Consider the following 452,549-nt stretch of genomic DNA (forward strand, 5'->3'; position numbering starts at 1 on the left):
CAGCGCCGCGGTTAAGCGACGATTGTGCGCATTCATAAATTACCTCGATCAGGAAGCGGGCATCAGGCTTACGCCACCGCGGTCTGGCAACGGCCCGGCTCAGGCGGCCGGGACAACCCCACTGTTATTGCGCGCTGGCACCAATCTCTTTATCCCAGCGGCCCAGCAGCGCTTTACGTTTTGCCGAATCGCCATAGGTTTTGAAGTCATAATCGATCAGTTTGATGTTCTCGAAACGCGGCGCATATTCAGAGATCTCCGCCTGACGGTTGGAAGGGAGCTGGAACGATTTCGCCTCTTTCATGTGTGATTGCGCCTCAGCGCTCAGCGCCCAGTCATACCAGACTTTGGCATTTGCCAGATTTCGTGCTCCTTTGATGATCGACATTGAACCAATCTCATAGCCAGTGCCTTCACAGGGCGCGACGGGCTTAATCGGGAAGCCATCCACTTCCATCGCTACGGCATCGTGCATAAAGACAATCCCGAGGGTGGTTTCACCGCGCGCAGCGGCTTTGACCGGCGCAGAGCCGGACTTGGTGTATTGCGAGATGTTGGCGTTAAGCTTCTTCAGATAATCGAAGGCTTTGTCTTCACCCATAATCTGCACCAGCGTCGCCAGGGTGTTATAGGCCGTGCCGGAGGAGTTGGGATTGGCGATCTGAATCTCACCTTTAAAACCCGGGTCGAGCAGGTCAGCCCAGCAGGCCGGGACCTTCAGCTTTTTCTCCGCCAGCAGCTTCGTGTTATAGCCCCAGCCCAGCGCACCGGCGTAGACGCCCACGGTGCGATAACCGGAGATTTCCGCCACTTTTTGTGACCAGGGTTGTTGCTGATCGAGCAAAGGGGATTTATAGGCCTGGGTTAAGCCCTCTTCGGCAGCCTGCATGTGCGGATCCCCGGTGCCGGCCCACCAGATATCGGTACGGGGATTGCGTGCTTCACTGCGGATACGGGCATAGGCTTCACCGGCAGAGAGCCGCACCATGCTGAGTTTGATATCAGGATGGCTCTGGCTGAACAGCGTGGTCATCTGTTCACACACCACCACATCCGCTGAGCAGATCATGTTAAGGCCGGCCGCCGAGGCAGCAAACGGCATCATAGGGCAGACAATGACAGCAGCGAGCAGAGAGGAATAACGCATGATGTTCTCCTGGGGCTGGATGACGCAGGTGCGCCAGCTATTGCACATGTGTGCAAACGTATGCGCAAAGTAGTACGGCGAGCTGTTGACACTGTCAATTCGGTTGTTACGCAATTGTCAGGCGCTGTCACAAATTTGAAACACTTTACGTGCAGCCATGTTTTGCACAGCCTTGCAATTTCAGGCAGACTCAGTGCAGACAACGGTGGGACGGGGAAATAAGATGCAGCAGCTTAAAGCGGTGGTAAGCGCACAGGATGTCGCAGACCGGGCGGGCGTTTCCCGTTCAGCGGTCTCCCGCACCTTTACGCCAGGTGCCAGCGTGTCGGAGGCCACCCGTCAGCGGGTGATGAAAGCGGCAGAAGAGCTGGGCTATCACGTCAACCATCTGGCACGGGGTCTGGTTCGCAACCGCAGCGGCATTGTCTGTTTAATTGCCTCCGAAGTGGATACGCCCTACCGTGCCAGCCTGGTGCGCTGGATGACCCAGTACCTGCAGGAAGCGGGAAAAGTGGCGATGCTGATTAACACCGACCGCTCGGATGCGCGCGTTTCCGCCGCGCTGCAACAGGCGATTAATTTTCGCGCCGACGCCTCCATTATTCTTTCAGGTATGCCTGACAGCGGCATTACCCGCCTCTGCTACAAACATGGCCAGCACCTGGTGCTGATTAATCGCGATGAGTCTTTGCCCGGTACGCTCAATATTAATCTCGACTCCGGCCCGGCAGCGGAAATGGCGGTCAACGCATTTGTGCGGGCGGGCTGCAACCGCATCGCTTTCGTGAATTCGCTGGCGGGAACACCCAGCCTGCTGAAGCGCGAAGCCGATTTTCTGGCCGCGGCGCAGAAAGCGGGCGTCGCGGTTCAGGTCGAGCGGTTCGGCTCCACCTCCTATGAAAGCGGACAGATTCTGGCTCAGCGTCTGCTGACCCGAAAAGTTCGCCCTGACGCGGTTTACTGCGCCACCGACCTGCTCGCCTGTGGCTTTATGGATGAAGCGCGTCACCGCTTTGCGCTGCGTATTCCGGAGGATCTCTGCATCATGGGGCACGACAATATTCCGCAGTCGGGCTGGTCCTCTTACAACCTCACCACCTTCGCGCAGCCGGTGGAGCAGTTCGCCCGCGATGCGATTGCCTGGCTGGTGGAGACGGAAGCGCAACCGGAGACACTGATGCCGAAGAATGAACAGCAGCAGGAGCGCAGAATATACCCGGTGGATGTCGTCTGGCGGGGTTCAGTACGCGGCGGATAACCGCCTTTTTTTATTTTCTGCCGATGCGCTTTATTCGCTGTAATAATAACCAAAACCCGCCACGCTTCGTTTTAAATATCCCCTTCCCGCGCAGAAAAATAATCGGAGGCTCCGGCACAGTTTTCTGATTTCATGACTACGCTTTATCAGCATTATTAATTTCTTCTGGTTTTACCTGCTCAATGAATCAGCAGTCAGATGTGACAAATATCACATTTGTGCCAGGCTTAATGTCTCAGATAACGTTGTTCAAGGAGCATACAATGGCGACACCCACTAACAAGACGCTCGATCTGGATCAATTCCCTAAACCTCCTTTTGAGGATCAGCCACAACAGGCACCAGGCCTGGCCAGCAAAATGATCCCGGTTCCCGATCACGGTGAAACCAGCTATCGCGGCACAGGCAGACTGACTGGCCGTAAGGCGCTTATCACCGGTGGTGACTCCGGCATTGGCCGCGCGGTAGCTATCGCTTATGCCCGCGAAGGCGCAGACGTAGTGATCAATTACCTGCCTGAAGAACAGCCCGACGCTGATGAAGTGGTTAAATTAATCGAAGCGGAAGGCCGTAAAGTTTTCGCTATTCCGGGCGATATTCGTTCTGAAGAATTTTGTCAGCAATTGGTTAAAGACGCAGCCGATAAATTAGGCGGTCTGGATATTCTGGTGAATAACGCCGGTCGTCAGCAATTTAATGAGTCCATCCGTACCCTGAGTACGGAAGATTTTGATGCGACGTTTAAAACTAACGTGTATGCCATGTTCTGGATCACCAAAGCGGCGCTGGAATATCTGCCACGCGGTGCATCCATTATTAATACTTCTTCGGTTCAGGCGTTTAAACCCAGCGATATTCTGCTGGATTATGCGCAGACCAAAGCCTGCATTGTCGCCTTTACGAAATCACTGGCTAAACAGCTGGGTGGCGAGGGTATCCGGGTCAATGCTGTTGCCCCAGGTCCTTACTGGACGCCGCTGCAGTCCAGCGGTGGACAGCCAATGGAGAAAGTGAAACAGTTTGGCGCCGATTCACCGATGGGTCGCCCGGGCCAGCCGGTTGAAATCGCCCCGCTCTATGTCACGCTGGCCTCAACCGAAAGCAGCTACTCTTCCGGTCAGGTCTGGTGCTCTGATGGCGGTACCGGCACGCTGTAACAATATCCCGATGGCCGCGTTATGCGGCCATTTTTTTGTCCCGCTTTCTTTCGTTTCGTTACCCAGCCGCCACGGTGGCAACCGAATGGCATTGGTGTGCCTGTTCAGATTGCGCGAGGTGACCGGGAAAGCCTGTTAGCGCCCTACTGCAGCCGGAAGCGCGGATCGAAGAAAAACGGCTCCACCACCACCTTGCTGACGATGCCGGCCGCCGCCGGATGACGGGGATTGAACAACGCATTCCACTCACCGGTCAGCGTGCTGGGCACCTTGAGCACCAGGCCGTTGTCCGGGCTGGCGAGCCAGTCGTCTCCAATCTGCCGTGTAGAGGCGGGTGCAGGATCGGTCTGCCAGTCGTCGGGCAATGCCGACAGCGAGAGCTCGGTGATCAGAGCCTCTGGCACACTAATCGCCAGCATAGCGTAGTCATGCGCCAGATCCTGAATGGTGAGATGCACTAAGGCCTCCAGCACACACAGCGCCCGGCTCGATCCCATATAAACACAAACCGTGCCCACAGAGTTCCAGCGCCCGCCATAAGTACGGGCACCAAACCCATCAAAAGCGGTCATTGCATATTCACGCTTCACCAGACGGTAAAAAGGCACCGCCATCAGGTAATCACGCCATGCTCAAGCTGACCAATCAGGTTAATGACCGCTTCTGCACCCGCTACCGTGGTGGTCATTTCCGCCGGTTTTTTACCTCCCAGCGCTTTAGCCGGCGTTTCCAGCCACTGCACCAGGCGCTGCCTGTCGTCGCGGAACAGTTTACTGGCGGCAGAGAGAACACGAATCAGCATGTAGATGCGTCCGCTCTGGTCGGGCGAAAAGGTCTGATCAGGATCTTTCACTTTGCGGTTATAGGTGGTGCGGTCAATGCCCGCCAGACGGCATAGCCAGCCTTCGTCAAAGGTGGACAATGACGCCGTGCGTTTCAGCACGCCGCTGCTGAACCCCACTGCAATTCGCTGGTGCGCATCGGGCAGCGTATCCGGCAGGTTCAGTGCATGCAGCAACGACGTATCGCGACGATGCTGAGCGGGTGTATAGATGGCGATGGACATAGCAGCCCTCCTGTTCATTTGATTTTTATTTTAGCTCAAATGAACAGGAGGTGCCAGCCTTACCCCGTCGCAGAGTAAGCAGATAGGTATTAAGGCGTGCCCTGATGTAACGCCTGCAGAATCTGCCAGGCGGCCTTTATGCGCAGCGGATTGGGGTAATTTTTGTTGGCGAGCATCACTATGCCGCTGTTCTGCTCAGGGATAAACGCGATATAAGCACCGAATCCATTGGTGGCACCGGTCTTATGCACCCAACTGGCGTTCAGTGAGGGCCCGACCGGATTTAGCAGGGTCGCTGGCCGCGGTTGTAACGCAACACCATTGTCACTGTCGCTGATGATGGTGTCGGCAGTGGCAGGCAAATCATAGATCTCCCAGCCCAGTCCCTGCCAGAAACTGCCGATTTTGAAATAGCGCGACTGTGCGGTGCGGATAGCATTACGCAACACAGTGTTGCCCGAGGAGAGGCGATTAGGATCGACGTTGGCCTGCATAAAGGTCAGCATGTCACGCGCGGTGGATTTAACGCCGTACGCTTCGGCATCCAGCATGCCGGGGGAAACCCGAACCGGCTGACCCTTTTTATAGCCCCACGCGTAGTCCAGCATCATTGAGGGCGGCACGGTGATATAAGTGCGCGTCAGCCGCAGCGGCTGAAACACATTACGCGCCATCGCCTGCTCATAATCACCCTTCACCATCAGCGAGCCAAACAGACCGATACTGGCGTTAGAGTACTGACGAAGCGTGCCTGGTGATGCTTTTGGCTGCCATTCCTGATAAAAGCGCAGCAGTGAGGTCTGATCGGTAACCTCATCCGGCAGCTGTAAAGGTAAGCCACCGGCGGTATAGGTCGCCAGGTGCAGCATCCTCACCGGACGCCATTGTTCACCGGTCAGCTGCGGCCAGTATTTCTGTACGGGATCATTGAGGCGAATGTCACCGTTGCGGATCAGGATACCTGCCAGCGTACCGGTAAACGTTTTGCTCACCGAACCCAGCTCAAACAGCGTATTTTCCGTCACCTGGCGGCCTGATGCGAGATCGGCCACGCCGAGGTTCACAAACTGCGCCCGGCCCTTGTAAAGCACCGCCACCGACATGCCCGGGATCGCCTGCTGCTCCATCAGCGGTTCGATCGCGGCTTTAACCAGAGAAGTGACCTGCTGTGAAGAGAGATCGGCGGCAACACAGCTGGCAGAAAGAGACAGTAAAGCAAAATAAAACACAGACTTTTTCATTGGCAACTAAAGGCTTCTTCACTGAAATGAATTATTTACACTGGCTGGCACACGCCTGTACGCACATCTGCGCCTCTGAACTGCAGACACCGTTTTCACGGGTGTTGCAGTGTGACTGTTCGACGTAGCAGTTGGTCTGACAGGCGGAGACATCACAGCGGGCTGCCGCAGGGGTCAGCTGAACCAGAGGCGCGCGGGCCGGAAAAACCGGTGCGGGCTGAGCGAAGGCGCTGCTGCCCAGTAATCCGGACAGCAGCAGAGTGAGGATAATTTTCATAAGAGTTCTCCAGTGGGACGCTGCGCTAAGTATGGCTAGTCTGGCGCGCGCCGTCAGAGAAATCTAATCAAATTGAGACACCAGGAGGATGTTAAGTGGCATTCACTACGCCACGACGGTAAATATCGTTGAGCCGGGCAATGTAGCGCCCGGTATCATGCTGCTCTTTGATGCGCAGAATCGCCGCCTCGCCTTTCTCCTGCAGCATCTCAGGACGTTCGATGATGGCGAGCAGCGTGGATTTAAGCCCTTCCACCAGGGACTGTCGCAGCTGCGTTTTCTGCTCTGTTGACGTAATGCTGTATTCACGGTCCGCGTTCAGCGGACCCGCCAGCACCCAGCCCGCGCTATCCGGGTTAATTTCTGGCAATGCACGCACGTTGCTGGTGATCACCGGGCAGCCATTAGCCTGCATTTCCAGTACAGAAAACCCGTAGGTTTCCTGCCAGGTCGGTAACAGGCCGGCATCGCTCTGGCGGAACAGCTGCATTAGCGCACTGTTTTCCATCTGGGTATGATGCGTAAAGCAGCGATGGCGTTTGATGCGATTCTCAATGTCGCGGTAAAAAGCCTCGTCATCCTGGAACTGGCGGTGAGCAACGTTGCGGCGCTTAGCGAGATCACCAATCAGCTGCACATCCAGCTGCGACGCATCCAGCCGCTTCTCTTCAATCAGCTCACTGATAGCCAGCACCACTTCGGCTCCGCCTTTGCGGTAGAACTCGTTACCGGCAAAAATCAGCCTGAGCGTACCTGACTGGCGTGGCGCTTTTTGCTGAACAAACAGCGTCTGTGGCGGATGCAGCACCACGGTTTTACGCTGAATCTGCCGGGCGACATCCGCTTTGAACAGCTTCATCTGAATGTTCAGCGTGGCGTCGGAAATGGCAATCAGCCCCAGGCAATTGTCTTTTAACAGATAGGGGATCAGGCGTTGCAGCTCAGGGTTATCCTGCTTGGCTACGCCAGCCACCGGCAGCACGCGCGGCAGCTCAGTCTCAAATGAGGCGACCCACTTCTGTCGGGTAATCGCAACCTCATTAAACAGATGCAGGATGTCAGCCCGCGCTGCCCCTGAAAAAGGCACAGGCTGAAAGACAAAGGTTTTGTTTTTCTTGAGCAATCGGGTTCGTAACGGGTTGATAAAATAGAAAAGATTTCTCTTTTTCAGATTGATGTACTGGTTTTCCGGATTAACTAAAATATTACGTTGCTCCGGATACTGGTTATTCGTGATTCCAACTTTCATGGTCGTTTTCCAGAGTCCTTTATGTCCACAGTGATCTATATCACGCGATCGTGCCAGATGCGTTTGAGCAATATCCTAAAAGACCGTTTCGCCTCGAAATAATTAACCTTACTAATCAATAAAAGCCATAACCGGAAGGCCTTCGTCGTGCCTGCGCGCCTGTACTGAACAAGGCTTTCTGATAACGTCACAGCGCATTATTGTCCGATAAAGAGGCAAAGCCACGGAAAAGGGTGTGCTGTGTGTCATGAGAATATGACGCTGCCCGGGCGGGCTGATTTCAGGGAAGCGGGTGATTTAGTTTATAATTTTTAAACAAATTAAAACGGGTATAAGGCTAAGCCGCCGACAATGCACGCTGAAGGATAAATGGCTCTGAAACTGACCGACTGCACCTGATGAATGATGAAACAATCGATGCAGAAAAAATGATCACTGCACCCTTTTGATTCGACCTTTTGCCACATTTAAGTGCATGAGGTCAGCAATCAGACGACGCAGCCACCTCAGAGATTATATGTCAACGTACTGATTAACCTGTTTTTTCTACTCACTCTCCCTGTAGGCCTCCCTCTGGTACAAAAGTTGCAGGAAAAGTCTATGCAGACAGGAGAGCATTATGAAAGCAATCGTGATTGGTGGCGGTATTGGCGGAATGAGCAGCGCCATTGCGCTGGAGAAAGCCGGAATTGACGTGGAAGTTTACGAAGCGGTGCAGGAAATGAAGCCTGTCGGCGCGGCGATTTCCATCTGGCCCAACGGCGTTAAATGCCTGAATGCGCTGGGAATGAAAGCCGCGCTGCGTGAGCTGGGCGGTAACATGGCCTTTATGGCTTATCACGACGGCGCGACCGGCGTACCTCTGACCCGCTTCAGCATGGCGCCGTTGGTTCAACAGGTTGGTGAATACCCTTATCCGGTAGCGCGTGCAGAGCTGCAGGCGATGCTGATTGATACCTTTGGCCGTGAACGGGTCCAGTTTGGTAAGCGGGTGATCCAGGTTGAACAGACCGCAGACGGCGTGATCGCCACCTTTTCTGACAACAGTCAGGCCACCGGCGATTTTCTGATTGCTGCCGATGGCACCCATTCGGTGATTCGTGAATATGTGCTGGAAGAGAAGCTGGAGCGCCGTTACGCCGGTTACGTTAACTGGAATGGGCTGGTCACCATTGACGAGCGGATTGCACCCGCCGATCAGTGGACTACCTTTGTCGGTGACGGCAAACGCGTTTCGCTGATGCCGGTCAGCGGTAATCGCTTCTACTTCTTCTTTGATGTGCCGCTGCCGAAAGGTCTGCCGCAGGATCGCATCACCGTGAAAGCCGATTTAACCGGCTACTTCCAGGGCTGGGCGGAGTCGGTACAGCAGCTGATCGCGGCGATTAATCCCGACACCACCAACCGGGTTGAGATCCACGACATTGAACCCTTTAGTCGCTTTGTGAAAGGACGCGTTGCTCTGCTGGGTGATGCAGCCCACAGCACCACCCCCGATATTGGTCAGGGCGGCTGCGCGGCGATGGAAGATGCTGTGGTGCTGGCGTCGACGCTGGCCTCACATTCGCTGGGCATCGAAGATGCGCTGCTACGCTATCAGGCGCGCCGCGTTGAGCGGGTCAAAGATCTGGTGCTGAAAGCGCGCAAACGCTGTGATGTCACCCATGCTCGCGACCCGGCGGTCACGGCAGAGTGGTATCAGTCACTGAAAAACGAAACCGGTGAGCGGGTGCTGGCCGGAATGTGCGAAACCATTGAAGGTGGCCCGCTGGGCTAGCCCCAATAACAAAAGGGCTGTCATGGTGACAGCCCTTTTCATTATGAATCCGCCAGACCGCGATTTTTCAGCATCGGCTCAAGCTGTGGGGCCGCGCCCCGCCAGCTTTCATACAGCGTTTTAAGATCGCTGCTGTTCCCACGTGACAGAATATTCTGTCGGAAGATATCGCCGTTCTCACGCGTCAATCCGCCATGCTCCGCAAACCACTGATAGCCATCGTCGGCGAGCATCTGCGTCCAGATATAGGCGTAATACCCTGCGGCATAACCGCCGCCCCAGATGTGCTGGAAATAGCTGGAACGATAGCGCGGCGGCACCGCTGTCAGCGCCATATTGTCGCTCTGCAACGCCTGCTGCTCGAATCCCTCCACGCTTTGCGGCGCGGCATCACGGTTAAGGCTATGCCAGTGCAGATCCAGCAGCGCGGCAGCCAGCAACTCGCTCATCTCATAACCTTTGTTGAACGTTGCGGCCCGGACAATCTTTTCATGCAGCTCAGCGGGCATCAGCTCATGCGTCTGATAGTGGCGAGCGTAGTTGCGGAACACCGCCGGCTCGCTGGCCCAGTGCTCATTGATCTGCGAAGGAAACTCGACAAAATCGCGCGGGGTCTCCGTGCCTGACAGGCTCGGATAGCGCTGGCTGGCAAACAGGCCGTGCAGCGTGTGGCCGAATTCATGAAACATCGTAATGACGTCGTCCCAGCTCAGCAGCGCCGGTTCACCGGCGGGCGGTTTGGTGTAGTTACAGACGTTATAGATCACTGGTTTGGTGTCGAGCAGCGTCGACTGGTTGACGAAGTTGCTCATCCAGGCACCGCCGCCTTTGCTGTCACGCTTAAAGAAGTCGGTATAGAACAACGCCAGCGGCGTCTCGTCCGCATCGAAAATTTCATAGACCTGCACGTCAGGATGATAAACCGGCAGATCCTGTCGCGGGGTAAAACGGATGCCATAGAGCTGTGTCGCCGCCCAGAACACCCCGTTCTGCAGCACCGAGTTAAGCTCAAAGTAGGGCTTAATCTGGCTCTCATCGAGGTCATAGCGTGCGCGCCGCACCTGTTCAGCATAAAAACGCCAGTCCCAGGCCTGCAGGGTAAAGCCGCCCTGCTGCTTATCGATAGTCTGCTGGATAGCCGCGGCTTCGCGTTCGGCACGGGCGCGCGCAGCGGGCACGATGTTGTGCATAAAGGCCAGCGCTGCTTTGGGGGTTTTGGCCATCTGATCCTGCAGTTTCCACTCCGCATAGCTGGCAAATCCCAGCAGCCGGGCCTGCTCCGCCCTGACCTGCGCCAGCCTTAACACCAGCTCGCGGGTGTCGTTTTCATCCCCTTTTTCCGTGCGCGTCACGCCCGCCTTAAACAGCGCTTCACGGGTTGCGCGATCGGCGAGACTCTGCAGCGCCGGTTGCTGCGTGGTGTTCTGCAGCACCAGCAACCCGCTTTTTTCCAGCCCGCGCGCCTGCGCTTCCGCCTGTGCTACGGCCAGATCGGCCGGCGACAGACCCGCCAGCTGCTGCAAATCATTGACGACAAGTCCACCCGCTTTGGTGGCAGCCAGCAGTCTGTTGGTGAAGCGCGTACCGAGGCGTGCGGCCTCCTGATTCAGCGCTTTAAGCTGCTGTTTTTGCGCCTCAGGCAGATTGGCCCCCGCCAGCTGGAAGCGCTGCCAGATCACTTCAACCAGACGTTTTGATTCAGCATCCAGTTTAGCGCGCTGCAGATAGACCGCGTCGAGCCGTGAAAACAGCGGCCGGTTCAGCATGATGTCATCGTTGAGCGCGGTAAGCTGGGGCGCTATCTCCTCATCCACCTGCTGCAGATACGGGCTGGTATGGGCCGAGGTCATGGCACCAAAGACCAGATTGACCCGGTTAAGCAGCTGTCCGCTCTTCTCCAGTGCTTCAAAGGTGTTAAGAAAGGTGGGCGCTTCGCTACTCAGGGCGATCGCCTCGATCTCCTGACGCTTCTCTTCGATGCCCGCCTGCAGCGCAGGCAGGAAATCCTGCTCCTCTATCTGGTCAAAAGGCGGAGCATGATAAGGCAGTGTGCTGACGCTAAAGAAGGGATTCTGACGGGCGTTCATGGTTCGCTCCTGATGGGGCATCGCAAAGTCTTATCCTGACAGGTTGCCGCGCAGGCCACAACTCAGGTGATATGTTGCTGATAAACGCAGATAATTTCACCGGCAATCGCCACCGCAATCTCGGCGGGTAGCTTGCCTTTAACATCCGGCAGACCAATCGGGCAGCGCAGGCGCGCCAGTGATTCGCTCTGAACGCCCCTGCCTGCCAGCCGGTAGCGAAAACGCTGGTTTTTCGTCGACGAACCGATTAATCCGGCATAGCGGAAATCCCCGCGTTTCAGCACCGCTTCACACAGTTCAAAGTCCAGCGGATGATGGTGGGTCATGATAATAAAGTAGCTGCCCGCAGGCGCCTGCGCCACGCAATCGAGCGGATCATCGGGCTGCCAGGTCACTACGCCCGCAGGGACGCTGGAAAATTGCGCCGGACGGCTGTCAATCCAGTTTATGTGACAGGGTAACGTCGCCAGCAGGTTAACCAGTGCCTGTCCGACATGACCTGCACCAAACAGAAATATCTCCGGCTGCGCCTGCAGCAGCGGCTCAAACAAAATCTTCGTTTTGCCACCACAGCATTGTCCAAGCCGCGCGCCGAGGCTGAAATCATCGGTATGGGGCGCGGTCGCCCCATCCTGCAGCATCGCCCTGGCCTGGGCGATACACGCAAATTCCAGATGACCGCCACCGATGGTGAGAAAGCTCTCCTGCTGTGTGACGACCATTTTGCTGCCGCTGTCACGGGGCACCGAACCGTGCTCGCTAAGCACGGTAATCAGCACGCAGCTTTGCCGTTTTTCACGCAACTGGTGAAGCACGCCTATCCAGTCATGATAGATCATCAATAGCTCCCGACAGACGCTGCACGCCCCAGAAGATGCGCTCCGGTGTAGCGGGCGCATCCAGCAACGGATGCTGGCGGTAATCCGCCACGCTGGCGACCGCATCCTGCAGCGCACACCAGGCAGCTATCCCTAACATAAACGGCGGTTCGCCAACGGCCTTGGAGTGGAAGACTGTGTCTTTCGGGTTTTTGCGGTTCTCCACCAGTGTGACCCGCAGATCCGCCGGCACGTCACTGATGGCGGGAATTTTATAGCTCGCGGGACCGTCGGTCAGCAGCTGACCTTTGTCATTCCACACCAGCTCTTCGCAGGTGAGCCAGCCGACACCCTGGACAAAGCCTCCTTCGACCTGACCGATGTCGATGGCCGGGTTCAGCGAGGCACCAACGTCATGCAGGATGTCGGCGCGCAGCAGGCGGGATTCGCCGGTTAAGGTGTCGATGACGACCTCGCAGCAGGCCGCGCCATAGGCGTAGTAATAGAATGGCGTGCCGCGCCCGGCAACGCGGTCGTAATGAATGCCTGGTACGCGATAGTAGCCGGTGGCAGAGAGCGGCACCTGATTCAGCCACGCCAGTTTCGCCACCTCAGCGAAGGTGTAATGTTTTTCTCCGGCACGTACCACGCCATTGCGGAAGCTCACCGCCGCAGCGTCGCACTGATGCAGTTCGCAGAGCATGGCGGTCATGCGATCGCGCAGGATTTCAGCCGCATTCTGCGCCGCCTTACCGTTGAGGTCAGCACCGCTGGAGGCCGCTGTTGGCGAGGTATTGGGCACTTTACCGGTGTCGGTGGGGGTAATCTGGATTTTATCGGTCTCTATCTGCAGTACTTCGGCGACAATCTGGATCACCTTGGTGTTCAGGCCCTGGCCCATCTCGGTGCCGCCATGATTCAGCTGCACCGTGCCATCGGTGTAAATCAGGATCAGCGCGCCCGCCTGATTAAGGAAGCTGGAGGTAAATGAGATGCCAAATTTTACCGGCGTCAGCGCCAGACCGCGTTTCAGTAGCGAACTGCGGGCGTTAAACGCCCTGATTTCCGCGCGACGCGCCTGATAGTCGCTGCTCTGCTCCAGCTGTTCGGTAATCTCATCCAGCAGATTGTCCTCGACCTGCTGGTGGTAATGGGTGATGTTGCGATCCTGCTTGCCATAATAGTTACGCTTGCGCAGCGCCAGCGGATCCAGCCCACGGTGGCGGGCGATGTGATCCATGATCTGTTCAATCGCCACCATACCCTGCGGTCCGCCAAAGCCGCGATAGGCGGTGTTGGAGGCGGTATTCGTGCGGCAGCGATAGCCCGTGACCAACGCATCGCCGAGGTAATACGCATTATCGGCGTGGAACATGGCGCGATCGACAATGGATCCGCTCAGATCCAGCGAGTAACCGCAGTTACCGGCCAGATCGATTTTGATGCCACACAGCCGGCCATCCTCCTCAACGCCTGCCTCGTAACGCACAAAGAAAGGATGGCGCTTGCCGGTCACGCGCATGTCGTCGCGGCGTGAGAGTCGCATCTTTGCCGCCCGCCCCGTCTGACGGGCTACGATGGCGCAGAGACAGGCGACACCGGCGGCCTGCGTCTCTTTGCCACCAAAGCCGCCGCCCATACGGCGCATATCTATCGTCACCTTATTCAGGCTGATGCCCATGACTTCCGCCACCAGCTTCTGCACTTCCGTGGGGTTTTGAGTGGAAGAAAAGACCTGCAGCTGCTGATCTTCACCAGGGATGACCATTGCCGTCTGGGTTTCCAGATAGAAATGCTCCTGGCCGCCAATATGAAACGACCCGCTGACCCGATGCGGCGCACGCGCCAGCGCCGCGTCCACATCACCGCGCTGGTGGATGTGCGGTTCCTGTACAAAGCTGCCCTGCGCCAGGGCCTGCTCAACATCCAGCAGCGGTTCCAGCACCTCATATTCGATCACCGCTGCGGCCGCGCCAAGACGTGCAGCGTCAGGGGAGTCCGCCGCGACGGCAATCACGATCTGCCCCAGGTACTCGACTTTGTCATGCGCCAGCAGCGGATCGCCCGGCTCCAGCGGCCCGACATCATTGATGCCCGGCACATCCTGCCAGGTTAATACGCTGACGACACCCGGCACGGCATAACAGGGCTGCACATCAATATTCACGATGCGCGCATGCGCGTGTTCACTCAGACGCGGGCAGAGATGCAGTAAACCCGGCAACTCCGGTTTATCGTCGATAAAATGCGCCTCGCCAGAGACATGTTTCTCCGCGCTTTCATGGCGGTTACTCCGGCCTACGCCGCTCTGTAAATCGGCGGCATACTGGGCCTTGATGACCTCTTCGTTGAGTTCCGGGCGGTTATGAGACATAGCGAGAGACCTCAAGGCAGGTGATTTCGCCGTTATGGCGATGCCAGTAGCGGCGAAGCAGGTTACGGGCGACCTGCAGACGGTAGTCACTGCTGGCGCGAAAATCGGAAAGCGGCTGGAAATCAGACGCAAGCGCGGCAGCGGCACGTGACACCGTCACGGCATTCAGTGGCTGACCCATCAGCGCCTGTTCACAGTGGTGGGCGCGTTTTGGCGTCGCCGCCATACCGCCAAAGGCGATGCGGGCACCACTCACCACGCCCTGTTCGATTTGCAGGTTAAAGGCAGCGAAGACGGCGGAGATATCATCATCCAGCCGTTTGGAGACTTTCCAGGCGACAAAATCAGGTGACACCGTCACCTTATCAATGCGAATTGCGCGGATAAACTCCCCTTTTTCCAGCTGTGTCTGCCGATAGCCGGTAAAGAACTGGTCCAGCGGCAGGCTGCGTTGTTCTTCACCGCGCTGCAGCAGCAAACTTGCATTGAGGGCCAGCAGCACCGGCGACGCATCGCCTATCGGGGACGCATTAGCGATATTACCGCCCAGTGTGCCCTGCAGACGAATTTGCAGTGAGGCAAACCGCTGCAGCATCTCGCTGACACCAGGAATGCGGGTGGCAAGAAACTCACTGACCTGCTGCAGTGAGGCACCTGCACCCAGCAGGTAATGATCGTCAAATTCACTGCAGACCTTAAGCGCGGCCACCTGTTCCAGCGCAATCAGCAGCGGTATTCTCTTATGCTGCTGGGTAATCTGCAGGCTGAGGTCGGTACCACCGGCAATCAGTTTCGCATCGGGATGCGCCAGGTAGATCCCTGCCAGCTGAGCCGGCGTTTTGGGCAGGAAACAACGGCGGCCTTCACCGTCTATCTCCTGCATGTCCGGGGTAGCCAGCGCCTCCAGCCGCTGCACGGTGGCGGCGGCACTGTGATCGAACTGGTCAGTGACCGGCTGGGAGCAGAGCTGTTCTGCGGCAGCCATAATGGGCCGGTAGCCGGTGCAGCGGCAAAGGTTACCGGCCAGCGCCGTTTCCGCCTGATGGCGATCCCAGCCCGCTGCGTTTTTTTGCAGGCTGAACAGCGACATGACAAAACCCGGCGTGCAGAATCCGCATTGTGAGCCGTGGCAGTCGACCATCGCCTGCTGCGCCGGGTGCAGTGCACGACCGTGACGCAGATCCTCTACGGTGATCAGCTGTTTACCCTGTAATGACGAGACCAGCGTCAGACAGCTATTGACCGTTTCATACTGCATCTCACCCCTGACGGCTTTTCCCAGGGTGACACTGCAGGCGCCACAGTCACCAGAGGCGCAGCCCTCTTTGGTACCAGGACGATGCTGACGGGTGCGCAGATAGTTGAGCACCGTAAGATTGGGGTCAAGTGCCTCTTCCCTGACCAGCTGGTTGTTTAACAAAAACTCAATCATGCGGCTTGCTCCTGTGCGTCGCGCTGCCAGACCGGACGACCATTTACCCAGGTCTGGGCAATATTGCGATCGTCGCCTAGCGTCATTAATACAAACAGCTTTTCCCAGATATCTTTGCTATTGCCAATACGCAGCTGCTGCAGCGCAGAGACTGCCGGATCGAGCACGACAAAATCGGCTTCTTTGCCGATGTTAAAATTTCCGATGGCGTGGTCGAGATCCAGCGCACGCGCTCCGCCCAGCGTGGCGTGATAAAAGGCTTCAGCGGCGCTGAGCCGGTAATGCTGCAACTGGCCTACTTTGTAAGCCTCGCCCAGCGTCTGCAGGATATTAAAGGTGGTGCCCGCGCCGACATCCGTGCCGATTCCCACCTTCACGCCCTGCTGCCAGCTGCGTTTAATGTTAAACAGGCCGCTGCCGAGGAAGAGGTTTGAGGTGGGACAGAAAGCAATAGAAGAATCGGTATCGTGCAGACACTGCCACTCTTTATCGTCCAGATGCAGACAGTGCGCGAAGACGCTGCGACGCCCGGTTAGCTGGTGATGATGATAAACATCCAGATAGCCCTCACGCTCCGGGAACAGCGCTTTTACCCAGGCCACCTCCTGTGGATTTTCACTGAGATGGGTATGCAGCCAGGTATCCGGAAATGCCTGGCGCAGCTGCTGCACTTTTTCCAGCAGTTGCGGGGAGGAGGTCGGCGCAAAACGCGGCGTCAGGGCGTAGCTCAGCCGTCCACGATTATGCCAGCGCTCAATCAGCGCCCGTGTCTGCTGGTAGCTCTGCTCCGGGGTTTCGGTAAGATTGTCGGGCGCATTGCGATCCATCATCACCTTCCCGGCAATCAGTCGCATGTTCAGGGCTTCTGCGGCACTGAACAGCGCCTCCACCGATTGCGGATGGACAGTACCAAACACCAGTGCGCTGGTAGTGCCATTTGAGAGCAGCTGATGCAGGAAAAAGGCGGACATTTTGGCCGCATGGTCAGGACAGTGATACTGCGCTTCAACCGGAAAAGTGTAGTGATTCAGCCACTCCAGCAGCTGTTCACCAAACGCACCAATCATCTCTGTCTGTGGATAGTGAATATGCGTATCGACAAAGCCAGGTACGATCAGTTTGCCGCGCAGATCGGTAATCGGATGGCCTGCCAGCATCGCCTCGCTGTTCTCCCAGCTATCCAGCCCTGCTACGCGTCCGTCACGCAGCAACAGCACCGCATCGTCCAGATAGCGCGCCTTACCGGCCAGGTCGTCGGGCTGATCCACGACACCAGTAAAGTCAAAGAAGCTGGCGCGAATCGCCGTGTCGGTTGCTGATAGCATGGGTTGTCCTTTCTGAAAGCGCGATAGAATAGTTGCAGGGAAATCTCCTGTTATAGCCTTGCAACCTGCGTGCCAGAACTGGTGAGCCGTAAAATCATTATAAATCAATCAAATAAATCATTTACCGCCTGTTGCGCAACATAAATCACCACAGATGGCTTAGCAACCGTTTGCGGAACGGAGGCAAACGGTTGCGACTCAATTTTATGTAAACTGATCATTCTGAGTATGGCCTGCCGAAGGGAAACGTGCCCTTTTTAGGTGCAGCCTGCCCTGAAAAGGCGCAGTCAGTTAACCGGTAAAATCCATTTACAGGCCTGGCGATTTTTCAACGCGCAGAAGCGGAAATGAAATGCTATGGTGAAGTCATCGACTCTGAAAATGGCATAAGGAACAGTGAGATGATTATTTTTGTCACCGGCGCGACCGCCGGTTTTGGTGAAAGCATCACCCGCCGCTTTATTGAGAATGGTCACAAAGTCATTGCCAGCGGACGCCGCGCCGAGCGTTTAAAAGCGCTGAAGGAGGAGCTGGGCGAGAATCTTTATACGGTGCAGCTGGATGTGCGTAACCGTGCCGCCATTGAAGAGATGGTCACGCACTTACCGGCAGAGTGGCGCAATATTGATGTACTGGTTAACAACGCCGGTCTGGCGCTGGGGATTGAACCTGCGCACAAAGCGAATGTTGAAGACTGGGAAAACATGATCGACACCAACACCAAAGGCCTGGTTTACATGACCCGCGCCCTGCTGCCCCACATGGTAGAGCGCGATATCGGCCACATCATCAACATTGGCTCGATTGCCGGTAGCTGGCCTTATGCCGGCGGCAACGTGTATGGTGCAACCAAAGCGTTTGTCCGTCAGTTCAGCCTTAACCTGCGAACCGATCTGCACGGTACGGCACTGCGCGTCACCGATATAGAACCCGGCCTTGTCGGCGGCACGGAGTTTTCCAATGTGCGCTTTAAGGGCGATGATGACAAAGCGGGCCAGGTTTATGAAGGCGCAAAGGCTTTAACACCCGAAGATGTCACAGAAGCGGTCTGGTGGGTTGCCACGCTGCCTAAGCATGTCAACATCAACAGTCTTGAAATGATGCCGGTCAGCCAGACGCTGGCAGGCCTGAAAGTCCATAAGCCTTAAGCCTCTGCAGCGCCAGTCCGTCCGGCTGGCGCTACCCGCGCCCCCAGCCCATCACGATGATCAGCATGCCGCTGAAGGCGATCACTGCCCCGCTCCAGTCCCACGCGCTTAACTTCACGCCATCCACTACCCGCAACCAAAGCAGCGCAGTCAGCACATAGACGCCACCGTAAGCGGCATAGACCCGTCCACTGGCGGCAGGATGCAGGGTCAGCAGCCAGACAAACAGCGCAAGACTCGCCGCTGCAGGCAGTAACAGCCAGGCTGAGCCCCCTTTTTTTAGCCATAACCAGGGCAAAAAACAGCCGATGATCTCCGCCAGCGCGGTAATAAAAAACAGCAAGGCGGTTTTAATCAGCACCCTAACCTCTCCTGAACGTAAACAAATGACTCACCACTGGTGAGCGAAGAAACGGCGATGATATAATAAGAATCTCTGTCATCGGGCTATTTTATTTTTAGCCTGAACCCGGGCAGCGCTCACCATCACCACGCATGTACGCCGGATTGCTTCGCGCTTTCCCTGTCCGGACTTACAGCAACAATGACGGCTGGTGGGCCAGGCTTAAAGCATACCCGCTGCAACAGACGTCCCGGAAGGCGATGTTTGCGTTAACTAAAGGATATTGTGATGAAAAAAATGATCCCTGCCGTGCTGTTGGTTCTGATCTCGTCTGCGGCATTCACTGCCAGTGCGAATACGAATCGTCTGATCATTGAAGATGGCAGCACCGCGCTGGGCAATGAAGCGGCGCGCCAGGATAAAGAGCAATGGAATGACACGCGCATGCTGCGTAACAAAGTGAACACCCGCGTCGAAAAAGAGTTTGATAAGGCCGATCGCGCCTATGACACCCGCGACAAATGCGAGCAGAGCCTTAATCTCAACGCTTACTGGGAACCCAACACCCTGCGTTGCCTGGACCGCCGTTCAGGTCGCCCGGTTGCGCCGTAATTTTGAGCTATAGTAATGACGGACGACTAACATAAGGAAGACGTGATGAAGCTACAGAGGGTTTTATTAAGCGCGGCGTTTTTAGCTCTGCCGCTGATGGCACAGGCATCCTGTGAGTCGGTGAAAGCCGACATCAGCCAGAAAATTATTCAGAACGGTGTGCCTGAGTCAGGTTTTAGTCTCGACGTGGTCGCCAACGATCAGGTTGATCAGGCGGGCGGTCAGGTCGTCGGACATTGTGAAAACGACACACAAAAGATTGTTTATAAGCGTACAGGCCGTGACGACGAAGCCAGTGTCCCCGCCAGTGCAGGCAGTTCACAGGACTCGCCTGCTCAGTAGTCAGCGTCAAATCAGGGCGACATCCTGTCGCCCTGCCTGCTAGTCCGCCTGTTCCGGCCGCTGACGTGGCATCATCCAGGCCACACCCACCGCAAACAGCGCAATCACCAGTGCCACCACAAATACCCAGTGCAATGACGTCGCGATGGACGCAACCATCTGTTGCAACGTTTCCGGCTGCAAATGCTGACGACTGGATTCTGACATAATCTGCTGCACCGGATCCTGTACCTGTGGCAGTCGCCATTGCAGATTCAGATTCAGCACTGCGCCCATAATCGCCGTTCCCACCGCCGAGCCGATCATCCGGCTGAACATGATTGAAGCGGTGCAGATGCCACGAATCTGATAGTCCGCCTGATTCTGCACAGAAACCAGGAACGTGGTGCTGGTCATCCCCATGCCAGTCCCGATCAGAAACGCCGTAAAGCCCGCCTGATAGAGAGAGCTTGCGGGCTGTAAGAACAGTAGCAGGGTGCTGCCCGTCACCAGTAAGAGCGCGCCAAGCTGGGCGGTAAAGCGGTAGGAGGTGTGCAGCATCAGTCTGCCGCTGAGGGTACTGGCCAGCGGCCAGCCAATCGACATCATCGCCAGCACACTGCCCGCCTGCAACGGTGAGCCACCGCGGATCCCCTGAATCCAGGTGGGTAAAAACGCGCTGATGCCCATCATGGCCGCCCCGATAATCAGATTGCCCGCATTACCCGCCACGATAAGCCGGCTGCGCCAGATGATCAGCGGAAACAGCGGTGCTGCTGAACGTTGCTCATGGCGTTTAAGCTGCCAGCCCGCAAACAGCGAGAACATCAGAAACGGCACCAGCCAGATGCCCAGCTGTTCTGCCTGCAATAGCGCAACCAGCAGGGCCGTCACGCAGAGCATCAGCCAGCCGCTTCCTGCCAGATTCAGCGGCTGTGATTTCTCCTCCTTCTGGTGCGACGGTAGCCAGCGCGCCAGCATCAGCATGCTCATCAGGCCAATCGGCAAGTTAACCCAGAAAATCACCGACCAGCTAAAGTGCTGCACCAGCCAGGCCCCGGTCAGTGGCCCGACGATGGCCGCCACACCCCAGACGCTGGAGAGCCAGCCCTGCACGCTGGCCCGTTCGCGCGGTGAATAGATATCCGCCACGATGGTCGAGCTGAGCGGCATAATCGCGCCCGCGCCCAGGCCCTGAAATGCCCGGAACAGGATCAGCCAGGTCATCGTATGGGCAAACCCACACAGCACCGATCCCACCAGGAAGATGGCGGTCCCGACAAAAAACATCGTTTTGCGCCCCACCATATCCGCCAGCCGCCCATAGAGCGGTACGCTGACCGCCTGAGTCAGCAGATAGATGGAGAAGACCCAGCCAAACTGCGAAAAACCGCCAAGGTCAGCAATGATAGTGGGCATTGCGGTAGCCACAATCGTCACTTCAATGGCCGCCATAAACATCGCCAGCATGCAGGCAATTAAGATCCAGTGGCGATGTCCGGTCTGGAGTTGTGCGCTTTCAGTCATAGGGTTCCTTTTTTTATCTGCAAGGCTAGCTCAAAAACAGCCAGTGCAGTTTCCCGCGCGTGCGCATCTTTTGCGTCATCTGTGACGTTGTCACCAAATGTCGATGAATTTTTTTTATTGTCGCATTAACCCAGCGGCTATGCGGCTTTAACACCATTTTAACCTGTTTCTATCTGCCTGATATATGGCTTAAAAGCTGGCTTGTGCAAAAAAGGCCTGCTATAGCATTACCCCATCTTATTCGGTATTCGCTGAAAAAGAGTGGGTAAACAGTCATTTTATCTACATTTTATCGCAGTTTCGGTTTTGGGTGCGGTGGCAGTTTTTGTCGCGCCTGTCGGACTGTTTATGGTTGTTATAACAAATGAGATCGTCATCAGGGAGATTCTCCTATGCAAAATGCTTCACTGGCCCAACGCGCCGGTCTGGCAGTGCTTGCAGTGGTCGCGGTGATCGCAGCACTGATCTGGGGCTTAGGCTGGGATCAACTGGTCGCACGTAAAGTCGATCTGCTCTATCTCGGGCAGCAGCACCTCTTCTTAGTTTTCTGGTCAATGTTGTTCGCTCTGCTGGTCGGTATTCCCAGCGGCATCCTGCTCAGTCGCCCGTTTGCGCGTCGCTGGGCAGAATATGTGATGCAGATTTTCAATGTGGGAAACACACTGCCACCGCTCGCGGTGCTGGCGCTGGCGATGGTAATCATCGGCATTGGCGATCGTCCGGCGCTGATTGCGCTGTTTCTGGCGTCATTGCTGCCCATCGTTCGAAACACCTTCTCTGGCCTGAGCGCGGTTCCTCCGTCGCTGATTGAGGCCGCCAACGGCATCGGCATGACCAAATGGCAACGTCTGCGTCAGGTTGAGCTGCCCAACGCCCTGCCGGTCATTCTCGCAGGCGTGCGCATCGCCACCGCCATCAACGTCGGTACCGCTCCACTGGCCTTCCTGATTGGTGCCAGCAGCTTTGGTGAGCTGATCTTCCCGGGCATCTATCTGAATGACTTCCCGACACTGATTCTGGGCGCCGTTGCCACCGCACTGGTGGCACTGGTTCTGGATATGCTGCTGGCCGCACTGGGCCGCTTTCTGAGTCCGCATGCTGCGGCCTGACCACAAGGAGCTTTGTAATGCTAACGAAGTGGATTAAGAAAAGCGTTGTCGCGCTGACTGCGACGCTGCTGCTAAGCCAGACGGCGCAGGCTGCCACCCCGCTGGTGATGGCAACCAAAAGTTTTACCGAGCAGCATATCCTGTCCGCGATGACGGTGCTGTGGTTGCAGAAGAAAGGTTTTGAGGTGGTCCCTAAACGTAATATCGCCACTACCATTGGTCGTAATGCACTGCTGAACAAGCAGATTGATATGACCTGGGAATATACCGGCACCTCACTGATTATCTTCAACCATATCAACAAGCCGATGTCTTCGCAGCAGGCCTATGAAACGGTCAAAAAGCTGGATGCAAAGCTGGGACTGGTGTGGCTTAATCCGGCACCGATGAACAATACCTATGCCTTTGCCATGACCCGTGAGCGGGCCGAAAAAGAAGGCATCACCACCCTCTCGCAGCTGGTTGCGAAAATTGAGCAGGTGCGGAAATCTGACCCGGACCATAACTGGCGTCTGGGGCTGGATCTGGAGTTCGCCGGTCGTTCTGACGGCCTGAAACCCCTGCAGAAAACCTATAACCTGGCGCTCGATCGGCCGCAGATCCGCCAGATGGACCCGGGTCTGGTTTACAACGCAATTCGCGATGGATTCGTCGATGCCGGTCTGATCTACACCACCGATGGACGGGTTAAGGGCTTCAACCTGAAAGTGCTGGAGGATGATAAACACTTCTTCCCGAGCTACAACGTGACGCCGGTCGTGCGTCAGGATGTGCTGGCGAGCCATCCGGGGCTGGATACCGCGCTTAATCAGCTTTCTGCTCAGATCACTGATGAGGCGATCACAGAGCTGAACAAGCGGGTCGATATCGATCATGAGTCACCGGAAACCGTGGCGCGTGATTTCCTTCAATCCAAAAACATGCTGTAAGGAGGCACTGTGGATACCCTTCACTACATCATGGATAACTGGAGCACCCTGCTCACCCTGAGCTGGCAGCACAGCTGGCTGGTGCTGGTGGCGGTCGGCCTGGCCATTGTGATTGGCGTGCCGCTGGGCATTCTGATCGTGCGTGTCAGATGGCTGGCAACGCCGATACTCGGTATCGCTACCGTGGTGCTGACCATTCCTACTATTGCGCTGTTTGGTCTGATGATTCCGGTATTTTCGCTGATCGGTCAGGGCATCGGCGCGCTGCCAGCGATCACCGCGGTGTTCCTCTACTCACTGCTGCCGATTGTGCGCAACACTCACACCGCGCTGGAGAATCTGCCGGATGGACTGCGTGAAGCGGGCCGTGGCATCGGCATGACCTTCTGGCAGCGTCTGCGCTGGGTTGAAATCCCGATGGCGCTGCCGGTGATTTTTGGCGGCATCCGTACCGCCGTGGTGATGAACGTTGGCGTGATGGCGATTGCTGCCGTCATTGGCGCGGGCGGTCTGGGCCAGTTGCTGCTCGATGGGATCAGCGGCAGTGATATTCGTATGTTGATTGCCGGGGCACTGATGATTTGTCTGCTGGCTATTTTTCTTGACTGGCTGCTGCACCGTTTGCAGCAGGCGCTGACTCCAAAGGGGATTCGATAATGATTACGCTGGAAAACCTGACGAAAACCTTTACCCAGAAAAACGGCACTACTAACAAAGCCGTCGATAACGTCAGCCTTCACGTACCCGCCGGTGAGATGTGTGTACTGCTGGGGCCATCGGGCTGCGGTAAGACAACCACGCTGAAAATGATTAACCGTCTGATCCCCGCCACCAGTGGCCGCATCCTGATCAACGGCGAAGATACCAGTACCCAGGACACCACCACTTTGCGTCGCAACATTGGCTATGTTATCCAGCAGATAGGTCTGTTCCCCAACATGACCATTGAGGAGAACATTACTGTAGTGCCACGCATGCTGGGCTGGGACAAGAAGCAGTGTCGTGAACGTGCCACTGAGCTGATGAGCATGGTCGCGCTGGACCCGACTAAGTTCCTGCATCGCTATCCGCGTGAGATGTCCGGCGGTCAGCAGCAACGTATCGGCGTGATTCGCGCCCTGGCCGCGGATCCACCGGTGCTGCTGATGGATGAGCCGTTTGGTGCCGTTGACCCGATTAACCGCGAAGTGATCCAGAACGAGTTCCTCGACATGCAGCGCCAGTTGAAGAAAACCGTGATGCTGGTGAGCCACGACATCGATGAGGCGCTCAAGCTCGGCGACCGCATCGCCGTCTTTGGTCAGGGTAAAATCGTGCAGTGCGCCAGCCCGGATGAGTTGCTGGCGACTCCGGCCAATGATTTCGTTGGCTCGTTTGTGGGCCAGGACCGCACGCTTAAGCGTCTGTTACTGGTGCAGGCGGGAGACGTGACCGATCAGCAGCCGACCATCACCGTGCGCCGCTCAACGCCACTGGATGAAGCCTTTGGCACCATGGATGAGAACGATATGCGGTCGATTACCGTGGTCGATGAGGATGGTAAGCCGCTGGGCTTCGTGAAGCGTCGCGAGGCGCGTAACGTGAGTGGCCGTTGTGAAGAGAAGCTGCACACCTTTAAGGTCACCGGTAAAGCGGAAGAGAACCTGCGCGTGGTGTTGTCCAAACTCTATGAGCACAATACAGTCTGGATGCCAATAGTCGATGAAGAGGGTCGCTACAGCGGGGAGATTTCGCAGGATTACATCGCGGATTACCTCAGCTCGGGTCGAACCCGTCGTCGTCTGAATCCATAATGTCGTAATAGTGATATAAGTCAGAAAAAGGGCCGCTCTGGCCCTATTCCCCTCGCCGACTCCATCTTAAAGCCAGTTAAGTCACGACGTATTATGACTGTTAATTTATTACCAGCTCAGGGAGCTTACGCCCTCGACAAAGACGCAAACCACGCCATCCCTGGCGGGCTCAGCGCGGCCCATCCCTGGTCCGCGATGCTTTGCTACTGGCGTATGCTCCCATCCCTGGTCCGCGATGCTTTGCTACTGGCGTATGCTCCCATCGCTTTGAATTTCTGAGCCGTCTGTCAGAGCAACTTCAGCGGTTGTGCGTTATTCAGCGGTTGTGCGTTATTCAGCTTTTAACTTTCAGTCAGTGTTTCCGCCTCAACCTCTTCCACGGCAGATGCCTCGTCTGGCAGTACCAGATTGAGCATAATCGCCAGAATACCGCCGGTCGTTACCGCATGACCAAACAGACTGTTAATTAGCGGTGGGAACTGCTTCAGTACCTCCGGCACCGCTTCCACGCCAAGACCAATCCCGAATGAAATTGCGACAATCAGCATCTCACGGCGGCCCAGCGGCGTCTGTGTCATCACCCGGATACCCGCAGCGACGACGCTGCCAAACATCACAATAGTGGCTCCGCCAAGGACTGGCGGCGGGATCTGCTGCAGCAGCGAGCCAACAAAAGGAAAAAGCCCCAGTAGCGCCAGCATAATGCCTAAGAGCATGCCTACGTAACGACTGGCAACGCCCGTCATCTGGATAACCCCATTATTTTGCGCAAACGTGGTGTTAGGAAAGGCGGAGAAAACCGCCGCCAGCACACAGCTCAGGCCATCAGCGACAATACCGCCCTGCAGCCGCTGCTGAAAAGGCTTGCCAGCGATGGGCTGCTGTGAAATCAGGCAGTTGGCCGTGAGATCCCCAACGGCTTCAATTACGGCGATGACCGACACGAGTGCAATCGGCAGAAAGATAGTCCAGTCAAAGGCGAAACCAAACCGGAAGAAGGCTGGCAGTACCATCCAGCTGCTCTCCGGCGCGACGTGCAGTTGTAAATATCCGGTTAAGACTGCCGCCACGCATCCCACCGCGATGCCGGCCACCACTGCCACCAGCCTTGCCCAGCGGTTGCGCGAACGGTTAAGCGCCACAATCACCAGCAGCGTCAGCGCTCCCAGCGCCAGATTCCCCGGCGAACCAAAATCTGTGGCGTTGTGACCGCCAGCCCAGTCGGTGATGCTCACCTTGATCAGGCTGATGCCGATGAGAGTAATCACTGTGCCGGTCACAACCGGCGTCAGGACTTTGCGCAGTGAGCCCACACAGCGGCTAATCAGAATCGGAATCAGCGCTGCCACCAGGTTGCAGCCAAACAACATCGCCATAATCTCTTCTGGCGATCCGCCGCGCCCTTTCACCATCAGCCCACCGGAGAGAATCACACCGAGAAACGCGAAACTGGTGCCCTGCAGGCAGATCATGCCCGCGCCAATGCCATAAAAGCGTCTGGCCTGCATAAAAGTGCCTAACCCTGAAACAAACAGCGACATGCTTATCAGATAAGGAATGTAGGCATTTAATCCCAGAACTGAACCAATAATCAGCGGTGGCGTGATAATCCCCACTACGCTGGCGAGCAGATGTTGCAATGCGGCCAGAAACGCCGGGGCGGGACCAATGCGGGCCTCAAGCCCATATAACAAACCTTTCTCGTGCGAATGCGACATGATGATACTCCGGCTCACTGTGATAAGCGGAGTTAATGCATTTTTTGCGCCATGACGTTGTTGTTTCGCGTTAACTGCGTCAGGCCATTCAAATATAAACAGAAATTTTTGCAGAGAGTCGAAAACGAGCCTGAAACTTTAGGCTCACTCCCGACTCAGATGACTCGTTTTGTTTCATAATCAGGCGATCTTTGCACTCACAGCGTGCAAACTGTCCGGCTCCAGCAGGGAAATATCGATATAAGGTGTGAGATCGCGTTGTTCGGCACGCGGTAAATAAGGCAGTTCGCCCAGCAGCGGTGCGCCGATTTTTTCGCGCAGAATCTCGATAATGTCGCTGTAGTGCGCCAGTCCTGGGTTAATTCGATTGCCTACCCAGCCCAGCAGCGGGAGACCATCCTGCGCAATCGCTTCTGCCGTCAACAAGGCGTGACTGATACAGCCCGACTGGATGCCGACCACCAGCACCACCGGCAGTTGCTGCTCAACGACCCAGCAGGAGAGCGGACGTCCATCGTTCATCAGGCTGCGCCAGCCGCCTGTGCCCTCAACGACCACGCGACTGGCCTGCTGCATCAGGCGGGTTAAGCCCTGAGTCAGCAACCCATAGTCGATGATCTGCGTGGGATGGGTGCAGATCTCCTCTTCCTGGAAAACCAGCGGATTGATCGCCTGATAAGGCAAGTCGATGGAGGACGCGCTTTGCAGAACCTGTGCATCTTTGTTACGCAGGCCATCCGGGGTTTTAACTGCACATCGTGCAATAGGCTTATAGCCGACTGCACTGTGTCCGGTCTGTATAAAACTCTGTAACAGGGCGCGTGACACCACCGTTTTGCCCACTGCGGTATCGGTGCCAGTAACAAATAATCTGTTCACTCAACTTCTCCTCTAAAACCGTTGCGATTAATCAGGGATTAACCTTGCTGCGAAACGGCATTTTAAGGAATGAAGGAGGGGAACAGATTGCGTTAGCGCAAGTTCAGGTCTGCTTAACCTTGCAACAACTTCACTAACAGATGTCCGTTATAGAGGGCGTCTTTGATTAGCGCGGCACCGCCCAGTGTTCCCGGCTCGCTAAATTCAGTGGGTGCCAGCTCAATACTCGCGCTGTAAGCGGGCAGTGACTGCTGCAGAATCGTATTGCTGACTGCCGGAAACAGCACATCAGCGGCGGCATTGAGCGGAGAACCGATAAGAATATGTTGTGGATTGAAGATGTTGACCATCATCGCCAGGATCCGGCCAACGTGGTGCCCGACGCTGGCAATGGTGTCGCGCGCCAGACGGTCGCCCGATTGCGCGGCCTCGCACAGTGACTGAAGCGTCAACGGCTGGTTATTTAGCAGGCTGTCCGGCTGGGCTGGCAGACGCTGCGCTGCCAGCGCGAGCAGACTGCCGGTACTGGCGACTGTCTCCAGACAGCCATGATTACCGCAGTAGCACTGCTGACCATAAGGATCTATCTGGGTATGGCCGATTTCGACCAGTGCCCTGCCACTCTTGTGCAGCAGCTGACCGCCACTGATCACGCCAGCGCCGACGGTTTCATCAATCACAATCTGAATAACATCCTGTGCACCGCGTGATGCGCCAAACAGCGATTCCGCCAGCGTCCAGGCTGAAATGTCGTGCTGCACAAACACCGCTAAGCCGGTTCGCGCTGCCAGCGCATCGCCCAGCGGCATATCGCGTACCGCATAACCTGGCAAACGATGCACCACGCCGGAGGCGGCGTTAATCAGTCCTGGCAGGGTGATAGCGATAGCCGTCAGGCGTTCAAGCTTCTTTTGATGACGAATGAAAAAAGCATCGACCTGTTCTATTAGCGCGGAGAGTAATGGCTGAGCAGATTCATCAGGCAGCGGCAGGCTGTCTTCTGCCAGCGCCCGGCTGCTGAGATCGCGCAGCGTGAAGGTCATTGCGCCGCGATGCAACCGAATCGCCAGATAGTGCCAGGCATCGGTATCCAGTATCAGGCCAATCGCCGGACGGCCACGACTGCCGGGGTCCTGATACTCAGTCTCCTGCACCAGATGCGCATCCAGCATTTCACGCACAATTTTGGTGATGCTGGCCGGCGCGAGCTGGGCACGGCGGGAAAGTTCGATACGCGAAATGGGACCGTAGCGATCAATTAATCGATATACGACACCTGCATTGGTCTGCTTAATCTGGTCAATGTGGCCAGGTTGACTGTCCGGATTCACAACCCTGCTCCCGGTTATTTTCGCGCTTCTAAATAAACATGCGCCATGGTGAGGCAGATCAGGCAACAGCGTCAAATATTTGATTAGAAATGTGATTTATCGCACAAATTGATGCGGTGACAGGCAGGGTTCAGCGCTGCTTCTCCTGCAGCAACGCCATCATGTGCTGCATCTGGGCATTTAATTCACGTCCTGCAGACCAGACCAGCCACAGCTCTGAAATGGCATCCTCTTCCGTTAACGGCAGCCAGACCAGATCGGCCAGCCGCGCCCGCCGGAATGAGGCGGGCAGAATGGATACGCCCAGACCGGTTGCGACCAGCCCCAGGATGGTCATCGCTTCACCCACTTCCTGCGTGATATAGGGCTTGATGTGATAGCGGTGCAGCAGCGCCAGAATATCGCTGTAAAGCGCGGTGCCGCCCTGAGGATCGAAGAAGACAAAGGGTTCAGCCGCCAGCGCAGTCACCGAAATTTTTTCGGCGCCCGCCAGCGGATGGGCCTTATGCACCACGGCATAGAGCGGCTCACTCAGCAGCAACTGATGCCGCAAATCGGCCGGCAGCGGCGTATTGCGCATCACACCAAGATCAAGCAGTCCTTCGTGCAACGGGACCAGTTGCTGACGGGTGTTGATCTCCTGCATCTTTATATGCACCTGTGGCCAGCGCTGACGAAACCGGAACAGTGCATCTGAGACCACCGCGGTAAACGGCGCCGAAGAGGTAAAACCAATTCTTAACTCTCCCTCTTCGCCACGATGCAGCCGGGCTGCGCGGTCAGACGCCTGCTCAACCTGTAAAAGAATCGCACGGGCATCACTCAGTAATTGCTCTCCGGCTGCGGTAAGTTGCACGCTGCGGTTGGTGCGATTAAATAGCCTGGCACCCGTTTCCGTTTCGAGCTGCATTATTTGCTGGCTGAGCGGCGGCTGAGAGATATTCAGACGCAGGGCTGCCCGCCCGAAATGTAACTCTTCGGCAACCGCAATAAAGTAGCGCAGGTGACGCAGCTCGATATTCATATTTTAAACGTCTTATTTGAGATTATTAATATATTAGACATCATAATTCCACTTTCCTATGCTGACCACTGGTTTTCTGACTGAAAGGATGATGTGTGAGTCGCTCAATACAGGCCGCCGTGGATGAGAGTGCGGTGTCTGCACCGCCAGAATCTGCGGCAGCTTCAGGATACATTCGCCGCGGAACGCCCGCGTTTATGCGCGTGACGCTGGCACTCTTCTCGGCCGGACTGGCCACCTTTGCCCTGCTCTATTGTGTGCAGCCGATTCTGCCAGTCATGTCACAGCAGTTTGGGGTTTCTCCGGCGACCAGCAGCCTGTCGCTCTCCATCTCTACCGGTCTGATGGCGCTGGGCCTCCTCGTCACCGGCCCACTCTCTGATGCTATCGGGCGTAAATCGGTGATGGTGACCGCCCTGATGCTCGCCGCCATCTGTACGCTGATCTCGGCCACGATGACCAGCTGGCACGGCATTCTGATCATGCGTGGGCTGATGGGCCTGTCGCTTAGCGGCGTTGCGGCGGTGGGCATGACCTATCTCAGTGAAGAGATAGATGCACGGGTCGTTGCCTTTTCCATGGGGTTGTATATCAGCGGTAATTCCATAGGCGGAATGAGCGGGCGTCTGCTCAGCGGTGTCCTGACCGACCTCTTCTCATGGCGGATCGCCGTGGCGGTAATCGGCTGTTTTTCACTGGCCTCCGCGCTGATGTTCTGGAAGATCCTGCCCGCATCGCGTCATTTCAGACCCATCACCCTGCGCCCGCGTAATCTGTTAATTAACTTCCGGCTGCACTGGCGCGATCCAGGCCTGCCGTGGTTGTTTGCCGAAGGCTTCCTGCTGATGGGCGCCTTCGTCACCCTGTTCAACTACATTGGCTATCGTTTACTGGACGCGCCCTGGCATCTCAGTCAGGCCGTGGTCGGGTTGTTATCCGTGGTCTACCTGACCGGCTCATGGAGTTCGCCTAAAGCGGGTGCGCTGACCAGCCGCATTGGGCGCGGGCCGGTAATGCTGGGCGCGACAGCCATCATGTTACTGGGCCTGCTGGTAACGGCCTTTAACTCCCTCTGGCTGATCCTGCCTGGGATGATGCTGTTCACTGCCGGTTTTTTTGCTGCTCATGCCGTTGCCAGCGGCTGGATCGGTCCCCGGGCGCGTCGGGCGCGGGGACAGGCTTCCTCGCTTTATCTTTTCAGCTATTACGTGGGTTCCAGCGTGGCGGGTACGCTGGGCGGTCTGTTCTGGCATAACTTCGGCTGGGGCGGTATTACGCTATTTATCAGCGTCCTGCTGATACTGGCGTTAGCGGTTGCCTGGCGCCTGCACAGTAGAAAACTCTGACAGCCTGCACGTTTGCCAGGCCCCGCCGGGTCTGGCAAACCGCCTCCAGAACGTTTGATTCAGATCCACAACAAACAAAGTGTGCGTTTCCCGCTATAATCATTTTATTGTCATAATTCATCTGTTTTGCCTTTCAGCACGGCAACAAGGAACGCCTGTGGCTCTCTACTATTACGTTAACAAACAATCAGGATATAACGATAATCATGTCGTCCATGCTGCGGGTTGCCCTCATCTTCCCGACATGGATAACAGACTGTTTCTGGGCAGTTTTTACCACGTGAACGCCGCTATTCTTCAGGCGAAAAAATATTATGTGGGTGCAATAGGCTGTGAAAATTGCTGTCCGCTCAATCATTCGACCCATCCGGCAGCTCAGCTCAGTGTGGCCCTGAAGCACACGCCAACGTCGCGTTAAGCGCAGGGCTTTTAACCGTGATGGTGTTCTCTCCGGCGTGCTGCTCCGTCACATTTTGCTTATAGATTATGCTGCTGCACAGGATCTCCTTGCGTTGTCGCGGGTAATAACCTCTGGCTATCGCCCGGTGCCAGGGCGATAAAAAAAATTCAGTATTAAAAGCGCGTTATCAGGTTTCTCTTCCCGGTTTATTGACTACAATAGCGGTTAATTTTGTGACGCAGGTCACTTTCACTGGGTGTGTCTGTCACATCCACATTCGCTATTCTGACTGGCTTGACTCCTCATGCAATCAACAACTGTTTCACGTAAGACTGCCTGGCTACGCGTGGTATTGCTGGCTATTGCTGCGTTTGTCTTCAATACCACCGAATTTGTCCCGGTTGGCCTGCTGTCCGATATTGCCGCTGACTTTTCAATGCCGACGGCTGATGTCGGGATCATGCTGACTATCTATGCCTGGGTCGTCGCGCTGCTCTCACTGCCGCTGATGCTGCTAACCCGTAATATCGAGCGACGCCTGCTGCTGGGCGTGCTATTCCTGATTTTCATCGTCAGCCATATACTTTCAACCGTCGCCTGGGATTTCCGCTCGCTGATGATGTCACGTGTGGGCATCGCCCTGTCTCACGCGGTGTTCTGGTCGATTACAGCCTCACTGGCGATCCGCGTTGCGCCAGCCGGTAAGAAAACACAGGCTCTGAGTATGCTGGCGACCGGTACTGCGCTGGCAATGGTCCTGGGCGTGCCGATTGGGCGTGTGGTCGGTCAGTATCTTGGCTGGCGTACCACCTTCGGCGCGATTGGCCTCTCGGCGCTGGTGCTGATGATTATGCTGGTGCGGATCCTGCCGCGCCTGCCGAGTGAGCATACCGGCTCGCTGAGCAGTGTGCCGATGCTGTTTCGCCGTCCGGCGCTGGTCAGCATGTATCTGCTGGTGACGCTGGTGGTGACCGCGCATTACACCGCTTACAGCTATATCGAGCCGTTTATGCAGAATGTGGCGCACTCCAGCGGCAATTTTACGACCCTGCTGCTGTTGCTGTTTGGTTCAGCGGGTATTGTGGGCAGCGTGCTGTTCAGTACCCTCGGCAATAAATTCCCTTCCGGACTGCTTATTGCCGCCATCGCACTGATAACCCTTTGTATGGGGCTGCTGATTTTTGCTGCGGTCCGACCTGCCGCTATTTCAACACTGTGCGTTGTCTGGGGCATGGCAATGATGATGATTGGACTGGGTATGCAGGTGCGGGTGCTGTCACTGGCACCCGATGCCACGGATGTGGCAATGTCGCTCATGTCAGGGATTTATAATATCGGGATTGGCGCAGGTGCGCTGCTGGGGAATCAGGTCAGTCTGCATCTGAGCATGGCGGAAGTCGGGAACGTCGGCGGGATGATCGGGCTGGTGGCGTTACTCTGGTGTATTTACATCTTCCGTCGTTATCCCCAGTTGCGGAGCAACGGATAAGGCTGTGACTTAAGAATAAAAAAGGCTTCAGATAAGTGGGTTTATCTGAAGCCTGTTTATGAATATTTATCGTGCTTTTACTTATAAAGAATGGCTGTGCCATGCAGGTTGTTGTTGCCAGAGGTCGAAGTGATGCGGAAAGACTTTGCCCCGACATCGCTGGCCTTTTCTGACAGTTGCTGCTCCAGCGAGGTCAGATTAGTACTGCCCGTCGCGCTGATGACACCGATTTTTTGCGCATCAGGCGGTGTACTGCTTACCTGCTGAGCCGCGACACTGGCAAATGAGATGCTGCTTAGCAAAGCCGCTGTCACCATCAAGCTAATACGTTTCATAACAAATCCCCTCTCACTGATTCTGTCGACACCCGATTTACTGATAAATCACTGCCGTGCCGTGCAGTTTGTTCTGGCCGCTGGTTGAGGTGATACGGAACGATTTCGCACCCGCTTCATCCGCTTTAGCACTCAACTGTGATTCAAGGGAGGTCAGGTTAGTGCCGCCCTGTACAGAGATGGTGCCGACTGGCTGCTGATTAGAGGGTTCGCTGGTGACGAGGTCAGCGGCATATGCGCCAAAAGTCAGAGTGGTAAGTGCCAGTGCTGCCAGGGTGGTTTTAATGGTTTTCATCATCTTCTCTCTATTCGGTAGTTGAATTTGGTTGGTCTGAATTAGGTTGTCGCTATTTAATTAACGACCGTTAAACAAATAATAGACCCCGCCGGGGCTCGCCGTCAATATTTATTTAATGAGCGTTATTTTAATCGCGAAGTGGCGTGATTATGGGCTTCAGCCCCTTTTCTGACTTAACCATAGGGGCGATAACACTGCGCTGGCGCACAAAATGGCAACCCTGGCCGAGGGCATGCATAGCGGACCTTGCACATTTTTATAATGATCGGTAATTTAATAGGATGTTTTACTGTCAGTGAGGATGTATGAGCCAGGTTCAGGATTGTGATGTAAAGAAATGCCGTGGCCGACCTAAAGTGTTTGATCGTGACGCTGCGCTTGATAAAGCACTCACTCTGTTCTGGACACACGGTTATGAGGGAACGTCCCTGTCCGATCTTGTCGCCGCAACCGGTGCAAAAGCACCGACCCTTTACGCAGAGTTTGTGAATAAAGAAGGGTTGTTCCGTGCGGCGATGGATCGCTATATAGAGAAGTTCAGTGCCTGGCGAGAAGCGGTGTTAGGCGACGATACGTTACCCGTAGATCGCGCAATTGAAGCCTATTTCCGTGCCACCGCCGCCTGCTTTACTGAGCGTGACTCTCCCGGCGGCTGCTTCTTTATCTGCACCTCAACCGCCCTGTCGGCGGCGTCGAAGGAGATTGCCACTATGCTGCAACAGCAGCATCAGTCGCAGGAGCATGTATTAAGCGATTTTCTGCTGGCGCGTCAGCAGCGTAACGAACTGAGCGCGTCAGTCAATGTTCCGGCGCTGTCCCGTTATCTGGGTTGTATGCTGCAGGGCATGTCGGTGCGGGCGCGTGAAGGCGCTGAGCGCGACGATCTTGATAGTATTATTGATACGTTGATGGCGATGTGGCCAACGCTGACCGGCCTGTGTCAGACTAAACGGTAGATCATCAGGGCGGCGATGCCGCCCTTTCCCTCCACTACTCCAGAAAGAACACCGGTTTCAACGGCTGACTGATTGGGCTGTTATCGGCATTCGACGGCATTAAATTTTTCATTGATGCCCACCAGCGCTGGCACACCTCCGTCTTTGCCACCGCGTGCCAGCGCTCCTCAGATTCAATCTCAACGCTGGCGAAGAGCAGATGCCGTTCGGCGTCCAGCCAGATAGCATAGTTGTGTGCGCCATGCGCTTTCAGCGTCTCAGCCAGTTCCGGCCAGATCGGGGAGTGGCGGCGCTCATACTCTGCATGAGCGTCGGCATTCACCTGCATCACAAAAGCTTTACGCAGCATTAGCAGGCCCCACATCCAGCGCGGGTTGCCACGGCTTCACCCCGAAGCGCTCACCCAATGCGACCAGCTGTTCTGTGGTAATGCTCTGGCGAATCCCGCCCATAGACAGCACTTTGACGATCACTTCGGACGATTTCTCCGCTGTGTCTATCAGACCAAAAGTCTCATCGAGCGTCGGGCCTGTACCAAAGACGCCGTGGAACGGCCACATTACCAACGTGTGCGACTGCATCTGCCCGGCCGTCGCCGCGCCGATTTCATCGGTGCCGGGCACCATCCATGGCAGCACACCCACGCCATCCGGGAAGACCACCAGACATTCAGTGCTGCCTTCCCATAACAGGCGGGTAAAGCGGGCAGAATCCATCTCCACCACATAGCTCAACGCCATAAAGTTGGTGGCGTGACAGTGCATGATCACCCGATCTGCGCCCTTGCTGACCGCTTTACGCACCGCGTGAGACTGGAAGTGTGACGCCAGCTCGGAGGTCGGCAATCCGCCATTCGAAAGGCCCCAGTGAATGGTATAGGAGAGCCCTTTGTCATCGACCTGCAGCAGCGCCAGGCAATCCGCCGGATCAAGCTGAACGTTGCGCATGAATTTTCCAGACCCGGTCACCAGAAACCAGTCGTTTGCCAGCGAAGGTGCCGGTTGAGTCAGCTCAATGCAGCGAGGTGCTTTACAGAAGTCGTGGACGAAGGGTTTGACCTCCTCCTCCAGCAGACGCAGGCTGACGTTGCCGCCGTTGCGTTCGTCCCAGCCCTTCAGCCACATGTCACTGGTCGCTTTGACCATTCCCTTAACAAACCCGGAAGAAAGAATGTTTTGCATCATGAAATCCTTAACGTTGGCTCAAGATCTGTTGTTCATAGTGACGGACATCACCTAACCAGCTGGCATCAGCCGGGACATCATGGCGCAGGCACCACGCTTCCCATACTGCCTGCCACGGCAGCGATTTTTGCTCTTCCAGCAGGGTCAACCGTGCGGTGTAATCACCGCTGTTTTCGGCCTGCCGCAAACGGTCGGTGGGCTCCAGCAAGGCACGCAGCAGCGCTTTTTTCGTGTTGCGTGTGCCGATAACCCAGGCGGCAATGCGGTTGATAGAGGCGTCAAAGAAATCGAGCCCGATATGGACTTTATCGAACAACTGGTGACGAACGATCTCATTCGCGATCGCCTGAGTTTCATCGTCCAGCAGCACCACATGGTCGCTGTCCCAGCGCACCGGACGGCTGACATGCAGCAGCAGACGCGGCACATAGAGCATCGCGGCAGAAATTTTGTCGGAGATCACTTCTGTGGGATGGAAATGGCCTGCATCCAGGCACAACGCCGTCTGGCGGCTGGCAGCGTAGCCGAGACAAAACTCACTGGAACCTACCGTATAGCTCTCTGCGCCAATGCCAAACAATTTGCTTTCTACCGCATCGATATGGTGCTGCGGGTTGAGTTTTTCTGAGATGACCTCATCCAGTGCGCTCATCAGACGCTGACGCGGAGCCAGTCGATCCACGGTGATATCTTTCATGCCGTCAGGCACCCAGATATTCATTACTGATGGCGAGCCCAGTTGCTCACCAAAATAGGCGGAAATACGGCGACTCGCTTTGCAGTGATCGATCCAGAACTGACGTACGGTTTTATCACTGTGCGACAGCGTAAAACCGTCTGCGCTCATCGGATGCGAGAAGCAGCTGGGATTAAAATCCAGCCCTAAATTGTGCTCTTTGGCCCAGGCAACCCAATGGGCAAAATGGGCAGGTTCAATCGCATCGCGCGTCACGGGTTTGTCGCTTTCCAGATAGATGGAGTGCAGATTCAGGCGTTTTGCGCCGGGAATCAGGGACATTGCTTTGTCGATATCTCTGCGAAGTTCATCGGCGTTACGTGCTCGCCCTGGATAGTTACCCGTCGCCTGAATACCGCCGGTCAATGGGCCCTGTGGGTTTTCAAATCCCCGGACATCATCCCCCTGCCAGCAGTGCATCGAAACCGGGATGCGGTCCAGCTGACGAATAGCCTGTTCAACATCAACCCCCATGTCGGCGTAGCGGTGTTTAGCCAGTTCAAAAGCCTGTTCAATCTGCTTAGTCATAAATGGTTTCCTTAGCGGGTTGAGTCAGCGTCGCGAAGCGTGCCTGACTGGCACTCAAGACGCTGTGAGTTTGCGGTTCGAATTTTTCGAGCGGAAAGTTGTTAATAACGCTGCAGCGAAAATCCGCCACATCCGTCAGCTCGCCCAGCGCAATCAGCTGGCACCCAATATTGCCCAGCGTGGAGGCCTCAACCGGACCCGCCAGCACCGGAATCTGGCAGGCATCGGCGCAAAGCTGATTCAGAAAACGATTCTGACTGCCACCACCCACTACGTGCAGCTGGCTGAAAGATTTGCCACGTAGTTGTGCAAGTTCGTGAATGACGTCGCGATAGAGCAGTGCCAGGCTGTCAAAAATGCAGCGCGCCAGCGCAGCGGCAAATTGCGGCACCGGCATGCCCTGCTCTGCACAGGCATTCTGAATTTCGCTCACCATGCTGTCGGGATTAATAAAGCGGGCATCGTTGGGATTGATCAGTGACGCACAGGCGGGCTGGCGGGCCGTTTCTTCAATCAGCGCGTTAAGATCGTCAATCTGCAGTTCGGCACAGATGCGCTGCAACAGCCACAAGCCCATAATGTTTTTAAGTACGCGATAACCCTCTGCGCCGCCCTCATTGGTGATATTGGCGCGCAGCGCGGCGTCGCTGGCATAGGGCTGCAGACTTTCAAAGCCCATCAGCGACCAGGTCCCGGAGCTCAGATAGGCGGCGTCATCCTGCATCAGCGGCGTTGCCAGCACTGCGCTGGCCGTGTCGTGCGTGGCGACCGCGATGACCGGAACCGGTATGCCTGCGCGGTTAATCCAGTGGCCGACGGTATTGCCCGGTGCCTGCGGCTGTCCGAACCACTGCGCATCCACCCCCGCCCAGGCGAGCAAATCACGATCCCACTCGCCGCTGTGAATATTGAGCATCTGCGTGGTAGTGGCGTTGGTGTATTCCCAGTTAAGGTTGCCGGTCAGACGAAAATGCAGGTAATCGGGAATCATCAGTGCATGTACTACGCGGGCCTGCCAGTCGGGCTGTTGAAGATGCAGGGCGCGCATCTGATAGAGCGTGTTAAATGGCAGAAACTGAATGCCGGTGCGGGCATAGATAGCACTACGGCCCAGTTCCTGATGCGCCTGCTCCATCACACCGTGAGTGCGCGCATCGCGGTAGCTGACCGCCTCACCCACCGGCTCGCCCTGTGCGTCCAGCAGCACCATATCAACGCCCCAGGTGTCGATGCCGATACTGTCCGGCACAATGCCTTCTTCATCTAACTGAGCCAGCCCGGCGCGGATCTCCTGCTCCAGCAGCATCAGATCCCAGCAGTCATAACCGGCACGATGTTGACGCGTATTGTTAAAGCGCCGGACCTCACGCAGCATCAGCTTGCGCTGCGCTGCCTCCCAGCTGGCGAGCATAACCCGTCCACTGGAGGCGCCGAGATCGATAGCAACAAAACTTCTCCTGGTCATAGCGGCGGTTTCCTGTGATTGCGTCGTCACAGCGTAAAAATCTTAGGGGTTTCACACCTTCCCCGGAGTGCCAGCGGCGGACAGGCCCTGGCAGACTGGCAAAGAACTTCGTGAGAGAGATCACAGAGGCGGCAGTGAGGAGGATGTGACACCTGCCGCAAAATGATTAACTGCTAAGGATATCTTGAAAAATCAGCGTGATTCCTGCTGAGTCAGGATGAAAATTCAAGGTAAGGTGTTGGCGGGCTGATTAGACTGCGTTACGGTTTTGTAAAGTAGCGAGAGAAGATCATGACCATTTTACACAGTGCGGATTTCTTCCCCGAAGGTGATTACGCCATAGCAATTGAACCCCGACAACCGCAGGCAGCCTTTCCGGAACATCATCATGACTTCCATGAGATTGTGCTGGTTGAACAAGGCGCCGGCATTCATGTATTCAATGGTCAGCCACAAACGCTTTGCGCGGGGTGCGTCTGCTTTGTTCGGGATCACGATCGTCATCTCTATGAGCAGACAGATAATCTTTGCCTGACCAACGTGCTCTATCGCAGTCCCGGCGCGTTTCGCTTTCTCTCCGGGCTACAGGCCTTACTGCCCCGCGATCAGGATGGGCAATATCGCTCTCACTGGCGCATCAATCACAAAGTGATGACGCAGGCGCTGTGTGTGGCATCGCAAATGCAGCCCGATGAGAGCTGGTCGCTGGAGAAGCAGGCACGACAGGAGCAGCTTTTTTTACAGCTGCTGGTGCTGTTGCGAGAAGCATGCATTGACGGACAGAGTCAGGATCTGGAGGCACGGTTGCATCGCCTGCTTGACTGGCTGGGCGATCACTACAGTGACGAGATTGTCTGGGATGAGCTGGCCGATCGCTTCTCACTGTCGCTGCGTACGTTGCATCGGCAAATGAAGCAGCAGACCGGCAGCACGCCGCAGCGCTATCTTAACCGTCTGCGGCTATTACAGGCCCGTCATCTGCTGCGTCACAGTGATATGCGCATTACTGATATTGCCTTCCAGTGTGGATTTGGTGACAGCAACCATTTCTCAACGCTGTTCAGGCGCGAATTTGGCTGCGCACCGCGAACGGAGCGTCAGCAAATGCTGTAATGGAGGCGAACATGGCGTTGATACTCAGTCGGGATGACTATTTTCCCGCCACTACTTTGCCGGTGGCGGTGGCTGAAAGGATGCCACAACCCTCTTTCCCGCCGCACCGACACACGTTCAGCGAAATCGTGATTGTCTGGCGCGGCAACGGCCTGCATATCCTCAACGATCGTCCCTGGCTGATAACCTGCGGCGACGTTTTTTACATCCGCGACAGTGATTGCCACAGCTACGACAGCGTCAATGATTTGGTGCTGGATAACATCCTCTATTGCCGCGATCGCTTTGGTCTTGCCCTTGACTGGAACCATTTGCTGCCGCAACAGGGCGCGGATGAACCGGGCGGCTGGCGGCTGACCACGCGAGGGATGGCGCTGGCACGGGGCGTGATCAGCCAGCTGGAACGAGAAAGCCGCAAAAGCGATCCGCTGTCCGTGCAGCTCTCAGAGGCGCTGTTTTTACAGCTGGCGCTGATTCTGCGTCGCCACGGCTACGCCGCTGACCGTCCATGGGCGTTACCGGAGGGTGAACAGCTGGATCTGCTGATGTCGGCTTTACAGGGTGCGATTGCCCGCCCCTTCGATCTGGCGGCGTTTTGCCAGCAGAATCGACTCAGCGAACGGGCGCTGAGGCAGCTTTTCCGTCAGCAGACCGGCATGACCATCGGTCATTACCTGCGCCAGCTTCAGCTCTGTCAGGCAAAATATCTGCTGCGCACCCAGGATTGTCTGATTAGTGAGGTCGCCGCCCGCTGCGGTTTTGATGACAGTAACTATTTTTCTGTCGTCTTCACCCGTGATACCGGGTTAGCGCCCAGCGCCTGGCGTCAGCGATTTATTGCGCCCCGGCAGGCACTGAAGAGTGCCGAGTCTGACTAAAAAGGGCCTGCATAGCAGGCCCTTTCAGGTTACAGACAAAAGCAGCCCTGCATTGTTGTGAAACAGTGTTTTTACAGGGAACAGGATCAGACTGGAAAGACGCTAGAGCCGTGATCCGTGACATGACCGGCCCGCGCGATTACGCACCTCATGGATGAGGTGCGCCCGTGGCCGGGCCAACGCGTTGCGTTGTTCAAAAAAGCTCCCGGCGTTTTTGTCGAGGGCGGCGGGACGCTTTCCTCTTCTGACCCCGTCTCCTGCACGTTCTGCTAATAGGTTGCTGTAACTTAACTCCGACGGAGTGAGCAATCAGGCCGCCATGCCCAGACCGACTATATTGGCGGCAATGATAATCACCACACAGCCGAGCGACAATACGCTCACCGGACGACGTCCCGCAGACTTCCACTCTTTCAGCAGCAGCCCAACCAGCCCCCCGCATAAGACATAAAGACTCATGTGCAGCATCCAGCTGACATAGTCATACTGTGCCGGGATTCGCGCATGTCCCCAGGCGTAGAAGAAGAACTGCAGATACCACATGGTGCCGCCAAGCACGGCAAACGCGGTATTCGCAATCAGCAGTGACTTCCCGACGGAAAAGTCTTTATGCACTGACAGCTCCGGCCGGGTGGCCAGCCGCCAGAAACAGAAGCCCAGATTGACCAGCGCCCCGCCGCCCATGATGACCACGTAACTGGGTAAGGCCACATAAAGCGGATCGATGCCGAGATTAGCGGCAGCCTGATGCATCGGTTTCGCCGCATCCATCGCAAACGACATGCCTGCCGAGAAAATGCCGCACATCACCGCCAGCACCAGTCCCTTTTTGAGATTGAATTCCTCCGCGTTGATCCCCAGCGCGCGCTCCTTTAACAACCCGGCGCGTGTCACAATCCCCACGCCAATCAGCGCCACTATGACCCCCAGTAGCGTTAACCGGCCACCCGACGAGGCGAACAGCTCACCAAAGCGCCCTTGCAACAGCGGCGTCATCAGCGTACCAACCACCAGGGTGATGCCAATCGCGATACCAATACCCATCGACATCCCGAGATAGCGCATGGTCAGACCATAGTGGATATTGCCTATTCCCCACATCGCGCCAAACAGAAATACCGGCGTGAGTTGCGACAGCGTAAAACTGCTGTAATAGGCCATAACGTTCGGCAGCAAAATGGCACTCACCGTCCAGGGCAGGATTAGCCACGACATCAGGCCGCCAATTGACCACATGGTTTCCCATGACCATCTTTTCACCTGTTTAAGCGGCGCATAGAAACACGCCGCGCTGGCTGCGCCGACAAAATGCCAGAAGATACCCGCAATAATGGCACTGTTCATTGTTATTCCCCGGTTTGGTTGAGGCCTGTCGGAAACCTGTCTGCTTCCGCTCAGCAGGCAGTCTACGTTTTGCAGGAATTCCTCAGCCTTTGGATAAATGCCGGAAACCGCAGCAGCGTGGCAATTTCTGACCGTTATTCCTGTCAGGGATCACAATTTCACAGTTGTTATAAAACTGGACCTGCGCAAAGGTAACTTACTTATTATTCACTGTTTTTTACTGTTCTGCTGTGTAGCGCAGCACAATTCTGTTATGGCTGCCATAAAGGCTGATGGAGTGGCAAGTCTGCAAAGAAGCCTTTTATAAACCCAGCCAGGATTGTATAAACTGGGGAAAATTGATCAGATCAGGGATTGGGATGACATCAAAATGGTTAACACTGTTTCTTTCGCAGTCAGTCAGCCGGGTGATGCTGGATGACATCAGGGCAATATTACCCGCAGATGCGATAAAGGTGTTTGTGAATGGCCTGGATGAAACGCACTATGCCACCATCGAGTGTCTGCAGTCAGAACAGCATTGCGCTCTCATCGCCTCAGCGATTGTAGTCTGGCGTCAGCTCGGCCATGTGCATCATATTGTCTATAAAAAAGGGGAAGTGTTGCGCGAAGAGAGTGATGCAACGCAGTTTCAGCTCTTTACCCTGCTGAAAACCCATCGCGCCGTTCTCCAGATCTCATGATAAGATCGTGGCCCCTGAAAACGCTGTTTGCAGCAGGTTGAATATGAGAATTGGAATTTTGTTTCCGATCGCCATTATTGTGGCGGGTGTAGGGTTTCTGGCATGGTTTATTGGCAGCGGCCTGGCGATGCCAGGCTCCTGAGGGTTAGCGCAGCTGACTATCCTTACTGCCCCGACGATTATACAGGCTGGTGCTCTGCTGCTGTTTGTCGATTTTTTCCTGACACGCCACGCAATAGTGCACGCCTTTAAGTGCCTGACGACGTGCTTCAGGAATCGGCTCGCCGCAGAGCTCGCATTCTGTGGCGCTTTCGCCCTGCCCGATTGACTGCCTTACCCGCTCAATACCGTCGTTCACGGTGCTATCAATCTGTTCCTGTACTGCGCCTTCTGCAGCCCATCCGCTTGCCATTATTTAACCCCTTTCACGACTTCACTTCTTTAAATCTACAACAGATTGACGTTTTTGCCTCAGAACTCACCGATACCTGTGATTGGCTGCCAGCCGATTACGGCACCTGGCACTCAGCTAAAGGTCACGCTTAATGATCTGTTTCACTCTGCGATTACATCACTGCAACATATCGATAGCGGAGAGCAAAGCGAATGACAACACATCATCAACATTACATTAATGGCGAGTTCGTCGCCCATCACGGTGACGCATGGATTGAGGTGATCAACCCGGCCACTGAGGCACTGCTGTCACGTATTCCCGAAGGCACTCGTCAGGATGCCAGCCGTGCCATCAACGCCGCAGAAGCGGCTCAGCCAGCGTGGGAGGATCTGCCCGCAGTGGAGCGTGGCACCTGGCTGCACAAAATTGCCAGCGCCATCCGCGACCGGGAGCCTGAACTGACGGCAACGATTGTGGCTGAGGGTGGAAAAACCCAGGGACTGGCGAAGACCGAAGTGCTGTTCACCGCCAACTACCTTGATTACATGGCGGAGTGGGCGCGACGTTACGAAGGAGAGATCATCAACAGCGACCGACCCAATGAAAACATCTTTTTGTTCAAAAAAGCGATTGGCGTTACCACCGGGATTTTACCGTGGAACTTCCCCTTCTTCCTGATTGCCCGTAAAGCGGCGCCTGCCCTGATTACTGGCAACACTATCGTGATTAAACCCAGTGAGCTGACGCCAGACAATGCGGCCATTTTTGCCGACATCATTCACACGCTGGGTCTGCCAGCGGGCGTGATTAACATTGTCTACGGTCTGGGTCCGGAAGTGGGACAGGAGCTGGCGGCAAACCCCAAAGTCGGGCTGGTGAGCCTGACCGGTAGCGTCGGCGCAGGTATCGCTACCATGGAAGCCGCTGCTAAAAATGTCACCAAAGTGTCGCTGGAACTGGGCGGCAAAGCCCCGGCTATCGTGATGGATGACGCCGATCTCGATCTGGCGGTTCAGGCAATTGTCAGTTCGCGGATGATCAACAGCGGTCAGGTCTGTAACTGCGCAGAGCGTGTCTATGTGCAGGAAGGCATCTACGCGCGCTTTATCAGCGCGCTGACCACGGCGTTTCAACAGGTTACGTTTGGCGATCCCGCCGAACGCAGTGATATCGACATGGGGCCACTGATTACGGGCGCGGCAAGGGATCGGGTTGAGCAGAAAGTAGCAGACGCCGTCGCCGCCGGCGCCAGAGTGGTGCTGGGCGGCAAGCGCGCCGGCGATAAGGGCTTCTTCTTTGAACCGACGCTGCTTACCGATGTGCGTCAGGAGATGGCGATTATGCAGGAGGAAATTTTTGGCCCGGTGCTGCCGGTGATGAAGTTCAAAACGCTGGATGAGGCGATCGCTTTGGCTAACGACTGCGAGTATGGGCTGACTTCTTCGATTTATACCCGGAATATCAATACCACCATGACCGCGTTGCGAAAGCTGAAGTTCGGCGAGACCTATGTTAATCGTGAGAACTTTGAGGCGATGCAGGGCTTTCATGCCGGATGGCGCAGGTCGGGTATCGGCGGTGCCGATGGGAAACATGGCCTGGAGGAGTATCTGCAGACCCATGTTGCTTACCTGCAGTTCAGTTAAACGCAGGCTCGATCTTACCGCCTCCCGTTCCTGACGTTGTCAGTCACAAAATGGGCCAGCTAACCGGCCCATTTTGCTATGCCACCCGCTTACTGCAGCGCAGCAGCGCGATGCCACTTAGCACTGCCACCGCCATCAGATAATAACCTGGCGCCAGACTGCTGCCCGTGGCAGCAATCAGCATGCTGCAAATCAGCGGCGCAAACCCGCCAAATACTGTCACCGCCACGTTGTAACTGATCGCCATACCGCTGGCGCGGGTGGTCGCCGGAAAGAGATCGGCCATCACCGACGGCACCGTCGAGAAATAGACCGACTTCAGCAGCGCCATCCAGGCCACCAGCAGGATTAACGTAGTGGGCGTGGTGTGATCGACCATCCATTTAAACGCAGGATAGATGGTAGCCATCAATAGCAGCAGCGATCCCCACATCAGCGGCAACCGGCCAATCCGCTCTGCCCACAATCCCATGATGGGCGTCACGACCGTCAGGATAATGCCCGCAATCAGTGTGGCGGTGAAGGCAACCGATCCCGGCAGATGCAGGGTTTTGGTGGCGTAAGTCGGTATGTAGTTGAGCATGTAGTTTACTGCAGTGGAAATCACCATCACGCCTATCGCCAGGGTGATTAGCGCTTTCTGCCGCCCGAACAGCGTCTTCAGCGGCGCGGATTCCTTCTCCTGCGAGGCAAAGCTGGCAGGTTCCTGCACATGGCGGCGAATGTAGATACCCAGCGGGCCAATCAGCAGGCCGAAGGCAAACGGAATGCGCCAGCCCCACGCCTGAATATCACTTTCGCTTAGCCAGTGCGTCAGCCCCAGCCCGAATGCGGATGCCATCAGCGTGCTCGCCCCCTGAGTGGCGAACTGCCAGCTGGCAATAAAGGCTTTACGTTCGGGAAAGTGCTCCACCAGAAAGGCAGTGGAACTGCCAAACTCGCCCCCGGCAGAGAAACCCTGAATCAGACGCGCCAGAATGATCAATAGCGGTGCGGCCAGACCGATAGTGGCGTAGCCCGGCATAAACGTAATGATCGCCCCGCCCAGCATCATCAGGTTAATCGACAACAGCAGCGCCTTTTTGCGCCCATGACGGTCGGCATAGTTGCCCAGCACAATGGCACCCAGCGGACGGATCAGAAAGGAGATACCGAAGCTGCCAAAGGTCAGCAACAGCGACACTGACGGATCGCTGACCGGAAAGAAAACGTGCGCGATGTAGCTGGCGAAAAAGCCATAGACCGCGATGTCGAACCACTCCAGCGCGTTACCAATGCAGGTGGCGAACAGTGTTTTGTGCAGGCTCGGTTTCACCTGCGAGGTCGTCTGCGCGATGCTGCTCATTGTTCACCTCTCCGCCACTGATGGTGGCGCGTCATCAACTGTTCGCCCTCTTCGCCCAGTTGCCAGAAAAGCCGCGTCATAATCGCCAGGCCTTCACGTGCAATGGAATTGAGCATGTGTTCGTTAACGCCATGCTGGCCGCAGGCGGGATAGGAGTGCGGCACCCACAACGTTGGCAGACCCAGGATATCGGCGAAGACTTCATTGGGCAGTGAACCGCCAAGATTGGGTAACAGCGCCGGTTTTTTACCGCTGCTACGCGCCAGCGTGTCCATTGCCCAGGCCACCAGCGGATCCTGTGGATCGAGCCGCGTCGCCGGTGAGCCGCGCAGAAACTCCACACTGACGTTATCGAAGCCGTGCTGACGCAGGTGACTTTCGACATGCTGCACCAGGTTTTCCCAGTCAGTGCCGACCACAAATCGCAGCTGACACACCGCCGTGGCGCTGCCCGGAATCGCGTTCATGGGGCGCGCCGGATTGCCGGTTTCAAAGGCCAGCACTTCCAGCGTGTTCCAGCCATAAAGGCGCTCTGCAGGCGTCAGACCTGGCTCACCCCAGCCCTCCGCCAGCGCCGGATCGCCCGGCATACCGCCGACGTCAATATCACTCAGGATTGCACGCACGGCCCCGGTCAACGAGTCAGGTTTAAGCGCAGCGACCTGCAATACGCCCTGGGCATTCACCAGACAGGCGATCGCATTAGCCAGTTGCGTACCGGGATTACTGAGCAGTCCGCCCCAGTTGCCGGAGTGATAGGCGTTGTCACGCGCCCGAATGGTCAGACGAAAGTTCGCCGCACCACGCGAACCCAAAAACAGCGTTGGTCGCACTGCGTTGAGCCGTGGGCCATCAGAGGCGATAAAGAGATCGGCTTTTAACAGCGCCTGCTGCTGCTGGCAGATCGCCGCCAGTCCCGGCGAACTGATCTCTTCGCCCATTTCAAACAGGATTTTGCAGTTAAAGCCCAGCTTTCCACCGCGCGTCTGCCACACCTGTTCCAGCGCCGCGAGGTTGATGCAGTGCTGACCTTTGTTGTCCGCACTGCCACGTCCATACAGGCGATCGCCTTCAGCTGTGAGTTGCCACGGCGATAAGCCTTCGCGCCAGTTTTCATCGTCGCCGAATACCACATCACCATGGCCATAGCAAAGCAGCGTCGGTTTCAGCGGATCTTCAATGCGGGTGGCAATCAGAAACGGCGGGCTGCCTGGCTGGGGATTTTCAAATGGATGTAACGTAAATCCCATCTTCGTCAGTTGCGGGCCAATTTCCTGCTGCAGATAGTGGTCCAGCTCCGCCCCTCTGCTGGCCTGCTGGCTTTCGGTCACACAGGCGACACGCCGTGCCAGCAGTTGCTGAAACTCACCGCTATCGAAATAGTTCATCGCCTGATCAACGGCCTGTTGCTCTGTCATGTTTGCCCTGCCTGTTTTTTTTATCGTGCTTTATCTTTGACAAACTTCTCTCTTTGCCACAATTATCAATTTATCGAGTGAGCGTTGCTTTTAAAGCAATGCCTGACTGCCCTTTTATGATGCGTTTTGACGGAGTGGAGATGATAAGCAGCGAGATCCGCTATTTCCTGGCGGTTGTTGAGAGCGGCTCGTTGAGCGCCGCCAGTGAGCAACTCTTTGTCGCGGTGTCGGCGATCAGTCGTCAGATTCAGCGACTGGAGGCACAGGTTGGGGTGCCGCTGTTTGAGCGTCATGCGCGCGGCATGGTGCTGAATGAGGCGGGTGAGATTTTTGCGCATCACGTGCGTAAGAGTCAGCTTGATATGGCGTATGCGCTGGCGGAGATTAAGGGATTGAAAGCGATACGCCGCAGTTTGATCCGCATCGCCTGCACGGATGGTATGGCGTTTAGTCTGCTGCCTGGCCTGCTGGCGGCGTTTCGCCTGACAAACCCGGGCGCACTGTTTGCGATTAATGTGACGCACTCGCAGGGCGTGGCGGCCTGTGTCCGGGCGGGTGAATGCGATGTGGCGCTGCAGTTTAGTCTGCAGCCGGAGCGCAGCGTTGAGGTACTGGGCTCGTGGCCCGCACCGGTGTTGCTGGCGATGCATGAGTCACATCCGCTGGCGTCACGCGAGGTGAAGCTGGGCGATCTGCCTCGCTGGCCGCTGGCGCTGCCGGGCCATCACACCACCGTCCGGCAGCTGTTTGATCTTTCCTGTCAGATGAATGACTGCGTGGTGGAGCCGGTGCTGACCTGCGACTATTTCGCTACGCTTTATCACTTTTTGCTGCATACGCCGCAGGCGGTAACCATCTGTAGCGCCTTTACGCTGTTGTTTGAGCGCGATGCGCAAAATCTGGTGTTGCGGTCGATGGGGGTGGATCAGTTGAGTCAGCGCACATTGCAACTTCAGACGGTGTCGGGCCGTCAGCGCAATGCGGCTTTGACGCTATTTCTGGCGTTTTTGCAGCAGCGGCTGACGGAGATGGATCAGCAGGTGAGGATGGGATAAGAGGCCCACGGATGTGTGGGCCATTGACGTTAACTGCCACGAGTTACTGCTTAATATCCACCTGATAGAAGATATGCTTGCCAAACGGATCGACCTGATAGCCGCTGACCGATTTGCGCACCGGCTCGAAGATGGTGGAGTGCGCAATCATCACGGCAGGCATCTGGTCATGCATTATCTGCTGCGCCTGCAGATAGAGCGCGGTGCGTTTGCCCTGATCCGGCTCGGCGCGGGCTTCGGTGATTAACTTCTCGAACGGCTGGTAGCACCATTTTGAGGAGTTAGAACCGCCCTGCGCAGAGGTACAACTGTACAGCGGGCCGAAGAAGTTATCCGGATCGCCGGTCGCTGTCGTCCAGCCCATCAGCGCCGCCTGATGCTCGCCACTGCGGACGCGCTTCAGGTATTCGCCCCACTCATAGCTGACGATATTGGCTTTGATGCCGACTTTGGCCCAGTCAGACTGAATCATCTCCGCCATGCGGCGCGCATTCGGGTTGTAAGGCCGCTGAACCGGCATCGCCCAGAGCGCAATTTCGGTACCCGGTTTGACGCCAGCCTGTTGCAGCAACGCTTTGGCCTTCTCCGGATCGTAGTCGTAATCCTTCAGATCTTTGTCCGCGCTCCAGACGCCCGGCGGCAGGATATTCTTCGCGACCGTGCCGGTGCCTTTGAATATCGCCTCAATGATCGCCGGTTTGTTGATCGCCATCGCCAGCGCCTGGCGCACTTTGACGTTGTCGGTTGGCGCTTTAGTGGTATTAAACGCCAGGAAGCCGGTGTTCAGACCCGCCTTCTGTTCCAGAATGATGTCCGGATTGGCGCGCATTTTGTCCAGATCTGCGGGGTTCGGGAATGGCATTACCTGACACTCGTTCTTCTCCAGCTTGGCATAACGCACGGAGGCGTCAGGCGTAATGCTGAATACCAGCCGATCGAGCTTCGCCTTGCCCTGCCAGTAGTCCGGAAACGCTTTATAGAGGATGCGGGAATCTTTCTGATACTGCACCAGTTCAAAGGGGCCGGTGCCAATCGGGTTCATATCGACATTCTCCGGCGTCCCTGCTTTCAGCATCGCGTCTGCATATTCCGCCGAGTGGATTGAGGCGAAGTACCAGGCGAGATCGGCAAGGAATGGCGCTTCCGGATGAGCAAGCGTGAAGCGCACGGTATGGTCATCAACCCGGTCAATACCTTTAATCAGCGTGGAGAGTTCAAGACTTTCGAAGTTGGAATAGGTGCCGCCAGAAACATTGTGGTAGGGATTTTTCGGGTCCATCTGACGCATAAACGAGAAGATCACATCATCGGCGTTGAAGTCGCGGCTGGGTTTGAACTGTTTATTGCTCTGGAACTTCACATTTTTGCGAAGATGGAAGGTGTATACGGTGCCATCCGGGCTGATCTCCCAACTTTCCGCCAGGCTCGGGACCAGATTGGTGGTGCCGGGCGTGAAATCCACCAGCCGGTTAAAGACCGGTACGGCACTGGCGTCAACACTGGTTCCGGAGGTATAGAGCTGAGGGTTAAAATTCTCTGGCGATCCCTCAGAACAGTAGACCAGCGTTTTGGCGTTTACGCTGCCAGCCAGCGCTATCCCAGCAGTAACAAGCGCTAAGGTGGCTATCTTGATTTTCATTATCATCCTCGCTTTGTATTGACTTCCGGTGATCACAATATCTAAATGAATCATTCAGATGCTTCATTGATAGCACGATTCGGCACCATAGCGAACCCCGCCAGTGGCTGACTAATAAGGAATAGTGATGACAGACAAACTTGAGTCGCAACTCACCGAACGTTTTTTTCGTTACCTCGCCGTCAGCAGTCAGAGCGATGCTAAATCAACCTCCTTGCCCAGCACCCCGAGTCAGCACGCCATGGCAAAACTGCTGGCAGATGAGCTGCGCGATTTGGGTCTGGATGAGGTGGTGATTGATGAACATGCCACAGTGACGGCAGTAAAACGCGGTAACCGTCCTGATGCACCGCGCATCGGGTTTATTACACACATCGATACCGTTGATGTCGGTTTGTCGCCTGATATTCACCCGCAGATCCTCACCTGGCAGGGCGAAGATCTCTGTCTGAATGCAGAGCAGGATATCTGGCTGCGCCGCGATGAACATCCTGAGATCGCGCCCTATGTGGGTCAGCAGGTGATTTTCAGCGACGGGACCAGCGTGCTGGGCGCTGACAACAAAGCGGCGGTTACTGTAGTGATGACGCTGATGGCCAATCTTAAAGGCGACCACGGCGATATCGTGGTGGCCTTTGTGCCGGACGAAGAGATTGGCCTGCGCGGGGCGAAAGCACTCGATCTGGAATCGCGGTTTAATGTCGATTTTGCCTGGACCATCGACTGCTGCGAACTGGGTGAAGTGGTATATGAAAACTTCAATGGTGCTGCTGCAGAGATTGTGTTTACCGGTGTGCCCGCACACCCGATGTCGGGCAAAGGCGTGCTGGTCAATCCGCTGCTGATGGCACATGACTATATCAGCCTGTTTGATCGCCAGCAGACGCCGGAGCACACCGAAGGTCGCGAAGGCTATATCTGGTTTAATGAGATTCAGGCCAACGCCAGCAAAGCCACGCTAAAGGCCTCCATTCGTGATTTTGACCTCACCAGCTTCGCCGCACGCAAGCAGCAGTTGCAGCAGGCAGCGGAAAAACTCGCAGCACGTTATCCCACCGGCGACGTGAGCATCACGATCAGCGATATTTACAGCAATATCAGCAATGCACTGGGTGAGGATCGTCGGGCGATTGATTTGATCTTCAGTGCGTTTGCCGCGCTGGAAATTGAGCCAAAAGTCATTCCGATGCGTGGCGGCACGGATGGGGCTGCGCTGTCAGCCAAAGGGTTGCTGACGCCGAACTTCTTTACCGGCGCACACAACTTCCACTCACGCTTCGAGTTTCTGCCGATTACGTCCTTTGTGAAATCCTATCAGGTGGCGGAAAAACTCTGTTATCTGGCGGCGGGTTAACAGTTTTATTAATGCTTATATGTACAGGGCTGAAATGGGAAATTCAGCCCTGATTTTGATACAGCCAGTGAAACCTAATCAGCGAATTTTCCACATTAAACGCGCGTTTTATTAAGGCCAGAACCTGCGTTATTCCGTCACTATTATAACTTCACCTCCCAAAAGCACCCTCCTTTTATCCGGTTTATTTTGATCGCGCGCATTAATGAGCACTTAAGCGGATTTACATACATCTTAATGCTCTTTATCTTCAATGAACATTTAAATGCGGGGATAATTTAAGGGGTTCAGTTATGCAACACACTGATGAAATAATTAATTATTTACAGGCGAACGAAATTTTAGCAAAAAAGTTAGATCGGGCCTTTAATGGGGTTAGTGATGCATTATCACATCAGATTGAACACATAGGTTCAGGCGTGCAAAGTGCGCTTTATTACACCTCCTGCTTCACAGAAAAATATCAGGAGGTTTGTCAGAAGCAAAAAGATGAGGACGTAAGATTTGCAAAGGGAGTGATTCAACTTAGAAGGCATGGAAATGTTATAAATGACATGCTCAAGATATATTTCAATGAACTATTCAGATATAAAACAAATAATCAACTGGAGCAAATAAAGAAGTCTCTCATGGCGGTAAATGTACATATTGCGCCAGTCATCTAACCCAACACGGTTTTGTTTTAGCTGTAACAGCGGCCGTGGCTGTTGGATTTAATGCGGCTTTAATATCAGTGCGCTTGCTGGCCAAAAGGCTGGTGGTGCAACAGTCGTTGCAGGCATATACGGCGTAGTTCAGAAAGCAGCAGACAGCGCGAATCGGCTGAATTATGCACTGCCTGCTTATTACGCGGCTTTGTATGAAAGTGAACTTGAAATGATGTACTTCCTGATTGACCCTATATTCGAGAAGTTTGGAGCACTCAGAATCTCATTTCCCTCTGATGATGACATTGCAAAAATAATTACTAATATGATCAGGTAGATGAATGATGAAAGATTTCATAATCAGGTTTCTAAGGCGAAAATTTACATCGTGGCTTTCGCTTTTCGGCCCAGCTCTTTTTGTAAGTGCCTTTTCTTTGTTATTTATTCATTTTTTCCCAGGCGGCCCTTTGTGGCCCATCGCTGTATTTGCTCTGCTTGTAATAATATTCTTCCCCATAACAGTAAAATGGTAACAGCCCTTTAATATACAGTATGATTTTCACAAGGAAATAAAATTATGTCTGTACCCGCTCATCTATGGCTTGACGATGAAAACGGTTCACCCATCGTGGGGAGCTGCCAGATGCCACGTCGACTCGGTTCAATAGAGTTAAAATCGTTCGCACACCACATCACCATTCCTGTTGATCCCGCCTGGGGAAAACTAACCTGTACGCGTTTTCACAGCCCGATTACTATCGTCAAAGAGTTCGACCAGACAACGTCCGTTCTTTATCGCGCAATCTGTGAAGGACGAATACTTAAAAATGGCACAACAAAAATGTACAGAATTGTGGAGTCAGGCAGCGAGGTTGAATATTTCAATATTATGCTGGAAGGGATAAAGCTCACTACCGTTTCTCCCTATCTTGCCCCTAACGGACTAAGCAGCACGCACCTGGAAACACTGGAATTGCGATATCAGGCTATTACCTGGAAATATACGGACGGAAACATTATCTATCGGGATGAATGGAATAACTTTGCAAAGGCTTAAATCTAAGAACTGTTTGGTAAAAATGAAGGCTGACATAATCAATCGGAGAGAATCGGGCGCAGAGTGCGCCCGATTCTGTTTATGGCTTCGCGCTTACATCAATGCCCGGGAAGTATTTTTCAGCCAGCTTTTTGATGGTGCCATCGCCCTGCACTTTGGCGATCGCCGCATCAAGAGACTGCTTCAGCTGGGCGTCATCTTTGCGCAGGCCGTAGCCGATGCCCGAGCCAAGAATCGCGTCATCTTCGACCGGCTTGCCGACAAAGCCAAAGCCTTTACCCTGGGGCTTATCAAGGAAACCGGACTGGCCGGCAGCAGACATCACCAGCGTGCCATCAAGGCGGCCCGCGACCATATCGTTGTAAACCTGGTTCTGATCCTGATACGACGTGACCGTTACGCCCTGCGTCTCCCAGTGCTTCTTCGCATAGGTTTCCTGAATAGAGCCCTGCAACACGCCGATGTTTTTACCTTTGAGACTGTCGGCGGTCGGTGCCAGATTTTCACCGTTTTTCGCCACAAGCATGGTCGGAATACGGTAGATCGGCTGCGTAAACGCGATGCTTTTGGCGCGCGCTTCGGTGATATTCATCGCCGAGTTGATGGCATCAAATTTTTTCGCCTGCAGCGCCGGGATCAGCGCATCAAAGCTGCTCTCGACCCAGTGGCAGCTGAAATTGCCGGCCTTACAGATAGCGTTGCCCAGCTCAATATCAAAGCCTTCCAGCTCCCCTTTGGCATTGCGGCTTTCAAATGGCGGATATTGTGATTCTACGCCGTAACGTAAATCCTGTGCCAGTGCCTGTACTGATGTCATCATGCCCAGAGCAAGAAAAAGCGCGTTCAGTTTCTTCATTATTTACCCCGAAAAGTCCTGGTTACCTGTTCCCGGTGCTGCCTCACGCGGTGGCGTGATTCAGTGAGAAAAAGCAGATAGCGCCGCTGCGCCAGCCTCTAGTGTCGCCTCGTCTTTCGCAAATGAGAGACGAATCAGTTTGTTGTCTGTGCCATCCATATAAAACGCCGACAGCGGTATGGTGGCCACACCGTGATCGACGATGAGACGTTTTACCATTTCACTGTCCGGCTCGTCACTGAAATGTCCATAGCTGGCGAGCATAAAGAACGAACCGGCACTCGGCAGCAGCTGGAACGGCGAATTTTGCATCAGGGTGATCAGGCGATCGCGCTTCTGCTCATAGAAGGCACTGAGCGACAGGTAGTTCTCCGGCCGCTGCAGGTAGTGTGCGAATCCCACCTGCATCGGCGTGTCGGCGGCGTACATCATGAACTGATGCACTTTCACCAGTTCGGTCATCAGCGCTGCTGGCGCCAGGCAGTAGCCCACCCGCCAGCCGGTGACGTGGAAGGTTTTACCAAACGAGGAGACGATGACGCTGCGCGCCGCCAGTTCCGGGTACGTTGCCATGCCACAGTGAGAGTGACCATCAAACACAATATGCTCATAGACTTCATCGGAGAGCACCACGATATCGGTATTGCGAATCAATGCCGCCAGCTGATTAAGGTCATCAGGCGTCAGTACCTGCGCGCTGGGGTTATGTGGCGTATTAATGATGATCATGCGGGTGCGCGGTGTGATCGCCGCCCGCAGCGCATCCCAGTCGATGGCAAATGACGGCACCTGCAACTTCAGGCCTATCGGCGTACCGCCCTGCAACCGTACCACCGGAGCATAGCTGTCAAATGCCGGTTCAAAGAAGATCACCTCATCGCCCTGATGCACCAGCGCGGTAATCGCCATATAAAGCCCCTGGCTGGCGCTGCCGGTGATCAGCACTTCACGGGCAGGATCATATTTCTGGCCATAAAGCGCCTCCACTTTACTGGCGAGCGCCTCGCGTAAGGCCGGCAGGCCCATCATGGCGGCATACTGATTATGTCCCTCCAGCATCGCGCGACTGACAGAGTCGACCAGCGCCGGATCGCAGGGGAAGTTGGGCGCACCCTGCGACAGGTTGATCGCCTGATGCTGCGCCGAGAGCTGGCCAATCACGCTGAAAATAGTGGTGCCGACGTCCGGCAATTTTGAGTGGATAGCGACAGGCGTTTTCAGGGACATAGTCTCTCCGTCAGGGGCATAACCGATCAGATGCGTTAAAACGCTATTCAACGGGCTGCCACTTGAGTCGGCAAGCGAAATGTCGTCATAATAGCCATGACAAAAATGCATAGCTGAGGTTCACTGTGTCACGCTTATCGCTGCCGCTTAATGCCATTCACGCCTTTGTGGTGACCGCCCGTCATCTCAATCTGACCCATGCAGCCCGTGAGCTGTGTCTGACTCAGGGTGCCGTCAGTCGCAAGATCGCCGCACTGGAGCAGTGGCTGGGTGTCACACTGTTTGATCGCCACGCGCGCGGCCTGCGGCTCACGCCACAGGGCGCCGCGCTGCTACCCGAATTGCAGCAGGGTTTTGAACTGATGGTTAAGGCCAGCGAGAAGGTCCGCCGCAGTCAGGTCAGTATTCGCCTGAAAGCGCCGACCTGTGCGATGCGCTGGCTGGTCCCCAGGCTGATGGCGCTGGAACAACAGCGCCCTGAACTGCATGTGGCCCTGACGACAACGCTGGATCATGCTACGCAGCTTGAAAATTTTGATGCCGCGATTGTCTATGGCAAGCCGCATCCCGAAGGCGTCTGCCTGTTCTGTGAGTCACTGACACCGGTAATGGCAGCGAATCAGCCCTGCCCGGACTCTCCGGCGGCGCTGACTGCAATGACCTTTTTGCATCCCACCGCAGACACCCGTGACTGGCAGTGCTGGCTGAAAGCGCAGCAGGTCACACTCAGCATGAAGCGAAACCAGCATTTTGCCACGATGGATTTAGCGATCAGTGCAGCGATTCAGGGATTTGGCGTGGCGATTGCCGACAGCAATCTGGTGGAGAGTGATATCGCCAGCGGCAGGCTGATTAAGCCGTTCGCTGGCGAGGTTAAAACGGGCGCCGTTTACAGTCTACTGCAACGGCCTGCGCAGGATGCGCCACCGTTCCTGGCGGAACTGGTGGCGTGGCTTAGCCGGGATCAGAAGGTGACCCAGTCGCCATTATCAGCAGGTTTGGCCTGAGGCGCACTTAGCACCGGGGCTTTTGGCGCAGCCGGTTTATTGCCGGTGACAGGTGCGCTCTGGCGTTCACTGGAAAGACGGAACTTCGACACAGAGGCCTGCAGCGCTTCTGTCTGCAGCGCCAGCGCGCTTGCGGCGGCGGAAACCTCTTCAACCAGTGAGGCGTTTTGCTGCGTGACACTGTCCATTTCTGTGACTGCTGTTCCCACCTGAGAAATGCCTTTGCTCTGCTCTTCTGAGGCGGAGGCGATCTGTTTCATAATCGCATCCACATCCTGTACCGATTTCAGAATATTATTCATGGTGCCGCCGGTGGTGCTCACCAGCTCGGCGCCTTTACCCACACGCTGAACGGACTCTTCAATCAGAGTCGCGATCTCTTTGGCCGCATTGGCACTGCGCTGGGCAAGGTTACGTACTTCAGACGCCACTACAGCAAAACCCCGACCCTGTTCACCGGCACGAGCCGCTTCAACGGCGGCGTTCAGCGCCAGAATATTGGTCTGGAAAGCGATACCGTTAATCACGTTGGTGATCTCAGCAATTTTCTTCGAACTGCCTGAAATGCCATCCATGGTGCTGACCACTTCGCTGACCAGCTGGCCGCCTCGCTGTGCCGTCGTGGTGGCGGTTTCAGCCAGCAGGCTGGCCTGACGGGCGTTATCAGCGTTGAATTTCACCGTAGCAGTCAACTGCTCCATGCTGGCTGCAGTCTGCTCCAGCGCAGCGGCCTGCTCTTCAGTGCGTGATGAGAGATCATTGTTACCTGCAGAAATTTCTGCCGCCCCACGCGAGATATTCTCAGTACCGCTGCGAATGGCGCTAACCGCTTCACGCAGGCTATCCTGCATGGCGCTCAGCAGCGGAACCAGTTTACCCACACAGTTGCGACCGAATTCATTGACCGGCTGGCTGAGGTCACCCGTGGCAATCACGGCGAAATGGGTGCGAATGCTTTCCAGCGGACGAACCAGCATCGTTACCAGATAGCGGTCGGTAAACAGCAGAATAAACAGACCAATGATGACCGTGATGGTAATTATTGTTTTCGTCGTCGCGGTGAGGTGATCAACTTCAACGCGGGTGGTATCCAGCTTTTGAGCTGCACCCTGACTGAATTTCTCTGCGCTGACGCCAAACGCGCGGCTTAATGCCGGAGTGACGTTGTTCGCCTGCTGGCGATAAGCATCAGGTGTTGGCTGACGCGCCAGCTGAAATTGTGGCGTTACGCCTTCATCCAGCAGCTTCTGCCAGCTCTGAATCACACCATCCACGACTTCCGGGTTCATCGGACCGGGGGCGAGCTGTTTGAAGCGTGCCAGTTGCTGGGTCATACCATCCAGCGCCTGTTGCACCGGCGCGTACGATTCGTCGGTCAGGGTTTTACCTGCCGCTTTGCTTTCCATCACACGGGACAAGCGCGTGACAACACGAAAATATTGATCGTTTCCTTTGCTCAGCACCGTCATTTGCTCAACCAGATGACGGTCAACCTCGTTGCCTTCGCTGAGCGCGCCAAGAGAGTGGATGCTATATAGCCCGACGCCGGTCCACAGTAAGCAAAACAGCCCCAGAATCGTGAGCATCACTGCGCGAATGGTAAAATTTTTGAGCATTCCCATACCAAAATCCTATACACGTTGACCCGCAAGCGTCGGGCATAGGAGGTTTATCGGCACAGGAAGGTGAAAATGTAACTGTTTTGTTACCTATTATTTTACAGCGTCAAATAGGATTTAACGCTGTAAAATTCTTAAATTTTAATACCTTACAGTTAATTAAGCAGATTAATTTCATTTGAAAAATTTAATGATTAGCAGGCTAATCTTAATGGCACACCTACAGCCTGACCAGATGCGTCATTAATAATCTGAAGAGACGCATTCGGGCGCGCATAAAGTTTCGCTTCAGAACCAATCCGCTTTTATGCTCCTGACCAAGTGACATTGTCACATCCTGCCCCGGATGCCAGGCGGGCCAGACGACCTCGCCTTCCAGCTGGTGCTTATATTCTGTGGCATCACGGGCGAAGGTAAACCAGTAGTCACTGACCTGCTCAGCAAAGGCCCGATCGCTATCACTGAACGGACGATTTTCATTGGGATCGGGCATCTGGCTCAAGGTATTCAGCACATAGGGCACTTCATTACCGTGCCAGGTGCCGTGTGGATAGAGATCGTGCGCATGCTCTGAAACATAATCAAACCAGTAGCGCCAGCCCGGCATGCCAGCATTGTGCTGCGCCCGCATCACCAGCCATGGCACCAGCGTGAAAGCCATATCGCGTGCCACGGCGCGTCCCAGTAGCTGATCGTCATGGATGTCATACATCCATTTAAGCGTACGGTAAGTGAGTCGATTTTTGTCGCGTAACTGCTGCAGCACTGCAGTAGCATCAACACCAAAATATTCCAGAACGCTGGCTTCATCGCTGTTACTGCCGGCCATCAGCGGCAGACGGTGCTGTTTTGCCGCCATAAAGGTTTTCAACATGGGCTCAGGCAAAACGGCGTCACCGGCAATGGGTACCGGCGGAATCGCCAGTGGGCCGTCCAGCGACCAGAAGGCGTCAGCGGGCAGTGCGCGCAACGCCTCTGCGCTGACATCGGCTGGCAGTCCAAAATGGCGGGCTACAGCGACGCCCTGCTGACGCGCTTTTTTCAGCGGCGTGTCCGGCAGGCTATAGGCGCTCTGTACAATGCCTTTGTGAAACAGCCCTTCGGCCAGTGGTGAACAGCAGAGTGACAGCACACTGCGCGCACCAGAGGATTCACCGAAAAGCGTCACATTGCGGCGGTCGCCGCCGAATGCAGGAATGTTGCGCTGCACCCACTGCAGTGCGGCAATCTGGTCAAGCAGACCAAAGTTGTTTACCGTGCCCGCGGCAGGATACTCAGCGTCCAGGGCCGGGTGTGAGAAGAAGCCGAGATGACCCAGCCGGTAGTTAAGGGTGACCACCACTGCGCCCCGGGACGCCAGCGGTTTGCCGCTGTAGGGTGCCAGGCCGCCCGCACCAATGGTGTAGCCTCCTCCGTGCAGCCACACCATCACCGGCAGCGGCGTTGACGGTTCGACATCGGGTGTCCAGACATTCAGGTAGAGACAATCTTCACTAAACTCACCGGGATCGCCGCCGCCCACAGCCTGGCAATACGTGCGATTTTGCCAGGCGGATGACCCGAACGCCGTGGCATCGCGCACATGCTGCCACGGTATCACTGGCTGAGGCGGGCGCCAGCGTAGTGCGCCCTGCGGTGCCGCCGCATAAGGTATGCCTTTAAATACGAAAAGGTCATCATCCATGCCTCCACGTAACTCTCCCTCAGCAGTCATGATCCTCAGACCCGTTTCGTTTTTCATTCCTGTTTCCCTGTCTAAACGTTCCTCCATTATTTGCAGGCACGCCAGTATTGTCCAGGTACGGAGGGGATTTGCAGAATATGCCGAAGCGAGAGATGCAGGGGCTAGCATGCCCATCAACAGGTTCAGAGCGTCAGTGATGACCAGGGATTAACGTTGTTTACGTTTCGCCAGCACGTGAATGCGTTGTCAGCGCCGACGATATCCACATTTCTCACGCATCCCACGCGTTTTTACTGCAAATAATTAGTCAGTTTTCTAACACATCAGGATACTCACGCCGCTAAATTTTCGCTGGATGGTGAAGCGTCTTTTTTTCCAGGTGAACTGAACAGTCCTGATCGATTACCTTCCATCAGGACCATCCGCTTAACAGGGCTGTGGTGAAGAGAGCAACGCGGGCAACGTAGACGTTGCCCGTAGACACTGTCAGGCCTCGCGCAGGCCGCACTGCGCCAGTGAGCGCTGCTGGCGCTCTTCATATAACGCCATTTCATCCAGCACAGGGGTACCCAATGCGGCTTCAAACGCCTGCCGGCTCGCCTGTCCCGCCGAACGAACCTGCGCCCGATCGCCAAGGTTAGACTGAAAAATGCCTGCCGCGCTCACGGGAAGAAAATCCTCATAGGTGATGGGGTCAGCCAGTACACGCCCTTCTTTGATAAGGGTCTCCAGCGATTCCCCCTGGGCAGGCGGCGTAGCAATACCCTTTTCGCTCAGGCGATAATGAAACCACGCCAGTCCCTGCTGGCGCAGCGTGGTTTCGTCGTCCGGGAAATCGCGGAAAATCGTCGACAGATGTTGCTGGTGTTGCTGATTATCCTGACCGCTGCCCGCCTCGCTCAGTAATCGATCGTAGAGTGCGCGTCCTGCGGGCGTCAGCGCTGCCCCGCGCTGCTCAATTTCTCCGAAGCGCGCCGTATGCGTTCCCTGATGACCTTCTTTAAAGATGATCGGCTCTTCCAGCGCTTTAAAGCTGGTTTGACGTAACAGGATGGGGACCTGACGACGAGGCGGTCCCTCGATCAGGGTTTTCGGATCGATACCGCGCGAAGGCATCAGTTGCTGGACACGGTCGATATCCAGTGTGCGCGGCGTAAGATGGTTGATGTGACAACCGGGAAAGCAGACTACATCCGCAATCAGCCGGTGCTGCTGGTTCAGCGCCTGATAGGTCTGGCTGTCTACACTGCTGTGAGCATGCCAGCGGAAGGTTTCCAGCGCTTCAGTCACAAATTCACCGGCCTGCTCCTCCGTTAATCCGCCCTGCTGCTGATGCAGTTGCAGCAACGCCCGGCAACGGGGAGTGAAAATGTTGCGCGCAGAGAGAATCTCCGCCGCTTTTTCGCGCAGCGCCGCATCGTCGATCAGTTCAGGGCGTAACAGCGAGGTAAAGACCCGGAAGGGGTTGCGCCGCAGTGCCGCATCAGTTACTGGCCGGAACGCGGTGGAGTGCACCGGCACCCCTGCCTGAGAGAGATCGTAATAGCCTACCGGATGCATTCCCATCACCGCAAACACCTGTCGCAGTGTGGCGAGTTCGTCTGCGGTGCCGACACGGATCGCGCCATGGCGTTCAACATTAAGTCGGCCGATTTCATCAGCAGCCGTAAGGCGATCTTTCAGCGCACTATCCGCTTCCAGTACGCGTTCATTAACGGTAGCGACCAACTGCATCAGCGTGCCATATTGCGGCACTTCCTGCTGATACATGGCTGACATTGCCTGAGAGAAACGGGTGCGGATGAGGTCCGCACTGATAAAGTTGTCCATCTTATCCACCTGACACCATGATCGTTGCTGCTAATGTAATGCAACGCGCTGGCGCCAGTGGAAAAAATCACGAATCTGTGATCGGCTTAAAGCCATAGCGGTTTTTTAACAGCAGCATCAGGGTAGTGATCACAGCCGGTATTGCCAGCAGCAGAAAGATAACGCTGAAAGACCAGCCGAGTGACATCATCTCTGCACCGACGAAAGCGCTTAAAATCGCACCAATGCGGCCCACACCATGCATCCAGCTGGAGCCAGTGGCGCGTGCGTGCGTGGGATAGTAGCTGGCGGATAAGGCATTCATGCCGGTGTTAGCGCCGTTGAAACAGAAGCCACTGCAAAAAGCGATTGCGCTCATCATGCCCACTTCGGCTGGCGAAAAGCCAAGGGCCACGATAAACAGCCCGCCACAGCCGTAAATCGCTGCCAGCGCCAGATTGGCATTAAAGCGATCCATCATCCAGCCTGCAAACAACGATCCCAGCGTCCCGCCAGCCTGATACATCGCGGTGATAATCGCCGCTTCGGTGACAGACATGCCCAGCGTGTTGACCAGTGATGGCAGCCAGCTGCCAATCAGGTAGACCATGAACAGTCCCATAAAATAGCCACCCCACAGCATCGTGCTGCCAAACAGATAGCGGCGTGACAGGACGGTGCCGATCGCGCCACCCGCCGGCACGCTGACTTCCGGCGCGTGAAACGCACAGTCTGGTCGGGTTTTGCCCGGCATCATCCGATCAAGGATGGCGTGAATGCGGGCAGCCGGTGCACCACGACTGATGAGGAATCGCACGGATTCCGGCAGGCCACGAATCAGTAATGGCAGCACCAGCAGCGGCAGCATGCCGCCCAGTAGCAGCACAGAGTGCCAGTTATAGCGCGGGAGCAGCCATGAAGCGGCAAATCCCCCGCTGGCCGCGCCAAAGGTGAAGCCGCAGAACACAACGGTGATAAGAAACGCCCGTCGCCGTTCAGGCGCATACTCCGCCACCAGCGTACCGACGTTGGGCATTGCGGCACCCAGGCCCAGCCCGGTCAGGAAGCGGAACAGCATCATCTGTTCAATATTTTGTGACAGCGCGGTTGCCAGCGTCCAGAGACCAAAAAAGAAAACGCTTAAGATAATCATCATGCGACGGCCATAGCGGTCAGCCAGCGGCCCCGCCACCATCGCACCCAGCGCAAGACCGATTAAGGCGGCGCTGATGACAACGCCAAGCTGATGATTTGTTACGCCCCACGCGGCTTTAAGCGTCGGCGCAATAAAACCCATAATCGCAATGTCCATGCCATCGAGTGCTACCACGATAAAGCAGAGAGCAATGAGCCGCTTTTGCCAGGGGCTCAGCTGCTGCTGGTTGATAAGCTGGCGGACATCTACCGCCTCGATGCTGGTCAATGAACACTCCCTGAGTAAAGAAATCTGGCATCAGTTTAAGTAAAAAAAACGGCGTTTATGATAGCTGATCGTTAACCTTAAGCGGTCAGATTTTTGTTTGATAGTGAGAATCATTCATATTCATTCAATTAAGTCGTTGATTTCTCTTTGACCAGAGAATGAACGCGTCACAACCGTTTTAAGATGAATGCTTGAAAATCATGGCGTTAAACAGCGAAGCGGTCATTCCCGTGCTTTTGTTAAAAAAATTTGCAGCAAAGTTAACAGAATTCATTTTTAACAGTTGCCTCACGCCCTTCATTCTCATTAAGTTTAGGATATGGAAAAAAATATCCTTTTCAATCAGCGCATTCGCTTGCGCCACTTACACACCTTTGTTGCGGTTGCGCAGCAAGGTACGCTGGGCCGGGCGGCTGAGACGCTTAGCCTGAGTCAGCCTGCCCTGTCTAAAACCCTGAATGAGCTGGAGGAACTGACCGGCGTTCGTCTGTTTGAACGTGGCCGTCTGGGCGCGCAACTGACCACCATGGGGGAACAATTTCTGACACATGCCGTGCGTGTGCTCGACGCGCTCAATCATGCCGGTCAAAGTTTTAATGAGCAGCCAGGCGATGCGCCGGTGATTATCCGGCTGGGTGCGCTGACCACCGCCGCAATGGGGATGCTGCCACGCATTCTTGATCGTTTTCATCAGTTACAACCCAATACCACTATCCAGGTGGCAACGCTGCACAACAATGTGCTGCTGGCAGGATTACGCGGCGGTGAGTTTGATATCGGCATTGGACGGATGGCGGACAGCGACATGATGACCGGTCTGACCTATGAGCTGCTTTTTCTGGAGTCGCTTAAGCTGGTAGTGAGGCCGGAACACCCGCTTTTAAGTGACAACGTCACACTTTCACGCGCCATGCAGTGGCCGGTGGTGATTTCGCCCGAAGGCACTGCACCGCGCCGGATTGCACAACAGATGCTGGATGAACAGGGGTGTACGTTGCCACCTCACTGTATTGAGACCTCATCGACCTCACTGGCACGCCAGCTGGCTCTCCGCTACGACTATATCTGGTTCGTTCCTTCCGGCGCGATTAAAGAGGATCTCAGCCACAACGCGGTCTGTGCGCTGCCGATCAACTCATCCGGCCCGGGCGAGCCAGTGGGCATCATTACGCGCACCGGCGCAGAGCTCAGCCTGAGTGCCGAAGTGCTGATGTCTACCATTCGTAAATTTCACAGCTAGCGGCTGCGTTTCGCATGCCGCTCGCGGTTTTCAAGGCGCGCTTTATCGGTTTTACGTAAACCCACGTAGAGCGCACCGCCTCCGCCATGGCGGGTCTGTGCCACGCAAAAAGTCTGTACGTCGTCAAACTGCTGTAACCAGCGCGCGAGATAGCTTCGTACGATATTGGCATGTGACTCGTTATCACGTCCTTTGCCGTGAATGATCAGCAAATTTCGTAATCCCTGTTTGTGTGCCTGCATCATAAAATTGAACAGCGCCTGACGGCAGGTTTCTACCGGTTGCCGTAACAGGTTGAGACTGGCATCCAGCTTGTATTCACCCCGACGCAGTTTATCCAGAATACCCTGCTGGATGCCGTCGGCTTTATATTCCAGCTGCGTATTAAGTGGGATAATCTCCAGGTCACCCCGGGTCAGGAAATTCTCCAGCTCAGATTCGCCCGGCGGTTTGCGTGGTGCTTTGGTTGAAGGGGCTTTCAGCCACAGGGTCGTGGTGGTGTCTTTCAATGGCGTGACATCGCCCATGGCATCCCGAAAAAGATCGTTATCATCAAGGTTCATGGTTTTCTCACACCGGGTTAAATTGATCGAATGTGTCAGACAGGCTTTAACAGTTAGCGTAGCAAAAGCTGGAATTACCGGACCACCCGCCTTTTCCCACCCTAACGGGCCGTAGAGAATCGTGCAACAGATCACATAAGCGGAAAGTTATCGTGACAGTAGTCTCTTCCCGCATACTTAAATGCCCGTTACATCGGCCTTTGACGCCGTATATATCCTCCATAATGTTTGTGGGTGTAAAACTGCTCGGATGAGTTCCCTTCAGCACAAAAAATGTTAAAATTGACCCCAGTCACTTATCGTCGAGCAAACCATTATGATCCCTGAAAAACGCAGCATACGTCGTATTCAGTCGGGCGGTTGTGCCATTCACTGCCAGGATTGCAGCATCAGTCAGCTCTGCATCCCCTTCACGTTAAATGAACATGAGCTGGATCAGCTCGACAATATCATTGAGCGTAAAAAACCGATTCAGAAAGGGCAAACGCTTTTTAAAGCGGGAGACGAACTCAGGTCTCTGTATGCCATTCGTTCCGGCAGTATTAAAAGCTATACCATTACCGAACAGGGTGATGAGCAAATTACCGGTTTCCATCTGGCGGGTGATTTAGTTGGCTTTGATGCCATTTTAAATGCCAGCCATCCCAGCTTTGCGCAGGCGCTGGAAACGGCCATGGTGTGTGAAATTCCTTTTGAAACGCTGGATGACCTGTCAGGTAAAATGCCGGCACTGCGTCAGCAGATGATGCGTTTAATGAGCGGTGAGATTAAAGGCGACCAGGATATGATTCTGCTGTTGTCGAAGAAAAATGCTGAGGAGCGACTGGCGGCGTTTATCTGGAACCTCTCACGCCGTTTCGGCCAGCGCGGCTTTTCACAGCGTGAATTTCGCCTCACCATGACGCGCGGTGACATTGGTAATTACCTGGGCCTGACGGTTGAAACCATCAGTCGCCTGCTGGGCCGTTTTCAGAAGTCCGGTATGCTGGCGGTGAAAGGCAAATACATCACAATTGAAAACCACGCCCTGCTGGAAGAGTTAGCGGGCCAGAGTCACCAGGCCGCCTGATTCAAAGCCGGATCAATAAATCTTATTTTATTGATCCGGCAATAACTTTTTCACTTCTTCCGCTGTACAACATAGGCTATCTTTACTCCAGTCGCTCTGGTTTAAGGAGAACGCCTCATGTCCCAGTACCAAAATATTCTGGTCGCCATTGATGCCCAGCAAGACGATCAGCCCGCGCTGCGACGTGCGGTCTATCTGAATCAACGTATCGGCGGAAGAATTAAAGCCTTCCTGCCTATCTATGATTTTTCATATGAAATGACCACCCTGCTTTCGCCGGATGAGCGCGCGTCTATGCGCCAGGGTGTCATCAGCCAGCGTACCGAATGGATCCGCGAGCAGGCCCGCGCTTATCTTGATGCCGGTGTCGACATTGATATCAAAGTGATCTGGCATAACCGCCCCTTTGAGGCCATCATTCAGGAAGTGCTCGCTCATCAGCATGATCTGGTGCTGAAAATGGCGCATCAGCATGACCGCCTGGAGTCCGTGATTTTCACCCCAACCGACTGGCATCTGCTGCGTAAATGCCCTTGCCCGGTCTGGATGGTCAAAGATCAGCCGTGGCCGGAAGGCGGTAAAGCCATTGTCGCCGTCAATCTTGCCAGCGAAGAGCCGCATCACGATGGCCTGAATCAGAAGCTGATTCGTGAAACGATGAAGCTGGCGGAAAAGGTGAATCAGACCGAAGTCCACCTTGTCGGTGCCTACCCGATTACCCCAATCAATATTGCTATCGAACTGCCCGATTTTGATCCCAGCGTCTACAACGATGCTATCCGGGGTCAGCATCTGGTGGCCATGAAAGCACTGCGCCAGAAATTCTCAATTGGTGAAGAGTTCACCCACGTGGCTAAAGGCTTGCCGGAAGAGGTTATCCCCGATCTGGCCGCGCATCTCGGTGCCGGCGTAGTCGTGCTGGGCACCATCGGAAGGACCGGACTATCAGCGGCGTTCCTGGGCAATACGGCGGAACAGGTGATCGATCATCTGCGTTGCGATCTGCTGGCGCTTAAGCCTGACGATTTCAAGTCGCCGATTGATCTGGATGATGAAGAGGACGAGGAGGATTAACGTCTCCTCGTAAAGAAAATGGGCGGCTGATTAGCTGCCCATTTTTTTATTACAGCGCTTTGAGAATCGCTTCCACGCTGGCTTTGGCATCGCCAAACAGCATCTGGCTGTTCTCCTTAAAGAACAGCGGATTCTGAACGCCGGCATAGCCTGTGTTCATTGAGCGTTTGAACACCACCACGTTGTGCGCCTTCCACACTTCCAGCACCGGCATTCCCGCAATCGGGCTGCGGGGATCATCCTGCGCTGCCGGGTTGACGGTATCGTTAGCACCAATCACCAGCACCGTGTCGGTGTCGCTGAAGTCATCGTTGATTTCATCCATCTCCAGCACCACGTCATAAGGCACTTTGGCCTCGGCCAGCAGCACGTTCATGTGCCCCGGCAAACGCCCCGCGACCGGATGAATGCCGAAGCGCACTTTGATGCCAAGCGCGCGCAGACGTGCCGTGATTTCCGCTACCGGATACTGCGCCTGCGCCACGGCCATGCCGTAGCCTGGGGTAATAATCACCGAGCGGGAGGCTTTAAGCATCTCTGCGGTCTCTTCAGCGGTAATTTCACGATGCTCGCCCGCTTCCTGCGTTTCGTCACCACTGCTGACTTCAGTACCGAATCCACCCGCGATCACGCTGATGAACGAACGGTTCATCGCTTTACACATGATATAGGAGAGAATCGCACCGGACGAACCCACCAGTGCACCGGTCACAATCAGCAGATCGTTGCTGAGCATGAAACCGGCGGCGGCGGCGGCCCAGCCTGAATAGGAGTTCAGCATCGACACCACGACCGGCATATCGGCACCGCCAATCGACGCGACCAGATGCCAGCCAAACGCCAGTGCAATCACCGTCATCAGCAGCAACGCAAAGACCTGCGCAGCGCTGCTGCTGGTGTTAACAAACCACAGCAGCAGCAGGAACGAGACCAGCAGCGCCAGCAGATTGAGCTTGTGACGATGCGGTAACGCCAGCGGTTTTGAGGAGATTTTGCCGCACAGCTTGCCAAACGCCACCAGCGAGCCGGTGAAGGTGACGGCACCGATAAAAATACCGATAAACACTTCACTGAGATGGATATTTTCCATCACTGCTGGCAGGCCAGGCGCATGGTCGATATAGCTGTTTATGCCGACCAGTACCGCGGCCAGGCCGACAAAGCTGTGCAGAATCGCGACCAGTTCCGGCATTTCGGTCATTTCGACTTTCTTTGCCATGCGGATACCAATAGCGCCGCCAATCACCATCGCCAGCAGGATCCAGACCACGTTACCGCTGTCCGGACCAAAAATGGTGGCGACCAGCGCAATCGCCATGCCGCTGATACCGAAACTATTACCCCGCTTAGACGTCTCGTGACGCGAGAGACCGGCAAGGCTACAGATGAAGAGAATTGCAGCAACAATATAGGCTGCAGTGACTAATCCGCCAGACATGTCTTACCCCTTACGAAACATTTTCAGCATGCGCTGGGTGACGGTAAAGCCACCAAAGATATTGATGCTGGCAATCAGCACGGCAATAAAGGAGATAAAGGTGACCCAGCCACCGTGCCCCATCTGCAAGACTGCCCCGATCACGATGATGCCGGATATGGCATTGGTCACGGACATCAGCGGCGTATGCAGCGCATGACTGACGTTCCAGACCACGTAATAACCCACCACACAGGCGAGCGCGAACACGGTAAAATGGGAGAGGAAATCGGCAGGCGCCACGTTGGCCAGGCTGCCAAACAGCACGATGGCCAGAGCAATAAGCAGATATTTTCGCCACGGTGAAACAGGTTTCACCTCAATCTTCACTGCCGGTTTCGCGGTTGCCGGTGCAGCCTGAGGTGCAGCGGACACCTGAATCGGCGGTGCCGGCCAGGTGACTTCCCCCTCGCGCACCACAGTCACGCCCCGTACGACTACATCGTCGAAGTCGACCTGGATTTCGCCATTCTTCTCTTTGCACAGCAGCGTCATCAGGTTGACCAGGTTGGTGCCATAAAGCTGGGAGGATTGCGTTGCCAGACGGCTCGGCAGGTCGGTGTAGCCAATGATTTTGACGCCGTCAGGTGTCACAGTAACCTGATCCGCGACGGTCAGCGCACAGTTGCCGCCAGTCTGCGCGGCCAAATCCACAATCACACTGCCGGGCTTCATGCTGGCAACCATCTCTTCGGTGATCAGTTTCGGTGCCGGTTTGCCAGGGATCAGCGCCGTGGTGACAATGATATCGACTTCTCTGGCCTGACTGGCAAACAGGGCCATCTCCGCTTTAATGAACGCCTCGGACATCACTTTGGCATAGCCATCACCGCTGCCAGCTTCCTCTTTGAAGTCGAGTTCAAGGAATTCGGCGCCCATACTCTGCACCTGCTCTTTGACTTCGGGACGGGTATCAAACGCCCGGACAATCGCGCCCAGACTGCCCGCTGCACCAATTGCTGCCAGCCCGGCCACACCTGCCCCAATCACCATCACTTTTGCCGGTGGCACTTTGCCCGCCGCCGTGATCTGCCCGGTAAAGAAGCGACCAAATTCATGCGCAGCTTCCACAATCGCACGATAACCGGCAATGTTTGCCATGGAGCTCAGCGCATCCAGCGACTGCGCCCGTGAAATGCGCGGCACCGAGTCCATTGCCATGACAGTGACCTGACGTGCGGCCAGTTTTGACAGCAGATCGGGATGTTGCGCGGGCCAGATAAAGCTAACCAGCGTGCTACCCGCGCGGGTCAGTGCAATCTCTTCGTCATCGGGTGCATTTACTTTCAGCACGATGTCGGACTGCCAGACCTGATCTCTGTCGCTGAGCGTGGCGCCAGCGGCGATATAGCTTTCATTATCGAAGCTGGCGCGTTTACCTGCGTCACGCTCCACGGTGACACTAAAACCCAGCCTGATAAGTTGTTCCACGGTCTTTGGCGTGGCGGCCACGCGCGACTCGTTTGGCAACCTTTCCTTGGGTATTCCAATTAACATAGTGTTTCCTTTCATCGGTTAAGGATGATGGCCCGTATCTGCACCACGACTGCGCAACTGAAACGCCGTTTCGGTTACTTATAGACGAAATGCATGTATTTCAAAGTGTTTATAACCTACTGAAAATGTGACCAGCGATCTATAGCGTCTGTACAGAGTGATGACATTCACTCAATTATTCAGCGTTCTGCTTAAAAATCGGTGTTAACCCACTGCAAAACAGCCTGACAGGCAAATATTCTGCCAGAGATAATTATGAGCGGGCGAATTAAGCATCAATAAAAACCTATAATTAACAATGCATTAACTGTTTAACCGATATTAGTTATCGCTTTTAGTGATAACCGTGGCTAAAACGGGCCATAACTGCGTTTGATGACAATTAAATGAAAAAATGATGGTTTAATAACGCGATCTGACACAAAAAATCGCTGCGACAGTCTGTTTATAACATGCAATAATCAGCGGCTAATCTGTTATACATCAAGAGTCCAGCACGTTTTCGTACTCATTTTTGCGTAAGGCGAAGGATTATTTTTATGAAGCTGAAGAACACTATTCTGGCGTCCACTTTGTTGTCCCTGCTGGCAGCCAACGCATTCGCTGCGCAGGAGTTAACGCCAGAAAAAGCGGCAGCGTTGAAGCCATTCGAACGTATTAATATCACCGGCCGTTTCAACGCGATCGGCGACGCTGCCGATGCCGTCTCTAAGCGTGCAGATCAGATGGGCGCTGCCTCTTATTACATCCAGGCAATCAACGACAGTAACGGCAACAGCGGTAACTGGCGCGTCACGGCTGACCTCTATAAAGCCGATGCGCCGGCAGCTTCAGCGTCAACAACGTATCGTCGCTTTAACGGCGTTAATGAACTGCCAAAAGCAGAAGCCTACAGACTTGAACCGTTTGATACCGTTTCGGTCAGCGGCTTCTTTGCCAGCCAGCCGGATGTTAACGACGCTATTTCAAAAGCCGCGAAAGAGAAAGGTGCCGCATCATTCTTTATCGTGCGCCAGATTGATGCTAACAGCGGTGGCAACCAGTACGTCACCGCCTATGTCTACAAAGCGGATGCTAAAGAACGTACAGTGCAGACACCAAACGCCATCCCAGCCGATTCAGAAGCAGGTAAAGCTGCGCTGGCAACCGGTGGCGCGGCAGCCGCTAACGTAGAGATTCCTGGCGTGGCCTCATCTGAAACGCCAAGCAACAAAGTGGGCCGTTTCTTCGAAACACAAAGCTCTACCGGTAAGCGCTACACGGTGAATCTGCCTAACGGTAAATCGGTGCAGGAAGTTAACGCGATTACCGCCGCGCAGATGCAGCCGTTTGATACCGTGACTTTCACGGGCCACTTCGGTTCACCTACTGAGGTTTCAGAAGAAGTGGCGAAGCGTGCTTCAGATAAAGGTGCCAAGTTCTATCACGTGACTCGTCAGTGGCAGAACCAGAGTGGCGGTAACCTGACCGTGACGGCTGACCTGTTTAAGTAATCCCTCACAGGGCGGCACCCGCCGCCCTGCTGTTTGCAAACCTGCTTTGTTTTGCATAGTTATGCATTGCCATCCCCTGCCACACTCCGTAAAATCCCCCGCCTGTTTTACCGGATATTGTCCCTGGATTGTGCCATTGGTCTGACATAACCCAGCGATATAATCCGATTTACCCAGCCATATATGCTAGCGGGAAGGTTGTTTTGGAGAAAAAATTAGGTCTCGGTGCGCTGACAGCACTGGTGCTCAGCTCAATGCTGGGTGCAGGTGTGTTCAGTCTGCCGCAAAACATGGCTGCAGTGGCCGGTCCGGCTGCTCTGCTGCTGGGTTGGCTGATCACCGGTGTCGGCATTATCTTTCTTTCGCTGGCGATGTTGCTGTTAACCCGCCTTAAACCCGAACTTGACGGCGGCATCTTTACTTACGCCCGCGCCGGATTCGGCGAACTAATGGGGTTCTGCTCTGCATGGGGCTACTGGCTGTGTGCTGTTATCGCCAATGTCTCCTATCTGGTAATTGTCTTCTCGGCCCTGAGCTTCTTCACCGATACGCCGGACCGGATTATTTTTGGTGATGGCAACACCTGGCAGGCGATGCTGGGCGCATCCGTGCTGCTGTGGCTGGTTCACTGGCTGGTGCTGCGCGGTGTGCAGACAGCAGCCAGCATCAATCTGATGGCCACGCTGGGCAAGCTGGTGCCCTTACTGCTGTTCATTGTGCTGGCGGTGATGGCGTTCAATTATGATCGCTTTCGCTTCGATTTTTCCGGCGTCACGCTGGGGCAACCGCTCTGGGAGCAGATCAAGCAAACCATGCTGATCACTCTTTGGGTCTTTATCGGGGTTGAGGGTGCGGTGGTGGTTTCTGCGCGTGCACGTCAGAAAAAGGATGTGGGCCGTGCAACACTTTTTGCCGTTCTGGCTGCCTTACTGGTCTATTTGCTGGTAACCCTGCTGTCGCTGGGCGTGGTTCCGCGCGCTGAACTGGCTGAAATGCGCAATCCGTCCATGGCGGGATTGATGACAAGACTGATGGGCAACTGGGGCGATGCGGTGATTGCGATTGGCCTGATCGTCTCTGTCTGTGGTGCCTACCTGAGCTGGACGATCATGGCTGCTGAAGTGCCGCTGATTGCTGCGCAGCAGGGGGCGTTTCCTCGCATTATCGCCCGACAGAACCGACACAACGCGCCGGCCGCCTCGCTGTGGCTGACCAACGGCAGCATTCAGCTCTGCCTGATCCTGATTGCCCTGACCGGTGCTAACTACAATAACCTGCTGACCATCGCCTCAGAGATGATTCTGGTGCCCTATTTACTGGTGGGGTTATACCTGATCAAAGTGGTGCGCGGACAGAATAAACCCATGGCGATGGCGGTGGGTGTCGGCGCCAGTCTGTATGGCATCTGGCTGCTCTACGCGTCGGGGCCAATGCACCTGATGGCGTCAGTCGTGCTCTACTCCCCAGGCCTGCTGTTGTTTCTGTTTGCCCGACGCGGCGGCCGCGCTGATGTTGCGCTGACCTCGCTGGAGCGGATTGCAATGGGATTACTGATTGCTGCGACGCTGCCCGCTGTGTGGCAGCTGACCACATAGCGCCGGATCCATCGGGCGTCATTGTTGCAGAGAGTCTGGACACGGGTAGCGCAGGACACGCAGGCGTACATGAGGATAATGAGCGCTGCCCGGTGTCAGACTGACTGATTTACTAGCCTGGTGAGAGAGGTGCTTAGTGTGACTGCACCGGGATCGACACACACAGCAGGTCATCCTGCTGGGTAAGATTCAGCGGTTTTGAATATTCATGATGGATCGCGTCCAGCTGCTCCGCAGAGAGCGGATAAGGGAGCTGAATATCAAAACGGCTTATCTGCTGCTGTTCTGCGAGCGTAATCAGGCGTGCGATGTTAATTTCGTCGCTGACCTGAGTAGAAATGATTTGTAATGCTAATTCTTTTAACGGGTCGTCACTGCCCTGTAAACGGTGTGCTGATTTACGTGTCACCATGCCAAAGATCGGCATCACACCATAAATAGCATCAACGAAGCTCCAGCGCTTTTTGCAGGAAGCGGAAAGAAAGTCACTGTAATTGAAGCAGATGCGGTCGGGGTATATGGCTGATGCCAGCTCTTTATCAGACACACTAACGCTCCTCATGATAATCATCGATATCCCAAACCTGGCGCAAAAATGCCGCGCTAATGATTGCACATATTGACGGTTATATACCAGCAAGCCACGGATATTTCGTGCGATAACGTAGAGCTCAGGACCAGGACAAGATATGATTTCTCTCACGTCTGTTTCTGCTTTGTGAACTATGAACAAAATTGTTTATGTTGAAGATGAACCTGAAGTGGGTTCGCTGATTGCAGCTTACCTTGGTCGTCATGATATTGAGGTAATTGTCGAGACGCGCGGTGATCGTGCTGAAGCGGTGATAGCGGAACAGCAGCCGGATCTGGTGATGCTGGATATCATGTTACCCGGCAAGGATGGCATGACCATCTGCCGCGACCTGCGGGCCAACTGGCAGGGACCGATTGTGTTACTGACGTCACTGGACAGCGACATGAATCATATTCTGGCCCTGGAGATGGGTGCGCAGGATTACATCCTGAAAACCACCCCGCCTGCGGTGCTGCTGGCTCGCCTGCGCCTGCACCTGCGTCAGTCCCATCAGGGACAGCCGGAAGATACACCGAGCGCACCTGCTGCCAACCGTATGCTGCGTTTTGGCTCGCTGACCATTGATGCCCTGAACCGGCAGGTCACGCTGTTTGAGGAGCAGATCGCCCTTTCTACCGCAGATTTCGATCTGCTCTGGGTGCTCGCCAGTCATGCGGGCCAGACACTGAACCGGGATGCGCTGCTGAAAACATTGCGTGGCGTCAGCTATGATGGTTTAGACCGTAGCATCGACGTGGCGATCTCGCGGCTGCGTAAAAAGCTGCACGACAGCGCCACCGAGCCCTTCCGCATCAAAACTATCCGCAACAAAGGCTATCTGTTTGCACCTCAGGCCTGGGATACCCGCGGACTATGAGAAAGCTTTTTATTCAGTTCTATCTGCTGCTGTTTGTCTGCTTCCTGGTGATGGCCTTACTGGTGGGGCTGGTTTATAAGTTCACCGCTGAGCGGGCAGGCCGCCAGTCGATGAATGACCTGATGGCCAGCTCGCTCTACCTGATCCGCAGCGAACTGCGCGAGATCCCGCCGCGCGACTGGAATAAGACCATCAAGAGTCTCGATCTTGGTCTCTCATTCGACCTGCACATCGAGCCGATGAACAAATATCAGCTTGATGAAGGCAACATGCGTCGGTTGCGTGCCGGAGAGATTGTTGCGCTCGATGACCAGTACACCTTTTTACAGCATATTCCGCGCAGCCACTATGTGCTGTCAGTCGGACCAATTCCCTATCTTTTCTACCTGCATCAGATGCGGCTGCTGGATATTGCCCTGCTGGTGTTTATTGGCATGTCTCTGGCACTGCCGGTGTTCATCTGGCTTCGTCCCCACTGGCAGGAGATGCAGCGACTGGAAAAAGCAGCGCAGCGTTTTGGCCGGGGTGAGCTGGATGTACGTACCCATTTTGACAGTACCTCCAGCCTCTTTCGGCTTGGTATCGCCTTTAACCAGATGGCCGAGAATATCAATACGCTGGTAGCCAGCAAAAAGCAGCTGATTGATGGCATCGCCCATGAGCTTCGAACGCCGCTGGTGCGCCTGCGTTACCGGTTAGAGATGAGCGACAACCTGACGGATGGCGAACGGGTGGCGCTGAACCGCGATATCGGCCAGCTTGAAAGCCTGATAGAGGAACTGCTGACCTATGCACGACTTGATCGGCCGCGCGTCGATCTCAATCTTAAAACACTGGATCTCGCCAGCTGGCTGAGCGAGCGGCTTGACGATTTTCGCACCATCAACCCGGACATACGGCTCGACCTTGACCTGCCACAGCGTGAAAACATCGGCGTTTCTGATACCCGCCTGATGGAACGAGTGCTGGATAACCTGGTGAACAATGCGCTGCGTTATGCTCAGCAGCGGCTGCGTGTCAGTTTATGGTTTGATGGCGCGATCGGGTGTCTGCAGGTGGAAGATGATGGTCCCGGCATTCCGCCGGAAGAGCGTGAACGGGTTTTCGAACCCTTTGTCCGACTTGACCCGAGCCGCGACCGCGCCACAGGCGGCTGCGGATTAGGCCTGGCAATTGTCTACTCTATTGCTCAGGCGCTCAGCGGCAAGGTGACAATTGAGTCCAGCCCGCTGGGCGGCGCCAGCGTTCGCTTTTGCTGGCCGGTTGATCTAACCTTGCGCGAAATTGCGCAGCGTTAAAACCACAAGGAGTCTTACGTGACCTCAGCGTATCAACAACTGACCAAAACTTTCCAGCGCCTGTCCCGTTTCAGTCACGTCACGGCGATTGCCGGATGCGACATGCAGACCACCATGCCGCCGGGCGGCAGTCAGGCTCGCGGTGAAGCACTGGCTGAAATGAGCGTGCTGCAACACCAGATTCTGACTGCCCCTCAGGTCGGTGAGTGGCTTAAGGCTGCTGAGCAGCAGTCGCTGAACGATGTCGAGCGGGCCAATCTCAACGAGATGCAGCGCGCATATCAGCAGGCAACGCTGCTGCCTGATGATTTTGTTGAAGCCAAATCGATCGCCGGTTCGGTCTGCGAACATGCATGGCGCACTCAGCGTCCCGCCAATGACTGGCAGGGTTTTGCCGCCAACCTCAAAGAGGTGGTCCGCCTGAGCCGTGAAGAGGCCCAGCGCCGCGCCGACGCCAGTGGCTGTTCCCGTTACGATGCGCTGCTGGATCTCTATGAACCAGGTATGACCCGGGCCCGACTGGATGAAACCTTTGGCGAACTGAAAACCTGGCTACCTGACCTCTTACAGCAGGTCGTGGAAAAACAGGCACAGCAGAAGGTCATAACGCCGCAGGGGCCATTCGCCGTGCCTGCGCAGCGGCAGCTCGGTCTGAGCATTATGGAGACGCTGGGTTTCGACTTTAACCACGGTCGTCTGGACATCAGTGCACATCCCTTCTGTGGCGGTGTGCCGGAAGATGTGCGCATTACCACCCGTTACAATGAGAATGAGTTTCTCAGTGCCATGATGGGCGTGATTCACGAAACCGGCCATGCTCGCTATGAACAAAATCTGCCGAAGCAGTGGCGCGGTCAGCCGGTAGCACTGGCGCGATCAACGGCTATCCACGAATCACAAAGCCTGTTTATGGAGATGCAGCTTGGTCGCAGCCGTGAATTCCTGCAGCGCATTCTGCCGCAGGTGATCGCCACCTTTGGCGATCAACCCGCCCTGCTGGCGGATAATTTCGTGCGCCTGACCCAGCGGGTTTTGCCTGGCCTGATCCGGGTTGACGCTGACGAGCTCAGCTATCCGGCGCATGTCATTTTACGCTACGAAATTGAGCAGGCGTTGATCGAAGGGGACATTGAGGTTGAAGATATCCCGGCGCTGTGGGATGAGAAGATGATGCAGTCGCTGGGGCTGGATACGCGGGGTAACTACCGCGATGGCTGTATGCAGGATATTCACTGGACCGACGGCGCCTTCGGCTACTTCCCCACCTATACGCTGGGCGCAATGTACGCCGCGCAGCTGTTCCAGTCGTTACAGAAGGCTATTCCTCAGCTCAGTGAGCTGATTCAGCATGGTGAGCTGCAGCCGGTGTTCGACTGGCTGCAACAGAATATCTGGCAGCACGGCAGCCGTTTCCAGACCGACCAGTTGCTGATCAACGCCACTGGCGAAGCGCTGAACCCGGCTTTCTTCCGCCAGCACCTTGAACAACGTTACCTTAATAGCTAAGCTTTCGGGCGGTCATCTGACCGCCCTTTCCCGCCTTTGTACAATCGGTTACACGCCGATACCAAACACCCACGGACACCGTTCATTGATTTCCCTATAGTCTCTTCACCGGCCCCGCAGTGGGCTACACATGAAAAAATAGTCTCCGAGGGATTTGCGATGAAAAAATTATTTGCACTGGTTGTCGCCGCTGCTATGGGTATGTCTTCTGTTGCTTTCGCTGCTGACACCACAGCTGCTCCAGCTGCTGCGCCAGCCGCAACAACTACTACTCCTGCCGCTGCAGCACCGGCTAAAACTGTTCACAAGACTGCGCACAAGAAACACCATAAAGCTGCTCAGAAAGCCCAGGCTGCTCAGAAACACCACAAAAAAGCGGTGAAAAAAGATGCAGCGCAGAAAGCGCAGGCTGCTAAAAAAGTTCACCACAAAAAAGCGGTAAAACCTGCTGCACAGAAAGCTCAGGCCGCTAAAAAAGTTCACCACAAAAAAGTAACTAAACCAGCCGCTCAGAAAGCGCAGGCTGCTAAAAAAGTTCATCACAAAAAAGTAACTAAACCAGCTGCCCAGAAAGCTCAGGCTGCTAAAAAAATGCACCACAAAAAAGTAACTAAACCAGCTGCCCAGAAAGCGCAGGCTGCTAAGAAAATGCACCACAAAAAAGTTGTGAAACCAGCAGCTAAAAACTAAGGTCGCCTTCAGCGCACGGCCACGAGATGATGAATAAAAACACCCGGTTCTGCCGGGTGTTTCTTTACTGGAGTGGATGAAATGACGAGAGTGGATGAAATAGTGCGTCGCTATCGCTTCGAAATTATTCTGCTTGTTATGATCCTGTGTGGCATTGTTGCAGCCAGCTTTTTTATTTAGATGCTGTAGCGTACTGATTAACCAATAAAACTCCCTTTTTCAACGCTCACCGACTATAGTTACCGTACTTACGTAATAACAATAACGTTAATTTTTTCTCGCCATTGAGATTTCTATGCGCCTGGCTACCTTGTTAATGGTTGGACTCTTCAGCTTTGCCACCACGGTTCATGCCGATGATGACGATGACTCGCCTACTCCTGCTGAGATTAAGATGCTGTTCTTCGGCAAGGATCATCGCCAGGCAATCACCGATATTACTGCTGCCCCCTGGGATGCCATTGGCCAGCTGGAAACCGAAAGTGGTAACCTCTGTACTGCCACGCTCATCTCTCCCCATCTGGCCCTGACCGCCGGACACTGTCTGCTTTCCCCGCCCGGGAATTTCGATAAGCCGGTTGCGCTGCGATTTATGGCCAGCGATAAAGGGTGGCGCTACGAGCTTCATGATATTGATGCGCGGGTGGAACCTTCGCTGGCGTCAAAATTAAAAGCGGATGGCGAAGGCTGGATCGTGCCGAGCAGTGCAGCACCCTATGATTACGGCATCGTGATATTACGCAATCCGCCTTCAGCGATTACGCCCATTCCCTTGTTTGATGGCTCACGCAGCGATCTCACGGCGGCGCTGAAGCTGACCGGACGTAAAGTGACGCAGGCAGGCTATCCGGCCGATCATCTGGATACGCTCTACTCCCACAGCGATTGCCTGATTACCGGCTGGGCGCAACGTGCGGTGCTGTCGCATCAGTGTGACACGCTGCCGGGTGACAGTGGTTCACCGCTGCTGCTTAAAAGCGATAATGGCTGGCAGTTAATCGCGGTACAAAGCTCTGCGCCCGCAGCGAAAGATCGCTATCTGGCTGACAACCGCGCAATTTCGGTCACCTCGTTTAAAGACAAGCTGGAATCCCTCGCGCAGTAACCGCACTGACGCTTTACCATTGGGTGCGCGCCTGTTAAGACGCGCACCCTGGCTTTTTAAGCCGCTATCTGTTCCATCGTCTGCAGGATGCGCTTATCTGAAATGGGATAAGGTGTGCCTAACTGCTGAGCAAAGTAACTGATACGTAGCTCTTCAATCATCCAGCGGATGTTCTGAACCTCTTCATCATCCTGACGCTGCGGCGGCAACTTATTACGCCACGCCTGATACGCCTGTTCCACTGCCTGCACTTTTAACATGCGCGCCCGATCGCTGTGCGGGTCAGCAGGCAGCTTTTCGAGCCGCCGTTCAATACCATTCAGATAACGCAGCGTATCGGCCAGTCGCTGCCAGCCATTGCCGGTGACAAAGCCGCGATAGACCAGACCATTTACCTGCGCCTTGATATCCGATAATGCCAGCGCCATGGTCATATCAACCCGGCCTTTCAGACGCTTATTGATGTTGAAGACGGCCGTGAGGATCTGCTCAACCTGTTGTGCGATCGTCACAACGGTCTCATTGAGTTCACCGCGCACTTTGTCACGCAACTGCTCAAACGCGCCCTGGTCCCAGGCCGGACCGCCCGCTTCACCTATCAGCTTATCAATACCACAGGCGATACAGTCGTCGATGAGCTCCAGCACTTTGCCATAAGGGTTAAAGTAGAGTCCGAGCTTGGCTTTGTTCGGCAATTTCTCGTGCAGATATTTAACCGGAGACGGCACATTCAGCAGCAGCAAGCGACGCTGACCGCGCCACATCATTTTTTGCTGCTCCTGCTCGCTGTCAAACAGGCGAATGGCGACGCTCTCTTTCTCATCGACCAGCGCAGGCCAGGCTTTGACCTGATAGCTGCCGCGCTTCTGTTCATAGCTGCGCGGCAGATCGCCGAAGCTCCAGATGTGCAGTCCGCTCTGCTCCAGCCCGTCATCCGCCACTTTCGATAGCGTTTCCTGCACTTTATCTTTCAGCTGCGCCTTGAGCGCGGTGAGATCTTTACCTTCCAGCAGTTTACGGTTGTGCTCGTCTACCACGCGGAACGTCATTTTCAGATGATCGGGCACCTGTTCCCACTGCCAGTTTTCACGTTCCAGCGTGACACCGGTCATGCGGCGAAACTCACGCGACAGCGCATCAAGCAGTGGCATCTCCATCGCCTTCACGCGTCCCAGAAACGCTTCAGCGTAGTTGGGAGCTGGCACCAGGTTACGGCGCAGCGGTTTGGGCAGCGACTTAATCAGCGCGATGATCAGCTCACGACGCACGCCTGGGATCTGCCATTCAAAGCCGCTATCCTCAACCTGATTCAGCAGCGGCAGCGGAATATGCACCGTGACGCCATCCGCATCGGCACCTGGCTCGAACTGATAACTCAGCCTGAGTTTGAGGTTGCCCTGATGCCAGAAATTGGGGTAGTCGAGCTGGCTGACTTTATCCGCGCCCTCTTTGATCAGCATCTGCTTGTCGAAGTTCAGCAGCTCGGCGTTTTCACGGCTGGCCTGCTTCCACCAGCTGTCAAAATGCTTCGCCGACACCACCTCTTTGCCAATGCGCTGGTCATAAAAAGCAAACAGCGTTTCGTCATCCACCAGGATGTCGCGGCGACGGGATTTGTGTTCCAGATCCTCGACTTCACTACGCAGCTTCTGGTTAGCCCGGAAGAAAGCATGACGCGTCTGCCAGTCGCCTTCCACCAGCGCGTGGCGGATAAACAGCTCACGGCTCAGTGTAGGATCGATGCTGCCATAGTTCACTTTGCGAGCGGCCACAATCGGCAGACCATAGAGCGTGACTTTTTCAGCGGCCATCACCGCGCCCTGCGATTTCTCCCAGTGCGGTTCGCTGTAGCTGCGCTTAATCAGATGCTGCGCCAGCGGCTCAATCCACTCTGGCTCAATGCGCCCCGCCGTGCGGCCCCACAGGCGGCTGGTCTCAACCAGCTCCGCGACCATGGCCCACTTCGGCGGCTTCTTAAACAGCCCGGAGCCAGGGAAGATGGCGAAGCGGGTGTTGCGTGCCCCGGTATACTCCTGCTTATCGGCATCTTTCTGACCGATATGCGACAGCAGACCGCTTAACAGCGCGCAGTGAACGGGCTGCAGCTCAGCCGGTTCGCTGTTCACCGGAATCCCCAGTTCCCGCACCACCTGCCGCAGCTGGGTATAGATATCCTGCCATTCCCGCACGCGCAGATAGTTAAGGAAGTCGGTTTTGCACTGACGACGGAAAACATTGCCGGACAGCGCTTTCTGCTGCTCCGCCAGATAGTTCCAGAGATTCACGTAGGCAAGAAAGTCGGAGTCTTTATCAGCAAAGCGTCGATGCTTCTCATCCGAAGCCTGCTTTTTATCTGCCGGACGCTCACGGGGATCCTGAATCGACAGGCCTGCGGTGATAATCATCACTTCGCGCACGCAGCCAAATTTCTGCGCTTCCAGCACCATCCGCGCCAGGCGAGGATCCACGGGCAGCTGCGCCAGCTGACGCCCGGATCCGGTCAGCTTGTAGTGGCCGTTCTCTTCATTCAGCGTCAGCGCCCCCAGCTCTTCCAGCAGACGGACACCATCCTGAATATTGCGTTTATCGGGTGCTTCCACAAACGGGAAGGCGGCAATATCGCCCAGACCCAGCGAGGTCATCTGCAGGATAACCGACGCCAGGTTGGTGCGCAGGATTTCAGGATCGGTAAAGGCCGGACGACTCAGGAAGTCATCTTCTGCGTAGAGGCGAATACAGATACCGTCTGACACACGCCCGCAGCGCCCTTTACGCTGATTGGCAGACGCCTGGGATATGGGCTCAATCGGCAGACGCTGCACTTTGGTGCGGAAGCTGTAACGGCTGATACGCGCCGTGCCGGGATCGATCACATATTTAATTCCAGGCACCGTCAGCGAGGTTTCCGCAACGTTGGTCGCCAGCACGATGCGACGACCGCTGTGCGACTGAAACACCCGATTCTGCTCAGCATTGGACAGCCGGGCATAGAGTGGCAGCACTTCGGTGTGCGGAAGATCGCGTTTGTTGAGCGCGTCGGCGGTATCGCGTATTTCGCGCTCGCCGCTCATAAAGATCAGGATATCGCCACGGCTTTCCCGTCCCACTTCATCCACCGCATCAAAAATCGCCTGCAGCTGATCACGGTCGCCATCATCCGCCTCTTCGACCACCGGACGATAGCGCACTTCAACAGGATACGTGCGGCCAGAAACTTCAATCACCGGCGCATTATTGAAATGACGGGAGAAGCGCTGAGGATCGATGGTAGCGGAAGTGATGATAACTTTCAGATCGGGGCGGCGTGGCAACAGCTCACGCAGATAACCGAGCAGGAAGTCGATATTCAGGCTGCGTTCATGGGCTTCATCAATGATGATGGTGTCATATTGCATCAGCAGGCGATCCTGCTGGATTTCCGCCAGCAGAATCCCGTCAGTCATCAGTTTAATCTGCGTCAGATCGCTGACCTGGTCGTTGAACCGCACTTTGTAGCCGACACAGCCGCCCAGTGAGGTGCTGAGCTCATCGGCAATGCGGTTCGCCACGGTCCGCGCGGCCAGACGGCGCGGCTGAGTATGGCCAATCAGCCCGGTAACACCGCGTCCCAGTGCCAGACAAATTTTCGGCAACTGGGTGGTTTTACCTGAACCGGTTTCACCAGCGACAATCACCACCTGATGATCGCGAATCGCCTCAGCAATATCCTGCTGCTTCTGACTCACCGGCAGATTGTCCGGGAACGTAATCGCTGGGGTAGCCGCGCGGCGCTGGGCCACGCGCTGTTCGGCGGCGACGAACTCCAGCGCCAGCTCGCTGGCAATGCCCTGCTGCGCCTCAGGATTTTTGGTTTTTCTGGCTCCCTGCAGGCGGCGCTGTAGCCGCTGGCGATCGCGCAGCATTAAACCGTCGAGCCGTGACCAGAGCGCTGCCAGTGGGGAAGTATCGGGTGATGACATAATTGTGACGTACCTTACTCAGACGGTGTCGCTACGTAAAGCAGCGCCCTGAAGCCGGGGTAACCAGCTGATTCAATAAAATAATTGCGCGTATCATAGCACATTCTGAACTGTTCAGGCGGCAGCTCCCGGTTACGCTTATTCAATAAATTCGAACATGGGTCTCGAAATATTGCGCTTTCACCGCGCCATCGATAACCGTAGAGTGTAAACCATTGAGCGGAAAGTCTTCCGCGTAACAGACAGGAAACCACCATGAGCACAGTTTTAGTTCTGAAATCAAGCATCCTTGCAGGCTACTCACAATCAAGCCAGCTCGCTGACTTCTACATTGAACAGGCAAAGGCACAGGGTAAAGAAGTTACTGTACGTGACCTGGCGGCTAACCCGATTCCGGTTCTGGATGGTGAGTTAGTGGGTGCAATGCGTCCTTCTGATACGCCACTCTCCCCGCGTCAGCAGGAAGCACTGGATCTGTCCGATGAACTGATTGCAGAACTGCAGGCTCATGATGAAATCGTCATTGCCGCGCCAATGTACAACTTCAACATCCCTACGCAGCTGAAAAACTATTTCGACCTGATTGCCCGTGCTGGCGTGACGTTCCGCTACACCGAAGCAGGCCCGGAAGGTCTGGTTAAAGGCAAAACCGCAGTGGTTATCTCAAGCCGTGGTGGCATTCACAAAGATACCCCAACTGACCTGCTGACCCCTTACGTCAAGCTGTTCCTGGGCTTCATCGGCATCACTGATGTTGAGTTCGTGTTTGCTGAAGGCATCGCCTACGGTCCGGAAGTGGCCAGCAAAGCGACCGCTGAAGCGAAAGATGCTATCACGCAGATCGTGACCGCATAATTCTCAGCCATCTCAGGATGACGCTGTCAAAGACCGGGCCTGTGCCCGGTTTTTTTTCGCCGGTTAGTTGCTGCTGTCTGCCTCTTTTCTCAGCCATTGACCATTAATGCCACGCACGTACTCTCCCGCTGCAGCACGGCTCACCAGCTTCTGTCCGGCAATGCTGGCCACATCGGCCGTGGAGAGATTGTTCTGCCCGGCCAGCCGCTGATACTCCTGCTGACGCCCGGCATTAATCCGCTGCACCAGCGCCAGCGTTTCGCTGTCCTGCGAACGTGCCGCCAGATAGCCGGAGAGCGTTTCACCTGCACGGCCTGATTGCCTTGCCTCGTCGAGCGTCAGTGCCCAGGCAGGGTGCGCCATCGTCAGGGCAAGTAACAGCGCCGCGCTTATGCGTTTCATCATGGCTCTCCTCAGAACAGTCCGCTCTGGTTTTTCAGTAACGCTTCCACGTCTTTATCAACTTTGATGTGGATCTCATGCTCGATTTTTACATTCATATTGATGGTGATAGGGTCTTTGGGTGCCGTGACTTCAATGCGTGGCACGCATCCGATGCTCAGCAGTCCGGCTGCCAGAACCAGTAATGGCCTCAGGCTCATGGTGAAGTGTCCTTGTTCGATGGCAAAGTCGCATGTTGCTCTAACCAGGATTGCAAATTATCGCCAAAGCGCAGGCTGCGCCAGAGCTGAAACAGGTTTTCCTGATGACGATAGTTAAGATTGACCGTCTGACGACGGTTACTGAACTGGCTGACGCCCTGTACCTGCGCTTCCATAGTGAGGTCGCCGAGGTTATTCAGATTGATTGTCGCCCAGCTGCGGGAGACTTCCATATAGCGTAACCAGTCAAGCGCTGCGCCGGTCGCTACGTTGTTGCGGGTAATTGCATCCGCCATATCTTTATTCAGCCGGAAAGTCAGCGGACCGCTGTTGGCAATCCACCCTTTTTCCACCAGCCAGCGTGGATTATTCAACCACAGCGGCAACTCACCGTTAACCTTACCCGACATGGCAAACTGTTTAGGCTTCAGCGCCGTCACCAGCTCGCTGAGGCTGATATTACGCAGCGACACCCGGGCGGGATCATGTTGCGGCATACGCAGGGCTGGCAGCGTAATCTGTCCGCCAAGCAGGTCAAGACTGACATCCTGTAAAGTCAGGGGGGATTGTTCAGACCACGGCCAGTTACCCTGCAGATCGGCCCGAATATTCTGCATGGCAAACTGGTTCTTCACCTCGGCAATGCGGAGTGATACCGGGCCATGCTGACCAAACTGCCATTGCTGCTCATGAAACCTGAACGGCAGCGCGAAGTCGATACCGTTCACCTGACTGTCCGGCGTCCAGACACTGCCCTGTTTGACCGTCCAGTGGCCTCCCGCCTGGAAGCCCTGTTTACTGGCAGCGGAGAATGCGACCTGTGCCTGCAAACTGCCGCCCTGAATCTGCATTTTCATGTCGGGGCTGAGCAGCGGCTGAAACACAGTCAGCGACTGTGCCGGCCACCAGGCCTGACCGCGTAACCGTTCACCGTCCCAGCGGCCATTCACCCGCAGCGGGCCAACCCTCCCCGCTTTTAACTCGCCCCGCCAGAGGAAATAGCCGGGATCACGGCCTTTCGCCTCAAAGTCCAGCGTGGAATCAGCCAGACGGCCGCCATAGGTGAAGTGGGTCGGGCCCGCCTGCAGTCTGAAATGGCCATTGAAGGAAGGTTGCGCCACATCGCGCTGCCACTTAACGGGTTCGGTCAGTGTCAGGCGCGGTTTTGCGACGCTAACGCTGCCATAAGCCAGCTGATTAAATCCGGTGGAGAGCGTATCAAGGTGGATCAGCGTGTCGTGCCAGCCGCCGGTGCCTTTGACATCCCAGCGTGCCTGCAGCGGCAGCATCTCGCCCCCGCCCCAGTAGCGCCAGTCCCACTCGCCCTTATCGGGCCAGAAATTTGTGGCGCGACCATCAAGATGCAGCCGGAAGCGGCCAAAGCTGGCATCGTGCGCGTTGAGAATGGCCTGCAGGCGGCCATCAATACCCTGCGAGGAGAGTCGCACGCCGGCCAGCGGCCAGCGCGCTTCGTCCACTTCCAGCGTGGAGAGCAGTCGCCCCCGCAGGCGCAGCAGCGATTTAGGTTGCAAAACTAACTGAGGATCGAGCAGCGAGCCGTTGAGCACGCCGGGAATAGAGCCGAAAAGTTGCAGATCGGCCAGCTTGCTTTCACCGGTCAGCTGAAACGGCAGGTGGCTATTGGTCAGACTCAGGTTGCCGGGACCGACGCCCAGTACCACGTTACCTTTACCGCCACGTCCCTGAGTCAGCAGGTTAACGCGCCCCGTGATCTGGCTGTTTTCAAGACCTGACTGCCAGTTATCCAGCGTCAGGTTAATAAATCCAGACAGTGGCTGAGCCGCCAGAGGCCAGAAATACTCGCCCTTTTCGATCCGAATCTGATCGCGGCTGATTTGCCACGGCAGTCTGAGAAGCGGCCTTTTCTCATCCATCATCCCCACGCGTAACTCGCCCTGCTGCTGCTTCCAGCTGAGCGTTAACTGCAGCGGATGCGGTAATGCATCCAGCGCCAGTTGTCCGTCCACCTCACCATTCACCGGCAGATCGGTGGCGAAAGCAGGTAACTCAAGATGACCACTTAGCGTAATGGGTTCAGGCAGCGCAGGATGGGTAAGCGTCAGGCGACTGATCGCGAGCTGCTGACCGGTCAGCGTCGCCGCCAGTTGCAGGTTGTCGCCCTGATAATTAAGTTGCTGGCGATCTTTTTCCAGCGTCAGGTCCAGCGCGCCCGCATAGGCCTGCCAGGGTGCCACGACAAGTTTGTTCAGATGAACATCGGCACCAGGTAGCATTGCCTGCCATTCGGCCAGCGTTTTGGGGGCTGTCGATCTCTCGTCACTGGCGGGTAATTTTTGCAGGCAGGTGCTCTCCACCACCAGCTCGTCCGCATCCAGCTTCCAGCGCGACTGATGCCAGCCCAGTGACACTGCCTTTACGGTTGCCAGTGAGCAATCGCCTGCGAGGTAACGAATCTGAGGCAGCCACAGGCCACCCTGCCGCCAGCGCGGTGCGCCCGTCAGTTCAATACGGGTATCCTCAGGCAGCCAGATGCCGACCAGCCTTGGCAGCCATTGCGTCACAGTCAACATCAGGCCGAGCAGCAGGAGAATCAGCGCAAGTACGGCCGCCAGCCGTCGCCGGAACATCCGTGGCATAAAAGCCATAATCCTTTTCCTTACAGTATCCTGACAACGATGATGGCATGTAATCTGCCAGAGGTGAAGGTGTGCACGGGACGCAAATACGCAGTTTCAGCAAAGTCGGTCAGAAAACGTTATCCTTGGTTTATCACCTCTGCAGGAGCACAACGATGAAAATCGCGGTTTACAGCACCAAACATTACGATCAGAAATACCTTGAGCAGGTTAACCAGCAGTTTGGTTTCGAACTGGTATTTTTTGACTTTTTACTCTCAGAGAGCACGGCCAAAACCGCAGTGGATTGCGATGCTGTCTGCATTTTTGTTAATGATGACGGCAGTCGCCCGGTGCTGGAAGAGCTGGCCGGACTGGGTGTGAAATATATCGCGCTGCGTTGCGCTGGCTTCAATAATGTCGATCTGGCTGCAGCGAAAGAGCTGGGTCTGGAAGTCGTACGGGTGCCGGCCTACTCACCGGAAGCGGTGGCTGAACATACTATCGGCCTGATGATGACCCTTAACCGCCGTATTCATCGCGCGTATCAGCGTACCCGTGATGCGAACTTTTCGCTCGACGGACTGACCGGCTTCAACATGTACAACAAAACGGCGGGCGTTATCGGCACGGGTAAGATCGGCATTGCGACCATGCGGATTCTGAAAGGTTTTGGTATGCGGCTGCTGGCGTTTGATCCCTACCCAAGTGAGCAGGCGCGTGAGCTGGGCGCAGAATATGTTGATTTAAAGACCCTGTTTACAGAATCCCACGTCATTACGCTGCACTGTCCGCTGACCCCGGAGAACCATCATCTGCTGAATGCCGACGCGTTTCGTCAGATGCGCGATGGGGTGATGATCATCAACACCAGTCGTGGCGGGCTGATTGATTCACAGGCAGCGATTGATGCGCTGAAACAGCAGAAAATCGGCGCGCTCGGCATGGATGTGTATGAGAATGAACGTGGCCTGTTCTTTGAAGATAAGTCGAATGATGTGATTCAGGACGATGTGTTCCGTCGTCTTTCAGCGTGCCATAACGTACTGTTTACCGGTCATCAGGCATTTTTAACGGCTGAAGCGCTGACGGCCATTTCCGAGACGACACTGAATAATCTTAGCCAGCTCGATCGGGGTGAAGAGTGCCCGAACCGACTCTCAGCCTGACGATTCTCTGCTAATGATGCGGGCCGGTGCTATCCGGCCTGTTCATCAGCGCGCGCAGTTCCCGCCAATTAACGCCTGCTCATCGCAGCGACGGCCATTCACTAACTGACACATGCCCACACGTGATCCATCCAGCTGATGTGAAAACGCCAGCGTTCCGCCTGCGTTCGAACAGGTGCTTTCTGCCAGGGAAGACATCACCACACGAGGCTGGATGTGCGCGGCGGTGGCTTGTTGCGGTGGCTCGTTATCATCACTGTTGCTACTGCAGGCAGAGAGTAATAATGCGGCACCGGCCAGCAAAAAGGTGGCTGCTTTCATCAATCGGACTCCGGGAATGGGGATAATAGGCTGGCTCAGCATATGTCAGGCAGCACAAGGGGTCGAGAGGTGAAACAGCTTTTTACAAAATTCTCCACCGTGATTTGCAAGCAGAATTATCTTGTTTACCTGCTATCGCTGAACTGTCACCCTTTTTCGGTTCCTATTATTTCGGAGTAAAGCCATGTTAATGGATATGTTAATTCGCATCGCCCTGGCCGGTATTCTTGGCGGCCTGATTGGTCTGGAGCGTCAGATGCGGGCCAAAGAAGCGGGACTGCGTACCCATATTCTGGTCGGTATCGGCAGTGCGATGTTCATGCTGGTGTCGAAGTATGGTTTCGCCGATATGCTCACCAGCGACCATGTGGCACTGGACCCCAGTCGTATTGCAGCCCAGGTCGTCAGCGGTATGGGCTTCCTGGGCGCAGGCACCATCATGATTCAGAAGCAGGTGGTGAAAGGCCTGACCACGGCAGCGGGATTATGGGTAACGGCAGCGATTGGTCTGGTGATCGGCAGCGGCATGTATGAGATCGGCATTTATGGCACAGTGCTGGCGCTGGTGGTGCTGGAAGTGTTCCGCCGCCTGAGCCATGTTTTAATCGGCAAGCACCATACGTTACTGGTTTTCCTTAAGCCTAAAAGCGTGCCGCTGGTGCTACTGGTTATGCAGCGGGAAGGTATTCGTTATGGCAATGTGACGGTGATTAATCGAGATGAGGAGAGCGGCCTGTGCGAACTCAGCATACAGGTAACGTTGTCCCGCAAGTCAAATGATGCGCACCTCTACGATAAGGTCATTGAGATAAAAGGCGTTCAGTCGCTGGAGATGATGTAAACGTTTGCTGAACAACCCCGTCACTACACATGGCGACAAACACATAAGAACCTTGCAGAAGGCGGTGAGCGGCAGTCACCGCCCTCCTTCTCCTGCCATTTCTGAAAAATCAAAAATGCGCAGAGTCTGACCTTAAAAGTAGTGCCTGCCGGGAAGTAATGGCATAATCCGTTATTGTTAATTTACGTAATCATTTTACCCGGAAACTAATGCCTCAGAACTCTGACCATCCAGAAGACGCCCTTTCCAGTACTTCGCCTAAATATCGGTTCGCAGTCAGCATGCTGATTTTTACGCTGATAGCGGGCGCCGCAGCCATCATGATGCTCCTGGAACATCGGGATTCAGTGAATAATGCGCTGGAGACCGGACAATGTCTGGCAGAAGAAGGGGCTGAGGATTTAATGGAAGTGCTCAGGCATTTTCTGCATCATGCTTACCGCTGGATTTTTAAAGCCTGTGGCTGACGGTAATGCGTTTAGTGCAGCAGAAAATGCAGCAAACCGTGTCGGTTAACCAGCAACAAAACCCCGCAATACATGACGGCAACATAGCAAAGTAAAAAGAGTAGCAGCGTCATAATAAATCTGATGCCGTACTTCTTTATTTTGTCTGTTTTATCCGAATATTTCATAGACGTTAAATGTTGATTCATTTTTTAATTTTATACCCGGTCATTAAAGGGCTTCATCGGAATGCTGTATTGCCGAAATGTGCGAAACGAACGGCATCCACGCAGGACGTTGCAATAAAAAAATCAAACGCAAAATACCTTTCCCGCATCCTGACAATTTACTGATCATTGTAACCTGATGGATACATATTCACCTTGAGCAGCAATGGCTTAAGCAACGGCGCGGTGTGTAAGAAAAACAATCTGAATTTAACGTTTCACAGGCTTCAGCGGCAATATAAGGATCAGTCTCTATCTGATTGGTCAAACGTATATTCAACAAAGTATGATTTTCAGATTTTGACATTGTAAAAGTCATTCCGGGTCACAAAATAAACCCTGTGAGGTTTCGTATCCGACTTAATTTGATGCGTATCAAATCTGGCAAGTACAGACAACACGCCGTTTAATCAGTATTGATTAATAACTGCGTAAGCTGCTTTTTTTACTCATTAAATCGACCCGATGAAAACGCTATTCATTCTCTCTGTCATTTTTATGATCGCCGGTTGTACAGCAAAAAAAGATCATGTGCGTGCTGATGCTTACCAGGCCTCCCCCCCTTCCTGCTCAACACACAGTGATGAAATTGATTGTCAGTGGAAAAATGTTCCTGCCAGCTGACCTCGCACTATTCTCCCGCGTGGCATCGTCTCATCCAGCAGGCTGTCTTCCTGGGGATGTAAAGGCGCGCTCTCACCAGCATCTTCCTCGCGGCATTCCTTTTCGGCAATATCTGCTTTAAAAGAGAGACGCTGCCGGATGCCTCCGGCAGCGATTTTCCGCTGATTACTTCACTCCAGTGCTGGCATTCGCGACAACAATCCGTACCATACGCTGCATATTCGTGACACCGCAGTGAAGTGTCTGGCTGGACGCGCACAGCAATTTGCCCTTCGGCTACGCTCTCTGGTTTTTGAGATAGGTAAAAATGCAAGATAATCAAACGGTTGACAAGAAAGAACAGTACAACCTCAATAAGCTGCAGAAACGTCTGCGTCGTAACGTCGGCGAAGCCATTGCAGATTTTAATATGATTGAAGAAGGCGACCGCATCATGGTCTGTCTGTCGGGCGGTAAAGACAGCTACACCATGCTGGAAATTTTGCGCAGCCTGCAAAAAAGTGCGCCGGTCAACTTCAGCCTGATTGCCGTTAACCTCGACCAGAAACAGCCTGGCTTCCCGGAGCACATCCTGCCGCAATATCTTGAGGCACAGGGCGTTGAGTACCGGATTATCGAAGAAGACACCTACTCCATCGTCAAAGAGAAAGTGCCGGAAGGTAAAACCACCTGCTCACTCTGCTCGCGCCTGCGCCGTGGCATTCTCTATCGCGTCGCGACTGAACTGGGTTGTACTAAAATCGCGCTCGGCCACCATCGCGATGACATCCTGCAGACGCTGTTCCTGAACATGTTTTACGGCGGAAAACTGAAAGGTATGCCGCCAAAACTGATGAGTGATGATGGCAAGCAGATTGTGATTCGTCCGCTGGCCTACTGCCGCGAGAAAGATATCATTCGTTTCTCAGACGCGCGTCAGTTCCCGATTATCCCGTGCAATCTCTGCGGTTCTCAGCCAAACCTGCAGCGGCAGGTGGTAGCCGATATGCTGCGTGACTGGGATAAGCGCTATCCTGGCCGCATTGAAACTATGTTCAGCGCAATGCAAAACGTCGTGCCGTCGCACCTGGCAGATATCAATCTGTTCGATTTTAAAGGGATTAAGCATGGCGATGCGGTCGTTGATGGCGGCGATCTCGCTTTTGACCGCGAAACCCTGCCGTTGCAGCCTGTGGGCTGGCGAGCTGATGAAGACGATGCACCGGACCTCAGCGCACGTCTGGATGTGCTTCAGATTAAGTAAGTACCTGATAAGTTAAGGGCGTGCTGCTGGCAGCACGCCCTTTTTTTATATGTTGCGGTGCGGCGGTGGATCCATTATCGGCGGATATTCCGGATCGGTCGGCTGATCAGGCTGGGGTTGCGGATGAGGAATCGGTTCAGGAATCGGGACTGGATCCGTAGGGATCGGCTCGCTGTTGTAAATCGCGCTCATGCCGTACTCCTTTTCTTGCGAATGGACTTTAAGTTTAGAAAAGGATTGGCGTTCCAGCCAGGCGGGCAAAAAAAAAGCCGGCACACGGGCCGGCATGTTTTGAATTAATTGTGCTATGCAATAATTCTAAATATGGAAGTAAGACAATATGGAGCGCAACGCCCATCGCTTGACGTTGCATTCACCTGCGGGAGAGAGTTTGCGTCAGCAGCGGCATTGGGTTCTTGATGTCGATCAGCTTTTGCTTTCTTATTATGATTTTTATCCCACCCGGCGGGATTTTCGTCCTCAAATCAGACGCCCCCGCCGATGTGACCTTTCCGCGTTACAGCCAGCGCCGTTTACGCAGATAACCCGCGACGCCCACCGCCAGTGCCACGAGCAGCAGACAGAAGATAGAGAAGCCGTACTCCCATCCACCGCCCGGAATGCCACCCAGATTAACCCCAAACAGACCGGTCAGGAACGTAGCGGGCAGGAAGATCATCGCCATCAGTGACATAGTATAGGTGCGGCGGTTCATCGACTCCGCCATCGCAGAGGCGACCTCGTCAGCCAGGATCGCGGTGCGCGCCACGCCTGCATCCAGATCATCCAGCCCGCGTCCCAGACGATCGGCGATCTCCTGCATCCGGCGCCGTTCGCTGTCATCCATCCAGGCCAGTTTTTCACTGGCGAGCCGGGCATAGACATCCCTCTGCGGTGCCATATAACGCCGCATCACAATCAGCTGTTTGCGCAGCAGGCCGAGTTCGCCGCGCGCGGGCATCTGCTGGTCAAGCAGTGCATCTTCCAGCTCGATGATTTTGTCATGCAACTCTTCGATAAATTCGCTGGTGTGATCGGTCAGGGCATCACAGACATCGACCAGCCAGCTGCCGCAGTCAATCGGACCATTACCGTTTTGTAAATCGGTGAGCACTTCATCGACGGCAGAGACTTTACGCCGCCGGGTCGAGACGATGAGCTTATCGTTGATGAACACGCGCATCACCACCAGCTGGTCGCGACGCGCATCGGTGTTGTGGTTAACGCTGCGCAGCACGATCATAAATCCGTCGCCCAGCCGGCTGACGCGGGGACGCATGCTGTCACCCGCTAAGGCGTCACGCACGGCATCGGGAATCTGCGGCGTTGACTGCAGCCATTCTGCGCTTTTGCTGTGGGTATAGTTCAGATGCAGCCAGCAGGGCTGCTCACACTCGATAACTTCATCTTCAGCTATCGGGATCATCCCACCCTTGCCATCCAGCTGGCATGAAATGATGGCATCTGAAACCTGTAATGCTTTTCCTTCAATGACGTCCACAACATTCCCTCACCATTAATATCAATACGATACAGTCTAACGTGACGGCGTTGAGTTGCAATCTCCGGGCTGTGAAGAAAGATGTCAGCAGGTGGCCGGGAAACCGGCCACCACAGGCTTAGTGCTTTTCAATCCACAGTTCACGGCTGTAGGCGACATCTTCAGGGTTGGTGATGGGATAGCCTTTAACCCAGGGTTTAATCAGTCGGCCATTCGTGTACTGATAGATGGGCGCAATCGGGGCCTGTTCAGCGAGGATCTGCTCGGCACGGTTGTAATCGCTGTTACGTGCCTGCTCGCTGGTTTCACGGCTGGCTTTAGCGACAACTGCATCATAATCCGCGTTGTTAAAGCGCGCGATATTGCTGCTGCTGCCCGAGGTCAGCAGATTCAGGAAGGTGGAGGGCTCATTGTAGTCTCCCACCCACGAGGCGCGAATCACATCGAAGTTCCCGCTGTTACGACTGTCGATGTAGGTTTTCCACTCCTGATTCTCCAGTGTGACATCCACACCGAGGTTCTTTTTCCACATAGAGGCCACGGCAATCGCAATCTTCTGATGGCTCTCAGAGGTGTTGTAGAGCAGTTTGAGCTTCAGCGGTTTACCCGGACCGTAACCGGCGGCGGCAAGCAGCGATTTGGCCTGCGCATTCAGGGCGTTCTGATCGTGCTGTTGCATGAACGTGGGCAGTGGCTTAAAGCTTGCTGTCACATCTGGCGTAAAGTGCCACGCCGGTTTCTCACCGGTGCCCAGCACTTTGTCAGCAATGACGTTTCGGTCGATAGACCAGGACAGTGCTTTGCGAACCCGCACATCGGCAGTTGGTCCTTTCTGCGTGTTAAACGCATAGTAATAGGTGCCTAACTGGTCAGGTGTGTAGACCTCTCCCGGCAACGTTTTCTTTAATAGCGCATACATGTTCTTAGGGAAAGATTCGGTGATATCAATGTCGTTGGCACGATAACGTTTAGTCGCGCTCGACTCTTCATTGATTGGCACAAAGGTCACTTTCGTCAGCACCGAATGTGCATCATCCCAGTAATGAGGATTACGGGTCAGGACGATTTTCTCGTTCACTACCCGCTCGCTGAGCTGATAGGCACCGTTACCGACCAGTTTGCCGGGTGCCGTCCAGCTGTCACGTTGCTGGGCAATGACTTTTTGCGGCACCGGAAAGAGCGCCACGTTAGCCACCAGCGCCGGGAACCACGGCACAGGACGATCCAGCGTCACTTTCAGCTGGGTTTTGCTCTGGGCAGTCACTCCCAGTTTATCGGGGGTCATTTCGCCTTTGGTAATCGCTGCCGCATTTTCAATACCGCTTAACCCCGCAAACCCGGCAGAGCCTGAGCTGTTTTTGGGATCGACCAGCCGCTGCCAGCTGTAGACAAAATCCTGCGCCGTGACCGGTTCGCCGTTTGACCAGCGCGCGTTATTGCGCAGGGTGAAGACCCAGGTTTTGTTGTCGCTGCTGCTCCAGCTCTGTGCCACGCCCGGCACGATTTTGCCCTGAGCATCCTGATTTGTCAGACCTTCAAACAGATCGCGAATCACCTGAATTTCAGGCAGCCCTACCGCTTTAAGCGGATCAAGTGAAGCGGGTTCATCTTTAATATGGCGGACGATCTGCTGCTGCTCGGCCAGCTGCGCGCCAGCGGGTGGATTCGCCGCAATGGCGGGTGTGAGGATGCTGCTCAGACTGATTGCTGCCAGCGTCATACGAAAGGTCTTAACCATTATCACTCCTTTACCCCAAAGAAGTGCTGCATCAGTCTGTTGCCGATGTAGCTTGTGCAGGGCACTTTATCGCAAATGGCTGACAGATAAATAGCTATTTTCCGCACACGGCTTTTCCGCTACTTTGAGTAAAACCCTTTGAGGAAATCTGTATGTCGCCACTTCATCCGCGTCCCCTTCGCGGCAAACTTGACGTTTCGTATCAGCAGTATGGCCGCTCCGTGCTGGGCGCGCCGCTGCTGTGGTTTCCAGCGCCACTGGGTGACCCCGACAGCGGTCTGATTCTGGCTGGCACACACGGTGATGAAAATGCGGCCATCGCCACCCTTTCTGCTGCGTTACGGACACTGCCCGATGGCATGCGTCGGCACCACGTGGTGCTGGCAGTCAATCCTGATGGCTGTCAGCTTGGCCTGCGCGCTAACGCAAATGGCGTCGATCTCAACCGCAACTTCCCGGCAGCGAACTGGCAGCCCGGAGAGACCGTTTATCGCTGGAACAGCGCTGCCGATGCGCGGGATGTCACGCTCTCAACCGGCACGCATCCGGGTTCTGAACCGGAAACACTGGCGCTCTGTGCCCTGATACATCAACTTAAGCCAGCCTGGATCGTTTCCTGGCATGAGCCGCTGGGCTGTATTGACGACCCGCATCAGGTGGAGATTGGCGGCTGGCTGGCCAGCCAAACCGGCCTTCCTCGCGTCAGCAGCGTGGGATATGACACGCCTGGCTCATTCGGCAGCTGGTGTTACGATCTCAGTCTGCCCTGCGTGACCGCTGAGATGCCGGTGATTTCCGTGGATGAAGCCACGGAGACCTATCTTAAGATGATGGTTAGTTTGCTGCGCTGGCAGCAATAATCAGCCGACCGCTGCGCACGGTGATCGCCGGTTCTGCATCCACCGCCAGCCAGGTCGGCCCATCAAGATCGGCGAAACGGGTCTGCGGCACCAGCGGTAGCGCAGCACGTATCGCCCGCGAGGTGCAGAGCATGCAGCCCAGCATTACCGCAAAGCCCTGCTGCTGCGCGGCATCGGCAAGCGCCAGCGCCTCTGTCAGACCGCCCGCTTTATCCAGCTTGATGTTGACCATCTCATAACGGCCTCGCAGCGCGGCCAGGCTTTCACGTGTATGACAGCTCTCATCGGCACAAATTGGCAACGGGTGAATAAAGTTCTCCAGTGCCGCATCTTCACCTGCAGGTAAAGGCTGTTCCAGCATCGCCACATCAATGTCTGCCAGCAGCTGACAGCGTGCCGCCAGGCCTTCAGCGTGCCAGGACTCATTTGCATCCACAATCAGGGTTGCTTCCGGTACGGCGGCGCGGATGGCCATCAGCCGTTCAGTAATAAAATTGTTATCCAGCTTAATTTTCAGCAGTGTTGCACCATGCTGCCACAGTGCGAGTGCGCTGCTGGCCATCGCCTCAGGGGTATCAATGCTGACGGTCTGCGCGGTCACGACATCAGCAGGCGCAGTCACACCGCTAAGCGCCCAGAGGCTGCGCTGCTGCTGATGTGCGGCGAGATCCCACAGTGCACTGTCGATGGCGTTTCGCGCCGCCCCGGCAGGCAGCGCCTGTTGTAATGCCTCGCGCGTCATGCCCTCTTGCAGCGCGGGCAGCAACGTGGCGATCTGCGCCAGCACCGATGCTTCGCTTTCACCATAGCGCGCATAGGGCGTCGCTTCACCGACGCCTTTTACGCCATCTTCCTCAATTTCAACCACCACCACTTTGACTTCGGTCCGGGTTCCACGGGCAATGACAAACGGCGTATGCAACGGCCAGGCTTCGGGATAACTTTTTACCGTTCTCATTTACACTCCACAAAGTGTGACGCAGTGGCAGACCGCCACGTTAAATTCCACAATTGAACTCGTAAACCCTTAACATTTATGTCATAAACAACGGCTATCTTTAGCCGTTTTGTGTCAGATCTTTTTTATCATCAAAAGGAATCACTATGTCTCAGACTGTTCATTTTCAGGGTAATGCCGTTCCGGTTGCAGGTCAGTTTCCACAGGCTGGCGATAAAGCTAAGCCTTTCACGCTGGTAGCAAAGAACCTGGTTAACGTTGCGCTCTCTGAGTATGCAGGAAAACGCAAAATTCTGAACATTTTCCCAAGCGTTGATACCGGTGTCTGTGCCTCATCAGTGCGCAAATTCAACCAGGCGGCAAGCGAGCTGAATAACGCCGTGGTGTTATGCATCTCTGCCGATCTGCCTTTTGCCCAGTCGCGTTTCTGTGGCGCGGAAAACCTGAGCAATGTGGTGACGCTGTCGACGCTGCGCGGCTCAGAATTCAAGTATGAGTATGGTGTAGAAATTGCTGATGGTGCGCTGGAAGGCCTGACCGCACGTGCGGTGATCGTTCTGGATGAGAACGATAAAGTGATTTACAGCCAGCTGGTTGATGAAATCACCACTGAGCCTGATTACGACGCTGCCCTGGCCGCGCTGAAGTAATAAAAAAAGCGGATAACCTGGTTATCCGCTTCCTGCTCTCTGCTTACCGATCATTCGCTTTCGGTGCGCTTCTGTCCCAGACCATATTCACGCAGCTTGTTGGCAATCGCGGTATGGGAAACACCCAGACGTTTTGCCAGTTTTCGGGTGCTGGGATAGGAGAGATAAAGCCGCGTCAGTATTGACCGCTCAAAACGGCTGGTAATCTGATCCAGCGTTCCTTCCAGTGCTTCATCGCCCAGCGATACATCCAGTGTCTGTTCAGGCAACACAATATCCTGCGGTCGCAGTTCATATCCTTCCAGCTGGGTTAACGCGCGATACAACGCATTTTTTAACTGGCGCACATTGCCAGGCCAGGCGTAGCGCGTCAGAAATGCAATGAGCTGTGGCGAGAGTCGCGGCCGGGCCATCCCCTGCTCATCCGCAAAGCGGGCCACAAACATCTCGGTCAGTGGCAGGATATCCTGCGGTCGATCGCGCAGCGGGGGCAGTTGCAGCGTCAGCACATTGAGCCGGTAAAAAAGATCTTCGCGAAACTCACCGCGTTGCACCAGTTCAATCAGGTTCTTCTGCGTAGCGCAGATTACGCGCACATTAACATGGACTTCATGCTCTTCACCGACGCGGCGGAAGGTGCCATCATTGAGAAAACGCAGCAGCTTGGTCTGCATTCTCGGCGACATCTCGCCAATCTCATCCAGCAATACCGAGCCACCATTGGCCTGCTCAAAAAAGCCCTTCTTGCCTTCCAGCGCATTCGGATAGGCACCGGCGGCATGACCAAACAGCTCGCTTTCCGCAACGTCGTCGGGTAATGAGGCACAGTTCAGCGCCAGGAAAGGATTTTTCCCACGGGCGCTGCGCAGATGGCAGGCGCGTGCCAGCATATCTTTCCCGGTGCCGGTATCGCCGACAATCAGTAACGGCGCATCCAGCATCGCCAGTTTGCGCGCCTGATCGACCACCTGACGCATCTTCGGCGTGACGGCAATGATATGGTCAAACTCGGATTCGTCGGTGACCACCAGATTCTGTAACTGACGGCCCATGCGAGCGGTTGACTTCAGCATCACCATCGCCCCGACCGGCCTGTCGTTCTGGCCCTCTTCACCCGGCAGATAAATAGGACGCGCTTCCATCAGAAAATCGCGCCCTTCAATGACGACATGCTGCGCCTGCGCCTCAACCCGATCGCTTTCCAGCCAGCGCATGAAGTTAAAGCCATTAATCAGGTTGCCGGCGCTGAAATTGCGCATTTTCTCTTCATCAAGATTAAACAGGTTTTGTGCCGCCGGATTAGCCAGTTCCACCTTGCTTTTCAGATCGATGGAGAAAACCGGATCTGGCATGGCCACCAGTAAGGCACTCAGCGCGCGATGTTCACGCTCCGAAGGCATGTACGTTACCGTGCGCACATCTGTTACGCCCGGTGTACGCCGGATTTCTGCCATCAGATTACTGAAAGCGTCAAATTCCAGTGCCGAAAAATTCAGATAGATGCGGCCCAGCGCCGTAATTTCAATACCGCGTAAATCAATGTTGCGTGCCACCAGCAGATCGAGCAGTTCACGCGTCAGACCGATGCGGTCCTGACAGAACACTTCCAGACGCATTGCGTTCGCCTTAATCAGGTTCAGATAAATGAATATTACGCTAAGTGATGCGCCGGTAGAAAGGGATCTGTCAGGAAAAGTTGACAGGCACAGCGCGTGTGATGGTGTTTTGTTCTGTCGAAGGTAACTCTGGCCGACTGGAAGATATTTGCCGGGATGGCGCATTTTATCAGGGAGAAAAATGGCATGGCCTTTACGCTGCCTGCAAATCCGGTGAATACAGATGAATCCGCCTGTCCGGGTGAGTGTCTGATTATCGATTCACGGCAAGTGCTGCGCCAGCCTCACTGATCATTAAAGGCGGCTATGCCGCCTTTAATGTGTCACGCGAGATTCAGGCTGATTTGTTACCGCCCTTCTGCAGTGCCTCTTTCAGCTGGCCCAGCAGTTCGCGCCGAAAATCGCCAAGCCGTGGCTTATCCTGCTCCAGCCACGGCAGTGGACGACAAAGCTCCATCGCTTTGATGCCCAGCCTTGCAGTCAGCAGGCCTGCACCAATGCCCTGGGCAGCGCGCGTGGAAAGCCGGGCAGCGATATCCTGCGACATCCAGTCCATTCCCACTTCCCGCACCAGTTCGGACGCGCCGGCAAAAGCCATATTGAGCAGCACCAGGCGGAACAGCCGGATACGGCTGAAGTAGCCCAGTTCGATGCCGTATATCGCCGCGATGCGATTGACCAGCCGCAGATTACGCCAGGCGATAAACGCCATATCCACCAGTGCCAGCGGACTGACCGCAATCATCAGTGTTGCTTCCGCAGCATGACGACTGATTTCACGCCGCGCCTGCCTGTCCAGAACGGGCTGCACCAGCTGAGCATACAAGCGCACGATTTCGCTGTCATTGTGGGTTTCGTGCAGCGAGGCATGCCAGCGCTGCAGGGCCGGATGCGCCTGATCCAGTTCAGCCTGCTGGGCCAGCTTTTCGCAGAATGCCCGACCTTTACCGATACCATGACTGTGCAATAGCTCCCGGCCCACATCCCGCTCTTCGGCACGCTGACGCAGCTGGTAGAGCCGACGCCACTCAGTGGTCAGCGCGCCGACACCCGCCAGCACAATAAGTCCGCCTGCTACGCCGCTCCCCAGTGAAAACCAGTCGCGTGCCAGCCAGGCGTCATGCGTCCACTGCACCCCCTGCGCAATCACGCTAACGCCAAACAGCAGTGCGCCTGCGGTCACCATTTTGCGCCACAGACTGCGTTTAGGTTTCAGAGCCGCTTCCACTGCGCGCTCCCCTGCACCTTCTTCTTCTACGGCAACATCTTCATCCTGCACTGCCAGAAACGCAGCCTGCGCGTCCGCTTCAAAGGTCTGCGCCGGACGCAGCGGCGTGGTGGTGCTCTCATCCAGCGGACGAGCAAAATCGATACGCGGCTTCAGCGGATCACTCATCGCAATTTATCTCCCAATAAAAATTCCAGCGCGGCATCCATGCGGATATGCGGCAGTGGACGGTCGACGTCGAGCTGCTGCGGCCGGAACTGTTCAAACTGAAAACCCTGCTGCTGCCAGAAGGCATTGCCAGGCAGGCGCGGCGGGACTTCACCCGGATAGACGGTAAGCGGTTCACCATCATCCAGCCGGTGACCGCGCAGGGCCGGGATCTTCTCGCCACGGTGGTCGACCAGGCCGCTCTGTGTCGCCTGCACTGATGCCAGTCCGATGCAGTCCATGCTAATCCCCTCAAACGCGGCGTTCTGCCAGGCATCCTGCACCAGTTGCTGCAACAGCGAGACCATGTTGCCGTGCTGATCGCTGGTGATGTGATCCGCTTTAGTCGCCGCAAACAGTAATTTGTCGATCACCGGTGAGAAAAGCCGGCGAAACAGGGTGCGCTGGCCGTAATGAAAGCTCTGCATCAGCTGAGTCAGCGCCAGCCGCATATCATTAAACGCCTGAGGACCACTATTCAGGGGCTGGAGGCAGTCAACCAGCACGATCTGGCGGTCAAAACGCAGGAAGTGATTTTTGTAAAAGCCCTTCACCACATGCTGGCAGTAGTAGTTGAAGCGCTGCTGCAGCATGCTGAAGTTACTCCCCTTATCCGCCTGCGCCAGCTTAGTGAGTTGCGACTCATCAGCGGTTGGCCAGGGGAAAAACTGCAGCGCAGGCGCGCCTGCCATATCGCCAGGCAGCACGAACCGGCCAGGCTGAATAAAATGCAGGCCTTCAGATTTACAGCGATGCAGGTAGTCAGTCCAGGCCGCAGCAATCTCTGCCAGCTGGGTTTCATCGGCGGGAGCAAGCGGATCGAGTTTTTCGCAGAGCGTGCGCCAGGGTTTTGCCCACTCCGCACGATCGCCCTGCAGCAGACCGTTCATCTGCCGTGACCAGGCGAGATAATCCTGCGCCAGCATCGGCAGATCCAGTAGCCATTCTCCGGGATAGTCGACAATTTCCAGATAGAGTGTTGCCGTCTCTTTCAGATGACGCAGCAGCGAATCATTTGGACGGTAACGCAGCGCCAGACGCATTTCGCTGACGCCACGGGTGGGCGTCGGCCAGGCGGGCGGCGTGCTGTAGAGTTGTGCCAGGCCTTCGTCGTAGGTAAAGCGCGCGGTTCCCATGTCCCGCTGCGGCACCCGTTTGACGCCCAACAGTCGCTCGTCCCGCACAACGGAAAACAGCGGCAAACGTGCGCCGCTGTGAACCGTTAAAAGCTGATTGACCAGTGAGGTAATAAAGGCGGTTTTACCGCTGCGGCTTAATCCGGTGACCGCCAGCCGAAGGTGGCGATCAACGCCACGGTTCATTAATGCCATTAATTCACTTTGCAGTCTTTTCATCGTTCTCCCTGATGAAGCGCGATGCCACCCGATTCATCACGCGTTTCAGCAATGGCTCAAGTGCCACAGCCAGCAGAAGACGTAACGGGCGTCGCGCTACCGATTTCACCGCCCAGCCAGTGACACCGGCGGGACCGTAGGTAACAGCATTGATAATGATAAATTTAGCCGCCGACTTCAATGCAGGTGCCGCGCGGTGGCGAAAAGCAGTGGATCGCGAAAAAGACATCAACACCTCCATTGAGAGAGCGGACGGGCCCGTAACGGCCCGGCAATAATATAATCAAATCTGGCGGAAGCGGCTGCGTACGCTGAAAGTTTCAGACGTCACATAACGCTCCACGTCGCGCACGCTGCGCTCATCGCGCTGCAGCGCACTCTCCAGCTGGTCCAGCAGCTCGCTGGCGCTGAGCTGACGTTCGTCCTCCGTGACATTGGCGGGTTTCACATCCAGCACAAAACCCAGCACGAAATAGGCGACCACCGTAAACATAAACAGACCAAAGAACAGTGATAAGACCACAATGACCCGAAGCAGACGCACCGGAATATCGAGATACTCCGCCAGACCCGCACAGACGCCCATCAACTTTCCTTCGTCAGGCTTGCGCCACAACTTACGGCCTTTCATCATGGCTGCCTCCAGTTAGGGTGTTCGGCATCCAGAATCGCTTCCAGCGCGTCAATGCGTTCACGCATCCGCTGTGCATCCTGCGTAACACGCTGCAGGCGCTGGATTTCGCTTTGCGACAGTTCCGAACCGCCGTTGCGTTTGTTGTTGTAATGCAACCATAACCAGATCGGTGCGACAAACAGCACGAAGATCGTTAAGGGTATGGCAAGAAAAAGTGCGCTCATTGACTCTCCTTAATCACTTATTGCAACGTCGATGATTACTCACTGCGGTTCATTTTGGCTTTCAGCGCATTAAGCTGCTGGCTGATTTCATCATCCGCTTTCAGGTCAGTAAACTGCTGGTCCAGGGTTTTTGGCTTACCGAAACCGTGGCTTTCTGCTTCCGCTTCCATGTGGTCAATGCGTCGTTCAAAAGATTCAAACCGGGCCATCGCCTCGTCGATTTTACCGCTGTCCAGCTGACGACGAACATCGCGTGATGAAGAGGCCGCCTGGTGACGCAGTGTTAACGCCTGCTGGCGGGCACGTGTTTCAGTCAGCTTTTTCTCCAGCTCACTGATTTCGCCTTTCATACGTTCCAGCGTCTCTTCAACCTGGCCCACTTCCTGTTTCAGTGAAGCGATAAGGTCAGTGAGTTTCTGTTTTTCGATCAGTGCTGACCGCGCCAGATCATCTTTATCCTTGCGAAGCGCCAGTTCCGCTTTTTCCTGCCATTCGGCCTGCTGGATCTCTGCCTGCTCAATACGGCGTGACAGCTGTTTCTTTTCAGCCAGCGCCCGCGCAGAGGTGGAACGCACTTCGACTAAGGTGTCTTCCATTTCCTGAATCATCAGACGGACCAGTTTCTGCGGATCTTCAGCACGCTCCAGCAGGGAATTAATGTTGGCATTTACGATGTCAGCGAAACGAGAAAAAATACCCATAATGATGTTCCTCTTTTAATGTTTTAAAACGTGTTGCCCTGCTTAGTTAATACAAGATGCGTGCCAATTTTTATCGCATTGATTTTTAAGGAATTTGATATTTTACAGCCTCGTCCGCATATTTTAAGATAGTCAAAATGATTAAGGGATGGCGAAATTCATCATGACAGGCACTAACGATAATCTTTTAGGTGAGTCGAACAATTTTCTGGAGGTTCTTGAGCAGGTCTCCAGACTGGCTCCGCTGGAAAAGCCGGTTCTGGTGATTGGCGAGCGCGGAACGGGTAAAGAGCTGATCGCCAGCCGTCTGCACTATCTCTCTGACCGCTGGCAGGGACCGTTTATCTCGCTGAACTGCGCCGCGCTGAATGAGAACCTGCTCGATTCTGAACTCTTTGGTCATGAGGCCGGTGCCTTTACCGGTGCGCAGAAGCGCCATCTCGGACGTTTTGAGCGGGCTGATGGTGGCACGCTGTTTCTGGATGAGCTGGCAACCGCGCCGATGCTGGTGCAGGAAAAGCTGCTCAGGGTAATTGAATATGGGCAGCTGGAGCGTGTCGGCGGCAATCACTCCCTGCAGGTGAATGTGCGGCTGGTCTGCGCCACTAACGAGGATCTCCCTGCGCTGGCGGCAGAGGGGAAATTCCGAGCCGACCTGCTGGATCGTCTGGCCTTTGATGTGGTGCAGTTACCGCCCCTGCGCGAACGCCGCAGCGATATTCTGGTGATGGCCGATCATTTTGCCATCCAGATGTGCCGCGAACTCGGCCTGTTACTTTTTCCTGGTTTTACCGCTCAGGCGCAGCAGGCTCTGCTTGATTACCACTGGCCCGGCAACGTCCGTGAGCTTAAGAACGTCGTGGAACGCTCAGTCTATCGCCATAACAGCAGCGAGCAGTTGCTGGATAACGTCATTATCAACCCGTTTGCTTCACGTCCTGAACCGGTTGCGCTCATCCGTGCCAGTCAGAACGCGGAGAGTAACGACCTGCCCGCCCTGCCGCTGGATCTGCGCCAGTGGCAGAATCAACAGGAGCGGAATCTGGTTGAAGCCAGCCTGCAACAGGCACGCTATAACCAGCGTCGCGCCGCCGGGTTGCTAGGTGTTACCTATCATCAGCTGCGCGCGATGATGAAAAAGCACGACATAAAAGCCGAAAACTAAACAGGTCGACGATGACATCTTTGTCTCTTCGTTTTGTTTTCTGGTTAATCGCTGTCAAAACTGTCTGGTAACGTCCTGGCTGCTTTAGCAGGAACAAAAACAGCAATTACGTGTTATGCGGCTTAGTGCCCATTTTGTCAGGTTGCCTGAGGGTCGGAACCAGCAGGACAGCAGCTGTCACCATGACCACGGCCAGTGCTGACATCAGCAAAACATTGTCTGTGCCATATTGTGCCGCCAGCGGCCCCGCAACCAGTTGACCAATAGGAATGGAGATAAAGGAACCCATCGCATCATACGCGTACACGCGAGCCAGTTTATCGGCTGGGATATGAGTCTGTAATGAATGCGCCCAGGTTACGCCAAACAGGCCTAATGAAACGCCAGCGATAAAGAACCCTGCAATCAGCCATGCTGCTGATGCATTCAGGCCTAGCATCATTATCGGGAGTGCACAGAGACCTGCCAGCATAGCGCCAATCAGCAGATCACGACGTGGATGCCATTTCATAGCCAGAAATGATCCAGCAATTAAACCTGCGCTCTGGGCGGCCACAATCATCCCCCACTGCGCCCGCCCGAAAGAGGCGTCAGCAATTATCGGGCCATAGACTTCTACAATGCCATTAAACGCGACGTTGATAATGGCGAACTGAAGGACTATCGACCAAATCCAGCTTCGCCCGGCAAATTCTGCCCAGCCTTCTTTAATATCGCGCAGGATATTGCCTTGCATCGTCCCGCCCTTATTCGGGCTCACACGCATAAGGAAATAAAGCGGCGCGGAGACCGCAAATCCCAGCGCATCTATCGCCAGCCCCCAGCCCGGCCCGACAGCACTGGTCATCACGCCTCCCAGCGACGCTCCCAGTACCGTGCCGCCATAAACACTGAGCTGAATGAAAGCATTGGCCTGACGCAGGTGCTGTGCAGGCACGACCTGCGGAACCAGCGCAGAGGAAGCTGGCAGAGCAATCCCCGATGCCGCGCCATTCAGCGCGCCCAGCAAGGTGAGGCTGATTACTGTGGCTGAACCCTCAAGCACAGTCCACGCAACGAAAGCCTGAGAAACAGCAGCTATCAGCGCCGATACAACTAATACCCGACTACGTGAGTAACGGTCGGCAACCACACCGCCCACCAGCAGAAACAGCACGTTGAACAGGGAGCGGGATGCCACCACGACGCCTAAATCAGAGGCAGATCCATCCATATCCAGAACTGCAAAGGCCAGCGCGATGGGCGCGATTCCATTGCCCAGCACGGTAAACAAACGTCCGAAAAACAGATAACGAAAGGAGGGATAGTGGAAAGCCTGAGCGCTTTTCTGGAATTTAGTCATTGTCCGGCGTTGGTTGGGCAGAGGTTGTGCTTATAGTAACGGCGTTTCTGTAATAGTTAAGTCCGGTTTTAAGCCGGTCTTGCTCAGGTAAATGCCAGGCCATTACAGATATCATTCTGTTTTACTCTTTTTCCATCCCCATGCTTTCATGCAAAACCGCAATCAGTGCACCTGTTCAGTCAGCGGTGATCCTGCTCTTCAGAGCTATGCACCCGACAAAAAAAAGCCCGCCATGAGGCGGGCAACAATACTGGAAGCAATGTGAGCAATGTCGTGCTCTTCTTCGGCAGAGCCACCGTCGAAGTGCATATGAATAATAATCATTCCTATTATCATTTGTAAAGCACCCGTTGAGAATTTTTCTCATTACCACACCTTCTGTGCGCTCTTTTTCCTGATGCAGGATGAAAAACAGCCTGGTAGCCGCTGCAGGTTTTGGGACAATGCCCGCTTTGAGATACACTCTGCCTAATGCCTCAAAATCGTTGAGTTCTATGTCAAAACTACTATGTTCGCTGTTGCTCAGCCTCAGCGTGTTGAGTACCCCTGCGTGGTCAGCGCCTGCGGGTGATATCCGCCAGACCGGCTTTGTCTATTGCGTCAGCGGCACGCTGAATACCTTTAACCCGCAGATGGCCAGCAGCGGGCTGACTGTCGATACCCTGGCGGCACAACTTTATGACCGCCTGCTGGATGTTGATCCCTACACTTATCGTCTCAAACCCGATCTTGCGTCCAGCTGGGAAGTGCGCGACAACGGCGCAACGTATCGCTTTCATCTGCGGAGCGGCGTGCAGTTTCAGCAGACCAATCAGTTCCACCCTACCCGACCGCTGAACGCAGACGACGTTGTTTTCAGCTTCGAGCGGATGTTTGACCGTAATCACCCCTGGCATAACGTCAACGGCGGTAATTATCCCTATTTTGATAGCCTGCAATTTTCCGACTCAGTGCAGAGCGTGAAGAAAATCGACAGCAGGACGGTTGAGTTCAGACTCAACAGCCCGGATGCGTCGTTCCTGTGGCACATGGCGACCCACTATGCGCCGGTGCTGTCGAAGGAGTATGCCGACCAGCTGACGGCGCAGGGACGCCAGGAAGAGATGGACAGGCAACCCGTTGGCACCGGCCCTTATCTGCTCAGCGAATATCGCACCGGTCAGTACATCCGTCTGGCGCGCAATCCTCACTACTGGAAGGGTGTTCCGCGTCTGCAACAGGCGGTAATCGATCTGGGGTCTGGCGGTACCGGACGGCTCTCCAAACTGTTAACCGGCGAATGCGATGTACTGGCCTATCCAGCGGCCAGCCAGCTCAGCATTCTGCGCGATGATCCGCGCCTGCGGATGACCCTGCGTCCTGGCATGAACATCGCCTATCTGGCTTTTAATACCCGCAAGCCGCCGCTCGACCGTCCTGAAGTGCGTCACGCGCTGGCGCTGGCAATCAACAATGAGCGGCTGATGGAGTCGATTTATTACGGCACCGCCGAAACGGCTGCCTCCATATTACCGCGCGCTTCCTGGGCCTATGACAATGATGCGCGTATTACCAGCTATGATCCGGATAAATCCCGGGCCGCGCTGGCAGCATTGGGCATCAGCGATTTGCATCTGCGACTGGTGGTGCCAGTGGCATCGCAGTCCTGGAATCCCAGCCCACTTAAAACCGCCGAATTGTTACAGGCAGATCTGGCACAGGTTGGTGTGCGGCTGACGATTGTACCGGTAGAAGGCCGTTTCCAGGAGGCGCAGCTGATGGCGATGAATCATGATCTGACGCTGTCAGGCTGGGCCACTGACAGTAACGATCCTGACAGCTTCTTCCGTCCTCTGCTCAGCTGTGCGGCGATTCGCTCACAGACCAATTACGCGCACTGGTGCTCGCCGGCCTTTGACGAAACACTGCAGAACGCCCTGTTATCACAACAACTTTCGGGCCGCATCGACAGCTATGACAAAGCGCAACAGATTCTGGCACAGGAGTTACCGGTACTGCCGCTGGCATCCTCTCTGCGGCTCCAGGCGTTTCGTTATGATATCAAGGGGCTGGTGCTGAGTCCGTTTGGCAACGCCTCGTTTGCCGGTGTTTATCGTGAAGCTGATGAGGGGAGTAAATGATTATCTATATTTTGCGGCGCCTGCTACTGCTGCTCATCACCCTGTTTCTGCTGTCGCTGGTCAGCTTCAGCCTGAGCTATTTTACCCCTAATGCGCCGCTGGAAGGCGCTGCACTCTCGGACGCCTGGTGGTTCTGGTTTAAAGGGATGCTGCAGTTTGATTTCGGCGTCTCCAGCACTAACGGTCAGGAGATTGGTTTACAGCTGCGCGAGGTGTTCCCGGCCACCATGGAGCTCTGTATCCTGGCGTTTCTGTTTGCGCTGCTGGTGGGCATTCCGCTGGGAATCTGTGCCGGTGTGATGCGCAACAAATGGCAGGATAAAACCATCAGTGCGCTGGCGCTGATTGGCTTTTCTGCGCCGATCTTCTGGCTGGCGCTGATTCTGACGCTCTTTTTCTCGCTGACGCTGGGCTGGCTGCCAGTGTCAGGTCGCCACGATCTGCTTTATCCGGTTCAGAACGTCTCTGGTTTTGCGCTGATTGACGCCTGGCTGAGTCGTTCGCCGTGGCGACATGAGATGATTATCAGTGTCCTCTCGCACCTTATTTTGCCGGTGCTGGTGCTGGCGATGGCACCGACAACAGAGGTGATACGTCTGCTGCGCAACAGCACCAGCGACGTGATGGACAAAAATTATATCAAAGCGGCCGCCACGCGCGGTCTTTCACGCTTTACCGTCATCCGCCGCCACGTGCTGCATAACGCGCTGCCGCCGGTGATTCCACGTCTTGGCTTGCAATTTTCCACCATGCTGACGCTGGCGATGATTACTGAGATGGTCTTTAACTGGCCTGGTCTGGGACGCTGGCTGATTAACGCGATTCGCCAGCAGGATTATGCGGCGATCTCAGCCGGTGTCATGGTTATTGGCGGACTGGTGATCCTGGTGAATGTGATTTCTGACGTCATTGGCGCGGCCATGAATCCGCTGAAACATAAGGAATGGTATGCCGTCCGATAATATCTACGCCGAAAAACGCCTGCCCAGCGCATTTCGTCAGAGCTGGCATCATTTCTACGGCAACCCGATTTCAATGGTCGGACTGTATGGCTTTGGCGCACTATTATTGCTCTGCCTGTTTGGCGGTCTGATAGCACCCTACGGTATTGACCAGCAGTTCCTGGGCTATCAGCTGCTGCCGCCCTCCTGGTCACGCTATGGCGATGTCTCGTTCTTTCTCGGGACTGACGATCTGGGTCGCGATGTGCTGAGCCGCCTGCTGAGTGGCGCAGGCCCCACAGTGGGTTCTGCGATTCTTGTGACGATCTCCGCCACCCTCGGTGCGCTGGTATTGGGCGTGCTGGCGGGCATGACGCACGGTATCCGCTCGGCCGTCATGAACCATGTCCTGGACACCCTGCTCTCGATTCCGTCGCTGTTGCTGGCGATTATCGTGGTGGCGTTTCTCGGGCCACGACTCGAACATGCGCTGCTGGCCGTCTGGCTGGCATTGATGCCACGTCTGGTCCGCGAAATATACAGCGCCGTGCATGATGAGCTGGAAAAGGAGTATGTGGTGGCTGCTCGCCTTGATGGCGCTCGCGGTCGCAACATTCTGCGCTATGCCATATTGCCCAATATTCTGCCGCTGCTGATTACCGAAATAACCCGCGCGCTGTCGATGGCTATTCTGGACATTGCCGCACTTGGCTTTCTCGACCTTGGCGCGCAGTTGCCTTCGCCGGAATGGGGCGCGATGCTCGGCGATTCACTGGAACTGATCTACGTCGCACCCTGGACCGTTATGCTGCCCGGCGTGGCGCTGATGGTGAGCGTATTAATTGTTAACCTGCTCGGTGACGGCATCCGTCGCGCCGTCGAAGCGGGAGTGGAATAAATGCCGTTACTCGATATCCGTAATCTCACCATTGAATTTATGACCGCTGACGGGCCGGTCAAAGCCGTTGACCGCGTTAATCTGACGCTGGGCGAAGGCGAAGTCCGGGGACTGGTCGGGGAATCCGGCTCCGGCAAGAGTCTGGTCGCCAAAGCTATCTGCGGCGTCACCAACGATAACTGGCGTGTCACCGCTGACCGCATGGTGTTTGATGATGTGGACCTGCTACGCTTATCGCCGCGCGAGCGTCGTCGCATTATCGGACACAACGTCTCAATGATTTTTCAGGAGCCGCAATCCTGTCTGGATCCCTCAGAGAGCATTGGTCGCCAGTTGATGCAGGTGATCCCGCGCTGGACGTACAAAGGGCCATGGCTGAAACGCTTCTGGTTCTGGCGCAAAACCCGCGCTATCGAACTGCTGCATCGCGTCGGCATCAAAGATCACAAAGATATTATGCGCAGCTTCCCTTATGAGCTGACTGAAGGTGAGTGCCAGAAAGTGATGATCGCCATTGCGCTGGCTAACCAGCCGCGCCTGCTGATTGCGGATGAACCAACAAATGCCATGGAACCGACCACCCAGGCGCAGATTTTCCGCCTGCTGAGCCGTCTCAACCAGAATAACAACACCACTATTCTGCTGATCAGCCATGACCTGCGCACAATGAGTCAGTGGGCAGATCGAATCAACGTGATGTACTGCGGTCAGACGGTGGAAACCGCCCAGAGCGAAGATTTGATGAGTACGCCGCATCACCCTTATACCCAGGCGCTGATTCGGGCCATGCCCGATTTTGGGCGCGCCCTGCCGCACAAAAGCCGTCTTAATACCCTGTCGGGCGCGATTCCGTCGCTGGAGAGTTTACCGATTGGCTGTCGTCTGGGGCCTCGCTGTCCCTATGCCCAGCGTAAATGTATCGAAACGCCACGGCTCACCGGCAGCAAAACTCATCTCTACGCCTGTCATTTCCCGCTGAATATGGAGGGCCAGTAGCATGGAGACCCTGCTGGAAGTGCGCAACCTGAGCAAAACCTTTCGCTACCGTACGGGCCTGTTTCGCCGTCAGCACGTTGAAGCAGTGAAATCGGTAAGCTTTACCCTGCGTGAGAAACAGACGCTGGCGATTATCGGCGAAAACGGCTCGGGTAAATCCACCCTGGCGAAGATGCTCAGCGGCATGGTCGCCCCCACTGAAGGTGAGATTCTGATTGACGATCATCCGCTGACCTTCGGCGATTATGGCTATCGCAGTCAGCGCATACGCATGATTTTTCAGGATCCCTCAACCTCACTGAATCCGCGACAGCGCATCAGTCAGATCCTGGAGTTTCCGTTGCGGCTCAATACCGAGCTGAATGCGGAGGAGCGCGAGAAACGCATCATTGCTACGCTACGTCAGGTTGGCTTACTGCGCGATCATGCCGGGTACTATCCTCACATGCTGGCGCCCGGTCAGAAACAGCGTCTGGGTCTGGCGCGTGCATTGATCCTCCAGCCTAAAGTCATTGTGGCCGACGAAGCGCTGGCCTCGCTGGATATGACTATGCGATCTCAGCTGGTGAATCTGATGCTGGAACTGCAGGAGAAGCACGGGATCGCCTACATTTATGTCACGCAGCATCTGGGCATGATGAAGCACATCAGCGATAAAGTGCTGGTGATGCATCAGGGCGAAGTGGTCGAGCGCGGCGGCACGGCGGACGTGCTGGCCTCCCCGCTGCATGATCTGACACGACGGCTGATCAGCAGCCACTTTGGCGAAGCACTGAGTGCCGAAGCCTGGCGGCGTGAGCGCTGATTTTTGCTGCATATCGCGGAAATTGCGGGGCGATTTACCTGATTTATGAGAGACGTGCTAGAATCCGCACGTCGATTAACGTCGGTCGCTTACTTTTTAATCATGCGGCCGCCAACTACAATGACCATAAGGATTACAGCTATGGGTTTTCTTTCCGGTAAGCGCATTCTGATTACTGGCGTTGCCAGTAAACTTTCCATCGCCTACGGTATTGCACAGGCGATGCACAAACAGGGCGCAGAACTGGCTTTCACCTACCAGAACGACAAGTTAAAAGGTCGTGTGGAAGAGTTTGCCAAAGAGTTGGGTTCAGACATCGTGCTGCCATGTGACGTAGCTGAAGATGAGAGCATCAAATCTCTGTTCACTGAACTGGCAAAAACCTGGCCAAAATTTGACGGTTTCGTTCACTCTATCGGTTTCGCGCCTGGCGACCAGCTGGTAGGCGACTACGTGAACGCCGTGACTCGTGAAGGCTTTAAAATCGCGCATGATATCAGTGCTTACAGCTTCGTCGCGATGGCCAAAGAGTGCCGCGAGATGCTGAATCCACAGTCTGCGCTGCTGACCCTCTCATACCTGGGTGCTGAGCGCGCAATCCCGAACTACAACGTGATGGGTCTGGCGAAAGCGTCGCTGGAAGCTAACGTGCGTTATATGGCGAACGCCATGGGGCCGGAAGGCGTGCGTGTTAACGCCGTTTCTGCGGGTCCAATCCGCACCCTGGCAGCTTCAGGCATCAAAGATTTCCGTAAGATGCTGGCGCATTGCGAAGCGGTCACCCCGATTCGCCGTACTGTCACCATTGAAGATGTCGGCAACTCAGCAGCATTCCTCTGCTCTGATCTGGCTGGCGGCATCACCGGTGAAGTGGTACACGTTGATGGCGGCTTTAGCATCGCTGCAATGAACGAGCTGGAACTGAAATAAGTTCCGCAAGGGCGAGCCTGGCTCGCCCTTCTCTTTATCCCCGCCTCGCTCTTCCTGCCTGATTTCGCTCCCGTTATACCGTAACGCTATTAATTATCACCGATCATTCTTTTGCCCCGGCCTGCCCATCAGCGACGATAAGCCTGACCTTCGGTTTATGCACATTTTCAGACTTTGCCGCCTGCATGCCGAACCCGATTTTGCAAAAGGATTGATCATGGAACAACGCCGCTATCCGGGCCATAACCACTGGTTTTATGAAAGCCAGACCAGTCCACGTATTGCTCAGGCCGCACCGCTGGTGCCAGAGGCTGCCCATATTGATGACCGTTTTCTGCTGGGATGCTACGCCGATAACACCGTAGTGCAGTCACTGCTGCGCACGCATCAGCCGGCCCTGCTGGCCGCGCGCGATCTGGCACAACTGCTTTTTCCTGATCGCGTCAACAACTCACTCACTCATACACTAACGCTCTACGATCGCCTCAGTACTGCGCTAACCGTCGCGCAGGTCGCGGGCGTGCAGCGGTTGTGTAATCACTACTCTGCCCGATTAAATCCATTGCCCGGGCCCGACTCCTCACGCGAGAGTAATAATCGCCTGACCCAGATCACACAGTATGCCCGCCAGCTGGCGATGCAGCCTGAGCTCATCAACGCGAGCGCGATCACCGCCCTCGATGCGGTCGGCCTGACTGAACCCGATATTGTCACGCTGAATCAGGTGATCGGGTTTGTCAGTTACCAGGCACGCGTGGTTGCCGGATTGCAGGCGCTGCAGGGTCAGCCGGTACGCTGGCTGCCGGGCAGCTCCCTGCCCCCTGATGCTGATTCCACCGGTTTTGACCAGCCTGCCCGCTGGCAGCCCGTGCTGAAACCGCTGGAGTTGCGCTATGCCAGTGCTGAGCAGCTCGCTGCCGTTACCCGCTGTCAGTCTCTGCCCGGCATGCAGGAGGCGGTATGGCTGCTGGCCCATGATCCCTCGGCGCTCTATGGCTGGGCGCAGCTGTGTCAGCATCTTTCTCAGGAGGATACGCTGGCCGAGGCAACCGCTGCGCGTATTCTGGGCAGTCGCTGGGCGTTCCGGCTGCTGGACGGGAACGACATCCTGATTGAGGGTGTGGAGGAGACGGCGTCAAAAGGTGAAGAACAGCTGATTATTGCGCTGTCGGTCCAGCTGACCCGGTCACCTGAGCGATTCAGCGCCGCCCACCTGCAACCGCTGATGGAGGCAGGCTGGGAGGCTGAAGCGTTGTTCGCGCTAATACAGCGTGTTGCGCTAGGCAACTGGAACAGCCGCCTGTTTTACGCGCTGGGCGAGGCGAAGTAACTGCGTTATACCGGCAGCAGACCACGCGCTTCGTCGAAAAAGTGCTGTGCCAGCGGTGTGGCACGGCCAGGTTCGGCTATCACCAGTGCCGCCTGACGTGCCATCGGCGGCAGCGTAATGGCGCGCTGCTGCAGTCCCTGCAGTGAAGCGGGCAGCAGGTGACCAACCGGTGACACCAGCAACCCCAGCCCGACCTGCGCACACTGCATCAGTTGCATAATAGAGGCACTCTCAACGATCACTCGCGGCACCAGTGCCGCCTCGCGAAACGCCATATCAATGTAGCGGCGGAAATAGCGCGTGGGCTCCGCCAGACAAAGTGGCTGTTGAGCCAGTTCATCCAGCGTCAGCGGGGTTCCCCCCACCAGCTCGGGGAAATGGTCGGGATGGAATACAGCTTCAGCGCCCCGGTCTGCCAGCATCTCGGTCTGAAAATGGAGTTCCCGTAGCGTCGCCATCTCGAAAAAACCGATACCGACATCCACGGTGTGGCTATTGAGCGCTTCCAGCAGCTGATCAGCACTCAGCACCGCAATGCGGTAGTCGAGCTGGGGATAACGCGCCTGCACCGCTTTCAGCAGCAACGGCAGCGCCATGCTGCACTGCGGCACCACGCCAACCCGCAGCGTGCCGTTTACCCCATGTTTCAGTGATTCAACTTCCAGCTTCAGCCCCTGATACACCGACACGATTTCCCGCGCCCAGGCCAGCACGCGATCGCCCTCTGGCGTAAATCCGGCAAAGTTATTGCTGCGGTTAATCAGCGGCAGGCCCAGCTCGCGCTCCAGGTTTTTCAGGCGCATCGAGAGCGTTGGCTGTGTAACAAAACTGGCTTCTGCGGCCCGCCCGAAATGGCGTTCACGCTCCAGATTACATAGGTAGATCAGTTGTTTAATGTCGATGTTATTTATCCATCTGCAGGTTAAAGCGTGTTTTCGTCACTGTCTCGCTGTCAGAGTCAACCCGAGTTAAGAGTGAGATGTTACCCTGCTTAACCATGGCGGTTTTAACCGCACGGTTCATTGGCGCAAGGGGAACGATGAATCAGCAACCGATGTGCCCTGAAAAAGCGGCAGAGCGTATGCCCCTCTACATCTTCACGACCGCTGTTTTCGCGGGTTTAGTGAATATGGCATTCAGCGCCAGACAGATTAAGCCGAACCCCACCGGTAGCAAAAAATCGTAGCCTAGCACCCGGTAAAGCCCGATTCCGGCTATTCCTCCTGCGAGGAAAGCCAGCAATGTCAGCGTGTGCAGTCGCAGCCGGTCCAGATAAAGCGGCGCATCTTTCGGCGAGGTTTTACGCCGCAGCACCTCAAACAGCATCGCCATTTCAATGCCGATGTCGGTCGCTGTGCCAGAAATATGGGTTGTACGAACACGTGCATTAGAGATCCGCGTAACAACCGCATTTTGCAACCCCATCAGGAAGCTCAGGCTCATGATTAACACCACGCCAGGTGACAGCGGCGGAAAGTGATTCTCGATCACGCCCAGCGCAATCAGCGCGGTGCCCTCCAGCAGGATGACAAACGCATAGATAGTGCGGATATTTCTGCGGTGCCCGGCATTAATGACGAGGGTCGAAAACAGGGAACCGACAATAAATAACAGGACGATCGACAGAAAAAACAGGCCGGGCCCCAGATTCGCTTTTGCCAGATGATCGGACAACAGCGAGACATTCCCTGTCATGTTGGCTGAAAAAAAACCGACGATCTCAAAGGCTGCGGTATTCAGCGCGCCTGCAGCAGCGGCAAGCGTGCAGGCGAGTCGGGTATCGGCGCTATTGCTGCGGCCATGGGTGCTGGTTAGCATGACGACCCTGTGTTCAATGGAAAGCCTTATAATCCGCCGAATCTCTGCCCGCGACAAGGCGCTGCGTCAAACTCGCCCCTCTCTGCCATGCTTTACTTAGCAGCCCGCTGCTCAGCACGCTGCGCTGCATACACTGAGCGCAGAGTGGGCTGATTAATGCGTTGCCAGCCGGAAGGTGGAGACCGACTGCGTCAGGTACTGTACCTGCTCTTCCAGCGAGGCAGAGGCCGCCGCAGACTCCTGCACCAGCGCCGAGTTCTGCTGAGTAACGCTATCCATCTCGGTGACGGCCTGCTCAATCTGACCGATGCCGCGACTCTGTTCATCAGAGGCCGTGGAGATATGCTCCATCAGAAGATTGACGCGGCTGACCGAGGAGATAATCGCGCTCATGGCATCACCGGTCCGGCTGACCTGATCAGAACCGGCATGAATGATCGAAACCGATTCGGCAATCAGCCCTTCAATCTCTTTGGCAGCGGTGGCGCTGCGCTGGGCAAGATTACGCACTTCCCCTGCCACTACCGCAAAGCCACGTCCCTGCTCACCTGCACGGGCGGCTTCAACGGCTGCGTTCAGCGCCAGAATATTGGTCTGGAAAGCGATGCTGTCGATAACGGTCGTGATCTCTTCAATCTTCTTCGAGCTGGCATTAATCAACGCCATTGATGTCACCACTTCCTGCGAGACTTTTTCACCGCTCTCCGCATTCTTCACCGCTTCACTGGTCAGACGGCAGGCTTCAAAGACGTTTTCGGTATTCTGTTTCACCGTGGCGCCCAGTTGCTCCATGCTGGCCGCCGTTTCAGTCAGTGCGGCGGCCTGCTGTTCGGTACGCGAGGCAAGATCGATGTTACCCGCTGCAATCTCCTGCGAGGCGGTGGAAACGGAGCGGGTTGAATCACGCACCTGCAGAATAATGGTGGTCAGCGCACTGCGCATCTGCTCCAGTGAGCCCATCAGCAGCTGAATTTCGCTGCGTGAACCTGACCTGGCCGGTACCGTGGTATCCAGCACACCCGCCGCAATCAGTTTGCAGTGTTCCTGCGCGTCATTAAGCGGTGAAAGTACGTAGCGCTTCATGAAGATGTAAATGGCAATAATAATGGCAAAAAACAGGACGCCAAACAGCCCAAGCATCGTAATGCCGGCGGTGAAGTGACTCTGGGCATCGCTGTTCAGCTTTTTAGCATACGTTTCATGCTGGGCCAGCACCCGATCCAGAATGATTTCGTACTGGCGATCAAGGCGAACCACGTTAGGGATCTGACTTTTAAAGCGCACCTGATCATGCGCCTCAGCGGCATCAATTAAGGGTTGTAGTCCCTGCTGACGATAGGCCAGATAAGCCTGACTATAGGCGTCAGCTTCGGCTTCTTCGCCTGGCAGACGCGGCGCATTCATGTAGGCCTGAAATGCGGCATCCGCTTTACCTGCTACGGTCCGCACACTGTCCAGCGTGGCGGGATTGTTTGCGTCGCTGCCCTCAATCTCCTTCATATATTCCATCAGACGGACACGCAGCGTTCGGCTGTGGTTGATCGGGTCAATCACTGAGAGCACCACACGGATCTCTTTGTTAACCGCATTCAGGGAGTGATTGCTCTGAATCAGGAGCCAGGTACTGATTGCCACGCTGGTCAGAAACAAGGCCAGCAGGAAGGAAAATATCATCAGGGAAGATTTTTTTAACGACATTGCGGTGTTCCAGTAATGAGGGGATTAATCGCTATATCGGCAGAAAGAGGTGCCCCATTAGGGTAATGGATTTTTTTAGTTACAATAGGCGGGTGGGCAGTGATCAGTGTCTCCACCAGGAACGGTGCAAACCGCCCGCTGCACCGGGCGGATAACGTGATGCTCACGCCTGAAATGGGCTGGGGTTATGCAACACCCAACGCCATTTTCACCTCATTTGCGATCTTCTCAACCTGCGGGCCATAGATCACCTGAATATCGTGCTCGCTGACACGATTAACACCGTTCGCACCGGTGCTCATCAGCGTCTGATCGACCACCTGATTCATCTCTTTAACCCGAACCCGCAGACGGGTAAAGCAGCAATCGACATCCTCAATGTTGGCCTGCCCACCCAGTCCGCTAATAATCACCTGCGTGCGTTCATCCGCGGTCACCTGTTGCGGTTTTTCATCCTCCGACTCCCGGCCCGGTGTTTCCACATTCATTCGGGTAATCACCAGCCGGAAAGCGTAGTAGTAGATCGGCGCATAGATTACGCCCAGCGCCAGCGTCCACCACCAGTGGGTTTTCGCCCCGCCCAGCATGCCGAACACCACCAGGTCGATGACGCCGCCCTGCACGTTGCCGATCATCAGATGCAGCATCGACATCAGCATAAACGACAGGCCGGTCAGGAAAGCATGCAGCAGGTAGAGCACTGGCGAGACAAAGATAAAGCAGAACTCCAGCGGTTCCGTAATGCCGGTGGTGAACGAGGTCAGCGCCCCCGCCATCACCAGCGCTTTGACCCGCTGTTTATGTTCGGGCCGCGCGGTGTGATAGATGGCCAGCGCCGCCGCGGGCAGGCCAAACATCATCACCGGAATCTTGCCCTGTGCCAGAAACTGCGTGGCGGTGCGCAGGGTCTCATCGGGGATCGATCCCGGATGGGTCAGCGAGGCGTTGAAAATGTTCAGCGCACCGACAACCGTCTGACCATCGACCACCGCCATGCCGCCAATGGGTGTAAAGCGCACGGTTTCATTGAGAATATGATGCAGGCCGGTGGGGATCAGGATGCGCTCAAAAGCCCCCAACAGAAAAGCACCATACTGGCCGCTTTTACCAATCATCTGTCCAATCCAGGCGATGCCATTGCCAATGGTCGGCCAGATCAGCGCCAGTAACACGCCAATCAGCGGCAGACAGACCACGGTAATGATCGGCACAAAACGCCGTCCGCCAAAAAAGCTGATCGCCGTGGGCAGTTGCTGCGTGTAAAAACGATTGTGCAGCGCCACCGTGATCAGTCCGGCAATGACCCCACCCAGCACGCTCATGTTGTAAGTGAAGACACCCAGCATGTTGATGTACTCCGCCGAGGTCATCATGGCGGTGGTCTGATCCATTCCCGCCTGCTGCAGGGCTGCCGGTGTGGTCGTCGCCGCCGTAATCCCTTTCGCCGCCAGCGTGGCGCTGATGCCGACATTCATCACGATGTAGCCAATCACTGCGGCAAAGGCGGCCGTGGGTTTTTCTGCTTTTGCCAGACCGATGGCACTTGCTACCGCAAAGAAGACGGGCAGATTAGCAAAGAGCGCGCCTGCCACTTTGCGAATAAAGCCAATGATTATCTGGGGAATCTGCATCTGCGCAAAAGCATCGCCGGTTACCGCCGGATTCTGCATCGCCGCCGCCAGTCCGAGAAAAATACCGGCGGCCGCGATGACTGAGATGGGCATCATCAATGCTTTGCCAAACGCATGGATCTGGCTGGTCAGCTGTTTCATGGCGTCACGCTCTCTCTGATTGTGAACAGCAAGTATTAGCCTGTTGTCAGCAGAACTCCCGTTATCGGCCGGTTTAAGGCGGGTAAAATCTGAGCACCATCACATTTCAGGCCTGTTCACGATAAACGCCAGCTATCGCACCATTATGTCAATCAATTAGACAAGGTATAACGATAGCTGCAGACTTCCTTTCACCATCAGGCTATAACCTGATAACAAACACCAAACAATAATGCCTACTATAAAAGCCTGCACTCACTATGAAATTTAAACGCCAAATCAAACCCTATCGCGCGGCTGCGGGCGGCTGGGGTTCTCTGGAAGCCACCACGCGTTTCGTGCTTGACAGCAAAGCGGCCCTGAAAAATATGCGCAACCTGATGCGCATGAATAAAGCACGCGGTTTTGACTGTCCGGGCTGCGCCTGGGGTGATGACAACAAAAGTACCTTCAGCTTCTGCGAAAACGGGGCCAAAGCGGTCACCTGGGAAGCGACGCGCCGCATGGTCGACACCGACTTTTTTGCTAAACACAGCGTAACCACGCTCTATACCCAGAGTGATTACTTCCTGGAGTATCAGGGGCGTCTGACTCATCCGCTGCGCTATAACGCGGAAACTGACCACTATGAGCCGATCAGCTGGGAAGATGCGTTTGCGCTGATCGCGCAGCACATCAAGGCGATGGATCATCCGAATCAGATGGAGCTTTACACCTCCGGTCGCGCCAGCAACGAAGCCTCCTGGCTCTATCAGCTGTTTGGTCGCCTGATGGGAACCAATAACTTCCCTGACTGCTCGAATATGTGCCACGAAGCCAGCGGCACCGGTCTGAAGCGCAGTATTGGCGTCGGTAAAGGCACGATTCGTCTGGATGATTTCGATCACGCCGATGCGATTTTCGTCTTCGGTCAGAATCCCGGCACCAACCATCCGCGTATGCTGCACAGCCTGCGTCATGCTGCCGATCATGGTGCGAAGATCGTCACCTTTAATACCCTGCGCGAGCGCGGTCTGGAACGTTTTGCCGATCCGCAGAAGCCGCTGGAAGTCGTCACCTCAAAAGCGGGTAACATCAGCTCGTCTTATTATCAGCCCAATCTGGGTGGTGATATGGCGGCGGTGCGCGGCATGGTGAAATCCCTGCTGGAGACCCATCGCGCGCGTCTGGCAGCCGGTGAAAGTGGCCTGTTTGACCAGACCTTTATCAATGCTAAAACCAATGGCATTGAGGCCTATCTGGATGCGGTGGATAACACCAGCTGGATGCAGATTGTGGCGCAGTCTGGCCTGACGCAGGCGCAGATCCGTGAAGCGGCGGCGATTTACCAGAGCGCTGACCGGGTGATTTGTACCTGGGCAATGGGCATCACCCAGCACAAACACTCGGTAGACACGGTTCGCGAAATCACCAACCTGCAGTTGCTGTTTGGTCAACTGGGCAAAAAAGGCGCAGGCCTCTGCCCGGTTCGCGGTCACAGCAACGTGCAGGGTAACCGCACCATGGGGATTGATGAGAAACCGGCTAAAGCGTTCCTGGACGCGCTGGGTAATCATTTCAATTTCGAGCCACCGCGTGCCGCGGGCCATAACACCGTTGAAGCGCTGAACGCGATGCTGCGTGATGAAGTCAAAGTGCTGATCGCGCTGGGTGGCAACCTGGCTGCGGCTGCACCAGATTCACCGCGCACCGAAGAAGCGATGTCACGCTGTGGTCTGACTGTGCATATCAGTACCAAACTGAATCGCAGCCATCTGGTGCCGGGTCATGAAGGGCTGATTCTGCCGACGCTGGGCCGCACCGAACGCGATCTGCAGGCGACCGGCAATCAGTTTATTACCGTGGAAGACTCCTTTAGCATGGTGCACGCCTCTGAAGGGATTGGTATTCCGCTGGCGGAAACACAGCGTTCTGAGACCTGGATTGTTGCCGGTATCGCGCAGGCGGTGCTGGGTGATGAGAAAGTGAAATGGCGCGAGCTGGCCGGTGATTACAACCTGATTCGTGAGCATATCGCGGCAACGATTCCGGGCTTTGCCGACTTCAATGCGAAATGTGATATCCCCGGCGGTTTCTACCTGGGTAATGCCGCTGCCGAGTTGCGCTTCAATACGCCGAGCCAGAAAGCAGAGTTCAATGCCGCGGCGCTGCCGACCTCGCTGTTCCCGAATCTGGATCAAGAGGTCCCTTTCACTCTTCAGACGCTGCGTTCACATGACCAGTACAACACCACGATTTACGGCCTCGATGACCGTTACCGTGGCGTGTTTGGTCAGCGCGAAGTGGTGTTCATCAACCCGGATGATATGACAGACCTTGGTTTCACCGAAGGTCAGAATGTCGATATCGAGACACTCTGGAATGATGGCATTACCCGTCGCGTCAGCGGCTTCAAACTGGTTCCCTATAATATTCCGCGCGGTAATCTGGCGGCTTATTACCCGGAAACCAACCCGCTGGTGCCGCTGAACAGCTTTGGTGATGGCAGTGGCACACCGACCTCTAAGTCGGTGCCGGTGAAGCTGGAACTGTCAGCGGCACTGCCTGAACAGCGCATTGCCTGACCTCCCTTTCACTCCTCTCTGAAAAGCCGGTTCGTCCGGCTTTTTGCCTTGCCGCGCGCCGCCGAATCGCGTAAAACTGTCAGCCGCAATCAGGCCACGAAACGTAAAAATTATGTTCCAGGATAACCCGCTGCTCGCGCAGCTGAAACAGAAGCTCCATTCGCAAACGCCTCGAGCTGAAGGCGTCGTTAAAGGCACCGAAAAAGGCTTCGGCTTTCTGGAAGTCGATGCGCAGAAAAGTTACTTCATTCCGCCTCCGCAGATGAAGAAAGTGATGCATGGCGACCGTATTACCGCTGTGATCCATAGCGATAAAGATCGCGAAAGCGCTGAGCCGGAAACGCTGGTTGAGCCGTTCCTGACCCGCTTTGTTGGTCGGGTGCAGAAGAAAGACGATCGCCTGTCGATTGTGCCGGACCATCCCCTGCTGAAAGATGCGATCCCGTGTCGCCCCGCACGCGATGTCAGCCATGAGTTTGAGAATGGCGACTGGGCAGTAGCAGAAATGCGTCGCCATCCGTTAAAAGGCGATCGCGGCTTCTATGCCGAACTTACCGATTTTATTGTCAAAGCTGATGACCATCTTGCTCCGTGGTGGGTGACGCTGTCGCGTCATAACCTTGAGCGTGAAGCACCTGATGTCAGCTTTGGCGAGATGATGGATGAAAACCTGACGCGTGAAGATCTGACCGCGCTGGATTTCGTCACCATCGACAGCGCCAGCACCCAGGATATGGATGATGCGCTCTATGCAGAAGCACAGGACGACGGCACCCTGCGTCTGACTATCGCTATCGCCGATCCGACCGCCTATGTGGCAGAGGGCAGTCAGCTTGATAAGCTGGCGGCACAGCGTGCGTTTACCAACTACCTGCCGGGCTTTAATATCCCGATGCTGCCGCGCGAACTCTCTGATGATGTCTGCTCGCTGCGTCCGAATGTGCGTCGTCCGGCGCTGGCCTGCCGCGTCACGGTAGCTGCCGATGGCACCCTGGGTGATGACGTCGAGTTCTTTGCTGCCTGGATCGAGTCTAAAGCCAAGCTGGCTTATGACGATGTCTCTGACTGGCTGGAAAACAGCGGCACCTGGCAGCCAGAAAGCGAGGCGATTGCTGAACAGATTCGTTTGTTGCACCGCCTTTGCCTGGCGCGCAGCGAGTGGCGTCAGACCCACGCGCTGGTGTTTAAGGACCGCCCGGATTACCGCTTCCTGCTCGGTGATAAAGGCGAAGTGCTGGAAATTGTGGCTGAACCTCGCCGCATCGCTAACCGTATTGTTGAAGAGTCCATGATTCTGGCCAACGTCTGCGCGGCAAAAGTGCTGCGTGATCGTCTGGGCTTTGGTATTTACAACGTGCATGCCGGTTTCGATGCCACCAATGCTGAACAGGCTGCCGCGGTACTGGCCAATCACGGTATTACCGTGGATGCACAGGCGATCACCACACTGGAAGGTTTCCGTGTGCTGCGTCGTGAGCTGGACGCCCTGCCGACCCAGTTTCTTGATAGCCGGATCCGTCGTTTCCAGACTTTCGCTGAGATCAGCACCGAGCCCGGCCCGCACTTCGGTCTGGGTCTGGAGGCTTACGCCACCTGGACCTCACCGATTCGTAAGTTCGGCGACATGATCAACCATCGTCTGCTTAAAGCAATTATTCGCGGTGAGTCGATCGCACGTCCGGATGATGCGGTGACGGTAACGATGAGTGAACGCCGTCGCCTGAACCGGATGGCGGAACGTGACGTTGGTGACTGGCTCTACGCCCGTTATCTTGCACCCTTTGCGGCTACCGATCGTCGTTTCAGCGCCGAGATTATCGACGTGTCGCGTGGCGGCATGCGTGTTCGCCTGGTCGAGTTTGGTGCGGTTGCCTTTATCCCGGCACCGTTCATTCACGCGGTGCGTGATGAGCTGGTCTTAAGTCAGGAGAATGGCAGCGTACAGATCAAAGGTGACGTGGTTTACCGTGTGACCGACGTGATTGATGTCACCATCGCCGAAGTCCGCATGGAAACTCGCAGCGTCGTGGCCCGGCCCGCCGTCTGAATGTCGCGTATTTAAGCGCTGACACAAGCGGGATAACGCTGGTTATCCCGCCCTTTCCCGCCCCGTTCTGATTGCAAAAAAGTTAAATTTGTACCCCGCTTCACACTTCTCCACTGATTAACTTTCACTTACATTCCATTACATTAAGTTTAACTCGTTGTTTTCGATCGCTTTCCTCTCGGTCCTCACAAGGAGTTAGTCATGAAGAACGTCAAAACCAGTGTGATCTGGTTAGTGGTGGCGTTAATCGGCGCGGGCGCTTTCGCCATGCTGGCCCTCAGCCGCGGCGAACACGTCAATGCAGTCTGGCTGGTGATCGCCGCTGTCGCCTGTTACAGCATCGCTTACCGCTTCTACAGCCTGTTTATCGCCCGCAATATTTTTGAACTGGACGATCGCCGGATGACGCCTGCCGAGCGGCTGAGCGACGGACTGGATTATGTTCCCACCAATAAATGGGTGCTGTTTGGCCACCATTTCGCGGCCATTGCGGGCGCCGGTCCTCTGGTCGGTCCGATTCTGGCCGCGCAGATGGGGTTTCTGCCGGGCACTATCTGGATTCTGGTCGGGGTGATGCTGGCAGGCGCGGTTCAGGATTTCCTGATCCTGTTTATCTCGACCCGCCGTGATGGCCGTTCGCTGGGTGAAATGGCGCGGCAGGAGCTGGGCGCATTCGCCGGTGTCGTGACAATGCTCGGCGCGCTGGGCGTGATGATCATCATCCTGTCGGCGCTGGCGCTGGTCGTCGTGAAGGCACTGGCGAACAGCCCGTGGGGGTTGTTCACTATCGCGGCCACCATTCCGATTGCGCTGTTTATGGGCGTCTACATGCGCTTTATCCGCCCCGGTAAAATCGCCGAAGTGTCATTGATTGGCTTTGTGCTGATGATGGCGGCGATTATTTATGGCGGCGACGTGGCACAACATCCGTACTGGGGCCCCTTCTTTACCCTGAAAGGCACCTCGCTGACCTGGGTTCTCGTCATCTATGGCTTTATTGCTTCTGTGCTGCCGGTCTGGCTACTGCTGGCACCGCGCGACTACCTCTCCACTTTTCTTAAAATTGGCGTGATTGTCGGCCTGGCGGTGGGCATCGTCTTTGCCATGCCAGAGATGAAAATGCCAGCAGTGACCAAATTTATCGACGGTACCGGTCCGGTATTCTCCGGCGCGATGTTCCCGTTCCTGTTCATTACCATTGCCTGCGGAGCAATCTCAGGCTTCCATGCGCTGGTCTCCAGCGGCACTACACCAAAACTGGTGGAGAGGGAGAGTCATATCCGCTTTATTGGCTATGGCGCGATGCTGATGGAGTCTTTTGTGGCGATCATGGCGCTGATTTGTGCCTCGGTGCTGGATCCCGGCGTCTATTTTGCCATGAACTCCCCTGCCGCGCTGATTGGTACCACCGTTGAGAGCGCCTCTCAGGTCATTAATGGCTGGGGCTTTGTGGTCACGCCAGAAATGCTGAGTGGCATCGCCCGCGATGTCGGTGAAGGTTCCATTCTCTCTCGCGCAGGCGGCGCACCTACCTTCGCAGTGGGAATGGCCCATATTATTACCGAGATCTTCAACAGTCGGGCGATGATGGCATTCTGGTATCACTTCGCCATTCTGTTTGAAGCGCTATTTATCCTGACCGCGGTTGATGCCGGTACCCGCGCCTGCCGCTTTATGGTGCAGGATCTGGTGGGAACAGTGGTGCCTTCTATGGCGAACAACCGTTCCTGGCTGGGTAATATGGCGGGCACGACAGTCGCCGTTGCAGGCTGGGGTTTCTTTGTTTATCAGGGCGTGGTCGACCCGCTGGGCGGCATTAATACCCTGTGGCCACTTTTTGGTATCGGCAATCAGATGCTGGCCTCGATGGCGCTGATTCTCGGTACTGTGGTGCTCTTCAAAATGAAAAAGCAGCGTTACGCCTGGGTGACGATTCTGCCGACCGTCTGGTTGTTTATCACCTCAATGACCGCGGGCTGGCAGAAAATCTTCCATGAGAAACCTTCTATCGGTTTCCTGGCGCAGGCGAATAAATTCCGCAAAGGGCTGGATGAAGGCGTGATCATCGCGCCAGCAAAAAGCGTGGCGGATATGCAGACCATCGTGTTCAGCAATCAGATTAACGCCGCGCTATGTGCTTTCTTTATGCTGGTGGCGGTCACCATGCTGATCTCGGCATTCTTTGTCATTCGTCGTGCACTGAACAGCTCGGTGCCGACCACCCGCGAGACGCCGGTAGCAATGCGCAACAAGGAGGTGCGCCATGTCTGATGCTATTCATCAGGTCCACCGTCCACACGGTGACTGGCAGATTCTGCACTGTAATGTGATTGCTGCTTCTCCGCCGCAGAGGTTTAGCTGGCGGGGATTCTGGCGCGGCCTGCAACAATGTTTTCGCTTAATGGTCGGGGTGCAGGATTATCAAAAATATCTGCAGCATATGCGACGGCATCATCCCGGACAGGCGCCGATGAGCGAGCGCGATTTTCACCGTTATTGCCTGGATGCCCGCTTCCCCAGCCAGGCCGGTAAACTGGGCAAATGTCCCTGCTGAATGCACTGAATAGCCCCGCACCGTCGGGGCTTTTTTGTGCCATTCTTATCTGGATGGGAAAATATATTTGGTTTGCACCTTGTGCTTGCCTCAGATGATGAATACTGTTGCTAAAATAATGAGATAACGCCTGCAGAGCACTTCCCGGAGGAAGTTTCCATGACCGATGAACAAGGGCAAACGTTGTTGTACACCCTTTTTGGTACAACTAGCCCTCATTGGCGTCTGACCGCGGACAGCGATGCATTGCATTTTGCCGAAGATGAGTCGTCACAAACTAATATCGCCCTGCCGCTGACACCCGGCCAGGCTGCAATGATCCGCGCAATGCCCGTCATTACTTCAAGTATCAATCTGACCATGTCCCTGCAAGGCATTGATGTGCCAATGCATTTTGTCGGACGTAAAGTGAACCAGGCCTCCTGGGCCGGAACCGCTTCTGCCTGGGGAGATACGTCTGCGGTCGCCCGTGACCTGACCCTGGGCCTTTCATTCGCCGAACAAGTGGTTTCTGAAGCTAATTCAGTGATTGTTATCCTCGATCAGCGGGGCAATATTCAGCGTTTTAACCGCCTGAGTGAAGAATATACCGGTCTGAATGAACATGAAGTTATAGGCCGAAATGTCTTTCAGTTGTTTATGACCCGGCAGGAAGCCTCACAGTCGCGGCGCAACATTGCAGGCTTCTTCCGTGACGGTAACTCGTACGAGGTGGAGCGCTGGGTCAAAACCAAAAAGGGCCAGCGACTGTTTCTGTTTCGTAATAAGTTTGTTCACAGCGGCAGCGGCAAAAATGAAATTTTCCTCATCTGTTCTGGTACAGACATTACCGAGGAGCGACGTGCCCAGGAACGCCTCCGGGTGCTGGCAAACACCGATACGGTCACCGGTTTACCTAATCGCAACGCCATTCATCAGCAGATTAGCCTGGCGCTGGAGCGCGCCGGGCATGATGAGACCGGTGTCGTCTATCTCGATCTCGATAATTTCAAAAAAGTGAACGACGCCTACGGTCATATGTTCGGCGATCAATTACTGCAGGCAGTCTCTCTCGCGATTCTTAGCTGTCTGGGTAAGGACCAGACGCTGGGTCGTCTGGGTGGCGATGAGTTTGTGGTGCTGGCTGAACACACCAGCCAGGCTGCGCTGGAGGCGATGTCCTCCCGCATTCTTGAGCGCCTGCGACAGCCTTTCCGTATCGGACTGATTGAAGTTTACAGTGGCTGTTCCATCGGTATCGCTTTCGCACCGCTGCATGGCGAAGATAGAGAGAGCCTGATTCGTAACGCGGACACCGCGATGTATCACGCTAAAGAGAATGGTCGCGGCAAGTTCTGTGTCTTTGCCGCCGAGATGAACCAGCGGGTCTTTGAGTATCTGTGGCTGGACACCAACCTGCGCAAGGCGCTTGAACTCGATCATCTGCTGGTACATTACCAGCCTAAGATTGATAGCGATGGACAGGTTCGCAGCGCCGAGGCATTAGTACGCTGGAACTCACCAGAGCGTGGTATGGTTTCGCCCGCAGATTTTATTCCCTATGCCGAAGAGTCAGGGCTGATTGTGCCGCTGGGACGCTGGGTAATGCTCAACGTGCTTCAGCAGATTATCGTCTGGCGTCAGCAGGGTATTTTCCTGCGCATCGCTGTCAATGTGTCTGCCCGTCAGCTGCTCGACCAAAGTATCTACACCGATCTGAAACAGGCACTGCATGAGGCGAATATCACTGATTGTCCGATTGATATTGAGCTCACAGAAAGTTGTCTGATTGAGAATGAAACTGAAGCGCTGAAGCTGATGAAACAGTTTCAGGAGCTGGGCGCACAGGTTCATCTGGATGATTTTGGCACCGGTTACTCTTCGCTTTCTCAGCTCGCACGTGTGCCGATCAATGCGATTAAGCTCGATCAAAGCTTTATCCGCGACATCAATAAACAGCCGGTATCACAATCGCTGGTGCGTGCAATCGTCGCCGTCGCGAAGGCGCTTGATTTGCAGGTGATTGCAGAAGGTATTGAGACGCCGGATGAAGAGAAGTTCGTGCTTAAAAGTGGTGTTGATGGGCGTCAGGGTTACTATTACGCAAAACCAATGCCCGCGGAACAATTTGGGCATTGGCTGGCTAAGCATCCTGCCCGCGTTTAATGCTGGTCCGGATTAACCCGCTTTACGCAGTGATGCGCTGTGGCGGTTTTGTAACTGTACCAGGCGTTCCATGTAAGCAATATCTTTAGGTTCGATAGTAAACGCGTAATCGACCCAATCTTCTGTGATATCCATGAGCTCAGCGCGTGACAATTGCAGCACGCGCTGGCGCGCTTTCAGCATCGCCCGCACGCCATTGAGTTTAGGCCGTAACGTGTCGATAAAGGTGCGAGTGGCACGATAGCTGTCGCCTGGCTGGAAGACCTTATCGACCAGTCCACGCGTCTCATACCACTCAGCGCTGTGAGACTCCCCTTCACAAATCAGCTCTTCGGCCAGTTTCATGCCGGAACGACGTGCCACCAGTGAGTAGCCGCCCATACCAGGGAACAGGTTAAAAGCAATTTCCGGGAAGCCCATCCGTGCATTGTTTTGCGCCAGGATGAAGTGATGCGCCAGCGCCGCTTCGAATCCGCCGCCTAACGCACTGCCCTCGATCATCGCCAGCGTCACCGCGCCTGTATCAAAACCGCGTGCTGCAGAATGGATGCAGTCCACGCAGGCACGCGCATAAGCCCGGAGCGCCTCGCGGCGGTTGTTGCGAATGCACTCAACAAAGAAGCGCAGATCGCCACCGGCGTTGAACATTTGCGGAACCAGTGACCCGGTGACCCAGAAGTCGATTGGCAGGCCCGAACGCTGAGCGGCATAGCTCAGGTTCATGATCTCCTCAATCAGTTCATGGTTGAAACTCGGACGGGGCTGTGCACGCAACATCATCCACATGGTACGACGCCCTTCTTCGTAATAGGCGACTAACTGCGTGGTATTGCCGACTTCGGTAAATAATCTGCACGTTGCTTGGTTAATAACTGTCATTGTCTCATCCTCTGTTTATATTTTGATGCGTTAAATACGCCACATCAGCGTAATGCAGAGTGAGGCCAGACCAAATGAGAGATTGATTTACAACACAAAATCCAGAGTGATCCCCGACTGGCGCGCCGGGGATTGATTAGGCAGGTTACTTAATAGCGGCACGCTGCCCGACGGCAACATGGAGACGCTTAAGGCGTTTTGAATAGATAGCGGTGATAATGGGCACCAGCACTGAGGTCACAATGACAGATGTGGCAACCAGCGCCGTTGCGGCAGGCGCAACCGGTTTAAACTGCGGCAACATCTCGGCAATCAGTACGGGTGTCGCCACTGCGGCGCCTGCCGTACTGGATGCGGCTATACCGGCCGTGCCATCCCCGCCGCCAATCAGCCGGTCGGCCAGAATAAGCGGGATACCTGTAATGATGATCACGGCGATGCCCAGCATGATGCCCAGCAGTCCGGTTTCCGCAATCACACCCAGGTTAATGGTGTTACCCAGCGCAAAAGCGAAAAAAGGAATCAGCGTATGTACCGCTTTTCCGAAGAAGTCACGCAATTCCGGATCAAGATTCCCTAATGCAAATCCGACCACAAACGGCAGGACAGCGCCCATAAACACGTGTGGCTCGAATGAGGCGATACCCGCAGTACCCAGAATAACCATGGTCATTAATGGCCCGGACTCCAGTGACATCAGCACAAACGCGCCAGCCTCCTCTTTGGAACCGTATTGCTGCATGATCGAGGCATACAAGCCGCCATTCGTCATGTCCATTGCAGCTACCAGCGCCAGCGTGGATAAGCCCGCGAACATCCCCACTTCTACCCCATTCTCCGGCATCACGCGTGAGGCGATAGCCGCCACAACCCAGGCAACGGCAATTTTCGTTAACACCAGCGTGCCTGATTTACGCAGTACCGTGCCGGTAGCGCTGAGCTTTATCGATGCTCCCATACAGAAGAACCAGACGGCCAGAATCGGCACCGTCCCCGTCATCAGACCGTTGGTGAAAGAGCCGAAGTATTTCCCGGCGCCGGGAGAGAATGTATGGCAGAGTGCGCCGATAAACAGCGGAATAAGCATCATGCCGCCCGGAATTTTGTCTATTGCCCGTTTGATGTGCATACAGGTTTCACCTTTGCTTTGCCAGTGTTGGAGCAGGAAGTGCCCGAAGGCGATGAAAGCAAAGTAGTGATTTGAGGTTATTAAAACAGTGATCGTCTCGATATAAATGAAACACTGTTTTATTTTTTCAGGATGGATGTTTTGATAACTATGATGGAGATCGCCATACCAGCGGCAATGGCGACAAAAAAAAGGGACGCCGTCGCGTCCCGTTCGTTATTTTTGCCCGTACCAGGCATTCTCACCGTGCTTCCGCAGGTAGTGCAGATCGAGCAGCGTCTGATTAATGGGCGGCAGGTTAGCAGTAAGCTGCTGGCTAAAGAGCCCCATATAGGCCACCTCCTCCAGGACAACCGCGCTGTGTACAGCGGCATGGGCGTCTTTACCCCAGGCAAAAGGGCCGTGGGAGTTGACCAGTACCCCCGGGATCGCCGAAGGCGATAATCCGCGCTGCGCGAACGTCTCAATAATCACTTCGCCTGTGTTCCACTCGTACTCGTGCTGAATCTCTTCGTTACGCATCGCACGGGTGCAGGGGATCTCGCCATAGAAATCGTCGGCGTGGGTTGTTCCCCAGGCCGGAATGGGTCGTCCTGCCTGCGCCCAGATGGTCGCATGACGCGAATGCGTATGGACAATGCCACCGACTTCCGGCCAGGCGAGATAGAGCGCACGATGCGTCGCCGTGTCCGATGAAGGGCGTTTATCCCCTTCTACCACATTGCCACTCGCCAGATCGACCACAACCATGTCGTCGCGCTTCATCACTTCATAGCGCACGCCGGAAGGTTTAATCACCAGCAAACCCTGCTCGCGATCAATCGCGCTGACATTCCCCCAGGTAAAGGTCACCAGGTTGTATTTGGGTAGATCCAGATTCGCTTCCAGAACCTGTTGTTTAAGGTGTTCCAGCATCTCTTTTCTCCTGCTGACAATCGTCCCTGAATTTTGCGGAGTCGGACGCGAAAGAGTTATGGAGCAAATGGCTATAAACGCAGAAGGAATGGCTGTGAATGAAAAAATGTGCCGTGATTTCAGAATTTTCCATCTTCGGAATTATTGCAGAACGCTTAGAATCCTCTCAGACAATGCGTGGACCTGTTGGCCTGTCGCATTGTGACTCACCCGCTACAAACGGTTTGTCCATGGTGATCACATTTCTATGCCGTCAGGGATGAGGCAATAATGCGACACAAGCGGGCTGAGGAAATATCGGAGCTATACTAAGAGTGTTGCCTCTGTGAGCACATCAAAGGAGAAGTGTATGACTACAACAATGAAACGAATCACTGCCGTTGTACTGGCTACCACGTTAGCTGTTGCCCTGAGCGGCTGTTCTAACTGGTCTAAGCGTGACCGCAACACCGCCATTGGCGCGGGCGCGGGTGCGATTGGGGGTTCAGTATTGACCAATGGTAGCGCGCTCGGCACAGTCGGTGGCGCCGCAGTTGGTGGTATTATCGGTCATCAGGTCCACTAAGGACCTTATTAAAAGAATAAACGGCTACGCTAAGCATCTACATGACCATCGGGCTACTTCGGTAGCCCGATTTTTTTAATTCAGCCGCCCGCCAGTTTGACTTTCATCCCTTTAGCTTCCAGCAGGCTTTTCAGTAAATCGCGTTTGTCACCCTGAATCTCAATAACACCCTCTTTTACCGATCCACCACAGCCACACTTCTTTTTCAGTTCAGCGGCCAGCAGCGTCAGTGCTGCATCATCCAGATCAATGCCGGTGATCAGACAGACGCCTTTGCCTTTGCGTCCGCTGGTCTGGCGCTGGATGCGTACAATGCCATCCCCTTTTGGCCGCTCTGCTTTAGTCTCAGGCTGGGTAATGCGCCCGCTGTCGGTGGAGTAAACCAGTCGATTATCATCTGCCATTATGGTGTCTCCAGACTGTGCAGGATCGCCTGCAGGGTGGCGGCGGGATCGGCGGATTGGGTGATCGGACGCCCTATCACCATGTAGTCTACGCCCGCCTGCGTCGCCTGCTGGGGTGTCATGATGCGACGCTGATCGCCTGCATCGCTGCCTGCCGGGCGAATTCCCGGCGTGATCAGCGCAAAATCCTGACCCAAAACCTGTTTGAAGCGAACCGCTTCATGTGCAGAACAGACCACGCCATCCAGCCCGCATGATTGCGTCAGCTTCGCCAGTCGTTCTGCCTGTTCGGCAGGCGAAAGTGTAATGCCCAGCTCTTTGAGATCGTCTGTATCCATGCTGGTCAGTACGGTCACCGCAATTAGCAGAGGCGCATCTTTGCCAAAAGGAAGCAGCGCCTCGCGCGCTGCGTTCATCATCCGCGCGCCACCGCTGGCATGGACGTTGACCATCCAGACGCCGAGATCGGCAGCAGCAGCCACGGCATGGGCAGTGGTATTAGGAATATCGTGGAATTTCAGATCGAGAAAGAGCTCAAAACCGCGCTGCTGCAGGGTGTTAACCAGCGAGGGTCCGAACAGCGTAAACATCTCTTTGCCCACTTTCAGTCGGCAACTGCGGGGATCAATCTGGTCTACGAAACGCAGCGCGCTGTCGAGGTCATGGTAATCCAGCGCGACCAGAATCGGCGAAGCGGTCACATTGTGGGGTGAAGGCATGGCATTTCCTCTGCAACAGGCGCCCGCAGGCGCATTAGACAAACGGCAAGCATTCTACCTGCGGTATCTGACCATCACAATCGCCTTTGCCCCTCTGCCCGGCGTTTTATGCACGATGGCGGAGGTCAGGGAGGTGATAACCAACCAGTATGTTGTAACTATAATAAGGCATGTTCTGTGCACGGCGGCCAGTTTTACTGGCCGTCTAGCCCACGAATAGGTTTAACGGAAGACCAGGTACGGCAGGATGGGCAGTGCCAGTAAAGTGCATGCGCGGTGAAACCACACTTCTGGCAGCGATAGCGCGGCTTGGTGCGAATCTGTTCGCCCACCATGTCACGCAGCACCATCAGGCTTTCTTTGGCACGGCCATCTTCCGCATCATGCAGGTTCAAATCCATCAGGCGATGGAACACACGCATTGTTGGATGGCGTTGCAGCTGTCGACTGATGTAGTTTTGCGCCGCTTCAGCACCCTGCTGCTGCTCCAGGATATCCGAGAGATAGAGTTCCGCTGCGGCTCCCGTATTCTCTTCCACACAACGCTGCAGGAAATCAGCCCAGGCTTCGGGCTGATTAAGCCGCTGGAAACAGGTCTCCAGCATCCCCAGCGTTTCACTGACCAGCTCTTTATCCTGATCCAGCACCCGCTGCAGATGGCCCACCGCTTTGGTGAAATCCTCTTTCTCCATGAAAATACGGCCCATCATGATAGAGATGCGCGCGCTGTTGCGATCGGCCGCCTCCCCTTTCTTCAGCAGGCTCATTGCGCGATCCAGGTCGTCGCTGCTCATGGCCTGTAACGCCAGTTCACAGTAGAAGTGGGCAATTTCGCCCTTCTGCTTATCTTTACCGAGCTTAACCAGACGTTCTGCCACCTCAATCGCCTGCTGCCAGTCGCTGGTTGCCTGATGGATCAGCAGCAGCTGCTGCAGCGCGCCCACCCGGAAGTCCGTTTCATCGGTGAGCTGCTTAAACATATCTTCAGCGCGGTCATAAAAGCCCGCCGCCATATAATCACGCCCCAGTTGCTGAACGGCGAGCAGACGCTGCTCGTAGCTCAGGGAAGCACTTTCCATGAGAGCCTGATGAATACGGATAGCGCGATCAACTTCGCCACGCGATCGGAAGAGATTACCCAGCGTCAGGTGTGCTTCTACCGTGCCGCTGTCCTCTTTGAGCATATCAAGGAACAGATCGACCGCTTTGTCCTGCTGATTTGAGAGCAGGAAGTTTACGCCAGCGACATATTCACGCGACAGTCGGTTGGCTTCCTGTTGCTTGTCCTGATGTGCACTGCGGCGGCCCATATACCAGCCATACGCAGCCGCCACCGGCAGTAACAGAAACAGCAATTCATGCATCGGGGATTATTCCCGGCCAGCCGGCGAAGCTGGCGTGGTCGCCAGAGCAGTACTCTGCTCGATTTGCGTCTGCATACGCTTGATTTTCCGGTTGGCATTTGCCAGTGCGACGCGGGTCCGTAACCAGAACAGCCCACAGATAATCCAGCCAAGCACGAAACCTGCGCCAAACAGCGATGCCAGTAAGGTCGAGATGCTGAACTCACCCTGCGCCAGCAGATAGTTAAAAGTAATGACCTGATCGTTATGCGCACCCAAAGTGACGGAAATAATAAAAATGACCAGTACCACTAAAAAAATCAGCAAATATTTCACAGTGCATCCTGTTGTGAGGTTGTCGGGTAGAATTATGCCAAAACTCCAGCAAAAATGCTGCTCCCAGCAGCATCGGCCAGGTCACTTTTGCGCAGGCCTGACTAATAATATGGGGTCTTAAGGGTGAATTACAATCAGGGCTCCCGCTGCGCCACCTCTTTTTGCTCTTCCGGCGGCAGCGTCAGTGGTCCACAGAATCGCTGTGCCAGCCAGGTAGCGACGGTGACCAGTATCCAGGAAAGTACCGTTGCCATTGCCAGATCGCGCGGCCAGTGCATGCCCAGCAACAGACGGCTCGCCATCACGCCCGTGGCCCACAGGAAGATCACCACCACGGTTTTATAGTGACGACGCGGCCAGAGCAGGCCCAATGCCAGTAGCGCCCAGCTGGCGGCAAACATGGTGTGACCAGAGGGAAAAGCGAAACCGGTTTCAAACGCCCAGTGACGTTTCAGCCAGCCCGGGATCTGCGTCTCATCGGCTATCAGCGAGGTCACCATCTCCCCACGCTGTTTACGTTTAAGTTCGTAAAAGGTCTTTTCGTCCAGACCATGATGCTGTTCCAGCCAGATCACATAGGGACGCGGCTCCTGTATCTGCTCTTTAATAAAGGATTTGGTGTATTGCCCGGCCAGAATCGTCGCGTTCATGATCAGCAGAAGCAGAATGGCGGGCTTCAGGCGAAAGCGCAGGCACCAGAGCATCCATGCACTCAGCAGCACGCTGGTGACAATGCCCCACGGATTGGTAACGGTTTCGGTCATCCAGAACAGACCTTTCAGCACCGCATTGCTTTCACCTGCCTGCCAGCGCCAGCCAGTAAGCCAGACGGCAACGGGCATGATCAGCAGCAGCAGCATTCCGAAGGTGGTTCGACGCGAAATCTTAAACATCCTCTTCCCTTATCCCGGTGTTAAAAGACAACAATTGCATAACTTTAGCTTAAAAAAGAATAACATAACCGTTGCCGATTGGATAATTGTGCTTTATCACTGCAATTGGTATCAGAGATTACCAGCCCGCTTGCGGGTTGTGGCACAATATTGCACGTTTGTCGGGCCACACTGGCCTGTGCACTATCATGATGATAGTGCATCCTCTGAAGGTTCTGGAGAGTCACATGCAGCTTAAACGGGTGGCAGAAGCCAAACTGCCCACGCCATGGGGAGATTTCCTGATGGTTGGTTTTGAAGAACTGGCAACCGGACATGACCACGTTGCACTGGTCTTTGGCGATATTAATGATAACGAGCCGGTACTGGCGCGCGTTCACTCCGAATGCCTGACCGGCGATGCGCTCTTCAGCCTGCGTTGCGACTGCGGCTTTCAGCTTGAAGCCGCCCTCAATGCCATCGCAGAAGAAGGTCGCGGTGTGCTGCTGTATCACCGCCAGGAAGGCCGTAATATCGGTCTGCTGAATAAGATCCGCGCCTATGCGTTGCAGGACAAAGGCTATGACACCGTAGAAGCGAACCATCAGCTAGGCTTTGCCGCTGATGAACGCGACTTCACCCTGTGCGCCGATATGTTCAAACTGCTGGGCGTAAATGAAGTGCGCCTGCTGACCAATAACCCGCGTAAAGTTGAGATCCTCAGCGAAGCCGGGATCAACATCGTTGAGCGTGTGCCGCTGGTTGTGGGACGTAATCCGAAGAATGCGCACTATCTGGATACCAAAGCGGCGAAGATGGGGCATCTGCTGCCGAAATCCTGAATGAAAAAGCCGGGTCTCCCCGGCTTTTTTTGTCAGTCCAGCATATTGCGGATAACGTAGTGCAGGATGCCGTCGTTACGGTAATAGGTCAGCTCATTACCGGTATCAATGCGACAGCGGGTGTCCAGCGCCTCTTTACTGCCGTCAGCACGGGTCAGCGTCACTTTCACGCTGCAGCCTGGCCTCAGTGCCTGAAGATTCTCCACGTCAATACGCTCCTCACCGGTCAGGCCCAGGGTTTTGCGGGTCACGCCCTGCGGGAATTCCAGCGGCAGAATGCCCATGCCGATCAGGTTTGAGCGGTGAATACGCTCAAAAGATTCAGCAATGACAACCCTCACACCCTGCAAACGTGGCCCTTTCGCCGCCCAGTCGCGGCTTGAACCGGAGCCATACTCAAGACCGGCAATCACGGCCAGCGGTATACCTTCCGCCTGATATTTCATCGCCGCGTCATAGATAGCCAGCTGCTCGCCACTCGGATAATGACGGGTATAACCGCCCTCCACGCCTGGCACCATCTCATTGCGGATTCGGATGTTGGCGAACGTGCCGCGCATCATCACTTCATGGTTACCGCGACGGGAACCGTAGGAGTTAAAGTCGGTTCGCTCAACGCCGTGTGACAGCAGATAACGTCCGGCCGGACTTTCAGCTTTGATGCTGCCCGCCGGTGAGATATGGTCCGTGGTGACGGAATCGCCCAGCATAGCAAGGACCCGCGCACCGCGAATATCCTGCACCGGCTTAGGCTCTTTCTCCATATCATCAAAGAACGGCGACAGACGAATATAGGTCGAGCCTTCATCCCAGTCATACGTCGCCGCTTCACTGACCTTGATCTCCTGCCACTCGGGCGTGCCGTCGAAGACTTCAGCGTACTCTTTGTGGAACATGTCGCTGGTAACCTGCTGCACGGCTGTGGCGATCTCTTCCGGCGTTGGCCAGATATCTTTCAGATAGACCGGCTGGCCCTGACGATCGTGGCCCAGTGGCTCAGTCTGCAGGTTGATTTTCATATTACCCGCCAGCGCATAGGCTACCACCAGCGGTGGCGACGCGAGCCAGTTGGTTTTAATCAGCGGATGAATACGACCTTCAAAATTGCGGTTGCCGGACAGCACTGCACCGACTGTCAGATCGCCCGCTTTAATGGCAGACTCAATCTCATCTTTTAGCGGACCAGAGTTACCGATACAGGTGGTGCAGCCATAACCGACCAGATTAAAGCCCAGCTCATCAAGATAAGGGGTGAGTTGCGCGACGGCGAGATAGTCTGAAACCACTTTAGAACCGGGTGCCAGTGAAGCTTTAACCCACGGCTGACGTTTCAGGCCACGCTCGACCGCTTTCTTCGCCAGTAAGCCAGCCGCCATCAGCACGCTGGGATTAGAGGTGTTAGTACAGGAGGTAATCGCACTGATTACAACGGCACCGTCGGTCAGTGTATGCGTCAGGCCGGTGTCACTGTCGGTGTATTCGACATTTTTATGCGGTTTCTGTGCCTGATTCACTTCCAGCTCGTTGCTGGCGTCAAACGCGGCAGGCACATCACCCAGCGAAACCCGATCCTGCGGACGTTTTGGTCCGGCAAGGCTCGATTCCACTTCGTTCATGTCCAGTGACAGGGTGCTGGTAAAGCGCGGCTCATCGCCGGCGTTACGCCACAGGCCCTGCGCTTTGGCATAAGCTTCCACCAGGGCGACCTGGTCGGCATCGCGTCCGGTGAGCGTCATGTAACTGAGCGTGACATCATCGACCGGGAAGAAACCGCAGGTCGCGCCATATTCCGGGGCCATGTTGGCAATAGTGGCGCGATCAGCCAGCGGCAGATCGGCCAGACCATCACCGTAAAACTCGACAAATTTGCCCACGACGCCATGCTTACGAAGCATCTGGGTAACGGTAAGCACCAGGTCAGTCGCGGTGATGCCAGGCTTGAGTTTGCCGGTGAGTTTGAAACCCACTACATCCGGAATCAGCATGGAGACGGGCTGGCCAAGCATGGCAGCTTCTGCCTCGATTCCCCCTACTCCCCATCCCAGCACGCCCAGCGCGTTGATCATGGTGGTGTGGGAGTCAGTGCCGACCAGTGTATCGGGCCAGGCATACTCATCGCCGTTGAGCGTTTCATGCCAGATCGCCTTACCCAGATACTCCAGGTTCACCTGATGGCAGATACCGGTGCCCGGCGGTACAACCCGGAACTTATCAAAAGCTTTCTGTCCCCAGCGCAGGAAGACATAACGCTCATGGTTGCGCTCCATCTCCAGCCGGACGTTCTCCTCGAAAGCGTCATCATCGCCAAAGTGATCAACGGTAACTGAGTGGTCAATGACCAGATCCACTGGCGATAACGGATTCACTTTCGCCACATCGCCACCCAGGCGATTTACCGCTTCGCGCATCGCCGCCAGGTCAACTACGGCAGGTACGCCGGTAAAGTCCTGCATTAATACACGGGCGGGACGATAGGCGATTTCACGATCGGCGTGGGCATCTTTTTGCCAGTCAACCAGCGCCTGAATATCTTCTGCCGTAACAGAATCACCATCCTGCCAGCGCAGTAAATTTTCCAGCAGGACCTTCAGAGATTTGGGCAGACTGTCTATATTGCCGAGATGTTGAGCAGCGCGGGGAAGACTGAAGATGTGATATTTTTTGGTGTCGACCTGCAGTATTTCCTGACTCTGCTCGCGTAGGGTAGACGACATAGCTCCTCCTTTTTCATTCATGGTCTTAAACCTTAGAGAGACAAAGGTTTATGTTAAAGATAGACCAAAATTCGTTAACGATTTGATTACAACACAAATTGCCACAATCGCTCACAAACGAAAATGCCCCGTGAGATCACGAGGCATCATAAAAAAGGTGATTTAATTCAAATTACAGCGTTATCCACACCGCCGCAGACCAGAACGCAAAGGAGAAGGCATACGCGCTGAGCCAGGACATTTTAATCATATTCATTTGGTTCACTCCTTCGCCGGAATCTGGCGTAAAAGTTTTTGCGGTCACCTCATCAAGGCGACACCCTTTGGTCGTACGCAATGTGGTAAAGGGCAATTAACAAGCCCGCCGGAAACTCCGGTAATAAAAACTGCGACTAATAAATGGTCTGAAAACGTTATTTACTCTTAGGGTCCAGGAATGACTCAATAAAAAGTCTCTGGTTATCACTCAAATCCCACGATTCGGGGATAGACACTTTCTCGTCCTTTGCAAGTGGTTCTTTTCCTTTGCAGGCAACCGGCTTGTGCTGACGTGAAGTCAGGGAACGTTTATGGCTGAGTGTGTTTGCCCACATGGCTTTAGCCCCAGATACGCCAAATCATTAACGCTACTACCACCCAGAACAGCGCAGAGGCAGCGAATACGGTTAACCAGGCGTTGCGACGGGTGTTGCCGGTACGCTCAACCTTGGTGCTTTTTGCCGGGAAACCCGGTTGTACAGTCAGTCGTGTATTCATAGTTTTTGATAATCACTCTCAACAAAATGATTGATAACATCGATTAAGATTTAGGAGGAATCCTAAACGCGTTAAGGCCAAAAATCCAGTTATTTTTATTGAGTAAAACGATTAACGGTATTAATCAATAGGAGCCAGTAACGTAAGAAACCATTAACTTCGGAACAAATATTTAATTAAACAGAGAGCTAATAAATTTGAGTTAATTTAAAAACAGGTCCATTTAAAACTAAAGAGATCGCTAAAGACCCTTATGTTTACTGGCTTCCTGCATTAACTCTTAACTGGAGTATGGGAATAATCCTGGCAAGTCGCAAAGTGACATAGTTAAAAATGTGTGGTAATTCGCATTTAAGAAAGCCCGATGGGAAAACATGTGATCAATGTTTCATTTACAAAAAAATCATAAAAATTTTGATTCTCATTTGGCGCTAAAGCCTGGAAACAAAAAAGGCTGCACCTGGCAGCCTTAAGTTTAAGTGAAGCGCGTAAACTCTATTTAAACGGCAGTTTGATATCTTTAAACATCGCCTCAATATCCTCGTTTGAGCGTAAGGCTACCGCTGTGTCCACCACGTCGCGCGTCAAATGTGGCGCAAAACGTTGTATAAAATCATACATATAACTACGCAGGAAGGTACTTCGGCGGAAGCCAATTTTTGTGGTGCTGTTGGTAAAGATGTCAGCGGCTTCAATACGAATAAGGTCAGGATCGGCCACCGGGTCTACCGCCATGCTGGCAATAACCCCTACGCCCAGGCCCAGGCGAACATAAGTTTTGATGACGTCTGCGTCAGTGGCGGTGAAAACAATGCGTGGCGTTAATCCTGCGCGATTAAAGGCCGTATCCAGTTCAGAACGCCCGGTAAAGCCGAAGGTGTAAGTGACCAGAGGATACTCAGCCAGCTCCTCAATGGTCACCTGGCCTTTCCCCGCCAGCGGATGGTCAGCGGTGACGACAATCGCCCGGTTCCAGTGGTAGCAAGGCAGCATGATTAAGTCGTCATAGAGATGCAGTGCCTCGGTGGCAATCGCAAAATCCGCATTGCCCTTGGAGACCGCTTCGGCAATCTGAGTCGGGGAACCCTGATGCATGTGGAGTGAGACACGCGGATAACGCTCAATAAAGCCTTTGATCACGCCAGGCAGCGCATAGCGAGCCTGAGTGTGCGTGGTCGCCACATAGAGCGAGCCTTTATCCGGCCAGGTATGCTCACCCGCCACCGATTTGATCGCATCCACTTTTGAGAGCACTTCACGCGCTATACGAATGATCTCTTCACCTGCCGGCGTGACCTGGGTGAGATGTTTCCCGCTGCGGGCAAAGATTTGCACGCCCAGTTCATCTTCCAGCATGCGAACCTGTTTGCTGATGCCAGGCTGAGAGGTGTAGAGGCCTTCCGCTGTCGAAGAGACATTGAGATTATGGTTTACCACTTCGACGATATAGCGCAACTGCTGTAATTTCATATCTGTTCCATCCGGTAAGTTACAGAGTCGCATCCCCGGTTGACGTATAGTCGCTAGGGTAGAAAATGCTATGCATCAGGAAAGGTCGGAAATGCTATAACAACTATATCAGTTTACGTTAAAGAGTAGAACGGATTGATATAAGGCTCAGAAAAAGGCCAGCGAGCGCTGGCCTGAGTGGATTACTTCTTCGCGACCTGCCATTTACCGTCTATATAGAAGGCGGACCAGCCTGTTGCTTTGCCCTCTTTTTCAGAGGAAACATACTGCTGTTTGGTTTTACGGCTAAAGCGCACCATCGCTTTGTTACCTTCCGGATCGGCTGCTGGCGCGTCGGCCAGATATTTCAGCTTTTCAGGCAGACGATCTTTAAAGCGCTGAAGCTCTTCCACCAGCGGCGCACGCGTTTCGCGTGATTTCGGGAAGGTGTTGGCTGCAAGGAAAACGCCCGCTGCGCCGTCTCGCAACACGAAGTAAGCATCGGACTTCTCACACGCCAGCTCTGGCAGTGGAACCGGATCTTCTTTCGGTGGAGCAACCTCACCACTACGCAAAATCTTACGGGTGTTTTTGCACTCTTCATTGGTACACGCCATGTACTTCCCAAAGCGTCCCATCTTCAGGTGCATCTCAGAACCACACTTCTCACACTCCACTATCGGGCCGTCATAGCCTTTGATGCGGAACTCACCCTTCTCGATTTCGTAACCATCACACTCCGGGTTATTACCACAGACATGCAGTTTACGTTCGTTATCGATCAGATAGCTGTCCATGGCTGTGCCACACTTCTGGCAGCGGCGACGGGCACGCAGTGCGTTGGTTTCAGCATCATCCCCTTCCAGAATATTGAGAACTTCATTTTCCGGAATCAGGTTGATGGTCTGTTTGCAGCGTTCTTTAGGCGGCAGCGCGTAGCCAGAACAGCCCAGGAAGACGCCGGTACTGGCGGTGCGAATTCCCATCTGACGGCTACAGGTCGGACACTCGATTGAGGTCAGCACCATCTGGTTTGGCTGCATGCCACCCTCTTCAGGATCTTTCTCAGCCAGTTCAAGCTGCTGAGTAAAGTCGCTGAAGAAGTGGTCGAGCACCGCTTTCCATTGCGCCTCGTTATTGGCAACCTGGTCAAGGTTGCTCTCCATGCGGGCGGTGAAATCGTAATTCATCAGTTCGCGGAAGTTCTCTTCCAGACGATCGGTAACGATTTCACCCATTTTTTCCGCATAGAAACGGCGATTTTCCACCCTCACATAGCCACGATCCTGAATGGTCGAGGTAATGGCTGCGTAGGTTGATGGACGGCCAATTCCGCGTTTCTCAAGCTCGCGCACCAGGGATGCTTCGCTGAAGCGCGCCGGTGGCTTAGTGAAGTGTTGACCCGGCTGCAGTGCTTTAAGGTCCAGAACATCCCCCACACTGACCGCAGGCAACGTACGATCTTCATCATTCTTGCGCAGCGCTGGCATCACTTTGGTCCAGCCGTCGAAACGCAGAATACGCCCTTTTGCTTTGAGTCTGAACTCACCCGCGGCGGCGGTGATGGTGCTGGAATCATATTTTGCCGGTGTCATCTGACAGGCAACAAACTGACGCCAGATAAGCTGATAGAGTTTCTGTGCATCCGCTTCCATATCTTTCAGCTGTTCCGCCACCACGTCCACATCAGAAGGACGAATCGCTTCATGCGCTTCCTGGGAGTTTTCTTTGCTGGCGTAAGTCACAGGATTGTCAGGCAGATATTTTTTACCGAAATTGCTTTCGATATAACCCCGTGCCATGGCGACCGCATCCTGACTCAGGTTGGTTGAATCGGTACGCATGTAGGTAATGTGACCCGCTTCGTACAGGCGCTGGGCCATCATCATGGTTTTCTTAACACCAAAGCCAAGACGGGTACTGGCAGCCTGCTGCAGCGTTGAGGTGATATAGGGCGCGCCCGGCTTACTGCTGGTCGGCTTATCTTCACGATCGACGATCTCATAACGCGCTTTTTCGAGCAGCGCGACGGCGGCGTAGGTTTCATCGCGATTGACCGGACGGAAGGCTTTATCGCCTTTGTGCGTCACATCCATCGACAGCTCATCACCTTTCGGCGTGCTTAGCGCGGCATTAACTTCCCAGTACTCTTCAGGCACAAAGGCTTTAATTTCTCGCTCACGCTCCACGACCAGACGCACGGCAACGGATTGAACACGTCCGGCAGAAAGACCACGGGCGATCTTTTTCCACAGCAGTGGTGAGACCATATAACCCACCACGCGGTCCATGAAACGACGCGCCTGTTGAGCATTAACCCTGTCAATATTCAGTTCGCCCGGCTTTTCAAACGCCTGACGAATCGCATTCTTCGTAATTTCGTTAAATACCACGCGGCTAAAGCGTGAGTCATCACCCCCGATCACTTCCCGCAGGTGCCAGGCAATGGCTTCCCCTTCGCGGTCAAGGTCGGTTGCGAGATAGATGTGGTCAGCATTGGCGGCTAATGCCTTCAGTTCCGCAACCACTTTCTCTTTGCCGGGCAGAATCTGATAATCCGCTTCCCAGCCGTGATAGGGGTCAACACCCATGCGGCTGACGAGTGCGGCTTTCTCATCTTTTTTTACTTTTTTGACTTTCTTGTCAGTCGCAGCGTCTTTGGCTTTCTTTTCAGTCGAGGCGTCAGCACTCTTCTTTGCGGTTGAACCACTGGTCGGCAGATCCCGGATATGACCGACGCTGGATTTAACCACGTAGTCATTGCCCAGATATTTATTGATTGTTTTAGCCTTTGCCGGGGACTCAACAATAACGAGTGCTTTACCCATATTTACCTTTACCTAATGAAAACATCCTGCTTAACGGGAGAGGATTGGATGCCCAAAAACCCATCGGGTTCAATATTGCTGCGCCTGTTTAACATTTCAAGGCGGAGGGGTCAATCTCAGAACAGATGATGCGGTGTAATGCAACTGCATGATAAGGCATACTTTTTCCATCTGAACTCTTCACACATCCCGGTGCAAAATCCCTGAAATCGGAATCGCCCACACTCTACCTGATAAAATCTGTTACGCAACCTAATTAGCACTCAGCCTGAACTTACGCCAGATTTCATCGTTCAGACCGATTTGTCATACCGTCTGGCACGCCAGTAATATAGAAAGGATTTGGGTGCTGTCAAAAAGGAACGAATAAATGGAGAGAACGACACAGGCTATTTCCCGCCAGGCGTTGCTGGAAAAGGCCAATACGCTAATCAAAGAGCATGACGATTATTTAGCAGGCATGCAGGCGGACGAGGTGACTCAGCAGGCCGATGTACTGGTCTTTCGCGGACCGTTTTTTCTTGACGCGGACGGACTGCCGACCGCGAAAACCACCGCAGTGTTTAACGTCTTTAAACACCTTGCAGTGGTGCTGTCGCCGCGCTATCACCTGGAATAAAACACCCGCACCTGAAATAAAAAAAACCCGGCACAGGCCGGGTTTTGCATCAGAGCAATGGCTTTTCACCACGCTGCCAGAGTTTCAGCAACAGCCGCTCGGCCACCGAACCGGCACTCTGGGTAAAGCGGTCCATCATTTTACGGCGACGGGCATAATGCACGCCAAGAACGTTGAACTGATCCATCTGACGAATGATCAAATCATCGCTGGTGCCAATTTCGTCAATCAGCCCCAGATTCAGCGCCTGACGGCCATACCAGTGTTCACCGGTTGCAACCTTATCGATATCGAGTGACGGGCGCATCTGGTGAACGAACTGTTTAAATAACAGGTGTGTTTCGTCAAGATCTTCCTGGAACTTCTCACGCCCTTCTTCGGTGTTTTCACCGAAGAGCGTCAGCGTACGCTTATATTGTCCGGCGGTATGCAGCTCAACATCGATATCGTTACGTTTCAGCAGGCGGTTGAAGTTAGGAATTTGCGCAACCACACCAATTGAGCCAATGATTGAGAACGGTGCTGCCACGATGCGGTCAGCTACGCAGGCCATCATGTATCCGCCGGAGGCCGCCACTTTATCCACGGCTGCCGTAATACGCAGTCCCTGATCGCGCAGACGCTGCAGCTGCGAGGCCGCCAGGCCATAGCCATGTACCACGCCGCCCGGACTTTCAAGACGCAACAGCACTTCATCGCCGGGCTGTTTTACGGCCAGTACTGCTGATATCTCTTCACGCAGTGAGGTCACCTCACCGGCATCCATGCTGCCTTTAAAATCGAGCACATAAAGGGTGGGTTTGACGCTGTCAGTCTGCCCCTGCTTCGCCGCCTGTTTTTCCGCTTTCGCTTTCAGCTTTTCGCTTTTTTTATGGTTTTTCAGCCAGACTTTTTGCGCCTGGGGTTTCATTTTTGCCAGCTGCAAATCCTCTTTCATCTGCTGATAGTCATCACCCAGATGCGTCAGGCGAAGCTGACCATTTTGTGCCCGCTTGCGCAGCGCAGCATTCATAATAATCATGACGATCGCGGCGACGGCAACCACCAGTGTCACCGCTTTCGCTAAAAACAGTCCATACGTTGAAATAAAATCCATCAGGTCGCCTTAGTTACAGAGAATCAAAAACAGTTCGCCAGTTTAGCCGTTTTGCCCTGCTCCGTCGCCTGAAATGCCAGCAGCCGGCACAGAATGCGCAGGTTGGCGATTGCGCCCATTCGTAAATTCAGGCATAAAGCGGAATCATGCTGTTTTCGCTGGAGGATCCCGCTGTGCACTATCAACCGAAAAGCGACCTGCTCAATCACCGTATTATCCTGGTCACGGGTGCTTCCGATGGTATTGGCCGGGAGGCGGCGCTGACTTACGCCCGTTATGGCGCTGAAGTGATCCTGATGGGCCGTAACGCTGATAAGCTTCAGCAGGTCGCACAGGCTATCAATCAACTTAATCAATGCCCTGCTCACACTGTGGTGTTCGATCTGGCCGATGCGACGCCGGAACGTTGCCATCAGATTGGAGAGCAACTGGCTCAGCAGTTTCCGCGTCTTGACGGCGTGCTGCACAACGCCGGTATCCTGGGTGAGATTGTGCCGCTGGCGGAACTGGACCCACAGATCTGGCAGGAGGTGATGAATATCAATCTGGATGCGACCTTCTTCCTGACCCAGGCACTGTTACCGCTGCTGTTAAAATCGGATGCCGGTTCACTGGTCTTTACCACCTCCAGCGTTGGCCGTACGGGTCGCGCGGGCTGGGGCGCTTATGCCGTCTCTAAATTTGCTACCGAAGGGATGATGCAGGTACTGGCTGATGAATATAAGACGCACTCGCTGCGGGTAAACTGTATCAACCCGGGCGGCACGCGCACCAAAATGCGCGCCAGTGCTTTCCCGCAGGAAGATGCTAATAAGCTGAAAACCCCTGCCGATCTGATGCCGCTCTACCTTTATCTGATGGGTGATGACAGCCGACGCAAAACCGGTATCAGCTTTGATGCACAGCCGGGCAGAAAACCGGGAGCCGCGGAATAATGGCTGACGATCGTCATCAACAACGTCAGCAACGTTTAAAAGAGCAGGTCGATGCGCGCATTGCAGCGGCCACCGAGGTTCGTGGCATCCTGATGGTGTTCACCGGCAATGGCAAAGGCAAAACCACGGCAGCCTTTGGCACAGCACTTCGCGCCACCGGACATGGCAAGCGAGCAGCAGCGATCCAGTTTATTAAAGGTGACTGGCCGAATGGCGAGCGAAACCTGCTGGAACAGCACGGTGTGGAGTTTCAGGTGATGGCAACCGGGTTTACGTGGGACACGCAGAACCGCGAAACGGATACCGCCGCCTGTCTGGCTGTGTGGCAGCATGCAAAGCGGATGCTGGCCGATGAGCAGATCGATCTGGTGGTGCTCGATGAAATCACCTATATGGTCAGCATGGATTATCTGCCGCTGGACGATCTGATCACCACCCTGCAACAGCGCCCGGCACATCAGAGCGTGATTATTACCGGACGAGGCTGTCATCGCAGCCTGACGGAGATGGCAGATACGGTAACGGAGATGCGGCCAGTGAAACACGCATTTGATGCCGGTATACAGGCTCAGCAGGGAATTGACTGGTAACAGAAAAAGAAAACGCAGCCACGGGGCTGCGTTTTTAGCATTCAGGCAACGCTATTAACCGGAGTTACGTTTGCTGCCCGGATTGCGGCGTGGCGCACGAGGTGTGCTGCTCACTTTAGTGTGCCGTTTCACGGCACGACGAATCTGGTTCGCCTTGGTACGACGACGATCTTTTTCGACCACCAGCTTAGTGACGGTTTCATCATCCAGCTCAACCAGGTTACGCAGGTAGTTTACCGCTGGCAGATCCAGTTCAGTCCAGCCACCACGTGGCAGGCCTTTTGGTAAGGTGATATCGCCATAGCGGACACGCATCAGACGACTGACCTGCACGCCGACCGCTTCCCACAAACGACGTACTTCACGATTACGTCCTTCGGTGAGGGTGACGTTATACCACTGGTTGATCCCTTCCCCGCCGCCAAACTTAAGCGTTTTAAACGCAGCCGGGCCATCTTCCAGCTGAACACCTTTACTCAGCTGACGAATTTTATCATCGTCGACCTGGCCAAAGACGCGCACTGCATATTCACGTTCCACTTCACGGCTCGGATGCATCAGGCGGTTCGCCAGTTCACCGTCGGTGGTGAAGAGCATCAGACCACAGGTGTTCACATCCAGACGGCCAACGGCAATCCAGCGTGAACCACGCAGACGAGGCAGGCGGTCAAACACCGTTGGGCGGCCTTCAGGATCGCTGCGGGTACAGAGTTCGCCTTCCGGTTTGTAGTAAGCCAGCACACGGCATACTTCGGTTGCGGATTCAGCAATCGATACCAGATGGCCATCAATACGGATTTTCAGGGATTTGCTGCTTTCGACGCGGTCGCCCAGTGTGGCGATCTTGCCGTCAACGCTGACACGGCCAGCAGCTATCATTGATTCGATTTCACGACGCGAGCCATGACCGGCACGCGCTAAGACTTTCTGTAACTTTTCGCTCATTGAGCTTCCTCTTTGTCGCCTTCCCAGGCGTCATGATTGGGTGATAATCCTTACTAAATCAACAGGTTAACTTAGTAAGTTTGCCCCATTATACAGGCATTTAACGCTGATGTAACGTGCTTTATGAGCAGAGCAATGGCTTAATAATAGTTTGGTTTCTGATTGTTTTATATCTGATAATCTTTAATTTACATTTAAATAACATCACCCTTTATCATAAGAAAATATGTTTAATAAAACGCAGACATCAAAAACTTTATAGCTGAGCGTAATTAAATTTCTTAAGCATTCATTTCCAGGCAAAACAATGTTCTGATGATAAAAACCTTAACACTACCTTAAGCTTCTTTTGCTGGGCTCGTGCTTTTGATGCTCTGCAAAAAGCGCCAGTGCTAGTGTAAAAAACTGCCTGTTTGATTTTATCCATGACAAGCGATCGGTCGATATAAAAAAGGCAGTTGATTCCTTAGGGAGATTTATTTAAAACCTTATTTTCCGTAATATTTGTTTTTTATTAACTTTAATAAATTGTACGATACTATTAAGATGGTACACTTAATCTCAGCAGTACAATAAAAAAGCATAAAAACGCGATAAAGCGTTTTTGCAACATCAGCGTGTGGTTATGCCATACGTTAATAAAAATAGCGTTTTTTAATTAATCCAATAAACCGGCGCATCCGGAGTTGTTGCGTTAATACGGTTCAGTGATGAACCTTGCTTGCATGTCACAAATCTTCACCAGGGATTTTCCGACATGCCTGAATAAAGAAAACCATTATGAGAAACCTGTTTCTGTGCCCGGTGCTTGCTGCACTGGTCCTGAGCGGTTGCTCTGTGGGCCATACTGAGTACAGTCGCACGGCGATGCAGCACGTAGATATGAGCGTGACGGGCATTCCGACGATCCTCGGTCTCGGCACACTGGGCACCAGCATACCTCTGACGCCTGAATATAGCCTCACCGCTGCGCACGTTGCTAAAACTGCCGTACAGCGCGTGAAGTCATATCACCCTTATTGCGACCTTGCGATTATTTATCACAAGAATGATGCTAACACGCTGGCTAAATTCCGCAGCGGTGACATCGGCGATCCCGTTAAAATGTATGGCTACAGCTTTATTTCCGCGATGCCCGTTGAATCGACAGGGGTTAATTTAGCCCGCACGGCTATCAGGAATAACTGGAATAAAAGCCCGTGTATCGCCATGGCGTCTAACGCAGGCGTGGTTCAGGGAATGTCGGGCGGCGGCGTTTACAACCGTGATGATACGCTAAGCGGCGTTATTGTTGGCTATTCTGATTCGATTAAGAATGGTCGTAATAACAAAGTGATCCTGAAAGATGTGTCACTTTATATTCCTTACGGCCAGTTTAAGAGCTGGCTAGAGTCGAATCTGGCTCAGACACCGACCCGCGGTGTCTGAAGCCCGACTTAATTACAGGAACGGGCGGGTATCGCCCACCCCTTCACGCACAATTTCCGGTGCATCGGTGGTCAGATCGACCACCGTGGTCGGCTGCTGTCCCAGCGTGCCGCCGTCAATGATCAGATCGACCAGCTTACCAATGCTGTGCTGAATCTCTTCCGGATCGGACTCGGTGAAATCGTTGCCCGGCAGGATTAATGAGGTCGACATCATCGGCTGATTCAGGGCTTCCAGCAGCGCCAGTGCGACTGGATTGGAAGGCACGCGCAGACCAATGGTCTTACGCTTCTCATTCATCAGGCGACGCGGCACTTCTTTGGTCGCCTTAAGAATAAAGGTGTAGTTACCCGGCGTGTTGTTTTTCAGCAGACGAAAGGCGGAGTTGCCCACCTGCGAATAAACCGACAGTTCTGAGAGGTCCCGGCACATCAGGGTGAAGTTGTGGTGCCCATCGAGCTGACGGATACGGCAAATGCGCTCCATCGCGCCCTTCTCTTCCAGCCGACAGCCCAGCGCATAGCCGGAATCGGTCGGATAGACGATGACGCTGCCTTTGTTCAGATAGTCGACCGCCTGATTAATCAGGCGCGGCTGTGGGTTATCCGGATGAATGTGAAACAATTGACTCATAAAAACCTCGTGTCACCTTTCCGTGATTGCCAGGCTGGGAGCGAGATCCGGGAAGCGTTCCCAGACCGGCTCAACCGCCGCGGGCAGCCAGAGTTTGCGGCCCAACTCAATCCACGGGCAGGGTTGATGAAAATCAGAACCTTGTGATGCGGCCAGTTCATTATCTCTGGCGTATTGCGCCAGTGTCGTGCGCTCATTAGGTGGCTGCTGGCACTGTGCGACTTCCATCGCATCGCCGCCCGCTTCGCGGAAATGGGCGACCAGTCGTTTAAGCCACTTTGCTGATAAACCGTAACGGCCAGGATGCGCCAGCACGGTACAACCACCAGAATGATGAATCGCATCAATAGCTTGTTTAATTGTACACCATTGTGGCGGCACGTAGCCGGTTTTGCCACGCGCCAGATAATTTTTGAATACCTGCACCATGTTTTCAGCTTTGCCCTGCTCAATCAGAAAGCGGGCAAAGTGACCACGGGTAATGATGCCGCCATCTGCCAGTCGCATCGCTCCCGCCAGCGCATCCGGAATACGCGCCCTGGCCAGTCGTTCACCGATCTCTTCGGCCCGTATCCGACGGCACGCATGTTGTCCGGCCAGAAAGGTCACCATCGCCGGATGGTGGATATCAATGTTCAGGCCCACGATGTGAATCTCATGGTTCTCCCAGAGTGTGGAGATCTCTGCACCTGCCAGCACCTTTATCGGTAAATCCTGGTCGAGTGCCGTTTGCTGCGCTTCTTCTACACCTGCAACGCTGTCGTGATCGGTGATCGCCAGTACGCCGACGCGCATCTCTACAGCTCGCTGCACCAGCGCAGCTGGCGTCAGAAAGCCATCGGAGGCACGCGTGTGACTGTGTAAATCGTAAACCGGGAAAAGGGCGATATCGCTCAAAAGAACTCCTGCTAATACTAAACCGGCCAGCATGATAACGATTTTAATGCTCAGTGAAAAAGGCTATTGACTTTTCCGCGCTGAACCCGTTAACTAGTACACAAGTTCACACGTAACGGGTATTGAATCATGGCTGTTGTAATCACGCATTTAAACGGTTGGCGCGATGTTCCCGAATACGGGCGACTGGGTCGTGCACACTTTGCGTAAACGCTGTGCTAATACCTGAGCCCGCCACCGAGCGGGCTTTTTTTTGAGCGAAATTCAGAGAAATCATCATGCCAAATGCGAAACCTACAGTGAAGTTGATTACCGGCAACGCGCCCTACCGCGAAGATCCGGCCGCAGTGTTTCATCAGCTGTGCGGCGCACGTCCGGCAACCCTGCTGCTCGAATCTGCTGACATCGACAGCAAGCGCAATTTGAAAAGCCTGCTGATTGTCGACAGCGCGCTGCGTATCAGCGCCATGGGTAATACGGTTACCGTTCAGGCGCTGTCAGAAAATGGCCGCGCCGTGCTGCCACTGCTGGATGAGGCGCTGCCCGCCTCCGTCAGCAATCAGGTCCGTCCCGATGGACGCGAGCTGACTTTCCCGCAGAGCACCGATCATCAGCAGGATGAAGATTCCCGCCTTAAGGCCCTGTCGGTGTTTGATGCACTGCGTCTTATTCCACAGCTGGTTAACTCCTCTGCCGACGAACGTGAAGCCGTTCTGCTGGGAGGCTTGTTTGCTTACGACCTGGTCGCAGGGTTTGAAACCCTGCCGGAGCTGGATAATCAGCAACGCTGCCCCGACTACTGTTTTTACCTGGCAGAGACCTTACTGGTGATTGATCACCAGACCCGCAGCGCGCGTCTGCAGGCCAGCCTGTTCTGCCCGTCCACCAGCGAATTCCAGCGCCTGCAACGTCGCATTGAGCAGCTCCATGGTCAGATGCTGCAGCCTGCTCCGGCCCTGCCGGTTCAGACGGTAGAGCAGATGTCGCTGACGACCAGCCAGAGTGATGAAGAGTACTGCGACGTGGTTCGCACCATGCAGCAGGCGATTCGCATCGGCGAGATTTTCCAGGTCGTGCCGTCGCGCCGCTTCTCGCTGCCGTGCCCGTCACCGCTGGCCGCCTACGACACGCTGAAAAACAGCAACCCAAGCCCGTACATGTTTTTCATGCAGGATCAGGATTTCTCCCTGTTTGGCGCGTCGCCTGAAAGCTCGCTGAAGTATGACGCCACCTCGCGTCAGATTGAGATCTACCCGATTGCCGGTACCCGTCCACGTGGCCGCCATGCAGATGGTTCACTGGACCGCGATCTCGACAGCCGCATTGAACTGGAGATGCGCACCGACCATAAAGAGCTGGCTGAACATCTGATGCTGGTGGATCTGGCGCGTAACGATCTGGCGCGTATCTGCGTGCCCGGCAGCCGTTATGTCGCTGATCTGACCAAAGTCGACCGCTATTCTTTTGTGATGCATCTGGTTTCCCGCGTCGTGGGCACGCTGCGCGCCGACCTCGACGTCCTGCACGCCTATCGCGCCTGTATGAACATGGGCACGCTAAGTGGTGCACCGAAGGTTCGTGCCATGCAGCTGATTGCCGGTGCTGAACGCACGCGTCGCGGCAGCTATGGCGGCGCGGTGGGTTACTTCACTGCCCAGGGCGATCTCGATACCTGTATCGTTATTCGTTCGGCCTATGTCGAAGACGGCGTTGCCACTGTGCAGGCGGGCGCCGGTGTGGTGCTGGACTCGAATCCGCAGGCTGAAGCGGATGAAAGCCGCAATAAAGCCCGCGCCGTACTGCGCGCTATTGCAACTGCCCATCACTGCAAGGAGATCTTCTGATGGCCGATATTCTGCTGCTCGATAACATCGACTCATTTACCTATAACCTGGTTGATCAGCTGCGGACCTTTGGTCACAACGTGGTGATTTATCGCAACAATCTTCCCGCTGAACTGTTAATTGAACAGCTGCAGCGGATGGAAAACCCGGTGCTGATGCTCTCCCCCGGCCCCGGCGCACCAAAAGATGCTGGCTGTATGCCGGAGCTGCTGCGGGTGCTGCGCGGCCGTCTGCCAATTATCGGCATCTGTCTGGGACATCAGGCAATTGTCGAAGCCTATGGCGGCCATGTGGGCCAGGCAGGCGAGATCCTGCACGGCAAAGCCTCTTCCATCGTGCATGACGGCGAAGCCATGTTTAACGGCCTGAGTAATCCACTGCCGGTGGCGCGCTATCACTCGCTGGTGGGCAGCAACACGCCGGATGAGCTGACGGTCAACGCCAGTTACAACGGGATGGTCATGGCTGTTCGCCATGAAGCCGATCGCGTCTGCGGTTTCCAGTTCCATCCAGAATCGATTTTGACTTCTCAGGGCGCGCGTCTGCTTGAACAGACGCTGGCCTGGGCGCTGGCGAAGTAACAGGGAGAATAACGATGCAACAGACACTGGAAAAACTTTACCAGGCGCAGACGCTGAATCAGGCTGAAAGTCATGCGCTGTTCAGCGCCATTATTACCGGACAGCTGGAGCCCACGCAGCTTGCTGCCGCGCTGGTTGCCATGAAAGTACGCGGTGAAACGCCGGAAGAGATCGCCGGAGCCGCCACGGCGTTGCTGGAAGATGCCAAACCGTTTCCCCGCCCGGATTACGCGTTTGCCGATATCGTGGGCACCGGTGGAGATGGCAGTAACAGCATTAATATCTCGACAGCCAGCGCCTTTGTGGCCGCGACCTGCGGTCTGAAAGTCGCGAAGCACGGCAACCGCAGCGTCTCCAGTAAATCGGGTTCGTCGGATCTGCTGGCCGCTTTTGGTATTAATCTTGATATGCCCGCTGACCGTGCGCGCCAGGCGCTGGACGATCTGAACGTCTGCTTCCTGTTTGCGCCCCAGTACCACACCGGCTTTCGCCACGCGATGCCGGTCCGTCAGCAGCTGAAGACCCGTACGCTATTTAATGTGTTAGGTCCGCTGATCAACCCGGCGCGCCCTCCACTGGCAGTAATCGGTGTTTATAGCCCGGACCTGGTGATGCCGATTGCCCAGACGCTGAAAGTGCTGGGTTATCAGCGCGCCGCAGTGGTTCACGGTGGCGGCATGGATGAAGTGGCGCTGCACGATGTGACACACGTGGCTGAACTCCGTGAAGGGGAAATCACCCGCTATCAGCTTTCGCCAGAAGACTTTGGTTTTGGCTTCCATCCCAAAGAAGCGCTGGCGGGCGGCACGCCGGAAGAAAATCGTGACATTCTGACGGCTTTACTCCAGGGTAATGGCCAGCAGGCCCATGAGGAGGCGGTCGCCGTCAACGTGGCGATGTTGCTTAAAGTATTTGGTCAGGAAGATCTGCGTGAAAACGCACAGCAGGCGCTTAACGCCATCCGCAGCGGACAGGCTTATGAGCGTGTAGTCGCACTGGCAGCAAGAGGATAATCATGAAAGGCACCGTGTTAGAAAAAATTGTTCAGGACAAAGCGATTTGGGTTGAAGCCCGCCAGCAGCAGCAGCCTCTTTCCACCTTTCAGAACAGCATTGAACCTGCCAGCCGTCATTTCTACGACGCGCTGCAGGGCGCAAGAACCGCGTTTATCCTGGAGTGTAAAAAAGCGTCACCCTCAAAAGGCGTGATTCGCGAGGATTTCGATCCGGCCGCCATTGCCGGGGTTTACCGCCATTACGCTTCCGCGGTGTCCGTGCTGACTGATGAGAAATATTTTCAGGGCGACTTCGCCTTTCTGCCGATTGTCAGCGCTGCCATCACCCAGCCTGTGCTGTGCAAAGATTTTATCATCGACCCTTATCAGATCTATCTTGCCCGCTACTACCAGGCGGATGCGATCCTGCTGATGCTGTCGGTACTTGACGATGAGCAGTATCGTCAACTGGCCGCCGTGGCGCACAGCCTGAAGATGGGCATTCTGACGGAAGTGAGTAATGAAGAGGAGCTTGAGCGGGCTATCGCGCTGCAGGCTAAAGTCGTGGGAATTAATAACCGCGATCTGCGTGACCTCTCTATTGATCTCAACCGTACCCGCCAACTGGCGCCACGCCTGTCGCACGGCGTGACGGTCATCAGTGAATCGGGTATTAACAGCTACGCTGATATTCGCGAGCTGAGCCACTTTGCGAATGGCTTCCTGATTGGCTCAGCCCTGATGGAAGAAGCTGACCTGACGGGCGCGGTGCGTCGCGTCACGCTGGGCAGCAATAAAGTGTGCGGCTTAACCCGTGACGAAGATGCACGTGCTGCGTATGAAGCTGGCGCGATCTACGGTGGTCTGATTTTCGCTGAAGGTTCACCGCGCCAGATCGACACCGCCACTGCACATACCGTGATTGCTGCCGCGCCGCTGCGCTATGTCGGCGTATTCCGCAACAACTCAGTTAGTGACATTGTCACGCATGCCACCGAACTTTCACTGTCCGCAGTGCAGTTACATGGCAATGAGACACCGGAATTTGTGGCCGAACTGCGTGCGGTGCTGCCCGCAGAGATTCAGATCTGGAAGGCGCTGCGCATTGAAGGCACGTTACCGGCGCGCGACTGGCCCCATGTTGACCGCTATGTCTTTGATAATGGCGATGGCGGCACCGGACAGCGTTTCGACTGGTCGCTGTTGCAGGGTCAGACGCTGAACGATGTGCTGCTGGCCGGTGGCCTGAGCGCAGATAACTGTGTTGAAGCCGCGCAGCTGGGCTGTGCCGGACTGGACTTCAACTCTGGCGTGGAAAGTGCGCCTGGCATCAAAGATGCCCGTAAAATTGCCGCTGTGTTTCAGACACTGCGTGCCTACTGATTTGCCTGGCCTGCTCCACAGCGGGCCCGAGAAAGGAAGATAAAAATGACGTTACTGAATCCCTATTTTGGCGAGTTTGGCGGAATGTATGTTCCGCAGATCCTGATGCCCGCTCTTCAGCAGCTGGAACAGGCGTTTGTCGACGCCCAGAAAGATCCTGAGTTTCAGGCCGAATTTACCGACCTGCTAAAGAACTATGCGGGTCGTCCTACTGCCCTGACGCTGTGCAAAAACCTGACAAAAGGCACGAAAACCCGCCTCTACCTGAAGCGTGAAGATCTGCTGCATGGTGGCGCGCACAAAACCAACCAGGTGCTGGGTCAGGCGCTGTTAGCCAAACGCATGGGCAAAAACGAAATCATTGCCGAAACCGGGGCCGGTCAGCACGGTGTGGCTTCCGCGCTAGCCTGTGCGCTGCTGGGCATGAAATGCCGCATCTATATGGGTGCGAAAGATGTCGAGCGTCAGTCACCTAACGTGTTCCGTATGCGTCTGATGGGCGCAGAAGTAATCCCGGTTCACAGCGGCTCCGCCACGCTCAAAGATGCCTGTAACGAAGCGCTGCGCGACTGGTCTGGCAGCTACGAGACCTCTCACTACATGCTCGGCACCGCGGCGGGTCCGCATCCCTTCCCGACCATTGTGCGTGAGTTCCAGCGCATGATCGGCGAAGAGACTAAAAAGCAGATTCTGGAAAGAGAGGGCCGTCTGCCAGACGCCATCCTCGCCTGTGTGGGTGGCGGCTCCAACGCTATCGGGATGTTTGCCGACTTTATCGACGAACCCGGCGTGAAGCTGATTGGCGTTGAGCCTGCCGGCCACGGCATTGAGACCGGCGAGCATGGCGCACCGCTTAAGCACGGCCGCGTCGGTATCTACTTCGGAATGAAATCACCGATGATGCAAACGCATGATGGCCAGATTGAAGAGTCTTACTCGATTTCTGCCGGTCTCGACTTCCCTTCAGTTGGTCCGCAGCATGCGCACCTGAACAGCATCGGTCGTGCAGAATATGTCTCCATTACCGATAACGAAGCAATGGACGCGTTTAAACAGCTGTGTCGTGCGGAAGGTATCATTCCGGCGCTGGAATCCTCTCACGCCCTGGCGCACGCTATGAAGATGATTCACGCCGAACCGGAAAAAGAGCAGTTGATTGTCGTTAACCTCTCTGGCCGTGGCGACAAAGATATTTTCACCGTTCATGATATTTTGATAGCGCAGGGAGAAATCTGATGGAACGTTACAATCAACTTTTTACCCGTCTGTCAGCGAACAACGAAGGGGCTTTCGTTCCTTTTGTGACGCTGGGCGACCCTTCTCCCGAGCTTTCACTGCGCGTGATTGACGCCCTCGTTGAAGGTGGCGCGGATGCGCTGGAGCTGGGCATTCCCTTCTCCGATCCGCTGGCGGATGGGCCGACCATTCAGAACGCAACATTGCGCGCCTTTGCGGCGGGCACCACCACCAGCCAGTGTTTTGAAATGCTGGCGACTATCCGCCGGAAATACCCGGATTTGCCGATTGGATTACTCATGTACGCCAATCTGGTCTTCACTAACGGCGTGGATGCGTTTTATGCCCGTTGTGCCGAAGCGGGTGTCGATTCGGTTCTGGTGGCGGATGTCCCGGTTGAAGAGTCAGCGCCTTTCCGCCAGGCGGCTCTGCGTCACGGCGTTGCCCCTATCTTTATTTGTCCGCCTAACGCCAGCGATGACCTGCTGCGCGAGATTGCGTCGCACGGCCGGGGTTATACCTACCTGCTGTCACGCGCCGGTGTCACGGGGGCCGAAAATCGCGCCAGCCTGCCGCTGAAGCATCTGATCGACAAGCTGCGCGAATACCACGCGGCACCACCGCTGCAGGGCTTTGGGATTTCAGAGCCTGAACAGGTGAAAGAAGCGATTGCTTCCGGCGCCGCAGGTGCGATCTCCGGTTCTGCGATTGTCAAAATCATTGAAAAGCATCATGCAGAACCTGAAGTGATGCTGAGCGAACTGAAAAATTTCGTCAGCCGCCTCAAAGCCGCCAGCCGTTAATCCTGCCAGCATGCCTTATCCCACGATAAGGCATGATTTGTTTCCTTTTTTTCATCTCGCTATTTGCCCTTTTTGCAAAATCTGCACCACAATGACAATGCGCCGTTACGGTAACGTCGCATCCATTTTGTGACAGGGAGAGAAGGCAATGAAATTCGTTAAACTGCTGACAGGTGCTGTACTGGCGGGCGTGGTTGCGCTGACACTGAGCGCCTGTGCGCCAACCGCAACCAAAGAGGGAACCGGTGGCTATATTGATGACACCGTGGTGACCACGAAAGTTAAAGGTGAGCTGCTGAAAGATGAGTCGCTGAAATCAACTGAAATCAACGTAGAAACCTTTAAAGGTAAAGTTCAGCTGAGCGGCTTTGTTTCATCACCACAGATGGCTAATCGTGCCGTACAGGTCACGCGCAGCGTGCCGGGCGTGAAGTCAGTCGTCAACAACATGCAGATCAAATAACGTCTTAACCGACACAAAAAGGCCGCTGATTCAGCGGCCTTTTTCTCATCAGAAACGGTAACCCGCTCCGAAGAAGAAGACCCAGGGATCGATACGCATATTGATGTTCTGCTGTTCGCCACCCGCTTTAAACTTCACTTCCGTGTCAATATCCATGTACCACAACGACGCGTTCAGCATCCAGTCACGGTTAATCTGATAATCCAGACCAACCTGACCTGCCATACCCCAGGAATCTTTTACGCTGAGATCGGTCAGTCCCGCATCGCGGCCCGTCTGATTGAAATCGGCATCGTAGAAGGTGGTGTAGTTGATACCTACGCCGATATAAGGACGCACTTTACTTTTGCTGTCAAAAAAGTAGTACTGCGCCATCAGCGTGGGTGGTAACTGGCGCACGGTAGCCAGCGTGCCGGTCGGACCAAGACCCACTTTATGGCGGAATGGCGTGGCCGCCAGTAGCTCGACGCCAATGTTATCCGTTGCCATATAGGTAAAGGTCAGACCCAGTTGCGTGTCGTTGGAAGCGCTGAAAGACCCCATCCCCAACACATTATCGGAACCTTCGGTAGGACGGACGGTGGCACTGCCGGCCCGCATAAAGAAGTCGCCCGCTTCGTGTGCCATTGCCAGCTGGGGAAGAGCCAGCGCCAGCAGCATCGCGCATTTTGCCAGTTTCATCATCACTCCTTTGCTTAATGTGAATGTAGCGACCGTCATCGCTTTTTAGCTGGCAATTATTTAACGTGATTCAGAGAAAATTGCACTCTGTAACATTCAGATAAAGTGTTTAAAAAACAATGGATTGATTTAGATCAATTTCAACTGCGGCGGCCACAGCCAAATTCCCCTTGCTGAATAATTTTGCCCGCTCTATGTTGCTTATCTTCATTGTTGATTTTGGTTCGATGCCCTGGGAGGGGCGGATGATCAAATGAGTGAGCTTTCCAACCCTTGTGTCAGCTGTGGCGCCTGCTGCGCCCATTTCCGTGTCTCATTTTACTGGGCTGAAGCCGATGATGCGGGCGGCCTGGTGCCGACCGAATTAACCGAACCGCTTAACCTGTTCATGCGTAATATGCGTGGCACTAACCGTGCAGCACCCCGCTGCGTTGCTTTACAGGGCGAAATTGGCGGCTGTGTCTCTTGCGGCATCTATGAACAGCGTCCTGCGCCCTGTCGGGAGTTCACTTTGTCCGGTGAAGGAGGTATTCATAATGAAGCCTGCGATCGGGCCCGCGCCCGTTATGGTCTTCCTGCCCTTTTTTCGCCATCTTTACCTGTTATGACAGAAAGTTATGCCCTGCCGGGTGCCCCGGAGCTGCCAGAACATGTACAATCGCCGGGTTAATTAACCCGGTTCCTTCAAGGAGTGTACATGTCTATCACGGCAAGCTCGTTATACCGTGACACAGGAAATTTTGCGCGGCATCAACTCTCTACAGTGTTGTTGATGTCGCTGCTGGCCGCTTTTGTCACTGTCATGCTGGTGCATGTGCTGACACCCGGTGCCGATCAGATGGCCATCCTGCAACAGGGCGATGACAGTGCCAGTTCGTTGTTTGAGATGGTGCAGAATATGTCACCGGAACAGCAGCAGGTGCTGCTGCGTGCCTCGGCGGCCAGCACCTTTGCGGCGCTGATGGGGAATACGCTGCTGCTTGGCGGCATGCTCTATCTGATCCCGATGGTCTCCTCAGGCCAGCGTGTCAGTGCGCTGCGGGCGATTGGTGCGTCAGCGCCGCTGTTGCCAAAGCTGCTGCTCCTGACCTTCCTGATGACGCTGGTGGCGCAACTGGGCTTTATGGTGCTGGTGGTGCCAGGCATTCTGCTGACGATTCTGCTGTCGCTGGCGCCCGTGATGGTCGCCAGTGAGAAGATGGGTGTCTTTGCCGCGATGCGCGCCAGTATGCGGATGGCCTGGAAGAATGTGAAGCTGATTGCCCCCGCAATACTGCTCTGGCTGCTGGCCAAAGTGATCGTGATGCTGTTTTTCTCTTCGCTGACGGTACTCCCGCTGAATGTTTCCTCGGTGATTTTCACTGCAGCAGGCAATGTGGTTTCAGCAATGTTGATTATCTACCTCTATCGGCTCTATATGCTGTTACGTTGATTGACGGTGTGCCTTCGGGCGCATTTGAAGCCAACTCTGAATGGAAAAACTATGAAGCAGCTACTCGACTTTCTCCCCCTGGTGGTCTTTTTCATCTTTTATAAGCTTTATGACATTTTTGTCGCCTCGGGCGCCCTGATTGTGGCAACCGGTCTGGCCCTGGTGGTCAGCTGGGTGCTTTATCGCAAGCTGGAAAAGATGACGATTTTCACCTTTGTGCTGGTGGCCGTTTTTGGCACCCTGACGCTGGTGTTCCACAACGATGAGTTCATTAAGTGGAAAGTCACGGTGATCTACAGCCTGTTTGCCGCCGCCCTGCTCTACAGTCATTGGTTTATGGAGCAGACGCTGATTCAGCGCATGCTGGGTAAAGAGCTGCAACTGCCTGATGCGGTCTGGCGCAGGCTCAATGTCGCCTGGGCGCTGTTCTTCCTGATCTGCGGCCTGGTCAACATCTATGTTGCCTTTTGGTTATCTCAGGCGTTTTGGGTTAACTTTAAAGTGTTCGGTCTCTCGGGTCTGACCTTACTGTTTACCCTGCTTAGCGGGCTTTACATCTGGCGACAGATGCCGCAGCAGGAACAAAAATAATCATCTGCCCGGCTCGCCGGGCATTTTTTTAGCATTTACCTGCATAAAAAGTGGAAGCAATGGGCGAAAAACATAAATTACCGCAAGGCGAAATGGTGCTGCGAACGCTCGCCATGCCGGCAGACACCAACGCCAACGGCGATATTTTTGGTGGCTGGCTGATGTCACAGATGGATATGGGCGGCGCTATCCTGGCAAAAGAGATCGCTGAAGGACGTGTGGTTACCGTGCGCGTTGACGGTATGTCATTCATGAAGCCTGTCGCGGTGGGCGATGTGGTGAGTTGCCATGCGAGCTGTCTCCGTACCGGTAACAGTTCCATGACGATTAACGTGGAAGTGTGGATCAAAAAAGTGTCATCTGAGCCGATTGGTCAAACCTACTGTGCAACGGAAGCGGTATTTATCTATGTGGCAGTCGACAATGAGGGGAATTCACGTCCTCTGCCAGCCGGCCGCGCCAATCAGCAGCCTGCAGGATAACTGACGGGTCAGGCAATCTGAGCCTGACCCGGCGCCTTACTCAATACTGGCACCGCCATTGATTTTGAAAACGATATTCATCGTCAGCCCCTGTCCTGGCTTCTCTTTCTCGTAGCGCCAGTTTTTCATCGCCTGTTTGACGGTCCGCTCAAACATATTGCTCGGCTGTGCAGAGAGGATCTGGATATTATCCACCCGTCCGTCGCTGTCCACATCGAATTTTACCCGAACGCGCCCTTCTATCCGCAGTGCCAGAGCACGCGGCGGATAACCTGGCTTGGTAACGGCCAGGGCTTTGGGACCGGTTGAGGCCGATGCCGTGGGTGACGGCGTGGCTTTTGGCGCTGCAGCAGGTTTGTTCTGGGTCGCCGGAACATCCTGCTTAAAGGGGTCTGCCTGCGGTTTGGTCTCCCGACGCGGCTTCACCTCGCGTTTGGGCTGCTCCCGCTTGTGCTCCGGTTTGGGTTTAGGTTTGGGCTTTGGTTCAGGTTTGGGGATCGGCACCGGCTCTGCTTTCGGTGGCTCCGGTACAGGCTGCGGTTCGGGTTCTGGCTGGGGTTCTGGCTGCGGCGCAGGCGGCTGCACGATGGCCGGTGCAGGCTCGGGCTGGACCTCCGGCGCGACCATCGTCACGCTGATAGGCTGCGACGCCTTAGGCACCTCACTCACCTGCTGGAATGACATATACAGAATTCCGGCAATCACAGCGCCATGCAAAGCTACAGACAACAATATGGAGACAGGCGTGCGTTTAGGTAATGGCATAGTCAGCGTGGTCATAACAGTCGCGGCGATTGAATGAAGCAGCGATTTTAAATGCAAATAGCAATCAGTTTCAATAACTCCCGCCATCCTCTCTGAAGAAAAGCGCTTTTTAGCCCTTTATGCTGAGCGATTCACCCTCTACAGGTTTCGTTTGCACTCTAATCGTCAATCCCTTAACGTGTTGCAAAATTCGGATAATCAGGAGTTCCTTAGTGCTTTACGTCATTTATGCAGAAGATACTGCAGAGTCACTGGAAAAACGTAACGCCGTTCGCCCCGCCCATCTGGCGCGGCTTAAACTGCTGCAGGAAGAGGGACGCCTGATCATTGCAGGGCCGATGCCTGCAGTTGACAGTAACGATCCGGGCGTGGCGGGCTTTACCGGCTCAACGGTGATTGCTGAGTTTCCATCATTAGAAGCCGCACAATCCTGGGCGCAGGATGACCCTTATTTTGCCGCAGGCGTCTACAAACAGGTCTCGGTTAAACCATTCAAACGCGTCTTCTGATAGAGAACATGCAGTCAAAATGGCTTCTGTGCCTGGCACAGAAGCCATTTTTGTTTTTATCATTGAAGGAGGAAAGATGCAGATGATCATTATGGGACTGCTGGCAATTATCACGCTGCTGATTGGCGGTGCAGTTTATCTCTGGCGCACCCAGGGGTGGCGTAATAAAAAACAGTGGATTGTCATGCTGATTGTGCTGGCGGCCGCCCTGCAACTGGTCAACGTTACGCTGATGATGACGGCGCAGCGTCTTCCGGGATAATGTTGACTTAGCAATGCATCTGGTTCACAGAATAATTGATTAACGCTTTAACCTTAACTGTGTTGCGAGATAATCATAAGGCAACCCAATTTAATACCGTGGCGTTTATGCAGGACCACAATTAATAAAGGCGTTGCCCCTGACTGACTGAATTCGATCGCGTAGTGAGATTCGCCTGCACTCTGCTTTACACATCTCTTGCTGACACAATATCGGCGCGCGATTAACTCCGGTCCAGGATCAGGCCAATTAATGCATGGTAGTGCTGCTCTTCTTCCGGGTTGTCGACATGTTGTAAACGGCTGATAAGTTTTGAGCAGATAGCTTTACGATTCAGGCTACGGCCAGAACTGATAATTTCTGTCACAACAGATCCAAGAATGGCCTGCTGGGAAGGCTGCGCAGCACTGTGCAAATAAGCTGAGATATCAGATACTGAAGCGGGAATACGAACGTTAGTCTGCATGGTTGACCCTCATAGGATTCATTAAAAGTTACTAACCGATGCGGTAAAGCTATACAACCAGGCCTTAATTGTACAGGTATTTAGGTTAAAAAATCGCTGATTTGTACATTTAAAAAAATAAAATCACAAATTTCAGTAGCTTGACTAAATGTAAAGTTGTACAGGTTTCCTGTCATTCATCACCTCCTGTTCTGGTATCCTGACCGCTACGCGCTGTTGTTCGGCTAATTATGATCTGAACATCATTTTTTTAGCTTTAAAGAGGAATTATTCAGAAGGGCTGTCTACATTTATTACTGATTAATTACACCTCTGACCTCGAAGGGATGCGCAGTATCGTCGCGGGCTCATTATGAATAAAACCTACACTCGCCAGACTATTACGCTGTTTGATCCGCTGTTATCACGGATTCAGGCTATTGCCGATCCAAAAATTGAAGTTCTGAGTGGTTATCCGGCCAACTGCTCAGCGTGGCTGACCGTTTATTATCAGCGTAAGTCTGATAAATGGTCTTTTGAATGGTATGACCGTGTGGGTTATCGCAGACCCACATCGCTGGGCAGCGTAGTGGATTGTCTGATGCGTGAAGTCACCGATCGGGGAGCGTCACGACAGGAACATTCCATGGCGCGACGAGTGATGGATGAATTAGGGTTTCTGGAAGCCTGATTATATTATCTGCGTAATAAACAGAATCGAGCGACGCTGCTGCTGGGCCAGTTGATGGCGGATGCAGTGGATGCGTTTATAGCGTCGCGACTGCCCTTCCAGCCAGCGTGAACGACGGCGATGCACCTGACGTAACATTCTCCAGCGCGCCACTTCATTTCTGCTTCGTTTCATCACTTCCTCACTGACGTCATCTATGCCGGGGCATTATAGAGATCTTTGCGGCAATGCCAAATCGGATCCTTCATCGATGATGTCCTGGATTAAGGGTTTCGTTAACCGGCTTCTGCACGTAAACTTGCCGGACGAAAGCGCGAACGGGACGTCCACTTTATGACCACTTTTTACACCCTGATCAGCTGGTTACTGGTATTTGGTTACTGGCTGCTCATCGCCGGGGTGACGCTGCGCGTATTAATGAAAAGACGTGCGGTAACATCCGCCATGGCATGGCTTCTGGTTATCTATATTCTGCCACTGGTAGGCATAATCGCTTATCTTTCGTTTGGCGAACTGCATCTGGGTAAACGTCGTGCGGAGCGTGCGCGCACCATGTGGCCGTCTACCGCCCGCTGGCTCAGTGACCTGAAACAGTGCCGTGAAATTTTTGCCACTGAACACAGTGACGTTGCTCGCTCGCTCTTCGAGCTTTGTTACCATCGCCAGGGCATTGCCGGGGTCAAGGGAAACCAGCTTCAGCTGCTTACCAGCTCTGACGATGTTATGCAGGCGCTGATTCGTGATATTCAACTGGCACGCCACAACATAGAGATGGTTTTTTATATCTGGCATCCCGGTGGGCTGGCAGATGAAGTCGCAGAATCGCTGATGGCGGCCTCGCGCCGTGGCGTTCACTGCCGACTGCTGCTCGACTCAGCGGGCAGCGTCGACTTTTTCCGCAGTCCCTGGGTGGGCATGATGCGCAATGCCGGGATCGATGTCGTAGAGGCGTTGCAGGTTAGCCTGCTGCGCGTCTTCCTGCGACGAATGGATCTCCGCCAGCATCGAAAAATCGTTCTGATTGATAATTACATCGCCTATACCGGCAGCATGAACCTGGTCGATCCGCGCTTCTTTAAACAAAGCGCGGGCGTAGGCCAGTGGATTGACCTGATGGCGCGTATGGAAGGTCCGGTAGCGACCGCGATGGGCATTGTCTTCAGCTGCGACTGGGAGATTGAGACCGGTAAGCGCATTCTGCCGCCGCCGCCCGATCGCAACATCATGCCGTTTGAACAGGAGAGCGGCCACACGGTGCAGGTCATCGCCTCCGGTCCTGGCTTCCCGGAAGATATGATTCATCAGGCGCTGCTGACCGCGGTCTATTCAGCGCGTGAGCAGCTGATCATGACGACTCCCTACTTAGTGCCGAGCGACGACCTGCTGCATGCTATCTGTACGGCCGCACAGCGTGGCGTTAATGTCAGCGTGATTGTGCCGCGTCACAACGACTCGCTGCTGGTCGGCTGGGCCAGCCGCTCCTTCTTCAGCGAGATGCTGGAAGCGGGCGTGAAAATCTATCAGTTTGAAGATGGTCTGCTGCACACTAAAAGCGTGCTGGTCGATGGACAGCTGAGCCTGGTGGGCACCGTGAACCTGGATATGCGCAGTTTATGGCTCAATTTTGAAGTGACGCTGGTGGTCGATGATGCCGGTTTTGGCAGCGATCTCGCCTGTGTGCAGGATGATTATATCGCCCGTTCCCGCCTGCTGGATGGCAAGCGCTGGGCAAAACGTGCGTGGTGGCAGCGCATCGTCGAACGACTGTTTTACTTCTTCAGCCCTTTACTGTAAAACGAGCCAGATTGTGTAAATGGCCGCAGGCCGACAGGACAGACTATGGATTTAAATAATCGCCTTACCGAAGATGAAACGCTGGAACAAGCCTACGATATCTTTCTTGAACTGGCTGTCGACAATCTTGATCCGGCAGACGTCATTCTCTTCAATCTGCAGTTCGAAGAGCGCGGTGGCGCAGAGCTGTTTGATCCGTCTGAAGACTGGAAAGATCATGTCGATTTCGATCTGAACCCTGACTTTTTCGCCGAGGTGGTGATTGGGTTGGGTGAAGCGGACGGTGAACCGATTACCGACGTCTTTGCTCGCGTGTTGTTGTGTCGCGAAAAAGATCACAAGCTCTGTCATATCCTGTGGCGTGAATAAGCGTCAAAGCAGATAAGAAAACGCCGGGCAAGTGCCCGGCGTTTTGCATTATAGCGGGTCGACTTTCAGACAGGATACCGCATGGTGGAAACTGCCTTCCAGAAGCGGACGGGTTTTCGCACATTCCGGACCGGCAATCGGACAACGGGTGCGGAATACGCAGCCGGATGGCGGATTAATCGGCGACGGCAGCTCCCCTTCCAGCAGCTGAATCTCCTTGTTCTTCTCTTTATCCGGATCGGGAATCGGTACAGCAGACATCAGCGCACGGGTGTATGGATGCTGCGGATTGGTGTAGACCTCTTTGTAAGTCCCCAGCTCCACCGCATGCCCCAGATACATCACCAGCACCCGGTCAGAGATGTGTTTCACCACCGCCAGATCGTGCGCAATGAAAATCAGCGACAAGCCCATTTCCCGCTGCAACTGCTGCAGCAGGTTCACCACCTGCGCCTGAATCGAGACATCCAGTGCAGACACCGGCTCGTCACAGATAATCAGCTTCGGCTCCAGAATCAGCGCACGTGCGATACCGATACGCTGACACTGCCCACCCGAGAACTCATGCGGGTAGCGGTTAATCAGGTTTGGCAGAAGCCCGACTTTCATCATCATATTTTTGACACGGTCTTTGACTTCCTGACGCGCCATTTTTGGATGATAAGTACGAAGCGGCTCTGCGATGATATCGCCGATGGTCATGCGCGGGTTCAGGGACGCCAGGGGATCCTGGAATATCATCTGGATATCGCTGCGGGCTTTGCGCCACTCCTCTTCGCTCTGACCCAGCAGATCGCGGCCTAACCAGGCGACACGACCTTCGGTGGCCTTAACCAGGCCGATAATGGCGCGCGCCAGCGTCGATTTACCGCAACCCGACTCGCCCACCACGCCCAGGGTTTCACCTTCATACAGACGCAGGCTGACACCATCCACCGCTTTCAGGGTTTTTGATGGCTGCCAGAACCACTGTTTGCCATCTTTAATGTCGAAATGCACCTTGAGATCGGCGATTTCCAGTAATACTCTTTTTTCAGCTACGGTGCTCATACTAACTCCTCCACCGGCTTAAAGCAGGCACGCAGACGGCCATTGCCAAACGGTTCCAGCGGCGGTGCCTGGGTGCAGATATCCATTGCGTGCGGACAACGCGGCTGGAACGGGCAGCCCTGCGGCAGACGCAGCAGGTTCGGTGGATTGCCCGGAATGGTGGCCAGGGTTTCGCCTTCAATCGCATCCAGACGTGGCACCGCATTAAGCAGGCCAATTGAGTAAGGATGGGCTGGCTGGTAGAAGACATCACGGGCGCTGCCATACTCCATAGTGCGTCCGGCATACATCACCAGCACTTTGTCGCAGATGCCTGCCACCACGCCGAGATCATGGGTGATCATGATAATGGCGGTGTTGAACTCGCGTTTCAGGTCGTTGAGCAGCGTCATAATCTGCGCCTGCACCGTCACATCCAGCGCGGTAGTTGGCTCATCGGCAATCAGCAATTTTGGGCGGCACAGCAGCGCCATGGCGATCATCACACGCTGACGCATTCCGCCGGAGAATTCATGCGGATACATTTTCATGCGTTTGCGTGCTTCCGGCATTTTCACCGCATCCAGCATCCTTACGGACTCTTCGAATGCCTGGGCGCTGTTCATCCCTTTGTGCAGCTTAAGCACTTCCATCAGCTGCTCGCCTACCCGCATATAGGGGTTCAGTGAGGTCATCGGATCCTGGAAGATCATCGCAATCTGTTCGGCGCGGAGTTTATTGAGCTGGTTCTCAGGCAGATTCAGGATCTCTTTACCGTTGAACATTGCTGATCCGCCAATGCGGCCATTTTTTGCCAGCAGCCCCATCAGGGCAAAGGCGGTTTGTGACTTGCCAGAACCAGACTCGCCAACAATGCCCAGCGTTTCACCGGCGCGCAGCGAGAAGTTCAGGTCGTTGACGGCGGTAACATCCCCATCGTGCGTGCCAAAGGTCACGCGTAAATCTTTGACCGTAAGTAGCTGTTCGCTTCCCGCGCGGGCCGCCATCGCTGGCTGGAATTCATGAATAGTCATCGGGAAACTCCTTAACGATCTTTCGGGTCGAGGGCATCACGCAGGCCATCGCCAATAAAGTTGAAACAGAACAGCGTGACCACCAGGAAGCCCGCCGGATAGAGCAACAGCCACGGCGACACCTCCATTGAGTTAGCCCCGTCGCTCAGCAGCGCGCCCCAGCTACTCAGCGGCTCCTGTGTCCCCAGACCCAGGAAGCTCAGGAAGGATTCAAACAGGATCATGCTCGGTACCAGCAGCGAGGCGTAAACCACCACCACGCCCAGTACGTTTGGCACGATGTGACGTACCACGATTTTCCAGGTTGATACCCCACCGACATGCGCCGCTTCGATGAACTCTTTGCGCTTCAGGCTCAGCGTCTGGCCGCGCACAATACGCGCCATATCCAGCCATGAAACCATGCCGATAGCGGCAAAAATCAGCAGGATATTACGACCAAAGAAGGTCACCAGCAGGATCACGAAGAACATAAACGGGAAGGAGTTGAGAATTTCCAGAATACGCATCATCACCGAGTCGGTTTTGCCGCCCAGGTAACCGGCTATTGAGCCATACAGCGTGCCGACGATCACCGCAATCAGCGCAGACGCTACGCCCACCATCAGTGAGATACGACCACCGATGGCCACACGGACCAGTATGTCACGTCCCGATGAATCGGTGCCAAACCAGTGACCAGATGTCGTATCGGGCGGTGAGGACATCATGGACCAGTCGGTATCGTCGTAGGTGAAATGCGCCAGCATCGGCGCAAAAATCACGAACAGCGTGATTACTAACAACACCAGCAGACTGATTAAGGCTGCCCGGTTATGGATAAAACGACGACGCGCGTCCTGCCAGAGACTGCGCCCTTCTACTTCCAGCTTTTCACTGAACGCATCAAGAGCTTCGCTGTTTTTCTTACTTAACATCATGGCGAACTCCGCAATCAGTAACGAATTTTGGGATCGATAACGGCATAGAGCACGTCAACAATCGCGTTAAACAGAATGGTCAGCAAACCGACCAGGATGGTCAGGCTCATCACCAGAGAGTAGTCACGGTTCAGCGCGCCGTTCACAAACAGCTGACCGATACCCGGCAGACCGTAGATCGACTCAATCACCATCGAACCGGTGATGATGCCGACAAACGCCGGTCCCATGTAGGAAATCACGGGCAGCAATGCGGGCTTGAGCGCATGACGCAGCACAATGCGGCGCAGCGGCAAGCCTTTGGCGCGCGCGGTGCGGATAAAATTGGAGTGCATCACTTCAATCATTGAACCACGAGTGATACGCGCAATACTGGCGATATACGCCAGCGACAGCGCCACCATCGGCAACAGCATGTAGTTCCACTGACCACCGTTCCAGCCACCGCCGGGCAGCCATTTCAGGGTGATGGCGAAGAGCAGAACCAGCAGCGGCGCGACCACGAAACTCGGTATCACCACGCCGGTCATTGCCACCCCCATCACCACGAAGTCCCATATACTGTTCTGTTTAAGCGCGGCGATCACACCCGCCGTGACGCCCAGTATCACCGCCAGCAGGAACGCGGCCAGGCCGAGTTTGGCTGAGACCGGGAACGCGTGCGCGACCAGATAGTTGACCGAATAATCTTTGTATTTAAACGAAGGGCCGAAATCGCCGTGCGCCAGCTGCAGCAGGTAATCAACATACTGCTTACCGATGGGATCGTTGAGGTGATATTTCGCCTCAATATTGGCCATCACTTCCGGGGCCAGGGTGCGCTCGCCGGTAAACGGGCTGCCGGGTGCCAGTCGCATCATAAAGAAGGAGATGGTGATCAGGACGAACAGCGTCGGAAGCGCTTCAAGCAAGCGACGCAGGATGAATTTTAACATTGCCGTACCTACCAGGCTGTTGCATCACAACATATAAATAAGTAAAAAAGGCGGCGCCAGACGCGCCGCCACTGCTGATAGCCTGAATGCTATTAGTGTTTGATAATGTAGAAGTCTTTATCCAGGGTTTTATCCAGTGGATCTTTACCGGTATAACCGCCGACATAAGGCTTCACCAGACGCGTATTTACGTAGTAGTAAACCGGTACGATGGTGCTGTCTTTATCCAGGATCTGCTCCGCTTTCTGATAATCCACTGCGCGGGCTTTCGCATCCGGTGCCTTAATCGCGTCACGGATCACTTTGTCAAACGCCTCGCTCTTATAGTGCGAGGTGTTACTGCTGCTGTTAGACAGCATGGTGTTCAGGAATGAAGTGGGTTCGTTATAGTCTGCACACCAGGCCGCACGCGATACATCGAAGTTACCCTGATGACGGGTATCCAGGAAGGTTTTCCACTCCTGGTTTTCCAGCTTGATGTTCACACCGATGTTTTTCTTCCAGATCGACGAGGCGGCAATCGCCAGCTTCTTATGCAGATCGGAGGTGTTATACAGCAGGTTAAAGGTCAGCGGTTTGTCGGCGGTATAGCCGGCTTCAGCCAGCAGCTTTTTCGCTTCGGCATTACGTTTGTCCTGTGACCATTTGAACCAGTCTGGCGGCAGGATATCCATGCCGTCGGTTGATGGCGGCGTGTAGCTGTAGGCCGGCTTCTGGCCCTGCGCCAGCACTTTGTTAACCATAATGTCACGATCCAGACCCAGCTTCAGGGCGGCGCGAACGCGTGGATCGGTGAATGGCGCTTTCTGGTTGTTGATTTCGTAGTAATAGGTGCAGAGATAAGGATCGACGTGCAGCTCTTTGCCGTTGTCACGCTGCAGTTTCTTAAACAGCTCAATCGGCAGATTGTTGTAAGTCATGTCGCTGCCGTTCTCGGAGAAGTAACGGTTAACGTCGCTGACTTCGGAACTGATTGGCAGGAAGGTGACTTTGTTCAGCACGGTGTGTTCGTTGTCCCAGTAATTCGGGTTACGCACCAGGGTGATACGCTCGTTGATCACGTGCGCGTCGAGTTTAAAGGCACCGTTGCCGACCCAGTTCTGTGGCTGAGTCCACTGATCGCCAAACTTCTCAATCGCCGGTTTATAAACCGGTGACATTACGGAGTTGATCAGCAGTTTATCAAAATAGGGAACCGGCTCACTCAGCGTGACTTCCAGCGTGTGATCGTCCAGGGCTTTCACGCCCAGATCGGTAATCGGTTTTTTACCGGCAATGATGTCATCGACGTTCAGGATATGACCATATTGCGGATAACTGGCGTACGGTGAAGCGGTTTTAGGATCGACCAGACGCTCCCAGCTGTAAACGAAGTCCTGCGCGGTCACCGGCTCGCCGTTGGACCATTTAGCATTTTTACGCAGGTGGAACGTCCACACTTTGAAGTCTTTATTTTCGTAACTTTCCGCTACAGCCGGAATCGGTTTACCGTTGCTGTCATTGACCAGCAGACCTTCGTAAAGATCGCGCGCCACGTTGTCTTCCGGCACGCCTTCGATTTTGTGCGGATCGAGCGACTGCACTTCATCGCCATTGCCGCGAATCAGCTCCTGTTTAGCGGCCAGCTCAACGCCTGCGGGCACATTTGCTGCGAAAGCCGCATTCCCTGCCAAAGCACTCACTGCGGCGAAAACACCCGCTGCTATCAGGCTTTTTTTCGTGATGTTGTTCATTATTACACTCCAGTTTTATTATCGTCACCGTGGCGATGCGCTGCCCCGGCGTCCCCCGTCTCCGGGCTCCCTGGCCTGTTACCAGGGAGATTGACCCCAAAATGGTCTGTACGTTGATGCGTTCCCGACTGTCTCGCCGTACGGGCGATCAGATCAGTGTTGTTTGATGAAATAGTACTTCAGGTCTGTCATGTCCTGCGGGTCTTTGCCCGTAAAGCCGCCAACCCAGGGCTTTACCAGGCGCACACTTACGCGGTAGTAAACTGGCACAATTGGTGAGTCTTTGTCGAGTTGTGTTTCAGCCTGCTGATACAGGTCGGCACGCTGCGCCTCACTGCCCGCCGTCAGCGTTTCCTTCATCAGACGATCGAAGGTCGCGCTGCTGTAAAACGCGGTGTTGATCGAGGCGTTGCTGATTAGCATATTCAGGAAGGTTGAGGGTTCGTTGTAATCGGCACACCAGGTAGCACGGACCACGTCATATTGCGCCTGATGGCGGGTCTCCAGCATGGTTTTCCATTCCTGATTCTGCAGTGTCACTTTCGCGCCAAGGTTTTTCTGCCACATCGAGGCAGCTGCAATCGCCTGCCGTTTGTTCTGATCTGAGGTGTTATAGAGCAGCGTAAAGGTCAGCGGATGGGCAGCATCGAAGCCTGCCTCGGCCAGCAGCTTCTTCGCGGCGTCATTACGCTGCGCCTGCGTCCAGGTGAACCAGGCAGGCGGCGTGAGTTTGATACCGGCGGTGAAAGGCGGTGTCAGGCTATAGGCGGGAATTTGTCCCTGGGCCATGATCTTATTGGCAATCACTTCGCGATCGAGGGTCATTTTCAGCGCGGCACGAACCCGTGCATCGGTGAACGGCGCCTTTTTATTGTTAATTTCGTAGTAGAACGTACAGAGCAATGGACTGACTTTCACTTCGTCGCCCAGCTCTTTGCGTAGTTTGCCAAACATCTCCGGCGGCACCGCACTGTTGGTCATATCCGTGCCGCCGCTGCGGTAGCGATTGATATCACTGTTTTCAGAGGCGATAGGCAGAAATGTCCCCTGCTCAATGACCGTATGGGCATTGTCCCAGTATTGTGGATTGCGTTTCAGGACGATTTTTTCATTGACGATCCAGTCGTCCAGCGTATAAGCGCCGTTACCAATGTAATGACCCGGACGCGTCCAGGCTTCACCCCACTGCTTAATGGCCGGTTCATAAACCGGCTTCATCGCGGTATGCGCCAGCATCGCGACCAGGTAAGGCACTGGTTCACTCAGGGTAATCTGCAGACGATGGGCATCCAGCGCTTTCACACCCAGTTGATCAGGTGACGCTTTACCGGCAAGGATGGCATCGATATTGGCAAAATGGGCTGCCTGCGGATAGCTTGAATAAGGCGACGCCGTTTTCGGGTCCACCAGGCGACGCCAGCTGTAGACGAAATCATTCGCGGTCACCGGCTCACCATTGCTCCACTTTGCATCATCCCGCAGATTAAAAATCCAGACGGTAGGTTGCGGATTCTCCCAGCTTTTGGCGACGCCTGGCACGACCTGACCGCTGTTGTCAGTATTGACCAGTCCGTCCAGCAGATTTTGAATAATATTGGACTCCGGCACGCCTTCAGTTTTATGCGGATCCAGTGAAGAGACTTCGCTTCCGTTATTAATCACCATCTGCTGTTGCGCAGCCAGTGCCGTTCCCGGCGGAACGGTGGCGGCATAGGCCGGTGAAAACGCCAGTAACAGAACACCTGCGAGTGAGGACCGCTTTTGCTGCAAGTTCTTTATCCCAATCATCCGAAACGCCAACCTTATTTAAGTATCCCGATAGGCTTAAGCAAAAAGCGTTCTCACTTTGGGCTTTCAGAGAAAAAATTCACGTTAAGCCAAAAATTATCAGAAGGCGTTAAGGGGCGCCAAAGCAAAATAACGAAAATGTTAACTAATTCTCTTTTATCATGAGATGTCACGAAGCGGAAGTGTTAATTTTCGTTCTGAAAATTTCATATCAATATGAAAAATAGGCGTTTTAGCCGGAAAGCTCTTTGCGAAGCAGGATCAGGTGACAAATTGTGCCTGTTTTGGCATTCATACTGATAAATCCGGCTTCAGCATGATGAAATTCAGGCTTACCGTAATATTGTGGCGGATTATGAGGCAGAGTTAAAAGTGCAGAGGAGAATATCGTGTGAAAATAGTGACATTATTTCCCACGAAAAAGTCTGTGAGCAAACACGCAGTAATGAAATTTATAATCGTGCCTCTATTTTAAGTATCGCGAATAATTGCATCGTAATAGTGCAATGAAAGGCCATTTCGCACCATTACGGATCATTACTTCATTTCATTGCCTGAAATAAGTGAGGGTTTAATTCAGCAGACCGGGAAAAATAGACTTCATACCGGTTACAACAAATTCAATGCCCAGTGCCATCAGTAACAAACCCATGATACGGGTAATGACGTTGATGCCGGTCTGGCCGAGAATACGCACCATTAATGGTGCAGCCCTGAACAGTAACCAGCAACAGAAGGCAAAGATAGCGATTGCCAGGGTAAACCCCATCAGGTTCAGCCAGCTGTGATAACGGGTACTCCAGACGATTGTCGAGCTGATAGCACCTGGCCCCGCCATCAGTGGCAGCGCCAGAGGCACAACGCCCACGCTTTCACGGATCGCCGTTTCTGACTTTTCCTGCTTGTTCTGCTTATCCTCACCCAGCTTGCCGCTGATCATCGACATCGCAATGGTGACGACCAGAATCCCACCCGCAATGCGGAAAGAGTCAATCGAAATACCGAACACATGCAGAATCGCATCGCCCAGAAAAAGTGACGTCCAGAGAATGATGGCCACCGCAAGATTAGCGGTAAGGTTAGTTTTATTACGCTCAGCCACGCCCTGATATCGGGTCATGCTGATGAACACCGGAATAATGCCCACTGGATTGACCAGCGCAAAGAGCCCGACAAAAAATTTTATATAGCCTGATAAATCTAACAGCGCAGGGTTCACGACTTTAACTCCGTACCACAGGGGGGAAACGCGCCTAATGTATGTGAAAACAGACCCGTACACCAGATGCTGAGCCAGCTATTTATATAGATGAATGAACGCTCCTTTAGCGCTTTACACCAGAGATTAAAAAGTGACTGGATTTAGACGCTACCAGGCTGACTGCCAGCATGTGAAAGTCCATTTGAGCTGATAAAGGATCAGCGCCGTGCTGAAAGGTGTCAGCCTGCGGTTAAATTGATCTGCATCAAAATTGACCTACCCCAAACCAGGTAATATTTTCACAACGGAAGTATTAGCGGCATCAATGAAAACGTCTTCACAGACAACGCAAGACTTATTCAGTAAGCAGTTGAAAATCCTGTCATTACATCCTGATATAGCGCATTTTTTGAGCATAGCTATACTCAGGGCGCAGGATTGTTTACTAAAAAAGTTTAACTTCCTTCAGGAGAACACCATGGCCGTAACCAATGTCGCTGAACTCAATGCACTGGTTGAACGTGTAAAAAAAGCCCAGCGTGAATATGCCAATTTTTCTCAGGAACAGGTCGACGCCATATTTCGTGCCGCCGCCCTCGCTGCCGCAGATGCCCGCATCCCCCTTGCTAAGATGGCTGTTGCCGAATCCGGTATGGGCATCGTCGAAGACAAAGTCATTAAAAACCATTTTGCTTCAGAATATATCTACAACGCCTATAAAGATGAAAAGACCTGCGGTGTGTTAGCCACCGACGATACTTTCGGCACCATCACCATCGCCGAGCCGATTGGCCTGATTTGCGGTATCGTCCCGACCACCAATCCAACCTCAACCGCCATCTTCAAAGCGCTAATCAGCCTCAAAACCCGCAACGGTATCATTTTCTCGCCACATCCACGTGCCAGAGACGCAACGAATAAAGCGGCAGATATCGTCCTGCAGGCCGCGATTGCCGCCGGTGCGCCTAAAGACATTATCGGCTGGATCGACGCCCCGTCTGTTGAGCTGTCAAACCAGCTGATGCATCACCCCGATATCAACCTGATTCTCGCCACTGGTGGACCGGGAATGGTGAAAGCGGCTTACAGCTCCGGCAAACCGGCAATTGGTGTGGGTGCCGGTAATACGCCGGTGGTGATTGATGAAACCGCCGATGTGAAACGTGCCGTTGCGTCAATTCTGATGTCTAAAACGTTTGATAACGGCGTGATCTGCGCCTCAGAACAATCGGTAATCGTGGTTGATTCGGTCTATGACGCAGTGCGTGAACGTTTTGCCAGCCATGGTGGTTACATGCTGCAGGGCGCCGATCTGAGTGCAGTTCAGAATATCATCCTTAAAAACGGCGGCCTCAATGCGGCCATCGTGGGTCAACCGGCATTTAAAATTGCGGAGATGGCCGGGCTAACCGTACCAGCAGACACGAAAATTTTGATTGGTGAAGTGAAACTCGTGGATGAATCTGAACCTTTTGCCCATGAAAAACTCTCCCCAACGCTGGCGATGTATCGGGCGAAAGATTTCCAGGATGCGGTTAATAAAGCGGAGAAACTGGTCGCGATGGGCGGTATCGGTCACACCTCCTGCCTTTATACCGACCAGGACAACCAGACTGAGCGCGTGCACTACTTCGGCGACAAAATGAAAACTGCGCGTATTCTGATCAACACGCCGGCTTCACAGGGCGGTATCGGTGACCTCTACAACTTTAAACTGGCCCCCTCTCTGACGCTGGGTTGTGGTTCATGGGGCGGTAACTCTATTTCAGAAAACGTCGGTCCAAAACACCTGATTAATACCAAAACTGTCGCCAAGCGAGCTGAGAATATGTTGTGGCATAAACTTCCTAAATCCATCTACTTCCGTCGGGGTTCACTGCCTATTGCGCTGGAAGAAGTGGCAACGGATGGCGCGAAACGTGCCTTTATTGTCACTGACCGTTTCCTGTTCAACAACGGCTATGCCGACCAGGTCACCCGCGTGCTGAAATCACACGGCATCGAAACCGAAGTCTTCTTCGAAGTTGAAGCTGACCCGACGCTGAGCATCGTGCGTAAAGGTGCCGAGCAGATGAACAGCTTCAAGCCTGATGTCATCATCGCACTGGGTGGTGGTTCCCCGATGGATGCCGCGAAAATCATGTGGGTGATGTACGAACATCCGGAAACCCACTTCGAAGAGCTGGCGTTACGTTTCATGGATATCCGTAAACGTATCTACAAATTCCCGAAAATGGGCGTAAAAGCACGGATGGTGGCCATCACCACGACCTCCGGGACCGGTTCAGAAGTCACACCGTTCGCCGTGGTGACCGATGACGCGACAGGTCAGAAATATCCACTCGCTGACTATGCATTGACCCCGGATATGGCGATTGTCGATGCTAACCTGGTGATGGATATGCCGCGTTCACTCTGCGCCTTTGGTGGTCTGGATGCAGTGACCCACGCGCTGGAAGCCTACGTTTCTGTGCTGGCAAATGAGTACTCTGATGGGCAGGCACTGCAGGCACTGAAACTGTTAAAAGAGAATCTGCCAGCCAGTTATGCTGAAGGCGCGAAAAATCCGGTTGCGCGTGAACGTGTCCACAACGCTGCTACTATCGCCGGCATTGCGTTCGCCAACGCCTTCCTTGGGGTCTGTCACTCAATGGCGCACAAACTGGGTTCAGAATTCCATATCCCTCACGGCCTGGCTAATGCGCTGTTAATCTCGAACGTTATTCGCTACAACGCCAATGACAACCCGACTAAACAGACCGCTTTCAGCCAGTATGATCGTCCGCAGGCCCGTCGTCGCTACGCTGAAATTGCGGACCATTTAGGTTTGAGCGCGCTGGGCGACCGCACTGCTCAAAAAATCGAGAAGTTACTGGCATGGCTGGATGAGATTAAAACTGAACTGGGTATCCCGACCTCCATCCGTGAAGCGGGTGTGCAGGAAGCGGACTTCCTGGCAAAAGTCGACAAACTGGCCGATGATGCCTTTGATGACCAGTGTACCGGTGCTAACCCACGTTATCCGCTGATTGCTGAGCTGAAACAGATTATGCTCGACACTTTCTACGGTCGTGAATTTGTTGAACCGTTCTCAAGCGTCGCTCAGGCGGTTGCTGAGCAGCCGGTTAAAGGAATCAAGGCTGATAAGAAGGCGAAAAAGGTCTGATAATGACCCGCTGACACTGTGATAAGAAAACCCGCCACGGCGGGTTTTTTATTACCTGAAAAGAGGGTTACGGCAGCGGAGTCTGTGCACCATGAATCGCCTGTAACGAGCCCTGCTCTATCGCCTGTTTATAGTGCTTACGACAGACGGAGATATAACTTTCGTTACCGCCAATCACGACCTGCTCACCTTCACTGAACGGTTTACCTTCACTATCCAGTCGCAGCACCATGCTGGCCTTGCGGCCGCAGTGACAGATAGTTTTAAGCTCAACCAGCTTATCAGCCCATGCCAGCAGATACTGACTGCCCACAAACAGTTCACCCCGGAAATCAGTTCGCAAGCCATAACAGAGCACAGGGATGTCCAGATCGTCCACGACATCAGAGAGCGCTTTGACCTGTTCCCGGGTCAGGAACTGACTCTCATCAACTAACACGCAGTGAATAGGCTGCACAGCATGTTCAGCAGCAATTTCACTGTAAAGTGCAGTCTCTGCATTGTAGAGCACAGCGGGAGACGAAAGTCCGATGCGGGAACTCACCTGCCCGGCACCAAAGCGATTATCGATCTCAGCGGTGTAGACCAGTGAACGCATGCCGCGCTCCTGATAGTTATAGGAAGATTGCAGCAGTGCAGTTGATTTCCCTGCATTCATGGCAGAGTAATAGAAATAGAGTTGGGCCATAGGAACGTATCTTCATCGGGACTGAACAGAATGGCGCGCATATTAACACAAAGCGCAGGGAATACGTTGACGCCGATGGAGGAATAGAGCGTAATGCCCGCCCGCTTACCGTTAAACAGGCAGTTTATGACGACCGTCAGGTGCGTCAGGAAAGAGAATAAGTTTTGCTTATTTTAACTGCAATGCAAGCAATGACATTTTTGTTACTGCCTTAAATACATTAAATTTATTTCATATCACACTAAGCGAAAATATTTTTCATTCGGCATAATTATGAATTATTCCCCCTCAGGTTATTTTAATTTCCAGCGTTATTAGCCGTGATCATTTTTTTTATGATTGAAGTTATTTAACGTCACCACTACTATTAGCGGGCAACACAACTTTCCCCTTATTCAGAGACCAGGACAATGAGCGAAGCACTAAAAGTTCTTAATAATATCCGTACGCTGCGCGCCCAGGCCAGAGAGTATTCCGTAGAAACACTGGAAGAGATGCTGGAAAAACTGGACGTGGTGGTAAAAGAACGCCGCGAAGAAGAGTCGCATTTTCAGGCAGAAAATGAAGAACGCACGCGTAAACTTAATCAGTATCGTGAAATGTTGCTGGCCGATGGAATCGACCCGAATGAACTGATTAACGCCCAGGCCGCGACTCCCCGAACTGCGGCAAAAGCTAAACGCTCAGTGCGCCCGGCTAAATATGCTTATACCGATGAAAAAGGTGAGTCCAGAACATGGACCGGTCAGGGACGTACACCTGCGGTGATCAAAATAGCACTGGAAGAACAGGGTAAAACGCTGGACGATTTTTTACTGAAACAGTAAACAGTGCCGCGACATTAGTATCAGCCTGATGCGCAAAAAAAAGGAAGCAGACGCTTCCTTTTTTCTTTAAATCAGACGCTGTAAAAATCCCGATACCAGTCAACGAATTTTTTAACGCCCTCTTCAACACCGGTCTGCGGTTTAAAACCAATGGCCTCAAACAACGCGCTTGTATCCGCACTGGTTTCCAGTACATCACCGGGTTGCATCGGCATCAGATTTTTATTCGCAGTAATACCCAGTGCTTTCTCAATCGCTTCGATATAGCTCATCAACGTAACAGGCTGACTATTACCAATGTTATAAACACGATATGGGGCTGAACTGGTTGCGGGTGAACCGGTTTCAACGGTCCAGTGATCATCCTTCTGAGGTATAACATCCTGCAGACGAACAATCGCTTCAGCAATATCGTCAATATAGGTAAAGTCGCGTTTCATCTGGCCCTGGTTATAAACATCTATCGCTTCACCGGCAATCATTGCGCGCGTGAATTTGAATAATGCCATATCCGGGCGGCCCCACGGCCCATAGACGGTAAAGAAGCGCAATCCGGTTGTCGGCAACTGATAAAGATGCGAGTAAGTATGCGACATGAGCTCATTGGCTTTTTTGGTCGCCGCATATAATGATACCGGATGATCAACGCTGTCTTCCGTTGAGAACGGCATCTTGCGGTTCAGACCATAAACTGAACTGGATGAAGCATAGAGCAGATGTTCAATTTTATGATGACGGCAGCCTTCAAGGATATTGAGGTGACCGATCAGATTAGCGTCTGCGTAAGCATGAGGGTTTTCGATGGAATACCTGACACCAGCCTGAGCGCCAAGGTGAATAACGCGCTGGAACCTGTTCTGGCCGAACAGTGATGCCATTGCATCACGGTCCGCCAGGTCCATCTCAATAAAGGTAAAACCTGGGTTGGCTTTAATTAAATTGAGACGGGCATGCTTGAGATTTACGTCATAATAATCATTCAGGTTGTCGATACCGACAACCTGGTGACCGGCGGCCAGCAGACGCTGACTAACATGAAAACCAATAAAGCCTGCGGCGCCGGTGACCAGAAAGTTCATAAATCCCTCGTTAATTATGCAGTTTGAATAGACGCGCCGCGGCCGATTGCATAATAAACGAAACCGCGTTTGCTGATACGCTCTGGATCATACAGGTTACGACCATCAAAAATCACGGCTTCTTTCAGCGCATTTTTGATAATGTCGAAGTCAGGCGCACGGAAGTTTTGCCACTCCGTACAGATGACCAGACCGTCTGCACCCTGCAGGGCTGCTTCTTTGGTCCCCATCAGCTTCAGATCGCTGCGGTGACCATAGATACGCTGCGCTTCGTCCATTGCTTCAGGGTCAAACGCCTGAACAGAAGCGCCCGCTTCCCACAGCGTTTCCATCAGCACACGGCTTGAGGCTTCACGCATGTCGTCCGTATTAGGCTTGAATGACAGACCCCAGAGTGCAAACGTTTTACCTTTCAGATCGTCGCCAAAATGACGCTTAATGAAGGTAGGCAGTTTATTTTTCTGGTTGTCATTCACATCTTCCACGGCCTGTAACAGACGTGGCTGATAGCCAATAGACTCCGCGGTACGGATCAACGCCTGCACATCTTTCGGGAAGCAGGAGCCGCCGTAGCCACAGCCAGGGTAGATAAAGTGGTAGCCAATGCGGGGATCTGAACCGATGCCCTGGCGTACTTTTTCAATATCCGCACCTAAACGTTCAGCCAGGTTAGACATCTCGTTCATAAAGCTGATTTTGGTTGCCAGCATGCAGTTAGCGGCATACTTAGTCAGCTCTGCGCTGCGGATATCCATCATGATCATGCGATCGTGGTTACGGTTAAACGGCTCATAAAGCTCACGTAACAGCTCTACCACGTCGTCGTTGTCAGTACCGACAACGATACGCTCCGGACGCATGCAGTCATTAACTGCAGCACCCTCTTTCAGGAATTCAGGGTTTGAAACCACATCAAATGTGATGTTGGCATCACGCGCTTTCAGCGCTTCCGTCATTACCGCACGAACTTTGTCTGCTGTGCCAACCGGAACGGTTGATTTGTCGATAACCACTTTGTGATCGTTCATATGCTGCGCAATGGTGCGCGCTACGGCGGTCACATATTTCAGATCGGCAGAGCCGTCTTCATCCGGTGGAGTACCGACTGCAATAAACTGCATAACACCATGGTTTACGCCCAGCTCAGCATCAGTGCTGAACTTCAGACGACCCGCTTCGTAATTGGACATTACCAGCGGCGTTAAACCTGGTTCGAAAATAGGAATGATGCCTTTTTTCAGATTTTCGACTTTGTTTTCGTCGACATCAATGCAGAGAACGTCATGTCCGACTTCGGCTAACACCGCAGCCTGAACCAGACCGACATAGCCGATACCAAATACAGTGACTTTCATCGAGTTATCCTGTGTTTATGAATTACTTTTTGTTGCCAACTGCGCCATCGAGCCATTCAGAAAAATCTTTGCCCAATACCGGATGACGAACACCGTACTCAACGAAAGCCTGCATGTAGCCCAGCTTATTACCGCAATCATGGCTCACGCCTTTCAGGTGGTAAGCTTCGACAGTCTCTTTTTCCATCAGCATGGCAATGGAGTCAGTGAGCTGAACTTCACCGCCTGCACCTGGAGGGGTTTTCGCCAGCAGTGGCCAGATCTCTGAAGAGAGAACATAACGACCGACTACAGCCAGGTTAGAAGGTGATTCTGACGCTTTAGGCTTCTCAACCACACCGACCATCGGCGCGCTGTCGCCTGGGTTCAGTTCTGCGCCCTGGCAATCAACAACACCATAAGCGGTCACATCGGCAACCGGCTCAACCATGATCTGGCTGCGGCCAGACTCTTCATAACGGCTCAGCATTTCTGCCAGGTTATCTTTGGTTGGGTTGGATTCGTATTCGTCGATGATGACGTCTGGCAGGATAACGGCAAATGGCTCATCACCGATCAGTGGGTGTGCACACATCACTGCGTGACCCAGACCTTTGGCAATGCCCTGACGAACCTGCATGATGGTAACGTGTGGCGGGCAGATTGACTGGATTTCGTCCAGCAGCTGACGCTTAACACGTTTTTCCAGCATGGATTCCAGTTCGAAGCTGGTATCAAAGTGGTTTTCGATGGCATTTTTTGATGAATGCGTTACCAGCACAATTTCATTGATGCCAGCAGCGATACACTCGTTAACGACATACTGGATTAACGGCTTATCAACCAGCGGTAACATCTCTTTTGGAATCGCTTTGGTAGCCGGGAGCATACGCGTGCCCAAACCCGCTACCGGGATTACCGCTTTTTTTACTTTGGTATTATTGGCAGACATTAAGATACCTCTCTCATAGGCCGTTCAAGTTAATACTTGATATGTCGGTTTAAATTCGGAAATGAGTATATCAGCTAGTATCGAACGGATTTATCCTGGAAGGCATGAAACCGTCGAAATTAAGACTATTACCCAACTGTAAAGCTAAACTCTGGCCCTGTCCTCAGCACCAGAATCTTTCGTTTTTTAGCCCTTATTCTTCGGTCGACAGCATCAGCCGGATGCGCCCGCCCGCGCCCCACACATGGCATTGCCAGTTATCAGCACGCTGACTGATTTGGTTCAGATGGGTGCTACCCATAGTGCCAAGAGGGACGCCATTGCTGAGCTGAATCTGATGGGTATGAACATGAAGTGTGGCGTTTAATCCGGCGGAAACCAGGATCAAGTTTTTTAAACCGCGGTGATAGTAACCAACCAGCAACGGGAACTGACCGCTGAGATTTGCCTGACGGAGTAACAGATTAACCTGTCTGAGCAATCCATTAAGCTCTGGCAGGCGCTGTTTTTGTCCGGTCAGCTGCTCCTGTAACAGACCATTGAACAGAGCCCGCAACAGCAACGCCGCCAGCACGCCATTGTCACCGGCGCGCGTGACGTCCAGACAGTAAAATGCCAGATCTTTATCGGAGAGCGCCGCGATATCAAGCACCAGTCCGGGCTGCTCAGCCATTGTCAGCTGGCGGTAGTTAACCCGACAGTTGGCAATCGTCTGTTGTACCGGAGGCTGGAGTTGCTTAAGCAGCTTGGCAGCCGCTTTGGGATCGCGAACCAGCGCATCCCAGTCCTGGAACAGTTGCTCATCCTCTTCCACTTTCGAGGTGAACATAGAGGGATAGAGACACTCATAGACCGCTTCACGGAAGCGTTCAAAGTTTTTCAGCGGTTTCAGCAGCACATCCTGCACCCCAAGACGCAGTACGTGAGCGATATCAGACATGTTTTCAGTGGCCGAAATGATTAAAATCGGCACCACATTGCCACGGGTGCGAATATGCTCAACAAACTGGATGCCGCTCATGCGAGGCATTTCCAGATCGCAGATAATCAGGTCGACAGTATGCTGTTGTAGTTGTGTAATTGCTTCCAGACCGTCTTCCGCTTGTAACGTCACAGCACCCATCGATAACAAAAATTGGTCCAGCAACGAACGGAAAACAGCCTCATCTTCGACAATGAGTATCTTTTTGCCGAGTAGTGGTTTTTCCATTCTTTCCCCCTGCGTACCAGATATTTCAATAGTGGTTCATAAAACGCAGTTGCGCCTTTCAGAATTGCCCGAAGTCACCGCTTTGAATGAACAACTTCATTATCTGCCACGGACCAGTGGTAATAGTTCATCCATTTTCTTCTCTACGGCCGCCCTGCCTGCCTCGATAGCCTCTTCAGCACGATGAAAGTCCAGCGTCGAAATTTGCGGACAGACCGGCTGTATTAAAACGTCGGGTGGATCGCCTGCCATACGGTTCATCTTCAGGCGATTCTCCAGCACCTGGATTGAAGTGGACATAATCTCCATCGCGCCAGGCGACTGAGATGCACGGCGCTGGGTGAAATTCACCAGGCGCTGTCGCAGTTTCCCACCCCAACTCAATGCCGCTGCTGCGGCTTCTTCTTCGCTGTTCTGAGGCGTAACGGAAAAGAGATCCTGTTGCATTAAATGCGCGTCATGCTGTAAATCAACGGCAATAACAATGTCTGCGCCCAGGGCACGCGTCAGTGAGACTGGCACCGGATTGACCACGGCACCATCTACCAGCCAATACCCATTGTAGCCCACTGGTGGTAATAAACCTGGCATACTACAGGATGCACGCACGGCCTGATGTAAATCGCCCTCAGTGAGCCAGAGTTCACGACCGGTACTTAGGTTGGTCGCCACCACGCCAAAAGGTTTATGGCACTGCTCAATCGCATCGTTAGGGATAAGCTGACGAACATGGTTGAAAACCCGCTCGCCGCGTAAAAGTCCGCCACGCTGCCACGAGACATCCATCAGACGAATAACATCCCAGTAGCGGAATGCACTGACCCATTTCTGCATCAACGGCAAACGATTATTCACATAGGCAGACCCAACCAGTGCGCCGACTGAGCAACCTGCAACAACGTCAATCTCAATGCCAGCGCGCTCCAGGGCGTTGATCACACCAATGTGTGCCCATCCTTTGGCCGCTCCAGACCCCAGAGCCAATCCAATTTTTACTTTTCTCATTTGTATCTGGTCCTGCCGTCAATACGTAGCGTCACAACGTGGGGTCAGCTAACATAGCGCGCCTGTGAAATCGACTCATCATTCTCTGGAGATAATGTGTCAGAAACCTGCCCATGTTGTAGCGGAGAGCAGTATAGCGTATGTTGCGAGCCCTTTCTGCAGGGCAACCAAATTCCTTTTACAGCTGAACAACTTATGCGATCCCGTTATTGCGCTTATGTTCAGCATAATGCGGAGTATCTGGTTGCGACCTGGCATCCTGATAAACGCCATCCCGGCCTGTCAGGGCTTTTATCTGAAAGTTTCCCGGGTACCGTTTGGCTTAGCCTGAATGTAACCCGTTGTAATCATGGAAGCCATGAGAACGAAGCTTTCGTCACCTTTTTTGCGCGATACCGCGAGAACGACAACATTCATGCCATTCATGAGTGTTCACGCTTTCTTCGCGAGGATCAACGCTGGTACTATGTTGACGGTACAGCACCGCCCATGGGGCGTAACGATCCCTGCCCATGTGGCAGTGGCAAAAAATACAAAAAATGTTGTGGTTAAGCTGATGGCTGCCCCAGCGGTTTACTCCTAATGCTTTGACAGGACTCTGATTGAGATGCAAGCGCAAACCATGCAAAGAAAAGTTTTACGAACCATTTGTCCCGATGCAAAAGGTCTGATCGCCAAAATCACCAATATTTGTTACAAGCACGAACTCAATATCGTGCAGAACAATGAGTTTGTTGATCATCGCACCGGGCGTTTTTTCATGCGCACCGAGCTGGAAGGGATTTTCAACGACAACACCCTGCTCGCCGATCTCGACAGCGCTCTGCCACAGGGTTCTGTGCGTGAACTGCACAGCGCCGGTCGTCGTCGCGTAGTGATTCTGGTCACCAAAGAAGCGCACTGCCTGGGCGACCTGTTAATGAAGAGCGCCTTTGGCGGCCTGGATATGGAGATCGCGGCAGTAGTCGGTAATCACGACACGCTGCGTTCACTGGTTGAGCGTTTCGATATTCCCTTTGTACTGGTGAGTCATGAGGGTCTGACGCGGGAAGAGCACGATAACCGCATGGTGGAAGAGATTGATCGCTATCAGCCCGACTACGTGGTGCTGGCAAAATATATGCGTGTCCTGACGCCTGCTTTTGTGCAGCGTTATCCGAACCAGATCATCAATATTCACCACTCGTTCCTGCCCGCCTTTATCGGTGCCCGCCCTTATCACCAGGCTTATGAGCGCGGCGTGAAGATCATCGGTGCCACCGCGCACTATGTGAATGACAATCTCGATGAAGGCCCCATCATCATGCAGGATGTGATCAACGTCGATCACAGCTACACCGCTGATGAGATGATGCGCGCCGGTCGCGACGTAGAAAAGAATGTTCTGAGCAACGCACTCTACAAAGTTCTGGGGCAGCGCGTCTTCGTTTATGGCAATCGCACGATTATTCTTTAATCAGCCAGCGTGCTGAATTGTCTGCAGATTCAGCGCTACGCGTAAAAAGTGGGCAAACAGATGTTGTTTTGCCAGTGGGCGCTTTACACCTTTATCGCATTTGGTATGATGCGCCCCGCTTTAAGAGAGAAAGATTCAGGCCATGGTGGGATTCCCGAGCGGCCAAAGGGAGCAGACTGTAAATCTGCCGTCACAGACTTCGAAGGTTCGAATCCTTCTCCCACCACCATCTGAATCTGAAACATCTTAAGCCACGTCAATATATCCCTGGTGGGATTCCCGAGCGGCCAAAGGGAGCAGACTGTAAATCTGCCGTCACAGACTTCGAAGGTTCGAATCCTTCTCCCACCACCATTCTGCAAATCGCATATGAATCCCAAAAAACTACCCAAGCTTCCTGTTCTGCGGGGAGAGGGATGAGAACCTTCGATTAAGGTTCGTGTCGAGCATCGCGAGACAACGCGCTTCAGCGCGGCCCGCAGGGTGAGGCGCAACGCGCCGAATAATCCTTCTCCCACCACCATTCTGCATATCCCACACGAATCCCAAAAAACTACCCAAGCTTCCTGTTCTGCGGGGAGAGGGATGAGAACCTTCGATCAAGGTTCGTGTCGAGCATCTCGTGACAACGCGCTTCAGCGCGGCCCGCAGGGTGAGGCGCAACGCGCCGAATAATCCTTCTCCCACCACCATTCTGCAAATCGCACACGAATCCCAAAAAACTACCCAAGCTTCCTGTTCTGCGGGGAGAGGGATGAGAACATTCGATTAAGGTTCGTGTGCAGCATCGCGCTTCTGCGCTACCCGATAATTCCTTACCCGCTTTCGACCAATCTTCCCCTGTTCTGCCATGACTTTATGCATAAAAATCGTTACCATCTCCGGCTATCACTTGCTGAACAATGGTCGATCTCATGAAATTTGTTTCATTTAACATCAATGGGTTGCGCGCCCGCCCGCACCAGCTTCAGGCGCTTGTCGAACAGCATCAGCCCGATGTGATCGGTCTGCAGGAAACCAAAGTTCATGATGACATGTTCCCGCTGGAAGAGGTGTCAAAGCTCGGTTATCACGTCTTCTATCATGGACAGAAAGGCCATTATGGCGTGGCATTGCTCACCAAAGCTCAGCCCGTGTCGGTCAGTCGGGGATTTCCGGATGATGACGAAGAATCCCAGCGCCGTCTGATCGTCGCGGAAATCCCCAGCCCGATTGGCGATATCACCGTGATTAATGGCTATTTTCCACAGGGAGAAAGTCGTGACCATCCTACAAAATTTCCGGCTAAAGAGAAATTCTACCGCGATCTGCAACGTCTGCTGACCGACGATCTGCCTGCTGATAAGCCGGTTCTGATTATGGGTGACATGAATATCAGCAGCACCGATTTGGATATTGGTATTGGTGAGGATAACCGTAAGCGCTGGCTGCGCACCGGCAAATGCTCATTCCTGCCGGAAGAGCGCGAATGGATGGATCGCCTGCTGAGCTGGGGACTGGTTGATACCTGGCGTGAGCACAATCCGGAAGTTGCGGACCGTTTCTCATGGTTCGATTACCGTTCGAAAGGGTTTGATGATAATCGCGGGTTACGTATTGATCTGGTGCTGGCAAGTAAAAACCTGGCGTCACACTGCGTCGAGACCGGCATTGATTATGCTATCCGGAGCATGGAGAAACCTTCTGACCATGCACCCATCTGGTCAACCTTCCGCTTTTAACTGACGGTCGCGTGGCAGAGCGCCACGCGACGGCTATTTGACGATCTTCCAGATCAGGTTGTTGGTGCCAAGAGACTGTTCATCACGCGCGCACTGCAGCAGCACACCCTCAGATTTCACTACCGCGCCTTCTGTGTAGTTGCGGTTCTCAAAAATACAGCAGCGGAGACAGTCCTGCTGGCGTCTCTCTGACTGCGTCCAGGCTTCCGGCGGCATATCCACCACCACATCTGTGTTCACACCGTTGCTGCCCTGTTGTGGCATCGACTGATAACGACTGTTGGCCTGCACTGCGCTGGTCACCAGCGTCAGAGCCACGACCAGAAATACCGAATAATGCCTCATTCCGTCTCCTTCACTTTACGCCTGGTTTTGCGCACCGGACGTTTCTGTCCGGTGGACGGTAATCCCCGAAATGCATGCGCCGCAGGCTGCTGCCGCGCCTGCTGGATAAGGCCGGTTAAGGTCTGCACCAGCGGCTGCATAAACTCATCATAGCGGCAGGCCTTTTCGCTGATACGCGTCAGTGTCGATTCCCACTGCGCCGTCATATCCGGGCGCGCTGCCAGATCGGGCAGAGAGTGAATCAGGGCGCGTCCGGCATCCGTGGAATTGATGTAACGGCCCTTCTTCACCAGGAAGCCACGACGAAACAGTAATTCGATAATGCCGGCGCGTGTGGCTTCCGTTCCTAAACCATCGGTCGCACGCAGCACTTTCTTTAATTCTTTATCCTGAACGAAACGGGCGATGCCGGTCATTGCAGAAAGAATGGTGGCATCGGTAAACGGTCGAGGCGGCTGAGTCTGCTTCGCCAGCACCTCGCCCCGCTCGCACAGAAGCTCATCCCCTTTTGCCACCACCGGCAGCGGCATACCATCATTCTCTTCATCCCGCTCTTTACTGCCCAGCAGCGCGCGCCAGCCTGCTTCTGCAAGAAAACGCGCTTTCGCCACGAATTTTCCGCCCGCAATATCAAGGTCGATGACGCATTTGCGGAACACGGAATCGGGGCAGAACTGCATCAGATACTGGCGCGCCACCAGCTCATAAATATTCTGCTCGTTTTCACTGAGCTTAACCGCGCTGGAACGCGCCGTGGGGATAATGGCGTGGTGGGCATCCACTTTTTTATCGTCCCAGCAGCGGTTTCTGCGATCGGCATCGAAGTCTCCGGGCGGGATCAGCTGCGACTGATGGGCTTGTATCGCCTTTAATACCGCATGTCTACCGGCAAAATGCTCTTCCGGCAGGTAGCGGCTGTCTGAGCGGGGATAGGTAATCAGTTTATGCGTTTCATAGAGCCGCTGGCAGGTATCCAGCACCGTCTGCGCACTCAGCCCGTAGCGTTTAGCCGCTTCAATTTGCAGGCTGGAGAGGGAGAATGGCAGCGGAGCCACCTCATTTTCACGCTTATCACTGTAAGCGGTGACGGTTGCAGGCTGGCCGGTAATGCGCGCCACCACATGATCGGCCAGCGCACGCTTGAGCAGACGGCCCTCTTCATCCTGCCACGGCTCACAGGCTTCGCTGGGGATCCAGCTGGCGATAAACTGAGTGCCATCAGGCGTGATAATATGGGCCTTCACTTCGAAGTAATCTTTCGGCACGAAGTTTTCGATCTCTTCATCGCGCCGGACGACCAGCCCCAGCACCGGCGTCTGTACGCGGCCAACCGACAGCACACCGTCATAGCCCGCATTACGCCCGAGAAGTGTCCAGGCACGGGTCATGTTAATACCGTAGAGCCAGTCAGCACGCGCGCGGGCCAGCGCGGAAACGCATAACGGGATAAACTCGCGATTCTCACGCAGGCGGTTTACCGCCCGGTCCACCGCCTGAGGATTGAGATCGTTGATCAGGCAGCGCTGCACGTTTTTACGTTTTTCGGCTGGCAGATTCAGGTAATCGAGTACCTCATCCACCAGCAACTGCCCTTCCCGATCCGGGTCACCGGCATGCACCACTTCGCTCGCCTGCGCCAGCAATCCCTCAACCACTTTCAGCTGCTTCGCGACCGAGGGACGAGGTTTAAGCTGCCACTTTTCCGGAATGATCGGCAGATCGGCCAGCGACCAGCGCGCATAACGGCTGTCATAACTGTCGGGTTGTGCCTGCTCCAGAAGATGGCCTACGCACCAGGTGACGATCTGATCGTTGCCGCAGGCAATGAAGCCATCACCGCGTCGATGCGGTTTCGGTAATACATCCGCGATAGCACGCCCAAGGCTCGGTTTTTCCGCAATAAACAAACGCATTGAATCAGGTAATCCTTAACATCAGGGGAACACGTTGATAACCGGTTATTCGCTGTCGGTTTGCATCTCGCGGGCTATGTTAGCCTGGCTGCTCTTCTGGCGTAAGCGTGATACGCGGTGTTAGCGATCGTTCGCACAGGAACCGTGCAAAAGGCAGGGCTGAAGAGCACCCTGCCCGAACCCGCAGACAATCAGAAGTAACGGACGAAAGGCGCAGTGTCTGGCGGGAGCACAGTAGTGCTGGATTTCAGTTGCGGGGTGCCCAGATAGAGGAAGCCGACGATAGCATCCTGCTCGCGGCAGCCAAAGGCATGGCGTACCTGCTCGTCATCGGTCCAGGCACCACTGCGCCAGATACCGTTGAAGCCCTGGGCCACGGCCGCCATCTGCATCGCCATCACGGCACAGCTTGCTGAGGCGATCTGTTCCCAGCGCGGCACTTTATGGTGCTCTTCGCAATGCGCCACTACCGTGATGATCATCGGCGCGCGAAACGGTGCCTGGCTCGCTTTGTTAATCGCCTTTTCATCCAGCTGATTATCGCGTGCTGCTTTCTCCAGCAGCTGGCTCATCCGGTCGCGTCCCTCATTTTCTACAATGATAAAACGCCAGGGCTGCAGCGTCCCATGATCCGGTGCGCGCATGCCAGCCCGCAGAATGTTTTCCAGCGCGTCACCTGCCGGTGCCGGCTCGGTCAGGCGTGAGGCCGAACGTCGGTTGACCAGTAATTCAAGTGCGTCCATGTTTCTCTCCCGATCTCTGTAATGTGGCCGTTATCCTGGCACAGGCAGATTTTTTGTAACAGTGCACAGTGATTTCCTGCTGACTTTTAACACGCCGCTCTTTAGGATGAGCTCGTCGGGGAAGTCTGGTCCGCGCGGCGGCCACTTCCTGCTACATATTTATGGAGAGTCTGATGCGCACATTGTGGCGAATAATTGCAGGTCTGTTCCGCTGGAGCTGGCGGGTATTGAATTTTATCAGGGAATTTATTCTGAATATTTTCCTGATTTTGTTGATTGTGGTGTGTGCAGGGATCTGGCTGCAGGTCAGCGGATCAGGCGGCAGTTCAGCGCCGGTTCAGCAAGGCGCACTGAAAGTCGATCTCAGCGGCGTACTGGTGGATAAACCCTCAGTGAGCAATCGTCTGAGTAAAATCGGCCGCCAGCTGCTGGGTGCCAGCAGTGACCGTTTACAGGAAAATTCGCTGTTTGATGTGGTCGACGCGATTCGCCAGGCAAAAGGCGACAGCAACATTAAAGGCATCGTGCTGGATTTACGCGAATTTGCCGGCGGTGATCAGCCTTCGCTGCAATATGTCGGAAAAGCATTACGGGAATTCCGTGACAGCGGTAAGCCGATTTATGCACTGGGCGACAGCTACAGCCAGGCGCAGTACTACCTTGCCAGCTACGCCACTAAAATCTATCTGTCGCCGCAGGGCAGCGTGGATCTGCATGGTTTCGCCACCAACGGGCTTTACTACAAAACGCTGCTGGATAAGCTGAAAGTCACCTCACACGTTTTCCGTGTCGGGACTTATAAATCCGCGGTAGAACCGTTCCTGCGTGACGATATGTCCCCTGCTGCACGGGATGCTGACAGCCGCTGGGTCGGTCAGCTGTGGCAGAATTACCTGAACACCGTGGCGGCCAATCGTCAGATTACGCCTGAGCAACTCTTCCCGGGCGCAGCGGCAATCATTGCCGGATTGAACGCGGTGAAAGGCGATACCGCGCAATATGCACTGGACAATAAGCTGGTTGATACGCTGGGTTCCCGTGCAGCAGCGGATGAAGAACTGATAAAGACCTTTGGTCTGGATAAGCAGAGCAATGATTATCGCAGCGTCAGCATTTATGACTACAGCGTGAAACCGGCTGGCTCTCAGCAGGATGGCAACATCGCCGTCGTCATGGCCAGCGGAGCCATCATGGATGGCGAAGAGACGCCGGGCAACGTCGGTGGCGACACCACGGCAGCTCAGATTCGCGATGCGCGTCTTGATCCGAAAATCAAAGCGATCATTCTGCGGGTAAACAGCCCGGGCGGCAGCGTCACGGCTTCTGAAGCCATTCGTGAAGAGCTGGCAGCGGCTCAGGCCGCGGGCAAGCCGATTGTGGTTTCAATGGGCGGTATGGCGGCATCCGGTGGTTACTGGATCTCAACACCCGCCAGCTACATCGTGGCGAACCCGAGCACGCTAACCGGCTCGATTGGTATCTTTGGCGTGATCAATACGCTGGAGAACAGTCTGGACAGCATTGGCGTGCACACAGATGGTGTCGCGACCTCCCCGCTGGCGGATATCTCTACCACCAAAGCGTTGCCAGCCGAAGTTCAGCAGATGATGCAGCTGACCATCGAAAATGGCTACCGCAACTTTGTGGGTCTGGTGGCGAAGTCGCGTCACAAAACACCAGAGCAGATTGATGCCATTGCCCAGGGCCACGTCTGGACCGGCAGCGATGCAAAAGCCAATGGTCTGGTTGATGCGCTGGGTGACTTTGATGATGCCGTGAAGAAAGCAGGCGAGCTGGCGAAAGTCGATAAACCTATGCTGAGCTGGTATCAGGATGACCCGAGCTTCCTGGATATGATGCTGAGCCAGATGAACGCGTCTGTGCAGGCAGTATTGCCGGATACGCTGAAAGCCTGGCTGCCAGCGCCGATGCTGGATGTGATGAGTGCCATGAAAGCCCAGCCGGGTCTGTTTGACAAACAAAACGATCCTCAGAACCGTTACGCCTTCTGCCTGAACTGCGGCGAAGTGCGATAAACCTCTCAGCCCGGCCGCTGGTCGGGCTGCTTTTCCCCGCTATTCCCCTTATACTGCGCGTTTTATGGCGAGTCTGAGTTCTCTGATGCAAAAGAAAAATATCTATGTAGCCTACACTGGCGGGACAATCGGTATGCAACGCTCGGCGCAGGGCTATATTCCGGTCTCCGGACACCTGCAGCAGCAGCTGGCAAACATGCCCGAGTTCCACCGCCCTGAGATGCCTGATTTCACTATTCACGAATATCAGCCGCTGATCGACTCTTCCGACATGACACCGGAAGACTGGCAGTCTATTGCCGAAGATATTCGCCAAAATTACGATCGCTACGATGGTTTTGTGATTTTGCATGGCACGGACACCATGGCGTTTACCGCTTCAGCCCTCTCTTTTATGCTGGAAAATCTGGCTAAGCCGGTAATTGTGACCGGGTCGCAGATTCCACTGGCTGAGCTGCGCTCAGATGGCCAGCAAAATCTGTTAAATTCGCTTTATGTCGCGGCTAACTATCCGATCAGCGAAGTATCACTGTTTTTTAATAACACCCTTTATCGCGGCAACCGTACGACCAAGGCCCACGCTGACGGCTTTAATGCCTTTGCTTCGCCAAACCTTTCTGCGCTGCTGGAAGCGGGCATTCATATTCGCCGCCTCAATACGCCACCCGCCCCGTCCGGTCAGGGCGAGCTCAGGGTCCACACGATTACGCCTCAGCCTATTGGTGTGGTCACCATCTATCCTGGGATTTCAGCAGACGTTGTGCGCAACTTCCTGCGTCAGCCGGTGAAAGCGTTGATCCTGCGTTCTTACGGCGTGGGTAACGCACCGCAAAACAAAGAATTCCTTGCTGAACTGCAGCAGGCCAGCGAGCGCGGCATCGTGGTGGTGAACCTCACTCAGTGTATTTCTGGCAAAGTGAATATGGGCGGATACGCTACCGGCAATGCACTTGAACATGCTGGCGTAATCAGCGGATTCGACCTCACTGTAGAAGCAGCATTGACCAAATTACACTTTTTACTCAGCCAGGATCTGTCGGCCGATCAAATCCGTGCAAGAATGCAGCAGAATCTGCGCGGTGAACTGACTGAAGACTGAAACGGAGCGACAAATAATGAAGCGGGCACTCATCATTATTGATATCCAGAACGATTTTTGCCCAGGCGGCCCAATGGCCGTTCATGAGGGTGATCACACTGTCGAGGTGGCAAATCGTTACGCACGCATGTTCCGTGAAAACGGTGAGTGCGTTCTGGCCCTGCAGGACTGGCACCCGGCCGATCACGGCAGTTTTGCCTCGATCTCAGGCGAACCGGTTTACACCCTGGGCGAATTAAATGGTCTGGCGCAGATCTGGTGGCCCGATCACGGTATTCAGGGCTCAGCGGGCGCAGATTTTCATCCCGGTCTGGATCGCTCGCTGTTTGATGCGACATTCCACAAAGGCGAAGATCATGATGTCGACAGCTACAGCGCCTTTTTTGACAACGGTCATCGCCGTAAAACCGAACTGGACAGCTGGCTGCGTGAGCGTGGCATTACCCATCTGGTGATGCTGGGGCTGGCGACGGACTACTGCGTGAAATATAGCGTACTGGATGCGCTGGAGCTGGGGTATCACGTTGAGGTGGTCAAAGAGGGTTGCCGCGGAGTGAATCTGAATCCAGAGGACAGTGAGATCGCCTTCGCACAGATGACCGCTCAGGGCGCTATTTTGATTTAAAGATAGAGCTGGCTCGACGCCAGCTCTATTTCGTGCAGATTAGTGCAGATGAATCCGTGTTACATCCGGGTCGATGCCGAACTCTTCTTTCAGTTCTTTTTTCGACTTCATCACCATCTCGCCACCTTTACCGATGGTCATATGCTGTGGCGCGTCGTTGTGCCTTGCCTGCCACATCATTACCAGTTGCAGGCAGTTGTCACGCTGCTCCTGAGTCAGCGCCACACCATCCGGCCACTTACCAATCTCAACCGCCGTCGCCAGCCGCTGATAAACTTCAGGTGTCATTGACGCAAGCATTGCTTCAAGTTGTTCCTTCATTGCCGTTACCCTTTGGTCTGTTCACCCTGCTCGTCGGTAAAATTCAATGAGGCGGAGTTAACACAGTAGCGTTCGCCAGTCGGTTGCGGGCCATCGGGGAAGACGTGCCCCAGATGCGCATCACAACTGCCACAGCGGATCTCAACACGCTGCATGCCATGTGAATTATCTTCGATGTAACGAATCGCATCATCACTTACTGGCTGATAAAAACTGGGCCAGCCACAGCCAGAATCATACTTGGTCTCAGAGAGAAAGAGTGGCGCCTCACAGACCAGGCAGTGGTAGATCCCTTCCTGCTTGTTGTGGAGCAGTGCGCCGCTGTAAGGCGGTTCCGTTCCGCGCTGCTGTGTCACATAACGCTGCATCTCTGTCAGCTCGGCGATTTTTGCGTCGGTTGCGGTGTCTTTAGCCATTTTAGGATTCCGGGGAAGTGCCATTCTGAAAAATTCGACTATTATTCTAACAAATGATCAACATAACCCGGGTCTTTTTTTGTGCTCACCCTTTCAGCCCGTCTGCTGCTAAGCGGATTTGTGACTTCGATCACCTTTTGTTTCGGGCATCCCTATATATTCGGCGATTGAATCGACGAAGCGCTATATGATGAGCGGCGCGCAAGCGGTTGCGCATCGAATAATTCCTTTCAGGCGAATTGACCTGTCGCAACAATTGACACGATTCCGCTTGACGCCTGGTAAGGTTTTTGTAATTTTACAGGCAACTTTTATTCACTAACCAATAGCTGGTGGAATATATGACTATCAAAGTAGGTATCAATGGTTTCGGCCGTATCGGTCGCATCGTTTTCCGTGCTGCTCAAAAGCGTTCTGACATCGAAATCGTTGCTATCAACGACCTGCTGGACGCGGATTACATGGCGTACATGCTGAAGTATGACTCTACTCACGGTCGTTTCGACGGCACCGTAGAAGTTCAGGATGGCGCACTGGTGGTTAACGGTAAAAAAATCCGTGTTACTGCTGAACGTGATCCAGCGAACCTGAAGTGGGATGAAGTGGGCGTTGACGTTGTTGCTGAAGCAACCGGTATCTTCCTGACCGACGAAACCGCACGTAAACACATCACCGCGGGTGCTAAGAAAGTCGTTCTGACCGGTCCATCTAAAGATGACACCCCAATGTTTGTTCGTGGTGCAAACTTCGACAAATATGATGGCCAGGATATCGTTTCTAACGCTTCCTGTACCACCAACTGCCTGGCACCACTGGCCAAAGTGATCAACGACAAGTTCGGCATCGTTGAAGGTCTGATGACCACTGTTCACGCGACCACTGCAACCCAGAAAACCGTTGATGGTCCATCTCACAAAGACTGGCGCGGCGGCCGCGGCGCATCGCAGAACATCATCCCTTCATCAACTGGCGCAGCGAAAGCCGTTGGTAAAGTTCTGCCAGAGCTGAACGGCAAACTGACCGGTATGGCATTCCGCGTCCCTACCCCTAACGTTTCCGTTGTTGACCTGACCGTGCGTCTGGAAAAAGCGGCGTCTTACAAAGAAATCTGTGCTGCAATCAAAGCAGCTGCAGAAGGCGAAATGAAAGACGTTCTGGGCTATGTTGAAGATGACGTGGTTTCTACCGACTTCAACGGCGAAATCCTGACTTCAGTGTTTGACGCTAAAGCCGGTATCGCGCTGAACGACAACTTTGTGAAACTGGTTTCCTGGTACGACAACGAAACTGGCTACTCAAACAAAGTTCTCGACCTGATTGCACTGGTTTCTGCTAAATAAGGCAGCCAGACAGCATTGAGAATAAGGGCGACTTCGGTCGCCCTTTTTTTATCCGTACAGGAAGGAAGCGAACATGCAAGATAAGCTGTTTACTCTGCCGGTGGTTAATCAGATTTCCCCTTACCTCACCCAGCGTCAGGTAGGTGAACTCCCGGCGATTGTCATCAGTCACCCTAAGGTTCGGGCTGCGATCACCCTGCAGGGCGCGCACCTGATCGCCTGGCAGCCAAGCGGTGAGAAGCCGGTGCTCTGGCTGAGCGATAAGAGTCTCTTCTCACCAGGCAAAGCAATTCGTGGCGGTGTCCCCATCTGCTGGCCGTGGTTTGGTCCGGCAGGCGAACCGGCACACGGTTTTGCCCGGATTCAGCCGTGGAAGCTGACTGCGCATGATGAGAATGAAGATGGCGTGATGCTGACGCTGGTGCTGGAGAGCAATGCACAGACGCTGAAGCTCTGGCCGCATGAGTTTACCCTGATTGCCCGCTTCCGCCTGGGCCAGCATTGTGAGATCGAACTTGAAGCCTACGGTGACTTCGAAGCGACAGCAGCGCTGCACAGCTACTTCACCGTCAGCGACATCAACGGCGTTGAGGTTTCCGGTCTGGGCAATAGTTTTATCGACAAGGTGAATAACGGCGAGGCTGGCAGCAGCGACGGCAAGCAACGTTATCCGGGACGCATTGACCGTATCTTTACCGCCGCAGAAGATTGCTCGGTGATCAATGATACGGCGGATCAACGGCAGATTGAGGTTTATCACCATCACCACAGTGACGTTGTCACGTGGAATCCAGGTGTGGAACTCTCCTGCAGCATGTCGGACATGGCGAATGAGGGTTATAAAACCATGGTCTGCGTGGAGACGGCGCGCATCAGTAAACCGTTACGCAGCGCAGGTGAGAAGCCAGCACGCCTGGCCACGACTTTCCGCCTGAAGAAGAAAGCCGCAGCGGGCGACAAGGTCAGCGGCTAAACGATATCCAGCGGTAACTTATGCTGTGGTGCTGGCCAGGCACGATCGATGAGCTGCAACTCTTCATCGGTCAGGACGACCTCCAGTGCCGCAGCATTTTCCTGAACGTGAACGACTGAGCTGGCTTTGGGAATGGCAATCACCCCAGGCTGACGAATGACCCAGGCCAGCAGAAGCTGCGCGACGCTGATGCCCTTCTGCTGTGCAATCTGCGTCAGTACCGGGTCGGTAAAGAGTGAGTCACGCAGCCTTCCTGCCTGTGCCAGCGGACAGTAGGCCATTATCGGCATCTCACGCTGCTGACATGCCGGCAAAAGATCAAATTCAATACCGCGTGACGCCAGATGATAGAGCACCTGATTGGTCGTACACTGACTTCCTTCCGGTTCATCCCACAGTTCTGCCATATCCTCTGTGTCAAAATTCGAGACGCCCCAGTGACGGATCTTGCCCTGCTGCTGCAGGCGTTCCATGGCCCGCAGGGTCTCTTCCAGTGGAACATTACCGCGCCAGTGCAACAGGTAAAGGTCAAGATAATCGGTCTGCAGACGGCGCAGGCTGCGCTCACAGGCTTCAATAGCATCCACTTCGCCTGCATTCCACGGATAGACTTTTGATACCAGCAGCGCCTTGTCGCGACGCCCCAGCATGGCCTGCCCGACCACCTCTTCGGCTCCGCCGTCGGCGTACATTTCGGCGGTATCAATCAATTGCAAACCACATTCAATACCTGCCTGCAGTGCAGCGATTTCAGCGGAACGCTGCGCCGGATTCTCGCCCATGTACCAGGTGCCCTGGCCAATGACCGGCAGATTGTTGAAGTCAGCAAAGTTAATCGTGTTGCGCATTCTGCTCTCCCGCCCCCTTTCGGGGCCCTGTAAAAGAACAGAGGGCAATAGATGCCCTCTTTTGGTGCGAATGAAGCGTTATCAGAAGGTGTAGCTGATACCCGTCCAGATTAACGCCTGCCCGCTTTTATCAATCATTGGGCTGTCTTTGATTTCGCTGTCAAAGCGCGTGTAGCGTCCTGTGAGGCTGGCATTCCACTGCGGAGAAATCTGATAGCTGGCATTCAGCTCAACGTAAGGGGACCAGCTGTCATCAGGGGTATAGCGACTGATACCGGTCCGGGCGCTTTCATGGCCGGATACACCGTAGTAGTAACGGTTTTGATTGGCGCTGTTCCAGATAGCACCAATGCCCGGAGTAAGACTGAAGTCGCCCATCTCAAAGCGATATAGGTAGGTTAAATCCCACATCATCCCGTTGCTGTTGTTCAGCACATCGCCCAGTAATGAAGTACGGACGATACCCCAGTCAGCAACGTGACGATACGTTGCGCCACCCATCAGCGTCATACGGCGTTTATCCAGCCCTTTCATGTCGCCCAGGTCATTCTCACTGGGTTTGTACTCCTGCGGTGAACCCAGCAGCGTCAGCGACAGCTGGTTCTGGGGATCTTTCCACAGATAGTAGCCACCCTGCAGGCTGCGGAACCAGAAGTCTTCACCCTCATAGTTGATCACCGGAAGGGGGATATAGCGATCCTGACCGCCGCGATAAGGTGACTGGGCATAGAGTACCGACGCACCAAGAGAAAGCGGTGCGGCAAAGGCCTGCGAGTTCAGTAAATAACACGGCAGAAGTGCAACAAGCGTCTTAAATTTGAATTGGTTCACAATTTATTCATTCCATAAATATAACAATCAAACAGGAAGTCTAACGTTTTTTTACGGCTGCATTAACTTATATCGAATTCCTTTAAGTTACTCACCAATCAAAGTGGCATTTAAGGTTAAAAACACGTTAAGTTAAAGCATCACCCATATGAACTCATCTCACGACAAACCTGAATTACTCTTGATCTCCCCCTCATTCACCTAAACCCGTGGAGGAAATTTCCTAGAAGCCATCTACAGTTAGAAGTAACAGCATAGAATTTGACCGAGCAGAGTAACCACAAACGTTGTGTATCCCGATAAAAAAGATCAGGTTGGCATAAGGGTTGCTGTACTCAACAGAGAATATCTTCCGGGAGCTGCTACAAGTCATTAATTGTGCTCCTTACCTGTGCTAAAAACGAAAGGACGGGCATCGCTATGAATATATTCGATCACTATCGTCAGCGTTATGAAGCTGCCAAGGACGAAGAGTTCACACTGCAGGAATTTCTTGCTATCTGTAAGCAGGACCGCAGTGCATACGCCAACGCTGCAGAGCGACTGTTAATGGCTATCGGAGAGCCGGTAATGGTCGACACTGCTCAGGAGCCACGCCTTTCCAGAATATTCTCCAACCGTGTGATGGGACGCTATCCAGCGTTCGAGGAGTTTTACGGCATGGAGGAAGCGATTGAACAGATCGTCTCCTACCTGAAACATGCCGCTCAGGGACTGGAAGAGAAAAAACAGATCCTCTATTTGCTGGGGCCGGTCGGTGGCGGTAAATCCTCACTGGCGGAACGGCTTAAGTCGCTGATGCAGCGGGTGCCTATTTATGTGCTCAGTGCTGACGGCGAACGCAGCCCGGTAAATGACCACCCTCTTTGCCTGTTCAATCCGCAGGAAGATGCGCACATTCTTGAAAAAGAGTATGGCGTACCGCGCCGCTACCTCGGCACGATTATGTCGCCATGGGCCGCTAAACGTCTGCACGATTTTGGTGGTGATATTTCACGCTTCAAAGTCGTTAAAGTCTGGCCGTCGATTCTGGAACAGCTGGCGATTGCTAAAACTGAACCCGGCGATGAGAACAACCAGGATATCTCTGCGCTGGTGGGTAAAGTGGATATCCGTAAACTGGAAAACCATGCGCAAAACGATCCCGATGCCTACGGCTACTCCGGTGCCCTCTGCCGCGCGAACCAGGGCATCATGGAGTTCGTCGAGATGTTTAAAGCGCCGATTAAAGTGCTGCATCCGTTACTGACGGCGACGCAGGAAGGGAACTATAACGGTACCGAAGGCATTTCGGCCCTGCCGTTCAACGGCATTATTCTGGCGCACTCCAACGAATCTGAATGGGTGACGTTCCGTAACAACAAGAATAATGAGGCGTTTCTTGACCGTGTCTATATCGTCAAGGTGCCCTATTGCCTGCGGGTCTCTGAAGAGATCAAAATCTACGACAAGTTGCTAAACCACAGTGAGCTGGCGACCTCGCCCTGCGCACCTGGCACGCTGGAAACGCTGGCACGCTTCTCTATCCTGTCGCGCCTGAAAGATCCTGAGAACTCCAGTATCTATTCCAAAATGCGGGTGTACGATGGTGAAAGCCTCAAAGATACCGACCCTAAAGCGAAGTCCTGGCAGGAGTATCACGACTACGCCGGTGTGGATGAGGGGATGAACGGTCTCTCGACCCGCTTTGCCTTTAAAATCCTGTCACGGGTGTTTAACTTCGACCACGCTGAAGTGGCCGCCAACCCGGTTCATCTGTTCTATGTGCTGGAGCAGCAGATTGAACGTGAGCAGTTTCCACAGGATCAGGCAGAGAAATACCTTGAACATCTTAAAGGCTATCTGATTCCTAAATACGCTGAGTTTATCGGCAAAGAGATTCAGACTGCTTATCTGGAGTCCTACTCTGAGTATGGTCAGAACATCTTTGACCGCTATGTCACTTATGCTGACTTCTGGATTCAGGATCAGGAGTATCGCGATCCCGATACCGGACAGCTGTTTGATCGTGAATCGCTCAATGCGGAACTGGAGAAAATTGAGAAACCCGCTGGCATCAGTAACCCGAAAGACTTCCGTAATGAGATCGTCAATTTTGTGCTGCGCGCCAGAGCACATAATAATGGTCGCAATCCAAACTGGACCAGTTACGAGAAGTTACGCACGGTAATTGAGAAGAAAATGTTCTCGAATACCGAGGAGTTACTGCCGGTGATTTCGTTCAATACCAAGACCTCTACCGATGAGCAGAAAAAACATGATGATTTTGTCGATCGCATGATGGAAAAAGGCTATACCCGCAAACAGGTTCGCCTGCTGTGTGAATGGTATCTGCGTGTGCGTAAATCGTCCTGATAGAGGTAAGCTTGCCGGTAAGTGATACCGGTCTGACAGGGTCGGGTGCGCCCGACCTGCTTACAATGTAGTTTGGGGGAATACCATGGCCTATTTCATCGATCGCCGGCTTAACGGTAAGAACAAGAGCGCGGTTAACCGCCAGCGCTTTCTTCGCCGTTATAAGTCGCAAATTAAGCAGTCGATCTCCGAGGCCATCAATAAACGCTCGGTGACCGACGTCAGCAGCGGCGAGTCCGTCTCTATACCTATTGACGACATCAATGAGCCGATTTTCCATCAGGGACGCGGCGGAAATCGTCATCGGGTCCATCCGGGTAACGACCATTTTGTGCAGAATGACCGTGTTGAGCGTCCACAGGGCGGCGGCGGCGGTGGCAGCGGACAGGGTAATGCCAGTCAGGATGGTGAAGGACAGGATGAGTTTGTCTTTCAGATCTCGAAGGATGAGTACCTTGACCTGCTGTTTGAAGATCTTGCCCTGCCTAATCTGCGCCGCAACCAGCATCGTCAGCTTAATGAATATAAGACTCACCGTGCCGGTTTCACCTCTAACGGCGTACCAGCCAATATCAGCGTCGTGCGTTCGCTACAGAACTCACTGGCGCGTCGTACCGCAATGACGGCAGGGAAACGCCGTATGCTGCATGAACTGGAAGAGACGCTGCAGGAGATTGAGAAAACTGAACCTGCTCAGTTGCTGGAGGAGGAGCGGCTACGCAAAGAGATCGCTGAATTGCGGGCGCGCATCGAACGGGTGCCCTTTATCGACACCTTCGATCTGCGCTACAAAAACTTTGAGAAACGCCCGGAGCCTTCCAGCCAGGCGGTCATGTTCTGTCTGATGGATGTCTCAGGTTCGATGGATCAGGCCACCAAGGATATGGCGAAACGCTTCTATATCCTGCTTTACCTGTTCCTGAGCCGCACCTACAAGAACGTTGATGTGGTTTATATCCGTCATCACACGCAGGCCAAAGAGGTGGACGAACAGGAGTTCTTCTACTCTCAGGAGACGGGCGGCACCATCGTGTCCAGTGCACTGAAACTGATGGATGAAGTCGTAAAAGAACGCTATGACCCGGCGCAGTGGAATATCTACGCGGCGCAGGCATCGGACGGTGACAACTGGGCTGACGATTCACCGCTCTGTCATGAGATTCTGGCGAAGCATATTCTGCCGGTCGTGCGTTATTACAGTTATATCGAAATCACCCGCCGTGCGCATCAGACGCTGTGGCGTGAATATGAGCATCTGCAGGCAACATTCGATAACTTTGCCATTGAACATATTCGCGAACCGGAAGATATCTATCCGGTGTTCCGATCGCTGTTTCATAAACAGGCAACGGAAGCCTGACCCACCAGGCCGGTTAATCACCGGCTTTTTTTATCTGCCGAATAACCTGCTAAAACAGTCTGTTTTCTCCCGCTTGCCTGCCAACCCCCTCATTCTTCACATTAATCTGATTCCATACCCTCTTCAGCAATTGGTATAATGATCATTTTCACAATGACAACTCCTTGATAAAACATTATCTTTCAGAGATAGCATGGATATTTGTCAGCAGTTGCTGCAGCGCACTGTCATATCTCAGGAGACCGGGTTTGAACCACACTATTGTCTACAGTCTTTTTATCATCGGTTCCGTGCTGGTAGCATCGAGCATTCTGCTCAGCTCTTTCTCATCCCGACTGGGCATTCCTATTCTGGTTATCTTCCTCGCACTGGGTATGCTCACCGGTGTTGATGGTATCGGCGGCATCGCTTTCGATAACTATCCCGCGGCTTACTTAATTTCTAACCTGGCGCTGGCGATCATCCTGCTGGATGGCGGTATGCGAACCAAAGCCAGCTCGTTTAAAGTCGCGCTCGGGCCTGCGCTGTCGCTGGCCACCGTCGGCGTGATGATCACCGCAGGTTTAACGGGCGTCGTGGCCGCATGGCTCTTTAACCTCGACATGATGCAGGGCTTCCTGATTGGCGCCATTATTGGCTCTACGGATGCTGCTGCGGTCTTCTCACTGCTGGGTGACAAAGGCCTGAATGAGCGCGTCAGCTCCACGCTGGAGATTGAATCGGGCAGCAACGACCCGATGGCCGTGTTTCTCACCATTACCCTGATTGAAATGATTGAACAGGGCCGCAGCGGCCTTGACTGGATGTTCCTGGTGCATCTGGTACAGCAGTTCGGTCTGGGTATCGTATTAGGCCTGGGCGGCGGCTGGGCGCTGCAGCAACTGATAAACCGTATCAGTCTGGCTCCTGGCCTTTACCCGTTGCTGGCGTTGAGTGGCGGCATTCTGGTGTTCGCGCTGACCACGGTATTAGAGGGCAGCGGTATTCTGGCGGTCTATCTCTGTGGCTTCTTACTGGGCAACCGCCCGATTCGTAACCGCCACGGCATTCTGCAGACCTTTGACGGTATGGCCTGGCTCAGTCAGATTGGCATGTTCATTGTGCTGGGCCTGCTGGTCACACCCTCTGATTTGTGGCACATCGCGGTGCCAGCCATGCTTCTTTCGCTGTGGCTCATTCTGGTGGCACGTCCGCTGTCGGTCTTTATTGGCCTGCTGCCATTTCGCAACTTCACGACCCGTGAACGGGTCTTTATCAGCTGGGTCGGCTTACGTGGTGCGGTACCGATTATTCTTGCGGTCTTCCCGATGATGGCAGGCTTAGAGAACGCTTCGCTCTATTTTAATATCGCTTTCTTCGTGGTGCTGGTCTCCCTGATGCTGCAGGGTACATCACTGGGCTTTGCTGCCAAAAAAGCCAAAGTGGTGGTGCCGCCAACCGCTTCACCTATCAGCCGTGTGGGTCTGGATATTCATCCGGAAAATCCCTGGGAGCAGTTCGTCTACCAGCTCAGCGCCGACAAGTGGTGTGTCGGTGCCGCACTGCGTGACCTGCAGATGCCACGAGAGACGCGTATCGCCGCCCTTTTCCGTGACAATGTGCTGATGCATCCCAATGGCGGGACGCGTCTGAAAGAGAACGACGTTATCTGCGTCATTGGCCGCGAGCGCGATCTTCCCGCGCTGGGCAAGATGTTCAGTCAGTCACCGCCGGTTTCGCTCGACCAGCGCTTCTTCGGCGACTTTATTCTGGATGCAGAAGCTCGCCTGCGCGATGTTGCGCAGATTTACGGACTGGAACTGGATGAGAGCACGAATGATCAGCAGTCACTGGGACAGCTGGTTCTGGCTATGCTCGGCGGTTCACCGGTGGTCGGCGATCAGGTGGAGTGGAATCAACTGACATGGACTGTTGCTGAGAAAGAGGATAACCGTATTGTGAAAATTGGTGTCCGGCCAGCGGAAGAGAAGGAATAATCCTAATGATTCAGCCACGTTATTTTCTCTCAATACGCTAAGCTTAACGTTCTACGCCAGTAAAAACGGGAGAAATGAATGGGACACGTGGTTAAAATTGGTCGTTATGAGATTGTTGATGCCGATCTTGGCGGTGAGAATCCGGACACTGTCAGTATCCCCTGTCACACTAATCCCGGTTTAATTACGCAACTTGATGGCTGGGATCGTGATACCAGCGTCCCGGCCTGGATTGACGGTGAACCGGTGAATCTGCAAATCGGCCATTACGATAAACAGCAGGACCGCTGGATTTTAAAGAAACCTGCCTGATGCGCGATCATTACCGCCAGTCGTCAGATTCGGCGGTAATTCCTAAAAAGCGTCTTAAACAGTTTAGTTATAACTGACCCCTTCCTTATTTTATCTAATTAAATCCACAAGTTAGCTATTTAAAACTTTAATCAGTTTTGATGTTTTCAGATTTTTTCCGTATTAACTCTGTCAAATAACTCCTGCATACTCATTCTCGATGCTGCAACATTCCGTGATTATCATCACGCTTTAATCGTTATCTTTTTTGCAGCTGAACTGGCTTTACTGACTGCAACAGACTGAAAATTATTTTTTAATTTTTCAGAGGCCCACTCCTGAGCGCGCACCTGATTCTGGTCAGGCCATCTTTTACTTGAGAAAGAGAGCAGGTTTTATGGCAAGTACATTGATAATGAATAGCCCGAGCCGCTCATGGAGCGGCACGCGTAAAAATATCATCGTGAAATTCGCCCTGAGCTTTTCCGATCTGATTGCACTTAACCTGGCACTGTTTTTATCTGCCGCGACGATACAAGGTATTTGGGGCGAGCTGGATACCTTTATTCCACCGCACCAGATCGAATATCGTTTCGTGGCACAGTTTATTATGTCAGTAATGTGTACCGGCTGGTTCTGGGTACGTCTGCGTCACTATACTTATCGCAAACCGTTCTGGTTTGAGCTTAAAGAGATCGTTAAAACATTATTTGTTTTTTCACTGCTCGACCTCGCACTGATCGCTTTTTCTAAATGGGACTTCTCCCGCATGGTGTGGGTCTTCAGCTGGACATATGCCCTGCTGCTGCTCCCACTGATGCGTGCTCTGGTGAAACGCGCCATCAACAAGGCGGGCCAGTGGCAGAAAGAGACCATCATTATCGGTTCCGGCCGCAATGCCACCGAAGCTTATGCGGCGCTGCAGAGTGAAGAGATCCTGGGCTACAACGTGCAGGCCTTTATCTCGGTTGATGATGTTCCTGCCCAGCAGAGCGTGAATGGCGTGCCCGTTATCACCTGGAAAGACATTAACTGGCAGACCATTGACCGCGATAACGTGCAGTTTATTGTTGCCATGGAGTATGAGCAGCAGCCAATGCGCGATCGCTGGCTGAAATTCCTGTCAAAGATGAACTGCCGTTCAGTCTCGGTGATCCCTACGCTGCGCGGTGTACCGCTTTATGGTACGGACATGTCCTTTATCTTTAGCCATGAAGTGATGATCCTGCGCGTCAGCAACAACCTGGCGAAACACTCCTCCCGTTTCATGAAGCGTGCCTTTGATATCGTGGTGGCGTCAATGCTGCTGCTGTTCCTTGGCCCGATCTTCGCCCTGCTCTGCTACATGGTGAAACGCGATGGCGGCAATGCAATTTATGGTCACGAACGTGTGGGCCAGAATGGCAAAAAATTCAAATGCCTGAAATTCCGTTCCATGGTGACCAATTCAAAAGAGGTGCTGGAGAAATTACTGGCAACCAGTGAAGAGGCGCGGATTGAGTGGGACAAAGATTTCAAACTGAAAAACGACCCGCGCGTGACCCGTATTGGTAGCTTCCTGCGAAAAACCAGTCTGGATGAGTTACCGCAGTTATGGAACGTGATCCGCGGCGAGATGAGCCTGGTGGGTCCGCGTCCGGTTATCGAAGCGGAGCTGGAGCGTTACGCGGGTGATGTCGACTATTACCTGATGGCCAAACCCGGCATGACAGGTCTTTGGCAGGTCAGCGGACGTAACGATATCGACTATGACACTCGCGTCTACTTTGACTCCTGGTATGTCAAAAACTGGGCGCTCTGGACCGATATCGCGATCCTGTTTAAAACCGCAGGGGTGGTATTACGCCGCGACGGCGCCTACTAGGCCTTTAATGCGATGCCTGTTTACAGCAGGCATCGCACTTTCCGCACGACTTCCTCTATCTTTTTTGCCTCTGAATCATTACCCTCTTCGATCGTTTTTCAACAGAACGTTACCCTCTGGTTGTTATGCAAAAATTTACGCTGCTGTTATTAAGCCTGGTGCTGCTGGCACCCTTAGGCATTGATCTCTATTTGCCCACGCTGCCACAAATCGCAGAAGGGCTGGATACGCCGGTTAATCTGGTTCAGACCACGATTCCGCTGTTTCTGCTGGTCATGGGGCTGGGACAACTGGTCACGGGTCCGCTGGTGGACAACTATGGCCGCAAGCCGATTGCCCTGCTGGGACTTGCGCTTTACATCGCCGGCAGTGCTATCGCTGCCACGGCGACGTCATTCCCGCTGTTCGTCGTTGCTCGTCTGGTGCAGGGCTGTGGCGTCTGTTGTAGCGCCGTTGTCGCCTTTAGCGGCGTGCGCGACCGCCTGAGTGGCGATGATGCCGCACGCGCCTATGGATTCCTGAACGGCGCACTGAATATCGTTCCGGCACTCGCTCCGTTACTGGGTGGCCTGCTGGCCAGCGCCTTTGACTGGCGCGCGCCCTTCTGGTTCCTGTGCGCCTATGGTCTGCTGATTACGCTGCTGGTGATTATCTGGCTGCCCGAGACGCGCCCGGCAGATACCCTGCGGGTGAAAGGATTACCGGTTAAGCAGTACGCTGAAATCCTGCGTCAGCCGCGTTTTCTGGCGTTCGCTTTTGCCAATGCCGGTGCGCTGGGCATGGTGCTGACCTACGTGTCACTGGCACCACAGGTATTAATGACCGAAGGCGGCCTGACGCCGATCCAGTTCTCGTTTGCTTTCGGGGCCAACGGTTTCTGGATTATGTTTGTCAGCATGTTTGTGAATAAAGCGATTCGCAAAGCGGGTCGCCCTTTCTGTCTGGCAATGGGTTTTTTAACGATGCTGCTGGGGGCGGTACTACTGATGGCGGGAACGCAGATATTTCCGGCGGAAATGCAAACACACTGGGCGCTCTACATGTTCCCGGTGGCGGTATCGGTTGCCGGACTGGCCTTTACGGTAGGACCCGCCACCAGCTATGCGCTGGAGCCGTATCAGCAACAGGCAGGCGTGGCGTCCGCCCTGCAGGGATTTATTCAGATGGCTGGTGGTGCAGCAGGCAGCCTGGTAATCGTTGCGCTGCCGGTGGCGGAGAAGCTCTCGCTGAGCCTGATGATGCTGCTGGGTGCAGCGCTGGCGTTTATCGCCTGGCGCTGCAGCAGAAAGATGCGCGGCAGCCTGACCGCGCTTAAATAACGGTGACCGGAACGCGGGGTGCCAGGGCGCACATCAGCTCATACCCTACCGTTCCGGCTGCTTTTGCGACCTGATCGATTTTCACCTGCTCACCCCACAGCTCAACGGCTGAGCCAATGCCAGCCTGAGGGCAAGGCGTTAAGTCCACGGTAATCATATCCATGGAGACGGCTCCCACCACCTGCGTCATTACACCATCGACGCAGACCGGCGTGCCGGTTGGGGCATGACGCGGATAGCCATCAGCGTAACCGCAGGCCACCACGCCAATCCGCTGCGCCGTGCTGGCATGATAGCGATAGCCGTAACCCACGCCATCGCCAGCCTGTAATTGCTGAACCGCGATAATCTCACTGCTTAAGGTCATCACCGGCTGCAGGCCACTGCCTGCAATGTCCTGCCAGTTACCGCTGGGCGATGCGCCATACAGAATGATGCCAGGACGAACCCAGTCAAAATGCGCTTCAGGATGCCATAAGGTGCAGGCGGAGTTAGAGAGCGATCGCGGGCAGCTCAACCCTTCTGCCGCCTGCTCAATGCGCTGCAGCGGTGCAACTAAACCCTGCGGATTTTCAGCATCGGCGAAATGCGCCATCAGCGTCATCTCACCGACATTGCTCAGCGCCCGCAGTTTCTGCCACGCGCCGTTGACCTGCTCCGGGCGAAAGCCCAGACGGTTCATCCCGCTGTTCATTTTGAGATAAATATCAACCGGGGCAGAGAGTTGGGCACTGGCCAGTGCTTTGATTTGCCAGTTGCTGTGCACACTGGTAGTCAGACGATAGCGATCGATTAACTGCAAATCTTCTGGCTGGAAAAATCCCTCCAGTAACAGAATCGGTTTTTTCCAGCCCTGCTCACGCAGCTGAAGCGCCTCCTCCATATTAAGCAGTGCGAAGCCGTCAGTGGCAGATAACGCCTCGCGGACGCGTTCAATACCATGGCCGTAAGCATTCGCTTTCACCACTGACCAGACGCGGGATGCAGGTGCCGCCTGGCGAACGACCGCCAGGTTCTGACGTAACGCCTGCTGATTGATGGTAGCGATAATCGGACGTGACATCCTCTCTCTCCCTGAAGACTTAACGAGTTGCGTTGGCGTTACGCAGCGGCGATGACGTCGCCGCGAAACCGGGTAAGTAGCGGAACACCGCTAAGTCATCCGCCGCAATGGCAGGCTTTTTACCGGAGATGAGATCGGCCAGCAGCTGACCAGAACCACACGCCATCGTCCAGCCCAGCGTACCGTGACCGGTATTGAGCCAGAGATTAGAAATTGGCGTGGCGCCCACAATCGGCGTACCGTCTGGCGTCATCGGACGCAGCCCGGTCCAGAAACTCGCCTGCGCGACATGACCGCCTTCAGGATAGAGATCACTGACGACCATCTCCAGCGTTTCCCGACGTGCTTCAGTGAGTCTGGTGTTAAAACCAACAATCTCTGCCATGCCACCCACACGAATACGATCGTCAAAACGGGTCACCGCCACTTTGTAAGTCTCATCCAGAATGGTCGAAACCGGCGCAGCGTCAGGGTTTTTAATCGGAATGGTCAGAGAGTAGCCTTTTAGCGGATAGACCGGGATATCAATGACATTTTTTAACAGCGCGGTGGAGTAAGAACCAAAGGCCACCACATAACTATCCGCCTTGATGATCTCCTCACCACACTTCACACCATAAATACGATTGCCATCGCGCAGCAGGTGGTCAACCGGGGTGTTAAAGCGGAAAACGACGCCCGCCTCTTCGGCCATTTTTGCCAGACGCTGAGTGAAAAGCTGACAGTCGCCGGTTTCATCGTTGGGCAGCCGTAATCCGCCAGTGAGTTTATGCTGCGTTGCCGCCAGAGCTGGCTCAACGCGTGACAGTTCATGCGCCTCTAACAGCTCATAGGGCACGCCCGCGTCGCGCAGCACGGCAATATCTTTGCTGGCGCTGTCAAACTGCTGTTGAGTGCGGAACAATTGTAATGTTCCACCCTGACGACCTTCATAGGCGATGCCGGTCTCAGAACGCAGCGCTTTCATGCAGTCGCGACTGTACTCGGCAATCCGTACCATGCGGCTTTTGTTCTGCTGATAGTGGTTGATGTCGCAGTTACGCAGCATGCGCCACATCCACTCCAGCTGAAAACTGCTGCCATCCAGCCGGATAGCCAGCGGCGCGTGGCGCTGAAACATCCACTTCACGGCTTTCAATGGCACGCCTGGCGCGGCCCAGGGTGCGGCATAACCGGGTGAGATCTGGCCGGCATTACCCGCGCTGGTCTCCATCGCCGCCGCGGGTTGACGATCGATGACGGTCACCTGATGTCCGGCGCGCGCCAGATACCAGGCGCTTGCCACTCCCACCACACCACTTCCAAGAATTACAACGTGCATAGCTCCCCCACCCGGCATGTAAAAGCATAATTCACTGTTAAGAAGATGATAGTCAGCGGATTTACACAGCGGACATCACCCCATAAATTCAGCATCCATTTCACATCTTTTTCACTTTTCAGGTAACTAAAATCTTGCTGCCCGGCTAATTTCAGCGCTTTATGCGCCTTAATCACGAAAGACAGAAATAAATGACAACAGTGGCAGTTAAATCTGCGCATTGCAGGAGAATCCTTCAACCCCATACATTCCGCTTATAAACAGGATGATATTCCGCATTTTAAATTAATAGTCGCATCAAAGGCTGTTAAATTCGCTGCTGCAACACTCTTAATGATTTTGTGCCAAAGAATTCATTTGAGTTCGCATTTCGGATAAGCGACAGTGGGCTATCATTGTTGTGTTCGCTCAGTTTTTTTCGGGTTCCCTTTTTCAGGACGAAGCCTTAAATAACCAGAACGGGTTGTCTTTCGGGTCAGCCGGTTTGCAAAAAAGAGGTGCGCTATGACGACAATCTTTGACGAAGCCATCAGAGACAGCAAACGACTCAATGACGGACCAGACTGGACATTCGAACTGCTTGATGTCTATTTAGCAGAGATCGACCGGGTGGCTAAACTCTACCGGCTTGATACCTACCCGCACCAAATCGAAGTGATCACCTCTGAACAAATGATGGATGCCTATTCCAGCGTCGGCATGCCCATCAACTATTCACACTGGTCATTCGGTAAAAAGTTTATCGAGACCGAGCAGCGTTATAAGCACGGTCAGCAGGGGCTGGCCTATGAGATTGTCATCAACTCGAACCCCTGCATCGCCTACCTGATGGAAGAGAACACCATGACCATGCAGGCGCTGGTGATGGCGCATGCCTGCTATGGTCACAACTCATTCTTCAAAAATAATTATCTGTTCCGCAGCTGGACCGATGCCGGCTCAATTGTCGATTATCTGCTGTTTGCCAAAAACTATATCAGTGACTGCGAAGAGCGCTATGGCGTCGAAGAGGTCGAGCGACTACTCGATTCCTGCCATGCCTTAATGAATTATGGCGTCGATCGCTATAAACGCCCGCAGAAGATCTCCCTGCAGGAGGAGAAGGCGCGCCAGAAAAGTCGTGAAGAGTATCTGCAAAGTCAGGTAAACACCTTGTGGCGCACGCTGCCACGACGTGAGACCGAGGCGGTGGCTTTTGAAGCCGCACGCTACCCTTCTGAGCCGCAGGAAAACCTGCTCTATTTTATGGAAAAAAACGCCCCGCTGCTGGAGTCCTGGCAGCGTGAGATCCTGCGCATCGTGCGCAAGGTAAGCCAGTATTTCTATCCACAGAAACAGACCCAGGTGATGAATGAGGGCTGGGCAACCTTCTGGCACTACACCATCCTGAATCACCTGTATGACGAAGGCAAAGTGTCGGAACGCTTTATGATGGAGTTCCTGCACAGTCACACCAATGTGGTGTTTCAGCCGCCCTATAACAGTCAGTGGTACAACGGTATCAACCCTTACGCCTTAGGGTTTGCGATGATGCAGGACATCAAGCGCATCTGTCAGTCGCCAACGGAAGAGGACCGCTACTGGTTCCCGGATATCGCCGGTTCCGACTGGCTGGAAACACTGCATTTTGCGATGCGTGAGTTCAAGGATGAGAGTTTTATCAGCCAGTTCCTGTCGCCGAAAGTGATGCGCGATTTCCGGCTGTTCACTGTGCTGGATGATGACCGCAATAACTATCTCGAAATCGCCGCGATCCACGATGAAGCGGGTTACCGGGCGATTCGTCAGCAACTTTCCGCACAGTACAACCTGAGTAATCTTGAGCCTAACATTCAGGTTTACAACGTTGATGTGCGCGGTGACCGTTCGCTGACACTGCGCTATGTGCCGCAGAGCCGCACGCCGCTGGATAAGAGCCGTCGCGAGGTGCTGAAGCATGTGCATCGCCTGTGGGGGTTCGATGTGATTCTGGAACAGCAGAACGAGGATGGCAGTGTGGAGCTGCTGGACCGCAATCCGCCACGCGGTTCTTCACTTTGAGGGGTCAGTTGAAGGTGACGGCTTAGAAACAAAAAACCGGACGCGATGTCCGGTTTTTTTTAACGTTTGTTGCCGAGATCGTCAGGCAAGTTTTTCTGCATGCTGTGCCAGATTTCACCGCTGCGGCGACCATAGTTGCGCACCACATCCACAATCTCATCCTGTCCTGGTTCTTTATCGCACAGCGCCAGAAGCTTAAGATAGAAATCGCGCGCGACCTGGCGAGCTTCCGGGTTAGAGAAGTAGTGACGACCAACGCGAGTATAGAGGCCTTTCAGGCCATTCAGAATCAAACCATAAATCGGGTTACCTGACGCAAATGCCAGGCCACGGAACACCCGATAATCAAGTTCGGTATAGGCATCAGCCTGATCGGCTGCGGCACTGACTGTCTCCAGCACTTCACGGGCTTTATCAGGATGATGGCGCAGCGCACGGCTGATAAAAATCGATGAAATGTTGCTGCGGACAGACAGCAGGTTGTCGATTAACACGGGAACGCTGTCGTGATCGAGACGGGCCAGGGTTTCCAGAATATTGAGGCCGGAGGTCTCCCAGAAATCGTTTACCCGTGTCGGTTTGCCATGCTGAATCGTCAGCCAGCCATCGCGTGCCAGTCGCTGCAGCACCTCACGCAAGGTAGTGCGCGTTACCCCAATCAATTCAGAAAGCTCACGCTCAGCAGGAAGAATCGATCCGGGCGGAAAGCGACTGTTCCAGATGCTTTCAATAATATACTCTTCAGCAAATCCCGCTGGACTCTGAGCCTTTATAACCATAGCAATGTGTTCTCGTTGCTTTTCTCATCATGATGTGGACTCATCATACCAGACGCCCTATAGCGGATATAGCCTGCGTACTCATTAAACCGGGCGTAGTCGCATATTTCAGAATGGCTGACAATCTAATCTGCTGCGCAGAGACAACCGTCATCAGAACAGTTTTATGGGCTGAAACAACCTGTGTCCCCGAACAGCATAATGGCGTTCTGAATGCGTGGACTGTTCGCGCAGGATAGTTGCTGCCAGCCGTTTCACTGACTGCCTTATGCGACCCACTCTCTCCGCCTGACTGATTTCAATCGCCGTGCTGATGCGACCTCCGCGGAGATAGCCTCTGCAGATCCTCATTTAACCTGTTCTGGATCAGAATCAGGTCATGTTTGCACACGATTTTTCCTTGCGACTGGCTGGTTTGCAAACGCTTTTGGTTTACACTGCGTGGCATTAACGTTTACAGGGAATGCAATATGTTGCGATATCTGAATCAATGTTCACGGGGGCGTGGAGCCTGGTTATTACTGGCACTGACGGCGCTTGCACTGGAATTGACGGCACTCTTTTTTCAGCATGTGATGGGCCTGAAGCCCTGCGTAATGTGTATCTATGAGCGTAATGCCCTGTTTGGTGTGTTGGGTGCGGGTCTGGTGGGCGCAATTGCGCCTAAATCGTCGTTGCGTCTGGGCGCGCTGGCCTTGTGGATCTACAGTGCCTGGGAAGGACTGCGTCTCTCCTATGAACATACGATGATTCAGTTGCACCCTAACCCATTCACCACCTGTGATTTCGCCGCACGCTTCCCCAGCGGATTACCGCTGGATAAGTGGATGCCATCCGTGTTTCAGGCTACCGGTGATTGCGCTGATCGCAGCTGGACGTTCCTGACGCTCAGCATGCCACAGTGGATGATTGTGGTATTCGCCGGTTATCTGCTGGTTGCGGCGCTGGTACTGATTGCCCAGCCGCTAAAACCAAAACGTCGCGATCTCTTTAGTCGCTGAGATCAGGAAAGGCTGCCAATGGCAGCCTTTTTTTCATATCCCGACTCACGCGACGCGTTTAGCCGTTGCGATCGGGGCGATCGATAATGTGATCTTCCCAATCCCGCACTTCACTCTCGCGCACGGCAATATACCTTACAGAAATACGCTTCGCGTGCATGGCGGTTTTAGAACCGGCTCGCAGCGGATGCCAGGCGGGGAGATCTTTACCTTCACCCAGCAACCGGTATGCACAGGTACGCGGTAACCAGTTAAACGTGGTCAGATTTTCGCGCGTTAACTTGATGCAATCCTCTTCAAGTTCGAAGCGGCGCTCATAGTTGCGGCACTGGCAGGTTTTAATATTGAGCTGATTACAGGCGACATTGGTGAAGTAGATCTCATCGGTGTCTGCGTCCTGTAACTTGTTCAGGCAACACTGTCCACAACCATCACACAAGGATTCCCATTCCTCATCGCTCATTTGTGCCAGGCGTTTTTGTTGCCAGAAAGGGGTGTCTGTCATGATGATTTGTCCGGGTTGTGCCTAAACCGCACCTTATAAAGCCTATGCTGCGGTGATGCAAGTTTTTAGAGTACGCGCGTGCTGATGCCGTGACCCGCCAGGGAGACTTCCAGCTGATCACCCGAGCGCATCGGGCCCACCCCTTCTGGCGTACCGGTCAGAATCACGTCGCCGGCGCGCAGGGTAAAGTAGTGGCTCATGTGTGCAATCAGCGGCAGGATTTTATGAATCATATCTTCGGTGTTACCGTGCTGCCGCACTTCACCATTCACCACCAGTTTCAGTTCGACATTCTGCGGATCGCCACTGAAGTCTGACACCGGGATAAAACCGGAAACCGGACAGGCGTTATCAAAACCTTTGGATTTTTCCCAGGGCTGGCCTGCTTTTTTCAGCCCGGACTGCAGATCACGCAATGTCAGGTCCAGCGCCACGCCATAACCTGCAATCGCTTTAGCCACATGTGCCTCCGTCGCCTGCTTCAGCGTCCCGCCAATCAGCACGGCCAGTTCGACCTCGTGATGAACTTCGCCAAATGCGTCGGGAATAGAGAGCGGCTGGCGTAAATCACACAGCGCTGTTTCCGGCTTGATAAAGATCACCGGCTCAGTCGGCGTTGCGCTGCCCATTTCTTTAATGTGTTTTGCGTAATTACTGCCCACGCAAACCACTTTACTGACCGGAAAATCTAACAGAGCGCCTTGCCAGTTACGATGCTGATACATGCTCATCCCCTGTTCAGGTTAGGTGTGATGCCAGCGCTGCTGGCGGGTTGATGTTTGCTTTTGTGTTGATCGAAATGCCAACCTCATGGCGTGATAATAAGATCCTTTTAACGGTCCGGGGGATGGAATTTGTCAAAAAGCGTAAATGGCGGCGCTGAGGTGCTGAATAATCGTACAAATCAGGCGAAAAAAATGGGCAGGAAATTTAGAAACGGGTGAAACAGATAAGCTGCGCCGTTAATTTTACGCAGCGTCGGGCAATATTATCCTGCCAGGATGACGCCGACAGGATTTATATTTACAGAAGAATCTGAGTTAAACTTTTTTATCAGCCTCTAAATGAATTTTTAGCAGACTTTCAATCGGCGGAGGAAGTTGCAAATAATAGCCCTGCTCACTCAACCCCTGCTTAACTTTATTGATATCTGCATTTGCCAGCCTGTCGCGGCCCGCCAGCTTTAGCACCATCGCCAACTGCGGCTTGCCAAACCCTTTCAGCAATTCTTCAGGAACGCGCGAGAAATCGTCCTTTTTTTCTACATAGAGATAAGTCTGGTCACGTAACGGGCTTCTGTAGATCACACAAAACATATTTTTTACTCGAATTAACCGGCGTTGAGGCTTGTCTGAATATAGCTGTAACTATAACATGCTTGCAGAACTTCGAATATTCACCGTTAGCGCTTCAGTGATGATTTTATCATCGGCTTGCTAACGGTAGTGAAAACAGGACTGAGTCGGGACAGATGTCGCAAACGCCAATCGAATTCAAAGGTAGCAGTTTCACCCTATCTGTCGTCCATTTGCACCACCATGACCCTGCGGTGATTCGTAAGGCACTTCAGGACAAGATTGATCAGGCTCCGGATTTCCTGAAAAACGCACCGGTTGTACTTAACGTCGCCACATTGAGTGCCGAGGTTAACTGGAAACAGTTGCAGCAGGCGATTCTCGCCACCGGTTTACGTATTGTCGGCGTAAGCGGCTGCAAAAATGACGCACTGAAACGCATGATATCCCGGGCAGGCCTGCCAGTTCTGGCAGAAGGCAAAGAGTCCAGACCGCGTGCAGAAGCGCCACCACCCGTGCCAGTTCCTGAACCGCTGCCGGTGGTCACCGAAACGGTGGCAACGAAAACACGCATCGTGAACACGCCGGTGCGTTCAGGCCAGCAGATTTATGCGCGTGACGCTGATTTGATTATCACCAGCAGCGTCAGCGCCGGCGCCGAACTGGTCGCCGATGGCAACATTCATATTTACGGCATGATGCGCGGTCGCGCACTGGCGGGTGCCAGTGGTGATCGCAATTGCCAGATTTTTTGTACCAACCTGGCCGCCGAGCTGGTCTCGATTGCCGGAGAGTACTGGATCATGGATCAGATCCCGCAAGAATTTTTTGGTAAAGCCGCGCGTCTGTGCCTGCAGGATGGCGCGCTGACTATCCAGACACTTAATTAGGCCCCTTTTCTTTTGTTAAGGAAATCAACATTTATGGCACGCATTATTGTAGTTACATCCGGTAAAGGGGGCGTTGGTAAGACCACGTCAAGCGCGGCCATCGCCACCGGTTTAGCGCAGAAAGGCAAAAAGACGGTCGTTATCGACTTTGATATCGGTCTGCGTAATCTGGATTTGATCATGGGTTGTGAACGCCGCGTGGTTTATGACTTCGTCAACGTTATCCAGGGCGATGCCACGCTGAACCAGGCGCTGATTCGCGACAAACGCACTGAGCAACTCTACATTCTGCCCGCCTCGCAGACCCGTGATAAAGATGCGCTGACTCGCGAAGGTGTTGAAAAAGTTCTGAACGACTTAGCCGCTATGGAATTCGATTTCATCGTCTGCGATTCACCGGCAGGGATTGAAACCGGTGCACTGATGGCGCTCTATTTTGCTGATGAAGCCATTATCACTACGAACCCGGAAGTCTCATCTGTGCGTGACTCCGACCGTATCCTCGGTATTATTTCGTCTAAATCGCGTCGTGCGGAAAACAGTCAGGATCCGGTGAAGGAGCATCTGCTGCTGACCCGCTATAACCCTGGCCGGGTTAACCGTGGCGATATGCTGAGCATGGAAGATGTGCTGGAGATTCTGCGCATTCCTCTGGTTGGCGTGATTCCTGAAGATCAATCGGTGTTACGTGCCTCTAACCAGGGTGAACCGGTGATTCTTGACGGCGAATCTGATGCTGGCAAAGCCTATGCCGATACCGTTGAACGGTTGCTCGGTGAAGTACGCCCCTTCCGCTTTATCGAAGAAGAGAAGAAGGGTTTCCTGAAACGCCTGTTCGGGGGATAAACCATGGCATTACTTGATTTCTTTTTATCCCGGAAGAAGAACACTGCCAACATAGCCAAGGAAAGGCTGCAGATTATCGTGGCAGAACGGAGAAGGGGCGACAGTGAGCCCCATTATCTTCCGCAACTTAAGCGCGACATTCTGGAAGTGATTTGCAGATATGTGAAGATCGATCCCGAAATGGTGACTGTGCAGCTCGATCAGAAAGGTGACGATATCTCGATTCTGGAGCTGAACGTAACGTTGCCGGAAACGGATGAAGTGACTAAATGACGCTGACGGTTTCCTGAATTTCCCCTGCGCTCTGGCAGGGGAAATTTTTACCGTTAACAACCCGCCAGAATCTCCTCAATGCCGGGTTTCAGCAGTTCGCCCCGCCATCCGGTCAGTAACTCCGGTTGACGTCCCTGTGGCTTAAGACCCCAGTGCTGGCTTAATACCTGATTAATCTGACGTCGTGACGCCAGTAATTCCTGACTGAACCCACTCTGCCCGCTGACCTGCTGCACCAGGGCTTTCATCGCTTTAAACACCTGCTTGTAATCAGGATGGTCGATCAGATTGCCCAGCGGAGCCGGCAGTTCACTTTCATCCAGCGCCTCTGCTTCGGCCACCAGCGCCACCAGCGTTTTACCGTGGAAACGGATTTCATGACCTGACAGTCCCAGATGATCCAGCTCACCCAGTGAACCTGGCATAAAGCGCGCGACTTTCCACAGGTGCTCTTCGCGCACAACAAAGTTAACCGCCATATCCTTTTCACGCGCCAGTTTCAGACGCCAGGCCGCCAGTCGCTGCAGCGCGGCCAGTTGACGCGGACGCAATTGCCAGGCATTGGTGATATCCCGCCAGGCTTCATCCGGCGAAAGGCTATCCAGACGACGCTGACAAAGATTGTCGCACTCACTGAGCGCCGCCGCCATGTTGCCGGCCTCTTCAGTGTTGATCATCAGCTGGCGCGCAATCGGCAGCAGATAGTGAACGTCTGCCGCCGCATATTCGCACTGACGCTGGGTCAGAGGGCGTGCCAGCCAGTCGGTGCGTGATTCACTTTTATCGAGTTCGACCTGCGTGAAATGCGCCACCATTGAGGCAAAGCCCCAGGAGAGCGGCTGGCCGGAGAAGGCTGCCAGAATCTGTGTATCGATCATCGGTGTCGGCAGCACGCCGAAACGGTGCAGGAAGACTTCCAGATCTTCACCTCCGGCATGGAGGAATTTGGTGACACGGGTGTCGGTAAGCAACGCAATAAAGGGTGACCAGTCACGGATATTCAGTGGGTCAATCAGCACCAATTGGTGATCGTCGAACAGCTGGATCAGGCCAAGCTGAGGATAGTAAGTACGGGTACGGACAAATTCGGTATCCAGTGCCACCGCCGCCTGCTGGCGCGCTTTCTGACACACGTCTGCCAGTTGATCATCCTGGTCGATAAGGGAATAGTTCACGTCTGATTTCCACCGCAGCTAACAACGCGCGGCGCTCCATGTTAAAAACAATAAAAACGCCGGACATGCCGGCGTTCAACCTCAATTTTGCCCGGATTCAGCTCGCGCCGGGTTTTACCTCGTCACGCAACTCGCGCCGCAGAATCTTGCCGACGTTGGTTTTGGGCAAATCATCACGAAACTCAATGATCTTCGGCACCTTGTAGCCGGTCAACTGACGGCGGCAGTGATCGAGCACGTCTTCTTTAGTCAGTGACGCGTCTTTTTTCACGATACAGACTTTTACGGCTTCGCCAGAAAGATCGCTCGGCACACCAATTGCCGCCGCTTCACGCACTTTAGGATGCTGCATCAGCACATCTTCGATTTCATTCGGATAGACATTAAAACCGGAGACCAGAATCATATCTTTTTTGCGGTCAACGATGCGGATAAAGCCTTCCTGATCAACGGTAACAATATCACCGCTGTGGAGCCAGCCATTTTTCAGCACTTCCGCTGTCGCTTCCGGATGCTGCCAGTAGCCCAGCATCACCTGGGGACCTTTGATGCAGAGCTCACCCGGCTCACCTGGCGGCACTTCGTTGCCATCGTCATCCAGAATCCGCACGTCTGTCGAGGGCACCGGCAGGCCGATACTGCCGGTATGACAGCTGATGTCATATGGATTGACTGACACCAGCGGCGAACATTCGGTCAGGCCATAGCCTTCCAGCAGATAGTGTCCGGTTAGCTTTTCCCAGCGTTCCGCCACCACTTTCTGTACAGCCATCCCGCCACCGGCCGAAAGACGCAGCGTTGAGAAATCGAGCTTATTGAACTGCTCATCGTTGAGCAGCGCATTGAACAGCGTGTTCACGCCAGTGATAGCGGTAAACGGAAATTTACCCAGCTCCTTAACGAAGCCAGGAATATCACGCGGATTCGTGATCAGCAGATTCTGACCGCCCAGCTCCAGGAAAAGCAGGCCATTCACCGTTAAAGCGAAAATGTGATAAAGCGGCAGCGCAGTGACGACAAACTCTTTACCGTCGCGCAGCACTTTACCGTAAGTCGCGCGGGTCTGCTCCAGGTTCGCCTGCATGTTGCGATGGGTCAGCATTGCCCCTTTGGCTACGCCGGTCGTGCCGCCGGTGTACTGCAGGAAAGCGAGATCGTCATTTGAGACGGTCGGACGCTGATAATTAAGTGTGGCACCCACGTCCAGAACATGACGAAAGGAGATGGCGCCAGGCAGATGATATTTAGGCACCAGCTTCTTCACATACTTGACGATAAAGTTAACCAGCGTCGCTTTTATGGGTGCCAGCTGATCGCCCATCCGCGTCAGAATGACATGACGCACCGCGGTTTCCGCCACCACTTTTTCCAGCGTGTGGGCAAAATTCGAGACGATGACGATGGCGCTGGCACCGCTGTCATTGAGCTGATGCCTGAGTTCACGTGGCGTATAGAGCGGGTTAACGTTGACCACCACCATGCCAGCGCGCAGCACACCAATCAGGGCCACCGGATACTGCAATAAGTTAGGCATCATCAGGGCCACGCGGTCACCCGCTTTCAGGCCCAGTTGCTGCTGGAGATAGGCGGCAAACGCGCGGCTCTTCTCCTCCAGCTGACGGTAACTCATCTTCTGACCCATGTTTATAAACGCGGGTTGATCAGCGTAGCGTTTTACGGCCTGCTCAAACAGATCCACCAGCGAGGTGTAACGATCTGCACTTATTTCGGCAGGCACATCTGCCGGGTAGCGTTTCAGCCAAACCTTATTCAAGGATTCACCCCGATAATTATGTTGTATTTCCATCGCTGCCTCAGCCAATCTGTTTTGTTAACAATATTTTAACTGATTGTACCAGTTTGCCTGGTTTGGCATGTTGAGGTTGCGAAGTGCATCACTAAATTTCGTGCAGCGAAAACAGGCAAATAAAAAGCCCGGCAGCGAGCACCGCAACCGGGCTGGATATCACCTTTTTCACCGTTACTCGGTCAGTATGGTTTGCACCTCAGTCGGCCCACTGTTAACCATACCCCAGTAAGGATTTGGGCCCCAGTAGCCGCCGCGATGACGAGTCGGACCATACCAGATCCAGGGATCCATTGGCTGAGGCGGTGCTGTTACCTGTTGCGCGAGACGCCAGCGCTGGTAACCTCGTACATCGATAACGGCAAATTTATAATCTGCCTCACCAATTTTGCCCTGCTCCGTTCCCTTCAGGGTACCCAGCACAGTGACATACTGGTTTCTGACATCCACTGGATCAACGAAGCCGTGGATATCGGCATAAATCCGCCCCACCGACGCCGCCCCCAGACGCGGTCTGGCGCTATCGTCCAGCGGCTGTGCAGCAATCTCAAGCCGGGTTTTGCTGTTCAGATTAGTGACATTCACGACCTTGCCGCCAAAGCGAGATTCCTGCCCGACGAAGATCGAAGGATCGCTCATGACCCGCAACAAATCCTGCTGCGGCTGAGGCGAGCTGCCCTGCAGTGTGTCGGGAATCGAGACACAACCGGTTAACGCCAGCACACAGGTCAGCAGCAGACCTGAAAGCCCTTTACCACACATTGACGACATAGACGTTCTCCCGTTAGGTAAAGACTTAGACTGGACGCATAACAATAAGTTGCGTGCATTTTACCGGCCAGGTAATTTTTTCCAGGCGACTTCATTGCGCAGATAAGTGGGCTCCGCCGTCTCCGGCAGCAGCGTATTCCCCTGCGCCAGAGCAAGTATCGCCAGCGGCAGCATATCCTGAGCGGCAGGCAGCGTGACCTCACTGGCAACCAGCGTCAGTTCATGTCCCTGCTGCAGGCCAGGATAAGCCTGCCAGCCGGTGCCAGCGGTCATCCATTCACCAGAGAGCGACTGCATGCGTGCCAGTGCCGCTTCCGGCGACAACACACTTTCGCTGGCTTCGCCCTGCCAGGCACCGTGCTCATCACGCTGATATTCGGCCCAATAGACTTCGCCCATCCGCGCGTCAATCGCCGTTAATACCCGGGTTGCCCCGTGAAGGCGCCATGCGCCTTCCGCCAGCGTCGCGAGGGTAGAAACCGCGATCATCGGCAGTGCTGCGCCCAGTGCAAGGCCCTGCGCAATGCCAATGCCAATGCGTACGCCAGTAAAACTGCCCGGGCCGCGACCAAAGGCGAGCGCGTCCAGTTCGGTCAGTTCCAGCTGCTGTGCCAGCAGGAGCTCTTCGACCAGCGGTAAAATACGCTGGGTATGATCACGCGGGGCGATCTCGAATCGGGCATCAATCTGTTGCTGATTCAGCAAGGCAGCTGAACAGGCTTCTGTCGCCGTATCCAGCGCTAAAATTCGGGCTGACATGACCACCTCAGAAGAAAGAAAACGGCGCGCATATTAGCATAAAATTATGCGTCTGGTTCGGGTTGCTGACGGATAAAGGCGATGGCACGATCAATGTCCCGGGTGCGCGGCGTAGGTGGCAGGCTGTTGAGAAACAACGCGCCATAAGGACGCGATACGAGGCGCTGATCGCAAATCACCAGCACACCCCGATCATCCGTATCACGGATCAACCGCCCCACCCCCTGCTTCAGCGTGATCACGGCATCCGGTAGCTGCACATCCGTGAAGGGATCGCCGCCACGAATCCGGCAATCTTCCATTCTGGCTTTTAACAGGGGATCTTCCGGCGAGGTGAACGGCAGTTTATCGATAATAACCAGCGACAACGCATCACCCCGCACATCAACCCCTTCCCAGAAACTGCTGGTCGCCACCAGCAGGGCGTTGCCTTTGTCGATGAACTGTTTCAGTAACTGACCTTTGCTGGTTTCACCCTGTACCAGCACAGGCAGGGTCATTGAGGCGCGAAATTCTGCCGCCAGTTCACGCATCATCAGGTGCGATGTGCAGAGGAAGAAACAGCGGCCTTTGTTGGCATCGATCAGCGGTTTCATCATCGCGGCCAGCTGGCGGGCGCCGCCGGGACGGTTAGGCTCAGGCAGATTGCGCGGCACGCAGAGCAGTGCCTGCTTCGCAAAATCAAACGGGCTATTCAGAATCAGGCTCTTTGCCGCATTCACACCCAGTCGTTCGGCGAAATGGGCCATTTTTTCATCCACCGCCAGGGTGGCCGAGGTGAAGATCCACGCCGCTTTACGGTTGTCCATCACTTCCCGGAATCGTTCAGCGACCGAGAGCGGCGTCAGCGCCAGAATAAAATGACGCGACGTACATTCATACCAGTAGCTGTAGCCCGGCTCGTTAATCGCCCGTAACCGTTTTAAGCGGGTACGGTAAAGCGCGGCGCGCTCAAAGGCGGCATCCAGCAGAGCTGAACGACCCAGCGAGAGTTTGATAACGTCGTAACAGAGCTCCAGCGCATCGTCCAGCAAGGTGAACATGCGCAGTATCTGGTTATCGCTCAGCAGTTCGCGTAAATTACCGCGATAACCCGGATCGCCTAATGACAGGCGGAAATCCTGTGCGCATTGCGCCAGTCGATCAGCTGATTTCTGCAGTTGCTGGGCATCACGCACTTCCGTGCGGTAGGCGGTAATAATATCTTTAGCCAGATCGAGTAACTGGCGGCTGGAGAGTTGCTGACCAAAATACTGGCTGGCGATATCGGGCAACTGATGGGCTTCATCGAAGATCATCACATCAGCCTCGGGAATCAATTCGCCAAAGCCCCCCTCTTTTACCACCAGGTCGGCAAGAAACAAATGGTGGTTAACGACCACCACATCAGCGTCCATGGCGCGCTTACGTGCCATGACCACAAAACACTCTTTATAGCGCGGACAATCCGTGCCCAGGCAGTTGTCGTTGGTGCTGGTCACCAGCGGCCAGATCGGGCTATCTTCGGTCACACCCGCACAGCTGCTGATGTCGCCATCTTTTGTCTGTGATGACCAACTGCGCAGCGTCACCAGATCGGTTAGCGCCTGCACGGTGAGCTCACCACCGGCCATCGACTGCTGTTCCATGCGTTCCAGGCAGAGATAGTTAGAGCGCCCTTTCAGCAAGGCCGTTTTCCCTTTGAACTTCAGTGCCTTAATCATGGTGGGCAGATCGCGGCCATAAAGCTGATCCTGCAGCGCTTTTGAGCCGGTGGAGACAATGACTTTTTTTCCGGCCCGCAAGGCGGGTGCCAGGTAAGCATAGGTTTTGCCGGTGCCGGTGCCGGCTTCAACCACCAGTTCACCCTGCTGTTTTACGGCTTCAGATACCGCCTGCGCCATCTCACGTTGTGCTTCACGCGGTTTAAAACCTGCGATCGCCAACGCCAGTGCGCCATCCACTGCAAAATCGTCTGCCACATACCCTCTCTAAGAACGGCAAAAACACTGTAATTATGTCAGTATTGGATAAACAAATCAAAATCGATAAATATCAACAGGTTGAGGTTTTAGCCGTTTCAGGTGCGGCGGTACGTGACCCGAAAGTACGATAAGAAAACCTGAAATTTTAGCGCTTCATTAAATACCCTGCTGAATAAGCTAATTAATAACAGGGACTTTATTCCATTCGCTTTTTAATCTGTAAGGCGATAAACCGCCGTGCATCCGCGCAGGAATCGCTAAAGGTTTTCATCGATGCGAATGTCAGTGAGACTAATGACTGAAGGATTTTATCCGGGCAGTTTATCTGAACAACCCGAGCGGTCAGAGGGTCATCACCAGGGTGTTGTTTAGCCAGATTCCAGCAACCCGGGTAAAGCTGAAAAGGCGCGGACAGAAGTGAGTCAATGAGACCGGTGTAGAAACCGCAAAACTGCGCGACTGACGGTTTTGCGGCGTGAGTCAGAATTCAGAAGAAATGGAGGTCGTCAGACAACCGTTTCAAACGCCTAAACATCCTTTTCTAAGGGATCGTTTTCCTCATCCTCTTCTTCATCTTCCGGATAGATCTCAGCATCATCTGGCAGCGGTTCATCGTAATCAGGACGTTCAGACATAATTACCTCCGGTGATAAATAGCAAGGCTGCTATTTCAACTGATCATAGTTAACACTCACTGGAGGCCGCACACTTTCCACCTGAAATGTGAACCAAACGTGAATTCACTGTAATGGACTGAAAACAGCCCAACCGCACCTTGCTAATGATGCAGGTACAGTGCACCCGCCAGCATGATGATGAACAGCACGGCAAAGGTAACAAATCCCTGCTTACTGCCTTTGGATAACCCCACAAATGCCGCGATAACAATAAACAGCAGCGTCAGAGCGCCAGCCATTACCCAAAAAAGATACTGCGTATTCGCCATGCTTTAATCCTCAACCTGTGGCGCAATCTCATGACTGATTTATAACATTTTTAAGCCGCCAGTTCCCCTAATTCCGTGTTTCTTATCCCCTGTCAGCGCTAACAGCAGGCGCGATTAAGGACACTTCATTGTCAGCGCAGTTAGCGCCACAGTGTGATGCAGTTATCAAATGCAAATGAACACATCAGGTAATCAAAAGGCAGGATTATAATGATTAAATCAGCTTACTGTTGGGATGTGGCACCCGTAGGCTGATGTGCTGAGACTGGCTTAACATTGCCCTTCAGGTGATGTTTCGCAGATGGCTAAACCCGACTGCCTGTTTCAGGCGGAGGTACATCATGAATTATGTCCGCATCGGATCTCTGGCTGGCGTACTGCTGCTCTGCGGCTGCCAGGCACCTACCCCTGATCAGGCTCGTCTGCAGCAACCCGTTTTCCAGGGCCAAAGCGCCCGCACCGTCCCTCAGCTCAGCGACTGTATTTATCGCGGCTGGTCCACCACCAGCGTCATTGCACGGGATAACACCACCCACACCCAGCCGAACGGCAGTGAGATCAGCGTCTTTACCTGGGAAGATTCTATTTTTGCGGATGTTTCGCCCCGCCGAAAAGGTGCTGATGTGAAATATTTCACCACCTTCCGGATGTCCCCGGACGTGATGGCAGACAGACAGGCGATTGTTGAGCGCTGCCTGTAAAGCGTAAGAGGTGACAGCGATATCAGGAGTGTGCCAGGCTAATGCGCAATTAACCAGGGAGAAACCGATGAGTATTACCCGCATTGACCCGGAACATCGTATGTCCGAAGCCGTCATTCATAACGACACAATCTATTACACCAGTGTGCCCGAAAATCTGGATGCCGACGCAGAAGCACAGACCGCCAATGCGCTGGCGGTGATTGACGCCATTCTGACCCGGCTCGGTAGCGATAAAAGCAAAATTCTGGATGCGACGCTGTTCCTGGTAGATAAAGCCGACTTCCCCGCCATGAACCGCGCCTGGGATGCCTGGGTTTCGCCGGGCAATGCGCCGGTGCGCTGTACGGTTCAGGCCGGTCTGCTAAATCCAAAATACAAGATCGAAATTAAAATCATTGCTGCACGTTAAACCTGCCGGGCGTTATTCCTCTTCGTTTTCGTCATCTTCGTCTTCGAATAACGCCCGAATACGTTCGCCCTTGTGATTTTCGCGGATTTCCTGCGCCACCTGGGCGATTGCTTCACCGCTCGATAGTCCGCCTGCCATCAGCGCCTGAATACGTTCGACGGCCTGTTGTTGTTGCTCATGAGAGAGAGCCGGTAATCCAATAAACATTTTTTACTCCTGCGTTGGGTCAGACAGTATCCCACGTGGAACTAACAGGTGCCAGTGAGGAAAAAATATGTCAGTCTGACCGCCTCTTAGCTTTCTGATTTGTCTGCCCGATGATTGTTGAAACCCTCACGCTTGATTATACCCCCGATGCGCTGACTCAGCGTTTCGCCACCCTTGCCCATCTGCCCTGGGCGATGCTGCTCTCCTCCGCGCAGGCCAGCCACAGTGACAACCGTTTTGATCTTCTGACCGCCGATCCCCGCGCCACCCTGGTGACCCGCGGCGCAATCACGACGCTCAGCGACCCAACCGGTACAACCGAATCAACCGCCGATCCCCTGTTGCTGGTGCAGCAACAGTGTGATGCGCTGGGCGTCACACCTGCATCCAGCGAGACGCTGCCGTTTCAGGGCGGTGCGCTGGGGCTGTTTGGTTATGACCTGGGCCGCCGGTTTGAGTCCCTGCCGCAGCGGGCTGCAGCCGATCTCACTACGCCTGACATGGCCACAGGAATCTATGACTGGGCATTGATTGCCGACCATCATCAGCAAACCCTGACGCTCGTGGCGTTGAGCAATGTTGAAGAACGTGCCGCCTGGCTGGCACAGTGGCCTGTACGCGAAACTGTACCCTTTTCGCTGACAAGCCGCTGGCGCTCTAATATGAGCTATGCCGAATACGCCGCGCGCTTTGCCGCCGTTCAGGCTTATATTCAGGCCGGTGACTGTTATCAGGTAAACCTGGCACAGCGTTTTCAGGCGGGTTATCAGGGTGATGAGTGGCAGGCATTCACTCTCCTCAATGCGGCTAACCGCGCACCCTTCAGCGCGTTTCTGCGGCTGCCTGACAGTGCAATTCTCAGCCTGTCGCCGGAACGCTTCCTGTCGCTGAATAACAAGCAGATTGAAACTCGCCCCATTAAAGGGACCCGACCACGCTGTGACGACCCGATTGCCGACGCACAACAGGCGGAGTCGTTGCGCCATGCGGAGAAAGATCGGGCTGAAAATCTGATGATTGTTGATTTGCTGCGCAACGATATTGGCCGTGTGGCGCGACCCGGTTCGGTTACGGTGCCAGAGCTGTTTGTGGTTGAACCCTTCCCCGCCGTGCATCACCTGGTGAGCACGGTGCGGGCGCAGCTACCTGACAGCCTGCAGGCCACTGATTTACTGCGCGCCTGTTTTCCTGGCGGCTCGATAACCGGTGCACCTAAGATTCGGGCAATGGAGATTATTGATGAGCTGGAACCGCAGCGCCGCAATGCCTGGTGCGGCAGCATCGGCTATATCAGCCTGTGTGGCCGGATGGATACCAGCATCACGATTCGCACGCTAATCGCCGAAGGCCAGCAACTCTACTGCTCTGCCGGTGGCGGATTGGTGGCTGACAGCGATCCGGAAGCGGAGTATCAGGAAACGCTCGATAAAGTCAGCCGGATCTTACCGACACTTGAGCAGGCAGGAGGTTCAGTTGGCACTGACGATTGATGTTTTTCGCAGCCGTTTTTTATTGCAGCAACCCGCCCGCAGCACCCAGCGTCTCTCAGGACGTCATGCTGCGGTGCTGGTGCCTATTGTGGCCCGTCCTGAGCCGGGTTTGTTGCTGACGCAGCGTTCGCAGGCCCTGCGCAAGCACGCCGGACAGGTCGCCTTTCCCGGCGGGATGCAGGATGACACCGACGCCTCACTGATCAACACAGCACTCCGTGAAGCGCAGGAAGAGGTCGGCATCGATCCGCAGCAGGTCGAGATACTGGGTGCGCTGCCTGCCGTCACCAGCAGCACCGGCTTCCAGGTCACGCCCGTGCTGGGCATTATTCCGGCCGATTTACGACTTACTCTTAACCCGGATGAGGTCAGCAGTGCTTTTGAGATGCCGCTGGCCGAAGCTCTGCAGCTAAGCCGCTACAGCGCGCTGGAGGTGCATCGGGCCGGTGTACGCCATCCGGTCTGGCTCTCGCGCTACCAGGATTATCTGGTGTGGGGCATGACCGCCGGAATCATCCGTTCATTGAGCACCCAGATCGCCTTCTGAAACCTTTTTGCCTGTTTTTTCACAGATGCTCGCCAGCGACCTGCCGGGCTGCGCTATAATTTTTTCTATCTTTTTAGATAAGTTTATTTCATGCGAAAAAGCGCTCTTTTCCGGTGCATGACTATTACTATGGGCGCCATAAACTGCCCCGGCAGACTGAGAATAATTGTGAGGAGTGTCACCTGTGATTAGTGTTTTCGACATGTTCAAAGTGGGCATCGGCCCATCGAGTTCGCATACTGTCGGCCCGATGAAAGCGGGTAAGCAGTTTGTGGATTTGCTGTGCGAACAGGAAAAGCTTCAGGAGGTGACCCGAATCGCCGTAGATGTCTATGGTTCTCTGTCTCTGACCGGCAAAGGCCATCATACGGATATCGCGATCATCATGGGTCTGGCGGGTGAATCGCCCGATACCGTGGATATTGATGCGATACCCGCGTTTATTAAAGATGTCGAACAGCGTGAGCGGCTGCTGCTGGCGAAAGGCGCGCATGAAGTCGATTTTCCGCGCGAAGGCGGCATGGTGTTCCGCAGCGAGAACCTCTCGCTGCATGAAAATGGTCTGCGTCTGCTGGCGTTTGCAGGTGACCTGCTGATTCTGTCGAAGACCTATTACTCCGTTGGCGGCGGTTTCATCGTTGATGAAGAGCACTTTGGGCAGTCGGCACTGGATGAAGTGTCAGTGCCATGGCCGTTTCATTCCGCTAAAGATCTGCTGGCGCACTGCCATGAGACCGGCCTCTCCCTCTCTGGCCTGGTGATGAAAAATGAGCTGGCGCTGCACAGCCGCGATGAGATCTATGCCTATTTCACCGATATCTGGCAGACGATGCGGGCCTGTATCGATCGCGGTCTGAATACCGAAGGTGTGTTGCCCGGACCGCTGCGCGTGCCACGTCGTGCTGCCTCACTGCGTCGCCTCCTGACCTCCTCCACTAAGCACTCTAGTGACCCGATGATTGTTATCGACTGGATTAATATGTATGCACTGGCCGTCAACGAAGAGAACGCCGCAGGAGGTCGTGTCGTCACCGCACCAACAAACGGTGCCTGTGGCATCGTGCCGGCGGTGCTGGCTTATTACGATCACTTTATCGAGCCGGTAACCCCCGATATTTTTCTGCGCTATTTCCTTGCCTCCGGCGCCATTGGCGTACTGTACAAAATGAACGCATCTATTTCCGGTGCTGAAGTGGGTTGCCAGGGTGAAGTGGGTGTGGCCTGCTCCATGGCGGCGGCCGGTCTGGCCGAGTTGCTGGGCGGCAGTCCTGAGCAAGTCTGCGTGGCCGCTGAAATTGGCATGGAGCACAACCTGGGACTAACCTGTGACCCGGTTGCCGGTCAGGTTCAGGTGCCCTGCATTGAGCGCAATGCTATCGCCTCAGTTAAAGCCATTAACGCGGCGCGAATGGCACTGCGCCGTACCAGCGAACCTCGCGTCTCGCTGGATAAGGTTATTGAGACGATGTATGAAACGGGCAAAGATATGAACGCTAAATACCGCGAAACCTCACGCGGCGGTCTGGCAATTAAAGTGCAGTGTGATTGAACGAAACGTTTAAATGTTTAAATAACGTTCAACTGTAATAAAATCCGCATCCTGCGCTATCTCAGCGCAGGTTTTAACGGTAGAGTGTTTTCCGCGCAACCGTCCGGCTTTCGTCGCTTTCCAGACCCGCTTTTCTGCATTTCGGCCTCAATATTGATCTGGCCGTGCCGATACTAACCCCGTAATTTTTTGCTTTATTCTGGCTTTTTGGGAAGGTGGATACTGATGTTTATGGCCCAGCAATTTGTTGGACAATTCAGACGCAAGCGTTTGCTCATAGCATTCTCAATCGCCATCGTGGTCATGATATTGACGCTGGCCTTTCGCTATTTTGAAGAAAAGTCACGTATTGAACGTCAGGCAATGGATTTCGCCAATAAAGCGATTATGCGGTTTGACCGGATGTTTTCGCCGCTGGAAGTTTCCGCGAATAATACGCTGGGCCTCGTGGGTGTACCCTGCAACAATGTTCGTTTTCCACTCATCGAAAAAATCTCTTCTCTGCAGACGCTCCGGGCGATTCTGCTGGTGGATAACGATGTACTTTACTGCTCCAGTGTTTATGGACCCCGCGCGATTCCTTTTAGCCAGACCTGGCCCGACCTTGCCTATAATGGCGAGCGTATGACCCTCTCAACCGATGATTATCTTCTCAAAGGCTCACCGATTTTAATGTTGTGGACGCCAAAAAGCCCGGATAACCGCTCAGGCATTTTGCAGGTAATTAACATCGAAATGATGAGCAATTATCTGCTGGAGCCGCAGTTACCCTGGGTTGAACGCGCCGTGTTTAACGTTAACGGACAGAGCCTGGAGTATGGTAATCCGTTGATCGAGTCGACAGTCGCTGCAGACGATGAGGTGAGCTATGAACAAGGCTCGCTGCGCTATCCATTCACGCTTACACTCTATGGCCCCTCTCCTACCCGATCGGCGCTGGCAACGCTACCCTCACAGCTGCCGCTGGCAGTGCTGCTGAGCCTGCTTATGGGCTATATCGTCTGGCTGGCAACTGCAAATCGCATGAGCCTGAGCTGGCAAATCAGTTATGGCATTACCGCCCGCGAGTTTATGGTTTATTGCCAGCCACTGATCAATAGCAAAAGTGGTCAGTGCGACGGTATTGAGATACTGATGCGCTGGCATAATGCCCGTCAGGGCTGGATTGCACCGGATGTTTTTATTCCGCTGGCTGAGCGCCAGAATCTGATCAAGCCGCTGACGCGCTTTGTGCTGAATGAAGTGGTGAGTCAGCTACCGCTATTGCCCACGGATCCCGCCTTCCATATCGCTATCAACGTGGCTGCCAGTCATTTCCGGGACGGCGCAATTATTGAAGATCTGCAAAAGCTGTGGTGGCCCGCCTCGCCAGTGCCGACACTGATGGTGGAGCTCACCGAGCGGGATGCACTCCCGGTGGTAGATCAATCGGTCATTACGCAGCTGCACGATATCGGCGTTCAGCTGGCGATTGATGACTTCGGCACCGGTCATAGTTCACTCTCCTATCTGAAAGACCTGCAGCCCGACGTGCTGAAAATAGACAAAATTTTCACAGCAGCTATCGGCACTGACGCCATCAACGCGACGGTAACGGATATGGTGATTTCGCTGGCCCAGCGCCTGAACATCAGTCTGGTTGCTGAGGGCGTGGAAACGGCTGTGCAGGCGGCTTATCTGCGCGAACGCGGCGTGGATCATCTGCAGGGTTACTATTTTGCCCGTCCGATGCCGCTGCAGGATTTTCCGGCGTGGCTGTTACTGCACCAGGCCGATACCCACAGATAAAAAAACAGCCGCGACGTTGAAGCAGCGGCTGTCGGGAAGATTTACCGCGGCCGGTTATGCCAGCCGCGCCTTAGCAACAACGTGAAGAATTAACCCTCTTCATCTTCGTCATGCGGTTTATCTTTGGTGACACGCACCAGATCGATGCGGTAGTCGGTCGCTTCGATGATCTGGAAATGCAGCGGAGTGATATCAATTACATCGCCAGGCAGCGGTAACTGCCCTTTCTGCTCAATCAGCAGACCGGCCAGCGAGGCGTGGTCCTCTGTCGGATCGACCAGCTCATGGAAATCGAGCAGTTGCTGCAGCGAATGCAGATCGGTCCCGCCCTTAACTAACCAGCCATCACCGTCCGCCACAATATCAGGCGTTTCATCTTCATCCGGGAATTCACCCGCGATCGCTTCCAGCACGTCCAGTGGCGTGATCAAACCCTGGACCACACCAAACTCGTTGGTGACGATAACGAAGCTACCTTTGGCACGGCGCAGCACGCCAAGCAGGTTAATCGGATCCAGCGTCTCCGGCACCACAATGGTCGGGCTATTGGCCGCAAAGGTTGCCACATCCACGCCATGCTCCAGCGCCACCAGCAGCTCTTTAGCGCGCACTACGCCGACAATTTCGTCCAGCTCACCCCGGCAGACCGGAAACAGACTGTGGGGGGTATCAAGCAGCTGACCGCGAATCTCATCCACCGGACGATTCGCATCAACCCAAGAGATTTCACCGCGCGGCGTCATGATGCTGCGAATTGAACGTGACGCCAGGGTCAGTACGCCATTAATCATGTAACGTTCTTCATCTTTAAACGCTTCCTGCGGCATCGCTTCCGCCAGCGCAGCCTCTTCGCTGCTGCTGGTGTTGCTGTTACTGGCCATCTGGGCACGATTGCGGCCTCCCATCAGGCGCAGAATCGCCTCTGCGGTACGTTCACGCATCGGACGGTTGGACTGATGGCGGATAAAGTTTCGACGCGCAATCTGGTTAAACATCTCAATCAGAATTGAGAAGCCGATTGCCGCATAGAGATAACCTTTAGGAATATGGAAGCCGAAGCCTTCTGCTACCAGTGACAGACCGATCATTAACAGGAAGCTCAGACAGAGCACCACCACGGTCGGATGCGCGTTAACGAAGTTAGTTAACGGCTTAGACGCCAGCAGCATCACACCCATCGCAATCACCACAGCCGTCATCATCACCGGCAGGTGGTTGACCATACCTACAGCCGTAATCACAGCATCCAGCGAGAAGACCGCATCCAGCACCACAATCTGCGTCACGACTGCCCAGAAACTGGCATATCCCCGATTACCTGATCCGTCGAGCTGCCGGTTCTCCAGCCTCTCGTGCAACTCCATCGTCGCCTTAAATAACAGGAACAGACCACCCGCCAGCAGAATTAAATCACGACCCGCAAAGCTGAAACCGCCTACGCTGAAAAGAGGTGTTGTCAGCGTCACCATCCAGGAAATCAGTGACAGCAGGCCCAGACGCATAATCAGTGCCAGCGACAGGCCAATCAAACGGGCCTTGTCACGCTGCTTTGGCGGCAGTTTGTCGGCCAGAATGGCAATAAACACCAGATTATCGATGCCGAGTACGATTTCCAGCACGATGAGCGTCAGTAAACCCGCCCAGATTGAGGGGTCGAATAAAAATTCCATTATTTATGACTCCAGAACAGGGAACAGATTGAGCCGGTGCGTATCAGCGCAGCAAAGCGTGACATCCGGGTGGTCGGGAAAGCGGTGAAAACGCCGCGAGGCGAAGGGTGACGCGCCAGCAGGCGCAAAGAACAGGTTAAGCGACGTCGGTGACGATCCATAAAGGTGGGCTGAAGCCCGTTACTCCTGAGTATTAAACAGAACGTTAATGTATCAGGTCGGTGATTTGCGTCAAAAAATTTTCTTATTTTTACAATCTGCAGAGCGGATGATCGGGCGCATAAAAAGGGTGACTCGCCTCTTCACAGGGTGAATAGCTGACAGACATCACATAATTTATTTTTTCGATCACTAAAATAAATCGCGACTTTATCGCCTTAACGTCATTAACCCATGTTTTTTCGACGCTAAACCGATTAATCGAATCACCCGGTTAAAACAATAACCAAAGCATGACTCAATACAGTTCATTGACTCAGATGAGCATCTCTAGCGAACGGAGGTAGCACGTGACCATTGCGATTGTAATTGGTACACACGGCTGGGCAGCGGAACAACTGCTGAAAACAGCAGAAATGCTGTTGGGCGAGCAGGACAATGTCGGCTGGATAGATTTTGTCCCTGGTGAAAATGCAGAAACGCTGATTGAAAAATATAATGCACGACTGGCAGAACTGGATACCAGCAAAGGGGTCCTGTTTTTAGTCGATACCTGGGGTGGCAGCCCGTTTAATGCGGCCAGCCGTATCGTCGTCGATAAGCCCCAGTATGAGGTCATCGCCGGGGTCAATATCCCGATGCTGGTCGAAACCCTGATGGCGCGCGATGACGATCCCGGATTTGACGAACTGGTCGCCGTCGCGGTCGAAACTGGCCGTGAAGGGGTTAAAGCCCTGAAAGCCAAAGAAGAAGCACCGGCACCGGCTGCGGTAAAACCGGCCGCTGCAGCGCAACCGGCTAAACCGATGGCACCTGACGATCACATGAAAATCGGACTGACGCGCATAGATGACCGTCTGATTCATGGACAGGTCGCGACACGCTGGACGAAAGAGACCAACGTTCAACGCATTATCGTGGTCAGTGATGAAGTGGCCAACGACCACGTGCGTAAAACCCTGCTGACGCAGGTCGCCCCGCCCGGCGTGACAGCCCATGTGGTGGATGTCGATAAAATGGTGCGGGTGTGGAATAACCCGAAGTATGGTCAGGATCGCGTGATGCTGCTGTTTACCAATCCCACCGATGTTCTGCGCGTCGTGGAACAGGGTGTGGATATTAAAACGGTGAACATCGGCGGGATGGCATTTCGCCAGGGAAAAACCCAGGTGAATAATGCAATCTCGGTTGATGAAAAAGATATTGCCGCCTTCCGAAAACTCAACGAACGCAATATTGAACTGGAAGTGCGTAAAGTTTCCAGTGACCAGAAACTGAAAATGATGGATCTGATTGCGAAAGTTAACGCGTAACAGAAGCACTTCTGCGCCTGCGTTTCCGGGCTCGTCGTTATCCTGCTGAGGACAAGAAGTATGATGGAAATAACCTCGCTACAAATTATTTTAATTTTTATTGTCGCCTGCATTGCCGGTATGGGGTCGATTCTGGATGAGTTTCAGTTTCACCGACCGCTGGTGGCCTGTACTCTGATTGGTATCGTGCTGGGTGATATGAAAACCGGCATTATCATCGGGGGTACGCTGGAGATGATTGCACTGGGCTGGATGAACATCGGTGCCGCCGTGGCCCCTGATGCCGCCCTCGCCTCCATTATCTCGACCATCCTGGTGATCGCCGGCGGTCAGAGTGTGGGTGCCGGTATCGCGCTGGCCATTCCGCTGGCGGCGGCCGGACAGGTGCTGACCATTATCGTGCGTACCCTGACTGTGGCCTTCCAGCACGCAGCTGATAAAGCCGCCGAAAAAGGTAACCTCACGGCCATCTCCTGGATCCATGTCTCTGCCCTGTTGTTGCAGGCGATGCGTATCGCTATTCCGGCGCTGATTGTGGCGATTTCGGTCGGCACCAGTGCGGTTCACGCCCTGCTCAGTTCTATCCCTGAAGTCGTCACCAACGGTCTGAATATCGCGGGTGGCATGATTGTGGTCGTCGGTTACGCGATGGTCATCAACATGATGCGCGCAGGCTACCTGATGCCGTTCTTCTATCTCGGCTTCGTCACCGCGGCGTTTACCAACTTTAACCTGGTGGCGCTGGGCGTGATTGGCGTGGTCATGGCCGTGCTCTACATCCAGCTCAGCCCGAAATACAACCGTGTAGCAGGCGCACCCAATGGTGCAGCAACCGCAAACGATCTTGATAACGAACTCGATTAAGGAACAGGTGAGCACATGGTTGATATTACGAAAGTCGAAAAGAAACTGACAGCCGGAGATGTTCGCGCCGTCTTTATGCGCTCGAACCTGTTCCAGGGCTCATGGAACTTTGAACGTATGCAGGCGCTGGGCTTCTGCTTCTCTATGGTGCCGGTGATCCGCCGTCTCTATCCGGAGAACAACGATGAGCGTAAGCAGGCAATAAAGCGTCATCTGGAGTTCTTTAACACCCATCCTTATGTGGCCGCGCCGGTACTGGGCGTCACCATGGCGATGGAAGAGCAGCGTGCCAACGGCGCACCCATCGACGATGCGGCGATTAACGGCCTGAAAGTCGGCCTGATGGGACCGCTGGCCGGTGTCGGCGACCCGATCTTCTGGGGCACGGTACGTCCGGTGTTTGCCGCGCTGGGTGCCGGTATCGCAATGAGCGGCAGTCTGCTGGGGCCGTTGCTGTTCTTTGTGCTGTTTAACCTGGCGCGTCTGCTAACCCGCTACTACGGCGTGGCGTATGGCTATCGTAAAGGAATCGACATTGTCAGCGACATGGGCGGCGGTTTTCTGCAGAAGCTCACGGAGGGCGCCTCGATTCTGGGCCTGTTTGTCATGGGGGCGCTGGTCAACAAGTGGACGCACGTTAACATCCCGCTGGTCGTCTCGCGCATCACCGACTCCACTGGTAAAACCACCGTCACCACGGTTCAGTCGATCCTTGATCAACTGATGCCGGGCGTGGTGCCGCTGCTGCTGACCTTTGGCTGTATGTGGCTGTTGCGTCGTAAAGTGAACGCGCTGTGGATTATCGTCGGCTTCTTCGCCATCGGTATCTTTGGTTACTGGATCGGCCTGCTCGGTCTGTAATTTCACCCGGCCGGGAGCCTGCGCTCCCGGCTTTTAAGCGTGGTGAGCTGAGCCACAACCGGCTGAGCTCACCCTGTTTGAGGTAGATGTGATGTCTTTAACTGACGCGTTGATTGCGTGTTGTATCGCCGCCCTGATGGGGTTTGCCGTTTACCATGAGGCGATTCTGCCGCGTCGGCATGGCCCCACCCGCTTAAGGGTCACGCTGCGCAGGCAGCATAAACTCGACAGCCTGATTTTTATCGGTCTGCTGCTGATTTTGCTGTGGAACAACGTCAGTCATCACGGCCCGCAGCTCACCACCTCTCTGCTGATGATGCTGAGTTTTCTGGCGTTCTGGCTCTTCTGGCTGCGAAAACCTACGCTACTGATGAAGAATGATGGATTGTTTTACGCCGGTGTCTGGATCGATTACCGGCGGATTCAGGGGATGAATCTCTCTGAGGATGGCATTCTGGTGATTCAGCTTGAACAGCGTCGACTGCTGATCGCGGTGCAGCAACTCGACGATCTGGAGCGCATCTACAACACCCTGGTAGAAGCGCGTTAGTCGCGCTGCCACATCGTCAGGCTAAAGTCGGCATCGCAGCTGAACTGCTCGCTCTGCTGCAGCGTTTGCCAGACCTCCTCCCGCGCCCGCCAGGCGAATGGCGTCATCTGCAACAGGGTTGTCGCCGCTGCGCCGGTTAATGCCATCGGGTAACGCAGCGCCTGCTGTGTCACCTGCGTGAATCCGGGGTACGCTTTCTGCTCCGGCACATGCAACTGCACTTCGCGGTAAATCAGCGCTTTAAACTGTTGCAGATGATGCGGGCCAGGTGTGACCGTCAATACCAGGCCACCCGGCTTCAGCACGCGTGCCAGTTCTGCTTCATTGCAGGGGGCGTAGATGCGTACCACCGCATCCAGGGCCTGATCGGCAAAGGGTAAGCGCTGGCTGGAGGCGACGCAGAAGCGCACCGCAGGATAGCGCTTTGCCGCCAGACGGATTGCCATTCGGGCAACATCCAGCCCATAAATCTGTGCCTCTCCGCCTGCCGCCTCAGCCAGTGCGGTGGTGTAGTAGCCTTCGCCACAGCCTATATCAAGAATTTTGCACGCCGGCTGGGTCAGTGCCGGGCTGAGCAGGCTGACCACCTGATCACGAAGCGGTTGGTAGTAGCCTGCCTCAAGAAACGTCCGCCGTGCCTGCATCATCTCTGCACTGTCACCTGGCTCCCGTGAGCGTTTGTGCTGAACGGGCAGCAAATTGACGTAGCCTTCTTTCGCCTGATCAAACTGATGGCGATTTTCACAGCACCAGCTGCGGTTTGTGAAGGTCAGAGGTGAGTGGCAAAGAGGGCAAATCAGGGACATAAGGTGCTCCGGCATCAGATAACGCGGCGCAGTGTAACCTTATCGTTTACGCATCGGAAGCATAAAGAAAGCCCCGGCTGAGAAGCCAGGGCTTTGAGATTCCGTGTCAGGGTGCGACGCACCGAGGCGGAGTCGAATCAGATAGCAGTTACGTTAACTGCTGCCGGGCCTTTCTGGCCGTCCTGAATTTCGAACTCAACGCTCTGGCCTTCAGCCAGGGTTTTGAAACCATTGCCCTGGATAGCAGAGAAGTGTACGAACACATCTTTGCTGCCGTCAGCAGGGGTGATAAAACCAAAACCTTTAGACTCGTTGAACCACTTAACCTGACCTTTAATCTTTGCCATTTTGCAAATTCCTTTAGATGTTTATTTAGCCCGAAGGCTGTCATACAGAAAAACCAGAGACATTACTGCATGAGGCACTAATTAAGGTTCGGCAAGGAAGCGGTATTCAACGTCAACGTCTTTACTCGTACTTCTTTACTGAAGATGCCATGCATAAACAGAACTGTACCTCGTTTAACTCAGGAATTGTTATCACATATCCTAAAAATAATGGCAAGCCATTTTTAGGGGCTCAGAGAGCCTGTGCACATATTTGCCAAAAGGCTCACATTGCCTGTCAGGTGGGTTTACACATGTCTGCACGAATAAGGCCCCTGCCCGGCCAGCGCGGTGCCACGTTGCGGCTGCCAGTATGAATTCGATGGATACCATAAGAAATTAATATTTCACAAATATGGCAATTGCAGAATGATTAAGCGAAGCGGTAACGGTTGAAGATATCAGAAATCTGACGTCAATCCTGTACACCGCTGTTTATTTTTGTACAAACAACATTTTTTTGCACCAAAACCATGAGTAACACATTAGCCTTGCGTCAAATAAAAGCATCGAAGACAATTTTTCTTATTAATAATTTAACTTTCGATTTGAAAAATTGATATCAGATAAAAAAGTACTGGCTTTTATTTATCCATCAGGGTTTAGGATAATTCCTGGGCGTCATTATTCAGCCTTCGGCTTTCACCTATTCGCCAGGGCGTGAAGCCGTCGTTTCGCTCGTTTGCCCGCAGCAGCGCATCTGCCAGTTCTTTTGGTGGCGCATCCAGTGACTCATCGGCCAGTTCGTACACACCCCAGTGGATCGGCAGCGTTAACGGCCTGCCGGCTGCCTGCCACAGCGCCACCGCCTGATCGGGATTCATATGCTGGCTTGCCATGAACCATTCAGGTGCATAGGCGCCAATCGGCAAAGCGGCCAGGTTGAACGGCCCCAGTCTGCCCGGAATGTCCAGCAGGCTGTCGCTATAACCGCTGTCGCCCGAAAACCAGAAACGTACGGAGGCAGACCGCACAACCCAGCCGCACCAGAGCGAACGGTTTCGATCGCGTAGCGTTCTCATGCTCCAGTGACGTGCCGGAACGGCATCAAAACAGAGGCCATTGACCGCAGTCTGCTGCCACCAGTCGAGCTGATGCACCTGTTTCACGCCCCGCGCCCTGCACCACTTAGCCAGACCCAGCGGCACAATAAAGGTTGCCTGAGGGAAACGCCGGACAATAGCTTTAACGGTCGTCCGATCAAGATGATCGTAATGGTTATGAGAAATCAGCACCACATCCAGACGCGGCAGATCAGCGATACTGAGCGGCGCAGGTGTTTTTCGCTGTGGTCCGGCAAATGAGAACGGCGAAGCGCGTGAGCCGAGTGCAGGATCGATCAGGATATATTGCTCGTTCAGCCGCAACAGCACGGCAGCATGCCCCAGCCACCAGATGCGATCGTCACTGCCGCGGATGTCGGCTGGCTGCCACCATTGATCGGTGAACGCCGCATAGCCCTGCTGTGGAGGATGCGGCAGCCCCTGAGCCTTACGCTCTCTGCGCCAGCGCTGCAGATCGCCTGGCTGGCGCTGCTCCGGTTCTGGACTACAGAACCCCTCGGGCGTATGGTGCGCTTTACTGCTGTCATACCACGGATTTTTCCAGGCCATCCTGCCTCTCTGCTGTGATTAACGTTCCGGAATTAACCGGATAAAGTCCCGTTTCTCCGCATCTTCATCGGTTTTTTTGACCTCGGAGACGGGCTGCATCTCAATCAGACGGCGCAGCAACTGGTTCTGTTTCTTCTGCTCTTCCAGCAACGACGCCAGTAAGTGAATTTGCTCTCCGGCGCGAACGCTGGCCCGGTTAACAAAGAACCAGGCAATAAACGCCACAATTAAAATAATGACCATCAGGCCATAACTGACCAGCGGTCCCGGATTTGCGGCTAACTCATTCATAACTGCCTCATAAAACAAAGTGAAAACGCCAACCCCCTATTCTACCTTTAGCCATCACAAAAGATAATGGGGATCACGTCAATGCAGATTTTGCCGTTTCAGTTATCTCTGATCGATCCTGCCTGAAAACCGAGGCATGCTGATATCATCATAACCGGCAGCACCAGGTTGTGCGCTGAGTTATCTTTCACAAGGAGACATAATGAAACTGTTGATTCGCACGATAGGCTTGCTAGCGGTGATCTGGCTGGCGATGCTGTTTACCGGCTATGGCGTATTAACCGGCAGCACTAAAAATGCAGCCGGACTTGGCCTGCAATGCAGTTATCTGACCGCTCGCGGCGTGATCAGCGCGCAGTATCTGCACACTGACAGTGGTGTAGTGGGCGTAACGGATTGCCCGTTGCTGAAGAAAAGCGGAGAAGTGATCGATAACTAGTAGTATGGCGGGCCGGATGGCCCGCTGTTTTCAGAACGGGTAGTCGTGATAGCCCATCTCTGATGAAAGCGTGCGCGCCGCACGATGCAGCATGGCCACGTAATCCTGACGGGCATCTTCTGAAAAACGAATGGTGGGAAAAGAGATACTGAGTCCCGCAATCACCACGCCAAATCGGTCGAATACCGGCACGGCGAGGCAGCGCAATCCCTCTTCCTGTTCTTCATTATCCTCACCATAACCCTGCGCTCTGACCTGATCCAGCGTCGTAATCAACGCCTCCGCGCTTAACAGCGTATTGGCCGTGCTACGTTTAAACTCCACATCCCGTAGAATCTCCTCCACTTCGCTTCGGTCGCGCCAGGCCAGCAGCACTTTACCGATCGCAGTGGTATGCAGCGGATTACGACGACCAATGCGTGAATACATACGCAGGTTATAGAGCGAGTCGATTTTGTGGATGTAGACAATACTGTCCTCTTCCAGCGCGCCCAGATGAATCGTCTCTTTGGTCAGACGCGACAACTCACGCATCTGCACATCCGCGCTGCGGATTAAATCAACGTTCTGTAATGCTTTTGCACCCAGCTCAAACAGCTTCAGCGTCAGTGAGTACTTCTCGCTCTCGCCTTCCTGCGTGACATAGCCCAGCGACTTCATGGTCTGCAGAAAACGGTAGACGGTGCTTTTTGACATCATGACGCGCTGCGCGAGCTCAGTAATACCATGATCGCGCTCTTCGCCCAGCGCCTGCAAAATGCCAAACACTTTAAGAACAGAAGAGACCGAATCAGGCTGTTTATCATTTTCACCAATGGACATCGCGCACCTTATTAAACCTGTTTCAAAAAAAATGGAACGGATAGTCAGTATAGAGTGAGGCGCAGCATGGCAGCAATGCTTTAACCCATGCGTCATATTTTAAGACAGTTTTTTATCCGTTCGATCGCTGCATTTCAGCGTTAATTTCATTAGCATGATGATATTCACCCTCTTTAGTAATTAACTTATGACTCTTTCTCCTCCGCAGGATGGATTACCAGGCCGTCAGCGCTATATGGCTATTGCCACAATCGCTATCGGGCTGACCATGGCGGTGCTGGATGGCGCGATTGCCAACGTCGCCCTGCCGACCATTTCGCGTGAACTCAATGCAAGCCCGGCGCAGTCAATCTGGATAGTGAATGCCTATCAGATTGCGATTATCGTCTCGCTGCTGTCGCTCTCGTTTCTGGGCGATATGCTGGGCTATCGGCGCGTCTACCAGGCCGGCCTGGCGCTGTTTATTGCCACCTCGCTGTTCTGCGCCTTCTCGACCACGCTAACCATGCTGACCTTTGCCCGCGTGCTGCAGGGGTTAGGTGGCGCCGCGCTGATGAGTGTGAACACTGCGTTGATACGCATTATTTATCCCCAGCGCTATCTGGGACGCGGCATGGCAATTAACTCGCTGGTGGTGGCGGTGTCGACCGCGGCAGGCCCGACAGTAGCGGCTGCGATTCTGTCAGTGGCGAGCTGGAAATGGCTGTTTCTGATTAACGTCCCGCTGGGTGCTATTGCACTGTGGCTGGCGCTGCGCACACTGCCCGATAATCCGCAAAAAGCCACCGCACAGAAATTTGATGTGCCCAGCGCGATCATGAATGCCCTGTTCTTTGGTCTGATCATCTCCGCATTGAGCGGTTTTGCGCAGGGTCAGAGTCATCTGCTGGTGCTGTCGGAGGTCGTTGTTCTGTTGGTGACAGGCTGGTTCTTTATTCGTCGTCAGTTAAACATGGCGGTGCCGCTGCTGCCGGTTGATCTGTTGCGTATCCCCATTTTCAGCCTGTCGATGGGCACGTCGGTCTGCTCCTTCTGCGCGCAGATGCTGGCGATGGTCTCACTGCCCTTCTTCCTGCAAAACGTCCTGCAGCGTGATGAGGTGGCAACCGGTTTACTTCTGACGCCCTGGCCGCTGGCGACCATGGTGTTTGCGCCAATAGCCGGCCGGCTGATTGAGCGGGTGCATGCCGGGCTGCTGGGAGGAATCGGGCTGGCGATGTTCGCCCTGGGACTGTTCCTGCTCGCCTGGCTGCCAGCAAACCCTGGCGATGGTGATATTATCTGGCGCATGATGCTGTGCGGTGCCGGTTTTGGGCTGTTCCAGTCACCTAACAACCACACAATTGTCACCTCTGCTCCACGTAACCGCAGCGGCGCTGCCAGCGGCATGCTGGGTACCGCGCGCCTGCTGGGTCAGAGTATGGGTGCTGCGCTGGTTGCGCTGATGTTTAATCTGTTTGATGAGCGTGGCACGCACGTTTCGCTGCTGCTGGCGGGCAGCTTTGCCGCCGTGGCGGCGCTGGTGAGCGTGTCGCGCATGACGCAGACCCGCGCCTGATGGCAGCGAAAAAGCGAACGCCTTACAGCATGTGAACCGATTGGCTGTAAGGCCGGGTCTGCACAGGGAGCCCAGACAGATCGGAAAAACTACTGTCATCCATGACGGTCGTCCCACACGATTACGCACCTCATCCCTGATGTGTGCCCATAAACGGGCCAACGCTTTGCGTTGTTTAAAAACGCTCCCGGCGTTTTTGTACAGGCGTCGGGACGTTATCCTCCTCTCTCTGGGTTCCCTGCTCTTTGAGCTAAGATACTGGAGCTAAGATATTGCTGTCAGATTCAATCTGATGCTGATTTCTAAAACAGAAAAGGCGACCCGCGGGTCGCCTTATTTGCTCTGCTTAGTGCTACTTCAGATACTGACCGCTGCGCAGTGCTTCAATACGCTTATCTAACGGCGGATGCGACATAAACAGCTCACTGAATGATTTGCCTTTGCCGTTGATGCAGAACGCCATCATGCTGCTCGGCTCCTGCGGTTCATAGCTGGTTTTCAGACGCTGTAACGCCGCAATCATCTTCTCACGACCAACCAGCTTCGCTGAACCGGCATCGGCATGGAACTCACGGTGACGGGAGAACCACATGGTAATGATGCTGGCGAGAATACCAAACACCAGTTCCAGCACCATCGACACCGCAAAGTAGACCAGCGGATTGCCGTTGCTGCTCTCCTCACCATCACGGTTGCCGGACATAAAGCCTGCCGCGATCTGCGCCAGAATGCGTGAAACGAAAATCACAAAGGTGTTCACCACGCCCTGGATTAGCGTCATGGTGATCATGTCGCCATTAGCGATGTGCGACACTTCGTGTGCCAGTACCGCTTCCGCTTCATCACGGCTCATGTTTTGCAGCAGACCGGTTGAGACAGCAACCAGTGAGGCGTTACGTCGTGCGCCGGTCGCAAAGGCGTTGATGTCAGGTGCGTGATAGATTGCGACCTGTGGCATCGCAATGCCCGCCTGCTGGGCCTGACGGCCAATAGTATCCACCAGCCAGCGCTCGGTTTCGTTGCGTGGCTGTTCAATCACTTCACCGCCAACCGATCGCAGCGCCATCCACTTCGACATCAGCAGTGAAACAAACGCACCGCCGAAGCCAAACAGGCCTGCCATGATCATCAGGCCCTGAACACTGCTTGACTGGATCCCTGTCAGGCTGAGAATCAGCCCGAATACCAACATCACAGCCAGGTTGGTCATCAGGAAAAGAGCAATACGCATCATTTTTGTTAATCTTCCTCAGTAGTTCACGCGCCTATACGCGGATCCATATCCTATGGGCATTGGGCTGCTTTTCAAGCAACCTTAACGTTTAAGTGCCTAAAAAGACATAACTTTACATTCTGACACGCCTGATGAGCAACCCAGCCTGCAGGCGGCTTCTCGCGCGCTAATCATTGGTTAATGGAAACTTTTTCGGACGCAAAAAAAAGCACCGCTTAGCGGTGCTTTTTCTGGCAACAGCGGCTTATTTCGCCGCGGGTGCGTCTGGCTGGGATTTCTCCAGCTGGGCAAGATCATTTGCGATCTTCACCGTCTCGTCGAGATACGGATCCGGCTCTTTATAATCTTTCGGCAGCTCATCCAGGTTTTTCAGCGGTTTTTTGCCTTCTGCCTGATAGCGCGCGTTGATGCGCTCCAGTCGTGATGCATCATCTTCGTGGTTCTCTTTCTCGCGCTGAGCAAGATTAAGTGACACGATATTGCGCTTATCTTTCAGGGCATTGTAACGGGCAATGTCCTTCATGATGTACTGAAACTCGCGATCCTGTGCGATGCGATCAGCATGCTGCTTCGTCAGCTGCGCAACCAGCGGTTTAACATCACCGGTTTTGGTGTAGGTTGCCGCTTTGATGCTGTCCCACGGCAGTGCGTTATCCTCAAATTTCTCACCGGTTTCAGCCGCTTCTACGCCGGTTGGCATCAGCAGATCCGGCGTGACGCCTTTGCGCTGTGTACTGCCGCCGTTAATGCGATAGAACTTCTGGATGGTATAAGAAACGGAGCCTAACGCTGGCCACTCCGGACGCAGCATCTGATCATAGATGCGGTTCAGAGAGCGATACTGCTGAACGGTGCCTTTACCAAAGGTTGGCTCGCCAACAATCACTGCACGACCGTAATCCTGCATCGCGGCAGCGAAGATCTCAGAGGCTGAGGCGCTGAAGCGATCGACCAGCACCACCAGCGGACCTTTATAGTAAACAACGCCGTCGTTATCGCTGTCTTCGCGCACCCGACCATTGTTGTCGCGAACCTGCACCACCGGACCACTCGGAATAAACAGGCCGGAAAGGGATACCGCTTCGGTCAGCGCGCCGCCGCCGTTGGTACGCAGGTCGATGACCACGCTGTCGACGTTCTGTTTCTGCAATTTCTGCAGCTGGACCTTCACGTCGTCGGTCAGACCGACATAGAAGCCAGGAATATCGAGCACGCCGACTTTCTGCTTGCCGACATTTTTAATGGTCAACTTCACCGCACGGTCTTCCAGACGGATTTTCTCACGCGTCAGCGTGACAGTACGGGTTTTCGTGCCCTTACCGGCTGGCAGAACTTCCAGGCGCACTTTGCTGCCTTTAGGCCCTTTGATTTTTGCAACAACATCATCAAGACGCCAGCCGATAACATCTTCCATTGGCTTGCCTGGCTGCCCGACACCCACAATGCGATCGCCAACGGTAATGGCTTTGCTTTTCGCTGCCGGACCGCCTGCCACCATTGAGTTGATCACGGTGTAGTCGTCATCCATCTGCAGAACCGCACCGATGCCTTCCAGAGAGAGGCTCATCTCCGTGTTGAACTGCTCGGTGTTACGCGGCGACAGATAGCTGGTGTGGGGATCGATTTCGCGGGCGAAAGCGTTCATCACCAGCTGGAAAACATCTTCACCGTTGCTCTGGGCCAGACGGCGGATCGCGAAGTTGTAACGCTTAGTCAAAACGTCGCGAATCTCATTGTCGTCTTTACCGGCCAGCTTCAGGCTCAGCTGGTCATATTTAACCTTGGCATCCCAGAGCGCGTTTAGTTCAGCCTCATTTTTCGGCCATGGCGCTTTGGCGCGGTCAATGTCGATAGTGTCATTGCCGCTGAAATTCATCGGACGCGCCAGCACCGTCAGCGCATACTGATAGCGCTCAAAACGGCGCTTCTGCGCCAGATTATAAATATCGTAAAAAAGATCCAGCTTGCCACTGCGGAGCTCATCGCCCACGGTGGTTTTTTTGCTGGCAAACTGCGCCACATCCGATGCCAGCAGCACATTGTGGCTGTAGTCGAGCATGTTCAGATAGCGATCAAAAATTTTCGCTGAAAAGTTCTGATCCAGATCGAACTGGCGATAGTGGGAACGGGTAAAGCGCGACGTGACGCGCTCACTGACAGTGGGATCCTGCGGGTCTTCGTGAAGCTGGGGAATCTGGTCGGCGCGCGTAATGTTCTCTGCGCCGAAGGATGGGCCTGCTAATAGCAGGCCCGCAATAAGTCCAACTTTAAAAAGGGTGTTCATGCCGGGGTTAGCCTCCGTTTCAGAACTGCAAGTGTTCTGCGCGCACAATCATTGCCATGCCGGAAGCGAGCTGGACCCGAACGCCGTCTTTTGATACTTCAAGAACGGTAGCGTCCATCGCACTTTTGCCTGCTTTAACTTTAATACTCTGGCCGGGTTGCAAAGTTGAGGTATCAGTGATGGGTCGGGCTTCCTGCTCCGGACGTGGGGCTGGCTTGCGATGCTGTGAAGCGGTCGCACGCGGTGCTGCAGTGGTCTGCGGACGCGGTTTACGCGCAGCGTCACCTTCTGCAGGCTTACGAGCCGCGGGCTTGCGTGGACGACGCGGTGCTGCGCCCTCTTCGCTTTCACCGGCTTCACGACGTGCAGCGCGCTGCTGGTCACGCTGCGCCTGGACGCGGGCTTTCGCTTCTTCCAGCTGCTTGCGTGCATGCTCTACGTGTTGCTCATCCAGCACGCCACAGGCGTTGCCGTCGAGATCGACACGGATAGCACCGGCTTTAATGCCGTACAGATAACGCCAGCTTGACGTATAAAGACGCAGCGCGGAACGCAGCTGTGTTTTGCTCAGACCCATTTCGCCCTGAACACGCTCGACCAGATCCTGAAAGATACCGATTTTGAGCGGACGCGCTTCACCTTCAGCGCTAAAGCAGTGCGGAAAGCGCTCCGCCAGAAAAGTGATGACTTCTTTACTGCTATTCAACTTAGGTTGATTTTCCATGAAATTTCCTGATTACAACGGGTTTGCCGACCAGCGCAGGCATGAACAGGCGACATTATAATGACAACATCGCTAAATGCCATGTGATCCAGTCGATTAGCTGCGCGTCAGCTGCAGATATTTTTCTAAGTCGCTGTTCGCAAGCACTTCACAAAGCCCATCAGTCAGTGTGACCAGCCCCGATTCGTCTTCGCTGTCAAAGCGATTGTATGTCACGCTGTCGATGTCCAGCACGCCAACCACCGTGCCATTCACTTTCAGAGGAATCACAATCTCAGCATTGCTGGCAGCGTCACAGGCAATGTGGCCCGGGAAGGCATGCACATCGTCAACGCGTTGCACTTTTTCTTCTGCCAGCGCCGTGCCACACACACCTTTACCGACCGGAATGCGCACACAGGCAATTTTGCCCTGGAAAGGACCCAGCACCAGCGTATCGGCTTCCGTCAGCAGGTAGAAACCCGCCCAGTTCACGCCATCGAGACGTTCATACAGCAGCGCGCTGAAGTTTCCCATCGCGGCGAGGAACGCCGTTTCTCCCGCCAGTAAGGCGCGCATATCGCGATTCAAATCGGCGTAAAAGGCAGTTTTGTTCATTATCCAACCGTTACCAATGACATCTGTACAGGAGATACAGACCGTTCGTTAAAAATAAGTTTTAAATATCCAGAGCCACAAGGTGAATCATAGCGTTAGTTGCTATACCCTTAGCATTCTGTGGATCGAAGCGTGATGCCCGAGACAGGCACACAGACAATGTCTTAATGACCGATATCTGTTACTTCTGAAGAGCGAAGATTGCATCACCCTATGAAAATTCACGCTATCAGCCAGACATTGCCTCACGCACGTTATCAGCGTTGCCCGCAATGCGATACCCTTTTTTCCTTACCGGATGTGAAATCGCATCAGTCGGCTTATTGCCCGCGCTGTAACGCCGAGATTCTCAGTGGTCGGGACTGGTCAATGACTCGCCTTATGGCGATGGCCGCCACCATGATGGTATTGATGCCCTTTGCATTCTCATTGCCGCTGGTGGATATCCGGCTGCTTGGCATGCGCATCAATGCCAGCGTGCTGGAAGGCGTGATCCAGATGACCCAGCAGGGTGATGTACTGACCGCCTCAATGGTGGCGTTCTGCACCATCGGCGCACCGGTGACGCTGGTGGCTGGCATCTGTTATCTCGGCATTGGTCATCAGCTTGGTATGAACCTGCGACCGGTGCTGCTGATGCTGGAGAAGCTGAAAGAGTGGGTCATGCTCGATATCTATCTGATCGGCATCGCCGTGGCGTCGATTAAAGTGCAGGACTATGCGTCGCTGGAGATCGGTTACGGGCTGGCAGCTTACATTGCCCTGACGGTACTGAGCGTGCTCACGATGATCCACCTGAATATTGAGCAGCTGTGGGAGCATTTCTACCCGCAACGTCCCGGCAATATGGCCCGCAACGAGATGCAGGTCTGTCTGAACTGTCACAACACGGGCGTAGCCGATGAACGGGGCCGCTGCCCGCGCTGCCATACGCCGCTCGACTTCCGGCGCCGTCACAGCCTTCAGAAATCCTGGGCCGCACTGATCGCCTCGATTGTGCTGCTGATTCCTGCGAACCTGATGCCCATTTCCGTGGTTTATCTGAATGGTTCACGGCGTGAAGACACGATCTTTTCCGGCATCCTGGGGCTGGCTGAAGGCAACATTCCGGTGGCAGCAATTGTTTTTATCGCCAGTATTTTAGTGCCCTTTATCAAGGTGCTGGTGATGCTGACGCTGTTGCTCAGTATTCATTTTCGCTGTGAACAGGGGCTGAGAACCCGCATACGGTTATTGCGCTTTGTCACCTGGGTTGGCCGCTGGTCAATGCTCGATCTGTTTGTCATTTCGTTAACCATGTCGCTGGTCAACCGTGATCAGCTGCTGGCTTTTACCATGGGACCGGCGGCGCTGTTTTTTGGCGCGGCCGTCATCCTGACCATTATGTCTGTTGAGTGGCTGGACAGCCGCCTGCTCTGGGATGCACATGCAACAGGAAACGCCGACTACACCGACTAACGCCACGCTGCGCAATAAGCGTAAAATTTCGCCTTTCTGGCTGCTGCCGATCATTGCGATGCTCATCGCAGGCTGGCTGCTCTGGGCTAACTATCAGGAGCGCGGCACCACCATCACCATCAATTTCCAGACGGCGGATGGTATCGTGCCGGGCCGCACACCGATCCGGTATCAGGGTGTGGAAGTGGGCACCGTGCAGGGCATTAATCTCAGCGACGATTATCGCCGCATTCAGATTAAAGCCAGCATCAAAAGCGATATGCGCGACGCGCTGCGTGAAGACACGCAGTTCTGGCTGGTGACGCCTAAAGCCTCACTGGCAGGTGTGTCGGGGCTGGATGCGCTGGTCGGCGGTAACTATATCGGGATGATGCCAGGCAAAGGTAAACCCAGCGAGGCGTTTACCGCGCTGGATACTCAGCCTAAATATCGCGTGAATACCGGCGAACTGATGATTCATCTGCATGCGCCGGATCTTGGCTCGCTCAATACCGGCTCGCTGGTCTATTACCGCAAAATTCCGGTTGGCCGTGTTTATGACTACAGCATTGATAATAAGGCTGATGGTGTGGCAATTGATGTACTGATTGACCGTCGCTTTATCAATCTGGTGAAGACCAACAGCCGCTTCTGGAACGTGTCGGGCGTCAATGCTGACGTCAGCCTGAGCGGCGCTAAAGTCCAGCTGGAGAGCCTGGCAGCGCTGGTGAATGGTGCAATTGCGTTTGACTCCCCTCAGGGTTCGGAAACCGCCAAAGCGGAGCAGAATTACCGGCTCTATCCCGATCTGGCACACAGTCAGCGTGGCGTTCAGATCACACTGGACCTGCCTGACGGAAAAAATCTTAAGGCAGACAGCACTCCGCTGATGTATCAGGGCCTGGAGGTCGGCACACTGACCAAACTGAACCTGCTGGATGGCGGCAAAGTCACCGGCGAGCTGACCATCGATCCTTCCGTGGTGGGTCTGATGCGCAGCGGCACCCGCATTGAGATGCACAGCCCGAAAATCAGCCTGACGGATACCAGCCTCAGCTCCCTGCTGACCGGCAACACGCTGGAACTGGTGCCTGGCGAAGGCGAGCCGCAACAGCACTTCACCGTGCTGCCATCCAGCGAGACCCTGCTGCAGAAACCTAACGTGCTGACGGTCAAACTCAGTGCACCGGAGAGTTATGGTATCGACCAGGGCCAGCCGCTGATGCTGCACGGTATGCAGATTGGCCAGGTGATATCACGTTCACTGGATGAAAATGGCGTTAACTTCGTGGTGGCGGTTAATCCTGAAAATCGCGATCTGGTGCATGGCGACAGCAAATTTATCGTTAACAGCCGCCTTGATGTGAAGTTTGGCCTTGATGGCATGCAGGTGTTAGGCGCCAGCGCCCGTGAGTGGGTGGATGGCGGTATCCGGCTGGATCCGGGCAAAAAAGGTGAGCCGAAAAGTGCCTATCCGCTGTTCGCTGATGCTGAAAAAGCGGAAGAAGGCATCACAGGTGATGGCCCTTCTACAACGCTGACGCTGACCGCCAACAGCCTGCCTGACGTGCAGGCCGGTTCTGTCGTGCTTTATCGCAAGTATCAGGTGGGGGAAATTGTCAAAGTCACACCGCGCGCGGATGCCTTTGATATTGCGGTCCACATCCAGCCGGAATATCGCAAGCTACTGACCAGCGAGAGCGTGTTCTGGGCTGAGGGCGGCGCACGTGTGAGCCTTAACGGCAGCGGCCTGACGGTGCAGGCATCGCCGCTTAACCGTGCGCTGAAAGGCGCAATCAGCTTCGACAATATGAGTGGTGCGCAGTCGGCCAAAGGGGCAAAACGCGTGCTCTATCCGTCTGAGACGGCGGCACGCGCGGTGGGCAGTCAGATTACGCTGCACACCTACGACGCCAGTAAGCTCTCGGCCGGTATGCCGATTCGTTATCTGGGAATTAATGTCGGCCAGGTGGAGTCACTGTCGCTGAGCAAAGATAACAACCAGGTCGTAGCCAAAGCGGTGCTCTATCCGGAGTATGTGAATGATTTCGCCCGTCTCGGCAGCCGTTTCTCCGTGGTTTCACCAGAGATTTCCGCCACCGGAGTGAATCATCTGGAAACCCTGTTGCAGCCTTACGTTAACGTGGATCCAGGCAAAGGCGGTGCGGTGCGCACCTTCGAGCTGCAGGAGAGCACGATAACCGATTCACGTTACCTGAATGGCCTGAACATTTATGTTGATGCCACGGAGGCAGGCTCGCTGTCGCTGGGCACGCCGGTGCTGTTCCGCGGTGTCGAAGTGGGTACGGTGACCGGCACCTCGCTGGGTACGATGGCAGATCGCGTGCAGATCGCCCTGCGCATCAGTAAGAAGTACCAGCATCTGGTGCGTAATAACTCGGTGTTCTGGCAGGCGTCCGGTTACAACCTCGACTTCGGCCTGGTGGGCGGCGTGGTGAAAACCGGTACCTTCCAGCAGTTTATTCGGGGTGGCATTCAGTTTGCGACGCCGCCGACGGTGCCGCTGGCACCGCAGGCGAATCCGGATAAACACTTCCTGCTGCAGGATGAAGCGCCGAAAGAGTGGCGTAACTGGGGAACGGCGATTCCGTCTCCGCGCTAATTGAGTCTGAACGGGCCGCTTCTTTCAGACGGCTCGAAACGTAAAGCGATGGGAGTATACGCCTGTAGCAAAGCATCGCGGCCCAGGGATGGGCCGCGCTGAGCATGCCAGGGATGCCCGGCCCTCGCCGTCCCTGGCGCGGGACGCTTTCCTCTTCTGCCCGTGTTCCCTGCGCGTTGAGTTTATCCGTTGCGGCCAGATTCACCCTGATTTGGGTTTATCAGCAGCCTCAAACGGGCAGCAAGGCTACCCGTTTCCTTTCCGCATGATACACTGCCGCCTTTGCCTTAACTGGAATGTGCCCGTGTCCGAAGCTTCTTCGTTTTTCCCCGCCGATTTTCTCTCGTTAATGCGTCAGAGCCTGCCCGATGAGGGGAGCTTCGCGCAATTTATTGCGTACAGTCAGCAACCCCTGCGCCGCAGTATTCGCGTCAATACCCTGAAGATAAGCGTGGCCGATTTCCTGAGCCAGACTGCAGGTTATGGCTGGCAGCTGACGCCCGTGCCGTGGTGCGAAGAGGGATTCTGGATCAGCCGGGAAGATGAGAGCCTGCCGCTGGGCAGCGTCGCCGAGCACCTCAGCGGCCTGTTCTACATTCAGGAAGCCAGCTCCATGCTGCCGGTAACCGCCCTGTTTGACACTCAGCCAGAGGTCAGCGCGGTGATGGATATGGCGGCGGCGCCGGGTTCTAAAACCACCCAGATCGCTGCGCGGATGGGCAATCAGGGCGTTATCCTGGCAAACGAATTCTCCTCCAGCCGGGTAAAAGTGCTGCACGCCAACATCAGCCGCTGCGGCGTCAGCAACAGTGCCTTAACGCACTTTGACGCGCGGGTATTTGGCCCAGCATTGCCGGAACAGTTCGACGCCATCCTGCTCGACGCGCCCTGCTCCGGCGAAGGGGTGATTCGCAAAGATGCTGACGCGCTGAAAAACTGGTCGCTGGCCAGCACAGAAGCGATCGCCGATACTCAGCGCGATCTGCTCGACAGCGCCTTTCACGCACTCAAAGCGGGCGGCACGCTGGTTTACTCGACCTGTACCCTGAACCAGATTGAGAATCAGCAGGTGATTGACTGGCTGTTGCAGCGCTACCCGGATGCAGTTGAGGTCGTGCCGCTGGAGGGGCTGTTTAGCGGTGCCGAAAAGGCCGCGACGCCAGAAGGTTATCTGCATGTCTTCCCGCAGATGTTCGACAGCGAAGGTTTCTTCGTGGCCCGTCTGCGTAAAACCGCATCGGTCGAGCCCCTTCCAGTGCCAGGTTATAAAGTCGGTAAGCTGCCCTTCTCTCACCTTAGCCGCAAACTGGAAAGTGAGATCGCGCAGGCCGCCGCGGCCGTCTCTATAAGATGGGATGACTCACTGGAGCTGTGGCAGCGTGATAAAGAGATCTGGCTATTCCCTAAAGCCGTCACCCCGCTGCTTGGCAAAGTGCGGTTTTCACGCATTGGCCTGAAGCTGGCAGAAACGTTTGCCAAAGGCTATCGCTGGCAACATGAAGCGGTGATTGCACTGGCGCAGCCCGATACGACGCAGACCTTTGAGCTAACGGCGGCAGAGGCGGAAGAGTGGTATCGCGGCCGGGATATCTATCCGGAAACCGCACCCGCAAACAACGAGATGATTGTGACGTATCAGCACCAGCCGCTGGGGCTGGCAAAGAAAGTCGGTACCCGCATCAAGAACAGCTACCCACGTGAACTGGTTCGCGACGGACGCCTGTTCCGGTAACTCATTTTAGTCGCAGCAGGGTCAGATGATTGCCAAACACTGCACCGGTATCGATATAGTGCAGATTGGCAATCGTCAGCGATTGTTTTAGTGGCGTGTGCCCAAAGTAAAAGGCGTCCGCGCCACGGATGCCTGCCTGTTCACCTGACTCAATACCCTCCAGCCGCTGACGGCTCCAGACCACCTGTTGCCAGTCGAGTGGCTTATTGAGCGCGTATTCCTGAGCAGGATAATCCGCATGAGCAATGACAATAATGCGCTCGCCGAGTTGCAGATGAAGGATCAGCGGCAGCTCGCGGCAGCGGCGCAGCGCGTGACGTGCCGCGATCAGCGCCGCGCCACGCAGACGAAAAAACCAGTCTCCCCCGTTCATCTGCCAGAGCGCCATCTCCTGGCCCTGCAACGCCGACAGCGCCATTTCCTCATGATTTCCCCGTACGCAGCGAAACCAGGGTTCCTGCAGCAGCGCCAGACAACCCAGACTGTCCGGCCCGCGATCGATAATGTCGCCAACCGAAATCAGTAAGTCCTGCTGCGGATCAAACTTATGCTGCTCCAGCAATAGATCCAGTTCGCGACGGCAACCATGCAGATCGCCAACGACCCAGATCCGCCGCCACTTCGCGCCATTCAGGACGTGGTAACACATCGCTGCCCCCGCCTCTCTGCTGAAAATATCCCCAAAGTATAGTCAGAGCTCAACCTGAACCGGCATGGGGAAAAGGAAAGCTGAGTGCAAAGGAAGCAGGCAGAGAGTGTAAGGCTATTGGGGGAAGAGAAATTTATGGCGGGTGAAAAGTGCGTCCCTTCCGGCGCTTATCTCCGGCACTCAGTTAAGGTGGTAGCTCTGTAAGGGACGTAATTTATGATAACGACATCAGAGACGACAGGCTATTCTGTCCGAAACATTTTCGTTGTCATTTGAGATCAACTGCGCAGTTTAGCCGGGTATTTTTGCAACTTCTCTGCCGGACGCACCGGACGGCGCACCAGTTCGCCGCTGCAGTTGGGACAAATATGCGCGAGATGCTCATCGCAGTCAGCGCAGAATGTGCATTCAAACGAGCAGATGCGAGCCGCCAGAGAGGATGGCGGAAGATCAACATCGCAGCGTTCACAGTTGGGGCGAAGTTCCAGCATAGAGTGACTCCTGAAGAAGTGTATCCGTCAGCATCGCGTTTACTGGCCCGGATGTCGAGCCAGTAAACGGACAGGTGTGCGCCAGATCCGGACATCCTGCTTAAACCGTACAGACAGCGGCGAGCGTCGCAATGCCATGCGGGCGCTATTTATTTTGCTGATTCTCAAGGATATCATCCGTCAAATTTTCTTCGACCCTCGTGTCTTCGTCACTTTCGCGTTCATCTTCCGGCTCCTGACCGCCCATTGACGCATGAATCACCTCCTCTTCCAGCGTTGGGATCAGCGCAGCACCCAGTGGCGAGGTCGCCAGACTGTCAGGCATCACCACGTGCGGCAGCGGCACTTCGGTCGTCGGAAGCGGGCCAGGCGCTCGGACAAAGCTCAGTCCGCCGATCACCAGCGCGCAGAGCATAAAGAAGAGATAGAGCATATTGCTGCCGAGCGGCTCCATCAGCGCGCCCACCACCAGCGGCCCGATACTGGCGCCGATACCAAACGCCATCAGCAGACAGGCGGTTAACGAGACACGACGCTCGGGGGCAACCTGATCGTTGGCCAGCGCCACCTGCAACGGATAGAGCGCAAACTGCATCATGCTGGCAGCAAAGGCGATGCCGATCATCCAGTGGAAGGTCAGGTGCGGCAACACCACCAGCGGCACACAGGCTACGGCAAACAGGATGGCAATGATAAACAGCAGTCGCTGACGATCGAAGCGGTCAGAAAGCCAGCTCAGCGGAAATTGCGATACCAGACCGGCAAAAATCGTCAGACTCATAAAATAGCCGGTCTGGCTGGTAGTAAATCCCTTACTGCTGCCGTAGACCGGTGCCAGGCCGTAGAACGCGCCAATGGCCATACCGGTCACCAGTGTGGTGCCGAGAAGTTTGGGGATAGTGCGGATAAAATAGCCCAGCTCCATCGGCGCAGGTGTCATCGGCCTGACGTGAGTGCGGGTCGTCAGGGCAATTGGCACCAGACAGAGTGCGAAACAGAGTGCCACAATCAGCAGGGTGCTGACGCCAAAGCCCGATTGCAGGCTCAGTATCACCTGTCCGCCACTGAGTCCAAGATAAGTGGCGACCATGTATAAGCCGAAAATCATGCCGCGCTGGGATGATTCCGCCTGATCGTTAAGCCAGCTCTCCAGCACCATGTACTGACACATCATGCAGAGCCCGATAATCAGACGCAGAAAGACCCACAACGGAATAAAGTCGGTGAGCCCGTGACCAACCACAGACGCGGTAATGATCCCGGCACAGGCCACGTAGGCGCGTATATGGCCGACGCGGGCTATCAGGTTGTGCCCCACTTTGCCGCCGATCACCAGTCCGATGTAGTTGGCCGCAATGATTGAGCCAATCAGCGCGCCGTTGACATGCTCGCTGGCCAGCCGTAATGAGACATAGGTGGTCAGCAAACCGGAACCGAGCAGCATCAGCAACGTGGTCGTGTAAAGCGGCAGAAACGTACTGAATATTTTTCCCATCATGACTCCCTGTCTGTGCTTTTCTGGCATCAGGCCAGAAAGCCCTAAAGATAGTCGATTTCGTCAGGTGAAGACGGTTAGTTCAGGACGACGGTAGCGAAAAAAAAGCCCGCCAGCAATTGCTCACTGACGGGCCCTGATTCAGACGCTCGGGAAGCTGATGTTGCTGCCCGGTGCTTCACGGTTGAGATGGATGAAGTTCAGGTGTCGCTCATACTGATCCAGTATGTCGATAATTACCTGCTCTTTGCTGTAATCCATCAAGTCGTTGCCCTGGCTGCCCTCCATCAGGAAAGTTTCCAGTCGGTAGTAGGTCGACTTACCGCTGCGGGCGCGATAGGTAAAGCCCGGAATCGAATATTGCTGCGGCCAGACCTGATAGATAAAGTCCTGCTCTTCGCCCAGATGAACGCGCAGATCCAGATAGCCAATCGGGTTAGCCTCATCTGCCTCAACGCTTTCCAGCGTCACGCGGCCATCACGCAACTCCAGCTCCTTCGCCACCTCCTGCATCGCCGGATAAATGGTCTTTTCCATCATCTGCTGGGTGTAGCGCGAGCCAGGATAGTTCATCAGACGAGACAGGCGTTTCTTCCAGGTCAGACGATCGGTGGCATGCGCCAGATAAGGCGCAGTGTCGCGCGTGGCGCTGGCCCGACGGTGGTCTTCAATCTTCAGAGATTTAAACAGCCCGGCCATCACAAAGAAGATAACAAAGCTGAACGGCAGCCCCATAATCACCGTGGTGTTCTGCAAGGCAGTGATACCGTTGGTCATCAGCATGCTCAGGGTCAGAACGCCAATCGCCACGGACCAGAAGATACGCAACCAGTTGGGCGCATCGCTGTTGATGTCTTTGAGGCGTGAGGTGAAATTACCCAGCACCAGCGAACCGGAATCCGCCGAGGTCACATAGAACAGCATACCGGTGATGGTGGCGATCGATGCGCTGAGTTTAAACGCCGGGTATTGCGCCAACAGGCTATAGAAGCCGCGTTCTGCATGATTCATCACTTCCTGCGCAAACTCGGTATTGCCATGAATGATCTGATACAGCGCGGCATTACCGAACACAGAGAGCCACAGCAGCGTAAAGGTGAAAGGAATAATCAGCGTGCCCAGTACGAATTCACGGATGGTACGACCGCGTGAGATACGTGCCAGGAACAGGCCGACAAATGGCGACCAGGCCACCCACCACGCCCAGAAGAAGAGCGTCCAGCTGTTCATCCATTGGGTCGGACGATCAAAGGCAAAGGTATTAAGCGTCATGCCCATAAAGCGGTTGATGTAATCGCCGACGTTCAGTACCAGCGCATTCAGCAGGAACTCGGTGTTGCCAAAGAACAACACAAACAGAATCAGCCCCAGAGCCATGATCACGTTGAGCTCAGAGAGAAAACGAATTCCTTTATCGACGCCTGATGTGACAGAGATTGTAGCGATCACGACGGAAAGGACTATCAGCGCAGCCTGTGCGGTCAGGCCTTCCGGAATATCAAACAGCACTTTCAGGCCGTAGTTCAGCTGTACGACCCCTATCCCTAATGTGGTGGCGATACCAAAAATGGTGCCGACCACGGCTGCGATATCCACCGTGTGACCAATCGGGCCATAGATGCGTTTACCAAAAATAGGATAGAGCGCCGAACGGATAGTCAGTGGCAGATTATAACGATAGCTGAAGTAGCCCAGTGCGATGCCCATCAGTGCATACATCGACCAGCCGGTCAGTCCGTAGTGGAACAGCGTCCAGACCATCGCCTGACGGGCCGCTTCAAGGGTCTGCCCTGCGCCCTCCGGTGGCTGCATGTACTGCGTCACCGGTTCAGCGACCGAGAAGAACATCAGGTCGATGCCGATCCCGGCGGCAAACAGCATGGCAGACCAGCTGAGCACGCTGAACTCGGGTTTGGAGTGCTCAGGCCCGAGCTTGATCGAGCCAAAGCGTGAGCAGGCCATGTAGAGCACAAACACGATATAGAGCGTGGCAGCCAGCATGTAGTACCAGCCAAAGGTGGCGGAGACCCAGTTTACCGCCTTGAGGATCCAGCTCGCGGCCAGTTCACTGTAGAGAATCGTCACAAGTGAAAACGTCAGAATCAATCCGGCAGAGGTATAAAATACAACGGGATTGAGTCTGTCTTTTTCACCGGCAGGTGGATTATTCATCGATTACCTCTGGTTAATGTCCTGAAAATACGCAATGGATACGTTGTGCCGCCCCCGGACTACGGGCCGTGCGGCTATGTTTCTATCTGTGACTTCCTGTTAGAGCGTGCAGCAAACCAGCCTATTTTAGCACTCATTGCCGTTTCGCTTTTGCTACATTTTAAGAACAGCATCCTAACAAAGTTTCTTTTTATATTGAACGTGCAATCAAAAAAAGTTTAAATAGGGGCTCGATTTGAGGGTGGAGCTGGAGCAATGCCAAAGGTAGGGATGCAGCCGATACGACGTCGGCAACTGATTGATGCGACCCTGAGCACGATTAATGAAGTAGGGATTAATGATGCCACTATCGCCCAGATCGCCCGTCGGGCGGGTGTGTCCACCGGCATCATCAGTCACTATTTCAAAGATAAGAACGGTTTGCTGGAAGCAACAATGCGTGATGTCACGCGCCAGCTCCGTGAGGCAGTACTGTCGCGGTTACAACCGCTTCGCGATGCACCGGCAGAAGAGCGCCTGCGTGCCATCGTTGACGGGAATTTTGATGAAACTCAGGTGCATACGGCAGTGATGAAAGCCTGGCTCGACTTCTGGTCGAGCAGCATGCATCAACCCCAGCTCAACCGCCTGGAGCGGGTCAGCAGCAGGCGACTCTACTCTACGCTGGTGGTCGAGTTCCGGCGTGAACTGCCACTGGAAAAGGCACGACTGGCCGCACATGGTCTGGCCGCCCTGATAGATGGTCTCTGGCTCCGCGCCGCGCTGAGTGGAAAGCCTTTCAGCCCGGTCATCGCCCGTACACTGACCACCCAATTCATCCGTCAGCAACTGGCTGGCGAGCACGAATAACGGAAGGAGAAAACATGTCCCGATTTACCGAGCAGAAACTCTACATTGATGGCGCTTATGTTGCCGCAGCGTCTGGCGAAACGTTCCAGACGATTAACCCGGTCAACGGCGAAGTGCTGGCAGAGGTTCATGCCGCCGGCCAGGAAGATGTCAATCGCGCCGTTGCTGCCGCCAGAAAAGGCCAGAAAGTCTGGGCCGCGATGACCGCCATGGAGCGTTCGCGCATCCTGCGTCGCGCTGTTGATATTCTGCGTGAGCGGAATGATGCGCTGGCTGAGCTGGAAATGCTCGACACCGGTAAGCCTTACAGCGAAACCTCAGCGGTCGATATCGTCACCGGTGCAGACGTGCTGGAGTATTACGCAGGGCTCGTTCCGGCGCTGGAAGGTCAGCAGATCCCCCTGCGTGAAACCTCTTTCGTCTATACACGCCGTGAACCGCTGGGCGTAGTCGCCGGTATCGGTGCCTGGAACTACCCGATTCAGATCGCCCTGTGGAAATCAGCCCCAGCGCTGGCTGCGGGTAACGCAATGATTTTCAAACCCAGCGAAGTGACGCCGCTTACTGCCCTGAAGCTGGCTGAAATCTACACCGAAGCAGGTGTGCCGGATGGCGTATTTAACGTGCTGCCGGGCATCGGTTCGGTCACCGGCCAGTTGCTCACTGAGCATCCTGGCATCGACAAAGTCTCCTTCACCGGCGGCGTTGTCAGCGGCAAAAAAGTAATGGCGAATGCAGCGGGTTCAACGCTGAAAGAAGTCACCATGGAACTGGGCGGTAAATCCCCGCTGATTATCTTTGATGATGCCGATCTCGATCTGGCCGCCGATATCGCCATGATGGCGAACTTCTACAGCTCCGGACAGGTCTGCACCAACGGCACCCGCGTCTTTATTCCTGCAAAACTGAAAGCGGCATTCGAAGCCAAAATCAGCGAACGCGTTGCCCGTATTCAGGCCGGCGATCTGCGTGATCCCGCCACCAACTTTGGCCCGCTGGTCAGCTTCAGCCATCGCGATAACGTGATGCGCTACATCGAATCGGGCATTGCTGAAGGCGCACGCCTGCTGTTCGGCGGTAAACGTCTGACCGGTGGTGATTTCGACCAGGGTGCCTGGGTTGCACCGACTGTGTTTACCGACTGCCGTGATGAGATGAAGATCGTCCGTGAAGAGATCTTCGGACCGGTCATGTCGATCCTGAGCTATGAAACCGAAGAAGAAGTGATTCGCCGTGCCAACGACACCGAATTTGGTCTGGCCGCCGGACTGGTGACGCAGGATCTTAATAAAGCGCACCGCGTGATTCATCAGATCGAAGCAGGAATCTGCTGGATTAATACCTGGGGCGAATCAGCCGCAGAGATGCCAGTGGGTGGCTATAAGCACTCCGGCATTGGCCGTGAGAATGGCCTGATGACACTGCAGAGCTACACCCAGGTGAAGTCCGTGCAGGTTGAGCTGACGCGTTTTCAGTCAGTCTTTTAATCACTTCACCTGAGGAACGACGAATGGAATATGATTACATTATTATTGGCGCTGGATCCGCAGGAAACGTTCTGGCCACCCGCCTGACCGAAGAGAGCAACGTCAGCGTTCTGTTGCTGGAAGCGGGCGGCCCGGATTATCGTTTTGATTTTCGCACTCAGATGCCTGCTGCCCTCGCCTTCCCGCTGCAGGGAAAACGCTATAACTGGGCGTATGAGACTGAGCCAGAGCCGTACATGAACAATCGCCGCATGGAATGTGGTCGCGGAAAAGGCCTGGGCGGTTCATCACTGATTAACGGTATGTGTTACATCCGTGGTAACGCAATGGACCTCGATAACTGGGCCAGTGAACCAGGGCTGGAGAACTGGAGCTATCTGGACTGCCTGCCTTATTACCGTAAAGCGGAAACCCGTGATATCGGCCCGAACGATTTCCACGGTGGAGATGGCCCGGTGTGCGTCGCCACGCCTAAAGCCGGCAATAACGTGCTGTTTGAAGCCATGATTGAGGCAGGCGTGCAGGCGGGTTATCCGCGCACTGATGACCTCAACGGCTATCAGCAGGAAGGTTTTGGTCCGATGGATCGTACCGTAACACCAAACGGTCGCCGTTCCAGCACCGCACGTGGCTATCTCGACATGGCCAAAGGCCGTGCAAACCTGAAGATCATTACTCATGCCACCACCGATCGCATTGTGTTCGATGGCAAACGCGCAGTCGGCGTGGAATATCTGCAGGGCGACAGCAACACCATTAACAAAGTGACCGCTCGCCGTGAAGTGCTGCTGTGTGCCGGTGCTATTGCCTCGCCGCAGATCCTGCAGCGTTCTGGCGTGGGCTCACCGGAGCTGCTGAAGCAGTTCGATATTCCACTGGTTCACGATCTGCCGGGCGTGGGTGAAAACCTGCAGGACCATCTGGAGATGTATCTTCAGTATGAGTGTAAAGAGCCGGTTTCAATCTATCCGGCCCTTAAGTGGTGGAACCAGCCGAAAATCGGTGCAGAGTGGATGTTTAATGGCACCGGTATCGGCGCCAGTAACCAGTTTGAAGCGGGTGGTTTTATCCGTAGCCGCGAAGAGTTCAGCTGGCCGAACATTCAGTATCACTTCCTGCCGGTAGCGATTAATTACAACGGTTCTAACGCCGTTGATGCGCATGGCTTCCAGTGTCACGTCGGCTCGATGCGTTCGCCAAGCCGCGGTCATGTGCGCCTGAAGTCACGCGATCCGCGTCGTCATCCGGCCATTCTGTTTAACTACATGTCGCATGAGCAGGACTGGCATGAGTTCCGCGATGCTATCCGCATCACGCGCCAGATCATCAATCAGCCAGCGCTGGATAAGTATCGTGGACGTGAAATCAGTCCGGGCCTGGATTGCCAGACGGATGAACAGCTGGACGAATTCGTCCGTAATCACGGCGAAACCGCTTATCACCCGTGCGGTACCTGTAAGATGGGTAACGATCCAATGTCTGTCGTTGATGGCGAAGGTCGCGTGCATGGGCTGGAAGGATTACGCGTGGTGGATGCGTCGATTATGCCGTTGATCATCACCGGTAACCTGAATGCGACCACCATCATGATTGGCGAGAAGATTGCCGATAAGATCCGTGGACGCGACCCACTGCCACGCAGCACCGCTTCATACTATGTTGCTGGTGACGCCCCGGTTCGTACAGTCCCCCAGCGTGCTGAATAGTTAGTTACAGTGTCACTTATAAGGTGCCGGGCAGACTGTTGTCCGGCACTTTTTTTGCCCGATTTATCGCACTTATTATTACACGCCATCATTTTCTAAACTCGCCCCGGTAAACCCCTGAACCTTAACCGCAATCAAACCAGGCAGTATCTGCTGTTGATTTGATGATTTGCAGAATGCTGTAAACCCAGCATCTGTTTTACCGGAGACACTATTCGTCCACTGATGAGAAGCAACAATGTGGATGCGTTGTAAATTTTATGAGCAGAATGTTCATGTCCTGCCTCTTCCCCGCTTTCCCCTCTTGCTGGAATGCCGCCGATCAGCACTGGCGTAACGCCCTGTAGTTTCCTCACCACATCGATACTGTTTTGAGTCTGCCTGCACACTGTGCGTTATGGCAGGTCGTCATTTTTCGTTGCTGGAGAGTTCCCATGCGCGCCTGAGTTTTATTGTCACTCGCGATTATCACTGAAATTATTGGCACCCTTTTTATGAAATGGTCCAGCCTCAACGGCAGCCACTCAGGCTACCTGATGATGCTGGGCATGATTGCCTGTTCTTATATCCTGCTGAGCTTCACCACTAAACGTATAGCTCTGGGCGTGGCTTACGCCCTGTGGGAAGGCGCTGGCATCCTGCTGATTACATTATTCAGCGTACAGCTGTTTGATGAAGTGTTGTCTGCGATGAAAGTCTGCGGACTGATGACGCTGGTCGCTGGCATTGTGTTGATCAAAACCGGCATGCACTCATCAGCGGAGGTTAATCATGGTCATCGCTGATTTCGTCCACGCAGCCTGGCTGGCGCTGGCTATCGTGCTGGAGATTGCCGCCAATATATTCCTTAAATATTCTGATGGGTTTAAAAGACCGCTGCACGGTCTGCTTTCACTCTGCTGTGTCCTGCTTGCGTTCAGCGCACTGGCTCAGGCGGTAAAAGGTATTGCTCTGTCGATTGCCTATGCGGTCTGGGGTGGTTTTGGAATTATCGCGACTGTCGCGGCCGGCTGGGTATTATTCGATCAACGGCTGAATCGTAAAGGCTGGGCAGGCCTGACCCTGCTGCTGGCCGGCATGATCCTGTTAAAGCTGGCATAACAGGCATTTTGATTCAGTTATTTTTGTTATGGGTGTGCCTTCGTACACCCTTAACTTTCCGTGCTCTCTTCTCCAGTTTCAGTTGATTTCCCCTTCCCGACCGCGTCGGAATCTTCTCACTTTTGTAAAGACCCGTTTACATATCTGTTGTCTTAAGGCTTAGTGAGCGCCAAAAGTCGGATAAAAACGAGGAAGAGTTATGTCTGCAACACGAGGTTGGTCCACGGAGCTGGAGGGGTTACGCGGCATCGCCTCTCTCTGGGTACTGGTTGGCCATATCAGCTTACTGATACATTGCCACATCACACTGATTTCATCGCCTGGCATCGGGGTCGATCTGTTTATTCTGTTATCGGGTTATCTGATGGCGAAAAACTATGTTGAACGTCAGCAGAAAGAGCCGTGGCAGAGCATGGAGACCATTAAAAAGTTCTGGATCCGTCGCTTCTTCCGTATCGCCCCGCTCTACTATCTGCTTTTAATCATCGCGCTGATTTATGGCCCGTGGTTTGGCGAGATGCGTGACACTATCGCCCATTTTTATTACGGCACCGCCACTGAATCGTCGCGTTACACCGATCAGTCACTGGCAAACATCCTCACTCACTTCAGCTTCCTGTTCGGCCTGCTGCCCGAATATGGTTTCAATACCGTGCTGCCTGACTGGAGCATCGGGCTGGAGATGCAGTTCTATGTGCTGTTTCCGTTCATTATGCTGGTGACGCTGCGCTTTGGTTATGCGGCCTCACTGATAGGCATTATGGCGCTCTGCTGCGCCGGACGGTATGTGCTGGCAGATTATTATGAGGCGTTTGAAATGCCTTCCATGATTCTGATAAAGCTAAATATGTTCCTGGCGGGCATGCTGCTGGCCGAAGCAATTCGCCGTAAATCCCTGCTCTATGTCGCCTTCGCGCTGCTCGGCCCGGTCGTCAGCGTGGCAATGGGAATGGGCGCGATCAAGCTGCAGGTGATAATGGAAGCGCTGATGATTGTCGGGATGGCAGCAATTCTGTGGCAATACCCACAGGGCAGCCTGATGGCAACGCTGATTGCTCTGCCACGTAAGCTGCTGAACAACCGTCTTAGCACCTGGCTGGGTGACGTCTCGTTCTCGGTCTACCTGCTGCACCTGCTGATTGTGATCCCGATGATTGCGCTGCTGCTCACTCACACCGACATTGAGTTTAAGAGCGACATGATGCGCTTCCTGATCGTCTGTGTCTCAACCATCCCGCTAACCTATGCCCTGGCCTCTTTACTCTATAAGTATGTTGAGAAGCCCGGCATTCAGATGGGTAAACGCGTGCTGAAGCCGAAGCTGGCCGATCAGACCAGTTGAGTTTTTAACACCGGCCGTTCTTTTTTTAAAAGCCCCGGATGGGGCTTTTTTATTGCCGCTTACACAATCTATCTGCTCTGAACAGGTGTTTATCACATGCCGTCGCCAGCACGCCTGCTGAGGTGAACTAGACTTTGCTGGTCGAACTCCACACCACCAGCTAAATGTCTGGCATAAAAATATACCATTGCCAAAACGCGGTATCAGGATTTAAAACGAGGATAAGCATTATGGAAAAGAAGAAGTGGTTTGTTTCTTACGTGATCAAGCCAAAAGGTGAAAATCATGTCACGACTCACGCCTTTATTGAGGGTGACGATGTCGAGGAGGCGCTGGAAACCTTTATGTTCGAAACCAAAAAAAGTCTGTCGCTGGAAACCGAAGAGCTGATACTGCTGTCAGTGAGTCTGGTATAACGTCAATTCAACCTCGCCATCGCGGGGTTGTTTGCCCTGTGAGAGGGTCATTTTATTAATGCTTTCCCTGGTGTGGCACTCAGTTACTGATTGGGATAAGGCCAGGCATGATCCACGCCTGTTGATGACAGTAACCCTGTCAAAATCAGATATGCCAGTATCAGAACAAAGAGCACAATCGCTGTTATTTCAATCGATTTAAGTAAGTGATGCTTCGCCATAAATAACCCTCCTTCACGTGTGTGTAATAACCTTTCACCCCATAAACTATAATGTTACCGGTAAAGTTCAAGTCAAAATCACATCATGAAACATAAAGACTGGCTTATTAATGGTTAGAAGGATTGTGCTCTGAAGGGCTCAGAGAGATCTTAACGATATTAAAAAGCCCGCAGGATGCGGGCCTTTGCAGGAGTCAGATGAACTTTAATCAGCAGAGTGACCGGTGAAGTCGATTACCATCCTGCCACGGATTTTGCCCTGCACCATCTCATCAAAGATGTCATTGACCTCACCAATCTTCCTTTTGGTCACTTTAGGCACGACTTTCCCTTCTGCCGCAAACTGGAAGGCTTCTGCCAAATCGTTTCGCGTTCCGACCAGTGATCCCACCACCTGAATGCCATCAAGTACCAGACGGGGAATATTAAGACTCATCGCTTCCGGCGGCAGTCCGACAGCCACGACGCGCCCTCCTGCTCTCACCGCATCCACCGCCGAGTTAAAGGCCGCTTTAGCCACCGCCGTCACCACAGCAGCATGTGCTCCACCGGTTTTCTCCTGAATAATGCGCGCTGCATCTTCGCTGGCCGAATTGACCACCAGATCGGCTCCCATCTCCTTCGCCAGTGCCAGCTGACCATCACTGACATCAACCGCGATCACTTTGGCGTTGAAGACATTTTTTGCATATTGCAGCGCGAGATTTCCCAGCCCGCCAAGACCATAAATGGCCAGCCATTGTCCCGGTTTAACTTCTGACACCTTAACCGCTTTATAGGTGGTGACACCGGCACAGGTGACGCTACTGGCAGCGTAAGGATCAAGTCCATCAGGGACTTTGACCGAGTAATCTGCAACGACAATGCACTCTTCAGCCATGCCGCCATCGGCTGTGAAACCGGCATTGATTACCGATCTGCAGAGGGTTTCGTTACCGGAGTTACAGTATTCGCAGTGACCGCAGCCCTTGAAAAACCAGGCGACGCTGGCCCGATCGCCAGGCTTGAGTGACGTCACATCCGGTGCGACTTCCTCAACGATACCGATCCCTTCATGACCCAGGGTCACACCCGTTTTATCGCCGAAATCACCGTTCTTAACATGCAAATCGGTATGGCATACACCACAGCATTCCATCCTGAGCCGGGCTTCACCGGTTTTGAGAGGACGCAGCGTCTTCTCAACAACTTCAACCTTGTGTTCACTATTAGCAATTGCCGCTTTCATAAACGTTACTCCTTTTGATTGAATCTCAAGAATATGCCATACGGGAATGATGGCAAGATTACAGATTAGCTTTGGGTGCGGGACAGAAAGAGTTGTTGCTGCCTTTGTGAGTGAAGTCAGTTTTGAGGTGCGTTACTAAAGGGATTTTGCGTGTTAAAGCTTTGGAAATCATGAGTGACTTACTGGATGCGTGAAGCACGTTTATCGTGAAGAACCTTTTCAGACGGCGATTACCGGTTAAAAGGGGCGATAGCGCCCCTGTTCATCTAAATGCTTCGTATCAATTACTCAGCGGAGTCGCTCGGTTGCCAGCGGTGAATGCCACTGTCAGTTGCCGGTCCCCTGTGTTCAGTAGAATTATCCGAGGCTGGCGGTGGTCCCAGATGCTGATTTGCACTATCCGTCGCGGGCGGTGGCCCCAGATGCTGAGAAGCGTTATTTTCTGATGCGGCTGGTCCGGCATGGTGGCTCCAGCCATTATCATTTTGCTGGTCCTGATAAGACGCATGGTGATGATGCCATTCAGATGATGGGCCGCGATGGTATCCTCCCTCTGCCATCACACAACCAGACATGGATGCACTCGCTAACGCCACGATCGCACAAGGAATAACTTTTTTTAAGAACATAATAAACCCTGGTTAAAAATCACCGGGGCTGGTTACGACCTGGTTTTTATACGTTAAATAAACGTGGAGGACCGTTCGGGGAAGATGTTTAGATATATTGATTGAGATCAATTTTGAGGAGAAGCGTCCGGAAAGCCTCTGTTCTGCTGGCAGTAAAATGGGGGGTATCATGAGTATTAAGGGGACCTAAAGTAAGAATAACAGAGCAGTTATTAAGATGATTTATATGTCAGAAAATAAGACAGAGCGCGAGCCTGACTCAATGATATCTCAGACAGGACTTAACCAGAGAAACCAGATTATATAATCGCTAAATGGCAGCCAACCTCACTAAGGAGATCATTTTTTTCGTCACACTTCACACTTTAACGCTATCGATTAAATCAGGATCACGAAGATCTCTTAACAAACCTAATACCATCGATTGTATTTAATATACACATAAGAAACAACCATCACCCATATTATGCTAATAATCGCCGCATATTCAGGAATAAATAGAATGAAAATATAAACTCCTGCAACAATTAAAGCAGCAGGGATTAAATAGATAAATGATTGCATGAGCCATAAAAATACACGCTTCACTTATTCAACCTCTCATTTATAGCATCTGATTTTTATTCGTTGTTAATCACTGCATCTACGTCAAATAGTGTCATGATCATTTTAATATCCAATAAGCATATAAAATTTCACAAGGAACATCCACTTAGACTGGACGGGATGCGTTAACGCGCATGGCGTAGCCATTTTCCTGCCGCAACGGGCTGGCTATGCGTAACTGATGTTAGCTTTAGCTTGTGGGGAAAATAAAATCTAAATCATGAATGAACAACCCGAAGACATTCAGCGCCCGCGCGGGTAAAACCCGCTCCTGGAATGCGCCGTCAGTGGGTGAGCAGGTGCTTGTACTGTGCCTCGGTGGTGAACTTGATACCGGCTTTGTGCTGCCGGGAATTTTCTCTTATGACAATCCGGCTCCGTCTGCCTGGGCCGATGCGCTGGTCATTTCCTGACGATGCGGTGATCGAATACGAGCCGGAAACCGGCGCACAGACCGCAACCGGCATACAGACGGCAACTATTAAAGCGGCGGTAAAAATCCTCTTTGACTCGCCAGAAGTGGAATGCGCAACGCTGCTCATAACTGCGCAGCTGGAAGTCAAAAAGGGCGGCACGATGAAAGCCAACATTAGCGTGCCGGACCATCGTGGCGAAACGGTTTACCCGGTTTCCGGGGCGCGTCAGTGAATATTACGGGGCCTAGCGACTATCTGGCAGACACCACAACGCAGGCTCCAGCAACCGCGTTTGACAAGTGGGACGGTGAAAAGTGGGTAACCGACGGCGATGCGCAGCAGCAGTCACTGCTTGACGCAGCGGCCAGCGAAAAGTCAGCGGGCGTGAGTGAGGTCAACGGAATTACTCAGGCATGGCAGACGCAGCTGCTGCCCGGCATCATTACTGATGCGGATAAAGCCACGCTGACCACCTGGATGAAGTACGTGCAGGCGGTACAGGCTGCAGATATCACAAATGCGCCAGCTATCAGCTGGCCGAAAACGCCTGAATAGAAAATTCGTTTTACGCCCGTAGCTTTCTATTAAAATTTTCAATGGCAGAATGTTTAATTCTGCCATTGAATCATTTCATCAAGTCGATTCAGAATGTCGGGGAAATAGCTTTCATCAAGGCCAAAGCTGCCTTTAACCTGGACGCTGTCGGCATGTGGTTCCGGGCGAAGAATGAAATCAACAGTTACGCCATCAATACTTTTTTCATTGGTCAGTATCATGTCCAGTTGATGAATATCGCTCTGATAGTTAAACGACCTGATCTTTTGCTGATTAATAAGCGCCTGATGAAAAGCTGAGAATTCTTTTTTCAGCATTTTCAATTCTCCAACGGTGAACTCCGTTTTAAATGCCACTTTCAGGCCGCTTACCGAAAACTCCACCCAGGACTGTATCCAGTCCCAGTGATGATTAACAGGATCGGCTTCGTTATCCACTACGCGTTCAAAGGGAGCGATTGCGAATGTAAACTCTTCATTCCTGATATCAAACATTGAAATTTCCTTGTCAGCTAATAAAAATATTTAAAATGAGATATTGTCCAGTCTGATTCCCTGACTATTACTTCAAATTTGTATTTCTGATGAACATATTCCCTTCGCTGCTTATCGTAGCGCAGTTTATAAATATCCGTTTCGTATCGGAACATTCCTTTTCCTTCACGAGGGTCTGGCATTCGCTTACCAAAACGAATAGCTCTTTCCTGAATCTGCAAAGGTACATACCGACTGGGTTCAAGCATATGTTTTGCTGCTGTTTCGGTCATTTTCAAATTGCGCGCATGCAGCCCGATTTTAAGCCGCCCTCGCAAAAGAGATATGGTCCCTTGACTGATTCTGGCTGTAACAGCCGCGCGCGCGCCTGCTATAAGCGCCTCATTTTGTGAAGACTGTGATACCCCAATTCCTGAAACGCGCCGCCGCGCATATCTGAGTGTAATTCGCTGCGTTTCCTGCCAGGAAATTGAGGAACATCGCAATAAACACCGGCAGGGCAATGTCTGATGCATGAGGAATTTGCTTACCCGTGGAATGCTCCACGGGAAGCCATCGCCAGCCCTTATCCCACCTATGAGGAAATGCACAGCCGCACTCAGATGATTGCGGCTTTAGTGCGTGCGCAGGAGCTACTTGAAAAGCAGCCGACTGTGATACAGCTCGACGTTAAACGCCGCGTTAGTGATCTTGAAAAGACACAGGGAACAGCCCGCGCCAATGCGTACTTAACAAAGACATTTGTTGAGCGCACATTGCCACGCGTTGAAACCGTTAATGCTCAATATCGTCTCGGCGTGATGAAGGGGAGTACATTAAGTTTACTCGGCGGTAACGCAACTGAGCGCGACAATGCGGCTATAGCAGGTGGTCAGCTTTTCATTCTAATGCGCCGTTTTAACCGCCTGCCGGATATGGCTCGCGCCGATGTCGATCTGCTGGCCGGGTATGTGGCTAATTTCATTCTCGCTGAGCTGGTACAGGCGCACGCGCAGGCCAGCGACGAGTCAGATTACAAATACACGCACCGCGTTTACATGACCGCCGCCACCATTACCCGTGAGCTGAGCCAGACCCCGCCATTATGGGATAAAGTCACGTCACGGCTGTTTGACCCGGAGGAAGTTATCCCGGCGATCATGCGTATGCAGACGGAAAAGTGGTGGAAAGGCCGACTGCGGCGAGTGGCTGCATCATGGCGTGAACACCTTCAGATCGCCCTGGCTAACGTCAGCAAAAAGCACACCCCCTACGCCAGCAGCATGACCGTTTCAGAGTGGCGCGAGCAGAAGCGCCGCACCCGTGAGTTTCTGAAGGGAATGGAGCTGGAAGACGAAGAAGGCAACCGTATCAGCCTGATCGAGAAATACGACGGCAGTGTGGCCAATCCGGCGATTCGCCGCTGCGAGCTGATGACCCGCATTCGCGGCTTCGAAAACATCTGCAACGAGATGGGCTTTATCGGCGAGTTTTACACCCTCACCGCCCCGGCGCGCTATCACGCCACAATCAAAACCGGGCATCGTAACCGCAAATGGAACGGTGCCAGCCCGGCAGACACGCAACGTTATCTCTGCAGCGTCTGGCAGAAAATCCGCGCCAAGCTGCACCGCGAAGAAATCCGCATCTTCGGGATCCGCGTTGCTGAGCCTCATCATGATGCGACTCCGCACTGGCACATGCTCATGTTTATGCGTCCGGAGCAGGCTGAACGCGTGCGCGAGATTATGCGCGACTACGCCTGGCAGCAAGACGGCAGCGAGCTGACAACCGACAAAGCCCGTAAGGCCCGCTTTCACGCCGAGGCTATCGACCCGGAGAAAGGTAGCGCGACGGGTTACGTTGCTAAATACATTTCCAAGAATATCGACGGCTACGCGCTGGACGGCGAGACGGACGCCGAAAGCGGCAAAGACCTTAAGGAAACTGCCTCGGCCGTTTCTGCCTGGGCGGCACGCTGGCACATCCGGCAATTTCAGTTTGTGGGCGGTGCGCCGGTCACGGTTTACCGCGAACTGCGCCGCATGGCAGACAGCGAAACCGCGCACGGCCTGAGCGTTGAGTTTGCGGCCGCGCATGACGCCGCCGACGCAGGAGACTGGGCCGGATACGTTAACGCGCAGGGTGGCCCATTTGTGCGCCGCGACGAGCTGGCTGTGCGCACCTGGTATCAGGCAAGCGAAGACATGAATGAGTACGGAGAGGAAACTGTGCGTATCAAGGGTGTTTACGCAACTGAAGTTGGCAACGATACGCCAATTTTAACCCGTCTGATGCAATGGAGGATTGTCCCGAACGTGCCGTTGATTTGGATTTTGAATTTAAGGACGCGCCTGCGTCCTCTCGGAGTTCTGTCAATAACTGTACGGAGCCGACAGGCTCTGAAGCCGCTATCGATTTCACAAAGCCCCCTACTCGCGCCGAGCGAAGAAGGATTCTTAAGCGATTAAGAGAAAAGCCAGCGCAGGAGCAACCTGAGCCGGACAAATATCACTCTGAACGGAGTCATTGCGCAGAAACGTGAGGCGTTGAAAAAGAGTTTCTTCGAGATCTCCAGGCTAACACTGTCCGACGGTGAAGCTGTCCGCATGATGAAAGGCCACACAATCAAGATTGGTGAGCTTTCTTACTGGAGCGGTACAAGCGGGTATATCTTCCATAGACGTCGCAAAAATGCCGCCCCATTAAAGCGCTTCAATGCACTAGCGAGAAAAAGAGGCATACAGTTGCCTGATTAATAAAACGGCAGTCGGACTAATCTGAGCCGCACGATTGTTTACGATTTTAGTTCATCATGATACTGCTTATCCATACAGTATTTTTTGACTAGAAGGAGTTAATCATTTGATGAAAATAGATAATCTAAGTGAAACGGTTGCACGCATTCAGTTCATTGCTGACGTATTGCTGATCGCACATTGCAAAGAAGTTGAATTAAAAATGGCACTGTCGATGATTAGCGACATGGCAGGGACAATCGACACAGCTATTTTCGAAGCCGCTATTTACTGCCAGGCAGAATGATTAATTGCCCCTTCCCTACCGTTCACTAGCCACCTTTAAGGTGGCTTTTTGCTTCTGCATCAAAGTGCATATGCTTGCATTAATCCGCATGATCCAAAGTGGATCGCTAAGCGTCTGTAAGACCAGAGCTGGCGCGCTCAGAGGTTGTACATGCAAATGCATGAAAAGCGATACATAAAGCGGGCAGGCGTGGCGGGGATAGCATTGCGCGCGAGGGGTACAAACATGCATGCGGAGGCTGCGCCAGGGGCACGGAGGGGCACGCAATGGTTTGATGAGATTGAACTGGTGAAGAGGATTTGAGCCTCGCAAATCGGGCCTGAGAGCGGCAGATGAGGTATGGCACTGATCGGAATTAATATGATAAATTTTTGACCAATACGGTTAACCATGTAAGGGAATAATATGGATACAACTGAGCAGTTAAACGGGACTTACTTCTATGGCGGGCTTACCAACCTTTCCCCGGCAGAGCTTTATTTCTGGATTATGATTGATGTGACCGCTGAGCATTTTAGCGGTGCAAAGGATATCATAGCCATAGCTGCAATTTACTCGGGACAGAATACGATTGACGTGTCAGGAAAGTTAAAGGGTGCCTGGAAAGGTACCTCTTATGCCTCGGTGTATTCTCGCAAGCTGTTGCGCGATTACCGTCTCCCGTTCAGGTTGCCTACGTGGATACAAAACCCTAAAAAACCATTCCAAATTAAAATGTTGATGACCCATAAATTGGGTACTTTCGTCGGTCGCACAATACCGGTTTTAGGATGGGTAATTATGGCCGCTGATGTGGCGGAGATAGGCTGGAAAACTACGGTAAAATACAACCTTATTGCCCATAAGGACGACAGAATATGGTAAGTGAGGATATAGAGAAGGCAGTATTTGCGCTGGTTGAAGATTATAACGGCAGAAGCTTGTTTACATTAAAACGTTACAAGCTTGAGCTGGACACTGATCTGAACAACGACTTTCGCATGGATCCCATCGACGCTTATGAATTACTTGAGCGGTATGCTGACAGTTTTGGCATTGACCCCGGCACCATCTCTTTTAACGACTATTTCCCGGAAGATTTCACCGCACCGCATGATCCGCTTACTCTCCGTTTGTTGGTTGAGTCTGCACAGGCCGGGCGCTGGTTGGGTAAATAACTAACGCCTGCACAGGCAGGCGTTACATCTTCAGTTTGTTGCCGCTTCCAGCGAATAAGGGCGGAAGGCGATCACCTCTTCGCCCAGCCAGTTATTGATTTCCTTCAGACGTTCCTGCAGCGGTGTCAGTTTGTTACGCACAAACACCTATGCCGCTTTCACCGCATCACCGAATCCGCCGGAGTTGTCCGGGATAATCCCCATCATCTGCGGCGGCACGCGGTGTGCGCTTAGCAGGTCGTCGCGGCTGGCCTTCTTGATGTTAAAGAAATCGTCCTTCGTCGCTACCTCGCTGAGCGGCAGAATCTTGATCCCGTCCGGCTTACCGTTCGGCGCGTACATAAACAGGTTGCGGAAGTTGCCGATCCCTTTCGTGTCGCGCATAGCCTGGCGCATCCGGTCAACGTCGCTGCTGCTCTGCGCCGCGTCGGTCATATACAGGATGTAACCGGCGTGCGCGCCGTTCTGATAATACTTGCGGCGGAACAGCGTTGCCGCCTCATTCAGCCAGGCGGAGTTAAGCGCGCTGAGGTATTCCGGCAGGCCGTACAGCTCCTGATTGATATCCGGCTCCAGCAGATGAAACACGCTGCCGGCCGAAAATTCATGCGGCTCTTTCCAGTCATTCACAAACCAGTAAACGCCATCCTTAACGCCTCTGCGGGTGAATTTGGCCGGAGTGGTTTCAAGGCGCAGCGGCTTACCCAAGCCATTACGGCGCAGCTCGGCAAAGGCGTTACCGAAGACCAGATAATCCAGCGCAAACTTGCTGAACTCCTGCTGACTCATCATTGGGTGCGGGATGAATGTTGATGCCAGAATGTTGCGCTTTACATAAATCGGCGAGCTGTGATGTATGGCCGCACGCAGGCTTTTCGCCAGGCCGTTAAAGCTGACCGGCGGCTCAAACCAGCGCCCGTTACCGATGCACTCGGCGTAATCCAGAATGTCGCGCTTATCCATTACCGGCGTCGGATCGCCAAAGGTAAACGCCTCGGCGTGCTGCTGCGGTGCGGTTGCCTGTACCGGCTGCGCGGTGGCGGTGTGAGCCTTGCGGCCTCTGCGTTTGCTCATCAGTAAAATTCCAGAATTGAGGGATTAGCGCCGCCGCTGGCTGCGCCAGCGGCACGAAAAAGGCGGGCGAAATCGAGGCGAGCGGCGACGAGTACTGGCGCGACGCGCGATTCAGTATCAGCCGCATCGCCGGTAAGCCCGGCTGCATTGTGGATCTGCTCTGATGAACGTTTACGCACAGCAGGGCGATACCGTTGACGAAATCTGCCAGCGCTATTACGGGCGAACCGGGCAGGCCGTCGAGCTGGTTTACGCGGCTAATCCGGGCCTTGCCGAAAGCGGGCCGGTGCTGCCGCACGGCTGTGAGGTCACGCTGCCCGACCTGCCTGAATCTTCAGCTGGTGAAACCGTCAACCTTTGGGACTGAAAATGGAAAAAATCAGCTCTGTGATCAACTACCTGATAGGCCTCATCCTCATGTGGTTCGGCCGTCATACGCCACAGGATATCGCCTTTATGGTCGGTTCCGGCGTGGCCGTTATCACGCTCATTACTAACGTGGCGACGTTCTTTATCAACTGGCATTACCGCCGCAAAACCTACGAGCTGCAGCGCCTGCGGGGGGTGAGCCTTGAGCCAGACCGTTAAGCGCTGCGCCGTGGTAGCCGTGCTGGCGATTGCCGTGCTGCTGCCACAGTTCAAAACCCTGAAAACGTCCGACGCCGGACTGGCGCTCATCGCCAACGCTGAGGGGTGCCGCACCTCGCCCTATCAGTGCAGCGCCGGAGTCTGGACTAACGGCATCGGTCACACAGAGGGCGTGACGCCGCAAAGCCAGGTCAGCGAGCGGCAGGTGGCGGTTAATCTGGTGTATGACGTGATGCGCGTCGAGCGCGGGATCGATGCCTGTATGCGCAGCGATATACCACAGCCGGTCTATGACACGGCCGTGTCATTCGCCTTTAACGTCGGCGTGCGCGCGGCCTGCAGCTCGACCTTTGCCCGTTACATCAGGCTGCAGCACTGGCGTGATGCCTGTAATGAGCTGCGGAGCTGGGTGTTCGTTAAGGGCGTGAGGAATCGCGGGCTGGAGAACCGCCGCGCGAATGAGACAGCCTACTGCCTGCGGGGTGTGTCATGACGCGCCTGATAGCGCTGCTTCTGGCCGTCGCGCTGCTGGCGCTGGGCGTAACCGGCTGGCAGTGGAAAGTAGCCAAAGACGACCTGACCAGCGCGCAGCGCATTATCGGCACGCTGTCAGCCGGTATCGAGAGCCGGGATAAAGCGATAGCCAGGCTGGATGCGGATGCAAGGGCCAGCCAGAAGCGCGAGGCCGAGCTGCGGCTGATGCAGGGGCGCGCCAGCACGGCCGCGCTTAACCGTGAAATGACCATACAGAGAGAAACCGATGCAAATCCGATACTGCGTGACTGGTCTGCTGCTGCTCTGCCTGACGATGTTATCCGGCTGCACGCCCGCCCGGCCTTCGCCAGCGCCAGAGATTATCTGGATTGGGTGTCCGCGCGTGACAAGCTGCCCGGTGCCGGGAAACAGCCTTAAAACGGCGGGCGATCTGGCTGCGGATAATCGCCAGCTGGAGGCCGCACTCGCCGCCTGCGGGCTGCAGGTCGAAATCATCAAAGACTGCCAGGAACAACACGATGCTGAAACCGCAACAACTGCGCCAGGTGCTGACCGACAGCGTGCCGGAGCTGCAGCGAAACCCTGATGCGCTGAACGTGTTTATCGACAGCGGGCGCATCGTCTCGACGCTTGCCAGCTCACTGTCGTTTGAATACCAGTACCGGCTTAACATGGTTATTACCGACTACGCCGGTAATATCGACCTGCTGATCGTGCCGCTGCTGGCATGGCTGCGCACGAATGAACCCGACATTATGGCAAGCGAGGAAAAGCGCCGGACGGGCTTTACCTTTGAGGCGGATGTTATCAGCGACACGGCCAGCGATATCAGCATTGAGCTGCAGCTGAGCGAGCGCGTGATCGTGAGGCGGGCCGACGACGGGCTGCACGTGACGCATGTCGGTGAGAAACCCGCTGCCGGAGAATGACGCGCGGCCGGTGCAGCTTTATGTTCGCGGTGAGATGGTCAGCGAGTTGCAGACATGAGCGAGCTGCAGCTGGTAAATGACCGGCTGGAGGCGCTTATCAGCAGCCTGTCAGCCCCGGCGCGTAAAGAGATGGCGCGCAGCATCGCGAAGAAGCTGCGCGCGAGTCAGCAGCAAAACATTAAGCGCCAACAGGCACCCGACGGCACGCCGTTTAAGCCCCGCAAAACGCAGCCGGTGCGCAGCAAAAAGGGCCGGATAAAGCGCGAGATGTTTGCAAAGCTGCGCACAGCTAAATACATGAAGACGCAGGCCAGCCCGAATGAGGCTGTGATAGAGTTTGCGGGTAACGTGCAGCGCATGGCCCGCGTGCATCATTACGGGCTGCGCGACCGGCCTTCGCGTAAGGGTATAGAAGTGCAGTATGAGGCCCGGCCTCTGCTAGGTATTACTGATGCTGATTTCGAGTTGATTAGGCAATACATATATGCACGCATTGGATAAGATTATTTTCCTTTATTTTTTACTGCATTTATTAAGGAAACTATTTGTTCAAGCCCATCAAAAGTCGAAGGTATTTTATCTTCAGAGGGCATAATGTTCGAGAAAATTATGTCTTCAAATTTATCAAGTAAATTACTATCCTTGCTTTTAATATTGCTGCTGTAGTCAGCATAGTTTTGGATGAACTGACAAAGACTTTTTCTTAACTCTATCTGCATTATTTGTGCTCGTATTGAGTTAAAATTCACCAAGCTCACCCTGAAGTAATATATCAACACAAGAACCAATGATGAGACAGGTATCAGAGAAAGATAATCATGCAGCCCATTATTTAATTCCTTAGTGTAATGAAAAGAAATCACTTCAAAAAGAATAACCCCAAGAACTAACAAACCAAGTCCGAAAACAAATAATCTAGCCCAATAAAGTTGCGTCACCTTTGCATCACTTAAGGATTCAAAACCACGATATAAGCCAACAAAATTAAAGGCATTTCTTTGGTTGTTCAGCGTTTCTTGAAGCTGATTAACCCTGGCTTCAGTTTCATCCAAATCACTTTTCCATTTTTGTTTAACAGTATCAGTATCGATTTTTTGCTTATCAAGCTCTGCATTCCAATCGACATGTAGTTGCTCGATTGATTTTTTGAAGTCACCTGTTTTTTTTATATCCGAGAGTTCTTCGCTAGTCATAAGATGTCTCAATATAGACAAACCCATGTCAGAAAGTGCGAATTCAACTTGACCAGAAGCTGTCTGCGCGAAAAGGTTTAAATGTATACGGCTAAACTCCTTCAATTCGGTGAAATCAATATCATCATCATTGTAAGGGTGGTTGATATGTTCCTCGACAGCAAAGCGAAAAACAATGGAGTATAGCTGATCTATATTCTCCTTACTCATATCAGCGTCATCAATACGTTTTTTGAAATGGTGTGAAATGAATTTTTTATTGTAAGGTGTTTTTTCATCCCAAGATATTGCATTTGTAGCCATATCACTTAACAACCAAGCTATAAAGCCATTCCTTTTTTCTTCAAATTCTCCTTGGGTAGGTTGTTTTTTTATTACCTTTATATAAGTAGTAATGGAATCTTTAAATTTTTGATCATTGAAAAAGCTTTTCATTTTTCCTTCCCGTTAATTTCTGTGCGCTCATCTATAGACAAACAACGCCATGTTGTCGAAAAAAATTGAAGAAGTAGATTATGCATTCATGAATACACAAATCACAGAAATTCAGCGCCTGCTGCGCAACATGATCCGCATCGGAACCGTGTCGGCCGTCAACCTCGACGGCGGACTGTGCCGTGTCGATACGGGAAGAAATACAACCAACTGGCTGCACTGGCTGAGCGCCCGCGCGGGTAAAACCCGTTCCTGGAATGCGCCGTCAGTGGGTGAGCAGGTTCTTGTTCTGTGCCTTGGCGGTGAACTTGATACCGGCTTTGTGCTGCCGGGGGTTTTCTCTGATGACAACCCGGCTCCGTCAGCCTCAGCCCATGCGCTGCACTGGTCATTTCCTGACGGCGCAGTGATCGAGTACGAGCCGGAAAACGGCGCGCTGACTGCAACCGGCATACAGACCGCAACCATTAAAGCAGCGGTGAAAATCCTGTTCGACTCGCCAGAAGTGGAATGCACAGCGCTGCTCAAAACTGCGCAGCTGGAAGTCACTAAGGGCGGCACGATGAAAGGCGACGTTACACATACCGGCGGCAACCTTTCCTCAAACGGCAAGATTCTGCACAAGCATAAACATCCTGGCGACAGCGGCGGCCAGACGGGGGAACCGATATGACAACCGCTAAATACATCGGCATGAACCGGGAAACCGGCGGCGCACTGACCGACCTCGATCACATCCGGCAGTCAGTGCGGGACATTCTGCTGACCCCGCTCGGCACGAGGGTGATGCGTCGCCAGTATGGTTCGCTTTTATCCGCGCTGATTGACCAGCCGCAAAACGAGGCGCTGCGCCTGCAGATTATGTCGGCCTGCTATATGGCGATCCTGAAATGGGAGCCTCGCATAAAGCTGACCGCCATCAGCTTTGAGTCGGATATTAACGGCGCAATGATGGTTGAGCTGTCCGGCAACCGCACCGACCGCGCGCAGCCTTTTTCCTTAACCGTTCCTGTGAGCTGAAACTATGGCAACTATCGACCTGAGCCAGCTGCCCGCGCCTGACGTGGTGGAGGCTCTGGATTATGAAACACTGCTGGCCGAGCGAAAGGCGACGCTGATTTCCCTTTACCCTGCCGACCAGCAAGAGGCCGTCGCTCGCACGCTGACACTGGAGTCAGAACCCATCGTGAAGCTACTACAGGAAAACGCTTATCGTGAACTGATCCTGCGCCAGCGCATCAACGAGGCGGCAAAGGCCGTTATGGTTGCCTATGCACTGGATGGCGACCTTGACCAGCTCGGCGCGAATAATGGCGTAACCCGCCTGACCATTACCCCGGCCGACGATACGAGCATCCCGCCGACCGCCGCCGTAATGGAAAGTAACGACGATTTCCGGCTGCGCATTGCCTCGGCGTTTGAGGGGCTGAGCGTTGCCGGGCCGACCGGTGCATATGAGTATCACGCCAGAAGCGCCGACGGACGCGTAGCCGATGCATCAGCCATCAGCCCGTCGCCCGCCGTTGTTACCGTGACTGTGCTCGCGCGTGAGGGCAACGGCGTGGCCGGTGATGATTTGCTGGCCGTGGTTAACGCTGCGCTCAATGACGAAGACGTGCGCCCGGTTGCCGACCGGGTGAGCGTGCAGTCAGCGAAGATTGTTAGTTACGAAATCGAGGCCGAGCTTTACCTCTATCCGGGGCCGGAAGCGGAGCCAGTCCGTGCCGCTTCAGAGGCAAAACTCGCCGCCTTTGTCAGCGCACAAAAGCGTCTCGGCCGTGACATTCGCCTGTCTGCGCTGTATGCCGCCATGCACGTTGAGGGCGTGCAGCGCGTCAACCTTATCAAGCCTTCCGCTGACGTGGTGCTAGACAAAACCCAGGCCGCTTACTGCACAGGATACGCGCTGACCGTGGGAGGCTCGGATGAGTGATCGCCTGCTGCCGACCGGCTCGTCAGCGCTTGAGGTTGCTGCCGCCGAGGCTCTTGCAAGCCCCGGTACGATGAGCGTGCCGCTGCGCCAGTTATGGAATCCGCAAGCCTGCCCGGTAGAGCTTCTGCCCTATCTGGCGTGGGCGTGGTCAGTTGATCGCTGGGATTCAGCCTGGCCGGAATCAACAAAGCGCGCCGTGGTTGCCGCCTCGCAGTACGTGCATCGGCACAAGGGAACGATTGGCGCTATACGCCGCGTCGTTGAGCCTCTGGGCTATCTCATCAGAATCATTGAGTGGTGGAAAACCGGCGAAGCGCCTGGCACGTTCCGGCTGGATGTGGGCGTACTCGATACCGGCATTACTGAGGAAATGTATAACGAGCTTGAGCGCCTGATAGCCGATGCGAAGCCCTGCAGCCGTCACCTTATCGGCCTGTCTATCAATCTTGACGTGAACGGCGCGCTGCCGGTTGCCGTTGCCAGCTACAGCGGCGACGAGCTGACCGTTTATCCCTATACCCCTGAACTTATCAGCGTCGGCGGGCCGGGTTATTCCGGCGTGGCGGTGCATCTTATTGACCTGACGGAAGTGAGCGCATGACGACAAAATATTTTGCCCTGCTGACCAATCAGGGCGCGGCTAAGCTGGCGAACGCCGCCGCACTCGGCACGAAAGTAAACATCGCCTCGATGGGCGTCGGCGACGGTGGCGGCACACTGCCGACCCCTGATGCGGCACAGACAAAGCTCATTGGCGAGAAGCGACGCGCGCAGCTTAATTCGCTGACCGTTGACGCGGCAAACAGCAGCCAGATTATCGCAGAGCAGATCATCCCGGAAAGCGAGGGCGGATTCTGGATCCGTGAAATCGGCCTGTATGACGCTGACGACGTGCTGATTGCCGTTGCTAACTGCCCGGAGACTTACAAGCCTCAGCTGGCCGAAGGCAGCGGCCGGACGCAGACCGTGCGCATGATTTTAATCGTGAACAGCACAACCGCCGTCACGCTGAAAATTGATCCGTCAGTGGTGCTGGCAACGCGTAAGTATGTTGATGACGCTGTGATCGAGGTGAAAGCCTACGCTGACGAGGTGATGGCAAAGCATCTCAAAAGCGCTAATCCGCATGGTCAGTACCCGTTAATTGAAAACGCATTAAAGGAAATGGCCGATGCCGGGCTGTTGCCTGACGTTCTGAAAAATCTTGGCATCAGCGATAAGTTTTCCGGCCGTTTTATCGGGTACCAGATTTTCACCACGCCCGGAGCAGTTAACTACAAACCCACGCCGGGAACGAAACGAATCAAGATTATCCTGACCGGAGGTGGTGGCCGGGGTTATGGTTATCTTGCCTGGGGATCGAGTTATGTTTCCCGTGGTGCGGGCGGGGGAGCAGGCGGAACGGTAATCGCTTGGCTGAACGTGGATGAGACAAAAAATTATCCTGGCGTAGTCGGTAGAGGCAGTAACGAAACCGACGGCGCGACTAGCAGTACCTTTAACGGTCAGCTGACAGCGGGCAATGGCTATAATACGACTTCCGGTGATGCCGGTGGCGTTGGCGGCTCGGCCATAGGCGGATTGTTAAATATACAGGGGGGTGATGGCAGCGACGCGCCCGGACTGATTACGGCCTCAAGCAACCCTTACCGGGGCGGCTCTGGTGACGGCGGCGTCAGTTACTGGGGCGGCGGTAGCCGTAGCGGGGAAAGCTCATCATCAGGCAAAAAAAATACCTATGGTGCAGGCGGCGGAGGTACAACGCGTACCGATCCCTTTATCGGAAGTTATGGATCTGACGGTATTATTTATATTGAGGAGTTCAGCTGATGAAAACCTACGCCCGGATTGAAGATAAGCGAGTTGCGGAAATTGTCTCTATGAGTGTCAAGCCAGAGAAACTCTATCATCCGTCACTGGAGTGGGTAGATATTACCGCATTGTCTGAACAGCCCGGCTGTAATTATCTCTACAGTGACGGCGTATTTACAGCGCCATTTGTGGATGCCAAAGATGCTGGCTTTCTGGCCAGCAGCCGTTTGTCGGCAGAAATGGACGAAGCTAATCGTACTATAACCCCTTTGCAGGATGCGGTTGATATCAGCATTGCAACTGACGAGGAACTAACGCGACTGGCTGCATGGAAAAGATACCGCGTTATGCTGAGTCGGACGGATATCACGACCGCGCCAGATTTCAGATGGCCAGATAAGCCTGAATAAAAAATTCATTTTACGCCCGAAGTTTTCAGTTAAAAATTCTCAATGGCAAAATGTTTAATTCTACCATTGAATCATTTCATCAAGCCGCTTCAGAATGTCAGGAAAATAGCTTTCATTAAGGCTGAAGTCACCTTTAACCTGAACGCTGTCGGCGTGTGGTTCAGGGCGGATATCAAACTCCACTATAACACCTTCTTTACCCGTAACTTTTCTGATAACCATATTGAGCTGGCCACGTTCGCTGCGAAAATTAAAAGGTTTTAATTCACGCTGCGTGATAAGTGCCTGGTAATGTGCGAAAAACTCATCCTTTAAAATCTTTAGCTCGCCGATGGTAAATTCAGTTTGAAACTGCATTTTAAGGCCGCTAACAGAGAACTCAATCCAGGACTGGATCCAGTCCCATAGATGATCAACCGGGTCGGCCTCATCGTCTGAGATTCTTTCAAAGGGAGAAATTACAAATGTGAAATCTTCATTGCGCAAATCAAACATACAAGTTGTCCAGTCTGTCAATCCATGTATTTAAAATGCGTTATCGTCCAGTCTGACTCACGCACGACGACTTCAAGTGTGTATTCTTTATACTCATATTCCATTGTTTGCTTATTAAAGCGTAGTTTAAACAATCTGGTCTCATATCTGAACATACCTTCACCTTTGCGGGGATCTGCCATCCGCCTGCCATAGCGAATCGCTCTTTCCTGAATTTGCAGAGGGACATAGCGACTCGGTTCATACATATGTTTTGCAGCAGTCTCGGTCATTTTAAGGTTACGTGCATGCAGCCCGAGTTTAAGTCTGCTGCGCAGAAAGGATATAGTGGAGTGACTGAGCTTCGCATAAACAGCGGCACGTGCCCCTGATTCAAACAGCACCCGCCCTGTACCAAGGATACGAAAAATACCCAAGCCAAACAGGGCAATATCAGTGGGATCGATCAGGGGTGTTTCAAGCGGCGCTTCTTCCAGCCTGACAAAATGTCCCTGCACATCATAAATCTGCCATAAGCCCGGAGCCTGTACCACCGTGTAACCGATACACATTCCGCTGGCTTCATCTGTTACGGGCTTTGCATTTCGGGGCAAATGGCTGGGCCGAATCTCAAAAAAACGCCCTGAGGCAGTCTCGACTCAAATGTGTAGTAACGTCCGAATTCCTGTTTTGCTGCTGTTCCTGAAATCATTCTCAATCCCTCGTTCATGACAATGGCTGTTTTATAGTGCCACAAGAAGATAAAACAATCATTTTCTGATAGATGCCCATGATCCTGTTAACAGACGGCAACTGCGTGTGCCCCTTTCCCTGATGTCAGACCATGAGCACTCCCTCAAAACAGCATGCATCAAATGTCTGATTATCTTTATGGTGTCCGCATCGTCTGAATAAACGATGCCAGGCGCACAATTTCTACCACAATCGTAAAATGTTCTAAATCGTTCAGGATATTGATGCTGAAAATGCAACATAAGCGTACTTATTGCGACAGGGTATAAGCAGGCTGCGTAGTTATTTACTAAAGGATAGAAACGGCAGGTTTAGTAAACTCAATCCACTGGCGTTGATGGCGAAGAAAAATAGCGACAAAGTGGCGGCACAGAGTCAAGCAGAGTAGAACAGGAAGTAACAGGAGCGGGCTTAACTGATTGATTTCACGTTAAGTCATTGATACGAAGTGCCAACCAAAAAAAGACCGAATACGATTCCTGTTTGCGACATATAGAAGATTTTATGTTATTTAACAATGAGTTAAATAACAAAAGCACCCCTTTTAATGGTTGCAATACTTACCAATGCACCCGTTTAAGATCAAACGCTTGCAAGTTATTTCGTTTGAGGTTCGGGAAATTTTCGTTACTGCTAAATCGTCGGCCGACTCGGCTAATGCACTGCCAGAATCTCGGCCGTCACCTTACCCAGCACGATAGTCCCTTCCAGCCAGCCCCCGTCTTCTATCTCTCACTTTCAATGCCGGGATGTCAAAACACCACCGGCAGATCAGAGAATCTTGTGGTATAAGCCGGTGAAAGCATTTCCCGCTTCATCGCCCAGGTGTTCTGAACACCCTGCCCTGCAAACCACAGATTACCCTTCCCGCTCAGGTTTATACCATCCATCACGCGCATCAGCGCCTCGCTATTAGCCTGTGGTTTGTTCTCATCAAACAGGTTCAGCTGCGATACACCCTGGCTGTAGAAGTCACCCAGCATTACGCCTGCCTTCATATAGCGGTGTCCGTCGACCCAGATACGATCAAGCGCCTCAATGGCTACCCGAATAATATCGCGCGTGTCATTAGTTGGTGTAAGTACCTTGCCGGTAGACTGGTTGCCGTAAAACACCTCACCCACCGCGTGTGGGCTGGTCCTCACGAATACTGCTATCTGACTGCAATACTGACGTTCTCCGCGTAATTTACCTGCGGCTCGCGCTGCGAAGGTGCACACGGCTTCTCGCATGTCGTCGTACTGCGTGATTCTGGAGCCAAATGAGCGGGAACAGACGATCTGCTGTTTTGTGGGCGCAAACTCTTCCAGCTGCAGGCATGGCTCACCGCGCAATTCCCTGACGGTTCGTTCCAGCACAACATTAAAATGTTTGCGTATTGTGTAGGTGCTTTGCTCTGACAGGTCTTTGGCAGTCAGGATCCCCATCGCGTTGAGCTTTTTGCTGATGCGCCGACCAACGCCCCATACATCCTCAACCGGCACCAGTGCCATGAGCTTACGCTGACGTTCAACATTCGAAAGGTCAACGACTCCGCCTGTTTGCTTCCATTTTTTTGCAGCATGGTTAGCCAGTTTTGCGAGCGTCTTAGTTTGCGCAATTCCTACGCCAACTGTCAGGTGCGTATTACGCTTAACAGTTTCCCGCACCTCCCTGCCGAAGTTTTCAAGAACCATGCAATTGCGAACACCGCTCAGGTCCAGAAACGCCTCATCAATCGAGTAGACCTCCACGCTGGGTGCCATCTGCTCCAGCGTCGTCATTACCCGGTTACTCATATCGGCATAAAGCGCATAGTTACTGCTGAAAACCTGAACCCTGTGCCGGCGAAACTCGTTCTTCAGCTTGAAGTACGGTGCGCCCATAGGGATGCCGAGCGTTTTAGCCTCTGCTGAACGGGCAATGACGCATCCGTCATTGTTGCTAAGCACTACGACCGGTTTTCCCCGCAAATCGGGCCTGAATACTGTTTCGCAACTTGCATAAAACGAATTAACATCGACCAGGGCAAACATCACACAACACCATTCGGGTTGTACAACTGAAACAGGCGCTCTTCGCCGTCAGTGGTTGAGATGTCGCGGAATGCTGTGGTGTGCATCTCGATCCATTTGTTGGCCGCCTTTAGCGTGTAATGCCAGTTAATGCGGTCAAGCTCTCTGATGAAATCCAGTGTGCTGATGGTGTAGCGACCGGCAGTATCGCGCTTTATAGCCTGCCGGAAAGCAATCATGATTTCGTAGTCACGCGGCATGACAAATCCCCCCTGATAAATACTGTATGTATAAACAGTAATATTGATCGGTAGATTTTATCAAGGCGAAACGGCTCACAGTTTTGTAAAGCCATTGTTGGTGCTGAAATTTTAATCTGGCGGCTTCGGTTGCGCGTGACTAACCTCAAATTACCCACCCCGTAGTCTGCTCAGAGAGGCGCGGATGAGTCATTGCCCGGTCGCCGGGCTTTTTTATTGGTTTGGTCATAGCATGTTAATGTATGATTAACAGCGCCTTAAAGCCTTCGATACTGAGACGGATGTCAAAAATGGAAAGAGATACATCAATTGACCTAATAAAGCTTATATCTATCATCATGGTCATTATTTTGCATGTTTCTTCAAATGGATTTTCGAGCACTGATAGTTTTATATGGAATGGTGCTAACTTCTATGAAAGCTTCACTCGCACATGCGTTCCTTTGTTTTTCATGGCCACCGGTTCTCTGTTGATTAACAGGCCGCTCACAATTCAATCATCAGCAGCGCGCATTAAAAGATTAGTTATTCCATTTACTTTCTGGTCTTTAGCCTATTTGATATTCTTTAAAGTAATCAAGAACCAAGACATGGATGTTTTAAGTATATTCCTCATGCCTGCCGCTGGTCATTTATGGTATCTATATGCATTGACTGCGGTTTATCTTACATTACCAATAATAGGGATTTTATACCTCAACTCTACTTCCAGGGTAAAATACTACATCCTATCAATATGGTTCTTTTCATGCGTTCTAATTCCAACTCTCAAAAGCTACAATGCACCTATTAATCCAAGCTTTGACCTGAGCACGCTAGGATTATATCAAGGCTATTTTTTTGCGGGCGCGGTTCTCTCAAGCCTGAAAATGACATATAAATTCAGATGGTTATCCTTTCTGATTTTCTTGATCGCCTCTATCACCATCTTACTATCAACACGCCACTTTTTTGTAGTAGATGGCTTGCATGACGTAAGGAACTACCTAAACTCTTCTGTGTTAGTTTGTGTTGCATCAATCTCATTATTTATCACCCTGAAGGGTGTCCACCTTAACTCAAGCGCTATCAAATATATGCTGGCGCAACAGTCCAGATATACTTTTGGAATCTACCTCATTCACTTGTCTTTGGTTTATGCGATGGGGGAAATAGGCTTTTCAATATCGGAAAAAAATGTTTTCTATTTCATTCCACTATCAGCAGCAATCATCTATTTCCTATCCCTTGCCTCATGCTTTTTAATATACAAGGCAAGGGCTGGAGCAATCATAAGTTGATGAAGCCTATTCTGGAAAAGGCATATCCCCACGCATAAAATCAGGGACTGACTCGTAATAATCGGACCATAACTTATCGCTTGTATCAATTTCTTTTTGATTGCTATAGATTGAGTCATCCTGCTTTGTAGTAAAGTAAGAGGTCACCCTTTTGCCGTCAGTTGATAGCTGGACGTTAATAATCATTTTTTTGGCCCCTTTTAGAATTCATATGAGTTAATGCCAATGTTATATGTTGGTGTTCCAGCGGTACTTGTGGATGACCAGCCGATCGTTTGGTTAACGACAGATATTTTTGAAAATGTTGACGATGCAGACGCTGATGCGGCTAAGCTTGCGGTGATTGCCATTCCACCAATGGATGAGTTTGCCCCCCATATTGTAAGCCCCTGCGTTGAGCTGGATGAGTTTGTCATGCTGAGCCCGCCATAGATGAACTTAGCGTTTAGCGGAAACTGAGTTGTGGCTAGCGATACGCGGCTTGCATTAGTGCTGGAACTTGTCAGAAGTGTTCTTGATGCGAGATCAATCTTTCTGTCATACATGTTACCTATTACAAGCTGGCTAGACGCAGTAGGCCACACAGCAACTAAAGCTGATGCTGTGTAGCCAGATGGCATATTGCTGCCACCATAAACTTCCGGAGCTACAGAGCTTGTGGCGTCAACACCTAGCAGCCCCACGCTTCCATTTGCGGGGTTATAGATAACGTATATTGCCACGAAACCTGTAGCTGGCGGACTACCAGTGTCCATGCCGCCCACGCCAGTAGCTGTCAGCGTGATTCGTGAGCCGACGTTTTTAAGGCGATACTGATTTCCTCCTATGGCTGTATTTACAACTAATTCATCTGCAAGGAAATCAGCAATTGCAGATGCTGTAGTCACAGACATCCTGGCGTTACGTGACTGACCTACAATACCGGTCATAATCGGGATGGCGGTGTTTTTAGCTATGTTTTGAACAGAATTTTTCAGGTTTGCGAGTATTGCTGCAAGACCGCCGTTATCCAGAACGTCGACTGAAGCTGAATCGGAAATGAACTGCGCCAGCACATACGCCATCGTTGACGACTGGCGCAATGCTTTATTGATTTGTGCAGATGATGCCTTACCCGACTGAAATCCGGTCAGCAGTGCAGCGAGTGCTTCATAATCCGCCTGGCTGGTCACGTTAGCGCCTGCGCCAATGCCAAAGGCCTTAAAGTTATTCGTAGCCATTAAAGTGTTGTCTCCCATGCGCCATCATCAAATCCGGCGATGTATTCGTTATCCATGTCGAAACCAAAAAATCGGGTTCCTACTGATGGGGTTTCTATTGAAGGGGTTTGTATGTCGCCAGCCCAAACGCCTGCGGCTTTAACGGTCAGATAGCCTTGCCTGATTGCGGCCAGTAACTCGAGCGAAACCTGAGATATATCCACTTCAGGAAACACCCAGACAGAAATAGTCATGTCCTGATTGTCGACAATCTGCATTTTCAGGCCTGAACCATCCAGTGCCGTTTCCAGAATTGAAGGAAGTGAGTCGTTTTGCCCGTCCCAGTTGTTGATGGCTATTTTTGCCTTGAGAATGATGCGGTAGGTGTCGTCGCTAAGGCTGGTGTAACCTGCATCTGGGTCATATGGCCCCTGCCAGACACCCTGATCCCAACCGAGACCAGGAGTGTCAAATGAGAAATAAACCCCTGATATTGGCTGGCTGACAATCCGACTTCTGCCGATCCATTCACCCAGCGCATCAAGCTGCACGCCGATTGCCTCATCAATATCAAACGCTGATATCAGCCCATACATCGCGTCAGAAACGTCGCTAAGTGGACGGGTCGACAAATCAACATGCTCAACAAACAGGGGCTTCCCCCTGTGATAGTTGGTTATACGGTCGATATATTTACTCATGGCGACACCGTGATAGAGATGTTCGCTACGCTGCAGGTGGCCGATTCATTGTAGGCTATGATGATGTTCGAGGCAGATACAGCGCCTGCCGACTTACCTATCTGCAGGCTGTTGATGTCGTAATAACGGGCATTTCCACCACTGACCACGCCAAGGTTCGCAGGTGAATACAGGCGGCTGAGAAGGACATCATCTCCGATCGTAAGTGAGTTGATGTAGTCTGCTATCGCCTGCTTTATCTGCTCGCCAATTTGCGTGGTGTAACCGGTGAAAACCTTGAGAACCAGCGCCACATAAATCGGAACGTTGGTGGGCCGTGAAAAACTAATGGCATGGGGGTTGCCATATTTGTCTGGCACCTGTGTCGTTGTGCTGCCGAACGTTCCGACACCCTGACCCTTTTTGCCGCGTATGGTTTGCGCTATCTGCGTGACATCCCCACCCTCCACAATGGCAGCGATAGAGTGACCGGGAATACCATTAGCGTCCGTTGCGCCCGTGTCATTCTCATAAAGCTTGTGGCGGGTTACACCTGCTACGTTAGCCAGTGCACCATCAACAGCATCGAATGGCGTCAGGGACGGAATTGCTACACTCTGGCCCTGCCTGATACGCAACGCTGAGTCTTTTTCTGCATCGGAACCTATTGTGGCTGCAACTGAATTAGTGACCGCAGTCCAGCCGCGCGTAGGCGTGTTGATCTGCGTGATTGAGCCAATCACCGCTGCCACTGCGCCCGGAACAGCGCAGGTTGCTGTAACCGTCACTGAGCCGCCTACATCAATAGTTACGCTGGATGGCAGGTTCCAGATAATTCCGTTCGCATCCTTAACCGAGCCGTTGGTAATCGTGGTGCCGGCAGTTCCGCTAAGGGTCAAATCGACCGTTGAATTCGTCGATGGTTTGCGCGTGATGCCGTTGATTTTAACATTGCGGGTAAGCGCATCTGACATGGCAGTTGATGGAGAGAATGAGGTGTAAACCTGAATGGCAGTGTTGTTGGCGTCATGTACAGCCAGGGCCACTAAAGCCACCATCTGACCGTCTTTGCTGTCCGGTTCCAGGTAGGCATCGGTACCATAAATCTGCTGAAAGTAACTGGTAATGGTAGAAAGTATCGTCTGGTAATCAGGCGCACTTATCCCTGAGGCAGTCACCGTAGCGGAGAGCCCCAGCGTGTCGAGATTGAGAGCCATTATGCCTCGCTTGTGACGGTCGTCGTTCCGTAGATGGTGTCGATAGTTGCGGTGAAAATCACACGTCGGGAAGAGGTATTGAGGCTGGTATCGAATGACATGATCGAGTTCACGCCGGGCGTCTCAAGTATCCGTTTACGGATAGCCAGATTAAAGGTTTCAGGCTTCTGCTTACCGAGCACCGACTGAACCCATGGAGTGCCCTCTGTCGTATCGAGGAACCACTGTCCGTACCAGAGCAGGAAGCGCGTCTTTATCGCCTGAGCAACGCATTCTGGCGAGTTAATCAGCCAGGTGTCATCGCCTTTGCCGAAGGTGTAATCACCGTTTTCGTCTTCGCGTCTGTATCGCATCAGTTCACCTTGCCAGAATTGCCAGAGCCAGACTGCACGCCGTTATGCGTATGCTGGTCGCTGATGTCTTTTCCATTGGAATTCAGGCTGCCGATGAATTCGATGGCGCCGGTAATTTTCGCTGCGGTACCAGTAGCAAGACTGCCCACCATGCCCCCCATCCACGTCAGCAGGCCCGTTATCGTTACCGCCTGGCTGAACTTAGCCAGAGGCGTTGTTACGTTCAGTCCGCCCGGCGCTACGATGTTCACCGCGTGGCTGTTGGGGTCCAACTCGATATAGGCCGCGCCGTCATCAGTGCGCATCTGAAGCGTTGACGCGCTGATGTTACTGATAACTTCAGCCTGCGATTGCGGGCCGATGATTGCGAACGCGTCTGAAAGGTCGTGCTGTCGTGGGTCTACCGATTCCTGAATGCCGCCGTTCTGCCACCAGAAATCAATGCACCGGTCGCTAAAGATAATCAGGCACTCATCCCCTTCTTTAACCGGGAAGGTTATCGTACATCCGCCGCCGCGTGGAAACACTACCGGAACGTCGAGAAGCAAAGGGAGAGGCGCCGATTTGAAGTTGCCCAACTCATCGGCCGTCTGGCCGCTGATGGCTGGCTGAACGGTGCAGGTACAGGCGATTGGGTCAAACGTCTGGATGATGCCGGGCATGGAAACGCGGAGCATAGAGAAGATGGAATCTGACAGCGCTTTATAGGCCTGCGATTCACCGCCAGCCTGTGATTGTGGTGAAACTGGCATATTAGCTCCAATAAAAAACCCGCCGTAGCGGGTTTGACTATGTGACTAATGAGAATTTATTTCAGTCTTTGGAAGTTCATAACTGTCTCATCGATACTTTCGGTAGCTACGCCCAATGCTCCCCATGGAACCGAAGACATAACGTTTCTCTCATAAGCATCTAAGTCTTGAGTCGGTTCTCCTTGAAAAAGCGCAGCGGTAGATGTTTTGTCAGTATCAAAAATATCATCAGGTTTATCGTCGTTCATTTTATACCTTACTGAAAAATAAGAACAAAACTGAGAGAATGAGCAAAGCAAAAGATAAGGCTACAGCATTGAATAATCTAAGTACATAAGCAACTTTTGATTTGTGCAAATTTTCAATTTTCTCAACCGCCCTACCGTAGATGATCATATGTGATCTTACTATGAGTTCCTCATCACCTTTTAAGAAAAAATCATGGGACGCTTGGTCTCTAGGAGCAATTACCTTAGGTAAGCCCTTAAGGCTCCAAGAGTGCCATAGATAGTAAAATGAAAAAACTATTGACAGAATACAAGAACCTATAAATAGCAAACAAAGCTCAAGAAAAATGTTTCCATTCGATATTGCTGAAGATTCAATAGTAGAAAACACAGTTGTTAATGCTGCAGCTTCTAAGCCAATCAATGCCACTAAATAATTAACTTTCTCCTCTAATCTACGATATGAATTTCTAGCTTCATCATATCTATCTTTATAAAAGGTCAAAATTAAGTCACGACTCAAACCACTTCTATTTGATTTTGACATCATTTTTTCTTATTAGGAAACAATTGACTAATTTATAGCTCTAAAGCAGTCAAACGAACTAAAAATTCGTGACTCGCTCATGTTTGAACGGATAGCTTCGACATTCAGGATCGCTTTCCCATTGCGCTTGATGTAATCCATGCCGTAGTAGCCAGGATAGTCTGTGCGCGGCACCATCCACTGCATCTGGATGTTGTCGTAGTCGCCCTGTGTCTTAAGGAAAGTCACCTTTTGGCTGATTGGCTTTGCTCCATTGATTCTGGCCCAACCGTCATTATCTGAACTTGTGCCAAGGTGGAATGGTCCACATTGAGAGTCCGCTAATACCGTTGATGGTGATGATGAGGCCGCGATTAGTAACAGCGCCAGTGTAAATTTAGATTTCACCGTCAGTATGTCCTGTTGAGAGCAGTGTTCGTCTGAAGGTCTGCGGAACCTCTGGCGCTGCACATCAAATCCATATACCAGGCCTGCCCGCGAGTATCACCAGTATAACTGATGGATTGCACGATATACACGCCATCGGTCGCAATACTTGCGGGCTGTTGCAGCGTTCCGTTCACGTTCAGATTCCCGTTATTTTCGGTCTCAAAAATCCGACCTCCTGACCTCTGAACTTCGTCGCTAGATAGCGCTGTGCGGTACACAGAAGCCTGGTCCAGTTCAATCAGGCCGCTCACCCGGATGTTGGGGTTAATCAGGCAGCGGACATTAACGCCAGCGCCCATTGTCTGCTGAGGCATGCCGATGAGGCCGGTACGACTGTTAAGCACGATCGCCTCATGGATGTACTTATCCGTGCTGACCATCTGCGCCTGACCATCCACAATCTGCCAGTTGGCGTTGCACTGATCGGCAATGTTGCTCATGACATCCCGTGCCATTCCATACATCACGCGCCCGCGTGGAAATACGGTATCCGGCATCTGAGCTGTCATACCCTGAGTGACGCCGAATGGCTGGAAGCTCTGCATTGTGGCCGCGTGCAAATCTGCCACCGTGTACCCTGCTGCCAGCGTGGTGTTCACCTTCGCGGCCACAAATGCCTGATGACCATCAATGGCCTGAATCAGGATGTAAGTGTCGGTAGGGTTATCGCGCCCGGTTATCGTAAAGCGAATTTCACCATCGAATATCTGGCCGAAGTTCTGCCCGTCAGTCTGTCCCACCTGAGTTGAGTCGACATTGCGCGCGACACCAACCTGACTGGAATCGACCGGCGCGGCCAGTCCGTCATATCCGGCGATCATCTTCAGGCGTGAAAACTCCTTGCCCTGTATCCGGCTGACGGTGTCCTTCTTCAGGTTGTAGATTTTCACCGTGGCAACGCGGGGCCATAAGGCATTAGTCCACTCGATGTTAAACACGACTTTGAAATCAGAGAGACTGATGCCTGCGCCGGACTCATCAACAAGGAGCAGTTCAAAGTGGCGCATCCAGTTCTGACTCATGATTACTCCGTTACTGATAGCAAGTGGCTTTTTATGCCCAGGTCTAACTTGGTGGGGTAGTCCTGATTGGGATCGTCACACAAAACAACAAGGCCAAAGCCAAGTCCGAGGTGTGCGTACTGGCCTAACAGATTGGCACCTGTCACCAATGGAATGCCGGTAGCAATTGGCTGCCCGCCGCTATCCATCAAGTCCATGACCCACCCTGATTCATCACGCCACAGAAGCCGGATGGCATAGTTCGTGCCGTTAATTACAGTATTGAAGCGCTGGTTGTCCGGGGTTAATGGTATTCGGGCGATTCTCATAGGCTCCACCACCAGGCAACTTTCTGTAGAAATGAAGCATCATCGGCGAAAACAGCTGGCTTAGAGCCGGTATTTTGCATCTCTGAGGTGCTTACGCCGTCTTTCATGTCTGACTTATTGGCTACATTGACGTCCTGCGCCTGCGATATTGGCACTTCCTTAAGCGTAAGAGATGCCATCAGTACATTTTCAGACGTCCGGTCCGTGGTTACGTCAAGAACGCGAATCAGCATATTGCTGTATATGCGCTTGCCGGTGACAACATCGAAAGGAACACGACTGGCCTGCAGGTCAAGAAGGCTTTGGTATGTCTCCCGGGGACTTAAACCAAGCAGGCTCGTCGAAGTGAGTGAGCTTGCAAAATCAAGAAGCGAGCCACCACCAGAAAAGCCGACCTCCATTGTCAGCTCTGCTGGCCGCTTATAGGCATGGTCAGCAACCGGCGCACCCAGTTCAGTAGGATGCTCTGTGATTTCCAGCACATCGCTGTGCTTCTCAGAGATAACCACGTCCGGGATGATCAGGCCTATCTTCCGGCTTTGCTGCGAAAACAGCGTAGAGAGAATATCCATTATCTGACCGCCGGTGTGAGTTGCTGGGTTAGTCTGGAGTTAACGCCCATCTGACGCTCTGCTACGCTGCTGCCGGCGCGTTCCGGATCGCTTACACCGTGAATGTGGATGGTCGTTTCCTGATTAACGGTAGGCGCGGCAGCGCCAGAGGCGGCACGGCTTACTAGCTCACTGGAGTAGATATTGCGTCCATTCTCATGGTGAATTATTCCGTTCATCAGCTGAGACAGTACCTGCGGATTCTGCAGGTTGAGCGCGGCCTTAGGATCAACGCCAAGCCGTGAGGATATGGCGTTGACGTAAGCGCCAGTGTTGTTCTCAGAAGATGGAGCCCAGGTGGAAATAATGCCCTCAACGGAGTTGATTCCGCGGCGGGCATAGAGCATCAACTGCCGAGCCATAGCGCGCAGGCCATCATAAGCAGTCTGGAATTTTGCGAATCGACCACCACTACGCTCCAGCATTGCACCTGCCTGGCCTGCATAGTTCAGATTGCCGGGGTTATTGTTTCGCTCCCCTCGCTTCAGTGACTGCGCGTATTGCGAGGCTGGGCCGTCAACCGGGTAGATTGCTTCCGGGCTATCATCTTCACCGGGCATTTTTTCTGCCGCTGCTGATGGCGCTGGCTTGCCACCTTCGCCGCTGAAGAAATTCAGCATGTCCTGAGTGTCTTTCTCATTGACGATATGGAGACGCTGGAGCGTTTTCCAGAAAGGACTGTTAGCGAACTTCTGCCCTATCTGAGTCAGGAAACCGCCAAAGGCCCGGTTAACGGAGGCGATCGCATCATTAATCGACTTTGACCAGTCACCTTTAATGAAATCAGAAAGAGACTGGAGCGTGCCTTTCCATGTCAGGGTGCCGTCGTTGAGCTTATTCAGCTTGTCAGTGAACCAGTCCAGCGCCTTTTTAGCGGAGTCGATACCCGGCTGCCATTTCTCCCAGTCGATAAGGGATTTTCCGCCAGCCTGCCACGTCTTGTAATCGTCATACAGACTGAGAATGGCGAGGCCAAGAGCGATGATCCGACCAATCGGAGAGGTGAGGAATGCGCTGTTAACAATCCGCCACGCCAGAACAAGCGCGCCCAGCGTTTCAATCAGCTGCTGAGTTCCCTTGTCGAGGGTGTTCCACCAATCACGAATATCTCCGGCAGCCTGAATAAGGCGGTAAACGACTCGGCCAATCACCTCAGCCATCCAGAGGATGCCCTTTACACCACTGGTGATCGTCTGCTCTATCTTCGGAAAATTATCGACAATCTGTTTGCGCAGAGTATCGATTGAACCCGATAGGCCTTCAGCCAGACTGGAGCCGATTTTATCGCGCGCCATGCCCGCCATTTGCCCGAAAGCACGCAGCGAGGTCATGAACTTATTGGAGCTGATTGCAGCCTGGTCTGCATTGAAGCCGATAGCTTTCGCCATCTGAGTGTATTGCTGATTGAACTGACCCAGCCCGCGGCGCATCGCCATCAGCGTGTTTTCATCAATGCCGAGCATCTGCGCATACTGGTTTGCGCGGTAATACGGCATGTTACTGAGTTTCTGGCCCACACCGGTAAAGATGCTCGCCATATCCCGCATGTTGCCGCTCGCATCGCGTGTCTGCACGCCAAGACGATTCAGGAAGCCTTCTGAGCCCGGATTGTTGCGCATGAACCGCGCCAGCCCCTCAAGGGATCCTCGCGCAGCCTCTGCACTTGAACCTGCCTGAGATGCGGCATAGCCGATCGACTGAATGCCTGCCACTGTCGCACCGGTGCGCTGGGATGACCAGTAAAGCTGATCCAGACCACTCGCGATTTTTGCAGTGAAGGCCACCACTGAGAGAGCCGTAGCTTCCACCGCTGCGCCGAGCTTAACCACCTGCAGGGTGGTACCCAGCACCACAGAGTCAAACTTGCGCGCGCCGGCATCGTCAATCTGAAAGCCGAGGCTTACCAGAAAATCCTTGATAGTCTCAGCGTTCATTATCCTGTCTCCAGCGCTCTATGCGGTTGTTATTATCTGCCTTCAGGTCGAGCCAGTCGTTCATGCGAGCGACGTCTGCGAGGTCTACTGAACCATCTTTTAGTGCGGTGTAACTGATATACCCGGCATCAACCGGGCGCATCAGGAAGTCTTCACCATCAGGCAGGGATTCGAGCGTCAGGCCGCTGAGTTGTCCGCAATCTCTTTGTCGGGGGCTGCGGGCAAAAAATTTCCCAAGCTGTCGCCCACCACCCGACCAACAATCTGCAGCATGCTCATCAGGTCGATGTCATCAAACATCAGTTCGTTCTGTGACATTACCGGCGCCCATACTTTGCCGTTCTGTCGGGCCACAACGGACAGGCAGGGAAAGATGATCGCATTCGTATCCTCTTCGCTCATCTCTGCAAGAGAGTCCGCAATTTTCGGCAGTGCCGTCTCAAGGGCTTTATAGACATCGCCGCCCTGGGTTGCAGTCTTGATGGACTGGAAGTCGCCAAGCATCCCGGCGAGAACCGGGAGCAGCTTGCGGGACACCTTCAACTGGTCGAAAACGCTGAGCTTTGATGCGCGGTAGTTAACGCCTTTGATTTCAAATTCCATCGATTAAAACTCCCCGAGCACTTCGTCGATTTTGCCGCCGTCAAACACCCATGCGACCATTCCGGCAACCTTTGGGTTGTTCCAGTCGGGCTGCCGCTGGAAAGCCGCTGAGCGAATCGTGACAATGTCGCCTGATGCCTTATTGCGCAGGACAAATACGTTATTGCCCCACAGCGCAGAAGACTGGCTTTGCGCGTTATACATCAGGGAGAGCTTCTTATTTACCGGAGAGGTTTTCTGGAGGTTGATGGTTACGGTACCGCTTTTGCCTGCATGCAGGCTGTGCATCGTTTCGCCATCCGCACCAATCGTCATGGTGTTTTTAGCCTCGGTCATCGTTACCGTGATCCCTTCCTCGGAGTTCGCAGAGCCGTAGCCAAGGTCAATTGAGCCGGTTGGGCCGGTCATGGACGCCGTAATGTCCATAAAGCTGTAGGTACTCATCTATATCCCCTTAGCGAACAACGTTGATCTGAACATCGGCGTAGTGAACTGCGCCGGCCAGTTTGATAGCAGCCTGAATCAGCGGCGCACGGCGCTTCTCACGGTCAGACTGAGCCTGTGATGACAGGGGCTGTGCGTATACGTAGTAGCCTTTGGTCAGGGTGTCGCCTGCCGTAATCTGGCCGATATCACCGCCATTCCACACACCCGGTGCAACCAGACCATTCGAAACAGCCTGGTCGAGAGACATCTCAACGTTAGTGAGAAGGCGCGTGATACCTGCTTCGGTCTGAGGAATTTTGCTGGTCGAGGTGTACAGCAGGTTAAACAGGTTGGTCTGCACGTAGTTCTGCAGCCAGTCGAGCCCATGGCGCTCATCGAAGAAATCGCCGTTGGACATCACACCCTGCTGCAGGATCGCCGTGTCGTTCGCGTAATACACGTAAACGTTGGCATTCTTCGCATCGACCGCCGCAGCCTGAGCGCTGGTCAGGGTTTCATACGTCACGCCCGGTTCAGTTTTGAATTTGAGGGTGATCGTGGTGTTGTTGCCGGTGAAATTGACGGTAAAGGCACGACCAAACGCCGACAGCGCTGCATATTTGCTCTTCGTTGAATACTGGACGAAGGTGCGGCTGTAACCGGCTGCCTTGAGGGTAGAGGCCACGTCAGTAGTGGTTGCCGAATCGATGATGCCTGAATCGGCTGAAGTAACAGCGAAAACGCGGCTCAGGCTTGATGCCTGAATTGCTGCAGCCGTCGCAGTAATCTCTGCGGGCGTCAGGTCGTCTTCATCTGCAATACCAAGTCCATACCAGTTGGTGAACTGCAGTACTGCACTGATTGCCTGCGCCAGCGTTTCAACACTTCCGGTTTCGCCTGTTGCCAGAGTCTTGGCCCAGCGACCCACATAGACCTGTGATGGTCGCGGTGACTGAGAGAAGTAAATCAACGCTGCTTCGTATTCCGGGCTGTCTTCACCGAAATCAACGCCGATATCTTCGGAGCTGGTATAAAGCCGGATACGTTCTGACACAGGGATTACAGTCGATGTGCCGAGAATCAGCAGCGAGCCGAAGTTACGACCCGTCGCCGCAGTGGGCGACATGATCACATCAACGTTCACAACGTTGGATACAGGTAAGCCCTGTGCCATAGATTAATCTCCAAAGAATGATACTGGCGCTTCGACCAGTGATTTAATGCCGTAATCGCGGATTACCTTGCGGCGCAGGCGCACAGTGATGTCGTACCTGCGAACCCATTGGTTGTTGATGAGCTCAGGGAAGGCTGTCAGTTCACTGTAATCAGCAAGTGACAGCTCGTTTGTTTTCAGGGTTTCGTTGTTCTGCTCAACCGTCAGCCCGTCGCGGAACATCGTTGCGATTGTCTGGCTTTGCGGGCCGTAAAACGAGGCGAGCGTTTCGATCACCTCATGTCGCCAGAGCTGATTGCCCTCATCAGTCTGCCGCACGAATGCCGGAGCGTTGTCAGCGGTGAATCCAATAATGCCGAACCCACACCAGTTGGTATCAGCTGCAGGAAGAGCAGCCTGTTTCGCTGTCCACCTTGGCCTTACCATGCCTGATGGTAATCCTGATAACGCTCTGGCCCACTGGCTAAGCTCACGTTCCAGCGTTTCGTCATATGCCTGCGGCGCGCTTACAGGTGTCAGATACCCGGGCGCTGTGCTGTCGTTACTCACCTGCGCCTCCATCAAATGGCAATAGCTCGCAGTGAGCCTGTACGAAGCCCGCACCGTAAGCGGTGTATGGGTCAACAAAGGTGACGCGATACTCTCGCCCTCGATAGGTGACAATGTCAGCATCAATGCCGGTATTGCCGCTGGTCAGGCGAAATACAGTCACTATCAGGATTGCCCCGTTGATGACCTGACCGGCCTGCATGCGCCGGGCCTCCAGTGAGCGGTCAACCGTCACCACGCCGCCAAACGGTGTCACAGTGGTTGTGTTGCTGGCAAACCCGTCATCATCGACGGTCTGGACATTGCGTTTAACGGTAAGAGAGGTATCGAGGAACTCAGGCGAGAGAAGCACGTCACTGACATCAAGAGTCGGCATCTTTATCCCTCACAATGTGCGTGATTGAGCGGCGATACTCGCCTGTGTCGATTAGCGGCTTGTTACCGGTGCGCCCGCGACGGAGGCGATTGGCAATCGTGGCATCCGCCAGGGGAGTAAACCCGGTGATGGTGATGTACCGCTTCACCCCATTGGCGGCTACTCTCCCGGCGCGGTCGAGTGATGTCGCTGCGCCCTCTGCATTACCTTCAAGCGCTTTCTGAGCAGCGGCTTTCAGGTGAGGCATGAAGTCCTGCTCCACCGACCTGACGCCGGGTTTAAGATGCGGGCGCGCTGGGATGTTCTGCATGGGTGAGCCATCCTCATTGATACGCCCGATCGCCGCATTCCCGATATCGCCATCATCACGCTCATCTTTCGATTCAGGGATGCCCACCAGAACATCCTTGTTAGCGAGGGTTTTAAGGGCGTCCAGAATGCTTTGAGCGCTGTCACTGCGCACCGTCAGGCCTGATTTCATAGCTGAATCCCGCCATAACCGAAGTACTGCAGCATCTGCCAGAACTCCGCACCGTAGCGCGAGAAGTTCCAGAACCCCGCATCAGCATTCAGCGTTGAGCTGTTGTCATAGCTCACGCTGACCTTATCTACCGACTTGGATGTGACCACGCCGCTCGTAGCGCCACCTGCACCACCGAGCACCCCTGCAGCAGTATCAGCCGCGTTCAGCACCATGTAATGCGCAACGAACAGCTCTACTAAGTAGGGGAACATCTCCCCCATAGCAGAGCCATCAATGAGCATGTCGGCGAGATTAAGGCGGAACAGGATTATTGCGTCGGGGTATTTGGTGGCGTCAGCGAACTGAGGGAAGTCGCGGCGAAAATCACTTACTGTCGGCAGGTTTCTGTTTCTTGCCATCAGCATCACCTTGCGCTGCTGGTTCATTTACGGGCTGCTGCAGAGCTGCCAGCTGCGCGGTCAGATCGGCGATGGTCTGGTCTTTCTCCGCCACTGACTGCTGCAGCTCGCCATTTGCTTTGTCTTTCTCTGCCAGCTGCGCGGTCAGACTGTCGATCTGCGCCTGGAACTCTTTGGCATCGACACTGGCCTTGGCCTTACCGGTGACGTCTGAGTGGGCAGTGACAAACCAGTGATCTGCAACCTTCTCATCAACGGTGTGCTCACCGGTTTCAAAGCGCTGGCTAGTGCCATCTTCAGCTGTGAAATTAAACGGGGTGTGGACGCGAATCGTCTTCTTAGCCATTTGCTACTCCTGCTGGCCCCTTTCGGGGCCGTGTTGGTTAGATGCCGTCCAGATACGCCATGGTTTCCGGGTACGGAGACTCAACTGCGCCCAGCTTGCCGTAATAGGTAGTCAGCTGGTAAATGCCGCGATACTGCACCGGCACGTTCAGCAGCGGAACCATCGGGAAGCGAACAAACTTCTTGTCGTTGGTGTAGGCCATCATGCGATCGGTACCACCAACGCCTGCGCCTTTCAGCCATTTCACCGCGCGGATGTTCAGTGGTACGCCATTCTGATGGAAGGCGATGGTGTTTTCGCGCAGGTAGGTCAGCAGTGACTGGTTGCCGGCTGATGAAACGATGATGCTGGACAGCAGAGCGAACTGTTCAGGCGGAAGCAGCAGGTCACGCGGGACAATGGTGTAACCCGACGCCGCCCAGGCATTAGAGAGCAGCAGGTTGATTGACGCCCGGATTTCGTCCGGCGTGGATGTTGCCCACGTCTTAGGTGCGTTAGTGACCGCCGCGCCGTTATAGTTGAGCAGGCCTTTAACGCCCAGCTGACTGTCACCGCGATAAACCTGCTCGTCGGTATCCATGTTCCATTTCAGCTGCATCGCATCGAACTTCTGCGTATCGATTGGGCGCCCGACCTTAGCCGCGGCAGCCAGTTCGACAACGGTCCAGCCCAGCTCCATACCCCACAGGGTCAGTGGGAAGCCTGTTTTTGCGATGTCGACGTTCGGCCCAGCAATAGCGGTGGAGTCTTTGCCGATCCAGTTTTTCCCGTTCGGATTCGGTGTACCTGCAGCAGCAAAGGTAGAGTTGGTGAAAGAACTGATGTCATCAGCAATCGACACGTCTTCGCGCAACTGAATATCACGCGACCACGTATACCCTACGAGGGGCATATTCAGTTCCTGATCGAGGCGCTCGAGCTCGCCAACCAGGAAAGCGCCAGTACCGTCAACGGTGGCTTGGTCAAAAGTTAACATATTTAGCGATTCCCTTAGATGTTGTATGCGACTTCAGCGTTGCCAGCGGCATCGCCTGCGCCAGTGAAAGTAGCGTTAGGCAGCACGACAGCTTCGTCAGTGACAGCAGCGCCCAGAATTGCGCCCAGCGGACTGGTGTCGGTTGGGTTGGCGATACGCACATAAACCGGCGCACCTTTGGTCAGGCCAACTGCAGTGCTGCCGATGTTAACGGTCATATAGCCGCGCTTCATCACGTCACCAGTGAAATTGGCGTTTGCACCAACCTGCCGCACCATGTCTGGCGTCGATGTGGTCGGGTATGGGCGAACGTAGAGCCCGGTGATTACCGTCGCGGCGTCAGATGCTGCCAGCGGGATAAACTTGCCGTCTGCGCTGTCTTTACCTGCGAGGCCGTATTGGCTGAAGGTGTTAGCGGCATTGAGGATAACCGGCTCGGTGGTCAGGTCTTGCGGGCGTGAGATAGCCCCGGCGATGCCTACTGGCATCCGGTACAGGTATGCAACCATGGGTTTTTCCCTTATTTATTCCAGTGGGCGGCGAATGCCTTGTTCAGAGCAGCCGGAGAGTTTTTGTTGGATGAGTCGTAAAACGATGCACGCGACGCAGTGGCTGGAGCGCTGTTACGCGCTTTGGCGATTTCGCTGGCAGATACAAATACCGCGTCCAGTGTTGCCTTCGGCATTTTGGCGAAGTCCGGCGAAGCGCCAACCAGCGGAGCCAGCAGCGCCTGACCTTCCGGCGTTTTGAATGCCGCGTCCATAGTAGAGCGTTTGAACGCTGCCAGTTTACCGCCTTCTGGCAGTTTCACGCCTGGCAAAATCAACTCAGCACGAGCCACAATGCCCTGATGGTAAGCAGCATCGGTAGTTGCGCGAGTTTTCTCTTCCTTCTCTTCCGGGTCGTCGCTGTCGACGGTTGCCGTAGAGGTCGGGTTGATCAGCTGCTGAACCAGAAGCGCCAGCGCATCGACTTTCGCTTCAAGTTCGCTGGTTGTCTGCGCGCCACCTTCTTCATCGGTGGTCAGGCCGCCGAGCTCTTTATTAGGCGGCAGTGGCTGCGCCGGGTTGATGGTGATATTTACTGCCCGTGCCAGATCAAGGCTTGGCTCGACCAGTTCTGATGGCGCATTGTCCACCAAATCAGCCAGGCTATCGGCATCCTTGGTTTTAATGGCCCGCTTCAGCTGGCTAAACCAGCCCTGATTTTTGGTAGTCATGAATGTGCTATCTCCAATTGAACAGCGAATGCCTGCACGACCATTGGGTACGCTCGCACAGTGGTTACCGATAATTGTGTGTTGGCGGGCCTGACCGGGTGCCTTCTGCTCATACTCAGCGTCATAGCCCATTGATATCTGGTCCTGACCGTCCATTACCTTCTGAATGCCTTCGGCAGTCTTGATGTGGATGTCACCCAGCATTAAATCTGACTGGTCGCCGGTACCGCGCCGGACGTTCTGGATATGTCCATGTGCATGCTCTTTCCAGTTGCCTGGATTGACCATGTCTTTGGGGTGACCCAGCGTGAAGGCCATACCTTCGAAGGAGGCGAGCGTTTCAGGACGGAATACCTCGTCAGCGTCGCGAGTTACGACAATCTCGCCATCGTCATCACCGACGATGCCGGGTAGTTCGCTTTCGTCATATACCTGCGCGCCGGTGCGGGCGATCGGAACGTCTTTGCACAGCAATGAGCCATCGGCCATCTCAAAGCGAGTGTTACCGACGCGCGTAGTGAAAAAATATTGCATTAGACCGCCCGAAGTTATATTTAATGAACAGTTAAACTAATGATTCAGACTAAAAAAGGATTTAAATGTGACTGACGAAAAACTGCCAAGAACCTCTGAACCTAAAAAGATTCCATCCTGGATCGCTATTGGAATGGCATTTTTAACAACATTGCTTTACGCGTCGCTATTCCTTTGGTTCAAGCATGGAAATGCTGGAGGAGCCTTACTGCTGCTCAATATTATTTATGCTGCTTATGCTTTTTTCACCTTGTTGGTCGATAGGAAAGGTCGATTCTCAGATTTAAGTGACGCCAGATTGGTTACTTTAGGAACAGGGCTAGCACCGGTTGCTGTATCTATCATGGATGCACTATTAACTTACCAAAAAGAAATACAACAAAGCTCTGCATGGCTATTATTACTGTCGTTTTTAATTGTGTTTATAATTTGGTTTGCCATGATGCTTGTCGCATCAGCAATCCCAACTGATATTAAAGACAAAATCAAAAAACCGGCTCGCAGTAGCAACGGCAATTAGGAAACTGACCAGCGTGGCCGGTCATGCCATCCAGCGCGGGCGGTTTAGACCAGTCGACATACTGGCCTTCCATCTGTTTGTGAGAGTGGCGCACGTCGCTGTCATCGGCCGTTCGCCAGATGTAGCCGCGGGAGCCGATGGCGGTTGAGCGCGCCTGGGTAATTGTAGTGGATGCCCGGCCAACTTCAGTCCGGGCAATGGTGCGAGCCCGCGACTCAGTAACTTCACCGGTACGCATGATTTCATCAGTTAGCGTGCTGGAGCGCTTACCAGCTACGACAGCCTCAATCCCCTGACTGTGAATGTCGTAGACCCGGTCGGCTGCTTCCAGCGGAAGTGACTTGAACAGCTTCACCTGCTCCTGAATGATGCTCCGGGTGACCATTCCCTGACTGCCAGCCATCAGGTCACGCAGACCTGCAGAGATTTGCCAAGAGCGCTCACGCCACATCGCATCGTCGGCAATCTCCAGCGTGCTGATGAGGCGACTTGATACCGCTTCAGCCCATGGCTCAATCAGGTCGGCGTAACGCTCCAGCCTGTCCATGATGTCGGTGACGCTGTCATTTGAACCATCGTAAGAGCCCTCGACTATTGCGCCCACCGCCTGCGCTATCTGTCGTAGCTGTGTTCCCAGTTGCCTCTCGGCGCGCTTCAGGTTCGGTGGCTTCGAGGTTATCGAGGTCTTTCTCGCTCGGCGGCGGTAGGTCACTGGCATTATCAATATCCTCGTCGCTGATGGTTGAGCCGATGCCGGTTACACGCGCTGTTTCCTGCAGATGCATTGCGCCAGCTTTCTCGGTCATCAGGCCAGCGTCAACAGCCTGAACAGTTGCGGCCACAACCTTAGTTGCAGTGTCAGCACGTTCACTATCTGGCGTCTGCCACAGCTCGTTAAACTCGAAAGTGAAGTCATCAGGTAGAGGTGTAGCGAACAGACTCATGTGCAGCACCTGAAACAGTTTGCGGATGGGGCGGCGTAACTTACGTTCCTGCTGGGTAGACACGTTGTCGTAATAGTTAGCCAGGTCAGTGTCGCCGGTTGAGAAACCCGGCAGGAGACTGACCAAACAGGCGTACCAGCGGGATACCAAACGCACCTGATACCTGCTGCCCAAACTGTGCCAGCACGTCACTGAGCCCGGCATACGAGTAGGTGTGTGCCTCAAACTTGTCCGCGGCGTCCATGATGGTCATACCTTCGTTGCTCTGATATTCGCGGATCATGTCCATGTGCGACATCAGGCCCTTGAACATCGGGCTGTCTTTACCCATCGCCAGCAGCTTACGCAGGCCTTCAATGCTGTAGGTGCGCAGGTGAGCTTTGTAGACCAGCTGAGCAACGCCGGTTGTCGTGGAGTCGAAAGCCAGCAGGCGATCGAAGCACCGTTCAATCACCGACATGCCCCAGTCGTTTTCTGTCAGACGCTGCTGATACGGAAGCGGTATGCCATCAAAGCGAATCAGCCTGGAGTGATGAATGCGCCACGGTGGAATGCCGGTAGCAGACGTCACCACCTTGTAGAACTCAGGCATGCCGAAGTCCGGCCCCAGCTCACTCACGCGGCGCTCTGTCATGGCGTTGAGCATCCAGCGGTCCATCACCATCACACCTTTAAATGAGTCTTTGGCGATAGTCTCGATGCGCAGCGGGGTTGAGTAATTCTGACCGTCAATCAGGATGACGCCTACAGCGCCACCATAGAGCCGCGCCCACTTCAGCGTATCGTTGAGTGCCTCCCACAGCCCCATCGCATCCCATGCGTGGTCGAGCTGCTTCTTGCGGCCATCTTCGAGCTTGGAGGTGATAGTGACGCCCTTACGGGTCATGTCATCAGGGATAGCATCAACGCCAGCGCCTACCAGCCATGAGGAGCGATAGGCCTGCTCAATCAGTAGACGGTTGCGGGAAGTCCAGTTATTGCGGTAGGTGCCTGCGCCCGACTGGTTCGACTGGTTGACGCCCATCCGGGCAATGAAGTTTTCATAGCTGTCACGCGTTGGTACAGGCTGCGACATGCTTTCAGTTTCGGACATATTCAGCCTTTCCCAAGTTGCGCCCAGGTGCCGAGGCTGTCTGAGCTGGTAATGTAGCCATCCAGCCCGTAGCGAATGGCATCAATGCAGTGGTTAAACTTGTCGACGATGATCGGCAGTATGTCGCCGGTCTTTTTGTCGACCTTGTAGGAGTAGTGGCGGAATTCATCGGCTGTGTGTTTGCAGCGCTCATGGATAATGATTTCCTCAAACCCTTTCAGGTAGGTGACACCATCCTCAACGCTGCCTTTCCACTTAGCGGCCGCATCAATCGAAAACCCCTGGCGTGCCAGATAGCTGATGGTTTCCGGGCGTGAGTTATCACCTTTGACCGGCCACTTACGCACCTCAGGGATTGAGTCGTAGAACTGCGGCATCTCATCCAGCTCAACGCCGACACCATAGGCCTCGTATTCGATATAGAGGCGGGTGCCGAGCATGAACATACGAATCAGCGTGCTGGGGTCATTAGCGAAACCAAAGTCAGCACCGAAGAACAGACGATCGGCCTGTAGCCACAGGTCATCAGGAAATGCTTCCACCCGGTAGCGGTTACGGAAGATGACCGAATCGCTAATCGACTTCGGTTTACCCAGCCAGATGTGCTCATACGCCTCGTAATCGACGCGCTTGCAGTACTCCATCTCTTTGCGAAGCGTGTCCGGCAGGTACGGGTTGTCGTAGTAGTTCACCTCGACGGTAATGCTGTCGTCAGGCGGGTTAACGATAAACCGCTGATAAGTCGGGTCCTGCTCTTCACCCGGGTTAAACGTCACCCAGATTTCAGAACCTTCTTTACGGATGGTGGGTATCAGAATCGCCCATGAATCCGAGGAAACAGACTGCGCCTCCTCCACCCAGCAGATGTCCACACCTTCTGTTGATTTGATGCCAAGTGGGTCAAAGCGAAGCCCCTTGAACAGGAACTCGCTACCGGATGCGCTGGTGATGCTTTCATTGGTGATGCGGAACCACGGGTTAAGCCCCAGCATCTCAATCTGGTCTTTCAGCAGTTTATGTACTGAATCCTTAATCGAGTTCTGAACCTCACGGGTGCAGAGTATGCGGAGCTTCTTGCTGGCGGCCATGATGACCAGTGCGCGGGCGGCGGCCCATGATTTAGCGCCACCTCGCCCGCCGTGGAATGTCTTATATCGCTTGGGCTGGAAGAGTGGTTTGAACTTGGGCGCAAAGCTAAGTCTCGTCTCCGCTGCTATCATCTTCCGCTCCGAAGCTAATCACGAATGATGGCGTGGCAAGAGGAAGGCCATTAGCGCCAACCAGTTCGTTTTTAACGTTGTCTTTGAATGCCTGGACGGTGACGTGCTTGCCAAGCAATTCGAGATTCTTCACCTTGTCAGGCCATTTAATTTTCTGAATAGTGGTTTCGAATTCACTATCGTCATCATCGTTTTTGCCAGCCATTTTCAATCGGTTGATGTCCATCCCACTCAGGGATGTGCGCCATGCCTTCGGCCAGGATGAAACGGGAAGCATATTACCCTCGTCATCAAGGATGTCTGCCGCATCCATCTGGTCAATCTCAACTAGACGACGCAGCACATAATCGGCGTCGATTTCTACTCGTTCGTTTCGTTCAGCTTTGAGTTCGATGATGCGTTGCGCGATACTAAGTTTCGCTAAGTTCTGCGCACCCTGTTCGTTTGCGGAGTTTTTGCTGTACCCCGCCCGAATGGCCGCTTGCGTGGCGTTCAAATCGATGAGGTACTCGCGACAGAACATTTCTTGTTTGTCGGTGAGTGCCATGTTATATGCCTATTGTTGTGTTACACCATCTGGAGAGCTCAAAAGTCATGAAAAAAAAGAAGTCGGTTGCAGCTATAGAGTTGAACAACATTGGTAAAGCACACAATGTGGGGAATGGCTTTTATGGAAATATGACAGGAATAAGAGCTAATCATGTCGAGGAAATTTACAATATAGGTAATAAGCACATTTCTCTTGAAGCTTTAAAAATATTAAACGAACTTTCAGAGGCGGTAACCTCACGCAAAGATGCCTTGCCTATCGAGGTCTACGAAGGTCTTATGAATGCCATAAGTGAAATGACTGAGCGCCAAGGTAAGCCAGATTTCAGAGATAAATATCAAAACTTCATGTCTATGATATCTGACCATGTCACCATCTTGACGCCTTTGTTACCATCAATAAGTCACCTTTTTGGTCCATTGGCTTCACTTCAGTGATTATCAAATTTGGCAAAACGACCTGGCATTTTTTTGGATTGATGTGAAGGAAGCTGGCCTTCCCGATTCTAAGCATTCTATCTTGTGCTTAATCTGAATAATGCCTTTCCCACGCCTCTGCCTCCACCACAAAACAGAAAAACCGCCAAAGGCGGTTGTGTTAAATCTCATATTCCTAGTAATGGTTTAAGCCCATTCAACTGGTCAGCTTTTATAACCATTCCTAAATTCATCATCAATTTAGTATTGACCACTTGAGTGGCGACCGTTGGTACATCTACTATGTTAATGCTTCCATTTGCGCTGATTGTTGGCCCGGCATATAACAACCCTAGAAAAATGAATCTATTGCCCATAGCTAATCCGTTTGAGGTTGCAAAGCTACCCTCATTCATTATGAATACGGGTGACCCGCTCGAACCTCCATAACAGGCCATGTCAATCATGAATTCAGGCCTTCCCTGCCAATTTTCTAGCAAAGATGAAGCAGTTATGCCCTTCCTGATAATAGGCCTGTTATTTGTAGAATCCCATAACCCGTTTGGATAGCCAGCCATATAGACCTCTTCGACCGGGGTCACAAACTTTTGATTCAAAAAGTGCTTGTCATTAAAGAAGAAGTTGTCAACTTCGATTCCTTGTGAACTTAGTTCATAAAGAAAGTCTACGATTGGCAAAGCACATATGTCGATTTCGGGGTCAGGGTGCGGTATAAAGTGACTTGACTGATTTATAATCAAGTCGTAAAACTTCAATTCCGGTCTAGATTTAGAGGATACGTTCAGCCTAATCCTGATATTTAGTGCATTTTCAATAACATGCTTATTTGTCACAATCAAGGGTAGGCCTGACTCCTCAGTTTCTGCAAAACCAAACCAAAAGCCTGTGCCGACTGAAACGCCTCCACCTATCACATTACATTCAATTCTAACTGTTGATTTTGAAATTACCTGACTGACTAACATTGATATCATCCTCAATAGTTAAGCCAGCCAACTATATAAGAAAGCCCTAATTTTAACTAGTAAATTATAATCAGCGCAGACACTGCTCTTTAATGTACTGCTGCAGCGCGGCTATCTGCTTTCCGGCGACTTCGATTCGCTCTCTGAGGGTGAAATAATCCCGCTGAGCGGCGTCAGTAAGTCGGGCGCTGGCTGCATCATCCAGGCTGGCGGTGCCGGTGGTGGATTGCTTCGCACAGGTGGCGTTGAGCTGCAACCGGCGCTTACCAGTAGCAACATCATCATGCAGTTGATCGATAGTCGCTTTAGCATCTGCTAGCTCCTTCGTGTATTTCTCATCGAGTGCTGCCACGTCACGCTGGCGTGTCTGCATATCGGTGATGGTGTCATTCGCTTGCTTCAGGTTACTGGTGGCGGTGTCACGCTGAGCCTTATAGTCAATGGCATTGCCGCGATAATAGAGCGCAAATGCAGTCGAGGTGGCGATAGCGACGATAATCAGCAGCGCGAGCGCCAGCAGCAGCTTAGCCTTTAAGGTCATCGACACTCTCCGCCAGACACAATGAGCGCTCCATGTCTCGCCGGTTCATCAGGCCCCGCCATTTCATCCCACCGGCATACACCCAGCGGCGGAGTTCTTCACACGCACCATCAACATCACCTGAGTTCAGGCGTTTTAACAGAGTGGATTTGGAGAACGCGCTGGAGCCAACGTTGTAGGTGAAGCTGTACAGGGCAGCGCGCTGGTATTCCCCTAGCGGAACTTTGACCAGGCCGTCTACCGACTTCTTAACCGGCTGCAGGTCATTCCACAAAAGCCGATCGCATTCCCGGTCGGTGTACTTTTTGCCTTTGATGATATCGGTGCCGGTATGACCATCGCAGACAGTCCAAACGCCAGCCACATCTTTGTAAGGCTCGTATACCCTGCCCTCTACCCCATCCTTACCGCCGAGGAATACCGTAGCGATAGCCATAGCTCCGCCACCCGCGACAGCTATAAGCTTATTGCGCAGGCTGTTTGACATAGCCATGGGTTATTCCTCGTTGATGTCTGGAGCGATGGGCCAGCGCTGAAGGGCTTTGATTTGCGCCAGGGTAGCCTTGCGCTTGTAATACCAGTTGATGCCGAGCGTGAACAGCGCGACCAAAATACCGGCCAGGACGCCTACAGCACTCCATTCATCGGGACTCAGCCGGGTCAGCAGACCATTGGCGATTGTCCCGGCAGATGCGCCATAAGCTGCGCCTGAAGCCAGTTTGCTCATATCGATACTCATAACACCTCCGTGATTACGGTCGGTGCTGCAGGTAGTCAGAAGAAAAGATCGCCCGCTGCCACACAGTAAAGGGTGAGAGTCAATGTTGATTGGCAGGGGCGAAAAACGAAAAAAGCCCACCGAAGTGAGCTTTTGAAATGAAATTTACTCTTGATTCCAGACTGTCTCATCCAAACTGACGTTTAAATGACCATCAGTGATTTCATAATAAGCACTTCCGCCTACATCAATATCATGGTCTTGGTCTTTGCATCCGGAGAAATAGTTTACTACTGCAATGAATTCAATAAAGTTTTCTGTTGCACCTGTAATCTCGAATGACCCATCCACTACTTGATATTGCACATCACCGCCATACTTTGCTAAAAGGTACCCATCAAAATATGAAGAGTACTCTTCAAACAATGCGGACAGCCCATCAAGATTTGATGGCGAAACATTACCGAGGGGTATCGAATAATTTTTTATGCTTTGCATGCTTTAACCTCTTTGATTGAAGTTTTACATGCTAAGCGACAACAGGTTATGTCAGAAATCTTTTGAAAGTCTGCAATGAAAAAGGCCAGTTTCTATGACTGACCTTTGAAATAGTTTAGTTATGTTACCTATCCGCTATAGGGTATGCGGCAGAGTTTATCCCCTGTAGCGGATAATAAAAAAGCCCCGCCGACTGGTGAGGTCGCGAGGCCCTTTGGCATCCACATTTATGCAACTGACCGGTAAAGCCGCGATCTGTTCGCTTCACTTCCCGATCATGCCGCTAATGTGCCAGGTTACATGCCCTTTGTCTTTGTCATTTCGTGCTATTTCGTATATTTATGCGGCTACTTTAGGAATCTCCTTCTCCATTTCTCGCTTAATTGCGTAAAACATTTCTCCTTCAAGGATATCCATCGCCCATTCCATTCTGTTTCGGGCCTCCTTGGGTGAGATGGCGCAGTAATAAATCAGCGATGAGCCGATATTTTGCACGCTCTTGCGTTTGCAGTAACGTAATCTGGCTACGTTGCGAAGCGGGTTATCCTTACCGAACGTCTTGACCATGACAGATTCAACAAAGGCGGCATCATCTGATTCTTTGGCGAGAGCGATGATGTTTGCCGTTGATGACTGAGGGATAAGCAGGTCACGCGCCTTGCGAAACAGCTCTTCACCACGCAGCCCTTCACAATGCAGCTGTGACACGATTTTCTCTATCTGCCTGCCCTTCTGCTCGCTCCATTCGCATCGCATCATCAGCCGGCCAATCACGTTCACCTCTGCACGGTCGTAATCTTCTCCGCCCAGGTGATCGCCCCACACGCCCAGCAGATGCCTTACCCACGCCTGCTGCGATTTGTTGATGGTCTTCCACCCGTTGCCGAATAACCGGCGCATGTCGGCCGCGCTACGTACACCTGAAAGCCTGACGATTTGCTGATAGTCACGCTCAATGCGCATGCTTAACCCCCATCATTTTCGCCGTGTTGCGGATTATCCGGTAGTTGATCTCATACATGCCGCGCATCTTGAGAATGCGTAGCCTTCTCCAGCGCATTTTTAGCTGGCCTAGCAATTCATTTTTCAGCATGCTTTCCAACCCTCGTTTTTATATGAGCGCCCTGCTTACCTACCGGTGTAAAAATCGCCTCATAGTGGTCCCATCCTTGGTGTATTCGCTTCAACAAAATCGCCCCATTTATGCCGTAAAATCTTGCAGCTACAGATACGCACATATCTCCATCAGGAGAATGGACGATGACATTGTTTCGCCGACTTGAGGCCTGCTCTAACGGGGTCGCCCACCTGCAGTTTTCTTTTGTGTAATTGCCATTCACATCAATCCTGTCCAGTGAGTAGCCTTTCGCTGGACTCGGACCCATATCCTTAATGAACCTGCCGTAATCCATCCATTCATCACTGACCGTTATTCCCCTCCCGCCATAGTTTTTATATTTCTTATTATTCGGGTTGCGGCATCGGTCTATCATCCCTGCCCAAGTGTTGTAAGACCGTGCAACCACTTGCCCTGCATGTCCGTGTGTCGTATTTCTGTTGATTGTGTTTTCCCTGCTTAGGCAGCCGCATGACTTTGTTCTTCCAGAAAGAAGAGAGCCGCTTGATATCGTTTTTTCAACTCCGCAATCACACAAACACAGCCATACAATATGCATTCCCTTTACGCGCGGTTTCATTTGCAAAACCAAAATCCGCTCGAATCTCATTCCTTTTAAATCCTGAAATCTGGGCATTTTAGTTTGCCTCCATCTCTGTGATGATGATCTCCAGCCTGCCACCCTTTACGACCTCGCAGCGAACCATGCGCACGTCATCAATCAGGCTGTCGTCAGCTATGACGCCTGCTTGGGTGAGTGAGTCGAGGGGTGCTTTGAAGAGGTTGTCCAGGTCACGCCGGGCGCGTGTAGGTGGGTATGCGAGGATTTTTACTTTCAGCCTGCCGGCCAGTTGATATTGCTGATTTGCTTCGGTGATTTGTCTGGTTACTGCGGTGGTATATTCCCTGCCTTTTTTGCTTTTGATTTTCCTGCCGCGAAACACTGAGAAAAGGTGATTGTTTCCGGGCGGCCAGGGTAGCTCGATCCTGTATTCGTTCATCGCTTCACCTTTCCTTCGCGCAACAAAGCTTCCTGCGTGCGTATAACGCCTTCAAGGTGGGCTATGCGCGCTTCCGTGACATCGCAGTGACGTGTGCGCCGGTCTATCTCGTCGTGGCACCCTGAGCAGGCCCACGCGCCAAAAAGGTCGTCTGGCTTCATTCCGGTTCCGCAGATGCCGACCATGCGGTAATGCGCGAGTACGACTGTTTCAGGATTGCCATTGCAGATGCCCGGTAGCCGGACCTGGCATTCCCTGCCCCGCGCTTCATTTCGTAGCTTGCTCATGGCTCTCTCCGCACATCCGGTAATTGGGGTCCTGCATCAGGCTTATTTCGCAGCTTGTGCAGCAGTAAACCACTGACTCTGGCAGCGCCGCAGAACAGAAAGCGCAAACAGAAGCAGATGGCTCGCCAGCGCCAGTAGGCTGACTTGATTGGCTGGTCCCGTTCGTGGTCTTCATAGCGGCGATCTACCTCGCAGTTTTCGCAGTTAGCCCCGTAGTGATACTTGTCTTCTGAGGTGAGGATGGTGTGGCAGCGGCAGCAGCGTTCTTTGTTTGTCATCTTCAGCTCCACATTGGGTTTTTATACTGACGGCTCGGCTTTGGCTCTTCCCGGAACTCAGGCAGCAGAGCACTGACCAGCCAGAGGCGTGGGTCTGCTGAGAGGGTCTTCTGAGTTTTGATATTGCGGGAGGCGTAGCGGGAAAGGAGTTCGGCGGCGGTGTCGGTGTCTACAGGGTCATGCACGAACCATGTCATTCGCATGAGCACCCCTTACTGTTGCCAGCAGGCTGTCCAGCATCGCCATGTTGTAGCTGCGGCCAAAGCCCATGTTTACCGTTCCCATGCGGTACTGGTAATCGTGGTCGGTATTGCCAAACCGCTGGCGTTTTATCTTGTTGCTGTCGGTCATGTCATGAAGGGCTACAGCCACGTTTTTTCGCTTAGCTGAGGCCATCACGCAGGCGCGGTCGGTGATTTCTTCTGAAGTGTGCCATTCGCCATCAGACAGCACATCCAGAATTGCAGTGGTTAATTTGCTCATGCTGCACTCTCCAGTTTGTTGTTAATGAGCTTGCGGCCGTATGCCATCAGCGCGTCACGCTCTACAGAGTTGGTCGCCGGCACCGCCGATCGGGCGGGCCGCCAGATGAGAAGCATCGAACCTTTGTTATTGCCGTTTACCGGCTGTTTTGTGTCTGCTCTGACAAATGACAGCCGCCCGCAGGTAATGATTCTGACCTCGCTCACACTCAGCAGGGCCTCGCGGAACCATCCAACAGACATATCAGCTGGAACGAGCATCACAGTGCCAACCGAGCCATATCTGTTCTGGTCGGCCGCCTTCTGTACCCATGGCGTGATGTCGCTGTATGGCGGATTGCACCAGCAGTAACCGCTCAGGCCGGGAACAGACCACGACTGCGTCAGCCCGCTGTTCTGCTCAGTGAAGTAGTTCGGATAAAGGTGGTTCTGGTCGCTTGCGGCCACATCCAGCACGAAGCCAAACTCATCGTTCAGTGCCGCAGCAATTTCTGGCGGGGTTTGCCAGAGGTTTCGAATGTCGATCGGAGTGTTGCTTCCTGTGTAATCGCTCATGTCTTGCTCCTGTTATTTTTTCCCCAGCGCTGCGCCCACTCGATTTCTAACCGGGCTTCGCCGCTGAATTTCACGTTCTGCTCTGTGCCGAACCAGTAAATCGCCTCAATCACCTCAACCATTTCGCTCACGCGCATCTTGCTGGTCCGCGAGCCGAACATGACGACGCCGCCGCCGATACCGGGTGCGGTGCGCTGCTGTTCGTTTTTGGATTTCGCTACGAGTGCGGTAATGAGGTCTTTCCAGTCGTCAGGTGTGTACTTCTGTCCGTACCACTCAACCTGCCGTGACAGGTCATGCAGCAGCGGCCACATGCGCCGGTTCTGGTCTGAGCTGCGCTTGCGTTCCTGAATGACTATTTCGACTGGCTTGTCGGGATTGGCGGGGAGTTGCTGGATGGCGGTAATGCAGTTCTGTCGGATGTTGCTGTCACGCAACAGGTAACGTTGAGTCTCCATCGCGTTTGTCTCGCTTTAATTCATTGAGGTTTGATGAATGCTGCTCATCTTCCGCATCAACCATCAGGTCATGCGCTTCACGCGCCAGCATGTCGATAGCATTCAGGTGCGCCCGGAACTGCTCAGGCTTCAGGTCGCGCTTCTTAGCCAGGTCGATGATTGCCAGCTGCAGGTTGCGAGCCTGACACATCAGAGGTGGTGTGATTACCAGTTGAGTTACCTGTGTCATGCGGCACCTCGCGAGCGGTAGGATTCCCAGGTGAAAGCGAGTGTGCAGCCGCCGCCATCGTTCATGCGGTCAATTACGCGCTCACCGATGAAGGCAGTAAGCTCTTCCAGGGGGAGGTTGCTTATAAGAATCGTTGGCTTCATCTGCTCATACCGGGTGTTAATTACCTCGAACAGAATCAGCTTTTCAGCCTCGCTGCCGAACTGCACACCAATCTCATCGATGATGAGAAGGTCTGGATCGGTGTATGCGCTGATTACCTCGTACTCTGTACGCTCCGCGTTCTTACCCCATGTTGATTTGTAAGCCCGGGCAACACGCAAAGCTGTGGTAAACATGGCTGAGTGCTGATGCTCGTTGATGACGTGCTTAGCAATAGCCAGGGCAAGATGGTTCTTACCGGTGCCAGGCTTGCCGCACATGACCATTCCGCCACCCTGCTTGCGCCGGTCGGCCCATTTGGCTGCGTAAGCTTTGCAAAGCTTCAGGCAGCGCGCTGCGTCCTGATTTGCTGGCTCGTAGTTATCCAGAGTTGAAGGCGCAAACCGCTGTGGCAGGTTCAGGTTTCCCATCAGGCGCATAATTTCGCTTTCACGGCGGCGGCGCGCGATACTGTCCTCATCGCTTTTCAGTCTGGCAAGCTTCTCTTCCAGGCATTTTTTGCACTCGCTCTTGGTGATCATCTCCTTTCCACCAACGCCAATACTCATCTTCCTGCATCGCTGCTCGAATGCTCCATGCTTGTCACACACTGCCTGAATGAATTCGAAAACGGTGTTTTCAATCTGCTTAGGGGGTGAAGCAAGCTCTTCGAGTTGACGCTGCACCTTTGCGATCTTCTCACGGGTATCGTTGGCAATCTGGTTTTCGTAGCTCATGAGTTACTCCTGCGCCCATGAGGGCATTTGAGTGTGACCGTAATCTTTCTCGTTAAACCGCTCAGCCACGGCGCGCGCCGGTCCTGTATTCTGCCGTACGGGACTCTTGGCCTGTTTTGGTTCAAACAGGCCGGTCCAGCCGTTAGCGATGCTGTTGTTGATAATTTCTTCAGGCGAATGACCATTCGCATGACACCGGCTTAACAGGTTGAGCGCCTGAGTGACGGTCTGTTTGGATTTGATTGCCTGCTTGATATCCCTGCGATATGAGACCCATGAGGCCCATAGCTCTGCTGGAACGCATTCGGGCAGTGCGACGTCCATCGGATCGAAGGTTTTTGCTTTTGGCTTTTCCGCCGGTTTCACTTCTTCGGGCTGGGGGACTATAGGGGGTTTATTAATATTGTCTTTCTTGTCTTTTGAAGAATGTCTTTTGTGTGTCTCTAACTTAGAGATATCCGGAGTCTCTAACTTAGAGACATTTGAAGTCTCTGACTTAGAGACAAAGTTGCTAACTTGGAGACACTTGCTGAATTGCCACGCTGAGACCTCCTTGTTAACGCCGATTTGACTCCCTTCGACTATCAGACACTTCATAGAAATCAGCTCCTTCTTGGCCTTGTTCACGTTCTGACGTGACAGGCCAGTAATCTGAGCAATCTGCTCATCTGCGATGCGATCTGATTTCTTGTTGAAGCCGTACGTTTTACGGATGTAAGCCAGCATGAGCTTCAACTGACGAGCTGTTAAATCGGCGCTTGCGATAGCCTCCATTAGTTCGTTAGCGATTCTGGTAAACCCATTATCGGTATCGACCACACGGCGCTCCACGGCCTCTGTGTCAGGCCTGATTGGTGAAACGTTGCTGTAAGCGAGATTACTCATAAAGCACCCCGCCACTGTTTACATATCCAGTTCTTCCTGGCATACTTTTCTCCAGTTATTTGTGTTCGCAAATATCTATCAGGCCGAGAATGAGTTACCGCTCATCTCGGTCTTTTCTTTGGTCAGTAGCTGCTCAATACGCAACAACCTCTGAGCCATTTCCGACTCCGGTGACACCACATCCAGATACGCCAGAGCCAGGCTCATCATCTGGAAGAAGCTGTGACGCTGCTTTCCTGATGGGCGCTTCATGCGGCTTACAGCTGCGTCGTCCAGGTCCAGCACCTTCGCCAGTGTTCCCTGTCCACGTTCAGCCAGTTTGTTCAGTAACTGACTTTCAATCTCTCTTGCCTTTTTGCGATAGCTTGCAATTTCCATCATGTAAAATTCCTTTAGTTGAATAACTTGCGCGACATTGCGGTGAGCAAGTCACTTGAGGTTGCTCCGACATTTCGGTGGGAGCGGGGTCAAAGTTTTAAAGAGCGGTGTTGCTTACTTCTTGATGCTCGGGAAAGGCTTTAACTCCTCACCCTTAACGGTTCCATCGGACTGAACGGTCACAAAAATCTGTCGCCCCGTCCGAATGGCCTTGCTGATTGCACATTGGATAACGCCAAAATCTTTAGCGGCTTTCGCCTGCCCATGAATTTTTGCGTAGTCCTCAAGTGTCATTCGGTTCATAGGCTCACTCCTTGAAGATACACAACAAAGAATACTACGGGTATTCATCAAAGTAAATATCCTAGGTATTTTGAATGTGATTACTTGCGGTATTAGAATGAGTTGATGGAAAACAAAAAGTCACTGACGACAGAACAGCTTGCAGACGCTGCGCGCCTGAAGGCTTTGTATGAGTCGAAGAAGAAAGAATTAAAAATCACTCAGTACACAATCGCTGACTCTCTGGGGATTTCTCAGGGTGCGGTCGGCCATTACATGAATGGTCGTATAGCACTCAACGTCCCGGTAGTGACCGAGTTAGCACGGCTCCTGCATGTCTCTGTTTCTGAAATCAGCCCAACCTTAGCCAAGGATGTTTCCCGCTACGCAAGCACAGTTGACGCTAATGTCTCTAATCCAAGAGACCACAAGCCGACTGCCCGCTACCCCGTTTTAAGCAAGGTTCAGGCTGGCGCATGGGATGAAGCCTGTGAACCCTATACGATTAAGGATGTCGATATGTGGCTTGAATCTGACGCACATACGCAAGGAGAGGCTTTCTGGTTGCAGGTGGAAGGCGATTCGATGACTGCGCCGATCGGGCTGAGCATTCCAGCAGGAACGTTCGTGCTGTTCGACACTGGCCGTGAAGCAATCAATGGCAGCCTGGTCGTGGCGAAGTTGACCGACGACAACGAAGCTACGTTCAAGAAGCTCATCATCGATGGCAGCCAAAAGTACCTGAAGGGGCTGAACCCACAGTGGCCTATGGTGCCAGTGAATGGTAACTGTAAGGTGCTGGGTGTGGCGATCGAAACCAAGATGCGGTTGGTTTGATCCCTAGCGAGTTTTGGAACTACTGATGTCAGCTTGTGTAAAAACTAAAGTTAAATTGGTTTTTACCGATTAGTAATATCGATTTGTGGTTTTTTTTGATTGCTGTAAAGTTCGTGAACCTTCAGAAAGGATTATTGTCGGATGACTACCACTGCTTACGATTGTGACAAAAACATTGTTTCTTCCGACACAAGATGGTCGGCTGAGCTGTCACTTATGGATGGTGACTACATACTTTTTGTAGATGATACGGGATTTAACAAGATTGCATGCCGACTTGGCGGTGCTATCTTCTGTGCAGGCGACGGCTTGATCATAGAACAACTCAAGCAGTGGTGGATGGCTGAACCTTTCGATCCGGAAGCACTGCCAAACCTGAAACAAGACGGTAAGTATAAGGTTTCGGTTGTAGTGGCATCATCTGAAGGTGAAGTAATTTTCGATGCTGGCCATAAACAATTTTTAATGGATCCAGAAACTAGGCATATACATGCTCTTTTTACTGGATCTGGAAGCGGATTTGCAGGCAATACATTTCAACAATGCGGCTGCGTGAAGACGGCCGTTACTGTTGCTAAGGTTTTCGATCCATACTCTGGTGGTGATGTTAAGTATTGCAACATCAGTACCGGGGAATCAAACCTTCAGGATGAAACAATGAGCTACAATAGTATTATGGAATCCATGAAAGAGAGGGGGAAACTCATGAAATTCACAGGAATTTATGCAGCCAACTCTGATAACGTTCAGACAATTGATCTTAAAGCACACCCTCAGCACTCGCAGATCGTTGGAAAGATACAATCAGGTTCGGTGAGAGCTTACGCCCCGATGGGCGGCTCCGAGATCGATTGGAATGATGACCGTATCCAGCGATTGAAAGAAGCTGGAAGAAAAGTTGCTGAAATCGAAAAAAGAAAAAAAGCATAATACCTATCCGGCCTGTAAGCCAAAATTTCATCAGCACCATTAAAGAGCCCGCTCAATAGCGGGCTTTTTTGTGCCTGCAGATCCCACTTCGCAAAAATAAATTACTCATCATTTCAATAGCATGGCTATTCAACAGCCAAAATAAATACTTTGAGTATTTACTTAATTAAATACTGTGAGTATTCTTTATCCCATCAGCAGGACGCAGTAACCAACAGGATGTTGGGTCGCTCTTTAACATTGATGGGGTTTGTCTCCGCCGAAATGCGGGGAACCAAAGTGAAGTTGGCTTTGGGATTGGATGAATGCGCAGGCATGGCTGGGGATAAGAAGTGGGTACCCGGCGTCGGCTGAAGTCGCGGGATAACAAATCCGTCTTGAACGGTGGCAAAACCAGCGCACGTGAACGGCGAGGAGCACTGGCCATCCAATCACCTAAGCCAATTACCGGAGGTGCTTATGTCTAGTCGTATCAGTTTCTGAACAGAAAAAGCGGCTCTGTCGCCTCTTAGCTGAATTTGGTGTTCGGATTGAGCGTTCAATTAATGGTTTCAAGGTTCTTGGCCTCGGTAATAACACCGAGCCTCGTGCTGAGAGCTTAGATTCAGCAATTGATATGGCTGAAAAAGAATGCCATCGCATCTACGCAAAATACCTATAGGTGAAGCCATGACAATCGTAATGACCATTCTGGCCTCTGATAACGCCAGAAATCGCCGCAGGGCAAAACGTGCAGCTGAACGTGAGCAGACTGCAGGAAAGCAGCACATCAGCCGCATCGAGAAAGCAGTTATCTCCCCTTCTCTGCGTGACAGGCATGAGAGCACATCACAGTGCTTACCGGAGATAGCTATTTTTGCAGCGGGTTATCGCAACTCAAAAGACATCGTAACGGCGAGGTGATATGGCAACGCTGAAAATTAAGTACGAAAACGGCACGCAAGAGACGATTGAAAACGCTTATACGGTTATCGATCACGGAGATGGGGAGATCAGCTATTTCATCGGCGCTGGTTTCACCAGGTATCACGCTCTGCAAGTAGCGGAGCATCAAGTCATTGAATCTGAGGCTGCCTAACCCGCAGCCTTTTTCACATCTGGAGGCACCATGTTAAGCGACAGTGATTATTGCATTGGCTGGATAGCCATTGGCGTGCTGATGGTGCTGGGGGTTATAGCAGGAGGGAATGTATGAGCAGGTTCACTAAAGGCCCCTGGGTAGCAGATAAGACTAGCAGAGCTGTCGGTCCGGTTAGTAAAGAAGATGACCAATCATATGGAATGGTGCTCCCGGTAGCATGGGTTGAGTTCTTCCTTGAAGTGGAAATTCAGGAGGCAAATCAGCAACTGATAGCCGCAGCACCTGAGCTTCTTGAGGCGCTTCAGCTAATCATCAAAGACCTGCGCATAAGAGCAAAAGTTCGCGGTGATATTGATGATGATGGCACGGTTGTTCTTGATATTGGGTCAGGTGTGCTGATGAAAGCGAATGATGCCATTGCCAAGGCGTTGGGCCAGTAACCGATAGAGGAGAGAGAAATGGAGCTGGTTCAATTCATAAAGCGAGTTGCTGACTATTACGATGACTGCACCCTGGATTTCCCGAGCATTGTCGAGCTTAAGAATGAGTCAGGACTAGAAAGGCAGCAAGAAACTATCCATGGAATGCCTTATGTGCTCATCGAGCAGCGCACCATGAATGAAGATTCTCATTATGGATATTTCTACTTCCCTCTGAAGAAAAGGAAATATATCCGTGTTCCGTTTTTCTGCTGAGTGACACCGTAAAGCTGTCTGCTTAGACGGCTTTGAGGTGCTACGCACCAACGCTGAGATTTCAGCAGGATAGATAACCAGAACGTTTCATCCTTATGGGGGCCGCAATGGCCCCTTCTTTTTACACCAACCCATTCAACGGAGTATCCCCATGCAACTCGCAATTGCTGGGGCGGCATCGGGCTGCCCCAAAAACACCATGTTCGACTTCAAACTCACCGGCGCTGACGTTATGTCGTGGAAGCCAAAGAGCCGGCTGCAGCAGCTGTGGGACCGCCTTGTGCAGGTCGTAGCTCAGGAGAGTAAGTCATGAACGCACCGGCAGCTGTAGAGCAGTACCAGAAGCAGCAGGAAGAGTTAGAGCGCCAGCGTCGGGAAGAGGCTGAGCATGAGCGCCTGAAGGATTATGACTTTATCCGCGCCCTATTCGAAATGGCTTGTCCGGGAGTAAAGAAATGAGCCTCGCAACAACCGTCGAAGAAAGTAACGCAAAGCGTCGCCAGTACGTTTCTTAACGCCCTGCATTATCGACGCAATGGCATGCGCAATTCTATGCGTGCCGCGCTGAATCTTGCGTGGTGTGAGCGATTCAACAGTAGATATTTTCTCGGGCCATGCCCGTTCTGAGGTGATATGTGAGTAAGGAATTTTACGTCAGGCTGGCTGAGATACAGCGCACACTGGAAGCGCCAAAGGGTCAGTACAACAGCTTCGGCAAATACCACTACCGCAGCTGCGAAGACATCCTCGAGGGTGTGAAGCCGCTGCTTAATGGCCTGTTCCTTTCCATCTCTGACGAAATCGTTTTGATTGGCGATCGGTATTACGTAAAAGCCACAGCGAGCATAACAGATGGCGAGACTACTCACAGCGCCTCTGCAATGGCCCGTGAGGCCGTCGATAAAAAAGGCATGGATGACGCTCAGATTACCGGCGCGACCAGTTCATACGCCCGCAAATACTGTCTGAATGGTCTGTTCGGCATCGACGACTCCAAGGATGCTGACACCAACGAGCACCGGCAGCAGTCAGCCTCAGCACCTCAGCAGCAGAAACCAAAGCCTAAGCCCGCAGACATTCTCGCCGCCTTCTCTGAAGCTGCACTCAGCAAGAAAACACCGGAAGAATTGAAGCAATCATTCGCCAGAGCGTGGCAGGCGCTGGACGGAACCCCGGAGCAGGCCAAAGCGAAGCAAGTCTACGACCTTAAAAAATCAGAGCTTGAAGGAGCCACAGCATAATGCCAATCAACACGATCACAATCGCAGGTAACGTCGGCAAGGATGCCGTTCTGCGTGTTACTCCAAACGGAAAGCACATAGCTTCATTCTCTTTGCCGGCCAAATCGGGCTTTGGCGATAACGAGAAAACCTCTTGGCTGCAATGCAAGATGTTCGGAGTCATGGCTGAGAAGCTGTCGGCGTCAATCCTGAAAGGAGCCAAAGTCACCGTTACTGGCGAGTTCGTTCTGGAAGAATGGACGAAAGATGACGGTACCAAAGTTTCAATGCCAACCATTCTGGTGCGGGATATCGACCTGCCACCAAAGCAGAGCGGCCAGCAACAGAGTCGGCCGCAGCAATCGCGTGGTCAATCTACCGAACCTGATTACGACACCGATATTCCATTCTGATTTAACCCACCAATAAGGCACCGACCATGAATCTCACCGAACCTTCGGCGGACTCTGCACGCCCTGATGAAACGCAATCACAGCGTTTGCATCGGCTAGCTATGCAGGACGCTCAGCAGCAGATAGCCGCCCGGTACGGTGAGCGGTGCCGGATTGAATCACGCACGAAGGAATCACTGGAAGTACGGCGCAGGGAACGCGCCACGAAGGAATACGCACGACGGGCGGCCTTCTATCCGAAGCTACCACGCATCATCGTGACGAAGCCTGATGTTGTCTGGAATGACTATCAGACAGAGCTGCGTGGCCGCTTTGGTGCCGTGGTGCAGGACTAACTATTTTCGCCGCGGCATTGAGCCTGACAGCGGCATATGGGGTAAGAGATGGGAGCAGCAAAACAACTGGTCAGCTTCACGGCTGACCCGCGTTGCTATGAGCGCAATCTGGTAAACCTTGTCACCGTATCAGGCGGCAAAGACAGCCTGGCCCAGTGGCTACTGGCCATCGAGTCAGGCGTTGAGTTCGAAGCTGCATTCGCCGATACCGGCCATGAGCATGCGCAGACGATGGAGTATCTGGATTATCTGGAAAGCAAACTTGGCCCCCTGAAACGGGTCAAAGCTGATTTTTCCCGCCAGATCGAAGGAAAGCGCCAGTTCGTCATCGATAAATGGCCGAGGTCTCTTACTGAAGGCCTCGGGTATAGCGAAGAAGAGGCAGATAAAATCGTTGAGAGGGCACTACGCTCGCTCAAACCCTCCGGGAACCCATTCCTCGACATGTGCATCTGGAAGGGAACGTTCCCCTCTACGCAGCGCAAATTCTGCACGTTTGAGCTTAAGCAGATACCAATGCAGCAGCAAGTCGTTGATCCGATCGTCTCAGCTGGCAAGAGAGTTGTCAGCTGGCAAGGCGTCAGGGCGCAGGAATCACCAAAGCGCGCACTGCTTCCGGAGTGGGAAGAGGGATTTGATTTGGGTCCCGGCGTGTCGCTTTACCGGCCCATCCTGAAGTGGACGCACGATGAGGTGTTTGCTCTTGCCAAGCGTCACGGAATTAAACCTAACCCGCTTTATCAGCAGGGCTGTAGCCGCGTCGGCTGCATGCCGTGCGTGAACGTCAACAAGGCCGAGTTGGGTGAAATCTTTACCCGCTGGCCGGAAGAAATAAGCCGCGTTGCAGAATGGGAAAGGATTGTCGCCCAGTGCTCTAAGCGCGGTAATGCTGCGTTCTTCCCATCAACTCTTGACCCTATGCGGGCTGAGAAGAACGGCGCCAAGGTATCTCTTGAGTCTCACGGAATTGAGACCTATCGGGACTGGTCTCTGACAACTTTCGGAGGCAGGCAGTTCGATATGCTCGGTGCCATGGATAACAAAAGCGCTTGCAGCAGCGTGTACTTGGGCGTGTGTGAATAACGGAAAACTAAGTTTTAACGATTGCCTTAGCTGACCTCCCTCCTCCAATAAGCGATATACTCCCCACAGGAGGACATCGCCATGTCACACAACTTAGCAGCACGCAGCAGAGAAGAGCGCGACAGGATTAACGTGGATTTAGCCGCGTCAGGAGTCGCATACAAGGAGCGTATGAATATGCCTGTTATCCCGCATGAAGTGGAGACGCAGCAGCCTGAAGCGATGAGGGATTATTTCAGGGAGAGATTGCAGCAATACAGGAACGCTTCGCTGCAGTTCCCGCGCGGGACTGACCCGGTTTATTTTAAGGAGGATGGAAAGTGATAGTCCTTTTTATCCCCTCCCTCATCAGCCTGCTTGTTTCTAAAGCCGAAGAGAAAGGCTCTCCTTTGACTGAAGAGGAGGTGTTGGCTATTCGTGATAATGCCACGGCTATTGTCACGGATGCAGAAGGGGTCTTAGCAGTAGCTGAGCGGCGTGGGTATCAGGATATTGACCCTGAGCATTGCTGGGAGGAGTGGCTGGACTTTAATAAGCAGGATTAAAGTTTTCACTCATGGGGACGATGAAGTTTAGACGGGGATCGGACCCGGTTTATCATAAGGAGAGCGATAAGTGAAAGATAGAATTTATGATGCTTTGCGTAATCTGCACAAGGGCTATGAGATGCAAGCGCAAGCTAGTATCCCATACTTCGGATTGCCCCTTAGCTCGGTTGTAAAAGCGATGGGGTTAAGATCAGAAGATATTGGGCCCAGTTTTTATGAAGCCTTAGAAGAGTTGCAAGCTGAGGGACTCATTTGGGATGAGAGCACATCGAACGGAGGGTTTGGTAAATATATAGGGGGTGATGGTTCTGTTTCATACTCCTTAGGGGCAAAAATACGGCTTGCTCATTAAAAACTTATAACCTGCTCCGGCAGGTTTTTTTACGCCCAAATTCCGGAGGTTAAACATGTCTGACGAATTAGACCAGGCCGCTGAGCTTGAGGAGTTGGAGCGCAATATCGCGCTGGCTAACCGGGCTCACCCGACTATGCAGTTTACCGGTGCCTGCTATTACTGCGAAGAGGCGGTGCCGGCCGGATGCTTCTGCGATGAAGATTGCCGCAGCGACTACGAACGCATTGAGCGCGCTAAGCAGCAACGCAAGGTAGCGTGACGCCGGTTGCAGAAAACGTGCTAAGGGCCGTAGCGCGTAAGTGCAGGAGCGAAATCATCAGCGCCATAGAAGGCAGGCCCAAGAAAGAGCACGACCGCATCATCACCACCCTTCTCGACAAACACGCTAAAACAATAACCGCCCTGCCGCCTGATAGGTTTCCAGCAAAGCGCTGGCTGGCGTTCTATGTGCGCCAGGTAGATAAGGAGAGCGCCTCTGCGAAATGAACACCATCCACGACATCTCCCCCGGCGAGTTCCTCATATGGCTCGCCTTTTTAATTTGCATCGAGCTGGCTCTGTGCTGGCCTTGTAAGGAGTAGAGGTCGCTCAGAATGAAAACTTGCGTTAGTTTGCGATCAAGTTCTGTTAAAACGTGCAGGAGAAATTATGGCTAAGCTAATGAACCTCCAAGAGTGGGCGTCTGCAACATATTCGCAGCCTCCATCCTTATCTACCCTGCGCCGCTGGGTCAGGGAGGGCCGGATACACCCCTGTCCGGAGCTTCACGGAAAAGAATACAAACTCGACCCGGATTCGGTTTACGTTGACCCTCGCAAGAAGATGATGAAGCGCAGGCCGGAATATGTAGCGCCACCGAAAAAGGGATCGCTGATGGAGAAACTGAAACATGTCGAACAGGCCAAAGCGGTACGACGCTAATCTGCCAAGGAACCTGACTTTTCGCAAAACGAAGCAGATTTACTCCTGGCGAAACCCTGTAACCGGCCAGGAGATTTCCCTGGGTAAGATACCCCGCAAGGATGCGGTTGCTCAGGCTATCGAAGCGAACAGCTATATTGAGCAAAACTACCTCCCATCTGCTCTTCTTGATCGACTTAAAGAGGTGCCTGATTTCACGGTAAGCAAATGGCTGGAGCGGTACGACGTCATTCTAGGTCGTCGCAGCCTCAAGCCAAGCACCATGAAGATACGTAGCAACCAGTTGCTTACCATTCAGGCTGAGTTCGGTCGCATGCCAATCACTGCTATCACTACGCGCGATATTGCTGTCTTTCTTGAGTCATATGTTCAGTGTGGAAAGCACAGCATGGCGGTTGCATTGCGATCGCTACTGATGGATGTTTTTCGTGAGGCAGTTGTTGAAGGCATCATCGACAGAAATCCTGTAGAGCCAACAAGAACGCCCGCGCCTGAAGTAAAACGTGAGCGTTTGTCGCTTGACCAATTTCTGGCTATCCGACAGGCCGCGGAGACCATGGGTGGGTGGTTACAGAACGCCATGAATATTGGCCTTCTAACAGGTCAGCGGCGGGAGGACATTACACGTATGACATTCAGCGCTATCAAGGATGGGCGTCTTTTTGTAATTCAAAGCAAAACCGGCCATAAACTGGCGGTTCCACTTAGCCTTGAGCTGAAAGAAACGGGACTTACGCTTGAAGCTGTAATAGAAGAGTGCCGTAAGGGCAATCCATCAGATAGCCTGATTTACTCATCAGTCCGCCGCGGTGGCAGAAAGCCCGGGGCGGTTTCACCAGATGCGCTCACAGGTGCATTTGCAGAAGCGCGTGAAATGAGCGGAATTAAATTTGGCCCTAACCCACCAACGTTTCATGAGATAAGAAGCCTTGCCAGCCGACTATATGAGGTGGAGAATGGAGAGGATTTTGCGCAACGACTACTTGGTCATAAAAACCTTTCTATGACTAAAAAGTACCTCGATTCACGCGGTCAGGAATATGTAATGGTTTAGATTGGATATGGTGATTTCGGGAATTTTTCGGGAAATTTCGTTACCATCAATAAAAATTCTATACAAATCAACACGCTAAAAAAAGACCGAATACGATTCCTATATTCGGTCCAGGGAAATGGCTCTCAAGGAGCCGTGCGCTAAAAGTTGGCATTTATGAAGGCGGTGTCGCCTTGCCATTTAAGATTAGAACAGCGCGGTGGAAATGCCAGCAAACGCGGGAATCAGGGCCATAAACTGGATCAGATTGTGATCGCAACGGCAAAATTTCGGAGAGTGGGCGCAGCGCGAGGCTGCACCCGAAAGGCCTATTTTCCGCACAGCGCCTGAGTGCGTTCGATAATCGGCTGCAGGCTCATCATCTGGCCCGGATGGGCTTTGTCTTCGGCCTGAATCACGCTGATCGGCTGGGCTTTCACCTGCTTGTTTTTAAACAGTGTGTCAGCGATGTCGTTCAGCGGGTATGTCATCAGCGTACTCGGATTGATGGCAAACATCGCACCATCTTTCTCGCAGGTCAGCATCACCTCTTCACGATTAAAGGGCCACTTATCTTTACCGATCTCAAAGCGGCTGACGGTAATGATTTGCGCCGCCAGCGCCTGGCCGCATACGGATAACAACAGGATTGCGGGAATCACTTTCTTCAGCAACATAACTACCCTTTTCTCTCTTAAACTACATTCAGGCTGGCGACAGCGTGGCAAATACGCTGACCAGCCCAACCACGCCGCATGCCAGCAGTAGTTCAAGCTGCGTCATGCGAATAAATTTTTGCTGCGCCCCGCTGCCCGCCAGGCGGAATCGCGGCACCAGCCAGTATCGATTAATCAGCGCCACCAGAACCATCAGAGCAACCAGCAGCACTTTGCACAGCAGCAATATAACGTAGCGTGAATCGTGCCACATCAGCGGCCAGCCCGCGATCATTACGCTGTTTATCACCCCGCTGAGCAGCGTTAACGCCACCGCCAGATGACCATAGCGTGAGAAACGCATCATAGTGCGAATCGCATCGGTGCGGCGATCAATCTGCCGTGCCTCGCGCATCAACAGCAACAGTGGCAGTAATCCACCTGCCCAGAACGTCGCCGCAATCAGATGCAGTGCATGGTTAATCTGCTGAAGATCGCCGGGCCAGCTATCGCGCATCGCAGCATGGCCTATCAGCGCCATGCAGGCCAGTTGCAGAACGCCAGCCAGCAGTAACAGCTGCTGACGCAGGCTTCCGGTCAGTAATAGCGCGCCAACAGCCAGCACGCCGAAAATGATTTCCCACTGCCACACTTCACCAAAGTGCGTGCCCAACACTGCCAGCCAGATATCGATGTCGGTCAGGTTAGTGCTGGTGCCGCTCATTAACACATTCTGGCAGGCCAGCATCGCCACCGCACTGAGCAGCGCCAGCCAGGCACTCCCCTTCACCAGCGGATTTAACTGAATCGCCAGCAGGGATCGGTAGCGTTTGGGCGCCAGCAGCGCACTGTAACAGGCGCTGCCGGTCAGCAACATCACGGCAGTAAAATGCAGCGCGCGCAGCAGGATCCAGAGGGTTGTCACCGGGTTACTTCACACTAAAGCGATAGCTTCCAGCGGTTTTATGTCCATCCACCGACAGCACATGCCAGTTAACCTGATAGCTTCCCGCTTTTAGCGGCTGCGGCAGGCCGACAATCAGGCGTTTTTTCTGGTCAGACTCAACACGGGCTTTGGCGGTCACGACGGGCTTCTGTGCACTATCCAGCAGCGTCACGCCACTGAACGCCGCTTCAATATCTTCACTGAAGTTCAGCGTCAGCGCATCGGGGGATGTCGTGACCTGCGCTTTGGCCGCTGGAAGCGAAGACTGGAGGTGTGCATGCGCCCCCGCCAGCGAGCTGAAGGCCATCATGCCCGCTGCCGTCACTGCTATAATCATGCGGGAAATAGTTTTTTTCTGCATAAGATCATCCTTTTAACCGCCGCCAGGGCGATAAACGTGGCAAAAGGATACGCTGCTGGTTTTACACTGTCGAGGCCAGCGATGCGATCCTTTATCCTTGATTCAGACCGACGAAAACATTACTTTTGCCGGCTATCGTCAGGAGATAATTATGAGCCGTAACCTTGCATTGCTGTCCCAGGAAGAGAAAGACAAGATAAATGTCGATTTGGCGGCCGCAGGCGTGGCGTTTAAAGAGCGCTATAACATGCCGGTCGTCGCCGAGATGGTGGCGCAGGAGCAGCCTGAAGCGCTGCGTGACTGGTTTCGTCAGCGTCTGATGCAATACCGTCAGGCATCACTCAGCCTGTCGCGCCTTCCTTATGAACCGAAGATGAAGCAATGATGTTCCGCGTTATTGATACCGAAACCTGCGGCCTGCAGGGCGGCGTAGTTGAAGTTGCGTCCGTGGATGTGGTCGACGGTAGAATTGTGAATCCGATGAGCGATTTGACCCTACCGGACCGCCCGATCAGCCGTCAGGCGATGGCCGTGCATCGCATCACCGAAGCAATGGTCGCCGGTAAACCCACGATTGAAGAGGCAATTCCACGCTATTACGGCAGCGCTTTTTATGTCGCGCACAACGCCAGTTTTGATCGGCGGATGCTGCCTGAAATGTACGGCGAATGGATCTGCACCATGCAGCTGGCGCGCCAGCTCTGGCCGGGCATTAAATATGGCAACCAGGCGTTACGTCATTCGCTGAAGCTGGATGTCACGCCACCCGCTGAACTTCATGCGCACCGCGCACTGTATGACTGCTATGTCACGGCGGCGCTGCTGATCCGTATCATGGAGACCTCCGGCTGGAGTGCCTCCGAAATGATTGTGCGTTCGCAACCGGCGGCCCAGCGCGACGACATTCTGCCATTCGGCAAATATCGCGGCCAGGCGATTGCCGTAATTGCCAGAAAAGATCCTGGCTACCTGAAGTGGGTACTCAATAATGTCAGTGATTTGCGCCCGCCATTGCGGCAGGCGCTGAATAAATACCTCTCTGAATCTCAGTAATCCTGGGCTGGCGGCAAGGTACCCTGCGCCAGTCCGAGCAGGAAAGTGTACTCCATCGCGATCCCTTCGTAGGCTTTGTAGCGTCCGGACTTGCCGCCGTGACCGGCATCCATGTCGGTGCAGAGCAGCAGAAGATTATTGTCGGTTTTCATCGACCTTAGCTTCGCCACCCACTTGGCCGGTTCCCAGTACTGCACCTGTGAGTCGTGCAGGCCAGTCGTGACCAGCAGATGGGGATAATCCTTCGCCTCGATATTGTCATAGGGGCTGTACTGGCGGATATAACGGTAATATTCAGGATCATTGGGGTTGCCCCACTCGTCATACTCACCGGTAGTCAGCGGGATCGATTCATCCAGCATCGTGGTAACCACATCCACAAATGGCACCTGAGCCACCACGCCGTGGAACCGTTCTGGTGCCAGGTTAATCACCCCGCCCATCAACAGCCCGCCTGCGCTACCGCCCATGGCATAAAGCCGCTCCGGGTGGCCGATGCCGCGTGCCACCAGCGCATCCGTCACCTCAATAAAATCAGTAAAGCTGTTCATTTTGTTCAGCAGACGACCACCGTCATACCATTGCTGTCCCAGCTCACCGCCACCGCGTACCTGAATCAGGGCATAGACAAAGCCGCGATCCAGCAGGCTCAGACGGCTGACGCTGAAATCGGCATCCATGCTGCTGCCATAAGCGCCGTAGCCATAGACCAGCATCGGGTTCTGACCGGGCTGATAATGCTTGCGGTGATAAACCAGCGAGACCGGCACTTCGGTGCCATCGCTGACTTTGATCCAGTGGTGCTCGCTTTTGTAGTCTTCCGCGTTAAAGCCTTTCACCGCGCTCTGTTTCAGAATGCGACGTTCACCCGTATCCATATCCAGTTCAAACAGCGTGGTCGGCGTGGTCATGGACGAGTAGCCATAACGCAGTTTGCTGGTGCGGGGCGTGGGATTATAAGCAAGCCACGTCACATAGGTCGGATCGTCAAAGGCGATGCCGCTGGTCTCGCCGCTGGCCCAGTTGATCTGACGCAGACTGGTTAAGCCGCGCTGACGCTCTTCCACTACCAGCCAGTCTCGGAACAGCTGAAAATCTTCCATCACCACCTGTTCCCGCGCAGGAATCAGCGTTTCCCAGCGTGACTCATCCAGATAGCGACTGCGGTAGAGCCCGAAGTTTTTCCCGTCACGGTTTGATCGAATGAAAAACTGATGATCGTAATGATCGATGCTGTATTCGTGATCGCGACGGCGGGGCAAAAACACATGCGGCTGCGCATCAGGGAAGTTCGCATCGATTAACTGGATTTCGCTGGTGTTAGTGCTGTAGAGCGCAATCATGATGAACTGCTTGGAGGTGCTCTTGTGCACGCTGAGATGATAGGTGTCATCGCGTTCTTCATAGACCAGCTTATCATCGGACTGCGGCGAACCGAGTTCGTGTCGCCAGACCTGATAAGAGAGCAGCGTCTGCGGGTGCTTGCGCACATAGTAAAGGGTGCGTGAGTCATTGCCCCAGGCGAAGCTGGATGAGGCGTTGCTCAGTACTTCGGGATACCAGCTGCCACTTTCCAGGTTACGGAACCGGATGCCATATTGCCGCCGCGACAGGAAATCTTCCGCCAGCGCCATGACCCGGTTATCCGGGCTGATATGCAGCGCGCCCATGGTGTAGAAATCGCTGTGCGAGGCGCGCTGATTGGCATCCAGCAGCAGGCTCCACTCGCCCGATTCATCGCTTGCTGCAGGCTGACGGTAATAGGCCGGGTATTCGTTACCGCTCTGATAACGGCTCTGATAGCGGTAACCGTTTTTGACATAAGGCACGGAGTGATCTTCCGGCGGCAGCCGATCAATAATCTCTTTTAACACCCGGTCCTGCAGCGGTTGCTGCGACGACATGATTTTTTTGCCGTAATTATTTTCGGCTCGGAGGTAATCAAGAACCTCGCTGTTTTCGCGTTTGTCGTCGCGCAGCCAGTAATAATTATCAACGCGGGTCTCGCCATGCAGCGTCATCTCGTGGGGTATTTTTTTTGCGATGGGTGCTTTCATCCATCCGTCTCCATCAACGTAATGATCTGTAAGCGTAACACTTCAGCAGCGGGAAGCCAGACATAGGGTGAGAAGCTGCCGCCAGCGGAACATCTTCAGTGACCCGCTGGCGGAGAATCGAAGGTTTAACTGGCAGGCAGACGGGCTTTTTCGGCCTCGAGGTCCTGCTGAATGCCATCACGAACATCCTGAGGAATCTTCAGCGCGTCGCCCAGGGCGGAGAGATAGCTGCGCTCCATAAAGTGGTCGACGTCGATAGCGGCACAACTCAGGAAATAAAGCTCCAGCGCCTCCTCTTCATTTTTCACATCAGCCGCCAGCCACTGCGGATCCAGTGGGCGATTCATCGCTTTCTGAATCAGCAGCTCTGCATCCTGACCATAACCGGATTGATGAATGTTCTGCTCAATCGCGGCTCGCTCCTGATCGTCGATATGCCCGTCACTTTTAGCAGCAAACACCAGCGCAGTGACCAGGCGCTCAGCGCGCAGGTCAACGGGCGTCTGTGCCACACCAAAGTCAGGCTCATTCTGGTGCGCTTCGCTAACCCGCTGCTTGTATTTGTTCCACAGTACCGCGCCTGCTGCCGCACCCCCTCCCACAATCAGGGCTTTGCCGCCATATTTGGTCAGCAGTTTGCGCGACGACTTACTGGAGATCAGCATCGCAGCCAGACCGCCCAGCGCGCCGGGTGCCAGCATGTCACTTAAGCCACCGCCCTGTTTGCTCTCACCGCTCTTCTTTGTCAGCACCGACTGAATCTGTTGCAACCAGTTATTCATCGTTCACTCCTTTCAGGATGTCAGCCGTTATCCTGACCAAAAGGATGTCAGGAAACGTCAGAGCGGGAAAAGTACGGCAAAAAGCGGTGTCACATGGATGGAAGATGAGAACGCAAACGTTTTCGTTTATACTTGCGCGCGAATTTTGACTGCTTAGGGGAATGTATGACAACTCTCGGAACAGCACTGCGTCCGGCGGCGACGCGTGTAATGCTATTGGGTTCAGGTGAACTGGGTAAAGAGGTGGCGCTGGAGTGTCAGCGTCTGGGGGTGGAAGTGATCGCGGTTGATCGTTACGCCGATGCCCCGGCGATGCATGTCGCCCATCGCAGCCATGTGATTAACATGCTGGATGGCGCGGCCCTGGCTGCGCTGATAGCGGAAGAGCAGCCGGATTTTGTGGTACCGGAAATTGAAGCCATCGCCACGGATACCCTGGTTGAACTGGAGCAGCAAGGCCAGCGCGTGGTTCCGACTGCCCGTGCCGCACGCCTGACGATGAACCGCGAAGGCATTCGTCGCCTGGCGGCTGAAGAGTTGTCACTGCCAACTTCCTGTTATCGCTTTGCCGACAGCAAGGCGCGCTTCGACGAAGCCGCTGCAGAGATTGGCTTTCCCTGCATTGTGAAGCCGGTGATGAGTTCATCGGGTAAAGGCCAGAGCTTTATCCGCGACGCCAGCCAGCTTGATAAAGCCTGGGACTACGCACAACAGGGCGGTCGCGCCGGAGCCGGTCGCGTCATTGTGGAAGGCGTCGTCAACTTCGATTTTGAGATCACCCTGCTCACTATCAGCGCCGTCGATGGCATTCACTTCTGCGCACCGATTGGTCATCGTCAGGAAGATGGCGATTACCGTGAATCATGGCAGCCGCAGCAGATGAGTGAGCTGGCGCTGCAGCGGGCACAGGATGTTGCCGCAGAGGTCGTTAAGGCGCTTGGCGGCTATGGTCTGTTTGGCGTTGAGCTGTTTGTCTGCGGAGATGAGGTGGTGTTCAGTGAAGTATCACCGCGCCCACACGACACCGGCATGGTGACGCTGATCTCGCAGGATCTGTCTGAGTTTGCGCTGCACGTGCGGGCGTTTCTGGGTCTGCCTGTTGGCGGGATTCGTCAGTATGGTCCATCTGCTTCCGCTGTTATCCTGCCGCAACTGACCAGCCAGAACGTACAGTTTGTGAATGTCGAAGCAGCACTGGGTGCAGGGCTGCAACTGCGACTGTTCGGCAAGCCGGAGATCAGCGGTCAGCGTCGTCTTGGTGTGGCGCTCGCCAGCGGTGATAGCACCGAACAGGCGATTGCGCGTGCGGTTGCCAGCGCAGCCGCGGTCACGGTTCAGGGTTGACGTTATGCGGTGAGCAAATGCTCACCGCCATTACTTACTTCGCGCCTTCCACAGCTTCGCGTGCCAGGCGGGTAATGCGATCCCAGTCGCCCGCTTCCAGCGCATCGTTAGGCACAAGCCATGAACCCCCGATGCAGAGCACGCTTTTCAGCGCCAGATAGTCACGATAGTTGGCCGGGGAGATACCGCCGGTCGGACAGAAACGCACCTGCGGGAAAGGTCCGCCAATCGCCTGCAGCGCTTTAACGCCACCATTCGCTTCTGCCGGGAAGAACTTAAACTCGCGCAGACCGTAGTCCATACCCGTCATTAACTCAGAAACGGTGCTGATACCCGGAATCAACGGAACCGGCCCGTCAACCGCCGCTTTCAACAGCGATTCGGTGACGCCGGGGCTGATAACAAACTGCGCACCGGCATCGGTCACTTCCTGTAGCTGCTGCGGGTTAATTACGGTTCCCGCACCAACGATCGCATCCGGCACTTCTTTGATCATCGCCCGTAAGGCATCCATCGCCACCGGTGTGCGCAGCGTCACTTCCAGCACTCTGACACCGCCCGCCACCAGTGCTTTCGCCATCGGCACCGCGTGTTCGAGTTTGTTCACCACGATGACCGGCACCACAGGTCCGGTGGTCAGAATCTGTTCAGCACTCGTTTTCCAGTTTTTCATCAGTTCCCCTTGCTTGATAACACCGGGATTATGACCCGGTCATGGAGCATCGGCTCCTGCCCTGTAAATTGCGTCACTACCATACATGATCCGCTTCCTGAGCGTCTATCACCCTGCGACCATTTTGAAACAGCAGTTCAATTTTATCTGCATGCTCTGGCCCGGTTTAACGGCGAAAAAAAAGCCCGCGTTGCGGGCTTTATCATCACTTTAGTTATTCAAATTCGTTCCACGACCGGCCATCGCGGGTGATCATCGCGACCGAAGCCACCGGACCCCAGGTGCCCGCCTGATACGGTTTGGAGGAATCGCCATCCGCAGCCCATGCTTCGATAATAGAATCGACATAGGTCCATGCGGCTTCCACTTCATCACGGCGCACAAACAGCGCCTGGATACCGCGCATGCTCTCCAGCAGAAGACGCTCATAAGCATCAGCGAGGTGCGACTGGTTAAATGTCTCGGAGTAACTCAGATCGAGCTTGGTGGTCTGCAGTTTGTGCTTGTGATCGAGGCCTGGCACTTTATTCAGGATCTCGATATCCACACCTTCGTCCGGCTGCAGACGAATCGTCAGCTTGTTCTGTGGCAGTTCTGAGTAGGAATCCTTAAACAGGTTCATCTCAGGGTTTTTGAAGTAAACCACAACTTCAGAGCACTTGGTCGGTAAGCGCTTACCGGTACGCAGGTAGAACGGCACGCCTGCCCAGCGCCAGTTATCGATATCGACACGAATCGCCACGAACGTCTCTGTTGCGCTCGTTTTATTGGCACCCTCTTCTTCCAGGTAGCCCGGCACTTTTTTGCCCTGCACAAAGCCAGCAGTGTACTGACCGCGTACGGTTTTCTCACGTACGTTGGTCTGATCGATGCGGCGCAGCGAGCGCAGCACTTTCACTTTTTCGTCACGGATGCTGTCGGCGCTGAGATCGGACGGCGGCGACATCGCAATCATGGTCAGAATCTGCAACAAATGGTTCTGGATCATGTCGCGCATCTGGCCCGCTTTATCGAAGTAACCCCAGCGGCCTTCAATGCCCACTTCTTCGGCCACGGTGATCTGCACATGGTCGATGGTGCGGTTATCCCAGTTGTTGACGAAGATGGAGTTAGCAAAGCGCAACGCCAGCAGGTTAAGCACGGTCTCTTTGCCGAGATAGTGGTCAATACGGAACACCTGGCTCTCTTCAAAGTATTCGCCAACGCTGTCGTTGATCTCCTGAGAGGTTTCCAGTGAGGTGCCCAGCGGCTTCTCCATTACCACGCGCGCCGGTTTGGCATTCAGCTTCGCCGTGCCCAGGCCCTGACAGATCGCGCCAAAGGTGCTGGGTGGCATCGCAAAATAGTTGATGGTGGTGCGGTTTTTCTGATCCAGCATCTTGCCCAGTTTCGGGAAGTGCGTGGTGTCATTAACATCGAGGTTGCAGAAGTCGAGACGGTTGCTGAGTTTATCCCACAGCGCTTCGTCAATCTTCTCCTTCATGAAGGTTTCCAGCGCTTCACGTACCACTTTGGTGTATTCCGCTTTATCCCACTCAGCACGGCCGACACCAATAATGCGGGTTTCTTCATGGATCTGACCCGCTTTCTCTAACTGGTACAGTGAAGGCAACAGTTTACGGCGTGCAAGATCGCCTTTGGCACCGAAAATCACCAGATCGCATGCCTGGGCTATTTGTGTTACCGCCATTTTCCTCTCCTCGTTGCAGGATAATCCGGTGGTGATGCATCTTCTGCCACCGGGTCCAGGTTATTATTTTCTTTCAGCACAATGTACTTTTTTCCCTGCGCCAGGTAAACCGACTCGCCGGGTCAACCGCATTAACTCTGTACCGGATGTGCTAAACACGTGTGATGACACGTGCGGATTGCCGTTTTTTTCTGTTTCTGTTGGTGTCAGGAAAATCTGGCACCGGTCAAAGTATCCCAAAAAAAAGAGCAATCAACTTGTCAGCCGTTGCGCTTGCCAGGTGCTGGCGCGATATAGTCTCTGTTAATCGGCTCCTGCGACAGTGATAATTGAAATGATAAAAGTGATTATGGTCATCAGCTTATGAATATGCTGGAAAAAATTGAGGCGCAGTATGCAGCGCTGAGCAAAGCGGAAATGAAAGTCGCCCGGCAGATTCTGGCTGAACCGCAGGCGGCGATGCACTCCAGCATCGCAACACTCGCCGGCATTGCCGGCGTCAGTGAACCCACCGTGAACCGCTTTTGCCACCGACTGGGTGCACGGGGCTTTCCCGACTTTAAACTGCATTTGGCGCAGAGCCTAGTGAAGGGCAGCAACTGGGTCAGCCGGGGCGTTGAAGACGACGACACAGCAGAGAACTACAGCCACAAAATCTTCGACTCAGCGCTTGCAGGACTGCAGCGGGTGCGCGATCAGCTGAACAGCGCGCATCTGCAACAGGCGGTAACCCTGCTCGCGCAGGCCGATAAACTCGCCTTTTTCGGGCTCGGTGCGTCCGCTGTAGTGGCGCATGACGCTTTCACCAAATTTCTGCGTTTTAATCTGCCGGTCATCTGGTCGGACGATATTGTGATCCAGCGCATGAGTTGCATAAATAGTCGAGCCGGTGACGTATTTGTTCTTATTTCGCATACTGGACGCACAAAAAATATGGTAGAACTGGCTCGCCTGGCCCGTGTAAACGGTTCCACCGTTATTGCCATCACCTCTCCCGATTCACCCCTTGCTCATGAAGCAGCGATAGCTTTAGTGCTTGATGTACCGGAAGATACTGATGTCTATTTGCCGATGGTGTCGCGCCTGGCGCAGTTGACCGTGATTGATGTGCTGGCGACTGGTTTTACTCTGGAACGGGGTGCGCCCTTCCGGGAAAACCTGAAACGCGTGAAAGAGGCGTTGAAAGCGTCGCGTTACGAAAAGAACACCCTTCGGGAAAAGGATGATCAGCAAAAAAATTAACATCACATTTACAATGTGAGTCGTATCACAACCCATCGATCATATAGAATAGATAACCTTGCTGTGTCCACTGTCCATGACACGCTTAAATGTTTACGGAGTCCTCGATGTCAAGACGTCTCAGAAGAACCAAAATCGTTACAACCCTCGGCCCGGCTACCGATCGTGATAATAACCTGGAAAAAATCATCGCTGCCGGCGCGAACGTTGTACGACTCAACTTCTCTCACGGCACGCCAGAAGACCACCAGCTGCGTGCTGATAAAGTGCGCGAAATCGCGGCAAAACTGGGTCGCCATGTGGCTATCCTCGGTGACCTTCAGGGCCCAAAAATTCGCGTTTCAACCTTCAAAGAAGGCAAAGTTTTCCTGAATATCGGCGACCGTTTCCTGCTGGATGCCAATCTGGGTAAAGGCGAAGGCGATAAAGAGCGTGTCGGAATCGACTACAAAGGCCTGCCTGCAGATGTGGTGCCAGGCGATATTCTGCTGCTGGATGATGGTCGCGTGCAGCTGAAAGTGCTGGAAGTTCAGGAGATGAAAGTGTTCACCGAAGTTACTGTCGGTGGCCCACTGTCGAACAACAAAGGCATTAACAAGCTGGGCGGCGGCCTGTCGGCTGAAGCGCTGACCGAAAAAGATAAAGCGGATATCATCACCGCCGCTAAAATCCGTGTTGATTACCTGGCTGTCTCCTTCCCCCGCTGTGGTGAAGATATGAACCTGGCACGTCGCCTGGCGCGTGAAGCCGGTTGTGACGCCAAACTGGTGGCTAAAGTGGAACGTGCCGAAGCGGTTGCCAGCCAGGAAGCGATGGATGACATCATTCTGGCCTCTGACGTGGTGATGGTTGCGCGTGGCGACCTGGGCGTTGAGATTGGCGATCCGGAACTGGTCGGCATTCAGAAAGCGTTAATTCGCCGTGCCCGCCAGCTTAACCGCACTATCATTACCGCGACCCAGATGATGGAGTCGATGATCACTAACCCGATGCCGACCCGTGCAGAAGTTATGGACGTGGCAAACGCCGTGCTGGATGGTACCGATGCCGTGATGCTGTCTGCGGAAACCGCCGCAGGTCAGTATCCGGCTGAAACCGTTTCAGCGATGGCGAAGGTCTGCCTGGGTGCAGAGAAGATTCCAAGCGTTAACGTCTCCAAACACCGTCTGGATGTGCAGTTCGACAACGTCGAAGAAGCGATCGCTATGTCTTCTATGTATGCTGCGAACCATCTGCAGGGCGTGACCGCCATCATCACCATGACCGAGTCTGGCCGTACGCCGCTGATGACCTCGCGTATCACTTCAGGCCTGCCGATTTTTGCGATGTCGCGCCATGAACGCACCCTGAACCTTACCGCACTCTATCGCGGTGTCACGCCGGTGTTCTTCGACAGCAACAACGACGGCGTCGCTGCTGCACACGACGCGGTTAACCTGCTGCGTGATAAAGGCTTCCTGGTCTCCGGCGATCTGGTCATCGTGACGCAGGGTGATGTGATGGGCGCCACCGGCACCACCAACACCACCCGTGTGCTTCGCGTGGATTAATTGAGTCTGGGTTGACATTGTCGGTGTAGAATCAATGACGCGACTGCCAGGCAGTCGCGTTTTCTTTTCTGACAAGGAGGCAAGATGCCCCGTTTCCAGCCTATCAGCCAGCTTACCGGCCGAATTTTACTTTTTCCTCTGGCGTTAGTGCTATTCGAGTTTGCTACCTATATTGCTCACGACATGATCCAGCCTGGTATGCTGATCGTCACCAGTGAGTTCTCTGTTGGCCCTGAGTGGGTCTCTACTTCGCTAACCGCCTACCTGATTGGTGGTGTAGTGCTGCAATGGCTGCTGGGTCCGCTCTCTGATAAGTTTGGCCGGCGACCGGTGATGCTGTCTGGCATCCTGTTTTTTGCTGTCGCCTGCATGCTGACGCACTGGGTCAGCTCGATTGAGGAATTTGTCAGCCTGCGCTTCATTCAGGGCATCAGCCTCTGCTTTATCGGTGCAGTTGGCTATGCCGCGATCCAGGAAGCCTTTGATGAGGCGCTGGCGGTGCGGATGATGGCGCTGATGGCTAACGTAGCGTTACTGGCTCCGCTGGCAGGCCCACTGGCTGGTGCCGCCTGGCTCACTGTTGGCAGCTGGCGCAGCATGTTCTGGCTGTTTGCCGCCTGCAGCCTGGTCGCTTTTGTGGTGCTGTGGCGTGTGATGCCCGAAACTGCAGGCGACCGCAGTCATTCTATCGCCCTGCCCAATCTGGCGCGCAACTATGGCCGGTTAATGAAAGACCGTCTGGTGGTGTCTGGCTCTTTTGCGATCGGGCTGGTGTTTATTCCAATCCTCACCTGGGTTGCCCTTTCGCCGGTGATCCTGATGCATGATGAAGGTCTGTCACGCATGCAGTACGCCCTGCTGCAGCTGCCGGTGTTTCTGGCGATGATCGCCGGTAACCTGACGCTGAGTAAGGTGGCGGGACGGGTGCCGATTGAACAGCCGGTGAAGTTCGCCGCCTGGCCCATTCTGATTGGCCTGAGTCTTGCGCTGGCCGCAAGCCTGCTCAACAGTCATAGTTATCTGCTGATTACCGCCGGCCTGAGTCTCTACGCTTTTGGTGCCGGAATGGTAAATGCCGGGCTGTATCGCCTGACGCTTTACGCCAGTAATGAAGGTAAAGGTAGCGTAGCCGCGATGCTGGGTATGATCAGTATTCTGACGCTGGCGGTGGGAATTGAACTGGCGAAAAGTGGCTATTTCAGTGGCGGCACGCTGTGGTTCTGTCTGATTAACTTTATCAGCGGCGTGCTGTGGTTTGGGCTGGTTATTCTGTTTATGCGTGAGCGTAAACGCCGCAGCCGGCTCGAGGCGTTATAACAAGCTGCGCTGTCGTTTTTCTCAGACGGCGACCCTGGCCAAAGCGATGGAGCATAGGCCTAGTGCAAAGCATGCTCCGTAGCGCAAACTTCATGATCAAAAAAGGCCGCGAGAGCGGCCTTTTTCTATTTGCGCGGATAAAGCTCTTTGCGCGAATAAGGTTCGATGTCACCCTCTTTGCGGGTTTTCAGCAGCTTGAGGATCCAGGTGTACTGCTCGGGATGCGGACGGACAAACACTTCCACCTCTTCATTCATCCGGCGCGCCAGCTGACGATCATCTGCTTCCAGCAGGTCATCCATCGGTGGACGCACATAAATCTCAAGCTTGTGCGTGTCGCTGTTATAAACCGGGAACAGTGGCACCACGCGGGCACGACACACCTTCATCAGTCGACCGACTGCAGGCAATGTTGCTTTGTACGTGGCAAAGAAATCGACGAACTCGCTGTGCTCCGGGCCATGATCCTGATCGGGCAGATAGTAGCCCCAGTACCCCTGCCGAATCGAACTGATAAACGGCTTAATCCCGTCATTGCGGGCATGCAACCGGCCTCCATAACGGCGACGTGCCGTATTCCAGGCATAATCCATCAGCGGGTCGCTCTGATTATGGAACATCGCCGCCATCTTCTGCCCTTCTGACGCCAGCAACATCGCGGGGATATCCACCGCCCAGCCGTGTGGCACCAGGAAAATCACATTCTGCTGGTCAGCCATCATCTGATCGATAATGTCACGGCCGTGCCACTCAACACGCTCACGGATACTCGCCGGATCGCGCAGCACCAGCTCGGTCATCATTGCCATTGCCTGCGGTGCGGTCGCAAACATCTCATCGACCAGCGTTGCCCGCTGCGCTTCACTCAGTTCCGGCAGACAATAATAGAGGTTAATCAGTGCACGGCGACGTGCACCCTTTGCCAGCTTACCAGCAAAACGGCCTAAACGGCCCAGCAGCGGATCGCGCACTTTCGGCGGTAAATAAGCCAGACCCGCCAGCGCACCAATTGCCAGCCAGCTGCCCCAGTACTTAGGTTTGAGAAAAGAACGTTCAAAAACGGGAATAAATTCAGTGTTATTTTTTTTACGGGTTTCCATGCACTCGCCTCAAGCAATGACCGGCTTATGATAGTGACGACCTGAAAATTTGCAATCATCCTGCGCCAGATAGCAAAAAACCGACGGAGATGCCGTCGGTTTTTGTGCGATTTGACGAAATTCGCTTACTTCAGACCCAGCTGAGGCAACCAGGCTTTCACCTGCGCCATATAATCACTGCGATCTTTGCCGGTCAGACCTTCCATGCGCGGCAGTTTCGCCGTTAATGGGTTAACCGCCTGATTGTTGATCCAGATTTCGAAATGCAGATGCGGGCCGGTAGAGCGTCCGGTATTACCTGACAGCCCGATACGGTCGCCACGCTTCACTTTCTCACCGGTTTTCACCAGCACTTTCTTCATGTGCATATAGCGGGTCATATACTGACGGCCATGACGGATAGCTACATAGTTACCCGCAGCGCCGCCGTTCTTCGCCACGACAACCTCACCATCCCCGACTGCCAGCACGGGCGTACCGATTGGCAGCGCAAAGTCGACGCCTTTATGCGGCGCAATGCGACCGGTCACCGGATTAAGACGACGCGGATTAAAGTTCGATGAGACACGATACTGCTTAACCGTCGGGAAACGCATAAAGCCGCGCGCCAGACCGGAGCCGTTGCGATCGTAGAACTTGCCATCTTCAGCGCGGAAGGCGTAATAGTCTTTCCCGCCGCTACGCAGGCGCACACCCAGCAACTGGCTCTGTGCACTCTTACCCTCCAGCATTTCGCGTGACATCAGAACGCTGAACTGGTCTCCCGCACGCAGTTTGCGGAAGTCCATCTGCCACTGCATCGCTTTAATGACGGCGCTGGCTTCGGCACTGCTCAATCCCGCCCGCATGGCGCTGGCGGCAAAACTGCCGCGCACTTCACCCTGCATTACGCTGTTGCGCCATTCACCCTTCTGCATCTCCGCTTCCATCTTAAAGCCACCCGATGGGGTGCGCTCATAGGTGCGGGTTTCGCGGCGGGAAATTTCCCAGCTCAGGGTTTTCAGGCCGCCATCATCATCCAGCGTCCAGCTCAGTTGCTGACCCACCTGCAGATTACGCAGATCCCGGTCGCTTACCACCAGCGCGTTAATGTCGCTGATGTCGATGCCATACTGATTCAGTGCGCTGCTCAGGGTATCGCCGGATGAGACGGTGTAGTCGTGAACCCCAGCCGTTTCCGGCGCGTCGGTGTCCACATCGTCCGCTGGCAGCTCTTCGTCCGGTTCCGGTGTGCTTTGATCGATCGGCTCACTGGCTTCCGGCAACAGCGTGCGGAGGGTGTTCTTATCCAGCTCAATGTTTTTAACGATGGGCGTCACATCATCCGTGGGATGATAAACGTAAGGCCGCCAGACAGCGACGGCCAGAGTGACGACAGTTAACGATCCCAGCATTACGCGGTGGGGGCGCGGCAAATTATTAAATGCGAGGGCGACAGAGCGGGCTATCTGCTGCACTTTTACCTATTCCTCATGCTCCATTCAGGCAGCTTTCATACTGGCTCGACAGTTGTGAGAGGAATTTCACATAGCTGTCTTTGGCTAAGCTGATGTCTGTGCCCAGAGGATCGAGTGTGCCTTTACGCACCTGCGTTCCACGGGAGACAGCATCGATGACTGCTGGCCTGAATTGTGGCTCAGCAAAGACGCAGACCGCCTTTTGCTCAACCAACTGTGTTCGTATCTGGTGTAAACGCTGAGCGCCCGGTTGAATTTCAGGATTGACGGTAAAGTGCCCGGTGGGCGAAAGACCGTAGTGCTTTTCAAAGTACGTGTAAGCGTCGTGAAAAACGAAATATCCTTTATTTTTAACCGGAGCAAGTTGTGCGCTAACGCGTTTGTCCGTGTCCGCCAAAGCTACCTCAAACTGCTGGAGGTTGGCGTCAAGTTTGGCTTTATCTTGCGGCATAAGTTCCAATAATTTTCCATGGATTGCAACCGCGGTTTTGCGCGCAATCTCTGGCGACAACCACAGGTGCATATTAAACTCGCCGTGATGATGGTGATGAGCATCTGCGTCCTGATCTTCGGATTTTTCCGCTGCATGTTCCTCTTCATCTTCACCACCGCTAATCAATAACGGTTTTACCCCGTCGATGTTCACCATGGCGAGGTTTTTTTGGGTTGGAAGTTCGGCTGCAGATTTCGCCATAAAGGCTTCCATTTCAGGCCCGACCCAGACAACTAAGTCCGCGTTTTTTAAGCGTTTTGCATCAGAAGGTCGCAGGGAGTAATCGTGTTCAGATGCCCCGTCCGGCAGCAGCACTTCTACCGGCGTGACGCCATCGGCGATGGCCGCAGCGATAAAACCTACCGGTTTGAGTGAAGCCACGACATTTGCCTGGGCAGGAAGGGTTAATAAAGCTGAAACAGTTAAAGCCCCTAAGGCGAAAATTGCGCCCTTTTTATTGTGTAACATATTGCGTCATTCCATCGTGACCATGAGGTGGAATGTGATATTATAACATTCGAAATTCTGTGCAACCTGTAAATACTATGACCCCACTTGTCACACTCGATAACGTTTCGATAAAGTTTAACCAGCGCAATGTGCTGTCTGGCGTCAGCCTGACCCTGCAGCCTGGTCGCATCCTCACTCTGCTGGGTCCCAACGGTGCCGGTAAATCAACACTGGTGCGTGTGGTGCTTGGCCTGCTTGCCCCGACGTCCGGTTCCGTTCAGCGTGATCCCGGCCTGCGTATTGGTTATGTCCCTCAGAAGCTGCACATCGATCCTACTCTGCCGGTAACAGTAGAGCGTTTTATGCGCCTGACGCGTGGCAGTAAAAACGCGGAGATTCTGCCGGCCCTGAAACGGGTGCAGGCGGGCCACCTGCTTCATTCGCCGCTGCAAAAACTGTCGGGTGGGGAAACTCAGCGTGTGCTGCTGGCCCGCGCGCTGCTGAATCAGCCTCAGCTGCTGGTGCTTGATGAGCCAACGCAGGGTGTGGATGTGAACGGTCAGGTTGCGCTGTATGACCTTATTAATCAGTTACGCGTGGAACTGAACTGCGCCGTGATGATGGTCTCCCACGATCTGCATCTGGTCATGGCAAAAACTGACGAAGTGCTGTGCCTTAACCACCACATCTGCTGTTCCGGTACCCCGGAAGCGGTCTCGCAACATCCGGAATTCATCGCGATGTTTGGCCCGCGTGGCGCAGAAGAGCTGGCGATTTACCGTCATCATCATAATCACCGTCACGACCTTCAGGGACGTATCGTTTTACGCAAAGGACAGGGTTCATCATGATTGAGTTGCTATTACCGGGCTGGATAGGCGGTGTGATGTTAGCGCTGGCTGCCGGTCCGCTGGGTTCGTTTGTGGTCTGGCGCAAGATGTCCTATTTCGGCGATACCCTGGCGCACGCCTCTCTGCTCGGGGTGGCATTTGGCCTGCTGTTAAATGTGAATCCTTACTATGCGGTGATTCTGGTCACTGTCTGCCTGGCGCTAGGCCTGGTCTGGCTGGAGCGTCGTCCGCATCTGGCTATTGATACCCTGCTGGGCATTATGGCGCACAGTGCGCTGTCGCTGGGTCTGGTGGTGGTCAGCCTGATGAAGAACGTGCGCGTCGATCTGATGGCGTATCTGTTTGGCGACCTGCTGGCGGTCACACCCGACGATCTCTGGATGATGGGTGGCGGCGTGGTGATCGTGCTGCTGGTGATGGCGTGGCAGTGGCGGTCGTTGCTGTCGATGACCATCAGCCCGGAGCTGGCGCAGGTCGATGGCGTCAATATCCAGCGTACCCGGTTGGTTCTGATGCTGGTCACGGCGCTGACAATTGGGGTAGCGATGAAGTTTGTCGGTGCGCTGATCATCACCTCACTGCTGATTATCCCGGCGGCGACCGCACGCCGTTTCGTGCGCTCACCGGAAGGCATGGCGGGCGTCGCGGTGGTCATCGGTGTGATTGCCGTCACCGGCGGTCTGACCTTCTCCGCGTTCTACGACACGCCTGCCGGGCCGTCGGTTGTGCTCTGCGCTGCCATCCTGTTTATCTTCAGCATGGTACGCAAACCGGCCATGTAGTTACTCTTCGCGCGTCATACCGAAGTGACGATAAGCATGCTGCGTGGCCATCCGGCCACGTGGTGTGCGCTGAATGAAGCCCTGCTGAATCAGGAAGGGTTCAATCACATCTTCAATGGTTTCCCGCTCTTCACCAATGGCAGCAGCCAGGTTGTCCAGCCCCACCGGCCCACCCATAAATTTGTCGATGATCGCCAGCAGCAGTTTACGGTCCATATAATCGAACCCTTCGCTGTCAACGTTAAGCATATCCAGCGCGCTGCAGGAGACTTCACCGCTGAGATCACCGTTTGCCCGCACTTCTGCGAAGTCACGAACGCGACGCAGCAGGCGGTTGGCGATACGCGGTGTGCCGCGTGCGCGACGGGCGATCTCTAATGCCCCTTCATCACTCAGCGCCAGGCCCAGACAGGCGGCACTGCGACCCACGATATGCTGCAGATCTTTAACCTGATAGAACTCCAGACGCTGCACAATGCCAAAACGGTCGCGCAGCGGCGAGGTCAGCGAGCCAGCACGCGTGGTGGCACCAATCAGCGTAAACGGCGGCAGATCGAGTTTGATTGAACGCGCAGCCGGGCCTTCACCAATCATGATATCCAGCTGATAATCTTCCATCGCCGGGTAGAGTATCTCTTCCACTACTGGTGAGAGGCGATGGATTTCATCGATAAACAGGACGTCATGGGGCTCAAGGTTGGTCAGCATCGCCGCCAGATCGCCCGCCTTCTCCAGCACCGGACCGGATGTGGTGCGCAGATTGACGCCCATCTCATTGGCCACGATGTTGGCCAGAGTGGTTTTACCCAGCCCTGGTGGACCGAAGATCAACAGATGATCGAGCGCATCGCCGCGCAGTTGCGCTGCCTTGATGAATATTTCCATCTGCTCACGCACCTGCGGCTGACCGACATATTCGGTCAGCATCTTCGGGCGAATCGCGCGGTCAATAACCTCTTCTTCGCTGATACTGGCAGCGGAGATCAGGCGGTCGGCTTCTATCATGACTTACCTCAAATGGCGGCGCGTAGCGCTTCGCGGATCAGGGTTTCGCAATCCGCATCCGGTCGACCGACTTTACTGATCATACGGCTCGCTTCCTGCGGTTTATAACCCAGTGAAACCAGCGCTGCAACCGCTTCGGATTCCGCATCATTGGTTTCCGGCTCGGCGCTCGGCGTGGTGAGCGTAAACGCAGAATCGCCGCCAAACAGGTCGCCGTGCATCCCTTTGAAGCGGTCCTTCATCTCGACCACCAGTCGCTCAGCCGTCTTCTTGCCCACACCGGGCAGTTTAACGAGTGATGCGATCTCTTCTTTCTCGACGGCAGTCACAAACTGCTGCGCCGACATGCCGGAGAGGATCGCCAGCGCCAGCTTGGGCCCGACGCCATTCACTTTAATCAGTTCGCGAAACAGCGCGCGCTCCTGCTTGCTGTTAAAACCAAACAGCAACTGCGCATCTTCACGCACCACAAAATGGGTAAAAATCACCGCTTCGTGCTGAAGTTCAGGCAACTCATAAAAACAGGTCATGGGCATGTAAATTTCATAGCCGACGCCGTGTGCCTCAAGCAGCACCAGTGGCGGCTGCTTTTCCAGAATATTGCCCCGTAAACGACCTATCACCTGAATGCTTCCTTAACTAAAGAATGTGGCGGATTTTATAACATAAAAAAGGCTGGATGAATATCCAGCCTGAGAGTGAGACCTGAGCGATAAGCGCTAACCTGAGCGCAATCGTCCGCGCGTCAGCACCAGCTTGCTGTCACTCATGCGCGCCGCGTTTTGGGCCACGTGACAATGAGTGATGGCTATCGCCAGGGCATCGGCGGCATCCGCCTGCGGGTTTGCGGGCAGCTTCAGCAGGGTTCGCACCATGTGCTGCACCTGACTTTTCTCGGCGCTGCCGATGCCAACCACGGTCTGTTTCACCTGACGGGCGGCATACTCAAACACCGGCAGATCGTGGTTAACCGCGGCAACAATGGCGGCACCGCGCGCCTGGCCGAGCTTCAGCGCCGAGTCGGCATTCTTCGCCATAAACACCTGTTCAATGGCGAAGAAATCGGGTGAAAACTGCGTGATGATTTCGCAGACGCCCGCATAAATAAGCTTCAGACGGGCGGGCAACTCGGTGGTATTGGTGCGGATACAGCCGCTGCCCAGATAGGTGAGCTGGCGGCCAGTCTGACGAATAACACCATAACCGGTGATGCGTGAGCCGGGATCAATTCCCAGGATAATCGACATTACGCCTCTCCGGTTAACAGGGCGGCAGACGCCATTACAGCGTTTCCGCCACCTCGTCGGAGATCTCACCGTTGTGATAAACCTCCTGCACATCGTCGCAATCTTCCAGCATGTCGATCAGACGCAGCAGTTTTGGTGCGGTTTCCGCATCCATTTCGGCTTTGGTCGTCGGGATCATCGCCACTTCTGCGGTATCCGCTTTCAGACCAAGTGCTTCCAGTGCATCACGCACCGTGCCCATCTCTTCCCATGCGGTGAAAACATCAATCGCGCCGTCGTCATAGGTGACAACGTCTTCGCCGCCCGCTTCCAGGGCCGCTTCCATTACCGCATCTTCATCCTGACCTGGCGCAAAAGAGATCACGCCTTTCTTGTTGAACAGGTAAGCCACGGATCCGTCAGTACCCAGGTTGCCACCGGTTTTGGTAAAGGCGTGACGCACTTCACCCACGGTACGGTTACGATTGTCACTGAGGCATTCAATCATGATGGCTGAACCGCCTGGACCATAACCTTCATAAATGATGGTTTCCATGTTGGCGTTGTCATCGCCGCCCACACCGCGCGCGATAGCGCGATCCATGGTGTCGCGGGTCATGTTGTTCGCCAGCGCTTTATCCATCGCGGCACGCAGACGCGGGTTTGAGCCCGGATCACCACCGCCCAGCTTGGCCGCTGTCACCAGTTCACGAATGATTTTGGTGAAGATTTTGCCGCGCTTAGCATCCTGCGCCGCCTTACGGTGTTTGGTGTTTGCCCACTTACTGTGTCCTGCCATTTTAACGTTTCTCCGATCTTTTACAGGGTGCAGGCTATCCTGGCTGCGAGCCTGTTTACCGTCGGTGCTTACACCGTTTTTAAAAACCCGTGTACCCGCTTTGGGCGAGCATCGCGCATGATCATCACGTACAACAGTATGCTGATGACTTCACGCGGGTGGTAAACAACGTCGCAGCGTAGATGATGCCTGGCTGTTCAATATATTGGTGAAGTCCTGTTAAAACTCACCAGATTCATAAAATTTAATCTATCCGCCGCCGGAATACCGGGCGATGGCGAGCATTCAGATAAATTCTTCAATTGCCTGGCGGTTACTCCATGATCGGGTTAATGCTGCAGCGTCAGCAGGTGCCAGCCAGCGAAACGCCAGATGCTCCGTGAGCGTCACATCGCGCTCTTCCGGCAGTTGCAGGCGAAACCAGTGCTCGTGATTATGGGTGACATCAGGCGCATAGCGATGGCGGAAATGGGGAAAGATTTCAAAGTCGATTTGACGATGACAATCCTCCACCTCCAGCTGCTCAGTCAGCACGTCAATGCCGACCTCCTCATTCACTTCACGACACGCGGTCGCCAGCGGTGACTCCCCCGTTTCCAGGCTGCCGGTAACCGACTGCCAGAATGAGGGATCGTCACGCCGCTGCAGCATCAACACCCGGCCAGTATCGCGCGCCGAAATAACCACCAGCACTGAAACCGGGTGTTTATAGCCCATTATTTAATCTCAGGCTTTTCTTTTTTAATGACCTGAATGCCCAGTTCCAGCAGAGAAGCCGGGTTCGCTTCGCTTGGCGCTTCGGTCATCATGCAGGCTGCCGCCGTGGTTTTCGGGAACGCAATAACGTCACGAATGTTGTCGGTGCCGGTCAGCAGCATGGTCAGGCGATCCAGACCAAACGCCAGGCCCGCATGCGGTGGTGTACCGAATTTAAGCGCATCCAGCAGGAAGCCAAACTTCTCGCGCTGCTCGTGCTCTTCAATACCCAGAATGCTGAACACCGTCTGCTGCATTTTGCCGTTGTGGATACGCACTGAACCGCCGCCCACTTCATAACCGTTGATCACCATGTCGTAGGCATTCGCCACGGCACGGGTTGGATCCGCAGCCAGCTCTTCTGCGCTCATCTCTTTTGGTGCAGTGAACGGATGGTGCATCGCAGCCAGACCGCCTTCCTCGTCCTCTTCGAACATCGGGAAGTCGATCACCCACAGCGGTGCCCAGGCTTTTTCATCGGTGATGTTCAGCTCGCGACCCACTTTCAGGCGCAGCGCACCCAGTGCATCCGCGACCACCTTGGCGCGATCGGCGCCAAAGAAGATGATGTCGCCATCCTGTGCGCCGGTGCGGCTCAGAATGCCTTCAACGATTTCTGCATTCAGGAACTTGGCAACCGGACTCTGCACGCCCTCCAGGCCGTCCGCGCGGACGTTGACTTTCATCCACGCCAGGCCTTTCGCGCCGTAAATTTCTACGAACTTGCCATATTCATCAATCTGCTTACGGCTCAGCTGCGCACCGGTTGGCACACGCAGTGCCGCAACACGGCCTTTTTCGTCGTTAGCCGGGCCAGAGAAGACCTGGAACTCCACATTTTTCAGCAGGTCACCCACGTCCACCAGCTCCATCGGGTTACGCAGATCCGGCTTATCAGAACCGTAACGATGCATCGCTTCCGCAAAGGTCATCTGCGGGAACTCGCCGAGATCAACGCCCTGCACGTCCTGCCACAGATTGCGGATTAAACGCTCCATAATTTCACGCACCTGCGGCGCGGTCATAAAGGAGGTTTCAACGTCGATCTGGGTAAATTCGGGCTGACGATCGGCGCGTAAATCTTCATCGCGGAAGCATTTAACGATCTGATAGTAGCGGTCAAAACCTGACATCATCAGCAGCTGTTTGAACAGCTGCGGTGACTGCGGCAGCGCGTAGAACTTGCCTTTATGAACCCGGCTTGGCACCAGATAGTCACGCGCGCCTTCTGGCGTCGCTTTGGTCAGCATCGGGGTTTCGATATCCAGGAACCCTTCGTCATCCATAAAGCGGCGAACAAAGCTGGTGATTTTCGCGCGGGTTTTCAGACGCGTCACCATCTCAGGACGACGCAGATCCAGATAGCGGTATTTCAGGCGCGCTTCTTCGCTGTTGGTCTGATTAGAGTCCAGCGGCAGTGGCTCAGAGCGGTTGATGATGGTCAGCGCCTGGGCAAACACTTCGACTTCGCCGGTCGCCATGTCGCTGTTTTTATTCTTCTCATCACGCGCACGCACGGTGCCGGTGATCTGGATGCAGAATTCGTTACGCAGTTCAGAAGCCAGCTTAAATGCGTCCTGACGATCGGGATCGAAAAACACCTGCACGATGCCTTCACGGTCGCGCATGTCGATAAAAATCAAACTGCCCAGATCGCGACGGCGATTTACCCAGCCGCAAAGCGTGACTTGCTGACCTACATGAGACAGATTGAGCTGTCCGCAATATTCTGTACGCATAACACTATCCTTTTAACTTCGCCGCTGCAGCTGACAGCATCCGGCCGCGTTACCTGTTGCGATGCTGTCGCAAAAATGGCGGTCATTATAATGGAAAAAGCCAGGCAGGATAAGCAGATCCACGCCAAAGCACCGATTTCCTGTGTGCATTTGCCCACCTGACCGAACATAGAAGATAATGAGGCATCTTAACCCATCGCCAGGAGCGCGCGTGACACTTCGTATTGGCCTGCCCCAGTGGGGGCATTCACACTGGAAACGCTGGGGTATCACGAGCCTGGCGGACTATGCCCGATACTTCCATTGTGTAGAGGGAAACACCACGCTTTATGCGCTGCCTGATACCGAAACGGTGATGCGCTGGCGCGATATGACGCATGATGCGTTTCGCTTCTGCTTTAAGTTTCCCAACACCATCAGCCATCAGGCGGCGCTACAGCACAGTGACGACCTGCTGACCGATTTCCTGCGCCTGATGGAGCCGCTGGCCGATCGCATCGGTCAGTACTGGCTGCAGCTGCCTGCCAGCTTCTCTCCGGCGCAGATCGCCGATCTGTGGCGCTTTCTGGATAGTTTGCCGCGTCGTTTTCACTACGGCGTCGAAGTCCGCCATCCCGCTTTCTTTGCCAAAGGTGACGCAGAGCGGGCGCTGAATCGCGGATTGCTTGAGCGCGGCATCAATCGCGTCATGCTGGACAGCCGCCCGGTTCACGCCTCCACCTCGCAAAGCCCGGCAGCGCTGGTGGCCCGTGCTCAGAAGCCTAAAGTGCCGCCTCATGCCTTACGAACCGGCTCGCAGCCAATGGTCCGTTTTATCGGCAGCGACAGTGTGGAAGAGACCGTGCCGCTATTTCAGATCTGGCGTGACAAGCTCTCGCAATGGCAGCAACAGGGCGACGCCATGTTGTTTCTGCATACGCCCGATATGGGTCAGGTGTTTCCGCTGGTGCAGGCGCTATGGCCGCAGCTGCAGCAGATCGATCCGGCTATTGGCAATGGACCCGACTGGCCGCAACAGACATCACTGTTTTGATCACTGCACAGGACAGCGTGCTGTACGCTGGATAGAATAGCTACTTTACGGATGGATACCGGAGTGACAATGATTAGCGCGTTATACGTCGTACTGGGTGCATTGCTGGTAATGAAATTTACAATGGACGTGGTGCGTTACCGCCGTTTCTATCGCGTGGCGTATGGCGATGGCGGCTATCACGACCTGAAAATGGCGATTCGCATTCACGGCAATGCCATCGAAACTATCCCGCTGGCGCTGTTGCTGCTGGTGATGATGGAGATGAATGGCGCCGATATCTGGATGGTGCATCTCACTGGCCTGCTCTTTTTCATCAGCCGGTTACTCCATGCCTGGGGTTTACGCAGCAGCGCCATGGCTGGCCGTAAATATGGCATGCTGCTGACGCTGTTTTCCCTGTGCGGCATGGTCATTTTTAATCTTATTTATCTGCCGTGGGAACTGGTGCTGACACTCCATTAAGTCGCCCTGGGTTAAGGGGTGCAGGCCGCCCCACTTTCTGCGAGAATAGCGCCCTTTCCGTCGTCTCTTCGGATTTTCGATATGTCTGACCGCGATCAACTCTTCTCAGCGCCCATTGCAAAACTGGGCGACTGGACTTTTGACGAGCGCGTAGCTGAAGTCTTTCCAGACATGATTCAGCGCTCGGTGCCGGGCTACTCCAACATCATTTCGATGATTGGCATGCTGGCAGAACGTTTTGTTACGCCCGACAGCACGGTTTATGACCTGGGCTGCTCGCTGGGCGCCGCCACCCTCTCGGTGCGCCGCAATATTCATGTCCCGGGTTGCCAGATCATCGCAGTGGATAACTCCCCGGCGATGGTGGAGCGTTGCCGTCGTCATCTGGATGCGTTTCGCGCTGATACGCCGGTGACGGTGCTGGAAGCGGATATCCGTGATATTGACATAGAAAACGCCTCGCTGGTGGTGCTTAACTTTACGCTGCAGTTTCTGGAGCCACCCGCACGTCTGGCTCTGCTGGAAAAAATCTGGCAGGGACTTAAACCCGGTGGCGCGCTGGTGCTGTCGGAGAAATTCAGTTTTGAAGATGCCGAAGTCGGTGAACTGTTGTTCAACATGCACCATGACTTCAAGCGCGCCAACGGCTACAGCGAACTGGAAATCAGCCAGAAACGTAGCATGCTGGAAAATGTGATGCTGACTGACAGCGTCGAAGCCCATAAAGCCCGCCTGAAACAGGCCGGTTTCTCGCACGCCGAACTCTGGTTCCAGTGCTTTAATTTTGGATCTCTGGTGGCGTTGAAATGATCGACTTTGGCCGTTTTTATCAGCAAATTGCCGTAGGTCCACTGGCGAAGTGGCTGGAAGTTTTACCGGCGCAAATCAGCGAGTGGCAGCGTGAAAACCTGCATGGGCACTTCCGTGACTGGTACAAGTCGCTGGAGTATCTGCCGCTGCTGGAGCCGCAAAAGCTCGACCTGCTGCATAGCGTCACCGCCGACCGCGATGACATCAGCGATCGTCATCGTCAGGGTATTGAGAAATTACTGCGTAACCTGATGCCATGGCGCAAAGGGCCCTATTTCCTCTATGGCACCCATATCAACACTGAGTGGCGTTCTGACTGGAAATGGGAGCGTGTCCTGCCGCATATATCCTCGCTGGCGGGCCGGACGGTGCTGGATGTTGGCTGTGGCAGCGGTTATCACATGTGGCGGATGATTGGTGCAGGTGCGCATCTGGTGGTCGGCATTGATCCGATGCAGCTCTTCCTGGTGCAGTTTGAAGCCGTGCGTAAGCTGCTCAACGATGATCGCCGGGCGCACATGCTGCCGCTGGGTATTGAACAGTTACCGGCGTTGCAGGCGTTTGATACTGTGTTTTCGATGGGTGTGCTCTACCATCGCCGTTCCCCGCTGGATCACCTGTTACAGCTGAAAAATCAGCTGGTGAGCGGCGGTGAACTGGTGCTGGAGACGCTGGTGATTGAGGGCGATGTGAATCAGGTGCTGGTGCCCGGTGAACGCTATGCGCAGATGCGTAACGTCTTCTTTATCCCCTCCGCCGAGGCGCTGAAAAGCTGGCTGGAGAAAAGCGGCTTTGTCGATGTACGGATTGTCGATCTCGCCCTGACCACCACCGAAGAACAACGTCGGACAGACTGGATGACCAGCGAGTCGCTGGCGGAATTCCTCGATCCCGATGATCCGAGCAAAACGGTTGAGGGCTATCCGGCTCCGCTGCGCGCCGTGCTGGTCGCCACCAAACCTTAAATCTCAGCGGCGAGACAACGCCAGTTTCGCCGCAAATCCAATAAACACGCAGCCGGTCAGGCGATCCATTACCCTTAATACCCGCAGTTTTTGCAGATGACCCGCAAAATAGTGACTGCCGCCGATTAACACAGCATTCCATATCAGCCCCAGCAGCATGTGTGCCAGCGCCATCAGCGTACACCAGAGCGCCACGGACGCCCCGGCCGGAATAAACTGTGGCAGGAAAGTGACGTAAAACACGCCCACTTTTGGATTCAGCAGATTCCCCATCAACCCCCGACTGAAGCAGGCCAGATAACCCTGCGACCTGGCAGGCTGTTCGTCCACGATGAGCGGTTGCTGACGCGGTTTAAGCAGTAGCCTGATACCGAGCCAGAGCAGCCAGGCCGCCCCCATCCACTTCAGCAGGTTGTATGCAATTTCAGAGGCCAGCAATAGCGCACCCAGCCCCAGGCCTACCGCCACTCCCCAGATCAGACAGCCCAGCGTCACGCCGAGCGCGGTGGCGCAGGCGCGCTGCCAGCCCTGCGCGATAGCGGTTCGCAGCACCAGTGCGGTGTCAAATCCGGGTGTGAGCGTCAGAATGGTTATCGCAAGCAGAAATGAAAAGAGCATTGCGCTCATCATGATTTCTCCGTTATCTCCTGGGTGTTCACGCAGCTTAACAGCTCCGGTGACCGCAATCCTTCATCAACTGTCACTCTTCCCGGATTGTGCCAGACTGGATCAGGTTGATTCATTCATATCAGGGAGTTTTGATTATGAGTAAATTTATTTTTTCCTCACCCCGTAAATATGTACAGGGCGCAGGAGTGCTGGACGAGCTGGGAACGTATCTGACTGAACTGGGCGATCAGGCTTTTCTGGTGGCTGACAACACGGTCTGGACGTTGATTGGCGAACGGACGCAACACGCCCTGGATTCCGCTGGCGTGACATTCAGCTGGCAGCAATTCAATGGCGAAGCCTCCAGTAATGAGATTTCCCGACTCAGTGCGCTCGCAAAAAGTCAGGGCTGTAATGTGATTGTCGGCCTGGGCGGGGGAAAAACGCTGGATACGGTTAAAGCGGTGGCGGATGAACTTAAACTGCCGGTGGCTATCGTGCCAACCATTGCGTCCACCGATGCGCCCTGTAGCGCCCTGTCGGTCATCTATTCTGACAGCGGTGTATTCGAGAGCTATCGCTTTTACAGCAAAAATCCAGATTTGGTGCTCGTGGACACGGCAGTCTGCGCCAGTGCGCCAGCACGGCTATTTGCATCAGGCATTGCAGATGGACTGGCGACCTGGGTTGAAGCGCAGGCCGTGGCACGTTCGCATGCGAAATCAATGGTTAACGGTGATCCGACACTTGCCGGACTGGCCATTGCCCGAGCCTGTGAAGAAACGCTTCTTACATGGGGTTACAGCGCCTATGTTGCCGTTTCCGAAAAACGGGTAACGCCAGCGGTGGAAGCGGTCGTTGAGGCCAATACGCTGCTCTCGGGACTGGGGTTTGAGAACGGTGGTCTGGCAGCCGCTCACGCGATTCATAATGGTTTTACCGCCATCGATGGCGATATCCACCATCTGACTCATGGCGAGAAAGTTGCCTATGGCACGCTGACGCAGATGGTGCTTGAGAAGCGTACGGATGAGGATATTGCGCGCTATATACGCTTTTATCGCGCTATCAATATGCCAACCACACTCCGGGAGCTGCATCTGGAAAATGAAAGCTGGGAGAATCTGGTGAAAGTGGGGGCGCTGGCAAACAGTGAGGGAGATACGCTGAAAAACCTCAACCCACACCTGTCACCCGAAGATATCGCAAATGCCCTGCTGGCACTGGATGCCTTTAGTCAGACCGTAAAATAGGTCAGGAGCGGGCGATCACCCGATCGCCTGTTACTCTTCTGCCGCAGGCTGGTTCCAGTACTCATATTTGTAGGCCGAACTGAGGTGGCGCTCGATAGTGCCACGCGTAAAGATCTCGGTCTCATGCAGATAGCTGAGTGTACAGTTGCCGACCTCATCCCATGACTGGCACTCATCAACCGACCGGATGGTGCTGAGTGGTGTGGTCTCGGTGCCGTTAAGTCGTACTTCACGCCATTGAGGATCATAGGTGTATTCGTCGGTGCCTCTTGCAGATGTGGTGCGCGTGACCAGACCTTTTGGGTTCCAGTGATAGTGAAATTCACCGTTGGTCAGCGGATCGCTGCCGCGCGCCACGCTCTTCTCCAGCCGTAGCTGGGGATCATAGCGATAGGTGATGTCGGTAAAGCCGCTTTTCCCCATGCTGGTAAATCTATCAGAGGCGCTGGTAATCGTGCCATGCCGGCCTTTCTGCCAGTTAATCGTTCCCTGTCGATTATCCACGACGACTTCCTTACCTTCTTTCAGCACTTTGACCAGATAGGCGTATTCCGCCACCCAGCCGCCCTGCACTCTGGCGATATGTTGCTCCATGCTGAGAATCACATTACGTTCGCTTTTATCGTAGCTGACGTCGGCGACGGTCAGATCGCCGCAGGCGTCAAACTGCCCCAGCACCCGCTTTTGCGAGTTCACATCTTTGCCAAACTCGCCCGCAATCACCTGCTTCACAGCGCCTTTCGCGTTTCCCCCCAGCAGAATAAGGTTATTGCTGTTTGCAACGGCCGCATTATTCGGGCTGCAGGCGCTGGCCGCTGCGCTTTCAGTCCAGGCAGTCAGCATCAGGCTTAAAACAAGAATCTGATTGCGTTTCATAGGGTAATTTCCAGGCGACGTTGCTTTCAGTGTAAACGCTGTGGTGATAAACAGCGCCAATCTTTGACGATTCCGGCCTGCAGTGCTTTAAATGATTAGAGAGGTGAAAAGGCACAAACGTCAGATATCATCTCCCCCTCACATCATGACAATGCCAGAGAACCCCGGAATAAGGTCACTGCACTTGAGAGGGCTTCAGACAAAAAGAACCCCAGCAAGAATACTGGGGTTTGGTACTTGCAAACACCACGTCAAGAATCGGCGTGCTGCGCGGCAAAATCTGTTGTGATTCAGGCGACCCGAACGGTGCTCATCTGCATCACACTTTTCATCGCCTCAACGACATCGCCGTCTACACAGTAGCGGCTGAACTCATCGCTTTCGGCTTCAGAACACATGGAGACCCCCGCTTTGCGGTAGCGCATCGGCGACACCATCAGGCGACTTGCCGAGCTGTGAACTTCATCAATCCCCATGTCGAGAAACTTTTGCAGGTTGCTGAGACGAACCCCGGCACCCGCCATAATAATAGGACCGGTGCTGGCCTCATTTAGTTCCCTGAGGAGTGCAATTCCGTTTTCAGCACTGTGTTGCTGACCGGATGTCAGAATGCGCGCCACCCCCAAATCTGTTAATTCTTCCAGCGCTCGCTTAGGGCTGTGGCACAGATCGAAGGCGCGATGGAACGTCACTGACAGGCCGTCACACAGCGCCATAATCTGCCGCATCTGACCATGATGGATATGCGCGTCCTCATCAAGCATCCCAATGACCAGCCCCGGAAAACCCAGTTCGCGTATCAACGCCACATCCGATTTCATCGCTTCAAACTCGCGCGCGGTATAACAAAAGTCACCACCCCGTGGCCGGACAATAGGATGAACCGGGATTGAAACCTCGCGCCGGGCGGCATTCAGCATTCCTGCCGATGGGGTCAGACCACCCTCACGCGGTGCGGCACAAAGTTCAACCCGATCGGCGCCCGCCTGTTGTGCGGTCACGGCGCAATCCACGCCATAGCAGCAAATTTCCAGTGTGGTCATTCTCTTCTCCTTTACATGACTCTGGTTCAAGGCAGATTCATCAGTTAGTCTGGCTGCTGATATGAGTTTACCGGGAAAGTTAACTATGGCATTCAATTTCGACCAACGGATAGACCGTCGTCACAGCGATAGCCTTAAATGGAACAAATATGCGGACCAGGACATTCTGCCGTTGTGGGTGGCAGATACCGATTTCCGATCGCCTGACTGCGTTATCGATGCGATCAAAACCCGCGCCGGGCATGGCATTTTCGGCTATGGCGATACGCCGGTAGCGTTTCTCGACAGCGCAGTTGCGTGGCTCGCCTCACGCTATCAGTGGCACGTCAATCCGGAATGGATTGTGGTTTTACCCGGCGTGGTGAGTGGACTGAATCTCGCCGTGCGTGCCTTCACTGCGTCGGACGAGCTGACGATTTCTCCCACGCCGATCTATCCACCGTTTCGCGGGGCGGCAAAACTGGCAGAGCGAGGTCAGATCAATGTGCCTGTCACGTTGCAACAGGGGCGCTGGCTGCTGGATCTGGATGCAGCCGAAGAACAGACTGGGGGTAAAGAACGGCTGTTAATGCTGTGTAACCCGCAGAATCCGGGCGGCACGGTCTATCGCCAGGACGAACTGCAGGCGCAGCTGGAATTCGCCCGGAAACACAATCTGATTGTCTGTTCCGACGAGATCCACAGCGATTTGCTACTGGAACCGGGCGTGCAGCACATTCCGTTTGCTTCGCTAAGTGAGGATGCGGCCCAGCGAAGTGTCACGCTGATGTCGCCCTCCAAGAGTTTCAATATCGCCGGTCTGGGTGCGTCCATCGCCATCATACCGAATGCTGAACTGCGCGCGCGCTTTAACCGGGTGCGACGCGGCATTGTGCCGGATGTAGATATTCTGGCCATCACCGCAGCAGCAGCAGCCTGGCGCGAAGGTGAGCCCTGGCTGAAGGCACAGAATGCTTACCTGCGCAGTAACCGGGACTGGCTGGTATCACAGGTCAATAAAATGCCGGGTCTGTCAGTTGCCACGCCGGAAGCAACCTACCTGGCCTGGATTGATGCCAGCGCGCTGGGTGTGGCCAGTCCTGCCCTCTATTTTGAGAAGCACGGACTGGGCTTAACCGCCGGACGTGAGTTCGGCAACGACCAGTTTGTCCGGCTCAATTTCGGCTGTACCCGAGCGCTACTGGACGAGGCGGTTGCCCGACTGAAACGCGCCGTGGCTGCCCGCATTTAGTGCTGCTCACTGGCGACAATTTCCTCCAGTCGCCACGGATGAAACTTGATGGTTGTCTGCCCGTCCGTCACCGCCAGGGTCGGATTAGGCAGACGCTCATTCTCGCCCTGCGGTGAGCTGGTTTTAAAGGAAATGCCGGGCTGCGTCAGTGCCTCATCAGACAATAATGCCATCGCGCGCATGCCCAGCGTTCGATGATCGCCACGTAACACCACTTCAATGTGCTCCCAGCCTTCATGGCGATAACGCTTCTCACCCGGCCACGGCAGCTCAACCACATCGATCTCTCTGCCCGCCACAACCAGTGGATCATGTAGTTTAAACAGGCAAATCTGCCGTCCGTTAATCATCGTCGCGGAAAACTGCGTACCCATCTGCTGCAGGCCTTGCTGCCAGCGGATCGCCGTCGTGTCCTGATGACAACGCACCGAAATATGGTCCACTTCAAGATCGTTAAGGCGCAAACCAAGTTGCTCCGCAAAACTTTGCAACGATTTTTCAAAACGCCTTAAATCTGTCTTTAAATCGTCCAATTCTGCCGGAAAAGATCGCTCTGACACCGTAAATCCTCTCAATTTGTTTAGCATTTATAAACAGTCTGGTTTATGGAGCGCCGCGTGCCTGACGTCACATAATGATAAGATTCATCTTATTTGGACTGAAATTTAACGCAAAACCTCATAATAACATCTTTCATTTCGGATTTATCTCCTGTTTAGGGCCATAAGTTCCTTGATGAAAGTGAGTTAACTATATGATTATAATCAACTTCTTTAATACAATAAGATAAGTCTCAATTGACTGATAAACAATTGCAGCATTCTCTGCCTTCCTATAAATTTGACCTAACACAAACAAAAGGAATGGCTATATGTCTATGCTCATCGTTGTCGCTGTACTGATCGCACTGATGGGATTCGCAATTGCGCGCCACTGGAAGGTGCTTGAAGATAAAAGCGTAAAGAACCCACGTCGTCATCTGCGACGTCGTTAACGCCTCCGGGAAACATCTTCTTCAGCTCTGTTTCCCCGCTTCATCCAACTGCTGACGCCCATCCACATTTCACGTATACTTTTCCCCTCATTTTTTTCCATTTTGTCTGCCCCATCCGTTTCTGCCCCGCCGTAACGCGATGTGCTCAGGCAAGATGATGACAGCCCGGTTTAGCAGTCCAGGGCGTTGTTCAGCTTATGAAGGTAACTCGGTGAATATTCAGGCACTTCTTTCCGCAAAAGTCAGTCAGGCAATGGTTTTAGCCGGCGCACCCGCCGATTGCGAACCACAGGTTCGTCAGTCTGCACGGGTTCAGTTTGGAGACTATCAGGCCAACGGCATTATGGCCGTGGCGAAAAAGCTGGGACAGGCACCGCGACAATTAGCGGAAGCGGTGATTCAGCACCTCGACCTGACCGGCATCGCCAGCAAGGTTGAAATTGCCGGGCCGGGTTTCATTAATATTTTCCTTGACCACAACTGGCTGGCAACACACGCCCGTCAGGCACTTAGCCTGCCGCGTCTTGGCGTGCAGCTGGCTGAGCCGCAGACCATCGTGGTCGACTATTCCGCCCCTAATGTTGCAAAAGAGATGCACGTCGGTCACGTCCGCTCCACCATCATTGGTGATGCGGCGGTGCGTACGCTGGAGTTTCTCGGCCATAACGTTATCCGCGCTAACCACGTTGGCGACTGGGGTACGCAGTTCGGCATGTTGATCGCGTTCCTTGAAAAGCAGCAGAATGAAGATCACGCAGAGATGGCGCTGGCCGACCTCGAAGGCTTCTACCGTGAAGCCAAACGCACTTATGATGAAGATCCTGAGTTTGCCGAGCGTGCGCGCAGCTATGTCGTGAAACTTCAGGGTGGCGATGAATATTGCCGCCAGATGTGGAAGAAGCTGGTCGACATCACCATGAGTCAGAACCAGAAAATCTACGACCGCATGAACGTGACGCTGACGCGCAACGATGTCATGGGTGAAAGTCTTTATAACGACATGCTGCCCGGCATTGTTTCCGACCTGAAACAGAAAGGCTTAGCGGTCGAGAGCGAAGGCGCAACCGTGGTGTTCCTGGATGAATTCCAGAACAAAGAGGGTGAGCCGATGGGCGTCATCATCCAGAAAAAGGATGGTGGCTACCTCTACACCACCACGGACATCGCCTGTGCGAAATATCGTTATGAAACGCTGAAAGCCGATCGCGTACTCTATTACATCGATTCACGTCAGCATCAGCATCTGGTGCAGGCATGGACGATTGTCCGTAAAGCGGGTTATGTGCCGGAGTCTGTGCCGCTGGAGCACCATGCATTCGGCATGATGCTGGGCAAAGATGGACGACCATTTAAAACACGTAGCGGCGGTACTATTAAACTCTCTGATCTGCTGGATGAAGCCTATCAGCGTGCCTACTCGCTGGTGCGTGAGAAGAACCCGGAGATGAGCGAAGCGGAAGTGAAAACCCTGGCGGAAGTGGTGGGGATCAGTGCTGTCAAATATGCTGATCTGTCAAAAAGCCGCACCACCGACTACATCTTCGACTGGGATAACATGCTGGCGTTTGAAGGCAATACCGCGCCTTACATGCAGTATGCCTATACCCGTGTGCTTTCCGTGTTCCGTAAAGCGGGCATTAATGCCGATTCGCTGGATGCAGAGATTGTGATCAGTGAAGAGCGCGAAGCACAGCTGGCCACGCGTTTGCTACAGTTCGAAGAGGTCATTACTCAGGTCGCTCGCGACGGCACGCCACATGTGATGTGTGCCTATCTCTACGATCTGGCCGGTCTGTTCTCCGGCTTCTACGAGCACTGCCCGATTCTCAGCGCAGAATCAGACGCAACGCGCCTGAGCCGTCTGCAGCTGGCCGCGCTGACGGCGAAGACGCTGAAGCAGGGTCTGGATACTCTGGGTATCGACACCGTCGAGCGCATGTAACCTGTAAAACGGAGAGGGATTTCCCTCTCCGTTGCTGTTCCCAGTTATCCGCTCTGAACGCCCCCCAAATTTCCGCAGCAGGATGGTGTTATGTCTGTCGCCGCGCACCTTATCAGCAGTCATCTTCCCACCATAAAGCAATTGCAGTGCTTTCTGGCTGTTGCGCACGAGCTTAATTTTCGCCGGGCCGCAGAACGTCTCAGCATGACGCAGCCGCCGCTCACCCGTCAGGTTCAAAGCCTGGAAGATCTGCTCGGTCAGCCGCTGTTCAGCCGTACGACTCATGAGGTGATGCTCACCGATGCTGGCCGTGCGCTGGTTGCAAAAGCAGAAGAGATTCTTACCGCGCTGAATAGCCTAAAGCAGCCTGCTGCCGTGCGACCACGTATCGGACTGACCCGCACGCTCAACTTTGAATTAATGGCACCGCTTAACCGGCAGCTCGCCAGTTTCCATGCCAGCGATGAAATGGAGATGCCCAGCCTGACCTCCGCTCAACTGCTGCAAAGCCTGGCCAAAAACAGCCTGGATTTAATTCTCACTGGCGAAAAAGGTCCTGAAGCGGAAACCCTGGTTCAGTACACCTGGGTTTACCGTGAACCGTTGCTGCTCGCTATGCCGTCAACGCACCCTGCCAGTCTGGCAGGAGAAAAGGTCGCACTGGAGGCGCTGGCCGACCTGCCGCTGTTCTGGTTTGCGCGCAGTGCCAATCCGCAGTTTTACGATAAATGCGAACGCTACTTTGCGACGCTCAACGTCACGTTAAAACGAATAAGAGAGCCGGATGATTCTCTGCTGATGCTGTCGCACATTGCCAGAGGCAAAGGATTCGCCCTGATGCCGCAGTCAAAATGTACCTTTAACCAGACAGGACTCTGTTATCGCCCGCTGACTGAAAGCGCGGCGCGGCAATTGACGATTGATGTTTATGCGGCCATTCGCGCCAATGAAAAAAATGCGGCAGTGCTGAATGCGCTGAGCGTGCTTTCACAGTCGGCTGATCACGACGCTCACCCGCATTCATCGGACTGAGTCGCCGCCCTCTTACGTCGCGCTGCCTGTGGCTGATGATGCGCGGTTCCGCCCGCTCCTGTGTTGTCCCCGGTCTTACCTTTCCTGATACCTTTTTTGCATGACGAAAAGAGCAATTCATTGCCTTCACGCGGGGTGAAACAATCGCCTTTCACTCACGAGGAGAAACAATGAAAAAGCGAACCTTAAGTCAGGGTCTGGATGTCAGCGCCATAGGCTATGGCGCAATGGGGCTGAGCGAATTTTACGGTCACTCCGACGACCGCCAGTCTCTCCAGCTGCTTAGCCAGCTGCGCGACCTGGATATCACCTTCATTGATACCGCCGATCTTTACGGACGTGGCCACAATGAGCAGCTGATCGGTGAGTTTCTTGCCGGGATGAGCAAGGCTGAACGCCTGACGTTCACCGTCGCCACCAAATGTGGTATCGAGCGTCCGGCAGATGAGGCTTATGCCCGTACCATTAACAATAAGCCGGACTACATTACCCGCAGCTGCCATGCCTCCCTGAAACGATTGGGCGTCGAGCGTATCGATCTCTTTTATCTGCATCGTATCAGCGCGGCAACACCGATTGAGGAGAGCATGCAGTGTCTGAGCCGTCTGGTAAAAGAGGGGAAAATTGCCCGTATTGGATTGTGTGAAGCGTCTGCTGCCACGCTCAATCGGGCGCACGCCGTCCATCCGCTGGCCGCGCTGCAGACGGAATATTCTCTGTGGACGCGTGACATTGAAGAAGACATCCTGCCAGCGGTGAAACGGCTCGGTATCGGTCTGGTGCCCTATTCCCCGCTGGGCAGAGGTTTTCTGACCGGTAAATACCGCCAGAACAGTGATTTTGCCGGGGATGATTTCCGCAAAAATAACGCGCGTTTCCAGCAGGAGAATATCGATCACAACCTGCAGCTGGTAAATGCGATTACGCCGCTGGCGGATAAATATCACGCCACCACCGGGCAGATTGCGCTGGCCTGGCTCCTGGCCCAGTATGAAAGAATTGTGCCGATACCGGGCACCAGGCAGATCGCATATCTTAATGAAAACGCGCAGGCCGCGGATATTCAGCTGGAAGAGAACGATCTCCTGTTGCTGAATGCACTTCACCGGCAAATAGAAGTTAAAGGGGGGCGTTACTCGGAAGAGGGAATGAAAGGCGTTAATGCCTGAATTCTGACCTTTGCGTCGGTGCCTGATGTATCGGCTGAGAGTCAGTGCGTTAATTGTTGCTCTGTAAACGACGTAACAGCCGATGCACATATCTGATGTGCATCGGCGTGTCCCGCGCAGGCATCAACGTTGCTGATTCATTATTCGTAATTGACCATCACTTCACTGCTGACCACCCGTAATCCGGGTGGAAGCGCCCCACTGCCCGCAAAACCAAACACCATGTGCAATGTCTCACCGGCATTCAGATGCGCCAGCCCGCGCGTGGTGCCGCTGGCACCTTCAAGCGACGTGCAACGCTGTTCGCCGCACAGCCGCACTTCCAGGCCAGAGGGCGCCGGCCTGCTCAGCTCATAACGCCAGTTAATGATGCTGACTTCCCCACCAACGCCGGCGGGTGGCGTCAGCGGCTGCGCCCGTTGCCAGCTGCCACGGTTCGCCAGTAGCGGCCCGTTAGCCGAGGCACTCCAGGCCCCTCCAGCCGCCTGAGCCATCAGTGGCATCATTAACAATGCCATGATCAGTCTGCGCATTATTTGCCTCCAATGGTGGCAGTCATACGGATCTGACGGTTATCGCTCAGCTCCAGGTTTGAGAGCACCACCAGCTGTGGCAGATTGCGGCGCAGGAATCGCGCCAGCAGCGCACGCAGTGGATGATTGACCAGCAGCACCGGCGGTGCTCCCAGCATCTCCTGGCGCTGCAATGCGGCCTGTGCCTGACTCAACAGCCGATCGGCCAGACCCGGCTCCAGTCCGCCACCACCCTGCAACGCCTGCAACAGCAGACGCTCCAGCGTTGAATCGAGCCCGATAACCTGCACTTCGTCATTACCCGGGAACCACTGTTGCGTAATCGCACGGCCCAGCGCCACACGGACCACGCTGGTCAGCTCCTGGGGATCGCTCTGCACCGGCGCGTGTTCCGCCAGCGTTTCGATGATGGTGCGCATATCGCGAATCGACACCCGCTCCACCAGCAGGTTCTGCAGCACCTTGTGCAGCGTGGTGAGTGAAATCACGCCTGGCACCAGATCTTCGGTCAGTTTCGGCATCTCCTGGGTTACGCGATCCAGCAGCTGCTGCGCTTCCTGACGGCCAAACAGTTCGCTGGCGAACTGGCCGATAAGATGGTTGAGATGGGTTGCCACAACGGTACTGGCCTCGACGACAGTAAAGCCCTGAATCTGCGCCTGCTCTTTGAGTGCGCTATCAATCCAGACCGCTGCCAGACCAAAGGCGGGATCGACGGTCGCTTCACCAGGCAGACTTCCGGCAGCCGTGCCCGGGTTAATCGCCATCCAGCGGCCAGGATAGGCATCACCGCTACCAATCTCTACCCCTTTCATCAGGATGCGATAGCGCGCAGGCGGCAGCTCCATGTTGTCACGGATATGCACCACCGGCGGCAGGAAACCAACATCCTGAGCAACTTTCTTACGAATACTGCGGATACGTCCCAGCAGCTCACCGTTTTGCTGATGATCGACCATCGGAATCAGGCGGTAGCCCACTTCCATGCCCAGGGTATCTTCCAGCTGCACATCGGTCCAGGACGCTTCGGTGGCGGCTGGCGTGTCGGCTGGTTTGTTGCTGATGCTGCCTGCAACGTCCACTTTCTTCTTCGGCTGTGCTTCGCGACCACGCAACCACCAGGCCAGACCCAGTAAGGCAGCGGTGAACAGCAGGAAAACGAAGTTAGGCATGCCAGGCACCAGACCCAGTAAGCCAATCACCCCGGCGCTGAGCATCAGTACGCGGGGATCTTTGAACAGCTGAGTGACCATCTGCTCACCGACATCCTGATCGGTGGCAACGCGCGTCACGATAACACCGGCAGCAGTGGAGATAACCAGCGCCGGGATCTGCGCGACCAGTCCATCACCGATGGTCAGCAGCGTATAGGTTTCTGCGGCATGACCCGCATCCATACCGTGCTGCACCACGCCCACCAGCAGACCGCCGATGACGTTGATGACCATGATCATGATACCGGCGATGGCATCACCACGTACGAACTTACTCGCACCGTCCATCGAACCGTAGAAGTCGGCTTCCTGGGTCACTTCTGCACGGCGGCGTTTGGCATCATCTTCACCGATCAGACCGGCGTTGAGGTCGGCATCGATTGCCATCTGCTTACCGGGCATGCCGTCCAGCACAAAGCGCGCACCCACTTCCGCGATACGACCGGCACCCTTGGTGATAACCATAAAGTTGATGATCACGAGGATGATAAACACCACGATACCGATGGCGAAGTTACCGCCCACCAGGAAGTGACCGAACGCTTCAACCACCTGTCCGGCCGCAGCGGCACCAGTGTGCCCTTCCATCAGGATGATACGGGTTGACGCAACGTTCAGCGCCAGACGCAACAATGTTGAGAAGAGCAGAATGGTCGGGAACGCCGCAAATTCCAGGGTCCGCTGGGTGAACATCGCCACCAGCAGGACCATGATCGACAGCGCAATGTTAAAGGTGAACAGCAGATCGAGGATAAACGGCGGCAATGGCAGAACCATCATCGACAGGATCATCAGGATCAGTACCGGCCCGGCCAGTACCTGCCACTGCATATCTTTAAAGCCCGGTAGACGTAGCTTTACGGCCAGGTTATTAGCCATCGTTTTTGCTCTCTCCTGCAAAGTCCATCTCTGCCGGAACCGGCAGGTCTTTTGGTTTGGTTGGAATCAGGCCGCCTTCGCGCTTCCAGCGACGCGACTGCCAGACCCACGCCAGCACCTCGGCCACGGCAGCATACAGCGCGCCAGGGATGTGCTGACCAATTTCGGTATGACGATATAACGCACGCGCCAGCGGCGGTGCTTCCAGAACCGGGATGCGGTGTTCAGCAGCCAGTTCACGAATTCTCAGGGCGATCTCGCCGGCCCCTTTCGCGACAACTTTTGGCGCACTCATCTTTTTCTCGTTGTACTGCAGGGCGACGGAGTAGTGCGTCGGGTTGGTAACGATGACATCGGCTTTTGGCACATCTGCCATCATTCTGCGTCGTGCAGCGGCGCGCATCTGCTGACGGATGCGTCCTTTAACATGCGGGTCGCCTTCCTGCTGCTTATGCTCGTCGCGAATCTCCTGCATCGACATCTTCAGCTTTTTAAAGTGGCTGTAGAGCTGCCAGAAAACGTCATAGCCCACCATCGGTATCAGCCCCAGCATCACCAGCGAGCAGCAGACCGCAATCATCTCCATGCCGTGGATGAGCGCGGTCACCGGTGCTTCGCTGATCAGCCGCAGCATCTCAGGCCAGTGACTCCAGATGTACCACCAGCCCACTGCGCCAACCAGGATAGTCTTGAGGATCCCTTTAAACAGTTCGGTCCAGGCCTGAGCGGCGAACATTCGCTTAAAGCCGGCAATCGGGTTCATCTTTTTCGGATCAAACTTGATCGATTTACCGCTGAAAACGATACCGCCCAGCAGCATAGGGGCGGCAATCGCCACCAGCACCAGACCGCCCATCAGCGGCAGCAGCGCCATCAGTGCCTGCGTGATCAGGCTGCCAATGTGGCTGACGATAATTTTGTCATCTCTGACCATGCCGTGGTCAAAACGAAGCCCGGTAGCGACCATCGCCGCCAGCCGGTGCGCCATCATGTTGCCGCCCATCCACAGGATCATGATGCCGGCCAGCAGCATCAGTACGGATGTCAGTTCGCGCGAACGCGGAATCTGGCCCTCTTCACGCGCTTTCTCAAGTCGGTGGGCCGTGGGCGATTCTGTTTTGTCCTCGTCGCTATCAGACACGACAAACCTCGGTTGGCAGGAATTCTGAGCATAGGATGCCAAATCTGGCTTAAGTCAAAGCGGAGATAAGATGGGAAAAACAGGCGTTCTTTCGGGGATGGATCTGACAATGCAGAACGGGGCCACCGGAAGGTGACCCTGTTTAATATAATATGCCGCTGTTTCGCCCGCACGCGGGCGAACGACGCTTAAAACCCTAAGCTGTCCAGCAGGTCATCAACCTGATCCTGGTTCGCCACCACGCCTGGAGCATCAGCGTGAATCTGCGGTCCGTTCAGCAGGCTGGTGCCTTCCTGACGCTTTTCAGCACTGACTTCTGGCATGTTTTCCAGCAGCACCATTAACAGCTGGCGCTCAATTTCCTGAATCACATCCATCATACGCTTGATCACCTGACCGGTAAGGTCCTGGAAATCCTGCGCCATCATGATTTCAAGCAACTGCTTGTTGGTAAAGGCGGTATGCTCTGGCACGGCGGTGAGGAATGCGCGCGTATCCGTCACCAACTCCCGCGCATCACCCAGTTCAATTGGGTTCTCAAACCACTCATCCCAACGTCCTTTCAGCTGGGTTGCCCCGGCTTCCATTTTATCCTGATGAGGTTGTGCTGCTTCAACACAGTTCAACGCACGGTCAGCGGCCTGCGCCGTCATCTGCACAACATAATCCAGACGATCGCGGGCATCAGGAATGGCTTCAGCCGCATCGGCAATGGCTTTATCCAGCCCCAGCTCGCGCAGACTGTCGCGCAGCATGCGCGTCAGAGAGCCAATACGTGAAATGATGTCGTGTGCCGCGGCATCCTCAGTTGGTTTCGGAAAGTCGCTCATCACATCCCCTTACATGCCCAGTTTTTCGAAAATTTTACCCAGCTTTTCTTCCAGGGTTGCCGCAGTGAAAGGTTTCACTACATATCCACTGGCACCCGCCTGGGCGGCGGCGATAATGTTCTCTTTCTTGGCTTCCGCAGTGACCATCAACACCGGCAGCGAACTCATTGCCGCGTCAGCACGAATGGTCTGCAGCAGCTGCAGGCCATCCATGTTTGGCATGTTCCAGTCGGAAATCACGAAGTCGAAACCACCCGCTTTCAGTTTGCCGAGGGCATCCACACCATCTTCCGCTTCTTCTACATTATTGAAGCCAAGCTCTTTCAGCAGGTTACGCACAATACGACGCATCGTATTGAAGTCGTCTACTACCAAAAAGCGCATGTTTTTATCTGCCATATCTACTCCTGAGTTGTCTCGCCCGGCGGGACGGGCCTGTTAAATACGCAATGCCTGTCCGGCGCTAATTTTCGCCAGCATGTGCTGGCTGATGTTGCTTAAATCTACGACTTCGCTCACGCCGCCCGTGGCAATAGCCTCACGCGGCATGCCAAATACCACACAGCTGGCTTCGTTCTGGGCGATGGTCCAGGCGCCTGCCCGGTGCATTTCCAGCATCCCGGCCGCACCATCGTTGCCCATTCCGGTGAGGATGACCCCCACCGCATTTCGTCCGGCGTTAATCGCCACCGATTTGAACAGCACATCCACAGAGGGTTTGTGCCGGTTTACCGGGGGCCCTTCATTCAGTTTCACCACATAGTTGGCACCACTTCGGCCCAGCTCCATGTGCATTGCGCCTGGAGCGATATAGGCGTGGCCTGGCAAAATACGTTCACCATCTTCGGCTTCTTTTACCGTGATCTGACACAGCTTGTTCAGCCGCTCGGCAAAGGAGCGGGTAAAGCCTGGCGGCATATGCTGGGTAATCAGCAGTGCCGGGCTGGTTGCCGGTAACGGCTGCAGCACATGGCGAATCGCCTCAGTTCCGCCGGTTGAGGAGCCAATCGCAATCAGCTTCTCACTACTCAGCAGCGGACCCGCTTTCAGTGTTGCCGGCACCGGCATCGCTGTGCGGTTGTGCAGGCGCGCACGGGAAGCCGCACGAATTTTGTCGCCAATCATCTGGCTGTACGCCAGCATCCCTTCGCGGATGCCGAGCTGCGGCTTGGTCACGAAATCCACCGCGCCCAGCTCCAGCGCCCTCAGCGTAATTTCGGAGCCTTTTCCGGTCAGCGATGAAACCATCACCACCGGCATTGGCCGTAACCGCATCAGTTTTTCCAGGAAATCGAGGCCATCCATGCGCGGCATTTCCACATCCAGTGTCAGCACCTGCGGATTGAACTGCTTGATCAAATCGCGGGCGACCAGCGGATCGGGCGCCGTAGCGACCATCTCCATATCCGGATGGCTGTTGATGATCTCTGTCATCAACTGCCGCATCAGCGCAGAGTCATCTACGCACATCACGGTGATTTTGCTCATCATCTTTCCTTCGTCAGTCCATAGACGGTTTGCCCACGCAGCCAGAACTCTTTACTGATCTGACTGAAGTTTTCTGAGTGTCCGGCGAACAGGATTCCGCCCGGTTTTAGCAGTGGGACAAACCGACGCAGAATCTTCTCCTGCGTCTCTTTATCGAAATAGATCATCACATTGCGACAGAAAATAGCGTCGAACTGACCCGGCAGCGCCCAGTCATTCGCCAGCAGGTTAAGCTGCGCGTAAGTGACCATATTGGTCAGCTCGGGACGCGCCCGCACCATACCGGCATGCGGACCGGTTCCGCGCAGGAAGAAACGCTGCATTTGCGCCGGTGACAGCGTGCGCAGCTCTTCCTGGCGGTAAACCCCTGCCACCGCCTTTTCCAGTACCTGAGTATCGATATCGCTGGCATGAACCTGGAACTTGCCAGGTCCTGTGCCCAGCGTTTCCGCCAGCGTCATGGCGATCGAATAAGGCTCTTCACCCGTTGACGCTGCGGTACTCCAAACGCTGAAGTTGCCCTGTCGCTTACGTGCATGCTCCGCCAGAATCGGGAAGTGATGCGCTTCGCGGAAGAACGCGGTCAGGTTGGTCGTCAGCGCATTGATAAAAGCCTGCCACTCGGCACTGTTTGGATCGGACTCCAGCAGCGCCAGGTAGCGACCAAAATCGTCGATATTCAGCGTACGCAGACGACGAACCAGACGGTTGTAAACCATCTCACGCTTGTGGTCGGCCAATACGATGCCGGCACGCTGATAGATCAGCTGGCTGATACGGCGAAAATGCGTATCGGAGAGCGGCAAACGCTGCACCATTTGCGACAGCAGCGTTGTCGTCTCATTTTGATCTAAAATCGTCGATTTTTTCATCTCTGCACCTGGCCCGAACTTTATACATTAACTGTCTGCTGCGATGCCCGGCGCTATAACAGCGACCGGACCACGGGCGTTTAAAAGGTTTCCCAGTTGTCGTCGCCGCGTGACGCAGACGAACGACCAACGGCTAACGGTGCATCTAACTGGAGAGTTTTCATCGCCGTTGTCTTGTTAACGGCCTGAGCGACAAATTCTTTACCAATATTGAACACTGAAACCGCTTGTTTTAAGTGACTTGCCTGATCTTCGAGCGCTGCAGCGGCGGCGGCTGACTCTTCAACCAGTGAGGCGTTCTGCTGTGTAACGCGATCCATCTCGGTCACCGCAAGGCCCACCTGGTCAATGCCACGGCTCTGCTCGTCTGACGCGGAGGCGATCTCACCCATGATGTCGGTGACGCGGGTAACCGCGCTGACGATGTTGCTCATGGTGTCACCGGCACTCTCTACCAGCACTGAGCCGGTATTAACGCGGCTAACGGAATCTTCAATCAGCCCTTTAATCTCTTTGGCGGCCTGGGCGCTGCGCTGTGCCAGGCTGCGGACTTCACCCGCCACTACCGCAAAACCACGACCCTGTTCTCCGGCACGCGCGGCTTCAACCGCGGCATTCAGCGCCAGGATGTTGGTCTGGAAAGCAATGCCATCAATCACGCTGGTGATATCGGCAATCTTCTTAGAGCTGCCCGCAATCTCTTTCATGGTGGTGACCACGCCATCCACCACTTTGCCGCCCTGCTGCGCGGTTTCTGAGGCAGTCAGCGCCAGCTTCGACGCCTGACGGGCGTTTTCAGCATTCTGTTTCACGGTTGCGGTGAGCTGCTCCATGCTGGCGGCAGTCTGCTCCAGCGAGGCGGCCTGCTGTTCCGTTCGCGAAGAGAGATCGTTATTGCCGATGGAAATTTCGCTGGCGCCGGTATAGATGGCGTCGGAGCCATCACGGACAGTGCGAACGGTACGCACCAGCTCCTGCTGCATGTGCTGCAGTGAAATCAGCAATTCGCCGATTTCATTTCGTACGTTAATCTCAACCGGCTGGGTCAGATCACCACGTGCAATGTGCTGGATGTGCTCAATGCTCTGACGCAATGGACGGATCAGCACTGAACGCATCACGTTCCACACCAGAACAATCATCAGCAATGTCACAGCCAGCGTGGCAATGACAATGGTGATAGAGCGGCTGTAAGCCTGCTGGTTTGTTTTTACACCCTCCTCTGCAAGCTCTTTGTTGTGCTCAAGCCAGGCGCTGTAATCTTTCTGGAACTTGTCCTGGAAACTTTGCGTAGGCTGATCGACAAAACCTTTGAAGTTACCGGTCGTGAAGAAGACCATCAGTTCTGCCAGGGCATCGTGATAGGCCTTATAGTTGGCCTGTAACGTCAGGACGTTTTCAGCTGTTTTGCCCTTTTCTGACAGGTTATCGTTGAAAATCTGATAGCTGGCTTCGGCCTGTTTCAGCTCCTCGCCCGCCAGGGCGACCAGCTCTTTCACGCTGGCTCCCGACCCCGACATCTGTGCATCCTGCAAAAAACGGATACCGGCGCGGTTAAGGGTGTTGCGCGCCTGAACAAGCGAAACCCATGAGGTGCCCATCGCCTGTTGCAACGTATTCAGACGCTGGTTATAAGCAAAATTCTCTTTATCTGAGCTAACAGTTTTGAAAAACATTCCACCGGAAAAAAGCTGCAGCAGCGCAAACAGCGCCAGCACACACAGCAGGCCGGAAACGACTCGTACACGACTAAACATACACACCTCATTGGTTGGCGATTCGTGTTTATTTATCGGCGGAGTCAGGGGGAACTTTATGCATGGCAGCAGCTTAAAGCCGCTGCCATGGTGAAAAGCAGAAAATCAGGCGCGGGAAATTTTGAATACGGAGACTGCCTGGGTCAGAACGCTGGCTTGCTGCTCCAGAGCGGCGGCGGCAGCGGCAGACTCTTCCACCAGAGAAGCATTCTGCTGCGTCACGCGATCCATTTCAGTGACGGCCACGCCGACCTGTTCAATACCGCGGCTCTGTTCATCAGACGCTGAGGCGATTTCGCCCATGATGTCGGTAACGCGGGTCACGGCACCCACAATCTCATTCATGGTACTGCCGGCGCTTTCAACCTGCAGTGACCCATCGTTAACGCGAGAGACCGAGTCTTCAATCAGGCCTTTGATCTCTTTTGCGGCCTGGGCGCTGCGCTGTGCCAGGCTGCGCACTTCACCCGCCACTACTGCAAAACCACGCCCCTGCTCACCGGCCCGCGCGGCTTCAACGGCGGCATTCAGCGCCAGGATATTAGTCTGGAAGGCGATACCGTCGATCACACTGATGATGTCAGCAATTTTCTTCGAGCTGTCCGCAATCTCTTTCATCGTGGTGACCACGCCATTAACCACTTTCCCGCCCTGCTGTGCGGTTTCGGAGGCGGTCAGCGCCAGTTGCGACGCCTGACGGGCGTTGTCCGCATTCTGCTTCACCGTGGCGGTCAACTGCTCCATGCTGGCGGCAGTCTGTTCCAGTGAGGCGGCCTGCTCTTCGGTGCGTGACGACAGGTCGTTGTTACCGGCGGCGATTTCGCTGGCACCGGTAAAGATGGCATCTGAGCCATCACGGACATTACCCACGGTCATCACCAGAGACTGTTGCATCTCATGGATGCCTGCGGCCAGCTGGCTCATCTCATTGCGTCCCTCAACCACAATAGTCTGTGTCAGATCACCGGAAGCGATAGCACGAATCTGTGCCAGCAGCTGTTGCAGGGGCTGAATCAGCACCTGACGCAGGCCAAACCAGCAGGTAATAATCACCGCCAGTACCGCAACGCCAATGGTGGCCAGCAGCCACATCATCTGGGTGTACGCGTTGTGGTTCTGTTCCATGCCCTTGTCAGAAAGTGCAGTCTGCAGCGCACGCCATTTATTGTAACTCTCCTGCATCGCCACCTGCTTCTGTTCGATGTTCTGTTTGAACATCCCTTCCAGGTCACGCGCCTGCAGACTTTTTACCATCGCTTTCAGGCCGTTTTCATAATTGCCGTAATCAGCTTCAAGCTTGTCCCCCAGCGTCTCGTCAAGACCAGCGGTGGTAGGCAGATGGTAATAGATTTTGAAGTGACGATCGGCCTCTGCTAACTGGTTATTGGCTTTGGTGATAAGTTCATCAAGCTGACCGCCGTTCATCTGCGAAGCCATGCTGGTCTGTAACCGAAGCATGCCGCGGTTCAGCGTGGTACGGCTGTTGTTTAAGGAAATATAAGCATCTGTCATCTCAGTAACATTACGATTAGAGACCTGAGACAGCGCGAAGGAAGCTTTGTCTTTATTCAGTGCTGACCAAAAAAGGCTGCCAGAGACTAACTGGAGCGCGCCAAAGATAACCAGTACTGCGATTAAACTGGTTACCACTTTTATTTTTTTTAACATCTTGTTCCCCTGCAGGTTGATTAAGGTGCAGCGGCTATATCGGCGACCCTTCAGGATTAATTAACGCTTTTTGGCGCTTTCAGGAGAGAAGTGGCTTTTGTAATTATTTTTATCAGCATGAGCTGCTGAGTTTGGCTTTAAGCAGAGGAATAACGGGGAGTGTTGCGCATCCCTCAGGATGCGCAACGGGACATCAGAAGGTTTCCCAGTGGGTATCACTGACGGGGGCCGTCAGGGCTTTGCGGGGGATCTGCGCAACCGTGGCTGGCGCGGCAATCGGCAGATGCTTTGTCAGTGTCTGCTGCACGGTGCCGCGTGTAATGTTGAACACAGACACGGCCTGGCTTAACCGGCTGGCCTGGTCTTCCAGCGAGGCGGCCGCCGCAGCGGATTCCTCCACCAGCGAGGCGTTCTGCTGGGTCACGCGATCCATCTCAGTAACCGCCTGACCGACCTGATCGATGCCGCGACTCTGCTCGTCCGACGCCGAGGCAATTTCACCCATGATGTCGGTGACGCGTGTGACGGCACTGACGATATCGCTCATGGTTTCGCCCGCGGTGCCAACCAGCTGCGAACCGACGTTGACCCGGCTCACGGAGTCATCGATCAATCCTTTGATCTCTTTGGCCGCCTGGGCGCTGCGCTGCGCCAGACTGCGCACTTCACCCGCCACCACAGCAAAACCGCGACCCTGTTCTCCGGCACGCGCCGCTTCAACGGCCGCATTAAGCGCCAGAATATTGGTCTGGAACGCAATCCCATCAATCACGCTGGTGATATCGGCAATTTTCTTCGAGCTGCCGGCGATTTCGCTCATGGTTTTCACCACGCCAGCCACAACGTTTCCGCCTTTCTCTGCGGTTTCGGAGGCGCTGAGTGCCAGCTGTGACGCCTGGCGGGCGTTTTCAGCATTCTGTTTTACCGTGGCGGTGAGCTGCTCCATGCTGGCTGCCGTCTGCTCAAGTGAGGCCGCCTGTTGTTCTGTGCGAGCGGAGAGATCATTATTCCCGGCAGAGATCTCGCTGGCACCGGTGAAAATCGCATCCGATCCTTCACGTACATTGGTTACGGTGCGCACCAGCGACTGCTGCATATCATGCAGGCTGGCCGCGAGCTGGGTCATTTCATTGCGCCCTTCCACCACGATCGGCTGGGTTAAATCGCCCCGGGCGATATGCTGAATGTGATGAATGCTGCTGTTCAGTGGCGTCATCACGATTTTGCGCAGGCCAAACCAGCACAACACGATCACCGCCACCACGGCAGCCATAATGGTGGCAAGGATCCACATCATATGGCTATAAGCACTGCTGTTCTCTGCCACGCCCAGTGTAGTCAGCCGACTCTGGTCGGCCCGCCACTCGCGGTACAACGTCAAAAAGGCACTCTGGCTCGGTGCAACCGGGGCTTTGCCCGCCGCGACCATATCATTGACCTGCAGCGCGCTCTGCAGGCTGTTAAGCGCGGTCGCATAGTCGCCGTATCGCTGATCAAGCTGGTCGTTAAGTTGCTGATCCTGTCCTGGCGTATCTGGCGTTTCTTTGAACGTCTTATAGAAGCCCTCTGCCTCCTGCTGGAAGCGCTGACTGTCTGTAAACAGCGTGGCAACATCTGCTGTTTTGCCTTCCAGTTTACTGGTGGCGAGACGGAGCTGAATGCGTGTCAGTAATACACGGCTCTGGTTAAGGCTCATATAGGCATCATTTAGCGCCTGCGTATTTTGCATCGCCAGCTGAGAAACAGCGAAACTTTGCTTATCGTGACTTAATGCGGAGTAAAAGACGGAACCGGAGAAGGCCTGTAACAGCCCAAACACCAGTAATACCAGCAACAGACTGGTGACAACACGGATTTTCGTTAACATGCGTAACCCTGAAAAAGGAGGTAATTAAAAAGTGACGCAGGGATTATCGGCAGGTGATAGCGGGAAATTAGGGGGAGTCGCTTTATTCTATGATTTCAAAAGGCTTGTTCGCGATGAAACTATCACGGGCCAGTGTTAACCAGCCCGTGATAACCCGATTACGCGCTACGCAGATTATCAACCAGCGCCATCTCGTCGCTGCTCAGCAGCTTTTCGATGTCGACCAGAATCAGCATGCGATCGCCCAGTGCACCCAGACCGGTCATGTACTCGGTCGACATGGTCACCGCAAACTCCGGTGAAGGTCGGATCTGATCCTGAGTCAGCGACAGCACGTCAGAAACGCCGTCAACCACAATACCAACCACACGATTTTCCAGATTCAGCACGATAACCACAGTGTTTTCATTGTACTCAACATCGGGCTGCGCAAACTTCACGCGCAGATCGATAATGGGCACGATGACACCGCGCAGGTTAGTCACTCCGCGGATAAAATCAGGGGTATTCGCAATACGTGTTACCTGATCGTAACCGCGAATTTCCTGAACTTTGAGGATATCGATGCCGTATTCTTCGTCGCCCAGCGTGAAGACCAGAAACTCCTGACCCACAGTTTCGCCAGCAATTTTTGTCACGGTTGCCATTCCATTCATGTTATTTACCCTTTCGTTATCAATCAGGCGGCAGCGCCAGCCACACGTTTTTCACGGTTAAGTGATTGCAGTGCTGAAACATCGACAATCAGCGCTACGCTACCATCGCCAAGAATGGTGGCAGCGGAGATGCCCGGCACTTTGCGATAGTTACTTTCCAGGTTCTTCACCACCACCTGATGTTGACCAATCAGCTGATCGACCAGCAGCGCATAGCGTTTGCCCGCGCTTTGCAGGATCACCACGATGCCCTGAGTGGCTTCGGTTTTAGCATCCTGCACATCAAAGACGTTCCACAACTCAACCAGTGGCAGATATTCACCACGGACTTCCAGTACGCACTCGCCACCGGCCATCGGTTTGAGATCTTCGGCACGCGGTTGCAGCGACTCCATCACCGCATTCAGCGGCAGAATGAAGACTTCATTGGCGACGCGAACGGACATGCCATCAAGGATGGCCAGCGTCAGCGGCAGCAGAATACGAATGGTCGTGCCTTTGCCCTGCTTCGAGGCGATTTCAACGTGACCGCCCATCTCCTGGATATTTCGTTTCACCACGTCCATACCGACGCCGCGTCCTGAAACATCCGTCACCTGCTCCGCTGTAGAGAAGCCTGGTGCGAAAATCAACATGCCGACCTCTTCGTCGCTCATGTTCTCATGGACTGGCAGGCCCGATGACAGTGCTTTTGCAAGAATACGTTCACGGTTCAGACCGGCACCATCATCAGAAACTTCGATGCAGATGTTGCCACCCTGATGTTCCGCTGAAAGCGTCAGGTTACCGGTTGCCACTTTACCGGCGACAAGGCGTTTCTCTGGCGTTTCGATACCGTGGTCAAGACTGTTACGCACCAGGTGTGTTAATGGATCAATGATGCGTTCAATCAGGCTCTTATCGAGTTCGGTTGAACTGCCCAGCAATGTCAGTTCGACCTCTTTGCCAAGTTTGCTTGCCAGGTCACGCACCAGACGCGGGAAGCGGCTGAAGACATATTCCATTGGCATCATACGAATCGACATCACCGATTCCTGCAGATCGCGGGCGTTACGCTCCAGCTGACCCATGCTGTTCAGCAGGTCGCCGTGCGCCACCGGATCGAGTTCGCCGGAACGCTGGGCGAGCATTGACTGGGTAATCACCAGTTCGCCCACCAGGTTGATCAGCTGATCGACTTTCTCCACGGCTACGCGGATGCTGGTGGATTCGCTTGATTTAGCCGGCGCTGCAGCGCGCTTAGTTTCACGCTTCGCCGCTGCCACAGGCAGTTCGGTGACGGTCGCGGTGTGAACCTCTTCCACCACAGGTGCGGCGGGAGCGGCGACGGCAACCGGCTCAGCAACAGCGTCATCAGCTGCCGGGAAGCGAATTTGCGCTTCGTCAATGACGAAACAGAGCACCGCCACGATGTCATCTTTACCGACGCCATCAATGCAGACGTCCAGCATGTTGCTGCCCTTCTGCACATTGGTCAGCGTGCCCAGATTACTCATCTCTTCCAGCATCAAATCGACCTCTTTCTCTTTGAGATCGATCAGCTGTACACGCAGGCCGCTGGTGCTGGCGGGCTCTGCGCTGGCAGTGGCAACACTGGCCGGTGCTTCAACCGGCAGACCTTTGGCCTCTAACGCCAGCTGGCGCAGCGCTTCACAGATATATTTGAAGCTCTCCGCGTTAGGCTCCTGCGCGGTTTTATAAGCATCGAGCTGTTCCTGCATAATATCTTTGGTTTCCAAAAACAGGTTGATGATGTCGGTGCTGAGCTGCATCTCGCCGCGACGAGCACCATCCAGAATGTTTTCCAGGATATGAGTCGTTTCCTGCAATACCGTAAAACCAAAGGTTCCGGCCCCACCCTTTATGGAGTGAGCGGCACGGAAGATGGCGTTAAGCTGTTCCGAATCTGGCTCCTGTGGGTCCAGACCCAACAGGTGTTGTTCCATATCCGCTAATAGCTCATCGGCTTCATCAAAAAACGTCTGGTAAAAATCGCTGATGTCCATACTCACGGGAATCACCTCGGCTGTGAGGGGGCTGCTGTATTCACCGCGCTGCCTGGTGTTGCAGGTGCGGTAATCTGTTCAATCGCCGCCGGATCGCTGATCTGGACGGCATCACTTTCTGCGTTCTCTTTTTCAATTGCCGCTTCGGTGTCGTGGTTCAACACCAGCAGGCTAATGCGGCGGTTTACTGCATCATTCCCGCCACGATTTTTCAGGCTCATGGTGTCGGCCATGCCTAACACCCGTAAAATCTTGCCACTGTCCAGGCCGCCAATAACCAGTTCACGGCGTGAGGCGTTCGCACGGTCAGCCGACAGTTCCCAGTTGCTGTAGCCTTTATCACCGCTGGCATACTGAAAATCGTCGGTATGTCCGGCCAGGCTGATGCGGTTCGGGATGTCATTAAGGATGGGCGCTATTGCACGCAGGATATCGCGCATATAAGGCTCCACCTCGGCCCGACCGGTTTTAAACATCGGGCGATTCTGACTATCAATAATCTGAATACGCAGCCCCTCTTCCACCATGTTGATGATCAGATGCGGGCGCAGCGTTTTAAGGCGCGGATCCGCTTCGATCAACTGGTCGAGCTTTTCACGCAAACGGTTAAGACGAATCTCATCCAGCTTGCGTTTCTGGGCATCCATATCGACAACTTTATTAACTTCACCAATCTTTTTCGTCGGATCGTCACCGCCGCCAGGGATTGGACTGGTACTGTCGCTGCTGCGTTGACCACCGGTAATCGCAACTTTAAGGGGTGTTTTAAAGTAGTCTGCAATCTGCACCAGCTCCTGCGGGTTGGCGATAGAGAGCAGCCACATCACCATAAAAAAGGCCATCATCGCCGTCATAAAGTCGGCGTAGGCAATCTTCCACGATCCGTGGCTGCCTTCATGGCCTTTATGTTTGCGCTTTTTGATCAGCACAATTGGGCGATTGCCGTGTTTCATGAAGCCTCGTCTGACGTCTGTTTAGCCGGGTTCTTGGCGTTACGCACGTGCTCTTCCAGTTCGCTGAACGATGGGCGCTCGGCGGAATAAAGCGTCTTGCGACCAAACTCCACCGCGATTTGCGGCGCGTAACCATTCAGGCTCGACAGCAATGTCACCTTGATGCACTGCATCATCTTGGTGGTTTCCGCACACTTCTGACGCAATACTGACGACAGCGGGGAGACAAACCCGTACGCCAGCAAAATGCCCAGGAACGTCCCCACCATCGCATGCGCGACCAGCGCACCCAGCTCAGCGGCCGGACGGTCAGCAGAAGCCAGTGCGTGAACCACGCCCATTACTGCTGCGACGATACCGAATGCAGGAAGACCATCACCGACTGCAGCAATACTTTGCGCTGGTACGTCACACTCATGTTCGTAGGTCTCTATCTCTTCATCCATCAACGCTTCGATTTCAAAGGCGTTCATGTTGCCGCTCACCATCAGACGTAAATAGTCAGTGATAAAATCGACTAACTGTTTATCGGCAAGAATACGGGGATAATTAGCAAAAATTTCACTCTGGCTCGGATCTTCAATATCCCGTTCCAGCGACAGCATCCCCTGCTGGCGCGACTTCGCCATCAGGCGATAAAGCAGCGCCATTAAATCCATGTAAACGGCTTTATTGTATTTAGAGCCGCGAAATAATTTAGGCAGCGCTTTCAGCGTTTTTTTAATCGACTTGCCATTGTTGCCGACTAAAAAAGCACCCGCACCGGCACCGCCGATCATTAATAATTCAGCAGGCTGATAAAGCGCGCCAAGATGGCCACCTACCAGCGCATATCCGCCCAACACGGAGCCTAAAACAATCAGGTAACCTATAATTATCAGCACAAAAAATCCTTACGTCCGTAACGTGTTGGTGGAAGTTAAGCCAGAGAGCTGCAGGTGCTATTCCTGAACCGCAAGCAAAAAAAAAGCAGCGGTATTAACCGCTGCTGGATGGCTTCCACAATGCGAACAAATTTAAACGGCGTGTTTAACCTGTTCATCCAGCAGTTGTGGAAATATATCGGCAGGTTCTGCAGAAAGTTTACGTCTTTTTACGGCACGTGATGGCGGCTGGCACAGGCTGCAGGTAAAGCTGCCAACCGGCTGATGCGCATGGTTAATAAAGCTGCCGCTGCAGCACTTACAATCCGCCAGTTCCAGCATACCGCTATCAACAAATCGGACCAGGGTCCAGGCTCGAGTCAGCGCCAACAGTGGGCCCTCGTCCGATTGAGGACACTGTTCAAGATACAGGCGGTAAGCTTTAATCACGGCATCTACGCCGCTGCACAGGCCAGTTTTCAGTAAAAACTTCCAGGCGTTACAGAACATCGAAGCATGGATGTTCTGCTCCCACGTCATAAACCAGTCCGTGGAGAACGGCAGCATGCCTTTCGGTGGCGGACTGCCACGTAATTCTTTATAGAGCTTGATCAGACGACCACGACTGAGCTGGGTTTCACTCTCTAACATCTGTAAGCGTGCACCCAGTGTGATCAACTCCATTGCGAGCTGAATATCACGTGCTTCCTGAACAATACTTTTCTCACTCATGACATTGCTCTCTTTTTAGCAGGCGCATCATCTTTAGACGCATTACGCAGTAAACGGCTGGATAATAGAATTCCTGTATGGATTTGCTGTAAATCATCCACGCGAGATTCCTGCGTCAGCCGACTAATGCTGCTGCTGTCGGTAAAACGAAATTGACAAACCAGTTGATTGGTTTCTGCCATTTTTACCATTTCAGGCAATGTTAATTCAGATAATGCGTTCGCCATTTTCTCGTCAATGCCGAGGCGAAACATCGCTGAGGCTTTATCCTGGTTAATTAAGCGCTGTGCCAGCAGTAAATAAGACAAGTTGAGATCGTAAATATGTTTCAGTACTTCAGAGGTGCCCATTATTTTTCCATCCTGAGAGATGCGACGTAACTGTATCGCAGAGAAAACTCTGCGGTTCGAGCTGCTGTTTGTTAAATCAAAAGATGGCAAAAAAAACTTCACATATAATTAATGTCACCGTTTTCGCCTTCTGTTTTTTGTGGGTTTCAGACCCACCGAAGGTCGAAAATCCATGCCATTCTATTTTCGAGTTCTGGACATCTTCCGTGACATCTTCTTACGTTTTTTAGGACTAATCCGAAAACAAGGCAAATCTATATCGTCTGATTTCGACATACAACGACAGTGACGCGTAATTTTAGATAAAGTGTGACGTAGATCACACTTTTAAGGCAAATTTCTTCAGCAACCCTTTACGATTTCTTACCGACCGGTCATTTTTTGCTCAAAAAAGAGCAATTTTAAGTCCAATTGGTCCTGAGAAAGGTTTAATAGGGGGTAAAATCATCGCTATTCGACGCTTTGAGCAGTCCGGAATGAATATTGGGTGTTAATCGTTTTAACACCCTATTTAGAACCAGCCAAACACGCGTTATCAGAAGATTGTGCTGGCAGGCGGTGCGCGTAATTGCTGTTAAATTAGTTACTTAACGGGAGTATCGCAGAAGGTAAGTAATGAAACCGTTAAGGTTTATACGGCAGTACGCGAATTTTCTGACAACGGGTGTTAACAGTTGCAGGGATGTGTCCGGGCTGAGATATCCGATGTAACAAGGGGTTACATAAGAATGTCGAATGAATTAACGAGGAGTTATAGGTTGGCACTAATACTATCGGCAGCCTGTCGGAAAACTTGAGTAAAGAAGGTAAATAAAGCGGCAGGGGCCGTGCTGACGGGGTTCGGGACATGGTGGGCGTTGCAGGGATCGCAGGGGTTGCAGGAATCGAGCTACTCTGCGCACTCACGGCAGGCACTAACGCCTGCTTACCACATACGGTCCTTAACAGATGCGGGGCGGCTTTTCTGTGAGCGGTACCAAAAAAAGCAGCGAAACCCTGACTCGGGTATCGCTGCTTTTATCATCTTAACCTGGACTCAGATCAAGCCAGTTTTGGGAAGGTTGCAACCTTGTTGGCCGTGTTGTGGTCAACGCTACGTGGGTCGATACGTTCCAGGTCTTTCAGGAAGCTTTCACGCCATGCGGTAATATCATTTTTACGCAATACCGCCATCATGTCGTTGTAGCGTGAAATCCTTTCGGTACGCGGCATGGTAATCGCCTTGTCCAGGGCGGCGGCCACTTCATCACGGTCATAAGGATTGACTATCAGCGCTGAGGTCAGCTCATTTGCTGCCCCGGCAAAGCGCGACAGCACCAGTACGCCTGGATCGTCCGGGTCCTGCGCAGCAACATACTCTTTGGCCACCAGGTTCATCCCATCACGCAGCGGCGTCACCAGACCGACATCGGTGAGGCGGAAGATCTTCATCAGCAGGCGACGGTCGAAATGCTGGTTAAGATAGTAGAGCGGGGTCCAGCCCAGCGTGCCGTACTTACCGTTGATGCGCCCTGCTTCGGTCTCCAGCTGATGACGGATATCCTGGTACGCCTGCACATCGCCACGCGAAGTTGGGGCGATCTGCGAATAGCGGATCTTGCCGCGATGCTCCGGGAAGTTTTCCAGCAGCGCTTCATAAGCCAGGAAACGCTCCGGAAGACCTTTAGAATAGTCGAGACGTTCGCAGGCAATGATGTTGCGCGCATCGCCAAGCTCTTTCTTCATGGCAGCCATTTTCGGCGGCAGCGGTCCTTCGGCCATCTCTTTAATGCTGTCTGGCTCAATCCCGATCGGATACACCTCCGTCATAAAGGTGTTGCCAAAGGCACGATGCTTTTTGTCGCCCTTATTCTGTAACTGCGTGAGCTGGCTGACGCTGTCAAGGAATGCCACCCGATCGGATTCGGTCTGGAAGCCCAGCAGATCATACTCACACAGCATTTCCAGCAGCTCTTTGTGTGGTGGCAGCGCGTTAAAGATTTCAGGCGTCGGGAACGGAATATGCAGGAAGAAACCGATGCGATTATTGATGCCTGCGCGACGCAGTGCGGCGGCAAACGGTAAAAAGTGATAATCGTGGATCCAGACAATATCATCAGGCTTGATCAGCGGTTTTAAACGCTGCGCCACCGAATCATTGACGTCGCAATACCCTTCCCACGCTTCACGCTGGAACTGCACCAGGTCGAGGCGATAATGGAAGGCAGGCCAGATCACTGTATTGGAGAACTGACAATAATAGAGATCGTAATCGTTTTGGCTCAGCGGGAACGAGGCATATTCGATACCTTCATGTTCCTGAACCTTGACGTCCTCTACCTCCTCGCCAGTGAACTCGCTGATTTCACCGTTCCAGCCAAACCACATTCCACCGGTGCTTTTCAGAGCATCGAGAATGCCTACGGCCAGGCCGCCAGCACTGGTTTTAGACCCATCTGGCATGGCGACACGGTTAGAAACAACCACTAAACGACTCATAACCTAAACTCCTTACCGACGTTGTCTTGCTCTAATAGTAATAATGTTTTTTCCAGCCAGCCGTAAACCGCATCGACATCACTTAGCCGATAATCGGCCTGGCTGAACCCTTCGCCGACTTTGACAGAAACGCCCTGTCGTTCGTTGACGGCCAGAAAGCCCTTCTCATCAGTGAGATCGTCGCCAATAAAGACCGGCGTACGTCCGGCAAAAGGGGACTGCTGCATAAAGTCGCCTATTGCGGCGCCTTTATCGATACCTGCTGGTTTGATTTCTACCACACATTTTCCCGGCTGAAGCGCCAGTCCCGGGAAACGCTTTACTGACTGTTCGGCCAGTCGCATGACATCCTGCTCATGCTGCATCGCCTGACGATAATGAAGCGCAAAGGCCATGCCTTTGATCTCCAGTTGAGTGCCTGGCCACGCGGCCATGGCCGCCTGCAGTTCGGTTCTGAGCGGTTGCTCAACCTCAGCGGGCAGGCTGATGCGATGCAGATTACCCTCGGCATCACGGCGTTCAGCACCATGCACACCCGCGGCCGGGCCGTGCAGAGGCGCGGCCAGCGCATCAAGTTGTTCTATGGGTCTGCCAGAAACCAGCGCAAGTGCACCCTGTGAGAGTGCAGACAGTCGCTGCAGTTGCGCAATGACCTGCTCAGGAATAAATACCGCTTCGGGACGGGACTGTATCGCTGCCAGCGTGCCGTCGACATCAAAAAAGAAGGCGTATTGCCCGCTGCTTAATGTCGGGTACCTGGCATGGGTATCTGCCGCTTGAGTCACGTTACTTCTCCTGAAAATCGAATTTTAATAAAACATTGAGTTAAAACAAGAATGTCCTGACGCAGTCAGGTCAGCAAGCGGGAAATTCTGATAAAACGGTGATTGAGGGATAAAACGCGGTGATTGAATAGGTCACACTCCTCAAACTTGCAAGCGCATTGCTGACAATACTGGCTAACTGAGAACATCTTCACATTAAGTGTAGTCATTAACAGGGGTTATGCCAGAAATATGCAGTTTTCATGCCAGCCGCTGCGGTTAAGACAGCATAACAGCGCACTGCACATCTGTTTTTTTTAGCTTTACGGGCCTTCGCCGATCCACTGTTCGCTGCGGCCGTTGTTGTATCGCTGCCTCACCAGTCAGCCACATTCAAACCTTAAGTTTCTTAAGGTATTCCTAATATTGAAAGTGCATTCTCGTGACACTTTTATTACTTTGGTTCCTGCTCACATGGCGTTAACCCTTAAAAGGCCGCTAATCAGCCGCCTTACGTTGTTGATTCTGGCTGCGGTTTACATCGCGATTTTCCTTAATATTGCCTATTACCGTCAGGTGCTGACGATAATGCCGCTGAACGACCTGCATACCACGCTGGTGTTTTTATCGATGCCGCTGGTCGCCTTTAGCGTCATTAATATCGTGATTACACTGGCCTCGTTTATCTGGCTGGATCGCCTGCTGGCCGTGCTGTTTATTCTGCTCTCCGCGTCGGCACAATATTTTATTCAGACCTATAACATCGTGGTCGATCGCTCGATGATCACCAACATGATGGACACCACGGCTTCGGAATCCTTTGCGCTGATCACGCCAAAGCTGCTCGTGACCCTGCTTAGCTCAGGGGTGCTGATGGCGTTGCTGGTGTTCTGGCCGCGAATCAAAAAGCAGCGGTGGCGCGGCGTGCTGGCGCGACTGCTCAGCGTGCTGCTCTCAGCCGCACTGATCGTGCTGGTCGCCCTGCTCTTCTATAAAGATTACGCCTCGCTATTTCGCAACAACCGCGAGCTGGTTAAAGCGCTTAGTCCTTCTAACAGCATTGCGGCGACGCTCTCCTGGTATAAACACGAGCAGCTGCAGAACGCGCCGCTGATTCGTATCGGTGAAGATGCCCACCTGCAACCCAGCCGCAGCAGCGGCAAGCCGAATCTGACGATTCTGGTGCTGGGTGAAACCTCACGCGCGCAAAACTTCTCGCTGGGCGGTTATGGCCGTCTTACCAATCCCTTACTGGCGAAAGATGATGTGATCTATTTCCCGCACACCACCTCGTGCGGCACCGCTACGGCGGTTTCTGTGCCGTGCATGTTCTCTAATATGCCGCGCGCACATTATGATGATGTGCTGGCCGCGCACCAGGAAGGATTGCTCGATGTCATTCAGCGTGCCGGGATCAGCGTGTTGTGGAATGAGAACGATGGCGGCTGTAAAGGTGCCTGCGATCGTGTTCCACATCAGGATATGACCAGCCTGAACCTGCCTGGTATGTGCATTGAGGGTGAGTGTTATGACGACGTGCTGTTCCACGGTCTGGATGAATACATCAGTCAGTTAAAAGGCAATGCGGTGATCGTGCTGCACACCATTGGCAGTCATGGTCCGACTTACAGCCATCGCTATCCGCCGCAGTTCCGTCAGTTTGAACCGACCTGTGATACCAATCAGATACAGGACTGTTCGCAGCAACAGCTGATCAATACTTATGACAATACGCTGGTCAATGTGGATCATATTGTCGATAAAGCCATTAACGTACTGCGTGCGCATCAGGATCGCTTCACCACCAGCCTGGTCTATCTGTCAGACCATGGCGAATCGCTGGGTGAAAACGGGGCTTACCTGCATGGCCTGCCCTATGCTATTGCACCGGATACCCAGAAACATGTGCCGCTTCTGATCTGGCTTTCCGATGATTATCAGAAACGCTATGCCGTTAATCGCAGTTGCCTGAATAAACTGGCGGCGACAGACGAATTTTCACAGGATAATCTGTTTTCAACCATGCTGGGATTAACCGGCACCGCGACTCACGAATATGTGCCTGCGGATGATATTTTGACGTCGTGTCGGAGCCAACCTTAATGAAGATACTGATTGTTGAAGATGATGCTCTGCTGTTGCAGGGTCTGATACTGGCGCTGGAAGGTGAAGGCTATGTCTGTGATGGCGTGACGCGCGTGCGGGACGCTGAAGCGCACTTCGCCAGCGGCCTCTATAGTCTGGTGGTGCTGGACCTTGGCCTGCCGGACGAAGATGGCCTGCATTTTCTGATACGACTGCGTCGCCAGAAGCAGATGACACCCGTGCTGATTCTGACCGCGCGCGACACCATCAACGAGCGGATTGCAGGACTCGACGCGGGTGCTGACGACTATCTGATTAAACCGTTTTCGCTGGATGAGCTGCTGGCGCGTATCCGCGCATTGATCCGCCGCCATGTTAATCAGGGCGACAGTCATGTCAGAGTGGGTGCGCTGGCACTGGATATGACCCATCGCCAGATTATGCTTAATGACGCGCTGCTGGATCTGACGCCTAAAGAGTTTGCGATTCTTTCACGGCTGATGCTCAAGGCTGGAAATCCGGTGCACCGTGAAATTCTCTACCAGGATATTTACAACTGGGAGACCGAGCCTTCTACTAATACGCTGGAAGTACATATCCATAATCTGCGTGACAAAATTGGTAAAAGCGCGATTCGCACCGTGCGTGGCTTCGGTTATGCGCTGGTAACGCAGGATGGCGTTCGTGAGGCAACATGATAAGAGGTTTCGATCACCGTAGTATGCGCTTTCGCCTCATTCTGGCTATCGGCCTGATTCTGCTGGTCTTTCAGATCATCAGCGTGATCTGGTTATGGCATGAGAGTAAAGAGCAGATTCAGTTTCTGGTGGAAGCGCAGTTGCAGAAACGTAACATGGACAGTCACGTTAAACGTGAAATTCATGAAGCAGTAGCCAGCCTGGCGGTGCCTAGTCTGGTCATGATTACTCTGACGCTGTTGCTTTGCTATCAGGCGGTAAAATGGATTACCCGGCCGCTTTATCAGTTACAGCGTGAACTGGAGAGTCGCAGCGAAGAAAATCTCGAGCCTGTCGCCTGTTACAGTCAGGTCCATGAGATCGATGCCGTGACCCAGGCGATCAATCAGCTGGTCGCGCGTCTGAACAGCAGCCTCGAGCGCGAGCGGCTGTTCACTGCTGATGTGGCGCATGAGTTGCGTACGCCGCTGGCGGGATTACGTCTGCATCTGGAATTAATTGAGCGTAATAGCGATGTCAAAGTTCAGCCGCTGGTGCAGCGCCTGGATCAAATGACACACAGCGTGTCGCAGTTGCTGAATCTGGCGCGTGCCGGGCAGTCGTTTACCTCTGGTACCTATCAGAACGTCGGGCTGATCGAAGATGTGATCCTGCCGATGGAGGCGGAGCTGAGTATCATGCTGGAGGCGCATCAGCAGACGCTGTTGCTTGATTTGCCGCAGGAGCAGTTTGTGCGCGGTGATGCCACGCTGCTGAAGATGTTGTTGCGTAATCTGGTAGAGAATGCTCATCGCTACAGCCCGGATAACAGCACGATCAGTGTGCAGCTGCTCTCTGCTCCCGACCTGATGTTGGTGGTGGAAGATGAGGGACCCGGTATCGATGAGAGTAAAAGTGGCGAGCTGAGTAAGGCATTTATCCGCATGGACAGTCGTTACGGCGGTATCGGACTTGGGCTGAGCATTGTCAGCCGTATCGTCCAGCTACACCGGTTTCAGTTTTTCCTGGGGAATCGTCGCGACCGAAGCGGGTGTCGGGCCGTCGTTAAATTTTAAGCAGTAAACCAGGCTGACAGGAAAAGAACAACGGTGGCTGCGGCAATCAGGAATGCAGCATATTCACTCATCGGACGTGAAGCAGTAACAGGAAGAGAGACAGGTACAGTTTTCATAATATTATCCTCACTTAGAGCGGGCAGTATCGCGACTGCATATTAAGGAAACCTTAAGGTCGCGATACTGCAGTAAAATGTCAGCGCTCTTCCCTCCGCTATCAACCTCGCATTTCTGACCATTGAGGCTCCTGCTCTCCGCGCCGGGTGCTCTACACTTAATGGCACCCTTACGCTAAAGGAGTTATGTCATGAGCCAACGCATGCACAAATATGCTTTCCCGGTCAGTAAAGCCCGTAAATACCTTGAACCCGGGCCGGTGCTGCTGCTCAGTTCACAGTACAAAGATCACCATGACATCATGACGCTCGGCTGGCACACGGTGATGGAGTTCTCGCCCTCCCTGGTCGGTTGCGTGATTGCTGGCATGAATTACAGCCATGAGCTGATTCGGAATAGCGGTCAATGCGTGCTGAATATCCCTTCGGCCTCACTGATTGATGAAGTTGTAGGGATTGGCAACAGTCACGGCGACCAGCTGGATAAGTTCGAGGCTTTTGGCCTCACGCCAGAACCGGCTCAGGTCGTGGGCGCGCCGATGATTGCCGAATGCTTTGCCAGCTTTGAGTGTCAGCTCTATGACGATTCAATGGTCGCTAACTACAACCTGTTTATTTTTGAGATTGTGAAAGCCCATGTCGCTGAGCAGCCGGAATATCCCACGACTCTGCACTATACCGGCGAAGGACGGTTCAGCGTGATGAGCGAGAAAATAGTGGACAGGAGCAGAGATTTTAAACCGGAGATGCTGATCTAGTTGAAAGCGGTCTGTCGCGCCCCCATTCACCTCTTTCGACCTGACAGGAGTAAATTATTATGGCTATCGAATATGCAGTTATCGCCGGCGGCTGTTTCTGGTGTACCGAAGCGGTGTTTAAAGATGTGATCGGCGTAGAGTCGGTTGAAAGTGGCTATACCGGTGGTGCCCGTCCTAATCCGACTTATGAGCAGGTCTGCAGTGGTGCAACCGGTCATGCAGAAGCCATCCGCATTGGCTTTGCCCCGGAGAAAGTGACCTACGTCGATCTTCTGGATATCAGCTTTGTGACGCATGATCCGACCCAGCTTAACCGTCAGGGCAATGATATCGGCACCCAGTATCGCTCGGCGATCTTCCCGGCCAACGCAGAACAGGAAGCAGAAGCGCGCGCCGCCATTGCCCGTGCTCAGGCTGACCATGATGTGCCGGTGGTAACCACCATTGAGCCGCTGAAAGAGTGGTACCCTGCCGAAGCCTATCATCAGGATTACTGGGAAGGCGCGGGCCAGCGCAACGGCTACTGCATGGCGGTAATCCCACCGAAGCTGCAGAAACTGCGCAAAAGTTTCGCGAATCGGGTGAAGAGCTGATTTAGCCTTTAACGAAGCAAAATATGCGACATAAATCCCCGGTTTTATGTCGCAGTAAATCGATTCGTTCAGAGCTTAAGCGAATAGATCAAAAGAGAAAAATAGTGCTTGACCCTTTTCAGCCGACTCCCTATAGTACCGCCCCGTTGACCCAGCGCGGTCGGCGAAGTAAATGTGGTGAGGTGTCCGAGTGGCTGAAGGAGCACGCCTGGAAAGTGTGTATACGGCAACGTATCGGGGGTTCGAATCCCCCTCTCACCGCCACATTCTGAAGAAGAGCCTGAACGTTTGTTCAGGCTTTTTTTTTGCATATTGCACTGAGAGAGGGGTATGAGAACCCCCGCCGGGGTTCGACAACGGGCCATGCCCGCTGGACAGCGGAGCCTGCGACGCTGCCCGAAGGGTGAGCGCAGCGAATCAATCCCCCTCTCACCGCCACATTCTGAAGAAGAGCCTGAACGTTTGTTCAGGCTTTTTTTTTGCATATTGCACTGAGAGAGGGGTATGAGAACCCCCAACGGGGTTCGACAACGGGCCATGCCCGCTGGACAGCGGAGCCTGCGACGCTGCCCGAAGGGTGAGCGCAGCGAATCAATCCCCCTCTCACCGCCACATAATGTTGGGCGTTGCAGGGACAAAGCCCTATGTAGACTGAATCAACAACTACATTGAGACAATGGAACTACGAAAGCAGCAAAAAAAAGCATGCGAATTATACACACAAACAGAAAAACCTTTGGCGTTAACCAAAGAGATTTTCTGTTTGTGTCTAATTAAAAAAGTTAAAATTCTTCCCCAGATTAGTGCTTTTTCAGTTCTGCCGCAGCACGGACAGCGCGATGTGATCCGCCAGAATCGGTTGCATTTTTGACAGCCTTGGAATCATTCTGGAAATGTTCCCCTGTGTTATCGTTTCACCGCTGGCCAACAACTGCCAGTCAGTCTGACTCATTACCACGCAAGCCGCTTCCTAAGACTGTCCCTCAAATCCTTTTTTCATAGTGTCTCCTAATGTGATATTGAGGCTATGGTAGGCTAAATTTTCAGTTAACAAAGAGGATGATGTAATACTGTAAGACGCGTTCCAGAACTCTGCCGCTTTTGCCTCTAGCTACGTCATTGCCCAGTCGCCAAGTTTTTTTATGTGCTCGACATTAAAAGATCGATTCCTTGATCATCGCCTGGCACGATGACAAAATCCGGTATCTTTTTTTCAGGTGTTCCCATGGCTAAATTATTTGCCCGATACGTGACGATTGGAGTTCTTAACACGCTTATCCACTGGGTTGTGTTTGCCATTTGCATAAAGAACGGCCAAAGCCAGTCTGTCTCCAACTTCATTGCCTTCTGTACTGCGGTAACTTTTTCCTTCTTCGCCAATGCCAGGTGGACCTTTAACGCCGAAGCGACCACGTTCAGATACATGATGTATGTGTTCTTCATGGGGGCTGTGGCAACTCTCATTGGAGCATCTGCAGACCGGCTGCATGTCAACCCTGTAGCTACCCTTGTCGTATTCTCTGCAGTGAGCCTTGTATGCGGATTCCTCTATTCTAAATATTTTATTTTTAAAGAGAAAAAATGAAGATATCGCTAGTCGTTCCCGTCTTCAATGAAGAAGATGCAATAAAGTTTTTTTACAGTGCGGTAAGAAGCAAAGACTTTTTGAAGCCATATGAAATTGAGATTGTCTTCATAGATGACGGAAGCTCAGATTTCACGGCACAACTGATGAAAGATATGCAGGAAGGCGATCCCTTAGTGCGGAATGTATTCTTTACGCGAAATTTTGGTAAAGAAGCCGCACTTTTCGCGGGGATCGAATGTGCCACTGGTGATGCGATTATCCCTATTGATGTCGATTTGCAGGACCCGCTTGAAATTATTCCACTACTGATTGAGCGATGGCAGTCAGGTGCGGATATGGTACTGGCTAAACGTACTGACAGAAGTACTGACGGCCACATGAAGCGTAAGACTGCAGAGTGGTTTTACCAACTACATAACAAAATCAGTTCGCCAAAGATTGAGGAAAACGTAGGCGACTTCAGGCTGATGTCCCGTGGCGTGGTTGAGAGCATCAAACTTCTGCCTGAGCGTAATCTGTTTATGAAAGGAATTCTGTCATGGGTTGGTGGCAAAACGGAAATCGTTGAATATGCCCGTGCGGAACGCGTTGCCGGGACCACGAAGTTTAACGGATGGAAGTTATGGAATCTTGCGCTGGAAGGACTGACCTCATTCTCTACCTTTCCGCTACGCATTTGGTCATATCTGGGTTTTCTGGTGGCCTCGTTGGCCTTTCTGTATGGACTATGGATGATCGTGGACAAATTGCTGTTCGGTAATCCGGTGCCTGGCTACCCCTCTATTCTGGTTTCCGTACTGTTTCTTGGTGGCGTTCAGCTTATTGGCATTGGAGTGCTGGGTGAGTATATCGGCAGGATTTACACTGAGACCAAAAAAAGACCACGCTATATAGTAAAAAGGGACAATAATGTTTAAGATAAACTTTAAAAAAAATTCAATTTACCTCTCGCTAATTATATTTTCATTATTAATTTCATACATTCTGACGTCGCGATATTTCCCCATAGAACCTGACGCGGCTAATAGCTCACTTGTTTGGAGAGCTTTTGTTACTGAAGGGTTTTCAGCCTTTAAAAACTGGCAGCCAACCCCGGATAACTGGTATTTCACAACTTATCCGTTTAATTTTTTATTTTTCTTTTTATTGAATCATGATGGAAAACTCCCACTTATTCTTTCAACATCATCATTTATTGGCCTGACAGCAATATATCTGACTTATATAGCCTACGCAATCAGCAAGAGTAGATCATCACTCTTGACATTGCTTAGCTTGGTACTATTGCCTTCCTACGTTTACACTTTTGGTTTTGCAGCTCATCCTTTTTCTCATTACTCAACAAACTTCTTTGGGGTAGTTGCTTTTTCCCTCGCCTTTATTAACCTGAAGCGAAAATCGCTAATTTTAACGTTAACCTACAGTGTTATTTCGATTTTCTCTTCCGTTTCTGATCCTTGGTTTTTAGCTACATATTTCTTACCATTGTTGCTGACCCATGCTTATTTTAGCTTTAAAAAAGAAATCTCATTCAAAATCACCTTAATTTTAGCCATTGGTTTTTATATAAGCATGTCCCATATGGTTCAACGCTTATTTAAGTTGCCGATTCAAAGATTCAAAATTGTTCACTTTGATCAATGGAGGGATAACGCTGGGTGGGCTATTGAGGTACTTGGTAAAAGTTTGAATCTGTTTTTCGTGAACAACACATTCACTATTTTAGCTTCAGTTATTATCTGGCTGCTGGTTTGGCTGTACTCTCTACGTATATGCATCTCAAAGAGCAGTCCCGCTACTTTCGTTTCTATATTCAGCTTCCTGAGCGTAGCCGGAATAATCTCATCCTTCATCATCAGCTATGACCTACCAGCAGACATTAGCGCAAGGTTTCTTTGTCAATGTCATATGCTTCGTAGTAGTCCCGGTAACATTGGGGTATTCATTCTCACGAAACCCACTAGTTTTATTGATTTTCATTATATATATAGCTTCTTCAACCTACTCATACAGTGTAAATAAGACGCCACTATATGACCAAGAGGGAAACACTAAAAGTTTTATTGCCTTCCTGAATAAAAACAACCTCTATTTCGGATATGGCGACTATTGGAAATACTCAAATAGCGTTAATTGGTTATCGTCAGGTTCTCTTCACATCTCCCCCGTGATTTTTGACGAGACTGACTATCATATTAAATTTGACAGCATTCGTGTTCAGACAATGAAGTCATGGCTGACAGAAAAATATATAAAAGCATCACCCAATCGACAATTTGTCGCTATACCAGGCTTAGAATCAGACGACTCTGGGAAAATTCGCTTAGAAGCAATCAAAAAGCAACTAGGAGAACCTGATGAAAAACTCACTTTTCAGGATATGACGATCTTTGTGTATAACCATAAGATACCGCTAAAATAAATTCTCCGAAGCGGCTACATAAACACTTCGCATGTAAAAAAGAAACATGTAGCCGCATTTAATTACAGATTTGGGATATCAGACCATGCAATGTTCGGCGCTTTTGTCACAGCAGTTTGGTTAAGTAATAGTCGATATTTCTCGGGCAAAAAGTTGTTTTTCCAGAATCCGTTGCATCATCAAGTGGAAAATGAGGGCGTAAAAATTACTAGTTATTACAATTTTTTGAAGCTGTCTGTTCATGGGTTCGAATCCCCCTCTCACCGCCACATTCTGAAGAAGAGCCTGAATGACGGTTATTGTGAGAGCCGCACACCTTTTAAATGCACAGTCACAGCCTAAAATTAACGCCTGGCAGACACAAGTCCTGGCGCCTGCCACCAGGGTCACACCGCCACAGCCTGCGGCGTCACTGAATCCCGGCTTACCAGCGTTCCCTGATGAGAAGACGGGACGCTCTCATCGGGATGCAATAAAATCTTAATCGCATCCTGTATCATTTCATCAATAGGCACACGAACAGTCGTTAGAGAGGGTGTGTAATACTTTCCAATCACTGAGTCATCAAACCCGGCAAGTGAAATATCGCCAGGTATAGTTTTGCCCGCGTCCTGAAACGCTTTTGCCACACCAATGGCCATGTCGTCATTGGCCGCCAGCACGCAGGTGAACGGAATATTGCGCGCTAATAGCTGGAGTCCGGCGTCGTATCCACTCTCTGTGCTCCAGCTACCCTGCACCACTAATTGCGGATCCGGGTCGATCCCCGCGTTCAGTAGTGCATTACGATAGCCCTGTAAACGACGCTCACCTGTCGGTGAATCATTGCATCCCGATATAAACGCAATCCGGGTATGCCCATGTGCCAACAGATACGCCATCATCTCTTCACTGCTGCGCTGATGGTCGGTGAACACACAGTGGCGTCGATTTCTGATGAGTTCACGATTAATGACCACTATCGGCGTCTGAATTTTATCGACAATATCATCCAGCTCACTGACTGAAAGATACTTGGGGTAGAGCATAATCGCTTCGCAACGGAGCTCAATAAGTAAGTCAATCGCATTGCGCTCGTCCTGAGCACTGTGTTTACCGTCCGCGAGCACCAGCTGACGGTTTTGTTTCTCGCTGAGCGTTGCCGCCTGATAAACCAGGCTTGAAAAAAACGGTCCGTTGTACAATCCGTTAGTGATAACCAGCCCAATCGAATGCGTTTTGTTAGTAGAAAGATTTCGTGCCAGCAGATTGGGTCGATATCCCGTATCAGCTACAGCCTGCATAATTCTGGCTTTCACCTCTTCCCGCACAAAAACCTTGCCACTTAACGCACGCGATACGGTGGCTTTTGATACACCAGCCACCCTGGCGATGTCCTGTATTGTGACCATTAAGGAACCTCAATCATTGGATGGCTTAAACCACCCAGGCTGAACCAGGCTGTAAAGTGAGATACACATTAATCGTATCGACTAAAACCTTGGTCATTTAACCTGTGCGCGCCCAGCCCCCTCTCTTTGTGTCATAGACATCAGCGGCATCCCTGGCCCGATGGGACCCTGAGACTGATATTCTGTTAAAATAAAGTCTTCGCTATTCACCACCAGGACGGGTGTTGTCAGGTCATAGCCTTCACGTTCAATGCAGTCTTTGTCGAATTCAAGAAGTGGCGTACCTGCTTTAACCACATCCCCCTCTTTTACCAACGGTCGGAAATATTGCCCCTGCAACTCGACCGTATTTAATCCAACATGGATCAGCAATTCGGCGCCATTATCACACAATAACCCGATGGCATGATGGGAAGCGATCAGGGATTCCACCCTCGCATTACAGGGTGCCACCACTTTTCCCGCGGCCGGCTTAATGGCGATACCGTCACCCATCACCTTACCGGCAAAGACCTCATCAGTAACACTTTCCAGCGCGAGGACCTCTCCTTTTAACGGGCTAAGAATATCAATCGCCTGACCACTCGCCGCTGTGGATGTTGCCTGCGGGGTGGATGCCAGAGGCGCAGACTCTTCTTCATCGATGGGATCGTCGAAGCCTACAAACTGCACCATCAAAATAGTCAGCACTATTGTCGTACCCGCACCTGCAAGCTCACCAATAAACGACATCGGCGCATCAGGGCTGATGGCATTAACCAGCGTAAACAGACCCGGCAGTGCAGCATACGCGTAGTAAAGGCTACCGAACAGGCTGGCAACAACGGCACCAATTGCCCCGCCAATACAGCCACAGATAAAGGGTTTTTTAAAGCGCAATGTCACGCCATAAATCGCCGGCTCAGTGATGCCAAAAATAGCGGTGACGCCGGCAGAGAGCGAAGTTGCTTTTAACCGCGCGTTGCGGGTTTTCAGAAAGACACCTAACACTGCCGCCATCTGACCGATAACCGCGATAGTCTGATAAGCCTGGAAGGAGTCATGACCCTGCGTATCGAAGTTCGCCATAATGACGGGCGTAATACCCCAATGAACGCCAAAAATAACGATTATCTGCCAGATGCCTCCAATTACCGCGGCGGCCAGCATGGGCGCAGTATGGAACAATGCGTTATAGCCATTTGCTACCGCCAAAGCCGCCCATGTGGTAATCGGACCAATAACGATCAGAGTCAGCGGCACAATCACCACAAAGCAGATTAATGGGGTAAAAAGCGGACTGATGACCTCTGGTAACCACCTGACTACACGATGTTCAAACCAGGAGAGTGCCCAAACCAGAAACAAGGGAGGTAAAACTGAAGAGGTATAAACTGTTTCAGAAAGCGGGAAGAAAAGGAAATTGATGCTTTCTCCCCCGGCAATGCGCGCTGCCAGCGAAGTCCAGTCCGGACTAATTAACGCACAACAACACAGGACAGCAATAAACGGGTTACATTTAAAATGCCGTGCGGCCGTAATCGCGATAAATACGGGCAAAAAAGCAAACGGCGTCCAGGACATGAAGTTGAGTACAGCAAATGTACCGGTTGTTTTAATATCAACATTAATCAAACCCAGAACAATCAGCAGTCCCTGAAGGATACCTGCCGCTGCAAGAATATAAACAATAGGCGCAAATACCGCCGACATCGTGGCAATGACCGCATCCAGTTTGCGTGTTTTTCCCAGCTGTTTCGGTGTTCCTGTCTCTTTAACCAGGCCGGACATTGCATTAAACACATCGGCGACATGGGTACCGATCACAACCTGAAACTGCCCGCCACTCTCAACTACGGCAATGACACCTGACAGACGTTGCACGTTACGCTTCGCCTCAGCGGGCGTTTTAACAAGCACCAGCCTTAAACGCGTGGCGCAGCGGGTAAAACTTTGGATATTCTCTTGCCCACCAACTTCATGAAGAATATCGCTTGCTAACTTATTGTAATCCCTGATGCCTGTCATATTTTTTCCCTTTCATTGTCACTGACTACACCGTCTGAAAAAGTGAAAATATTTGCATGGCAATCTGGAAACCTGCCATGCAACCGGTTTCACGGTATCCTGCGAGATATTTCATGCAACCGGTTTCATGGGAAAATGAGAGTGAAATCACTTATTAGATGAGAATGAATTCTGTTGAGGGATTGCTTGAAAAGAAAACCCGGCCGAAGCCGGGTTTGGGCGCTACACTTCTACTCAATCAAACGCTAGCTATACGCGTGCAGGGTGCGCTGACACAGCGCAGAACGCACACAATCCTCTTTGCCAAAGCGCACAATGCCAACCATCTCGTCCTCTTCAAAACGCGCCAGCGCGTCCGCGAGACCGGAAGGCACCCCAGCGGGCAAGTCGCACTGGGTAATATCGCCGTTAACAATGACTGTGACGTTTTCGCCCAGTCGGGTCAGGAACATTTTCATCTGCGCGGCGGTCACGTTCTGCGCCTCATCCAGAATCACCACAGCATTTTCAAAAGTGCGGCCTCGCATGTAGGCGAAAGGCGCAATCTCTACCTTGGCAATTTCCGGACGCAGACAATACTGCATAAATGATGCGCCAAGACGTTTAACCAGAATGTCATAAACCGGGCGGAAATAAGGGGCGAATTTCTCAGAAATATCACCGGGCAGGAAACCCAGATCCTCATCTGCCTGTAGTACCGGGCGCGTAACGATAATCCTGTCGATATCCTTATTAATCAGGGCCTCAGCTGCTTTCGCAGCACTGATCCAGGTTTTACCGCATCCGGCTTCACCGGTTGCGAAGATCAGCTGTTTCGTTCCTATGGCATTAAGATAGTGCGCCTGAGCTTCATTACGGGCCTCAATCGGTAACCGGTCACGCGTATCACGCGCCATGCCAATTGCATCCAGTCCGCTCATATGCACCAGCGAAGTGACCGACTCTTCTTCGCGCTGACGATGACTGCGAGAGTCACTGCGAAGCACTCTTCTTGCTTCACGACGCGCTTTGATCACTGCTTTCTGTCTTCCCATAGTGGCACCTTTCAGTTGGTTTCATTTCCCGCGCGAGGTCGTTGACCCGTTGCGATTACGTGAACGCTTTAGAGGTTTCAGTTGGCTTCCTTTAGAGCCATGACAGGACAGGATAATGGGTATGCAGCAACACAATGACGTGGCTGAACACCGGATAAAACAGGATGCGATAAGACAAAAGAAATGGTTGAAGGAAGGGAGAAATAACGAGGCAGAATTGCCCTCGCGGTCAGGCGCAATTTATTTAGTGACAGTGACTTTCCATTAAAGACTCGACCCATTCGCGAACTCCAGTGTGATACATCAACACATACGATTACGCCTGTTTAATAAATTGCACCATTTTGTTGGGCCTTTGCAACAGTAATTTTACCTGCTGGCAAAGGAATTGCTAATCGCGGGTAAGTATTTCTTTTAAGGCAAAATGTAAAATCTCTACATTTCAGTCAATTACCATATTTTATAAACACCCGGCACCCGGTAAATCTCAGTAAAAACTTAGCCAATAATACCTGAAAGTGGTAAACCGCGGGCGGCATGAGACAGGCCCGCCCGCGTTGTTCAAAAATTAATCAAGTCTCCAGTAGCGACTGTCCTAAATAATGGCTGGCGTCGGCAACTCCGGGTAAAGCGAAAAAGTAACCACCGCCAAAAGGACGGATATATTCTTCCAGCGCTTCACCGTTGAGACGCTGCTGCACCGTGAGAAAACCACGCTCCAGATCGTGCTGGTAGCAGACGAACAATAATCCCATCTCAAGCTGCCCGGATGCAGAGATACCCGCAGAGTAGCTGTAGCCACGTCGCAGCATCAGGCTACTGGCGGTCTCAGGTGTGCGGGGGTTCGCAAGACGAATGTGCGCATCCAGTGCAATGACCTCACCATCCGGATCACGCGCGTAATCCGGCACGTCATGTTCATGCTGCATGCCCAGTGGCGCGCCGCTCAGCTTCTCGCGACCAAAGATAGTCTGCTGCTCACCCAGTGGGGTGCGGTCCCACATTTCAACGTGAAAGCGAATAAGTCGTACTGCCTGATAGCTGCCATTGCGCGCCCAGACAGGCTCATCCTGATCGGCGGTCACCCACAGCAACTGGTTCATAAGAGCAGGATTGTGCGTATCCGGGTTGGCGGTGCCATCTTTAAAACCCAGCAGATTGATCGGCGTCTCCTGCCCCTGACTGCGTGCCGCGTGGTCCGAGATAAAACCTTCGCGTCGCCAGCGTACACCCAGCAGGTCAGGCGTATGCTTGATGATGTCACGCAGAGCATGAATCACCGTATCCTGCGTGTTAGCACAAATCTGCAGCAGCAGATCGCCATGACACTGACTGGCATCAAGCGAATCATTGGGGAAGCGCGTCATCGGCTGCAATTTTTTCGGCTTGTGAGGCGCTAAACCGAAGCGTTCATCAAACAGCGAATGGCCGACCGACACAGTAATTGTCAGATTATCAGGCGCGATAGTCGCCCCAAGAATGCCGGAATCCATTGGCGGCAGTTGCGGATTAGTCACCGCAGGTGCCGGCCCTCCCGTGGTGAGAAAGGCGATACGCTGGGTCAGTAGCTGGAACAGACGCTTCAGCTCCGCTTTATCACTACTGAGCAGATCAAATGCCACCAGCATCATCGATGCCTGCTGGGGCGTCGTGATGCCCGCCTGATGTGGACCGTAAAACGGCTGCGTCTGCTGTCGCGCCTGCGGCGTTACCGTACCCGGCGAAAAGCTGTCTGCAGCAGCGGCGTGGAACGGACAACCGCCGCCGATCGCCGCCGCGCCGCCCAGCAGACCCAAACCTTTCAGTAAACGACGACGCGCAGGCTGCGCGTCATCTTCCTTACGACTCATGATTAATCCAGACCCAAAGTGCCACGAAGTAACGAAAGATCTTCCGCCAGCGCGGTGATCGGTCCTTTCAGCGCGTTACGGTCGGCGCTGGTCAGTTTCTCATAGGATTCGAAACCGGTTTTGGTGCGGTACTTGCTCAGGATTGCATCGACTTTTTTGAAGTTAGCGTCAACCTTAGCCTGCAACTGCGGGTTCGCTTTGCTCACCATCGGGCGTAGCAGCTCAACAATTTTCTGCGCGCCATCAATGTTGGCCTGGAAGTCCCACAGGTCGGTACGACTGTAGCGATCTTCCTCACCGGAGATTTTACTGGAGGCCACTTCTTCAATCAGACCGGCCGCGCCGCCAACCACTTTAGCTGGCGGGAAGGCCAGTTCACTGATGCGCACCTGCAAATCTTTCACATCTTTATTCAGCTTATCCGCGTAGTCCGCCATGCCTTTGGTGCTGTTATCCGCAAACAGGGCTTTTTCCAGACGGTGGAAACCGGTGAACTTAGGATCGGCTGCCTTCTTCTCGTAGTCATCTTCACGGGCATCAATGCTGCCGTCGAGATCGGAGAAAAGCTCAGCAATCGGCTCAATGCGCTCATAATACTGACGGGTCGGCGCAAACAGCGTTTTGGCTTTTTCCACATCACCCGCTTTAACAGCGTCAGTAAACGCCTGGGTGTTACTGACCAGCTGATTCACCTGATCCGTCACATACGCTTTATAGGCGGTGATCGGGCCTTCTAACTGCATACGCGCGGACGTGGTGCTTTTCGCCGTGCCCTCGCCCGCCTCAACAATCAGCTTGCCTTTAGGATTGCTCAGCAGACCACAGGTCATCTCATATTCGCCTGCTTCCAGATTGGCGGTCAGCTTCTGACTGAAGCCTGGCGCGATGTTCTCACGCTCTTCAACCACCAGCACGCCTTTGAGGATTTCCCACTCCAGCGCTTTCTGGCTGTTGTTTTTGATCAGGAACTGAGTCTTGCCGGCCTTGACCGTTAAGCTCATCGGCTCACACTGCTTGTCGTTGACGCTAACGGTAACCTGAGGAACCGCGGCCGCGGCCGAAGCGGAGATCGCCAGCAGAGGAAGCAGCAGTGCCTTGCGGCGGAAACGCATTGTCATCTCGATATTCCCTGTTAAGTTGCCGGCGCGGCGGGCGCGCCTGTTAAATGTCTGATTACACCGTGGCCGACGCAGCAGGACGCGCAGGCATAAAGAACAAAATTAGCGCGGGGATCAGGTAGACGAAGTAAACGGTCACTTCACTCACGCTTGGGGCCTCCTGATATCCCAGAATCCCTTCCAGCAGGGTGCCGAACAGCGAATGGGTCGATAAAGTACTACTGAGGTCGAACGCCACATCCTGAAAGCGATTCCAGAGGCCTGCTTCGTGGAACGCACGAATTGCCCCCGCCGCCAGGCCCGCCGCAACAAATAAAATGAACACGCTGGTCCAGCGGAAAAAGTGCGCCATATTCAGGCGGATACCGCCCCAGTAGAGCAGCATGCCCAGCACCACCGCCGTTGCCAGCCCCAGCACCGCGCCAATCGGCGGCGCATAACCGACATCCTGAGTAAAGGCGGCCAGCAGGAAGAAGACAGACTCCAGCCCTTCACGTGCCACGGCCAGAAATACCATCAGCACCAGCGCCAGACCGCCACGGCCGGAGCGGTGCAGCGCCTGATCGACCGCCTGCTCAAGCTCGACCCGGATATTGCGTGCCACTTTGCGCATCCAGAACACCATTGAGGTGAGGATGACGACCGCAATCAGCGCCACAATACCTTCAAACAGCTCCTGCTCTTTTTGCGGGAATTCACCGGTGGTGGCATTGATGAACAGACCCAGGCCCAGACAGAGTGCAGCGGCGATAAACACGCCCGCCCACATCGCCGGGAACCATTGGGTGCGCTGGGTGCGTTTGAGATAGCTGGCTATCAGGCTGACTATCAGCGCGGCTTCAAGCCCTTCACGCAGCATGATGAGAAAAGGAACAAACATCGCCAACCTCTTGAATGTTAAGCAGCGTCAATAAATAGTAAAATCAGGTAAAGTGTAAACGATACCGATTATCATTATCGCTGCGAAAAAAACAAGTTACTGGTGGAGATAATTTCATCTTTGGGTGATTTATCTTTGTAACAAAAAGGCCCGCCCCTTCCGGGACAGGCCTTAAGGATTAACGCTTCGCTTATTTGGTCTGGAACTCTGCTTCTGCAGCGACAAAGCGCTGTTGCGCTTCTGCTGAAGGTTCACGTCCCATCAGGCTGAAGACCACGATCGCGATGCTGGCAAAGATGAAGCCTGGGATGATTTCATACAGTCCAAGACAGCCATACTGTTTCCATACCAGCACGGTCAGCGCACCGATAATCATGCCCGCCAGCGCACCGTTGCGGTTCATGCGCTTCCAGCAGACGCCAAACAGCACGACCGGACCAAACGCAGCACCGAAGCCCGCCCAGGCGTAGCTCACCAGGCCCAGCACGCGGTTTTCCGGATTAGACGCCAGGGCAATGGCAATCAGTGCCACCAGCAGCACCATCAGACGCCCTACCCACACCAGCTCTTTCTGGCTGGCATTTTTACGCAGAAAACCTTTGTAGAGATCTTCAGTCAGGGCACTGGAGCAGACCAGCAGCTGACAGCTCAGCGTTGACATCACGGCGGCCAGAATCGCTGACAGCAGAATTCCCGCAATCCATGGGTTGAACAGAATACGCGCCAGCTCAATAAAGACGCGCTCAGCATTATCATTAACGCCCGTTGCCAGCGTCGGGTTGTTCTGGAAGTAGGCGATACCAAAGAAGCCCACCGCCACAGCGCCTGCCAGACAGAGCACCATCCACGTCATACCGATGCGACGTGCGGTACGGATTGAGCGATGTGAATCTGCCGCCATAAAACGCGCCAGGATATGCGGCTGCCCGAAGTAACCCAGACCCCATCCAAGCAGCGAGATGACCGCCACGAAGTTCAGCCCCTTGAGCATGTCGAGGTTTTCCAGGCTTTTCGCTTGAATCACTGCCATGGAATCAGACCAGCCGCCGACCGCGATAATCACAAACACCGGCGTCAGGATGAGCGCAAAAATCATCAGGCTCGCCTGAACGGTATCGGTCCAGCTTACCGCCAGGAACCCACCCACCAGCGTATAGAGGATAGTCGCCGCTGCACCCGCCCACAGGGCAGTTTCATAGCTCATACCAAAGGTGCTTTCAAACAGACGCGCACCGGCCACCACGCCCGAGGCGCAATAGATAGTGAAGAACACCAGGATCACAAGAGCAGAAATGACACGCAGGATTTTACTGTGGTCTTCAAAGCGGCTGGTGAAGAAGTCCGGCAACGTCAGCGCGTTGTCATGATGCTCGGTCTGGACCCGCAGGCGACCCGCCACGATTTTCCAGTTCAGCCAGGCACCGATGGTCAGGCCAATTGCAATCCAGCTTTCAGAGATACCGGAGATGAAAATGGCACCGGGTAATCCCATCAGCAGCCAGCCGCTCATATCGGAGGCACCGGCAGAGAGTGCCGTGACCACGCTACCCAGGCTGCGGCCACCGAGGATGTAATCATCGAAGTTTTTGGTTGAGCGCCAGGCTATAAAACCAATCAACACCATCCCAAGAATATAAATCACAAAGGTCACCAGCATTGGTGTACTTACACTCATCTGTCTCTCCACTTATTATTTGATATCCCAGAGAAATCGCCAGCTACCCGCCAGCCGGAACGGGGCAAAGCGGGCCGATTTTTTCGTCAGGGCGTCAGTCATTTCCCAGCGGCGCGGTATCCTGCCGGAAAGGCGTGGCGCGCACAATGGATTTAACACAGGCGTTACAGTGATTTCACTAACCGTTTGTGAAAACGTGCTGATAGGTTGCACTCGCTCACAGTTATCAGGTTGCACCACGGCATTAACCGCCATAAAACCGCTTTTTATCAGGCTTGCCAACCTGGCGAGGATCTTGCAGCAATATCCATGCCGCTTTGAGAAATTTAACAATCGGCCTCATTTAAAGGGTGTTAACTGGCTCACATTTAACACGGTTGCACAAAGTTGCAACTTAAGTGATAGTGCAGCCAACGCCGTACCGAACCACTACAAGGAGCTCTGGAGTCATGGCTACAACCACCATGGGTGTAAAACTGGATGACGCAACACGTGAGCGCATCAAACTGGCTGCACAGCGGATTGATCGCACGCCACACTGGCTGATTAAACAGGCGATATTTAACTACCTGGGCCAGCTTGAAAGCGGCGACGCCGTGCCGGAGATCCCGCTTTCTGCCCTGGCGGTCGCGGAGTCCGATGACACCCAGCCAGAGGAGTCGCACCAGCCGTTCCTTGACTTCGCAGAGCAGATTTTACCTCAGTCAGTGACCCGTTCAGCGGTGACCGCCGCCTGGCGTCGTCCGGAGACTGATGCAGTACCCATGATGCTGGAGCAGGCCCGCTTGCCGGCAGCGCTGGCAGAGAAAACCCATCAGCTGGCTTATCAGCTCGCCGACAAGCTGCGGCACCAGAAAGGGGCAACCGGACGCGCTGGCATGGTGCAAAGTCTGCTGCAGGAGTTCTCTCTCTCCTCACATGAAGGCGTAGCGCTGATGTGCCTGGCTGAAGCGCTGCTGCGTATTCCTGACAAGCCCACGCGCGATGCGCTGATTCGCGACAAAATCAGCAATGGCAACTGGCAGTCACATCTGGGACGCAGCTCCTCAATGTTTGTCAATGCAGCGACCTGGGGCCTGCTGTTTACCGGCCGCCTGGTTTCGACCCACAATGAGTCGAACCTCTCCAGCTCGCTTAACCGCATTATTGGTAAGGGTGGCGAGCCCCTGATCCGCAAAGGCGTGGATATGGCGATGCGTCTGATGGGTGAGCAGTTCGTTACCGGTGAAACCATTGCCGAAGCGCTGGCTAACGCCCGCAAGCTGGAAGAGAAAGGTTTCCGCTACTCTTACGATATGCTGGGCGAAGCGGCACTTACTGCAGGCGATGCCAAAGCCTATCTGCTCTCTTATCAGCAGGCGATCCATGCCATTGGTAAAGCGTCGAATGGACGTGGCATTTATGAAGGACCCGGCATCTCCATCAAGCTCTCCGCACTGCATCCCCGCTACAGCCGCGCGCAGTATGAGCGTGTGATGGAAGAGCTCTACCCTATTCTGAAATCACTGACGCTGCTGGCCCGCTCTTATGACATCGGCATCAATATCGACGCAGAAGAAGCCGATCGGCTGGAACTGTCACTCGATATGCTGGAAAAACTCTGTTTCGAGCCAGAGCTGGAAGGCTGGAACGGCATCGGGTTTGTGATTCAGGCCTACATGAAACGCTGTCCGTTTGTCATTGATGAGCTGATTGATCTGGCACAGCGCAGCCGCCGTCGCCTGATGATCCGTCTTGTGAAAGGCGCTTACTGGGACAGCGAAATCAAGCGCGCCCAGATGGAAGGCCTGGAGGGCTACCCGGTTTATACCCGCAAGGTTTACACCGATATCTCTTACCTGGCCTGTGCCCGCAAACTGCTGGCGGTGCCAAGCCTGATCTATCCGCAGTTCGCGACGCACAACGCGCACACTCTGGCGGCAATTTATCAACTGGCGGGCAATAACTACTATCCGGGCCAGTATGAGTTCCAGTGCCTGCACGGCATGGGCGAACCACTGTATGAGCAGGTGGTCGGCAAAGTGGCGGACGGCAAGCTTAATCGTCCCTGCCGTATCTATGCGCCGGTGGGCACCCATGAAACCCTGCTGGCCTATCTGGTTCGTCGCCTGTTAGAAAACGGGGCCAACACCTCCTTTGTTAACCGTATTGCTGATACCTCGCTGCCGATCGATGAGCTGGTAGCCGATCCGGTGACTGCCGTCGAGAAACTGGGTGCCAGCGAAGGCGCCATTGGCCTGCCGCATCCGAAGATCCCTCTGCCGCGCGAACTGTATGGCGATAACCGCGTTAACTCTTCGGGTCTGGATATGGCCAACGAACATCGTCTTGCCTCACTGTCCAGCGCCCTGCTGAGCAGCGCCGCACAGCCCTGTCTGGCCGAGCCGATTATTGAGGGTGAAGCGGGTGCAGGCGAGCTGCGCGATATCCTTAACCCGGCCGCACCGGGCGACCGTGTCGGTCAGGTTCGCGAAGCTACTGAGCAGGAGGTCTCTGTGGCACTGGATGCCGCCGTGAACAGCGGACCGATCTGGTTTGCCACGCCGCCGCAGGAGCGTGCTGCGATCCTGGAACGCGCTGCACAGCAGATGGAAGGCCAGATGCAACAGCTGATTGGTATCCTGGTGCGTGAAGCGGGCAAGACTTATAACAACGCTATCGCGGAAGTCCGTGAAGCCGTTGATTTCCTCTATTACTACGCCGGTATGGTGCGGGACGATTTCGACAACGAAACGCACCGTCCACTTGGCCCGGTGGTCTGTATCAGTCCGTGGAACTTCCCGCTGGCGATTTTCACGGGTCAGATTGCAGCTGCACTGGCAGCTGGCAACAGCGTGCTGGCAAAACCGGCTGAGCAAACCCCACTGATTGCCGCGCAGGCGGTTCAGATCCTGCTGGATGCGGGTGTGCCGCCAGGCGTGCTGCAACTGCTGCCAGGCCAGGGCGAAACGGTCGGTGCACAGCTGACCGGAGACGATCGGATTCGCGGCGTGATGTTTACCGGCTCGACTGCCGTGGCAACCCTGCTGCAGCGCAATCTTGCCGGTCGCCTTGATCAACATGGTCGTCCGGTGCCGCTCATTGCGGAAACCGGCGGGATGAACGCGATGATCGTCGACTCTTCCGCGCTGACTGAGCAGGTGGTGATCGATATCGTCGCCTCGGCCTTCGACAGTGCCGGACAGCGCTGCTCTGCCCTGCGTCTGCTCTGTATTCAGGAAGATGTCGCCGACCATACGCTGAAGATGCTGCGTGGCGCGATGGCGGAGTGCCGCATGGGCAATCCGGAACGCTTCTCAACCGATATCGGCCCGGTGATTGATGCCGAAGCCAAAGCCAATATCGACCGTCATATTCAGGCGATGCGTAACAAGGGCTTCACGGTGTATCAGGCGGTGCAGGATAACCCGCAGGACAGCAAAGAGTGGAATAGCGGCACCTTTGTGAAACCGACGCTGATTGAGCTGAATCAGGTTAGCGATCTGGATAAAGAGATTTTTGGGCCGGTGCTGCACGTCGTGCGCTTTACCCGCAACAACCTGCCGCAGCTGGTTAATCAGATCAACGCCTCCGGCTATGGCCTGACGCTGGGCGTGCATACGCGCATCGACGAAACCATCGCGCAGGTGACGGCGAACGCCCGGGTCGGGAACCTTTACGTTAACCGCAACATGGTCGGCGCCGTGGTCGGCGTTCAGCCGTTTGGCGGTGAAGGCTTATCCGGAACCGGTCCGAAAGCGGGTGGCCCACTCTATCTTTATCGCTTGCTGGCCCATCGCCCGGATAGCGCACTGCGTCTGACCTTTGATCGTCAGGATGCCGAGCGCCCGGCGGACAGCACGCTCCGTCACTCTTTGCTGGCACCGCATCAGGCACTCAGCAACTGGGCTAAAGATAAGCCTGAGCTGGCTAAACTCTGCCAGCACTATGGCGAGCTGGCCCAGGCGGGCGTGGTCCGCCTGCTGCCTGGCCCGACCGGCGAACGTAACACTTTCTCGCTGTTGCCGCGTGACCAGGTGCTCTGTCTGGCTGACAACGAGCAGGATGCGTTAGTCCAGCTGGCTGCGGTCACCAGCGTGGGCAGTAAAGCGTTGTGGCCGGATGATGAGCTGCATCGCACCCTGCGAGCCTCATTGCCTGACGCCGTGAAGGCACGCATCACGCTGGCGCGTGACCCATTAGCCCCGGAGTTTGATGCGGTGATCTATCACGGCGATGCCGATCAGCTGCGCACCCTGTGCGAACAGATTGCGGCGCGTGACGGCGCGATTGTGTCGGTGCAGGGCTTTGCCCGCGGCGAGACCAATCTGCTGCTGGAACGTCTGCTGATTGAGCGTTCACTGAGTGTGAATACTGCCGCGGCGGGCGGTAATGCGAGTCTGATGACGATTGGGTAGCGCTGAAGCTTAAGGGGGGGTTCGCTGCGCGAAGGGGCTTGGGTGCACACAGGTGCTGGGGGGTTCGCTGCGCGAACGGGCTATGAGAAGGTTTCGTTCGCCTGGTGAGCTGGCCAGTTTCAGTTACGCCTCTGCAGGCGACCAACAAGGGGGCGCCAGTCGCCGCGCCCCCTTGACCCCGGGCTCCGGCCTGCTTCACCGCCGCTTCGCGGTTCCTTCGCTTCTTCCGGATTTCTTACGGACCGGCGGGACGCGCCCTCCCTGGCGCGAACCCGCCTCTTCGCGGCATCCCTGCCGCTCGTCCTGAAATCCCTCATCCGCTCAGCGGCTCTGACGGCCTCCCTTCCCCGCTTTTATCTCTTCTTTTTGTGTTGGGTACGTCGTCGCTGTAAGTCCGGAGGATTATCTGTGTCTCTCTGCCGGGCAGGAAGAATGGCCTTCCACCCTATCTACTTTTTATCTCTTCTTTTTGTGTTGGGTACGTCGTCCCTGTAAGTCCGGAGGGTTATCTGCGGCTCTCTGGCGGGCAGGAAGAGTGGCCTTTCACACCATCCTCTGTTGGCTCTTCTTTTTAATGTTGATGCATTGCCGCTGATAGCTTTCAAAATTAGCTTTGGCTTTCAAATTACCAGACAACGCTACGTCCGATAAAAACCAGGATATTAAAGGCGGGGGTTTACCTGAGGCATCCGAAGCGCTGAGGAGCAACCGGAGGCAAGGATGAGCCGACAGGACGTCGGCGAAAGGACGGAACGCGCCAGGGAGGGCGCGTCCGGACGGTCCGCGGGCCGCAGGGCGTGACGAAGGTACCCCGCAACGCGGGGCGCGCAGGCTGCCGGACGCCGGGATTGTTAAGGGGCGGGCGTACGCCCCTTAACGCGTCCGCCTGCACGGACAAACTGAAACACCCCACCGCCTGGCGGGCGTAACCCGCTCAGTGTCAGCCCGCTGCAAAGCGAAACCAGCCAGCCCCTTCCCCCCACTTTCAGCGGCCTTAATCCCCGAACCGGGCAAAAATCCCACCAGCAGGGGTTTACCAGAGGCATCCGAAGCGCTGAGGAACAACCGGAGGCAAGGATGAGCCGACAGGACGTCGGCGAAAGGACGGAACGCGCCAGGGAAGGCGCGTCCGGACGGTCCGCGGGCCGCAGGGCGTGACGAAGGCACCCCGCAACGCGGGGCGCGCAGGCTGCCGGACGCCGGGATTGTTAAGGGGCGGGCGTTCGCCCCTTGACGCGTCCGCCTGCACGGACAACCTGAAACTCCCCACCGCCTGGCGGGCGTAACCCGCTCAGTGTCAGCCCGCTGCAAAGCGTACCCTGCCCGCTTCCAGGTGGAAGCTCCCGCACACCTTGCCGCAAACCGACTCTTATCCCCTCCCATGCGCCCGCTTAACCAGTGTCGGAAATACAAACAGCGACTGCCCCACGCCGCGGTTGGTCAGCGACCAGATTGCCACCGAGCAGAGCGAACACAGACCGACTATCGCCACCGGATAGAAGCAAGCCCAGAGAAACGAAAACCACGCCTGCTCAAACAGATGATGACGCTGCGCGAACAGAATCGCAGACATACCAAAGAACTCGATGAAGATACGATGGATAACGTAAATCTGCAGTGTATTGCGGCCAACCCAGTTGAGATAGCGCATGCTGAAATGCTGATTCAGCCAGCGGCACGCGGCAATACTGAACAACACAGCCAGTACGCACAGGAACAGACTCTTATCCAGACCGAAAATCACATGAATCCCCGCGACCGCTGCCAGTAGCGCCCAGGGCATCAGATTCTCGCGCCGCCACTCACTCAGGCGCAGCATGGTCTGACTCCAGAACGCACCTAACAGGAAGAACAGGAAATATTGGGCCAGACTCTGGGGACCCCAGAACGGAATCACTTTTTCCACCGCGAGGTAATTCAGCAGGATCGCCACCAATACCAGGGCCAGCTTATATTGACGAAAAACTTTGGCACAGAGGAAATAGAGCCCCAGCCCATACAAATACCATGACGTACTCATGGCCATAAAGGTCAGTTTCAGGAACTCGAATAGTGAACCCGCATAGGCGGCATTGAGATTCTGGGAAATGCGCTGGCCGGTAATTTCAGTAGAGATGCCTATGATGGACCACCACTGAATAAAGCCCCACAGAATATAGAGATAAAAGAGATTGGTAATACGACTGGTAAACACCTGTTTCCAGGGCCGGTTAATAATGCCATTCGTCGCCAGCAATCCTGAAACAAAGAAAAAGGCAGGCATACGCAGCGGCGACAATACCGTATTAAACTGTATCCATATTTCGGCAGGAATCCATCCGGCAGTGAGATATTTCATGGTTCCTTCAAAGCCGGGTAAAACCGTGTGGTACAGGACCACCAGCAATATGCAGGCGCCCTTAAGGGTATCTACCCATAATATCTGGTCTGACTTCGTCTGGCTCATTCAATGACTCCTGCTGTGTAGGTCAGAATGCTGGAATGTAAAAGCGAGGAAAGCAGTTTTGCTTTTATGGTTATCCAGCGATTATTCGCCATTGAGCCGAAGTTGAATGTAGCGAAACTCTTAAAAGCCGTGGAGTGGCCCTGCTGCTACAGTTATTTACCTGACTGAACGTTTCCTTACACTTATTAATTGATGAAGCGATACGCTTATTACCGCCACCTCACTCAAAGAAAACGATAATATTCCCTGATGATCGCTAAAATACAAATAAGAGAAAGTGGCATCAGTAAAAGCCATTTAATATCCGATGAAAAGAAAAGATTTGTCAGATGTGCCAAAAGGTTTAACGGCTAAATAAATAGTTATGATATTGCGCCGCACACTCAGGAAAAAGCAGTCCATTGCTGCGTTAAAACAGGCGTACGGGAGGGATAAAACTGCCTTCCGGAGAAGGCAGTGGAATTACTGATTAAGGAATTTATCGAGGAACTGACGGGTTCGCGGCTGCTGAGGGTTACTGAACAACGCTTTCGCGTCGCCCTGCTCGACAATACGTCCCTGGTCCATAAAAATGGCGCGGTCCGCAACGTCGCGGGCAAAACTCATCTCATGCGTGACGATAACCATGGTACGTTTCTCCTCGGCCAGGGCACGAATGGTGCTGAGCACTTCGCCTACCAGCTCCGGGTCCAGCGCAGAGGTCGGCTCGTCGAACAGAATGACTTCCGGCCGCATCGCCAGTGCACGCGCAATTGCCACGCGCTGCTGCTGTCCTCCTGACAGACGGCGCGGATAGCTCTCCTCCTTACCATTCAGCCCGACCTTCTCCAGCAGAGTGCGGGCACGGGCTATTGCATCCGCTTTCGGCTCGCCTTTAACAATGACCGGCCCTTCAATAATGTTCTCCATCACCGAACGGTGCGGAAACAGATTGAAGTTCTGGAAGACAAAGCCGACCTGCTGACGCAAACGACGCACCTGCTCTTTCTGCTTGCTCTGCGCCAGCGCGGCATCGACAGTAATCTCCCCGACGCGGATGGTGCCGCTATCCGGCACTTCCAGCAGATTAATACTGCGCAGCAGCGTGGTTTTACCTGAGCCGCTGGGGCCGATAATCGCCACCACTTCACCAGCGGCAACATCAAGGTCGATGTCGTGGAGCACCGTCTGGCCGTTAAACGATTTCACCAGCTTTCTGACTTCAATGGCGCTCATTTCGACTCCGAATCCTGACGATTAACATGCTGTTCCAGCCGGTTCTGCAACGCAGACAACACCGTTGCCATCACCCAGTAGATTAGCGAGGCCGCCAGATACATGGTGAAGACTTCCAGCGTGCGTGAGGTGATCAACTGCGCCTGACGGAACAGTTCCGGCACCTGAATGGTCGCTGCCAGCGAGGTATCTTTCACCAGACTGATAAAGCTGTTGCCCAGCGGTGGCAACGCGGTGCGCGCTGCCTGCGGCAGAATGACCCGGCGCAGCGTTTGCCAGCGCGTCATGCCGATACTGGCCGCCGCTTCCCACTGACCGCGTTCAATCGATGAAATCGCGCCGCGCAGTGACTCTGAGGCGTAAGCGGCGGTATTCAGGGAAAGACCAATCATCGCAGAGGGGATCGGATCCAGTTCAATGCCAAACTGCGGCAGGCCGTAATAGATCATAAAAAGCTGGGCGATTAACGGCGTGCCACGGAAAATCGAGACATAGATCCGCGCCAGCCAGCGAACCGGCCAGAAGCGTGACAGACGCATCAGCGCCAGAATAAAGCCCAGCAGCAGACCAAAGAACATCCCGCCGATGCTGAGCTGCAGCGTAAACAGCGCGCCCTTTAATAAAAAAGGTGCTGAATCCAGCACCAGTTGAAGACTTTCCTGCATTATTTCGTCACATCCGCGCCAAACCATTTCTGAGACAGCTTGCTCAGCGAGCCATCTTTCTGCATATCAGCAATAGCCTGGTTGACCGCTTTCAGCAGATCGTCGTTACCTTTACGCATCGCCACGCCCGATTCCTGACGGGAGAACGCATCGCCCGCGACGGCCATGGTGTCACCGGTTTTCTTCACCAGATCCAGCGCGGCCAGACGGTCAACCAGAATCGCATTCAGACGGCCAGAACGCAGATCCTGATATTTGGTCGGGTCATCATCATAGGTACGGATGTCCACGCCCTTCACATTCTCGCGCAGCCACTGCTCGTAGTTAGTGCCCAGACCCACGCCCACTTTCTTACCGGCCAGATCAGCCGGTTTAGTGATAGTGCTGGCGTTGGCTTTCATGGTCAGTGCCTGAATACCGGAGACCGTGTATGGCGTTGAGAAGTCATACTTCTTCTTGCGCTCATCAGAGATAGTGACCTGGTTGATCACCACATCAATGCGCTTCGCGTCGAGTGACGCCAGCATGCCATCCCACTTGGTGGGTTTAAGGCTCGCTTTGACGCCCATGTGCTGCGCCAGCTGTTCCGCGAATTCCACTTCAAAACCGGTCAGCTTGCCCTTTTCATCCTGAAAGCTGAATGGCGGATAAGTGCCTTCCAGCCCCACCAGCAGCGTGCCGCGCTCTTTAATTTTGTTCAGCAGGTTTTCCGCTGCAAAGGTTTTAACGTTGACGCCTGCAATCAGCGCCACAGCCATAACGCCCATCACCATCTGACGACCTGCACGAGAAAAGGACATATTCACCCCATTATTGACAGTATTGTGTGTGTTCTTATAAGGGCAGCACCGCGTATCGCTGCCTGTTCAAAATGATAACGCACGGAGTATAAACTGTTTTATTCGCTTGTCTCAGACTGAAGGATGATAAGCAAATAACGCCGGTGCCCCGCCCGTATGAATAAACAGCAACGGACCTTCACGGCGGAAACGATTCTGGCTGATGCCATCCAGCAGTCCGGCCATCGCCTTGCCGGTGTAAACCGGATCCAGCAGTATCCCTTCCAGCTGCGCCAGCAGTTTTACCGCCGCCATGCCTTCATCATTCGGCTCGCCGTAGCGTGGCGCAAAATAGTCATCCCACAGGGTGATCGGTGCCTTAACCTGTACTTCCAGCTTCTCTGCCAGCGACTGACGCAGCCGCTCAACCAGCGGCAGCTGCGCGTCAACCTGACGTGAAACGGTGACGCCCACCAGCTCGGTTTCCGGCAGCAGATGCTCCAGTCCTACCGCCAGTCCGGCATGGGTGCCAGCACTACCGGAAGCAACGATCACGGCGGCGAAATCAACCACGCCTTCGCTCTGATGAGCGATCTCCTGTGCACACTCCACATAGCCTAGTGCACCCAGCGCATTTGAGCCGCCGACCGGCACGATGTAAGGACGAAAGCCCTGGGCTTCCAGCCGGGTTGCCTCTTCAGCCAGCTGTTCGGTGGGATTGTGCAGCGCATCCACCATGATCACTTCAGCATCCATCAGATCCAGTAACAGACGGTTGCCGTTGCTCAGGTAGTTTTCAGCGTGTGTACCGATCGGGTTTTCCAGCAGCGCTACGCACTTCAGGCCAAGCCGGGCAGCGACTGCCGCCGTCTGACGCACATGGTTGGACTGAATAGCGCCCGCAGTCAGTAACACATCGGCACCTTCACGCAGGGCATCGGCCGCCAGAAATTCCAGCTTGCGCAGCTTGTTGCCACCCATCGCGACAGGCGTGAAGTCATCGCGTTTGATGAAAATATCGCGCCCCAGATAATCAGAAAGCCGTGGCAGATGTTCTAACGGCGTCGGTGCGCCCAGCAGTTCAAGACGAGGAAATTGGTGTAACAAATGCAAAGACAATGCGGCCTCCGTTTGGGCACGGGAATTATCCTTACAGTGTTGCAGAAGATGCGAAAAGGATCACCCTTATTCAGGTGTCAGCAGATGCGGTGTGACGGAAGTGCAGGGAAAAAACCAGGAGGAAGAAGCGCCGTGCTCCCCCGCCCCTTTTTCCCGGCTGGCGGGAAAAGAGGATTGTGCCACAGGCACGCGGGGGAACAATCGGTGCAGATCAGGCTTACGCCTGCTGCCAGCCTAAGAACTGATCGTACTTGCGCAGCGCAATGCGGTAATTGTTATTACCGGCATCGGGCAAATCGCTTTCCAGACACTGATGCCAGCTATTTCCTTTAAGCTTTTCGGCCGGGAAATTTTTGGCTTTCAGCATCTCATCCAGTCGACGGAGACGCACCACATACTCACGAATCGTGCTCGGGCTCATCTCTGTCTGTTCAAACAGATACTGTTTAAACGCCATAATGTCGAAGTAATTAGGATGGGTATTGCAAAAAATATCACTACAAAAACGACAAAGCGCGGTCAGCTCGGGCTGAAGTTTCAGCCACAGCTGTTCATCAATCATCTGGTCCATCCGAGCGATGGCCTCTTTATTGATGATCTGGCCACGAAAAACGAGCGCCATTCGATCTAATACCTTGCCACAGTGTGAACAATTGCTCTGGCTGTGTTTATAGTCTTTAAGATAACGACTTAACGGTCTGGCTTTGGTCTTGGCTCCCATTACTGAGTCCCCGGTTTCTTATAATTTTGAATCGCCAGGAACTGATACTGCTAGCGCGCTCCCGCAAGTCGGGCCCGCAGGCGTTTAATCGCCTGACTGTGCAGCTGGCTGACACGGGATTCACCCACATCAAGCACCGCACCAATCTCTTTCAGGTTCAGTTCTTCCTGGTAGTACAGTGTCAGCACCATCTTTTCACGATCGGGTAACGCTTCGATCGCTTCAATGACGCGCTCACGCAGACTCCCTTCAAGCAACTGGTGAAGTGGATTGGCTTCTTCATGGCCTTCCGTCACCAGCTCCGCGCTGTCGCCGTGCTCTTCCCGATACTCGTCGTAGGAGAAAAGTTGACTGTTGTTGGTGTCCAGCAGGATCTGCCGGTACTCCTCCATTGAAACGTTCAGCTGCTGCGCGACTTCCTGCTCGGAAGCAGAACGCCCCAGCGACTGTTCAACTCTGTGCATTGCGCCAGCCACCTCACGTGCGTTACGACGCACGCTGCGTGGTGCCCAGTCCCGACTGCGAAGCTCATCGAGCATTGCGCCACGAATACGCTGCACGGCGTAGGTGGTAAAGGCTGTACCCTGAAGCGCGTCGTAGCGCTCTACGGCATTTAACAGCCCTATCCCACCTGCCTGCAGCAAGTCGTCAAGCTCAACACTTGCCGGCAGGCGAACCTGCAGACGCAACGCTTCATGACGCACCAGCGGCACGTAGCGCTGCCAGAGCGAATGCTTGTCCATCACGCCTTCGGCGGTATAGAAATCGTTCACGTTGACTACCCTGCGTTAATGAAGTTATCGGCATGATTATGCAATTCTGTAGCGTTTTCGATTGACTGAATAGGCGGGGTAAAACGAGGCTATTTCATTTTTGTTAAGTCAGGGTGCATATCGTTCTGCACCCATCAATAGAAATTAACGACGGGCGCGAAGCCGTTGCCGCGTGGCGGGTGGTACGGCGGCCCACAGGCTACAGACGCGACCATCCAGCTCCTGATACCAGGGCGCGATATGCTGCCGCGCCTCCTCGCCAGGGTGCACCTGAATCTCTCCCGACTCACCATTTATACTAATCAGTCGGTTAATAAATAACCGCTGTAAATCGCTGCGTAAAAAGAGGCCATTATCGATGCTGTTATCGGCAAGGATACCGTCATCGCCTTCCTGTGTGTCGATATGGCAGGCTTCCACCCACGGCCAGTTATGGCGTTCGGTCAGCTCGGTTCCGGTCATTACACAGGCGCCGTAGCGGGCTTTTACCCCGGCACTGAATTCCGCCTGACTGGCGCGCTGCAGCACCCGCGCTTTAACCCGACGTCCGACTTCAGTACCCGGCATGACCGCCGCAGGGACTTTGTGCTGCGGCGTACTCAGCACCACGATGAACTGAATGCGCTGCGACTGCGGAAAACAGGGATCGGCCTGCGGACTGAAGAGCTGCCAGTAAGCGTCATCATCATCCTGATGCATCAGCACCAGTTTGTAGCCGCGACTGTTAATCAGGTTCTGCGCCGTAGCGGATTGCGGATCGATCATCGCGAAAACCTGGCTGCTGCCCATCACTTTCCACAGGTTTTCGCGCTTCTCGTTCTCGCTGCGACGGAAATAGAGGAAAGAGAGATTCTGCTTCAGGTAGTGCTCAAAGCGACGCAGGTAATTTTTTCGCTCGTTGTCATGGGAGATGAACAGCAGGTCCTCCAGCGGACTGTTACTCTCCTCCTGTGCAAACACCGCACGAATTTTTAGCGTACGCAGGCCCGTTGAGGGACTGAGCAACGCGCGGGCTGTCAGCTCTTTCTCATCAGGGTATTGCAAAGCATAACGCCGGGCGATCTCGTCGAAGGTCAGCCGCTCGCCCGGTAACAGGTCGTAATTGAAGCGCATAGACACTCCACAAAGTGAAAATCAAAATTGATGTTGTTCTGTAGAGAGTTATCGGCAGGCGTGGGGGGAACTGTAACGGGGTTGGGTGATCATCATTGTCTGGCTAAAATAAGCCATGGGCTGCGAAAACTTATGAGCAGGACGAATACGCTTACGCACCCATCCCCCCACTTTTAATGATCTTTACGGGTTAGCCATGCAGGCAGTTCCCCCGGCTGATAAATCCATTTTGCATTGACTTCACGATAGATATCTTCACCCAGGCTGCGTAACAAAATTGGATTACTGATCATTTTTTTAATCATAAATCGCCACTGGGACGTTTTATTTTTAATGCGCTTAACGCTCATTATCTCTTTATACGCATCATGATCGCTGGCAAGCACCGGATAACCACAAGCCCCTAACTGCGCAATAACCCGATGCCCTTCCGCCTGATTCAGTAGAGAATCTGAAAGGTGTGCAAGCGCAAGATTTAACCTGAGCGACTGAAAGATCTCCGGCAATCTGTTTTGCGGCACTTTACGATGATATTCGTGAATAGCTGTTTTCCACGCGTCAGGACAGGCACCGTAGACAATCCAGCAGACATCTTCGCTCATCTCTTTGAGAAGTAACTCAATATGTCGCCAGTCTTCCGGTTGCAGATCCGACAGCACGATCCCCACTCTTGGCTTATCGTTATTTTGAGGTAGAAAGTGACGAGCCCGGTTGAGATGCTGCCAGTCTGTCCCGAGTTCGTCAGCCTGAAGGACGACGTTTTTGTGGCTGAAAAGCTTCAACGCAGCGGGATTTCTCACTACCAGTAGATCGGTATTCCGCAGGATCTCATTACGGCCAGACTGCTGACAGTTAATGCTGAACGATGCACAGGCCACCTCAGTGATAAAGCAGGTATCCGGAAAAAGACGCCTGTTCCTTAACAGCCGCAAGTGTCTGTGGGCCATCACATCGCTCATAAAAATAGTCAGCTGTAACAGAAAAAGAGATCCTCTTCGGTTTCATTAAGACGATTACCATTGAGCAGCGCTTCATGTTTTGACAAGAATTTAATTAACCGATCTGCGTTTTGCGCTTTTTCAGACCATCTGAAAAAGTGATCAGCGAGCCCGAAAAGTTATACGGTGCCGGAGTGCATCAGGGCTGCCATGCCTTTGCCCACATGTGCAGATTATCCCCGGTCAGCATCCAGTTGCGTCGGATCTCAGCCTGCAGTTCTATCCCCATTTTTGCGCTCGCATCGGGATCAGCCAGGTGCATCCGGATAGCATCTCGCCAGTCAATAAACCGGTTATTGACGCGGGTAACCGACAGGTTATCGTCCCGATAGCAGGCCACGTTGCTGCAAATCACCGGCACGCCACAGGCACCATATTCCAGTAGTCTCAGATTACTTTTACAGGCGTTGAAGATGTTGTCTTCGACCGGTGCCAGTGCCAGATCGAGATTCAGAGACGCGAGCGCTGCAGGATAAAGCGCAAGATCAACGCCACTGTGTATTTCATGCACGTAGGGGCGGAGTTTATCCGGACACATCCCCATAAAGACCCATTCTACTTCTTGCGAAAATTCCCGGACAATGTCGAAAATCATTTCAAGATCACCCCGATGGCTCACACCACCAGCCCAACCCACTCGGGGTTTTTTACCCTGCTGACGCAGTGAGTGAAGCTGTCCCCACGCCGCTGAGGGAAGACGATTTTTCACTACTACGATATCCGGATGCATATCCCGCATTGCATCGGCCAGTGGCGCGGTAGAAACCACAAAGCGATCAAAGAAGCTCAGGCTTTTACGTATTAATTTTGCCGTTTCCTGCTTATAAGCGTGACGCCCATGATGTTTCATGGGCAAATTGATGATGTAATCGTCCAGCTCAAACACTTTAAAGACGTTATGAAGTTTACTGACCCGCTCCATCCAGTTATGAAATGCCGGTGCATACCGGCGCTGGATAATCAGACTATCGGGTCTGAACTGCCCCATTTCACTCAATGTCAGCAGCGTCATGCCGCTTGTTCCCTGAGCAACGCCTTCCGCTATCATCGCCTCAAGCGGTTGTGTAATACGGTAGTGTCCGCAACCGTAAATGTCGGCATTATGCGCCAGGAAGGTGGGCAGATTTTCTGCTCTGACCGGCAGCCAGTTAATATCGTCATTTCTCAATTCGAAGTGGCGACTTCTCAGTGACAGGTTGGGGTTATATGCAGGATCGCAGGCGATAACCGGCATCCAGTCAGCATACATTTTATCTTCTTCCAGTTGTTTTAATTTACTGGAAGTTTGCACAGTTTCATCCGGGAACGGACTGGTGCGTGACGCAGGACGATGCAGTCGGGCATAAGGTGTCCAGACGGTCAGATAGCCCTGTTCCCGTGCCCTCAGACATAGATCAACGTCAGCATATAAGCGCTTATCCTGATCGAATCCTCCCAGCTCATCGAATACCGATTTCCGCATCAGCATCAGATCACCCGAAACAGCACTATAATTCTGGTCGACATTCATGCGCCCAAGATAGTTGGCATCGTTGTCGTCATTGCCCCTGAAGACTTCACCCACAGCACCATTTACGCCCAGGACATAGCCCGCATGCCTGATCTTGTTGTCAGATGAGAGATGCTTGCCACCCACGGCAAATACTTCGGGTCGCAGCCCATGATTCAGAAGATTGTCGAGCCATTCACCGTCAGTGACCGCCATTTCAGAGTGCATGAAAAGCAGATAGTCACCTGTAGCCTTTTCTGCAGCGAGATTAGACATGAGGCTGTGACTGAATTTGCCGTTAAAGCTCGCCGTTTTTATACGTGCGGGGTCGACGTTACTGATAGCCGATAACCATTCGTCCCGCTCAGGCGTTCCCTGGTTATCGCAGATGATGATCAGTTCATAATTGTGATAAGTGGTTTTTTCCAGCACAGTGGTTACGCTGCTGATCAGCGACGCGAGGTGCCAGTTAGCCAGAATAACGATTGATACAAGCGGCTTTTGGTGGTGATTGTAACGTAAACGGTAATTAAAGAATTTATCAAGCGCCGCCCGTCCCTCGGGGTAGCCACGGTTATGCAAATGCCGCTCAATAATGGCCACATCTTCCAGGATATCCCTGCTTTTCAGATGGCCAGTTAATAATGGCTCAGCGAGGTGACCAATACCGTCAAAACCCTGTGATTCAATCAGCTTAACAATCAGATCAAACTCGGCCGACGCGGGATAATCGGCATCCAGCCCTTCCGCCGCTAATAGCAGTTCCCGGCGGAACAACCAGTGTTCCGCCATCGTTTTGGGTGAGCTGAGCAGGAGATCGAGATTAAAATCCGGGCGGAACGCAGCACCCAGTGGTACATCATCAATGTAAAAAAATTCATCCGCATAGAGCGCTAAATATGGGTTTTGAACAAGCAGCATTTTACTCAATGCGATGACACCGGAGGCGTGCAGAACACTTGTCGCTTCAACAAACATGACCCAATGTTCATCACGTTGATGAATGATTTGGTTGATGACACTGATTCGGCTCTGCTCTGTTGCGGCATAGCATTCAGCATTTGTTTCGGGAACAATGCCGATGGCAACGATAACCGGTTCAAACCGGACACCCGCTGTCGCAGTCTGACTGATCGAATGCAACAGTGTATCCAGACCGGCGACGGTCTCTGCGGTAACCGTAACGACGACCAGCACGCTGACGGGAGGTGTGTGCGTCGCGGCGAGATCCATTACTAGGGTTTGCTGCAACGGATTCAGGGTGCGTGAATTTCGCCACGTCGCGAGCGTGCTTAGCGTAAAGTTCTTCTGCTGTTCTTCAAAAAGATTTTTGAGGCTGAACAGATCCGGTTGTTCAGGTGAAGCTACGCGCGCCAGATGGGGCGGATGGTCAACATCGATAAACCAGCTTTCATTACGGATCTTTTCATATAATGTCTCGCGCCCAATGCTGAATATATCGTTACTTTCACGCTGATGCGGCTGGAACTCCACGTCTGAAGCGCGCACGCTGCACAGCGGCATGGCAACCCAGAGCAGGTGGCTGTGGCTCAAAAGATGGTGAAAAATCACCAGCGCCGGAATCGCCTGCAATGCTGGTTCTCCGGTGGTGAGCAAAGAGTGATCGATAAAGCTGTTGTTGAGATCGTCGCGGTAAAACAGCGCGGCGGTCATCTCTCCCGGCAGACTGTACGCTTTCAGGGTCTGATTACGCAGAAAATCCTGGCCATTGATAATACTGTTTTCACTGTTCAGGGCCGATGTTGAGATAAGCTCGGGCAGCACTTCACCCTGTGGACCTTTCCGTTCCCGACGCGAGATCGCCACACGGCATGACGGGTGTGCAGTTAAGCCTGAGACTAATGTGGAGACGCAGAGAGGTTTCAGAAGATCGGCATCTGACAGGAACTTGATATATTTTCCGCGCGCTGCGCTGACGGCAGCCTGATAAACCGGCATCGTCCCGTTATCGATTTTTAAATAGCGGAGAAGGTGATCGTATTTGCCAAGATAACCCTCCAGCTTCTTATGAATAAAAGGAGCGTCACTGTAATCAGCCACAATGATTTCAAAATGCGGGTAATCCTGGCTGAGCGCGCTGTCGAGTGCGTCGGTAAACCAGGCTGAAGCCTCTGCGGTAATGATGATGCTGACAAGATCATGTTGATGCATTTTACTCTCTCTCACTGACTCCTCTTAGTCATGATCGACTGAGAGCAGCGCACATTTTGCTTAAGCATAATCTTTGTGGCTGGGTTCAATCGGAGAAGTAAAACAGCAAAGAGGGGTTAATCTGCCAGAATGGCTAGACGTACCCGTTTTTCAGCCCCTAAAAAAAACCCCGCCGAAGCGGGGTTTTCACGTTGATTCTGAGGGAATCGATTAGCCCTGCAGCAGAGACAGAACCTGCTGTGGAACCTGGTTAGCTTTTGCCAACACTGAGTTACCAGCCTGCTGTACGATCTGCGCTTTAGACATGTTTGAAACTTCAGTTGCGTAATCAGCATCCTGGATACGAGACTGTGCAGCTGACAGGTTAGTTGTGGTGTTGCTCAGGTTAGTCACGGCTGAGTTCAGACGGTTCTGAATCGCACCCAGTGAAGAACGGAACTTATCTACGCTTGCAATAGCATCATCCAGTTTAGCCAGTGGGCTTGCAGATGCGCCAGTGGTCAGGCTGGACAGGCTCATGTTAGTGGTGTCAAGTTTGAACGCCGCAGTGCCTGCAGTTGTAGTGGTATCTGCTGACTGTGGGTCAACCGCAACATAGAAGGACTGAGACGCACCGCTGGCGATATCGATACCATTTGCTTTCAGGTTGTTGGTTTCAGCAGGACTTGCTGATGCAACGGTCACTTTAGCGAACATTTTGCCGTTGTCATCTTTGTAGACATTAGTTCCGTCAACAGTCACACCTGAAGCTGCCACACCCAGACGGGTAGACAGTGCATCGGTAGTAGATTCCTGAACAGTTGCGCCAGTTACGTTGGTAGTAGTACCGTAAGCAGCTTTGAATTCAGGTGCGCCCGCTGTACCAATAGTGCCTACAGGGCCGTTCACGTTGAAGCTATCCAGACCCAGAGTTTTGGAGTCGATTTTCTTCAGGTCGATAGTGATGGTTTCGCCGTCGTTAGCGCCAACCTGGATGTTCATTTTGCCGTCTTTAGCCAGCACGTTCACGCCGTTGAACTGAGTCTGGCCAGATACGCGGTCAATCTCGTCCAGACGTGATTTGATTTCGTCCTGGATTGAAGATTTGTCAGAATCAGAGTTAGTACCGCTTGAAGCCTGTACAGTCAACTCACGGATACGCTGTAAGTTGTTGTTGATTTCTGACAGCGCGCCTTCAGTAGTCTGCGCAGCAGAGATACCGTCGTTGGCGTTACGAGCAGCCTGAGTCAGGCCCTTGATGTTAGAGGTGAAACGGTTGGCAATTGCCTGACCAGCAGCGTCATCTTTCGCGCTGTTGATACGTAAACCAGAAGACAGACGCTCCATTGAAGTAGACAGAGCTGACTGGTTCTTGTTGATGTTGTTCTGAGTGATCAGCGAGAGGCTGTTGGTATTAATGACTTGGGCCATGATGAATTTTCCTGTTAATCAAGTCTTTCGGTTAAGGTGTGGGCTTCAACCCGCCGGCTTCAGCGCCGTCAAAGTTGTTATCGTCTGCCGTTTAACAACCTTTAGAATTTTTTTAGTACCAGGCGAATTTTTCTGCTTCAACCTGTCACGTTTTAAGTTATCGCCACCCGTCCGAACTTCTTTAGACTTAATTCATTAATTTTCTAGCCGCTGAATTACCCTTCTCTATAGTGCTTATTTACCTCATTACCCTAAGGCAAATAACCTTAAACTTTCCTTATTCAAGGCCGATAACCCAGGTATCAATTTCTCTGTCGACCTTATAAAGGAATTAACATGGCTAGTATAAGCAATCTCGGTGTCGGTTCCGGCCTGCCACTCAGTACCATGCTTGACAGTTTGACCACCGCTGAAAAAGCGTCACTCACACCGATTTCAAAACAGCAGTCGGCTTACACGTCCAAGCTCAGTGCCTATGCCACGCTGAAAAGTTCACTGACAACTTTTCAGACCGCGAACACCAAGCTGAACAGTGCTGACCTGTTTACTGCTACGACCGCAAACAGCAGTTCGACGGCATTCAGTGCCACCACCTCTGGCAGCAGCACCGTGGCCGGTAAATATGCCATTAACGTCACACAGCTGGCACAGGCGCAGGTACTGACCTCTGCGGTACAGAGCAGTAACACTGCCGCACTGGGCGACAGCTCGGTAGCCAGCCGCAGCATTGCGATTACATTAAAAGATGGCACCAGTAAAAGTGTGGCGCTCTCGGCCGATCAGACCTCTCTAACCGGTATGCGTGACGCTATCAATGGCGCCAACGCTGGTATTACCGCCAGTATTATCAAGGTGTCAGACGGCAGCTTCCGTCTATCAATGAGTGCCAATAAAACCGGCAGCGACAATGCGGTGGCGACGATTGCCGTTACCGGTGACAGTACGCTACAGGGGATTGTGGGTTTTGACGCATCCGCCAGCAGCAATGTGATGACTGAAAGCGTTAAAGCACAGAATGCGCAACTTACGGTAAACAACGTTGCCATTGAGAACAGCAGCAACCAGATCAGTGATGCGCTTGAAGGGATTACCTTAAATCTGACTGCTCAGACGGCTGGCAGTCAGACGCTTACCATTACCAAAGACACCTCCAAAGCCTCCAGCGCCGTCAGTGCCTGGGTAGATGCCTACAATACGTTGCTGGATCAGTTCAATACTCTGACCAAATTCACCAAAGTGGATACAAACAGCGACGCTCAGGACTCCAGCAATGGTGCCCTGCTAGGTGACAGCACGTTGCGCACGATTGAAACACAGCTGAAAAGCATGCTCACCAATGCGCAGAGTACATCCACTTTCAAATCACTGAGCCAGATAGGTGTTAACACCGATCCGACCACGGGCTCATTAAAACTGGACTCGACAAAGCTGAGCAGCGCACTGGATAAAGATGCTGCTGGCGTAAAAGCGATGATCGTGGGTGACGGTAAAACCGGCATCGCCGCTAAAATTGACAGCAAACTGACTGACTGGTTGGCATCTAAAGGAATTGTTCAGGCTGCCACCGATGGCGTCAGCAAGACACTGAATACCTTAACTGCGCTCTATAACACCACCAGCGATCGTATTGACGCGGATATCGCACGTTACAAGACACAGTTTACTCAGCTGGATATGGCCATCAGTAAACTCAACTCGACCAGTACGTATCTGACGCAGCAGTTCGATACGTCAAGTTCTTCAAGTAAATCCTAGGAGTGACCATGTACAGCGCTACAGGCACCAAAGCCTATGCAAAAATTGGCGTAGAAAGCGCCGTCATGAGCGCCACCCAGCAGCAGCTGGTGGGTATGCTGTTCGACGGCGCACTGAGCGCGTTAATCCGCGCCCGCTTGTTTATGCAGGATGGCAATATTGAAGGCAAAGGCAGCTCGATCTCCAAAGCAATCAATATTATCGAAGCAGGTCTGAAAGAGGGCCTGCTTGAAAACAGTGGTGATGAACTGGCAGACAATCTACTGGATCTTTACAACTACATGACCCGTCGCCTGCTGCATGCCAACCTGCACAATGATGTTGCAGCGGTCGAGGAGGTCGAAGGCCTGCTGCGCAATATCGCGGACGCGTGGAAAGAAGTAGTTCAATCTCACCTGATTCAGGACGCCGTTTAATGACCACTGCACCGCATCTGATTACCGTTTACCAACAGTTACTCGATCTCAGCCAGGGAATGCTGCGTCATGCAGTACAGGGCGAATGGGATGAATTGATCAGCAGGGAGATGGAGTATGTCAGTGCGGTGCAGAACTTGGCCCAATCGACAGAAGCTGTGTCGCCTTCATCGCAGACGCAGGAGCAGTTACGCCCGGTGCTGCGTCGTATACTGGATAACGAAAGCGAAGTAAAACGTCTGCTGCAGGCGCGGATGGATGAGCTGGCCTCGCTGGTAGGTCAGAACACCCGTCAGAAATCGGTCATGTCTGCCTACAGTAGTCAGGGCGGCTTAGTCATGGTGCCGCGCGAAACGCTCTCCTGATCCCCTTCTCTGCTACGCCGCCAGATTTATTTCTCTGCGCGGCGTCTCTTTTCTGCCGCTTACTCCATACTTGATTCTCATCATCCCCTGGAGTGTGGTACATGCAAAACCCAACGTTATTACAGTTTTTCCATTGGTATTACCCGGATGGCAGCAAACTGTGGCCTGAGGTCGCCGATCGTGCAGCCTGGCTCAGCGAAATTGGAATCAGTATGGTGTGGTTACCACCCTGCTACAAAGGGGGTTCAGGCGGCTATTCAGTCGGTTACGACAGTTACGATTTGTTCGACCTCGGGGAATTTGATCAAAAAGGCGGTGTTGCCACCAAATATGGCGACAAAACGCAATTACTGGCGGCGGCAGAGGCCCTGCGCAGCCACAACGTTGGTGTAGTGCTGGATGTGGTGCTGAACCACAAAATGGGCGCTGATGAGAAAGAGGCGATCAGTGTTAACCGCGTCAACCCGGATAACCGTGATGAAATCTACGAAGAGGTTGTCGAGTGCGAAGCCTGGACGAAATTCACTTTTCCGGCCCGTGCCGGGGAATATTCTAAGTTTGTCTGGGATCACAAGTGCTTTAGCGGCGTAGACCACATTGAGAATCCGGACGAAAACGGCGTGTTTAAAATCATCAATGACTATACCGCCGAAGGCTGGAACGATCAGGTCGATAACGAACTGGGTAACTTCGACTATCTGATGGGTGCCAACATCGATTTCCGTAACAATGCGGTCCGGGAAGAGCTGAAATACTGGGCGCGCTGGGTGATGGAACAGGTGCCCTGCACCGGCTTTCGTCTGGATGCGGTAAAACATATTCCGGCCTGGTTCTACAAAGAGTGGATCGAGCATATTCAGGAGGTTGCTGAAGAGCCGATGTTTATCGTCGCGGAATACTGGTCATTTGAAACCGAGAAACTGCAGGAGTATGTGCATCAGGTGGAAGGTAAAACCATGCTGTTTGATGCCCCACTGCATATGAACTTCCATCAGGCTTCCACCGCGGGCAGCGCCTATGACATGAGCCAGATTTTTGCTAATTCGCTGGTCGTGGCTGATCCCTGGCATGCCGTGACGATCGTCGCCAACCACGACACCCAGCCGTTGCAGTCTCTGGAAGCGCCGGTTGAAGCCTGGTTTAAGCCACTGGCTTATGCGCTGATCCTGCTGCGTGAACAAGGTGTGCCCACCATTTTTTATCCTGATCTGTTCGGGGCAACCTACGAAGATGAAGGCGGCGACGGTGAGACGCATAAAATAGAGATGCCGGTGATCCCTGAACTTGAGGGGTTGATCAGGGCGCGTCAGCAATATGGCTGGGGCGTTCAGACCGACTATTTTGATCATCCTAACTGCGTGGCATTCAGCCGCAGCGGCACTGAAACGCAGCCAGGCTGTGTGGTGATCATGTCGAATGGCGATGCAGGTGAGAAAAGCGTTCCGATGGGTGAAGGTTTTGCCGGTAAGGTCTGGCGGGATTATCTGGGTAACCGTGAAGAGACGATTACCGCCGACGAGCATGGCACAGCGGTCTTTGCCTGTAACGGTGGCAGCGTCAGCGTCTGGGTCATCGCAGAATAAGTTAGCAGCAAAATTAGGGATGCAGTGAAAACGAAAACCGCCCCGGCAGACAAGTGCGTGAACGGCACTCTACCTGTTGGGGCGGTTTTGCTATGGATCGACTGTTATGACTTCGCGTTATTCTCGGTAATCGCCGTGCGCAACAGTTGCGGTTCGATGTTCTGAATCACGGCGGCTTTTGGCTGCTTTGCGACTTCTTCCAGTGCCTGCTGACACTCTACTGTCGGACGCGCCACTTTGCGCAGAGTCATCCTGTCGTAGCTCAGCTCGCCATTATCGACCACCAGCGGCATCACCCGTATCTTACGTGTGACATTCACATAATCGCCATTTAATCGGGTCAGTTTGCCCGGCTTCGCGATCACCCGCATCCACTGACGGCAATCCAGCGTGCTGCCATCGGCATTAATGATCAGACTGGCTATCGCTTTGTTGCTGATCAGGCTGCTCTGTGGGCCGACGGTTTGCCAGGTCCCCTGCAGATCAGCAGGTGCCGGTGTCTGCACCGCATTTTCATAATCGTTGATTTGCGCACAACCACTCAATGCCAGCGCGGCAATCAGCATCCACTTTTTCATGTTTAATCCCTAAGATCACGTCAATGGCGGCTACGTTATAATTTTTCCACCGCGTTACGCAAGATATCTGGATGTTAAGACGCCACACAGACGATGATTGCGGCAGAACGAAACCCGTAGTGAGGTCTGCATAAAGCATTTTAACCGGAAAATTGTTGGCGAAGCAGGTTCATCTCTTATCTTTGCCGCGCCTGACAAGCAGGAGACAACCCGCTACACTGACGCGCTGCAATAGATTTTCAGGAATATGAATATGAAAACGCCAGAAGCTTACTATGCCCAGGCACGCGAGATGTTTTTTACCGCGCATCCAGACTTTCAATCCGCACTTGACGAATTAACTGAAAGCGATGCCCGCGCCGCCAACCTGTCATTGCGCCAATTGCGCGAATGGCATGCCGAACGTATCTATGCGGCCTTTTTGCGCCAGAAGAATCTGGATGGAATGATCTTCTCCATTCAGCTCGCTGAGCCAGATAAAGCGGTGGCGGCTGAAGCGATCGAGACTTATCTCAAATCTCACGCTGAATCATTGGGTATGAGCTGGGAAGAGTTTTGCATTAAAAACGAATTGTAATACGCGCTGCAGAGAAGAGGCCGGTAAAGCACAACGCCTGCCAGCATGAAAGTAGCTGAAGAATGTGTACCCGGTTAAGAGAGTAGTCACTTTTCCGCAGGACTCGGATCATGACCATCCCTGAACGACGCCTGCGCCTGCACTGCCTCTGAAGATGTTGATAAATATCCATCTCCAGAGGCGAATTTTTCCTGCCCTACTCTCTCTCTTCCGTCGCTTTACCCTTCACTTCAACATAACTTGCCACAGCCAGCAGACGATTAATGTGCGTCAGCAGCAGATCAACATCCGATTGCAGAAACCCGGTCGACGATTGCGAAGCGGTAATGATGGCATCCTGCACCGTTTCTGAAATGGTCAGCGAGTTGTCCTGTTTCGCCTGCACCAGCAGCGCTGCAACCAGCAGGGACTGCGCTTCAAGCTGCGCCGTCAACTCTTTTGCATCGACATCCATCTTTGCCAGTTTTAGCAGAATATCTATTACCAGTTGTCGCATCGCGGACCTCCTGAAAAGTAAGCCGTCATTATGTCGTGATGCGTGCGCATTTTTCCAGTTGAAGATCGTGTTTTACACGACATAAAAATTTACGCGAAATCACGCGCCATGCCTTGCCACTGTTTTTATTTACAGTATTATATGTCAGCGATTTTGCCCTGAATGGATTGCCATCATGTTTGTTGAGTTGATTTATGACAAGCGCAACGTTGCCGGTTTACCGGGTGCCCGCGAGATGATTCGTGAGGAGCTGGAAAAGCGGGTGCATCGGGTGTTTCCTGACATTGAAGTTAAGGTCAAGCCGATGGAACGTAACGCGATTGATACTGATTTGAGTAAGAACGATAAAGCGACGGTTGCGCGGATTGTTGAAGAGATGTTCGACGAAGCGGAGATGTGGCTGGTGGCCGATTAATCCTTTACCGGCCACCGCATAAGTTAGCGGGAGATGACTTAGCTCTCCTGCTCGCTGTGATTAATTTCAATCTCAATGTCCTGAATGGCGGCATCCAAATCTTCCAACAGCTTGCCCTGCTTATTCAGCAATGCATCGATTCGGTCGGCGTTCGTCTTATCTTTGTATTCACCGGCGTCAAACGCTAACCAATGGCTGGACAGCGTTTCGGTGTTGGTCTGCGCATAGTGGCGCATCTCTTTTAGCTGAGACGTCACATCACGCAGATAGTCAGTTTTGGTCTTGGTTTCTGTTGAATCGCTCATGCTAAATTTCCTTCTGGTCAGTTATCCAAAGTGGTTAGGCTTAGCGGTTCATCGACCGGCCAATCATCGGGCCTGCATTCAGGTACAAAATGTTGCCCCGAGATTTAAAACTAGTCGATAATAGCGAAGCCGCACTAAGAATAATCGGAAGTTACGGTGTCTGGCCCGGTTTTGCGGACGTCTGGTTGTCTTCAGAAACGACCTCTTTCACTCTACTCAGTGTTTTATCAGCGGTACGATCCGGTATCACATCAAGCTTATGTTGTAATGCTGTGACCTTATCCGTCAGCACCTCGACCCTTTCATCACGTCGTGCCGCTATTGCCCGGTAATCCGCCCTAATCTCCTCGACTCGTTTGTTTGCGGTATTACTGACATAAAGAAAAATAATCGTCATCAGGATGCAAATCATCGAACAACTGAGAAGAATGCAGCCGAGGATAACTTTACGCCTGTATGATATTGGAGCCCTGGTATTATCAATCATTGCCATTGCTGCGATCCTCCAGAGTTGAGATAAGCCGATCAACTTCATTACGAAATTTGTCGTTTTGATCGGTTTCGGTCATTGCTAGCAAAATCCCTACCGCATTCTTGATTAACCGAAGATCGGTTTCGAGTGTCGAAATTCGCCGCAAATTCCTGTCGTGCCGTTCGCGTAATTCATCGTTTTCCTCCCGTATCAGCAGGTTGCTCTCTTTCAGCAACACCACCTGCTCTTTGTAGCTGGTAATAATTTCGCCGCCCGCTCGGTTACTGGTTACGATTGACGCGATACCCGCCAATAACGGTTTCCAGAACAGTGCTGCTGCGCCTCCACCCAGAACTAACGCTCCCATACTGGTAATCAGACTACTTTCCATGCCATACCCCTTTTTCCGGTTAGGTCGCTGGAACATATTGCGTGCTGAAAAGCCACGTCCTCCGCTTGAAATTTAAGTTTACTTAAATACCATGCTTAAGTATACTTAAATCACTTTCAACCAATATGTCAAGCTTATGAAAAACGAAACGCTGGGTGACCGAATCCGCCTCCGACGGAAATCACTGCAATTAACGCAGAAGCAATTGGCACAACAGGTAAAAGTGTCCCATGTAGCGATTTCGCAATGGGAAAAAGAGGAGACGCTTCCGCGCGGTGAGAATCTGCTACGGCTCGCCGAAGCGCTGGGTTGTGCCCCGGCTTTTCTGATAGATGGGGATGGCCCTGTTTTCAGCGAAAGTGCTTATGGCGGTCTTCACCAGATTCCGCTGCTTAATCAGCGTGATGTGACACGATGGCTTTCGGATGACAGTTCAGTCCGACACGAATTGCTGATGCACAACGATATGGCGCTTTCACAACAGAGCTTTGCCTTTCGTGTAGAAGAACAGGCAATGATGCCCGCGATTGTGCGGGATGATGTGGTGATCATCGATCCGCAAGTTTCACCCCAGCCTGGCGATAGCGTGCTGGCATTACAGCAGCAGATTGCTCTGATCCGTACCTGGCGGCAACGTAGTAGTGAAGGTGGCGTTACGCAGTTTGAGCTGGCCCCCATTAACATCAACTTTCCTGAATTGCATTCCAGTCGGGAGAACCTGAAGCTAATTGGTACGGTGGTGGAACTGCGCCGCTACCGGCAGTCATAAAAAAACCCGCCAATGCGGGTTAATTTTTTATCGTACAACCGTGGCCAGGGTCCGGGTCTGGTAACTACAGGGCGTCGGTGAGTTGATCCACGACCACATTGCCCTGCAGATCGGTCTGCATAATGCGGTAGTTCACTGGCCATGAGCGGCGGGTACTGAGTTTATCGAACAGTGTGACACCGCCTTTTTTAACTCCCTGACGGTTAACAATAATCCACTCGGTCACTTCTTCCTGACCACGATTTCTCAGGCTTAGCGAGCCTTGTTCAATTAACTGATCTTCTGCTTCAATCTTTAAATGATCTCGTAACATATTTTCTATCTCCTGGTAACGGAGGCCACTATATGCTTTTAATTAATCAGTTCAATCGAATTTATTTATCGATGTTTTTATCGACCTGGAATGTGACCTGTCGCAAGCGATATGGCAAGTTTGTCCATTTCTGCATCAGGAATTTCCCGTTAGCATTGAGCTGCTGTACACCAAAACATCGAAAGATAACATGTTCAGTATGAGAGAAACTCCGATTAGCCCGCTTCTGGCGGGCTTTTTTTTGCCTTTAATTCCATGCTAATGCGGGATCTCAGGGCTGGTCTAGACTTAAACGACTGGGACAACAGGAGTGAATTATGTTTAAGCACAATACGAATGAAGAACGTAAGAAAGAAGGTGATGTCAGCAAAGGCCTGCCCGAAGCAGCACCTAACGCGGGTAATGCGTATGAGGAAGATGATCATCCCGCCACCGATGCACCAAAAGACCATGGTGAAGTGCCGCGGAAAAATGATGACAGTCAGGATGATAAGAAAGATCCCTATAAAGCAACCTGAAGGGTAAGAGGCGCGCCCGGTGGGCGCGCTGGTCAGCATCAGGATTTAATATAATCTGTCAGCTGATGCTGATGTGTAACCAGCCACTCAGGAAAATGTTCAGCGGTAATCGGCACTATTTCCATCCTTCTTGGGCAATTCCAGATATCAATGTTGTTCTCAACGCAGCGCCGGATATGATCCGGGTTATTGAATTCAGGACAGTTATGTTCGGTATGTGAAATCGACGCAATTTTTCACTTATGCGTTCATCGCTCATTACCCATGAAAAATGCCATCCTCCATCCTTAATGACTTTCGTTCGCCAGCCGAGCCATTTCCAGCGCAACCAGCTGTCGCGTATGGGTGTTCCACGGCGCTTAACGTTGCGCAGTAATTCCGGTTGTCCCATGAAAAAGGTTCGTAATGTTTTAAACGTCACCATTTTTGCCAGTGTGGCACAACGCGGTGTACCGTCATTGTTCAATACACGTACATTATATTTAAAATTGAAATATTGCTGGTGCAATGTTGTACAGAGGTGACGATGGCTAAAGGCTTTAATCGCTTCAGGTCGGGGAATTTCATCGACGTCTGACACAATAATAATATCATCATCCTGCGCGCCAGCCAGACCTTGCATAATCTGATTCCGTGCAGTGGATTCATTCTCCCAGGGATCGGTCTCGCCCGCCTTAACCAGAGAGCTATTCGACTGAAAGGCGTGCTGATAAAATACTGGCGCAATATCGTTGACGACATAAATAATTTTATCGCGAAAACGGTCGAATTTCTCAATGTCAAAATTAAGCTTGCATCGGCGTTTACCCGTAAAGGTATAAAGCGATTCAACAATGACAAACCGGTCAACAACATTCTCAAGCGTGTTCAGACGCATTTCAAGCAAAACATCTTCATCGTAGTATAAAAAACAGTCATAAATCATTGTCATCAGAGGCACTTAAGTAGAAAATTTTCATTAGGACAATGGTGTTAATGGCACTTAACAAACGTCTGCATACCTTTTTATAAGGCTGATGTATATGCGTCTGATAGATGCGGTATTTAATTGCGTTAAACTTTCCGTGTTTATAGTAATCTGGCTAACAATGTAACAGTGGAATAAAAAATTGTTGCGGCTAAAAGATATTCGATGCTTTATTTATCCGTCGGATGTTACATTTACTCAGCGACGCTAGCAATATTAAGCGCAAATTTTTGATTGAAAATCAGCGGGACAAGTGAGTTCCCGATGTTATTTGTCGACAAAATAATGCTTATGATTTAACAGATGAAGAAGATCATTATTGCCCTGAGCCTGCCCCTGCTGGCGGTCATGGATAGTGAACGGGTTGGGCTGCGCCTTTATATAAAACCGCTTATTTTGACGGTCTTGCCTTACCGGAATGGCACAAGACCGGAGATTCAATCTGGAGCAGGATGATCCGCTGCTTACTGGTTAAAAGCGGTTTAACATGGTGCAGGATAATGAAACACTAGCCTGGGTTGAAAGGACAAAGTTAAGTCATCACCAAACCAGTGCGACGTTTAACTATGATTCAAAAGCACCGGCTATCACTACTTCAGGGTTGCGATAATCACAGGCATTTGCAGTAATAACTCAACTTACTTAGCCGGCTCGCAATCATAGTCACCCCGAATGCGGATCTGACTCTGACTGGTGCGGACAATTTCTGCCCTCAACAACCCTTTGCCATCACGGTTTGTCTGCTCCATATCCACCATTCCCGGCGCTTTGCTATTTTTGACCCGGATTTTCACCGTTGCGTTGCTGTAGTCACCCTTCTCTCTGGCAAACGTCACTTTCTGGGTTTTTGCCCGTTCACCATTTACTGAGAACCAGCCACTCTTATCCTGCTTAAGGTAAAAGGGTCCGCACTGCATGGCGGCAATGCCGGGAGCTGATAGGCTAATCAACGATGCGATAAGGATAATTATTTTTAGCACTGTGCTGGCGTCCTGCTGATGGGCGATGAGTCGATAGCGCCGAAAAGTGAGGTGCCCGGTGCGTAACGACTAATAATGAACAGTATAGCCAATGACGCCTGCATTGACGTCAGTACAGGGTCATAGGCTTAGCAAAAGGACTGACATTATTGCTGACATTCAAGTCTGCTTATCTTAAGGCAAACAGAAAGATTTAATGCGCAGGTCAGTATAACTAAACCTGCATATTCATAATTTCGCTGTACGCCGACACCAGTTTGTTCCTGACCTGAATCCCCATCTGCATTGAGATTGATGATTTCTGCAGATCGACCATCACATCATTCAATGCGATGCCGGGTTTCCCCATTTCAAAATCCTGCGCCTGGGTGCGTGCGGTAGTCTGCGTCTCGCTGATCTTATCCAGCGCCGCTTTCATGGTCGCGCCGAAATCGATCTGATTGGGGGCTTCACTGCTGCGATTACTGGCCTGCAGTGAGGTCGCCTGTAGCTGCTGCAGTACGCCGTCAATTGCCTGAATGGACATGAACGATACCTTTTAAAGAGGGTGACATTTTTGATGTGAGCAAAAGTTAGCACGTTGTCAATGAGACAAAGCCGCTAAATAACATCAAAAACCCTACCTTATCCAGCCATCGAATTTTGCTTATCACCTAATAATGCCTGGCATTGAAGTGGAAATTTTATCTACGCAGGTCAGGGAGTCTGTTTTGCCATCTCAACTTACCCGGTCAATTACGTCAGGCAGGAAACGGTCATGAATGCGAGTACAGCCGCCACAACAGAACAAGAAAAGAAAGGCTTCGGTGACCTGTTAGCTCGCCTGCGCGCAAATCCGCGTATTCCTTTAGTCATCGCCGCGGCTGCTGTCATAGCAATCGTGATCGCGATGGTGCTCTGGGCGAAACAGCCATCTTATAGCGTCCTTTATAATAACCTCACTGATGAGGATGGCGGTGCCATCGTCACGCAGCTGACGCAGATGAACATTCCCTATCGCTTCGCCGAAAACGGCGGCGCATTAATGGTGCCTGAAGCGAATGTGCATGAGCTGCGTCTGCGTCTGGCTCAGCAGGGTCTGCCGAAAGGCGGCTCGGTAGGCTTCGAGCTGCTGGATAAAGAGAAGTTCGGTATCAGCCAGTTCAGCGAGCAGGTTAACTACCAGCGCGCGCTGGAAGGCGAACTGGCACGCACCATCGAATCGCTGGGCCCGGTCAAAAGTGCCCGTGTTCATCTGGCGATGCCTAAACCCACCTTATTTGTGCGTGAGCAGAAAGCGCCCTCCGCCTCTGTCACCTTAACGCTGCAACCTGGCCGTGCGCTGGACGAAGGTCAGATTCAGGCCATTGCCCACATGGTCTCAAGCAGCGTCGCCGGTTTACCGCCGGGCAACGTGACGGTGGTCGATCAGACCGGACGCCTGCTGACTCGTTCTGATTCTGCTGGTCGCGATCTGAATGACGCGCAGCTGAAATACTCCTCTGAAGTTGAAGCGCGTTACCAGCAACGTATTGAAGCAATCCTGAATCCGATTCTTGGCCAGGGCAATGTGCATGCGCAGGTTACCGCGCAGATTAACTTCGACACTGCCGAGCAGACTGACGAGAAATATCAGCCTAACGCTAATCCGTCGAACTCAGCGATTCGTTCGCGTCAGACCAGCACCAGTGATCAATCAGGCAGCCCTTATCCGGGCGGCGTGCCGGGCGCACTTTCTAACCAGCCGGCGCCAGCCAACACCGCGCCGGTGACGACGCCGAACAACAATGCAGCCAACGGTCAGGCCGCGAATGGTCAGAATAACGCGGCGAACAACGCCAGCCAGACCACCAGCACTGCACCGGCCAGCTCAGGCCCGACGAATTCACGTCGTGATGACACGGTGAACTACGAGCTGGATCGCACTATCCGTCATACAAAGGTTAACGTCGGCGACGTACAGCGCCTGTCGGTTGCGGTGGTGGTGAACTTCCGTGCAGATGATAAAGGCAAAGCCGTTGCGCTGAACGAACAACAACTGAAGCAGATTGAAGACCTGACACGCGAAGCGATGGGCTACTCCCAGAGCCGTGGCGACAGCATTAACGTGGTGAACTCGCAGTTTAACACCACTGAACCTGTGACCACTGATTTGCCATTCTGGCAACAGCAGTCCTTCTTTGATCAGCTGATGGATGCCGGTAAGTGGCTGCTGGTTGCTCTGGTCGCCTTCGTCCTCTACCGCAAGATGGTTCGTCCGCATCTGGTTCGCAAGCAGGCCGCAGAGAAAGCCGCTGCTGAAGCCGTTGCCGCCCGTGCCGCTACTGATCAGCCGCAGGAAGAAGCCTTTAATGTGCAGCTCAGCAAAGATGAGCTGGATCAGGAACGTAAGTCAAACAACCGCATGAGCGCAGAAGTGATGAGTCAACGCATCCGCGACATGTCAGAAAACGATCCGCGCGTCGTCGCGCTGGTAATTCGCGAATGGATGAGTAAAGAGCTATGAGTCTGACCGGAACCGAAAAAAGCGCCATCCTCATGATGACCATTGGTGAAGAGCGTGCTGCGGAAGTTTTCAAACATCTGAATCAGCGCGAGGTGCAGCATCTTAGTGGTGCGATGGCCAATATGCGTCAGGTGTCGCACAAACAGCTGACAGAGGTGCTGCGTGAGTTCGAAGCAGATGCTGAGCAGTTCGCGGCGCTGAGCCTGAACTCGAACGAATACCTGCGTTCGGTGCTGACACGTGCACTGGGCGAAGAGCGTGCCTCCAGCCTGCTGGAGGACATTCTCGAAACGCGCGAAACCACCAGCGGTATGGAAACGCTCAACTTTATGGAACCGCAGGCCGCCGCCGACCTTATTCGCGACGAGCATCCACAGATTATCGCGACCATCCTGGTGCACCTCAAGCGTGCCCAGGCTGCGGATATCGTGGCGTTGTTCGACGAACGTCTGCGTCACGATGTGATGCTGCGTATCGCGACATTCGGTGGTGTGCAGCCAGCCGCGCTGGCCGAACTGACCGAAGTACTGAACGGCCTGCTGGATGGTACCAACCTCAAGCGCGCGAAGATGGGCGGCGTGAGAACGGCAGCCGAGATCATCAACCTGATGAAAACGCAGCAGGAAGAGGCCGTTATCGAAGCGGTACGCGACTTCGATGGCGAACTCGCACAGAAAATTATCGACGAGATGTTCCTGTTCGAAAACCTGGTGGCCGTGGACGACCGCAGCATCCAGCGTCTGTTGCAGGAAGTGGAGTCCGAGCAGCTGCTGGTTGCACTGAAAGGTGCCGAACAGCCACTGCGCGAGAAATTCCTCAAAAACATGTCAGCCCGTGCGGCCGATATCCTGCGCGACGATCTGGCCAACCGTGGTCCGGTTCGGATGTCGGCAGTGGAAAACGAACAGAAAGCAATCCTGCTGGTGGTTCGCCGCCTGGCCGAATCTGGCGAGATGGTGATTGGTGGTGGCGAGGAAACGTATGTCTGATGCATTTTCTGCCCGCCCCTGGCAGCTGTGGCAGCCCAATGATTTAGGCCGTTTTGATGAGCCTGAACCGGAGCTGCAGCCAGAAATCTACGACGCTGAAGATGGCGATGGCGTTGATGAGCAGCAACAGCAGCTTGAACGTCTGCAGCAGCAGATGCGGAAAGAGGCACAGAGTCAGGGTTACAACGAAGGTTATCAGCAGGGTGTGACCGAAGGACAGAAAGCGGGCTATGACGCCGGTTTTCAGCAGGGTCTGGCCGATGCCCAGCAGCAGCAGGCGCCACTTCAGGCGCGGATGCAGCAACTGGTAACGGAGTTCCAGAACACGCTGGAATCCCTGGACAGCGTCATCGCTGCCCGTCTGATGCAGCTGGCGCTGGAAGCGGCTCGCTCGGTCATTGGTCAGGCGACCACGGTAGATGGCACCGCCCTGCTGCGCCAGATTCAGGGTTTACTGCAGCAGGAACCAATGTTCAGCGGCAAACCGCAGCTGCGTGTTCACCCGGATGATTTACAACGTATTGAGCAGACCCTGGGTCCGACGCTGGATCTGCATGGCTGGCGTCTGATCGCTGACAGCACCCTGCATCCTGGCGGCTGCAAACTCAGCGCAGAAGATGGCGACCTGGATGCCAGCGTCGCGACGCGCTGGCAGGAACTTTGCCGTCTTGCTGCACCTGGAGAAATTTAATGACCACCCGTCTGAATCGCTGGCTTGGCTCGCTCGACGCCTTTGAGAAACGGATCGCCCAGGTGCAGCCGGTGCGCCGTTATGGCCGCCTGACCCGCGCCACCGGCCTGGTGCTGGAAGCGACCGGCTTACAGCTGCCACTGGGTGCAACCTGTGTGATCGAACGCAACGATGGCAAAACCATCAGTGAAATCGAAAGCGAAGTGGTGGGATTCAACGGGCAGAAACTGCTGATGATGCCACTGGAAGAAGTGGACGGCATTTTACCGGGTGCGCGTGTCTATGCGCGCCAGAACGGTGAGAACCCGCAGGCAGGCAAACAGATGATGCTGGGCCCGGAACTGCTGGGCCGCGTACTTGATGGCAGCGGTCGACCGCTGGATGGCCTGCCGTCGCCGGATACCGGCTATCGCGCACCGCTGAACACCCCGCCGTTTAACCCGCTGCAGCGTACGCCGATTACCGACGTGCTGGATACCGGCGTGCGGGCGATTAACGCTCTGCTGACGGTCGGTCGCGGGCAGCGTATGGGCCTGTTCGCCGGTTCGGGCGTGGGTAAAAGCGTCCTGCTCGGCATGATGGCGCGCTATACCAAAGCCGACGTGATCGTGGTCGGTCTGATTGGCGAACGTGGCCGTGAAGTAAAAGATTTTATCGAGAACATTCTCGGTGCTGAAGGCCGTGCGCGTTCAGTGGTTATTGCCGCGCCGGCCGACGTGTCACCGCTACTGCGTATGCAGGGTGCCGCTTACGCCACCCGCATCGCGGAAGATTTTCGCGACCGCGGCAAGCATGTGTTGCTGATTATGGATTCCCTGACCCGCTACGCCATGGCGCAGCGTGAGATCGCCCTGGCAATCGGTGAACCGCCCGCAACCAAAGGCTATCCGCCTTCCGTGTTCGCCAAACTGCCTGCGCTGGTTGAGCGTGCCGGTAACGGCATCGACGGCGGCGGCTCGATCACTGCCTTTTATACCGTTCTGACCGAAGGCGACGATCAGCAGGATCCGATTGCAGACTCTGCGCGCGCCATTCTCGATGGCCACATCGTGCTGTCGCGCCGGCTGGGCGAAGCGGGTCACTATCCGGCCATCGATATTGAAGCCTCGATCAGCCGTGCGATGACGCATCTGATCGATGAGAACCACTATGCACAGGTGCGCCAGTTTAAGCAGTTGCTTTCCAGCTTCCAGCGAAACCGCGATCTGGTCAGCGTCGGCGCCTATGCCGCCGGCAGCGATCCGATGCTGGATAAAGCGATCACGCTCTATCCGCAGATGGAAGCTTTCCTGCAACAGGGCATCTTTGAGCGCAGCGATTATGACGACGCCAGCCTGCATCTGCATGCGCTGTTTGGCTAGTCACACGAATTAACACGAGGTAACGGCAATGAAAACTGCAAATGCCATCGATACGCTGCGCGACCTCGCGGAGCAGGATCTCGAACGTGCCGCCATCTACTTAGGCGATATGCGTCGCGGCCAGCACGCCGCTAACGAGCAGCTGACGATGCTGCTCGACTATCAGGATGAGTATCGCAACAAGCTCAACGACGATATGTCATCCGGTATCGCCAGCACCCGCTGGACCAACTATCACCAGTTTATTCAGACGCTGGAAAAAGCGATTGAGCAGCATCGTAACCAGCTCAATAACTGGAATCAGCGGCTGGAACAGGCGCTGATCAACTGGCGCGACAAACAGCAGCGGCTGAACGCTTATCAGACGCTGATAACGCGTGCAGCAGAAAATGCATTACGACAGGAAAACCGTCTCGATCAGAAACGGATGGACGAATTTGCCCAACGGGCCGCATCGAGGAGAGGCGAATGATTACGCTGCCACATATTGCCACGAAAGCGTCGGTTAAAACCGACGCGGAACCATCAGTTTCAACCGATCTTGCAGCGGGTGAAGACGCGCTGCCTAAGGACTTTCTGACTGCGCTGGGAAACCAGCTGCTCGGCCTGGCGAAACAGCATGGGAAAGTGGCGCAATCCGCTGACGCTAAAGCAGAAAAGACTGATGACGCCCGCCCGAAGGCCCCCCTGAATGCACTGATGGCGGCGCTGGATAATCCTGCTGCGCTGACCGCCCTGTTTAAACCGGAAAATATTAAAGCTGGGTCAAAATCAGCCGATGATAAAGACAAGCCGGACGTGGCACCCTTAAGCGCCACTGACATGCAAAATGTGCAGGCGTTGTTCGCCATGTTACCCGGTGCGGTGACACCGACAGCGACGCCTTCGACCCCGGTCAGCAGTGAGGCGGGCGAGCTGATTGCCCAGACCGACACCGGCCGGAAAAGTCAGACGTCGCTGACGCAACTGCTGAGCAGCGCACAGCCGGGCCACGAAACAGGTGACGATGAGAAGGCTGAAGTCAGAAGCGACGCACAAAGCAAACCTGCCGTCGCGACTGCCGCCAGCCAGAGCAACACCGCCGCGCAGAGTGCAACAGGCAATGGCCTGACGCTTGATAGCAGTTTTCAGCAGGCACTGAGCAATATGGTTAAGCAGGATGATCAAGCGATCAAAGCCAGCACCAGCGATAGCACGATCAACGCGATGCCCGTTGCCACCGCCAGCAGCCTGCCCGCCGCGGTGACCGCCTCCGCGACCATCAGCACCCCGTCAACGCCAACGCTGAACTCACAGCTGGGCAGCGACGAGTGGCAACAGGCGCTAAGTCAGCAGATTGTGATGTTCACGCGTAACGGCCAGCAGAACGCGGAATTGCGTTTACATCCGGCAGACCTTGGCGCTATCCAGATCAGCCTGAAACTGGATAACGACCAGGCACAAATTAATCTGGTTTCCGGCCATAGCCACGTCAGAGCGGCACTGGAAGCCGCAATACCGCAGTTGCGCAGTGCGCTGGCAGAAAGCGGTATTAACCTGGGCGAGAGTCAGGTGAGCAGTGACAGTTCCGCGCAGGGCCAGCAATTCCAGCAACAACAGGAGGCGCGCCGCGATGGAGAGCACGGCCGCTTCTCCCTCACCCAGGACAGTGACACCGACATTACGCCGATTGCCGTTCCCGCCGCCCTTCAGGCTCGTGTTAGCGGCAACAGCGCCGTCGATACTTTCGCCTGACAGCGGCAAACGCTGAAGGTAAGCGTAAAACCCGCGTCTTATCTACCCATTGGTTTGACTTAAGACGCGGATAATCTGTCCCGTGAGCCGAGAGGCTTGCCCATAATTCACAGGAAGTAACTGCAACCATGTCTGATAACGCGAAAGCAAAAGGCCGCAAACGTAAACTCTTAATACCAGTGTTGCTCATTGTAACGCTGGCCGCTTGCAGCGCGGCAGGGTATGCAGTCTGGCGAATGATGAATAAACATGAGGGCGATAAGCCTGAGGTGGCGAAAGTTGAACCGCCTCCCGCTCCGGTCTTTTTTGCACTTGATACATTTACGGTTAACCTGGTCAATCCCGACAACGATCCCGACCGCGTGCTTTACGTAGGCTTTACCCTGCGTCTGGCCGATGAGGATACCCGGCGTCGGTTGAATGACTATCTGCCTGAGGTGCGCAGCCGTTTGCTGCTGCTGCTCTCGCGTCAAAGCGCTGCGACGCTGGCGACAGAGCAAGGAAAGCAGGCGCTTGTTGAACAAATCAAACAGGCGCTGACACCCCCGCTGGTAAAAGGTCAACCTCCGCAGGCTGTAAGCGACGTGCTGTTTACTGCCTTCATTTTGAGGTGAATCAATGGGCGATAGCATTCTTTCCCAGGCTGAAATTGACGCCCTTTTAAACGGCGACAGTGGCAGCGCGGAAGAAGAAAAGAAACAAAACGGACCGGAAGGCGATATTCGTCCTTACGATCCGAATACCCAGCGCCGCGTGGTGCGCGAGCGTTTGCAGGCGCTGGAGATTATTAACGAGCGTTTTGCCCGTAGTTTCCGTATGGCGCTGTTTAACCTGCTGCGCCGTAGCCCGGATATCAGCGTCGGGGCGATCAAGATTCAGCCGTATCATGAGTTTGCCCGCAATCTGCCGGTGCCAACCAACCTGAACCTGATCCACCTGAAACCGTTGCGTGGTACAGCGCTGGTGGTGTTCTCACCAAGCCTGGTGTTTATCGCTGTCGACAACCTGTTTGGTGGCGACGGACGTTTTCCGACGAAAGTTGAAGGCCGTGAGTTTACCCATACCGAGCAGCGCGTTATTCGCCGCATGCTGAAGCTGGCGCTGGATGGTTACAGCGACGCATGGAAAGCCATTTATCCACTGGACGTTGAGTATGTACGTTCAGAGATGCAGGTAAAGTTCACCAACATCACCACTTCACCGAACGATATCGTGGTTAACACGCCGTTCCAGGTGGAGATTGGTAACCTGGTGGGTGAGTTTAATATCTGCATCCCGTTTTCAATGATTGAACCGCTGCGCGAGCTGCTGGTGAACCCACCGCTCGAAAACTCTCGTCAGGAAGATAACCACTGGCGCGACAACCTGGTCAAACAGGTGCAGCACTCTGAGCTGGAATTGATTGCGCACTTTGCCGAAACCTCACTGCGTCTGTCACGGATTTTGCAGCTGAAACCCGGTGACGTGCTGCCGATTGAGAAGCCGGAACGCATTATCGCCCATGTCGATAGCGTCCCGGTCTTAACCAGCCAATATGGCACGATGAATGGTCAGTACGCGCTCCGTGTCGAACACCTGATTAACCCGATTTTGAATTCGCTGAACGAGGAACAGCCCCATGACTGACAGTAATAAACCGTCTGACGATATCTCTGCGGACGATCTGTGGGCTGAAGCGATGAATGAGCAGGTCGGCAGCAGCAGTGCGCCGCAGACCGACGACGTCTTCAAATCATTCGACAGCGGCAACGTCGCTGGATCGCTGCAGGATATCGACCTGATTATGGATATCCCGGTGAAACTCACCGTGGAACTGGGTCGCACCAAAATGACCATTAAAGAGCTGCTGCGTTTAACGCAGGGTTCGGTGGTCTCGCTGGATGGCCTGGCAGGTGAACCGCTTGATATTCTGATCAACGGCTACCTGATCGCTCAGGGTGAAGTTGTCGTGGTGAACGACAAATATGGCGTGCGCATCACTGACATCATCACCCCATCTGAACGTATGCGTCGTCTGAGTCGCTAAGAGTCACATTATGAATAGCCAGAATCAAACGCTGCAACCGGCTGCACCGCACGCTCAGGCGATCTCAACCGGCTCTATGCTGGCTCAGGTCAGCAGCGTATTAGCCGTAATTATCTTATTGATTCTGGCCTGCGCCTGGCTGGCACGCCGTGTCGGCTTCGCGCCGAAAAAGGTCAGCAGCCAGGAGCTTAAACTCACCGCCAGCGTATCGGTGGGCCAGCGTGAGCGGGTGGTGATTATCGATACCGCCGATGCCCGTCTGGTGCTGGGCGTCACTGCACAGCAGGTTACCCATCTGCACACGCTGCCGCCGGGTGAACCGGTCGCTGTGACGCCGGTGAACAGTGCGCCACAGGATTTTCGTCAGCTGTTACAGAACCTGGTTAAACGTCCCGGAAAACCACAATGATGCGTCGACTGCTTCCTTTACTGCCACTGCTGTTACTGGCACCGGTTGCCCATGCCCAGCTGCCGGGCCTGGTGAGCCACTCACTGCCGAACGGCGGTCAGAGCTGGTCCCTGCCGGTTCAGACGCTGGTTTTTATCACTGCACTGACCTTTATTCCGGCCGTGCTGCTGATGATGACCAGTTTCACCCGCATCATCATCGTGTTTGGCTTACTGCGTAACGCCCTTGGCACGCCCTCGGCGCCGCCTAACCAGGTGCTGCTTGGACTGTCGCTGTTTCTGACCTTCTTTATTATGGCGCCGACGTTCGACAAAATTTATCAGGACGCTTATCTGCCATTCAGTCAGGACAAGATCAGCATGGATGTGGCGATCGATAAAGGCGCCCAGCCACTGCGCGAATTTATGCTGCGTCAGACCCGCGAAGCCGATTTAGCGCTGTTTGCCCGTCTGGCGAATACCGCCCCGATTGCCGGCCCTGAAGCGGTGCCGATGCGCATTCTACTGCCCGCCTATGTCACCAGCGAGTTGAAGACGGCGTTCCAGATTGGCTTTACCGTGTTTATCCCGTTCCTGATCATCGATCTTGTGGTTGCCAGTGTGCTGATGGCGCTGGGAATGATGATGGTCCCGCCAGCGTCTATCGCGCTGCCGTTTAAACTGATGCTGTTTGTTCTGGTCGATGGCTGGCAACTGCTGGTCGGTTCACTGGCGCAAAGCTTCTACTCCTGATCCCCCTTTTCTTACCGGAGCAACATATGACACCTGAATCAGTAATGGTAATGGGACAGGAAGCGATGCGCGTCGCCCTGATGCTGGCCGCCCCGCTGCTGCTGGCAGCCCTGGTCAGTGGCCTGCTGATCAGCCTGATCCAGGCGGCGACGCAGGTCAACGAACAGACCTTATCCTTTATTCCTAAGATTCTGGCCGTTGCCACCACCGGTATCATTGCCGGTCCGTGGATGCTGAATCTGCTGCTGGATTATATCCGCACCGTCTTTACTAACCTGCCATACATCATCGGCTGATGATTACTCTCGATAGCAGCCAGCTGGTTCATTGGGTCAGCCAGTTCTTCTGGCCTCTGGTGCGCATCATGGCATTATTCGCCACTGCTCCCATCCTCAATGAACGATCTATCAGCAAGCGTGTCAAAATCGGTCTGGCGGTGATGATCACCTGGCTGGTCATGCCGCTGTTACCGGCTGTTAATGTGACGCTGTTTTCACCTCCCGGCTTTCTGCTGCTGATTCAGCAGATGCTGATAGGTATTGCCCTCGGCTTCACCATGCAGTTCGCGTTTGCGGCTGTGCGCCTTGCCGGTGAAGTGATTGGTTTGCAGATGGGCATCTCGTTCGCCACCTTTTTCGATCCCGGCAGCCGCCTGAACATGCCAGTGCTGGCCCGTTTTCTCGACATGCTGGCGATGCTGCTGTTCCTGACCTTTAACGGGCATCTGTGGCTGATTTCGCTGCTGGTGGACAGTTTTCATACGCTGCCGATTGGCGGTGAGCCGGTAAATGCCAACGCGTTCATGGCACTGGTGAAGTCGGGCGGATTAATTTTCCTTAACGGCATGATGTTAGCGCTGCCCTTAATCGTTTTGTTACTCATGGTAAATCTGGTACTGGGTTTGTTAAATCGTGTTTCACCACAGTTATCAATCTTCGCAATTGGCTTCCCTATTACCTTATCAGTTGGAATTTTAACCATCAGCTTGCTGATGCCCCTGCTAGCCCCGTTCTGTGAACGTTTATTCGGTGAAATTTTTGATTTACTCGCCCTGTTCCTGACAGAACTATCCCGTCCCTGAACATTAAGTTTCTAACTACCTTTGCAAAATGACACTTAAGTATCACAAAACCATCCATGCATCTTCAGAACCATGTTTTCCAGAATGCAACTAAGGAAATTCTGATAAACGTGCGCAGAGTCTGAAAATAATTCTTATTAAACCGGGCTTCGCGTATTTTAGTTGGGTGGTTCACAGAAGCGGTCAGACTGTGAATGTGCAGGCTAAATCGGCAAATCACTGTATTTACAAGAAAAAATTCTTTAAGTGATTTTTCTTGTTAAAAAAGTGTTTTTCCGGCATTGTCAACGCACGCTGAGACTTCACACTTTCGTAAAACAAATGTTTTTGAGAATTGTCCTATCAGAAAACGCTTTGTTTTCTAGGATAGTGATACAGCTCTCAAAAATGCGTTTTACTGCTTCCGACACTTCACTGGCACTCCCCCGCCATGGTCGGAGAGTGTGTGACGTCATGGCGGCACAAAATTTTTGCAGAACGGGTCAGGGATGAAGACTTTTACGGGCGGTTGCCTGTTGCCAAACTGCACGAGCAGAATAAAAAGTATCTAAGAAATCTCTCTCGTACCGCAACGCGTATTCATCGTTGATTTAAACGGATAACAAATTGGTGAGGGTCGCTATTATGCCAACTATTATTATGGATTCCTGCAACTACACACGCCTGGGATTATCAGACTATATGTCTTTAAAAGGAGTTAAGAAGAAAAATATCTCTTCTGTCTCCGATATTGAGCAACTACAGCAGAAATGTGAGCAATTAAATCCTGGTGTCGTCTTTATTAATGAAGATTGTTTCATTCATGAGTCAGATTCCAGTGAACGTATTCGCAGTATTATTACGCAGCATCCGGATACACTGTTCTTTATATTCATGGCGATTAGCAATATCCATTTTGAGGAATATCTCTACGTTCGTAAGAACCTGATTATTACATCAAAATCGATGAAGACATCGACTCTGGACTCCTTACTCGGCACCTATTTGCAGAAGAAGCTTAACCAGTCTGCACGCATCTCTTCTGGCATGGATGTTCATCCATTAACATTGAGCCAGACTGAGTCAAACATGCTGAAGATGTGGATGTCAGGTCATGATACCATTCAGATCTCAGATAAAATGCAAATTAAGGCCAAAACGGTATCGTCACACAAAGGTAATATTAAACGCAAAATCAAAACCCATAATAAGCAGGTTATTTATCATGTGGTGCGTTTGACCGATAATGTGACCTCGGGTATTTACGTTAATATTCGCTGATCGTAAATCCTGAAGAACCGGCCGCTATGGCCGGTTTTTTTTGCACTAAATTGCGATCCATGTCTCATTCTTACTGCTAACCTTTTTCGCTCTTTTGCCGATGTTATGCCTTATAACAACAGCCTCAAGAGAGTAAGGATATGAACACTGCATTAGATAATGATGGACAGAAAAGCGCTGGCATCTGGCAGAATCTCCGCCTGGTGCCGCTGTTTAGCCTGATCTTCGGCGGCATTTTGCTGCTGTTCGCACTCTGCATTGGTGTCGCCAGTTACTTTCTGATTTTAAGCAACCACTCACTTGATGATGCCACGGACGAAATTCAGGTTCGTATGGGCCTTTCTAACAGTTCAAACCACCTGCGTACTGCGCGACTGACCATTATTCAGGCGGGTGCCGCCGCGCGTATCGGTGAAATGGACGATTTTCGTGCCAATATCGCCGCCGCTGAAAAACGTATTCAACAGGCAAAGCAGGGGTTCGCGGTCTATATGGCGCGTGTAGTGAAGACGCCAGCAGACGTTGAACTGGACGCCACACTGCAGACCCGCTTCAACAATTACATCAATAAAGGCCTGATACCGATGATCGATTCCGGTAAACAGGGCAGTTTTGAGGGCATTATCGCTCAGGAGACGGACGTTACCCGCAAGCTGGATGACGAGTACAACGCGGTATTACTCAAAGCGATCAAGATTCGTACTGACCGCGCCAATGCCATTACCGCTGAAGCGGATCAGCAATCGCGCATCGGCTTTATCTCAATGGCTGTGGCGTTCAGTGCCGCACTGGTGCTGGTGCTGCTGACCTTTGTGTTCCTGCGCCGCGTGGTCATTAGCCCCCTGCGTCAGTCTGTGCTGCGTATCGAGCGTATTGCGCAGGGCGATCTGACCTCCGCCCCCCTGCCCTTTGGTCGCAGTGAGATTGGTACACTGATCCACAATCTGCAGCTGATGCAGCAGTCGCTGGTGACCACCGTGGGTACGGTGCGTGAAGGCGCAGTGGCCATTTATCAGGGTTCCAGCGAAATATCAGCCGGTAACACCGATCTCTCATCCCGTACCGAGCAGCAGGCAGCGGCACTGGAGCAGACCGCAGCCAGCATGGAACAACTTACCGCCACAGTGAAACAGAACGCCGAGAATGCGCATCACGCCAGTCAGCTCGCCGCAGATGCCTCAGGCAAAGCGCGCAGCGGAGGCGATCTGGTCAATAATGTCGTGAAAACCATGACCAATATTTCCGGCAGCTCGAAGAAAATCGCTGAGATCACCAATGTCATTAATAGCATTGCGTTCCAGACCAATATTCTGGCGCTGAACGCGGCGGTTGAAGCGGCACGGGCCGGTGAACAGGGACGTGGTTTTGCGGTGGTAGCGAGCGAAGTGCGAAATCTGGCCCAGCGCAGTGCGCAGGCTGCTAAAGAGATAGAATCTTTAATAGCGGAGTCGGTTACGCTGATTAATGACGGTTCGCATCAGGTCGGCGCGGCCGGGAACACGATGGGTGAAATTGTAGAAGCAGTCCGTCGCGTCACCGACATTATGTCAGAGATTGCCGCAGCGTCGGATGAACAGAGCCGTGGCATTCAGCAGGTGAGCCAGGCGGTTACCGAGATGGATAACGTTACCCAGCAGAACGCCTCTCTGGTGGAAGAAGCTTCAGCCGCAGCAGCCTCGCTTGAAGATCAGGCCGGTAAATTAACACAGGCGGTGGCCGCATTCCGCCTGCACGATTCCCCCGCTACCGCAGGTGTGGCTCCACGCGCCGCTGCACCACTCAAAACACCGGCACTGGCAGCACGTCCTGCGCTCGCCACCGGTACTGATAACTGGGAAACCTTCTAAGGTCATCGCCAGTCATCCCGGGCGGGCGACGACTGCCGGGGGATTAACAACAGCAAAAAGCCGCGTTTCCGTATACCGGAACGCGGCTTTTTTATTGCGCGTCAGGTTCAGGCATCCTGGCAAGGCTCTACAAAAATGCCATCCGGCTGGTTTGTTTCATTAAAAAACCAGATACCCAATGGGTAATCTTCCAGCGCCACTAAA

General features: G+C 53.7%; 457 protein-coding genes, 3 tRNA genes, 4 other RNA genes, 7 pseudogenes and 1 other annotated feature (2 of these 472 running past the window's edge). Of the genes and pseudogenes, 218 read left to right on the forward strand and 253 right to left on the reverse strand.

Going from position 1 to position 452,549, the window contains the following annotated elements:
• Both AC6I77_RS09135 and AC6I77_RS09140 read right to left on the reverse strand, forming a co-directional pair.
• Positions 1 to 36: the beginning of an ABC transporter permease gene (locus tag AC6I77_RS09135; protein ID WP_497816838.1), read on the reverse strand. Its footprint begins 2,190 nt before the window's first position; only the first 36 of its 2,226 coding nucleotides appear in the window; it begins with the start codon at positions 34 to 36; the stop codon falls past the left edge of the window.
• Between the two features lie 88 nt (positions 37 to 124).
• Positions 125 to 1,147, reverse strand: a complete 1,023-nt coding sequence (locus AC6I77_RS09140) for an ABC transporter substrate-binding protein (RefSeq protein WP_008925204.1) — start codon at positions 1,145 to 1,147, stop codon at positions 125 to 127.
• A gap of 223 nt (positions 1,148 to 1,370) precedes the next feature.
• Between AC6I77_RS09140 and AC6I77_RS09145 the strand changes: the two genes are divergently transcribed.
• Both AC6I77_RS09145 and AC6I77_RS09150 read left to right on the forward strand, forming a co-directional pair.
• A complete protein-coding gene (locus tag AC6I77_RS09145) occupies positions 1,371 to 2,405 on the forward strand; it encodes a LacI family DNA-binding transcriptional regulator (protein ID WP_003853628.1) in 1,035 nt (344 codons plus the stop codon).
• A gap of 263 nt (positions 2,406 to 2,668) precedes the next feature.
• Positions 2,669 to 3,562 (forward strand): SDR family oxidoreductase, encoded by an 894-nt coding sequence (locus AC6I77_RS09150; RefSeq protein WP_003853629.1) that lies wholly within the window; start codon positions 2,669 to 2,671, stop codon positions 3,560 to 3,562.
• A gap of 143 nt (positions 3,563 to 3,705) precedes the next feature.
• Here the strand turns inward: AC6I77_RS09150 and AC6I77_RS09155 are convergent, their stop codons facing one another.
• The 5 genes from AC6I77_RS09155 to AC6I77_RS09175 all read right to left on the reverse strand — a co-directional run bounded on the left by AC6I77_RS09155 (position 3,706) and on the right by AC6I77_RS09175 (position 7,395).
• Complete coding sequence (locus tag AC6I77_RS09155) at positions 3,706 to 4,176, reverse strand: RES family NAD+ phosphorylase (RefSeq protein ID WP_003853630.1); 471 nt, start codon at positions 4,174 to 4,176, stop codon at positions 3,706 to 3,708.
• Positions 4,176 to 4,628: an Xre family toxin-antitoxin system antitoxin gene (locus AC6I77_RS09160; protein WP_003853631.1), complete on the reverse strand. Its 453-nt coding sequence runs from the start codon at positions 4,626 to 4,628 to the stop codon at positions 4,176 to 4,178. The genes AC6I77_RS09155 and AC6I77_RS09160 overlap by 1 nt, the downstream gene beginning before the upstream one ends.
• 89 nt (positions 4,629 to 4,717) lie before the next feature.
• Positions 4,718 to 5,869: a class C beta-lactamase gene (gene ampC / locus AC6I77_RS09165; protein ID WP_039660221.1), complete on the reverse strand. Its 1,152-nt coding sequence runs from the start codon at positions 5,867 to 5,869 to the stop codon at positions 4,718 to 4,720.
• Between the two features lie 31 nt (positions 5,870 to 5,900).
• Positions 5,901 to 6,146 carry a hypothetical protein gene (locus AC6I77_RS09170; protein ID WP_497816839.1) on the reverse strand — a complete coding sequence of 82 codons (246 nt, stop codon included), beginning with the start codon at positions 6,144 to 6,146 and terminating at the stop codon, positions 5,901 to 5,903.
• Between the two features lie 91 nt (positions 6,147 to 6,237).
• On the reverse strand, positions 6,238 to 7,395 hold the full coding sequence (locus tag AC6I77_RS09175; RefSeq protein WP_497816840.1) for a glycosyltransferase family 4 protein: 1,158 nt from the start codon (positions 7,393 to 7,395) through the stop codon (positions 6,238 to 6,240).
• A gap of 619 nt (positions 7,396 to 8,014) precedes the next feature.
• Between AC6I77_RS09175 and hpxO the strand changes: the two genes are divergently transcribed.
• Positions 8,015 to 9,172: an FAD-dependent urate hydroxylase HpxO gene (gene hpxO, locus AC6I77_RS09180; RefSeq protein WP_497816841.1), complete on the forward strand. Its 1,158-nt coding sequence runs from the start codon at positions 8,015 to 8,017 to the stop codon at positions 9,170 to 9,172.
• A 41-nt stretch (positions 9,173 to 9,213) separates the two neighbouring features.
• Here hpxO and dcp read toward each other — a convergent pair whose 3' ends face one another.
• The 5 genes from dcp to guaD all read right to left on the reverse strand — a co-directional run bounded on the left by dcp (position 9,214) and on the right by guaD (position 17,208).
• Positions 9,214 to 11,259 (reverse strand): peptidyl-dipeptidase Dcp, encoded by a 2,046-nt coding sequence (dcp, locus tag AC6I77_RS09185; protein WP_497816842.1) that lies wholly within the window; start codon positions 11,257 to 11,259, stop codon positions 9,214 to 9,216.
• A 62-nt stretch (positions 11,260 to 11,321) separates the two neighbouring features.
• Positions 11,322 to 12,098, reverse strand: a complete 777-nt coding sequence (xdhC, locus tag AC6I77_RS09190; RefSeq protein WP_008925210.1) for a xanthine dehydrogenase accessory protein XdhC — start codon at positions 12,096 to 12,098, stop codon at positions 11,322 to 11,324.
• Positions 12,085 to 14,451 (reverse strand): xanthine dehydrogenase molybdopterin binding subunit, encoded by a 2,367-nt coding sequence (gene xdhB / locus AC6I77_RS09195; RefSeq protein ID WP_039660216.1) that lies wholly within the window; start codon positions 14,449 to 14,451, stop codon positions 12,085 to 12,087. The genes xdhC and xdhB overlap by 14 nt, the downstream gene beginning before the upstream one ends.
• Positions 14,441 to 15,883: a xanthine dehydrogenase small subunit gene (gene xdhA, locus AC6I77_RS09200; protein WP_003853643.1), complete on the reverse strand. Its 1,443-nt coding sequence runs from the start codon at positions 15,881 to 15,883 to the stop codon at positions 14,441 to 14,443. Before xdhA ends, xdhB begins: the two co-directional genes overlap by 11 nt.
• Positions 15,880 to 17,208, reverse strand: a complete 1,329-nt coding sequence (gene guaD / locus AC6I77_RS09205) for a guanine deaminase (protein ID WP_008925213.1) — start codon at positions 17,206 to 17,208, stop codon at positions 15,880 to 15,882. Before guaD ends, xdhA begins: the two co-directional genes overlap by 4 nt.
• A gap of 401 nt (positions 17,209 to 17,609) precedes the next feature.
• Between guaD and ydfG the strand changes: the two genes are divergently transcribed.
• Entirely contained in the window at positions 17,610 to 18,356 is a 747-nt protein-coding gene (gene ydfG, locus AC6I77_RS09210; protein ID WP_003853646.1) for a bifunctional NADP-dependent 3-hydroxy acid dehydrogenase/3-hydroxypropionate dehydrogenase YdfG, read from the forward strand.
• Positions 18,357 to 18,387: 31 nt separating this feature from the next.
• On the opposite strand, the gene AC6I77_RS09215 is transcribed toward ydfG, so the two are convergent.
• Complete coding sequence (locus tag AC6I77_RS09215) at positions 18,388 to 18,714, reverse strand: YnfA family protein (protein WP_033743086.1); 327 nt, start codon at positions 18,712 to 18,714, stop codon at positions 18,388 to 18,390.
• 273 nt (positions 18,715 to 18,987) lie between these two features.
• Here AC6I77_RS09215 and AC6I77_RS09220 point away from each other — a divergent pair, with 273 nt between their 5' ends.
• Entirely contained in the window at positions 18,988 to 19,311 is a 324-nt protein-coding gene (locus AC6I77_RS09220; protein WP_003853649.1) for a DUF1283 family protein, read from the forward strand.
• A gap of 45 nt (positions 19,312 to 19,356) precedes the next feature.
• Entirely contained in the window at positions 19,357 to 19,653 is a 297-nt protein-coding gene (locus AC6I77_RS09225) for a DUF1161 domain-containing protein (protein ID WP_003853650.1), read from the forward strand.
• 39 nt (positions 19,654 to 19,692) lie between these two features.
• On the opposite strand, the gene AC6I77_RS09230 is transcribed toward AC6I77_RS09225, so the two are convergent.
• Positions 19,693 to 21,159, reverse strand: coding sequence for an MDR family MFS transporter (locus tag AC6I77_RS09230; RefSeq protein ID WP_154926266.1), 1,467 nt, complete (start codon positions 21,157 to 21,159; stop codon positions 19,693 to 19,695).
• Positions 21,160 to 21,551: 392 nt separating this feature from the next.
• On the opposite strand from AC6I77_RS09230, the gene AC6I77_RS09235 reads away from it, so the two are divergent.
• From AC6I77_RS09235 to osmV, 4 genes are read left to right on the forward strand one after another with little or no spacing between them, the layout of a single operon-like run.
• Complete coding sequence (locus tag AC6I77_RS09235; RefSeq protein WP_003853657.1) at positions 21,552 to 22,268, forward strand: ABC transporter permease; 717 nt, start codon at positions 21,552 to 21,554, stop codon at positions 22,266 to 22,268.
• 17 nt (positions 22,269 to 22,285) lie between these two features.
• On the forward strand, positions 22,286 to 23,197 hold the full coding sequence (locus AC6I77_RS09240; RefSeq protein ID WP_039660211.1) for a glycine betaine ABC transporter substrate-binding protein: 912 nt from the start codon (positions 22,286 to 22,288) through the stop codon (positions 23,195 to 23,197).
• Between the two features lie 9 nt (positions 23,198 to 23,206).
• The gene (gene osmW, locus AC6I77_RS09245; protein ID WP_003853661.1) at positions 23,207 to 23,854 is read left to right on the forward strand and encodes an osmoprotectant ABC transporter permease OsmW; all 648 of its coding nucleotides are present in this window, start codon (positions 23,207 to 23,209) and stop codon (positions 23,852 to 23,854) included.
• On the forward strand, positions 23,854 to 24,990 hold the full coding sequence (gene osmV / locus AC6I77_RS09250) for an osmoprotectant ABC transporter ATP-binding protein OsmV (RefSeq protein ID WP_003853663.1): 1,137 nt from the start codon (positions 23,854 to 23,856) through the stop codon (positions 24,988 to 24,990). The genes osmW and osmV overlap by 1 nt, the downstream gene beginning before the upstream one ends.
• 341 nt (positions 24,991 to 25,331) lie before the next feature.
• Here the strand turns inward: osmV and AC6I77_RS09255 are convergent, their stop codons facing one another.
• The 4 genes from AC6I77_RS09255 to AC6I77_RS09270 form a co-directional block, all read right to left on the reverse strand.
• Positions 25,332 to 26,708, reverse strand: coding sequence for a nucleobase:cation symporter-2 family protein (locus AC6I77_RS09255; RefSeq protein WP_039660209.1), 1,377 nt, complete (start codon positions 26,706 to 26,708; stop codon positions 25,332 to 25,334).
• A 180-nt stretch (positions 26,709 to 26,888) separates the two neighbouring features.
• Positions 26,889 to 27,587, reverse strand: a complete 699-nt coding sequence (bioD, locus tag AC6I77_RS09260) for a dethiobiotin synthase (protein ID WP_039660208.1) — start codon at positions 27,585 to 27,587, stop codon at positions 26,889 to 26,891.
• A gap of 113 nt (positions 27,588 to 27,700) precedes the next feature.
• Positions 27,701 to 28,918, reverse strand: a complete 1,218-nt coding sequence (mlc, locus tag AC6I77_RS09265; RefSeq protein WP_078804416.1) for a sugar metabolism global transcriptional regulator Mlc — start codon at positions 28,916 to 28,918, stop codon at positions 27,701 to 27,703.
• Between the two features lie 130 nt (positions 28,919 to 29,048).
• On the reverse strand, positions 29,049 to 29,942 hold the full coding sequence (locus AC6I77_RS09270) for a LysR family transcriptional regulator (protein ID WP_003853669.1): 894 nt from the start codon (positions 29,940 to 29,942) through the stop codon (positions 29,049 to 29,051).
• A 95-nt stretch (positions 29,943 to 30,037) separates the two neighbouring features.
• On the opposite strand from AC6I77_RS09270, the gene ynfM reads away from it, so the two are divergent.
• The 3 genes from ynfM to AC6I77_RS09285 all read left to right on the forward strand — a co-directional run bounded on the left by ynfM (position 30,038) and on the right by AC6I77_RS09285 (position 33,177).
• Positions 30,038 to 31,288 (forward strand): multidrug efflux MFS transporter YnfM/SxtP(Kp), encoded by a 1,251-nt coding sequence (gene ynfM / locus AC6I77_RS09275; protein WP_039660206.1) that lies wholly within the window; start codon positions 30,038 to 30,040, stop codon positions 31,286 to 31,288.
• Positions 31,289 to 31,445: 157 nt separating this feature from the next.
• Positions 31,446 to 31,706, forward strand: coding sequence for a hypothetical protein (locus AC6I77_RS09280; protein ID WP_008925221.1), 261 nt, complete (start codon positions 31,446 to 31,448; stop codon positions 31,704 to 31,706).
• Positions 31,707 to 31,992: 286 nt separating this feature from the next.
• On the forward strand, positions 31,993 to 33,177 hold the full coding sequence (locus AC6I77_RS09285) for a sugar transporter (protein WP_154926274.1): 1,185 nt from the start codon (positions 31,993 to 31,995) through the stop codon (positions 33,175 to 33,177).
• A 77-nt stretch (positions 33,178 to 33,254) separates the two neighbouring features.
• Here the strand turns inward: AC6I77_RS09285 and bhsA (AC6I77_RS09290) are convergent, their stop codons facing one another.
• Positions 33,255 to 33,512, reverse strand: coding sequence for a multiple stress resistance protein BhsA (gene bhsA / locus AC6I77_RS09290; protein WP_003853679.1), 258 nt, complete (start codon positions 33,510 to 33,512; stop codon positions 33,255 to 33,257).
• A 37-nt stretch (positions 33,513 to 33,549) separates the two neighbouring features.
• The gene (gene bhsA, locus AC6I77_RS09295; RefSeq protein WP_003853680.1) at positions 33,550 to 33,807 is read right to left on the reverse strand and encodes a multiple stress resistance protein BhsA; all 258 of its coding nucleotides are present in this window, start codon (positions 33,805 to 33,807) and stop codon (positions 33,550 to 33,552) included.
• 308 nt (positions 33,808 to 34,115) lie between these two features.
• Between bhsA (AC6I77_RS09295) and AC6I77_RS09300 the strand changes: the two genes are divergently transcribed.
• Positions 34,116 to 34,766: a TetR/AcrR family transcriptional regulator gene (locus AC6I77_RS09300; protein ID WP_003853682.1), complete on the forward strand. Its 651-nt coding sequence runs from the start codon at positions 34,116 to 34,118 to the stop codon at positions 34,764 to 34,766.
• Between the two features lie 34 nt (positions 34,767 to 34,800).
• Here AC6I77_RS09300 and rhaM read toward each other — a convergent pair whose 3' ends face one another.
• From rhaM to rhaB, 4 genes are read right to left on the reverse strand one after another with little or no spacing between them, the layout of a single operon-like run.
• Positions 34,801 to 35,115: an L-rhamnose mutarotase gene (rhaM, locus tag AC6I77_RS09305; protein ID WP_110411391.1), complete on the reverse strand. Its 315-nt coding sequence runs from the start codon at positions 35,113 to 35,115 to the stop codon at positions 34,801 to 34,803.
• Positions 35,105 to 35,947: a rhamnulose-1-phosphate aldolase gene (gene rhaD, locus AC6I77_RS09310; RefSeq protein ID WP_008925223.1), complete on the reverse strand. Its 843-nt coding sequence runs from the start codon at positions 35,945 to 35,947 to the stop codon at positions 35,105 to 35,107. The genes rhaM and rhaD overlap by 11 nt, the downstream gene beginning before the upstream one ends.
• 10 nt (positions 35,948 to 35,957) lie before the next feature.
• On the reverse strand, positions 35,958 to 37,214 hold the full coding sequence (locus AC6I77_RS09315) for an L-rhamnose isomerase (protein WP_110411390.1): 1,257 nt from the start codon (positions 37,212 to 37,214) through the stop codon (positions 35,958 to 35,960).
• Positions 37,207 to 38,679, reverse strand: coding sequence for a rhamnulokinase (gene rhaB / locus AC6I77_RS09320; RefSeq protein WP_110411389.1), 1,473 nt, complete (start codon positions 38,677 to 38,679; stop codon positions 37,207 to 37,209). The genes AC6I77_RS09315 and rhaB overlap by 8 nt, the downstream gene beginning before the upstream one ends.
• A 291-nt stretch (positions 38,680 to 38,970) precedes the next feature.
• On the opposite strand from rhaB, the gene rhaS reads away from it, so the two are divergent.
• Positions 38,971 to 39,792 (forward strand): HTH-type transcriptional activator RhaS, encoded by an 822-nt coding sequence (rhaS, locus tag AC6I77_RS09325; RefSeq protein WP_110411388.1) that lies wholly within the window; start codon positions 38,971 to 38,973, stop codon positions 39,790 to 39,792.
• A gap of 11 nt (positions 39,793 to 39,803) precedes the next feature.
• The gene (gene rhaR, locus AC6I77_RS09330; protein ID WP_140915429.1) at positions 39,804 to 40,670 is read left to right on the forward strand and encodes an HTH-type transcriptional activator RhaR; all 867 of its coding nucleotides are present in this window, start codon (positions 39,804 to 39,806) and stop codon (positions 40,668 to 40,670) included.
• Between the two features lie 309 nt (positions 40,671 to 40,979).
• Here the strand turns inward: rhaR and rhaT are convergent, their stop codons facing one another.
• Complete coding sequence (gene rhaT, locus AC6I77_RS09335; RefSeq protein WP_497816843.1) at positions 40,980 to 42,014, reverse strand: L-rhamnose/proton symporter RhaT; 1,035 nt, start codon at positions 42,012 to 42,014, stop codon at positions 40,980 to 40,982.
• Between the two features lie 359 nt (positions 42,015 to 42,373).
• On the opposite strand from rhaT, the gene AC6I77_RS09340 reads away from it, so the two are divergent.
• Positions 42,374 to 42,697, forward strand: coding sequence for a hypothetical protein (locus AC6I77_RS09340; protein WP_003853693.1), 324 nt, complete (start codon positions 42,374 to 42,376; stop codon positions 42,695 to 42,697).
• A 43-nt stretch (positions 42,698 to 42,740) separates the two neighbouring features.
• Positions 42,741 to 42,839, forward strand: a complete 99-nt coding sequence (locus AC6I77_RS09345) for a YoaK family small membrane protein (protein ID WP_008925225.1) — start codon at positions 42,741 to 42,743, stop codon at positions 42,837 to 42,839.
• A gap of 3 nt (positions 42,840 to 42,842) precedes the next feature.
• Here the strand turns inward: AC6I77_RS09345 and AC6I77_RS09350 are convergent, their stop codons facing one another.
• Complete coding sequence (locus tag AC6I77_RS09350; protein ID WP_003853696.1) at positions 42,843 to 43,109, reverse strand: DksA/TraR family C4-type zinc finger protein; 267 nt, start codon at positions 43,107 to 43,109, stop codon at positions 42,843 to 42,845.
• Positions 43,110 to 43,303: 194 nt separating this feature from the next.
• Here AC6I77_RS09350 and aldA point away from each other — a divergent pair, with 194 nt between their 5' ends.
• Complete coding sequence (gene aldA / locus AC6I77_RS09355) at positions 43,304 to 44,740, forward strand: aldehyde dehydrogenase (RefSeq protein ID WP_497816844.1); 1,437 nt, start codon at positions 43,304 to 43,306, stop codon at positions 44,738 to 44,740.
• A 76-nt stretch (positions 44,741 to 44,816) separates the two neighbouring features.
• Here the strand turns inward: aldA and AC6I77_RS09360 are convergent, their stop codons facing one another.
• Together AC6I77_RS09360 and AC6I77_RS09365 are read right to left on the reverse strand one after the other, a co-directional pair.
• The gene (locus AC6I77_RS09360; protein WP_003853701.1) at positions 44,817 to 46,085 is read right to left on the reverse strand and encodes an MFS transporter; all 1,269 of its coding nucleotides are present in this window, start codon (positions 46,083 to 46,085) and stop codon (positions 44,817 to 44,819) included.
• Positions 46,082 to 47,503, reverse strand: coding sequence for a M20 family metallopeptidase (locus AC6I77_RS09365; RefSeq protein WP_497816845.1), 1,422 nt, complete (start codon positions 47,501 to 47,503; stop codon positions 46,082 to 46,084). Before AC6I77_RS09365 ends, AC6I77_RS09360 begins: the two co-directional genes overlap by 4 nt.
• Before the next feature lie 140 nt (positions 47,504 to 47,643).
• Here AC6I77_RS09365 and AC6I77_RS09370 point away from each other — a divergent pair, with 140 nt between their 5' ends.
• On the forward strand, positions 47,644 to 48,558 hold the full coding sequence (locus AC6I77_RS09370; RefSeq protein ID WP_182629808.1) for a LysR family transcriptional regulator: 915 nt from the start codon (positions 47,644 to 47,646) through the stop codon (positions 48,556 to 48,558).
• Between the two features lie 43 nt (positions 48,559 to 48,601).
• Here AC6I77_RS09370 and AC6I77_RS09375 read toward each other — a convergent pair whose 3' ends face one another.
• Complete coding sequence (locus AC6I77_RS09375; RefSeq protein WP_182629809.1) at positions 48,602 to 50,197, reverse strand: ABC transporter substrate-binding protein; 1,596 nt, start codon at positions 50,195 to 50,197, stop codon at positions 48,602 to 48,604.
• A gap of 127 nt (positions 50,198 to 50,324) precedes the next feature.
• Here AC6I77_RS09375 and pepT point away from each other — a divergent pair, with 127 nt between their 5' ends.
• The 3 genes from pepT (at position 50,325) to AC6I77_RS09390 (ending at position 53,255) form a co-directional block, all read left to right on the forward strand.
• The gene (pepT, locus tag AC6I77_RS09380) at positions 50,325 to 51,551 is read left to right on the forward strand and encodes a peptidase T (RefSeq protein ID WP_003853706.1); all 1,227 of its coding nucleotides are present in this window, start codon (positions 50,325 to 50,327) and stop codon (positions 51,549 to 51,551) included.
• Between the two features lie 293 nt (positions 51,552 to 51,844).
• Entirely contained in the window at positions 51,845 to 52,216 is a 372-nt protein-coding gene (locus AC6I77_RS09385) for a hypothetical protein (RefSeq protein ID WP_312041149.1), read from the forward strand.
• Between the two features lie 559 nt (positions 52,217 to 52,775).
• On the forward strand, positions 52,776 to 53,255 hold the full coding sequence (locus AC6I77_RS09390; RefSeq protein WP_497816846.1) for an Hcp family type VI secretion system effector: 480 nt from the start codon (positions 52,776 to 52,778) through the stop codon (positions 53,253 to 53,255).
• 79 nt (positions 53,256 to 53,334) lie between these two features.
• Here the strand turns inward: AC6I77_RS09390 and AC6I77_RS09395 are convergent, their stop codons facing one another.
• Complete coding sequence (locus AC6I77_RS09395) at positions 53,335 to 54,111, reverse strand: transporter substrate-binding domain-containing protein (protein ID WP_003853710.1); 777 nt, start codon at positions 54,109 to 54,111, stop codon at positions 53,335 to 53,337.
• A 60-nt stretch (positions 54,112 to 54,171) separates the two neighbouring features.
• A complete protein-coding gene (locus tag AC6I77_RS09400) occupies positions 54,172 to 55,338 on the reverse strand; it encodes a methionine aminotransferase (RefSeq protein WP_008925233.1) in 1,167 nt (388 codons plus the stop codon).
• Positions 55,339 to 55,463: 125 nt separating this feature from the next.
• Here AC6I77_RS09400 and AC6I77_RS09405 point away from each other — a divergent pair, with 125 nt between their 5' ends.
• Entirely contained in the window at positions 55,464 to 56,345 is an 882-nt protein-coding gene (locus tag AC6I77_RS09405; RefSeq protein ID WP_039660196.1) for a LysR family transcriptional regulator, read from the forward strand.
• Here AC6I77_RS09405 and AC6I77_RS09410 read toward each other — a convergent pair.
• The 4 genes from AC6I77_RS09410 to AC6I77_RS09425 form a co-directional block, all read right to left on the reverse strand.
• Positions 56,303 to 57,967 (reverse strand): methyl-accepting chemotaxis protein, encoded by a 1,665-nt coding sequence (locus AC6I77_RS09410; protein ID WP_008925235.1) that lies wholly within the window; start codon positions 57,965 to 57,967, stop codon positions 56,303 to 56,305. The two genes, AC6I77_RS09405 and AC6I77_RS09410, sit on opposite strands and share 43 nt — an antisense overlap.
• 217 nt (positions 57,968 to 58,184) lie before the next feature.
• Positions 58,185 to 59,705 carry a carboxylesterase/lipase family protein gene (locus tag AC6I77_RS09415; protein ID WP_039660193.1) on the reverse strand — a complete coding sequence of 507 codons (1,521 nt, stop codon included), beginning with the start codon at positions 59,703 to 59,705 and terminating at the stop codon, positions 58,185 to 58,187.
• 429 nt (positions 59,706 to 60,134) lie between these two features.
• Positions 60,135 to 61,478 (reverse strand): 2-oxoadipate dioxygenase/decarboxylase HglS, encoded by a 1,344-nt coding sequence (gene hglS / locus AC6I77_RS09420; RefSeq protein WP_039660191.1) that lies wholly within the window; start codon positions 61,476 to 61,478, stop codon positions 60,135 to 60,137.
• 67 nt (positions 61,479 to 61,545) lie between these two features.
• Complete coding sequence (locus AC6I77_RS09425) at positions 61,546 to 62,880, reverse strand: MFS transporter (RefSeq protein WP_039660189.1); 1,335 nt, start codon at positions 62,878 to 62,880, stop codon at positions 61,546 to 61,548.
• 319 nt (positions 62,881 to 63,199) lie between these two features.
• Between AC6I77_RS09425 and AC6I77_RS09430 the strand changes: the two genes are divergently transcribed.
• Positions 63,200 to 64,120 (forward strand): LysR substrate-binding domain-containing protein, encoded by a 921-nt coding sequence (locus tag AC6I77_RS09430; protein ID WP_003853723.1) that lies wholly within the window; start codon positions 63,200 to 63,202, stop codon positions 64,118 to 64,120.
• Here the strand turns inward: AC6I77_RS09430 and smrA are convergent.
• Positions 64,117 to 64,683, reverse strand: a complete 567-nt coding sequence (gene smrA / locus AC6I77_RS09435) for a DNA endonuclease SmrA (RefSeq protein WP_003853725.1) — start codon at positions 64,681 to 64,683, stop codon at positions 64,117 to 64,119. The two genes, AC6I77_RS09430 and smrA, sit on opposite strands and share 4 nt — an antisense overlap.
• Before the next feature lie 316 nt (positions 64,684 to 64,999).
• Between smrA and fnr the strand changes: the two genes are divergently transcribed.
• Together fnr and uspE are read left to right on the forward strand one after the other, a co-directional pair.
• Positions 65,000 to 65,752 carry a fumarate/nitrate reduction transcriptional regulator Fnr gene (gene fnr, locus AC6I77_RS09440; RefSeq protein WP_003853727.1) on the forward strand — a complete coding sequence of 251 codons (753 nt, stop codon included), beginning with the start codon at positions 65,000 to 65,002 and terminating at the stop codon, positions 65,750 to 65,752.
• Positions 65,753 to 65,869: 117 nt separating this feature from the next.
• Positions 65,870 to 66,826 carry a universal stress protein UspE gene (gene uspE, locus AC6I77_RS09445; protein WP_003853729.1) on the forward strand — a complete coding sequence of 319 codons (957 nt, stop codon included), beginning with the start codon at positions 65,870 to 65,872 and terminating at the stop codon, positions 66,824 to 66,826.
• 49 nt (positions 66,827 to 66,875) lie between these two features.
• Here the strand turns inward: uspE and pntB are convergent, their stop codons facing one another.
• Positions 66,876 to 68,264 (reverse strand): Re/Si-specific NAD(P)(+) transhydrogenase subunit beta, encoded by a 1,389-nt coding sequence (gene pntB, locus AC6I77_RS09450; RefSeq protein WP_039660187.1) that lies wholly within the window; start codon positions 68,262 to 68,264, stop codon positions 66,876 to 66,878.
• A 3-nt stretch (positions 68,265 to 68,267) separates the two neighbouring features.
• The gene (gene pntA / locus AC6I77_RS09455; RefSeq protein WP_008925238.1) at positions 68,268 to 69,800 is read right to left on the reverse strand and encodes a Re/Si-specific NAD(P)(+) transhydrogenase subunit alpha; all 1,533 of its coding nucleotides are present in this window, start codon (positions 69,798 to 69,800) and stop codon (positions 68,268 to 68,270) included.
• Between the two features lie 539 nt (positions 69,801 to 70,339).
• Between pntA and ydgH the strand changes: the two genes are divergently transcribed.
• Together ydgH and AC6I77_RS09465 are read left to right on the forward strand one after the other, a co-directional pair.
• Positions 70,340 to 71,293: a DUF1471 family protein YdgH gene (ydgH, locus tag AC6I77_RS09460; RefSeq protein ID WP_003853736.1), complete on the forward strand. Its 954-nt coding sequence runs from the start codon at positions 70,340 to 70,342 to the stop codon at positions 71,291 to 71,293.
• Between the two features lie 203 nt (positions 71,294 to 71,496).
• Complete coding sequence (locus tag AC6I77_RS09465) at positions 71,497 to 72,888, forward strand: basic amino acid/polyamine antiporter (protein ID WP_003853738.1); 1,392 nt, start codon at positions 71,497 to 71,499, stop codon at positions 72,886 to 72,888.
• A gap of 133 nt (positions 72,889 to 73,021) precedes the next feature.
• On the opposite strand, the gene AC6I77_RS09470 is transcribed toward AC6I77_RS09465, so the two are convergent.
• A complete protein-coding gene (locus AC6I77_RS09470; RefSeq protein ID WP_003853740.1) occupies positions 73,022 to 73,435 on the reverse strand; it encodes a hypothetical protein in 414 nt (137 codons plus the stop codon).
• Positions 73,436 to 73,613: 178 nt separating this feature from the next.
• Between AC6I77_RS09470 and rstA the strand changes: the two genes are divergently transcribed.
• The 6 genes from rstA to AC6I77_RS09500 all read left to right on the forward strand — a co-directional run bounded on the left by rstA (position 73,614) and on the right by AC6I77_RS09500 (position 78,938).
• A complete protein-coding gene (gene rstA, locus AC6I77_RS09475; RefSeq protein WP_003853741.1) occupies positions 73,614 to 74,339 on the forward strand; it encodes a two-component system response regulator RstA in 726 nt (241 codons plus the stop codon).
• Positions 74,336 to 75,637 (forward strand): two-component system sensor histidine kinase RstB, encoded by a 1,302-nt coding sequence (rstB, locus tag AC6I77_RS09480; protein WP_003853743.1) that lies wholly within the window; start codon positions 74,336 to 74,338, stop codon positions 75,635 to 75,637. The genes rstA and rstB overlap by 4 nt, the downstream gene beginning before the upstream one ends.
• 18 nt (positions 75,638 to 75,655) lie before the next feature.
• Positions 75,656 to 77,143: a carboxypeptidase M32 gene (locus AC6I77_RS09485; RefSeq protein WP_039660183.1), complete on the forward strand. Its 1,488-nt coding sequence runs from the start codon at positions 75,656 to 75,658 to the stop codon at positions 77,141 to 77,143.
• A 159-nt stretch (positions 77,144 to 77,302) separates the two neighbouring features.
• Entirely contained in the window at positions 77,303 to 77,833 is a 531-nt protein-coding gene (gene asr / locus AC6I77_RS09490) for an acid resistance repetitive basic protein Asr (RefSeq protein ID WP_033743054.1), read from the forward strand.
• Between the two features lie 81 nt (positions 77,834 to 77,914).
• Positions 77,915 to 78,013 carry a small membrane protein YdgU gene (gene ydgU, locus AC6I77_RS09495; protein ID WP_008925242.1) on the forward strand — a complete coding sequence of 33 codons (99 nt, stop codon included), beginning with the start codon at positions 77,915 to 77,917 and terminating at the stop codon, positions 78,011 to 78,013.
• Between the two features lie 115 nt (positions 78,014 to 78,128).
• Positions 78,129 to 78,938: a trypsin-like serine peptidase gene (locus AC6I77_RS09500; protein ID WP_003853749.1), complete on the forward strand. Its 810-nt coding sequence runs from the start codon at positions 78,129 to 78,131 to the stop codon at positions 78,936 to 78,938.
• Between the two features lie 56 nt (positions 78,939 to 78,994).
• Here the strand turns inward: AC6I77_RS09500 and hrpA are convergent, their stop codons facing one another.
• The gene (gene hrpA / locus AC6I77_RS09505) at positions 78,995 to 82,897 is read right to left on the reverse strand and encodes an ATP-dependent RNA helicase HrpA (RefSeq protein WP_039660182.1); all 3,903 of its coding nucleotides are present in this window, start codon (positions 82,895 to 82,897) and stop codon (positions 78,995 to 78,997) included.
• 255 nt (positions 82,898 to 83,152) lie between these two features.
• Here hrpA and azoR point away from each other — a divergent pair, with 255 nt between their 5' ends.
• Positions 83,153 to 83,752 carry an FMN-dependent NADH-azoreductase gene (gene azoR / locus AC6I77_RS09510; protein ID WP_039660180.1) on the forward strand — a complete coding sequence of 200 codons (600 nt, stop codon included), beginning with the start codon at positions 83,153 to 83,155 and terminating at the stop codon, positions 83,750 to 83,752.
• Between the two features lie 63 nt (positions 83,753 to 83,815).
• On the opposite strand, the gene AC6I77_RS09515 is transcribed toward azoR, so the two are convergent.
• From AC6I77_RS09515 to AC6I77_RS09525, 3 genes are read right to left on the reverse strand one after another with little or no spacing between them, the layout of a single operon-like run.
• Positions 83,816 to 84,154 carry a YdbL family probable chaperone protein gene (locus AC6I77_RS09515; RefSeq protein ID WP_039660490.1) on the reverse strand — a complete coding sequence of 113 codons (339 nt, stop codon included), beginning with the start codon at positions 84,152 to 84,154 and terminating at the stop codon, positions 83,816 to 83,818.
• A gap of 11 nt (positions 84,155 to 84,165) precedes the next feature.
• Entirely contained in the window at positions 84,166 to 84,354 is a 189-nt protein-coding gene (locus AC6I77_RS09520) for a YnbE family lipoprotein (RefSeq protein WP_003853757.1), read from the reverse strand.
• Positions 84,351 to 86,981 (reverse strand): YdbH family protein, encoded by a 2,631-nt coding sequence (locus tag AC6I77_RS09525; RefSeq protein ID WP_497816847.1) that lies wholly within the window; start codon positions 86,979 to 86,981, stop codon positions 84,351 to 84,353. Before AC6I77_RS09525 ends, AC6I77_RS09520 begins: the two co-directional genes overlap by 4 nt.
• Before the next feature lie 146 nt (positions 86,982 to 87,127).
• On the opposite strand from AC6I77_RS09525, the gene AC6I77_RS09530 reads away from it, so the two are divergent.
• Complete coding sequence (locus AC6I77_RS09530; RefSeq protein ID WP_003853762.1) at positions 87,128 to 88,120, forward strand: 2-hydroxyacid dehydrogenase; 993 nt, start codon at positions 87,128 to 87,130, stop codon at positions 88,118 to 88,120.
• Positions 88,121 to 88,165: 45 nt separating this feature from the next.
• On the opposite strand, the gene AC6I77_RS09535 is transcribed toward AC6I77_RS09530, so the two are convergent.
• Positions 88,166 to 88,441 (reverse strand): putative hemolysin, encoded by a 276-nt coding sequence (locus tag AC6I77_RS09535; RefSeq protein WP_003853763.1) that lies wholly within the window; start codon positions 88,439 to 88,441, stop codon positions 88,166 to 88,168.
• 184 nt (positions 88,442 to 88,625) lie between these two features.
• Here AC6I77_RS09535 and AC6I77_RS09540 point away from each other — a divergent pair, with 184 nt between their 5' ends.
• The 3 genes from AC6I77_RS09540 to ttcA all read left to right on the forward strand — a co-directional run bounded on the left by AC6I77_RS09540 (position 88,626) and on the right by ttcA (position 91,822).
• On the forward strand, positions 88,626 to 89,282 hold the full coding sequence (locus AC6I77_RS09540) for an MgtC/SapB family protein (RefSeq protein WP_003853765.1): 657 nt from the start codon (positions 88,626 to 88,628) through the stop codon (positions 89,280 to 89,282).
• 209 nt (positions 89,283 to 89,491) lie between these two features.
• Complete coding sequence (locus AC6I77_RS09545; RefSeq protein ID WP_008925248.1) at positions 89,492 to 89,749, forward strand: hypothetical protein; 258 nt, start codon at positions 89,492 to 89,494, stop codon at positions 89,747 to 89,749.
• Between the two features lie 1,137 nt (positions 89,750 to 90,886).
• Positions 90,887 to 91,822 carry a tRNA 2-thiocytidine(32) synthetase TtcA gene (ttcA, locus tag AC6I77_RS09550; protein WP_003853774.1) on the forward strand — a complete coding sequence of 312 codons (936 nt, stop codon included), beginning with the start codon at positions 90,887 to 90,889 and terminating at the stop codon, positions 91,820 to 91,822.
• Between the two features lie 45 nt (positions 91,823 to 91,867).
• Here ttcA and ynaL read toward each other — a convergent pair whose 3' ends face one another.
• From ynaL to AC6I77_RS09565, 3 genes are all read right to left on the reverse strand, one after another.
• Positions 91,868 to 92,014 carry a proline-rich small protein YnaL gene (gene ynaL / locus AC6I77_RS09555; RefSeq protein WP_003853775.1) on the reverse strand — a complete coding sequence of 49 codons (147 nt, stop codon included), beginning with the start codon at positions 92,012 to 92,014 and terminating at the stop codon, positions 91,868 to 91,870.
• Positions 92,015 to 92,339: 325 nt separating this feature from the next.
• Positions 92,340 to 93,323 (reverse strand): zinc transporter ZntB, encoded by a 984-nt coding sequence (gene zntB, locus AC6I77_RS09560; protein ID WP_039660175.1) that lies wholly within the window; start codon positions 93,321 to 93,323, stop codon positions 92,340 to 92,342.
• 118 nt (positions 93,324 to 93,441) lie between these two features.
• Positions 93,442 to 95,061 carry a peptide ABC transporter substrate-binding protein gene (locus tag AC6I77_RS09565; protein WP_110411373.1) on the reverse strand — a complete coding sequence of 540 codons (1,620 nt, stop codon included), beginning with the start codon at positions 95,059 to 95,061 and terminating at the stop codon, positions 93,442 to 93,444.
• Positions 95,062 to 95,213: 152 nt separating this feature from the next.
• On the opposite strand from AC6I77_RS09565, the gene mpaA reads away from it, so the two are divergent.
• Complete coding sequence (gene mpaA, locus AC6I77_RS09570) at positions 95,214 to 95,921, forward strand: murein tripeptide amidase MpaA (RefSeq protein ID WP_039660171.1); 708 nt, start codon at positions 95,214 to 95,216, stop codon at positions 95,919 to 95,921.
• On the opposite strand, the gene ycjG is transcribed toward mpaA, so the two are convergent.
• Positions 95,896 to 96,879, reverse strand: coding sequence for an L-Ala-D/L-Glu epimerase (ycjG, locus tag AC6I77_RS09575; RefSeq protein ID WP_039660170.1), 984 nt, complete (start codon positions 96,877 to 96,879; stop codon positions 95,896 to 95,898). The two genes, mpaA and ycjG, sit on opposite strands and share 26 nt — an antisense overlap.
• Before the next feature lie 146 nt (positions 96,880 to 97,025).
• Here ycjG and tpx point away from each other — a divergent pair, with 146 nt between their 5' ends.
• Positions 97,026 to 97,529, forward strand: coding sequence for a thiol peroxidase (tpx, locus tag AC6I77_RS09580; protein ID WP_003853783.1), 504 nt, complete (start codon positions 97,026 to 97,028; stop codon positions 97,527 to 97,529).
• Positions 97,530 to 97,579: 50 nt separating this feature from the next.
• On the opposite strand, the gene tyrR is transcribed toward tpx, so the two are convergent.
• From tyrR to pspA, 7 genes are all read right to left on the reverse strand, one after another.
• Positions 97,580 to 99,145, reverse strand: coding sequence for a transcriptional regulator TyrR (tyrR, locus tag AC6I77_RS09585; protein ID WP_003853785.1), 1,566 nt, complete (start codon positions 99,143 to 99,145; stop codon positions 97,580 to 97,582).
• 334 nt (positions 99,146 to 99,479) lie between these two features.
• Positions 99,480 to 100,541: a YcjF family protein gene (locus tag AC6I77_RS09590; protein ID WP_003853794.1), complete on the reverse strand. Its 1,062-nt coding sequence runs from the start codon at positions 100,539 to 100,541 to the stop codon at positions 99,480 to 99,482.
• Positions 100,538 to 101,935 carry a YcjX family GTP-binding protein gene (locus tag AC6I77_RS09595; protein ID WP_039660168.1) on the reverse strand — a complete coding sequence of 466 codons (1,398 nt, stop codon included), beginning with the start codon at positions 101,933 to 101,935 and terminating at the stop codon, positions 100,538 to 100,540. Before AC6I77_RS09595 ends, AC6I77_RS09590 begins: the two co-directional genes overlap by 4 nt.
• Positions 101,916 to 102,164 carry a phage shock protein PspD gene (gene pspD, locus AC6I77_RS09600; protein WP_039660166.1) on the reverse strand — a complete coding sequence of 83 codons (249 nt, stop codon included), beginning with the start codon at positions 102,162 to 102,164 and terminating at the stop codon, positions 101,916 to 101,918. Before pspD ends, AC6I77_RS09595 begins: the two co-directional genes overlap by 20 nt.
• Before the next feature lie 54 nt (positions 102,165 to 102,218).
• A complete protein-coding gene (gene pspC / locus AC6I77_RS09605; protein WP_039660164.1) occupies positions 102,219 to 102,569 on the reverse strand; it encodes an envelope stress response membrane protein PspC in 351 nt (116 codons plus the stop codon).
• The gene (pspB, locus tag AC6I77_RS09610) at positions 102,566 to 102,793 is read right to left on the reverse strand and encodes an envelope stress response membrane protein PspB (protein ID WP_003853799.1); all 228 of its coding nucleotides are present in this window, start codon (positions 102,791 to 102,793) and stop codon (positions 102,566 to 102,568) included. Before pspB ends, pspC begins: the two co-directional genes overlap by 4 nt.
• A gap of 35 nt (positions 102,794 to 102,828) precedes the next feature.
• The gene (gene pspA / locus AC6I77_RS09615) at positions 102,829 to 103,494 is read right to left on the reverse strand and encodes a phage shock protein PspA (protein ID WP_008925259.1); all 666 of its coding nucleotides are present in this window, start codon (positions 103,492 to 103,494) and stop codon (positions 102,829 to 102,831) included.
• A 163-nt stretch (positions 103,495 to 103,657) separates the two neighbouring features.
• Here pspA and pspF point away from each other — a divergent pair, with 163 nt between their 5' ends.
• Positions 103,658 to 104,659, forward strand: coding sequence for a phage shock protein operon transcriptional activator (gene pspF, locus AC6I77_RS09620; RefSeq protein ID WP_039660487.1), 1,002 nt, complete (start codon positions 103,658 to 103,660; stop codon positions 104,657 to 104,659).
• A 106-nt stretch (positions 104,660 to 104,765) separates the two neighbouring features.
• Here the strand turns inward: pspF and AC6I77_RS09625 are convergent, their stop codons facing one another.
• Positions 104,766 to 106,001 (reverse strand): MFS transporter, encoded by a 1,236-nt coding sequence (locus tag AC6I77_RS09625; protein ID WP_039660161.1) that lies wholly within the window; start codon positions 105,999 to 106,001, stop codon positions 104,766 to 104,768.
• Between the two features lie 494 nt (positions 106,002 to 106,495).
• Here AC6I77_RS09625 and sapA point away from each other — a divergent pair, with 494 nt between their 5' ends.
• From sapA to AC6I77_RS09660, 7 genes are all read left to right on the forward strand, one after another.
• The gene (gene sapA, locus AC6I77_RS09630; protein WP_497816848.1) at positions 106,496 to 108,121 is read left to right on the forward strand and encodes an ABC transporter substrate-binding protein SapA; all 1,626 of its coding nucleotides are present in this window, start codon (positions 106,496 to 106,498) and stop codon (positions 108,119 to 108,121) included.
• Positions 108,118 to 109,083, forward strand: a complete 966-nt coding sequence (sapB, locus tag AC6I77_RS09635) for a putrescine export ABC transporter permease SapB (protein ID WP_485525763.1) — start codon at positions 108,118 to 108,120, stop codon at positions 109,081 to 109,083. The genes sapA and sapB overlap by 4 nt, the downstream gene beginning before the upstream one ends.
• Positions 109,070 to 109,960, forward strand: coding sequence for a putrescine export ABC transporter permease SapC (gene sapC / locus AC6I77_RS09640; protein ID WP_078804454.1), 891 nt, complete (start codon positions 109,070 to 109,072; stop codon positions 109,958 to 109,960). Before sapB ends, sapC begins: the two co-directional genes overlap by 14 nt.
• Entirely contained in the window at positions 109,961 to 110,956 is a 996-nt protein-coding gene (gene sapD / locus AC6I77_RS09645; protein ID WP_003853811.1) for a putrescine export ABC transporter ATP-binding protein SapD, read from the forward strand.
• Position 110,957: 1 nt separating this feature from the next.
• A complete protein-coding gene (gene sapF / locus AC6I77_RS09650) occupies positions 110,958 to 111,761 on the forward strand; it encodes a putrescine export ABC transporter ATP-binding protein SapF (RefSeq protein WP_003853814.1) in 804 nt (267 codons plus the stop codon).
• 141 nt (positions 111,762 to 111,902) lie between these two features.
• Positions 111,903 to 112,691, forward strand: a complete 789-nt coding sequence (fabI, locus tag AC6I77_RS09655; protein ID WP_003853816.1) for an enoyl-ACP reductase FabI — start codon at positions 111,903 to 111,905, stop codon at positions 112,689 to 112,691.
• Between the two features lie 217 nt (positions 112,692 to 112,908).
• A complete protein-coding gene (locus AC6I77_RS09660; RefSeq protein ID WP_008925264.1) occupies positions 112,909 to 114,021 on the forward strand; it encodes a CMD domain-containing protein in 1,113 nt (370 codons plus the stop codon).
• Between the two features lie 5 nt (positions 114,022 to 114,026).
• Here the strand turns inward: AC6I77_RS09660 and AC6I77_RS09665 are convergent, their stop codons facing one another.
• The 4 genes from AC6I77_RS09665 to AC6I77_RS09680 form a co-directional block, all read right to left on the reverse strand.
• A complete protein-coding gene (locus tag AC6I77_RS09665) occupies positions 114,027 to 114,923 on the reverse strand; it encodes a LysR family transcriptional regulator (protein WP_033743061.1) in 897 nt (298 codons plus the stop codon).
• Between the two features lie 187 nt (positions 114,924 to 115,110).
• Positions 115,111 to 115,839 (reverse strand): YoaK family protein, encoded by a 729-nt coding sequence (locus AC6I77_RS09670; protein ID WP_039660150.1) that lies wholly within the window; start codon positions 115,837 to 115,839, stop codon positions 115,111 to 115,113.
• A 153-nt stretch (positions 115,840 to 115,992) separates the two neighbouring features.
• Entirely contained in the window at positions 115,993 to 117,537 is a 1,545-nt protein-coding gene (locus tag AC6I77_RS09675; protein ID WP_497816849.1) for a methyl-accepting chemotaxis protein, read from the reverse strand.
• A gap of 185 nt (positions 117,538 to 117,722) precedes the next feature.
• Complete coding sequence (locus AC6I77_RS09680) at positions 117,723 to 119,309, reverse strand: PTS transporter subunit EIIC (protein ID WP_140033364.1); 1,587 nt, start codon at positions 119,307 to 119,309, stop codon at positions 117,723 to 117,725.
• A gap of 260 nt (positions 119,310 to 119,569) precedes the next feature.
• Between AC6I77_RS09680 and AC6I77_RS09685 the strand changes: the two genes are divergently transcribed.
• The 5 genes from AC6I77_RS09685 to pdeR all read left to right on the forward strand — a co-directional run bounded on the left by AC6I77_RS09685 (position 119,570) and on the right by pdeR (position 128,619).
• Positions 119,570 to 121,873: an FdhF/YdeP family oxidoreductase gene (locus AC6I77_RS09685; protein ID WP_039660145.1), complete on the forward strand. Its 2,304-nt coding sequence runs from the start codon at positions 119,570 to 119,572 to the stop codon at positions 121,871 to 121,873.
• 112 nt (positions 121,874 to 121,985) lie between these two features.
• Positions 121,986 to 123,920: an exoribonuclease II gene (locus AC6I77_RS09690; protein ID WP_485525764.1), complete on the forward strand. Its 1,935-nt coding sequence runs from the start codon at positions 121,986 to 121,988 to the stop codon at positions 123,918 to 123,920.
• Between the two features lie 201 nt (positions 123,921 to 124,121).
• Entirely contained in the window at positions 124,122 to 126,191 is a 2,070-nt protein-coding gene (locus AC6I77_RS09695) for a carbon starvation CstA family protein (RefSeq protein ID WP_008925270.1), read from the forward strand.
• Entirely contained in the window at positions 126,184 to 126,474 is a 291-nt protein-coding gene (locus AC6I77_RS09700; RefSeq protein WP_003853839.1) for a YbdD/YjiX family protein, read from the forward strand. The genes AC6I77_RS09695 and AC6I77_RS09700 overlap by 8 nt, the downstream gene beginning before the upstream one ends.
• Before the next feature lie 159 nt (positions 126,475 to 126,633).
• Positions 126,634 to 128,619 (forward strand): cyclic di-GMP phosphodiesterase, encoded by a 1,986-nt coding sequence (gene pdeR / locus AC6I77_RS09705; RefSeq protein ID WP_008925271.1) that lies wholly within the window; start codon positions 126,634 to 126,636, stop codon positions 128,617 to 128,619.
• Positions 128,620 to 128,631: 12 nt separating this feature from the next.
• Here the strand turns inward: pdeR and AC6I77_RS09710 are convergent, their stop codons facing one another.
• The 3 genes from AC6I77_RS09710 to araD form a co-directional block, all read right to left on the reverse strand.
• Positions 128,632 to 129,498 (reverse strand): crotonase/enoyl-CoA hydratase family protein, encoded by an 867-nt coding sequence (locus tag AC6I77_RS09710; RefSeq protein ID WP_003853843.1) that lies wholly within the window; start codon positions 129,496 to 129,498, stop codon positions 128,632 to 128,634.
• 145 nt (positions 129,499 to 129,643) lie between these two features.
• Positions 129,644 to 130,627 (reverse strand): 2-keto-3-deoxygluconate transporter, encoded by a 984-nt coding sequence (gene kdgT, locus AC6I77_RS09715; protein WP_497816850.1) that lies wholly within the window; start codon positions 130,625 to 130,627, stop codon positions 129,644 to 129,646.
• Between the two features lie 216 nt (positions 130,628 to 130,843).
• Positions 130,844 to 131,542 (reverse strand): L-ribulose-5-phosphate 4-epimerase, encoded by a 699-nt coding sequence (gene araD, locus AC6I77_RS09720; RefSeq protein ID WP_039660139.1) that lies wholly within the window; start codon positions 131,540 to 131,542, stop codon positions 130,844 to 130,846.
• A gap of 349 nt (positions 131,543 to 131,891) precedes the next feature.
• Here araD and osmB point away from each other — a divergent pair, with 349 nt between their 5' ends.
• On the forward strand, positions 131,892 to 132,107 hold the full coding sequence (gene osmB, locus AC6I77_RS09725) for an osmotically-inducible lipoprotein OsmB (RefSeq protein WP_003853848.1): 216 nt from the start codon (positions 131,892 to 131,894) through the stop codon (positions 132,105 to 132,107).
• 80 nt (positions 132,108 to 132,187) lie between these two features.
• Here osmB and yciH read toward each other — a convergent pair whose 3' ends face one another.
• The 5 genes from yciH to pgpB all read right to left on the reverse strand — a co-directional run bounded on the left by yciH (position 132,188) and on the right by pgpB (position 135,802).
• Positions 132,188 to 132,511, reverse strand: a complete 324-nt coding sequence (yciH, locus tag AC6I77_RS09730) for a stress response translation initiation inhibitor YciH (RefSeq protein ID WP_039660138.1) — start codon at positions 132,509 to 132,511, stop codon at positions 132,188 to 132,190.
• Positions 132,511 to 133,230, reverse strand: coding sequence for an orotidine-5'-phosphate decarboxylase (gene pyrF / locus AC6I77_RS09735; protein WP_485525765.1), 720 nt, complete (start codon positions 133,228 to 133,230; stop codon positions 132,511 to 132,513). The genes yciH and pyrF overlap by 1 nt, the downstream gene beginning before the upstream one ends.
• Positions 133,231 to 133,424: 194 nt before the next feature.
• Complete coding sequence (lapB, locus tag AC6I77_RS09740; protein ID WP_003853853.1) at positions 133,425 to 134,594, reverse strand: lipopolysaccharide assembly protein LapB; 1,170 nt, start codon at positions 134,592 to 134,594, stop codon at positions 133,425 to 133,427.
• A 6-nt stretch (positions 134,595 to 134,600) separates the two neighbouring features.
• Positions 134,601 to 134,909 (reverse strand): LapA family protein, encoded by a 309-nt coding sequence (locus tag AC6I77_RS09745; protein WP_003853856.1) that lies wholly within the window; start codon positions 134,907 to 134,909, stop codon positions 134,601 to 134,603.
• A 134-nt stretch (positions 134,910 to 135,043) separates the two neighbouring features.
• Complete coding sequence (gene pgpB, locus AC6I77_RS09750) at positions 135,044 to 135,802, reverse strand: phosphatidylglycerophosphatase B (RefSeq protein WP_078804456.1); 759 nt, start codon at positions 135,800 to 135,802, stop codon at positions 135,044 to 135,046.
• A gap of 227 nt (positions 135,803 to 136,029) precedes the next feature.
• Here pgpB and ribA point away from each other — a divergent pair, with 227 nt between their 5' ends.
• Complete coding sequence (ribA, locus tag AC6I77_RS09755) at positions 136,030 to 136,623, forward strand: GTP cyclohydrolase II (protein ID WP_003853859.1); 594 nt, start codon at positions 136,030 to 136,032, stop codon at positions 136,621 to 136,623.
• 32 nt (positions 136,624 to 136,655) lie between these two features.
• Here ribA and acnA read toward each other — a convergent pair whose 3' ends face one another.
• From acnA to topA, 5 genes are all read right to left on the reverse strand, one after another.
• The gene (acnA, locus tag AC6I77_RS09760; RefSeq protein ID WP_110411368.1) at positions 136,656 to 139,337 is read right to left on the reverse strand and encodes an aconitate hydratase AcnA; all 2,682 of its coding nucleotides are present in this window, start codon (positions 139,335 to 139,337) and stop codon (positions 136,656 to 136,658) included.
• Between the two features lie 413 nt (positions 139,338 to 139,750).
• Positions 139,751 to 139,930, reverse strand: a complete 180-nt coding sequence (locus tag AC6I77_RS09765) for a YciX family protein (RefSeq protein ID WP_071591715.1) — start codon at positions 139,928 to 139,930, stop codon at positions 139,751 to 139,753.
• 4 nt (positions 139,931 to 139,934) lie between these two features.
• On the reverse strand, positions 139,935 to 140,093 hold the full coding sequence (locus AC6I77_RS09770) for a YmiA family putative membrane protein (RefSeq protein ID WP_003853864.1): 159 nt from the start codon (positions 140,091 to 140,093) through the stop codon (positions 139,935 to 139,937).
• 495 nt (positions 140,094 to 140,588) lie between these two features.
• Positions 140,589 to 141,563 (reverse strand): HTH-type transcriptional regulator CysB, encoded by a 975-nt coding sequence (gene cysB, locus AC6I77_RS09775; protein WP_003853865.1) that lies wholly within the window; start codon positions 141,561 to 141,563, stop codon positions 140,589 to 140,591.
• A 182-nt stretch (positions 141,564 to 141,745) separates the two neighbouring features.
• A complete protein-coding gene (topA, locus tag AC6I77_RS09780; protein WP_003853868.1) occupies positions 141,746 to 144,370 on the reverse strand; it encodes a type I DNA topoisomerase in 2,625 nt (874 codons plus the stop codon).
• A gap of 370 nt (positions 144,371 to 144,740) precedes the next feature.
• Here topA and AC6I77_RS09785 point away from each other — a divergent pair, with 370 nt between their 5' ends.
• Complete coding sequence (locus tag AC6I77_RS09785; protein ID WP_003853871.1) at positions 144,741 to 144,989, forward strand: YciN family protein; 249 nt, start codon at positions 144,741 to 144,743, stop codon at positions 144,987 to 144,989.
• A 49-nt stretch (positions 144,990 to 145,038) separates the two neighbouring features.
• Here the strand turns inward: AC6I77_RS09785 and sohB are convergent, their stop codons facing one another.
• On the reverse strand, positions 145,039 to 146,085 hold the full coding sequence (gene sohB / locus AC6I77_RS09790; protein WP_003853872.1) for a protease SohB: 1,047 nt from the start codon (positions 146,083 to 146,085) through the stop codon (positions 145,039 to 145,041).
• A 173-nt stretch (positions 146,086 to 146,258) separates the two neighbouring features.
• Between sohB and AC6I77_RS09795 the strand changes: the two genes are divergently transcribed.
• Positions 146,259 to 147,020, forward strand: a complete 762-nt coding sequence (locus AC6I77_RS09795) for a YciK family oxidoreductase (protein ID WP_003853876.1) — start codon at positions 146,259 to 146,261, stop codon at positions 147,018 to 147,020.
• The gene (gene cobO, locus AC6I77_RS09800; protein ID WP_003853878.1) at positions 147,020 to 147,610 is read left to right on the forward strand and encodes a cob(I)yrinic acid a,c-diamide adenosyltransferase; all 591 of its coding nucleotides are present in this window, start codon (positions 147,020 to 147,022) and stop codon (positions 147,608 to 147,610) included. Before AC6I77_RS09795 ends, cobO begins: the two co-directional genes overlap by 1 nt.
• 54 nt (positions 147,611 to 147,664) lie before the next feature.
• Here the strand turns inward: cobO and rluB are convergent, their stop codons facing one another.
• Positions 147,665 to 148,555 carry a 23S rRNA pseudouridine(2605) synthase RluB gene (gene rluB / locus AC6I77_RS09805; RefSeq protein WP_003853880.1) on the reverse strand — a complete coding sequence of 297 codons (891 nt, stop codon included), beginning with the start codon at positions 148,553 to 148,555 and terminating at the stop codon, positions 147,665 to 147,667.
• Between the two features lie 780 nt (positions 148,556 to 149,335).
• Between rluB and AC6I77_RS09810 the strand changes: the two genes are divergently transcribed.
• Complete coding sequence (locus AC6I77_RS09810; protein ID WP_008925283.1) at positions 149,336 to 149,983, forward strand: hypothetical protein; 648 nt, start codon at positions 149,336 to 149,338, stop codon at positions 149,981 to 149,983.
• Between the two features lie 12 nt (positions 149,984 to 149,995).
• On the opposite strand, the gene AC6I77_RS09815 is transcribed toward AC6I77_RS09810, so the two are convergent.
• Positions 149,996 to 150,616: an L-threonylcarbamoyladenylate synthase gene (locus AC6I77_RS09815; protein ID WP_003853883.1), complete on the reverse strand. Its 621-nt coding sequence runs from the start codon at positions 150,614 to 150,616 to the stop codon at positions 149,996 to 149,998.
• A gap of 12 nt (positions 150,617 to 150,628) precedes the next feature.
• Positions 150,629 to 151,513, reverse strand: coding sequence for an RNase RNM (gene rnm / locus AC6I77_RS09820; RefSeq protein ID WP_110411366.1), 885 nt, complete (start codon positions 151,511 to 151,513; stop codon positions 150,629 to 150,631).
• 153 nt (positions 151,514 to 151,666) lie between these two features.
• Positions 151,667 to 151,768: a sequence feature (Trp leader region), on the forward strand.
• Between the two features lie 23 nt (positions 151,769 to 151,791).
• On the opposite strand from rnm, the gene AC6I77_RS09825 reads away from it, so the two are divergent.
• From AC6I77_RS09825 to AC6I77_RS09850, 6 genes and pseudogenes are all read left to right on the forward strand, one after another.
• On the forward strand, positions 151,792 to 153,357 hold the full coding sequence (locus tag AC6I77_RS09825; protein ID WP_003853887.1) for an anthranilate synthase component 1: 1,566 nt from the start codon (positions 151,792 to 151,794) through the stop codon (positions 153,355 to 153,357).
• A pseudogene (gene trpD, locus AC6I77_RS09830) lies at positions 153,357 to 154,951 on the forward strand (bifunctional anthranilate synthase glutamate amidotransferase component TrpG/anthranilate phosphoribosyltransferase TrpD). Before AC6I77_RS09825 ends, trpD begins: the two are co-directional and overlap by 1 nt.
• Before the next feature lie 2 nt (positions 154,952 to 154,953).
• Entirely contained in the window at positions 154,954 to 156,315 is a 1,362-nt protein-coding gene (trpCF, locus tag AC6I77_RS09835) for a bifunctional indole-3-glycerol-phosphate synthase TrpC/phosphoribosylanthranilate isomerase TrpF (RefSeq protein WP_008925286.1), read from the forward strand.
• A gap of 45 nt (positions 156,316 to 156,360) precedes the next feature.
• A complete protein-coding gene (trpB, locus tag AC6I77_RS09840; RefSeq protein ID WP_497816851.1) occupies positions 156,361 to 157,551 on the forward strand; it encodes a tryptophan synthase subunit beta in 1,191 nt (396 codons plus the stop codon).
• A complete protein-coding gene (gene trpA, locus AC6I77_RS09845) occupies positions 157,551 to 158,354 on the forward strand; it encodes a tryptophan synthase subunit alpha (protein WP_110411364.1) in 804 nt (267 codons plus the stop codon). The genes trpB and trpA overlap by 1 nt, the downstream gene beginning before the upstream one ends.
• A gap of 148 nt (positions 158,355 to 158,502) precedes the next feature.
• On the forward strand, positions 158,503 to 158,817 hold the full coding sequence (locus tag AC6I77_RS09850; protein ID WP_003853895.1) for a BON domain-containing protein: 315 nt from the start codon (positions 158,503 to 158,505) through the stop codon (positions 158,815 to 158,817).
• Positions 158,818 to 158,865: 48 nt separating this feature from the next.
• Here the strand turns inward: AC6I77_RS09850 and ompW are convergent, their stop codons facing one another.
• Positions 158,866 to 159,501 carry an outer membrane protein OmpW gene (ompW, locus tag AC6I77_RS09855; protein ID WP_181162201.1) on the reverse strand — a complete coding sequence of 212 codons (636 nt, stop codon included), beginning with the start codon at positions 159,499 to 159,501 and terminating at the stop codon, positions 158,866 to 158,868.
• Between the two features lie 250 nt (positions 159,502 to 159,751).
• Between ompW and AC6I77_RS09860 the strand changes: the two genes are divergently transcribed.
• From AC6I77_RS09860 to yciA, 4 genes are read left to right on the forward strand one after another with little or no spacing between them, the layout of a single operon-like run.
• A complete protein-coding gene (locus AC6I77_RS09860; protein ID WP_003853899.1) occupies positions 159,752 to 160,168 on the forward strand; it encodes a YkgJ family cysteine cluster protein in 417 nt (138 codons plus the stop codon).
• Positions 160,169 to 160,195: 27 nt separating this feature from the next.
• On the forward strand, positions 160,196 to 160,930 hold the full coding sequence (locus tag AC6I77_RS09865) for a YciC family protein (RefSeq protein WP_003853901.1): 735 nt from the start codon (positions 160,196 to 160,198) through the stop codon (positions 160,928 to 160,930).
• 51 nt (positions 160,931 to 160,981) lie between these two features.
• On the forward strand, positions 160,982 to 161,521 hold the full coding sequence (locus tag AC6I77_RS09870; protein ID WP_110411363.1) for a septation protein A: 540 nt from the start codon (positions 160,982 to 160,984) through the stop codon (positions 161,519 to 161,521).
• Positions 161,522 to 161,580: 59 nt separating this feature from the next.
• Complete coding sequence (gene yciA / locus AC6I77_RS09875; protein ID WP_003853906.1) at positions 161,581 to 162,003, forward strand: acyl-CoA thioester hydrolase YciA; 423 nt, start codon at positions 161,581 to 161,583, stop codon at positions 162,001 to 162,003.
• A gap of 36 nt (positions 162,004 to 162,039) precedes the next feature.
• On the opposite strand, the gene tonB is transcribed toward yciA, so the two are convergent.
• Positions 162,040 to 162,783, reverse strand: coding sequence for a TonB system transport protein TonB (gene tonB, locus AC6I77_RS09880; RefSeq protein WP_497816852.1), 744 nt, complete (start codon positions 162,781 to 162,783; stop codon positions 162,040 to 162,042).
• 197 nt (positions 162,784 to 162,980) lie between these two features.
• Between tonB and AC6I77_RS09885 the strand changes: the two genes are divergently transcribed.
• Both AC6I77_RS09885 and AC6I77_RS09890 read left to right on the forward strand, forming a co-directional pair.
• Positions 162,981 to 163,277 carry a YciI family protein gene (locus AC6I77_RS09885; protein WP_003853909.1) on the forward strand — a complete coding sequence of 99 codons (297 nt, stop codon included), beginning with the start codon at positions 162,981 to 162,983 and terminating at the stop codon, positions 163,275 to 163,277.
• A gap of 76 nt (positions 163,278 to 163,353) precedes the next feature.
• Positions 163,354 to 163,539, forward strand: coding sequence for a hypothetical protein (locus tag AC6I77_RS09890; RefSeq protein ID WP_039660486.1), 186 nt, complete (start codon positions 163,354 to 163,356; stop codon positions 163,537 to 163,539).
• 223 nt (positions 163,540 to 163,762) lie between these two features.
• Here AC6I77_RS09890 and ycgZ read toward each other — a convergent pair whose 3' ends face one another.
• Positions 163,763 to 164,005 (reverse strand): regulatory protein YcgZ, encoded by a 243-nt coding sequence (ycgZ, locus tag AC6I77_RS09895; RefSeq protein WP_003853913.1) that lies wholly within the window; start codon positions 164,003 to 164,005, stop codon positions 163,763 to 163,765.
• Positions 164,006 to 164,357: 352 nt separating this feature from the next.
• On the opposite strand from ycgZ, the gene AC6I77_RS09900 reads away from it, so the two are divergent.
• Complete coding sequence (locus AC6I77_RS09900) at positions 164,358 to 164,675, forward strand: hypothetical protein (RefSeq protein ID WP_003853915.1); 318 nt, start codon at positions 164,358 to 164,360, stop codon at positions 164,673 to 164,675.
• On the opposite strand, the gene AC6I77_RS09905 is transcribed toward AC6I77_RS09900, so the two are convergent.
• Entirely contained in the window at positions 164,676 to 164,849 is a 174-nt protein-coding gene (locus AC6I77_RS09905; protein WP_003853917.1) for a YciY family protein, read from the reverse strand.
• A gap of 159 nt (positions 164,850 to 165,008) precedes the next feature.
• Between AC6I77_RS09905 and cls the strand changes: the two genes are divergently transcribed.
• Together cls and AC6I77_RS09915 are read left to right on the forward strand one after the other, a co-directional pair.
• Positions 165,009 to 166,469, forward strand: a complete 1,461-nt coding sequence (cls, locus tag AC6I77_RS09910) for a cardiolipin synthase (RefSeq protein WP_003853919.1) — start codon at positions 165,009 to 165,011, stop codon at positions 166,467 to 166,469.
• A gap of 45 nt (positions 166,470 to 166,514) precedes the next feature.
• Positions 166,515 to 166,838 (forward strand): HI1450 family dsDNA-mimic protein, encoded by a 324-nt coding sequence (locus AC6I77_RS09915; protein WP_003853921.1) that lies wholly within the window; start codon positions 166,515 to 166,517, stop codon positions 166,836 to 166,838.
• A gap of 48 nt (positions 166,839 to 166,886) precedes the next feature.
• On the opposite strand, the gene oppF is transcribed toward AC6I77_RS09915, so the two are convergent.
• From oppF to AC6I77_RS09950, 7 genes are all read right to left on the reverse strand, one after another.
• A complete protein-coding gene (gene oppF / locus AC6I77_RS09920; RefSeq protein ID WP_003853922.1) occupies positions 166,887 to 167,888 on the reverse strand; it encodes a murein tripeptide/oligopeptide ABC transporter ATP binding protein OppF in 1,002 nt (333 codons plus the stop codon).
• Entirely contained in the window at positions 167,885 to 168,901 is a 1,017-nt protein-coding gene (locus AC6I77_RS09925) for an ABC transporter ATP-binding protein (protein ID WP_003853924.1), read from the reverse strand. The genes oppF and AC6I77_RS09925 overlap by 4 nt, the downstream gene beginning before the upstream one ends.
• A gap of 11 nt (positions 168,902 to 168,912) precedes the next feature.
• Positions 168,913 to 169,821 carry an oligopeptide ABC transporter permease OppC gene (gene oppC / locus AC6I77_RS09930; RefSeq protein ID WP_003853926.1) on the reverse strand — a complete coding sequence of 303 codons (909 nt, stop codon included), beginning with the start codon at positions 169,819 to 169,821 and terminating at the stop codon, positions 168,913 to 168,915.
• Positions 169,822 to 169,835: 14 nt separating this feature from the next.
• Positions 169,836 to 170,756 (reverse strand): oligopeptide ABC transporter permease OppB, encoded by a 921-nt coding sequence (oppB, locus tag AC6I77_RS09935; protein WP_003853929.1) that lies wholly within the window; start codon positions 170,754 to 170,756, stop codon positions 169,836 to 169,838.
• Between the two features lie 92 nt (positions 170,757 to 170,848).
• Positions 170,849 to 172,489, reverse strand: a complete 1,641-nt coding sequence (gene oppA / locus AC6I77_RS09940; protein WP_008925291.1) for an oligopeptide ABC transporter substrate-binding protein OppA — start codon at positions 172,487 to 172,489, stop codon at positions 170,849 to 170,851.
• A 153-nt stretch (positions 172,490 to 172,642) separates the two neighbouring features.
• Complete coding sequence (locus AC6I77_RS09945) at positions 172,643 to 174,277, reverse strand: ABC transporter substrate-binding protein (RefSeq protein WP_140033351.1); 1,635 nt, start codon at positions 174,275 to 174,277, stop codon at positions 172,643 to 172,645.
• A 571-nt stretch (positions 174,278 to 174,848) separates the two neighbouring features.
• Positions 174,849 to 175,496: a YchE family NAAT transporter gene (locus AC6I77_RS09950; RefSeq protein ID WP_003853931.1), complete on the reverse strand. Its 648-nt coding sequence runs from the start codon at positions 175,494 to 175,496 to the stop codon at positions 174,849 to 174,851.
• 460 nt (positions 175,497 to 175,956) lie between these two features.
• Here AC6I77_RS09950 and adhE point away from each other — a divergent pair, with 460 nt between their 5' ends.
• On the forward strand, positions 175,957 to 178,644 hold the full coding sequence (gene adhE, locus AC6I77_RS09955; RefSeq protein WP_497816853.1) for a bifunctional acetaldehyde-CoA/alcohol dehydrogenase: 2,688 nt from the start codon (positions 175,957 to 175,959) through the stop codon (positions 178,642 to 178,644).
• 67 nt (positions 178,645 to 178,711) lie between these two features.
• On the opposite strand, the gene tdk is transcribed toward adhE, so the two are convergent.
• Positions 178,712 to 179,332 (reverse strand): thymidine kinase, encoded by a 621-nt coding sequence (gene tdk / locus AC6I77_RS09960; protein WP_003852240.1) that lies wholly within the window; start codon positions 179,330 to 179,332, stop codon positions 178,712 to 178,714.
• Between the two features lie 410 nt (positions 179,333 to 179,742).
• Between tdk and hns the strand changes: the two genes are divergently transcribed.
• Positions 179,743 to 180,159 (forward strand): histone-like nucleoid-structuring protein H-NS, encoded by a 417-nt coding sequence (hns, locus tag AC6I77_RS09965; protein ID WP_003852241.1) that lies wholly within the window; start codon positions 179,743 to 179,745, stop codon positions 180,157 to 180,159.
• Between the two features lie 71 nt (positions 180,160 to 180,230).
• On the opposite strand, the gene AC6I77_RS09970 is transcribed toward hns, so the two are convergent.
• From AC6I77_RS09970 to rssA, 5 genes are all read right to left on the reverse strand, one after another.
• Entirely contained in the window at positions 180,231 to 181,238 is a 1,008-nt protein-coding gene (locus AC6I77_RS09970; RefSeq protein ID WP_003852243.1) for an NAD-dependent epimerase, read from the reverse strand.
• A 14-nt stretch (positions 181,239 to 181,252) separates the two neighbouring features.
• Entirely contained in the window at positions 181,253 to 182,593 is a 1,341-nt protein-coding gene (locus AC6I77_RS09975) for a UDP-glucose dehydrogenase family protein (protein ID WP_003852248.1), read from the reverse strand.
• A gap of 22 nt (positions 182,594 to 182,615) precedes the next feature.
• Positions 182,616 to 183,524: a UTP--glucose-1-phosphate uridylyltransferase GalU gene (galU, locus tag AC6I77_RS09980; protein WP_008925296.1), complete on the reverse strand. Its 909-nt coding sequence runs from the start codon at positions 183,522 to 183,524 to the stop codon at positions 182,616 to 182,618.
• Positions 183,525 to 183,717: 193 nt separating this feature from the next.
• Entirely contained in the window at positions 183,718 to 184,734 is a 1,017-nt protein-coding gene (gene rssB, locus AC6I77_RS09985; RefSeq protein WP_003852251.1) for a two-component system response regulator RssB, read from the reverse strand.
• A gap of 99 nt (positions 184,735 to 184,833) precedes the next feature.
• Positions 184,834 to 185,739 carry a patatin-like phospholipase RssA gene (rssA, locus tag AC6I77_RS09990; RefSeq protein ID WP_003852252.1) on the reverse strand — a complete coding sequence of 302 codons (906 nt, stop codon included), beginning with the start codon at positions 185,737 to 185,739 and terminating at the stop codon, positions 184,834 to 184,836.
• A 96-nt stretch (positions 185,740 to 185,835) separates the two neighbouring features.
• Between rssA and AC6I77_RS09995 the strand changes: the two genes are divergently transcribed.
• The 7 genes from AC6I77_RS09995 (at position 185,836) to xthA (ending at position 188,916) form a co-directional block, all read left to right on the forward strand.
• Positions 185,836 to 186,291, forward strand: coding sequence for a YchJ family protein (locus AC6I77_RS09995; RefSeq protein ID WP_008925297.1), 456 nt, complete (start codon positions 185,836 to 185,838; stop codon positions 186,289 to 186,291).
• A 55-nt stretch (positions 186,292 to 186,346) separates the two neighbouring features.
• Positions 186,347 to 187,195, forward strand: a complete 849-nt coding sequence (gene purU / locus AC6I77_RS10000) for a formyltetrahydrofolate deformylase (protein ID WP_003852258.1) — start codon at positions 186,347 to 186,349, stop codon at positions 187,193 to 187,195.
• Positions 187,196 to 187,339: 144 nt separating this feature from the next.
• Positions 187,340 to 187,424, forward strand: a tRNA-Tyr gene (locus AC6I77_RS10005).
• Positions 187,425 to 187,464: 40 nt separating this feature from the next.
• Positions 187,465 to 187,549 (forward strand) — tRNA-Tyr (locus AC6I77_RS10010).
• A 41-nt stretch (positions 187,550 to 187,590) separates the two neighbouring features.
• Positions 187,591 to 187,718: non-coding RNA, RtT sRNA (locus AC6I77_RS10015), on the forward strand.
• 41 nt (positions 187,719 to 187,759) lie between these two features.
• Positions 187,760 to 187,887: non-coding RNA, RtT sRNA (locus tag AC6I77_RS10020), on the forward strand.
• 222 nt (positions 187,888 to 188,109) lie between these two features.
• Positions 188,110 to 188,916 carry an exodeoxyribonuclease III gene (xthA, locus tag AC6I77_RS10025; protein WP_033762790.1) on the forward strand — a complete coding sequence of 269 codons (807 nt, stop codon included), beginning with the start codon at positions 188,110 to 188,112 and terminating at the stop codon, positions 188,914 to 188,916.
• 33 nt (positions 188,917 to 188,949) lie between these two features.
• Here xthA and AC6I77_RS10030 read toward each other — a convergent pair whose 3' ends face one another.
• From AC6I77_RS10030 to AC6I77_RS10040, 3 genes are all read right to left on the reverse strand, one after another.
• Positions 188,950 to 189,261, reverse strand: coding sequence for a YnjH family protein (locus AC6I77_RS10030; protein ID WP_003852760.1), 312 nt, complete (start codon positions 189,259 to 189,261; stop codon positions 188,950 to 188,952).
• Positions 189,258 to 191,174, reverse strand: coding sequence for a DNA topoisomerase III (locus AC6I77_RS10035; RefSeq protein WP_078804463.1), 1,917 nt, complete (start codon positions 191,172 to 191,174; stop codon positions 189,258 to 189,260). Before AC6I77_RS10035 ends, AC6I77_RS10030 begins: the two co-directional genes overlap by 4 nt.
• A 191-nt stretch (positions 191,175 to 191,365) precedes the next feature.
• On the reverse strand, positions 191,366 to 191,917 hold the full coding sequence (locus AC6I77_RS10040; RefSeq protein ID WP_039660095.1) for an NAD(P)H nitroreductase: 552 nt from the start codon (positions 191,915 to 191,917) through the stop codon (positions 191,366 to 191,368).
• A 173-nt stretch (positions 191,918 to 192,090) separates the two neighbouring features.
• Between AC6I77_RS10040 and sppA the strand changes: the two genes are divergently transcribed.
• The 3 genes from sppA to pncA all read left to right on the forward strand — a co-directional run bounded on the left by sppA (position 192,091) and on the right by pncA (position 195,677).
• Complete coding sequence (gene sppA / locus AC6I77_RS10045; protein WP_003852755.1) at positions 192,091 to 193,953, forward strand: signal peptide peptidase SppA; 1,863 nt, start codon at positions 192,091 to 192,093, stop codon at positions 193,951 to 193,953.
• Between the two features lie 85 nt (positions 193,954 to 194,038).
• Complete coding sequence (gene ansA, locus AC6I77_RS10050; protein ID WP_008925303.1) at positions 194,039 to 195,052, forward strand: asparaginase; 1,014 nt, start codon at positions 194,039 to 194,041, stop codon at positions 195,050 to 195,052.
• Positions 195,053 to 195,068: 16 nt separating this feature from the next.
• Entirely contained in the window at positions 195,069 to 195,677 is a 609-nt protein-coding gene (pncA, locus tag AC6I77_RS10055; protein ID WP_003852752.1) for a bifunctional nicotinamidase/pyrazinamidase, read from the forward strand.
• Positions 195,678 to 195,716: 39 nt separating this feature from the next.
• Here the strand turns inward: pncA and AC6I77_RS10060 are convergent, their stop codons facing one another.
• Positions 195,717 to 195,998, reverse strand: a complete 282-nt coding sequence (locus AC6I77_RS10060) for a YeaC family protein (RefSeq protein ID WP_003852750.1) — start codon at positions 195,996 to 195,998, stop codon at positions 195,717 to 195,719.
• Between the two features lie 5 nt (positions 195,999 to 196,003).
• On the reverse strand, positions 196,004 to 196,414 hold the full coding sequence (msrB, locus tag AC6I77_RS10065) for a peptide-methionine (R)-S-oxide reductase MsrB (protein WP_003852748.1): 411 nt from the start codon (positions 196,412 to 196,414) through the stop codon (positions 196,004 to 196,006).
• A gap of 341 nt (positions 196,415 to 196,755) precedes the next feature.
• On the opposite strand from msrB, the gene gapA reads away from it, so the two are divergent.
• Positions 196,756 to 197,754 carry a glyceraldehyde-3-phosphate dehydrogenase gene (gapA, locus tag AC6I77_RS10070; RefSeq protein ID WP_003852747.1) on the forward strand — a complete coding sequence of 333 codons (999 nt, stop codon included), beginning with the start codon at positions 196,756 to 196,758 and terminating at the stop codon, positions 197,752 to 197,754.
• 73 nt (positions 197,755 to 197,827) lie between these two features.
• A complete protein-coding gene (locus AC6I77_RS10075) occupies positions 197,828 to 198,727 on the forward strand; it encodes a D-hexose-6-phosphate mutarotase (protein ID WP_003852745.1) in 900 nt (299 codons plus the stop codon).
• Here the strand turns inward: AC6I77_RS10075 and AC6I77_RS10080 are convergent.
• Together AC6I77_RS10080 and AC6I77_RS10085 are read right to left on the reverse strand one after the other, a co-directional pair.
• A complete protein-coding gene (locus tag AC6I77_RS10080) occupies positions 198,724 to 199,575 on the reverse strand; it encodes an aldo/keto reductase (RefSeq protein WP_003852742.1) in 852 nt (283 codons plus the stop codon). The genes AC6I77_RS10075 and AC6I77_RS10080 overlap by 4 nt on opposite strands.
• Before the next feature lie 81 nt (positions 199,576 to 199,656).
• A complete protein-coding gene (locus AC6I77_RS10085; protein ID WP_432536920.1) occupies positions 199,657 to 200,406 on the reverse strand; it encodes a MipA/OmpV family protein in 750 nt (249 codons plus the stop codon).
• Positions 200,407 to 200,826: 420 nt separating this feature from the next.
• Between AC6I77_RS10085 and yeaG the strand changes: the two genes are divergently transcribed.
• The 6 genes from yeaG to AC6I77_RS10115 all read left to right on the forward strand — a co-directional run bounded on the left by yeaG (position 200,827) and on the right by AC6I77_RS10115 (position 209,571).
• Entirely contained in the window at positions 200,827 to 202,761 is a 1,935-nt protein-coding gene (yeaG, locus tag AC6I77_RS10090) for a protein kinase YeaG (RefSeq protein ID WP_003852739.1), read from the forward strand.
• Positions 202,762 to 202,846: 85 nt separating this feature from the next.
• Positions 202,847 to 204,121 carry a YeaH/YhbH family protein gene (locus AC6I77_RS10095; protein WP_003852738.1) on the forward strand — a complete coding sequence of 425 codons (1,275 nt, stop codon included), beginning with the start codon at positions 202,847 to 202,849 and terminating at the stop codon, positions 204,119 to 204,121.
• Between the two features lie 248 nt (positions 204,122 to 204,369).
• A complete protein-coding gene (locus tag AC6I77_RS10100; protein WP_003852737.1) occupies positions 204,370 to 206,097 on the forward strand; it encodes a potassium/proton antiporter in 1,728 nt (575 codons plus the stop codon).
• Between the two features lie 78 nt (positions 206,098 to 206,175).
• Positions 206,176 to 206,409, forward strand: a complete 234-nt coding sequence (locus AC6I77_RS10105) for a DUF1480 family protein (RefSeq protein WP_003852736.1) — start codon at positions 206,176 to 206,178, stop codon at positions 206,407 to 206,409.
• 376 nt (positions 206,410 to 206,785) lie between these two features.
• Complete coding sequence (gene wbaP, locus AC6I77_RS10110) at positions 206,786 to 208,252, forward strand: undecaprenyl-phosphate galactose phosphotransferase WbaP (RefSeq protein ID WP_008925307.1); 1,467 nt, start codon at positions 206,786 to 206,788, stop codon at positions 208,250 to 208,252.
• A 125-nt stretch (positions 208,253 to 208,377) separates the two neighbouring features.
• Complete coding sequence (locus AC6I77_RS10115; protein ID WP_008925308.1) at positions 208,378 to 209,571, forward strand: multidrug effflux MFS transporter; 1,194 nt, start codon at positions 208,378 to 208,380, stop codon at positions 209,569 to 209,571.
• Here AC6I77_RS10115 and dadX read toward each other — a convergent pair.
• Both dadX and AC6I77_RS10125 read right to left on the reverse strand, forming a co-directional pair.
• Positions 209,564 to 210,634: a catabolic alanine racemase DadX gene (gene dadX, locus AC6I77_RS10120; protein WP_140033346.1), complete on the reverse strand. Its 1,071-nt coding sequence runs from the start codon at positions 210,632 to 210,634 to the stop codon at positions 209,564 to 209,566. The two genes, AC6I77_RS10115 and dadX, sit on opposite strands and share 8 nt — an antisense overlap.
• 19 nt (positions 210,635 to 210,653) lie before the next feature.
• On the reverse strand, positions 210,654 to 211,955 hold the full coding sequence (locus AC6I77_RS10125; protein ID WP_033762787.1) for a D-amino acid dehydrogenase: 1,302 nt from the start codon (positions 211,953 to 211,955) through the stop codon (positions 210,654 to 210,656).
• A gap of 504 nt (positions 211,956 to 212,459) precedes the next feature.
• Between AC6I77_RS10125 and AC6I77_RS10130 the strand changes: the two genes are divergently transcribed.
• Positions 212,460 to 213,995 (forward strand): SpoVR family protein, encoded by a 1,536-nt coding sequence (locus tag AC6I77_RS10130; RefSeq protein WP_003852729.1) that lies wholly within the window; start codon positions 212,460 to 212,462, stop codon positions 213,993 to 213,995.
• A gap of 59 nt (positions 213,996 to 214,054) precedes the next feature.
• On the opposite strand, the gene fadR is transcribed toward AC6I77_RS10130, so the two are convergent.
• A complete protein-coding gene (gene fadR, locus AC6I77_RS10135) occupies positions 214,055 to 214,774 on the reverse strand; it encodes a fatty acid metabolism transcriptional regulator FadR (protein WP_003852726.1) in 720 nt (239 codons plus the stop codon).
• A 470-nt stretch (positions 214,775 to 215,244) separates the two neighbouring features.
• Between fadR and dsbB the strand changes: the two genes are divergently transcribed.
• Entirely contained in the window at positions 215,245 to 215,775 is a 531-nt protein-coding gene (dsbB, locus tag AC6I77_RS10140) for a disulfide bond formation protein DsbB (RefSeq protein WP_078804466.1), read from the forward strand.
• Positions 215,776 to 215,833: 58 nt separating this feature from the next.
• Here the strand turns inward: dsbB and ycgN are convergent, their stop codons facing one another.
• The 3 genes from ycgN to AC6I77_RS10155 all read right to left on the reverse strand — a co-directional run bounded on the left by ycgN (position 215,834) and on the right by AC6I77_RS10155 (position 217,596).
• On the reverse strand, positions 215,834 to 216,280 hold the full coding sequence (gene ycgN, locus AC6I77_RS10145) for a cysteine cluster protein YcgN (protein WP_003852723.1): 447 nt from the start codon (positions 216,278 to 216,280) through the stop codon (positions 215,834 to 215,836).
• A gap of 65 nt (positions 216,281 to 216,345) precedes the next feature.
• On the reverse strand, positions 216,346 to 217,005 hold the full coding sequence (locus AC6I77_RS10150; RefSeq protein WP_003852721.1) for a fumarylacetoacetate hydrolase family protein: 660 nt from the start codon (positions 217,003 to 217,005) through the stop codon (positions 216,346 to 216,348).
• 315 nt (positions 217,006 to 217,320) lie between these two features.
• Entirely contained in the window at positions 217,321 to 217,596 is a 276-nt protein-coding gene (locus tag AC6I77_RS10155; protein ID WP_003852719.1) for a YcgL domain-containing protein, read from the reverse strand.
• Positions 217,597 to 217,751: 155 nt separating this feature from the next.
• On the opposite strand from AC6I77_RS10155, the gene minC reads away from it, so the two are divergent.
• The 3 genes from minC to minE are packed head-to-tail and all read left to right on the forward strand — an operon-like array spanning position 217,752 to position 219,584.
• Positions 217,752 to 218,465: a septum site-determining protein MinC gene (gene minC / locus AC6I77_RS10160; RefSeq protein WP_008925313.1), complete on the forward strand. Its 714-nt coding sequence runs from the start codon at positions 217,752 to 217,754 to the stop codon at positions 218,463 to 218,465.
• 33 nt (positions 218,466 to 218,498) lie between these two features.
• Positions 218,499 to 219,311 carry a septum site-determining protein MinD gene (minD, locus tag AC6I77_RS10165; RefSeq protein WP_003852716.1) on the forward strand — a complete coding sequence of 271 codons (813 nt, stop codon included), beginning with the start codon at positions 218,499 to 218,501 and terminating at the stop codon, positions 219,309 to 219,311.
• A gap of 3 nt (positions 219,312 to 219,314) precedes the next feature.
• Entirely contained in the window at positions 219,315 to 219,584 is a 270-nt protein-coding gene (gene minE / locus AC6I77_RS10170) for a cell division topological specificity factor MinE (protein ID WP_008925314.1), read from the forward strand.
• Positions 219,585 to 219,637: 53 nt separating this feature from the next.
• Here the strand turns inward: minE and rnd are convergent, their stop codons facing one another.
• From rnd to AC6I77_RS10200, 6 genes are all read right to left on the reverse strand, one after another.
• Positions 219,638 to 220,759 carry a ribonuclease D gene (gene rnd / locus AC6I77_RS10175; protein ID WP_003852713.1) on the reverse strand — a complete coding sequence of 374 codons (1,122 nt, stop codon included), beginning with the start codon at positions 220,757 to 220,759 and terminating at the stop codon, positions 219,638 to 219,640.
• 97 nt (positions 220,760 to 220,856) lie between these two features.
• The gene (fadD, locus tag AC6I77_RS10180) at positions 220,857 to 222,533 is read right to left on the reverse strand and encodes a long-chain-fatty-acid--CoA ligase FadD (protein WP_128755131.1); all 1,677 of its coding nucleotides are present in this window, start codon (positions 222,531 to 222,533) and stop codon (positions 220,857 to 220,859) included.
• 207 nt (positions 222,534 to 222,740) lie between these two features.
• Positions 222,741 to 223,337, reverse strand: coding sequence for a Slp family lipoprotein (locus AC6I77_RS10185; protein ID WP_497816854.1), 597 nt, complete (start codon positions 223,335 to 223,337; stop codon positions 222,741 to 222,743).
• Positions 223,338 to 223,397: 60 nt separating this feature from the next.
• The gene (gene tsaB, locus AC6I77_RS10190) at positions 223,398 to 224,096 is read right to left on the reverse strand and encodes a tRNA (adenosine(37)-N6)-threonylcarbamoyltransferase complex dimerization subunit type 1 TsaB (protein ID WP_003852707.1); all 699 of its coding nucleotides are present in this window, start codon (positions 224,094 to 224,096) and stop codon (positions 223,398 to 223,400) included.
• A 44-nt stretch (positions 224,097 to 224,140) separates the two neighbouring features.
• Positions 224,141 to 226,057, reverse strand: coding sequence for a DNA repair helicase YoaA (gene yoaA / locus AC6I77_RS10195; RefSeq protein ID WP_008925318.1), 1,917 nt, complete (start codon positions 226,055 to 226,057; stop codon positions 224,141 to 224,143).
• Between the two features lie 781 nt (positions 226,058 to 226,838).
• On the reverse strand, positions 226,839 to 227,006 hold the full coding sequence (locus AC6I77_RS10200; protein WP_003852701.1) for a hypothetical protein: 168 nt from the start codon (positions 227,004 to 227,006) through the stop codon (positions 226,839 to 226,841).
• A gap of 341 nt (positions 227,007 to 227,347) precedes the next feature.
• Between AC6I77_RS10200 and AC6I77_RS10205 the strand changes: the two genes are divergently transcribed.
• On the forward strand, positions 227,348 to 227,707 hold the full coding sequence (locus tag AC6I77_RS10205) for a hypothetical protein (protein WP_105099121.1): 360 nt from the start codon (positions 227,348 to 227,350) through the stop codon (positions 227,705 to 227,707).
• A 67-nt stretch (positions 227,708 to 227,774) separates the two neighbouring features.
• Positions 227,775 to 228,119: a RidA family protein gene (locus AC6I77_RS10210; RefSeq protein WP_003852699.1), complete on the forward strand. Its 345-nt coding sequence runs from the start codon at positions 227,775 to 227,777 to the stop codon at positions 228,117 to 228,119.
• Between the two features lie 12 nt (positions 228,120 to 228,131).
• Here the strand turns inward: AC6I77_RS10210 and AC6I77_RS10215 are convergent, their stop codons facing one another.
• On the reverse strand, positions 228,132 to 228,326 hold the full coding sequence (locus AC6I77_RS10215; protein ID WP_003852697.1) for a YoaH family protein: 195 nt from the start codon (positions 228,324 to 228,326) through the stop codon (positions 228,132 to 228,134).
• A 110-nt stretch (positions 228,327 to 228,436) separates the two neighbouring features.
• On the opposite strand from AC6I77_RS10215, the gene pabB reads away from it, so the two are divergent.
• From pabB to pdeD, 4 genes are all read left to right on the forward strand, one after another.
• Positions 228,437 to 229,816, forward strand: a complete 1,380-nt coding sequence (gene pabB / locus AC6I77_RS10220) for an aminodeoxychorismate synthase component 1 (RefSeq protein WP_140915461.1) — start codon at positions 228,437 to 228,439, stop codon at positions 229,814 to 229,816.
• The gene (locus AC6I77_RS10225) at positions 229,800 to 230,363 is read left to right on the forward strand and encodes a CoA pyrophosphatase (RefSeq protein WP_003852695.1); all 564 of its coding nucleotides are present in this window, start codon (positions 229,800 to 229,802) and stop codon (positions 230,361 to 230,363) included. The genes pabB and AC6I77_RS10225 overlap by 17 nt, the downstream gene beginning before the upstream one ends.
• A gap of 184 nt (positions 230,364 to 230,547) precedes the next feature.
• The gene (locus AC6I77_RS10230; RefSeq protein ID WP_039660076.1) at positions 230,548 to 231,912 is read left to right on the forward strand and encodes an L-serine ammonia-lyase; all 1,365 of its coding nucleotides are present in this window, start codon (positions 230,548 to 230,550) and stop codon (positions 231,910 to 231,912) included.
• A gap of 225 nt (positions 231,913 to 232,137) precedes the next feature.
• Positions 232,138 to 233,700, forward strand: a complete 1,563-nt coding sequence (pdeD, locus tag AC6I77_RS10235) for a cyclic di-3',5'-guanosine monophosphate phosphodiesterase PdeD (RefSeq protein WP_110411356.1) — start codon at positions 232,138 to 232,140, stop codon at positions 233,698 to 233,700.
• Positions 233,701 to 233,789: 89 nt separating this feature from the next.
• Here pdeD and AC6I77_RS10240 read toward each other — a convergent pair whose 3' ends face one another.
• Positions 233,790 to 235,370 carry a TerC family protein gene (locus AC6I77_RS10240; RefSeq protein ID WP_003852691.1) on the reverse strand — a complete coding sequence of 527 codons (1,581 nt, stop codon included), beginning with the start codon at positions 235,368 to 235,370 and terminating at the stop codon, positions 233,790 to 233,792.
• Between the two features lie 509 nt (positions 235,371 to 235,879).
• On the opposite strand from AC6I77_RS10240, the gene manX reads away from it, so the two are divergent.
• From manX to AC6I77_RS10260, 4 genes are all read left to right on the forward strand, one after another.
• Positions 235,880 to 236,842 (forward strand): PTS mannose transporter subunit IIAB, encoded by a 963-nt coding sequence (gene manX / locus AC6I77_RS10245; protein WP_497816855.1) that lies wholly within the window; start codon positions 235,880 to 235,882, stop codon positions 236,840 to 236,842.
• Positions 236,843 to 236,905: 63 nt separating this feature from the next.
• Entirely contained in the window at positions 236,906 to 237,706 is an 801-nt protein-coding gene (locus AC6I77_RS10250; RefSeq protein WP_033743088.1) for a PTS mannose/fructose/sorbose transporter subunit IIC, read from the forward strand.
• Between the two features lie 15 nt (positions 237,707 to 237,721).
• Positions 237,722 to 238,567, forward strand: a complete 846-nt coding sequence (locus tag AC6I77_RS10255; RefSeq protein ID WP_003852687.1) for a PTS mannose transporter subunit IID — start codon at positions 237,722 to 237,724, stop codon at positions 238,565 to 238,567.
• Between the two features lie 91 nt (positions 238,568 to 238,658).
• Positions 238,659 to 239,117 (forward strand): DUF986 family protein, encoded by a 459-nt coding sequence (locus AC6I77_RS10260; protein ID WP_003852686.1) that lies wholly within the window; start codon positions 238,659 to 238,661, stop codon positions 239,115 to 239,117.
• On the opposite strand, the gene rlmA is transcribed toward AC6I77_RS10260, so the two are convergent.
• The 4 genes from rlmA to AC6I77_RS10280 form a co-directional block, all read right to left on the reverse strand.
• Complete coding sequence (rlmA, locus tag AC6I77_RS10265) at positions 239,114 to 239,923, reverse strand: 23S rRNA (guanine(745)-N(1))-methyltransferase (RefSeq protein ID WP_497816856.1); 810 nt, start codon at positions 239,921 to 239,923, stop codon at positions 239,114 to 239,116. The genes AC6I77_RS10260 and rlmA overlap by 4 nt on opposite strands.
• Before the next feature lie 137 nt (positions 239,924 to 240,060).
• Positions 240,061 to 240,270 (reverse strand): transcription antiterminator/RNA stability regulator CspE, encoded by a 210-nt coding sequence (gene cspE, locus AC6I77_RS10270; RefSeq protein ID WP_003852684.1) that lies wholly within the window; start codon positions 240,268 to 240,270, stop codon positions 240,061 to 240,063.
• A gap of 641 nt (positions 240,271 to 240,911) precedes the next feature.
• Positions 240,912 to 241,922 carry an MBL fold metallo-hydrolase gene (locus AC6I77_RS10275; RefSeq protein ID WP_008925325.1) on the reverse strand — a complete coding sequence of 337 codons (1,011 nt, stop codon included), beginning with the start codon at positions 241,920 to 241,922 and terminating at the stop codon, positions 240,912 to 240,914.
• Positions 241,923 to 241,940: 18 nt separating this feature from the next.
• Positions 241,941 to 242,213, reverse strand: coding sequence for a YebO family protein (locus AC6I77_RS10280; protein WP_008925326.1), 273 nt, complete (start codon positions 242,211 to 242,213; stop codon positions 241,941 to 241,943).
• A 202-nt stretch (positions 242,214 to 242,415) separates the two neighbouring features.
• Here AC6I77_RS10280 and AC6I77_RS10285 point away from each other — a divergent pair, with 202 nt between their 5' ends.
• Positions 242,416 to 242,652, forward strand: a complete 237-nt coding sequence (locus AC6I77_RS10285) for a YobH family protein (RefSeq protein ID WP_003852681.1) — start codon at positions 242,416 to 242,418, stop codon at positions 242,650 to 242,652.
• Between the two features lie 30 nt (positions 242,653 to 242,682).
• On the opposite strand, the gene kdgR is transcribed toward AC6I77_RS10285, so the two are convergent.
• Positions 242,683 to 243,474 (reverse strand): DNA-binding transcriptional regulator KdgR, encoded by a 792-nt coding sequence (gene kdgR, locus AC6I77_RS10290; protein WP_003852680.1) that lies wholly within the window; start codon positions 243,472 to 243,474, stop codon positions 242,683 to 242,685.
• 187 nt (positions 243,475 to 243,661) lie between these two features.
• Between kdgR and AC6I77_RS10295 the strand changes: the two genes are divergently transcribed.
• Positions 243,662 to 245,032, forward strand: a complete 1,371-nt coding sequence (locus AC6I77_RS10295; RefSeq protein ID WP_008925327.1) for an MFS transporter — start codon at positions 243,662 to 243,664, stop codon at positions 245,030 to 245,032.
• A gap of 352 nt (positions 245,033 to 245,384) precedes the next feature.
• On the opposite strand, the gene htpX is transcribed toward AC6I77_RS10295, so the two are convergent.
• The 4 genes from htpX to AC6I77_RS10315 all read right to left on the reverse strand — a co-directional run bounded on the left by htpX (position 245,385) and on the right by AC6I77_RS10315 (position 249,871).
• On the reverse strand, positions 245,385 to 246,266 hold the full coding sequence (gene htpX, locus AC6I77_RS10300) for a protease HtpX (protein WP_003852678.1): 882 nt from the start codon (positions 246,264 to 246,266) through the stop codon (positions 245,385 to 245,387).
• Positions 246,267 to 246,510: 244 nt separating this feature from the next.
• A complete protein-coding gene (gene prc, locus AC6I77_RS10305) occupies positions 246,511 to 248,550 on the reverse strand; it encodes a carboxy terminal-processing peptidase (protein WP_003852677.1) in 2,040 nt (679 codons plus the stop codon).
• A 19-nt stretch (positions 248,551 to 248,569) separates the two neighbouring features.
• Positions 248,570 to 249,274 (reverse strand): RNA chaperone ProQ, encoded by a 705-nt coding sequence (gene proQ / locus AC6I77_RS10310; RefSeq protein ID WP_003852676.1) that lies wholly within the window; start codon positions 249,272 to 249,274, stop codon positions 248,570 to 248,572.
• A gap of 96 nt (positions 249,275 to 249,370) precedes the next feature.
• Positions 249,371 to 249,871 (reverse strand): GAF domain-containing protein, encoded by a 501-nt coding sequence (locus AC6I77_RS10315; RefSeq protein WP_003852675.1) that lies wholly within the window; start codon positions 249,869 to 249,871, stop codon positions 249,371 to 249,373.
• Between the two features lie 213 nt (positions 249,872 to 250,084).
• Between AC6I77_RS10315 and yebS the strand changes: the two genes are divergently transcribed.
• The 3 genes from yebS (at position 250,085) to rsmF (ending at position 255,663) form a co-directional block, all read left to right on the forward strand.
• Entirely contained in the window at positions 250,085 to 251,329 is a 1,245-nt protein-coding gene (gene yebS / locus AC6I77_RS10320) for a membrane integrity lipid transport subunit YebS (RefSeq protein ID WP_003852674.1), read from the forward strand.
• Positions 251,298 to 253,931 (forward strand): PqiB family protein, encoded by a 2,634-nt coding sequence (locus AC6I77_RS10325; protein ID WP_003852673.1) that lies wholly within the window; start codon positions 251,298 to 251,300, stop codon positions 253,929 to 253,931. Before yebS ends, AC6I77_RS10325 begins: the two co-directional genes overlap by 32 nt.
• 304 nt (positions 253,932 to 254,235) lie before the next feature.
• On the forward strand, positions 254,236 to 255,663 hold the full coding sequence (rsmF, locus tag AC6I77_RS10330) for a 16S rRNA (cytosine(1407)-C(5))-methyltransferase RsmF (RefSeq protein ID WP_197066365.1): 1,428 nt from the start codon (positions 254,236 to 254,238) through the stop codon (positions 255,661 to 255,663).
• A gap of 1 nt (position 255,664) precedes the next feature.
• Here rsmF and AC6I77_RS10335 read toward each other — a convergent pair whose 3' ends face one another.
• From AC6I77_RS10335 to AC6I77_RS10350, 4 genes are all read right to left on the reverse strand, one after another.
• The gene (locus tag AC6I77_RS10335; RefSeq protein WP_003852671.1) at positions 255,665 to 256,312 is read right to left on the reverse strand and encodes a metallophosphoesterase; all 648 of its coding nucleotides are present in this window, start codon (positions 256,310 to 256,312) and stop codon (positions 255,665 to 255,667) included.
• Positions 256,313 to 256,590: 278 nt separating this feature from the next.
• Complete coding sequence (locus tag AC6I77_RS10340; RefSeq protein ID WP_003852670.1) at positions 256,591 to 256,803, reverse strand: DUF1272 domain-containing protein; 213 nt, start codon at positions 256,801 to 256,803, stop codon at positions 256,591 to 256,593.
• A gap of 145 nt (positions 256,804 to 256,948) precedes the next feature.
• Complete coding sequence (locus AC6I77_RS10345; protein ID WP_497817221.1) at positions 256,949 to 258,298, reverse strand: MFS transporter; 1,350 nt, start codon at positions 258,296 to 258,298, stop codon at positions 256,949 to 256,951.
• A 141-nt stretch (positions 258,299 to 258,439) separates the two neighbouring features.
• Positions 258,440 to 260,470 (reverse strand): choline transporter, encoded by a 2,031-nt coding sequence (locus tag AC6I77_RS10350; protein ID WP_078804474.1) that lies wholly within the window; start codon positions 260,468 to 260,470, stop codon positions 258,440 to 258,442.
• A 255-nt stretch (positions 260,471 to 260,725) separates the two neighbouring features.
• On the opposite strand from AC6I77_RS10350, the gene betI reads away from it, so the two are divergent.
• From betI to AC6I77_RS10385, 7 genes are all read left to right on the forward strand, one after another.
• Positions 260,726 to 261,319 carry a transcriptional regulator BetI gene (gene betI, locus AC6I77_RS10355; RefSeq protein WP_008925333.1) on the forward strand — a complete coding sequence of 198 codons (594 nt, stop codon included), beginning with the start codon at positions 260,726 to 260,728 and terminating at the stop codon, positions 261,317 to 261,319.
• A 14-nt stretch (positions 261,320 to 261,333) separates the two neighbouring features.
• Complete coding sequence (gene betB / locus AC6I77_RS10360; RefSeq protein ID WP_497816857.1) at positions 261,334 to 262,806, forward strand: betaine-aldehyde dehydrogenase; 1,473 nt, start codon at positions 261,334 to 261,336, stop codon at positions 262,804 to 262,806.
• A 23-nt stretch (positions 262,807 to 262,829) separates the two neighbouring features.
• The gene (gene betA, locus AC6I77_RS10365; RefSeq protein WP_140033332.1) at positions 262,830 to 264,512 is read left to right on the forward strand and encodes a choline dehydrogenase; all 1,683 of its coding nucleotides are present in this window, start codon (positions 262,830 to 262,832) and stop codon (positions 264,510 to 264,512) included.
• A gap of 452 nt (positions 264,513 to 264,964) precedes the next feature.
• Positions 264,965 to 265,297 carry a multidrug/spermidine efflux SMR transporter subunit MdtJ gene (gene mdtJ / locus AC6I77_RS10370; RefSeq protein WP_497816858.1) on the forward strand — a complete coding sequence of 111 codons (333 nt, stop codon included), beginning with the start codon at positions 264,965 to 264,967 and terminating at the stop codon, positions 265,295 to 265,297.
• Positions 265,284 to 265,613, forward strand: coding sequence for a multidrug/spermidine efflux SMR transporter subunit MdtI (mdtI, locus tag AC6I77_RS10375; protein ID WP_140915466.1), 330 nt, complete (start codon positions 265,284 to 265,286; stop codon positions 265,611 to 265,613). The genes mdtJ and mdtI overlap by 14 nt, the downstream gene beginning before the upstream one ends.
• A gap of 199 nt (positions 265,614 to 265,812) precedes the next feature.
• Positions 265,813 to 266,955 (forward strand): acyltransferase family protein, encoded by a 1,143-nt coding sequence (locus AC6I77_RS10380; RefSeq protein WP_497816859.1) that lies wholly within the window; start codon positions 265,813 to 265,815, stop codon positions 266,953 to 266,955.
• A gap of 230 nt (positions 266,956 to 267,185) precedes the next feature.
• Positions 267,186 to 267,371: a hypothetical protein gene (locus AC6I77_RS10385; protein WP_003852661.1), complete on the forward strand. Its 186-nt coding sequence runs from the start codon at positions 267,186 to 267,188 to the stop codon at positions 267,369 to 267,371.
• A 426-nt stretch (positions 267,372 to 267,797) separates the two neighbouring features.
• Here AC6I77_RS10385 and adhP read toward each other — a convergent pair whose 3' ends face one another.
• Entirely contained in the window at positions 267,798 to 268,820 is a 1,023-nt protein-coding gene (adhP, locus tag AC6I77_RS10390) for an alcohol dehydrogenase AdhP (RefSeq protein ID WP_003852659.1), read from the reverse strand.
• 1,486 nt (positions 268,821 to 270,306) lie between these two features.
• Here adhP and AC6I77_RS10395 point away from each other — a divergent pair.
• Positions 270,307 to 270,667 (forward strand): annotated as a pseudogene (locus AC6I77_RS10395) (phage baseplate assembly protein V); the annotation flags it as partial.
• Between the two features lie 32 nt (positions 270,668 to 270,699).
• On the forward strand, positions 270,700 to 271,026 hold the full coding sequence (locus AC6I77_RS10400; protein ID WP_105099113.1) for a tail fiber assembly protein: 327 nt from the start codon (positions 270,700 to 270,702) through the stop codon (positions 271,024 to 271,026).
• 53 nt (positions 271,027 to 271,079) lie between these two features.
• Here the strand turns inward: AC6I77_RS10400 and AC6I77_RS10405 are convergent, their stop codons facing one another.
• Complete coding sequence (locus AC6I77_RS10405; RefSeq protein ID WP_008925341.1) at positions 271,080 to 271,520, reverse strand: WapI family immunity protein; 441 nt, start codon at positions 271,518 to 271,520, stop codon at positions 271,080 to 271,082.
• 17 nt (positions 271,521 to 271,537) lie between these two features.
• Positions 271,538 to 272,035, reverse strand: coding sequence for a hypothetical protein (locus AC6I77_RS10410; protein WP_231572322.1), 498 nt, complete (start codon positions 272,033 to 272,035; stop codon positions 271,538 to 271,540).
• Here AC6I77_RS10410 and AC6I77_RS10415 point away from each other — a divergent pair.
• The 4 genes and pseudogenes from AC6I77_RS10415 (at position 272,030) to AC6I77_RS10430 (ending at position 275,701) form a co-directional block, all read left to right on the forward strand.
• Positions 272,030 to 274,044: pseudogene (locus tag AC6I77_RS10415) on the forward strand (replication endonuclease). The gene AC6I77_RS10410 and the pseudogene AC6I77_RS10415 sit on opposite strands and share 6 nt — an antisense overlap.
• A gap of 323 nt (positions 274,045 to 274,367) precedes the next feature.
• Positions 274,368 to 274,544, forward strand: a complete 177-nt coding sequence (locus tag AC6I77_RS10420; protein WP_497816860.1) for a hypothetical protein — start codon at positions 274,368 to 274,370, stop codon at positions 274,542 to 274,544.
• A gap of 405 nt (positions 274,545 to 274,949) precedes the next feature.
• A complete protein-coding gene (locus tag AC6I77_RS10425; RefSeq protein ID WP_039660063.1) occupies positions 274,950 to 275,408 on the forward strand; it encodes an STM2901 family protein in 459 nt (152 codons plus the stop codon).
• On the forward strand, positions 275,402 to 275,701 hold the full coding sequence (locus AC6I77_RS10430) for a DUF1493 family protein (protein ID WP_003854584.1): 300 nt from the start codon (positions 275,402 to 275,404) through the stop codon (positions 275,699 to 275,701). Before AC6I77_RS10425 ends, AC6I77_RS10430 begins: the two co-directional genes overlap by 7 nt.
• Positions 275,702 to 275,731: 30 nt before the next feature.
• Here AC6I77_RS10430 and AC6I77_RS10435 read toward each other — a convergent pair.
• Both AC6I77_RS10435 and AC6I77_RS10440 read right to left on the reverse strand, forming a co-directional pair.
• A pseudogene (locus AC6I77_RS10435) lies at positions 275,732 to 276,775 on the reverse strand (phage portal protein).
• Positions 276,775 to 276,954, reverse strand: coding sequence for a hypothetical protein (locus tag AC6I77_RS10440; RefSeq protein ID WP_497816861.1), 180 nt, complete (start codon positions 276,952 to 276,954; stop codon positions 276,775 to 276,777). The pseudogene AC6I77_RS10435 and the gene AC6I77_RS10440 overlap by 1 nt, the downstream one beginning before the upstream one ends.
• On the opposite strand from AC6I77_RS10440, the gene AC6I77_RS10445 reads away from it, so the two are divergent.
• The 7 genes and pseudogenes from AC6I77_RS10445 (at position 276,939) to AC6I77_RS10475 (ending at position 279,288) form a co-directional block, all read left to right on the forward strand.
• On the forward strand, positions 276,939 to 277,142 hold the full coding sequence (locus tag AC6I77_RS10445) for a tail protein X (RefSeq protein WP_064704198.1): 204 nt from the start codon (positions 276,939 to 276,941) through the stop codon (positions 277,140 to 277,142). The two genes, AC6I77_RS10440 and AC6I77_RS10445, sit on opposite strands and share 16 nt — an antisense overlap.
• Positions 277,143 to 277,144: 2 nt before the next feature.
• Positions 277,145 to 277,363 carry an HP1 family phage holin gene (locus tag AC6I77_RS10450; RefSeq protein WP_010255079.1) on the forward strand — a complete coding sequence of 73 codons (219 nt, stop codon included), beginning with the start codon at positions 277,145 to 277,147 and terminating at the stop codon, positions 277,361 to 277,363.
• Entirely contained in the window at positions 277,347 to 277,856 is a 510-nt protein-coding gene (locus AC6I77_RS10455) for a lysozyme (RefSeq protein WP_497816862.1), read from the forward strand. The genes AC6I77_RS10450 and AC6I77_RS10455 overlap by 17 nt, the downstream gene beginning before the upstream one ends.
• A complete protein-coding gene (gene lysB, locus AC6I77_RS10460) occupies positions 277,853 to 278,275 on the forward strand; it encodes an Rz-like lysis system protein LysB (protein ID WP_192072557.1) in 423 nt (140 codons plus the stop codon). The genes AC6I77_RS10455 and lysB overlap by 4 nt, the downstream gene beginning before the upstream one ends.
• Entirely contained in the window at positions 278,172 to 278,444 is a 273-nt protein-coding gene (gene lysC / locus AC6I77_RS10465) for an Rz1-like lysis system protein LysC (RefSeq protein WP_346555256.1), read from the forward strand. Before lysB ends, lysC begins: the two co-directional genes overlap by 104 nt.
• Positions 278,377 to 278,845: pseudogene (locus tag AC6I77_RS10470) on the forward strand (phage tail protein). Before lysC ends, AC6I77_RS10470 begins: the two are co-directional and overlap by 68 nt.
• Positions 278,842 to 279,288, forward strand: a complete 447-nt coding sequence (locus AC6I77_RS10475; RefSeq protein WP_497816863.1) for a phage virion morphogenesis protein — start codon at positions 278,842 to 278,844, stop codon at positions 279,286 to 279,288. Before AC6I77_RS10470 ends, AC6I77_RS10475 begins: the two are co-directional and overlap by 4 nt.
• 2 nt (positions 279,289 to 279,290) lie before the next feature.
• Here the strand turns inward: AC6I77_RS10475 and AC6I77_RS10480 are convergent, their stop codons facing one another.
• Positions 279,291 to 280,415 (reverse strand): hypothetical protein, encoded by a 1,125-nt coding sequence (locus AC6I77_RS10480; RefSeq protein WP_497816864.1) that lies wholly within the window; start codon positions 280,413 to 280,415, stop codon positions 279,291 to 279,293.
• A gap of 88 nt (positions 280,416 to 280,503) precedes the next feature.
• Between AC6I77_RS10480 and AC6I77_RS10485 the strand changes: the two genes are divergently transcribed.
• Genes AC6I77_RS10485 through AC6I77_RS10510 form a run of 6 tightly spaced genes read left to right on the forward strand, consistent with a single transcriptional unit; the run spans position 280,504 to position 284,570 of the window.
• The gene (locus AC6I77_RS10485; protein ID WP_497816865.1) at positions 280,504 to 281,088 is read left to right on the forward strand and encodes a phage baseplate assembly protein V; all 585 of its coding nucleotides are present in this window, start codon (positions 280,504 to 280,506) and stop codon (positions 281,086 to 281,088) included.
• On the forward strand, positions 281,085 to 281,435 hold the full coding sequence (locus tag AC6I77_RS10490; RefSeq protein ID WP_497816866.1) for a GPW/gp25 family protein: 351 nt from the start codon (positions 281,085 to 281,087) through the stop codon (positions 281,433 to 281,435). Before AC6I77_RS10485 ends, AC6I77_RS10490 begins: the two co-directional genes overlap by 4 nt.
• A gap of 4 nt (positions 281,436 to 281,439) precedes the next feature.
• Positions 281,440 to 282,348 carry a baseplate assembly protein gene (locus AC6I77_RS10495; RefSeq protein WP_497816867.1) on the forward strand — a complete coding sequence of 303 codons (909 nt, stop codon included), beginning with the start codon at positions 281,440 to 281,442 and terminating at the stop codon, positions 282,346 to 282,348.
• Positions 282,341 to 282,949, forward strand: coding sequence for a phage tail protein I (locus AC6I77_RS10500; RefSeq protein ID WP_008925347.1), 609 nt, complete (start codon positions 282,341 to 282,343; stop codon positions 282,947 to 282,949). The genes AC6I77_RS10495 and AC6I77_RS10500 overlap by 8 nt, the downstream gene beginning before the upstream one ends.
• Complete coding sequence (locus AC6I77_RS10505; RefSeq protein WP_497816868.1) at positions 282,946 to 284,178, forward strand: phage tail protein; 1,233 nt, start codon at positions 282,946 to 282,948, stop codon at positions 284,176 to 284,178. Before AC6I77_RS10500 ends, AC6I77_RS10505 begins: the two co-directional genes overlap by 4 nt.
• Complete coding sequence (locus AC6I77_RS10510; protein ID WP_105099103.1) at positions 284,178 to 284,570, forward strand: tail fiber assembly protein; 393 nt, start codon at positions 284,178 to 284,180, stop codon at positions 284,568 to 284,570. The genes AC6I77_RS10505 and AC6I77_RS10510 overlap by 1 nt, the downstream gene beginning before the upstream one ends.
• Positions 284,571 to 284,630: 60 nt before the next feature.
• On the opposite strand, the gene AC6I77_RS10515 is transcribed toward AC6I77_RS10510, so the two are convergent.
• The 4 genes from AC6I77_RS10515 to AC6I77_RS10530 all read right to left on the reverse strand — a co-directional run bounded on the left by AC6I77_RS10515 (position 284,631) and on the right by AC6I77_RS10530 (position 288,051).
• Positions 284,631 to 285,065, reverse strand: coding sequence for a WapI family immunity protein (locus AC6I77_RS10515; protein ID WP_105099102.1), 435 nt, complete (start codon positions 285,063 to 285,065; stop codon positions 284,631 to 284,633).
• A gap of 17 nt (positions 285,066 to 285,082) precedes the next feature.
• Positions 285,083 to 285,616, reverse strand: a complete 534-nt coding sequence (locus AC6I77_RS10520; protein WP_105099101.1) for a hypothetical protein — start codon at positions 285,614 to 285,616, stop codon at positions 285,083 to 285,085.
• Positions 285,617 to 286,549: 933 nt separating this feature from the next.
• Positions 286,550 to 287,812: a Y-family DNA polymerase gene (locus AC6I77_RS10525; RefSeq protein WP_497816869.1), complete on the reverse strand. Its 1,263-nt coding sequence runs from the start codon at positions 287,810 to 287,812 to the stop codon at positions 286,550 to 286,552.
• On the reverse strand, positions 287,812 to 288,051 hold the full coding sequence (locus AC6I77_RS10530) for a hypothetical protein (protein ID WP_058957687.1): 240 nt from the start codon (positions 288,049 to 288,051) through the stop codon (positions 287,812 to 287,814). The genes AC6I77_RS10525 and AC6I77_RS10530 overlap by 1 nt, the downstream gene beginning before the upstream one ends.
• A gap of 290 nt (positions 288,052 to 288,341) precedes the next feature.
• Between AC6I77_RS10530 and AC6I77_RS10535 the strand changes: the two genes are divergently transcribed.
• Entirely contained in the window at positions 288,342 to 289,331 is a 990-nt protein-coding gene (locus AC6I77_RS10535; protein WP_497816870.1) for an acyltransferase, read from the forward strand.
• Positions 289,332 to 290,260: 929 nt separating this feature from the next.
• Here AC6I77_RS10535 and AC6I77_RS10540 read toward each other — a convergent pair.
• The 24 genes and pseudogenes from AC6I77_RS10540 to AC6I77_RS10655 all read right to left on the reverse strand — a co-directional run.
• Positions 290,261 to 290,551 (reverse strand): annotated as a pseudogene (locus AC6I77_RS10540) (hypothetical protein); the annotation flags it as partial.
• Positions 290,551 to 291,231 (reverse strand): DUF2612 domain-containing protein, encoded by a 681-nt coding sequence (locus AC6I77_RS10545; protein ID WP_497816871.1) that lies wholly within the window; start codon positions 291,229 to 291,231, stop codon positions 290,551 to 290,553. The pseudogene AC6I77_RS10540 and the gene AC6I77_RS10545, both read right to left, overlap by 1 nt.
• Positions 291,228 to 292,427 (reverse strand): baseplate J/gp47 family protein, encoded by a 1,200-nt coding sequence (locus AC6I77_RS10550; protein ID WP_497816872.1) that lies wholly within the window; start codon positions 292,425 to 292,427, stop codon positions 291,228 to 291,230. The genes AC6I77_RS10545 and AC6I77_RS10550 overlap by 4 nt, the downstream gene beginning before the upstream one ends.
• A complete protein-coding gene (locus tag AC6I77_RS10555) occupies positions 292,427 to 292,780 on the reverse strand; it encodes a contractile injection system sheath initiator (protein WP_497816873.1) in 354 nt (117 codons plus the stop codon). Before AC6I77_RS10555 ends, AC6I77_RS10550 begins: the two co-directional genes overlap by 1 nt.
• Entirely contained in the window at positions 292,780 to 293,532 is a 753-nt protein-coding gene (locus AC6I77_RS10560; protein WP_497816874.1) for a Gp138 family membrane-puncturing spike protein, read from the reverse strand. Before AC6I77_RS10560 ends, AC6I77_RS10555 begins: the two co-directional genes overlap by 1 nt.
• Before the next feature lie 56 nt (positions 293,533 to 293,588).
• Positions 293,589 to 293,780, reverse strand: a complete 192-nt coding sequence (locus AC6I77_RS10565) for a hypothetical protein (protein WP_497816875.1) — start codon at positions 293,778 to 293,780, stop codon at positions 293,589 to 293,591.
• A gap of 1 nt (position 293,781) precedes the next feature.
• On the reverse strand, positions 293,782 to 294,309 hold the full coding sequence (locus tag AC6I77_RS10570; RefSeq protein WP_497816876.1) for a hypothetical protein: 528 nt from the start codon (positions 294,307 to 294,309) through the stop codon (positions 293,782 to 293,784).
• Between the two features lie 24 nt (positions 294,310 to 294,333).
• Positions 294,334 to 294,693, reverse strand: coding sequence for a hypothetical protein (locus tag AC6I77_RS10575; RefSeq protein WP_497816877.1), 360 nt, complete (start codon positions 294,691 to 294,693; stop codon positions 294,334 to 294,336).
• A gap of 2 nt (positions 294,694 to 294,695) precedes the next feature.
• On the reverse strand, positions 294,696 to 295,757 hold the full coding sequence (locus AC6I77_RS10580) for a hypothetical protein (RefSeq protein ID WP_497816878.1): 1,062 nt from the start codon (positions 295,755 to 295,757) through the stop codon (positions 294,696 to 294,698).
• Positions 295,758 to 295,759: 2 nt separating this feature from the next.
• Positions 295,760 to 296,065 (reverse strand): phage baseplate plug family protein, encoded by a 306-nt coding sequence (locus AC6I77_RS10585; protein WP_497816879.1) that lies wholly within the window; start codon positions 296,063 to 296,065, stop codon positions 295,760 to 295,762.
• Positions 296,062 to 296,637 carry a phage baseplate protein gene (locus tag AC6I77_RS10590; protein ID WP_497816880.1) on the reverse strand — a complete coding sequence of 192 codons (576 nt, stop codon included), beginning with the start codon at positions 296,635 to 296,637 and terminating at the stop codon, positions 296,062 to 296,064. The genes AC6I77_RS10585 and AC6I77_RS10590 overlap by 4 nt, the downstream gene beginning before the upstream one ends.
• Positions 296,637 to 298,610, reverse strand: coding sequence for a lytic transglycosylase catalytic (locus AC6I77_RS10595; RefSeq protein ID WP_497816881.1), 1,974 nt, complete (start codon positions 298,608 to 298,610; stop codon positions 296,637 to 296,639). The genes AC6I77_RS10590 and AC6I77_RS10595 overlap by 1 nt, the downstream gene beginning before the upstream one ends.
• Complete coding sequence (locus tag AC6I77_RS10600) at positions 298,600 to 298,752, reverse strand: DUF6889 family protein (protein WP_078805241.1); 153 nt, start codon at positions 298,750 to 298,752, stop codon at positions 298,600 to 298,602. Before AC6I77_RS10600 ends, AC6I77_RS10595 begins: the two co-directional genes overlap by 11 nt.
• A gap of 35 nt (positions 298,753 to 298,787) precedes the next feature.
• Positions 298,788 to 299,213: a phage tail assembly chaperone gene (locus AC6I77_RS10605; RefSeq protein ID WP_497816882.1), complete on the reverse strand. Its 426-nt coding sequence runs from the start codon at positions 299,211 to 299,213 to the stop codon at positions 298,788 to 298,790.
• A 3-nt stretch (positions 299,214 to 299,216) separates the two neighbouring features.
• Positions 299,217 to 299,657, reverse strand: a complete 441-nt coding sequence (locus AC6I77_RS10610) for a phage structural protein (protein ID WP_150043405.1) — start codon at positions 299,655 to 299,657, stop codon at positions 299,217 to 299,219.
• Between the two features lie 10 nt (positions 299,658 to 299,667).
• On the reverse strand, positions 299,668 to 300,813 hold the full coding sequence (locus AC6I77_RS10615) for a DUF3383 family protein (protein ID WP_497816883.1): 1,146 nt from the start codon (positions 300,811 to 300,813) through the stop codon (positions 299,668 to 299,670).
• Positions 300,814 to 300,816: 3 nt separating this feature from the next.
• A complete protein-coding gene (locus AC6I77_RS10620; protein WP_497816884.1) occupies positions 300,817 to 301,374 on the reverse strand; it encodes a phage neck terminator protein in 558 nt (185 codons plus the stop codon).
• A complete protein-coding gene (locus AC6I77_RS10625; RefSeq protein ID WP_497816885.1) occupies positions 301,355 to 301,738 on the reverse strand; it encodes a head-tail adaptor in 384 nt (127 codons plus the stop codon). Before AC6I77_RS10625 ends, AC6I77_RS10620 begins: the two co-directional genes overlap by 20 nt.
• Positions 301,725 to 302,219, reverse strand: a complete 495-nt coding sequence (locus tag AC6I77_RS10630) for a hypothetical protein (protein ID WP_497816886.1) — start codon at positions 302,217 to 302,219, stop codon at positions 301,725 to 301,727. Before AC6I77_RS10630 ends, AC6I77_RS10625 begins: the two co-directional genes overlap by 14 nt.
• Positions 302,216 to 302,620, reverse strand: coding sequence for a DUF4054 domain-containing protein (locus tag AC6I77_RS10635; RefSeq protein ID WP_497816887.1), 405 nt, complete (start codon positions 302,618 to 302,620; stop codon positions 302,216 to 302,218). Before AC6I77_RS10635 ends, AC6I77_RS10630 begins: the two co-directional genes overlap by 4 nt.
• Positions 302,586 to 302,966, reverse strand: a complete 381-nt coding sequence (locus AC6I77_RS10640) for an STY1053 family phage-associated protein (RefSeq protein ID WP_497816888.1) — start codon at positions 302,964 to 302,966, stop codon at positions 302,586 to 302,588. Before AC6I77_RS10640 ends, AC6I77_RS10635 begins: the two co-directional genes overlap by 35 nt.
• Before the next feature lie 37 nt (positions 302,967 to 303,003).
• A complete protein-coding gene (locus AC6I77_RS10645) occupies positions 303,004 to 303,942 on the reverse strand; it encodes a DUF2184 domain-containing protein (protein WP_210501983.1) in 939 nt (312 codons plus the stop codon).
• A gap of 14 nt (positions 303,943 to 303,956) precedes the next feature.
• Positions 303,957 to 304,451, reverse strand: coding sequence for a structural cement protein Gp24 (locus AC6I77_RS10650; RefSeq protein WP_497816889.1), 495 nt, complete (start codon positions 304,449 to 304,451; stop codon positions 303,957 to 303,959).
• An 11-nt stretch (positions 304,452 to 304,462) separates the two neighbouring features.
• Positions 304,463 to 305,695 (reverse strand): DUF2213 domain-containing protein, encoded by a 1,233-nt coding sequence (locus AC6I77_RS10655; RefSeq protein WP_497816890.1) that lies wholly within the window; start codon positions 305,693 to 305,695, stop codon positions 304,463 to 304,465.
• A gap of 67 nt (positions 305,696 to 305,762) precedes the next feature.
• Between AC6I77_RS10655 and AC6I77_RS10660 the strand changes: the two genes are divergently transcribed.
• Positions 305,763 to 306,215 carry a hypothetical protein gene (locus AC6I77_RS10660; RefSeq protein ID WP_497816891.1) on the forward strand — a complete coding sequence of 151 codons (453 nt, stop codon included), beginning with the start codon at positions 305,763 to 305,765 and terminating at the stop codon, positions 306,213 to 306,215.
• On the opposite strand, the gene AC6I77_RS10665 is transcribed toward AC6I77_RS10660, so the two are convergent.
• The 4 genes and pseudogenes from AC6I77_RS10665 to AC6I77_RS10680 form a co-directional block, all read right to left on the reverse strand.
• Positions 306,181 to 306,819: a phage head morphogenesis protein gene (locus AC6I77_RS10665; protein ID WP_497816892.1), complete on the reverse strand. Its 639-nt coding sequence runs from the start codon at positions 306,817 to 306,819 to the stop codon at positions 306,181 to 306,183. The genes AC6I77_RS10660 and AC6I77_RS10665 overlap by 35 nt on opposite strands.
• Positions 306,779 to 308,252 (reverse strand): annotated as a pseudogene (locus AC6I77_RS10670) (DUF1073 domain-containing protein). Before AC6I77_RS10670 ends, AC6I77_RS10665 begins: the two are co-directional and overlap by 41 nt.
• A 2-nt stretch (positions 308,253 to 308,254) precedes the next feature.
• Positions 308,255 to 309,472 (reverse strand): PBSX family phage terminase large subunit, encoded by a 1,218-nt coding sequence (locus tag AC6I77_RS10675; protein WP_497816893.1) that lies wholly within the window; start codon positions 309,470 to 309,472, stop codon positions 308,255 to 308,257.
• The gene (locus AC6I77_RS10680) at positions 309,447 to 310,019 is read right to left on the reverse strand and encodes a terminase small subunit (RefSeq protein WP_497816894.1); all 573 of its coding nucleotides are present in this window, start codon (positions 310,017 to 310,019) and stop codon (positions 309,447 to 309,449) included. Before AC6I77_RS10680 ends, AC6I77_RS10675 begins: the two co-directional genes overlap by 26 nt.
• A gap of 47 nt (positions 310,020 to 310,066) precedes the next feature.
• Between AC6I77_RS10680 and AC6I77_RS10685 the strand changes: the two genes are divergently transcribed.
• Complete coding sequence (locus AC6I77_RS10685) at positions 310,067 to 310,459, forward strand: hypothetical protein (RefSeq protein ID WP_497816895.1); 393 nt, start codon at positions 310,067 to 310,069, stop codon at positions 310,457 to 310,459.
• A 167-nt stretch (positions 310,460 to 310,626) separates the two neighbouring features.
• On the opposite strand, the gene AC6I77_RS10690 is transcribed toward AC6I77_RS10685, so the two are convergent.
• From AC6I77_RS10690 to AC6I77_RS10785, 20 genes are all read right to left on the reverse strand, one after another.
• A complete protein-coding gene (locus tag AC6I77_RS10690) occupies positions 310,627 to 311,424 on the reverse strand; it encodes a S1 family peptidase (RefSeq protein WP_497816896.1) in 798 nt (265 codons plus the stop codon).
• Positions 311,425 to 311,494: 70 nt separating this feature from the next.
• Positions 311,495 to 311,965 (reverse strand): lysis protein, encoded by a 471-nt coding sequence (locus AC6I77_RS10695; RefSeq protein WP_497816897.1) that lies wholly within the window; start codon positions 311,963 to 311,965, stop codon positions 311,495 to 311,497.
• Positions 311,949 to 312,458 carry a lysozyme gene (locus AC6I77_RS10700; RefSeq protein ID WP_336792449.1) on the reverse strand — a complete coding sequence of 170 codons (510 nt, stop codon included), beginning with the start codon at positions 312,456 to 312,458 and terminating at the stop codon, positions 311,949 to 311,951. The genes AC6I77_RS10695 and AC6I77_RS10700 overlap by 17 nt, the downstream gene beginning before the upstream one ends.
• Before the next feature lie 3 nt (positions 312,459 to 312,461).
• Positions 312,462 to 312,704, reverse strand: coding sequence for a phage holin (locus AC6I77_RS10705; protein WP_497816898.1), 243 nt, complete (start codon positions 312,702 to 312,704; stop codon positions 312,462 to 312,464).
• Between the two features lie 144 nt (positions 312,705 to 312,848).
• Complete coding sequence (locus AC6I77_RS10710) at positions 312,849 to 313,181, reverse strand: hypothetical protein (protein WP_497816899.1); 333 nt, start codon at positions 313,179 to 313,181, stop codon at positions 312,849 to 312,851.
• A gap of 339 nt (positions 313,182 to 313,520) precedes the next feature.
• A complete protein-coding gene (locus AC6I77_RS10715) occupies positions 313,521 to 314,144 on the reverse strand; it encodes a hypothetical protein (RefSeq protein ID WP_154927764.1) in 624 nt (207 codons plus the stop codon).
• Positions 314,134 to 314,274 carry a YlcG family protein gene (locus AC6I77_RS10720; protein ID WP_497816900.1) on the reverse strand — a complete coding sequence of 47 codons (141 nt, stop codon included), beginning with the start codon at positions 314,272 to 314,274 and terminating at the stop codon, positions 314,134 to 314,136. The genes AC6I77_RS10715 and AC6I77_RS10720 overlap by 11 nt, the downstream gene beginning before the upstream one ends.
• Complete coding sequence (locus tag AC6I77_RS10725; RefSeq protein ID WP_497816901.1) at positions 314,261 to 314,935, reverse strand: AP2 domain-containing protein; 675 nt, start codon at positions 314,933 to 314,935, stop codon at positions 314,261 to 314,263. The genes AC6I77_RS10720 and AC6I77_RS10725 overlap by 14 nt, the downstream gene beginning before the upstream one ends.
• A 1-nt stretch (position 314,936) precedes the next feature.
• The gene (locus tag AC6I77_RS10730) at positions 314,937 to 315,299 is read right to left on the reverse strand and encodes a RusA family crossover junction endodeoxyribonuclease (RefSeq protein ID WP_497816902.1); all 363 of its coding nucleotides are present in this window, start codon (positions 315,297 to 315,299) and stop codon (positions 314,937 to 314,939) included.
• Positions 315,296 to 315,586 carry a DUF1364 domain-containing protein gene (locus AC6I77_RS10735; RefSeq protein ID WP_497816903.1) on the reverse strand — a complete coding sequence of 97 codons (291 nt, stop codon included), beginning with the start codon at positions 315,584 to 315,586 and terminating at the stop codon, positions 315,296 to 315,298. Before AC6I77_RS10735 ends, AC6I77_RS10730 begins: the two co-directional genes overlap by 4 nt.
• Positions 315,583 to 315,864: a hypothetical protein gene (locus AC6I77_RS10740; RefSeq protein ID WP_497816904.1), complete on the reverse strand. Its 282-nt coding sequence runs from the start codon at positions 315,862 to 315,864 to the stop codon at positions 315,583 to 315,585. The genes AC6I77_RS10735 and AC6I77_RS10740 overlap by 4 nt, the downstream gene beginning before the upstream one ends.
• Positions 315,865 to 315,866: 2 nt before the next feature.
• A complete protein-coding gene (locus AC6I77_RS10745) occupies positions 315,867 to 316,061 on the reverse strand; it encodes a hypothetical protein (RefSeq protein WP_426608449.1) in 195 nt (64 codons plus the stop codon).
• Entirely contained in the window at positions 316,042 to 316,347 is a 306-nt protein-coding gene (locus AC6I77_RS10750; protein ID WP_497816905.1) for a hypothetical protein, read from the reverse strand. The genes AC6I77_RS10745 and AC6I77_RS10750 overlap by 20 nt, the downstream gene beginning before the upstream one ends.
• Positions 316,344 to 316,901, reverse strand: coding sequence for a phage N-6-adenine-methyltransferase (locus tag AC6I77_RS10755; RefSeq protein WP_497816906.1), 558 nt, complete (start codon positions 316,899 to 316,901; stop codon positions 316,344 to 316,346). The genes AC6I77_RS10750 and AC6I77_RS10755 overlap by 4 nt, the downstream gene beginning before the upstream one ends.
• Positions 316,898 to 317,359 carry a recombination protein NinB gene (locus tag AC6I77_RS10760; protein WP_427102736.1) on the reverse strand — a complete coding sequence of 154 codons (462 nt, stop codon included), beginning with the start codon at positions 317,357 to 317,359 and terminating at the stop codon, positions 316,898 to 316,900. Before AC6I77_RS10760 ends, AC6I77_RS10755 begins: the two co-directional genes overlap by 4 nt.
• Positions 317,331 to 317,588 carry a hypothetical protein gene (locus AC6I77_RS10765; RefSeq protein ID WP_497816907.1) on the reverse strand — a complete coding sequence of 86 codons (258 nt, stop codon included), beginning with the start codon at positions 317,586 to 317,588 and terminating at the stop codon, positions 317,331 to 317,333. The genes AC6I77_RS10760 and AC6I77_RS10765 overlap by 29 nt, the downstream gene beginning before the upstream one ends.
• Complete coding sequence (locus AC6I77_RS10770) at positions 317,585 to 318,466, reverse strand: ATP-binding protein (RefSeq protein ID WP_497816908.1); 882 nt, start codon at positions 318,464 to 318,466, stop codon at positions 317,585 to 317,587. Before AC6I77_RS10770 ends, AC6I77_RS10765 begins: the two co-directional genes overlap by 4 nt.
• Before the next feature lie 3 nt (positions 318,467 to 318,469).
• The gene (locus AC6I77_RS10775) at positions 318,470 to 319,351 is read right to left on the reverse strand and encodes a replication protein (RefSeq protein ID WP_497816909.1); all 882 of its coding nucleotides are present in this window, start codon (positions 319,349 to 319,351) and stop codon (positions 318,470 to 318,472) included.
• 78 nt (positions 319,352 to 319,429) lie between these two features.
• Positions 319,430 to 319,732 (reverse strand): CII family transcriptional regulator, encoded by a 303-nt coding sequence (locus AC6I77_RS10780; RefSeq protein WP_482906830.1) that lies wholly within the window; start codon positions 319,730 to 319,732, stop codon positions 319,430 to 319,432.
• A gap of 111 nt (positions 319,733 to 319,843) precedes the next feature.
• The gene (locus AC6I77_RS10785) at positions 319,844 to 320,032 is read right to left on the reverse strand and encodes a Cro/CI family transcriptional regulator (RefSeq protein ID WP_078805206.1); all 189 of its coding nucleotides are present in this window, start codon (positions 320,030 to 320,032) and stop codon (positions 319,844 to 319,846) included.
• 105 nt (positions 320,033 to 320,137) lie between these two features.
• Between AC6I77_RS10785 and AC6I77_RS10790 the strand changes: the two genes are divergently transcribed.
• From AC6I77_RS10790 to AC6I77_RS10880, 19 genes are all read left to right on the forward strand, one after another.
• Positions 320,138 to 320,848, forward strand: coding sequence for a LexA family protein (locus AC6I77_RS10790; protein WP_497816910.1), 711 nt, complete (start codon positions 320,138 to 320,140; stop codon positions 320,846 to 320,848).
• A gap of 141 nt (positions 320,849 to 320,989) precedes the next feature.
• Positions 320,990 to 321,778, forward strand: a complete 789-nt coding sequence (locus AC6I77_RS10795) for a hypothetical protein (RefSeq protein WP_497816911.1) — start codon at positions 320,990 to 320,992, stop codon at positions 321,776 to 321,778.
• 669 nt (positions 321,779 to 322,447) lie between these two features.
• Positions 322,448 to 322,681, forward strand: coding sequence for a transcriptional antitermination N peptide (locus tag AC6I77_RS10800; RefSeq protein WP_497816912.1), 234 nt, complete (start codon positions 322,448 to 322,450; stop codon positions 322,679 to 322,681).
• Position 322,682: 1 nt separating this feature from the next.
• Positions 322,683 to 322,856: a hypothetical protein gene (locus tag AC6I77_RS10805; protein WP_497816913.1), complete on the forward strand. Its 174-nt coding sequence runs from the start codon at positions 322,683 to 322,685 to the stop codon at positions 322,854 to 322,856.
• 113 nt (positions 322,857 to 322,969) lie between these two features.
• Complete coding sequence (locus AC6I77_RS10810; protein ID WP_497816914.1) at positions 322,970 to 323,299, forward strand: XkdD/Y8K6 family phage-associated protein; 330 nt, start codon at positions 322,970 to 322,972, stop codon at positions 323,297 to 323,299.
• Between the two features lie 18 nt (positions 323,300 to 323,317).
• Positions 323,318 to 323,554, forward strand: coding sequence for a hypothetical protein (locus AC6I77_RS10815; RefSeq protein ID WP_497816915.1), 237 nt, complete (start codon positions 323,318 to 323,320; stop codon positions 323,552 to 323,554).
• Between the two features lie 151 nt (positions 323,555 to 323,705).
• Entirely contained in the window at positions 323,706 to 323,867 is a 162-nt protein-coding gene (locus AC6I77_RS10820) for a hypothetical protein (RefSeq protein WP_497816916.1), read from the forward strand.
• Positions 323,864 to 324,013: a hypothetical protein gene (locus tag AC6I77_RS10825; RefSeq protein WP_497816917.1), complete on the forward strand. Its 150-nt coding sequence runs from the start codon at positions 323,864 to 323,866 to the stop codon at positions 324,011 to 324,013. Before AC6I77_RS10820 ends, AC6I77_RS10825 begins: the two co-directional genes overlap by 4 nt.
• Before the next feature lie 176 nt (positions 324,014 to 324,189).
• Positions 324,190 to 324,795 carry an ERF family protein gene (locus AC6I77_RS10830; protein WP_497816918.1) on the forward strand — a complete coding sequence of 202 codons (606 nt, stop codon included), beginning with the start codon at positions 324,190 to 324,192 and terminating at the stop codon, positions 324,793 to 324,795.
• Positions 324,795 to 325,187, forward strand: coding sequence for a single-stranded DNA-binding protein (locus tag AC6I77_RS10835; RefSeq protein ID WP_497816919.1), 393 nt, complete (start codon positions 324,795 to 324,797; stop codon positions 325,185 to 325,187). Before AC6I77_RS10830 ends, AC6I77_RS10835 begins: the two co-directional genes overlap by 1 nt.
• 26 nt (positions 325,188 to 325,213) lie before the next feature.
• Positions 325,214 to 325,522 carry a hypothetical protein gene (locus AC6I77_RS10840; RefSeq protein ID WP_497816920.1) on the forward strand — a complete coding sequence of 103 codons (309 nt, stop codon included), beginning with the start codon at positions 325,214 to 325,216 and terminating at the stop codon, positions 325,520 to 325,522.
• Positions 325,523 to 325,570: 48 nt separating this feature from the next.
• Positions 325,571 to 326,605, forward strand: a complete 1,035-nt coding sequence (locus AC6I77_RS10845) for a phosphoadenosine phosphosulfate reductase domain-containing protein (protein ID WP_497816921.1) — start codon at positions 325,571 to 325,573, stop codon at positions 326,603 to 326,605.
• An 81-nt stretch (positions 326,606 to 326,686) separates the two neighbouring features.
• The gene (locus AC6I77_RS10850) at positions 326,687 to 326,929 is read left to right on the forward strand and encodes a DNA polymerase III subunit theta (RefSeq protein ID WP_497816922.1); all 243 of its coding nucleotides are present in this window, start codon (positions 326,687 to 326,689) and stop codon (positions 326,927 to 326,929) included.
• A complete protein-coding gene (locus AC6I77_RS10855) occupies positions 326,926 to 327,150 on the forward strand; it encodes a hypothetical protein (protein WP_110330470.1) in 225 nt (74 codons plus the stop codon). The genes AC6I77_RS10850 and AC6I77_RS10855 overlap by 4 nt, the downstream gene beginning before the upstream one ends.
• A gap of 70 nt (positions 327,151 to 327,220) precedes the next feature.
• Entirely contained in the window at positions 327,221 to 327,505 is a 285-nt protein-coding gene (locus AC6I77_RS10860) for a hypothetical protein (RefSeq protein WP_497816923.1), read from the forward strand.
• A 55-nt stretch (positions 327,506 to 327,560) separates the two neighbouring features.
• Positions 327,561 to 327,767 carry a hypothetical protein gene (locus AC6I77_RS10865; RefSeq protein ID WP_497816924.1) on the forward strand — a complete coding sequence of 69 codons (207 nt, stop codon included), beginning with the start codon at positions 327,561 to 327,563 and terminating at the stop codon, positions 327,765 to 327,767.
• A complete protein-coding gene (locus AC6I77_RS10870; protein ID WP_497816925.1) occupies positions 327,764 to 327,994 on the forward strand; it encodes a hypothetical protein in 231 nt (76 codons plus the stop codon). Before AC6I77_RS10865 ends, AC6I77_RS10870 begins: the two co-directional genes overlap by 4 nt.
• 162 nt (positions 327,995 to 328,156) lie before the next feature.
• Entirely contained in the window at positions 328,157 to 328,429 is a 273-nt protein-coding gene (locus AC6I77_RS10875) for an excisionase (protein ID WP_497816926.1), read from the forward strand.
• Positions 328,398 to 329,483, forward strand: coding sequence for a tyrosine-type recombinase/integrase (locus AC6I77_RS10880; protein ID WP_497816927.1), 1,086 nt, complete (start codon positions 328,398 to 328,400; stop codon positions 329,481 to 329,483). The genes AC6I77_RS10875 and AC6I77_RS10880 overlap by 32 nt, the downstream gene beginning before the upstream one ends.
• 308 nt (positions 329,484 to 329,791) lie before the next feature.
• Here the strand turns inward: AC6I77_RS10880 and AC6I77_RS10885 are convergent, their stop codons facing one another.
• The 3 genes from AC6I77_RS10885 to copC are packed head-to-tail and all read right to left on the reverse strand — an operon-like array spanning position 329,792 to position 331,425.
• Positions 329,792 to 330,139: a YebY family protein gene (locus AC6I77_RS10885; RefSeq protein WP_003849240.1), complete on the reverse strand. Its 348-nt coding sequence runs from the start codon at positions 330,137 to 330,139 to the stop codon at positions 329,792 to 329,794.
• Between the two features lie 28 nt (positions 330,140 to 330,167).
• Positions 330,168 to 331,043 carry a copper homeostasis membrane protein CopD gene (gene copD, locus AC6I77_RS10890; protein ID WP_105099100.1) on the reverse strand — a complete coding sequence of 292 codons (876 nt, stop codon included), beginning with the start codon at positions 331,041 to 331,043 and terminating at the stop codon, positions 330,168 to 330,170.
• A 4-nt stretch (positions 331,044 to 331,047) separates the two neighbouring features.
• Positions 331,048 to 331,425 carry a copper homeostasis periplasmic binding protein CopC gene (gene copC / locus AC6I77_RS10895; protein WP_003849236.1) on the reverse strand — a complete coding sequence of 126 codons (378 nt, stop codon included), beginning with the start codon at positions 331,423 to 331,425 and terminating at the stop codon, positions 331,048 to 331,050.
• Positions 331,426 to 331,576: 151 nt separating this feature from the next.
• On the opposite strand from copC, the gene AC6I77_RS10900 reads away from it, so the two are divergent.
• Entirely contained in the window at positions 331,577 to 331,810 is a 234-nt protein-coding gene (locus AC6I77_RS10900; RefSeq protein ID WP_008925353.1) for a DNA polymerase III subunit theta, read from the forward strand.
• Positions 331,807 to 332,478 (forward strand): exodeoxyribonuclease X, encoded by a 672-nt coding sequence (exoX, locus tag AC6I77_RS10905; protein WP_008925354.1) that lies wholly within the window; start codon positions 331,807 to 331,809, stop codon positions 332,476 to 332,478. Before AC6I77_RS10900 ends, exoX begins: the two co-directional genes overlap by 4 nt.
• On the opposite strand, the gene AC6I77_RS10910 is transcribed toward exoX, so the two are convergent.
• On the reverse strand, positions 332,472 to 334,535 hold the full coding sequence (locus AC6I77_RS10910) for a prolyl oligopeptidase family serine peptidase (RefSeq protein WP_008925355.1): 2,064 nt from the start codon (positions 334,533 to 334,535) through the stop codon (positions 332,472 to 332,474). The two genes, exoX and AC6I77_RS10910, sit on opposite strands and share 7 nt — an antisense overlap.
• 125 nt (positions 334,536 to 334,660) lie before the next feature.
• On the reverse strand, positions 334,661 to 335,317 hold the full coding sequence (locus tag AC6I77_RS10915) for a tellurite resistance TerB family protein (RefSeq protein WP_187513137.1): 657 nt from the start codon (positions 335,315 to 335,317) through the stop codon (positions 334,661 to 334,663).
• Positions 335,318 to 335,482: 165 nt separating this feature from the next.
• Between AC6I77_RS10915 and purT the strand changes: the two genes are divergently transcribed.
• Positions 335,483 to 336,661, forward strand: a complete 1,179-nt coding sequence (gene purT, locus AC6I77_RS10920; protein WP_033761624.1) for a formate-dependent phosphoribosylglycinamide formyltransferase — start codon at positions 335,483 to 335,485, stop codon at positions 336,659 to 336,661.
• 34 nt (positions 336,662 to 336,695) lie between these two features.
• On the opposite strand, the gene AC6I77_RS10925 is transcribed toward purT, so the two are convergent.
• Positions 336,696 to 337,334: a bifunctional 4-hydroxy-2-oxoglutarate aldolase/2-dehydro-3-deoxy-phosphogluconate aldolase gene (locus AC6I77_RS10925; protein WP_008925358.1), complete on the reverse strand. Its 639-nt coding sequence runs from the start codon at positions 337,332 to 337,334 to the stop codon at positions 336,696 to 336,698.
• A gap of 214 nt (positions 337,335 to 337,548) precedes the next feature.
• Positions 337,549 to 339,024: a glucose-6-phosphate dehydrogenase gene (gene zwf / locus AC6I77_RS10930; RefSeq protein ID WP_003849222.1), complete on the reverse strand. Its 1,476-nt coding sequence runs from the start codon at positions 339,022 to 339,024 to the stop codon at positions 337,549 to 337,551.
• Between the two features lie 363 nt (positions 339,025 to 339,387).
• On the opposite strand from zwf, the gene AC6I77_RS10935 reads away from it, so the two are divergent.
• The 3 genes from AC6I77_RS10935 (at position 339,388) to AC6I77_RS10945 (ending at position 343,133) form a co-directional block, all read left to right on the forward strand.
• On the forward strand, positions 339,388 to 340,266 hold the full coding sequence (locus tag AC6I77_RS10935) for a MurR/RpiR family transcriptional regulator (protein WP_003849221.1): 879 nt from the start codon (positions 339,388 to 339,390) through the stop codon (positions 340,264 to 340,266).
• A gap of 107 nt (positions 340,267 to 340,373) precedes the next feature.
• Positions 340,374 to 341,816, forward strand: a complete 1,443-nt coding sequence (gene pyk, locus AC6I77_RS10940) for a pyruvate kinase (protein ID WP_003849220.1) — start codon at positions 340,374 to 340,376, stop codon at positions 341,814 to 341,816.
• A gap of 84 nt (positions 341,817 to 341,900) precedes the next feature.
• A complete protein-coding gene (locus AC6I77_RS10945; RefSeq protein ID WP_497816928.1) occupies positions 341,901 to 343,133 on the forward strand; it encodes an MFS transporter in 1,233 nt (410 codons plus the stop codon).
• A 125-nt stretch (positions 343,134 to 343,258) separates the two neighbouring features.
• On the opposite strand, the gene lpxM is transcribed toward AC6I77_RS10945, so the two are convergent.
• The 3 genes from lpxM to znuA form a co-directional block, all read right to left on the reverse strand.
• Entirely contained in the window at positions 343,259 to 344,233 is a 975-nt protein-coding gene (lpxM, locus tag AC6I77_RS10950) for a lauroyl-Kdo(2)-lipid IV(A) myristoyltransferase (RefSeq protein WP_008925360.1), read from the reverse strand.
• A gap of 125 nt (positions 344,234 to 344,358) precedes the next feature.
• A complete protein-coding gene (gene mepM, locus AC6I77_RS10955) occupies positions 344,359 to 345,690 on the reverse strand; it encodes a murein DD-endopeptidase MepM (RefSeq protein ID WP_286863186.1) in 1,332 nt (443 codons plus the stop codon).
• Between the two features lie 13 nt (positions 345,691 to 345,703).
• A complete protein-coding gene (gene znuA, locus AC6I77_RS10960) occupies positions 345,704 to 346,651 on the reverse strand; it encodes a zinc ABC transporter substrate-binding protein ZnuA (protein WP_286863184.1) in 948 nt (315 codons plus the stop codon).
• A 77-nt stretch (positions 346,652 to 346,728) separates the two neighbouring features.
• On the opposite strand from znuA, the gene znuC reads away from it, so the two are divergent.
• Together znuC and znuB are read left to right on the forward strand one after the other, a co-directional pair.
• Positions 346,729 to 347,484, forward strand: a complete 756-nt coding sequence (gene znuC / locus AC6I77_RS10965; protein WP_003849212.1) for a zinc ABC transporter ATP-binding protein ZnuC — start codon at positions 346,729 to 346,731, stop codon at positions 347,482 to 347,484.
• The gene (znuB, locus tag AC6I77_RS10970; protein WP_003849211.1) at positions 347,481 to 348,266 is read left to right on the forward strand and encodes a zinc ABC transporter permease subunit ZnuB; all 786 of its coding nucleotides are present in this window, start codon (positions 347,481 to 347,483) and stop codon (positions 348,264 to 348,266) included. The genes znuC and znuB overlap by 4 nt, the downstream gene beginning before the upstream one ends.
• On the opposite strand, the gene ruvB is transcribed toward znuB, so the two are convergent.
• From ruvB to aspS, 6 genes are all read right to left on the reverse strand, one after another.
• Entirely contained in the window at positions 348,267 to 349,271 is a 1,005-nt protein-coding gene (ruvB, locus tag AC6I77_RS10975) for a Holliday junction branch migration DNA helicase RuvB (protein WP_003849208.1), read from the reverse strand.
• Positions 349,272 to 349,279: 8 nt separating this feature from the next.
• Complete coding sequence (gene ruvA, locus AC6I77_RS10980) at positions 349,280 to 349,894, reverse strand: Holliday junction branch migration protein RuvA (protein ID WP_003849207.1); 615 nt, start codon at positions 349,892 to 349,894, stop codon at positions 349,280 to 349,282.
• 96 nt (positions 349,895 to 349,990) lie between these two features.
• Entirely contained in the window at positions 349,991 to 350,518 is a 528-nt protein-coding gene (ruvC, locus tag AC6I77_RS10985; protein WP_003849205.1) for a crossover junction endodeoxyribonuclease RuvC, read from the reverse strand.
• 34 nt (positions 350,519 to 350,552) lie between these two features.
• Positions 350,553 to 351,296, reverse strand: coding sequence for a YebC/PmpR family DNA-binding transcriptional regulator (locus AC6I77_RS10990; RefSeq protein ID WP_003849201.1), 744 nt, complete (start codon positions 351,294 to 351,296; stop codon positions 350,553 to 350,555).
• Between the two features lie 285 nt (positions 351,297 to 351,581).
• A complete protein-coding gene (gene nudB, locus AC6I77_RS10995; RefSeq protein WP_003849197.1) occupies positions 351,582 to 352,013 on the reverse strand; it encodes a dihydroneopterin triphosphate diphosphatase in 432 nt (143 codons plus the stop codon).
• Positions 352,013 to 353,791 carry an aspartate--tRNA ligase gene (gene aspS, locus AC6I77_RS11000; protein ID WP_008925362.1) on the reverse strand — a complete coding sequence of 593 codons (1,779 nt, stop codon included), beginning with the start codon at positions 353,789 to 353,791 and terminating at the stop codon, positions 352,013 to 352,015. The genes nudB and aspS overlap by 1 nt, the downstream gene beginning before the upstream one ends.
• 211 nt (positions 353,792 to 354,002) lie before the next feature.
• Here aspS and AC6I77_RS11005 point away from each other — a divergent pair, with 211 nt between their 5' ends.
• The 4 genes from AC6I77_RS11005 to cmoB all read left to right on the forward strand — a co-directional run bounded on the left by AC6I77_RS11005 (position 354,003) and on the right by cmoB (position 357,064).
• Positions 354,003 to 354,824, forward strand: coding sequence for a DUF72 domain-containing protein (locus tag AC6I77_RS11005; RefSeq protein WP_003849190.1), 822 nt, complete (start codon positions 354,003 to 354,005; stop codon positions 354,822 to 354,824).
• A gap of 69 nt (positions 354,825 to 354,893) precedes the next feature.
• The gene (locus tag AC6I77_RS11010) at positions 354,894 to 355,289 is read left to right on the forward strand and encodes an MAPEG family protein (RefSeq protein WP_003849188.1); all 396 of its coding nucleotides are present in this window, start codon (positions 354,894 to 354,896) and stop codon (positions 355,287 to 355,289) included.
• A gap of 81 nt (positions 355,290 to 355,370) precedes the next feature.
• The gene (gene cmoA, locus AC6I77_RS11015; protein ID WP_003849187.1) at positions 355,371 to 356,099 is read left to right on the forward strand and encodes a carboxy-S-adenosyl-L-methionine synthase CmoA; all 729 of its coding nucleotides are present in this window, start codon (positions 355,371 to 355,373) and stop codon (positions 356,097 to 356,099) included.
• Entirely contained in the window at positions 356,096 to 357,064 is a 969-nt protein-coding gene (gene cmoB / locus AC6I77_RS11020) for a tRNA 5-methoxyuridine(34)/uridine 5-oxyacetic acid(34) synthase CmoB (protein ID WP_497816929.1), read from the forward strand. Before cmoA ends, cmoB begins: the two co-directional genes overlap by 4 nt.
• 3 nt (positions 357,065 to 357,067) lie before the next feature.
• On the opposite strand, the gene AC6I77_RS11025 is transcribed toward cmoB, so the two are convergent.
• Positions 357,068 to 357,691 (reverse strand): LysE family translocator, encoded by a 624-nt coding sequence (locus AC6I77_RS11025; protein ID WP_438477503.1) that lies wholly within the window; start codon positions 357,689 to 357,691, stop codon positions 357,068 to 357,070.
• A gap of 137 nt (positions 357,692 to 357,828) precedes the next feature.
• On the opposite strand from AC6I77_RS11025, the gene AC6I77_RS11030 reads away from it, so the two are divergent.
• On the forward strand, positions 357,829 to 358,926 hold the full coding sequence (locus AC6I77_RS11030; RefSeq protein WP_497816930.1) for a glycerol dehydrogenase: 1,098 nt from the start codon (positions 357,829 to 357,831) through the stop codon (positions 358,924 to 358,926).
• 30 nt (positions 358,927 to 358,956) lie between these two features.
• Here AC6I77_RS11030 and AC6I77_RS11035 read toward each other — a convergent pair whose 3' ends face one another.
• Together AC6I77_RS11035 and cutC are read right to left on the reverse strand one after the other, a co-directional pair.
• Positions 358,957 to 359,802, reverse strand: coding sequence for a hypothetical protein (locus AC6I77_RS11035; RefSeq protein WP_105099095.1), 846 nt, complete (start codon positions 359,800 to 359,802; stop codon positions 358,957 to 358,959).
• 290 nt (positions 359,803 to 360,092) lie between these two features.
• The gene (gene cutC / locus AC6I77_RS11040; RefSeq protein WP_003849180.1) at positions 360,093 to 360,845 is read right to left on the reverse strand and encodes a copper homeostasis protein CutC; all 753 of its coding nucleotides are present in this window, start codon (positions 360,843 to 360,845) and stop codon (positions 360,093 to 360,095) included.
• An 85-nt stretch (positions 360,846 to 360,930) separates the two neighbouring features.
• Here cutC and AC6I77_RS11045 point away from each other — a divergent pair, with 85 nt between their 5' ends.
• A complete protein-coding gene (locus AC6I77_RS11045; protein WP_003849179.1) occupies positions 360,931 to 362,076 on the forward strand; it encodes a MalY/PatB family protein in 1,146 nt (381 codons plus the stop codon).
• Here the strand turns inward: AC6I77_RS11045 and AC6I77_RS11050 are convergent.
• A complete protein-coding gene (locus AC6I77_RS11050) occupies positions 362,073 to 362,663 on the reverse strand; it encodes a VOC family protein (protein ID WP_497816931.1) in 591 nt (196 codons plus the stop codon). The genes AC6I77_RS11045 and AC6I77_RS11050 overlap by 4 nt on opposite strands.
• Before the next feature lie 284 nt (positions 362,664 to 362,947).
• Between AC6I77_RS11050 and AC6I77_RS11055 the strand changes: the two genes are divergently transcribed.
• The 4 genes from AC6I77_RS11055 to AC6I77_RS11070 all read left to right on the forward strand — a co-directional run bounded on the left by AC6I77_RS11055 (position 362,948) and on the right by AC6I77_RS11070 (position 367,213).
• Positions 362,948 to 363,070 carry a hypothetical protein gene (locus AC6I77_RS11055; RefSeq protein WP_003849175.1) on the forward strand — a complete coding sequence of 41 codons (123 nt, stop codon included), beginning with the start codon at positions 362,948 to 362,950 and terminating at the stop codon, positions 363,068 to 363,070.
• A 211-nt stretch (positions 363,071 to 363,281) separates the two neighbouring features.
• Positions 363,282 to 365,012, forward strand: a complete 1,731-nt coding sequence (gene argS, locus AC6I77_RS11060; protein ID WP_442843706.1) for an arginine--tRNA ligase — start codon at positions 363,282 to 363,284, stop codon at positions 365,010 to 365,012.
• A gap of 90 nt (positions 365,013 to 365,102) precedes the next feature.
• The gene (locus tag AC6I77_RS11065; protein WP_497816932.1) at positions 365,103 to 366,044 is read left to right on the forward strand and encodes a LysR family transcriptional regulator; all 942 of its coding nucleotides are present in this window, start codon (positions 365,103 to 365,105) and stop codon (positions 366,042 to 366,044) included.
• A gap of 170 nt (positions 366,045 to 366,214) precedes the next feature.
• A complete protein-coding gene (locus tag AC6I77_RS11070) occupies positions 366,215 to 367,213 on the forward strand; it encodes an aldo/keto reductase (RefSeq protein ID WP_497816933.1) in 999 nt (332 codons plus the stop codon).
• A gap of 140 nt (positions 367,214 to 367,353) precedes the next feature.
• Here AC6I77_RS11070 and flhE read toward each other — a convergent pair whose 3' ends face one another.
• From flhE to otsB, 18 genes are all read right to left on the reverse strand, one after another.
• Entirely contained in the window at positions 367,354 to 367,746 is a 393-nt protein-coding gene (gene flhE / locus AC6I77_RS11075) for a flagellar protein FlhE (protein WP_105099091.1), read from the reverse strand.
• Positions 367,746 to 369,839 (reverse strand): flagellar biosynthesis protein FlhA, encoded by a 2,094-nt coding sequence (flhA, locus tag AC6I77_RS11080; protein WP_003849166.1) that lies wholly within the window; start codon positions 369,837 to 369,839, stop codon positions 367,746 to 367,748. The genes flhE and flhA overlap by 1 nt, the downstream gene beginning before the upstream one ends.
• Entirely contained in the window at positions 369,832 to 370,980 is a 1,149-nt protein-coding gene (gene flhB / locus AC6I77_RS11085; protein WP_003849164.1) for a flagellar biosynthesis protein FlhB, read from the reverse strand. The genes flhA and flhB overlap by 8 nt, the downstream gene beginning before the upstream one ends.
• A 188-nt stretch (positions 370,981 to 371,168) precedes the next feature.
• The gene (gene cheZ, locus AC6I77_RS11090) at positions 371,169 to 371,810 is read right to left on the reverse strand and encodes a protein phosphatase CheZ (protein ID WP_003849160.1); all 642 of its coding nucleotides are present in this window, start codon (positions 371,808 to 371,810) and stop codon (positions 371,169 to 371,171) included.
• 9 nt (positions 371,811 to 371,819) lie between these two features.
• Entirely contained in the window at positions 371,820 to 372,209 is a 390-nt protein-coding gene (cheY, locus tag AC6I77_RS11095; protein WP_010258559.1) for a chemotaxis response regulator CheY, read from the reverse strand.
• Between the two features lie 39 nt (positions 372,210 to 372,248).
• Positions 372,249 to 373,298 carry a protein-glutamate methylesterase/protein-glutamine glutaminase gene (locus tag AC6I77_RS11100; protein WP_003849155.1) on the reverse strand — a complete coding sequence of 350 codons (1,050 nt, stop codon included), beginning with the start codon at positions 373,296 to 373,298 and terminating at the stop codon, positions 372,249 to 372,251.
• Positions 373,298 to 374,170, reverse strand: coding sequence for a protein-glutamate O-methyltransferase CheR (cheR, locus tag AC6I77_RS11105; RefSeq protein ID WP_003849153.1), 873 nt, complete (start codon positions 374,168 to 374,170; stop codon positions 373,298 to 373,300). Before cheR ends, AC6I77_RS11100 begins: the two co-directional genes overlap by 1 nt.
• Before the next feature lie 80 nt (positions 374,171 to 374,250).
• Positions 374,251 to 375,927, reverse strand: a complete 1,677-nt coding sequence (locus AC6I77_RS11110; protein ID WP_110411335.1) for a methyl-accepting chemotaxis protein — start codon at positions 375,925 to 375,927, stop codon at positions 374,251 to 374,253.
• Between the two features lie 105 nt (positions 375,928 to 376,032).
• Entirely contained in the window at positions 376,033 to 377,595 is a 1,563-nt protein-coding gene (locus tag AC6I77_RS11115; RefSeq protein ID WP_039660023.1) for a methyl-accepting chemotaxis protein, read from the reverse strand.
• Between the two features lie 193 nt (positions 377,596 to 377,788).
• Positions 377,789 to 379,462, reverse strand: a complete 1,674-nt coding sequence (locus AC6I77_RS11120; RefSeq protein ID WP_078804496.1) for a methyl-accepting chemotaxis protein — start codon at positions 379,460 to 379,462, stop codon at positions 377,789 to 377,791.
• A 158-nt stretch (positions 379,463 to 379,620) separates the two neighbouring features.
• On the reverse strand, positions 379,621 to 380,118 hold the full coding sequence (gene cheW, locus AC6I77_RS11125) for a chemotaxis protein CheW (protein WP_003849145.1): 498 nt from the start codon (positions 380,116 to 380,118) through the stop codon (positions 379,621 to 379,623).
• Between the two features lie 23 nt (positions 380,119 to 380,141).
• Positions 380,142 to 382,124, reverse strand: a complete 1,983-nt coding sequence (cheA, locus tag AC6I77_RS11130) for a chemotaxis protein CheA (RefSeq protein WP_003849143.1) — start codon at positions 382,122 to 382,124, stop codon at positions 380,142 to 380,144.
• Positions 382,125 to 382,135: 11 nt separating this feature from the next.
• Complete coding sequence (gene motB, locus AC6I77_RS11135; protein ID WP_003849141.1) at positions 382,136 to 383,077, reverse strand: flagellar motor protein MotB; 942 nt, start codon at positions 383,075 to 383,077, stop codon at positions 382,136 to 382,138.
• Positions 383,074 to 383,961: a flagellar motor stator protein MotA gene (motA, locus tag AC6I77_RS11140; protein WP_003849139.1), complete on the reverse strand. Its 888-nt coding sequence runs from the start codon at positions 383,959 to 383,961 to the stop codon at positions 383,074 to 383,076. The genes motB and motA overlap by 4 nt, the downstream gene beginning before the upstream one ends.
• 132 nt (positions 383,962 to 384,093) lie before the next feature.
• Positions 384,094 to 384,672, reverse strand: a complete 579-nt coding sequence (gene flhC, locus AC6I77_RS11145; protein WP_375150857.1) for a flagellar transcriptional regulator FlhC — start codon at positions 384,670 to 384,672, stop codon at positions 384,094 to 384,096.
• Positions 384,669 to 385,022: a flagellar transcriptional regulator FlhD gene (flhD, locus tag AC6I77_RS11150; protein ID WP_003849135.1), complete on the reverse strand. Its 354-nt coding sequence runs from the start codon at positions 385,020 to 385,022 to the stop codon at positions 384,669 to 384,671. Before flhD ends, flhC begins: the two co-directional genes overlap by 4 nt.
• Before the next feature lie 1,041 nt (positions 385,023 to 386,063).
• A complete protein-coding gene (gene otsA / locus AC6I77_RS11155) occupies positions 386,064 to 387,500 on the reverse strand; it encodes an alpha,alpha-trehalose-phosphate synthase (protein ID WP_003849133.1) in 1,437 nt (478 codons plus the stop codon).
• Positions 387,497 to 388,285, reverse strand: coding sequence for a trehalose-phosphatase (otsB, locus tag AC6I77_RS11160; protein WP_003849131.1), 789 nt, complete (start codon positions 388,283 to 388,285; stop codon positions 387,497 to 387,499). The genes otsA and otsB overlap by 4 nt, the downstream gene beginning before the upstream one ends.
• 453 nt (positions 388,286 to 388,738) lie before the next feature.
• On the opposite strand from otsB, the gene eptA reads away from it, so the two are divergent.
• The 11 genes from eptA to AC6I77_RS11215 all read left to right on the forward strand — a co-directional run bounded on the left by eptA (position 388,739) and on the right by AC6I77_RS11215 (position 397,179).
• The gene (gene eptA, locus AC6I77_RS11165) at positions 388,739 to 390,367 is read left to right on the forward strand and encodes a phosphoethanolamine transferase EptA (protein WP_039660016.1); all 1,629 of its coding nucleotides are present in this window, start codon (positions 388,739 to 388,741) and stop codon (positions 390,365 to 390,367) included.
• Positions 390,367 to 391,047 (forward strand): two-component system response regulator PmrA, encoded by a 681-nt coding sequence (pmrA, locus tag AC6I77_RS11170; protein ID WP_110411332.1) that lies wholly within the window; start codon positions 390,367 to 390,369, stop codon positions 391,045 to 391,047. Before eptA ends, pmrA begins: the two co-directional genes overlap by 1 nt.
• A complete protein-coding gene (gene pmrB / locus AC6I77_RS11175) occupies positions 391,044 to 392,102 on the forward strand; it encodes a two-component system sensor histidine kinase PmrB (RefSeq protein WP_008925381.1) in 1,059 nt (352 codons plus the stop codon). The genes pmrA and pmrB overlap by 4 nt, the downstream gene beginning before the upstream one ends.
• 307 nt (positions 392,103 to 392,409) lie before the next feature.
• The gene (locus AC6I77_RS11180; protein ID WP_186336225.1) at positions 392,410 to 392,976 is read left to right on the forward strand and encodes a flavin reductase family protein; all 567 of its coding nucleotides are present in this window, start codon (positions 392,410 to 392,412) and stop codon (positions 392,974 to 392,976) included.
• Positions 392,977 to 393,035: 59 nt separating this feature from the next.
• Entirely contained in the window at positions 393,036 to 393,569 is a 534-nt protein-coding gene (gene msrA / locus AC6I77_RS11185; RefSeq protein ID WP_497816934.1) for a peptide-methionine (S)-S-oxide reductase MsrA, read from the forward strand.
• 176 nt (positions 393,570 to 393,745) lie between these two features.
• Positions 393,746 to 393,833, forward strand: a tRNA-Ser gene (locus AC6I77_RS11190).
• 45 nt (positions 393,834 to 393,878) lie between these two features.
• Positions 393,879 to 394,007: non-coding RNA, RtT sRNA (locus AC6I77_RS11195), on the forward strand.
• A 45-nt stretch (positions 394,008 to 394,052) separates the two neighbouring features.
• Positions 394,053 to 394,181, forward strand: a non-coding RNA gene (locus AC6I77_RS11200) — RtT sRNA.
• Between the two features lie 613 nt (positions 394,182 to 394,794).
• Entirely contained in the window at positions 394,795 to 395,154 is a 360-nt protein-coding gene (locus tag AC6I77_RS11205) for a GtrA family protein (protein WP_110411331.1), read from the forward strand.
• Positions 395,151 to 396,074 (forward strand): glycosyltransferase family 2 protein, encoded by a 924-nt coding sequence (locus AC6I77_RS11210; RefSeq protein ID WP_110411330.1) that lies wholly within the window; start codon positions 395,151 to 395,153, stop codon positions 396,072 to 396,074. Before AC6I77_RS11205 ends, AC6I77_RS11210 begins: the two co-directional genes overlap by 4 nt.
• Entirely contained in the window at positions 396,067 to 397,179 is a 1,113-nt protein-coding gene (locus tag AC6I77_RS11215) for a gtrI (protein WP_497816935.1), read from the forward strand. The genes AC6I77_RS11210 and AC6I77_RS11215 overlap by 8 nt, the downstream gene beginning before the upstream one ends.
• Before the next feature lie 786 nt (positions 397,180 to 397,965).
• Here the strand turns inward: AC6I77_RS11215 and AC6I77_RS11220 are convergent.
• From AC6I77_RS11220 to AC6I77_RS11255, 8 genes are all read right to left on the reverse strand, one after another.
• Positions 397,966 to 398,970, reverse strand: coding sequence for a LacI family DNA-binding transcriptional regulator (locus AC6I77_RS11220; RefSeq protein ID WP_497816936.1), 1,005 nt, complete (start codon positions 398,968 to 398,970; stop codon positions 397,966 to 397,968).
• A gap of 93 nt (positions 398,971 to 399,063) precedes the next feature.
• Complete coding sequence (locus tag AC6I77_RS11225) at positions 399,064 to 400,977, reverse strand: beta-glucoside-specific PTS transporter subunit IIABC (protein WP_476158586.1); 1,914 nt, start codon at positions 400,975 to 400,977, stop codon at positions 399,064 to 399,066.
• Positions 400,978 to 401,222: 245 nt separating this feature from the next.
• A complete protein-coding gene (gene phoH / locus AC6I77_RS11230; RefSeq protein ID WP_003852284.1) occupies positions 401,223 to 402,011 on the reverse strand; it encodes a phosphate starvation-inducible protein PhoH in 789 nt (262 codons plus the stop codon).
• Positions 402,012 to 402,583: 572 nt separating this feature from the next.
• On the reverse strand, positions 402,584 to 403,861 hold the full coding sequence (gene efeB / locus AC6I77_RS11235) for an iron uptake transporter deferrochelatase/peroxidase subunit (protein WP_110411327.1): 1,278 nt from the start codon (positions 403,859 to 403,861) through the stop codon (positions 402,584 to 402,586).
• Positions 403,862 to 403,863: 2 nt separating this feature from the next.
• On the reverse strand, positions 403,864 to 404,979 hold the full coding sequence (efeO, locus tag AC6I77_RS11240) for an iron uptake system protein EfeO (RefSeq protein ID WP_003852286.1): 1,116 nt from the start codon (positions 404,977 to 404,979) through the stop codon (positions 403,864 to 403,866).
• A 55-nt stretch (positions 404,980 to 405,034) separates the two neighbouring features.
• The gene (gene efeU, locus AC6I77_RS11245; RefSeq protein WP_008925387.1) at positions 405,035 to 405,859 is read right to left on the reverse strand and encodes an iron uptake transporter permease EfeU; all 825 of its coding nucleotides are present in this window, start codon (positions 405,857 to 405,859) and stop codon (positions 405,035 to 405,037) included.
• 190 nt (positions 405,860 to 406,049) lie between these two features.
• Complete coding sequence (gene putP / locus AC6I77_RS11250; protein WP_497816937.1) at positions 406,050 to 407,534, reverse strand: sodium/proline symporter PutP; 1,485 nt, start codon at positions 407,532 to 407,534, stop codon at positions 406,050 to 406,052.
• Positions 407,535 to 407,549: 15 nt separating this feature from the next.
• Positions 407,550 to 407,867 (reverse strand): hypothetical protein, encoded by a 318-nt coding sequence (locus AC6I77_RS11255; protein ID WP_139364709.1) that lies wholly within the window; start codon positions 407,865 to 407,867, stop codon positions 407,550 to 407,552.
• Positions 407,868 to 407,983: 116 nt separating this feature from the next.
• On the opposite strand from AC6I77_RS11255, the gene putA reads away from it, so the two are divergent.
• Positions 407,984 to 411,931: a trifunctional transcriptional regulator/proline dehydrogenase/L-glutamate gamma-semialdehyde dehydrogenase gene (gene putA, locus AC6I77_RS11260; RefSeq protein WP_078804503.1), complete on the forward strand. Its 3,948-nt coding sequence runs from the start codon at positions 407,984 to 407,986 to the stop codon at positions 411,929 to 411,931.
• A gap of 1,369 nt (positions 411,932 to 413,300) precedes the next feature.
• Here putA and AC6I77_RS11265 read toward each other — a convergent pair.
• The 11 genes from AC6I77_RS11265 to AC6I77_RS11315 all read right to left on the reverse strand — a co-directional run bounded on the left by AC6I77_RS11265 (position 413,301) and on the right by AC6I77_RS11315 (position 426,831).
• Entirely contained in the window at positions 413,301 to 414,377 is a 1,077-nt protein-coding gene (locus AC6I77_RS11265) for an acyltransferase family protein (protein WP_008926847.1), read from the reverse strand.
• 462 nt (positions 414,378 to 414,839) lie between these two features.
• Positions 414,840 to 415,592, reverse strand: a complete 753-nt coding sequence (gene tcyN, locus AC6I77_RS11270; protein WP_003854542.1) for an L-cystine ABC transporter ATP-binding protein TcyN — start codon at positions 415,590 to 415,592, stop codon at positions 414,840 to 414,842.
• The gene (gene tcyL / locus AC6I77_RS11275) at positions 415,589 to 416,257 is read right to left on the reverse strand and encodes a cystine ABC transporter permease (protein WP_003854540.1); all 669 of its coding nucleotides are present in this window, start codon (positions 416,255 to 416,257) and stop codon (positions 415,589 to 415,591) included. The genes tcyN and tcyL overlap by 4 nt, the downstream gene beginning before the upstream one ends.
• A complete protein-coding gene (tcyJ, locus tag AC6I77_RS11280) occupies positions 416,257 to 417,057 on the reverse strand; it encodes a cystine ABC transporter substrate-binding protein (protein WP_033743520.1) in 801 nt (266 codons plus the stop codon). Before tcyJ ends, tcyL begins: the two co-directional genes overlap by 1 nt.
• 111 nt (positions 417,058 to 417,168) lie before the next feature.
• Complete coding sequence (locus AC6I77_RS11285) at positions 417,169 to 418,155, reverse strand: D-cysteine desulfhydrase (RefSeq protein WP_039660002.1); 987 nt, start codon at positions 418,153 to 418,155, stop codon at positions 417,169 to 417,171.
• 217 nt (positions 418,156 to 418,372) lie between these two features.
• Positions 418,373 to 418,876 carry a flagella biosynthesis regulatory protein FliZ gene (fliZ, locus tag AC6I77_RS11290; protein ID WP_008926851.1) on the reverse strand — a complete coding sequence of 168 codons (504 nt, stop codon included), beginning with the start codon at positions 418,874 to 418,876 and terminating at the stop codon, positions 418,373 to 418,375.
• Positions 418,877 to 418,926: 50 nt separating this feature from the next.
• Entirely contained in the window at positions 418,927 to 419,649 is a 723-nt protein-coding gene (locus tag AC6I77_RS11295; RefSeq protein ID WP_003854529.1) for an RNA polymerase sigma factor FliA, read from the reverse strand.
• A gap of 144 nt (positions 419,650 to 419,793) precedes the next feature.
• Entirely contained in the window at positions 419,794 to 420,762 is a 969-nt protein-coding gene (locus tag AC6I77_RS11300; protein ID WP_039659999.1) for an HNH endonuclease signature motif containing protein, read from the reverse strand.
• A 173-nt stretch (positions 420,763 to 420,935) separates the two neighbouring features.
• Positions 420,936 to 421,721, reverse strand: a complete 786-nt coding sequence (locus tag AC6I77_RS11305; RefSeq protein ID WP_497816938.1) for a hypothetical protein — start codon at positions 421,719 to 421,721, stop codon at positions 420,936 to 420,938.
• A gap of 178 nt (positions 421,722 to 421,899) precedes the next feature.
• Positions 421,900 to 425,421, reverse strand: coding sequence for a glycosyltransferase (locus AC6I77_RS11310; protein ID WP_497816939.1), 3,522 nt, complete (start codon positions 425,419 to 425,421; stop codon positions 421,900 to 421,902).
• 210 nt (positions 425,422 to 425,631) lie between these two features.
• Positions 425,632 to 426,831: a FliC/FljB family flagellin gene (locus AC6I77_RS11315; RefSeq protein WP_497816940.1), complete on the reverse strand. Its 1,200-nt coding sequence runs from the start codon at positions 426,829 to 426,831 to the stop codon at positions 425,632 to 425,634.
• A 336-nt stretch (positions 426,832 to 427,167) separates the two neighbouring features.
• Between AC6I77_RS11315 and fliD the strand changes: the two genes are divergently transcribed.
• The 4 genes from fliD (at position 427,168) to amyA (ending at position 430,950) form a co-directional block, all read left to right on the forward strand.
• The gene (gene fliD / locus AC6I77_RS11320) at positions 427,168 to 428,586 is read left to right on the forward strand and encodes a flagellar filament capping protein FliD (RefSeq protein ID WP_283543844.1); all 1,419 of its coding nucleotides are present in this window, start codon (positions 427,168 to 427,170) and stop codon (positions 428,584 to 428,586) included.
• An 8-nt stretch (positions 428,587 to 428,594) separates the two neighbouring features.
• Positions 428,595 to 429,002 (forward strand): flagellar export chaperone FliS, encoded by a 408-nt coding sequence (gene fliS, locus AC6I77_RS11325; protein ID WP_039659990.1) that lies wholly within the window; start codon positions 428,595 to 428,597, stop codon positions 429,000 to 429,002.
• Positions 429,002 to 429,367 carry a flagella biosynthesis regulatory protein FliT gene (gene fliT / locus AC6I77_RS11330; RefSeq protein ID WP_039659989.1) on the forward strand — a complete coding sequence of 122 codons (366 nt, stop codon included), beginning with the start codon at positions 429,002 to 429,004 and terminating at the stop codon, positions 429,365 to 429,367. Before fliS ends, fliT begins: the two co-directional genes overlap by 1 nt.
• Positions 429,368 to 429,468: 101 nt before the next feature.
• Positions 429,469 to 430,950: an alpha-amylase gene (gene amyA, locus AC6I77_RS11335; RefSeq protein ID WP_105099077.1), complete on the forward strand. Its 1,482-nt coding sequence runs from the start codon at positions 429,469 to 429,471 to the stop codon at positions 430,948 to 430,950.
• Between the two features lie 104 nt (positions 430,951 to 431,054).
• Here amyA and yedD read toward each other — a convergent pair whose 3' ends face one another.
• Complete coding sequence (gene yedD, locus AC6I77_RS11340; protein WP_497816941.1) at positions 431,055 to 431,528, reverse strand: lipoprotein YedD; 474 nt, start codon at positions 431,526 to 431,528, stop codon at positions 431,055 to 431,057.
• Positions 431,529 to 431,781: 253 nt separating this feature from the next.
• On the opposite strand from yedD, the gene AC6I77_RS11345 reads away from it, so the two are divergent.
• The gene (locus tag AC6I77_RS11345) at positions 431,782 to 432,105 is read left to right on the forward strand and encodes a DUF6388 family protein (RefSeq protein ID WP_008926858.1); all 324 of its coding nucleotides are present in this window, start codon (positions 431,782 to 431,784) and stop codon (positions 432,103 to 432,105) included.
• A gap of 196 nt (positions 432,106 to 432,301) precedes the next feature.
• Here AC6I77_RS11345 and iraP read toward each other — a convergent pair whose 3' ends face one another.
• Entirely contained in the window at positions 432,302 to 432,601 is a 300-nt protein-coding gene (iraP, locus tag AC6I77_RS11350; RefSeq protein WP_003854510.1) for an anti-adapter protein IraP, read from the reverse strand.
• A gap of 175 nt (positions 432,602 to 432,776) precedes the next feature.
• Between iraP and AC6I77_RS11355 the strand changes: the two genes are divergently transcribed.
• Entirely contained in the window at positions 432,777 to 433,016 is a 240-nt protein-coding gene (locus tag AC6I77_RS11355; RefSeq protein ID WP_003854508.1) for a DinI-like family protein, read from the forward strand.
• Positions 433,017 to 433,054: 38 nt separating this feature from the next.
• Here the strand turns inward: AC6I77_RS11355 and AC6I77_RS11360 are convergent, their stop codons facing one another.
• The 3 genes from AC6I77_RS11360 to AC6I77_RS11370 form a co-directional block, all read right to left on the reverse strand.
• Entirely contained in the window at positions 433,055 to 433,321 is a 267-nt protein-coding gene (locus AC6I77_RS11360; protein WP_003854505.1) for a hypothetical protein, read from the reverse strand.
• A 151-nt stretch (positions 433,322 to 433,472) separates the two neighbouring features.
• Positions 433,473 to 433,814 (reverse strand): hypothetical protein, encoded by a 342-nt coding sequence (locus tag AC6I77_RS11365; protein ID WP_033763175.1) that lies wholly within the window; start codon positions 433,812 to 433,814, stop codon positions 433,473 to 433,475.
• Positions 433,801 to 434,184 (reverse strand): hypothetical protein, encoded by a 384-nt coding sequence (locus tag AC6I77_RS11370; protein WP_008926860.1) that lies wholly within the window; start codon positions 434,182 to 434,184, stop codon positions 433,801 to 433,803. Before AC6I77_RS11370 ends, AC6I77_RS11365 begins: the two co-directional genes overlap by 14 nt.
• A 136-nt stretch (positions 434,185 to 434,320) precedes the next feature.
• Here AC6I77_RS11370 and AC6I77_RS11375 point away from each other — a divergent pair, with 136 nt between their 5' ends.
• Positions 434,321 to 434,953, forward strand: coding sequence for a helix-turn-helix domain-containing protein (locus AC6I77_RS11375; protein ID WP_110411322.1), 633 nt, complete (start codon positions 434,321 to 434,323; stop codon positions 434,951 to 434,953).
• A gap of 64 nt (positions 434,954 to 435,017) precedes the next feature.
• Here the strand turns inward: AC6I77_RS11375 and AC6I77_RS11380 are convergent, their stop codons facing one another.
• Entirely contained in the window at positions 435,018 to 435,266 is a 249-nt protein-coding gene (locus tag AC6I77_RS11380) for a hypothetical protein (RefSeq protein WP_003854495.1), read from the reverse strand.
• A gap of 317 nt (positions 435,267 to 435,583) precedes the next feature.
• On the opposite strand from AC6I77_RS11380, the gene AC6I77_RS11385 reads away from it, so the two are divergent.
• Complete coding sequence (locus AC6I77_RS11385; protein WP_003854493.1) at positions 435,584 to 435,784, forward strand: hypothetical protein; 201 nt, start codon at positions 435,584 to 435,586, stop codon at positions 435,782 to 435,784.
• A gap of 115 nt (positions 435,785 to 435,899) precedes the next feature.
• Here the strand turns inward: AC6I77_RS11385 and AC6I77_RS11390 are convergent, their stop codons facing one another.
• On the reverse strand, positions 435,900 to 436,715 hold the full coding sequence (locus AC6I77_RS11390) for a glycosyltransferase family 17 protein (protein WP_497816942.1): 816 nt from the start codon (positions 436,713 to 436,715) through the stop codon (positions 435,900 to 435,902).
• Between the two features lie 339 nt (positions 436,716 to 437,054).
• Here AC6I77_RS11390 and AC6I77_RS11395 point away from each other — a divergent pair, with 339 nt between their 5' ends.
• On the forward strand, positions 437,055 to 437,207 hold the full coding sequence (locus AC6I77_RS11395) for a hypothetical protein (protein WP_238329305.1): 153 nt from the start codon (positions 437,055 to 437,057) through the stop codon (positions 437,205 to 437,207).
• Positions 437,208 to 437,389: 182 nt separating this feature from the next.
• Here the strand turns inward: AC6I77_RS11395 and AC6I77_RS11400 are convergent, their stop codons facing one another.
• Together AC6I77_RS11400 and fliE are read right to left on the reverse strand one after the other, a co-directional pair.
• Positions 437,390 to 437,731: a hypothetical protein gene (locus tag AC6I77_RS11400; protein WP_110411320.1), complete on the reverse strand. Its 342-nt coding sequence runs from the start codon at positions 437,729 to 437,731 to the stop codon at positions 437,390 to 437,392.
• A 214-nt stretch (positions 437,732 to 437,945) separates the two neighbouring features.
• Entirely contained in the window at positions 437,946 to 438,257 is a 312-nt protein-coding gene (fliE, locus tag AC6I77_RS11405) for a flagellar hook-basal body complex protein FliE (RefSeq protein ID WP_003854485.1), read from the reverse strand.
• 231 nt (positions 438,258 to 438,488) lie between these two features.
• Here fliE and fliF point away from each other — a divergent pair, with 231 nt between their 5' ends.
• The 15 genes from fliF to AC6I77_RS11480 all read left to right on the forward strand — a co-directional run bounded on the left by fliF (position 438,489) and on the right by AC6I77_RS11480 (position 452,345).
• On the forward strand, positions 438,489 to 440,216 hold the full coding sequence (gene fliF / locus AC6I77_RS11410) for a flagellar basal-body MS-ring/collar protein FliF (RefSeq protein WP_008926873.1): 1,728 nt from the start codon (positions 438,489 to 438,491) through the stop codon (positions 440,214 to 440,216).
• Complete coding sequence (gene fliG / locus AC6I77_RS11415; protein ID WP_003854483.1) at positions 440,213 to 441,205, forward strand: flagellar motor switch protein FliG; 993 nt, start codon at positions 440,213 to 440,215, stop codon at positions 441,203 to 441,205. The genes fliF and fliG overlap by 4 nt, the downstream gene beginning before the upstream one ends.
• Positions 441,198 to 441,896 (forward strand): flagellar assembly protein FliH, encoded by a 699-nt coding sequence (gene fliH, locus AC6I77_RS11420; protein ID WP_003854482.1) that lies wholly within the window; start codon positions 441,198 to 441,200, stop codon positions 441,894 to 441,896. Before fliG ends, fliH begins: the two co-directional genes overlap by 8 nt.
• Complete coding sequence (gene fliI, locus AC6I77_RS11425) at positions 441,896 to 443,257, forward strand: flagellar protein export ATPase FliI (protein ID WP_003854480.1); 1,362 nt, start codon at positions 441,896 to 441,898, stop codon at positions 443,255 to 443,257. The genes fliH and fliI overlap by 1 nt, the downstream gene beginning before the upstream one ends.
• A 28-nt stretch (positions 443,258 to 443,285) precedes the next feature.
• Positions 443,286 to 443,729, forward strand: a complete 444-nt coding sequence (gene fliJ / locus AC6I77_RS11430) for a flagellar export protein FliJ (RefSeq protein ID WP_003854478.1) — start codon at positions 443,286 to 443,288, stop codon at positions 443,727 to 443,729.
• A complete protein-coding gene (locus AC6I77_RS11435; protein ID WP_003854476.1) occupies positions 443,726 to 444,991 on the forward strand; it encodes a flagellar hook-length control protein FliK in 1,266 nt (421 codons plus the stop codon). Before fliJ ends, AC6I77_RS11435 begins: the two co-directional genes overlap by 4 nt.
• Before the next feature lie 128 nt (positions 444,992 to 445,119).
• A complete protein-coding gene (fliL, locus tag AC6I77_RS11440) occupies positions 445,120 to 445,605 on the forward strand; it encodes a flagellar basal body-associated protein FliL (RefSeq protein WP_003854474.1) in 486 nt (161 codons plus the stop codon).
• A 4-nt stretch (positions 445,606 to 445,609) separates the two neighbouring features.
• Positions 445,610 to 446,617 carry a flagellar motor switch protein FliM gene (gene fliM / locus AC6I77_RS11445; protein WP_003854473.1) on the forward strand — a complete coding sequence of 336 codons (1,008 nt, stop codon included), beginning with the start codon at positions 445,610 to 445,612 and terminating at the stop codon, positions 446,615 to 446,617.
• Positions 446,610 to 447,017, forward strand: coding sequence for a flagellar motor switch protein FliN (gene fliN, locus AC6I77_RS11450; protein WP_003854471.1), 408 nt, complete (start codon positions 446,610 to 446,612; stop codon positions 447,015 to 447,017). Before fliM ends, fliN begins: the two co-directional genes overlap by 8 nt.
• A gap of 10 nt (positions 447,018 to 447,027) precedes the next feature.
• Positions 447,028 to 447,426, forward strand: coding sequence for a flagellar biosynthetic protein FliO (gene fliO / locus AC6I77_RS11455; protein WP_003854470.1), 399 nt, complete (start codon positions 447,028 to 447,030; stop codon positions 447,424 to 447,426).
• Positions 447,426 to 448,157, forward strand: coding sequence for a flagellar type III secretion system pore protein FliP (fliP, locus tag AC6I77_RS11460; RefSeq protein ID WP_031593200.1), 732 nt, complete (start codon positions 447,426 to 447,428; stop codon positions 448,155 to 448,157). The genes fliO and fliP overlap by 1 nt, the downstream gene beginning before the upstream one ends.
• Positions 448,158 to 448,183: 26 nt before the next feature.
• Positions 448,184 to 448,453 (forward strand): flagellar biosynthesis protein FliQ, encoded by a 270-nt coding sequence (gene fliQ, locus AC6I77_RS11465; protein ID WP_003854466.1) that lies wholly within the window; start codon positions 448,184 to 448,186, stop codon positions 448,451 to 448,453.
• Complete coding sequence (gene fliR, locus AC6I77_RS11470; RefSeq protein ID WP_003854464.1) at positions 448,453 to 449,238, forward strand: flagellar biosynthetic protein FliR; 786 nt, start codon at positions 448,453 to 448,455, stop codon at positions 449,236 to 449,238. Before fliQ ends, fliR begins: the two co-directional genes overlap by 1 nt.
• A gap of 624 nt (positions 449,239 to 449,862) precedes the next feature.
• A complete protein-coding gene (rcsA, locus tag AC6I77_RS11475; RefSeq protein ID WP_008926881.1) occupies positions 449,863 to 450,498 on the forward strand; it encodes a transcriptional regulator RcsA in 636 nt (211 codons plus the stop codon).
• A 140-nt stretch (positions 450,499 to 450,638) separates the two neighbouring features.
• Complete coding sequence (locus tag AC6I77_RS11480) at positions 450,639 to 452,345, forward strand: methyl-accepting chemotaxis protein (protein ID WP_003854460.1); 1,707 nt, start codon at positions 450,639 to 450,641, stop codon at positions 452,343 to 452,345.
• A 107-nt stretch (positions 452,346 to 452,452) separates the two neighbouring features.
• Here AC6I77_RS11480 and dsrB read toward each other — a convergent pair whose 3' ends face one another.
• Positions 452,453 to 452,549, reverse strand: the 3' end of a protein-coding gene (dsrB, locus tag AC6I77_RS11485; protein ID WP_003854458.1) for a protein DsrB. The gene runs 98 nt beyond the window's last position; the window shows 97 of its 195 coding nt (coding positions 99–195); the start codon falls outside the window, past its right edge; the stop codon is at positions 452,453 to 452,455.

Source organism: Pantoea sp. X-Soil-ISGK-259, assembly GCF_059730705.1.

Coding starts and splice junctions, on each gene's coding strand:
- putA (WP_078804503.1), top strand. CDS start 407,984: ATGGCTACAACCACCATGGGTGTAAAACTGGATGACGCAACACGTGAG.
- AC6I77_RS11115 (WP_039660023.1), bottom strand. CDS start 377,595: ATGTTAAAAAAAATAAAAGTGGTAACCAGTTTAATCGCAGTACTGGTT.
- AC6I77_RS11435 (WP_003854476.1), top strand. CDS start 443,726: ATGATTACGCTGCCACATATTGCCACGAAAGCGTCGGTTAAAACCGAC.
- ydfG (WP_003853646.1), top strand. CDS start 17,610: ATGATTATTTTTGTCACCGGCGCGACCGCCGGTTTTGGTGAAAGCATC.
- xdhA (WP_003853643.1), bottom strand. CDS start 15,883: ATGATTGAGTTTTTGTTAAACAACCAGCTGGTCAGGGAAGAGGCACTT.
- AC6I77_RS10680 (WP_497816894.1), bottom strand. CDS start 310,019: ATGGCACTCACCGACAAACAAGAAATGTTCTGTCGCGAGTACCTCATC.
- sppA (WP_003852755.1), top strand. CDS start 192,091: ATGCGCACATTGTGGCGAATAATTGCAGGTCTGTTCCGCTGGAGCTGG.
- AC6I77_RS10550 (WP_497816872.1), bottom strand. CDS start 292,427: ATGGCTCTCAATCTCGACACGCTGGGGCTCTCCGCTACGGTGACTGCC.
- hpxO (WP_497816841.1), top strand. CDS start 8,015: ATGAAAGCAATCGTGATTGGTGGCGGTATTGGCGGAATGAGCAGCGCC.
- rssA (WP_003852252.1), bottom strand. CDS start 185,739: ATGAGAAAAGTAAAAATTGGATTGGCTCTGGGGTCTGGAGCGGCCAAA.
- AC6I77_RS09400 (WP_008925233.1), bottom strand. CDS start 55,338: ATGTCCCTGAAAACGCCTGTCGCTATCCACTCAAAATTGCCGGACGTC.
- AC6I77_RS10125 (WP_033762787.1), bottom strand. CDS start 211,955: ATGCACGTTGTAATTCTTGGAAGTGGTGTGGTGGGAGTGGCAAGCGCC.
- yedD (WP_497816941.1), bottom strand. CDS start 431,528: ATGAAAAAGTGGATGCTGATTGCCGCGCTGGCATTGAGTGGTTGTGCG.
- AC6I77_RS10990 (WP_003849201.1), bottom strand. CDS start 351,296: ATGGCAGGACACAGTAAGTGGGCAAACACCAAACACCGTAAGGCGGCG.
- eptA (WP_039660016.1), top strand. CDS start 388,739: ATGGCGTTAACCCTTAAAAGGCCGCTAATCAGCCGCCTTACGTTGTTG.
- AC6I77_RS11050 (WP_497816931.1), bottom strand. CDS start 362,663: ATGCTAAACAAATTGAGAGGATTTACGGTGTCAGAGCGATCTTTTCCG.
- AC6I77_RS10350 (WP_078804474.1), bottom strand. CDS start 260,470: ATGAATAATCCACCTGCCGGTGAAAAAGACAGACTCAATCCCGTTGTA.
- AC6I77_RS10635 (WP_497816887.1), bottom strand. CDS start 302,620: ATGGCAAGAAACAGAAACCTGCCGACAGTAAGTGATTTTCGCCGCGAC.
- trpA (WP_110411364.1), top strand. CDS start 157,551: ATGGAACGTTACAATCAACTTTTTACCCGTCTGTCAGCGAACAACGAA.
- AC6I77_RS10535 (WP_497816870.1), top strand. CDS start 288,342: ATGGAAAGAGATACATCAATTGACCTAATAAAGCTTATATCTATCATC.
- AC6I77_RS10505 (WP_497816868.1), top strand. CDS start 282,946: ATGACGACAAAATATTTTGCCCTGCTGACCAATCAGGGCGCGGCTAAG.
- galU (WP_008925296.1), bottom strand. CDS start 183,524: ATGTCTGCCAATAATACCAAAGTAAAAAAAGCGGTAATCCCGGTAGCG.
- cysB (WP_003853865.1), bottom strand. CDS start 141,563: ATGAAATTACAGCAGTTGCGCTATATCGTCGAAGTGGTAAACCATAAT.
- znuA (WP_286863184.1), bottom strand. CDS start 346,651: ATGTTACACAATAAAAAGGGCGCAATTTTCGCCTTAGGGGCTTTAACT.
- AC6I77_RS09415 (WP_039660193.1), bottom strand. CDS start 59,705: ATGAAAAACGAAACGGGTCTGAGGATCATGACTGCTGAGGGAGAGTTA.
- tcyJ (WP_033743520.1), bottom strand. CDS start 417,057: ATGTCCTTTTCTCGTGCAGGTCGTCAGATGGTGATGGGCGTTATGGCT.
- AC6I77_RS11035 (WP_105099095.1), bottom strand. CDS start 359,802: ATGAAACGCAATCAGATTCTTGTTTTAAGCCTGATGCTGACTGCCTGG.
- AC6I77_RS10200 (WP_003852701.1), bottom strand. CDS start 227,006: ATGGCGAATACGCAGTATCTTTTTTGGGTAATGGCTGGCGCTCTGACG.
- AC6I77_RS10755 (WP_497816906.1), bottom strand. CDS start 316,901: ATGAGCGATTACACAGGAAGCAACACTCCGATCGACATTCGAAACCTC.
- AC6I77_RS09500 (WP_003853749.1), top strand. CDS start 78,129: ATGCGCCTGGCTACCTTGTTAATGGTTGGACTCTTCAGCTTTGCCACC.
- AC6I77_RS11220 (WP_497816936.1), bottom strand. CDS start 398,970: ATGGTCACAATACAGGACATCGCCAGGGTGGCTGGTGTATCAAAAGCC.
- AC6I77_RS10825 (WP_497816917.1), top strand. CDS start 323,864: ATGAACGCACCGGCAGCTGTAGAGCAGTACCAGAAGCAGCAGGAAGAG.
- cheA (WP_003849143.1), bottom strand. CDS start 382,124: ATGGACATCAGCGATTTTTACCAGACGTTTTTTGATGAAGCCGATGAG.
- AC6I77_RS10155 (WP_003852719.1), bottom strand. CDS start 217,596: ATGTTTTGTGTGATCTACAGAAGCCCGTTACGTGACCAGACTTATCTC.
- AC6I77_RS11345 (WP_008926858.1), top strand. CDS start 431,782: ATGAAAACGCCAGAAGCTTACTATGCCCAGGCACGCGAGATGTTTTTT.
- nudB (WP_003849197.1), bottom strand. CDS start 352,013: ATGGGCTATAAACACCCGGTTTCAGTGCTGGTGGTTATTTCGGCGCGC.
- oppF (WP_003853922.1), bottom strand. CDS start 167,888: ATGAGCACCGTAGCTGAAAAAAGAGTATTACTGGAAATCGCCGATCTC.
- AC6I77_RS09975 (WP_003852248.1), bottom strand. CDS start 182,593: ATGAAAGTCACTGTATTTGGTATCGGCTATGTCGGTCTGGTTCAGGCT.
- bhsA (WP_003853680.1), bottom strand. CDS start 33,807: ATGAAAACCATTAAAACCACCCTGGCAGCACTGGCACTTACCACTCTG.
- AC6I77_RS10605 (WP_497816882.1), bottom strand. CDS start 299,213: ATGGAATTTGAAATCAAAGGCGTTAACTACCGCGCATCAAAGCTCAGC.
- AC6I77_RS11025 (WP_438477503.1), bottom strand. CDS start 357,691: ATGAGCGCAATGCTCTTTTCATTTCTGCTTGCGATAACCATTCTGACG.
- adhP (WP_003852659.1), bottom strand. CDS start 268,820: ATGAAAGCGGCAATTGCTAATAGTGAACACAAGGTTGAAGTTGTTGAG.
- AC6I77_RS09410 (WP_008925235.1), bottom strand. CDS start 57,967: ATGGGAATGCTCAAAAATTTTACCATTCGCGCAGTGATGCTCACGATT.
- ampC (WP_039660221.1), bottom strand. CDS start 5,869: ATGAAAAAGTCTGTGTTTTATTTTGCTTTACTGTCTCTTTCTGCCAGC.
- xthA (WP_033762790.1), top strand. CDS start 188,110: ATGAAATTTGTTTCATTTAACATCAATGGGTTGCGCGCCCGCCCGCAC.
- AC6I77_RS10205 (WP_105099121.1), top strand. CDS start 227,348: ATGAATTATGTCCGCATCGGATCTCTGGCTGGCGTACTGCTGCTCTGC.
- AC6I77_RS09810 (WP_008925283.1), top strand. CDS start 149,336: ATGAGAAACCTGTTTCTGTGCCCGGTGCTTGCTGCACTGGTCCTGAGC.
- AC6I77_RS10450 (WP_010255079.1), top strand. CDS start 277,145: ATGGAAAAAATCAGCTCTGTGATCAACTACCTGATAGGCCTCATCCTC.
- AC6I77_RS09770 (WP_003853864.1), bottom strand. CDS start 140,093: ATGAATACACGACTGACTGTACAACCGGGTTTCCCGGCAAAAAGCACC.
- AC6I77_RS10490 (WP_497816866.1), top strand. CDS start 281,085: ATGACAACCGCTAAATACATCGGCATGAACCGGGAAACCGGCGGCGCA.
- AC6I77_RS11380 (WP_003854495.1), bottom strand. CDS start 435,266: ATGTTACGAGATCATTTAAAGATTGAAGCAGAAGATCAGTTAATTGAA.
- AC6I77_RS10800 (WP_497816912.1), top strand. CDS start 322,448: ATGACAATCGTAATGACCATTCTGGCCTCTGATAACGCCAGAAATCGC.
- cheW (WP_003849145.1), bottom strand. CDS start 380,118: ATGAATGGAATGGCAACCGTGACAAAAATTGCTGGCGAAACTGTGGGT.
- lapB (WP_003853853.1), bottom strand. CDS start 134,594: ATGCATGAATTGCTGTTTCTGTTACTGCCGGTGGCGGCTGCGTATGGC.
- AC6I77_RS09300 (WP_003853682.1), top strand. CDS start 34,116: ATGAGCCAGGTTCAGGATTGTGATGTAAAGAAATGCCGTGGCCGACCT.
- fliF (WP_008926873.1), top strand. CDS start 438,489: ATGAATGCGAGTACAGCCGCCACAACAGAACAAGAAAAGAAAGGCTTC.
- AC6I77_RS10560 (WP_497816874.1), bottom strand. CDS start 293,532: ATGCCAGTTTCACCACAATCACAGGCTGGCGGTGAATCGCAGGCCTAT.
- AC6I77_RS09170 (WP_497816839.1), bottom strand. CDS start 6,146: ATGAAAATTATCCTCACTCTGCTGCTGTCCGGATTACTGGGCAGCAGC.
- rhaB (WP_110411389.1), bottom strand. CDS start 38,679: ATGACCAGGAGAAGTTTTGTTGCTATCGATCTCGGCGCCTCCAGTGGA.
- flhE (WP_105099091.1), bottom strand. CDS start 367,746: ATGCGCAGACTGATCATGGCATTGTTAATGATGCCACTGATGGCTCAG.
- AC6I77_RS10620 (WP_497816884.1), bottom strand. CDS start 301,374: ATGGAGGCGCAGGTGAGTAACGACAGCACAGCGCCCGGGTATCTGACA.
- AC6I77_RS09350 (WP_003853696.1), bottom strand. CDS start 43,109: ATGGCAAGCGGATGGGCTGCAGAAGGCGCAGTACAGGAACAGATTGAT.
- pyrF (WP_485525765.1), bottom strand. CDS start 133,230: ATGCCTTCACCCCACAATGTGACCGCTTCGCCGATTCTGGTCGCGCTG.
- AC6I77_RS10655 (WP_497816890.1), bottom strand. CDS start 305,695: ATGCAATATTTTTTCACTACGCGCGTCGGTAACACTCGCTTTGAGATG.
- sapC (WP_078804454.1), top strand. CDS start 109,070: ATGCCGTCCGATAATATCTACGCCGAAAAACGCCTGCCCAGCGCATTT.
- AC6I77_RS10425 (WP_039660063.1), top strand. CDS start 274,950: ATGGATACAACTGAGCAGTTAAACGGGACTTACTTCTATGGCGGGCTT.
- AC6I77_RS09925 (WP_003853924.1), bottom strand. CDS start 168,901: ATGACTATTCATGAATTCCAGCCAGCGATGGCGGCCCGCGCGGGAAGC.
- AC6I77_RS09905 (WP_003853917.1), bottom strand. CDS start 164,849: ATGAAACGAAGCAGAAATGAAGTGGCGCGCTGGAGAATGTTACGTCAG.
- AC6I77_RS10105 (WP_003852736.1), top strand. CDS start 206,176: ATGGGACACGTGGTTAAAATTGGTCGTTATGAGATTGTTGATGCCGAT.
- AC6I77_RS10745 (WP_426608449.1), bottom strand. CDS start 316,061: ATGACATGGTTCGTGCATGACCCTGTAGACACCGACACCGCCGCCGAA.
- AC6I77_RS10785 (WP_078805206.1), bottom strand. CDS start 320,032: ATGAACCGAATGACACTTGAGGACTACGCAAAAATTCATGGGCAGGCG.
- hglS (WP_039660191.1), bottom strand. CDS start 61,478: ATGGACAACTTTATCAGTGCGGACCTCATCCGCACCCGTTTCTCTCAG.
- AC6I77_RS11395 (WP_238329305.1), top strand. CDS start 437,055: ATGAAGAAGATCATTATTGCCCTGAGCCTGCCCCTGCTGGCGGTCATG.
- cheR (WP_003849153.1), bottom strand. CDS start 374,170: ATGAAAAAATCGACGATTTTAGATCAAAATGAGACGACAACGCTGCTG.
- AC6I77_RS10730 (WP_497816902.1), bottom strand. CDS start 315,299: ATGAACGAATACAGGATCGAGCTACCCTGGCCGCCCGGAAACAATCAC.
- putP (WP_497816937.1), bottom strand. CDS start 407,534: ATGAGTGTAAGTACACCAATGCTGGTGACCTTTGTGATTTATATTCTT.
- rhaD (WP_008925223.1), bottom strand. CDS start 35,947: ATGCAAAACATTCTTTCTTCCGGGTTTGTTAAGGGAATGGTCAAAGCG.
- AC6I77_RS09515 (WP_039660490.1), bottom strand. CDS start 84,154: ATGAAACGCATAAGCGCGGCGCTGTTACTTGCCCTGACGATGGCGCAC.
- AC6I77_RS10600 (WP_078805241.1), bottom strand. CDS start 298,752: ATGCGCCCGGTTGATGCCGGGTATATCAGTTACACCGCACTAAAAGAT.
- AC6I77_RS11265 (WP_008926847.1), bottom strand. CDS start 414,377: ATGAGCCAGACGAAGTCAGACCAGATATTATGGGTAGATACCCTTAAG.
- AC6I77_RS10150 (WP_003852721.1), bottom strand. CDS start 217,005: ATGTATCAGCATCGTAACTGGCAAGGCGCTCTGTTAGATTTTCCGGTC.
- AC6I77_RS11300 (WP_039659999.1), bottom strand. CDS start 420,762: ATGCGCTTCAATTACGACCTGTTACCGGGCGAGCGGCTGACCTTCGAC.
- cobO (WP_003853878.1), top strand. CDS start 147,020: ATGGCTGACGATCGTCATCAACAACGTCAGCAACGTTTAAAAGAGCAG.
- pgpB (WP_078804456.1), bottom strand. CDS start 135,802: ATGTTTAAGATTTCGCGTCGAACCACCTTCGGAATGCTGCTGCTGCTG.
- AC6I77_RS10570 (WP_497816876.1), bottom strand. CDS start 294,309: ATGATGTCAAAATCAAATAGAAGTGGTTTGAGTCGTGACTTAATTTTG.
- AC6I77_RS10495 (WP_497816867.1), top strand. CDS start 281,440: ATGGCAACTATCGACCTGAGCCAGCTGCCCGCGCCTGACGTGGTGGAG.
- pspD (WP_039660166.1), bottom strand. CDS start 102,164: ATGTCTTTTTCGCGATCCACTGCTTTTCGCCACCGCGCGGCACCTGCA.
- dsbB (WP_078804466.1), top strand. CDS start 215,245: ATGTTGCGATATCTGAATCAATGTTCACGGGGGCGTGGAGCCTGGTTA.
- ribA (WP_003853859.1), top strand. CDS start 136,030: ATGCAGCTTAAACGGGTGGCAGAAGCCAAACTGCCCACGCCATGGGGA.
- xdhC (WP_008925210.1), bottom strand. CDS start 12,098: ATGATCTATCATGACTGGATAGGCGTGCTTCACCAGTTGCGTGAAAAA.
- AC6I77_RS10445 (WP_064704198.1), top strand. CDS start 276,939: ATGAACGTTTACGCACAGCAGGGCGATACCGTTGACGAAATCTGCCAG.
- AC6I77_RS09365 (WP_497816845.1), bottom strand. CDS start 47,503: ATGACAGAGCAACAGGCCGTTGATCAGGCGATGAACTATTTCGATAGC.
- AC6I77_RS10685 (WP_497816895.1), top strand. CDS start 310,067: ATGAAAAAAAAGAAGTCGGTTGCAGCTATAGAGTTGAACAACATTGGT.
- AC6I77_RS09240 (WP_039660211.1), top strand. CDS start 22,286: ATGCTAACGAAGTGGATTAAGAAAAGCGTTGTCGCGCTGACTGCGACG.
- AC6I77_RS09915 (WP_003853921.1), top strand. CDS start 166,515: ATGGATTTAAATAATCGCCTTACCGAAGATGAAACGCTGGAACAAGCC.
- rhaS (WP_110411388.1), top strand. CDS start 38,971: ATGACCATTTTACACAGTGCGGATTTCTTCCCCGAAGGTGATTACGCC.
- AC6I77_RS10640 (WP_497816888.1), bottom strand. CDS start 302,966: ATGGCTAAGAAGACGATTCGCGTCCACACCCCGTTTAATTTCACAGCT.
- AC6I77_RS10810 (WP_497816914.1), top strand. CDS start 322,970: ATGAGCAGGTTCACTAAAGGCCCCTGGGTAGCAGATAAGACTAGCAGA.
- pncA (WP_003852752.1), top strand. CDS start 195,069: ATGAAGCGGGCACTCATCATTATTGATATCCAGAACGATTTTTGCCCA.
- dadX (WP_140033346.1), bottom strand. CDS start 210,634: ATGTCACGTCCGATTATCGCTACCATCAATCAGCAGGCGTTACGTCAG.
- AC6I77_RS10525 (WP_497816869.1), bottom strand. CDS start 287,812: ATGTTTGCCCTGGTCGATGTTAATTCGTTTTATGCAAGTTGCGAAACA.
- dcp (WP_497816842.1), bottom strand. CDS start 11,259: ATGAACGCCCGTCAGAATCCCTTCTTTAGCGTCAGCACACTGCCTTAT.
- pmrA (WP_110411332.1), top strand. CDS start 390,367: ATGAAGATACTGATTGTTGAAGATGATGCTCTGCTGTTGCAGGGTCTG.
- AC6I77_RS09850 (WP_003853895.1), top strand. CDS start 158,503: ATGAAATTCGTTAAACTGCTGACAGGTGCTGTACTGGCGGGCGTGGTT.
- AC6I77_RS10030 (WP_003852760.1), bottom strand. CDS start 189,261: ATGAGGCATTATTCGGTATTTCTGGTCGTGGCTCTGACGCTGGTGACC.
- AC6I77_RS10325 (WP_003852673.1), top strand. CDS start 251,298: ATGCAACAGGAAACGCCGACTACACCGACTAACGCCACGCTGCGCAAT.
- AC6I77_RS10795 (WP_497816911.1), top strand. CDS start 320,990: ATGACTACCACTGCTTACGATTGTGACAAAAACATTGTTTCTTCCGAC.
- AC6I77_RS11370 (WP_008926860.1), bottom strand. CDS start 434,184: ATGGAAAGTAGTCTGATTACCAGTATGGGAGCGTTAGTTCTGGGTGGA.
- tcyL (WP_003854540.1), bottom strand. CDS start 416,257: ATGCAGGAAAGTCTTCAACTGGTGCTGGATTCAGCACCTTTTTTATTA.
- AC6I77_RS09695 (WP_008925270.1), top strand. CDS start 124,122: ATGAAGAACGTCAAAACCAGTGTGATCTGGTTAGTGGTGGCGTTAATC.
- pdeD (WP_110411356.1), top strand. CDS start 232,138: ATGTTTATGGCCCAGCAATTTGTTGGACAATTCAGACGCAAGCGTTTG.
- tyrR (WP_003853785.1), bottom strand. CDS start 99,145: ATGCGTCTGGAAGTGTTCTGTCAGGACCGCATCGGTCTGACGCGTGAA.
- AC6I77_RS09590 (WP_003853794.1), bottom strand. CDS start 100,541: ATGAGTGATCCGCTGAAGCCGCGTATCGATTTTGCTCGTCCGCTGGAT.
- AC6I77_RS09270 (WP_003853669.1), bottom strand. CDS start 29,942: ATGAATATCGAGCTGCGTCACCTGCGCTACTTTATTGCGGTTGCCGAA.
- sapF (WP_003853814.1), top strand. CDS start 110,958: ATGGAGACCCTGCTGGAAGTGCGCAACCTGAGCAAAACCTTTCGCTAC.
- fliI (WP_003854480.1), top strand. CDS start 441,896: ATGACCACCCGTCTGAATCGCTGGCTTGGCTCGCTCGACGCCTTTGAG.
- AC6I77_RS11045 (WP_003849179.1), top strand. CDS start 360,931: ATGGCATTCAATTTCGACCAACGGATAGACCGTCGTCACAGCGATAGC.
- pntB (WP_039660187.1), bottom strand. CDS start 68,264: ATGTCTGGCGGATTAGTCACTGCAGCCTATATTGTTGCTGCAATTCTC.
- purT (WP_033761624.1), top strand. CDS start 335,483: ATGACAACTCTCGGAACAGCACTGCGTCCGGCGGCGACGCGTGTAATG.
- AC6I77_RS11305 (WP_497816938.1), bottom strand. CDS start 421,721: ATGAGCGATGTGATGGCCCACAGACACTTGCGGCTGTTAAGGAACAGG.
- kdgR (WP_003852680.1), bottom strand. CDS start 243,474: ATGTCCATTGGTGAAAATGATAAACAGCCTGATTCGGTCTCTTCTGTT.
- betA (WP_140033332.1), top strand. CDS start 262,830: ATGGAATATGATTACATTATTATTGGCGCTGGATCCGCAGGAAACGTT.
- htpX (WP_003852678.1), bottom strand. CDS start 246,266: ATGATGCGTATTGCTCTTTTCCTGATGACCAACCTGGCTGTGATGTTG.
- pspF (WP_039660487.1), top strand. CDS start 103,658: ATGACAGGCACTAACGATAATCTTTTAGGTGAGTCGAACAATTTTCTG.
- AC6I77_RS10410 (WP_231572322.1), bottom strand. CDS start 272,035: ATGCATCAGACATTGCCCTGCCGGTGTTTATTGCGATGTTCCTCAATT.
- AC6I77_RS10275 (WP_008925325.1), bottom strand. CDS start 241,922: ATGGCCTGGAAAAATCCGTGGTATGACAGCAGTAAAGCGCACCATACG.
- mpaA (WP_039660171.1), top strand. CDS start 95,214: ATGTCGCCACTTCATCCGCGTCCCCTTCGCGGCAAACTTGACGTTTCG.
- AC6I77_RS10255 (WP_003852687.1), top strand. CDS start 237,722: ATGGTTGATATTACGAAAGTCGAAAAGAAACTGACAGCCGGAGATGTT.
- AC6I77_RS09385 (WP_312041149.1), top strand. CDS start 51,845: ATGCAACACACTGATGAAATAATTAATTATTTACAGGCGAACGAAATT.
- betI (WP_008925333.1), top strand. CDS start 260,726: ATGCCAAAGGTAGGGATGCAGCCGATACGACGTCGGCAACTGATTGAT.
- flhC (WP_375150857.1), bottom strand. CDS start 384,672: ATGAGTGAGAAAAGTATTGTTCAGGAAGCACGTGATATTCAGCTCGCA.
- AC6I77_RS11205 (WP_110411331.1), top strand. CDS start 394,795: ATGGCTAAATTATTTGCCCGATACGTGACGATTGGAGTTCTTAACACG.
- AC6I77_RS09670 (WP_039660150.1), bottom strand. CDS start 115,839: ATGCTAACCAGCACCCATGGCCGCAGCAATAGCGCCGATACCCGACTC.
- fliO (WP_003854470.1), top strand. CDS start 447,028: ATGAATAGCCAGAATCAAACGCTGCAACCGGCTGCACCGCACGCTCAG.
- AC6I77_RS09535 (WP_003853763.1), bottom strand. CDS start 88,441: ATGAAAGCAGCCACCTTTTTGCTGGCCGGTGCCGCATTATTACTCTCT.
- AC6I77_RS10720 (WP_497816900.1), bottom strand. CDS start 314,274: ATGCTGAAAAATGAATTGCTAGGCCAGCTAAAAATGCGCTGGAGAAGG.
- AC6I77_RS10115 (WP_008925308.1), top strand. CDS start 208,378: ATGCAAAAATTTACGCTGCTGTTATTAAGCCTGGTGCTGCTGGCACCC.
- fliR (WP_003854464.1), top strand. CDS start 448,453: ATGATTACTCTCGATAGCAGCCAGCTGGTTCATTGGGTCAGCCAGTTC.
- AC6I77_RS09225 (WP_003853650.1), top strand. CDS start 19,357: ATGAAGCTACAGAGGGTTTTATTAAGCGCGGCGTTTTTAGCTCTGCCG.
- fliS (WP_039659990.1), top strand. CDS start 428,595: ATGTACAGCGCTACAGGCACCAAAGCCTATGCAAAAATTGGCGTAGAA.
- AC6I77_RS09680 (WP_140033364.1), bottom strand. CDS start 119,309: ATGAAACAGCTGACCAGCCAGATCCATGCGTTTGGCAAAGCATTGATG.
- AC6I77_RS09815 (WP_003853883.1), bottom strand. CDS start 150,616: ATGAGTCAATTGTTTCACATTCATCCGGATAACCCACAGCCGCGCCTG.
- AC6I77_RS09390 (WP_497816846.1), top strand. CDS start 52,776: ATGTCTGTACCCGCTCATCTATGGCTTGACGATGAAAACGGTTCACCC.
- AC6I77_RS10675 (WP_497816893.1), bottom strand. CDS start 309,472: ATGATAGCAGCGGAGACGAGACTTAGCTTTGCGCCCAAGTTCAAACCA.
- rstA (WP_003853741.1), top strand. CDS start 73,614: ATGAACAAAATTGTTTATGTTGAAGATGAACCTGAAGTGGGTTCGCTG.
- AC6I77_RS09675 (WP_497816849.1), bottom strand. CDS start 117,537: ATGTCGTTAAAAAAATCTTCCCTGATGATATTTTCCTTCCTGCTGGCC.
- fliM (WP_003854473.1), top strand. CDS start 445,610: ATGGGCGATAGCATTCTTTCCCAGGCTGAAATTGACGCCCTTTTAAAC.
- tdk (WP_003852240.1), bottom strand. CDS start 179,332: ATGGCCCAACTCTATTTCTATTACTCTGCCATGAATGCAGGGAAATCA.
- ompW (WP_181162201.1), bottom strand. CDS start 159,501: ATGATGAAACTGGCAAAATGCGCGATGCTGCTGGCGCTGGCTCTTCCC.
- efeO (WP_003852286.1), bottom strand. CDS start 404,979: ATGACAATGCGTTTCCGCCGCAAGGCACTGCTGCTTCCTCTGCTGGCG.
- AC6I77_RS10340 (WP_003852670.1), bottom strand. CDS start 256,803: ATGCTGGAACTTCGCCCCAACTGTGAACGCTGCGATGTTGATCTTCCG.
- cutC (WP_003849180.1), bottom strand. CDS start 360,845: ATGACCACACTGGAAATTTGCTGCTATGGCGTGGATTGCGCCGTGACC.
- fliP (WP_031593200.1), top strand. CDS start 447,426: ATGCGTCGACTGCTTCCTTTACTGCCACTGCTGTTACTGGCACCGGTT.
- lysB (WP_192072557.1), top strand. CDS start 277,853: ATGACGCGCCTGATAGCGCTGCTTCTGGCCGTCGCGCTGCTGGCGCTG.
- AC6I77_RS10210 (WP_003852699.1), top strand. CDS start 227,775: ATGAGTATTACCCGCATTGACCCGGAACATCGTATGTCCGAAGCCGTC.
- AC6I77_RS10790 (WP_497816910.1), top strand. CDS start 320,138: ATGGAAAACAAAAAGTCACTGACGACAGAACAGCTTGCAGACGCTGCG.
- AC6I77_RS09315 (WP_110411390.1), bottom strand. CDS start 37,214: ATGACTAAGCAGATTGAACAGGCTTTTGAACTGGCTAAACACCGCTAC.
- AC6I77_RS09155 (WP_003853630.1), bottom strand. CDS start 4,176: ATGGCGGTGCCTTTTTACCGTCTGGTGAAGCGTGAATATGCAATGACC.
- AC6I77_RS10285 (WP_003852681.1), top strand. CDS start 242,416: ATGAAACTGTTGATTCGCACGATAGGCTTGCTAGCGGTGATCTGGCTG.
- AC6I77_RS09375 (WP_182629809.1), bottom strand. CDS start 50,197: ATGAAAATCAAGATAGCCACCTTAGCGCTTGTTACTGCTGGGATAGCG.
- iraP (WP_003854510.1), bottom strand. CDS start 432,601: ATGCGACAACTGGTAATAGATATTCTGCTAAAACTGGCAAAGATGGAT.
- AC6I77_RS09595 (WP_039660168.1), bottom strand. CDS start 101,935: ATGAAAAGACTGCAAAGTGAATTAATGGCATTAATGAACCGTGGCGTT.
- rstB (WP_003853743.1), top strand. CDS start 74,336: ATGAGAAAGCTTTTTATTCAGTTCTATCTGCTGCTGTTTGTCTGCTTC.
- AC6I77_RS10700 (WP_336792449.1), bottom strand. CDS start 312,458: ATGGCTATGTCAAACAGCCTGCGCAATAAGCTTATAGCTGTCGCGGGT.
- msrA (WP_497816934.1), top strand. CDS start 393,036: ATGGCTATCGAATATGCAGTTATCGCCGGCGGCTGTTTCTGGTGTACC.
- aldA (WP_497816844.1), top strand. CDS start 43,304: ATGACAACACATCATCAACATTACATTAATGGCGAGTTCGTCGCCCAT.
- otsA (WP_003849133.1), bottom strand. CDS start 387,500: ATGAGTCGTTTAGTGGTTGTTTCTAACCGTGTCGCCATGCCAGATGGG.
- kdgT (WP_497816850.1), bottom strand. CDS start 130,627: ATGCACATCAAACGGGCAATAGACAAAATTCCGGGCGGCATGATGCTT.
- AC6I77_RS10035 (WP_078804463.1), bottom strand. CDS start 191,174: ATGCGTTTGTTTATTGCGGAAAAACCGAGCCTTGGGCGTGCTATCGCG.
- fabI (WP_003853816.1), top strand. CDS start 111,903: ATGGGTTTTCTTTCCGGTAAGCGCATTCTGATTACTGGCGTTGCCAGT.
- phoH (WP_003852284.1), bottom strand. CDS start 402,011: ATGGGAAGACAGAAAGCAGTGATCAAAGCGCGTCGTGAAGCAAGAAGA.
- rhaT (WP_497816843.1), bottom strand. CDS start 42,014: ATGAACAGTGCCATTATTGCGGGTATCTTCTGGCATTTTGTCGGCGCA.
- AC6I77_RS09285 (WP_154926274.1), top strand. CDS start 31,993: ATGCAATCAACAACTGTTTCACGTAAGACTGCCTGGCTACGCGTGGTA.
- uspE (WP_003853729.1), top strand. CDS start 65,870: ATGTCCCAGTACCAAAATATTCTGGTCGCCATTGATGCCCAGCAAGAC.
- hrpA (WP_039660182.1), bottom strand. CDS start 82,897: ATGTCATCACCCGATACTTCCCCACTGGCAGCGCTCTGGTCACGGCTC.
- AC6I77_RS09900 (WP_003853915.1), top strand. CDS start 164,358: ATGAATAAAACCTACACTCGCCAGACTATTACGCTGTTTGATCCGCTG.
- AC6I77_RS09865 (WP_003853901.1), top strand. CDS start 160,196: ATGTCTATCACGGCAAGCTCGTTATACCGTGACACAGGAAATTTTGCG.
- pspA (WP_008925259.1), bottom strand. CDS start 103,494: ATGGGTATTTTTTCTCGTTTCGCTGACATCGTAAATGCCAACATTAAT.
- cmoB (WP_497816929.1), top strand. CDS start 356,096: ATGATCGACTTTGGCCGTTTTTATCAGCAAATTGCCGTAGGTCCACTG.
- pepT (WP_003853706.1), top strand. CDS start 50,325: ATGACAGACAAACTTGAGTCGCAACTCACCGAACGTTTTTTTCGTTAC.
- AC6I77_RS09345 (WP_008925225.1), top strand. CDS start 42,741: ATGAGAATTGGAATTTTGTTTCCGATCGCCATTATTGTGGCGGGTGTA.
- fliD (WP_283543844.1), top strand. CDS start 427,168: ATGGCTAGTATAAGCAATCTCGGTGTCGGTTCCGGCCTGCCACTCAGT.
- AC6I77_RS09235 (WP_003853657.1), top strand. CDS start 21,552: ATGCAAAATGCTTCACTGGCCCAACGCGCCGGTCTGGCAGTGCTTGCA.
- minE (WP_008925314.1), top strand. CDS start 219,315: ATGGCATTACTTGATTTCTTTTTATCCCGGAAGAAGAACACTGCCAAC.
- acnA (WP_110411368.1), bottom strand. CDS start 139,337: ATGTCGTCTACCCTACGCGAGCAGAGTCAGGAAATACTGCAGGTCGAC.
- AC6I77_RS11365 (WP_033763175.1), bottom strand. CDS start 433,814: ATGGCAATGATTGATAATACCAGGGCTCCAATATCATACAGGCGTAAA.
- AC6I77_RS09430 (WP_003853723.1), top strand. CDS start 63,200: ATGGAAAAAAATATCCTTTTCAATCAGCGCATTCGCTTGCGCCACTTA.
- AC6I77_RS10075 (WP_003852745.1), top strand. CDS start 197,828: ATGCAAGATAAGCTGTTTACTCTGCCGGTGGTTAATCAGATTTCCCCT.
- AC6I77_RS09160 (WP_003853631.1), bottom strand. CDS start 4,628: ATGTCCATCGCCATCTATACACCCGCTCAGCATCGTCGCGATACGTCG.
- AC6I77_RS10430 (WP_003854584.1), top strand. CDS start 275,402: ATGGTAAGTGAGGATATAGAGAAGGCAGTATTTGCGCTGGTTGAAGAT.
- AC6I77_RS10650 (WP_497816889.1), bottom strand. CDS start 304,451: ATGGTTGCATACCTGTACCGGATGCCAGTAGGCATCGCCGGGGCTATC.
- AC6I77_RS10095 (WP_003852738.1), top strand. CDS start 202,847: ATGGCCTATTTCATCGATCGCCGGCTTAACGGTAAGAACAAGAGCGCG.
- yebS (WP_003852674.1), top strand. CDS start 250,085: ATGAAAATTCACGCTATCAGCCAGACATTGCCTCACGCACGTTATCAG.
- AC6I77_RS10510 (WP_105099103.1), top strand. CDS start 284,178: ATGAAAACCTACGCCCGGATTGAAGATAAGCGAGTTGCGGAAATTGTC.
- AC6I77_RS09255 (WP_039660209.1), bottom strand. CDS start 26,708: ATGTCGCATTCGCACGAGAAAGGTTTGTTATATGGGCTTGAGGCCCGC.
- AC6I77_RS09150 (WP_003853629.1), top strand. CDS start 2,669: ATGGCGACACCCACTAACAAGACGCTCGATCTGGATCAATTCCCTAAA.
- pmrB (WP_008925381.1), top strand. CDS start 391,044: ATGATAAGAGGTTTCGATCACCGTAGTATGCGCTTTCGCCTCATTCTG.
- AC6I77_RS10850 (WP_497816922.1), top strand. CDS start 326,687: ATGTCACACAACTTAGCAGCACGCAGCAGAGAAGAGCGCGACAGGATT.
- AC6I77_RS10740 (WP_497816904.1), bottom strand. CDS start 315,864: ATGACAAACAAAGAACGCTGCTGCCGCTGCCACACCATCCTCACCTCA.
- ydgU (WP_008925242.1), top strand. CDS start 77,915: ATGACGAGAGTGGATGAAATAGTGCGTCGCTATCGCTTCGAAATTATT.
- AC6I77_RS10485 (WP_497816865.1), top strand. CDS start 280,504: ATGAATACACAAATCACAGAAATTCAGCGCCTGCTGCGCAACATGATC.
- ynaL (WP_003853775.1), bottom strand. CDS start 92,014: ATGAGCGCGATTTACAACAGCGAGCCGATCCCTACGGATCCAGTCCCG.
- AC6I77_RS10885 (WP_003849240.1), bottom strand. CDS start 330,139: ATGTTGCTGAAGAAAGTGATTCCCGCAATCCTGTTGTTATCCGTATGC.
- znuB (WP_003849211.1), top strand. CDS start 347,481: ATGATTGAGTTGCTATTACCGGGCTGGATAGGCGGTGTGATGTTAGCG.
- AC6I77_RS10565 (WP_497816875.1), bottom strand. CDS start 293,780: ATGAACGACGATAAACCTGATGATATTTTTGATACTGACAAAACATCT.
- oppC (WP_003853926.1), bottom strand. CDS start 169,821: ATGATGTTAAGTAAGAAAAACAGCGAAGCTCTTGATGCGTTCAGTGAA.
- AC6I77_RS10480 (WP_497816864.1), bottom strand. CDS start 280,415: ATGAAAAGCTTTTTCAATGATCAAAAATTTAAAGATTCCATTACTACT.
- AC6I77_RS10710 (WP_497816899.1), bottom strand. CDS start 313,181: ATGCAAAGCATAAAAAATTATTCGATACCCCTCGGTAATGTTTCGCCA.
- AC6I77_RS10500 (WP_008925347.1), top strand. CDS start 282,341: ATGAGTGATCGCCTGCTGCCGACCGGCTCGTCAGCGCTTGAGGTTGCT.
- AC6I77_RS11360 (WP_003854505.1), bottom strand. CDS start 433,321: ATGAGCGATTCAACAGAAACCAAGACCAAAACTGACTATCTGCGTGAT.
- AC6I77_RS10815 (WP_497816915.1), top strand. CDS start 323,318: ATGGAGCTGGTTCAATTCATAAAGCGAGTTGCTGACTATTACGATGAC.
- fliG (WP_003854483.1), top strand. CDS start 440,213: ATGAGTCTGACCGGAACCGAAAAAAGCGCCATCCTCATGATGACCATT.
- AC6I77_RS11110 (WP_110411335.1), bottom strand. CDS start 375,927: ATGTTTAGTCGTGTACGAGTCGTTTCCGGCCTGCTGTGTGTGCTGGCG.
- AC6I77_RS11480 (WP_003854460.1), top strand. CDS start 450,639: ATGAACACTGCATTAGATAATGATGGACAGAAAAGCGCTGGCATCTGG.
- AC6I77_RS10900 (WP_008925353.1), top strand. CDS start 331,577: ATGAGCCGTAACCTTGCATTGCTGTCCCAGGAAGAGAAAGACAAGATA.
- AC6I77_RS10845 (WP_497816921.1), top strand. CDS start 325,571: ATGGGAGCAGCAAAACAACTGGTCAGCTTCACGGCTGACCCGCGTTGC.
- AC6I77_RS10625 (WP_497816885.1), bottom strand. CDS start 301,738: ATGCCGACTCTTGATGTCAGTGACGTGCTTCTCTCGCCTGAGTTCCTC.
- AC6I77_RS11065 (WP_497816932.1), top strand. CDS start 365,103: ATGTCTGTCGCCGCGCACCTTATCAGCAGTCATCTTCCCACCATAAAG.
- tsaB (WP_003852707.1), bottom strand. CDS start 224,096: ATGTCAGCCCGAATTTTAGCGCTGGATACGGCGACAGAAGCCTGTTCA.
- AC6I77_RS10770 (WP_497816908.1), bottom strand. CDS start 318,466: ATGAGCTACGAAAACCAGATTGCCAACGATACCCGTGAGAAGATCGCA.
- tpx (WP_003853783.1), top strand. CDS start 97,026: ATGTCTCAGACTGTTCATTTTCAGGGTAATGCCGTTCCGGTTGCAGGT.
- hns (WP_003852241.1), top strand. CDS start 179,743: ATGAGCGAAGCACTAAAAGTTCTTAATAATATCCGTACGCTGCGCGCC.
- rluB (WP_003853880.1), bottom strand. CDS start 148,555: ATGAGCGAAAAGTTACAGAAAGTCTTAGCGCGTGCCGGTCATGGCTCG.
- AC6I77_RS10705 (WP_497816898.1), bottom strand. CDS start 312,704: ATGAGTATCGATATGAGCAAACTGGCTTCAGGCGCAGCTTATGGCGCA.
- rssB (WP_003852251.1), bottom strand. CDS start 184,734: ATGGAAAAACCACTACTCGGCAAAAAGATACTCATTGTCGAAGATGAG.
- AC6I77_RS09230 (WP_154926266.1), bottom strand. CDS start 21,159: ATGACTGAAAGCGCACAACTCCAGACCGGACATCGCCACTGGATCTTA.
- AC6I77_RS10260 (WP_003852686.1), top strand. CDS start 238,659: ATGTCTTTAACTGACGCGTTGATTGCGTGTTGTATCGCCGCCCTGATG.
- AC6I77_RS10925 (WP_008925358.1), bottom strand. CDS start 337,334: ATGAAAAACTGGAAAACGAGTGCTGAACAGATTCTGACCACCGGACCT.
- fliT (WP_039659989.1), top strand. CDS start 429,002: ATGACCACTGCACCGCATCTGATTACCGTTTACCAACAGTTACTCGAT.
- AC6I77_RS10645 (WP_210501983.1), bottom strand. CDS start 303,942: ATGTTAACTTTTGACCAAGCCACCGTTGACGGTACTGGCGCTTTCCTG.
- prc (WP_003852677.1), bottom strand. CDS start 248,550: ATGAACACCCTTTTTAAAGTTGGACTTATTGCGGGCCTGCTATTAGCA.
- AC6I77_RS10835 (WP_497816919.1), top strand. CDS start 324,795: ATGCCAATCAACACGATCACAATCGCAGGTAACGTCGGCAAGGATGCC.
- AC6I77_RS10750 (WP_497816905.1), bottom strand. CDS start 316,347: ATGAGCAAATTAACCACTGCAATTCTGGATGTGCTGTCTGATGGCGAA.
- AC6I77_RS09890 (WP_039660486.1), top strand. CDS start 163,354: ATGCAGATGATCATTATGGGACTGCTGGCAATTATCACGCTGCTGATT.
- AC6I77_RS10780 (WP_482906830.1), bottom strand. CDS start 319,732: ATGATGGAAATTGCAAGCTATCGCAAAAAGGCAAGAGAGATTGAAAGT.
- sapA (WP_497816848.1), top strand. CDS start 106,496: ATGTCAAAACTACTATGTTCGCTGTTGCTCAGCCTCAGCGTGTTGAGT.
- ttcA (WP_003853774.1), top strand. CDS start 90,887: ATGCAAGATAATCAAACGGTTGACAAGAAAGAACAGTACAACCTCAAT.
- flhA (WP_003849166.1), bottom strand. CDS start 369,839: ATGGCTAATAACCTGGCCGTAAAGCTACGTCTACCGGGCTTTAAAGAT.
- AC6I77_RS11310 (WP_497816939.1), bottom strand. CDS start 425,421: ATGCATCAACATGATCTTGTCAGCATCATCATTACCGCAGAGGCTTCA.
- AC6I77_RS10215 (WP_003852697.1), bottom strand. CDS start 228,326: ATGTTTATTGGATTACCGGCTCTCTCTCATGAGCAACAACAACAGGCC.
- AC6I77_RS11030 (WP_497816930.1), top strand. CDS start 357,829: ATGAGTAAATTTATTTTTTCCTCACCCCGTAAATATGTACAGGGCGCA.
- AC6I77_RS10805 (WP_497816913.1), top strand. CDS start 322,683: ATGGCAACGCTGAAAATTAAGTACGAAAACGGCACGCAAGAGACGATT.
- fnr (WP_003853727.1), top strand. CDS start 65,000: ATGATCCCTGAAAAACGCAGCATACGTCGTATTCAGTCGGGCGGTTGT.
- purU (WP_003852258.1), top strand. CDS start 186,347: ATGCAAGCGCAAACCATGCAAAGAAAAGTTTTACGAACCATTTGTCCC.
- lpxM (WP_008925360.1), bottom strand. CDS start 344,233: ATGGAAACCCGTAAAAAAAATAACACTGAATTTATTCCCGTTTTTGAA.
- sapD (WP_003853811.1), top strand. CDS start 109,961: ATGCCGTTACTCGATATCCGTAATCTCACCATTGAATTTATGACCGCT.
- cheZ (WP_003849160.1), bottom strand. CDS start 371,810: ATGAGCGACTTTCCGAAACCAACTGAGGATGCCGCGGCACACGACATC.
- asr (WP_033743054.1), top strand. CDS start 77,303: ATGAAAAAATTATTTGCACTGGTTGTCGCCGCTGCTATGGGTATGTCT.
- AC6I77_RS10915 (WP_187513137.1), bottom strand. CDS start 335,317: ATGAATAACTGGTTGCAACAGATTCAGTCGGTGCTGACAAAGAAGAGC.
- AC6I77_RS09175 (WP_497816840.1), bottom strand. CDS start 7,395: ATGAAAGTTGGAATCACGAATAACCAGTATCCGGAGCAACGTAATATT.
- AC6I77_RS09525 (WP_497816847.1), bottom strand. CDS start 86,981: ATGGCTTTTATGCCACGGATGTTCCGGCGACGGCTGGCGGCCGTACTT.
- osmB (WP_003853848.1), top strand. CDS start 131,892: ATGACTACAACAATGAAACGAATCACTGCCGTTGTACTGGCTACCACG.
- AC6I77_RS10695 (WP_497816897.1), bottom strand. CDS start 311,965: ATGACCTTAAAGGCTAAGCTGCTGCTGGCGCTCGCGCTGCTGATTATC.
- AC6I77_RS11180 (WP_186336225.1), top strand. CDS start 392,410: ATGAGCCAACGCATGCACAAATATGCTTTCCCGGTCAGTAAAGCCCGT.
- trpB (WP_497816851.1), top strand. CDS start 156,361: ATGACGTTACTGAATCCCTATTTTGGCGAGTTTGGCGGAATGTATGTT.
- fliH (WP_003854482.1), top strand. CDS start 441,198: ATGTCTGATGCATTTTCTGCCCGCCCCTGGCAGCTGTGGCAGCCCAAT.
- pspB (WP_003853799.1), bottom strand. CDS start 102,793: ATGAGCGCACTTTTTCTTGCCATACCCTTAACGATCTTCGTGCTGTTT.
- pdeR (WP_008925271.1), top strand. CDS start 126,634: ATGACCGATGAACAAGGGCAAACGTTGTTGTACACCCTTTTTGGTACA.
- topA (WP_003853868.1), bottom strand. CDS start 144,370: ATGGGTAAAGCACTCGTTATTGTTGAGTCCCCGGCAAAGGCTAAAACA.
- AC6I77_RS10405 (WP_008925341.1), bottom strand. CDS start 271,520: ATGTTTGATATCAGGAATGAAGAGTTTACATTCGCAATCGCTCCCTTT.
- AC6I77_RS09360 (WP_003853701.1), bottom strand. CDS start 46,085: ATGAGCAGCATCGCGCAGACGACCTCGCAGGTGAAACCGAGCCTGCAC.
- AC6I77_RS09340 (WP_003853693.1), top strand. CDS start 42,374: ATGACATCAAAATGGTTAACACTGTTTCTTTCGCAGTCAGTCAGCCGG.
- fliQ (WP_003854466.1), top strand. CDS start 448,184: ATGACACCTGAATCAGTAATGGTAATGGGACAGGAAGCGATGCGCGTC.
- AC6I77_RS11120 (WP_078804496.1), bottom strand. CDS start 379,462: ATGTTAACGAAAATCCGTGTTGTCACCAGTCTGTTGCTGGTATTACTG.
- AC6I77_RS10555 (WP_497816873.1), bottom strand. CDS start 292,780: ATGCGATACAGACGCGAAGACGAAAACGGTGATTACACCTTCGGCAAA.
- yciH (WP_039660138.1), bottom strand. CDS start 132,511: ATGGCAGATGATAATCGACTGGTTTACTCCACCGACAGCGGGCGCATT.
- proQ (WP_003852676.1), bottom strand. CDS start 249,274: ATGGAAAATCAACCTAAGTTGAATAGCAGTAAAGAAGTCATCACTTTT.
- AC6I77_RS10610 (WP_150043405.1), bottom strand. CDS start 299,657: ATGAGTACCTACAGCTTTATGGACATTACGGCGTCCATGACCGGCCCA.
- AC6I77_RS10130 (WP_003852729.1), top strand. CDS start 212,460: ATGACGACAATCTTTGACGAAGCCATCAGAGACAGCAAACGACTCAAT.
- AC6I77_RS10595 (WP_497816881.1), bottom strand. CDS start 298,610: ATGAACGCTGAGACTATCAAGGATTTTCTGGTAAGCCTCGGCTTTCAG.
- AC6I77_RS09530 (WP_003853762.1), top strand. CDS start 87,128: ATGAAAATCGCGGTTTACAGCACCAAACATTACGATCAGAAATACCTT.
- adhE (WP_497816853.1), top strand. CDS start 175,957: ATGGCCGTAACCAATGTCGCTGAACTCAATGCACTGGTTGAACGTGTA.
- minC (WP_008925313.1), top strand. CDS start 217,752: ATGTCGCAAACGCCAATCGAATTCAAAGGTAGCAGTTTCACCCTATCT.
- AC6I77_RS10250 (WP_033743088.1), top strand. CDS start 236,906: ATGGAAATAACCTCGCTACAAATTATTTTAATTTTTATTGTCGCCTGC.
- AC6I77_RS10475 (WP_497816863.1), top strand. CDS start 278,842: ATGAGCGAGCTGCAGCTGGTAAATGACCGGCTGGAGGCGCTTATCAGC.
- AC6I77_RS09220 (WP_003853649.1), top strand. CDS start 18,988: ATGAAAAAAATGATCCCTGCCGTGCTGTTGGTTCTGATCTCGTCTGCG.
- oppA (WP_008925291.1), bottom strand. CDS start 172,489: ATGAACAACATCACGAAAAAAAGCCTGATAGCAGCGGGTGTTTTCGCC.
- AC6I77_RS10630 (WP_497816886.1), bottom strand. CDS start 302,219: ATGAAATCAGGCCTGACGGTGCGCAGTGACAGCGCTCAAAGCATTCTG.
- AC6I77_RS10385 (WP_003852661.1), top strand. CDS start 267,186: ATGGAAAAGAAGAAGTGGTTTGTTTCTTACGTGATCAAGCCAAAAGGT.
- fliZ (WP_008926851.1), bottom strand. CDS start 418,876: ATGGGAGCCAAGACCAAAGCCAGACCGTTAAGTCGTTATCTTAAAGAC.
- AC6I77_RS10690 (WP_497816896.1), bottom strand. CDS start 311,424: ATGTTAGTCAGTCAGGTAATTTCAAAATCAACAGTTAGAATTGAATGT.
- oppB (WP_003853929.1), bottom strand. CDS start 170,756: ATGTTAAAATTCATCCTGCGTCGCTTGCTTGAAGCGCTTCCGACGCTG.
- AC6I77_RS09395 (WP_003853710.1), bottom strand. CDS start 54,111: ATGAAGAAACTGAACGCGCTTTTTCTTGCTCTGGGCATGATGACATCA.
- AC6I77_RS10515 (WP_105099102.1), bottom strand. CDS start 285,065: ATGTTTGATTTGCGCAATGAAGATTTCACATTTGTAATTTCTCCCTTT.
- copC (WP_003849236.1), bottom strand. CDS start 331,425: ATGCAGAAAAAAACTATTTCCCGCATGATTATAGCAGTGACGGCAGCG.
- AC6I77_RS10760 (WP_427102736.1), bottom strand. CDS start 317,359: ATGGAGACTCAACGTTACCTGTTGCGTGACAGCAACATCCGACAGAAC.
- AC6I77_RS10935 (WP_003849221.1), top strand. CDS start 339,388: ATGAATATGCTGGAAAAAATTGAGGCGCAGTATGCAGCGCTGAGCAAA.
- AC6I77_RS10315 (WP_003852675.1), bottom strand. CDS start 249,871: ATGAACAAAACTGCCTTTTACGCCGATTTGAATCGCGATATGCGCGCC.
- AC6I77_RS09710 (WP_003853843.1), bottom strand. CDS start 129,498: ATGACAGTTATTAACCAAGCAACGTGCAGATTATTTACCGAAGTCGGC.
- AC6I77_RS11100 (WP_003849155.1), bottom strand. CDS start 373,298: ATGAGCAAAATCACCGTGATGTGCGTAGATGACTCTGCGCTGATGCGG.
- AC6I77_RS09140 (WP_008925204.1), bottom strand. CDS start 1,147: ATGCGTTATTCCTCTCTGCTCGCTGCTGTCATTGTCTGCCCTATGATG.
- aspS (WP_008925362.1), bottom strand. CDS start 353,791: ATGCGTACAGAATATTGCGGACAGCTCAATCTGTCTCATGTAGGTCAG.
- rcsA (WP_008926881.1), top strand. CDS start 449,863: ATGCCAACTATTATTATGGATTCCTGCAACTACACACGCCTGGGATTA.
- AC6I77_RS10715 (WP_154927764.1), bottom strand. CDS start 314,144: ATGCGCATTGAGCGTGACTATCAGCAAATCGTCAGGCTTTCAGGTGTA.
- sohB (WP_003853872.1), bottom strand. CDS start 146,085: ATGGATTTTATTTCAACGTATGGACTGTTTTTAGCGAAAGCGGTGACA.
- ydgH (WP_003853736.1), top strand. CDS start 70,340: ATGAAGCTGAAGAACACTATTCTGGCGTCCACTTTGTTGTCCCTGCTG.
- AC6I77_RS09520 (WP_003853757.1), bottom strand. CDS start 84,354: ATGAGCCTGAGGCCATTACTGGTTCTGGCAGCCGGACTGCTGAGCATC.
- AC6I77_RS09685 (WP_039660145.1), top strand. CDS start 119,570: ATGAAATTTAAACGCCAAATCAAACCCTATCGCGCGGCTGCGGGCGGC.
- AC6I77_RS10735 (WP_497816903.1), bottom strand. CDS start 315,586: ATGAGCAAGCTACGAAATGAAGCGCGGGGCAGGGAATGCCAGGTCCGG.
- AC6I77_RS11390 (WP_497816942.1), bottom strand. CDS start 436,715: ATGACAATGATTTATGACTGTTTTTTATACTACGATGAAGATGTTTTG.
- AC6I77_RS10590 (WP_497816880.1), bottom strand. CDS start 296,637: ATGGATATTCTCTCTACGCTGTTTTCGCAGCAAAGCCGGAAGATAGGC.
- AC6I77_RS11375 (WP_110411322.1), top strand. CDS start 434,321: ATGAAAAACGAAACGCTGGGTGACCGAATCCGCCTCCGACGGAAATCA.
- AC6I77_RS09785 (WP_003853871.1), top strand. CDS start 144,741: ATGGAGAGAACGACACAGGCTATTTCCCGCCAGGCGTTGCTGGAAAAG.
- AC6I77_RS11385 (WP_003854493.1), top strand. CDS start 435,584: ATGTTTAAGCACAATACGAATGAAGAACGTAAGAAAGAAGGTGATGTC.
- lysC (WP_346555256.1), top strand. CDS start 278,172: ATGTTATCCGGCTGCACGCCCGCCCGGCCTTCGCCAGCGCCAGAGATT.
- ansA (WP_008925303.1), top strand. CDS start 194,039: ATGCAAAAGAAAAATATCTATGTAGCCTACACTGGCGGGACAATCGGT.
- fadR (WP_003852726.1), bottom strand. CDS start 214,774: ATGGTTATAAAGGCTCAGAGTCCAGCGGGATTTGCTGAAGAGTATATT.
- AC6I77_RS10585 (WP_497816879.1), bottom strand. CDS start 296,065: ATGAGAATCGCCCGAATACCATTAACCCCGGACAACCAGCGCTTCAAT.
- fliN (WP_003854471.1), top strand. CDS start 446,610: ATGACTGACAGTAATAAACCGTCTGACGATATCTCTGCGGACGATCTG.
- cls (WP_003853919.1), top strand. CDS start 165,009: ATGACCACTTTTTACACCCTGATCAGCTGGTTACTGGTATTTGGTTAC.
- AC6I77_RS10840 (WP_497816920.1), top strand. CDS start 325,214: ATGAATCTCACCGAACCTTCGGCGGACTCTGCACGCCCTGATGAAACG.
- AC6I77_RS10080 (WP_003852742.1), bottom strand. CDS start 199,575: ATGCGCAACACGATTAACTTTGCTGACTTCAACAATCTGCCGGTCATT.
- yeaG (WP_003852739.1), top strand. CDS start 200,827: ATGAATATATTCGATCACTATCGTCAGCGTTATGAAGCTGCCAAGGAC.
- AC6I77_RS10875 (WP_497816926.1), top strand. CDS start 328,157: ATGGCTAAGCTAATGAACCTCCAAGAGTGGGCGTCTGCAACATATTCG.
- cheY (WP_010258559.1), bottom strand. CDS start 372,209: ATGGCAGATAAAAACATGCGCTTTTTGGTAGTAGACGACTTCAATACG.
- AC6I77_RS10185 (WP_497816854.1), bottom strand. CDS start 223,337: ATGTCGTCAATGTGTGGTAAAGGGCTTTCAGGTCTGCTGCTGACCTGT.
- cspE (WP_003852684.1), bottom strand. CDS start 240,270: ATGGCAAAGATTAAAGGTCAGGTTAAGTGGTTCAACGAGTCTAAAGGT.
- AC6I77_RS10530 (WP_058957687.1), bottom strand. CDS start 288,051: ATGCCGCGTGACTACGAAATCATGATTGCTTTCCGGCAGGCTATAAAG.
- AC6I77_RS10580 (WP_497816878.1), bottom strand. CDS start 295,757: ATGAGTCAGAACTGGATGCGCCACTTTGAACTGCTCCTTGTTGATGAG.
- AC6I77_RS10295 (WP_008925327.1), top strand. CDS start 243,662: ATGACTCTTTCTCCTCCGCAGGATGGATTACCAGGCCGTCAGCGCTAT.
- yciA (WP_003853906.1), top strand. CDS start 161,581: ATGGGCGAAAAACATAAATTACCGCAAGGCGAAATGGTGCTGCGAACG.
- AC6I77_RS09970 (WP_003852243.1), bottom strand. CDS start 181,238: ATGAACTTTCTGGTCACCGGCGCCGCAGGCTTTATTGGTTTTCATGTT.
- AC6I77_RS09660 (WP_008925264.1), top strand. CDS start 112,909: ATGGAACAACGCCGCTATCCGGGCCATAACCACTGGTTTTATGAAAGC.
- amyA (WP_105099077.1), top strand. CDS start 429,469: ATGCAAAACCCAACGTTATTACAGTTTTTCCATTGGTATTACCCGGAT.
- wbaP (WP_008925307.1), top strand. CDS start 206,786: ATGGCAAGTACATTGATAATGAATAGCCCGAGCCGCTCATGGAGCGGC.
- AC6I77_RS10615 (WP_497816883.1), bottom strand. CDS start 300,813: ATGGCACAGGGCTTACCTGTATCCAACGTTGTGAACGTTGATGTGATC.
- AC6I77_RS10420 (WP_497816860.1), top strand. CDS start 274,368: ATGAAAATAGATAATCTAAGTGAAACGGTTGCACGCATTCAGTTCATT.
- AC6I77_RS10775 (WP_497816909.1), bottom strand. CDS start 319,351: ATGAGTAATCTCGCTTACAGCAACGTTTCACCAATCAGGCCTGACACA.
- efeU (WP_008925387.1), bottom strand. CDS start 405,859: ATGTTTGTTCCTTTTCTCATCATGCTGCGTGAAGGGCTTGAAGCCGCG.
- AC6I77_RS11355 (WP_003854508.1), top strand. CDS start 432,777: ATGTTTGTTGAGTTGATTTATGACAAGCGCAACGTTGCCGGTTTACCG.
- bhsA (WP_003853679.1), bottom strand. CDS start 33,512: ATGAAACGTATTAGCTTGATGGTGACAGCGGCTTTGCTAAGCAGCATC.
- AC6I77_RS09700 (WP_003853839.1), top strand. CDS start 126,184: ATGTCTGATGCTATTCATCAGGTCCACCGTCCACACGGTGACTGGCAG.
- AC6I77_RS10865 (WP_497816924.1), top strand. CDS start 327,561: ATGTCTGACGAATTAGACCAGGCCGCTGAGCTTGAGGAGTTGGAGCGC.
- fliJ (WP_003854478.1), top strand. CDS start 443,286: ATGAAAACTGCAAATGCCATCGATACGCTGCGCGACCTCGCGGAGCAG.
- pntA (WP_008925238.1), bottom strand. CDS start 69,800: ATGTTAATTGGAATACCCAAGGAAAGGTTGCCAAACGAGTCGCGCGTG.
- zwf (WP_003849222.1), bottom strand. CDS start 339,024: ATGGCGGTAACACAAATAGCCCAGGCATGCGATCTGGTGATTTTCGGT.
- efeB (WP_110411327.1), bottom strand. CDS start 403,861: ATGAGTCGTAAGGAAGATGACGCGCAGCCTGCGCGTCGTCGTTTACTG.
- sapB (WP_485525763.1), top strand. CDS start 108,118: ATGATTATCTATATTTTGCGGCGCCTGCTACTGCTGCTCATCACCCTG.
- gapA (WP_003852747.1), top strand. CDS start 196,756: ATGACTATCAAAGTAGGTATCAATGGTTTCGGCCGTATCGGTCGCATC.
- AC6I77_RS10910 (WP_008925355.1), bottom strand. CDS start 334,535: ATGAAAGCACCCATCGCAAAAAAAATACCCCACGAGATGACGCTGCAT.
- mdtI (WP_140915466.1), top strand. CDS start 265,284: ATGGTCATCGCTGATTTCGTCCACGCAGCCTGGCTGGCGCTGGCTATC.
- rlmA (WP_497816856.1), bottom strand. CDS start 239,923: ATGTCCCTGATTTGCCCTCTTTGCCACTCACCTCTGACCTTCACAAAC.
- tcyN (WP_003854542.1), bottom strand. CDS start 415,592: ATGAGCGCCATTGAAGTCAGAAAGCTGGTGAAATCGTTTAACGGCCAG.
- AC6I77_RS10335 (WP_003852671.1), bottom strand. CDS start 256,312: ATGTGTTACCACGTCCTGAATGGCGCGAAGTGGCGGCGGATCTGGGTC.
- ruvC (WP_003849205.1), bottom strand. CDS start 350,518: ATGTCGATTATCCTGGGAATTGATCCCGGCTCACGCATCACCGGTTAT.
- AC6I77_RS10060 (WP_003852750.1), bottom strand. CDS start 195,998: ATGAAGGAACAACTTGAAGCAATGCTTGCGTCAATGACACCTGAAGTT.
- znuC (WP_003849212.1), top strand. CDS start 346,729: ATGACCCCACTTGTCACACTCGATAACGTTTCGATAAAGTTTAACCAG.
- flhD (WP_003849135.1), bottom strand. CDS start 385,022: ATGGGCACCTCTGAAGTACTGAAACATATTTACGATCTCAACTTGTCT.
- minD (WP_003852716.1), top strand. CDS start 218,499: ATGGCACGCATTATTGTAGTTACATCCGGTAAAGGGGGCGTTGGTAAG.
- tonB (WP_497816852.1), bottom strand. CDS start 162,783: ATGACCACGCTGACTATGCCATTACCTAAACGCACGCCTGTCTCCATA.
- smrA (WP_003853725.1), bottom strand. CDS start 64,683: ATGAACCTTGATGATAACGATCTTTTTCGGGATGCCATGGGCGATGTC.
- ycgZ (WP_003853913.1), bottom strand. CDS start 164,005: ATGCAGACTAACGTTCGTATTCCCGCTTCAGTATCTGATATCTCAGCT.
- AC6I77_RS09945 (WP_140033351.1), bottom strand. CDS start 174,277: ATGATTGGGATAAAGAACTTGCAGCAAAAGCGGTCCTCACTCGCAGGT.
- AC6I77_RS10040 (WP_039660095.1), bottom strand. CDS start 191,917: ATGGACGCACTTGAATTACTGGTCAACCGACGTTCGGCCTCACGCCTG.
- azoR (WP_039660180.1), top strand. CDS start 83,153: ATGAGCACAGTTTTAGTTCTGAAATCAAGCATCCTTGCAGGCTACTCA.
- AC6I77_RS10820 (WP_497816916.1), top strand. CDS start 323,706: ATGCAACTCGCAATTGCTGGGGCGGCATCGGGCTGCCCCAAAAACACC.
- AC6I77_RS10240 (WP_003852691.1), bottom strand. CDS start 235,370: ATGGAATTTTTATTCGACCCCTCAATCTGGGCGGGTTTACTGACGCTC.
- AC6I77_RS11070 (WP_497816933.1), top strand. CDS start 366,215: ATGAAAAAGCGAACCTTAAGTCAGGGTCTGGATGTCAGCGCCATAGGC.
- rhaR (WP_140915429.1), top strand. CDS start 39,804: ATGGCGTTGATACTCAGTCGGGATGACTATTTTCCCGCCACTACTTTG.
- ycjG (WP_039660170.1), bottom strand. CDS start 96,879: ATGAGAACGGTAAAAAGTTATCCCGAAGCCTGGCCGTTGCATACGCCG.
- AC6I77_RS09625 (WP_039660161.1), bottom strand. CDS start 106,001: ATGACTAAATTCCAGAAAAGCGCTCAGGCTTTCCACTATCCCTCCTTT.
- AC6I77_RS09145 (WP_003853628.1), top strand. CDS start 1,371: ATGCAGCAGCTTAAAGCGGTGGTAAGCGCACAGGATGTCGCAGACCGG.
- AC6I77_RS09565 (WP_110411373.1), bottom strand. CDS start 95,061: ATGGTTAAGACCTTTCGTATGACGCTGGCAGCAATCAGTCTGAGCAGC.
- ycgN (WP_003852723.1), bottom strand. CDS start 216,280: ATGACAGACACCCCTTTCTGGCAACAAAAACGCCTGGCACAAATGAGC.
- araD (WP_039660139.1), bottom strand. CDS start 131,542: ATGCTGGAACACCTTAAACAACAGGTTCTGGAAGCGAATCTGGATCTA.
- AC6I77_RS10880 (WP_497816927.1), top strand. CDS start 328,398: ATGTCGAACAGGCCAAAGCGGTACGACGCTAATCTGCCAAGGAACCTG.
- cmoA (WP_003849187.1), top strand. CDS start 355,371: ATGTCTGACCGCGATCAACTCTTCTCAGCGCCCATTGCAAAACTGGGC.
- osmV (WP_003853663.1), top strand. CDS start 23,854: ATGATTACGCTGGAAAACCTGACGAAAACCTTTACCCAGAAAAACGGC.
- AC6I77_RS09690 (WP_485525764.1), top strand. CDS start 121,986: ATGTTCCAGGATAACCCGCTGCTCGCGCAGCTGAAACAGAAGCTCCAT.
- ruvB (WP_003849208.1), bottom strand. CDS start 349,271: ATGATAGAAGCCGACCGCCTGATCTCCGCTGCCAGTATCAGCGAAGAA.
- AC6I77_RS09370 (WP_182629808.1), top strand. CDS start 47,644: ATGATAAGCAGCGAGATCCGCTATTTCCTGGCGGTTGTTGAGAGCGGC.
- motB (WP_003849141.1), bottom strand. CDS start 383,077: ATGAAACACGGCAATCGCCCAATTGTGCTGATCAAAAAGCGCAAACAT.
- xdhB (WP_039660216.1), bottom strand. CDS start 14,451: ATGTCTCATAACCGCCCGGAACTCAACGAAGAGGTCATCAAGGCCCAG.
- trpCF (WP_008925286.1), top strand. CDS start 154,954: ATGAAAGGCACCGTGTTAGAAAAAATTGTTCAGGACAAAGCGATTTGG.
- AC6I77_RS09765 (WP_071591715.1), bottom strand. CDS start 139,930: ATGTGGGCAAACACACTCAGCCATAAACGTTCCCTGACTTCACGTCAG.
- AC6I77_RS09870 (WP_110411363.1), top strand. CDS start 160,982: ATGAAGCAGCTACTCGACTTTCTCCCCCTGGTGGTCTTTTTCATCTTT.
- AC6I77_RS11315 (WP_497816940.1), bottom strand. CDS start 426,831: ATGGCCCAAGTCATTAATACCAACAGCCTCTCGCTGATCACTCAGAAC.
- AC6I77_RS10725 (WP_497816901.1), bottom strand. CDS start 314,935: ATGCCCAGATTTCAGGATTTAAAAGGAATGAGATTCGAGCGGATTTTG.
- AC6I77_RS11225 (WP_476158586.1), bottom strand. CDS start 400,977: ATGACAGGCATCAGGGATTACAATAAGTTAGCAAGCGATATTCTTCAT.
- AC6I77_RS11055 (WP_003849175.1), top strand. CDS start 362,948: ATGTCTATGCTCATCGTTGTCGCTGTACTGATCGCACTGATGGGATTC.
- AC6I77_RS10765 (WP_497816907.1), bottom strand. CDS start 317,588: ATGACACAGGTAACTCAACTGGTAATCACACCACCTCTGATGTGTCAG.
- AC6I77_RS10280 (WP_008925326.1), bottom strand. CDS start 242,213: ATGAATGAGTTAGCCGCAAATCCGGGACCGCTGGTCAGTTATGGCCTG.
- msrB (WP_003852748.1), bottom strand. CDS start 196,414: ATGGCTAAAGACACCGCAACCGACGCAAAAATCGCCGAGCTGACAGAG.
- AC6I77_RS09825 (WP_003853887.1), top strand. CDS start 151,792: ATGCCAAATGCGAAACCTACAGTGAAGTTGATTACCGGCAACGCGCCC.
- AC6I77_RS10520 (WP_105099101.1), bottom strand. CDS start 285,616: ATGTGTATCGGTTACACGGTGGTACAGGCTCCGGGCTTATGGCAGATT.
- rhaM (WP_110411391.1), bottom strand. CDS start 35,115: ATGCTGCGTAAAGCTTTTGTGATGCAGGTGAATGCCGACGCTCATGCA.
- pspC (WP_039660164.1), bottom strand. CDS start 102,569: ATGATGAAAGGCCGTAAGTTGTGGCGCAAGCCTGACGAAGGAAAGTTG.
- AC6I77_RS11010 (WP_003849188.1), top strand. CDS start 354,894: ATGATTAGCGCGTTATACGTCGTACTGGGTGCATTGCTGGTAATGAAA.
- guaD (WP_008925213.1), bottom strand. CDS start 17,208: ATGCTATCAGCAACCGACACGGCGATTCGCGCCAGCTTCTTTGACTTT.
- AC6I77_RS09540 (WP_003853765.1), top strand. CDS start 88,626: ATGTTAATGGATATGTTAATTCGCATCGCCCTGGCCGGTATTCTTGGC.
- AC6I77_RS11210 (WP_110411330.1), top strand. CDS start 395,151: ATGAAGATATCGCTAGTCGTTCCCGTCTTCAATGAAGAAGATGCAATA.
- AC6I77_RS09545 (WP_008925248.1), top strand. CDS start 89,492: ATGCCTCAGAACTCTGACCATCCAGAAGACGCCCTTTCCAGTACTTCG.
- betB (WP_497816857.1), top strand. CDS start 261,334: ATGTCCCGATTTACCGAGCAGAAACTCTACATTGATGGCGCTTATGTT.
- AC6I77_RS10545 (WP_497816871.1), bottom strand. CDS start 291,231: ATGAGTAAATATATCGACCGTATAACCAACTATCACAGGGGGAAGCCC.
- exoX (WP_008925354.1), top strand. CDS start 331,807: ATGATGTTCCGCGTTATTGATACCGAAACCTGCGGCCTGCAGGGCGGC.
- AC6I77_RS10380 (WP_497816859.1), top strand. CDS start 265,813: ATGTCTGCAACACGAGGTTGGTCCACGGAGCTGGAGGGGTTACGCGGC.
- fliL (WP_003854474.1), top strand. CDS start 445,120: ATGTCTGATAACGCGAAAGCAAAAGGCCGCAAACGTAAACTCTTAATA.
- pabB (WP_140915461.1), top strand. CDS start 228,437: ATGATTGTTGAAACCCTCACGCTTGATTATACCCCCGATGCGCTGACT.
- AC6I77_RS10945 (WP_497816928.1), top strand. CDS start 341,901: ATGCCCCGTTTCCAGCCTATCAGCCAGCTTACCGGCCGAATTTTACTT.
- AC6I77_RS10345 (WP_497817221.1), bottom strand. CDS start 258,298: ATGGGAAAAATATTCAGTACGTTTCTGCCGCTTTACACGACCACGTTG.
- AC6I77_RS09860 (WP_003853899.1), top strand. CDS start 159,752: ATGAGTGAGCTTTCCAACCCTTGTGTCAGCTGTGGCGCCTGCTGCGCC.
- fliE (WP_003854485.1), bottom strand. CDS start 438,257: ATGTCCATTCAGGCAATTGACGGCGTACTGCAGCAGCTACAGGCGACC.
- pyk (WP_003849220.1), top strand. CDS start 340,374: ATGTCAAGACGTCTCAGAAGAACCAAAATCGTTACAACCCTCGGCCCG.
- AC6I77_RS11215 (WP_497816935.1), top strand. CDS start 396,067: ATGTTTAAGATAAACTTTAAAAAAAATTCAATTTACCTCTCGCTAATT.